Here is a 453287-nt window from a genome sequence, read left to right on the forward strand (position 1 = left end):
CTGCCCGGCTCCTGTATTGCCGGCGGTGTGTCGGCGGCTAATATGCCCCCCTCGGCATCCACCCCGCCCTTCGATGCTAGGGCGCCTGCCGGCTTTCGAGCCACGGGCCGAGCAGGCCCCGTGGCACGTCCTCGGCGGTCAGCGCGAAACTCCTGTGGTCCGCCCACTGTCCGGCGATGTGCAGGAACCGCGGGCGCAGCCCCTCGTCGCGGAAATGCAGCTTCTCCACGACGCGCAGGCTCGCCCGGTTCTCGGGGCGGATGTTGATCTCCATCCGGTGGAGTCCGAGGTCCCGGAAGCAGTAGTCCGTCGCCAGCGCGACCGCCGTCGGCGCGATCCCTCGGCCGGCCCGCTCGGCGTCGACCCAGTAGCCGAGGGTGGCCGTCATCGCCGAGCCCCACGTGATGCCCGACACCGTCAGCTGCCCCACGAGGCGTGCGTCCCGGGACCCGGGCTGCTGCTCCGTGATGAGGAACGGCAGCGCCGCACCGGCCCGCGCCTGGGAGGTCAGGGAGCGCACCATCTGGCGGTAGGTGGGCAGGAAACCCTCCGGATCCGGATTGGAGGCCTCCCAGGGCGCGAGCCAGGCGGCGTTGCGTTGCCGCAACGCCATCCAGGCTGCCTTGTCCCTGTGGCGGATGGGCCTCAGGACCAGCGAACCGGTCCTGAGGTTCACGGGCCAGCTGGTTGCCGACCACACGGCGGACTACTCCGGGATGTTCTTGCTGAAGTCCTTGATCCAGGCACGGAGGTCCGGACCGAGGTCCTCGCGCTCCGAGGCGAGCGTCACCACGGCCTTCAGGTAGCTCAGCTTGTCGCCGGTGTCGTAGCGGCGGCCGCGGAACACGACACCGTACACACCGGATCCCTCGCCCTCGGCGCTCGCGAGGGTCTGCAGGGCGTCGGTCAGCTGGATCTCGCCGCCGCGGCCCGGCGCGGTGGTCTCGAGGACGTCGAACACGCGGGGGTGCAGGACGTAGCGCCCGATCACGGCGAGGTTGGACGGCGCGTCCTCGACGGCGGGCTTCTCGACGAGCTGGTTCACGCGCACGTGGCCTTCGCCGTCGATCTCGGTGATGTCCGCGCAGCCGTAGGCGCTGATCTGCTGGGGATCCACCTCGATCAGGGCGATGACGGACCCACCGGTCTTCGCCTGCACCTCGATCATGGTCTCCAGCAGGGGATCGCGCTCGTCGATCAGGTCGTCGCCGAGCAGGACGGCGAACGGCTCGTTGTTGACGTGCAGCTTGGCTCGCAGCACGGCGTGGCCGAGGCCCTTCGGATCGCCCTGGCGCAGGTAGTGGATGTCGCCGAGCTCCGAGGGGCGCCGCACGGCGGCGAGCTTGTCGTGGTCGCCCTTGTCCTCGAGGGTCTGCTCGATGAAGGGCACGCGGTCGAAGTGGTCCTCGAGAGCACGCTTGTTGCGGCCGGTGATCATCAGGACGTCGGACAGTCCGGCGTCCACGGCCTCCTGCACCACGTACTGGATGGCCGGCTTGTCGACGACCGGGAGCATCTCCTTCGGCATCGCCTTGGTTGCGGGAAGGAAGCGGGTTCCCAGCCCGGCCGCGGGGATGACGGCCTTAGTCACACGTGATCGCAAAGTCATGGGAACCACACTACATAACGGGCCCCCTGTTCCCGGGAAGTCGGCACAATGGTCGAATGACCCCTTCTCCCCGTGATACCCGACCCGCTGCGGAGGCCGGCGCGGACAAGGCCCGGCTGCGCCGCTCGCTCCGGCAGGCCCGCGCCGCACTGGACCCGGCGGACCGGCAGGACCAGTCGGAGGCACTCGCCCATGCCGTGACGCGGCATCTTGGGAGGACCACCGCCCCATCCGGAGGCGCCGCGTCCCGCCGCCCCACGATCGCGGCCTATCTCGGCGTCGATCCGGAGCCGGACACCGCACCGCTGCTCGGGGAACTGCACCGCCTCGGCTTCGGGGTGGCCGTCCCCGTCTGCGAGCCCGGGTACCAGCTGTCCTGGACCGCGTGGACGCCCGGCATCCCGCTCGAGCGTTCCGTGCGCGCCCCGGTGTTCGAACCCGTCGGCCCACGGTGGGCGTTCGAGGAGCTGCCGGACGTCGCCCTCATCCTCGTTCCCGCCCTGGCCGTGGACCGGTCCGGGCACCGCATCGGCCAGGGCGGTGGCTACTACGACCGTTTCCTGGCGCGGCATCCGCTCGGGCGGCCCGGTGCCCTGCCTCGGCTCGGTGCCGTCTACCGCTCCGAGGTCCTGCCCGCCGGTACAATCCCTGCCGAGCCCTTCGACCAGCCCCTCCAGGGCGTCTTCACCGCGGACGGGCTCCTGGACGTCCGGGCACCCCACCCTCCGGTGTAGACTGGCACTCGACCCCGGAGAGTGCCAACAGCGTGTGCTGGAAGCGCACCGGTCGGGGACCACGAAGCCTGTCCAGGAGGATCTCCATGCCCATGTACGCCTATGCCTGCAAGGACTGCGGCCACACCTTCGACATCCAGCAGTCCTTCTCCGACGACTCCCTGACCGTCTGCCCCGTCTGCGACGGCGCGCTGCGGAAGAAGTTCAACAGTGTGGGCGTGGTCTTCAAGGGCTCCGGTTTCTACCGCAACGACTCCCGCGCCACGACGTCGAGCACGGATGCCACCTCCGCCCCCGCAGCGCCGTCGTCGTCCTCGGAGACCTCCGGTGCTCCCAGTACCGCCGGCGCGTCCGCGGGCTCGTCCTCCAGCGCTGCGGCGACCCCGGCCCCGGCGGGCGCCGACCGCGCTGCATCCTGACCATCGGTCCGTGGGCCGTGCACGGCAGCTGATGTCCACATAGCAGCGGCTCACCCCGGCGGGCTGCTCACCGCCGCCTAGCGTCGGTCCATGCACACCGTCCGCCGCCCCCGGGTCGCCCCTCTCCGGTACCGCCTGCACCGGATGGTGCATCGCCGCCGGAGGCTTCTCGCCTGCCTGCTCCTGTGTGCCGCCGCCGGCGTCGCGGTCGAGGCGATCGTCGGAGACGACTACCCGACGACGGCGGTCGTCAGTGCCGCCCGCGACCTCGCCGTCGGGACCGTCCTGACGGACGCGGATGTCTCGATCGTCCGGGTCCCCGACCAGGCCGTCGTCGCCGGGACCCTCCGCCGCGCCGACGAGGTGGTGGGCCGGCAGCTGGCCACTCCCCTGCCGGAAGGCTTCCCGTTCCCGGCGACCGCCTTCGTCGGCGAGGGCCTGCTGACCGGGATGGCGCACGGCACCGTCGCGGTCCCGCTCCGTCCGGCCGATGCCGCCACGGTCCAGCTCCTCGCCCCCGGACAGCGCGTGGACGTGATCCTCAGTACCGGCAACGGGTTCGACGTCCCGGGCGACTCGACGGTCCTCGCACGGTCGGTCGCCGTCCTGTGGACAGCACCGGAAGCAGGCGGCGGGTCCTGGCCGGGAGCAGGGGACGACGGCGGGCTCGTCGTCGTCGCGGCGGGCCCGGAGGACGCCGCGACGCTCGCCGGAGCCTCCAGCGCCGGGGACGTGCACCTCGTCCTCACGACAGGCTCATGAGCACGGGCCGGCGCCCGCGCGGCGCAGTCCCCCGATGCCGTCGGACGCGGCGCTCACCCCCAGTGCGGGGGGCGCTGCTCCCTGAGCCACGCGTCGTGATCGTCCGGGGTGTCCCCCCACGACCGCGGGTCGTCCTCGCCCGCGGTCACCGGGATGGCGGGCGCGGGCGCAATCGCGGGCGCCGGGTCCTTCGGGACATCGCGGCCCGGCCCCGCATCGCGGGCCGGCGGCTGATCGTCGTGGCTCATCCTGTCGCGGTCCTTCCGTGGCTACGGCTGGTCTGCAGGCTCGCGGGGCGGCAGGCCGATGAGCGCCGCCGCGCGCTCCGCGCAGCCGTCCGGGTCCGTGAAGACCTCGATGGTCCACAGCGGCATGTAGCGCCATCCCATGCGTTCGAGGATCTGTGGCCTGAGCCTGCTGCGCTCCCGCACCGACATGGACCTGTAGCGGCTGGTGCCGTCCGATTCGATGGCCAGGGGGGCCGGCCGTTCGTCCTGCGCAGCGGCGGCACTCCCGTCGGCGCGGAGATCGGCGGGCCGCACCGCCACGATGTCGAGGACGCCCGCGTAGTGGTCCCACACCTCGGCGCCGCGGTGCCGCAGCCGGTCCACGAGGTCAGCCACGAGCGGGTCCTCGTTGCTCCCGGACACGGGCCGGCTTCCGCCGGTGTCGCCGAGTTCGCGCTGGAGCAGCTCGAAGAAGTCCAGGGCACCGGCGGTGAGGCGATCCGGGTCGAGGTCGGCGGGCTGGAAGCACGTCAGCACGTGCTGCAGCCGGCGGGCGCGCGTCATCGCCATCACGAAGTTGCGGCGCCCGTCGGGACCGGACAGCGGACCGAAGGAGTGCAGGGCACGCCCGTGGGGGGTCCGGCCGTAACCGAGCGAGAAGATGATGTCGTCGCGGACGAGGCCTCCGGCGCGTTCGACGGGCACGACCCGGAAGGACTCCCGGCCCGGCGTGAAGAACCCGGCGGCCCAGGGGAATTCGGCCATCTGCAGGCGGATCGCCTCCCCGACCCGGGCGGCATGCCGGGCGCTGGCGGTGACGACGGCGAGGGAGGACCGCGGGCGGTGCCGGATGTGCTCGAAGACGAGTTCGACGACGCGCTTGACCTCGACGTCGACGCTCTCCACGCCGTCGTGCTCGGAGCTCGGCATCCCCGTACCGTTCGGCAGGTATTCGACCACGAGACCGCGGCCCTCCCCCGTGACCTCGGAGGCCTGCGGCAGGCGGGTGAGCTTCCCGTCGTAGAACGACTCGCTCAGGTAGGTCCCCAGGCCGCGGTCCACTCCCCGGTACACCTCCGTCAGCCCGCGCACGGGCAGGACCGACCGCAGCGCGTCGAAGGCGCTGGGCAGGGGCTCGAGGGCCGAGGCGCGGTCGGCGGACTGCACCTCGAGGCTGAAGCGGGTGGGAGCGGCCAGGCGGTCGTCGCCGAAGATCACGGTCTGCCCGGAACGCGCCACGCACGGCACCGCGCTCTGCAGGGACATCGACTCGCCGTCGAGGAGGACGGCGGTGTCGAACCGGTAGTCCCCGGGCACGGCACCCCTGATGGTCAGCGGGCTCACGGCCCAGATGGGCAGCAGTGCCGCCACCAGGTCGCGGTGGAGCGCGGCGAAGACCTCCAGGGTGAGGGTGGCGTCCTTCAGCCCCTGACGCAGCGTCGCGGCGTCCTCAGGGTGGCTCTCGACCGCGGCCCGCCAGCGGTCCGCGAGGATCCAGCGGACGCGGGCGGATCCCGAGGCGATGTGCGCGTTGTCGGCGAGCCGGTACTCCGCTTCGAGCTTGCGGAGACTCGCCCCGTCCGACATCGCGAGGTAGTCGTCCCCGCTGATCATGGCCTCGAGGGCGGACTGCCACCAGGCGAGTTCCAGCTCGGCGCCCACGCGGTCGGCGGGCACCTCCCGGGCGGCGAGGTCGGTGAGCAGCTCGGCGAGGCCCTGCTCACGCATCTCGTCGAGGAGCAGTGTGCGCTCGGGCAGCGTCTCCAGGGTGTCCTTGTCCGCGGCGAGGTCGCGCAGCAGCGCCTCGAGGCCGTCCAGGGCCAGTCCGGCGAGGTCCGGGTGCTCCGCCGTGGGACGGAGGATCGCCGTGAGCTCCGCGAGGCGTCCCTCGACGGCGCGGTAGGACGCATGGATCTCGGCCAGCCCGGTGGGCACGGAGGGGTGGCGCTCGGTGAGGGCGTACCGCGTCCACAGGGTGCGCTGCTGCTGCACCTCGAGCAGCGAGCTGTGGAGGTCGGAGATGTGGACGCCGGGCCGGATGTACTCCTTGGCCACGCGCCGCAGCCGGGAGCGTGTCATCGAGCTCATCTCGATGCCGCGTTCCTTGCGCCACGCCGACGGCGCCGTGGCCGAGATCAGGTCCGTCACGGGGCGGTCGAAGATGTCGGGCGTGAACTTGTCGAGGCTGCCCCGCACGGCGACGAGCAGTTCGAGCTGCTCGCCCCACTCCCTGAAGCTGTCGCCGAGGGTGATGTGCGAGTGCTCCGCGACGCGCTGCACCTCGCCGCGCAGCTCGGGGATCCCGGTGGCGAGCTCCTCCGCGAGGCCGTGCGCGTGCTCGGTCTCCTTGCGGTTGAGCAGCTGCGCGCCGTACCAGGGGCTCTCGGTCGAGGCCTTGCTGAAGCTGCCCAGTTCGGCGGCACGCTGGAGCCGCTCCGTCAGCTCCCGGCGGTCGGCGATGGAGTCGAGGACGCTGCGCTTGAGGCGCACCGTGGTGGACGGCGCCGGATCGAGCGCCGTGAGACCGGCCAGGGACTGCATCGCCTGGTAGGGCGAGCACCTCCACCGGCTGCGCACGTCGTGCAGGCTGCGCACGTGCTCGACCAGTTGGTGCCGGTGCTCGGTCAGCGTGGAGTGCAGGGCGTCGAGCGACGGTTCGGCCGCTTTCTCGTTCCGTACCAGGGCGCGGATGACGGCCTCCCGCAACTGGGCGGGACCGGTCTGGCTGCCGAGCTGGAGCACGAGGGAGCCGAGGTTCAGGCCGTCGAGGTCCTGCACGAATTCGTTGAGCGTGCCCCGGCGCTCGGCGGCGACGATCACGCGGCGACCCGCGGCCGCGGACCTGGCCGCGAGGTTGAGCGCCGTCTGGGTCTGGCCCGTCCCCGGCGGAGCGGCCACGACGACGCTCACCCCGGCGGATGCGAGATCGAGGACCTCCTGCTGGGCGCCGTCCGCGTCGAGGATCAGGAGCTCGTCCTGGGGGTCGCGCTCATCGGGTGCCGGGAACGGGAGTCCGTCGGCTGCCGTCGTGAGCGATGCGGCCGCCTCCTCGTCGCCCCGCGCCGACGCCAGGAGCGCAGCAAGGACGGGATGCTCGGGGCGCAGGGCGGGATCGCCCTTCACCCCGGCCAGGTCCGCGAAGGTCGACACGAGGATGCGGTGCTCGATCGACATGCCGCGCACGCCGTCACTGAGCACGCGCATACGCTCGAGGACGGGATGCGGGTCCAGGCGGGCCGTCCCGTAGGCCAGGCGCGCGATGCCCGCCGGGTCCATCTGGAGGCCCTGCTGGTACCGCAGGTGGCGGACCAGTGCCGGGTTCATGCGGGCCTGCTCGGTGATCTGGAGCTCGTAGTCGTCCTGCGACGCATGGACGGTCAGGGACACGGCGGTCAGGAGCACGGGGGCGTTGAGGGTCTGCGACCGCCCGGAATCGTCCACGGAGCGCCAGGACGCCGTGCCGGCGGCCAGGTACCCGACGTCGATCCCGCGTTCCGTCCCGAGTTCGAAGATCTTCGCGCGGAGCGCGCGGGCGGCCGCCTTGGCCGCGCTGTACTGCACCGGGTCCCGGAGGAGGGTCGACAGCCTCGTCCGCCGTCCTGCGAGAAGCTGCGCGAGGCCCGAGGGATGCGCGTGGGTCAGGTCGATGCTGGTGCCGGCGGAGGGCCGGAAGTGGAGCAGGGTGTCCCCGCTGGCCTGCGACCCGAGCCCGTCGAGCCAGGGCTCGAGGAAGTCCCCGGCGGCCGGGGCCTGGGGCGCCGACGCCGGCTGCTGCTGCGACGCCGCGACCGGCCCGTCGTCCTGCGGCTGATCCGCGGGCTCTCCTGCCGCGTCACGCTGGTCCTGCTCCGGCACCGCCGCCTTCTTCCCTGCATTGTCACGTGCTGATCTCGACCAGATGGGCATGTCTTCCAAGCTATCCGAAAAGCGTCCGGACCCCGCGGATAGCAACGCGGCCCGGGCGGACCGGAGTGGGCCGATGCCCGCCCCGGAGCGCGACTACTCCCATTCGATGGTTCCCGGCGGCTTGCTCGTCACGTCGAGCACCACGCGGTTGACGCCGTCCACCTCGTTGGTGATCCGGTTCGAGATCCGCGCGAGCAGGTCGTACGGCAGGCGGGACCAGTCCGCGGTCATGGCGTCCTCGCTCGACACCGGGCGCAGGACGATGGGGTGACCGTAGGTGCGGCCGTCCCCCTGCACCCCGACGCTGCGGACGTCCGCGAGCAGGACCACGGGCATCTGCCACACCTCGTTGTCGAGTCCGGCCGCCGTGAGTTCGGCGCGGGCGATCGCATCCGCCGTGCGCAGCAGTTCGAGCCGTTCCTCCGTGACCTCCCCGACGATCCGGATGCCCAGCCCCGGACCGGGGAAGGGCTGCCGTCCCACGATCTCCGCCGGCAGGCCGAGCTGGGCGCCGACGGCGCGCACCTCGTCCTTGAAGAGGGCCCGGAGGGGTTCGACGAGTTCGAACTGCAGGTCCTCGGGCAGGCCGCCCACGTTGTGGTGGCTCTTGATGTTCGAGGCGCCCTCGCCGCCGCCGGATTCGACGACGTCGGGGTAGAGGGTGCCCTGTACGAGGAAACGGATGGACTCGCCGTCCGCCTCCGCCTCGCGCATGATGGCGCGTTCCGCCTCCTCGAAGGCGCGGATGAATTCGCGGCCGATGATCTTGCGCTTGGTCTCGGGGTCCGAGACGCCGGCCAGCGCGTCGAGGAAGCGGCGCTGCTCGTTGGCGACGTACAGCCTGACGCCGGTCGCCGCGACGAAGTCGCGCTCCACCTGCTCGGCCTCGCCCTCGCGCAGCAGTCCGTGGTCCACGAACACGCAGGTGAGCTGGTCGCCGACGGCGCGCTGCACGAGTGCGGCGGCCACGGCGGAGTCCACCCCGCCGGAGAGCCCGCAGATCACGCGGGCGTCCCCGATCTGCTCGCGGATGCGCTGCACCTGCTCCTCGAGGATGTCGCCGGTGGTCCAGTTCGGGGCCAGGCGGGCGCCCCGGAAGAGGAAGTTCTCGATGACGGCCTGGCCGTGCTGGGAGTGCTTGACCTCGGGGTGCCACTGCACGCCGAAGAGGCCCTTCTCCTCGTTCGCGAAGGCCGCGACGGGCGCGCCGGCGGTGCTGGCGAGGACGTCGAAGCCCTCGGGAGCGGACTGCACGCTGTCGCCGTGGCTCATCCACGCGTTCTGGTGCTCCGGGGTCCCGCTGAGGATCGAGCGGGCCGCGCCGTCGGAGCGCACGTCCGTGGAGCCGTATTCCCGCAGGCCGGTCTTCGCGACCGTGCCGCCGAGGACGTCGGCCATCGCCTGGAAGCCGTAGCAGATGCCGAGGACCGGCACGCCTGCCTCGAAGAGGTCGGCCTCGACGCGGGGCGCGCCCTCGGCGTAGACGCTCGACGGCCCGCCGGAGAGGATGATCGCCGCGGGGTTCTTCGCGAGGATCTCCTGCGTGCTCAGGGTGTGCGGCACGATCTCGGAGTAGACGTCGGCCTCGCGGACGCGGCGCGCGATCAGCTGGGCGTACTGTGCGCCGTAGTCCACGACGAGGACAGGTCGGTGTTCGGAGCCGTTCTCGGGGGTAGTCACCCGTCAACAATAGTCTGCGCGCGCGGACCGGGCTGCATCAGCGGGCCTCTGTGAAGCCGCTCAGTAGCGGGGCGCGGCCTCGGGGTGCGCTGCCAGGTCCTCCTCCACCTGCCGGTGGATCCGCTTCTCGACGACGAAGGACAGCAGCGGCACCACGCCGCCGAGGGCGATGAGGATGAAGCGGCCGAAGGGCCAGCGCATGATCTGCCAGAGACGGAAGTCGGCGATGAGGTAGACCACGTACAGCCAGCCGTGGACGATCAGCACGGTGGTCGAGAGGTTCAGCCCCCCGGCCGTCGCCGCGACGGCTTCGGGCAGGAACTGCAGGGGCGCGCCGCCCCCGGCGACGATCTCCGTCCCGTACCCGTACTTGGCGACCATCTCCACGACCACGAGCAGGAGCATCACACCGGTCGCGTACGCGAGGACCTTGTAGAACCTGAGGGCGGCGCGGATCTGCGCATGCGTACCGCCGAACCGCCGCTTCGGCGTGCCCTTCGCGGGCGTGCGGCCCGATCCGGTGGTCGGGTCGAGAGCTGGCTCAGTCACGGTGCATTCCGCCTTCGGTGTCGGGTCTCATCTCGGAGCGTGCTGCGGGCATCGCGTCGGATCGGGTGCCGGGGACGGGCTCTGCCCCTGCCTCCTCGGCGTCCTCGGCGTCCTCGAGCGCGCGGCGGTGGTCGTCGGCGACGAGGCGCCACCACAGGAAGAACGCGAAGCCCGCGAAGACGAACCACTCGATCGCGTAGAAGATGTTGAGCCAGTTGATGGGCGTCTCCTGCGGCTGCGGACCGACGACCACCGGCTCCATGCCGGCGGCGAAGGGCACGTCCGCTCCCCCGGCGGTCACCGTCGTCGCCACCACGAACGCCGCGTAGGCGCGGGCGTCCCAGCGGTTGGTCAGCTCGGCGGTGGACAGCGAGGGCACCTCGCCCTCGACGGGCCGCTGCACCAGGGGCGCCTCCGGCGGCAGCAGGCGTCCGACGACGGCGGCCGGTCCCTCCTGCTCGGGCAGGGAGGAGGCGTCCTCGGCCGCGGGCACCCAGCCGAGCACGATCGGGATGACGGCATCCTGCCCGGCATCCCCGGCCGGCGTCGCCGCGCCGTCGACGGCGAACGCCTGGATCACCCAGAGGCCCTCCTCGCCGTCGCGCACGCGGTCCTGGACCAGGGTGCGGGTGTCCGGCAGGAACGTGCCGTCGAGCGAGACCATCTGGTCGGCGCCCGAGGCGTACAGGGGCGTGAGGGGCTGGAGCACGTCGGTCAGGGGCCGGACGTCCTCGGTGGTGCTCGGTGCAGGCGGCGGGGCCTGTCGCGAGGAGTTGAACTGCCACTGGCTGAGGAGCACGAAGACCGAGGCGATCGCCATCGCGAGGACCAGCAGGAGGATCCATCGGGGCTTGAGCGCGGTCTTCAACACACCTCAACGGTACTTCGTGCCTCTGTAGAACAACGAATGATGCCCGGATCGAACGCTCCGGGACCGGGCCGGGAAAACTGATTGGGAAATCTCTATCACTCGACCCGGATCCGGTCTACGCTTGGTCCTCGTGCGCTCCTTTCCCTACCCCCTCACCGGCCCCCCGGACCTGCGCTCGCCCGCGCGCTACCTGCTGTGGCTCGCGGGCCACCAGAAGGCCACGCTGGCCGCCGGGATCCTGCTCGGCACGGTCTGGATGACGTCGCAGGCCGTGATGCCGTTCGTGCTCGGACGGGCCATCGACGACGGCGTCATCGGCAGGGACTACGCGGCGCTCGTCGCGTGGGCCGGCGCCCTGCTCGGCCTCATGGTGGTCCAGGCGGTCTCCGACACCGCCACGCACCGCGCCGGGGTCAGCAACTGGATGCAGGCCGCGTTCCGTTCCGTCCGCCTGGTGGGCCACACGATCAGCAGGACCGGCGACGCCCTGCCCACGGCCCTGTCCACCGGGGAGGTCGTCTCGACGGCGGCCTCGGACGCCTTCCGCCTCGGCGAGGTCTACGAGGTCCTGATGCGCCTCGCCGGCGCCGCCGCGGCCTGGCTCGTGGTGACGGCCCTCATCTGGCAGACCTCGCCCGTGCTGGGCGTCGTGGTGCTCGCGGGCGTCCCCGTGTGCTGCGGACTGCTCCTGTTCGTGGTGCGCCCCCTGCAGGCGCGGCAGCGCGAACAGCGCGAGGCGTCCGGCAGGATGACGGCGGTCGGCGCGGACACCGTGGCCGGGCTGCGCGTACTGCGCGGCATCGGCGGCGAGCACATCTTCGTGGACCGGTACCGGGCCCGGTCCGCGGAGACCCGCGACTCGGGCATCCGCGTGGCGCACTCCCTCGCGGACCTCGAGGCGTCGCAGGTCTTCATCGCGGGCACCTTCAGCGTGGTGTTCACGTGGGTCGGGGCATCCCTGGTCCTCTCGGGCGACATCACGCCCGGCGAGCTGGTGGCGCTGTACGGCTTCTCGATCTTCCTCATGACCCCCATCCGGGCGGCCGCCGATTCCGTGGCGCGTTTCATCCGCGCGCACGTGGGCGCCCGGAAGATCCTCGCCGTGCTCGCGGTCCGGTCGAACGTCGCCGAGAGCACGACGCCGGTCCCCGCCCCGCCGTCGGGCTCCGTGCTCGTCGACGAGCGCTCGGGCATCGTCGTCGAGCCCGGCCTGCTGACGGCGGTCGTCGCGAAGGACCCCGCCGACGCGACGGACGCCGTCACGCGCCTCGGCCGCTTCGAGGACGCCGTCCTCCAGGAGGCGGGTGTCCGGTGGGGTACCGCCGACCTGCGGCATGTGCCGCTCGCTGCCGTCCGCGAGCGCATCGTGGTCAGCGAGGCGAGCCCGCAGCTCTTCAGCGGGCCGCTGCGCCGGCAGCTCGACCCGCACGGCAGGCACGACGACGCCGCGATCCTCGCGGCCCTCGAGGACGCCGGCGCCCTCGACATCCTGGACGGCCTCGAGGACGGCCTCGACCACGCGGTGACCGAGCGGGGCCGGAGCTTCTCGGGTGGGCAGCGCCAGCGCCTGGTCCTGGCCCGCGCGTACCTGACCGACGCCGAGACCCTCGTCCTGGTGGAACCGACGAGCGCCGTCGACGCCCACACCGAGCAGCGCATCGCGTCCCGGCTGGCCGGGGCCCGGCGCCGGGACGGCCGGACGACCGTCCTGGTCACCGCCAGCCCGCTCCTGCTGCGGGCCATGGACCGCGTGATCTTCCTCGAGGACGGCCGCGTCGCCGCGCAGGCCGGCCACGCGGAGCTCATGACCAGCACCCCCGCCTATCGAGATGTGGTGATCCGCAGTGAGTAGTACGGCCACGCTTCCCGTCGCCGCCCCGAAGACGGTGCGCGACGAAGCCGCACGCCTGATCCGCCACCACCGGCGGGGCCTCGGAATGGTGATCGCCCTGTACGTCGGATCGGCCGTCGCGGGGCTCGCCGGGCCGCTGCTGCTCGGGCTCCTCATCGACGCCGTCGCGGCGGGCACGACGCCCGGGTTCGTGGCGACCGTGTCGCTCGGGATGCTCGCGTTCCTCGCGGTGCAGTCGGCGCTGCGCCGGTACGCCGTCCGCTCCGGCATGGTGTTCGGCGAACGCGTGTTCGCCGAACTGCGCGAGGACTTCATGGAGGACGTCACCGCGCTCCCCCTCTCCACGGTCGAGAAGGCCGGCACCGGCGACCTGGTGGCCCGCACCACCAACGACATCGACGCCGTGTCCCACACGGTGCGCTTCGGCGTGCCGCAGGTCGTCGTGTCGGTGGTGACCATCGTCCTGACGCTCGGCGCCGCCGTCGTCACCTCCCCCATCCTGTCGCTGGCCCTCCTCGTGGGGCTGCCGCTGCTCTGGCCCGTCACGCGCTGGTACCTCCGGCGCAGCGCCGGCGGGTACATGCGCGAACGCGAGACCTACGCCGTCGTGAACGGGACCATCACCGAGACCATCGAGGGCGCCCGCACCGTGGACGCCCTCGGCCTCGGCGGGCTGCGCCGCGCGGACCTCGACGACGCCCTCGGCACCAGCTACAAGGCGGAGCGCTACACGCTGTGGCTGCGCTCGGTGCTGTTCCCGGCCGCGGACATCGCCTTCTGGCTGCCCGCCGCGGCCGTCCTCCTGTGGGGTGGCTGGCTCGCGGGCCAGGGGCTGGTGACGCCGGGCGCCGTGGCCGCCGTCGCACTGTTCGCGGTGCGGCTCATCGACCCGGTGGACCTGCTCATCATGTGGACCGACGAGATCCAGGTGGGCGCCGCGTCGCTGGCCCGGATCGTCGGCATCAAGGGCGTGGAGCCGGACCGGGAGGCGACGACGGCGGAACCGGCGAACGAGGACATCGTCGTGTCGGCCGCCACGTACGCCTACCGTCCGGGCCACAACGTGCTGCACGGCGTGGACCTCACGCTCGTGCGGGGCGAGCGGCTCGCCGTCGTCGGGCCGTCCGGGGCCGGCAAGTCGACGCTGGGGCGCCTGATCGCCGGGATCCACCCGCCGACGTCGGGCTCGGTCACGGTGGGCGGCGTGCCGCTCGTGGACCGGCCGCTGGACGACCTGCGCCGCGAGGTGGCGCTCGTGACGCAGGAGCACCACGTGTTCGTCGGCTCCGTCTCCGACAACGTGCGCCTCGGCCGGGCGGACGCGGGCGACGGCGAGATCGAGGACGCCCTGCGCAGCGTCGGGGCGCTCGACTGGGTGAAGCAGCTGCCCGAGGGCATGGACACGGAGGTGGGTTCGGGGGCGTTCGAGCTCAGCCCCGCCCGGGCCCAGGAGCTCGCCCTGGCACGGCTCATCCTCGCCGATCCGCACACCCTGGTGCTCGACGAGGCGACGTCCCTCATCGATCCGCAGGCCGCACGCGATCTCGAACGCTCGCTGAACGCGGTCCTCGAGGGGCGGACCGTCATCGCCATCGCGCACCGGCTGCACACGGCGCACGACGCCGACCGCGTGGCCGTCGTCGAGGGCGGGCGGATCGCCGAGCTCGGCTCGCACGAGGAACTGCTCGCGCTCGACGGCGCGTACGCGTCCCTGTGGCACTCGTGGCGGAGCGACTAGCGGACAGGCCGCCCGCGGCTAGTGGTCGAAGAAGACCAGCGAGGAGTTGATCAGTTCGGCGATCACCTCGGCGTCGTGCGCGCGGCGCAGCGACTCCCGGAAGTTCTCCTTGAACAGGCTGCGGGCGATCGTCGCGAGGACCTCGAGATGCTCCGAGAAGGACTGTGCGGGCGTGGCCATGAGGAGGACGAGGGTGGCGGGACCGTCCACGGCGCCGAAGTCGAGGCTGTGACCGAAGCGCGTCACGCCGACGGCGATCGAGGTCTGGTTGACGTACTTGCTGCGCGCATGGGGCAGGCCGACGCCGCCGGGCAGGCCCGTGGCCATCTGGTGCTCGCGGGAGTTGACCTGGTCGAGGAAGGCCTGGAGGTCCGAGATCCTGCCCGCCGCGTACAGGCGGCCGGCGAGCTGGGCGGCCGCCTCCTCCTTGGAGGCCGCCTCCATCTCGAGGATCACGAGGTCGGGGGTGGTGAGTTCGGCGTTGTACAGGTCGAGCGGCTTCTCGCTCACGGGGTGCCTTTCGGTGTTCAGTCGACCGAGACGTACGGCGAGAGGACTACTTCCACCCGCTGGAATTCCTTCAGGTCCGAGTACCCGGTGGTGGCCATCGCGCGCCGCAGCGCCCCGATCAGGTTGGACGTGCCGTCCGTGTGGTGGGACGGACCCCACAGCACTTCCTGCAGGGGCCCGACGGTGCCGATGTTGACCCTGTCGCCGCGCGGCAGTTCCGGGTGGTGGGCCTCCTGGCCCCAGTGCCATCCCTTGCCGGGCGCCTCCTCGGCGCGGGCGAGTGCGGAGCCGAGCATGACGGCGTCGGCGCCCATGGCGATGGCCTTGACGATGTCGCCGCTGGCGCCCATGCCGCCGTCGGCGATGACGTGGACGTAGCGACCCCCGGATTCGTCCATGTAGTCGCGGCGTGCGCCGGCGACGTCGGCGATGGCGGAGGCGAGCGGCGAGTGGATGCCGAGCGCGCGGCGGGTCGTCGTCGTCGCGCCCCCACCGAAGCCGACCAGCACGCCGGCCGCGCCGGTGCGCATCAGGTGCAGGGCCGGGGTGTAGCCGGCCGCGCCGCCCACGATCACGGGGACGTCGAGTTCGTAGATGAACTTCTTGAGGTCGAGCGGTTCCTCGTTCTTGGACACGTGCTCGGCGGACACCGTGGTGCCGCGGATCACGAAGATGTCCACGCCGGCCGCGAGGACCGTCTTGTAGAACTGCTGGGTGCGCTGCGGCGTCAGCGACCCGGCGACCGTCACCCCGGCCTCGCGGATCTCGGCGAGGCGGCTCGTGATGAGCTCGGCCTGGATCGGGGCCCCGTAGATCTCCTGCATGCGGCGGGTGGCGGCCGGGCTGAAGTTCTCCGCGCTCAGTCCCGCGATCTCGTCGAGGGCCTGCTGCGGGTCCTCGTAACGGGTCCACAGACCCTCGAGGTTCAGGACGCCGAGGCCGCCGAGCCGGCCCATCGCGATCGCGGTGGCGGGCGACATCGCGGAGTCCATGGGGGCCGCGACGACGGGCATCTCGAACTGGTAGGCGTCGATCTGCCACTGCACCGAGACGTCGAGCGGATCACGGGTGCGGCGGGAGGGCACCACCGCCACGTCGTCCAGCGAATATGCCCTGCGTCCGCGCTTGCCTCGGCCGATCTCGATCTCGTAAGTCACTGCTCTAGGTTAGCCCAGCGCGCACTCCCGGCAGGTGTCGTGTCCCGGAGCGCGGTCGGGCGGGAACGCCCGGGCCCATAGTCTGGAGACCGGACAGAGGACTATCGAGGAAGGACGACGGGATGCCGTTCCGGAGCAAGCAGACCCTGGAGACCTGGATCGACGAGTTCAGGACCACCCGGGAGGGCGGCGCACTCATCTCGGTCGTGGTGCAGGACGGCGCCGGCGGCGCCGACACCGGGCTCGTGATCGTGCCGCTCAGGAACGACACCACCGAGATCTACATGCAGCCCGTTGCCGTGGGCGACCCGCGGTGGTCGGTCTCGTTCGGTGCCCGCAGCGAGGACTCGGAGCTGGCCGCCGCGGAGCTGCACGGCCTCGCCGCGGAGCTCCTGGTCGCGGCGTCCCTGTGCCAGTTCCTGGAGGAGAAGTCGATCGGCCATGAGGAGGAGCGGGACGACCACGAGCGGGCGGAGGACGTCCCCGGGTGAGGTCCGCGGAGCCCACGCCGGGCCGGGGTCCCGGGGAACCGGTCAGGCGTCCGGCAGCTGGCTCTCGAACATCCTGAAGTACCGGCCCCGCAGCGCCACGAGCTCGCGGTGCGTGCCGGACTCCACGACCCGGCCGTCCTCGAGCATGTACACGACGTCGGCCTTCTCGATGGTCGCCAGGCGGTGGCTGATCGCGATGATCGTCCGTGAGCGGTCGGCGAACAGGCGTGTGAAGATGCGGTGCTCGGCGAGCGCGTCGATGGCCGACGTGGGCTCGTCCATGACGATGAACGGCGCGTCCCGGTAGAAGTTGCGGGCCATGGCGAGCCGCTGCCACTGGCCGCCGGACAGGCCGCTGCCCTTGCGCCCGCGGGGGTCCTCCATCCAGTTGCTGACGTAGTTCCCGAACCCGTTCGGCATCTTCCCGATGAACTCCGCGGCCTCGGCGTCGCGCGCGGCCCGGCGCACCCGCCCGTCGTCGCGCGGCCGGTGGACGTCGCCGAAGTAGATGTTGTTCTCCGCCGTCGCGAACTCGTACCGCAGGAAGTCCTGCGACATGACCGCGAGGTGCCGGTGCCAGTCGTCGATGCGGATGTCCCGCAGGTCCCGGCCGTCGAGCAGCACCGTGCCCCTGCTCGGCTGGTACAGGCCTGCGAGGACCCGGATGAGCGTGGACTTCCCTGCCCCGTTCTCGCCCACGATGGCCACGTGGGTCCCCCGCTCGAAGGTCATCGAGATGCCCCTGAGGACCTCCGCCTCGCCGCCGGCGTAGGTGAAGTGGATGTCGCGGAGCTCGACGGCGGACGGCGCGTCCGCCAGGCGTCCCGTCGCGGCCGTGGACAGCGGGAAGTCCATGAACTGCTCGTAGTCCTTGAGGTTCGCGAGGTCCTCGTCGATGGAACTCAGCGAGGACACCAGGCTGTTGGCCGTGCTGAGGGCCCGGCTGACGATCTGCTGCACGTAGAGGAACTGCCCCACCGGCTGGGCCCGCGCGATGATCTGCCCCACGATCCACACGAGGGCGAGCAGCTCGGCGCCGTACTGCAGGGCGTCCGCCAGCAGCTGCTTGGGGATGTACCGCTTCTGGAAGTCCAGGCGCCGTTTCTCGTCGGCGTCCCGCAGGGTGGAGCGCAGGTCCATGAGGTACCGGACGATCCCGTAGAGGCGCATCTCGGCGATGTGCTGCGGCTTCATGAGGTTGGTCTCGATCATGCGCCGCTGCCGCCGGGAGTCCACCTGCGTGTTCCAGTGCGCCATCTGCTCCCGCGCCAGCCGGAACTGCAGGTAGACGCTGGGGATGATGGCCACCAGCACGATCAGGGCGATCCACCAGCTGACCAGGAGCAGCGCCCCGATCGCGAGGAGCACGGAGACCAGCTGCGTGAAGATGGCGGCGATGCGGTCGAGGACGCGCGCGTAGGAGTCGGAGAACCGGCGGGCGCGGTCGTAGAGATCGATCGTCTCCTTGTCGTCGTACCGCCAGAACTCCAGGGCGAGGAACCGCTCGTACATGCGGTCGCCCACGATCGCGCCGACGCGGAAGCTGAGCACCTGCTGGATGTAGCGGTCCACGCTCGTGAACGCCCCCCAGAGCAGCCCGAGGACGGCGGTGACGATCACGTAGACGACGGCGGACCGCCCGGCATCCGGGTCCCCCGCGTAGGCGGCGGCCAGCGCCGTCGTCGTCAGCGCGGCGTAGTAGGTGGTGACCAGCGGCAGGACCGCCGAGATCAGGGAGCCGGCGACCTTCATCGCCACGGCGCCCGGCGACGCCTTCGCGCTGACCACCAGGACCTGCCCGACGGCGCGGGCGTACGGTCCCAGCCGGAGCTTGCGGCGGGCGGCCACCTGGGGCTGCGGCAGACCGCTCACGCGCCCCCTCCCGCCCGGGGGGTCACGCGCGGCGCCCTACTTGGAGCCGTAGTTGGGTGCCTCGACCGTCATCTGGATGTCGTGCGGGTGGGATTCCTTCAGGCCCGCGGCGGTGATGCGCACGAACTTCCCCTTGGCCTTCAGCTCGGGGATGGTGCGGGCGCCGGTGTAGAACATGGTCTGGCGCAGGCCGCCGACCAGCTGGTAGGCCACGGAGGCGAGCGGCCCGCGGTAGGCGACGCGGCCCTCGATGCCCTCGGGGATCAGCTTGTCGTCGCCGGCCACGTCCGCCTGGAAGTAGCGGTCCTTGGAGTAGGAGGTGTTCTTGCCGCGGGTCTGCATGGCGCCGAGCGAGCCCATGCCCCGGTACGTCTTGAACTGCTTGCCGTTGACGAAGATCAGCTCGCCCGGCGCCTCGGCGGAGCCGGCGAGGAGCGAGCCGAGCATCACGGTGTCGGCGCCGGCCACGAGGGCCTTGCCGATGTCACCGGAGTACTGGAGGCCGCCGTCGGCGATCACGGGCACCCCGGCGGGGATGGCGGCCTTCGCCGACTCGTAGATGGCGGTGACCTGCGGGACGCCGACGCCGGCGACCACGCGGGTGGTGCAGATGGAACCCGGGCCCACGCCCACCTTGATGCCGTCGGCGCCGGCGTCGATCAGGGCCTGCGCACCCTCGCGGGTGGCGGCCTGACCGCCGATGATGTCGACGTGCGCCAGGGACGGCTCCGCCTTGAGGCGCGAGATCATCTCGAGGACGCCCGCGCTGTGGCCGTTCGCGGTGTCGACGAACAGGGCGTCCACACCGGCCTCGACCAGGGCCATGGCGCGCTCCCAGCCGTCGCCGAAGAAGCCGATGGCCGCGCCGACGCGGAGCCGGCCGTCGTCGTCCTTGGTGGACAGGGGGTACTGCTCGGCCTTCGTGAAGTCCTTGACGGTGATGAGCCCGCGGAGGATCCCCTCGTCGTCGACGAGCGGGAGCTTCTCGATCTTGTTCTTCGCGAGGAGGTTGATGGCGTCGTCGCCGCTGATCCCCACGGCACCGGTGACGAGGGGCATCCTCGTCATGACGTCGCGGACGAGCGTGCGCGGGAAGTCGCGCTCGAGGACGAAGCGCGTGTCGCGGTTGGTGACGATCCCGAGCAGGCGCCCCGCGTCGTCCACGACGGGCAGGCCGGAGACGCGGTAGTGCCCGCAGAGCTCGTCGAGTTCCTGCAGCGTGGCGTCCGGGCCGATGGTCAGCGGCTTGGTGATCATGCCGGACTCGCTGCGCTTCACGCGGTCCACCTGGTCCGCCTGGTCCTGGATGGACAGGTTGCGGTGGATCACGCCGAGCCCGCCCTGCCGCGCCATGGCGATGGCCATCCGGGCTTCCGTGACGGTGTCCATGGCGGAGGAGAGCAGCGGCGTCTTCACCGTGATGCGCTTGGAGATGCGCGACGACGTGTCGGCCTCGGAGGGGATGACGTCGGTGTGGCCGGGGAGCAGGAGCACGTCGTCGTACGTCAGGCCGATGAATCCGAAGGGGTCGTGGGTCTCGTTCTGGCCTGACTGCTGGGTCACTGCTGCGCCTCTTTCGATGTCGACCGATGGGGTGGGGTCCGGGCTCTGGAGCGGCGGGTGTGGATGCGCCGACGGGCCCTGACAGTCTAGAACGGATCGGGGAGGTGCCCTATTCCGGTGACAGCGCTCACGTCACCAGCCGAGGGCGGCCGTGAAGCGCTCCTCGAAGACCGGGACGGTGGTCTCCACGTACGTCCTGGAGAGATGGTCGCGGTCCATGTACACGCGGACGTTCCCCACCACCCCGGGGCAGGTCGCCCCCGCGCAGACGATATCGGTCAGGTCCACGTGGTCGAGGCCGGGCAGCCGTCCGGCCAGGGGCAGGAGGGGCGACGACGGCGCGAGCACCTCCGACGCCGGGACGTCGCAGGCCGCGGGGTCGGCGGCGTGGCGGGCCGTGCACTCGGCCATGTCCTCCTCGAAGCGCGGCGTGTCGCGGAGCGCGACGACGGGGATGCCGGCGTCCAGGAGCGGCGTGACGCCCGCCTCGAAGCCGGCCGGGACCTCCTCCGCCGGCGAACTCCAGTCCGTCCGCGTCCCGACGGTGAGCACGGCGTCCGGGGCGAGGTCCAGGGCGTAGGCACGGACGGCCTCGTTGAAGGCGTGGCACTCCGGGTCCACGCTCTCGCGTGCATCGACGAACCGGCAGTTGGGCCGGTGCACGGAGACGGCGAGCCAGTCGTTGGTCTCGGCCATGGCACCGAGCGCGGTCATCCACATCTGCGAGTGGGAGTCGCCCAGCACCAGCACGGTCCGCTCCGCCGTCGCCTCGTCCCCCGTCTGGACGCACGAGGACAGCTGCGGGTCGGCGGGCATCAGGGCGTCCGAGCACGGCCCGTCCACGGCGGCCCATTCCGCGCCGAGGCTGCTCGCGAGCGGCGTCACCAGCGCATCCTCCGCGCCCCGGTACTCGAAGTCGGGGTGGAGGGCCTCGGCGCCCGGGTTGTCGGCGCGCGTCTGCTGCTCCACGGCCGTCTCCTGCGCCTGCACCCGGTACTCCCAGCCGGAGAGCGGGACGGCCACGAGGGCGAGGGCCAGCGCGGCCACGAGGCCCGTGCGCCGGCGCTTCGCGGAGGGCCAGGACCACGAGCGCACGGGCTCCTCGACGAAGCGCGTGGTGAGCACGGCCAGCACGAGGGAGGCGCCGATGATGACGGCGCCGTCGAGCAGCCCGGCCTCCTGCCGGCCGGCGACGACGAGCCAGACGACCAGGATCGGCCAGTGCCACAGGTAGAGCGCGTAGGACGCACCGCCGAGCCGCAGGAGCGGCCCCGAGGACAGCCAGCGGTCCACGCCGGCCGGGCTGTCCGTGCGCCCCGCGACGATCACCGCGGCCGCGGCCAGCGTGGGCCAGAGGGCCACGAAGCCCGGGAACTGCTGCTGCACCTGCAGGAGGACACCGCACGCCAGCATCATCACGACGCCGGCCCAGCCGAGGACCACCCGCACGCGCCGCGGGAGCACCACGTACGGCAGGGCGAGCGCCACGAGGGACCCGAGGGCGAATTCCCAGAGCCGGGCGCGCGTGTCGAAATAGGCGGCCGCCTGGTCCGCCCCCGTCTGCCACACCGAGAACGCGAGCGACACCACGAAGAGCGCACCGAACAGGGCCATCAGCACGGGCCGCGGACGCAGGCGCGTGACGGCGACGAGCGCGCCGGCCGCCGCGAAGAGGAGCGGCCACAGCAGGAACACCTGCCCCTGGATGGACAGGGACCAGAAGTGCTGCAGCGGGCTGGCCGCGCTGTGGTCCAGGGCGTAGTAGTCCACGGCGTTGCCCGCCAGCTCCCAGTTCTGCCGGTACGTCAGCGACGCCCACGTCTGGTCGAACACCGCACGCCACCGCGAGCTCGGCACGAAGACGGCCGTCGCGGCGAGGACGGACAGGAGGACCACGACGGCGGCGGGCAGCAGCCGCTTCAGCAGGTTCAGCCAGTACGCCACGAGCGCGAGGGGCTGCTGCGCCTCGAGCCTCCGTGTGAACGTGACCGTCAGCAGGAAGGCGGAGACGAGCAGGAAGACGTCCACACCGCCGGACACCCGGCCCAGCCAGACGTGGTAGACCACCACCATCGCGACGGCGAGGGCGCGCAGCCCCTGCACCTCGGGGCGGAAACGGCGGGCATCGCCGCCGGCGGACGACGTCGCGGACGCCACCGGCGGACCGGCCGGAGCAGCGCTCACCAGGGTGGGGACCACGCTGTTCCTCCTCTGCGGGACGGGCACGGGAAAGGGACGCAAAGCTCCAGATTACTGCCCGGCCGTCGTCGTCCGGCATCGCGGCGGACCCGCCGGCCCCCGCCCGCGCGCCGAACCCCGTACTCTAGGAGGAGTATCTTCCCCGAACGCAGGGGACCACCAGAACGGAATCGCCGGGTCCACCGGCCTCGACGACGCTCGTCTGACGGCCGATCCCCCGCCGCTCCCCACCAACGAGAGAAACCTGATCTGTGAATAAAAGACCTGCCGCACTGAAAGCACCACGGGAACTGGCCAAGGGAGCCATGCGCATCGTCGCTCTCGGAGGTATCGGTGAAATCGGCAGAAACATGACCGTCTTCGAGTTCGAGGGCAAGCTGCTCATCGTGGACTGCGGGGTGCTGTTCCCGGAGGAGCACCAGCCCGGCATCAACGTGATCCTGCCGGACTTCTCCTACATCCGCGACCGCCTCGACGACGTCGTGGCCGTGGTCCTCACGCACGGCCACGAGGACCACATCGGCGGTGTGCCCTACCTGCTCAAGGAACGCGCCGACATCCCCCTGGTGGGATCGCGCCTCACGCTGGCGTTCATCGAGGCCAAGCTCAAGGAACACCGCATCACCCCGAAGACCATCCAGGTCAAGGAGGGCGAGCGGCGCACGATGGGCGGCTTCGACCTCGAGTTCGTCGCCGTGAACCACTCCATCCCGGACAGCCTCGCCGTCGCCATCCGCACCGCGGCCGGCATGGTGCTGCACACCGGCGACTTCAAGATGGACCAGTTCCCGCTGGACAAGCGCATCACCGACCTCGGCTCCTTCGCCCGGCTGGGCGCGGAGGGTGTGGACCTGTTCCTCACCGACTCCACCAACGCGGACGTCCCCGGCTTCACGACGTCGGAGAAGGACCTCGGCCCCGCGATCGACGCCGTGTTCCGCACCGCCCCGCGCCGGATCATCGTCTCCAGCTTCGCGAGCCACATCCACCGCATCCAGCAGATCATCGACACCGCCCACCGCCACCGCCGCAAGGTGGCCTTCGTGGGCCGCTCCATGGTGCGCAACATGACCATCGCGGCGGATCTCGGCTACCTGAACATCCCGCAGGGCCTGCTCGTGGACTTCAAGAAGCTCGAGCGCAGCGACGACCACAAGGTGGTCCTCATCTGCACGGGCTCGCAGGGTGAGCCGATGGCTGCCCTGTCCCGCATGGCCAACAACGACCACGCCATCCGGATCACCGAGGGTGACACGGTGCTGCTGGCCAGCTCGCTCATCCCGGGCAACGAGAACGCGATCTACGGCATCATCAACGCGCTCACCGAGATCGGCGCCAACGTGGTCCACAAGGGCAACGCGAAGGTGCACGTCTCCGGCCACGCCAGCGCCGGCGAGCTCGCCTACTGCTACAACATCGTCAAGCCCCGCAACGTCATGCCGGTGCACGGCGAGTGGCGGCACCTGCGGGCCAACTCGGAGATCGCCGTCGCCACCGGCGTCGATCCCCGCAACGTGGTCCTCGCGCAGGACGGGGTGACCGTGGACCTCGTCCGCGGCCGTGCGACCATCTCGGGCAAGGTCGACGCAGGGCTCGTCTTCGTCGACGGCGACAGCGTGGGCGGCATCACCGAGGAGGACCTCGTGGAGCGCCGCCGCCTGGCCGAGGAGGGCGTCGTCACGATCCTCGCGATCATCGACCCGGACAACGGCAACATGGTCGAGGCACCCGAGTTCTTCACCAAGGGCTTCTCCTGCTCCGACGAGGACCTCGACAAGGCCGGCGCCGCCGTCGAGAAGGCGCTGCGCGATGCCGCCTCGAACCGCCAGGGCGGCCGCCGCCAGGACCCCGAGGACATCATCGAGCGGGCCACGGCCAACTGGATGCGCCGGTTCTACAACCGCCAGCCCGTCGTCAACGCGATCGTCGTCGACGCCTGACCCGAAGCACCACGAGCAGGCCCCGGTACCCGTTGGGTGCCGGGGCCTCGTCGTTGTCCGGCCTGATCCCACGCGCTGCACCCGTCGAGTGGGAATGTTCGGTCATGCCCACGGCGTGGCCGCGGCGGGCGGGCAGGAGCGACGCCGGCCGGCCACCAACCAGCCCGGACGCAGAAGCACCCCGGCTCCGCAGAGCCGGGGTGCTTCAGGACGCAGCGGGCCGGAGCCCCTGTGACTAGTGCGAGTGGCCGTGGCCCTCATCGTCGGATTCCTCGGGCTTCTCGACCACGAGGGTTTCCGTGGTGAGCACCAGGGCCGCGATCGAGGCCGCGTTCTGCAGCGCAGAACGCGTCACCTTGACGGGGTCGATGATGCCGGCCTCGATGAGGTTCTCGTACTCGCCGGTGGCGGCGTTGAAACCGTGGCCCACCTCGAGGTCCGAGACCTTCGCGACGACGACGTAGCCCTCGTGGCCGGCGTTCTCGGCGATCCAGCGCAGCGGCTGGGCGAGCGCGCGGCGGACGAGGCCGACGGCGGTGGCCGCGTCGCCCTCGAGTGCCAGCACGTCCGGATCGGTGTCGAGTGCCTTGCCGGCGTGGACCAGCGCGGACCCGCCGCCGGCCACGATGCCCTCTTCGAGGGCCGCGCGCGTCGAGGACACGGCGTCCTCGATGCGGTGCTTCTTCTCCTTGAGCTCCACCTCGGTGGCCGCGCCGACCTTGATGACGCCGATACCGCCGGCGAGCTTCGCGAGGCGCTCCTGGAGCTTCTCGCGGTCCCAGTCGGAGTCGGTGCGCTCCACCTCGGCGCGGATCTGCGCCACGCGGTCGGCGACGTCGGACTCGCTGCCGGTGCCGTCGACGATCGTGGTGGCGTCCTTGGTGACGGTGATCCGGCGTGCGGAGCCGAGCACCTCGAGGCCCACCTGGTCCAGCTTCAGGCCGAGGTCCGGCGAGACGACCTGCGCACCCGTGAGGGTGGCGATGTCCTGCATCATGGCCTTGCGGCGGTCACCGAAGCCCGGGGCCTTGACGGCGACGACGTTGAGGGTGCCGCGGATCTTGTTGACCACCAGGGTGGAGAGCGCCTCGCCCTCGATGTCCTCGGCGATGATGAACAGCGGCTTGCCGGCCTGCAGGGCCTTCTCGAGCAGCGGCAGGAACTCCGCCAGCGAGGAGATCTTGCCGGAGTTGATGAGGATGAGCGCGTCCTCGAGGACGGCTTCCTGGCGCTCGGCGTCGGTCACGAAGTACGGCGAGAGGTAACCCTTGTCGAACTGCATGCCCTCGGTGAGGACGAGCTCCGTCTGCGTGGTGGAGGACTCCTCGATGGTGATCACACCATCCTTGCCGACCTTGTCGAAGGCCTCTGCGAGGAGATCGCCGACCTCGGTGCTCTGGGCGGAGATGGAGGCGACGTCGGCGGTCTGCTGACCCACGACCTCGCGGGCGTTCTCCAGCAGGCGCTTGGCGACGGCCTGGACCGACACCTCGATGCCGTGCTTGAGCTGGCCCGGAGCGGCGCCGGCGGCGACGTTGCGGAGGCCTTCCTTGACGAGTGCCTGGGCCAGGACCGTGGCGGTGGTGGTTCCGTCACCGGCGACGTCGTTCGTCTTGGTGGCGACCTCCTTGGCGAGCTGGGCGCCGAGGTTCTCGTACGGGTCGTCGAGTTCGACCTCGCGGGCGATCGTGACGCCGTCGTTCGTGATGGTGGGGGCGCCCCACTTCTTGTCGAGCACGACGTTGCGTCCGCGGGGGCCCAGCGTCACCTTGACGGTGTTCGCGAGCTTGTCCACGCCGGCCTCGAGGGCACGGCGGGCGGCGTCGTTGAATTCCAACTGCTTTGCCATTCGTTGGTTCCTTTCAGGCTTGTGCAGCGAGAAAAACCCCGGCCACTTCGGGCCGGGGCTTCTCCAATCGGGGTGTTACTTGACGACGATCGCGAGGACGTCGCGGGCGGAGAGCACGAGGTACTCCTGGCCGCCCTGCTTGATCTCGGTTCCGCCGTACTTCGAGTAGATGACGATGTCGCCCTCGGCGACGTCGACGGGAACGCGGTTGCCGTTGTCATCGACGCGGCCGGGTCCAATGGCCACGACCTCGCCCTCCTGGGGCTTCTCCTTGGCGGTGTCCGGGATGACGAGGCCGGAAGCAGTGGTCTGCTCGGCTTCGAGCGGGCGGACAACGATACGATCCTCAAGCGGCTTGATAGAGACCGACACGGGCTCTCCTTTGCGTTCGATACCAATGGACTGGGGGCCGTCGGGCTGGGCGTGAACCGTCGTCGCGGTGCCGGCGAACGCTTCCCTCGGGATTAGCACCCGCCATGAGCGAGTGCCAACTCCGACTGTATGCAAGGGCTGGCACTCGGTCAAGGTGAGTGCCAATCGATGACCGTGCGCGCGGGCCGGGAGCGACCCGTGACCTAATACGTCACGCTTCGTTTGCGTAATTCCCTACCGGTCGCCTAGATTCGGTCAGGTAAGGCTTTCCTTACCTCGTTGTCCGTGGGCCACCCGGCCCCTTCCCCCCGGAGTCCATCCATGTCACACGTGCGCCTCGCCGTCCTCTCCGCCGCCGCCGCAGCCACCCTCGCCCTGACGGCGTGCGGCGGGTCCTCCGACGCCGCCGGCGAGTCCGCAGCCTCCCCGACCGTCCCGATCGAGCACGCCCAGGGGACCACCGAGGTGCCGGTGGACCCGCAGACGGTCTTCACCTTCGACCTCGGCGCCCTGGACACACTCGACGCGCTCGGCGTCGAGGTGGACGGCGTCCCGCAGGGCACCCTGCCCGCGCAGCTCTCGGCCTACGAGGGAGGGGACATCACCGCCATCGGATCCATGAAGGAACCCGATTTCGAGGCGATCGCCGCGGCTGCCCCCGACCTCATCATCATCTCGGGCCGCGTCGCCGACTCCTACGACGAACTCTCCGCGATCGCCCCCACCATCGACCTGAGCATCGATGCGGCCGACCCAATGGCGAGCTTCGCCGAGCACACGGAGTCCCTCGGCCGGATCTTCGGCGTCGAGGAGGAGGTCGCCGACCGTCTGGCCGCCCTCGACGCGGCGATCGCCGGGACGAAGGACGCCGCCGCCTCCGCAGGGGACGCCCTGGTCCTGATGACCAGCGCGGGCGAGGTCACCGCGTACGGCGCCGGCTCCCGGTTCGGCCTGATCCACGACGTGCTCGGCGTGGAACCCGCCGCCGAGGTGACGCACGAGGGGACCCACGGCGAGGCCGTCTCCTTCGAGTACATCGCGGAGGTCGACCCTGCCCACCTGTTCGTGATCGATCGCGACGCCGCCATCGGCGAGGCCGGAGCGGCCGGCGCGGCGGTCCTCGACAACGACCTCGTGAACGGGACGACTGCTGCGCGGAACGGCGCCATCACCTACCTCGACTCCGCGAGCTGGTACCTGATCGGCTACGGCCTGGACAACCTCGACGCCATGGTCTCGGCCGTCGACGACGCCGTCACGGACTGACCGCCCACCGCACCGCGGCAGGCGCCTCCATGGCAGCACTCGCCCTCCGGCCGCAGCGGCCGGTCCAGCAGCACGGCTCCCGTCGGTCACCCGCCCTGTGGCCGGCCGGCGGGACCGTGCTGCTGCTCGCCGTCGTCAGCCTCTTCGTCGGCGTCTCCGACGTCTCGCCCGCCGATCTGCTGGCCGGTGATGCAGGGGCCTGGCAGACCTTCCTCGTCAGTCGCGTGCCGCGCACGCTGGCGCTCGTCCTGGCCGGCGTCGCCCTCAGCATCGCCGGGTTCATCCTGCAGCTCATGGCCCGGAACCGGTTCGTGGAACCCTCCACGGTGGGGACGGTCGAGTCCGCCACGGCGGGCATCCTCGTGGCCACGCTCGTCCTGCCCGGAGCGCCGATCATGGGGAAGATGCTCGTCGCCGCCGTCTTCGCCATGGCCGGGACCGCCCTCTTCCTGACCGTCCTGCGCCGCATCCCGCTGCGCAACACCCTGATCGTCCCCCTCGTGGGCATCATGCTCGGCGGCGTCATCGCCTCGGTGACCACGTTCGTCGCCTACCGGTTCGATCTCCTGCAGACCCTCAACACCTGGATGATCGGCGACTTCTCGGGGCTCGTCCGCGGCCGCTACGAACTGCTGTGGATCGTCGCCGTCCTCGCCGTGGTCGGCTACCTCTGCGCGGACCGCTTCACGGTCGCCGGGATGGGCGAGGAGTTCACCACGAACCTCGGGCTGGACTACCGGCGCACCATGAACCTCGGCCTGGTGCTCGTGAGCCTCATCAGCGCCGTCGTCGTCGTGGTGGTCGGAGCCGTCCCGTTCCTCGGGCTGATCGTCCCCAACCTCGTGTCCCTGCTGATCGGCGACAACGTGCGCCGCGCCGTGCCCTGGATCGCCGTCGTCGGAGCGGGCTTCGTCCTCGCCTGCGACATCCTCGGGCGCATCATCCGGTTTCCCTACGAGGTGCCGGTGGGCGTCATCGTCTCCGTGGTGGGCAGCATCCTGTTCATCACCCTGCTCGTGAGGAGGAACGCCGGTGCGCGCTAGGACCAGCGCCCTGCCGACCGCCGTCGTGCAGTCCGCGCGGAGACCCGTGCGGTCCATCCCGCCCGCCGCCTGGCTGGTGGTCCTCGGCGTCACCGCTGCCGCCCTCGTCGCAGCGTTCCTCCTGGTGGGCCTCGAGGGCAACCTCGCGTACGTGCTCCCCCGGCGCCTGAACCGCGTCGGCGCGATGGTGCTCGTCGCCGTCGCCGTGGGCGTGTCCACGGTGCTGTTCCAGACCGTCACCGGCAACCGCATCCTCACGCCGTCGATCATGGGACTGGACGCGCTCTACATCCTGATCCAGACGGTGCTGGCGTTCGTGCTCGGCGCCGGGACGCTCCTCACCCTGGGTGCCCCCGTCCGCTTCGCCCTCGAGGTGTCCCTCATGGTCGGCTTCTCCTGGCTGCTGTACCGATGGCTGTTCCTGGGCAGCGGGCGCAGCCTCCACCTGCTGCTGCTCGTCGGCATCGTGTTCGGCGTGTTCTTCCGGGGTGCCTCCTCGCTCCTGCAGCGGCTGATGGATCCGAGCGAGTACATCATCCTGCAGGACCTGTTCTTCGCGAGCTTCAACCGGGTCGACCCGCTGCTCCTGCTGATCTCCGCGGTCGCCGTCGTCGGGCTGTGCGTCCCCGCCTGGCGGCTCCGCCACCGGCTGGACGTCCTCGCCCTCGGCCGCGACGCCGCGGTGGGCCTGGGCGTCGACTACCGGCGCACGGTGACGCTCGTCCTCGTGATCTGCTCGGTGCTCGTCGCCGTCTCCACCGCCCTCGTGGGCCCGGCGACGTTCTTCGGCCTGCTCGTCTCCGCCCTCGCGTACCAGCTCTGCAGCCAGTTCCGGCACGCCGTGGTGCTCCCCGTCGCCGTCCTCCTCGGCGTGATCGCGCTCGTCGGCGGGCAGCTCGTCCTCGAGCAGGTCTTCGCGTTCGACACCGCGCTCAGCATCGTCATCGAGTTCACCGGCGGCATCGTCTTCCTCGTCCTCCTCCTGAAAGGCCGTATCCGATGAAAGGCCGTGCCCGATGATCACGATCGACCATGCCACCAAGCGCTACGGCGCCGCCACGGTGGTCGACGACGTCAGCTGCACCATCCCCCGGGGCGGCGTCACCTCGATCATCGGACCGAACGGCGCGGGCAAGTCCACCCTGCTGTCCATGATGAGCCGGCTCCTCCCCCTCGACGCCGGGTCGGTGGTGGTGGACGGGCTGGACGTCAGCAGGACGGCGGGGCCCGCCCTCGCGCGGACCCTGGCCATCCTGCGCCAGGAGAACCAGCTGACCGTCCGGCTCTCCGTCCGCGACCTCGTGGGCTTCGGCCGCTTCCCGCACAACAACGGCCGCCCCACCGTCGTGGACCGCGAGCACATCGACCGCGCCCTCGATTATCTCGACCTGACGGACCTCGCCCACCGCTTCGTCGACGAGCTCTCCGGCGGGCAGCGCCAGCGGGCGTTCATCGCCATGGTGCTGGCCCAGGACACGGACTACGTCCTGCTCGACGAACCGCTCAACAACCTCGACATGAAGCACTCCGTGGACATGATGCGCTTGCTCCGCCGCCTCGCCGACGACCTCGGGAAGACCGTGGTGCTGGTCATCCACGACATCAACTTCGCCTCCTGCTACTCGGACACGATCCTCGCGATGCGCGACGGCGCCCTCATCCGCCAGGGCGCACCGGAGCAGATCATGACGCCGGCCGTGCTGCGCGAGGTGTACGACGTCGAGATCCAGGTGGAGCAGATCCGCGGCAACAGGATCGGCGTGTACTTCGCCTAGGCTGGCAGCATGGCGTCGGACAACATCGCGGACATCCTGACCACGGAGGGCTGGGAGCTGCTGAACTCCCTCGGCCCCTACACCGAGGCCGACAGCCTGCGCCTCACCGGGCAGCTGCGGAAGGCCGGCTACTCCCCCGAGGTGGTCGCCGCCGCCCTCACGCAGTCACGGCTCCGGGCGAAGGCGTCCGCCAAGTTCGGCCCCTTCGCCGAGCGCATGATCTTCACGAATGCCGGCCTCGAGCAGGCCACGCGCCTGACGGTCGCCGCCCGCCACGCCCAGCGCTTCGTCGACGCCGGACTGGTCAGGATCGCCGACCTCGGCTGCGGGCTGGGCGCGGACAGCATGGCCCTTGCCACCCTCGAGCGCGAGGTGACCGCCGTCGAGCTCGACGAGACGACCGCCGCGGCCGCGACGATGAACCTGCTCCCCTTCCCCAACGCGCGCGTCGTCAACGCGGACGCCTCCACCGTCGACACCACGGCGTTCGACGGCGTCTGGCTCGACCCGGCGCGCAGGACGACGACGACGTCGGGGACGTCCCGCCTCTTCGACCCGGAGGCTTTCTCACCCCCGCTGTCCTTCGTGCAGCGACTCGCGGACGGCGGCATGCCGGTGGGCGTGAAGATGGGCCCGGGCATGCCGCACGCGTCCATCCCGGCGACCTGCGAGGCGCAGTGGGTCTCCGTGGACGGTGATGTCACCGAGGTGGCCCTCTGGTTCAACGCGCTCCGCCGTGAGCGCGTCCGGCGGGCCGCCCTCGTCCTCGGGGCGCAGGGCGCTGCGGAGATGGTGTCGGAGCGGGACTTCGGCGACGGGCCCACACCCGCCGTCGGCGAACCCGCCGGGTATCTCTACGAGCCCGACGGCGCCGTCATCCGCGCCGAGCTCGTGGCGGATCTCGCCGCGCAGCTGGGCGGGCACCTGCTGGATCCGATGATCGCCTACATCTGCGCGCCGACGTTCACCGACACCCCCTTCGCACGCGCCTACCGGGTCCTCGAGGTCCGGCCCTACAACGTCAGGGCGCTGAAGGCCTGGGTCCGCGCCGAGGGGATCGGGGTGCTCGACATCAAGAAGCGCGGCACCTCGGTGACCCCCGAGGAGGTCCGCCGGCAGCTGCTGACCGGATCGGGCAAGGGCCGGAAGAAGGCCACCCTCGTCCTGACGCGCATCGGCGACGACCGCGTGGCGATCGTCGTCGAGCCCGTCGCTGCCGCCTGAGCGCGGGCCACACTTCCCTGCCCCCCGCAACCGGAGATCCGCGACGACCCCGGTATGTCCGGGTTCCTAGACTCGGTCGGGAGGACATCACCCCGGCGGAAGGCAGCACATGGCAGAGAGCACCAGCACAGCGGACACACGGCACGGGGTGCTGTTCGACGTGGACGGTACCCTCGTCGACTCCAACTACCAGCACACCATGGCCTGGTGGCAGGCCTTCCGGCGCTTCGGCCACGACGTGCCACTGGCCGAGATCCACCGCGCCATCGGGATGGGTGGCGACAAGCTCGTGGCGCACCTGCTCGGCGAGGACCGCGACACCGGTCAGGACGCCGACCTCGACGCCACGCACAGCGCCCTCTTCTCGAGCTACTGGCCGGGCCTGCGCGCCTTCGAGGGCGCCGGCGACCTGCTGCGCCGCTGCGCCGACCACGGACTGACCGTGGTCCTCGCCTCCTCCTCCTCGCAGCAGGAGGTGGGCGTCTCCCGCGGGATCATCGGCGCCGACGAGGCCATCAGCGCTGCCACCAGCTCGTCCGACGCCGAGAACAGCAAGCCGTCCCCGGACATCCTGGCGGCAGCGCTCGAGGCTGGCGGGCTCGACGCGGCGAACACCGTGTTCGTCGGCGACTCCATCTGGGACGTCAAGGCCGCGGCCGCACTGGGGATCCCGGCGGTGGGACTCGCTTCGGGCGGCACGAGCGAGGCGGAGCTGCGGGAGGCCGGGGCGGTGGAGGTCTACAAGGACATCAGCGCCCTGCTCGACGCGTTCGAGGACGGACCGCTGCGCCGGCTCGCGGCGTCGTAGCGGGGCGTCTGCGGAAGATCAGGACGTCGGTGAGGGCGTCGGTGAGGGCGTCGGTGAGGGCGTCGGTGAGGGCGTCGGTGCCGGCGGCGCGACGGTGCGCGCCGGTTGGCAGTCGGACGGCGCCGAGCAGGTCGGCTGTCTCGTAGATTTCGCGGCGAGCTGCCGGGTTCTGGCGTCCCTGGTGAACGCGGAGGAGATGACGTCGACGACGCCACCGGGCCGGGTCAGGTCGAGGGACGTGATGATGAGGTGGTTGTGCATCGGGTGGTTGCCCGCGTTGTGCCGCGGGTCGTGCAGCCTGGTTCTGGTAAACGGGACGTTCCCGACGGCGGCGTCACAGTGATGATGAGCTTTGCCGGCATCGATACCGGCCCGTGAATGCACCACAACAGCCTCCAAACTGTCGGTTTCATGAAACGCAGCAGATTACCGCGCCGTCGTGTCCTTGTCCGGCGATCATGTCGCGTCTCACGATCAGCGGTCGGGTCATCGCGAGGAAGCAGGCGGCCAAGCCTTCGAAGCCGTCACGGAAGACATCCGCCCGGCACAGCAGCTGAAGCCATACCGACCACCCCTGGATGACCAAGACAGTAAGGCTGCCCGGAACCACCCGCTCAACAACACAAGGACAGCAGACAGAAATGTCCGGGTCGGGAGCGGCGAAGGAGCGCCCGGGCCTCATCAGGCCGGGGCGGAGCGCAGGACCGCTCAGAGGTTGAAGGCTGGTAGCTTCATAGGCTGAAGCACCTATCAGAAGGACGTCCCTCGTGCCCGTTGACGATCCACTCCCGTTCGCGTTCCGCGCGACGGCGTACTACAGAACCTCGAGGTGGCTCCGCCGCCGAGTGCGCGCATTCCGCTACGACGTCCTATGGAGGGACGGCACCGTCGACCGGGACATCGACCTGGTCAAGGTCATGTATCGAAGGGCTGCAGCGGACTTTCAGGTCACCGAGACCGGCATGATGGAGCACACTCCCGACGTCGGGACCGGGGCGTGGATCGGCAACGCACGTGGCTTCCCGGTCGACGGACCCGCCTAGACTCACCCGGCTCTAGGCCCCGCAGGGCCGGCATGAGTCGGTCAGGAGTTGCGCAGGAACCAGGACCGGCCACGCCGCAGTGCAACACGCAGACGGTCAACGGCGTGCCCTGCAGCCGCATAACCCACGTCGCTGAATGAGCCTGCCCCGCCGCGGTACAGACTGAGCGCCTGGGCGGATGCTTCGCTGAGACCGCGCCGATCCGTGACGTTTACGGTGAGTCGACTTTCCGAGACAGACGCGAACCCGAGGCCCCGCGGAAGTTTCAAATCCGCGACAGCACTAGTCCGCTGTCTCGTAAAACTGTAATTTTTCGAGACATGCTCGGCGGGCGGTTGCCCTGGATGGGAGTTCCACGTGTGGTAGCGCCCCTTCCAGTGCGCAAAGCCAGGACCTGCATTCCCACCGCTATTTAGTTGCGGTTCAAACCGCTCTCGCCGCGGGTCAGCAGGACCCTCTTGTAATGGGATTCGGCGTCGTCAATCTGACGTGCCGGCGCGTTGGGCGAAAAGACCTGCAGGATGCTGAACTGAAAATGCCTCCGATGTGTGAGGTCGATGTTGCCCAGTTCGCGCAGGGCCGCGTTGCCGCCGTGGCCGGTCTTTGCGTACTCGCTCCAGCGGCTGAGGAATCCGTCGGCGCCGTCGGCCTTCCCGACATAGAGCCGACGCGTCGAGGTATCCGCGATGAGGTAGATGCCTCTCACGGAGGCGAGGGCGGCCTGCCACTCCCGATAGCGGGAGTCCACGGTGACTTCTTGCAGTGTTTCGAAGTCGACGATGATGGAGTCGAAGCCTGGAAAAGGAACCTGTGCGCGGTCGGCAATCTCGATGACGGGAACGTTCTCCGCCTGCTCCCCCACCTTCGCCCAGTTCACCGGGTCGGCCGTCCATTCGATGACCAGTCTGTCCTTATGGGCGGAGAAGACATCTGAGGGTGTTAAATCGAAAAACCGCTGAACGTCAGTGCCTTCGGACTCAATTTCACCGTGATTCTCATAAGCCGTGATGAACCGGCCGAGGAGGCCTGTGGTCCCTAGGAAGACCAGCCACATCCGGGGTGGGACCTTGGGTAATTTGCTGTGTCTACGGCCCTGGGTGCGCGTGTAGTCCCGCAAAGATTCTCCCCAAGCCACCGCATTGTCGGCGGAAAGTCCTCGTGCGGTGTGCCGGATCACGACCACATCATCGGGGTCCACGCCGGCCGCGCGCAAAAGGTGTCCAAGATCGAGCTTGCCGGTACTGTCGCTATTCACTTCTTTCTTCTCCCTGTATGTGTAAGGCCGCGCCCGCTCAGCTCACCGCAAGCTCCTAGGCCGCCTCTCCGTGGATGACCGGCGGCCGTGAGGGCAGCATTAGGACCGGGGCGGGACAACGCTCACGCAGGGCTACCTGGATCGGCAGGGGCGGCATCAGCCGGCCCCGCTCGATGAGCTCGAGGGTCCGCCGGGACTGCGGGACGGGCGTCTTCGAGTCTGCGTCGTGGTACTCGCCGGGGTGGGTGATCATGGCTGGCTTCTCTTGCTGGTGATGAATCCGTCCACAGGCTATTCGTTGCCGGTGACACTTCGGCGAGGTGCCGCGGCGGTGAGAATCGTCATCACGGCGGCGATCACCGGCTGGTGGTGAGCCCTCAGGCCGGCTCGGTGACGTCGATGATCATCCGGTTGCGGTCGGCGCCGAAGAATCCGCGGACGAGGCCGCCGATAGGCCGGCCCGATGGTAATTACGGGAGTCATTCGAGGCGCGGAGCTGGATCAGGTGAGCACCGAGGGCGCGACTTATGAAGACGCGAAAGCGCAGATGCTGTCCCGAGTGCCCGAAGAGTTCTCCCTGATTGCGGTTCACACGGATCGGGACTCGTAGGTCCTGACTGTCGGGGGAGGTCGGTATGGTGTGCCGGTGACTCCTGCTCCTCACCCTGGCTGGCACGGCATACCGCCGAGCGGACCGCTACGTGCCTCCGCTGCAGCTCGACCCACCCGATCGGCCGGTGACGGAGCCGGAGAAGGCACCTGCCCTGTGGGTGGAACTGGAATACCCTGACGGCTTGACACACTCAGACGCTCGTACGACGACGCGGATCGCTTGCACGATCCGCGTCGTCAAGGCCGCACTAAGCGAAGATGCCGAACCGAATTCGCCATCCAACGGTAAGATTCCGGCATGAAGACGGACGAGAAGACCCTGACCCGGGTCTACCGCATGCCGTTCTCTGCGGTATATCCCCACTACGTCACCAAAGTGGAAAGAAAGGGCCGCACGAAAGCCGAGCTGCACCATGTCATCACGTGGCTGACCGGCTTCACTGACGCCGACCTCGAGCGTCATTTAGCGCAGGAAACCTCGTTCGAGACATTTTTCGTCGACGCACATCTGAACCCCAACGCCCCACTGATTACCGGCGTCGTGTGTGGAGTGCGGGTCGAAGACATCGAAGACCCTGTGATGCAGAAAGTCCGCTATCTCGACAAGCTGGTCGATGAACTGGCCCGAGGCAAGACCATCGAGAAGATCTTGCGATCCTGACCCCTGCGTTTTCGCTCGCCCGCTGAAAGATCCTTTCGTGAGACCGACAGTGCTGGGGCGGACCGTCGGCGTCTCACCAACTTGGGTCGTTGCCGAGGGCGGCTTGTCTTCAAGTACTTGAAGTTCCTATCGTTGATGGAGTGAGCGCACCGACCATCCGAAGGACCTACACGATCAAGGAAGCGGCAGCTCTGACGGGTCTGCCAGCCAGCACGCTGCGCTATTACGAATCGATCGGCGTGATCACTCCGATCTCCCGCGGCGCGAGCAGCAAGCACCGGGTTTACACGCCGGAGGATCTGGATCTGTTGACCTGGGTCTCCTGCCTGAGCGCGACGGGCATGTCGGTGAGTGACATGCGTCGCTACATCGGGAACGGGGCGCTTGGGGCTGACGCTGCCCTGGAGCAGATCAAGCTGTTGAAGGCCCAGCAGGAACAGCTAGCCGTCGAAGCGAAATCCATCGCCCTGCGGAAACGGTACGTCGCACTGAAGATCGACTATTGGCAGGCCGTCCAGGCCGGAGATGAGTCCAGGGCTGCCCAGCTGTCGGACGAAGCACGCTCCCTGGCCGACGACCTCAAGAAGACCAAGACGCGGTAGAAGACACGCGCCCCTCCCAGCGGACAGGACGGTCCGCTGGGAGGGGCGCCCTCACGACGGAAGGCACCGAGATGAAATACACCCAGAGCGGCGGCCAGAGCACGGTCCGACCGGAGGATTGGTTCACGGGCACGGTCCACAGCGACGGCATCCGCAACCCCGACGAGCAGTCGGCGGTCGGCTGCGCCCACGTGCGGTTCAGTCCGGGCGCCCGCACCGCCTGGCACACCCACCCCAAGGGCCAGACCCTCCATGTCACCGACGGCATCGGCTACGTCGCCCGCCGCGGCGGGGCGGTACAGGAGATACGCCCGGGCGACGTCGTCTACATCGAACCCCACGAGGAGCACTGGCACGGCGCCACCGCCGACCGCTTCATGGCCCACATCGCCATTCAGGAAGCGGACGGCCAGGGCCAGGTCGTGACGTGGGGCGAGCACATCACCGACCAGGACTACGGCCAGCCGGCCGGAACCAGCAACTGAAAGCCCCAAAAGGAGAAAACGCATGACCACCACAGTTCACGCTTACGCCTCACCCTCCGCCGACGGGGACCTCGCCCCCACCACCATCGAACGCCGCGAGGTCGGCCCCCACGATGTCCTGATCGAGATCAAGTACGCCGGCATCTGCCACTCCGACATCCACACCGTGCAAGGTGACTGGGGTCCGCAGCCCTACCCCCTGGTACCCGGACATGAGATCGCCGGCATCGTCGCTGAAGTCGGCTCCGAGGTGACCCGGCACACCGTCGGCGACCGCGTCGGCGTCGGCTGCATGGTCAACTCCTGCGGGAAGTGCAAGAACTGCACCGCAGGCGACGAGCAGTACTGCGTCAACGGGATGGTCGGCACCTACGGTGCCACCGACCGTGACGGGACCATCACTCAGGGCGGCTACTCCACCCACGTCGTCGTCACCGAGGACTTCGTCCTGAGGATCCCCGAGGGCATCGAGCTCGACGCCGCCGCCCCCCTGCTCTGCGCCGGCATCACTACCTACTCACCCCTGCACCGCTGGGGCGCCGGGCCTGGCAAGAAGGTCGCCGTGATCGGCCTCGGCGGCCTCGGCCACATGGCCGTCAAGATCGCACACGCCATGGGCGCCGAAGTGACCGTCCTCTCACAATCCCTCAAGAAGCAGGAAGACGGCCTCCGCTTGGGCGCGGACCACTACTACGCCACCAGCGACGAAACCACGTTCACCGACCTGGCCCGCTCCTTCGATCTCATCATCAACACGGTCAGCGCCCGGATCGACATCAGCGCCTTCCTTGAACTCCTGACGGTCGACGGCGCTCTGGTCAACGTCGGCGCGCCCGCCGAGCCACTACCGGTGAACGCGATGGCGCTCATCGGCGGACGCCGCTCCTTCGCAGGCTCCATGATCGGCGGCATCGCCGAAACACAGGAAATGCTCGACTTCTGCGCCCAGAATGGCATCGGTGCTGAGATCGAGGTCATCCCTGCCGAGAAGATCAACGACGCCTACGAGCGGGTCCTCTCCTCGGACGTCCGCTACCGCTTCGTCATCGACGCCGCCACCTTCGCCTAGGCGACACAACCCGGGACATGTCAAGACCCCTACCAACGCGACCCACCCTGGATTGGAACGTGGTGGTAGGGGTGCCCCGGCCCTGCAGGCCGACAGCACCGCCGTCCCGCTTCCAGGCAACTAGGCCGCCGCCACCTTCACCAACAAGCACCACCCCGCGTGAAGAAAGCACCGTGGAACTCAACGACCTCACAAGACTCACACCCACCGAGCGGCTGCACGATAAGGCAGCGTTGCATGAGGTCTAGACCCGCAAACGCTTGCGTCGCAAAAGCCTCGATCGGACCCTAAAACAACGCGATTCGAGCCGTCCTGCGCTGTGGCGTTTGGGTGTACCTGGTGCAACACCTGTGGCAGCGAAGTGACGCCTGAAAGGGGGGAGCAACGGGGCGTTGTGCGAGACGATTCACGAACCTGCTCCGCGCGTAGTCCCTGAACAGGCGGGCTCCCCTCGCGGGTGGGGGGGGGCGGCTGGGGCACGGCGCAGGCGGGCGGCCACGGGGATCTCGTTCAGGCGGCGCGTTCGAACCAGTCGAGCGAGAGGCCAGCGACCGCATCGGGGGCGTCGTCGGTGATGAAGTGAGCCGCGTCGTCGACGTAGGCGAACTCGACGCGGTCGGCGTATCGCTCGGGGTCACGGCAGATACGCCCCATAAGCTCCTCGGTGGTGGGGTGGTCGCGGCGGCCGAACACGACGAGGGTCGGCGCCGTGAGCCGCCGGCGTTGGTAGACGCCGCGCATCATGCGCGCGGCCTCGGGCAGGACCATGCGGCGCAGGAGCGGACGCACCGCGGCGTCGATGTCCGGTCGGCGCATCGGGGCGAGGTGGGTATCGATGACTGCCTCCGACATCGGGCAGGCGGCGTACCTCGCGGAGAAGGTCCAGCGCAGCGAGGCGCCCGGGCGGTGCCAGACGAGCGGGGGCAGGTGATAGAAGGCCGGAAGGAGCTTAGGACTGAAGTCGAAGAAGCCCGGCCACACGGACAGCTGCACCGCCGTCCGGACCCGCTCGGGGTGGTCGTAGGTGAGCTGCATCGCGGTGAGGACGCTCATGTCGTGGGAGACGAGGTGGGCATGCTCGACGTCGAGGGCGTCATAGAGGGCGAGCAGGTCGCGGAGCCTGGTCTCACGGTCGATGCGCGGGTCGTCGGCCTCCGTCCAGCCGGCCCCACGCAGGTCGGGGCAGAGCACGCGGTAGCCGCGGGCGGCGATGACCGGCGCGATGGCGTGCCATTGCCACCAGTGCTCCGGGAAGCCGTGCAGCAGCAGGACCGGCTCCCCCGCGCCGATGGCGGCGACGTGGGTCCGCAGACCGGGCGTCTCCACCACGAGATGCTCGAAGCCTGGGGCCTTGGGCATCGGCGGTGACCAGGTCGGTGTGGACGTGGGCGTGGGCATGACGACCTCCTTCGGGTGGGCGGAGATACTATGTTTATCGGAATCTCGAATGGGGATCAGCTGCCTTCAACGGGCGGGCAGCTCCATGAATGCGCGGAGACGACGGGTGACCTCTGCGGGATTGTCGTCGACGAGGAAGTGCCCGCCGCCGGGGACAAACTCGACGGTCAGGTCCGGTGCGTCCTGAGGTGATACACCGAGTGCGTCATGTGGCAGGAGCCCGTCGTCGGCACCGAATAGCACGAGGGTAGGTGTGCGCAGAACCCGGCCACGGTAGGTCCCGCGCAGAATATTCATGAACCCAGGAAGTATCACTCGCCGGTAGAGCTTTGACGCCGCCCGCGCCCTTGCCGGATCGCGCAAGGCGGCGACGTACGCCTCGACGTCGTCGTCACGCATCGGCTGCACCTCGAATGACCGGAGCAGCCAGTACGCAAGCCGCTGACGCCCCCGCGACAGGAGCCTCGGGCCGAGCCCAGGCGTTGCGATCACCCACTGAAACCACAGGTGCGGCATTGCTCGCATCATCGCGCCCGCAAGCGTCGGGGTCATCCGGATGTACGGGGCAGGGACCGCGATCGCCGCATAGCGGCTGACACGGTCGGGATGACGGAGGCACACTTCGAAGCCGATGAGGGCACTCCAGTCGTGCGCCACGAGAGCCACTCGGTTGAGGCCCAGGGCGTCCAGCAGCCCGACCACGTCGGCAACCAGGGTGTCGAGGTCGTAGCCCTCCGCCGGGGCGTCGGTCTGACCGGCGCCACGGAGATCGGGAGCAATGACGCGAGCAGTATGGCTGAGGTGCGCCATCACCGCGGCGTACTCGCGCGAACTCTGGGGAAATCCGTGGAGCAACAGCACCGGTGTCCCCGACCCGGCCTCGACGACGTGCACCTTGAGTCCTGCCACCATCACCATGTGACCTCTGACGGCTGAGGCGCCCGCCTGCTCGTTCATGACTGCATTCTACTATTTTTCTAGTAGCGCTGTCACTAGAAACCTAGTGAACGAGTACTGTCTCTTTAGTGACCACTACCCGTGAGCGTGCCCTGGACGCGGCCGTTGAGCTCGTCGGCGAGCAAGGGATCCGCGCCCTCGTCCACGCGCGAGTGGACGAGCGAGCCGGCCTACCGAAGGGATCCACCTCGAACTGGTTCCGCACCAGGGACGCCCTCGTCGCGGGCGTCGTCGCGTGGCTCGCGGAGCGGGAACGCGGCGACTTCGATGCCGGAGCCGCCCCGGTGGTCAGGACCCCGGATCAGCTGATCGACGCGTTTGCGAGCCTCATCGATGCGGAGACGGGTCTCTTCTCAGGGCGTACCAGAGCGCGCTACGCGCTGTTTCTCGAGGGCGCAAACGACCCGCAGCTGCTCGAACCATTGCTCCAGCAGCGCAAGGTCTACGTCGAATGGGCAACAGACCTTCTCGCGGGAGTTGGAGCCGCTCGGCCGGCGGATGCCGTGCGGGCGCTGATGGCCGCCTCGGAAGGGCTCGTCCTGCATCGACTCACCGTGGATCCCACCGCGCCCGTGCGGCCGGTTGTCGAGCGCATCGTGCGCGCCTGCCTGGACTGATAGGTACTAACCCCGGGGGCCTCGGGGCGATGCCCGCCCCTAGAGATACCAGCTCAGCTAGCGGACGCCCATCATGCACGACACTTCACGCTTGGTCACGGGTGTCGGCGCGGGTCATGTGAATCACGGGGAGGTCGTCCTCAACTTTCTCGAGCCCGTCGGGCCGGAATCCGTGGTTGCGGTAGAACGCCTGCGCTCGAGGATTCGGGTCGGCTACCCATAGGGTTGCTGCTTCGCCCGGTGCGAGCACCGCTTCGAGCAGGCCCGTCCCGGCCCTTGACCCGTGCCATTGCTTCACCACGTACAGGACATAGAGCTGCAAAGGATCGGACTCCGTGACACCTGGCCCCGACATGGCGACCCCAACGATGCTTCCATTGACCTCCGCGACAGCTACTCGGTGGGCAATGAATCGTGGATCCGTCAGCACCGTTATCCATTGCCGCTCCCGGGCGGGGGTGAACTCCGGGTCATCGAGAATGCGATCAGAGATCAGGCCACGATAGGTTTCCCCCCACGCTTGAACAATGACCTGCGCCATCGCAGGGACATCGGCCAGTCGAGCAGGGCGAACCCTCATGATCCGAGGCATTTCGTGAGTATAGACATCCGCGTGTACCCGTCCAGGTCACGATCGGTGACTGGCAGCGGAAGAGAACGTAGGCGGCCAGCCAGGCATCGGCGAGGTGATGTGGAAGTCGGGAACAGCTGAGGCTTCAGCGAGCCGACCAATCAATGTCGGGGAGGGTGGCACTGCTGGACTCGGCTATTGCGGCAAAGGCCCGCCGGGGTGCCAGCCACCCCTGTTCCTTCCCGCGTCCGATCTGGCCGCTGGACGATGAAGGACTGGAAGGGAGTGCACTCGAGCCGGGTGCACTCCCTTCTTCATGCTTCATGCGACGCTGCCGAGCGGGACAAGAGACTCTCCTGCTGAGCTCCTCAATCTGTGGCGTGGTCCTGACGGCTCATCCACCTGTGGGCGGGTTGAGCTCAAAGCCGTCCACCTGTGGGTGAGCTGCCACCTCATCTCGGTACGCAATTGGCGCCCTGCACGGCAATTGGTGTGCGAAACACCTGGCATGGGCCGCACGAACCGTAATGTTAGCTGGGCGTCCGGCCCGTTGCTCATAGGTCAAGAACGGCTGGGCGCCCCGGTATCGTTGCGGATCATCCTCCAGAGGCACTGATAGCGTGCGGTCTCAGGGACGGATGAGAATGCTCGACCATTGGAGACATCGTGACCGAGCGCATCAGCCGCAACCACGCTACTTGGATCCTGCTCGCCATTACCGTTATTGGGCTCGCTGTCGCGGCCGTCGGCTACAGCTACCTTATTGCGAGCAACTGCGGGGCATCCGGGGCATCTGAGTTCTTTTCCTCCGTACGCACCTTTCACACGCAAGCCGGGTGTTAGGTGAAGCGCTTGGCGGAGACCCGCTCCATCTAGTCGGCGCTTTCTGAGGGCTGCACCGCTTAAGGATCGATCATTGCCTCTGTTCCGTCAGCCGTGAAGTCGTTCACGACTGTCTTCTCTCGGATCAGGCTGAACCCTCACACACCGTTTTTCTTACAGTCTCAGTCCAGTGAACAGCCCGCAGAACAGCTTGCTCCTCGTGGGCCGATAGCCTGACCTCGGGGCAACTGTTCCGGTAGTGCAGTCAAGGAGGATCTTCGATGGTTTCCAGCGTGTCCATGAAGCGCTGGCATAGTCGGTCGATCGCCGAGGTTGCTGCGGAACTGGAAGTGGACCCGTCCGTTGGCCTTGCCACTGCGGAGGTAAGCGCTCGGCAGGCACGGTTCGGATCGAACGTACTCGCGGACGATGTTCGGGTGCCGGTTTGGAGGAGGATCCTGCGGATCCTCGCGGACAGGATGATTTTGGTGCTCGTCGTCGCCGCGGTAGTGAGCGCCGTCGTGTCCCGGGAATGGGAGACACCGGTAGTCATTCTCGTAGTGATCGTGCTGAATGCTCTCTTGAACTATGTCCAGGAGAGCCGGGCGGAGCATAGTCTCGAGGCGCTGCGGACCCTATCCGTGGATACCTCGCGGGTCCGCAGGGACGGCCGCGAGGAGGAGATTTCCAACGAGCAACTTGTACCCGGCGATATTGTGCTGCTCGAAGCGGGGGAAACCATCCCGGCCGATGGGCGAATTCTGGAAGCGGCGCGGCTGCAGGTAGCGGAGTCCGCCCTGACTGGCGAATCACAGCCCTCGGACAAGACCAGCGCCCCCCTTGAAGATGCCTCATTGCCGGTCGGGGACCGGACAAACATGCTGTTCATGAACACGGACATCAGCCGTGGGCGGGCCGTGATGGTAGTCACCGATACCGGTATGGACACCCAGATCGGTGGCATAGCCACCCTGCTCGAAGGGGCAGGCAAAGCGAAGACCCCGCTGCAAATCAGAATCGACCAGCTTGCCCGACTACTGACCCTGGTGGCGCTGGCCGTGGTGGCCGTCGTCTTCATCCTCGGCCTCCTTCGCGGGCAGCCCCGGTCCGAGCTGCTCATCACCGCTGTATCGCTTGCCGTAGCGACCATCCCGGAAGGGCTCACCGCAGTTGTCGCCTTCACCCTCGCCATGGGCGCCTCCCGCTTGGCGCGCCGGGGCGCGATCATCAAGCAACTCTCCGCCGTGGAGACTCTGGGGAGCACCACCCACATCGCGACGGACAAAACCGGCACCCTCACCCTGAACGAAATGACAGCCAGGCGGCTGCACATCCTAGGACGTTCTTTCCGGATCACCGGTGAGGGATACTCTTCGGACGGAAAGATTCTCAGCGGCGACGGCGAACCGCTGCCCGTCATGTCCGATGCCCTGCTGGCCATGGCCCTGTGCAACGACGCCGGAATCCGGAACGGCAAGCTCGTGGGCGATCCGACGGAAGGCGCCCTGGTGGTGCTGGCTGAAAAAGGCGGAATCGACGTCGAAACGGTCCGCGACAATCACCCCCGACTGGCGGAAGTGCCGTTCGATGCCGCCTACAAATTCATGGCCACCTTCCATGAACAGGACTTCACCCGGGGAGACAAGAGCCCGGCCAGATTCCGCTGCTTCGTCAAGGGAGCACCGGGCGCCCTCCTCGAGCGGACGGATTCGATCCTCACCTCCGAGGGCATCGTTCCTCTGACCGACACGGGACGGACGGCACTCCAGCAGGTCATCCAGGTGATGGCCGCCGAGGGCTTACGTACCTTGATGACCGCCGGACGCCGATTGGACAGCGACCTGCCGACCGACGACGACGAGCTGCGTGCCGCCGTGGACCACCTGACCATGTACGCCGTCGTGGGTATCGTGGATCCACCCCGGACGGAGGCGGCGGACGCTATCGCGACGGCGTGCGCCGCAGGGATCTCCGTGCATATGATCACCGGTGACCATCTGGCCACAGCGTCCACCATCGCAGCGCAGCTCGGCATCCCCGGTGAAGCCGCCTCAGGCACGGAGCTCGACAAGCTGGACGCCGAGGAACTCAACAAGCGTGCCCCAGGATTCGGGGTACTCGCCCGTGTGGCACCGGAGCACAAAATCCGCGTGGTGAGGGCGCTGCAGCAGGACGGCAACATCGTGGCCATGACCGGCGACGGAGTGAACGACGCGCCAGCGCTGAAGCAAGCAGACATCGGCATCGCCATGGGCATCACCGGCACAGACGTGTCCAAGGGTGCAGCGAAGATGATCCTGACGGATGACAACTTCGCCACGATCATCTCCGCTGTCCAGGAAGGCCGAGGAATCTACGCGAACATCATCAAGTTCGTGAAGTTCCAGCTGACCACGGCATGGGGGTTCGTCCTGATCTTCCTCACCGCCGGAGTCCTCGGCGTAGCTGGCGGCGCCCCGTTCACCGCGCTGCAGATCCTGTGGGTCAACATCATCATGGACGGCCCGCCCGCCCTGGCGCTGGGCGTAGATCCGGCCGAACCCGACATCATGAAACAGAAGCCGCGCCCGGCCGATGAACCGTTGCTGACCCGCGACCGGCTCCTGCGAATCCTGGGACTCGGCCTCGTCATGGCAGCGGGCACCATCTCCGTCCTTATCCTGGCACCCACCCTGTTCCCGGAAACCGCTGCTGATCCACTGCTCGCGACCACCCTTGCGTACACCACCTTCGTCTTCTTCCAGGTCTTCAACCTGCTCAACGTCCGCTCGGAATCCGGCTCCGTATTCTCACTCCAGACGTTCACCAACCGCAGCATCTGGGTGGCCCTGCTGGCGGTGGTGGTACTACAGATCCTCGTCGTCAACCTCGACATACTGCAGCGGTTCTTCGACACCACGGAACTCAGCTCCACGCAGTGGGGACTGGCGGTGCTCATCGCATCATCCGTGCTGTGGGTCGAGGAGATCCGCAAGGCGATCGTCCGGTCCCGCCACCGCTAGCCCGGCGGCACAACCCGGCGAAGTCCTCGGTCTGGAACCACTCGTCTGAAGATGTCAAAAATCGCCAGGAGTTGACCCTGCGCAGAGTCCCCCCGCTTCTGCGATTTGGCACCCAGATAGCCGATTGTGAAAAGACCCCGCCGACGATCGAGAAACGCCCTGACCAGGTCGTTCTTGGACGGGAAATGGCTGTAGAAGGACGCCTTCGCAACACCCGCGGCATGGATGATCTCATTGATGCCCACCGCCCGGACGCCTCGCTGGACGAACAGGTCGTAGGACGCATCACGGATCCGCTGCCGCGCGTCCTTCACAGGACGTTCCACTATTTGAGGCATACTCCCTCTACCGTCGGGATGATGACCGATCCTAACCATACGAGTTGTGGACAGACCAGTCTGTACGCCTACGATTGGGTTGCTCGTCGCCCCCCATCGATGAGCAAGCAGCGGACGTGAGACCCCCGCGTGCGGTGGTGGTACTGGTTCCTGAGTAAAAGGCTAGTACCACCACGCCCGCGTTCAGCAAGCGGGAGGCGGACAGCATCCGGTGCGTCCCGCGAATGCCCCGACACACCCTTGGACGGTACAACCGTCTGCCTGCCCCTTCCCTGCCCGGGCCCTGAAGCCCAAATCGCCGATGCCGTGACTGCTCATATAGTGCCGCGGCGTCGTTGCCCGGCGTCTCCGGCCGGAACGTGGACCGTGTGCTCTCCCAACCGACCTCGGGAACTGGCTGGTGGAATACTGATGCCCACCACCAGAGGGGAAAAAGACATGACAGCGATGCCGGAGCACCTACCGGACCACCCAGGTGATCAGTCATCGGGCCCTTGCTCGGATTGCTTTTGTGAGGTTGCGTCGGGCCCGCCGCGACGGGAGCACGAGTGAAGCTGGATGTGATCACCCTGCAGGTCGCGTTCGGGCTGATCGCGGTGACACTGCTGGTGCTGTTCTACGGGGTCAGTGTCCGCCAGCAGCAATCCACCTACAGCAAGTGGTGGTGTGCGGCCATCGCCTGTTTCCTCACCGGAACAGCCCTCTACTTGCTGGACGGGACGCGTCATCAGGTGTGGGCCAACCCGGCCGGCAACGCGCTCCTCGTCGCGGGGGCTGCCTGCGTGTGGGGCGGGGCGAGAGTGCTGCGCGCACTGCCCCCGAAGCGCTGGTTGATCCTTGCACCGCCAATCATCACGATCCTCGCGTCCGCCCTCGACAGTCCCTCGACGAACACGTGGTCCGCGGGAGGGTTCCTGCTGGGCTTCATGACCTTCTTCATCGCACTGGCGTCCTTCGAGACCTGGCGGCTGAAACCGGACATCACCACCACCCAACGCCCACTGGGCGTAGCCTCCGCACTGCTCGGCCTCTACTACTTCGGCCGGTGGATCGCTTTCCTGACGGCAGGACCGGACTCCTACACGTTCACCACCTACTTCGGCACGGTACCGACAACCATGTTCACCATGGTGCTGCTGCTCATCGTGTCCTTCACCATGGCCACGCTCAGCACCGAACAAGCCCTCCGCGACCTCAAAGCCCAGGCCAGCCACGACGACCTCACCCAAATCCTGAACCGGCGCGGGTTCCTCGATCTTGCCACCGCCGAGATCCGGCGGCTGCACAGCAAGGACACACCCTGCACCGTCATCCTGGCCGACATGGACTACTTCAAACAGATCAACGACACCTACGGACATCCAGCAGGAGATGCCGTCCTCCAGGCTGTAGCCACAGCCTGCACCCGCGCGATCCGTTCAACAGATCTCGTCGGCCGCTACGGCGGGGAGGAATTCATTCTTCTTCTGCCCGGCGCAACCCCGGACACAGGAGACCTTGTCAGCGGCCTGATCAGCCGTACCCTGCGCTCCATGCAACCGGCCTTCGATTTCCCACTGCCGACCATCAGCTACGGAATAGCACCCCTCGCACCCGGACCCGACCGGCTCGAGGCCGCCATCGCTGCCGCTGACACTGCTCTCTACGATGCGAAAAGTGCTGGACGCGATCGGGCGGTTCAAGCCCATTTCGCCCACCACGAGCGCCCCGAACCGCCCCGAATCGCCCCGGCGATCCCAGGCACGCAAGGACAGGTCCACGATCGGGCCGCACACGAGCACCCATCGCCCGGACAGCCCTGAAAAGCAAAATCACCCGGACCAGTACCCAATAACGTGAGAACGATGCTGGCCGCCGCGCCACTCAAGACAGGCAGCCCACCATCCGCCGCGCGACGTCGTGGTGGGCGCGGTGCCGTCGACCACCACGAGGTCGCCCATTGCTGGCTGGGCAGGAGCGGGCCCCTCAACCAGTAGGAGGAGCATGGTCCCGGCGCTGCCTAGGCGAGCTTCAGACCGGGTCGGCGAGCGAGTGTCACGGCGACTCTGCGGAGTGCTACTCCGAACGCCTCAGAGCCAATCCCCGCAGCGTCGCCGCAATGTCCTCGATAGACTGCTGCACCCACGCGAACCCGTCGTCATCGGTCATCTGCGACTCAACGTCGGGGGTGCCCGACCGGTGTACCAGCGCGAGGCGGGCAACCGAACCCTTGAGGTGCTCGAGCAGCGCATCCGTCTCCGTGGGGAGCTGATGGAGCAGAGGGTCTCTGTCATGCGGGTAGCGCCCGCTGGGCACCCCATGGAGCGGGGTCCGCTGCGGCGTGCCAGCGCCCGTGGGCGTGGGCGTACCAGCGGACGGGCACTGTGTACTCATGAATCTGAGACCTCGGCGTGTGACGGCGGCCCCCTGAATCTCAAGGAGGCAAGAATGGCGTTGACGAAGACAGTCTGCCAGCACTCAGCCGTGTTCCGTGCGAGTTCACGTAACAGGAATCACGCGAGTTACCGCAGAGTAGGGCAGCGCGTTCGTCGCCGCTGATTTCAGCACAGCCAACTGCGAGTTGTGGCTTCCGGTAGAACGCACCTGACCAGGCAGCCAGCAACAAGACAGTCATGCCCGCGGGCGCGCGGTGCGCTATCCAGAGGACATCATGCCTGCGATGGAATGGTTGGTGCACAGTGAGGAGATTCGCTCACCTCGGTTGGGCGTGCCGGGCGGTAGCGGTGGCGTCTTGGAAGAGCTTGGTGGTCATGTATGCCATTGGCCCCCGGAGGTAGCCTGCCAGGACTCGTTCACCGGAGGCGGTGAGTTCGTAGATCTTGCGCTTGGCGCCGGTGCCGGCTGAGGGCTTTAGGGTGTGGGTGATGAGATTCAGGCCTTCCGCCCGCCGCAGGGCCCGGTGCATGCTCTGCTCGTCCACCGCCAGGTAGGCGCCGCTCAGATCGGTGATGAAGTCGCGGATCTGGCCGGACCACCGCGGTTGCCCGGACAGTGCCAGCAGGATGAAGAGCATCAACGTGCTCTTCTTATGGGTGTCGGTCCACGCTACGAGGACTTTGCCCTCATAGTCGGACAGTTCGAGGTCAGGTTCGACCGGCGGTTCAGACTTCGACATGCTCATAGCCCCTGCTGACCATGGCACCGATCGTGTGAGCCAGGAGTCCGGCGCCCCACAGCACGGTCATCGACACCAGAGGACCTGACCAGCCCTGCTGCAGCGTCTCATCGCGCCCACCGAGCATCAGGATCCATGCGTGCACCCAGAAGCTGCCGTTGATGATGAGGTAGGCGACAGCGTGGGCGAAGTAGATCCCATACGCGCGTTGGCGCAGTGCGGTCGCATTCCTCGCCATGAAGACCACCATGTAGAGCGCCACCGCCGCGAGCAGCAGCGCGGTGCCGGCGGTGACTCGTCCGTCTGTGACGAAGGCGGTGTATCCCTGGACGACCAGTACGCCGACGACCAGGGCGACCGTGTACCGGGTGAGTCCTTGATTGGTGATCGGGGTGACGCCGTCGGGTCGGGTTTCCATACCAGGCTCCTTAGTAGACTGTTGGTATAGTACCTACGGTTGAAAGCTCCGTCCAGAGAAGTCGACTGCTGAACACATTTCGGGCCACCCTCTATCGACGCATCTCGAACCTCGACGCGCAAAGATGGTCACATCGCACCCTCACAGTGCCCTGTGATTCCGGACGTGGGGCAGCAATCATTCCCGCACATGCCCCGGCGCTACCGGACAAGACCGCCCATCGTCGACGCGCCAGCCCCAGTACTGGAAGCACACCGCACACGGCGTTGGTCGGCTAGCGAAGAAGCCGGCATACCAGCACGAGAACCTAATTGTTGGTGCGAGGGTGAGCTACGGGTGAGTGAATACGTTCTGTAGGAACAGACCCGACAGGAACACGATCGCGAGCATGGGCAACAGCGTCATCTCGCTCATTGTGTCTTCGGTGTGGCCCCTTCTCTCCCTCGATAGCCGGTGGTGGAGGAGTAGGCCGCACACTGGGGGTACCTGGCTGTTATCGGACGCGGTCCATGAAATCTCACATGGGCTCTGCAGCTACCCGAGGTAGGAGTAACGGCATGGATACCATCAGCACCCCGTCTAAACCGATCATTGTCGGCTATGACGGTTCAGACGGTTCACAACGGGCGGTGCGCTGGGCAGCTCGACACGCAGCAGCGACCGGATCATCCCTGCTCGTGGTTCATTGCTGGGCTTGGCCGCTTTTTACCAGCAACTTGGGCCCTGTGACGGGCATGGAAGACAGCGGGCTGCGAAACGATGCGGAGAGAATAGCGTCGGAGGGTTCCGACCTCGCCGCGCATACAGCACCCGATATCGCGGTCAGCCAACGTCTCATTACCGGTTTTCCTGCCGAAGTGATGACGAAACTTTCTGCAGAAGCATCCCTGCTCGTCACGGGCACCCGTGGACTCGGAGGTTTCTCTGGACTGCTCATCGGATCGGTCAGCCTGCACCTGGCCGCCAGCGCATCCTGCCCCGTCGCGGTCGTGCGCGAGGAACAGCCTTCGCCTGACCGCATCCTGGTCGCCGTCGATGGATCACCCGAGAGTGACCGTGCAGTGCTGACAGCTGCAGACCTGGCGAAAGCCCTGAGCCAATCTCTCCATCTCCTCCATGCGCTTCCCGATCGCCGGCACCTGGCCGAAGAGATGCCCGACGCTGAGCGCGACCCCATCATCCAACAGTCACTGAACCTGCTTCCGCACAACACCAATCTCACGGTCGCCGACGAATCCATCAGCGCCGGTTCGGTCCCGGGAGCGATCATCGAGCGCGCCAGTGCCGCAGCTTGCGTTGTCCTCGGCGCGAAAGGCCGCAACACCCTGGGCGCCCGTCTCGGATCAACCGTCCACGCCGTACTGCACCACTCCAAGGGAAATGTCATCGTCGTCCGCTAATGTATTCGGGGTGAAACCGGCGGCTTCCCCACCTTTCGCCGTGGGTCCTTCCCACGATGCTGTCCGGGCCCGGTCCCGACTGCTTCTTTTTCGCCACCCCTCATTCTCAGGGCGGCCGTCGGAAAAGTTCCATCGGGGACGGTCGAAGGCTGAGGCACCTGCCGCCCCATGGACACCAAATACGGCTTTATGCTCCGCTGCTCTCCCCCACACGCACCCGGACCACAGGAACCGAGACTGGTCTGCAGGGCCACCTACGTCACGGTCACCGAAGACTCAACCTCGAACGATCCTCACTTGGAGGTTCTTGAGGTGCAGGGTTGCTTGCCATGGCTGCGCTGGGAAGGGTTAGTGATGGGGACGGCGAAGTAGGTGGGAAGGTCCTCGTACGTGAACATGCCGAGGCCTTTCTCGTTGATTGCAGTTGGTAGTTCGAGCTTCGTTGCGTCGAACTGTGGTTGCATGACGGTGACGGGTTTGAGTGGCCCCGGCAGCACCCGTCGTGCCGGTCATCCACTTGTGGGCGGGTGAAGTCCGAAGGGTGGAGCTCAAGCCGTCCACCTGTGGGTGAGCTGCCGTTTCATCGCGGAACCCGAGAGTCGCCCCGTATGAGGATCCTGCCCGTTCAGGCAGCCGGACGTCGGTGCAGAAGCGTGGCGCTCAGTACGGCTGCCAGCCAAGACTGGGCGCCACGCCAACGCTCCATCACCTGAACGGCGTCGAATTGTGCGGCCCACGTTCGCCTACCGAGCATCAACGTCCTTTCTGGATCACCTCGGTATTCAGCAGGGGCCTAGGCGCATTCGTCGTCGGCGTTTCAGATCCGGGGGCTTTGGTCTCCTCCTGCGAGTTCACCGGTGGCCACGAGGTGATCGACGACCTTGCGCAGTTTCGACTGGGTCCGCGAGCTGGCCTGGGTCAGCACCATGAAGGCCTGTTCGGCGGTGATCTTGTGGCGTTCCATGAGGATCCCCTTGGCCTGACCGATGATGTCCCTGGAATCGACTGCCTCTCTGAGTTGCCGTGACTCCTCGGCCTCGGCGAACGCGACGGCGGCATGGGAGGCGATCAGGAGACCGATGTTCTCCGACTCGTCCGTGAAACCATTGGCCTCGTACGAGTAGAGGTTCAGGGCCCCGAGATCGTCGCCCGTGACCCAGATCTGGATCGACAGCATCCCCCGGGCTCCCGCTTCAGCGGCACGCTCGGCGAACTTCGGCCACCGTTGCTCGGCCCCCATATCCGGGACACGTACGGTCTGGTGCTCGTACGCGGCCTGCAGGCAGGGCCCTTCGCCGGTCTCCATCTGCAGTGCGTCGATGCGCGCCGGGAGAGGACCGGAAGGGACACGGGATCCGACGTTCTTCCTGCCCAGGACCACACTGACGGAGCCCTCATCGGCCCCCGGAATCAGCCTCAGTGCCGCGCTGACGAATCCTGCGAGGACCGTGTCCCCGTCGGGCTCCTGCTGCAGCAACCGTGCGAGTTCCGCCAGTTCGGTCGCAAGGTCTCGGTCCTGGCCGTCTCCGTCATGGTGGGCGGAGGGCTCGCCTCGGCCTGAGGTGTCTTGCTTGCTCACTGGGCGTCCATTCTGGCCATCGCGCTATCCGCGGATTCTGCTTCGTAGGTCGAAGGGGTGCAATTTTTCACCCCGTCAGCTTGTCAGACACCGCACAGCGGCCAGCGGATCAATTCGTGGTGCGACATGGGTTGCGCGGCAACGCGACAAGAGCAACCCGGCGTCTACCCAGTGACAAGCACACCTGTCAGGCTGCGCACACCCGTCAAACCACATTGCGTATGGGCGGGGTCCCGCGGTCGATTGGCTAATGAGACTCCATGCGTCAAGCAGCCGGCAGCACGGGTCTCGTCGCAAGTTTCAGGGTTGCCCCGGCCGCCCTGCAATCTTCCCTCATCGGTCCGCCGCAGCACCCGTGACAGTCGCTCGCAGAGGCCGCTCAAGAGGCAACCGCTAAGGGTCGCCCACCCTGCTATCGCTAAGCGGAGCCCGCCGAGCACGAGAGAGATTCCTGGGGCTCACGTAGTGAGGCTTCCGGGCCCGACTGTCCTTGACGAATTCCCGGGGTCTACCTGGTGTAGCTGCAGGTCGCGTCATGGGAGACCACAGGTGAGCAACAAATGCTGAGAATGCGTCGCGTATTGCTTACCTTCACCTGTTCTGTGGCGTGCCTGTGTGGGTGTCAATGCGCAACGACACGGACTATAGTCAGCACCGCGCCGCCCTACTGATCGTGATCCCACGTCTCGAAGGTGTCGAAGATGGTCGAGGAAACTCATGGTGAAAAGGGGCATGCCGTCGTCTCACCACGATGGCGGTGAGCGGGTGCGTGATCTGGCCACGGAACTGGCCGAGCTCGCCCGGTCGCTGCAGCAGGAACCGGACTCGGACGCGATCCTGAGCGGGTTCGTCCACGCAGCACTGGACCTGATTCCCGGGGTCGATGAAGGATCCGTCAGCGTCGTCCTGGGACGCAAGAAAATCGGATCCCGCGCCCCCTCCGGAGGCCTTCCCGCGCGCATCGACGCCCTGCAGATGGAAACCGGTCAGGGCCCATGCCTGGAGGCTGCCTACGAGCAGCGCACCGTGCGGGTCGCCGACATGGCGCATGAGGAGCGGTGGCCGCTCTTCGCACAGCGGGCCACCGAGGCCGGCGCCCGGGGGATGCTCTCCATCCAGTTGTGGGTCGAAGGCGATGACCTCGGCGCGCTGAACCTCTACTCGTACGAGGCGGACGCGTTCACGGACGAGTCCGAGAACATCGGGCTGCTGGTCGCTTCCCACGCGTCGGTGGCGTTCGCCGAGGCCGAAAAGAGCCGGCAACTCCATGAGGCAGTGAACTCCCGGGATGTCATCGGCCAGGCCAAGGGCATCCTGATGGAACGCCACAAGATCACCGGCGAGCAGGCGTTCATCGTGCTGTCCATCGCCAGCCAGCGCGCCCACATCAAGGTCTGGGATGTCGCCGATCACCTCATCAATAGCGGTGAACTCCCCGGTCGGAAGTACATCGCACGCTGACGAATGCTGTACCAGTTTCTCCGGTGATGAGCACGTCCTATCTGGAGATGGGCTAGCGAAGCGGCGACAGTCCAACCCTGGACATACTTGGAACACCCCTAACGATGTCCCGGATTCGTCCGCGGACTCAGCCGGATTACACCGACGAGCCTCGTGCACGAACGTGGGAGTCCCTCCGGTGGTCAAGCAGCCGGCTTCCGGAGGGACACCGGCAAGCCGCGGCCCTCCCCCTCGTAGCCAGGGCGGGTAGTACCCCTCGTGGAGGCGCCGGGTCGGTAGGGTAGCCCGGGATTACATGGCGCTTGGTAGTCTGCTCCTTTGAGGTCCGGGTTAAGACGCTAGCCCGGACCAGAGCGCGTCGAACGGCTCCCCCATGACCTCCACGGTTGATCCCTCTGTGCCCCTGTCCGGGGCCGCGTCCAGTGGCGAGTCCGACGCTGTGTCCAGTGTCGAGTACTTCATCGACTGCCCGACCGGCACCGTGGAGCACTACTTCGCCGACGACACCTACAACTGGTCGGACGAGCTGTACAGGATCCACGGCTACGAACGCGGCGACATCGTCCCCACCCTGGAACTGGGCATGTCCCACTTCGACCCCGCAGACCGGGACGCCGTCCGTGCTTTTTGGACCAAGGTCACCACGACCGGCGGACCATCATCGGTCTACGCATCCCTCCGCGACCTGAACGGCAACACCCGCAAACTCCTCATCTCCGCGGACCTGATCGTCGAGGACACCGAGCCCATCGGGGTCTGGGCGCTGGTCGTGGACCTCACCCGCTCCATCCACGCCGACCGCACCCAGCTCGCCAACGAAGCCGTCGCCGCATCCGCCCTCCGCCGGGCCGTCATCGAGCAGGCCAAAGGCATCCTCATGGGCAGGGCCGGTCTCACCGCGACCGAAGCGTTCGCGCAGATCAGCTCCCACAGTCAGCACACGAACCGCAAGGTCGTCGTCATCGCCCAGGAGATCATCGACCGGGCCGTGGCACTCACCCGCCAGGACCAGCACCAGGATCAGGACCGGGTCCGCGATAGGGCGGTGCAGGAGCTCTTCCGGGCCCTCTGACCACCCAGGCTCTCCGGCGGCGAAACCCATGCCCGGACCCAATCACAACCGATGGGCTGCAACCCCTCAATCGGGGGCGGACGTCGTCCGGTTCGTGAAAGCCTGCGCGCGGGTCGCGAGTTCCGCGCACAGAACCTCGTACTCGGCCCGGGCACCCCATACCGGGAAGTCAGCGTCCAGTGCGGCAAACGCTTCATCGCACAGCTGGTGTAGCTGCTGGATGGACATGGCGGAACACTCAGCCGCTGTGAATCTTTCCTCCCCCAGCTCCCACGCATGCTCGAGCGCTTCGAATCTCCGATCGGAGGTGACCACCGTTACCGGGCCGTCTGGGTCGGGGAGTTCCTGCTGCAACCCGGCAGGGACCTCAGTAGGCTCCGCGGTGAGAACGGGACGGGGTGCGGCGGGGTGAGGATTCGTGGTTTTCATGGGTGCCTAACATCGGCGCTACCCGAGGCTGCTTTCTGAACCCTGAGTCCCTCGAAGCGTAGGCTTCTCTGTCCCGCATAGATAGCGGGCACCGGTCTCGAAAAATGGTCGTGGCGACCGTGATAGAGCTGTGCTTAGATTCATCCGTTCATGGATGAACATCATTCAAAGCTGACGATGCGCACCGCACGGGGGCTTGGGTGGGAGCGGTCCCCTTGGTGGGGCTGCGCAGGTCCTGACCTTCAGGTCTTCCTGAGTTCCTCCGCGAGCATCACGATGATGCCGCTGGGTCCGCGGACGTAGGCGAGCTTGTAGGCGTCCTGGTAGGTCGCTACGCCCCGCAGCGGGCGACAACCATGTCGCGCAGCAATTTGCAGGGCTTCGTCGATGTCGTCCACGGAGAACGCGACGCGGTGCATGCCGATGTCGTTAGGGCGCGTGGGGTCGGACTCGATCGCTTCGGGGTGGATGTATTCGAAGAGTTCCAGGCGTCCGTGGCCGTCTGGCGTTTGGAGCATCGCGATTCTTGCGTGGTTGCCCTCGAGGCCGACGGCCGTGTCCGCCCACTCGCCGCTGACCGTGTCACGGCCAATGACCTCGAGACCGAGGTCTGTGAAGAAGGAGATCGTAGCGTCGAGATCTCGAACGGCGATGCCAACGTTCTCAAACTTAATGGCCATACCTCGCACGCTACCGAGTAGGGCAGTACAACACCAGAAGCGACAGGGCCCGAACGACCATGCCGTCGACTATCAGGTTGTCCGAACGGGCGGCACCTAGCACCCTCATAGCGAGCACCCCGACAAGGGGGCCGCGCCGCCGGAAGGCCTGGCCGCCTCTCAGCAGCGCCCGGTGTCAATCCGCGGGCAGGTAGGGGCGAAAAACCTCTATGAACCCTTTGCTGCTCAGGAGAAGGATGAGTTCCATGATGCCCGTGTTGGACCTGAGTACTGTGTGTGCGCTGGCGGTCGACCTCACCTCGCCAGAGGAAGCGTTGGGGTTCCTCGACCGGTTCCAGGCAGGCTTACCTCACCGCGTCCACACCATCCACGGGGCTTTCGCCGCGCGGGATCCCGGACAGGTGACCGCCGCCCTCACGAGCCTGCACCGTCATGCGCTGACAGTCGGCGCCCTGCAACTCCACGCGATTACCGGTCACGCTCTCACCACGGTCGGCCCTGACCTGCCCCGGGCCGGTAGCGCCCCGATGATCGCCATCGACCACCGCTACTTGCGAACCCTCGCCGCGGAAGCAACTCTCGTCACGTACGCGTATCTCGCGCTGCGTTCGAACCCGGCACTCCTTACTCCCCCGCGAACCGGCATGCCCTCAGCAGTGTCCCTCTCAGAGTCGGGTGGTGCTTGGCGTTGACGTTCGTCCGGCCTCGTCCCAGCCCACCGATGCAGATGAGAGTGTCGCCCCTATCGTGCTCGCCGTTGTCACCGGCCCCGTGGTGGGTGGCGGCACCCTGAACGCGGGCCAGGACGGCTGGGGGCGGACGCTATCAGCGGACTACGGGAGATCCACTTCGTCCCCGTCGGGGTGCGCACTGCCGAGGGATGCCCTCTACACCTGGTCTTGTAGGGGCTCGGGAAGTGCCAGTTCATCGTCGAAGGCTGCCTTGGGCCGTGGCGGCAATGCATCGATCATCTCGTTGAGCGCATGGGCAACGAGGTTTCGTTCCCCTGCCGGAAGTGGATGCGCGCCGTGCAGATACGCGTCGAGCTCGAAAGCCCGCAGGTTGCCACCGACGCTGAAGTAGTGCAACCAGAGCTCCTGCGCTGTCAGTCCGGCGGCCGTGGCGGCGAGCTGCGCACTGTGTTGTTGAGGGCATTCGATCATGGCAGGACCTGCTTACGCGTGCGACCGGAGGGAAAACATGCCCGTGCTCTTGATGCACTGCTGAAGAACCGGGATACCTCCAGATGGACACTCAGTACCCCAATTTTAGGTCCCAGGCGTGAAACGCAGGGGAAATACCCTCGTCCAGACCTGTCCCAAGAACGGGGTATGGGATCCGGTGATTGCAATCGGGTTGACGCTCCAAGGCGCCTACGACTGACTCGGTCGTCCGAAGGGACAGCAAGCTGACGTCACCGAAGATGCTCATGGACGGTCCCGACCAGTCCGTCTTCGAGTAGTGCACTCGAGTGTCAGATTCTGAAGTCACCTGGAACGGCAACCGCTGGGACGGCGGCAGTGGGACAGTTGACACCGCCGACATCGCCTTCCGTTTCGACATCCCGGAGGTAATCCAGTTCACCTGGAAGCACGTCATCGAGAACGGCTGACTCGGCGGCTTCTTCTACCGGCCCAAATCCGAAGGTGTCAACGACAATCGTCCGCTCGTTGAAAGCTACCTGGCCCGGTATCGTCAGACGCTGGCCTTCAAGCAGATCGAGCCAACGGTCATCGAACGCCTCATCCGTGGGTTCTTCGGCGCGGACCTCTTCCAGAAAATCATCGACGTCGTCGAGCCTGCCTGAGCGCCGGCGGCAACGAATCCACAGTCAGGGCCGACTCGGCCCTACCGACAAGAGAGCACGCCCATGATCACCCGCCCCGGCGAGTACCACGACGCCACCTCGACGGTTCCCATTCCGCAATCCCAGCGGACCCTCGATCTCATCGAGCGGGGCCGACTGATGCCTCCACTGCCCATCCAGGTCGTGCTGCGTCAGAGCGTCTCGGCGCGGGTCATCCCGCTGCCCGCACCACTGCCGACACTCGATGCTGAGGCGGCGTAGCGGCGGCTCCGGCCCGCGGTCACAGCTGCCAGCTCTGCTACACACACGACCGGTAGACACCCTTGAAAGGGGCGGTCTTGGCGCGCGTAATTGGCAGGGCCAGCTGAACATGCAACGCCCCTCTTCTCGGTCAGGTCAAAGTGCCTCGCTCACTCCCATGTTGAGGTAGCGGTACACCGTCGCGCGGCTGGCCCCGATGATTTTCCCGATGTCCGCTGGCGCCAACCCCTGGGCCTTCAGCTCTCGTGCGCGCTTCACTTTCACATGATCGGCGGTGACTTCCCGCCGGCCGGCCCTTCGCCCATGTTCGGCGGCCGCGGCCATGCCCGCCCTGGTCCGCTCGGCCAACTGGTCGCGCTCGAGCTGAGCGAACGCGGACATGACGGTGAGCATCGCCCGGCCCATGGGACCGGTGGTGCTGATGCCCTCGGTGACGCTGCGGAAGTGCACGCCACGGTGTTCGAGGTCATCGATCAGGGCCAGCAGGTTCCGGGTGTTGCGCCCCAACCGGTCCAGCTTCCACACCACCACCTCATCGCCCTTCCGGAGATGATCAAGGAGCTTGTCCAGCTCGGGCCGACTCGCCATCGTCCCGCTCGCTCCGTGGTCGGTGAAGATCCGACCGCAGCCCGCCGCTGTGAGCGCGGCGTGCTGCAGATCAGCGTTCTGTTCCAGCGTGCTGACCCTGCCATAGCCGATACTTCCCATTCCTGTGCTCCCCGCGCTCATCAAAGGTTACTTTCTCTATTCTCGAGAATACCCCGCATGAGACACATTCCTGAGACACAGCGCGACCAGCCACTCCCCCGCCGATCCTGGAGTCCACCGACCCGCCGTCGGACCTTGCCACGTGTCCGGTCAAAGGATCCTTCGCGAGAATGGTCGTTCATGTAAGTGGACAGCGGTTCCTGCCGGCTGATGAATTAGAGCCGGCGTGGTGGCGTGAACGTCTCGCCGAAGGAGATTGATAGCGCCCTGGGCAGGAGCGGAAACGGATCCGGAGCGTGCTGAGTAGGGCAGTCACTGAAGAGAGCTACCGAGGCCTTGACACAGGTTGTGGATTACGGCACCGCAGTTCTCATCACTCGCGAGGGGGTTGGCTGTGGGTGTGGTTAGTGGGGTGTGCCGAGTTCGATGAGAAGAACGCCGCCGATGATGAGGGTGATGCCTAGGCTCATGAGCCAGGTGAGGGGATCCTTGAACAGGAATTTCGAGATGACGGCGGTGAGTGCGACGCCTGCTGCGGCCCAGATGCCGTAGGCGATGCCGATGGGCATTCCTTGGGCGAGGGAGAGTCCGAGCAGGGTGAAGGACACCAGGTATCCGATTGCGACTGATGCGTACCAGCGCTTGTTGTCGATGGCGAGGCGGAGGCTGATGGTGCCGGAGACCTCGAAGAGGATGGCGCCGATGAGGAAGAGGTAGGCCATCAGAGGGCCTCAGCCTTCTTGTGGGCGGCTTGGGCGCCGAGTTCCACGCACAGGACGCCGGCGATGATGACGATAATGCCGATGCCCATGAGGGTAGTGATCGGTTCCCCGAAAATCAGGAGGGAGCCGACGGCGGTGAGGGCGACGCCGGTCGCTCCCCAAATACCGTAGGCGACGCCGAGGGCCATGCCCGCGCGCAGAATCGCGGAGAGCAGGACGAACCCGCTGAGGTAACCGATGACGACGACGACGTAGAGGGCGGGGTGCTCGAGTGCACCTTTGAGAGCGAGTGAGGCGGTCACTTCGACGAGGACGGCGGGGATCAGAAGTAGCCAGGCTCTGGGGTTGGTCATCAATGGATCCCTTGTAGATGAATGGCCTGGGTCCCACCCGAGCGGATAGCCACCGTCGGGACGTATCCGCACGGTCCGCGGCCGGGTCGGCGACGATCCGTCGACGAGCCCGCTACCAGCGAGGCGGGAGTGCGCGGCTGGTAGCGGGCTCGCGAATGGTCCGAATATCCCGGGTGGGACAGGAAGAACCGCTGCGTGTTTCTAGCGTGCACCGCGGCCCTGGGTGGCGGAGGTTACGAGGTCGCTCCTGGTCAGCGTCGCGCTCGTGCGCACTGCTGTGGCCCAGGCCGCGGTGTCGGTGACGGCCGCCCAGTTCGAGTGCAGCAGGGTCATGAGGGTTTCGTGGACCTGGCGTGCGGGTACGGTACCTGCCTCGTTCGCCAGGTCGATTGCCCCGGTCGCGTCGGAGAGGACCTCGACGGCGAAGCCGAGGGGCTCGGCGGCTGCAGCGGAAGCGATCACGCAGTTGTTGGTCATGTAGCCAACGAGGGTGATCGTGTCGATGTTCTGCCCACGCAACCAGGCCTCGAGGTCCGTGTTCGCGAAGACGCTGCCGAACTGCTTGCTGACGCGCTTGGCTGCGGCGTCCTCGTAGGCGGCCACCTCGGGGTGGTTCTGGAAGGTCGACGATCCGGCGCCGAACACGGGGGCCTCTGCCGGGAGTTCGTGCTGGACGAGCACCACGGGCATCTCGGCCTGCTGGGCCGCGTCGATCACTGTCCGGATGTTGGCGACGGAGTCCTCGCGTGCCGGGAACTGAATGGGGAGCAGTCCGTCGAAGTATTCGTTCTGGGCGTCGATGACGATGAGGGCTCTGCGTGGTGCTGACATGGGTTTCTCCTTCAGAGAGGGTTGTGGGTGGAGCGGAGTGAATTCGGAATGGGGGGTCTAGTGCGCCAGGGCCGGGAGCGATGTCTCGAGACGGGGCATCGTGTAGTGATCGGCGATGAGCCTGATCCCCTGCAGATCCAGGGAGGTGGAGTGCCCGCCGATGACGAGCATCACCTCGTCGACGCCGGTGCGCTCCTGAAGGGCTTCGAGGCGGTCGGCGACCGTCTCGGGCGTGCCATGGAAACTGCGGTCGGTATAGGCGTCGATGATGTGGCGCTCCTGCACGGTGGGGCGGTAGGCCGCCACCTCGTCCGCGGGCAGCAGCAAGTATCCCTCGCCCTTGAACATGCGCAGCATCGCCATGGCCGACGTCGCCGCCTGCCGCCTCGCCTCTACCGGGTCGTCGCCGATCGCCACGGGCACACTGACAAGGCTGTGGGGCTCGGCAAGCACGACGGAGGGCCGGAAGCTCTCACGGTAAAGCCGCATGGCAGTGTCGACGTCGGCATCGCCGAACTGCAGCGCGAACGCGTACGGCCGGCCTAGCTGCCCAGCCAATCGAGCCGAGTACGGCGAGGAGCCCAGCACCCACACCTGCGGAGCGGTCGGTGGCGCGGTCACGCGGTTCTCCTTCGCCTGCCAAGGCCCCGGTACCGCGTGGACCTGCTGATAAGGATGCCCGGGCGGGAACTCGTCACTCAGGAACCCGAGCAGTTCCAGAACCTGCTGCGGGAATCCGTCATTGGCGTCCGCTCCCCGACGTAAGGCCGCGGCAGTGGCCCCGTCGGTGCCCGGCGCGCGACCCAGCCCGAGATCGATCCGGCCCGGGGCCAGCGCCTCCAACATCCCGAACTGCTCGGCGATCAGCAAAGGGGAATGGTTGGGCAGCATCACCCCACCGGCCCCAAGACGGATGCGCCTGGTCTCTGCGATCAGGCGGGCGATCATCAGCGGCGGTGAGGACACGGAGGTTGCTCCCATGCCGTGATGCTCGGACATCCAGAACCTGTGGAAGCCGAACTGATCAGCGGTCCGCGCGAGCGAGATGGTGCTCTCCAACCCTTCACCGGCGGTCATCCCGACACCGGTGCCGCCGGCGGACAGCACGGACAAGGCAAATGGCGCCGTCCCGGATGGCCGACTCAGCTCCTCATGGGAAAACAGGATTTTTGACATGATGCGAGCCTAACACCAGTCTCATGGATAAAGAACGCTGATAGCATGAGAGCCATGTTTGAAACACAACTGGCCGCCGCGCCGGGCGCTCAGGATCATCCGAGTCTCGCCCTGGTTAACAGCACGGGTTACCTGGTAGGCGGCAGGGGCTACGACGAACTGAGCACTCCGGAGGCCGCTACGGCGTGGCTGATGGCACGGGATCTCGTGGGACCGGAAGCCGCACTGTACGAGCAGTGCCAAGGCCGGCTCGTGGCGCTGCGCGCGAATCTGCGCGTCCTCTTCGATGCCCACACCACCGGCTCCGCCCCCGCAATGTCCGCGGTGCACGCTCTGAACGCCGCCCTGACCTGCGCCCCCGGCGCTCTGCTGCTGCGGTTCGACACACAGTCCGGCTTCAGCCGTCGCGCCGAACATCCCGTGACCCAGGTCGTGGAACACGTCATGGCCGTAATCGCCGACGACGCCGCCTCGCTGCTCACCGGCGACCAGGCCCCGCAGCTCGCACCCTGCGAAGCGGACCCCTGCCAGCGGTTCTTCGTCCGCACCCACGCCCGACGGCAATGGTGCTCCACCCGCTGCGGCGACCGGGTCCGCGCCGCACGCGCCTACACACGCAAACGCTCACTCCATAACGCGCAAACCGAATGAAACACCCCGGCACGCGGCCGCCACATCCCAGTTCCCCGCTCGTAACCATGTCGGATACGGACGGTTCTGCGGAATCAAGCGATCGACCATAAAGCATTGCGACCTTCGCGCCACTTACCGCTGCAACTCACAGCTGGAGTTCGCCAACCCGGCGGCAGGCCTCGCCGCCGGTCCAGTCAAAGGATCCTTTGATACGACCTGGCGCGGGCGTCCACGCTCCCAACTCGCGTCCGCAGAGGGGGCGTCCACCGGGCATTATCTCGGGCGGGTCATACGGGAACGGCGCGGGCCAGGGCGGCGTAGTGCGAGACAATTGGCGCAGGGTGAGTCATATGTGTCCCGGTGAAGGACCGGCTTACGAACGCTGGTGGCTCGCTGTGATCGCTGAGCGGCGATGTTGGCCTCCGCGAGACGACAGGGTCGAGGTAGATAAGGTTCCTATTTGTATCGCCTTGAACCTTTCGGCCGCCGTCGCCACCAGGGTCGTTGACGCAACTCGGCCTGCGCGTGGGCGAGCAGGAGTTGAGTCTCGCGAAGAAGTTCTAGCGACGTCTCTTGAATTTCTCGCGACGCATCCGTCGCCGCCTCTGCCTTCTCTGCCGCACGGCGGGGCAGGAGAAATTCGATAAGAAGCGTTGCTGCGGTGCCGAGCAAGACGCCTGACAGCACCAGTAGGAATTGCGCCATGGATCGCATCTCGGGAACGGTCCAGCGGACGACGAAGCCGTAAGCGATTGCGGGGAGGCGAGCTATCCGCTGATCCAGGTTGGCAGCCACCCACGGACCCTTGGGACGAAGGGAGAATTGCACGACCGCGACCCTTCCGATGTCGTTTAGGAGGACAGAGATCGTTTGCTGGCCAGGGGGTCTGCGATGCCGTTCTGCGTCGAGTGGAGACCTCGTGAGGGCACAGGCCAGACCCTCCCTCCTGCCGGAGGAGGGCAGGTAACGGGGTGGTGGGAGCAAGCGCTTACTTGACGGCTCCCCGAAATCCGCGCAGGATTTGCGTCCATGGGCGACTCGCACGAGGAAATGCTTCGTCACTACGAGCCGGGCAGACTTCTGCCGCGAATCGTGGCGGGGTTGCAAGCTCTCGGCAAGGACCTGGACTCGGTCACGCACGAAGATCTCGCGCCGGCCGACGAGTTTCACTCCGCGGGACGTTCGGCCACGCGCGCATTGGTGGAGCTTGCAAAGATTCCGCCAGGATCGCGAGTGCTCGACGTGGGCAGCGGGTTGGGCGGCCCGGCGCGTTACCTCGCCGCAACTTTGGGTTGCGACGTGACAGGCATCGATCTCTCGCCTGAATTCTGCGGGGTGGCCGACGCCCTTTCTCGGATGACGCGGTTGTCCGATCGCACCCGCTTTCAGGCGGGTGATGCCCTGGAGCTTCCGTTCGCCGCGTCCAGCTTCGACGTGGTGTGGACGATACAAATGCAGATGAACATCCGGGACAAGCGCCGCCTGTATTCCGGAATCGCCCGGGTACTCAGGCCGGGCGGGCTGTTCGTCTGCCAGGAAATCTGCGCGGGGAACGGCGAGCCGATCGAGCTTCCGGTCCCATGGGCGAGCCGCCCCAACCAGAGCCATCTGGCCGATGCGGAATCCCTCCGCGGGTTGATCCGCGGTGCAGGTCTCCTGGAGCGCACCTGGCGCGACATTACCGCCGACATCGTGGCGGCGCGCAAGGCACAGCAGGCGAAGGCGCAAGCGTCGGGTGCGAGCGGCTCCAGCGCCCCTCCTCCGCTTGGAATGCATCTCGTGCTGGGAGAACAGGCAGCCGTCAAGATGAGTAACTCCGGGCGCAACACCGACGCCGGGCGCACGGTGTTCATCCAGGGCGTATTCGACAAGCCTGGCTAGTGGTCCGATCCGCTGATCCCGCTGGACAACTCTGTCGAAAGCACGGGCGCGGCGAATCTCCATTGATCGTCCGGTCAAAGGGCACATTCGGTCACGACGACCGAAATTCGCCCGCTGAGGGATCGGTGGATTCTGGCGGCCATCGCAACAGGATGTCTCCGATGACTTCGATCGGTGGGACGCCTGGAATTACCGTGATTCGTCGGCTCGCGCAGCTGAGTCCGGCACCATCGTGGGCTATCGCGTTCACGCCTCCGATGGCGACATCGGCAAGGTCGACGAGGCCAGCAACGCGGTCGATGAAAGCAGCATCGTGGTCGACACCGGCCCATGGATCTTCGGCCGGAAGGTAATTCTTCCAGCGGGCACGATTCAGCGTGTCGACGACGCGGACGAGAAGGTCTACGTCGATCTCACGAAGGCCCAGATTAAGGATTCGCCAGAACTCGATGATGCCACCGCTGACGATCCCGCCTATCGAGACCGGCTCGGGACCTATTACGGCGAGTTCTACCGTTAGCCCCGCGGGTGCCCGGCGCCTGCCGGGCACCCGGCGCCGCTGTCCGCTTCGCCACCCATCCACCCATCCACCCATCCACGGGATCAGCACACTCAAACTCAGGGGAGTCCGCACTGGACGTCCTCGCGTCGGCCTGCCATGTAGAAGCCGACTGCGATCGGTGAAGGAACCTTCTACGGGCCGGTTGCCAACGATCTCGTGACCAGTTCCCGGGTAGGGATCCCCAAGCGTCCTCGCGATCCTGCGACAGGCAGCATCTTCCGCATGTACGCTCCGCAGATGAGAGAGCCGGACGGAAGCCGAGCACAGCGGAATTGGCAGGTCACAGGGCGTGAGCTGAGTACCTGGTGACTGATTCTCCTGGTTTTTCCTCCACCCGTTGGATTGATGGTTTTTCAAGCCTTCGGGCTCGGCGCGGCGCTCATCGTTGCCTTGTTGCTTGAATCTTTGATCGTCTGGTACGTCGTGGCCGTGCCGAAAAAGGACCGGCTACGAAACAAGGACGAGGCTGAGGCCCAGTAGCTGCATGCTCTGCTCGCCGCTCGGAGTGGCGTAGGGGATCGGCTTGCGCGACGGTTTGGGAAGGCCTGGGCGCTCGTGCCACGACTCATCTGGCTCACATACGCCTCCTACGCCGCTGTCGGCACCGCCCTCCGGAGCCCGGATGACGTCTTTCCCCGTGCACGCCGGCGGCGATGAGGGCTGACTGTCAGACCTGTGATGGCACGGGTCACCGATGGGTGCGCGCTGCGAGGAGTCGGCGCTCGGCGTCGTTCGCTGTGAGTTCCAGGGCGCGAAGATCCGCCGCAAGGGCCTCGTGGTCACGGCCGAGTCGCCTCAGTAGGTGCGCGCGGACGGCGTGCCAGAGGTGCGCACGCCCCAGGTGTGCCTGGAGGGCGTCGACCTCGCTGAGCGCTGCCGTGGGGGCTCCCACCCGATCCAACGCGACGGCGCGATTGAGCCGCACCACAGGCGATGGGTCGTAGCCGAGGAGCAGGTCGTAGAGAACGAGAACCTGCAGCCAGTCGGTTTCCGCTGCGGTCTCGGCATCCGCGTGGCACGCGGCGATCGCCGCGTGCAGCTGCCAACGGCCGGGGCGACGTAACCCGGCGGCCTGTTCCAGCTCGGCGCGTGCGCGAACGATGAGAGTTTCGTTCCATCTCGACCGGTCCTGATCGGCCAGCAGCACCAGTTCGCCGTCCACCGACCGGGCCGACTCGCGCGCGCGGTGGAACAGCAGCAACGCGAGGAGGCCGTGAGCTTCCGCCTCGCGCGGCAGCGCCGCCGCGATCACGCCTGCCAGCCACAGCGCGTCGTCGGCGAGGTCGCGATTCGAGGTGGCGTCGCCGCCGGCAACGAGATGAGCTTCGTTGTACATCACCGAAACGACCGTGAGAACAATGTCGAGCCGCTCCGCCCGGTCCGGCCCGTCGGGGATGCGCAGCGGGATGCCGGTGGCGCCGATCTTCCGTTTGGCGCGCACGATGCGCTGCGCTGTAGCCGGCTCGGTGCTGAAGGTGGCACGTGCGATCTGAGCAGTGGTGAGGCCGCACACCGCTCTCAGTGTGAGTGCGAGTTGAGCCTCCTGCGACAGTGCGGGGTGGCAGCAGCCGAACAGCAGCGGCAGCCGGTCGTCGATCTCATCGGACGAATCGGTGTCGGCTGGATCCGCAGTCGCATACCCCCACTCGACCTCGGGTGCCATACCCGCCAGCTTCTCGCGGTAGCGGTCCTCTCTGCGGAGCCGGTCGAAGGCGTTGTGACGTGCAGCCTGGGTGAGCCACCCGCCGGGGTTCGGCGGAATCCCGTTGCCCCGCCACGCGCGCAGCGCTTCCTCGACAGCCTCGGCCACTGCCTCTTCGGCGATGTCGAGGCGGCCGAGCGACCCGGCCAAGGAGGCAACGATCCGGCCGGACTCCTCACGCACGACCCGCGCGAGGAGAAGATCGGATGCCGCTGCCCCGCCGCTCGGCCCCGCCGCGGCATCCGATTCGGTCACTGCTCGAGTTGGCTGTAGTCCGTCACCATCGGGCGGATCTCCACGCCGCAGCCGGGGAGTTCCAGCCCCGGCCACGTCTTCACCAGGGCGATCGCTGCGTCCATATCCGGGACGTCGATGACCTGGAAGCCTCCGACAACCTCCTTGGCCTCAGAGAACGGTCCATCGACAACCACCGTTCCGCTCTCCCTGTACTTCACGGTGGTGGCCGTCTCGACCGGCTGCAGCTGCGCCCCGCCGTCCGCGATCTGCGCCGCGTTCTCCCCGAACCACTGGTACATGCGGCCGTAAACCTCCTGCTGCTTATCCGCAGGTACCTGCGCGTCGAGCTCGGGAATGCTGGTGAACATGATCACGTACTTCACGGTGATGTCCTTTCGTCAGTGAAACCGTTACACCCATACAGCGAACGAGCAAGCCCATTCTCGACACCTTGAGTGACATTCTTTTGAGGGCACCGAGATCCGTTCTGGGCGAAGACGACGCGAGTCCGGCGCAGGGGTGTTCGCTAGGGGATCGGCTTGCGGCAAGGCGATGCTCTTGGCCGATCTGCATCTGTACATGACGAGGGAGTGAGGTGACCAGAGGCAATCACGAGTGGTGGGACATGCTTGACGCCGGGGGCACTGACCGAGGACCCCTACCGCAAGGGTGCGGAGGCAAGAGTCAGAGCCGGGCGAATTGCCGGTCGGTAGTGGCGTAGGCGTCCGGATTGTCGGGACGCAAGCGGGCAACGAGCTCACCGCGGCTTCGAACACCTACTTTCGCGAATACGGACTTGAAATGATCTTGTACGGTGTGGACTGATATGAACAGGTGGCCGGCAATCTCCGCTGTGGAATGTCCACCGATCACCTCACGGCAGATCTCCCGTTCCCGGGCACTCAAGTCGTAGGCCAGCAGCAGCAGCCCGACCAGCTGGTCGCCTGTGACCGGCTCTATGGCCACCGCGACCTGATCCTCCTCCCCGCCGATCAGGGTGCTGGCCTGCAGGACCGCCCACCGCCCGTCGGCGTCGCGCAGCCGTGCCCTGAAGTAGCCCGCCTCCGCTGCATGCGAACCCGACGCCATGACCTGCATCATCACCCGGAAGCGCCCCGGCGCAATTGCATCAAGCCGCTCCTGCCACTCCCGCGCGTCCGGGGTCACCCCTACAAGCCGGCCATCCGCTGCGATAATCACCAACGCCGGCCGCCCCGGCCCCGTACCGCCCTGCGCCTCCGAGCGCACTGCGAGCCGGGTAGCCGATCCGATGGCCGGCGCAATTGCCGCCAGGAACTCCACCTCCCGCGCCGTGAAGTCCTCTCCTGACCGGACCAGGCCTGCCGCACCCCAACAGACGCCGTCGGCTCTGAACAGGACCCGGATTTCCTCGTCCATTCCGAGGGGCCGCCAGATCGTGTGGAGTCTGGTGCTGCGCCGCCGATCGTCGGCGGACAGGTCAGAAAGTCTGGCAAGGGTGGCCCCCGCACGAGCGAGCGCGGCGAAGGTATGCGGTTCGTCCAACGAGTACTCAGCTTCGGCCAGTCGCGGCTCATAGTCGGTCGGTATCCGGTTCTGGCCGCTGACCATGGAGCTGATGACCTGGGTCTCCGGATCGATGCTGGCCCAGCACGTCAGCTCGGCGCTGACGGTCCGGCCCACCAGCTCAATTGCTGCGGCGTGGAGTTCGCTGACACTGAGTCCAGCGGCAGCGAGTTGGGTGATTTCCCGGCGGAGGCGGGAAGCGCGTTCGTCCCACACACCAGAAGTATGGCACCGCAGCGCCCTCCCCACATCCCCACAATTCTGGGATCGACCGACCCAGGGAGCCACGCCTACCGTGGGCCGCATGGAAACTACCGTCCAATACACCCCAGCCGGCGACGGCGTGGAACTCGCCTCCCCGGACGCAGTACTGACAGTCAAGGTCAGCGCCGAGAACACCGCCGATCAGTACGAGCTGTTCGAGGTGACAGCGCCGCGCGGTCCCGCGACTCCCCTGCACCGTACCGGCTGGGACAAGACCTACTATGTGCTGCACGGCAGAATGATCGTCCAGGTCGGGGACGAGGGCTATGACCTGGGTCCGGGCTGTTCCATCGCGATCCCTGCCAATGCCCTTCACACGTTCACGGTGCTCACGCCGTCCACCACGTTCCTTGTTGTGAGCCTGACAGGATCGATGGGCCGGTTCCACGCCGACCTCGATGCCACGGTCCCCCGCGGCCGATCCATCCAGGACGCCGCCGCTGAGCTTCAGGCAGTCCTCGCCCGGCACCCCGTGACGGTGGAGGGCATGCCATGACGGCCATCATCTGGACCTTCGCCCTGATCGCGGCGCTGATTCACCTCGCCGTCTTTGTCTGCGAGGCCCTGCTGTTCGAGCGGGAAGCGGTGCACCACGGGATCTTCCTCACGAACACCGCAGATGTTCCGGCCGTCCGGTTGTGGGCCTTCGGCGTCGGCTTCTACAACCTCTTCCTCGCCGCGGGCATCATCGTCGGCGTCGCCCTGTGGGCCATGGGTGATGAACCTGTCGGCCGCGCCCTGGTGATCTATATCTGCTGGTTCATGATGCTCTCCGGCATCGTGCTCTTCATCGCCGACCGGATGGCCATGGGCAGACCGAAGGGTAAGGGGATCAGCGGTGCACTCGGCCAAGGTCTACCTCCGCTGATCGCCCTAATCGCGGCGGTACTGTAGCGAAGGTCATCCGATGGGACCGACCCACTCACTACCTGCGACGAACACGATACTCACGAAATGCCTCGGATCATGAGGGTTCGCCCTGCTCGACTGGCCGATGTCCCTGCGATGGCGCAGGTCATTGTTCAAGCGTGGGGGGAAACCTATCGTGGCCTGATCTCTGATCACATTCTCGATGACCCGGAGTTCACCCCCGCCCGGGAGCGGCAATGGATAACGGTGCTGACGGATCCACGATTCATTGCCCACCGAGTAGCTGTCGCGGAGGTCGATGGAAGCATCATTGGGGTCGCCATGTCGGGGCCAGGTGCCAAAGAGTCCGACCCGCTGCAGCTCTATGTCCTCTACGTGGTGAAGCAATGGCACGGGTCGGGGGCCGGGACGACCCTGCTCGAAGCGGTGCTCGCACCGGGCGAAGCAGCAACCCTATGGGTAGCCGACCCGAATCCCCGAGCACGGGCGTTCTACCGCAACCACGGATTCCGGCCCGACGGGCTCGAAAAGGTTGAGGACGACCTCCCCGTGATTCACATGACCCGTGCCAGCAGCCGCGACCAGGCGTGAAGTGTCGTGCATGATGGGCGTCCGCTAGCTGAGCTGGTATCTCTAGGGGCGGGCATCGCCCCGAGGCCCCCGGGGTTAGTACCTATCAGTCCAGGCAGGCGCGCACGATGCGCTCGACAACCGGCCGCACGGGCGCGGTGGGATCCACGGTGAGCCGATGCAGGACGAGCCCCTCCGAGGCGGCCATCAGCGCCCGCACGGCATCCGCCGGCCGAGCGGCTCCAACTCCCGCGAGAAGGGCTGTTGCCCATTCGACGTAGACCTTGCGCTGCTGGAGCAATGGTTCGAGCAGCTGCGGGTCATTGGCGCCCTCGAGAAACAGCGCGTAGCGCGCTCTGGTACGCCCTGCGAAGAGACCCGTCTCCGCATCGATGAGGCTCGCAAGCGCGTCGATCAGCTGATCCGGGGTCCTGACCACCGGGGCGGCTCCGGCGTCGAAGTCGCCGCGTTACGCGTTGGCATGCCGGCTTTTCCGGGATCGGTCCAGCATGTTCAACTCCTGAGTACCGGGCAGCAGGGGTGGCTAACGCTTGGCCCGCCAGGATTGGGATCCCTCAGTGAGGGTCCGTCATCGCTGCGAAAGTGCGCCTCACGATCGTCCTCCCGCGCTTTTCGGTTGACGGGGATCACTGCGACTGCGCCTAGGGCACCCCGCTCCGATGAGCAGTAGGACGCTAAGTCACGCAAGCACCTGGTGAGGATCTCGCTGCGGTGATACCGACTCACGGGCTCCGGGTGGAGTCGAGTAGATCGAGCACGAAGGATGCAGCTCGCGCGCGTTCCCGCACAACAGCTGCTGACCCGGGGGCGGGCAAACCGAAGAGTACTTCGAGCGGCACTGCGGACAGGCCGAAGAACAACAGCATCAAGAGTGCGTGGGTGCGTCGGAGGGTATCGAGGGGAACATGGCATCCTTCATCGATGAGACCCTGATGATAGGCGGGCAGGCACGCAGCTTCGAGTTGGGCGAGCTCGGAGGCTGGGCGCGCTCCGGTCTGAATCTCACCGATCATGAGCTGGGTGAGATCGAAGGACAGCGGTGCCTCGCACCAGAATCCAAAGTCGATCAGGACCAGTCTCGTCCGGTCTCCGCTCGTCGCGAGCAGATTGCGGGGACAGGCGTCGCCGTGTGCGGCGCCGAGCGGAGCTCCGTCGAGCTCCTCCATAAAGCGCGGCAGCGCTTCGACTGCTTCCAGTAAGCGATTTCTCAGCTCGGGGCCGAACGCCGGCGCCACCAGAGGGTGGGCCCAGAGTTCCTCGGCGCGAAGTATCGGCAGCACCTGATGGTCGAGCCGACCACGAACGTAGCCACGCACCACGTCTGTACTACCGAGAGTCCGGAGCGGACGAACAGTGGGACTCGCGGCCAGCCTGCCGAGCAGGTAGGCGGCGCGCACGAAGGTCTCCACTGACCATCGGGTCGAGTCGTGGCCGATGAATTGCAGCCACAGGCTGGCCGAAAGATCGTCGATGTCGACCACGGAGTAGGCACGAGGCATCGAGAGACCGTCGGGAAGACGGTCGCCGAGATCGGATCTGTAGACACTGGGCTCGTTGCGCCAGGGAAGGCTGGCCGCCGCTATCTCCCGGAACGACTCTGGAACGTGCTCGAACTGGGGCGAGCGGGTCCACGACTGGACCACCTTCACGAAAAAGGAGTACGGAGACACACCTCCGGTGTGTCTCGCCGTGCCATGGACCCGATAGCGCCCCGCGGTGGTGAGGGCATCGAGATCGTACTCGGCTACTTCGGCGTGGCAACTCACCAACTCGACGCCACTGATGCCGAGATCGTCTTCGATCATCGACACAAGAACCTCTTCGCTGACATCCGCCGCCCCGAGGATCGCCCGATCAACGACCGCACCTTGTCCCGGCTCACCATCCATTCGAAGCCCTCCTATGACCACCGACCATCACTGGAGACCGACACCAGTGGAATGGATGGGGTGAGTGGTGTCAAGGGGTGCAGCAGAAGGGCCCTTGCTGGAACGGTGAGGACCCGCCAGCACGCTCAGTAGGCGCACTCTGCATGGGACAACTCCGCAAACGAGCACCCATGACACTCACGGCGCCGCCAACGCACGGGGCGAACCAGACCTCATCTCGGTAATCACCACCGACGGAACACTCGGCCACGTGCCGGTCGTGGCATCGATGACAGCCCATGGAGCCATGCGCCCTTGGTCCTGTAATGCGAGGCGACGCCTAATCTCGTCGTTCATCATTTCTGGCGAAGGGATGTGGGTGTACCAGGTGCGCCACAAGTCCTCGACAGCAACCGCTTCGGCGAGGTCATCGCTGTGGGCAAGCTGCAACGGCTCAAGTACTACGCCGCTGGCTTTCAGTACAGGTGTTATCGCGAATTCCACTCAGCAACCCTATGTCCCTAGGTGAACCAGCTACGGTATCTGGAAAAAGCGGACTGTGCCCGTAGGCGGATCCTGATACGGGCTGTGCGCGTGGCCCATTCCTGGGTGAACATGCCGCGGGTACAGTCGGTCGGACGTTGACGTTGGGGGACTGCCGCGCCACCAGGTGGAGGGATACCACCGTGCCCCGCCCTGGCTTGTAGCCACGCCATCCTCGTTCAGGCCGGCGGCGCTTGCGCCCCAGATGCTTGGTCTCCCCCAGCTTGGCCATGGCAGCCCTGGTCCGCTTGCCAATGAACTGACGTTCGATCTCGGCAAATTTCAGGGCCATGTTGTACAGGCCCGCGCCCATGATCGTTGCCGTGTCCACTCCCAGATCCGGACAGATGATCCGCCAGCCCTGCCGCTGGGAGTCGCCCAACAGGCGGGTACCGTCCTCCATGTTCCGGCTGAGCCGATCCAGTCGGAGCGCAGGTCACGGCGGTCAGGACGACTGTGGATGCATACTTCGTCTCCTCTCGATTCGTCTCCTCTCGATCGGGACCGTCGATTCTGCAACGAATGGGGAGTACGGTTGCTCTCGAAATCCTGTGTCAAAAGTCGCTGGAGCGCTGGGAAGGGAACTCCCATGGATACGCCCGACACCGAGCCGGACCCGATGAACAGTGCACGCACCCTCCGCCTGGTATGGCCGCAGTGGCAAGGTGCCGGCCGGGACGTGGTTGCCCTGTTGCTGCCCGAGGTTCCCATCGAGGAGGCCCGCCGCGCCTACACCGTCGGTAACCGCGTCCTCGAAGCTATCCTGCCCGCGCATGGCGGGCCAACCGAGATCGTCCCGGTCGACGGAGGAAACCCGGATGAGGGGTCCACGGACGGTATCGAGTCGCGGTCCGCGATCATTGCCTCCCTGGCCGCTGCCCTGGAGGCCCTGGGGCGGCACGACGTAGACCGCATCCTCACCCTCGGAGGCGACTGCTCTGTCAGTGTGGCGCCGTTCGCCGCGCTCGCGAATAAGTACGGGAAGGACCTCGCGGTCGTGTGGATCGACTCCCACCCCGACGTCGACACCCCCAACACCGCGTACGACGGGTATCACGCCATGGCCGTGACGACTCTAACCGGTCACGGTGACCAAGGCATCGTCAGCATGCTCCCGGCAACAATCGATCCGGCCCGGGTTGCGCTGGCCGGATTGCATTCGTGGTTTGAGGACGCCTACGCGAATATCGACGCGTGGGGCCTGCACGCGTTCAGCCCGGGAGACCTGCGGACGACGAGCGAACCGCTTCTGCGGTGGCTGGCCGCTACCGGAGCGAGCAAGGTCGCCATCCATTTGGACGTTGACAGCGTGGACAGCAATGAGGCGGTCCTTGGTTTGGGGATGGTCCCCGATGGTTTGAGCCGGGCACAGGTCCAGCGCGTCGTCACGGATGTGGCAGGCGCCGCCGACGTTGTCGGGCTGACGGTGGCTGAGTTCATTCCACGCAACGTCCTGGCCCTTCAGGGTCTGCTTCGCGGCCTGCCGCTGATCACCGCCTGACACAAGGGCACGGTCTCTTCCGTGGCCTTGACCCCTGACTGGCTGTCGTTGCATTCGGCCCGAAGGGACGTGCCGCCGCAGTCCTCGAGACGCGAAGCCCGGAACCCCGTCGTCGCCGCGGTCCAGACTCATGGGAAATCGGCATCATCGTGCGGCTGGATTAACCGGCGGGCGTTTGCAGCGACACCCGCCAGATCGGTTTGCCGATATCGGGCCGGGTGCCGGCCACCTCGCTTCTCCATAAGCCTGTGGAGTTGCCAGCCTAGGGGCTCCCCGGCGGGCAACAGCCCACTACGAGTGCTCGCTTTCGAGGGTGCGGATGTAGGCCGCATTACCGGTGATGGCCGGTTTGTATCGCTCGATGTCGGGAGTGCTGACGAAGTTCACCACCAGGTCGAGCAATGCCGCGACGGATTCATCCGATCGACCCGCCGCATGAAGGGTGATGGCTTCGAAGGCCCCTAGTGCCGGGGATTCAGGAAACGCCGCACGAGCTGCCGTGAAGATCTCGAGCGATCTTTCGTACGCCCCCAAGTTCCTCAGCGTCGACCCGTACTGGACATAACACCGGCACAGCAGTTCACCTTCCAGTCCGGCAGCAAGAGCCCTCTCGTAAAACCCGCGCGCGATGTCTTCCTGTCCCGCAGTGTCGTAGGCGCCGCCGACGTCGTACAGCACTCGCGCGTTCCCGGGGTGAGCAGCGTAGTAGGGCAACAAAGCATCGATGGTCGGCTGCATATTGTCGCGGTCTCGACGCCCGAGGATCAGATCGAGCTCATCATCCAAAGTCATGGCGCCACTTTCGCACATGAGACCAGCACGTGTCCGAATGCCGATCCGGATCGTAGCGGTGGCCCGTCACCCGCTACTTCAAGGAGCTATCCGGCGAATCTCGGTAGGTGTTACAGGAACAGAGCCTGTTGATTCAGATAAGCCCCTTCGCTCACCGACGGGCAGTCAGCAACTCACGACAAACTGTCCGTGGAAGAGTGGCGGCATGACTGCACCACCGACACTGCATCTGATGGTCGGACTTCCGGGCGTGGGAAAGACGACGCTCGCCTCGAGCATCGAAGAACAGTCGGGTGCGCTCCGGCTCACTCCGGATGAGTGGATGCAACCGCTGTTCGGTGACTCAGAAGCTGACGGTAAACGCGATGTTCTCGAGGGACGGTTGATCTGGGTCGCACATCGAGCCCTTTGTGGTGGTCTCTCCGTGATCCTCGACTTCGGATTCTGGTCTCCAGAGGAGCGTCATGCGCTCCGGGACATCGCCGACCGAGTTGGCGCTCAGTTCAAGCTCCATTACGTGGTCCTGTCGGAGGATCAACGCCGTTCCCGTGCCGAGGATCGATGGCGGCGCGGTGATGCTGCAGCCTTCGAGATGACCGAAGAGGACCACGATCGATTCGCGGAGGCGTTCGCCGCACCTACCGAGGAAGAGCTACGCAGTCGCACAATCCCTGTGCCACCCAGCCCGTTTTCCAGCTGGCCCGCATGGGCATCATGGCGGTGGCCCTCGCTGCCTCGCGTAGATCGAATCCAACGAACTGACCATGCTGCCGTTCGCAAATTCCCCTGCGAACAGGCCGGCAACTGATACGCATCACCACTCATCGCAGTGTTCTCAAGCCGGTCAGCTATGAACCACGGAGCTCACCAGGGACAGCCCGCGCGGGCCGAAGGACGTCAGTGGTGGAAGCAGCAAAGTCGTGATGCCGACCTCCGCTGCTGCTCCGTCATGCGTCGAGCGATCGCCGACCATGAGAGTCCTACCCCGGTCCAACCCTGACCGCCCCAGCGCGAGTTCGAAGATCCTCGGGTCTGGTTTCTGCACGCCGTGCTCGAAGGACAGCACGTAGTCGTCAATGAAGCGCCCTGCCCCTTGCGCGATAAGCAAAGGGCGGATGTCGAAATGGATGTCGCTCAGGACGATGATCCGACATCCGAGGGATGAGAGCTGCGCCAGGACAGGAACTGCGTCCGGGTACATCGGCCGGGATTCAAGGTACTCGTCGAACCGAAGCAACTCTGCTGCAAGGTCCTCATCGAGGCCTACCCGCTGGAAGTGCAACGATTCGGCCGCGTCATAGGCTACCCGGCTCGTATCAGCGCCCACCTGGGCGGCAATGATGTCAGGATCCGACGCACTGCTGTCAAGAGCGGCACAGACCACATCAACCTCGCCAGAGTCAGCACGACCGAGCCTGGCAAATGTGATTGCCACTCGCTCACGCAGCGGCGGGTCGTGGACGAGCGTCCCGCTCCAGTCGAAGATGACAGCATCGAATGTCCCCATGACCGAAACCTACACGGATGGTCGGTCCGCCCCCGCCCATTCCTCCGAGCCTCCCGGTGCACGAGGAAATCGAACGTGGCAGTGGCGGCCCTCACTGCCGGAAGGAGCAGTGAGAAACCGTCTGAGGGCCACGGTTAGCATCGAAGAATGGATGACGAGCAGGAACTCGGGGGCGGCAACGTCAGTGATGGTGTCGTACGCGTCGGGTCGACGGTCCGCAAGCCGTGGACGCCGTCGACGCCTCATGTTCTCGAGTTCATGAAGGCTGTCGGGGACGCCGGCGTCGATGTTCCAGTGGTCTTCGGCCAGGATGAGCACGGCCGGCAGGTCACCGAGTTCATTCCGGGGCGACTGGCCCTCGCCTCGGATCCACTCACGCCTGCTCAGCTCCACCGGGTCGGGGCGATGGTCCGCGCGATCCACGACGCAAGCGAGTCGTTCGTCCCCTCCCCTGACGCGCAATGGACTACAGCTATCCCGTCGCCGGGAAGTGACCTGATCTGCCACAACGACCTCGCACCCTGGAACCTGATCATCGGTGAACGGTGGACCTTCATCGACTGGGACGCCGCCGCACCGAGTACCCGCCTGTGGGACCTCGCCTACGCCGCTCAAGCCTTCACCCTCTCGGACCCCGGTCAGGCCCCAGCGGAAGCCGGTCGACACCTCGCCGCGTTCATCGACGGATACGGCGCGGATGAGTCCCTGCGCGAACAACTACCAGCGGCCATGCACCAGCGCGCCGCGGCGATGTATGACCTCCTGGAGTCCTCTCATGACTCCGGGCTGGAACCGTGGGGCTCGATGTATGTGGACGGTCACGGGGACCACTGGCGCGCCGCGACCCACTATGCGCTCCTGCACCAGGACTCTTGGTCGAAAGCCCTCCACGCAGCAGTCCGCTGAAGCATCCCGAACCGGGGCACGTTTCAACCAGCCTTTCCGCCTGATCTCTGGAGCGCTGGTCTGATACTGCCGAAGCTGACCTTGATGGGCAGCCCGCTGCCTCTGAGTACAGGCGCTCAAGGCTGGAAACGTCAGCTGTTCCTTGTAGCGACTCATCCAGCAGGGTGTGGCCGGTTGAGTCGGGTCATGAGCTCGCGGTTGGTGCCAACTGATTGGTCGTGGATGGACGGAAGCCGTTCAATACCGCAATGGGCGGCAGCGAGTGCCTACGTTCTGATCTTCCTCATCCCACTCGCAGCGGCAATAGCCACCATCGTGATGCTCGCCAAGCGCCGGATCGCGTTCTGGGTACCGCTCCTCGCGATGGTGCTTACGTCCATGATGGTCGGCGTCCTCGATGCATACGGGCAGACACCTGACATCTCGTAAATCTTGTTCCTACGAGGTCGGGACCATCGGGGCTGCTGTAGCTCTCTCATCGCCACCCGCCCTGACTGCGTGACTACGAACTGTAACCCAACGATGCAGCAGACCCAGTGGGTGAAAGGCATGACTCGTTGTAAGGACCGTCGATCACCGAGTCCCGAAGAGGAACAATAAATGGACGAGGGCGCAGACCACCGTGACCGGGACCACCACGACGCACAGAGCGAACATCCACCCTCGCTTGCCCCGTAGTAACGACTCGCCGATCTCCTTCGGATGAGTGACAAACCACCCCACTCCAATCATGGACAGCACGAGACTCGGCAGCCCCAGGATGAACGTTCCGAAATAGATGAGAGCCACTGCCGGGTGGTAAGCCACGGGTTATGGATCTTCCTGCTAGTCCTCGCTGGTGAGGAGCCGCCGCCGGGCGCTCAGGAGCTCGATCTCGGGCCTCGCCGCGACGTACCGCTCCACCCGGTCCAGGACGTCCACCACATGCCGGCGGTCGGCGCCGACGAGGCCGGCCCCGACGACGGCGCGGCGGTGCAGGTCCTGGTGGCCCACCTCGGCGACGGACAGCTCGAACTTGCGCCGGAGGTCCGCCACGAGCGGGCGCACCACCGAGCGCTTGCCCTTCAGCGAATGCACGTCGCCGAGCAGGACGTCGAACTCGATGAAGCCGATCCACATGAGCGTCCTCCTCGTCGTGCCCTCCCGGGCGGGCTAGGCCGAATCGCGCCAGACGACGGTCGTGTCGAGCACCTGCACCGGGCTCGGCAGGCCGCGGATCTGGGCCAGCACCAGTTCCGCCGCCGTGCTGCCCAGCAGGTCGGCCGGCTGCCGGACGGTGGACAGCTGGGGCCTGGTCCTCACGGCCCAACTGCTGTCGTCGAAGCCGACGATCCCGACGTCGTCGGGCACCTTCCGCCCCGACTCCTGGAGGGCTGTCATGGCGCCCGCGGCGACGGCGTCCGAGGCTGCGAAGACGCCGTCGATCCCGGGGCACCGGCGCAGCAGCTCCAGCATGCCCTCGAGCCCTGCGGCGTAGGTGTAGAGCGGGTATTCGACCACCAGGGACGCGTCGAAGCGGTCCCCCATCGCGTCGCGGAACCCCGTGAAGCGGTCGTAGCCGGAATCGCGGTCCATGGCGCTGGCGATCATGCCGATCCTCCGGCGCCCGGTGTCCATGAGGCGTTGCGTGATCGCGCGGGCCGCGGCGGCGTTGTCGATCGCGACGTACGGCAGGTCCGGCGTGCCGGGCGGGTGGCCGACGAAGGCGGCCGGCACGCCGATGTCGCGCACCGCGGAGGCGATGGGGTCGGAGGCCCGGGCGGAGACGATGACCGCCCCGTCCACGAGGCCGCCCCTGAGGTAGTCCGCGACCCTGCGGCTGTCCCGGTCGGAGTCGATGATGAGGGTGACGAGCTGGTAGTCCGCCTTCGAGAGCACGGCGTTCGCCCCGAGGAGGATGGAGCCGATGTTGGGGTCCTCGAACAGGAGCGAATGCGGCTCGTGGATGATCAGGGCGATGGCCCGGGACTCCTGGGTGACGAGGTTCCTCGCCGCGGAGTTGCGGACGTAGCCCACCCGCGCGATCGCCTCCTCGACGGCGATGCGCGCTTCGTCGGACACGTACCGTTCGCCGTTGACGACCCGGGACACGGTCCCTCGCGACAGCCCTGCCGCGGTGGCGACGTCGTTGATGGTCGCCCGGCGAGAACGGGTGCGGATCGGGGGCATACGTGTACTGTAGCCGAGCGTTCACGGGCTGTTTCCGTGGAGGGCAGCGCCGACAGAGTACTGTGGAGGAAGTTGTCTAGAAGAAGGCGGCTGTTCCTCCGGCTCTTCTTCTCATTGCCTCGGCCGCCATGCCCGGCACCCTGCAGCAGAGCACCATTCCCGATCGGGGCGTGCAGCAATGACCCACCAGGAAGCCCTCCTCCCATCACCTCCCGCGGCCGGATCCCTGATCCGTCCCCCGCGCCGTTCCCCCCTGGCGCAGCACCTCGAGCACTTCCTCCAGGCCACCACCACCGTCACCACCGACGGAGCGCTGGTCTCCCTCGACGAGCTCGAGGGCGTCTACGTGTACTGGTGCTCCCTGAACGGCCAGGACCCCGCCGCCACGGAGGAGGTGGTCTCCGCCCTCGAGCAGCAGGGCGTGGAACCCGTGACGCGTGACGGCGTGGATTACGTCGAAGGGCTTGTCCTGACCGGCGGCCTCGTGATCGACTTCATCCTCGCGTGCGAGTTCACGGGCACCTGGGGCGATCCGTCGGCCTACGGACCCGCGACGGCACTGGACACCGGGACGGCCTCCTAGCACGCACGGGCCATGACAGGCAGGAGTGATGTGGGCAGGAAGATCACGGGACCCCGCAGTACGCCCGCCCTCGCCGCCCTCACGGAAGCAGCCGTCCCCTTCACGGCGCACCCGTACAGCCACGAGGAGGGCGTCTCCTCCTACGGACTCGAGGCCGTCGCAGCACTCGGCGTCGACCCGGAGCGGGTCTTCAAGACCCTGATGGCGAGCGTCGACGGGATGCTGGTCGCCGCCGTCGTCCCCGTCAGCGGGTCACTGGACCTCAAGGCCCTGGCTTCGGCGCTCGGCCGGCGGAAGGCCGCGATGGCCGATCCGGACGCCGCCCGGCGACGGACGGGCTACGTCCTCGGCGGGATCTCCCCCATCGGCCAGCGGCAGGCATCCCCCGTGGTCGTCGACCGGTCCGCACTCGACCACCCCACCGTCTTCGTGTCCGGCGGGCAGCGGGGCCTGGACGTCGAACTGGCCCCGGCGGACCTCGTGGCCGTGACGCACGCCCTGATCGCGCGGATCGCGGGCACCCGACGTCGCTCCGCGGACCCGTGAGACCCTCGCCGGAGCGCGCAAGCAGCGCTGCCTGGTTCCTGCTGCCGGGGCGGGCCGCAGGGGTACGGTGGACCGGTGAGGATCACCGCGGATGAGACCCCTGGCCTGGACCGGGCGCTCGCGCTCTACGATGCCGTGGGGTGGACGGCCTACACGCGTGATCCCGACCGGCTCGCGCGGAGCCTCGCAGGGTCCCATTCGGTGGTGACGGCGTGGGACGACGACGGCGGACTGGTGGGGCTGGCGCGCACCGTCTCCGACGGGGAATCGATCTGCTACATCCAGGACGTCCTCGTGCATCCCGCGTCCCGGCGCCGCGGGGTGGCCCGTGCCCTCATGGAGGAGATCCAGGGACGCTACGCCCACTGCATGTTCCTGGCCCTGACCACGGACGCCGACGGCACGGAGGACGCGGAGCGCTCGCACCCCCTCTACCGTGCCCTGGGCTTCCAGCCGCATGACGACCTCCGCCTGGCCGCGTTCGGCTACCGGCCGTGAGCGGGCCGGAGCGTCCGCTGCTGCCCGGCTGGCCCGAGATCCCGCCGGCGTCCGGCGGCGTGGTCCTGCGGCAGATCGAGGACCGGGACGCCGGCATGGTCCGGGACCTCGCGACCGATCCCTACGTGCCCCTCATCGGCACGCTCCCTCCGCTGGCCGGCACGGAGGAAGCCCTCGCCTACATCGCCCGCCAGCATGAGCGGCACCCGGAGGGAGCGGGCTTCTCCTTCGCGATCGCCGACGCCCGCACGGACGAGGCCCTGGGCGTCATCGGCCTGTGGCTGCGCGACTACGCCCTCGGGCGCGGCCAGGCCGGGTACGCCGTCGCCCCCGCCGCTCGCGGTCGCGGGGTCGCGACCGATGCCCTGCGGGCGCTGACGTCGTTCGCGTGGACCCTGCCGGGCCTGTACCGCGTGGAACTGCACATCGAGCCGTGGAACGCGGCGTCCATCGGCGCCGCCCGCCGTGCCGGCTTCACCTACGAGGGGCTCCTCGGCAGTTACCTGGAGATCGGCGGCGAGCGCCGCGACCTCGCCTCCTACGCGGTGATCCGCACCGCACCGCCGGAGACCGTCAGGCCCCCGGCCTCGGGGATGCCGACGGTGATCACGGACGGCCGCCCGACGTCCGCGCCCTGATGCACCGTGAGCGTGGCCGGTGGGACGAGCTCACCCCGCGCCCGCAGATAGGCGCCGAGGGATGCCGCGGCCGACCCGGTGGCGGGATCCTCGCGCACACCGCCCGGCGGGAACGGGTTGCGGGCCTCGAAGACGTCCGGGCCGATCCGGTGCACGACGGCGACCGTCGCGCCCCAGCCCTGGGCGGCCATGAGGGTCTTGAGTCCGTCGTAGTCGTAGTCGAGGGCACGCAGGACTCCCGCGTCACGGACGGGCACGATGGGGTGGATGTTGCCGGCGAAGGACAGCAGGACGGGCAGGTCGGCCGACAGGTCCTCCTCGGCGAGCCGGAGATACCGCAGCAGGTCGGCCCTGCAGCCCCCGTCGATCCCCTCGACCCACGGGTCGACCGTCTCGAGGGAGGCGACGAGGCGGTCGTTCACGCGGTCCGTGGTGAGCGCGAGCACTCCCACGGGCGTCGAGAGGGCCAGCGTCCCGGGCCCCTCGCGTTCGGCGAGCGCGACGCCCGTGGCGATCGTCGCGTGGCCGCAGAAGGGGATCTCCGCCTCGGGGGCGAAGTAGCGGACCGTGGCACGGCCCGGCAGACGGTCGGAGAGGAAGGCGCTCTCCGCGTATCCGAGGTCGGCGGCGATGGCCTGCATCTCGTTTGCCGTCAGGCCGTCGGCGTCGAGCACCACGCCGGCGGGGTTCCCGCCGTCGGGCCGGTCGGTGAACGCTGCGTAGCGGAGGATCTCCATGCAGGCGATGCTAGCGCGGCTGCGGGACGCTCACCCGTCGATCGCCGCCGGGTCCCCCGTCGGGGTGTCGGCCCTCCGGTTGATCAGCCAGGTGACGAACCAGAGCACGACGCCGATCACCATGAGGCCCCCGGCGATCTGGTACTGGATGATGTCGCGCCCCACCCAGGGCCCGGCGAGGAAGAGGCACAGGACCGCGGCCGCGGCGGGCAGCGGGCCCGGGGAGGTGAAGAACACCTTCCGGTTCACATCCCGCTTGCGGCGGAGCACCAGGCACGCGATGTTCACCACGGCGAAGACGCACAGGAGCAGGAACGCGGTGGTCCCGGAGAGATTGGCCACGATGTTGCCGTCCGGGTCGCTGGTCACGTAGAGGATCAGGGCGAGCGCCAGGACCGTCGAGAACAGGATGCCGGCCCACGGTGTGCAGCGCACGGGGAGCACCTTGCCGAGCGATCGGGGAAGGACCCCCTGCCGTGCCATCCCGTAGATCAGGCGGCTGGCCATCAGCATGTTGATCAGGGCGGTGTTCGCGACGGCGAAGACCGCGAGGAAGGGGAAGATCTGGTCGATGGGGAAGTCGGGGGACCCCTTGTGGACCACCTCGAGCAGCGCGGCACCCTCCGCTTCCCGGATGCCTTCCAGCTCGGTGGGACTCAGCACCGTGACCACCGAGACGGCCACCAGCATGTAGAAGAGGACCGCGATCCCGAGGCCCGTGAGCATGGTCCGGGGGAAGATGCGCTCCGGGTTCTGCGTCTCCTCCACCATGTTGACGGAGTCCTCGAAGCCCACCATCGCGAAGAAGGCGATGGAGGTGGCGGCCGTGACGGCCAGGAACAGGCCCTTGTCCTGGTAGTCGGTGAAGACGAAGACCTGGCCCACGTTGCCGGTGCCCTGCGCCATGGCGAAGAAGCCCACGCCGATCACGATGCACAGCGCGGCGACCTCGATGAGCGTCAGGACCACGTTGAACTTGACGCTCTCCCCCACACCGCGGAGGTTGATCAGGGCGAGCAGGATCATGAATCCCAGGGCGACGGCGGTGAGCACCCCCTGCCCCGGCGTCTCCATCCAGCCGTTGACCACGAAGCCGCCGAACAGGTTCTGCGCCAGCACGTTGGCGGACGTGGCGGCGCTGGTGACGCCGGAGCAGACGACGGCGAAGGCCACCAGGAAGGTGACGAAGTGGATGCCGAACGCCTTGTGGGTGTACAGGGCAGCGCCTGCCGCCTGGGGGTACTGCGTCACGAGCTCGAGGTAGGAGAACGCCGTCATGGTCGCGACGATGAAGGCGAGGAGGAACGGGAGCCACACCAGCCCGCCGACCGTCCCGGCCATGGTCCCGGTGACCGCGTACACCCCGGCTCCCAGGATGTCGCCCACGATGAACAGGAGAAGCAGCTTCGGCCCGAGGACCCGCTTGAGCTCGGGTTCCTCCCGGGTGGCGGATGCTTCGGACACATGCTCTGAAGAAGTACTCATGGACGGCCTCCCCGTAGTTTTCCACCTCACTGTCGACCTGTTCAGCCTGCTTCGCAAGGGGTGGACAGGAATGCGTCGGGCACCGATGATTTCCCGGAGAACTTCGCGTCCAAGGAGTACAAGGGCTCGCAGGAGCCGCTGGATCACGCACTCGATCACCACCGCACACGAACAGGAGAACGGCCATGGCCACGAACGTCTTCATCAACCTCCCCGTCAGCGACCTCGCGAGGTCCAAGGAGTTCTACACGAGCTTCGGCTGGACGCTGGACCCGAACTTCTCCAACGAGGACGCCGGAGCGGTGGCCATCAGCGACGCCATCTTCCTGATGATCCTCACGCACCAGCACTGGGCGCAGTTCACGGACAAGCCCGTCGCGGACGCCAACGCCACCTCCGCGGTCATCAACGCGATCAGCGTCGACGCGCCGGAGGAGGTCGACACCCTCGTCGAGCGGGCCGTCGCCGCCGGAGCCACCGAGAACAAGCCCCAGGAGCTCGGCTTCATGCGCTCACGCTCCTTCTCCGACCCTGACGGCCACGCATGGGAAGTGATGTGGATGGACCCCATCGCACAATCCGGCGACTGGGAGGCCGTCCAGGCCAAGTACGGCGACCAGCAACTCGCCTGAGCCCCCGGCACCTCGCTCGCCAGGGTCATCGGTGCCGTCGTTCCCGGTTTTCGCCTACCCGCGTGCGGGTCGCACCACGACATGCCGCTCACCGCGCACCGCCGGGCGGAAACACGGGTACGACGGCGCCCGGCCCACCTGCGGCATATCCTCCGGCGTTGACACGGAATGTGACGATCATTACTCTGGGAACGTTCACAGATTCTCGATGGAGAGCATGGCCCCCAGATGTGGGAGCGTTCACAGACTGCGCCCGCGGCCTCTCCTGCGGCACCTGCCCGGGAATCGGCACCGCAGCATCGAGGAGCAGGTTTGGCACACGCAACCACCGTCGCAGGACTGTCCGGGAACGGGCAGCTCGTCTACGGATGTGATTACAACCCCGAGCAGTGGGATGCATCCGTCTGGGTGGAGGACGTCCGCCTGATGAAGGAGGCCGGCGTCAACCTCGTGGCCGTCAACATCTTCGGCTGGGCGGAGCTGGAACCGGAGCCGGGCGTCTTCCGCTTCGAGAACCTCGACGCCGTCATGGACCTCCTCGCCGAGCACGGCATCGGGGTGAACCTGGGCACCGGCACGTCGTCGACCCCTGCCTGGCTCACCACCGCGCACCCGGAGCTCCTCCCCCGCGCCGCCGACGGCACGGCCCGCTGGCCGGGCGGCCGCCAGGCGTTCTGCCCCAGCTCCCCCGTCTACCGCGAGCACGCCCTCGCGTTGGTCCAGCAGGTCGCCGCCCGCTACGGCAGCCACCCGGCGCTGCGCCTGTGGCATGTCTCCAACGAGCTCGGCTGCCACAACTCCCTGTGCTACTGCGATGTCTCGGCCGACGCCTTCCGCGGGTGGCTCCGTACGCGCTACCAGAGCCTCGACGCCCTCAACGCCGCATGGGGCACCGCGTTCTGGAGCCAGCGGTACTCGGGCTGGGAGCAGATCCTGCCCCCGCGGCTCACGCTCTCGGCGACCAACCCCACGCAGACCCTCGACTTCAACCGCTTCAGCTCGGACGAGCTCCTCGCGCACTACTCGGCCGAGGAAGCCGTGCTGCGGGCCCACAGCGCAGCTCCCGTCACCACCAACTTCATGGTCGCCGCGCACATCCGCAACCAGGACTACTGGACCTGGGCACCCTCCATGGACGTCATCGCCAACGACCATTACGTGGATCACCGCCTCGCCGCCCCGCTCACCGAACTCGCCTTCACCGCGGACACCACCCGCGGGCTCGCGCAGGGCCGGCCGTGGCTGCTCATGGAGCACTCCACCGGCGCCGTGAACTGGCAGCCCCGCAACATCGCCAAGGGCCCGGGCGAGATGATCCGCACCTCGCTGACCCACCTCGCCCGCGGTGCGGACGGCCTGTGCTTCTTCCAGTGGCGCGCGTCGCTGCAGGGCAGCGAGAAGTTCCACTCCGCGATGGTGCCCCACGCCGGGACGGACTCGCAGGTCTGGCGTGACGTCGTCGAACTCGGCTCCTCGCTGGTCAAGCTGCGCGAACTCGCCGGCACCACCGTGCATGCGGACGTCGCACTCGTCTTCAGCTGGGAGGCGTGGTGGGCCCACGACCAGGAGTCGCACCCGTCCGGCGACGTCCGCTACATCGAGCAGGTGCACGCCGCCTACAAGGCCCTGTGGGACGCCGGCATCACGGTCGACGTCGTGGCGCCCGGCGCGGACCTCTCCGCCTACCGCCTCGTGGTGGTCCCGAACCTGTACCTGATCCGCGACGAGCACGCCGCGACCCTCAGCGACTTCGTGGCCGGCGGCGGATCCGCCGTCGTCACGTTCTTCAGCGGGATCGTCGACGAGAACGAGAGGGTGCGCCCCGGCGGTTACCCCGGAGCGTTCCGGGAGCTGCTCGGCCTCCGGTCCGAGGAGTTCTTCCCGCTCGACCCGGCCCACCCGCTCACCCTGGACAACGGCTCACCCGCGTCCCTCTGGTCCGAGGCCGTCCGCCTCACCACGGCCGAGGCCGTGCTGAGCTATGCGACCGGCCACCACGCCGGCGGCCCCGCCGTCACACGCAACCGGTTCGGAGCGGGCGCTGCCTGGTATGTCAGCACGGTGCTCGACGGCGGTGTCCTCCGCGACCTGCTCCTGCGGGCCGCCGTCGCCGCCGGAGTCACCGTCCCCGAGGTGCAGTCCGGCCTCGAGACGGTCACCCGTCGCGGCAACGGACACGAGTACCTCTTCCTCATCAACCACGGCACCGAGGACCGCAAGCACCGGGTCACCGGCCTGGAACTGCTGACCGCGGAGGCCGTGGCCGATGCCGTCGTCGTTCCCGCGGGCGCAGTGCGCGTTGTCCGCACCACCCCAGTAATCCCCACCGACGGCTCCGCCCCGGGCCGAAAGGATGCAGGAAATGACCGTCATTAGCACTCCGGCCGAGTCGCCGAAGGCGCGCCCGGCCGCGCGGAAGAACCGCTCCTCGGGAGCGCAACGCCGCGCCGTGGCCATGTTCATCGCCCCGTTCGCGGTGCTCTTCATCGCCTTCTACGCCATCCCGATCGTCTATGCGGTCATCCAGTCGCTGCTCACCGTCGAGCGGGAGGGCACGTTCGGCAGGCCCCAGCAGGTCTTCGGCGGCCTCGTGCAGTACGAACAGGTCTTCCAGAACACCGCCTTCTGGCAGTCCGTGGGCCGGGTCCTGCTGTTCGGCGCCGTGCAGGTACCCATCATGCTGGGCCTCGCCCTGCTGTTCGCACTGCTGTTGGACTCGCCGCTGCTCCGGGGCAAGAAGTTCTTCCGCCTCGCGTTCTTCGCGCCCTACGCCGTCCCCGGCGTGATCGCGGCCATCATGTGGGGCTTCCTGTACTCGCCGTCGCTCTCGCCGTTCGGCCCCGTGACCTCGACCATCGACTTCCTGGGTGCCGACCTCGTGCTGTGGGCCATCGCGAACATCGTGACGTGGGTCTACGTGGGCTACAACATGCTCATCATCTACGCGTCCCTGCTCGCGATCCCCCACGAGATCTACGAGGCGGCACGGCTCGACGGCGCCAGCAACATCCAGATCGCCTGGCGCATCAAGATCCCCCTGGTGGTCCCCGCGATCATCCTCACGGCGGTCTTCTCGATCATCGGTACGCTGCAGCTGCTGGCCGAACCGCAGACCCTGCGCAGCTTCAGTTCCGCGATCAGCAGCACGTACACCCCGAACCTCGCGGTCTACACCACGGCGTCCATCCCCAACTACAACCTGGCCGCCGCCTTCTCGGTGGTCCTGGCGCTCGCCACGTTCATCCTCTCCTTCGTCTTCCTGAAGGCCACCCAGCGGAAGGTATCCCAGTGATGGCAGCCCCAGCCACCGCCCCCAAGCGCCCGCGCGGCGGGAGCACGACGGCGCGCACCGCCGAGGACCGCGGACGCGGCCCCCGCCAGAGCATCATGTCCCGCAGTGCGGCGATGCTCATCATGGGTGTCTTCACCCTCTACTTCCTGACCCCCATCTGGTGGCTGCTCACCACCTCGACGAAGACCGGCGGGGAGATCACCTCCACGGCGCCGCTCTGGTTCACCGCGAACTCGCTCGGCACCTTCTTCGACAACCTCGGCCGGCTCTTCACCTACGGGGATGGCCTCTTCGGCCGGTGGCTGCTGAACTCCGCCCTCTACGCCGGCGTCGGCGCCCTGATCGGGACGATCATCGCGGCCATGTGCGGCTATGCCCTCGCGAAGTACGAGTTCCGGGGCCGCGAGGCGATCTTCAACGTCGTGCTCAGCGGCGTGCTGGTCCCCGCCACCGCCCTGGCCCTCCCCCTGTTCCTGATCTTCAGCCGGGTGGAGCTCACCAACACCATGCTGGCCGTCTTCCTGCCGAGCCTCGTCAGCCCCTTCGGCGTGTACCTGGCGCGGATCTACGCGGCCGCGAGTGTCCCCAACGAGCTGCTCGAGGCCGCACGCCTCGACGGCTCCGGGGAGATACGGACGTTCTTCAGCCTGTCCACGCGCCTGATGGCACCGGCCCTGGTGACCATCTTCCTGTTCCAGTTCGTCGCGATCTGGAACAACTTCTTCCTGCCGCTGATCATGCTGCGTGACCAGGCGCTCTTCCCCGTGACCCTGGGACTGTACGCCTGGAACAGCCAGATCAGCCAGATCCCCGAGCTGCGGTCCCTCGTGATCGTCGGGGCGCTGGTCTCGATCGTCCCGCTGATCATCGCCTTCCTCGCCCTCCAGCGGTTCTGGAGCAGCGGCCTCGGCGCCGGCAGCGTCAAGTAACCACCCCTCATCCTCCCCACCAGCACCACGGGTGCCGGGGCGTCCGCCCCCGCACCGCACTGCTCAATCAACCGATAGGAAAGACAATGCGCGCGCATTACGGAAAAGTCACCGCGGCCTTTGCCATGATCTCTGCGCTGGCTCTCTCCGGCTGCTCAGCCGGCGGAGACAGCTCTGAAGCAGGCGCCGAGGCGGGCGCCTGCGAGGCCTCCGACGGGCCCGTGACCCTGCAGTTCACCACCTGGGTTCCCGGCATGGACAAGGTCGTCGAGCTGTGGAACGCGGACAACCCCGACATCCAGGTCGAGGTGCAGACCGGACCCAACGGCAACTCGGGCACGTACCAGAACTTCTTCAACCAGATCCAGGCCGGCAACGCGCCGGACCTCGGCCAGATCGAGTACGACGCCCTGCCGAACTTCCGCGTGCAGGACGGCCTGGAGAACCTCGCCGGCTGCGAGGGCGTCGCCGACGCGCAGGACCAGTTCGTGGACTGGACCTGGGGCCAGGTGACCTTCGGCGAGGAGGACGCCGTCTACGCGATCCCGCAGGACAGCGGCCCCATGGCCATGTACTACCGCGCCGACCTCTTCGAGCAGGCCGGCATCGAGGTGCCCACCACCTGGGAGGAGTACGCCGCGGCCGCCGAGCAGATCAAGGCCGAGGGCTCCTACATCACCAACTTCCCGAAGTCGGACGTGAACTGGTTCGCCGGGATGGTCTGGCAGAACGGCGGCCAGTGGTTCGCGAACGACGGCGAGAGCTGGGACGTCAACCTGACCAGCCCCGAGTCCGAGGAGGTCGCCACCTACTGGCAGGACCTGCTGTCCAAGGACCTCGTCTCCACCCTGCCGTCCTTCTCGGACGAATGGAACGCCTCCTTCAACGAGGGCGACCAGTGGACCTGGGTCTCCGCGGTCTGGGGTGCGACGACGCTCTCGACCGGCGCCCCCGACACGGCCGGCAAGTGGGCCGTCGCCCCGATGCCGCAGTGGGAGGACGGCGGCGAGACCGCCGGTAACTGGGGCGGCTCCTCGACGGCCGTGCTGAAGGGCTCCGAGCACCCGGCCGAGGCCGCGCAGTTCGCGCTCTGGCTGAACACGGACCCCGAAGCGCTGGCCCTGGCCAACGAGCTGGGCGGCCTGTACCCGGCAGCGAAGTCCGCAGCCGACCTCGAGTCCTTCGCCGGCGGCGTCGAGTACTACGGCGGACAGAAGATCTACGAGGTCTTCTCCGAGGCTTCCGCCCAGGTGAACCCCGACTTCACGTGGGGCCCCACCATGACGCAGACCTACACGGACGTCTCCGACGGATTCGGTGCTGCCATCGGCGGCTCCGGCACCCTGATGGAGGCCCTCGAGAACGGGCAGCAGAAGACCATCGACTCCCTCACGTCGCAGTCCATCCCCGTCTCGGAGTAATCCCCGGCGGTTCCCGCCACAGTGACCACGAAGCGCCGCGTCCCGGAAGGGGCGCGGCGCTTCGCGCATCCCGCGCCGCCCCTCGCGCTGGAATAGGCTGGCTGGATGGATTCCGCGCACACCCTGCCCCAGGACCGCATCCGGGCAGAGCTCCGCTCGGCCCGCCGTCCCACGACGTCGGACGCCGACTGGCAGTCCTTCCAGACCCGCTTCGACACGGAGTTCCCCCGCCTGCAGGCGCTGTTCCACCGCATCTACGGTCCCGGGGCGGACGGCGAACTCCTGCAGGTGGCGCTCGACGCCGCAACCTCCTGGCAGGACCGGCCGGCCGACCTCAAGGCCCTCGATGCCTCCCGTGCCATGGCCCCGGACTGGTTCCAGTCGCACCGGATGCTCGGCGGTGTCTGCTACGTGGACCTCTATGCCGGGGACCTCGCCGGCCTCCGCGCGCGGATCCCCTACTTCCGAGAACTCGGCCTCACGTACCTGCATCTCATGCCCCTGTTCCGGGCTCCCGAGGAGAACTCCGACGGCGGGTACGCGGTCTCGAGCTACCGCGACGTGGACCCGGGCCTCGGCACCATGGACGACCTCGCCGACCTCGCCCGGGAGTTGCGCGAGGACGGGATAGCCCTCGTGGTCGACTTCATCTTCAACCACACCTCGAACGAGCACGAGTGGGCGCGCAAGGCCGTCGCCGGCGATCCTGAGTACGCGGACTTCTACCTCATCTACCCCGACCGGCAGATGCCGGACGCCTATGAGCGGACCGTCCGGGAGATCTTCCCCGACGACCACCCGGGCTCGTTCGTGCAGCTCGAGGACGGCCGCTGGGTGTGGACCACCTTCCACTCCTTCCAGTGGGACCTCAACTACCGCAACCCGAAGGTCTTCCGGGCCATGGCCGGCGAGATGCTCTACCTCGCCAACCAGGGGGTGGACATCATCCGGATGGACGCCGTCGCCTTCATCTGGAAGCAGCTCGGCACCGCCTGCGAGAGCCTGCCCGAGGCGCACCTGCTGCTGCAGGCCTTCAACGCGGTGTGCCGCCTCGCGGCCCCCTCGTTGCTGTTCAAGTCGGAGGCGATCGTGCACCCGGACGAGGTGGTGCAGTACATCGACCGCGGCGAATGCCAGCTCAGCTACAACCCGCTGCAGATGGCGCTCATCTGGAACTCACTGGCCACGCGGGAGGTCTCGCTGCTCGCCCAGGCCCTCGAACGCCGACACGACATCCCGGAGGGCACGGCCTGGGTCAACTACGTGCGCAGCCACGACGACATCGGCTGGACGTTCTCCGACGAGGACGCCGCGGAGCTCGGCATCGACGGCCACGACCACCGCCGGTTCCTCAACGCCTTCTACGTCGACCGCTTCCCCGGCAGCTTCGCACGCGGCGTGCCCTTCCAGGACAACCCCCGCACCGGGGACTGCAGGATCTCCGGCACCACGGCGTCCCTCGCCGGGCTGGAGGCGCACGACGACGCCGCCGTGGCGCGGGTCCTCCTCGCCCATTCGATCGTCCTCAGCACCGGCGGCATCCCGCTGCTCTATCTCGGTGACGAGGTGGGCCAGCTCAACGACTACTCCTACCTCGACGATCCGGCGAAGGCCGAGGACAGCCGCTGGGTGGGCCGCCCCGCCTACCCGGCGGACCGCTACGCCGCACGGACGGACCCGACGACGGACGCCGGCGCGGTCTTCGCCGGACTGCAGCGGCTGCTCACGGTGCGTCGGCAGGCACCGGAGTTCTCGGGCGGCCGGCTCGTGCCGTTCCACACGGACAACCCGCATGTCCTCGGCTACCAGCGGCCCGGCCTGCTCGACGGCGAGGAGTCCACCGTCGTCGTGTTCGCGAACTTCGCGGAGACCCCGCAGGACATCAGCGCACTGACGCTCTCGGGCCTGCCGGCTGGCGCCCTGGAACTGATCAGCGCCCGATCCGAGCTCCTGCAGGCGGGCATCACCCTCGAGCCGCTCGGGATCCGGTGGTACCGGCTCTAGCCTCTGCGCTCCCCGCCGGTCCTCAGGCCTGCCGGCGCGAGAACTCCCCCGCCGCCCGGACCTGCTCCGGGGTGGGCCGGATCCCCGTGTAGAGCACGAACTGCTCCTCGGCCTGCAGCGCGACGACCTCCGCCCCCGTGATGACCGGCCGGCCCGCCGCGCGGGCGGCGAGGATCAGCGGCGTCTCCGAGGGAGAGGCGACGACGTCGAACACCACCTGCGCGGCGTCGATCGCCGCCTGCGGGAAGGCGAGGGCGTCGGCGTCGGGGCCGGTCATGCCCAGCGGGGTCACGTTGAGGAGCAGATCCGCCGTCGACTCCCCCACCTCCGGCTGCCAGCCGAAGCCGTACAGGTCCGCGAGCGCCCGGCCTGTGCGCTCGTTGCGGGCGACGACGGTGACCTGCGTGAAGCCGGAGTCCCTCAGCGCGGCGACGACGGCCTTCGCCATGCCGCCGGATCCCCGCACGAGGACCGAGTGCGTCACCGGCACGGCGTGCTCGCGCAGGAGCCGCTCGATCGCGAGGTAGTCCGTGTTGTAGGCGGTGAGGACGCCGTCGTCGTTCACGATGGTGTTGACGGAGTCGATGGCCTGCGCGGACGGGTCGAGGTGGTCCACGAGGGCTATGACATCCTCCTTGAACGGCATCGAGACGGCGCACCCGCGGATGCCGAGGCCGCGCAGGCCGGCGATGGCCGACGGCAGGTCCGTGGTGGTGAACGCCTTGTAGATGTAGTTCAGCCCCAGCTCCTCGTAGAGGTAGTTGTGGAAGCGCGTGCCGATGTTGCTGGGCCGCGCGGCCAGGGAGATGCAGAGCGTCATGTCTTTGTTCAGGATGGGCACCTCCCCATCATCCCAGCAGCACCCCGTCCGCGGGCCCCGAACCGCCGCCCTCCGACCACCGGCAAGGCACTAATATTGGGACGAGTCCCTCCCGCGACGGCGCGTTGCCGAGGCACCATGTCACCCTCCTCGTCCGCACCGCCCCAGGAGCAAGCCCTTGAAGATCGACTTCGCGCAGTCCGCCCAGTCCACACTCGGCGTCGAGTGGGAGCTGGCCCTCGTGGACCGCTACAACGGGGAACTCGTCTCCGTGGCGGGTGAGGTACTGCGGGGGGTCAGCACGAACCACCCCGAGCTGCAGGACGACGACGAGCACCCGCACATCAAGCAGGAGCTGCTCCTCAACACGGTGGAGCTCGTGACGGGCATCTGCACCTCGGTCGGTGAGGCCAAGGCGGATCTGGCCCGCTCCCTCTCCGCCGTCCGCGAGGTCACCGATCCCATGGGTGTGGAACTGTTCTGCGCGGGCTCGCACCCCTTCAGCGCCCCGAAGGCCCAGCAGGTCACGGACCGGGAGCGGTACGCGAAGCTGATCGACCGCACGCAGTGGTGGGGCCGGCAGATGGTCATCTACGGGGTGCACGTGCATGTGGGGCTCGATTCGCGCGACAAGGCGCTGCCGGTGGTGGACGGCCTGACGAACTACTTCCCGCACTTCCAGGCGCTCTCGGCGTCGTCACCGTTCTGGGGCGGCGAGGACACCGGGTACGCCTCCCAGCGGTCCCTCATGTTCCAGCAGCTGCCCACCGCGGGCCTGCCGTTCCACTTCGACGACTGGGCGGCCTACGAGTCCTACGTCCAGGACATGTTCACCACCGGGGTGATCGACTCCGTCAGCGAGATCCGGTGGGACATCCGGCCGGTCGGGAACCTCGGCACGGTGGAGATGCGCGTGTGCGACGGCCTCTCGACCCTGCAGGACGTCGGTGCGGTCGCCGCCCTCACCCAGTGCCTGGTGCAGGAGTTCTCCGAGACCCTCGACGCCGGCGGGAGCATCCCCACCATGCCGCCGTGGCATATCCAGGAGAACAAGTGGCGGGCGGCCCGCTACGGCCTCGACGCGATCATCATCCTCGACGCCGCGGGCAACGAGCGGCTCGTCACCGAGCACCTCGTCGACGTCCTGAACCGCCTCGAGCCGATCGCGGCGAAGCTCGGGTGCAGCAGCGAACTCGCGGACGTGGAGGTGATCCTCCAGCGCGGTGCCGGGTACCAGCGCCAGCGCAGGGTGGCGGCGGAGAACGACGGCGACCTCCGCGCCGTCGTCCTCGACATGGTGCAGCAGCTGCGCGAGTAGCGAGGGAACGACGCCGGTATCACCCGGTCGGCGCACCGTATCGGGCGGCCCTCCATCGAAGGGGTTTCAGGCCTCGAGACGATGGCGTGGCGCTGCACGTCGCGATGGACCGTCGTACGGGAGACGCCGAAAAGTCCGGCGAGCTCGGTATGGTCGCCCTTGTAGAGCAGCTCGTGCAGGTGCCGACGCTGTGCGACAGCAAGCCTGGTCGGCTTTCCGCGCACTGTCCCTTCGCTTTCGCTACGGCCATGCCCTCTTTGGTCCTCCTGCGGATGAGGTCTGATACGAACTCGACGACTATTCCGAGGACGTTCAGCAGCAGCCGTCCGATGGGGTCGGTCGGGTTGTGGACGCTGGCACCGAGACTCACGGCCATTCCCTTGCGTGAGTTCGTCAGCGATGTCACGCGCGTCCGTCAGTGATCGTGCCCAGACGATCGAGCTTCGTGACGACGCGCGTATCACCGGCCCTGACCGCTGCCATCGCTTCACGAAGTTCAGGGCCCAGCTCGTCATACGAAAGACCGGCTCGCGCGCACCGAATAAAGGACGTCTCGTCGCCTTGCCCGTAAACCAATTCGTCAATCTCAAGACCGGCAGCCGTTATGGTGGTGGGATGGAGAAAGTCATACCTGGATACTCGCGGAGCGCCGTCGAGCGTGCCAGTAAGCAAATCCGAAAAGGCATAGGTTCCGCCGTGGAGCTAGAGAACGCTCGTGCTGTCCTTAGTGAGTTCCGTAGCGCTCATGCTTTTCCGCTGAATGCGGTCACAGTCACGGTTCGACAGAAGGCCTTGACCATCAATGGCCACGCTGTCATTGCTCAACGACTCAAGCGGCTGCCCACGATCCTCGACAAGCTTAAGCGCCATCCCAGGATGAACGTTGTCACGATGCAAGACCTCGGAGGATGTCGCGTCATTTTTCCCAGCCTCGCGGAGGTTGACCAGCTTGTCCGAGAACTTCGTAACGCTCCTCGAGCGCGAAACCGGATTGTACGTGTTTATGACTATCTCCGCCACGATGAGGAAAATGATCGCTCGGGGCCTAAGCCTTCCGGCTACCGGGGCATGCACCTCACATATGAGTACCGTGCTTCGAAAAAGGAGTACGAAGGGCTTCGTATCGAACTTCAGGTCCGGACGCAATTTCAGCACGCTTGGGCGACTGCGGTAGAGACAATGGATCTCTTCTCCGGAAGCGAGTTGAAGTATTCCAAGGGCGACCTGAGAGTTATCCGCTTTTTCGTTGTCGTGAGCTCGCTGATGGCTGCAGAAGAACACGTTGCGCCCGTACCTGGCGCCGAGGGCTCAACCCGGGAACTGACTAGTGAGATGCGGCAGCTCGAAGATGAGCTTGGAATCGTCAGCCGACTCCGAGGCTACGCGGCGATCGTAAGCAACCATGCTACGAGTGACCGGAGGAATGCACTCACGCTTGAACTGCGACGTTCCGCCGGAAATCTCACGGTAACGGTGCATGAACGTATGGCTGACGCTGAAGCCCGCCTGGCAGATCTTGAGTCGCTGGATGATGACGATCTAGACGTTGTTCTCGTTAATATCGCTCGTATCAGCCAACTGCAAGCGGCGTACCCGAATTATTATGCGGATACATCCATCTTCACTGAGTTCGTGACTGAGCGCCTGAAGGCCTCGGGCCGGACTTCGTAGGCAGGTAGATGGATCGCCATCGAGGAACTTATTGTTCGGTCCACGCAACTCCGAGTTGCTCGATTCGGATAGGGCTTGCATCAGTGGATCCCACCGATGGGCAGTGCACGCAGACCACAACCAATCGAGTCCAGCCCCGCCCGGGGCGCTTTCACCTCTGGCTGGCTGATGACAGGGCCCCCTTACGGGTATCCATCAGCGGGCAGCGCCGCGAGGCTGTCGCTAGTGTTTTAGCTACCAGTACGGCATCCGTGCACGTCATAATTGAGACCACCGGACGACTCATCCTTCGTAGTGCCGCAACAGGTGCCGTCGTGGAGCTAATTGCTGGAACAGGCATGTTCGTCATCACGTATGCTCAAGCAGCTCTGGACTCTGCACGATTCGCTGGTTGGAGCGTGAATCCTAGGCAATCGGTAACCTTTGCCTAGGGGGCGTAATCCTTGGGACCGGGTTGGGTTTGGCCGGCGGCTTCGGCGCCCTGCTTTTGTTACGCGTGCGCCCAGCAGTCACAGAGCCGGACAAGACGCACTGAGCAAGTACTGGGGGCTAAGTGCAGGCGCAGCCATTGCAGCATGCACTGTCCTAGCCCTCAACGGTCTTGGCACGGCTCTGTGGGTGTCGAGCTAGGTGGGTGATGGGCTCAGCTCGGTATCGGCAGTCACTGCTGCTTGCCAACCAAGACGCCTCCTCCGACCAACTCCAAGCCAGACCGTTGGAGGATTCGCCTTCGGACCGGCCGCGCCGTCATAGGACATCAGCGACACCGAACGGTCACAGTCAGGACGGTCGCTCACCGTGCAGATCATGGTGAAGTGTTCATCATGTTGTTCGTGATCCGGGAGAAGGAGTTGTCGTGCGGATACTCGTTGTAGGGGCCGGAGCCACAGGAGGTGCCTTCGGGACCCTGCTGCAGGAAGCAGGGCGAGACGTCACCTTTCTCGTCCGTGAACGCAAAGCAGAAGCCTTGCGCCGCGACGGCTTACGATTCGTAACCCCCGATGCCGACCGAACTCACCCGGTGCAGGTCATCACGACCACCGACACGGCGCCCGCCTTCGATCTCGTGCTCATCACGGTCAAGGCAACAGCCTTCTCCTCCGCAGTCATCGACGTCCACCCGTTCATCGACGCGCACGCGCGCATCCTCCCGGTCCTCAACGGCATGGCGCACATCGACCAGCTCCAGGCGGCGTACCCGGGACAGGTACTGGGCGGTCTGGCCCGCATCGTGGCGACCCTCGACGGTGACGTCGTCCACCAGAAGACGTCCATGAGTTCTCTGATGGTGGGCTCCCTGACAGACGCTCCGGTCGCGGACGATGCCCGGGACGCCCTTGACGTCCCGGGCATCGACTTCTCGGTCGCCGATGACGTGGTGGGCGCGCTGTGGGACAAATGGGCGTTCATCGCCGCTGCCAGCGTCATCAACTGCCTGTTCCACGCTCCCGTGGGCCGCATCCTTGACGCCGGCGGCGAAGGCGCAATACGCGCGGCAATCGACGAACTCGAGGCCGTCGCCGCCCGGTCAGGACACCCCGTGTCGGGTCCGGCGCACCATCAAGCAGTGGCGCTCCTGACCGAACCCGGGTCGTCCTTCACCACATCGCTGTACCGGGACCTCACCGCAGGACTGCCATCAGAGGTCGACCACATCCTCGGTGACTACGCACTTCGGGCCACGGCGTTGCAGCAACCCACTCCGCTCCTCGACCTGACACTCATCGCGATCAGAGCAAACCTCCCGGACTGATCCACGACGGCTCTCGCCCGCACGTCTTTCCGTATCGACCCTCACCTGAGAAGGTAACGACATGACCTTGGACATCGCGGCCTTCCGCGCGCACTTCCCCGCCCTGCTCACCGGCACCGCGTATTTCGACGGCCCCGGCGGAACGCAAACCCCCACCGTCGTGGGAACCGCGATAGCCGATGCCATCACCGGGCCGCTGTCCAACCGCGGCTTCGGTATGGGCTCGGAGAGCAACGCCGAATCGGCGGTCGGCCGATTCCGGGCGGCGATGGCCGACCTGCTGGGGGCGCATCCTCGCGGTGTCGTCTATGGCCGAAGCGCAACGCAGCTCGCCTATGACTTCTCCCGCCACCTCGCCAAGACCTGGCAGCCGGGTGACGAGGTCGTAGTGTCACGCCTGGATCATGACTCCAATATCCGCCCCTGGCTGCAAGCAGCCGCCGCGGTCGGCGCCACTGTGCGCTGGATCGATTTCGACCCGGACACCACGGAGATCGACGAAGCGTCCGTCGCAGCCGCGATCACCGAGCGCACGAAGCTGGTAGCGATCACCGCCGCGTCGAACCTGCTCGGCACCAAACCGCCGGTGCGCCGCATTGCCGATGCCGCTCACACGGTCGGCGCACTGGTCTACGTGGACGGGGTGCACTACACCGCTCACGCGGCGGTCGATGTGAAGGCGTTGGGATCAGACTTCTTCGCCTGTTCGCCCTACAAATTCCTCGGGCCTCATTGCGGTGTTCTCGTGGCCGACCCGGATCTACTGGAGTCACTGCAGCCGGACAAGCTGCTGCCGTCCACGAACGAGGTTCCTGAGCGGTTCGAGTTCGGTACCCTCCCGTACGAGATCATGGCCGGAGCCACGGTGGCCGTGGATTTCCTCGCAGCGATCGCGCCCGGCGCCGCAACCAGCCGCCGTGCGCGCCTTCTCGCATCCACTCACGTGGTCGATGAGTACGAGCTCGCGTTGCGCTCCCGCATCGAGGCAGGGCTGGCCGGACTGGGTGACGCCGTCACACTGCACTCGAAAGCCCAGGATCGGACACCGACACTGCTGGTGACGTTCCCGGGCCGGTCCTCCGCGAATGCCTACCGGTTCCTTGCGGAACGGAACATCCTCGCGCCGGCAGGTTCTTTCTACGCGTACGAGGCCTTCCGTCGCCTCGATCTCGAGGACAGCGCCGCCCTGCGGATCGGCTTGGCGCCGTACAACAACGACGACGACGTCGACCGCCTACTGGCCGCGCTCGGCGAGTTCGTTGCTTCGTAGCGCGGGGTGGGCAGGATCCGTGAACGCGGCGTCGCCATGCATCAGTCGCGGACGGCAGCTACCGCTTCAATCTCCACGAGCTGGTGCTCGTACCCGAGAACTGTCACCCCGAGCAGCGTGCTTGGCACGTCGTGTCCGCCGAACCTGTCACGTACAACACCCCATACCCTCACAAGGTCGGCGCGGTCGGTGGATGCCACGAGGACGCGTGTAGTGATCACGTCCTCGAGAGTCGCACCGGCGTCGCCCAGCGCCACCAGCATGTTGTCGATGCACTTCGCCGCCTGCACCGCATAGTTACCCTCGCCCACCGTGACACCGGCTTCATCGAGGGGACACGATCCTGCGAGGAACACCAGCCGCGCGTCAGACGGTGCTGTAGCCGCGTAGGCGTACTGCACCATGTCCGAAAGGGCGGTCGAGCGGATCAGGGTCACAGCGGAAGCCATCGAGCCTTGCTTTCTCTCGTGTGGATGAGCCCCAAGCCTCCCACTTCGTCGTGCAGTACGGCTCACCATCGAAGGACGACACCTGGGCAGAGGGCATCGCCATGGACCGCGCAGACCAGCACGAAGGCAAACCCGTCGACATCGACCTGCGGGCCGACGGGGAGAGGGGTAGAACATACGTATGACACCAACTCCCCTGGTCCTTGGCCCCATACTGCGGTACGTCGACGAAACCTCGGCAAGTGTCTGGGTGGAGGTCGGCGCCGCGGCACGCGTCGTCGTCCGGGCCTCCCAGCGATCCTGGGAAGCACGCACGTTCGCGGTCCACGGGCACCATTACGCGCTCGTCGAGGTGGACGGCCTCGAGCCGGGAAGCGTCACCTCCTACACGGTGGAGATCGACGGACACCAGGCCTGGCCGGACCCGGGATCGGTTCCCGAATTCCCGCCGTCGAGCATTGCGACACGCACCCCGGGGAAGCCCCTGCGACTGGCCTTCGGGTCCTGCCGCACGAGCGTCCCCCACACCAAGGAGGGCAATCGGACCCACGGCATCGATGCCATGCGTGCGTACGCGCTCGACCGGACGAAGGACGACAGTTCACCGCGGCCGGACCTGATTCTCTTCCTCGGCGACCAGGTGTATGCCGATTCCACCAGTGAGGAGATGCAGCAGTTCATCCGCGGGCGGAGGGACATCGAGGAGGAGCCCGGCGCCGAGCTGAAGGACTACGAGGAGTACGCCCACCTGTACAACCTGGCCTGGTCCGACAGCGCCAACCGCTGGTTGCTGTCCACCCTTCCCAGTGCCATGATCTTCGACGACCACGACATCCGCGATGACTGGAACGCCTCCACCTCTTGGAAGCAGGAGATGGAGGCCACCTCCTGGTGGCAGGACCGGATCGTCGCGGGCCTGGCGTCGTACTGGGTGTACCAGCACCTCGGCAACCTGTCACCGGACCGGCGCGCCGAGGACCGCCTCTGGCAACGGATCGTCAACCATCACGACGCCGCCGAGCTCGACCTGAGCGAGGAGCTCGACGCCTTCGCCGACCGGGCGGACAAGGACCCGGCCAGCTACCGCTGGAGCTACTGCCGCGACTTCGATGACACACGCCTGATCGTGGTCGACTCCCGCGTATCCCGCGTGCTGACACCCGATGCGCGGGCCCTGCTCAGCGAGGAGGAGACGGCATGGCTGGATGGCAAGATGGTGGGTGGATTCCGGCACCTCCTGGTGGGGACCTCGCTGCCGTTCCTCCTGCCGCTGGGGCTGCATCACATCGAGTCGTGGGACGAGGCCCTCGCACAGGGTGCATGGGGCGCGCGGGGCGCGCGGCTGGGTGAGAAGCTGCGGCAGGGCATGGATCTCGAACACTGGGCCGCCTTCCAGAACAGCTTCCGCGCCGTGGCCCTCATGGCGACGGACGTGGCGGACGGCAACCGGGGCCCGGCACCGGAGACTGTGACCTTCCTGTCGGGAGACGTCCACTTCTCGTACGTCGCGGAAGTGGACAGGACGTCGGGCAGCCGTATCCTCCAGGTGGTCTGCTCCCCGATCCGCAATCCGCTGCCGCGGCTCCTGCGCTCCTCCACCGCCATCCTCTCCTACGCCGTGGCGGCACCTCTCGGGGCCCTCGTGGCGCGCTCCGTGAAAGTTCCCAACCCACCGTTCCGCTGGCGGAACATCAGGGGACCGTGGTTCGACAACAACCTCGCGTCGCTCGAGGACACCACGGACGGGCTCACGCTGTCGTGGCAATCGGGGACGGTCGACGGCGACGACCATCTCCACCCCCGGCTCACGGAGGTTGCCGCCATGACAGTGCCGCGGCGTGGGTCCGGGACTGTGCCGGGAGGGGAAGCTGAGCCCGAGGCAGCGCTCTCGACGTCGAAGGGCATTCGGGCACGGAGATTGCGGCGAAAGTAGGACCAGCCTCCAGCGCCGTGCCCCCTCGTAGACGGCGCGACTTCCGGAGGAGGGTGCAGGCGGCAAGGGCCATAGGGCTCGGCCCTCGGCGCCGGCGGCAACTGTCCTGGTGGTGTACCGGGCCGGCTCGTACCTGGAAGGTATGAGCCGGATCATGGGGATCGCCCTCCGGGGAGATTCCACGATATGGATATGCTGGGATCGGACGACAGCGACGCGCAGGACACAAGTCAGGAGCAGGAACCATGGAGGCACCGGTCAGAAGCGGAGGCGTGCAGTCCGTCGAGCGTGTCTTCGAACTCCTGGAGCTGATCAATGACGCCGGGGGCGAGGTCACCCTGAGTGAACTCGCAGCTTCCACCGATCTTCCGCTGCCCACCATCCACCGTCTGCTCCGCACTCTGGTCGGCAAGGGCTATGTCCGTCAGCTGCCGAACCGCAGGTATGTCCTCGGCCCGCGATTGATCCGTCTTGGGGAAGGCGCGAACAGACAGCTCGGCGCACTCGCTCGCCCGCAGCTCAAACACCTGGTCGATGCTCTCGGGGAAACGGCCAACATGGCCGTGCTGGATTCCGACATGGTCGTCTACATAGCGCAGGTGCCGTCGCTGCACTCCATGCGGATGTTCACGGAGGTCGGCCGCCGTGCCCACACCCATGACACGGGGGTAGGAAAAGCGATCCTGGCCCAACTGGATGACGAGTCGGTGCGACGCATCGTCCTCCGTGCCGGCATGCCCACGCCGACGACGAAGAGTATCGCGTCGATCGATGCACTGCTCGACGAATTGGCCGCCGTCCGCAGGCGGGGGTACGCGGTCGACGACGGCGAGCAGGAGCTCGGCGTCCGGTGTTTCGCCGTTGCCGTGCCCGACTCCCCGACCCCGACGGCCATCTCCGTCTCCGGCCCCATCTCGCGCGTGGACGAGGATTTCGCCCAGCGTGTGGTTCCCCTATTGACCGCTGCCGCACAGGCCATCTCCGGCGATCTCAACGTCGCCGACTAGGCATGGGCAGGGCACCGGGCCCTGCAGCCCTGCAGGGCCCGGGTTCGTTCTCAGGGGAATCTCCCCCGGGGTTGAACGGTCCCGCCTGGACGTTCGTCGCGCCCATCGGCCGCTCGGCGACGGCGGGTGGCTCGGACCATTGACATCGGCAACCTTCACCCCTAGCGTTTTCGTCAGATAGAAGTGGTATTCCGTCATGCGGAAGTGGCTGCTATCAATGCTTGCCACCCCTGGCTGCGAGGGTTCGTCCTCGCAGGCGCGGCCTGGTGGCCTCGGCCCCTCACGGACGCGGCCCATGGCAGACGCACTACGTCAAAGGAGACGATCGATGATCAGCAATACCGTCGCCCACAGCCTGCCCGAGGTTTTCGCAGCCCTACCCCGGTTCACCCAGGATCCCCGGGAGCTCGCACTCGTCCGCACCGACCGCTCCGGCTATGTGCCGCCGACCCTGCCGGACGGGGTGGTCCAGGCCGAGTCGGTCGAGGACGTGGTGGAGACGCTCAAGCTGGCGAACGAGCATCGCATTCCCGTCGTTCCGCGCGGAGCGGGAACCGGTCTTGCCGCCGGCGCCGCCGCGAGGGCCGGTGAGATCGTCCTCGATGTGCGGCGGATGAACCGGATCCTGCGCATCGACCCCGTCGAGCAGATCGCCGTCGTCGAGCCGGGGGTGCTCAACGCCGAGCTCAATGCAGCCGCTGCCCTGCACGGCCTGTTCTACGCTCCGGATCCGGCCAGCACCGCCATCTGCTCCATCGGCGGCAACATCGCGACCAATGCCGGCGGGATGCGTTGCGCGAAGTACGGGGTGACCCGTGAGTCGGTGCTGAGCCTCACGGTGGTCCTGGCCGATGGCCGTGTGCTGGTCACCGGCACCCAGACCATCAAGGCCGTCACCGGCTATGACCTGAACGCAGTGTTCATCGGCTCGGAGGGCACACTCGGCGTCGTCGTCGAGGCGACGCTCCGGCTGCGCCCGGCGCCGGTGGCAACCGCCACCCTCGCCGCCTACTTCCAGACCGTGGAAGCAGCGGCGGCGGCCGCCTCGGCCGTGGTCGCGGCGCGGGCTACCCCCTCGGTGCTCGAACTCGTGGACGGCCCCACCCTGGGCGCGATCGATCGCGCCACCGGAACCGATCACCGCCGGCGCGGCGAAGCCTTCCTGCTGGCTCAGACCGATGGATTCGGTGCCGAGATCGAGCGCGACGTGGTGCTGAAGGCCATCGAGCCCTTCGCGGAATCGGTCATGATCGCCGACGATCCGGCGGAGGCGGAAGCCCTCATCCAGGCGCGCCGGGACGCGATCCCCTCGCTCGAGAAACTGGGCCGGACGTCCATCGGCGACGTCGGAGTACCCCGCAATCGGCTCGCGGAGATCGTGACGGGGATCCAGCGCATCTCGGAGGACACCGGCGTCGACCTCTACACGGTCGCGCATGCCGCGGACGGCAACCTGCACCCGATGATCGTCGTCGACGAGAACGAATCCATCACGGACGGCGCGCCGAAACTGGCGATGGGCCGGATCTTCGAGCTCGCCCAGAGCCTCGGCGGCACCCTGACCGGCGAACACGGGGTCGGGCTGCTCAAGCGCGACTGGTTCACGGCGGAGGTCGGTGAGGTCTCCCGCGACATCCAGCACCGGATCAAGCACGCTCTCGACCCGCAGAACATCCTGAATCCGGGCAAAGCCATCTGACTTCGGGCACCCTGCCCCCCAGCTTGTACCCGTCTCTCGCCTATCCAGGTCAGAAAGGCCTTTCCTGTGGACAATCTCGCTGTGCTTAGTCTCTTGGCGCTGTCACCCATCCTCGTGGTGGGCGTGCTCCTGGCCGGGTTCCGCTGGCCCGCGAAATACGCGATGCCCCTCGGCTACGTCGTCGCCGTCGTCGTGGCGCTGGTGGTGTGGCGCGTGAGCTTCAACGGGGTGATGGCCGCGACCATCGAGGGCCTGATCGTCGCCGTGACCCTGCTCTACATCGTGTTCGGCGCGCTCCTGTTGCTTTCAACGCTCACCGTGGGAGGAGCGATGGCGACGATCCGGGCCGGTTTCGACAACATCTCGGCCGACCGACGGGTCCAGGCCATCATCATCGGGTGGCTCTTCGGCTCGTTCATCGAAGGTGCCTCGGGTTTCGGCACACCGGCTGCCGTGGTGGCTCCCCTTCTGCTGGCGATGGGCTTCCCCGCGATGGCCGCCGTCATGGTCGGTCTGATCATCCAGAGCACCCCGGTCAGCTTCGGAGCGGTGGGTACGCCGATTCTCGTGGGTGTGGGCAACGGCCTGGGTGGCGATCCCGCGGTGGCCGAGCGCGCGAGTGTTCTCGGGCTGACGATGCCCGAGTTCATCTCGGAGATCGGCTTCAACGTGGCGGTCATCCACGCGATCGTCGGCATCCTGATCCCGCTGATTCTGGTGACCATGCTCACCGGCTTCTTCGGCCCCCAGCGGCGATTCCGCGACGGGCTCGTGGTCTGGCCGTTCGCCGTGTACGCGTCCCTTGCCATGACCGTCCCCTACGTCCTGGTGGCCCGGATCCTCGGACCGGAGTTCCCGTCCCTCTTCGGCGGCCTCATCGGGCTGGTGCTGGTCATGTTCACCTCGAGCCGCGGCTTCCTGATGCCGAAGGACACCTTCGATTTCGGCCCCCGCGCCTCCTGGCCCGAGCGCTGGATGGGCACCATCGAACCTGCCGCAGCGACCGAGATCTCCACCCGGATGAGCCTGGTGCGGGCGTGGGCACCCTACGTCCTCATGGCGGTCCTCCTCGTGGCGACCCGTGTCATCGCACCGCTGAAGGAGTTCCTGACAGGGATACAGATTCCCTTCGCGGGGATTCTCGGCACCGAGATCACCACCAGCATCCAGCCCTTCTACTCACCGGCCTTCCTCCTCATCCTGGCGTCGGTCTTCGCCTGCCTGCTGCACCGCATGAAGGGCCCCCAGATTGCTCAGAGCCTGGCGATCTCCGGACGCCAGCTCGCCGGCACGGCCGCTGCGCTGCTCTTCGCGGTTCCGCTTGTGCGGGTCCTCATCCAATCGGGCCCGGCCCTCAACGAATCCGGACTCGCCAGCATGCCGGTGACCCTCGCGGAGGGTGCCGCCGCGATCTCGGGCAGCTCCTGGCCCCTGATCGCACCGTGGATCGGAGCGCTCGGAGCTTTTGTTGCCGGGTCCAACACCGTGTCCAACCTGACCTTCGCCCAGTTCCAGTTCTCGACCGGCGCGGGGATCGGCGTGCCGCCCGAATTGGTGGTCGCCGCCCAGGCCGTGGGCGGTGCCGGCGGTAATCCGGTGGCCATCCACAACATCGTCGCGGCCGCGGCCACCGTGGGCCTCCTTGGTCGCGAGGGGGACCTGCTGCGGAAGACCGTCCTGGTGACGATGTACTACTGCGCCATGAGCGGCGCGGTCGCGTACATCTCCATCTACGGGTTCGGGTTCAACCCTGGCACCATCCTCCTGGCGCTACTCATCATCGGCCTGGCCCTGCTGGCCCGGGTACTGATGCGCAAGAACGTACCTCTGGAGGAGCGGAGCAGCGTAGGGTCCGGAACGGCATGAGCCCGCAGTCATGAGGGCGAACAGGGGCCGCCCCGAGGTGTGACACCTCGGGGCACGCCCGCAGCCCGAGCGCGGGAACAGATCGAGCGTGCGAACGACGAGGGGGAGGGAACCGGAGTGATCCGGTTCCCTCCCCCTCGTCTGTGGGACGAAGCGTCAGACCTGGGCGCTCAGGCCGGCCGCCGCGGCGGCGATGGAGTACGCCTGCTGCTCCGCGCGCTGATGGCCCACGACCCCATGCCGAGGGCCAACGCTCCGTAGGCCTTGCCGTGCGCGATCTCGAAGCGGTTGTTCGACGCGCCGTCCTGGCGGGCAGCGGCTTGAAGCCGTGCTGTCGGCCCGCCTCCATCAGGGGGCGCCCCGAGGTGTGACACTTCCGATGACTCCCACGGCCGAGCGCGGGAACAGATCGAGCGCGAGAACGACGAGGGGGAGGGAACCGGAGTGATCCGGTTCCCTCCCCCTCGTCCGTGGGACGAAGCGTCAGACCTGGGCGCTCAGGCCGGCCGCCTCGATCGCCGTCGACGCCGCGGTCTCGTCGTTGTCGGAACTGTCACCGCTGATACCGACGGCACCCAGGATCGTGCCTCCGTCGTCGCGGACCAGGACGCCACCGGGGACCGGGATGAGCCGACCTCCCAGGGTGGCACCCGCGGCCGCGATGAAGTACGCCTGCTGCTCCGCGCGCTCCATGATGGCCCGCGACCCCATGCCGAGGGCCAATGCTCCGTAGGCCTTGCCGTGCGCGATCTCGAAGCGGTTGTTCGACGCGCCGTCCTGGCGGGCAGCGGCGATGACGTGACCACCCGCGTCGAGCACGACGACGGTCAGCGGCTTGAAGCCGTGCTGCCGGCCCGCGTCCAGGGCGTCGGCGATGATCGATTGGGCGGTTGTCAGTGTCAGGGTCATGATGCGGTCCTTGTCATGGTGTCGGTGTGCTTGTGCAGGGAGCGTCGCCGGTGCAGGATCGGCTCGGTGTACCCCGAGGGCTGGGCCGCGCCCTCGAGAACGAGCTCGCGGGCTGCGAGGAACGCTTCGGTATCGAAGGCCGGGGACATCGGCGTGTAGGTGGGATCGGCCGCGTTCTGCTCGTCGACCACCGCCGCCATCCGGCGCAGGGATGCCTCCACCTCGTCCTCGGTCACGACGCCGTGCAGGAGCCAGTTGGCGATGTGCTGCGAACTGATCCGGCAGGTGGCGCGGTCCTCCATCAGCGCCGTGCCATGGAGGTCGGGCACCTTGGAACACCCGACGCCGTCGTTGACCCACCGCACGATGTAGCCGAGCGTGCTCTGAATGTTGTTGTCCAGCTCGTTGCGGCGGTCCTCTGCGCTCCAGCTTCCCGGATCACCGACCGGGATGGTGAGGAGTTGCCGCAGCGTCGAGCGGCGTTCCCCGGCCAGCTCCGCCTGCCGGGCGTCCACATCGATCTGGTGGTAGTGCATCACGTGCAGGGTCGCAGCCGTGGGCGAGGGGACCCAGGCGCAGTCCGCTCCGGCGAGAGGATGGCCGACCTTCTGCTCCAGCATGTCGGCCATGTTGTCCGGGGCCGCCCACATGCCCTTCCCGATCTGGGCCCGCCCTTTGAGTCCGCACTCGAGCCCGATGTCGACGTTGGCGTCCTCATAGGCCTTGATCCAGCTGGAATTGCGCATTTCGGCCTTGCGGACCATGGGGCCGGCGAGCATCGAGGTGTGGATCTCATCGCCGGTACGGTCCAGGAATCCGGTGTTGATGAACGCGACGCGGTCCCTGGCCTCCCAGATGCATGCCTTCAGGTTGGCGGACGTGCGGCGTTCCTCGTCCATGATGCCGATCTTCAGGGTGAGCGGTTCAAGACCCAGCACGTCCTCGGTCCCGGCCAACAGGGCGCAAGCGACGGCGACCTCGGCGGGCCCGTGCATCTTGGGCTTCACGATGTAGACCGATCCCGCCCGTGAGTTGTGCCCGGCATGGGCGCCCCGCAGGTCGTGCACGGAGCCGAGGCCGGTGAAGAGGGCATCGAGGATTTCCTCGGGCACCGGATCACCGGCAGCATCGAGCACGGCGTCACTGGTCATCAGGTGGCCCACCTGGCGGATGAGAAGCAGCGAACGGCCCGGAAGGGTCATCTCGGAACCGTCGGTCGCCGTGTAGAGGCGGTCAGGGTTGAGCCGCCGGGTGTAGCTGCCCGTACCCGTGGCAATCTGAGCGGTCAGTGTTCCCTGCATCAGCTGCAGCCAGTTGCGGTAACCCGACACCTTGTCTCCGGCGTCGACAGCTGCCACGGAGTCCTCGAGGTCCATGATGGTCGTGATCGCGGACTCCAGCACGATGTCCTTCACCCCGGCAAGGTCACCGGAGCCGATGGTGTGGCCACGGTCGATCTGGATCTCCACGTGCAGTCCGTTGTGCACGAGCAGCACCGACTCGGGCGCGTCCGGTGCTCCCCGGTAGCCGGTGAACTGCCCCGGCTCGGCGAGCGCCGTCGGACCGTCCGGCGTCTCCGCGACCAGGGCCCGGTCCGCTATCCGGTATGCGGTGACATCGGCGTGGGACCCACCCATCAGCGCAAAGTGCTGATCCAGGAACTCCCGGCCGCGTGCGACGACGGCGGCACCCCGGACCGGGTTGTAGCCGCGCGTCCTCTCGCGGCCCTCGTCCTCGTCGATAGCGTCGGTGCCGTACAGCGCATCGTAGAGCGAGCCCCATCGGGCGTTCGCGGCATTGGCGGCGAACCGGGCGTTCAGTAGCGGGACCACCAACTGGGGGCCCGAGACCGTCGCGATCTCCGGGTCGACGCGATCGGTCGCGATGCTGAAGTCTCCGGGCTCGTCGACCAGATAGCCGATCGAGCGCAGGAATTCCTCGTAGGCGTCCTGATCCGGGGGTGTGGCGCCGGCCGAGCGGTGGTACTCGTCGATCTGCTGCTGCATCCGGTCCCGGGTGGCCAGCAGTTCCTGCACCCGTGGCGAGAACTCCGTGATGAGAGCGGCGGCGCCCGTCCAGAACGCCTCGGCCTCAAGCCTCGTACCGGGTAGGGCTTCGTCCCGGACGAAGGCATAGAGCTCTTCGGCGACACTGAGCCCGTTGGTCTCCACGTACTTCGGCATACTACCCACCCTCTTACTTTCTCATTATGCGGAAAATAAATACCAACATGTAGAATTTAGTCAGCACAATCCGGGCTGTCAATGGTGAGGCCGGCCGCCCGCCCGATCATGAGCCACGCGGACAGGGCCGAAGCGGCAGCGACCGCGCCAGGATGATCACCACCAGCACGATCGGGGTGATCTTCGCAAGATCGGCGAGAGCGGTGTCATTCGTGTCGATCGCCACCGCCCCTCCGCGAGGGGCGAACCGCTCGGATCAGCGGTCACCGTCGCCTCCGAGATGCCCTCCTGCGCCGATACCCCACCACACCGTCGATCGCTTCACCGCGCGCTGACGGGCGCTCATGAGATCAGGGGTTGCGCTGCGGGGGTGCGGCGCGTAACCGCCACAGCATGGCATCGACCGGGCCCAGGAGCATCAGTGCGAGGAAAGCCGCCACGCTGATGAGGTACAGCATCATTCCCCAGGGGCTGTACGCGCCCCCGCTGATCATGAAGGTGTCTGCAAGTCCCATCCCTGCGGGGACTGACGCGAAGAAGTGCGAGGGAGCACCGAGGGCCAGGACCGTGAGATACAGGGCTGCCAGGGATCGGTGCAGGCGGATTCGCCGCAGCTGGGCCGCGCCGGCCACAGCCGCCGCAAGAGCGATGCCCACCACGGCCCAGATGATGACGGTGCCAACACCCATGCTTTCTCTCGCGGCCTCGACGCTTCGGTAGGTATCCGGAAGGCTGGAGGATGGGACGGCTGCTAGCGGATTCCACACCAGGATCTGCAACGCCCCGACCACGGCGTAGGCAATACACGCGACCAATCCACTGACCTGCACCATGCGCATGCTCTTGTCCATCAGAATCCCCCGGTGATGACCATGGAAACAGCCTATCGGCGGAGTGCGCTCGGGAACCGTCCTACCCATGCCGCCGACAGCACAGATCGACGCCATGTCGGGGGTGACGCCAGCACCGGGACGCACCTCAGACGACCGGCGCATGGGGCTCTTCGTCGAGACGTTCTGCAAGTTCCGGGTTGCCATGGTCGGCGCGCCTGCGCTGCGCATCGACTCCCCTGACTAGGTTGGGCGGATGGAGAATGACAGCCGGACGGAACCACCTGCGGCTGCCGGAGAGCGGGAGACACTGACAGGCTTCCTGGATTACTTCCGGGCCACCGTAGTGATGAAGGCCAGCGGCCTCAGCGATGCCGACGGCGCCAAGCGGCTCGTGCCCTCGCTGACAACGGTGTCCGGGTTGGTACAACACCTGACAGATGTCGAGCGGTTCTGGTTCCAGGACCGCATCGACGGGCGGCAAGGCGTGCCGACCCGATGGTCCGTCGAGGATCCCGACGGCGAGTTCCGGGTGAGTGACCAGGACAGCCTGGCGGGCATCATCGAGAACTACGAGGCCGCCTGCCGCCAGTCCCGCGAGGTGCTGGAGCGGTATGGGATGGAGGAGCGCTGCCGCGGTGGCGACGGCGGACAGAGTGTGCGGTGGGTTCTGGTGCACATGATCGAGGAAACGGGTAGGCACTGCGGCCACCTGGATATTCTGCGCGAGCTGCTGGACGGATCCATCGGCGATTAGGCAGGGAATCTCAGGGTCGACCCACAACGCGTTTCGGCGGCCCACTGCTCTGCCTTCACCGTCGACGTACTGATGGGTCCTCGTGATCTTCCCAAGGGGTGGGAAGCCCAGGCGTTCCTGGAGCATTCTGGCCATACAGTTCTTTGTACCGACGCTGCGGTAGAGCCTGTCGTAGCCGGCCGGTGCCGCACAGTGTTCCATCCCGACGCAGAGCGCCGCGCCGGTCCGCCCGCGCCCCAGGAGTCCCAGATGCCTCCAACGGGACTGCTCAATGCATGAAGCCACTGCCGTCCCGGTCTCGGTCGTACTTGCCGCAATGCCTGCAACGCCTATAGCGGCTGCCGTCCTCCGTGGATTCCACGTGCCAGACATGGCGCAAGCTCAGTTTGCACAACAGGTCCTGGAGCATGGCTCTTCCTTTCAAGAGCGCAATCGACCCATACGATAATTGATTGATTCTAAACGGTACCGAGGGTAGCGACGCCACGGATCAGCTGACGATGTCGACCCGGTTTCTTCGAGGAGCTCGCGGATCGCGGCTTGCTCCGGAGATTCTCCGGGCTTGATCGAGCCCGCCGGCCCTTGGACGCCTGTGTCGGTGATCGGCGTATCGTCGTGAGTGAACACCAGGAGATGCCCATCATGGACGACATAGCAGACAGCTTTCTGAACTTCGCAGGGGCATCGCTTCACGGTGCGGATGCCGTGCTGTCCGAGCCGCTGAAGTCCTTGACGTAGAACAGCGAGTCTCCGTGGAGGGCATCCCGGTCCACGCGCGCAGTCTCGACGAAACCGAGTTTGGTCATCACGCGGCGAGAAGCGCTGTTCCATGCACGGACTGTGGCCCACAGGCGTCGATGGCCTGACTCCTCGGCCCAGCCCATGACGGCCAGCGATGCCTCGGTCGCATACCCCTGACCCCAGACTGCGCGGAGAAGTTCGTACGCCAGTTCTGGTTCGCCGTCCTGTCCGTGATCGTTCGCGATCAGGCCGCAGTAACCGATGACATCACCGACATCTCGCCGCTCGACGGCCAGAAGCCCCATGGAAGCATCAGGATCGCCGCGACGGATCCGGTCCTCGATGTCATCCAGGGAAGGGCGGCCATCAGCATCGATCCGACGATGCAGTGGTACGCGCGGATCGCGCTCCGTCCAGAGCGTGCGCTGCAGTCCGGCATCCGACACGCGCCAACGCCGAAGCACCAACCGATCCGTTTCCAGAACGACCATGCCTGCACCAATACGCCCCTGGTCCATGGCGATGATTATGCCGGACCCCTCACTTCTCCCAGTGGAACTGCCCGCCCAGGGATCATCACCGGGGCTGATCTCCTGGTGCTGATGGCGGGTCAGCCGAAGGCTGCCAGGCCGACGAAGGCCATGGCGGCGGTGATCAAGCCGATGAGTGTCAGGACCGCGAGGGTTTGTTCGGTAGCTCTGATGTTCCGCCAGTTTCTCAGTTGTCGAGACAGGGCGTAGAGCACCCCGGGTAGGAGGAAGAACACGGCAATGACGGCTACGAGGGCCAACGGATTTACCTCCCGGTAGGTGGTGGTGTGCAGGTTGTCAGCTCGGCGGGCTCACAGGTCATGGCCTGCCTCCCGCGCCGGCGAGAGGGGTATCCCGTCGGTGTACTCGATATACAGGTTCGGGGACAGGCGTGTCAGCTGGGTGAGTTGCTCTTCGGTGGGCTCGATGTTGGCGCTGACGAGCCAGATCTTCGTGTTCGTCGACGCCGACGTGATCTGCAGGGGCGAGCTGTCGAAGTTGGTCAAGGGGGTACAGGCGACTTCCCACGGGGATCTGGTTGCTTCCGGGTCGGGTGGCTCGGGCGGGTACGCGATGACCAGGCACATCATGCCGTCGTTGCTCTCGGCGGCGTAGTAGTTGTATCCGCGCTCGGTCCCGACGAGCCGGGACGTGCTCACGACCAGTCCCGGAAGGCTGTCCATATCCCCCCGACGCAGGTCCTCGGGCAGCAGGTCCTCGGGCTGTTGGGGCCGTGCCATGGCGGGGACGAAGTCCGCGCCCGTGGTGCTCGCGGGCTGGAAGGGCCCTGAGGCAAGAAGCCCTGCGGTCACTGCCAGGCCGGCCCCACCGATGGCCCAGGGAGCACGTCGATGTTTCCTGATCGCAGGCCGGCCCGGCTGGTCCGCCAGTTCCGTGGGATGGCCCCGGTGCTGAGGCAGCACTGTGTCGGGTTGGAGGTCGGTGGCGGGGAGGGCGCCGAGTTGCCGGCGCAGGGCTGCGCTGCGGGCTGGGTCGAACATGGTGGTCATCAGAGAGTTCCTTCCGTCGCCGGCCGCACACCAAGTGGTCTCAGGGCCGGCAGGAGGACGCCGAGGCGGGTCTTGGCGCGGGAGAGCCGGGATTTGATCGTCCCTTCGGGGACGTCGAGGACGGCCGCGGCTTGTCGGGTCGTCATCTCCTCGAGCACGCACAGGGTCAGGACGTCCCGGTCGAGGGGGCGCAGCATCGCCAGTGCCCGGCGGACGTCCGCGGCGCGACGCTGCATCGTGTCGTCGTGGACGTAGGTGTCAGCGACGTCGCCGACCGGTTCCGGTGCGGGCAGGTGTGCGAGGAGGCTCCGATGCCGGCGTTCATGGCGTGCCTGATTCCGTGCCACGTAGTTCGTCGTCACCAGCAGCCAGGGAAGGACCGAGCCGTCGACGACCCGGACGAACACCCGCTTACGCCAGGCTTCGTAGAACACCATCGCCGTGATGTCCTCAGCGACGTGGGAGAGCTGGAACTGCCGGCCCGCGTGCCGGAACACCGCATCACGATGCCGGTCGAAGATCAGCGTGAACGCAGTGCCGTCGCCGGCGACCACCTGCCGCCACAACGCGTCGTCGTCCGGTCCTGAAATCCCACCCATACCCCATCATGTCCGGCTAACAGCAGATGGTTCCATCAAGACACCCTCGACAACGTGCCGCACGGTCCCGAATTCATCAGCCGGACGGACCCACTGCGTGGCCCGGCGCCCCTGATCGTCGCTTCTTCGATGCTCTCCGCCCCGAATTTGGCTGTTGTTCAGCGACGTGAGACGGTAGCGCCGACCGAACGGGTGAGGTCTGGCTGTGGCAGGTTGTCGTGGCCCCAGCAGGACGGGCCACTAGAACCTGCCACAGTCACCGGGAGATATCAGCGCTCATCGTTACCCGCTTACGCGTTCCCATGCCTTTCGAGCAGTGACATGCGCTCGCGCGCGGCTTGACGACCGATCAACAGCCAGAAACTGCCGCCGACCACGATGACACCGAGACTGAGTGAGGGCCACAGGTAGTAGGCGACCGCGAACATGACCTCCTCGGCATCGGAACCCTCGGACAAGCCGAGATTGCTCTGGACAACGGCAAGAGCGCACCAGGCCACAACCGCCGTTCCCAGCAGCCACGCATACCCGCGCCACATCCCCAGCGAAGATCGACGCCACAGCAGGACGAAGCCGATCACGAGTACACCGAGCGGAAGCGCGGAGAACCCCACGATCAGCCAGGCAAGTTGAGTAGCGCTCATACCCGTCACCCTAGCCATGCGCTTGTCCACAGCTACAGAACGCCCGCCAGCCGATGGGCCTACGACCCAGGGAGTCTTCACGGGCGTTCCACAGGATGACTTTCCGGGCCAACGATGACGGAAATGCATATACGGAGAACGATGGGACGATGACCTGAAGCCAGCCGTTCCGGAAAGGACCACGGCGCACGGCCTCGGTGCCTGCTCCGCTGTACAGGGTCTGGGACCCCGATCGCCGCCAAAGATCCCCGGCCAACTGCAGCATGGGGTGGCGGTTCTTCACAGCACCTACTCGCGGTTGAGTCCTCTCGCCCGCGCCTCGGCCTGCTGCTCGCGGCCGAGCTCGACCAGGCGGTCGTCATCGGTCTTGTTGCCCTTGAACTCGATGACGGCGCCCTCCACCTCGTCGACGACGGCCTTCGCTGCCTCTGTCGGGCTCAGTGAAGCCTTCTGCTTCGGCAGTTCCCGGACGACGGCGATGCCCCCATGATCGCTACCCTCGGTGTTGCCGCGAACCGCACCTTCGTCGTCGCCCTCCGCCGGTGCGCCGCTCGCATGCCGGACGCAGAGACCAGCGACCTCCCGGGCGTGGGCGTGCATCACCGAGTGCGCCGCCCCTTCGACCTCGACGACGTCGACGGCACGGGAGAACGCACCGCTCAGCTGCGCTACCCACGGGCGCGGGCACACGGCGTCGTGCTCGCCGCGGATGACGAGCGTCGACGCGCGCACGCCGGCCGCCGTCCGTTCGATCGGATAGGACATCATGCGGGGCAGGATCTTGAAGAACCACCCGAATCCGCACGTCAGGTAGGCGACGACGGCGAGGAGTTGCACGCGGAAGGGCTCATGGAGGCCGGCGCGCAGGAACCGCAGGGCCTGTGCCGACACGATGCGGGCCGAGGCGTCGATGACCGGGCTGATGAGTACGAGGGTGGTGAGTCCGGGCCGTGCGGCGGCGAGTTCGGTGCAGATCTGAGTGCCCATCGAGTGCCCCACGATCACGGGATCCTCGAGCCCGAGGTCGTCGATGGTTTTGCCGACCAGCTCCGCGAACTGGCTGATCGACAGGGCATGGCGCGCGTGCGGCACGCCACCGAAGCCGGGCAGGTCGAGGGCATGCACGGGGCCGAACTGCACGAGGTGCGGGGCGAGCTGCTCGAAGTAGTGCGAGGAGACCCCGATGCCCGCGACCAGGAGGAACGGCCTCGCCCCGATCTCCCCGACGGAACTCACACGCGCCCAGACGCCGTCACCCTGGATCCGTCGCACGACGATGTCCGGGCCCGCCTCCGATTTTCCACTTTTCGTCACGCCTCATTCTCATGCCGGACAGCAGAAAAGATTCATTCGGGCGGTCCAGGGTCGATGCGCCGTCCACCGAAGGAACACCGCAGAAGCGCTCTACGCTCCGCCGCCTTCCCCCGCGCGCCAGGACAGCACGAATCCTCGTACCTCGTCGAGCAGCTCCTCTTCGGTCATACGGGCTTCAGCGTCAGAAGTGTGCCCTTCCGAGCCGACCGTGAACTTACCGACGGTGAACACGTAGGCCCTCTCCGTCGGCCCATCGAGCCACGCGATGTCGTAGCTGAGGGCTCCGCCCGGCTGTCTTCTCTCACTGATTCGAAACAGCTCGCATTCAACGGTGACCTCGAACGGCTTCATCTGGTGAGTGTAGTTTCGCTTCAGCGAGATGTACCGGTAGGGAATCCCCGAATCACTCGCTTCCCCATGTTCCTCACGCCTGGAAGTGGATCCGGCGGCTCGGGCGTTATGCCACGCGGCATGCCAGCGTTCCGGCGGCGCATCCCCACACGCCTGCGGCTACCGGGCGGGATGATGCCGACCGGTACGTTATGGCCGGCACCGGAGTCGGGCATGGACCCGAGTCGCTGCCCGGCTGACCTTTGACCGGGCCCTGGTTCGATGGCCGGTCGGAGAACCGGTCGTCCACTCCCCCGCGCGGACTCACCGGCCCCTACCTCCGCCGGGACGGGAGAAGTACTTGAGCGCGGAGTCGACGGTGGCGTCAGGCACGTCGTGGTCTTCCGGATTCGATACGCAAGGACTCCCACCGTCAGGACCACCTCCATCCTGTGTCGGCCACCGATGCCTCGACCTCACACCGGACTTCCGACGTTCTCGCCTATGATGAGCCCTCACACGGGGAAATGATGAACAACGTGGCGATCTTCAGACGCAGCACAGCCTTCCTCCAGGCACACCTCGTCAACCTGCTCTGCGCATTTGCGCTGGCGTCTTTGGCGTTGACCCCCTCGCTGGTGCCACGGCCCACGGTGTTCCAGGGGTTCCTGGCCGGTCTCTGGTTCATGGTCGGCTTCCAGGCCGGCTTCGCACTCCGCGTGCTGTGGCGAAGGATGGCTGGAGCGTTCGCACGGACACAGCCGGAGACCGAGCGCCGGGACGCTCCGCACCGCAGGAGGGTACTTGCTCCGCTCATAGTCGGCCTGGCATTGCCGGCCTATGTCATCGGCTACGGCATGCTGGTTGTCTCCTGGCAGAACCGCGTCCGTGAACTGGTGGACATGCCGCCGATCGACGGTGTGGGGCACACCGCGTTCCTTGTGAGCATGCTTGCCACTATGGGAGTGCTCTATGGGGTTTCCCGGGGAATCGGGGCTCTGCGGAACAGGGTTGCCAAACGCGTCCTTGCGGCCGGTGGATCGGTGAGCGCAACGCGGCGGGCCTCCCTGGCTACCGGACTGGTGTCCACAGTCATCCTGGTTGGCGGACTCGCCGGTGCAGGGTTGGCTGCGGTCGGCGCGATCTACGCGGCCCGTGATGCCGATACCCTCGCAGGAAGCGTGCAGCCAGTTGTTGCGACCAGGTCGGGCTCGGCTGAATCAGCTATCCAGTGGGATCAGCTGGGCCGCCAGGGGCGCGCCTTCGCCGGTGGCGGACCAAGCGCGGGCACCATCGGCCGGGTCACCGGAGGGCCCGCCATGGAACCGGTTCGCGTCTATGCCGGCCTTTCCGCAGGCCGAACTGCCACGGCACGGGCCGAACTTGTCGTCAGGGAACTCGAGCGCACCGGTGGATTCGAGCGTGACGTGCTGCTCGTTGCCACGCCCACTGGCTCCGGGTGGCTCGAACCGCAGGCCATCGCGGCACTGGAATATCTTTACGGAGGTAACACCGCAACGGCTGCAATGCAGTATTCGTTTCAGCCGAGTTGGGTCTCTTTCCTGTTCAGCCCGAACCTGGCGGCGCAATCCAGCGAAGCGCTCTTCGACGCGGTATATACGCGCTGGGAGGAAATACCCGCTCAGCGGCGTCCGCAATTGGCTGTCTATGGGCTGAGCCTCGGAGCGAAGGGCATGCAGGGCAGCTTCGAGAACCTTGATGACCTGCTGGCACGCACCGATGCTGCGCTGTTCACCGGGCCGCCGTCGAATTCCCAGCCGTGGCGCACACTGCAGGATGACCGTGACGCCGGGAGCCCCATCTGGCAGCCGATCTACCAGGAGGGCCGTGAGGTGCGCTGGCAATCCAAGCCCGGGGACTTTGTGGAGTTGGGCGGTACGTGGGAACAGCCACGGCTGGGCTATTTGCAACACGCCACCGATCCCATCACCTGCTGGATCCAGCGCTCATCTATCAGCGCCCGGAGTGGCTGGCCGGACCGGCCGGCTCCGGGGGACGAGGCGCCGACGTCAGTGATTCGATGCGCTGGATCCCGGCAGTGACATTCCTGCACCTGGCCACCGACATGCTGGTAAGCGAGGCAGTCCCGCCCAGCCACGGGCACAACTTCGGTGATGTGGCAGTTGACGGCTGGGCGCAGGTACTCCCGGGGCATGGACGCAGTGATGCGCAATTGGCTTCGATCCAGTCGGTCATTGAAAAGATCGATACGCACGATCCCATCTGGGAGTGACAGCACACAACGGCAGGCCCCTGCTGACGTATCGAAGAAACTGCCACCCCCCGCCCCCGAGTCGCCTTCGGCCGACGCACGGTCGATCCCGCTGAGGGATTCGTCTACGGAAACACTCGCCCTCGCATAGTGAGGTCCTTGAACGCGACCACCTCACCGAAGAGTTCTTCTCCGGTGGGAACGAAACCGAGCTTGAGGTAGAACTCCTCCGGACCATGGTCCTGATCGGCAAACAGGCACGGGCGCCCGGTCGATCGGATCGCGGACAGCGGATGCGTGTTCAGGAACCGGCGCCGAGTGCAGCTGTGATTGCTTTGAGGTGGCTTGTCAGGCGATCCGTGTCGGTGGCCGACATCGTTTCGGTGAGTGCGAGGACACGCCGGCCGGCAGGGCGGTAGTGCTGGCCCAGTACCTGCCACACCTTCGGCGTCAGTGTCACGAGTTTCACCCTGCGATCCACCGGTGACGGCGCGCGAATGACCAGATCTGCGGCAGCCAGCCGGTCGACGATCGTGGTCACCGCCGCGCGGGTGACGTGCAGGTGATGAGCGAGGTCGACCTGCGAGCTCGACCCTCCCTCCAGCCGGTTGAGGAGCCGAAGCTCGGTTCGTGATATCCCCAAGTGCTCGGCCACGACCGCGTCATGCGCGTCGAAGGCCGCCCCGAGTTCCCTGCAGGCCAGAAGCAAAGGATGCTGAGTGTCAAAGTCCATTTGCTCGAGTATATTACAGTCAAATCAGTTGACTACTTGGTCGGAGGAGTGTCATGCAGTGGACCGAGACCATCACCATCGAATCACCCAGGGACATCGTGTATCAGGCTATTCGTGATCAGCACACCCTGATGCGATGGTCTGCGTGGCCCGAAGCCACCGGGTTCACCTGCCGGGTCGACGGCGACGGGACGAGTCCCGGGTCGCAGATCGTCTTCACCGACCAGAAGGGCGTCGAACAGGGCCGCCAGACTCTGGTCTCAGCCGACCCCGACCTCATCCGGAACACGATGCGCAATAAAGGCCCCCGCGGTCGCTGGGTGAGCCCGAACGTCGACTTCCATGTCGATCCCGTGACAACGACGCAGACCCGGGTGTCGCTTGCCTTCGACGTCGAACCTCCCGTCCCCCGCATCATGAAACCTCTGGCGAACAGGTGGCTGCGACGCTCGATCCGGCCGCTGCATGTGAAGGACCTGCAGCAACTCAAGGACCTCGTAGAGGCTACGCATGTCCGCTGACCCGCATTCGGCGGCCGTCACCCCACGGGCATGGGCTGAAGATGAACTCGCCCGGAAACGCGGACGCGTCCAGATGTTCAACGCAACCCGGCCCGACGGCCTAGACGGGTGGACCATCGCGCTCGAACAGTACGAACTGCTCGTCGATGTCATCCTGACCACGATCGATGCCTTCGCCGCCGACGACGGCACGGTGCCGCTGAAGGTGATCGTCGACGAAGCGCAAACCAGGCTCGGGTCCCACCCGGCCTTCCCCAACGGCCGGCTCTCCAACTACGTCCGCTACACCAAGGTCGATCTCGAGGCCCGAGGACTCGTCGAACGAGTCCCCAAGAGCTCACCCCAACGCGTCCGCAGAGCGCCCACCAAGCCCAGCGACACGTAGGCATCTCTGAGCCGGAGAAACGGAGAGCGTCCCGGTCGGGGACAGACGATGACGGACGGTCGCAGTCCATCCTCGTCGCGGCGCCCGCGTCCGGATCGTCCAGGGGCGCGGTTCCTGCGGTGCTTCGTGGGCGTGCGGCCGGCCCTAGGAGCCGAGCTGTCAGCGGGGCGCGGGAACCGGAGCGGCGTACTTTGTGATCTCCGACTGTCGGCTCTGTCAGGTCGGAGTGGAATTGCCGACATGAGGCTGTGTGGCCTTGACACAGGCATATCCGGATCTCGCGCCGGATAGTAGATCAGGCTGCCGGAATTCGCATGCCGAACATCGACGTCTTCCGGGTCGTACCGGTGATTGTGGGCAGACGTATGCTGATGGTGCTGCCCCGGACCCTGCCAGCGAACCATTCGCCGTTACACCGGCGCCGTGAGGCTGAAGCAAAAGGGGCCTGGCAGATGAACCCTGTGAATGATGCGTTGTCCGGTGTCGCGGACCCTGAACCGGGGGCCTCCTCGAATCAGGTGCCACCCGGCACTGAACGCGCTCCGTCCTTGACGCGTAAGGTGCGAATCGCTGCGGCCAATGAGGTCGTTGCGTCATATGCCACGCTCCTGAAGCAGGTCCGGGCCGATGGACTGCTCGAGAGGCGCCGACCGTTCTATATCAGCGTGTTTCTCCTGCTCATGGTCGCCCTGACCGCGACGGGAATCGGATTCGTGCTGATCGGCGTCAATTGGGCTCAACTGCTCATCGCCGCCACCCTGGCAGTTATTCTCACGCAGCTCGCGTTTCTCGGCCACGAAGCCTCCCATCATCAGATCTTCGCCTCCCGTAGGGCCAATGAATGGGCAGGCAGGATACTCGCCGCCGGTTTCGTTGGCATCAGCTACGCCTGGTGGATCACCAAACACACACGACACCACAACACTCCGAACACGGTCGGGAAAGACCCCGACATCGCCATGGGCACGCTTTCGTTCCGAGCGGATGACGCCGCCGTCAAGACCGGCTTCAGCGCTTGGTTCACGCGCCGGCAGGGCTATCTGTTCTTCCCGCTGCTGACCCTTGAAGGCCTCAACCTGCATGTTCAGTCGTTCAGGACCTTGTTCGAGCGGAAACCGGTGTCGGGCCGCTGGGTGGAGCTGGCCCTGATCGGCGTGCGCTTCGGCGGCTATCTCGGCGTCCTGTTCTGGTTCCTGCCGCCAGGGATGGCGTGCGCGTTCCTGGGTGTGCAACTGGCGGTTTTCGGTGTCTACATGGGCGCTTCCTTCGCCCCGAACCACAAAGGGATGCCGATCCTGGCCAACGACACCACCGCGGACTTTCTCAACCGCCAGGTGCGCACCTCCCGCAACGTCACAGGCGGATCCTTCGTTGATTCCGCATTCGGTGGCCTGAACTTCCAGATCGAACACCACCTGTTCCCGAACATGCCCCGACCAAACCTGCGCCGAGCAAGCCTCATCGTCAAAGACCATTGCAGACGACTCGGCATTCCCTACACACAAGTCCGCGTCCTCGCGTCCTACAGGGCGGTGATCTCTCACCTCAACGACGTTGGCCTGTCTGCCCGGGACCCTTTCGATTGCCCCCTGATCAGCCGGTACCGCCGCCCGTAAGTGGGTATCCGCGCGAGGACCCTATGGATGGGACCAGCCCACTCGTCGGGGACACGCAAGGGACACGTCCAGGGATGACGTCGGATGGTGACCGGCAGGCGCCTGTTACATGCAGTCGCCTACCGGCCAGTAGCCCTGCCGAGTCCTATCCGTTGTCGGACCAATGAGCAGGTCTACTGAGATCGGTCGGCAGGCGTGTGCTCCGATCGCCTGTGGCGGCGCTGACCTGAGCCTGTGTCAGAAACAGGGCTTTGGAGAGATCTGCCCCTTCCAGGCGGGCATCTCGGAGGTCCGCTCCGAGGAGGTCCGTGCCCGATAGGTCGCAGGCACGCAGGTCGGCGGCGATGAGGTAGGCGCCTCGGAGGTTGGCTCCGCCCAGCGACCGTGACCTGAGCTTCTTGCCCATGAGGTCCGCTCCCGGGACGAGCGCAGTGTCCAGGTGGTCGTTCCCGGTTGCGAGGTAGGAGGTTCTCACTTCCTCGCTGATCTCCATCAGGTGTGACCGGACGCGGGCATGCAACTCGTCGAGGTCCACGGCGAGAACCTGTTGTGGATCATTCAGCGCGTTCTCGATCGTCGTCCTGAGCTCGTCGACCTGGTGTGAGGTGTCAGGGTCGAAGGTTCTGGTGGCTGCTTCCGTCAGGTACCAGAGCATCTCGTGCAGTTGCCGGACGATCGTGAACGCCGTGAACATGTCTTTCGCGGTTTCGGGCCTCGTTCGCCAGCTGACGCCATGGAAGAGGTTCTGGGAGACGTTCTGGCCGGCGCCGAAGCAGTCGAAGACGGTGCATCCTCGGAAGCCTCGCGGTCGCAGACTGTCGTGAATGGTGCACGAGAAGTCGGACGCCAGATTCTGGCAGGGTGTCCCCGGTGGTTTGTCGATGGGGAAGTCGGCGGTGCGGGAGAAGCCGAGGGCGGTGCAGCAGAGCGCGAAGCAGTTGCTGCAGTCGGGGCGCAAGGATCCGCGGTCAAGAGCTGGTGAGGAAGGGCTGACGGAGTTTCTCTGCATGGCGGGTATGTGATCTTCTCTGGATGAGTTCGGTGGGAGGCCGGTGCGCGGGGAGCTCGCGGGCGAGTTCCCCGTCGAGGGCGCACAGAATCACCACTTCCGACGGAAGCGAACGGGAACCGCTGCACAGACTCTGGATCACAGAGAGGATAGGAATGTCACTGAGACCAAAAGTAGCATCGCGCCGGCAATGCCACGTCCCCGAGCCTCAGCCGGGCCTAGGATCGAATGCATGCCGACGATCCGGAATCTCGCCGTGGGTCTGCCAGTCCGTGATGGGCACGTTCTCGTGTCGGACGCGAGGGATTCCATGACGGGCGAAGCTTTTCATCGAGTACTTGGCGGAGGTATCGAGTTCGGGGAGACGGCCGAGGCTGCCGTGCGGCGCGAGTTCGCAGAAGAACTCGGGATAGTTCTCACCGCAGTGCAGCTACTCGGAGTTGTGGAGAATATTTTCGACTACGAAGGACAACCCGGTCACGAGATCGTGCACGTCTTCGCTGTGCAGTCGCCGGGGTTCAGTGCCATCCCGCTCGATGCAGAGCTGCGCGTGCTCGATGAAGGCAGCCCCGTCGCCTGGAGGCCCATTCGCAGAATCGACCGCCCACTCTACCCAGCGGGCGCGGTGGACATGCTCCGGTCTCTCGCCGGCGATGAGGCGTAGGCGTCGCAACACAGCACGGTACATGGTCAACGTCGCCGTGCGTCTCGATCCGGGGATTCGTGTGGTCCCGTGGAATAAAGGGCCGGAACTGGTGCTGCTGTGGAGTTCGTATGTCCCGTCGTCCACGCCGTCGTTCCGCTGATCGGCCAGGGGCGTCATCTTCGAGAGGAGTGCTCGCTTCAACGCCTGCGTCGCCGCCCCCGGGGGCGGATCCCTATCCGGTGCGGCTCGGAGATGACGTGAGTATGCGTCGTGTGTGGAGAGCAGCACTGCATGCCGCCACCGCGCCGAGACCACTACCCACCAAGATCGGCACCCAGGAAGCCGTGCCCATACCGTCGAGGACCAAGGCACTGGATCCTGCTGTGGCCACACCCGCTCCGAGCCCCGCAGTAGCTGCGTAGTGCATCTTGTGCGGTTCTACGACTGCCGCGCGCACACGCAGAAGAAGCAGGGAGCCGAGACAGCCTGCCAGACCGAGTCCGACCCCAATGATTGCGCCCCCGAAGGCGAAGATCACCGATTGCCCGGGATCGACGCTCCACCCCGCGAAGCGTCCAGGGTCCAGAGCTACCTGAGCATAGGCGACGACGAACACCCCCGTCCCGGCGATCAGCCCTACGAACGCTCCTGTCGTGACACTGCGCAGAACGAGACGCCGGGTGATCGCAAGAAGGACGTGCACAGATCCCGTACTCATAGCTGAAACAGTAGCGACAGCTTCGCTCCAACCTTCCGGAGGCCATCCCTCACGGGCAGCAGAGGGCCGTGGCGCAATGGCACTGATTCAGGGGTCGATGAAGCCCTCCACGGTACGTGTTCGTCTGCCCATCGCCGAGCAGGATGCCTGATGGAAGCGGTGGCTACCGTTGGGTCATGTGTTTCCGCGGGGTTGCGAACATCCCCAGGCTGTAGGCGAGCAGGATCACGGACATGACCAGCCCCGACCCCACCGCCGCTCCCGAAGCACTGGTCGGAGTACCGATGAGCAGTCCCACCCCACCTACGAGGGCAAGAACCCCTCCGAGCGTGTAGAACATGCGTTCTCTGAACGCCCACGCGAAGGGTATGAAATGGAGACCGACGACCAGGGCGATCAGCGCGGGTTGAAGCTCCAGCCTGCCTACCGAGGTGAGCCGTCCGGTGCCGAGAGCTATCAGCGCGAACTCCATGACCACGCATAAGAGGTAGATCGCGATGTGCCGACCACGAGGAGGAGTGAAAGGGCCGAGGAAACGTGGCGAGGCGAAGAGGAACCACGCGGTGGAGGCGACAGTGCCGATGACCACGAGGCGTGCGACGACGGATACGGGGTCTGCGACTTCCGCCGTGTAGGAGAACACGAAGACGCACGCGCCGGACAGCCCGACGAGAGTTCCCATGCGCCGCGGGTCCGCGAAGCGCGGAGGCGCATCGGTCGGGTTCCATCCAGTGCTGCTGCGAATGGTCACGGAAAGTTCTCCTGAAGAAGATGGCATTGTCTCCGGCCGACGACAGGTCGAGGACCTGCGGGTGAAGTGCTCGCAACTGTACCTTCGAGGCTCTTTCACCGGGAGAAACCCGACCTTGCCGGCCCCGCTGTGGTGGGCGCATCGCGCGAGCCGAAGGACGTCCGCGGTGGGAGCAGCAGGGTCGTGATGCCGACGTCCGCTGCCGCTCCGTCATGCGTGGAGCGAGCTCCGACCATGAGAGTCCTACTACACGGAGATCTGGCCCTCCCCGTCACCATCGTGCTTCGAACCGAACCCTCCGCAGGAGGCGATGAACTGCTCAAGAGCTCTGGCGCCCTTGAAATGGTGTGCCTTGAATCCCAGACCTTCTGCGCCCCGCGTGTTGGTCAGAGTGTCGTCGACGAAAAGGCAACGGTCGGCCGGGGTGCCGAGTTCCACAAGCACTGCCTCGAAGGATTCAGGGGAGGGTTTAGCCATGCCGATGGCACTGGAATTGAAGATCAGGTCGAATTCATGGGTGAGGCCGAGGCACGACAAATCGGAGTCGAGCCGGGTCGTGGCATTACTGAACAGTGCGACGGTCCGTCGCTTTCGCACTCGTCGGACAATGGTGAGTACCTCCTCATCGACCCTTCCCGCCGGAATCGACCACTGCGCCACCGCCTTCCTCGCAGCTGCTCCGTAATACATTTCCAATCTGTCGGAAATTTCTTCCCGCCATTGACCATCCGTGATCGCCCCGGTGATCACTTTCTGCAGCATTTCGGTATCGCCGAACGCCACCGCAGCGAGACTACCGGCGGGAAGATCGTTGTCCAGTTCGACATCGGCCATGATCGCTGGATCCCAGATCCTCAGGACACCATCGAGATCGAGGACGAGCGCCTCGAACGGCATCGACTCGGCGGTCTTCGGGCATGTCAGCACATGAGGATATGAGCCGTGAGGATCGTGACTGCAGAAACCTCCTCCTCGATGCACCCCGCGTCGACGAGTCGCGCGATATAGGGATCGCTCGGCCGGGCCCCATCCGAACCAGCAGCACCGGCGGAAGCATCAGGTTGAACTGTTCGCGCAAGCACGAAGACCTGACGTCCCTTCAGCTTCGTCAGGTCCAATTCATTCGCTGGGACCACGCTCCCCCAGAACGTCGCTGTTTCGAGCGGGCCTGCATCGAGGGCGACGTCCTCCACCCCGGAGAACTGTTCCGGGTAGGCCATCGGCACACCGTATGCCCGGACATCGGAGTAGATGACTGCCGCGCCGGGTACCTTGCGATCCTCGACGACACGAGCCATGGCCGCGAAGTTGTTCGGTTTGAACCCTTCGCGTTTCTGGCTCACGAGGATGGGAGTGGCCAGCAGGCAGAATACTGTCAGGATCGCCACACCCTTTTGTGGGGACATGACGGCCAGCGCGGCACCGACCAACAGGCACAAGCCCGGGGCCGTGAACGTCAGATACCGCTCCAGGTAGACAGGCTTCCCCAGCGCCGTCATACCGACGAGGATGACTGTGGGCAGCAGCGTCCACGCGACTCCGATCATCCAGAGCGACCACTGGCGGCGGCGGAATGAAGCATATGTGAACCACGCGACGATTCCGAGAGACAGGACCATGAGGGCTGTCGCGAAGTGGGCGGTCGGGTGTCCGAACGCATAGTAGGGCCGCTGCCCGAAGAAGTACTGGCCGATGAGAGCGCCTTTGAGCAGCTCGCCCGGTTGGGTCGAGATCCAGGACACCTGCCCCACCTGGGTCGATGTGGCGACGACGATGGGCAGGGAAGCGAGGCCCGCCAGGCAGGAGGACCAGAGGAACGGTCTTGTACATGTGCGGCTGACGGCCAACGCGGCGGCCGGAATGGCCAGCAGCGCCGAGAACACGAACAGCCAGGTCGCGCAGGTGAGCATCAGCGCGTAAAGACCCCAGGCGGGTGCGGATCCTCTACGCGTGGCCCGCTCGAGCGCGAGCATGGTCAGAACCGCCAGCAACGCGGTCAGGGCCACGGACCTCAGCTCGCTGCCGGCCCAGATGAGGCCCGGCAGGAACGAGGCGACCACACCCGCGAATATGCCCACTCGTGGCCCCGCCAGACGGGCCCCGAGTATCACCGTGAAGCCTACGGTGGCTGCCACAGCCGTCACGGAGAGCATCCGGGCCGGGAAGGGATCCGTGCCGACCACGGACAGGAAAAGGCCCTGGATCAGGTAGTACACGCCATGGACTGCATCGACGTGCGCCAACAGCGCGAACATGTCAGGAAGGGACCGCTGCGAGACGGTCAGTGTCGCGGCCTCATCTCCCCAATAGGACGGGAAGCGGGCCGTGACCGCTCCGATGAGGAACTGCACGGCGCCCAGGACGAGCGCGGCCGGCAGCACCGACACCGATCCCGGTTCGACCCTCCGATATCTGTTTACCCCAGAACCAGTTATCAGTGTCTCGATCACCAGCAAACGGTAACAGTCCCACAAGCCTCGACCTGCACCGACATACCCCGACGGCGCGAGGGTTCACCACCCGAGACCGTCGCCACTGCTTCCCGGCGACGATTCATCCGGAAGCGAATACACGGGCGTCCCGAACGTCCTTCCAGGAATTGTCCGCATACATTCCTCGTCCCGCCCGATAAGCCAAATACATTCCATCACTCATGGCCGGGACGTCGCCCCACGCGGGACAACGACGCCCCATTCGACGATCCGTCGCGAGGACAATTGCGACCAGCGTCTTCCAGGCTGAGCACGACCGGAGCTCAGAGTCCGGGGCGCGAAGTCCTGCTCCGTCACCGCTGTGCCGGCGCCGGGACCGCTCGGGAGTCGGTGAGCACCAGAGCGTAGCCGAACGGCTGCAGTTCGATGCCCCGGACGTCGCCACCACCGAGCGCGTCCTCCCCCCGCACATCGAGGTGGACCGGCTCGCGGTCGTGGTTGATGAGCGTCAGCAGCGGCCCGCGACGGATCGCCTCCACCATCGGCGGCAGGCCCGCATGCACCGGCTCCACCCCGGCCGCCGCGAACAAGTGCTCGAGGACCTGCCGCGCGCCGTCGTCGTCGGGCACGGTGGCGAGATAGTAGGCCGATCCCGCGCCGTGGGGCCGTGCCGTCAGGGCCGGCCGCCCGTCCTGGCGGCCGCCCTCGAACCGCGCCAGGACGCGGGCGTCGACGGCGTGGGCCTCCTCGGCGAGGATCGACCCGGCGAACGCGAAGCCCGGGCCGGAGACCAGCGCCCGCTGCTCGCCGGGCCCCTCCGAGTCGGCGCCCACCAGTGCCCCGAAGTCCTCGACGACGACGCCGAGCAAGTCCCTAAGTTGCGTGCCGAACCCGCCCGGGCGGAAGCGGTCGTACTCGTCGACCACATCGCTGAACGCCGTGACGAGCAGGTGCCCGCCCTGCTCCACGAAGTCGGCCAGGTTCGCGGCGGCCGGTTCGGTGAGGAGGTACAGGTGCGGGGCCACGACCGCGGCGTAGCGCGACAGGTCGGCCGTCGGCGGGAGGATGTCCACCTGCACGTGCAGGCGGTGGACGGCGTCGTACCAGCCCCGCACCAGGGACTGGTAGTCGAGCGAGGTGGGGTGGTCCGGGTTCTCGATGGCCCACCAGTTCTCCCAGTCGAACAGGAGCGCGACCCGCGCGGCGCCGTCGTCGGCCGGCAGGTCCGGCAGCCGGCCGAGGTCGCTGCCGAGGGACACCACCTCGCGCCAGGTGCGGGTCTCCGTGCCGGCGTGCGGGAGCATGGCGGAGTGGAACTTCTCCGCTCCTGCCCTGGATTGCCGCCACTGGAAGAACAGGATGCCGTCGGCGCCACGCGCCACGGCCTGCATGCTCTGCGCGGCGAGCTGGCCCGGGGCCTTCGGGGCGTTGGTGGGCCGCCAGTTCACCGCGTTGGTGGCCTGCTCCATGAGGAGCCACGGGGTCCCGGGCTTGAGGGAGCGCATCAGGTCCCCGTGGAACGCGCCCTCCCGGAAACCCTCCGGATCATTGGGGTCCGGGTAGAGGTCGTCGCTGAGCACGTCCAGTTCCGCGGCCCACCCGGCGTAGTCGACGGGTTTGAACGCGCCCATGAAGTTGGTGGTGATGGGCTGGACGGCACCGGCCGCCCGGATGATGTCCCGCTCCATCCGGTAGCACTCCAGGAGCATGTCCGAGGTGAAGCGCCGGTAGTCGAGCAGCTGCCCCGGGTTGTGGCTGTAGGGGGCGTGCCGGGGCGGGAAGATCTCGGCGAAGGACCCGTAGCGCTGCGACCAGAACATCGTGCCCCAAGCGGCGTTCACGGCGTCGATGGACCCGTAGCGGTTCGTCAGCCAGGTCCGGAAGGCATCCCGGGCGGCGTCGGAGTAGTCCACATTGAGGTGGCACCCGTACTCGTTGTTCACGTGCCAGAGGACGACCGCGGGATGCCCGGCATAGCGCTCGGCGATCCGCCGCACGAGGGCCGCTGCCAGTGACCGGTAGGCGGGCGACGACGGTGCGTAGTGCTGCCGGCTGCCGTGCCAGTAGGGGCTGCCGTGCTCGTCGGCCGCCAGCATCTCCGGGTAGGCGACCGTCGCCCATGGCGGGGGCGACGCCGTCGCCGTCGCGAGATCCACGGCGATCCCGCCCTCGTGCAGGAGGTCGATGACCCGGTCCAGCCAGTCGAAGTCGAACTCGTGCTCGGAGGGCTGGATCCGTGCCCAGGAGAAGATCCCGAGGCTGACCATCGTCACGCCGGCCTGGCGCATGCGGGCCACGTCCTCGGGCCACACCTCCTCGGGCCACTGTTCCGGGTTGTAGTCGGCGCCGTAGTGCAAGGGTGTCTCCTGGGTGGGTCGGAGGATCGGATGGTCAGGAGCGGGGACGGCGCTCACGCACCGACGTCGCGAGGGCGGCGAACACCAGGCAGCCGACCCCGGGGATGATCAGCGGCGGCAGCTGCCAGGCCACCATCGCGGTGAGCACGACGGCGGCGACGAGCCAGAGGACGCCCGCCGGCTCCTCCCGCGCCTCCCGGAGCCACTGGTGGCCCGCCGCCCGCCAGGACCTGGTGGCCGGCCAGCGGGCCGTCACGCCCGTCAGTCCCGCCAGCAGTCCCAGCAGCAGGACGATCCCGGCGGCCAGGACGATCTGCCAGCCCGGCAGTGACCGCGAGCCGGCGACCACGATGTCCAGCAGGAGGAGGACCGCGGCGACGATCAGCCCGAGGCCGACGAGCCAGCCCGTCCGCAGCGCGGCCGTGAAGTCCGCCGCGAACTGCCGGACGGTCGAGTCCTCGGCCCGCAGGAAGCGATGCAGGTGTGCGGAGCCGGCGGCGAGGGATGCCGGGATGGTGAGGATTCCGAGGCCCGCCACGCAGCACAGCACGCCGACCCAGAGTACCTCCCCGAACAGCGCGAACTTCGCTGTGGCGCCGGGCCAGCGCAGCGTACTGCCGTCGCGGACGGCAGCCTGCCGCCCGTGATCGGCGACGTCGCGCCGGCGCCGGCTCATCCCTTCAGGCCCTGCGTCGCGACGCCGTCGACGAGGAAGCGCTGGAAGATGATGAAGAACAGCATCACCGGCAGCAGTGCGAGGACGGAGATCGCGATGGTCGCGCCGTAGTCCGAGGTGCTCGTCTGGTCGTTGAAGATGCGCAGTGCCAGGGGCAACGGGTACTTGTCCGGCGAGTTCAGGTACAGCAGCGGTCCGAGGAAGTCGTTCCAGCTCCAGATGAACGCGAAGATCGACGACGTGATGAGGGCGGGCTTGATCAGCGGCAGCGTGATCGAGAAGAAGATCCGCCCGTGCCCGCAGCCGTCGATGCGCGCCGCCTCGTCGAGCTCCCGCGGCAGGTTGCGGATGAACTGCACCATGAGGAAGACGAAGAACGCCTCCGTGGCCAGGAACTTGCCGGCCAGGAGGGGCCAGAAGGTGTCGATCAGCCCGAGGTTCCTGAAGATCACGTACTGCGGGATGATCAGCACGTGGAACGGCAGGAGCAGGGTGCCGATCATCGCCGCGAAGAGGATCTTGCTCCCCCGGAAGGAGATCCTCGAGAAGGCGTACGCGGCCATCGACGAGGAGATGACGGTGCCGATCACCGCGCCGATGCCCAGCAGGGTCGAGTTGAGGAAGAACTTCCAGGTGGGGATGCCGGCGATGCCCTGCATCACCTTGACGAAGTTGTCGAACGTGGGGTTCTCGGGGAAGAAGCCCTGGTTGCTGCCGAACTCGGAACTCGGTTTCAGGGATGCCGAGAACATCCACAGGAGCGGATAGAGCACGATCGCCGTGAGGGCGACGATCCCCACGATCCAGAGCGCCGTCGGGAGATGCCGGCGCATGGGCCGACGGCGTGGCCGGGGCTGCGGGCCGGTGTCCTCGCCCCGCGGGACGGGGACGGCAGGGTTCGATTCGATGGTGGTCACTTGGAGTCTCCTGCGTAGTGGACCCAGCTCCTGGAGGTGCGGAAGAGGATGAGGGCGAGGACGCCCACGGCGATCAGCAACACCCAGGCCATCGCCGAGGCGTAGCCCATCTGGTTGTTGGCGAATGCCCGCGTGTAGAGGTACACGGTGTAGAAGTTCGTGGCCCCGCCGGGGCCGCCCGTTCCCGATCCGATGATGTACGCCGAGGCGAAGACCTGGAAGGCGTTGATCATCTCGAGCAGCAGGTTGAAGAAGATGACGGGCGAGAGCATCGGCACCGTGACGCTGAGGAACTTGCGCAGGGGGCTCGCGCCGTCCACGGAGGCCGCCTCGTAGAGTTCGGCCGGGACGCCCTTCAGCCCGGCGAGGAAGATGACCATGGGGGCGCCGAACTGCCAGACGGCGAGCAGGATCATCATCGGCATGATCAGCGAGGGGTTCCCGATCCAGCCGCCGAGGTTGATGCCGAACAGGTTCAGCGCACCGTCCACCGGGCCGTCGGTGGAGAACATGGCCCGCCAGACGATCGCGATGCTGACGCTCGCGCCGATCAGGCTCGGGGCGTAGAAGGCGGAGCGGAAGAAGCCGGTGCCCTTCGCCCGGTAGTTCAGGAGCATGGCGACGACGAGCGCTGCCGCGAGTTTGATGGGCGTGCCCACCAGCACGTAGATGAGGGTGATCCGCACCGACGCCCAGAACTTCTCGTCCTCGGCCATGCGGCGGAGGTTCTCGAGTCCGGTCCACTCGGGGGCGGTGAAGAGGTTGTAGTCCGTGAAGGCGAGGTAGAGCGAGGCCAGCATGGGTCCGAGCGTGAGGCCCACGAACCCGAGGAGCCAGGGTGAGAGGAACACGTACCCGGCCAGGGAATCGCGGTTGCGGCGACGGGGCCGGGGCCTGCCCGTCCGGCGGCTGTTCACCGGACGGGCACCGGATTCGGCGGTGCGGGCTGAAGCTGGCGCATGCGCCGAGTCCGTGCTCACGATGGAACTCCTTTGTCCTGCTGGATACCGGGTGTCCTGCTAGTTGCCGAGCGTGACGGCGGCTTCGTCGAAGAACTGCTTCGCGGCGTCGTCGGGGGTCACGGTGCCGAGGCCGATCGACTTGCCGAGGTCCCAGAAGGTCTGCTCGATGGCGCCGAACCCGGCGACGGGCGCTGCCGGGGCCTCGCCCATGCGGTCCTCGATGGAGTCGAGGTAGTCCTTCACGGCCTTGTCCGGTCCTTCGAGGTTGGCGCCCTCGAGCTGCGTCTCGGAGGCGGGGATACCGAGCGTCGCGCCGAAGATCTCGCCGACCTCGGGGCTGTTGATGAGGAAGTCGACGAACGCGGCCGCGGCCTCGGGGTGCTCGGTCGAGGAGGATGCCGCCTGCATGAGGCCCACCTTCTGGTAGAGATCCTTCTCGCCGGGGCTGCTGGTCGGCGGGGCGACGATCGTGATCTCTTCGGCCCCGGAGTCACCGAGGTAGCTTCCGAGGAAGTTGCTCCAGCTCATCTCGCTGGTGGTCAGGTTGCCGCCGAAGCCGGACACCGGGCTGATCTCCTCCAGCTTGCTCTGCGGCACCGTGACGTTGTCGCGGTTCTCCTGGCCTTCCTTCCAGTGCTCGGCGAGCTCCTCCTGCGTGAAGCCGAGTTCCCCCTCGTCCGTGAAGAGTTGCCGGCCCTCCTGGCGCAGTTTGAGCTCCAGGTCCTGGATGCGCTGGGTGGTGTCCGTCCCGCCGTACACGGTGCCGCCGCCGGCCTCCGTCACGGAGGCCATGTGGGCGTCGTACTCGTCCCAGCTCGTGCCGCCCTCGTAGGGCTCGACGCCGGCCTCGGCCAGCAGGGCCGGGTTCTGGAACACGGACCAGGCGCTGTAGCCGGTCGGGATGGCGAAGGTGCCGTCGTCGAGCGTGCCGGTGGACAGCAGGCCCTCGTCGATGGCGTCGGTGGTGATGCCGTTCCCGAAGTAGTCCTCGAGGTTCAGCAGGAGTCCGTTGTCGCCGTACTGGCGGAGATAGGTGTAGTCGAACTGCATGACGTCGGGGAGTCCGCCACCCGCCGCTTCGGTCTGCCGCTTCTCCCAGTAGGAGGGGAAGTCGGTGAACGTGTCGTTGATCGTGATGTTCGGGAACTCCTCCTCGAACGCCGCGATCGCCGCGTCGTACCGGGCCGCACGATCGTCGTTGCCCCAAAACGTGTAGTTGAGCGTGATCTGCTCGTCGGCGTCGAGGGCTGCGGGCTCGCCCCCACCGCCGCCACAGCCGGTGAGGACCAGCCCGGAGGCGGCGAGCGCTGCGACGCCTGTCAGCGTGCGTCGGGAGAGTGTGCGGAACATCGTTGTCCTCCTGGAAAACTTCGTTGTCAGCCATCGTGGGACGCCCTTGGGAAAGCGTTATCCGACAGCGTAGATTGAATCGTATCAATGGTCAACAGTGCCCCACAGACAGGCGTGTCCGCGCTCTATCCTCGCTCATCCACCCGTGAAAGGATGCACTCCATGCCCCATTTCGACCGCCCCCTGTCCGAGCTGCGGAGCTATCTGCCCGAGCGTGACGAGCCTGAGGACTACGACGCCTTCTGGGACCGCACGCTGTCGGAGCAGCGCAGGCATGTGGCGCCTCCCCTGTTCGAGGAGGTCCGGGCGGGCTACTCCCAGCTGGTCACCGAGGACGTCACGTTCGCCGGCTACGGCGGAGAGCCCATCAAGGCCTGGCTGCTGCGGCCGCGACACCTCGCCGGCCCGCTCCCCACGGTCGTCACCTACATCGGCTACGGCGGCGGGCGAGGGCTGCTCGGCGAATGGACCGCACTGCCGAGTGCCGGCTTCGCGCACTTCGTCATGGACCTCCGCGGCCAGGGCTCCGGTCACCGCCCCGGGGACACGGCCGACGGCGCCCTCACGGGCCCCCACACCGGAGGCTTCATGACGCTCGGCATCGAGAGCCCTGACACGTACTACTACCGGCGGCTCTTCGTCGATGCCGTCCACGCCGTGGAGGCCGCCCAGGCGCATCCCGCCGTCGACCCCGCCCGCGTGGTGGTCTCGGGCGGCAGCCAGGGTGGCGGGATCACCCTCGCTGCCGCCGCCCTCACGCAGCGGGTGAACGACACCCCGCCCGTCGGGGCCATCGTCGACGTCCCGTTCCTGGCGCACATGCGGCATGCCACGGAGATCGTCGGCACCGCGCCCTACTCCGAGATCGTGACCTACCTGGGCACGCGCCGGAACGACGTCGAGGGCGTCTTCCGGACCCTGAGCTACTTCGACGGCGTCAACTTCGCGGCGCGCGGCACCGTCCCCGCACTGTTCTCCGTGGGACTGCTCGACGACGTCTGCCCGCCGTCGTGCGTCTTCGCGGCCCACAACCACTACGCGGGACCGAAGCGCATGAAGGTCTACCCCTACAACGGGCACGAGCAGGGCGGCGCCTTCCAGGACATCGAACACCTGGCGTTCGTGCGCGAACTGCTCGCGGAACAGGATGCCCTCGTGCATCCCTGAGCCGCCGCTCTCCCGCATCCGTGACGACCACACCGCACCGCGACACCGTCCCGGAGACCGAGCCGATGCCTGCGCTGCGGACCCGATGCGAGCCGGCAGGATCGCACACGGACCGGCAGGACCGCACACCCGTCCGTGTGCGATCCTGCCGGGAGCCCTGACCCGTCGCCGCTAGGACAGCATGGAGAGGATCACCGATCCCGCGTGGCCGAGCCGGTCCCGGGCGGAGTCCGTCACGGTGCCGGGCTTCTGCCGGCCGAGCCGGTCGAGGAACTTCTCCACCGCCCGCGCCGCATTGCCCGCCTGATCCCGCTCGATCGCCCGTTGCGCCTGATCGAGCGACGCGCGCAGCTGCTGCGCCGCGGGTCCGGAGACGCCGCCCGCGCCGATGAGCTGCTCGAGCTGCCGCCGCAGGGCGGGAAGCGCACCGGGCAGGAAGGCCTCGGGTACGGACACCTCGGAGAAGTCGGTATCGGACGCCAGGTAGAACCCCGTGTAGGCGGGCTGGTTGTACGCGGTGTTCTGGCGGGCGATCTCCGCGCGGTACTGCGGATCGTGCATCAGCGTGTACAGCTTCCGGTCGGTGACCTCGGTGCTGGTGAAGATCCGGATCGCCGAGCTGTCGGCGGTGCGCACCAGCAGCTCCTCCCGCCAGTCCCCGAGGACGTCGGCCACGAGCGCGGGGTTGCCCTTGGTGCCGTTGTTCGTCCGTGTGCCGGTCGCGGTGAGCAGGCGGCCCCGCCGCGCGTCGTCGATGGTGGTGTCCTGGTCGCCCGTCCCGTTGACCAGCTGCGTGGTGCCGTCGGCCGCCCATCGGATGCTCATGTTCGTCCCCGGGGCACGGCCGGGCAGCAGCTCCCCGGACGCCGACCGGAGACCGACAGCCCAGTTCTCCAGCCCTCGGACGGTCGCGTCGGTGTCGCCGACCATCCCCCGCCCGGTGTCCTTGCCCGTGTAGCCGCCGAAGAGGACCTCCCCGGTTGCCGCGTCCCGCATGGACCAGCCGTACGGTGCGCCCGTGGCCCCCTCGTGCACCGTGAAGATCTCCCGGCCGGGGCGATCCGGGTCCATGTCGCCGACATGGAGGGCGTCCCCGTGCCCGAGCTTCGCCTCCGTGCCGGGAGCGGCGCTGCCGGCGGGAAGGGTGTCCGCAGAGCTGTAGAGCAGTGATCCGTCGTCATCGATGGTCGCGCTGCCGTAGACGATCTCCTGTCGGCCGTCGTCGTCCACGTCGGCGGCGCTCAGCGAGTGGAAGCCCTGGCCGGCCAGTGTGCCGTACTCGTCGTCCGAGCCGACACCGCCGTGCGGTGAGGCATCGAACGGATTGTCCATGGGTACGTGGCCCGAGTCCACGTTCCAGTCCTGGGTCAGCCGTTCCCCGTCCCAGGTGTAGGCGACGACGGTCGCCCGCGTGTAGTAGCCGCGGGCGAACACCGCCGAGGGATGCTCGCCGTCGAGGTAGGCGACACCTGCCAGGAAGCGGTCGACGCGATTGCCCGGCTCGATGCGCGCCATGGCGTAGTCGCCCCACAGGAGGCCGTCGTCGCCGCGACCCGGCTCGTAGGGGATCGTCTCGAGTTCGGCGCCGGAAGCGCCCTCGAAGACGCTCAGGTACTCGGGGCCGTCGACCACGAAGCCCTCGAAGGCGCGGAGGTTGTTCCGCGCACTGCGCGAGGGTGCGTAGTCGTCCATGAAGTAGTCGGCGAGCGCCCGGGCATCGGCGTCGGACAGCGGGTAGTCGTAGCGCTGCGGGATGCCGAAGGCCTCCCCGAGCGTCGCGGGCCAGTTCCCCGCCGCCACCTCGGGGTGGTCCTGCCAGCCCCGGAACATCCCGACGACGTGCTCGTAGTACGCGTCGGCATCCAGCCGGTAGTCGTCCGCGTTGGTGACGCCGGCGTCGAGGTCCGCTTCCGGGAGCGTCACGAAGCTCTCCGACGCGACCTCGCCCCCTGCCGCGTAGGTCGTCGTCCTGGTCCCGGGCGCGGTCTTGAGCATCATCTCCGAGCGGCCGTCGCCGTCGAAGTCCGAGACCATGAACTGGGTGTAGTGGGCGCCCGAGCGGATGTTGACGCCGAGGTCGATCCGGCTCAGCAGGCGCCCGTCGGCCGCGTAGGTGTCGATATAGGTGTTGCCCGTGTATCCCACCTGGGACACGTCCTTGGCGTTCGAGGGATACCACTTGACGAAGTACTCGTACGAGCCGTCGCCGTCGACGTCGCCGACACTCATGTCGTTCGCCGAGTAGGTGTACGCCTCCCCTGCAGGCGTCACGCCGTCCGCCGGCCTGGTGAGCGGCAGGTCCGTGTAGGCCTGGGTCCAGGGCGCCACCTCGGCGCTCCGTTCCACCTCGGTTCCGTCCACGACGGCGACGACGGCGTACCGTGCGTCGGCGGCGGTCTCCTCCGTGGTGACCGCGGTGTCGAGGAAGTTGGTGCTGTCCGTGACGGTGGCGATCGGCTCGCCGTCGCGATAGACCGTGAAGTCGGTGCCCGTGAGGCCGTCCGCCGTGGCGCCCGTCGCATCGGTCGCCGTCAGCCGCCAGCTGAGGAAGACGCCCTCGGGTGTCGCCGCTGCCACGAGCCCCCGGTCGAGGTGCTCGAGCTGCACGCCCCCGAGGGGGGCGGCCGCGCCGGGGACAGGCCCCCGGGCCATGGCGGGGACGGAGACTCCTGCCAGCGCGAGGCTGACGCCGGTCGCCAGCGCGACGCCCGCCGAGACTGATCTCGTGATCGAACTCATCGTTGGATCCTTCGGTTGGAAAACGCTTTCCGTTTCACGCTAGGAGTCCGGACTTCCCGCGTCAAGAGCGCACACGAGAAAGGGAGCAGCCGAGGCTGCTCCCTTCCTGTGCCGCGGTCGACGTCCTACTATCCCGCGCGGGACCCCGCGACGTGCCCGGCGACCAGGTCGCGCACCGCTCCGAACAGGGGGTGCTCCGCCCCAAGTCCGGTGATCGACGCCGTCGCGGTGTCGGGGTCCTGGGAGGCCAGGATCTCCGCCAGGGCGGCGACCTCGGGATCATCCGGGGCCGAGAAGGACAGCGCGGCCCGCATCGCCTCGAGCAGCGCGGCGGGATGCGTGCCGCGCTCCGCCAGCTCGGCGGCCGGTCCCACGAAGCGTTCCCTGCGGCTCAGCTTCCGCAGCGGCGCCCTGCCGACGCGGGCCACGGTGTCGGGCAGGTGCTGGTTCGTGAAGCGCCGCAGGATCTTCTGCACGTAGGCCTCCTGCTCCGCCGGGTCGAACCCGTGCTTCGCCACCAGCAGCTGCTTCGTCTCCTCCAGCACGGCCCGCACCCTGGCCGCGACGGCGTCGTCGGCCATGGCGTCCGCGATCTTCTCCACACCGGCCTCGGAACCGAAGTAGGCCGCCGCCGCATGGCCCGTGTTGACGGTGAACAGCTTGCGCTCGATGTACGGCTCGAGATCGTCGACGTACGTGGCCCCGGGAATCTCCGGCGGATGGCCCCCGAACGGGGTGCGGTCGATGACCCACTCGAAGAAGGTCTCGACCGTGACGTCGAGGCCCTGCCCGGCGGCTTGGTTCGGGACGATGCGGTCCACTGCGGTATTGGCGAAGACCGCCCGCGTCGCGAGGTCCGATGCCGCGCCGTCGTAGGCCTGCTCGATCTCGCCGCGCAGGATGTCCGTGGCATTGATGGCGTTCTCGCACGCCATGACCTGCAGCGGTGCCAGGTCCTCACTGCGGCGGCCGATCGCCCGGGCGATGACCGGCGCGAGGAAGCGCAGGACATTCGGGCCCACGGCCGTGGTGACGATGTCCGCCGTCGCGATCTCCGCGATGACGTCCTCCTCCTGCGAGCGCGAATTCAACGCACGGTAGTTGTCCACCGTCTTCACCGCCGGCTCCTCGCCGACCTCGTGGACGTCGTAGCCGGGGGTCGAGGCCAGCTGGTCGATCAGGGCGTCCGCGACGTCGGCGAAGACCACCTCGTACCCGGCCTCGTGGAGCAGGAGCCCCACGAAGCCGCGGCCGATGTTGCCGGCACCGAAATGTACTGCCTTCACGAAGCGTTGACCTTTCCGAAGAGGGCGAGGACCTCGTCCACCGACGCGGCCTCGTCGAGCCTGGCCACCTGCGCCTTGTCCGAGAAGACGCGGGCGATCGCGGACAGGATGGACAGGTGCTCGTTGTTGACGCCTGCGACGCCTACCACGAACTTCACCTGCTTGCCGTTCCAGTCGATGCCCTCGGGGTAGCGCACGATCGACACGGCCGAGCGCTTGATCAGGTCCTTCGCCGCGTTGGTGCCGTGCGGGATGGCGAGGAAGTTCCCCATGTAGGTGGGGACGGACCGTTCGCGCTCGTGCATCGCCTCGACGTAGGTGGAGTCGACGGCCCCGCGGGCGACCAGCAGCCGGCCGGCCTCGTCGATGGCGTCCTCCTGCGTGGTGGCGGTGCCGTTCAGCACGATGCTCTCCTCCGCCAGGACGTCACCGGCGTCGGTCATGCCGCCGTCGTCGGTCGTGACCGCGGCGGAGGCGACCGCGGCGGGAGCCGGATCCTTCGGGTCGACGCCGCCTTCGGCCGCCGCACCGGCGCGGATGAGGTCGACGATCTCGTCGTAGCGCGGGCTGTTCATGAAGTTGTCGACGGCGACGTGCGTGGCGCCCTGCGTCAGGGGCTCGGCGCGGGCGGCGAGATCCTGGTGCGTGACGACGACGTCGTAGTCGTCCTTCAGGCTGGAGATGGCGAGGTTGGTGACCTTCACATCCGGGAAGCCGGCAGCCCTGATCTTGTTGCGGAGCACCGAGGCGCCCATCGCCGAGGAACCCATCCCCGCGTCACAGGCGAACACGATGCTGCGGATGGGGCCGTCGGTGGCGGACTCCGACCGGAAGTTCCCGGCCACGGAGCTCTTCTTGCCCTTGAGGCCCTCCATCCTGGCGGCGGCGGCCGCGAGGTCCTCCTTCTGGTCCTTGCCGGTCTTGAGGATGACCGATGCGACGAGGAAGGACACCGCCGTGGCCAGCACGACCGACAGGGTGACACCGAAGTAGCTGTCCCGGGCCGTCTGCGCGAGCACCGCGATGATCGACCCGGGGGCCGCCGGGGCCACCAGACCGGCGTTCGTGATGCTCAGCGTCGCGATGCCGGTCATGCCGCCGGCGATCGCGGCGAGGATCAGCAGCGGGCGCATCAGGACGTAGGGGAAGTAGATCTCATGGATGCCGCCGAAGAACTGGATGATGGCGGCGCCGGGAGCGGAGGCCTTGGCGATGCCGCGACCGAAGAACGAGTACGCGAGCAGGATGCCGAGGCCCGGACCGGGGTTGGCCTCGAGCAGGAACAGGATGGACTTCCCCTGCTCCAGCGACTGCTGCACACCGAGCGGGGTCAGTACGCCGTGGTTGATGGCGTTGTTGAGGAACAGGACCTTCGCCGGTTCGATGAAGATGCTCGTCAGCGGCAGCAGCCCGTTGTCGACCAGCCACTGGACCACGTTGCCCGCCCCCGTGCTGAAGGCGAGGACCAGCGGCGAGACGCCGTAGAAACCGATCAAGGCCAGGATCGCGCCCCAGATGCCGGCCGAGAAGTTGTTGACGAGCATCTCGAAGCCCGGTTTGATCCGGCCCTCCCAGATCGCGTCGATCCTCTTCATGGTCCAGGCACCGAGCGGGCCCATGATCATGGCACCGATGAACATCGGGATGCCGGCGCCGACGATCACGCCCATCGTCGCGATCGAGCCGACCACGCCGCCGCGGACGTCGTACACCATCCGGCCGCCGGTGTAGGCGATCAGGAGGGGCAGGAGGTAGGTGATCATCGGGCCGACGAGGCCCACGTTCGCGACGCCGTCGGTCTCGCCGAAGCCGCCGAGCTGCGGTACGGGCAGCCAGCCCTTCTCGATGAAGAGTGCCGTGACGATCCCCCAGGCGATGAAGGCGCCGATGTTGGGCATGATCATCCCGGACAGGAACGTCCCGAACTTCTGGACACGGACCCGGGCGCTCGTCCCGGACCCCGCTTCTACTTGTGTTGCCACATTCATTCCTAACCGTTGGCCCCGCAACACTGCGGAGGGATGGCGTTGATCGGGAAGCGTCAGCCTCCTGATCGGCTGGATATTCTCTGGAGCCATTCGAGGAAGAGCTTCAGCTCCGAACTGGAGAGCTGATCGGGGTGCGAGGACTGCAGTGCTGCGTTGAGGGCGATGGCCGCCACCACCACGGACGGCGTCCCCTCGGTGTCGGTCACGGGGTCCGCTTCGGAATCCGTGGCCACCGCCGAGATGACCGCCTCGCGGGTCATCGCCGAGAGCTCGAGGTTGCGCTTCGCCGCGGGCTCCGCGATCAGCATGAGGGTGACGCCGATATTGGCGGCCAGCATGCTGCGCGCGGCTTCGTGCGGTGAGACCACCAGGCGGGCCGCCGCGGCCGCCCGCGCCAGGACCTCCTCGAGGAACGCCTCCGCGCTGGCGACCATGGAGGGCCGACGCTCGGGGCGGATATTGCCGAACATCACCAGGTAGAGGTGCGGGTGGTCGAGGCCGAACCGCACGTGGTTGTCCCAGTGCATGCGGAGGTCCTCGATCGGCTGGCCCGACGTCGGGATGCTCCTCTCGGCCTCCAGGTACTCGGAGAAACCCTCGGCGACGACGGCGTCGAAGAGTCCCTCCTTGTCACCGAAGTGGTGGTACAGGGTGGGAGCGGTCACCCGGGCAGCCTCGGTGATCTGGCGGGTGGAGACCGGCTCCCCGTTGGACTCGGCGAGCAGGGCCGCGGCTGCCCGCAGGAGCCTGGTCTTCGGCGCGGGTTCGCCTCCTTTTTTCATGCCTGCTAGCGTAACAGCTATAGCAACGTTATATGAACTGGGTCACATCTCCGGTTGCTTCACGCGACACAATGGTGCTAGACCGAGATCCACCCGCAAGGAAACGAGGACGTTCAATGGAGAATTTCGCAGGTGTCGGGGTCAGCCCCGGACGAGTGATCGGCCCGGTCCGGCACATGCCGCCGTCGGTCGGGGAACCGCCCGCCGGTGAACGCCACGACACCCCCGATGCTCCGGATCAGGCCGTCGCCGCCCTCAAGGCCGCTGCGAAGACCGTGCAGGAGGAGCTCAAGCGCAGGGCCGGCATCGCGAAGGGCGACGCCAAGGCCGTGCTGCAGGCCACCTCGCTGATGGCGACGGACCCCCTGCTGCTGAAGTCCGCGACGAAGCTCATCAACACCGGCACCTCGCCGGCCCGGGCGGTCTGGGAAGCCGGCGCCTCGGTGGCAGAGATGCTGCACAATCTCGGCGGCTACATGGCCGAACGCACGGCCGACGTGCTCGACGTCCGCTCGCGCATCGTCGCGGAACTGCGCGGACTCCCCGCACCGGGCATCCCGTCGTCGGACACGCCCTTCATCCTGGTCGCCGAGGACCTCGCTCCGGCGGACACCGCCACCCTGGACCCGGCGCTGGTCCTCGCCCTCGTCACCTCCGGTGGTGGCCCGCAGTCCCACACGGCGATCATCGCCCGCGCCCTCGGACTGCCCGCCGTCGTGGCCGCCCACGGTGTGGACGACATCGACGAGGGCACCCTCGCCTTCGTGGACGGAGCGGCGGGGACCCTCACGCTCGAGCCGGGTGCCGAGGAGGAAGCGGCGGCCGAGGCCTATGCTGCGGCCGCGGCGGCGCTGGCCGTGTTCGACGGCGTGGGCGTCACCGCGGACGGGTACGAGGTGCCGCTGCTGGCCAATGTGGGCGGCGCGGCCGACGCCGTCAAGGCCGCCGAGGCGAAGGCCCAGGGCGTGGGCCTGCTCCGGACGGAGTTCTGCTTCCTCGGACGCGACACCGAGCCGACGGCGGAGGAGCAGATCGAGGCGTACAAGGGCGTCTTCGACGCCTTCCCCGGCAGGAAGGTGGTGGTCCGCACGCTGGACGCCGGAGCCGACAAGCCGCTGCCCTTCCTCACGGACACCTCCGAACCCAATCCCGCCCTCGGCGTCCGTGGCTACCGCACCGACCTGACGTCCCCGGGCGTCCTGGAACGGCAGCTCCGGGCCATCGCGGACGCCGCCGCCCAGGCGAGCGCGGACGTCTGGGTCATGGCACCGATGATCTCGACGGCGGAGGAGGCTGCGGATTTCGCCAAGCTGTGCAGCAACGCCGGCCTCCAGACGCCCGGCGTCATGGTCGAGGTCCCCTCGGCGGCCGTCATGGCCGAGTCCATCCTCGGCGAGGTGTCCTTCGCCAGCCTCGGGACCAACGACCTCACGCAGTACACGATGGCCGCGGACCGGCAGCTCGGTTCCCTCGCCGCCCTCAACAACTCCTGGCAGCCCGCCGTCCTCCGCATGGTGGAACTGACCGTGGAGGGTTCGGCCACCGAAGGCAACGCGAAGCCGGTGGGGGTCTGCGGGGAGGCCGCGGCGGATCCCGCACTCGCCGTCGTGCTGGTGGGACTGGGCATCTCGACGCTGTCCATGACCCCGCGGGCCCTCGCCGGGGTGGGCGCCGTGCTGAACAGCGTCACGCTGGCCGACGCGCAGCGCATCGCCGGCATCGCCGTGGCCTCGCCGACGGCGTCCGAGGCGAAGGCCCGGGTCCGCGCCGAACTGCCCGTGCTCGAGTCCCTCGGCCTGTAGGGCGCCGTTCGGCGCGCTCCTACGCGGGGACCCCGATCCGGGTCCCCGCGGCCGGGAACGCACTCTTCTGCACGGCGCCGTCGGCGACCAGCATCGACCACTCCCAGCGGAGGACGGCGTCGCGGTCGAGGTGCATCTCCTCATGGAAGAAGGGGGCCGCGCACAGCATCGGTGTGCCGCTGCTGCGGACGAACCAGGGAGACGGCCCTCCCGGATTGTCCGCCGACGGGATCATGAGGACCGACGCGTCGGCGGACTGCAGGCCCAGCCAGGCATGCGTCGTCCCCATGACGTCGTCCTCCCCGACCGGACCGGCGCCGCCGGCGGACGGGGCGATGATCCTGCCGCCGTCGAAGAACGGCGCGAGGCGCAGGAAGAACCCGCCATAGCCGGCGTTCGGGCGGCCCGCCGTCGTCGGGCTGCCGAAGGCCAGCGGACCGCCGCTGACATTCACCCAGGTGCTCCGCACCGTGGTTCGCGACCATTCGACCCCGCCCATCCGGAGCGTGTCCGCGCTCCAGGCCCGCTCCTCCTCGAGGAATCCGCTGCCGTCCGCAGCGCACCAGCCGATCCGCTGCACCACAGCATCATCCGCGTACCGCCGGGCGAGAACGCGCTGCGAGCCGTTGTTCGGGAGCTGGACGTAGCCCCGCGCGCCACTGTAGGTCGGACCTCCCCACAGGTTCACGGGGTCCTCCTGGCCGGGGACGTCGACGGCCGATACCGCGATGCCGAGTCCCCGGTGCCATGGATGATCGGCCGGCGCGCAGTCGCTGACGGTCCGTCCGCCCGGGGTCAGGACGGGGTGGAGGAAGGGCCGCGGCGCATGCAGGGCCGGTTCGTCGCGGCCCTCGTGCAGCATGCCGACCACGCGGCCCGCGCGCGTGGAGAGGGAATCCCCGCCGCTCATGCCGCGGGGGCTCCGGCCGGAGCCTCCGGACGCCCATCGGTGACCGGCGCGGCCAGGGATCCTCGGAGGGACGGATCCGCGAGATCCGCCCGGGACACCCAGCGGTCCTCCCGGGCCGACACGTACATGCCGGTGACGATCTCGAGAGCGCGGGCAGGATGGGCGACGAGGCCGGGCATGCCCCTGCCCTCGATGAGCGAGGGATAGATCTCCGCGAACAGGGCGTCGTGGCCGCTCGGGATCTCCTGGGCAGGCAGGTTCCAGGATGCCGAGGTCTCCTCGTCGATGCCGGGCGCCGGAGTGATCCGCCAGTGCGCATGCCCGTGGCCGTAGAGGTGCTCCAGTTCGATCGTCGCTCGCTCCGTGTCGATGCGGAGCAGGCTCGACTGCCGCGGGGCGAGAACCGTCGTGACCACGGAGGCCACTGCACCCGAGGCGAAGACCAGGGACGCGTGGGAGAGGTCCTCGGTCTCGACGTCGTGCTGCTGCCGCCACATCGTGGCGCGTACCGCGGACCATTCACCGAGCAGGTAGGCCAGGAGATCGATCTGGTGGCTCCCATGGCTGAGCGTGGTACCGCCGCCCTCGGTGGCCCACGTGCCGCGCCACGGCACGGCGAAGTATTCTGCCGTCCGGTACCAGTGCGTCTGGCACAGGGCTGACAGCGGGCGGCCGAGCGCGCCGGAATCGAGCAGCGCCTTCACATGGGCCGCGGCGGTGCCGGAGCGCTGCTGGAAGACGACGGCGAGGCCGCGTCCGGCGGCGCCCGCGGCCCGGGTCATCGTGTCGAGCTCGGCGAGGCTGAGCGCGGCGGGCTTCTCGACGACCACATGCGCTCCCGCAGCGAAGGCCCCGATCGCCTGTGCGGCGTGCCCGCCAGGTGGTGTGCAGACGTGGAGGACGTCGACCGCCTGGGCGGCGAGCATCTCCTCGAGGGAGGAGTAGCGGGACGGGACCGCGTGCGCCTCGGCGAAGGCGGCGAGGTGCGCGGACGAAGGATCCGCGGCTGCGACAAGGGCGACTCCCGGCAGGTCTCCCAGGGCCGCGGCGTGGAGCTGCGCCACTCCCCCGGTCCCGAGGATCGCTGCGCGGAGCACGGGGACGGTCCCGTGGACAGGGGCGGCGTGTCGCTCGGCGGAGAGATTCTCCGCGGGACTCGGCAGGGGCACGGTTCCTCCAGGGTGGACGGGATCACGGTTCGGGAAACCCTAACAGAGAAAGCGCTTACCGGATGGGCTCGACCGGGCGCCGCCCCGCCCCGGGCCATGCAACAATGGCCCTTTCCGTGGAACGCGCGGGGCGGTCGCCGCAGCGGTCACCGCCCGGACCTCAGGAGTGGAAGCAATGTCGGCACCGGTCAGCAAGAGCCCCGCGACACTGCACGACGTGGCCAGGGAAGCGGGCGTCTCACTCGCCACGGCGTCGCGATCACTGAACGGAAGCACCCGTAAGGTCAACGAGGCCTATCGGCAGCGGGTCGTCGAGGCCGCCCAGCGGCTGGGCTACACCACCAACCTCTTCGCGCAGGCGGTGGCCAAGGGAAGCACCACCACCGTGGCGCTGCTCGTGGCCGATATCGCGGACCCCTACTTCTCCAGCATCGCGGCCGGGGTCATCGATGCCGCGAACGAGGAGGGACTCGTGGTGACCATCGCCGTGACCGGGCGCAACGCCCAGCGGGAACTGGACACCGTGCGGGCGCTGCGCGGGCAGCGCCCCCGCGTCATGATCCTCGCGGGCTCCCGAACCACCGGCTCGGCGTTCGAGGAGCAGTTGCGCGGGGAGCTGGCCTCCTTCGAGGACACCGGCGGGAAGGTGGCCTTCATCAGCCAGGACGCGGCACCCTTCGCCACCGTGCTCCTCGACAACCGGGGCGGGGCCCGTGACCTCGCCGTCGCACTCGCCTCGCTCGGCTACCGGGACTTCGCGGTCATCACCGGGCCCCCCGAGATCAGGACGGCCGAAGAGCGGCTCGAGGGCTTCACGGCGGGGCTGGCGGAGCGCGGCATCCCCCTGCCGCCGGAACGCATCATCCACGCCGACTTCACCCGCGACGGCGGCTACCGCGGCACCCGCGAACTCCTGGCGTCGGGCGCTTCGGTGGACCTCGTGTTCGCCGTCAACGACGTCATGGCCGTGGGCGTCGTCTCGGCACTCCGGGAGGCGGGAATCGTTCCCGGCGCGGGGATCGGCGTGGCGGGGTACGACGACATCCCGACCGTGCGGGACATCACGCCTGCCCTCACCACGGTCAGGATCCCCCTCGAGGACGTGGGCCGGCGAGCCCTCCAGCTCGCGACGGGTTCCGCGCACGACGACGCCGGATCAGCACCTGGGCCCGGAAGGACTGCGGCCATCAGGACGGAGACGGTGATCCGGGGGAGCACTCCCCCCCGGTAGCACCGTGCGGGCGCCTCCGCGCCGACCCGTCCCTCAGGAGGACTGGGAGGCCCCGGGACCGGTGTCGTGGGCAGCGAGCTTCGCGACGTCATCCACGGGGAGCTCCGCCACCTCGGCCACGATCGCGATGTCCTCCCCCTGGCTGATCGCCTCGGCCACCGCTTCCTGCAGGACCAACTCGGCGCGGTCGAGCTCGAACTGGACGTCCTCCTTGTCTGCGGCAGCAACACGGATCTTCACCAAACGGTCCTTCGTCATAGCAGCTGGACACCTCGCATCGTGGTCGGGCGGCGTGACGCCGGCGTCCCACACCCGCGCAGGTGCGGTGATGGTGCCATCGTCGCGATCATCCTAACCATTCGCACCACGGCGTGGAATGGCCCTTCGGACCGCCGGTGACCCGTATTTCCCACCGGCCTCCGGACCACGGTGTCGGTCCCCCGGCATACCCTCCTCGCATGGCAGAAAGACCGGGGTGGCATGGCATCCCACCCAGCGCGGACCGGTACGTCCCTCCGCTCCAGCTCGAGGCGCCGACCGGCAGCATCACCGAGCCGGCCCGCTCCCCCGCCCTGTGGGTGGAGCTGGATTATCCCGACGGGACCCGCCGCATCATGAAGGGATTCGCGATGGCGTGGACGGGCACCACCGTCCGGGCGCAGTGGATCGAGTACTCCCGCGCACGCGAGGCGTGGGTGGACGCAGCGCGCTGCCGACGTCGGACCCTGGAACCGCACTCGACGCACCCCTCCTGACGTCGGCCGGACGGGGCGGGCCCCCTGCCATCCTCCGGCGGCATCCTCGTAGAGTGGTGCCATGGACCAGCCTGCGCCGTGCGCCGCCCCTCGGGCAGGCATGCGTGACTGAGTCGGCCGGCTGGCACGGACTCCCGCCGACGACCCACCGGTTCGTGCCTCCGCTCCAGCTGGAGCCACCGACCCACGGCATCACCGAGTCCGTCTCCCCCGCACCCGCACTCTGGGTGGACCTCGAGTATCCGAACGGCTCACGGCAGACCGTCCGCGGATTCGCGATGGCGTGGACCAGCTCGGCGGTACTTGCGCAGTGGGTCGAATTCTCCATCGCCCGGAGCGCATGGGTACGTCCCGAGCAGTGCACGCGGCGGTCGATACCCGGCCGCTCCGGCACCCCGGACTGACCCACCCCGTCGACGGCCCGCGGCGCTCGCAGCCCCGGCGCGTCCTGCGGTCCGCCGGACGATGGTCCTCGGCGCAGGCGCGGTCCCCGGTAGGGGCTTCCCCGCGCCGCGGACGTTCCTGGTCCATCCGCACCACCTGGGCAGGATGCCCTGCCCCGACTCGCGCCCTGGTCAGAGGGCGGGCAGGGTCGAGGAGGATTCCCCGCGCCGGACCGTCACGTCCCGGGTCCGGCTGATCTCCGTGGGGGTACTGAGGACGTGGGTGCGTGGTGCCAGACCGGCCGAGCAGAGTGCTGCGTCGAGCCATCCGGCCCTCGGGAAGGGTAGGAGGAGTCGGAGGAGGGAGGATGCTCTCCGACAATCGCCTCCGCGGGGAGTCCTCGGGCATACGCGGGGCTCCCCGGACGGGGTGGGACCGGGGGTGACGCAGCAGGCCGCCGCACCCGGGCCGATGCCCCGACCCGCGTGGTTCGTTATTGCCCGTCCCTTCTTCTTCCCCTACACTCGCGGTAAGCGTTTTCCCATACGGCGGTTCCGCCGGACGAAGGAGTAGAAATGTCAACGAGGACAATCGGGATCATCATGAACGGCGTCTCCGGGCGCATGGGCTATCGGCAGCACCTGGTCCGTTCGATCCTCGCGATCCGTGACCAGGGGGGCGTGCTCCTCTCCGACGGCACGCGCGTCCAGGTCGAGCCGATGCTCGTGGGCCGGAACGAGGCGAAGCTCGCCGAACTCGCCGCCCGGCACGGCATCGAGCACTACTCGACCGACCTCGACAGCGTCCTGGCCGACCCCACCTGGGAGATCTACGCGGACTTCCTCGTGACGAAGGCCCGCTCGGCGGCCATCCGTAAGGCCATCGCCGCCGGCAAGGCCGTCTACACCGAGAAGCCCACCGCCGAGACGGCGGCCGACGCCCTCGAACTCGCCGACCTGGCGGAGGCAGCCGGGATCAAGAACGGCGTCGTCCACGACAAGCTGTACCTGCCGGGCATGCAGAAGCTCAAACGCCTCGTCGACTCCGGTTTCTTCGGCCGGATCCTCTCGGTACGCGGGGAGTTCGGGTACTGGGTCTTCGAAGGCGGCTGGCAGGACGCGCAGCGTCCCAGCTGGAACTACCGGGCGGAGGACGGCGGCGGAATCGTCGTCGACATGTTCCCGCACTGGAGCTACGTGCTGGAGAACCTGTTCGGCAAGGTCGAATCCGTGTACGCGCGGGCCGTGACCCACATCGACGAACGCGTCGACGAGCAGGGCCGCCGCTACCGCGCCAGCGCCGACGACGCCGCCTATGCCGTCTTCGAGCTGGAGGGGGGCATCGTCGCACAGCTCAATTCGAGCTGGACGGTCCGTGTGAACCGCGACGAGCTCGTGCAGTTCCAGGTGGACGGCACACACGGCTCCGCCGTCGTCGGGCTGTTCGGCTGCAAGATCCAGCCACGCAACGCCACGCCCAAACCCGTCTGGAACCCCGATCTCGAGGACACCCACGACTACGACGCCGACTGGATCGACGTACCCACCAACGAGGTGTTCGAGAACGGGTTCAAGACGCAGTGGGAGGACTTCCTCCGGCACGTCCTGGAGGACGCGCCCCACCCGTACGATTTCCTCGCCGGCGCCCGTGGCATGTACCTCGCCGAGCAGGGCCTCGAGAGTTCGCGCTCGGGGCGCCGCCTCGACCTGCAGGACGTCCGCAGCACCGCCGTAACCCGCCAGGAAGCGGTCCCGCTGGCATGATCACCCTCGTCGATGCGGCCGGACACACCTCCGCCGTCGAACTGAACCCTGCGCCGGTGTTCGCCAGGCCGGCCGGCCCCCTCCTGAGCAGGACCGTGTATGCCGCCGCGCACGTGGTCCCGAGGACCACGGCGGACAACGTCCCCGGCGCGCCGGCGGACCTCGACTGGGACGCGACGCTCGCCTTCCGCCATCACCTGTGGTCATGGGGACTCGGCGTCGCGGACGCCATGGATACCGCCCAGCGGAACATGGGGCTCGACGCCGCGGCGACCCGCGAGCTGATCCGCCGCAGTGCGGCAGAGGCGGAGACGGTGGGCGGCGGCCTGGTGGTCGGCGTCACCACGGACCACGTCGACGACGCCGTCATCCCCCTCGGTGCGGTCGTCGACGCCTACAAGGAGCAGCTGCACTTCGCCGAGGACGCGGGTGCCTCGGTGGTCCTCATGGCCAGCCGCCATCTCGCGCGGGCGGCGGGATCCGCCGAGGACTACGAGCGCGCCTACGCAGAAATCCTTGCCTCGGCAGGCGCCCCGGTGATCCTGCACTGGCTCGGCAGCGCCTTCGATCCGGCACTCGGCAGCTACTTCGGCTCCTCGGACACGGAGGCGGCGGCGTCGACCCTGCTCAAGATCATCGCCAACGCTCCGGACAGGGTGGCGGGGGTCAAGATGAGCCTGCTCGACGCGGACGCCGAACGCGCCGTGCGCGCACAGCTTCCGGCCCCCATCCGCATGTTCACCGGGGACGACTTCAACTACGTGTCCCTCATCGGCGGGGATTCCTCGGGCCACTCGGATGCCCTGCTCGGAGCGTTCGCCGCGCTCGGGCCGCACGCCTCGGCGGCGGTCCAGGCCCTCGACGCCGACGACCACGACGCCTACGCTCGGATCCTCGGACCCACCGAGGCCCTGTCCCGTCAGGTCTTCGCGTCGCCCACCTACTACTACAAGGCGGGCGTGGCCTTCCTCAGTTGGCTCAACGGCCACCAGCCCGGCATCGGCATGGTGGGCGGGCTGCACGCCGCCCGCAGCCTGCCGCACCTGTCGGAGATCGTGCGCCTCGCCAACGCGTGCGGTGCCCTGGAGCACCCGGAGCTCGCCAGGGAGCGCTGGCATACGATGCTGCGGGTCGGCGGGGTGCCGGCATGACGACGCCCCACGGCCGCCTCTCCGTCAACCAGGCCACCCTCAAGTACGCGACCCTCCCCGAGGCGCTGGACGCCACGGCCGGCGCCGGCATCACGAGCATCGGCCTGTGGCGCGACGCCGTGCACGCCCAGTCCCTGCCCGAGGCGGCACGGCTCCTCGCCGCTTCGGGCCTGCGCTTCTCGAGCCTCTGCCGCGGCGGGTTCTTCACCGTCCCGGAAGGCGCCTCCCGCCGAGCGGCCATGGACGACAACCGGAAGGCGATCGAGGAGGCCGCGACCCTCGCGGCCGCCGGCGCAGCAGGCTCCACCCCGGTGCTCGTGATGGTGGCCGGTGGCCTCCCGCAGGGTTCGAAGGACCTCGCGGGCGCCCGCGCCGGAGTGCAGGACGCCCTGGCCGAACTGGCCCCGGAGGCACTGGCCTCCGGGGTGACCCTCGCCCTCGAACCCCTGCACCCCATGTATGTCTCGGATCGCGCCGTCATCTCGACGCTGAAGCAGGCGCTGGATCTCGCCTCCCCCTTCTCCCGCGCCGCCGTCGGCGTCGTCATCGACACGTTCCATGTGTGGTGGGATCCCGACCTTCCGGCACAGATCGCCAGGGCGGGAGCGGAAGGACGGATCGCGAGCTACCAGGTCTGTGACTGGGCCACTCCGCTCGCCGCGGACGTCCTGCTCTCGCGCCACTACCCCGGGGCCGGGGTCATCGACTTCGAAGCCATCACCACGGCGGTCCAGGCCGCCGGCTATGCGGGCGACGTCGAAGTGGAGATCTTCAACCAGGACATCTGGGACACGCCGCCGGCCGAGGTCGTGGCGCGGACGATCGGGAGCTTCGACGACTACGTCGCCGCGCACCTGGGAGCAGGCCTCCGCCGGTAGCATCGGCCTATGGAATCTACCGAGATCGTCCGGCGGTACTGGTCGTCGGTGTGGAGCAGGGACTGGGCCGCGGTCGGGCGGACGCTCGCCCAGGACGTGATGGTGTTCTGGCCCGTCACCCGGGAGGTCATCCGCGGCAGGGACGACATGGTCGCGGTGAACTCCGAGCGCCCGAACGGCTGGAGCATCGACGTGCTCGAGGTCTACGACGCCGGCGAGGTGGTGGTGTCCGAAGTGCAGGTGCCCCAGGAGGACGTCGGCATCTTCCGCGTCGTGTCCATCTGGACCGTGTCCGACGGCGTGATCACCTCGGGCCGGGAGTACTGGACCCTGTACGGCGGCGAGGAAGGCCCCGACTGGCGGCGGAAATACACCAGCATCGGCGACCTCCCCTCCTGAGCGCCTCGGCACGGTCCGTGCGCGCACGGGACGAACGGCAGCCGCATCGTGGCCGACCGTTCCCGCGCCGCGCGGTACTCCCGAGGCGGCCGGAGATCGACCTAGCTGGCGACGAGGCTGCGGTACTGGGGGTTGTCCGCGAGGAAGGCCTGGACCTGGTCGCAGTACGGCAGGGCGGCCAGGCGACGCTTGTGGGCGTCGAGCAGGACCTTCTGGATGAGGACGCCCTCCAGCCCGGCCCCCTCGAAGGCTGCGGCGACGACGGTGCGGTGGAGCCGCAGGGTGCCCGCCCGCAGGGAGTAGGCGAGATAGCCCGCGAGCATCCCGTCCTGGAAGAGCTCGAAGCGATGGTTCATCGGGTTGTCGCGGAAGGCGCCGGGGCGCTCCGCTACTCCCGAGCCCTCGCGCGCATCGGCGGCGCGCCGCTCCAGCTCGTCGGCGAGGCGGTCGTAGTCCTCCTGGGCGCCGTACGGCGGGAAGTCGGCGTCGAGCACCTTGTACATCTGGTTGATCCAGCGGCGGAGCTCCCGCGTGGTGGTACCGGTGAACTCGTGGGGCAGGACCAGCGGTTCGATCGGCTGCTGGACCGCGGCGAGCCGGCCGGTGGCCATTCCGGGCCACGCGTCATACGCGGTGTCGTGACCGGTGGGGAGTGCGGGAGCTGCATCGTCATCGAGGCGGGCGGGAGCGGAGGAAGTCCGGGCTACGGGTGTCATGGCATTGACCTTCAGGTCAGAAAGGAGCAGGCCGTTTTCTTGACCTTCATCCAATCTAGCTGTCAGTTAGGTCGATGTAAAGCTAGTTTATCTAGTAATAAGCAGGCTCACCATCAGCGGTCCGCCCGGACTGCTAGCCCTCGGCGAGCATGATGCTCGTGACGGGGAGGGATGGGTCGGTCCCGAACGCGATCCCGCTCGGACTGCCTCCGTCCATCACGATCTGCGCTCCGAGCGCCGCGACCATCGCGCCGTTGTCCGTGCACAGCGACGGCGCGGGCACCGTCAGGATGATGCCGGCGGCAGCACACCGCTCACCGGTCAGCTCGCGGAGCCGTCGGTTGGCAGCCACTCCCCCACCCAGCAGCAGATGGGTGATCCCGTGCTCGCGGCAGGCGAGGACGGCCTTCGACGTGATGATGTCCACCACGGCCTCCTGGAAGGACGCCGCGATGTCCGCCACCGGTACCTCCAGCCCTGCGGCCTCGTACTGCTCCACCGAGCGGGCGACGGCGGTCTTGAGACCGCTGAAGGACCAGTCGTAGCGGTGCGGCCCGGGCTCCTCCGCGCTGCCCATGTACTTGGGCTGCGAGAGACCGCGCGGGAAGCGGATGGCCGTCGGGTCGCCCAGCCGTGCCAGCCGGTCGATGGCCGGGCCCCCGGGATATCCGAGGCCCAGGATCCGGGCCGTCTTGTCGTAGGCCTCGCCCGCGGCGTCGTCGATCGTGGACCCGAGCAGTTCGACGTCGTGCGCGATGTTGCCCACGCGGAGGATCTCCGTGTGTCCCCCCGAGACGAGCAGCGCGCCGAGGTTCGGCGGCAGGCCGTCGCGGAACGTGCCGCCCACCATGCCGACCCCGACGTGCGCCACGAGGTGGTTGACGGCGTAGAGCGGTTTGCCGGTGGCGACGGCGAGCGCCTTCGCTGCGGAGACGCCGACCATGAGGGCGCCGGAGAGTCCGGGGCCGGCGGTGACGGCGATGGCGTCGAGCTCGTCGAGCGTCATGCCGGCGTCGTCGAGCGCAGCACGGAGGGTCGGGACGAAGGCCTCGAGGTGCGCGCGCGAGGCGATCTCCGGGATGACGCCGCCGAAGCGGACGTGCTCGTCCATCGAGGAGGAGACGGTGTTGGCCAGCAGTTCGGTGCCGCGGACGATGCCGATGCCGGTCTCGTCGCAGGAGGACTCGATGCCGAGGACCAGGGGGGCGGTGGTCATGGTGTTCCTCCGTCGTCCGCGGCCAGGACCAGCCGCATCACCCAGGCGTCCACGCCGTCGCGGTAGTACTTCTTCCGGGTGTGGATCTTGCGGAAACCGAACCGGACGTACAGGGCCTGGGCGCGGGGGTTGTCCGCCCGGACCTCCAGCATCACGTTGTCGGCGCCGCGCCGGCGGGACTCCTCGAGCAGCTCGGTGAGCAGCGCCCGCCCGATGCCCCGACCCTCGAAGCGCGGGAGGACGCCGATGGTCTGGATGTCCGCCGTCGCGTGGATCACCATGAGGCCCGCGTACCCGACGGCCTCACCGTCCACCTCGGCCACGAGGTAGCGCCGTGTGTCCGACTGGAAGAACTCCGTGTAGAACATCTCCAGCGGCCAGGCGTCGGTGGGGAACAGTTCGTTCTCGAGCCGGCCGATCGTCTCGATGTCCTCGAAGGTCAGGTCCCGCAGCAGGAAGCTCACGCCGTCGCCCGCTTCCTCGGCCCGGGCACCTGCGCGTCCGACTCCCGCAGGTAGAGCGGCGAGGTGTCCCGCAGGGGCGCGCCGGCGAGCAGCCGCAGGCGGGCCACGCGTGCCAGGGACGCGGCGTCCGGGTCCGACGCCGCGAAGGCGGGCACCCCGTCGACGTCGTCGGGGTACAGGCCTGCGGCGCGGCCGACGAGCGGCTGCCCCGCGGGGAGGGTGGAAGCGGTCCCGACGTGGGGACCGTCGAGGAGTTCGGGCAGGGCTCCGGGCTGCGACGGCGCACGGTATGCCGCCCAGTACACCTCGCCGCGGCGCGCATCCGTGCCCGCGAGGAACGCGCTGCCGGCCCGCACCGCACCAACCGCGGCGGCGTCGAAGGCCAGGGCGTCCAGGCTCATGACCCCGTGCAGCGGTACGTCCCACACGAAGCCGAGGGTCCGGGCGGTGACGAGACCGGCGCGCAGTCCGGTGAACGGACCAGGGCCGACACCGGCGACGACGGCGTCGAGCTCGGTCCCCGTCACCCCGGCCTCGGCCAGGATCCGGTGCACCGCGGGCGCGAGGACCTCCGCGTGCGAGCGCGTGTCAGCACTGGCGAACCGGCAGACGACGGTGTCGTCGTGCAGGAGCGCCACGGTGGCCGCGGCGGAGGTGTCGAGGGCGAGGAGAAGCACCCGACAAGCCTAGTCGAGCGCCAGCGCCGGCGGTCCGCCGCGCCAGCGTGGACCGGCGCCCGAGAGCGTGACGGTGCGCACCTCGTCCTCGCCGTCGTCGTCGAAGTCCGTGACCAGGCCTGCGCCGGGCCCGCCCCGACCGGTGCCGCCGAGCGGCCGGGTGATGTCCACGCGGAGCCAGCTGCCGGCCAGGTGCTCCACGCGTCCGGCGCCCCACTCGATGACCGTGACGTTGGCGTCGAGGGTGGCTTCGAGGTCGAGGTCGTCGACGGCGGCCGCGCTCTCGAGGCGGTAGGCGTCCACATGGACGAGGCCCGGCAGGCCGCTGCGCGAGCGGTGCTGGCGGACGAGCACGAAGGTGGGCGAGATGATGCGGCCCTCGACGGCGAGGCCCCGCCCGAGCCCCTGGGTGAACGTGGTCTTGCCCGCGCCCAGTTCACCCGAGAGGACCAGCAGGTCCCCCGCCCGCAGGTGCTGCGCGAGACCGACGGCGAGCGCCTGCAGCGCGGTGGCCGAGCCGACGTCGTAGGACGCCGACCAGTCAGGAGCCGGACTCATCGCTGCCCTCCCGGGGTGCGTCGAGGTACACCCGTTCCACCCGGTCGCTGATGCGGGTGACCACCTCGTAGTTGATGGTCTGCGCGGCGGCGGCCCAGTCCTCGACGGGCGGCGCGTCCCGGCCGCCGAACAGGACGGCGCGTTCGCCCAGCGGGCTCGCCGGGGTGTCCACCAGGCCGGTGGCGCCGAAGTCGATGACGAGCTGGTCCATCGCGATCCGCCCCACCACGGGGTACACGCGCCCGCCCACCAGGACCGGCGCCCCGGTGGCGATGCGGGGGACGCCGTCCGCGTAGCCGACGGGGATGAGCCCCAGCGTGGTGGGCTTGCGGGTGCGGTACGCGTACCCGTAGGAGACGCCCTGGCCCGCGGGCACCTCCTTGCAGTTCGCGACCGTGGTGCTGAACGTCATGACGGGCTGCAGCCCCAGGTCCTCGGACCCCTGGTCGGCGAAGGGCGAGAGCCCGTAGATGCCCAGGCCCACGCGCACCAGATCGAAATGGCAGTCGGGCCGCGAGAAGGTGGCGGGGGTGTTCGCGAGGTGCCGCACCTCGACGTCGATCCCTGCGGTCTCGGCGACGGCGACGGCGTCGCGGAACGCCTGCACCTGCAGGTCGGTCTCGGGCCGGGCGGGCTCGTCGGCGACGGCCAGGTGGGAGAAGATCCCGACCACGCGGATCAGGCCTTCCTCCTGGTGGGCGACGGCGCGGCCGAGCAGGGCCTCCCACTGCTCCGGCGGGCAGCCGTTGCGGCCCAACCCGGTGTCGATCTTCAGGTGCACGATGGCGGGGCGCTCGAGCTCGCGCGCGGCGGCGACCACGTGCTCCAGCTCCCACCCGGAGATCCCCAGGTCCAGTCCGTGCTCCACGCCGGCGGTGAAGTCGGTCCGCACGGTGTGCAGCCAGGCGAGGATGGGCGCCTCGATGCCGGCCTTCCTCAGGGCGACGCCCTCGCTGACGTGGGCCACGCCGAGCCACGCGGCGCCCGCCTCGAGCGCGGCGCGTGCCACCGGGAGCGCCCCGTGACCGTAGGCGTCGGCCTTCACGACGGCCATCACGCGCGCGGGGTGCGCCACGTCGCGGAGGTGGCGGATGTTGTGCCGCAGCGCATCGAGGTCGATCTCTGCAGCGCGTTCGGGGAAAGTCACCCGACCCATTCTGCCAGTTCCGCCTGCACGTCCGCCGTCGGACGGGTGCGTGGGCGGTGGGCTTGCACCCGGCGATGCCGACCGGAAGAATCGAAGACATGTTCGATTCGGAGCGGGACGAGCGCACCTGTGAACTCCGCCGCGAGGACGGACGACCGTGCGGTGGGGCCGTGGGCGGAGCCCCCGTCGCGGTGTGCCGCGCGCATGCTGCGGTGATCGGCGACTGGGTGGCCGCCGAGTACGGCGTGACCGACGTCCTGCCCGGCGCATGCCGCGCCTGCGGCTCGCGCCTCGGGGTCCGGTACCCCTCCGCCTGGGTGTGCGCGGCCTGCGAGTGGCGGGTCGGGGACGTCCTCGACGACGGTCTGCCGCCGCCGCGCGTGGACATCGTGTACTACCTCCGGTTCGGGGACCGCATCAAGATCGGCACGACGGCGAATCCGCGGCAGCGGCTCGCCCGCCTGTGGCATGACGAGGTGCTGGCGTTCGAGCAGGGGGACCGGCTTCTGGAGTACCGCCGTCACCAGGAGTTCGCCGCCTCACGCCTCGGCCGGTCGGAGTGGTTCGCCGCGTCCCAGGACCTCGAGGAGCATGTCCGCGACCTCGCTGCGGGGGTCGAGGACCCGTGGGCGCGGTACGCCCGGTGGCTGGGCGAGGCCGCGGCGCGGCGCGGCTGAACAGCCCTGCGACGAAAAGCAAACACCAGGTGAACGGGGTGCCGGTTCGGTGAAGGGCACCTTAATGCATTAGAACTGTTTGATGAAGTCCGCGCCCTTGATGACGGGGCATGCCCCCTACAGACTCTTCCGCATCCCCTTCGCGGTGGCGGCTGCCTTCGCCGTGCTCACAGCCTTCGTGGCCGTGGCCTTCGGCTTGCCGCTGCGTGATCCCGACGGTTTCCTCGGCCCGAGCTACGTCCGCCTGCCCCTGCTCCTGGTGGCGCTGATCCTGGCGGACATGATCCCCTCCATGGTGCGCAGTCGGCCCGCCCGGGGGGACGTGCTGCGCGCGGCGGCCGTCGAGATCCGTCGGCGCTGGCCGGTGCCCCGGCTGCTGGCGACGTCGCTGGGCCTGCTGACCTTCTACCTGGCGTACGTCGCGTACCGCAACATGAAGAGCTTCCTGCCGTTCGTCCGTGACCGGGTGACGGACCCGCTCCTGCAGGCGAGCGACCGCTGGCTCCTCGGCGGCGACCACCCCGGTGACGTGCTCCAGCAGATCCTCGGCACCGGGGCGAGCGCCCACATCCTGTCCGCCGTCTACGTGTCCTACCTCGTCTTCGTGCCCGTGTCCGTGGCCGCGGCGCTCGTCTGGTCGCGCAGGCTCTCGCAGGGCGCCTGGTATGTCACCGCGCTGTCCTTCAACTGGATCCTCGGGGCGCTCAGCTACTACGCCCTGCCCTCCCTGGGCCCGATCTACGTCGAACCGAAACACTTCGCGGACCTGCCGGATACGGCCGTCACCGCACTCCAGGAGTCCCTCTACCGGAACCGGGTACGGGTCCTGGCCGACCCCCACGCCACCCAGTCGGTGCACGGCATCGCGGCCTTCGCCTCCCTGCACGTCTCGGTCGTCTTCACGGCCGCCGTCATGGCACACCTGCTCCGCCTGCCGCGCGTGATCAAGGCGGCGCTCTGGGCCTACACGCTGCTCACCGCCCTCGCCACCGTCTACTTCGGCTGGCACTACGTCGTCGACGTCGCCGCCGGTGCGCTCCTCGGTGCCCTCGCGATCTGGCTCGCAGCACGCGCGACACGGCCCGGGGACGCCGTGCCTCCCCGGGCGGCGCCGCTCCTGGCGACGGCGGGCCGCGTGTGAGGTCCGGTCACGGGGCGCGGGGCGCGTCCCGGACCCCCTCGCAGGGGCGGACCGACGGCGAGGCGTCGGAATGCCGCGCGATCGTCGCCGTCGCCCTGCGCGATGCCTGGCCCGGGACGTCGGACACGAGGTCCTCGAGGAAGGCGTAGCGGCGCAGCCACTGCTTCTGCATGCCGTCGCGCCCCGCGCTGACCCGGTGCCACCAGTCCGCGATGTCGCCCCAGCCGGGCGCCGCCAGCGAGCCGCCCACGTGCTGCACGGACAGCGAGGCGCACAGATTGGCGAACGCCAACCGGTCGGCGAGCGGGAATCCCGCCAGATCGGCCATGACGAAGGCGGCGGTGAAGCAGTCGCCCGCCCCCGTGGGGTCGTGGGCGGCCACGGGAAGGGCCGGAACCCACTCCTCCTCCCCCGTGAGCGAGTCGATGGCGATCGCGCCGTGCTGCCCCACCGTGACGACGGCGACCGGCACGCGGTCGGCCAGCGAGTACAGCGCCTTCCACGGATCGTCCGTGCGCGTGTACGCCATGGCCTCGACGGCGTTCGGCATGAACGAGTAGAAGTGGTCGAGGGTGGCGAGCGTCTCGGGCGCCCACTCCCCGTCCGGGTCCCACCCCACGTCGCCGAACAGTTTCGTGCCGCGGGCCGCTGCGGTCTCCGCCCACGGTTCGATGTCCTGCTCCACGCCCACGACGGCGGCACGGCAGGAGGGCGGCGCTCCGATGAGCTCGGTGGCGCGCAGCGGCGCCGCGTGGCCGTGCGTCACCATGGACCGGTCCTGGTGCACGGAGAGGGACACCGTGACCGGGGAGTGCCACTGCCCGAAGACGCGCGACCTGGACAGGTCCACGTGTTCCTGGTCCTGCAGCACGTCCCAGTTGAACTGCCCGTAGCCGTCGTCGCCGAACGCGGCGGCGAGCGTGGTGCGCAGCCCGAGGCGGCTCGCGGCGATCGCCTGGTTCGCGATCCCGCCCGGACCGGAGCCCATGCCGTCGGTCCAGACCTCGGTGCCCGGCGCCGGAAGCTGCTCCAGCCCCGTGAAGACGATGTCGAAGAACACCTGGCCGGTGAGCAGCAGGTCGAACTCGGGCCCGTCTGGACCCCGCGTGGCTGCCAGTGGATCGAAGCGGTGCTGTTGGGCCATGTACGGCACCTTACTGGTCCGGCGGGAGGCCGGCCGTCCGCCGGAGCGACTGCCGTGCGAAATCACCCCGAGGGGCGAGGTTCCGGGCCTTCTTCCGTACGCTGGAGGCATGACAGGGACAGCATGACCCCGGACAGGCCCACGGACCCGGACAGGGGCGCGGACATCCCCCGGCCCGCACGGGGAGCGGCACCCCTGCTGCCCCTGGGAGCCCGCCTCCTGATCGGCGTGGCGGCCGTGGTCTTCGCCGTCTCGCTCGGCTTCGTCCTCGCGTACACGACATCGGTCCCGGTCGTGGCGTGCGTCGTCATCGGCCTGGCACTCGCCGGCGCGCAGGTGTACGCGCTGCGGCGCGCCCTGTTCCGCGGCGGCCGATGAGCACCGGCGCGACCCTCGTCATCGTGGGCGGCGGGGGCTTCCGCGTGCCGCTGGTGTACCGGGCGCTGTCCCAGGCACCGTTCGCGGGACTCGTGTCCCGCGTCGTCCTGGTGGACAGCCTGCCGGACCGCGCCCACGCCATCGCCCGGGTGCTCGGGGCGCTGCCGTCGGGGGCGGCGCCCGCGCCGCCGGTCCGCGTGGCGGCCCGGCTGGAGGACGCGCTGCCGGGCGCCGACCTCGTGTTCGCCGCCGTGCGCAGCGGCGGGGCGGACGGGCGCGTCCTCGACGAGCGCGTCGCCCTGGCCTCCGGGCTGCTCGGCCAGGAGACCGTGGGAGCCGGCGGCATCTCCTACGCACTCCGGTCCATCCCCGACATGATGCGCGTGGCCACGCTCATGCGCGACCTCTCCCCCGACGCCTGGCTGATCAACTTCACCAATCCGGCGGGCATGGTGACCGAGGCGCTCTCGGCGGTGCTGGGCCATCGGGTGATCGGCATCTGCGACTCGGCGTCGGGCCTCGTCACCCGGGCGGCCCGCGCCGCGGGCGTGGACCTGCGCGGGTCCCTGGCCGGCGTGGACTACGTGGGTCTCAACCACCTGGGCTGGCTGCGCCGGCTCGACGACGGCGGCGCGGACCGGCTCCCCGGGCTGCTCGCCGACGCCCCGCGCCTGGCGAGCTTCGAGGAGGGCCGGCTCTTCGGTCCGGACCTCCCCCGGGTCCTCGGCGCACTGCCCAACGAGTACCTCTTCTACTACTACTTCCATCGCGAGGCCCTGCGCTCCATCGGCGCCGCGGACAGGACGCGCGGCGAGACGCTCCGGGACCAGCAGGCGGATCTCTTCCCCCGACTCGTCGCGGCCGGGGACCCGCTCGCGGTCTGGGAAGCCGCCCGGCGCGAGCGGGAGTCCGGCTATCTGGCCGAGGCCCGGACGGCGGAGGAGGAGCGCGACGAGGCGGACCTCGCGGGAGGCGGCTACGAGCGCGTGGCCCTGCAGGTCATGCGCTCGCTGCTCACCGGACACCGGGCGGAGCTGATCCTCAACGTCCGCAACGGTGCGACCGTCGGCGCGCTGCCCGCGGACGCCGTCGTCGAGGTGCCGTCCGTGGTGGACGCCGACGGCGCGCGCCCGCTGCCGGCGGCCCCGCTGTCACCCCACCAGCTGGGGCTCATGGCGGCGGTGAAGGCCGTCGAGCAGGACACCGTCCGCGCCGCCGTCCACCGGGATCGCGATGCCGCCCTGCGGGCCTTCGCGGGGCATCCCCTCGTGGACTCCTTCCACGCCGCCACCCGCGTGCTCGCGGGTTACGAGGAGGCGTTCCCCGAGCTGAAGGCGTCCTGGTCGGACTGATCCGGCCGACCGGTCCGCGCCTGCGTACGCAGGGCCTGGACGCCCAGGGCGAGCAGGCCCGTGTCCGTCGCCGCGGCGATCCAGTCGAAGCCGGCCGCCGCCAGCAGCGCCGCCCGCCCGGAGGAGCCCGCGTACGCGCCGGCCCGGATCCCGGCCTGCCTGCAGGTGCGGGCGATCCGGCGGAGCGGTGCATCGTCCTCCGGGGAGGACAGGAGTTCGTCGACGTCCAGCCCGAGGGCGAGCGAGAGGTCGAACGGCCCGACGAAGATCATGTCCACGCCGGGGACGGCGGCGATCGCCTCGACGGCCTCGAGCGCGGCCATGGTCTCGATCATGACGGCGCAGAGCGGCACGGCGTGGGGTGCGTCGTCGGACCCCGGGCCGTGGACGGCACGGCTGCCCGGCAGGGGCCCCCAGCTGCGGGCGCCCCGTGGCGGGTAGTGGCTGGCCGCCACGGCGGCCTCGGCGTCGGCGACGCCGTTGACGAGCGGGACGACGACGCCGTCCGCTCCGGCGTCCAGCGCGCGGCCGATCAGTGCGGCGTCGTTGGCCGCGACCCGGACGAGCATGGGGGCGGTGTCCGCCGCCCGGCGCCCGAGGGCGTCCCTGACCGACCGGTCGTCGAAGTGCCCGTGCTGGAGGTCGAGGGCCACCCACCCCACGCCCGACCGCGCCAGTTCGGTGGTCAGGCGGGGCTCCCCGAGCGTCGCCCAGACGCCGAGGAGTGGATCGTGGACGGCTGATTCGTTGGTCATCGCCCCATTGTGTCCCGGCGTCCGCCCTGCCCCTACAGGAAGCGGTGCATGATGTGGAGGCCCGTCGGTCCGGCCGTGGGATGGAGGAAGGCGCCCGGGACGGTGCCGACGATCGCGAAGCCCAGCGAGACCCAGAGGGCGACGGCCCGTTCGTTCGTCTGGACGACGGCGTTGAACTGCATCGCCGTGTAGCCCGCCGCCCGCGCCTCCCCGAGTACGTGACCGGCCAGGGCCCGGCCCACACCCCGCCCGCCGGCGTCGGCCGCGACCAGGAAGGAGGCGTTCGCGACGTGGGCGCCGTTCCCACCCCGGTTGGCGTGGAGTTGGGCGGTGCCGACCACCCGGTCGGAGTCACCGTCCACCGCGACGAAGACCGTGAGCGTCCGATCGGCCCCGGAGGGCCCCGGCAGCCACTCGCGCCGCCCCGCCGCCTCGTCCATCGAAGGGACCCAGCAGTACGTCTCCCCGGCCCTGGCCACCGGTCGCAGGATGTCCCAGATGGCTGGCCAGTCCTCCGGGACGGCCATCCGGAACTGCAGCATCAGGCCTTGAGGGCGTTGGCCCAGAGGTTGATGTCGGACTCGACGGCGTACTCGTCGATGGCGTGAAGCTCCTCGGCCGTGAAGTCCAGGCGCTCGACCGCGGCGAGGCTGTCCTCGAGCTGGCGGACGCTGGAGGCCCCGATCAGCGCCGACGTCACCGGGGTGCCCTTGGACTGGTCCCGCAGGATCCAGGCGATCGCCAGCTGCGCCAGCGACTGCCCACGACCCTCCGCGATGCGGTTCAGGCCCCGGATCCGGTCCAGGTTCTCCGCACTGAGCTGGCCCTGGTCCAGCGACTTCCCCGCCGCGGCCCGCGAGTCCTCGGGCACCCCGTCCAGGTACCGGCTGGTCAGCAGGCCCTGCGCCAGCGGGGAGAACGCGATCGAGCCCGCCCCGACCTGCTCCAGGGCCTCGAACAGATTCGGCGTCCCGTTCTCCGTCCACCGGTTCAGCATCGAATACGAGGGCTGGTGGATCAGCAGCGGCGTCCCCAGATCCCGCAGGATCGCCGCGGCCTCCAGGGTCCGCTCCGGCGAGTACGAGGAGATCCCCGCATACAGGGCCCGTCCCGAGCGCACCGCCGTGTCCAGCGCCCCCATCGTCTCCTCCAGCGGGGTGTCCGGATCGGGGCGGTGACTGTAGAAGATGTCCACGTACTCCAGGCCCATCCGTTCCAGCGACTGGTCCAGGCTCGCCAGCAGATACTTCCGCGACCCGAAATTGCCGTAGGGGCCCGGCCACATGTCGTAGCCGGCCTTCGTGGAGATCACGAGCTCGTCCCGGAACGGCCGGAAATCATCCTTCAGGTGCCGGCCGAAGTTCGTCTCCGCGCTCCCGTACGGCGGGCCGTAGTTGTTCGCCAGGTCGAAATGGGTCACGCCGAGGTCGAACGCCCGCCGCAGGATGTCCCGCTGCGTCCCGAACGCCTTGTCGTCCCCGAAGTTGTGCCACAACCCCAGGGACACCGCGGGCAGCTGCAGCCCGCTCACCCCCACCCGGCGGTACGGCATCGATTCATAGCGGCTCTCGGCAGGGTGATAGGTCATTGCCTCATCCTAGGTGAGTCCTCCCGCACGGCGCAGGAGCACGTGGTGTCGCCGGCCACCCGGCGGCCGGGATTCCCGGCGCCCCACGGTCGCTGCGGACTACGGCTAGGCGACGGCGCTGATCGTCGGAGCAGATCCGATGCGCACCTGCGGGAGTTCCTCGAAGGCCGGCTTCGCGAACCAGTAGCCCTGGAACAGGCGGATGCCCCTTTCCTTCAGGAACACGAACTCCGCTTCGGTCTCGATCCCCTCTGCGAGCACCGTGATGCCGAGGTCCTCGGCGATGCCCACGATGCCGGCGACGACGGCCTGGCGGGCCAGGCTGCTGTCGATCCCCCGGACGAGCAGCATGTCGATCTTGATCAGATCGGGCTGGAACTCGACCAGGAGCCCCAGTCCTGCATGGCCGGCACCGAAATCGTCGATGGCGGTGGTGAAACCGTGCTTGCGGTACTCGGTGATGATGTTCGTGAGGTGGGCGGTGTCCGCGACCTCCTCGTTCTCCGTGAACTCGAACATGATCGACGACGTCGGGAAACTGCATCGCCTGGCCGCGAGCAGTGTCGCACGGAGGCAGGCGGCCGGTTCGTAGACCGCATTGGGCATGAAGTTGATCGACAGCTTCACCTCTTCGTCCGCCGGGAACAGGCGTGACGCCAGCTCGATCGCCTTGATGCGACAGTCCTGGTCGAAGCGGTACTTCTGCTCGGGCGAGATCCTCGACAGGACCTCGAAAGCACCCTCGCCCGCCAGGCCTCTCACCAGCGCCTCGTAGCCCCAGACGCGATCGTCGACGGCGTCGTAGATCGGCTGGAAGGCCATGCTGAATTCGAAGTCGAGCTTCGATGATGTCGTGCAGCCGTTGCAGGCCATGCGGACTCCCCCTCACTGGTCCCGTCCACCCTAGGACACACACGGCCCGAAGCGGATCTGCCACGCGACAGGCCGTTTCCGCACGCCGTACCGGGCGGAAAGGGTGTGCGGAAAGGGAGTAGGGGGAACGAACTGCTACTGAGCGTTCTTCCTGCTGGGGAGGTCGCCGCTGCTGATGAGGTGATCGGCGACGCTCCAGAGCTTCAGGTGCGTGCGCTGGCTGGCCATGGACAGCACGATGAACGCCTGCTCACCGGTGATCTTGTGGCGTTCCATCAGGATGCCCTTGGCCTGGCCGATCACGTCCCGGGAGTCCACCGCCTCATGGAGCTGCCGGGTCTTCTCGGCTTCGGCGAACGCCACCGCCGCATGGGAGGCGACCAGCAGGCCCACGTTCTCCGACTCGTCCGTGAACGCGTCCGCCTCGTACGAGTACAGATTCAGGGCGCCGAGGTCATCGCCCTGCACCCACAGCTGGATGGACAGCATCCCCCGGGCGCCGGCCTCCGTGGCGCGCCGGGCGAACAGCGGCCACCGCTGCTCGTGCGCCATGTCCGAGACCCGCACCGTCCGGTGCTCGTACGCCGCCTCCAGGCACGGACCCTGGCCGGTCTCCACCTGCAGCGCGTCGATCCGCGCGGGCAGGTCCCCGGACGGGGCACGGGACCCGACGTCCCTGCGTCCCAGGACGACACTGACGGAACCCTCGTCGACCCCCGGGATCAGGTCGATGGCCGCGTGCACGAACCCGCTCAGGATCGCGTCCGAGTCCGGTTCCTGCTGCAGCACCCTGGCGAGCTCCGCCAGTTCCGTGGCGAGATCACGCACCCGCTCACCGCCGCCGTGATGGGACGACGGCATGCCCCGGTCCACCATGGAATCCTCGCTCATCATTGACACCTTTCTGGCAGTGGGACCACGACCGGCACGGGCAGCGCTGTGCTCACTGTAGTGCTCGTGCCAGCGCACCGACACCCGGGCGTGATCGTCCGCCGGAGGCCCGGTTCAGACCCTGACGTTGTCGTCGGGAGATTCCGGGGAGGTCCCGTGCCGCCGGTCCGCCGAGCCGACGGCCTGGACGGATCTGTCCCGCCCCCCGGCCTTCGCCGTGTACAGCGCCCGATCGGCCGCGGCGATCGCCGCCTCGAGGTCGTAGCCGGATGCTTCGATCGAGGAGATGCCGTAGCTCACCGTCGGCATCACGAAGCCACCCGGCGTGGGTTGCACGCGCAGCGCCAGACTCACGTCGCGGGTGATGTCCTCGGTCCTGGAGACCGAGGCGCCGGGCAGCAGGAAGATGAACTCCTCGCCTCCGTAACGTCCCACGAGGTCCGTGATCCGGACCGTCTCCGAACACGCCTGCGCGAACGCCTTCAGCACACTGTCACCCGCGGCATGGCCGTGGGTGTCGTTGATCGCCTTGAAGAAGTCGAGGTCGGCGAGGATGAGCGCCCCCGGCCGTTCCGTCCGCGCCAGCCGGTCCACGTGCAGGTGCGCGAGGTCGAGGAAGCCGGCGCGGTTGAGCAGTCCGGTCAGGGCATCCCGGTCGGCGCGCGTCCGCAGGTCGGCCGCGATCTGCTCGGCGCTGAGCGCGGCCGCGCTGAAGGACACGATGACGAGAAGGACCAGGGTGACCAGCGCCGTGATGCTCGAATCGAAGAAGGTGGTGAACACGTAGCCGTCCGAGCCTCCCACGACGAACGCGATGCACCGGGCCAGGTAGAGCACCGCGACGGCCCCGGAGGCGACCGCGAGCGGCGCCTGCACCCTGCTGTAGCTGCTGGGCAGGTGCCACAGCTCCCACGAGGCGAGTCCGATCGTCAGGGCCATCATGCCGAGGAACACCGCTCCGCCGGACCACGAGTTCGTCGCCGGGCTGTCGACCACCGAGGCCAGCAGCGTCAGCAGCGGCGCCGCCGCGAGTTGCAGCCGGCGGGGTCTGCCGGTCCGCAGGGTCCGCGCCCCGGCCCACACGCTGACCGTTCCCATGACCGACAGGGTGTTGGCCGCGGGGTTGGCCCAGACCTGGTGGTGGGTGCCGTCGAGCAGGTGGATGGAGGACCCGATGCAGAAGAACAGGATCGCTGCACACCACCACGCACTGTAGGCGGAGCGGGTCTGGCGGAACGCCACGGTGTAGAACAGCACCAGCAGGGTGATCGCGACGGCGCCGAAGGCAACCCGCAGTGTGGTGATGTCCAGGGTCATGGTGTTCCTGCCGCCTCGTTCTTCCCGGTCCCGTCTCCGGACGCTCAGGGGGTTCGCCTCCCGGGTGGAAGAATCTCCAGCCAGTATGCCGGAGTCCACCGACCCTTCGGCCGGTGGACCCCCACTCCTGTCGAAACCCTTGCAGAGTCCTGATCCAGGCTCAGCCCAGGTCGACGACCAGGGAGGCGTGGGCCGGCAGCTGTACGGTGTCGGCCAGCAGCCCGACGCCGTCGACCGTGGACAGCAGGACCTCCGCGGTGCTGCCGCCCACCGGGACGGTCACCAGCGTGTCGCTCAGGTTGAGCATGACGGCGGTGCTGCCCCGGCGCAGGACGATCCAGCGGCTGTCCTCGTCGTAGTCCACGGAGATGCTGCCGAAGTCGGGGTCGCGCAGTTCCGGTCGTGACCGGCGCAGGCGGATGAGCTCACGATAGGTGGACAGCAGTTCGGCGTGGTGTCCCTGCCCCGCTTCCGTCCAGTCCAGCTTGGCCGAGGCGAAGGTCGCCGGGTCCTGCGGGTTGGGGACGTCCTCCGGGCGCCAGCCCATGCGCTCGAACTCCCTGAGCCGCCCTTCCGCGGTGGCCTTGCCGAGCTCCGGCTCCGGGTGGGAGGTGAAGAACGGCCACGGCGTCGACGCCCCGTACTCCTCGCCCATGAACAGCATCGGCGTGAACGGGCCGAGGATGTTCAGCACGGCGGCCTGGGCGAGCTGCGCCGGGTTCAGCGTGGCGCTGATGCGGTCGCCGGCGGCCCTGTTGCCGATCTGGTCGTGGTTCTGGGTCGCGACCACGAGCTGCAGGGGGCTGACCCCGGCCGGATCGATCTCGCGGCCGTGGTGACGTTCCCTGAAGGACGAATAGGTCCCGTTGTGGAAGAAGCCCTTTTCGAGGACCTTGGCGAGCGCGCCCACCGAGTCGAAGTCGAGATAGTAGCCCTCGGTCTCCCGCGTCAGGTTGACGTGCACCGCGTGGTGGAAGTCGTCGCTCCACTGCCCGGCGAGGCCGTAGCCGCCGACGTCGCGGGCCTGGATCAGGCGCGGATCGTTGAGGTCCGATTCGGCGATGAGGAACAGGGGCTTGCCGAGCTCCGCCGCGCACTCGTCCGTGCGGGCCGCGAACTCCTCGAGGATGTGCACCGCGCGCTCGTCGTGGAGCGCATGCACTGCATCGAGGCGCAGTCCGTCCACGTGGTAGTCCCTGAACCACATGAGCAGGTTCTCGACGACGTAGTTCCGGACCTCGTCCGACTGCGGGCCGTCGAGGTTCAGGGAGTCGCCCCACGAGGTGGACTGGCCCTCGGTGAGGTAGGGGCCGAAGAGCCCGAGGTAGTTGCCGCTGGGGCCGAGGTGGTTGTGGACGACGTCCTGGATGACGCCCAGTCCCAGCTGGTGTGCGGCGTCGACGAAGCGCTGGTAGGCGGCGGGCCCGCCGTACGTCTCCTGCACCGCATACCAGAGGACGCCGTCGTAGCCCCAGTTGTGCGTGCCGTTGAACGCGTTGACGGGCAGCAGTTCCACGTACTGGACGCCGAGGTCCACCAGGTGGCCGAGCTTGCCGATGGCGGCGTCGAGGGTTCCCTCGGGGGTGAACGTGCCGAGGTGCATCTCGTAGATGACGCCGCCGTTCATCCCCGGGGACCGCCACGATCCGTCCTGCCACTGGTGCGCTGCGGCGTCGAACGTCCGCGAGAGTCCGTGCACGCCGTCGGGCTGGCGCCGCGACCGGGGGTCGGGCACGGGCGTCTCGGAGCCGTCGACGAGGTAGCCGTAGGACACGTCCCCGGTGGCCGTCGCCTCCGGGGCATGCCACCAGCCGCCTCCACCCTGCGTCATCGGGTAGCGGGCGCCGTCTGCGACGAGGGTGAGGGACGCGGCGCGGGGCGCCCAGACCTCGAATGGCGAACTCATGCTGCGTCCTCCTGGACCAGTAGTGCTGCAGGGAAGGTGGAGAAGAGGTCGGCCGCCCTGACGGTCCCGCCGCTCACCGAGGCGCCGGTGAGGGCGCAGGTGTAGCGGCCCTCGGGGAGCTCGAGCGTGGTGTCGCCCCAGCCCTCGCCCTGCGCGAGCGTGTAGGGCAGGCGCGTGATCAGGGTGACCGCCCCTCCGCGGTCGAACGCGAAGACGTGGTCCGCTGCCTCACCCGAGGACGTGATCGCCGTGTAGCCGGTGAACAGCTCGGGGCGGTCGCGGCGCAGCTTGAGGGCGCGGGTGACGACGAGCAGCTTCGCGTGGGCGTCCTCACCCACCGGGGGCAGCGCACCGAAGTCGATGTCCGTCAGTACCTGCCGGCGCGCGTCGTAGTCCACCTCGCGGCGGTTGTCGGGGTCCACGAGGGACGTGTCCCAGAACTCGGTCCCCTGGTAGATGTCCGGAACCCCCGGCATGGTGAGCTGGAGCAGCTTCAGGCCGATCGAGTTGGACCAGCCGGCCTGCTGGATCCGGTCGACGAGACCCGAGATCAGCGACACCACGGCGGCGTCGTCGAAGGCGGCGTCGACGGCGTCGTGCATGCCGCGTTCGAACCCTTCGTCCGGCGCGGTCCAGTGGGTGCTGGAATCGGCCTCGCGCGATGCCTTCTCGGCGTAGGCGTGGGCCCGTTCCCTGCTGAGCGGCCAGGCCCCGATGAGCGACTGCCACAGCAGGGGCGCGAACGTCGGGTCCTTGATGGGGGCGAGCTCCTCGAGCCGGCCGAGGAGGCCCGTCCACTCACCCGCGAGCTCCGACAGGACGGAGATGCGTGACCGCGTGTCCTCGCTGCGCTTGGTGTCGTGCGTGCTGAGGGTCGTCATGGCCAGCGGGCTCTCGGCCTGCCGTTCGAGCAGGCGGCGGTGCAGTTCCAGCGGATCGATGGAGAAGATGGACGGGTCGGCCCCGACCTCGTTCAGCGAGACGAGCCGGGAGTACCGGTAGAACGCGGTGTCCTCCACGCCCTTGGCCATCACCATGCCGGAGGTCTGCTGGAAGCGCCGGGCCAGTTCGGTGAGCTCCCCCGGACCCTCGAGGAACGGGTTCAGGAGCGGGTGGAGCGCGGCGAGGGTGTCCGCGAGGTCGGGGCGGCGCACCTGGGCGTCCCGCACGGCGTCCGCGAGGTACTCGGCACCGCCGGGGAGGTAGCTGCGGTACACGGGGAAGCAGGTCAGGAGTTCGGCGATCGCGTCGGCCGCGGCGTCGGCGTCCAGGCCCGCAGACGCGGGGACGAGCCGCGCGAGCCGCAGCACCTCGGAGCGGAGGATGCCGTCGGCGATGCCGCGCTTGGTCCCGTGGATCATCTCGTGGAACGGCGCCACCGGCACGGACTGCGTGAGCTCGTGCTCCCCTGCCGGGTCGGTGAACAGCCGGTCGATGTCCGCGAGGGCGTCGTACCCGGTGGTTCCCTCGGTCGCCCAGTCGGTGGGGAGCTTCTCCCCCGGCTCGAGGATCTTCTCCACGAGGACGTAGGCACCGCCGGTCAGGGTGCGGAGGTCCTCGAGGTAGCCCTTCGGATCGGCGAGACCGTCGGGGTGGTCGATGCGCAGGCCGTCGACGAGCCCCTCGTCGAACCACCGCTTCACCTCGCTGTGGCTCTCCTGGAACACCCACGGCACCTCGACGCGCAGGCCCGCGAGGGTGTTCACGCCGAAGAACCGCCGGTAGTTGAGCTCCGCATCGGCGCGACGCCAGTTCACCAGTTCGTAGTGCTGGCGGGCGTGGACCTCCGCCCCCGTGTCACCGGGGTGGGCCGTGCCCTCCGCGATGGGGAACCGGTTGTCGTAGTAGCGCAGTTCGCCGTCGACGACCGCGAGCCGGTCCAGCTCGTCGTCGCCGTCGCCGAGGACCGGGACGCGGATGCGCCCGCCGTTGGCGTCCCAGTCGACGTCGAACGCCTCCGCCATGCGCGAGCCGCGACCCTCCGCCAGGAGCTGCCACCACCATGCGTTGTCGGCGGGGGTCTCGATGCCCATGTGGTTGGGCACGATGTCGACGAGCACGCCCAGTCCCGCCGCCCGGGCGGCCTCACTGAGGGCAGCGAGGCCGTCCGGACCGCCGCGGTCGGGGTCCACGGTGGCGGGGTCCGTGACGTCGTAGCCGTGCCCGGACCCCTTCTCCGCCGTGAGGATCGGCGACAGGTACACCCAGTCCACCCCCAGGTCGTGCAGGTACGGCACCAGGGCCGCGGCCCGATGCAGGTCGAACTCGCTCCGGATCTGCAGCCGGTAGGTCGATTTCGGTGTCAACACGTGGGGGGTCCTCCTGGGACGGTGGGGTTGGGTGTACCTGTCGGGGTCGTGCTAGGGGGTGCCGGTCTTGGCGGTGACCTCGTTGGCGAGGATGGCCAGGGACGCCGCGACCGAGTGGTCGAGGTCCTCGACCACGGTGTGGACCCGCAGGACCACCATGGACTTCGCTTCGACCGAGACGGTGGCGCCGGCCGGGATGGACGCGGTGTCGGCGTACTTGCCGGCCGTGTCGATCACTTCGTCCCACGAGGTGCCGTACTCGTCGGACGGGATGGTGAAGTCCACGGCCTCGTCGTGCGCGTTGAAGTACAGCAGGAAGTTGGCGTCGACGATCCGCTGGCCGCGGGCGTCACGCCCCTGGATGCCGTGGCCGTTGAGGAAGACGCCGATCGAGCGGCCGAAGCCGCTGTCCCAGTCCTCGGGGGCCATGAGCTCGCCCGTGGTGTCGAGCCACACGATGTCCGGCAGCGCCTCGCCCTCGCCGCGGCGCACGGGGCGCCCGTCGAAGAACCGGCGACGGCGGAAGGTGGGGTGCTCGGAGCGGAGACGGTTGACGGCCGCCGTGAACTCGAGCAGTGGCTGGTCCATCTTGTCCCAGTGCACCCAGCTGATCTCGGAGTCCTGGCAGTAGGTGTTGTTGTTGCCGTCCTGCGTCCGGCCGAGCTCGTCGCCGTGCAGCAGCATCGGCACGCCCTGCGAGAGCAGGAGTGTCGCGATGTAGTTCCGCTGCTGGCGGGCACGGATCGCGAGGACCTCGGGGTCGTCCGTGGGGCCTTCGGCCCCGCCGTTCCACGACCTGTTGTGCGATTCGCCGTCGTTGTTGTCCTCGCCGTTGGCCTCGTTGTGCTTCTCGTTGTAGGACACGAGGTCGCGCAGCGTGAAGCCGTCGTGGGCCGTGACGAAGTTGATCGACGCGACGGGGCGGCGCATGCTGTGCTCGTAGAGGTCCGCGGAGCCCGTCAGGCGGGAGGCGAACTCGCCGATGCTGGAGGGCTCGCCGCGCCAGAAGTCACGGACCGTGTCGCGGTACTTGCCGTTCCACTCCGTCCACTGCGGCGGGAAATTGCCCACCTGGTAGCCGCCGGGTCCGACGTCCCAGGGCTCGGCGATGAGCTTGACCTGCGAGACCACCGGGTCCTGCTGCACGAGTTCGAAGAAGGCCGACAGCCGGTCCACCTCGTAGAACTCGCGGGCCAGGGCGGAGGCCAGGTCGAAGCGGAAGCCGTCGACGTGCATCTCGGTGACCCAGTAGCGCAGGGAGTCCATGAGCAGCTGCAGGGAGTGCGGGTTCCCGACGTTGAGGGAGTTGCCGGTACCCGTGGTGTCCATGTAGTACTGCTTGTCGTCCTCCACCAGGCGGTAGTAGGACGCGTTGTCGATGCCACGCATGGAGATGGTGGGGCCCATGTGGTTTCCCTCGGCGGTGTGGTTGTACACCACGTCGAGGATGACCTCGATGCCCGCCAGGTGCAGTTCGCGCACCATGGCCTTGAACTCCTGGACCTGCTCGCCCTGGTCGCCGGAGGAGTTGTACTTGTTGTGCGGCGCGAAGAAGCCGATGGTGTTGTAGCCCCAGTAGTTCGAGAGGCCCTTCTCCTGGAGCGTGCTGTCGTTGACGAACTGGTGCACGGGCATGAGCTCGATCGCCGTGACGCCGAGCTTCTGCAGGTGGGCGATCACCGACGGGTGGGCGATGCCGGCGTAGGTGCCGCGCTGCTCCTCGGGGATGTCCGGGTGCAGCTGCGTGAGGCCCTTGACGTGCGCCTCGTAGATGACGGACTGGTGGTAGGGCGTCCGCGGCATGCGGTCGCCGTCCCAGTTGAAGAACGGGTTGACGACGACGCCGAGCATCATGTGCGCCGCGGAGTCCTCGTTGTTGACGGAGTGCTCGTCGCCGAAGTTGTAGCCGAACAGCGCCTGGTCCCAGTCGAGATCGCCGGAGATGGCCTTCGCGTAGGGGTCGAGGAGGAGCTTGTTGGGGTTGCAGCGGTGTCCCTCGGCCGGGTTGTGCGGGCCGTGGACCCGGTAGCCGTACTTCTGCCCGGGGGAGACCTGCGGGAGGTACCCGTGCCAGACGTAGCCGTCGACCTCCTTGAGCTCGATGCGCGTCTCGGTGCCGTCGTCGTCGAAGAGGCAGAGGACAACGAGGTCGGCGACCTCGCTGTAGAGCGCGAAGTTCGTTCCGGTGCCATCGTAGGTGGCTCCCAGGGGATACGCGTCGCCGGGCCATAGTTCCATGAGTTCTCCTTGTATCTTCTGCCGTGGCCGCCTCCATGGGCGGTCACGGTGTTGCTCGCAGGCGTCGGGGGATGCCCCGCGTGCCTGCTTCATGCATAGCGCATTCGGATGTCCGCGCGGTTGACTGCGTCGGTCGCCTTACGTAGTTGCGGCTAGGCGACGCTCCTCCACGAGGTCCGCGACCACGGCGCGGATGGGTCCGGGCAGGCCGGAGACCACCACGGGTCCGGAGCGGGCAGCGAGCTGCCCGGCCCGTCCGTGGATCAGGGCTCCTGCCGCGGCGATCGCCGCCCAGAGGTCTGTGGGCGCCACGCCGACGCGGTCCGCCGCGCCGTCGTCCTCGGCGAGCGTCGCCGTGAGCGCGCCGAGGATGCCGGCGAGCGTGTCCCCGGACCCTGCGGTGGAGAGCCACGGCGTCGCGTCGGCCTGGACGAACAGGGCACCGGAGGGTGCGGCGACGACGGTCGTGTACCCCTTGAGCAGCACCGTGGCGCCCGTGCTCTCGGCGGCACGCAGCGCGAAGTGCGCGGGTTCCGCCTCGATGTCGGCCCGCTCGACGTCGACACCGCGGGCTGCGAGCAGCTCGCGCAGCTCCCCCGCATGCGGCGTGAGGATGACCTGCGGTCCCACGCGGTCGGGCACCGCGGCGAGCGCTCCCGCGTCCACGACGACGGGCAGTCCCGACGCCATGGCGTCGATGGCCCGCCGGCGCTGGTCGTCGTCGTCCACGGCGCCGGGGCCCACGAGCCAGGCCTGCGATTGCGCCTCGGCGATCGATCCCGTCGACGCCACCACCTCGGGGTTCCGCTGGTGGACCAGCGCTGCCACGGCCTCGGGCCCGAGGTAGCGCACCATCCCGACGCCGGTCGCCAATGCTGCCCCGACGGCGAGGGCGGCCGCTCCCGGGTAGAGCGCGGAACCCGCGGCGACGCCGAGCACCCCGCGGGAGTACTTCTGGTCGTGTGCGCCGGGCAGGCGGAGGAGGGCTGCGGCGTCGGAGCCCTGGAGGCTGCGTGCGGCCGGCGTGAACCCGGAGAGATCGAGGCCGATGGCGACCACGTTCAGCTCGCCGGCCGCCACGGCGCCGGCGCCGATCAGGAGGCCGGGCTTCGCGGCCCCGAAGGTGACGGTCGCATCCGCGGCGAGGACGGGCCCGTCCACACGGCCGGTGTCCACGCCGATGCCGCTCGGCACGTCGCAGGCGACGACGATCGTGGACCGGGCGGTGCGCGGACCGGCCGCCGCGTCGAAGGCCCGGACGAAGTCCGCGGAGGTCCCGCGCAGGCCGCCGCGGGCACCGGTGCCGAGGATCCCGTCGAGGAGGATGTCGGCGGCGGCCGCATGGGCGGCCAGCGCGGCGATGTCCGCGGCGTCGGCCAGCCGGACGCTCGTCCCGCCGGCGCGCGTGAAGGCCTCCAGCGCCGCGTCGTGGACGCGGTCCGCCATGAGGACCGCCGTGGCCCCGACACCGCGGCGCAGGAGCCGCTCCCCCGCGTACAGCGCGTCCGCGCCGTTGTTCCCGCTCCCGGCCAGCACGACGGCGGTGGCGCCGTAGGTGCCGCGGCCGGCGTCGCGCAGGAGTCCGAGGACCACGCCGAACAGGCCGTGGGCAGCCCGCTGCATCAGGGCGTCACCGTGGCCGGCGTCGAGGAGTGGTGCCTCCGCGGAGCGGATGTCACCGGAGGAGAATGCTTCGAGCATATGGTCGAGCTTAGCGGTAAGCCGGGCGATAATCAGCAAGGTTACTATTGTTGACCTGCCGCTGGGACGCCCTCGGCCACGACCATGGCGGTGGCGAGGCCGCCGTCGTGGCTGATGGACAGATGCCACGTCCGGACGCCCCGGGCGCGCGCGACCTCGGCCACGGTCCCGTCGACGACCACGGACGGCGCGCCGGTCTCGTCGACCGCGATGGTGCAGTGCTGCCAGTTCATGCCCACCGGGGCACCGACCGCCTTCGCGACGGCCTCCTTGGCCGCGAAGCGGGCGGCGAGGGACCGGGTGTTCAGGTGGCGCTCGGCGGGCACGAACAGCCGCTCGAGGAGCGCCGGGGTGCGTTCGAGCTGCTGCCGGAAGCGTTCCACGTCAACGACGTCGACGCCGATGCCGACGATCACGCCCGCACCCGGCCGGGTGCCGCCGCGGAGATCCGCGGCGGCACCGGGAGGGGACTACTCAACCGTGACCGACTTCGCCAGGTTGCGGGGCTGGTCGACGTCGTAGCCCTTGGCACTGGCGAGGGCCAGCGCGAAGATCTGCAGCGGCACCGTGGTCAGCAGCGGGGCGAGCAGCGTCGGGGACTCCGGCACATAGAACACGTGCTCCGAGTACGCCTCGACCGAGGTGTCGCCCTCCTCCGCGATGACGATCGTCACGGCGCCGCGTGCGCGGATCTCCTGGACGTTGGACACCACCTTGGCATGCAGGGAGTCGCGGCCGTTCGGGGACGGCATCACCACGACGACCGGCTGGCCCTCCTCGATCAGGGCGATCGGGCCGTGCTTGAGCTCGCCCGCGGCGAAGCCCTCGGCGTGGATGTAGGCCAGTTCCTTGAGTTTCAGGGCCCCCTCCATCGCCACGGGGAAGCCCACGTGGCGGCCGAGGAACAGCACCGACTTGGCATTGGCCATGTCCGCGCCGAGCTGCTTGATCTTGTCGGCGTCGTCGAGGATGGACTGGATCTTGGCCGGGATGGTCGAGAGGTCCGTGAGGACGTCGGCGATCTCGTCGCGGTACTTGTTGCCGCGCAGCTGGGCGAGGTACAGGCCCAGCAGGTACGCGGCGGTGATCTGCGCGAGGAAGGCCTTCGTCGAGGCGACGGCGATCTCCGGGCCGGCGTGCGTGTACAGCACGGCGTCCGACTCCCGCGGGATCGTGGAGCCGTTGGTGTTACAGATCGCCACGACCTTGGCGCCCTGCTCCCGGGCGTAGCGGACCGCCATGAGGGTGTCCATGGTCTCGCCGGACTGGGAGATCGCGACCACGAGGGTCTTCTCGTTCACGATCGGGTCGCGGTAGCGGAACTCGTGGGACAGCTCCACCTCGGTGGGGATGCGGCACCAGTGCTCGATGGCGTACTTGGCCACCTGGCCCGCGTAGGCCGACGTGCCGCAGGCGAGGACCACGATCTTGTCGACCGAGCGCAGGATCGTCTCGTCGATGCGCAGTTCGTCGAGCATCAGGTTGCCGCCGACGTCGGAACGGCCGAGGAGGGTCTGACCGACGGCGTCGGGCTGGTCGTGGATCTCCTTCTCCATGAAGGAGTCGAAGCCGCCCTTCTCGGCGGCGGCGGCGTCCCAGCTGACGTGGAACTCCGTGCCCTCGGCGGGGGCGCCGAAGAAGTCGGTGATGGTGACGTCGTCGGGCGTGATGGTGACGATCTGGTCCTGGCCGAGCTCGACGGCGCGGCGCGTGAAGTCGATGAAGCCGGAGACGTCGGACCCGAGGAAGTTCTCCCCGTCGCCGAGCCCCACCACGAGCGGTGAGTTGCGGCGGCCGGCGGCGACGACGCCGGGCTGGTCCTGGTGGATGGCGAGGAGCGTGAACGCCCCTTCGAGGCGCTGGCACGCCTGCTGCAGGGCGAGGGTCAGGAGGTCGCCCTCGGCGCCGCTCTCGACGAGCCCGCGGTACAGGTGGCCCACGAGCCCGGCGGCGACCTCGGTGTCGGTGTCCGAGATGAAGGTCAGGCCCTCACCGGTCAGCTCGGCCTTGAGCTCGGCGTAGTTCTCGATGATGCCGTTGTGGATGAGCGCGAGCCGGTCGCCGTCGGCGAGGTGCGGGTGCGCGTTCTGGTCGGTCGGCCCGCCGTGGGTGGCCCACCGCGTGTGCCCGATCCCGGTCAGCGAGCGCGGCAGCGGGTCCGCTGCCAGCTCCCCGACGAGGTTCGTCAGCTTGCCCGCCTTCTTGCGGGACTCGATGCCGTCGGAGGTGATCACTGCCACCCCGGCGGAATCGTACCCGCGGTACTCGAGGCGCCTGAGGCCCTCCATGACGACGTCGAGCGCGCCGTGCTGCGCTTCGGACGATTCCTGATCGAACGCCGGGGCGACAGAGTCGAGCGCCGATGTTCCCTGGCCGCGGTCCCGGCCTACATATCCCACGATTCCACACATGACACCTAGCGTACCGGTGGCCGTGTTTGTTAATGCGCAGGCCACCGGGCAGAATCGTCAGGTGAGTGACAGAGGCACGGGGACGCAGCAGGCCATCGGTGCCGAATCCTTCACCCCCTTCGTCGAACTCGACCGCCAGATGTGGTCGCGCCTGTCCCACGAGATCAGGAGTCCCCTGAACGTCGAGGACGTCCAGCGGCTGCGCGGCCTGGGTGATGCCCTGAACCTCGACGAGGTGCGCGAGGTCTACCTCCCCCTCTCCCGCCTGCTGAACCTCTACACGGCGGCGGCCGGCCAGCTCCACGCGGCCACCAACACGTTCCTCGGGGAGAGCACCACGCGCACGCCCTTCGTGATCGGCGTCGCCGGCTCCGTGGCGGTGGGCAAGTCGACGACGGCGAGGGTGCTGCGCGAGCTCCTGCGGCGCTGGCCGGACACTCCCGATGTGGCGCTGATCACCACGGACGGCTTCCTGTACCCGAACGCGGAGCTCGAGCGGCGTGGCCTCATGCAGCGCAAGGGCTTCCCCGAGTCCTACGACCGCCGGCGGCTCCTGCGCTTCGTCAGCGAGGTCAAGAGCGGTGCCGCCGAGGTGCGCGCCCCCTCGTACTCGCACCTCACCTACGACATCGTGCCGGGCCGCGAGGTGGTGGTCCGCCGCCCCGACGTCCTCATCGTCGAGGGCCTCAACGTCCTGGCCCCGGCGCGCCCGCGGCCGGACGGCATCACGGGACTCGCGCTGAGCGACTTCTTCGACTTCTCCATCTACGTCGACGCGAAGACCGCCCACATCAAGGAGTGGTACGTCCACCGCTTCCAGTCGCTGCGCTCCAGCGCGTTCGCCAAGCCGGAGTCCTACTTCCACCGGTACGCCGACCTCAGCGACGAGGAGGCCCGCCGGACGGCGACCAGCATCTGGGAACGCATCAACGAGCCGAACCTCGTGGCCAACGTCCTGCCCACGCGCGGGCGGGCACAGCTGGTGCTCACCAAGGACGCCGACCACTCCGTGCGCCGCATGCTCCTGCGGAAGACCTGACCGTGCGCGTCCTGCCGTCGGTGACGCTGGTGGTCCTCGCAGTGACGCTCTCGGCGTGTTCCGGGCCGGGCCCCGCCCCCGGGTCCCCCTCCGGCGCGGCGTCGGGCGCCACCGCATCCTCGGGAACCACGGCCTCATCGGACACCACAGCCTCATCGGTGCCGGCATCGGACCACGCCGAGCCCACCGGGAAGGCCACGGATCTCCCCGCCCCGCCCCAGCGCACTCCCGTTCCCGCCGCGAGCGGTCCGGCGACGGCGGCCCCGGCGACGGCATCGCCCGCACCCCCTGCTCCCGGCGCGACGGCGCACACCGATCCCGGCGCCGTCGACGTCGTCGTGAACAAGCGCAGGCCCCTGACCCCGCTGGACTATGCGCCCGCGGACCTGCGCCGACCCGCCGTCGCCACACCCACCGGCTTCGACCTCCTGCGCCCCGACGCTGCCACGGCCGTGGAGGAGATGTTCGCAGCGGCCGCGGCCGACGGCGTGGGCCTGGCCATGGTCAGCGGATACCGTTCCTTCGCGGACCAGGAATCGACCTATGCGTATTGGGTGGGCCAGTACGGCGGCGCGGCGGGCGCGGACACCGTGTCGGCGCGGCCCGGCTACTCGGAGCACCAGACGGGCCTCGCCTTCGACGTCGCGCAGGCCGACGGCGCCTGCACCCTGGTGCGCTGCTTCCAGGACACGCCCGCCGGGCAGTGGACGGCGGCCCACGCGGCCGACTTCGGGTTCATCCTCCGCTACCCGTTCGGGTTCCACGAGATCACGGGCTTCTCGGCGGAATCCTGGCACTTCCGCTACGTGGGCAGGGACGTCTCCCTGGCCATGAAGGCTGCCGGCACCCAGACCCTCGAGGAGCACTTCGGCCTCCCCCCGGCGCCGTCGTACTGAGCCCGGCCCGCCGCCTCAGCGGCTCCCCGGCAGGGACACGCCCGTCTCCCCGGCGAGCACGCCGAGCAGCCGGTCCTGGAACCCGGGGTCCAGCACGGCGTCGTGCGGCTGCCGCCGCCGGCGGTGGAACCAGTACCCGCCGGTGACGAGCGCCTCGGGGTCCTCCCCCGTGGCCAGCCACACCTGGGTCCGGTGGGCGAGATCGAGATCGTCCGGCGCGTCGGGGCCGCCCATCCGCGTGGGGACCCATCCCGGATCCACCGCGTTGCTCAGGACGTCCGGGCGGAGGCGGGCCAGCGCGGCGGAGAAGGTGGTGAGGAAGAGCTTGCTGTCCCCGTAGTGGCCCGGTGACCTGCCCCGCCAGTCCACGCCGTCCAGGGACGGACGCCCGCTGTAGTGCGACCCGCTGCTCAGGTACACGTGGCGCCGCGGGCCCTCGAGCAGGGCGGTCAGGAGGTACGGGGCGATCACGTTGACGGGCATGACGGCGGAGCCGCTCCAGACGCCCGCGTTGTGGATCACGGCGTCGAGGGTCTCGCCCGCGTTCAGCTCGGCAGCGATCCGCAGGACCGCCTGCCGGTCCTCGAAATCCCCCACCACGAGCCCGGCCCCCCGTCCGGTGAGGGGGGCGAGAGCGCCCGCACGGTCCTCGGTGCGGGCATGCACGACGACGTCGTGCCCCTCCCGCAGGAGGTCTTCGGCCGCTGCCCGGCCGAGGCCTTCGACCGACCCGGTGACCAGCACCCTCATGATCGTCCCCCTTCATGGGATAGGGCGTCCGCTGCGCGCAGCGGGTACTCAGGACCTCACGGTACCGACCCGGCACGGATAGGTGAACGTCACGGGGCGTTTACGCAGCACGCAGGGGACGGAAACGCACGCTCACTAGCGTCGGGGGAATCAGCCACATCAGCCCCTGGAGGACTTCCGTGAGCATCGACGAAGCAGCATCTCCCGCGCCGGCTCCCGCACCGGCGGCGAGCGCGCCCCCGCTGGTCCACCGTCCGGGCCGCTGGATCGACCACTGGGACGCCGAGGACACCGCCCAGTGGAGCGGCGGCGGCAGGTCCATCGCCCGGCGCAACCTGCAGTGGTCGATCGCGTGCGAGTTCCTCGGCTTCGTGGTCTGGCAGCTGTGGTCGATCGTTGTGGTGTACCTGCCGGCGGCGGGCTTCACCTTCACGACGTCGCAGATCTTCTGGCTGATCTCCATGCCGTCCCTCGTCGGGGCGACGCTGCGCATCCCCTACACGTTCATGGTGCCGAGGCTGGGTGGCAGGAACTGGACCGTGATCTCCGCCCTGCTCCTGCTGATCCCGACCATCGGGCTCGGACTATGTGTCTCGAACCCCGACACCCCGTTCGCCGTGATGCTCGCCGTGGCGGCGCTCGCGGGCTTCGGCGGCGGCAACTTCGCGAGCTCGATGGCGAACATCACCTTCTTCTTCCCCGCCCGGGAGAAGGGGTGGGCGCTCGGCCTGAACGCGGCGGGCGGCAACCTCGGCGCCGCCGTCGCGCAACTGGTGGTTCCCATCGTCGTCGCCCTCGGCGCCGCCGCCACACTGGACCTGCCCCTCGCCGGCTGGATCTGGGTGCCCCTGATCCTCGCCGCCGCCTTCGGTGCCTGGAAGTTCATGGACAACCTCTCCAGCGCCCGGAGCGATCTCGCCGGCTCGCTCGCGGCCGTCCGTGAACCGCACCTGTGGGTCATGGCGCTGCTCTACATCGGGACGTTCGGCTCGTTCATCGGCTTCGCCGGGGTCTTCCCGAAACTGATCGTCGATTCCTTCCCCGCCTTCTCCACGATCGCCATGGGCCCGGCGACACTGTCCCTCGCGTTCCTCGGCCCCCTGGTCGGCTCCCTTGCGCGGCCCTTCGGCGGACGCCTCGCCGACCGGTTCGGCGGAGCGATGATCACCGTGTGCGCCTTCGCGGTCATGGCGGCGATCTCCCTGGCCGTCGTCTGGACGCTCCCCCTGGCCGACTTCTGGCTCTTCCTCGGCCTTTTCCTCGTCCTCTTCGCGGCCGCCGGCGCGGGCAACGGGGCGACCTACCGCATGATCCCCGTCATCTTCGCCCGGCGCGGCGCGGCAGCAGGGGCAGAACTCCGGGAATCGGTGAGCACCGCCCGCAAGTCGGCGGCGGCCCTCGGGCTCATCTCGGCGGTCGGCGCCTACGGAGGCTTCCTCATCCCCCAGGTCCTCAACGCCTCGAAGGGCGCCTCGGGCAGCTACGACGGCGCGTTCTACGGCTTCGTCGGAGGGTACGTCCTGATGCTCGCCGTCACCTGGTTCTTCTACCTCCGCCGCTCCTCCACCCTCGGCAAGGTCTGAGGCGATGCAGCAGGCAGGGACCGGACGGCCCACCCACTGCCCCTACTGCGCGCTCCAGTGCGCCATGACGGTCACCGCGTCCGGGACGCACGACGGCGGGGCCCGCGTCGACGGCCGCGACTTCCCCACCAACCGGGGCGGGCTGTGCCGCAAGGGCTGGTCGGCGGCGGAGCTGCTCGATCACCCCGACCGGCTCACCGTGCCGCTGGTCCGCGACGCCGACGGGGTCCTCCGGGAAGCCGCCTGGGACGCCGTCCTGGACCTCATCGGGGACCGCGTCCCGAGCATCCAGGCCGAGCACGGCCGGGACGCCGTTGCGGTCTTCGGCGGCGGCGGACTCACCAACGAGAAGGCGTACACGCTCGGCAAGTTCGCCCGCCTCGCGCTGCGCACCTCCCGCATCGACTACAACGGCCGGTTCTGCATGTCCTCCGCGGCCGCCGCGGGCAACCGGGCGTTCGGCGTCGACCGCGGCCTCCCCTTCCCCCTCGAGGACCTCGGTGGGGCGTCCGTGGTCCTGCTCCTCGGCTCGAACGCCGCCGACACCATGCCGCCCTTCGTCCAGCACCTGCGGGGCGCGCAGGCCGCGGGCGGCCTGGTCGTCGTCGACCCCCGGCGGTCGGCGACCGCCCGCCTCACCGACCAGGGCCGGGGGATCCACCTGCAACCCACCCCCGGCACGGACCTCGTCCTGCTCCTGGGCCTGGCGCACGTCGTGGTGGCGGAAGGCCTGGCGGACGGCCGCTTCCTCGAGGCACGGACCAGCGGGTACGACGCCGTCGCCCGCGGCCTCGCACAGTGGTGGCCCGAACGCGTGCAGGGCATCACGGGTGTCCCCGCGGCGTCCCTGCGTGCCGTGGCGCGGCTCCTCGCGGCGGGGGCCCGACGCGGCGCGGACGGCGGCCAGGGCGCCTACGTCCTGACCGGCCGGGGTATCGAGCAGCACGCCGACGGCACCGACACCACGACGGCCGCGATCAACCTGGCCCTGCTCCTCGGACTCCCGGGCACGGTGCACAGCGGCTACGGGACGCTCACGGGCCAGGGCAACGGCCAGGGCGGTCGGGAGCACGGGCAGAAAGCCGATCAGCTCCCGGGGTACCGGAAGATCACCGATCCGGCGGCGCGAGCCCATGTCGCCGCCGTCTGGGGTGTCCCGGAGGAGCTGATCCCCGGGCCGGGCCTGCCCGCCGTCGAGCTCCTCGCCTCGCTCGGGAAGCCGGGCGGCACGCGCTGCCTCTTCGTGCACGGCGCGAACGTCGCCGTGTCCGCGCCCGACGCCGCCACGGTCATCGAGGGCCTGCGCTCCCTCGACCTCCTCGTCGTGTCCGATTTCTTCCTGTCGGAGACCGCGGCGCTCGCGGACGTCGTCCTGCCGGTCCTGCAGTGGGCCGAGGAGGAGGGCACGGTGACGAACCTGGAGGGCAGGATCCTGCGCCGACGCCGGGCGGTCGAACCGCCCTCCGGTGCCCGGAGCGAGCTGTGGGTCATGCGGGAGCTCGCCCACCGGCTGGGCGCGCCCTCCCTGTTCAGCGAGGACCCGTCGACCATGTTCGACGAACTCGCCCGCGCCAGTGCCGGCGGCATCGCCGACTACTCGGGACTCGACTACGGCGTGCTCGACGGCGGTGACCCCGCGTACTGGCCGTACCCGGCGGGCAGCACCGGGACACCGCGGCTGTTCGTCGACGTTTTCGCGCACGCCGACGGGCGTGCCGTCCTGGTGCCCGTCGTCCCGCGGACCGCTGCGTCCGCGGCGCGCCGGCCCGGCCCCCTGCTCCTGGCCACGGGCCGGCTCCTCGAGCACTACCAGTCGGGGACGCAGACCCGGCGCGTCCCCGCGCTGCTCGCGGCGCAACCGGACCCACGGCTCCAGCTCCACCCCTCGACCGCACAGGACCTCGGCATCGGGCAGGGCGATCGCGTGGTCGTGACGAGTCCCCACGGCGAGGCCCGGGCGCTGGCGGACCTCACCCCCGATATCCGCCAGGACACGGTCTTCCTGGCCTTCCACTTCGCGGACGCCGGGTCCGCGAACCTCCTGACGGGCGGCGGCACCGACCCGATCTCGGGAATGCCGGAGTTCAAGACGACACCCGTCAGCGTGGCGCGCCTGGTGTCCGTGGACGACGGCGTCCGCGCCGGCGGACTGGAGGTCGTCGCGTGAGACCCCAACCCTCCGTCCCGTGCCGCGTCGTCGTCGTCGGGTTCGGCCCCGTCGCGGCGCGGCTCGTCGAACACCTCGAACCCCTCGTCGCGGCGGGGCGGGTCGCCCTGACCGTGATCGGGCAGGAGGCCGACGCCGCCTACAACCGGGTGCTCGTCGCCGATGTCGCCGTCGGCCGTACCCGCGAAGCCGCCATCCGCCTCGCGGACGCCGACGAGCTCCGTGCCTCCGGGGTCGACGTGCGCCTCGGCGCCCGTGTGGCGCGCATCGACCGGCCCTTCCGGCGCGTGCTGCTGACCGGCGGCGCGGCCGTCGACTACGACCGGCTGGTCCTCGCGACCGGGTCCCGCCCCGTGCGCCCGCGGCTGGAGGGGCTGGAGGGGCCCGGCACCGGAGGGCTCCCACCGGGGATCAGCTTCCTCCGCGACCTCTCCGACGCCCGGGCGGTAGCCGCCGCGCTCGCCGCACAGCAGCGGATCGTCGTGCTGGGCGGCGGCATCCTCGGGATCGAGGCCGCCCTCGCCGCGGCCGAGGAGGGCGGGCGCATCACGCTCGTCCACCACGGCCGCTCCCCCATGGAGCGGTTGCTCGGGGACGGTGCGCGGGTGCTGGCGACGGCACTGCGGCACGCCGGCATCGACGTGGTGGCCGGGACGTCCACGCGGGTCGAGCTTCAGGACGGGCGTTTCGCGGGTGTCGGCCTGGAGGGCGGTACCCGGGTCGACGGCGGCGCGCTCGTCCTCGCGTGCGGCGTGCGTCCGCGCACGGAGCTCGCCGAGGGCTGCGACCTGGCGGTCGCGGACGGCATCCTCGTGGACCATTCGCTGCGTGCGGTCGGCACGGACGACATCTGGGCCATCGGCGACTGCGCGGAGGTGTGCTGCCTCCGTCTCTCCTGCGAGGCGTGCGTGGGCATCACCGCACCCCAGGGCCTCATCGGCCCGGGCTGGCAGCAGGCGGACCACCTCGGGCGGTCCTTCACGGCGGAGCTGTCCGGGGACGGCCCCGGGCCGCGCGACGGCTCCTACGGCTCCGGATCCGACGGGCGGTCCGGCGTCGGAGCTGCCGGGCGGCGGGACGCCGTCGTCGTGCTGAAGGCCCGCGGCGTCGACGCCGTGGTCGCGGGCGAGACGGATGCGGATCCCTGGACGGTGGAGCCGGGCCTCGCCGTGGCGGAGTGGGCCGACCCGGGGCACGGGCGCTACGCGAAGATGATCACGCGCGACGGCGTCCTCACCGGCCTCGTCTGCGTGGGGATGCCGCGCACGGGTGCCGAACTGGTCCTGCTGTTCGAGCGCGGCAGCGAACTCCCGGCGGATCGCTCCAGCCTGCTGCGGCCCGACAGCGCGGAGGGACTGCCGGCCGCTTCACCTCCCGGCCCGGCCACCACGCTGTGCCGGTGCGCGGGAGTCACCCGCGGCGCGGTGCAGGAGTCGGTGGCCGCCGGCAGCGCCTCCGTCCAGGACGTCTCCACGGCCACACGCGCGGGGACGGGGTGCGGCGGGTGCCGCGACGACATCCGGACCGTCATCGAACAGCACTTCGCCGCGGCGGTCGTGTCCTGATGCGACGTCACGCCGCGGTCGCGGTCAGACGTGCAGCCGGTAGCCGCGCTTGACGACCGTCTCGACCAGGGTCGGGTCCGGCAGGGATCTCCGCAGGCGGTTGACGCTCATGTCGAGTGCGTGGGGCGCACCGGCGGGCGTGAGGAGGTTCGTCAGGGCCTCCCGGCTGAGCACCGCGCCGCGGGCCGACAGCAGGGCCTTGAAGAGCGCCAGCTGGGCGGGGGCGAGATCCACCGGGACGTCGTCCACGCGCACGGACCGGCCCCGCACCACGACGTGGCCGGAGCGCGTGGAGAGCTGCTCCACGTGGTGCTCGGCCAGCTGGTCGCAGACCAGCCGGATCAGCGCGCCCATGCGGAACCGTTCGGGGACGATGGGCGTGATCCCGGCGTCGAGCAGCGGCTGCGCCGTCACCGGCCCGACGGCGGCGGCGAGGACGCCGTGCCGGAACCGGTGCACGAGGTGCTCCTGCATGCCCTGCTCGGCCGCGGTGCTGAACAGGGCGTCGACCGCCGGTGCGCTCGTGAAGGTGACGCAGTCGAGCTGACCGCCGCACACGGCCTCGATGAGTCGGGGCAGCCGTTCGGAGCCTTCCGGCTTGATCCACCGGTAGGGCGTGACGGTGAGCAGCGTGGCGCCCGCGTCCCGGAGCCGTTCGAGCTGGTGTTCGTCGGCGTAGGCGTGCAGCTGGACGCCGATCGTGAGTCCTGCGAGATCCTCGCGCAGCAGCTGGTCCACGAGGGTCGCCGTCGTCTCGTCGGAGCTGATGCCGACGTCGTCCAGCCCGGCCGCACGCACCGCTCCCCTGGCCTTCGGACCGCGCACGTGGATGCGGCCGTTCCCGAGCACGTCGAGCAGGTCGTCGCCCAGCCCGGCGGCGTCGGCGGCTTCGAACCAGCGCCGCATCCCGTAGGCGGTCGTGATGATGAAGAGGTCCGGGCGGGCGGACACCACCGCGGCCGTGTCGGCGAGGAGCGCCACATCCTCCGCGATCGGGGCGATCTTCAGCGCCGGCGCGTGGAACACGGAGGCACCCCGCCGCTCGAGCGCGTCGATCAGGTCACTCGACCGGCGGTCCGACGTCACACCGATGCGGAATCCGGCCAGCTGGCCGGCGGAGCCGTCGGAGCGGATGGCGTCGGTCATGACGCCAGCGACTCGGTGAGACGCGCGAGGTGCGCGGCGCTGCCCTGCAACTGGAGCCCCACACGCACCACCTCGCCGATGACCAGGACCGCCGGCGACTGGCAGCGTGCGGCACCCGCGGCCGTGACGATCGTCGACAGCGTCCCCGACGTCGTCCGCTGGGATGCGCTGTACCCGCGCTCGATGACGGCGACCGGCATGTCCGGGCGCATCCCCGCCCGGCCGAGGCCCGCGACGAGCTGGGGCAGTGTCGAGACGCCCATGAGGACCACGATGGTCCCGCCCAGGCCCGCGAGGTGGAGGTGCTCCTCGTCGGTCAGCGGTGCGTGCCCGGAGACCACCGTGAAGAGGTGGCTGACGCCGCGGTGCGTGACGGGGATGCCCGCGGCCGCCGGGACCGCGATCGACGAGCTGATGCCCGGCAGCACGGTGCAGGGCACCCGCGCGTCGAGGCAGGCGGCGAGCTCCTCGCTCCCGCGTCCGAACACGAAGGGGTCGCCGCCCTTCAGCCGCACCACATGCCGTCCGGCGAGGGCGTGCTGCACCAGGAGGGCGTTGATGCCGGCCTGCGGCACGCGGTGGTGGCCGGGCAGTTTCCCGACGTCGACGAGCTCCGCCGAGGGTGCCAGTTCGGCCAGGGCCTCCGTCGGCCCCAGCCGGTCGTAGAGGACCACGTCGGCGTCCCTGAGCGCGGCGGCCGCATCGAGGGTCAGGAGTCCGCGGGCGCCGGGGCCGCCGCCCACCAGGCTCACGTGCCCGGTGTCGGAGGCGGCCGTCTCCCGGGTCAGGAGCGCGCCGGTGTCCCGACACCGCTGCCGCAGGACGTCGTCCTGCGCGGATGCGTGCGGTGGCGCGGCACGTGCACCCTCCACCAGGACCACCAGGGTGGCGCCGTCGAGCCCGTCGACGGCGGACGCCACCGTGTCGAACCGGTCGACGTCGGCTCCGGCGGCGCGGTACCGGGCGACGATCCTCCGCGCCCTACGCGCGACTCCGACGACCACCACGCGGCGGCCGGTCAGATCGATGTCCAGGTGCACGGCTCAGCCCTCCAGGGTCTCTGCAGCAGGTCCCGTCGGGACGCGGACGGGGATCACGGCGCCCAGACCCACCCGGGCGGCTCCGGCGTCGATCTCCGCCTGTGTGGCGGGGCGGCGCTGGCCGCGTTCCTCGACGAGGACGATCGACTGGTCGGCGGCGTCGGGCGCGTTGACGAAGGACCGGAACCGGCGGAGCCTGTCCGGGTCCTTGAGGGTGGCCGCCCACTCGTCCTCGTAGTGCTCCACGTGGCGGGCCATCGCGGCCTCGAGGTCCGCTGCGATGCCGAGGGAGTCCCCGACGACGACATCGCGCACGTGGTCGAGGCCCCCGTCGAGATCGTCCATCCATCGCGCGGTGCGCTGCATGCGGTCGGCGGTGCGGATGTAGTACATGAGGTAGCGGTCGATGTACCGGATGAGGGTCTCGCCGTCGAGGTCCTGGGCGAGGAGCTGCGCATGTGCGGGCTGGAAGCCGCCGTTGCCCCCGACGTAGAGGTTCCACCCCTGGTCGGTGGCGATCACGCCGACGTCCTTGCTCCGTGCCTCCGCGCACTCGCGGGCACACCCCGACACGCCCATCTTGAACTTGTGCGGTGCCCGCAGCCCGCGGTACCGCAGCTCCAGGTCGATGGCCATCGCCACGGAGTCCTGCACGCCGAACCGGCACCAGGTGGACCCCACGCAGGACTTCACGTTCCGCAGCGCCTTGCCGTAGGCCTGCCCGGATTCGAACCCGGCCTCGACGAGGATCTTCCAGATCTCCGGCAGCTGCTCCAGCCGGGCCCCGAAGAGATCGATCCGCAGCGCCCCGGTGAGCTTCACGTACAGGCCGAACTGCTCGGCGACCTGCGCGATGACCGCGAGCTTCTGCGGCGTGATCTCCCCGCCGGGGATGCGGGGCACCACGGAGTAGGTGCCGTTGCGCTGCATGTTCGCGAGGGCGCGGTCGTTGGTGTCCTGCAGGGGCCCGCGTCCGCCGTCGAGCACGTATTCCCCGCGCTGGGTGGCGAGGATGGAGCCGATGGCGGGCTTGCAGATGTCGCAGCCGTGGCCGGTCCCCGCCTCCTCGGAGGCACCGAAGCGGTGGATGATCTCCTGGAAGGACGCGAGGTCGAGGGCCTGGATGGCTTCGAAGAGTTCGGGCCGAGACATGGCGAAGTGCTCGCAGATGCCCTTCGCGACGGCGCGACCCGCCTTCGTGAGTTCGGCGTCGAGCAGTTTCTTCAGCAGGGGGACGCAGGAGCCGCACTGGGTCCCGGCACGCGAGCATGCCTTGAGGGACGGCAGGTCGAGCGCGGGCTCCGCGGCGGACCCGTCCGGGCCTGATCCGTGGACCGCGGACCGGCAGGCCCCGGCCGTCACGTTGTTGCAGGAGCAGAGGATGACGTCGTCGGGCAGGTCCGACGGCGGGGCATCGCCTCCCCCGGCCGAGGAGAGGTAGGCGCCGGGCTCGGCGGGCAGCTCGCGTCCCAGCAGCGGTCTCAGCGCGGAGTACGGTGCGGCGTCGCCGACGAAGATCCCGCCGAGGAGCGTCTTCGCGTCATCGGTGACCACGAGCTTCTGGTAGAGCCCCCGGGCGGGGTCGGCGTAGACGATCTCGAGGCTGCCGTCCGTCCCGGCGAGCGCATCCCCGAAGCTCGCGACCTCGACACCCGAGAGCTTGAGCTTGGTGGCGGTGTCGAAGCCCGGGAAGCTCGCGTGGCCTCCGAGGATGCCGTCGGCGCAGACCTCCGCCATCGCGTTCGCGGGAGCCACCAGCCCCATGCTGACCCCCTCGTAGTTCGCCACCTCGCCGATCGCCCAGACGCCGGGCATCCCGGTCCCGCAGGCCGCGCTGATCACCACGCCGCCGCGGGGTGCCACCTCCAGCCCTGCGTCCCGGGCGAGCTCGTCGCGCGGCCGGATGCCGACGGCGAACACCACGAGGTCGGCCGGGAGCACGGCGCCGTCGCTGAGGGCCACGCCCGTGACGCTGCCGGCGTCGTCCGTCTCGATGGCGACAGGCGCTCCTCCGCAGTGGATCCCCAGCCCCCTGGCGCGGATGAGCCGGCCGAGCGCCTGGCCGCCGCCCTGGTCGAGCTGCGCGTTCATCAGCCAGCCGGCGCGGTTGACCACCGTGGACGAGGCGCCGAGCTGCTGGAGTCCACCGGCGGCTTCGAGGCCGAGGAGCCCGCCCCCGATGACGACGGCGCGGGGCTGCCGGCCGAGGGCGGCGGTGAGCCGGGCCGTCTCGGACCGCAGCCACTGCACGTCGTCGAGGGTGCGGTAGACCGCGGCGTGCTCCGCGCCCGGCAGCGGCAGGCGTACGGCGTCCGAGCCGGTGGCCAGCACGACGTCGTCGTACGCGTACCTCTCGCCGGAAAGACCCTCGACGTACCGCGCCGCGGGGTCCAGGCGGACCGCCCGCTCCCCCGTCACGAGCCGGATCGCCGGCTCACGCCACATGAGCGGTTCCCCGAGTGCGAGGTCCACGTCGCCGGCCAGTGCGCTGCTCAGGGCCACGCGGTCGTACGGTGCGTGGGCCTCCTCGGCCAGGACCGTGAGGTGCAGCCCATCCATCCCGCGCCGCCACAGTGCCTCGACGAACCGGTGGGCGGCGGGCCCACCGCCCACGACGACGACGCGCCGTTCCTGCGGCACGGCGGCCGCCTCGGCGGGCCGGGATGATCGGGTCTCGCTCATGTGCTGCCTTCCGTCCGGATCGGGGCGCTCCCGCTGCTCCCTCCACGGTACGAACAGGCAATTTCTCCGATGTGTCGGCGATGTGTCGCAACGTTAACTTCGGGCTCACCGGCAGGAGTCCCCGCCGTGAGGCGCACGTTACCGCCGCGCAACAGCGCCGGGACCTCGATGACACGTCCACCGCCTAGCGTTGCGGGAACGCATCCGTCAACGAGGAGAACGCCATGACCGAGCTCGTCCTGCAGCGTCCTGCCCCCTCGGGCACCACCTGGGTCGCCGTCTGCCGCGTCGACGATCTCGAGGAATGCTGGGGCGAGGCGGCGCTGGTCGGCCGCGAACAGATCGCCCTGTTCCGGCTGCCCGGCGATCGGGTGTACGCCGTCGGCAACATCGATCCGCGGACCCGGGCCGCCGTCATGGCCCGGGGGATCATCGGATCACGGGGAACGGCACCCACCATCGCATCGCCCCTCCACAAGGAGGTCTACGATCTGGCCGGCGGGGCCTGCCTGTCCGGCGGCGAGGGGCTTCGCTCCTATCCGGTGCGATGCAGGGACGGCATGATCGAGGTCCACGTTGCGGCCTGAGCCGTGGGCGGTGCTTCAATGGCAGCCATGACCGTGAACCCGGCACCGGACAGCCCGCCCGTCCTCATCGCCTGCTCCCACGGCACCGACAACGCCCAGGGCCGGCGCGAGATCGATGCCGTGCGCGCCGGGATCATGGCACTCTGTCCGGAGGTCGAGGTCCGCGAGGCGTACGTCGACGTGCAGGAGCCGGACCTCGTGGACGTGGTGGCGGCCCTTCCTGCGGGCCGGCCGGCCGTCATCGTCCCGCTGCTGCTCTCGGTCGGCTACCACGTCAAGGTGGACATCGCCCGGGCGGCGGCGAGCCGGCCCGGAACGGTGTCGGCTCTCCCGCTGGGCCCGGATCCGCGGCTCGCCCGGGTGCTGCAGCAGCGGCTCACCGAGGCCGGGGTGGATGACGCCGACGCCGTGGTGCTGGCCGCCGCAGGGTCCTCCGACGCCTGTGCCGCGGAGGACGTCGCCGAGGTGCAGGCCGTCCTCGCGGAGCTCAGGACGGGCCGGGTGCGGGCGGGGTTCGGCTCGAAGGCCGTCCCGTCCGTCCCCGACGCCGTCGCGGCCCGGCGGGCGGAGTCGGAGCAGCGGGTCGCGGTCGCGTCCTACCTGCTGGCCCCCGGCTACTTCCACGACCAGCTGGCGAAGGCCGGCGCCGACGTGGTGAGTGCGCCCCTGCTCCCGAGTCCGCTGATCGCGGAGATCGCACTGTCGCGGTACGACGACGCCGTCGCGCGCCTGCTCGGCGAGTCTCCGACTGGCGCTGCGGGCTGCGACCGGCCCTGCCGGGCGCAGGTCTCGGTGTGTGTCCGAAGCGGCGCAGCCCGCGTGGACTGACGCCGCTCCCTGCGGGCCTCGCTCCCGGCCGCGCGGGCCTCGCTCCCGGCCGGCGGGAGGATGACAATGGAGCGCATGGGAGATCCTGTCGCGGACGGCGGTCCGGTGCTGCTGCACTATCCGCTGGAGGGGCGGTTCCGCGCACGCAGCAGCCCCGCGCGTCGCGTCCCGAGTCATGGCACCGACCTCATGGGCACCACGTATGCGATCGACCTCGTGCCCGTGGATGACGACGGCCGTCCGGCGCCGAGGACCTGGCGGAGCGTGGTCGCCACGGAGCCGGCGGAGGATTTCATCGGCTTCGGCGCACCGGTGCTAGCACCGGCTGCCGGCGTCGTCGTCATCGCCCACGACGGCGAGGAGGACCACGCGGCGCGACGGTCGCAGCTGGCGCTCGTGCCGTACATGGCCGGGCAGGCGCAGCGACTCCGGCACGGGCCGGGCGCCATCGCTGGGAATCACGTGGTCATCGCGCTGGGCGCCGGGGGGCCCTTCGTGCTGGTCGCCCATCTGCGCCGGTCCTCGCTCAGCGTCCGCGTGGGGACACGCGTGCGGGCGGGTCAGCTGATCGGTGAGTGCGGGAACTCGGGGAACAGCACGCAGCCGCACGTCCACGTCCAGGTCACGGACAGCACGGACTGGCCGAGCGCCCGGGGACTGCCGATCGCCTTCCGGACGCCCGGGGGTGCCGAGCTCCCGGCCGAGTCGCAGCTCATCGTCGTGCCGAGGACAGGACGCGGCGCTGCCGGGTAGGGCATGCCGCCGACCGAAGGCGCCGGGTCAGGCGACCGGTTCGAGGGACAGGCGCTCCTGCACCGTCGCTGCGAGGTCCTCCGCGATGCGCTGGGCGGTCGCGAGATCGGCAGCCTCGACCATGACGCGGACCACCGGCTCCGTGCCCGAGGGGCGCAGCAGCACGCGTCCGGTCTCGCCGAGGACCTCCTCGGCCTCGCGGACGGCGTCCTGCACGCCAGCGTCCGAGTTGGCGGCGCCGCGGTCGACGCCCTTGACGTTGATGAGCACCTGGGGAAGCTTCGTCATGACGGCGGCGAGCTCCTTGAGGCTCTTGCCGGTCCCGGCCATGCGTGAGGCCAGCTGAAGTCCGGTGAGGACGCCGTCGCCCGTGGTGGCGTATTCGGCGAAGATGACGTGGCCGGACTGCTCGCCGCCGAGGCTGTAGCCGCCGTCGCGCATCCCCTCGAGGACGTAGCGGTCCCCCACGCCGGTCTCCATGATGGTGACGCCCGCTTCGCGCAGGGCGATCTTCAGCCCCAGGTTGCTCATCACGGTGGCCACGAGGGTGTTGTCCTTGAGCTTCCCGGCATCCTTCATGGCCAGCGCCATGACGGCCATGATCTGGTCGCCGTCCACGATGGTCCCCTCGTGGTCGACGGCCAGGCAGCGGTCGGCGTCGCCGTCGTGCGCGATGCCGAGGTCGGCACCGTGCTCGAGGACGGCGGCCTGGAGCTTCTCGAGGTGTGTCGAGCCGTAGCCGTCGTTGATGTTGATGCCGTCGGGGTCCGCGCCGATGACGACGATGTCCGCGCCGGCGTCCCGGAAGACCTCGGGTGAGCAGCCGCTCGCCGCGCCGTGGGCGCAGTCGATGACCACCTTGAGCCCTTCGAGGCGGTGCGGGAGGGTCTTGAGGAGATGGACCACGTAGCGGTCCTCGGCGTCGGCGAAGCGCTGGATGCGGCCCACGTCGCCCGCCACGGGACGCAGTCGCGGCCTCGCCATCTCCTCCTCGATGGCGTCCTCGAGCGCGTCGCTGAGCTTGTTGCCGCCCCGGGCGAGGAACTTGATGCCGTTGTCGGGAGCCGCGTTGTGGGAGGCGGAGATCATGACGCCGAAGTCGGCGCCGAGGTCGGCCACGAGGAACGCAGCCGCCGGCGTGGGCAGGACTCCGGCGTCGTACACGTCCACGCCGGAGCTGGCGAGCCCGGCCTCGACGGCGGCCGCGATGAACTCACCGCTGATGCGGGGATCGCGGGCGATCACCGCGGTGGGGCGGCGTCCGTCCGAGGCGTTGTGGCCGAGGACCACGGCAGCCGCCTGGGCCAGCTGGAGGGACAGTTCTGCCGTGATCAGGCCATTGGCCAGACCGCGGACGCCATCGGTTCCGAATAACTTGCTCATCGTGATCATCCTAAGTGCAGAACAGTGGACCGCTAGGGCGGGTCCTCGAACAGGTTAAAGCACGATGCCCGTCCGGAAGCCCGGACGGGCATCTGCGCGTGTCCTGGAAGGATCAGCGCTTGGAGTACTGAGGCGCCTTGCGTGCCTTCTTGAGACCGGCCTTCTTGCGCTCGATGACGCGGGCGTCACGAGTCAGGAAGCCTGCCTTCTTGAGGGCGGGGCGGTTGTTCTCGCGGTCGATCTCGTTCAGCGTGCGCGCAACACCGAGGCGGAGTGCACCGGCCTGGCCGGAGGGTCCACCGCCGTGGATGCGGGCGATGACGTCGTAGGCGCCGTCGAGCTCGAGGAGCTTGAAGGGGTCGTTGACTTCCTGCTGGTGGAGCTTGTTGGGGAAGTAGTCGGCGAGCTCGCGCCCGTTGACGATCCACTTGCCGGTGCCGGGGACGAGGCGCACGCGGGCGACAGCTTCCTTGCGGCGTCCGACGGCTCCGCCGCCGACGGTCAGCGCGGGACGCTCCTTGACGGCGGTCTCGCCGCCTTCGGTGGACTCTGAGGTGTAGCTCGTGAGCTCCTCAGTCGGTTCATTCAGCTCTTCAGTGTTCTCAGCCACGGTTCTCCTTGAAGTGATTTCTTAGTACTGGTGGCCAGGGCTACTGGGCGACCTGAGTGATTTCGTATGTCTTGGGCTGCTGCGCGGCGTGGGGGTGCTCGGCGCCGCGGTAGACCTTCAGCTTGCCGATCTGCTGTGCAGCCAGCGAGTTCTTGGGGAGCATGCCACGGATGGCCTTCTCGACTGCGCGCTCCGGGTTCTTGTCCAGGAGTTCCACGTAGGTGGTGGACTTCAGGCCGCCCGGGTAACCCGAGTGGCGGTAGGCGCGCTTCTGCTCGAGCTTGGAGCCGGTGAGGGCTACCTTTTCAGCGTTGATGATGATGACGAAATCGCCCATGTCCATGTGGGGAGCGAAGGTCGGCTTGTGCTTTCCGCGGAGCAGGATTGCGGTCTGGCTGGCAAGACGGCCGAGGACGACGTCGGTTGCATCGATTACGTGCCACTGGCGGTTGATGTCGCCTGGCTTCGGGGTGTACGTACGCACGGTTATGGCCTTCGTTTCTATTTCGGTGTCGCCCGTGACTACGGAAGCGTCCGTACCCGCGGGCTCAGCTTATTCATGCGTTACCGGAACTTCAGGTGAGGGCTGAAATACGACCAGTCATCCCGTGAATCTCGGCTCCGCCCCCGGGCCAGGTGGTTCTGCAACTGAACCGCTCCGAAAGGCGCAGACGTATCGAGAAGGGACACGCACAACGACTCCCAAGGATAGCCTGCCGTACTAGGGCGGGTCAAAAGGAGGTTCGGACCCTCCTGAGGGCTGTGAGGGCGGGGTTCGGGCGGGGGTTCCTGCAGACGCCGATTCTCTATGCGATCCGGGTCGGGCTGCTAGCGCCGGCCGCCATGTGGTCCTCGGCCTGAAGCAGCGTCGGCGCAGGTTCTGCGCAGGGCGACTGCAGAGCCGGTGCAGGTTCACGAGTTCTTGCTCAGGATCAGGGCAGACCCGGTTTGTTGCGGCTTCCCGTTGCTAGCTTTCTGGCAGCGCTGGCGCTGGGTCAGCCGCTGTCCCCCCTCAGGAGTCTCCTCATGTTCCTCGTATCGAACACCCGTATGCACCTCCTCCCCCGCCTGGTCCGCAAGGAAGACGGTGCCACCGCCGTCGAGTACGGCATCATGGTCGCCCTCATCGCCGTCGTCATCATCGCGGCAGTCACGCTGCTCGGTGGCGGACTGCAGACCTCGTTCGTGAAGGCACAGTGCGCAGTCACCGGGAAGGCGTTGGTTGCGGCGACTGCCACCGCTCCCGCCTCCTGCGCGGCTTAGCAACATGGATTGGCCCGGCGACAGCTCGGCAACCTTTGCCGGGCCAATCAGTTGATGAAGGAGGCTTCAGTTGAGAAAATGCGACCGAGGCGCGGTTGCGGTCGAGATGGCGCTGCTCCTTCCCGTTCTCATCCTTCTCCTCCTCGGCATCATGGAGTTCGGCCGAGCCTTCAACACCCAGGTCATGCTGACCAATGCCGCCCGGGAAGGTGTTCGCGTCATGTCCATATCGAAGGACACGACGAAGGCCACCACATCGACGATCACCGCTGCGGGCACGCTGAGCCCGGCACTGACTGCGACGGACATTGCGATTACCGTCCCTGGGGCGACGACCACTAGTCCGTGCCCTGCCGGTGGTGCGGCGGCGGTCACCATCACCTACACGCTGAGCACCTTGACCAAGATTGCTGGACCGTTCTCCATGACCGGCAAAGGAGTCATGCTGTGCGGCGGCTGACCGGCCACGACCAGCCGGACGAGCGTGGCGCCGTCAGCATCCTCGTCGCCCTCCTCATGGTGGTCCTCCTCGGGTTCGCCGCTCTGGCCATTGATATCGGCATGCTGGTCTCCGAGAAGGCACAACTGCAGAACGGCGCCGATGCCGGCGCCCTCGCCATCGCCCAGGAATGCGCCCTGGATTTGAACGATGTCGATTGTGACTCGACCGCGCCCGTTGCCCGCCGCCTGGCCAACAGCAATGCTCTCGATGCGAAGAGCAACGTGAAGAACGTCGTCGTGAACGAGACGAGCCGCAGAGTCACCGTCACCACCGGTGCGCTTCAGGACGGGCAGGCACCCAACCGTGTGTCCCTCCTCTTCGCCAATGCGCTTGGCATCAGCTCCAGCGAGGTATTGGCGTCATCGACCGCCGTATGGGGAAGTCCTACCTCCGGCCCTGCGCCCTTCCCCATCACCTTCTCGGAATGCGAGCTCAAGGATGGGCCAGGCTGGCAGGTCGTGGAGTTCCGGAAGAAATCCGACGCTACACCCGCGTGCGCAGGTGGTCCACCGGGCGGCTTCGGCAGCCTGGACCAGGTATCCGGGAGATGCGAGGCGTTCGTCGATATCTCGCAAAGCGCCTCGGGCAGCAACACCGGCAATACCGGAGCGCCCAGCGATTGCGTTCCGCTCCTGCAGGAATGGCGGGCGCAGATCGAAGCGGGCGAAGCTCCCATCGGCTTGTTCCCCATCTACCGCAGCGTCAGTGACAGCGGCAGCAATGCGGTCTACCAGCTCACCGGCTTTGCCGCGTTCGAGGTCCACGGCTGGAAGTTCAAGCAGGAGGGCAACTCCACCTTCCCCAATTCTTTCCGCGACAACTACTACGCCGGCTACAAGTGCAGCTCGACGCAGTGCATCGGCATCATCGGCAGGTTCGTGAGGATGGTCTCTCTTGACGACGCCTACAAGCTCGGCCCCTACGACCCGACCATGGGCACCGCGGTCGTCCGACTCACCCTCGAGGAAGCAACTCCATGAAATCCCGTCTCCTGGCCGGCCTCGCCGCCGTCGTCCTCGCGCTCGTCGGGGCCCTGATGCTGTTCGGCTACGCGCAGGGCGCGGAAGCGCGGGCGGTCGAGGGCCTCGACCCGGTGGACGTCCTGGTGGTGGCTACCGCCATCCCCGCAGGCACACCGGCCGAGGAGCTCCAACCGTTCCTCACCACCAAGGCCCTGCCCGCCACCGCCGTCGGAGCATCCGCACTCAAGGACCTCGACTCATCCGCGGGCACGGTCACTGCCGTGGAACTCATGCCCGGCGAGCAACTGCTCGCCGAGCGCCTCGTCGATCCGGACGACGCGGCAGTGACAGGCAGCGTCGATGTCCCCGAGGGCCTGCAGGAAGTCTCCTTCACGATCGAACCGGACCGCGCGGTCGGCGGCAGGATCGCCCCGGGCGACACCGTGGGTGTGTTCATCTCGCTGGAGGCGGGTGGCCTCGAGGAGGCGCCGGACGCCCCCACGACGCAGCTCGCTCTCCACAAGATCCTCGTGACCTCCGTGCAGCGCGCCCCCACCGCCGTCGCCGTCGACCCCGCTGCCGACCCCGAGGCCCAGGCTCGCGCCGAAGCCGAGGCATTACCGAGCGGCTCCCTCATGCTCACGATCGCCGTCGACACCGCCCAGGCCACGAAGATCGTGCACGCGAACCAGAACGCCACCCTGTGGCTGAGCAAGGAAACGGCCGCGACGGTCGAGGGAGACTCCCCCATCCTCCAGAACAAGGAACTGTACCGATGAGCAGATTCGTCCTGATCACCCCCAGTTCGGACTTCGAGCAGAAGCTCCGCCTCGCGGTCGCCGGAGGACTGCAGGGCCATGTGAAGAGCCTGCCCGCGAGCGTCCTCGGCGGAGACCCCTCCTCCGTCCTCGATCAGCTGGCGCTGGAACAGCCTGAGGTGCTGGTCTTCGGTCCGGGTATCGCCCTCGAGGATGCGCTCCGCCTGGCCATCATCGTGGACGTGAAGTTCCCGGAGGTGAGTGTGGTGCTGGTGCACGAGGACCACCCCGAGATCGCGCTCCAGGCCATGCGGGCCGGGGTCCGTGACATCCTCACACCACTGGCCGACGTCGCAAGCATCCGCGCGCAGCTCGAACGCGCCTGCCAGGCCTTCGCGACGCGCCAGCGGACCGAAACCCAACTTCCACGCAAGAAGCAGAACGGTCGGGTGATCGGCGTGTTCTCACCCAAGGGCGGCGTCGGCAAGACCACCATCGCCACGAATCTGGCCGTGGGGCTCGGGAAGATGGCCCCCATGAGCGTCGTCATCGTGGATCTCGACCTCCAGTTCGGAGATGTGGGCACCGGCTTGTACCTGAATCCCGAGTACTCGGTCCTGGACGCCGTCTCCGGTGCCGCCACACAGGATTCCATGGTCCTGAAGGCCTTCCTCACGCCGCACTCGTCGGGCATCTACGCCCTGTGCGGCCCGCGCAACCCGGCCGACGCCGACCGCATCTCGTCCGAGCAGATCACCCGCCTCATCCAGCAGCTCGCCCTCGAGTTCCGCTTCGTGGTCGTCGACACCGGGCCCGGGCTCACGGAACCGAGCCTCGCCGCACTGGAACAATGCACGGATGCTGTGTGGGTGACCGCGATGGACGTGCCGAGCGTCCGGGGCCTGCGCACCGGACTCGACGTGCTGAACCAGCTCAACCTGATGCCCAAGGCACGCCACGTGGTCCTCAACTTCGCCGACACCAAGACCGGCCTGTCCGTGCAGGACATCGAGGCGACCCTCATGGCACCTGTCGACATCTCCGTCCCCCGCTCACGCGCCATCACCATGGCCACCAATCGCGGTGTTCCCCTGCTGCAGGACAGGGTCCGCGATCCGGCGACGAAGAGCATGACCGATCTGGTGGAGCGGTTCGACGAGCGCGCCGCGCCCCCAAGGAAGCTCCATCGCCGTGTGGTGGTCCGATGAAGCTCTCCGCCCGCATCCAGGCCGCCGGGCTCTCCACCGCGCCTGACCTCGCAGGGCTCTCCGCCGCGTCCGACGTCGCCGAGTCCGCGGCTCCCGACGCGCCGCCGGTACCGCCGCGCCCGGCCACGCTCGCACCCGCCGTCGCCCGCGACGCACCCGAGAAGCCCGGCAGTGCGAAGGTCGACGTCTTCGCGGGCCTCAAGCAGCGTGCCGCCTCCGCCCTCTTCGAGCGCATGGGCACCCGCGCGAGCGACACCTCCATCAGCGAGGAGGACCTGAAGGTCGTCGCACGCGAGGAGCTGAGCCAGATCATCGACGCCGAGCAGGTACCGCTCAGCCCCGATGAACGGCGCCGCCTCATCCAGGACGTGGCCGACGACGTCCTCGGGTTCGGCCCGCTCCAGCGCCTCCTCGACGACGCCTCGGTCACCGAGATCATGGTGAACCGGATGGACCAGATCTACGTGGAACAGCAGGGCAAGCTGACGCTCAGCGATTCCCGGTTCAGTTCGGAGGAGCACCTGCGCCGGGTCATCGAGCGCATCGTCTCCAAGGTGGGCCGCCGCATCGACGAGTCCTCCCCCTTCGTCGATGCCCGCCTCGAGGACGGCTCGCGCGTCAACGCCGTGATCCCCCCGCTCGCGGTCAACGGCTCGTCGCTGACGATCCGGAAATTCAGCAAGGTCCCCCTGACGGTCCAGAACCTCATCGACTTCGGCACACTCACCCCGGAGATGGCCGAACTGCTCGACGCGTGTGTGAAGGCGAAGCTCAACATCATCGTCTCGGGCGGCACGGGGACCGGGAAGACCACCCTCCTGAACGTGCTGTCCTCCTTCCTCCCCGAGGGCGACCGCATCGTCACCATCGAGGACGCCGTGGAACTCCAGATCCAGCAGCAGCACGTGGTGCGCCTCGAGAGCCGCCCGCCGAACACCGAGGGCAAGGGCGCGGTGACCATCCGCGACCTCGTCCGCAACTCCCTCCGCATGCGCCCCGACCGCATCGTGATCGGCGAGGTGCGCGGCGGGGAGTCCCTCGACATGCTGCAGGCCATGAACACCGGCCATGACGGGTCGTTGTCCACGGTGCACGCCAACTCGCCCAGGGACGCCGTGGCGCGCCTCGAGACCCTCGTGCTCATGGCGGGCATGGACCTGCCGCTGCGCGCCATCCGCGAACAGCTGGCGTCCGCCGTCAACCTCGTGGTGCAGATCTCGCGCCTCCGCGACGGCAGTCGGCGCATCACGCACGTCACCGAAGTGCAGGGCATGGAGGGCGACGTCGTCACGCTGCAGGACGCCTTCGTCTTCGACTACTCCGCGGGCGTCGACCACCGGGGCCGCTTCCTCGGACGGCCCGTCCCCACGGGTATCCGCCCCCGCTTCATGGAACGCTTCGAGGACATGGGGATCACGGTGTCACCCGCCGTCTTCGGGTCCGCGCCGCTGCGCGGGCGGTAGGCGCATGACCCTCCTCCTCGTGGGCGGCGCGGCCCTGGTGATCGGCGCGATCGTCCTGGTGCTCGTGGCCCTGCGGCCGGCCCAGTCTCCGGTCCCCCTCGACCGTCGTCGGCCACCCCTCCAGCAGCAGAACTCGCAGCTCTCGCGGTTCGCGGGGGCTGCCGGACGGGCGATGGACGCCTACCTGCGCCGGCACCCGATGCGCTTCCTGGACCAGAACGCCCTCGAGACGGCGGGTATCAGGATCAGCCAGGCCGAGGTCTATCTGCTCGTGGTCCTCGGCGGCATCACCGGGCTCCTGCTGGGGTGGGCGCTGCTCGCGCCCGTCGTCGGCGTCCTCCTGTTCCTGCTCTCCCCCGCCGTCGCACACCTGGTGGTGTCCTTCCGGACCGGACGACGACGTCGCCGCTTCGACACCCAGCTCGGCGACACGCTGCAGCTGCTCACCGGAGGCCTGCGGGCGGGCCACAGCATCCTGCGGGCGATCGACGCCGCGGCCACGGAGGCGGACAGTCCGACGTCGGAGGAGATGCGCCGCATCGTCGCCGAGACGAGCCTCGGCAAGGATCTCCTCGCCGCGCTCATGGACACCTCGCACCGCATGGAGAACGAGGACTTCGCCTGGATCGCGCAGGCCATCCAGATCAACCGTGAAGTCGGTGGAGACCTCGCCGACGTGCTCGACCAGGTGGGGCACACCATCCGCGAGCGCACCGAGATCAAAGGCCACATCCGGGCACTCGCCGCCGAGGGCAAGTTCTCCGCCTACATCCTCGGGGCGCTGCCCTTCGGTATCGCCCTGATCCTCACCGTGGTCAGCCCCGGTTACGTCGACCCGCTGTTCACGAAGCCCCTGGGCTGGGTGATGCTGGGCGCCGCCGCCGTCATGATGGCGATCGGTGGGCTCTGGCTGCGCAAGATCATCGACCTGAAGTTCTGAGGACACCGTCATGGACCCCACCCTGCTCGCCTCGCTCCTGCTCACCTCAGCACCCATCGGCTACTTCACCTGGTCCCTGCTCACCTCCGACGCCCGGATGCGCCGCACAGTGCAGCACAACCTCAACCAGGGCATGGCAGGTGCCGTCGCCGCCGCCGACCGCCCGAACCCCCTCCTCCGGCTGGGGCGGCGCCTCACCCCGCAGGCGTACGTCCTCAGACTGGACCACCTGCTGGCCCTCGCCGGCCGGCCGGCGTCGATGCCACTGGCCAAGGTCCTCACCGCCAAACCCCTGCTCGGTCTCGCCGGTGGCCTGACCGGCCTGCTGCTCCTGCAGTCGAACCCCAGCAGGCTCTTCGTGCTGCTCTCGCTCTTCGTCACGCTCCTCGGTTACTTCGTGCCGGACCTCCTCCTGTACAGCAAGGGGCAGGAACGCCAGAAGGCCATGGCCCTGGAGCTGGCCAATACCCTGGACCAGATGCTGATCTCCGTGGAGGCGGGCCTGGGCTTCGAGAGCGCCATGCAGCGCGCCGGTGAAACCGGGAAGGGACCCCTGGCGGACGAGCTCGTGCGCACCCTGCAGGACATGCAGGTCGGGCGCAGCAGGCGTGAGGCGTACCTCGCCATGGCGGACCGCAGCACCATCCCGGAACTGCGGAGCTTCGTGAAGGCCATCGTGCAGGCCGACGCCTACGGCATCGCCCTGTCGGGTGTCCTGCGGACCCAGGCCAAGGTCATGCGCGTGAAGCGCCGCCAGCGCGCCGAGGAGAAGGCGATGAAGCTCCCCGTCGCGGTGCTCTTCCCGCTCCTGCTGTTCATCTTCCCGGTGCTGTTCATCGTGATCCTCGGCCCTGCCGCACTCAACGTCATGGACACGTTCGCCGGACAGTAAGGGGGCTCCCGGCTGATCGTCAGGGCCCCGCCGTAGGCTGGGACGGTGCTTCCGAATGCCCCCCACCCCAATCCGCCGCTCGTTGACCTCACGGTCCTCGCCCACCTCGAGCAGCAATTCAACGACGCCGGACCCGCCCGGGCCTTCGCCCGCGACTACATCGCGGGCTTCGGGGACCGCTGCCTGCGGCTCACGCGCTCCGTCGCCGACCAGGACCTGCCTGCGGCCCTCGAGGCCGCGCTGAGCCTCCGCAATTCCTCCCTCATGCTCGGTGCCGAGCGGCTCGTCGCCCTCACCGCGGCCTTCGAGGCAGCCATCTCCTCGGCCGACCTCGACGCCGCGCGCCGCGCCCTGCCCGGCATCGAACGCTGCGGGCTGGACACGATCCGCGAACTCGAGACCCGCTATCTCGACCCTGCCTGAGGAGCGAGCAGCCCGTCAGGCACGCACCGGGGTCAGCCGGTAGCCGACGCCGCGCACGGTCTGCAGCCAGCGAGGGTTCTTCGGATCCTCCTCGAGCTTCCGCCGGAGGTTGCCGATGTGCACCTCGATCGCCCGCTCGTCCGAGTCGCTGATGTACGTGTCCTCGCCGTAGTAGTCGCCCCGGACAACCCGGACCAGATCGGCCTTCGTCCTCACGGCGCCGCTGCTCTTCAGCATCTCGTTGAGCAGGTCGAACTCGCTGCGCGTCAGCGGGAGGTCACGTCCGTCGACCACCACGGTGCGCGCCGAGGCGTTCAGGGCCAGTCCGTTGTGCTCGAACACCGGCGACGCCCCGCCGGCCGGTGCCGACGCCTCGGACGGCGCCGACGTCGTCGGGCCGGGACCCTCGACGTCCGGTTCCGGGGCTGCGCGCGGGCGTCGCAGCATGGCCGCGATCCGCGCGCGCAGTTCCCGGGGGCGGAACGGCTTGGTGAGATAGTCGTCGGCACCCGACTGCAGCGCGGTGAGGGTGTCCAGTTCGTCGCCCCGCGAGGTCAGCATCACCACGTAGCAGTTGGTGAAACCACGGATGCGCCGCAGCACCTCGTACCCGTCGATGTCCGGCAGCCCGACGTCGACCGTCACCACCGTGGCGTCGTGCATGCGCACCAGGTCCACGCCGGCCCGTCCGTTCGGCGCCACATGGACGTCGAAGCCCGACTGCCGAAGCACGGCCCCCACCAGATTCCGCACATCGGCATCGTCCTCGATGACGACTGCCACTCCCGGATCGCTCATTCAGTTCCAACCCCCATCCGACCTGCGGTGAAGCCCAGCCGATTCGTCATGGCAACCATTCTGCCGTCCGTACGGGCGAAATGTGCCCGATGCGCGTGCAAAACGCGGGGATGGCGACATAATGAGGGCAGTACGTAGGTCTCAGCGTCGGAAAGTCATTCAGCATGTGGAGTTCTCCCGTCCCCTGGCTCGTGCATGGCTAGCGGCTCCAGCACGTCATGGTCGAGCGCGGCGTCGAGGATGTCCATCGGCCGCGCGGGCATCCTCTGCCAGGTCCCGCTCACGCTGATCGTCGTCGTGCTGTCCCTCACCGCGCCGGTCCTCCGGCCCGGCCTGATGGCCGACCCGACGTACGAGCTGGGCTTCTGGCTGATCCTGATCCTGCTGGCCCTGTGCGTCGTCGTCCCGTGGAACGAGCTGCCGCGCGGCACCGTACTCGTGATCCCCGTCCTCGACTTCGTTGCGATCGCCCTGCTGCGGACCGGCGCAATGGATGTCCAGCCGGCGCTCGGGGTGCTGGCCGTCTTCCCCGTCCTCTGGCTCATGCGCTCCGCGCTGCCCACCTGGGCGGCCCTCGCCTGCTCCGTGGGCGGTTCCCTGCTCATCACCGCGTGGCCCTTCCTGGACTCCTTCGATCCGACGCTCCTGTCCTCGTACGCCGGCGCCCTGCTGCTGCCCGTCCTGATGCTCTGCATCGGCGTCACCATCCGTGTCATGAGCGCCGGTGCCGACGCCCGCCAAGCCGAGCTCGAACGCAAGGACCGCGAGCTCACCGACCTCCTGAACGCCGCCATCGATCGCGAGCGGGTGCTCACCGCGATCCTCAACACGGTGGACGTCGGCCTCACCGCCGTGGATGCCCACGGCAGCACCACGCTGACGAACCGGCAACAGGAGCTGTTCAACCGGCTCTCGGCCGGCGACGACGAGCACGACACCCTCCTCTTCGGTCCGGACCGCGTCACGCCGCTGCCTCCCGACCGGCGGCCCGTGCATCGGGCCCTCACGGGTGAGACGTTCGCGGACCAGCTGGTCTGGGTCGGGGACGGGGACGCGCAGCGCGCGCTCTCGACGGCGGCCCGGCCCATCAAGAACGCCGACGGCGGCATCACCGGCGCCCTGGTCGCGTGCAGCGACGTCACCGAGCTGGTCGAGGCGGTGACGGCCAAGGACACGTTCATCTCGAACATCTCCCACGAGTTCCATGCCCCGCTGACCTCGGTGCTGGGCTACCTCGAGCTCGTCCTGGAGGACGACCACCCGCTGCCCGCACACCTCGCGGGCTATGTCGACGTCGCGGGCCGCAACGCCGAGCGCGTGCTCCACCTGGTCGCCGATCTGCTGTCCACCGCGGGCGACCGCGTCAGGGTGCATCCGCGCCCCGTGGATCTCGCGGCCGTGATCGAGATGAGCGTCCGCTCCAACCGGCTCCGTGCGCAGAAGAACGGGGTGCGGCTCCGGACCGACACCCACAGCCCGCTCTGGACGCTCATCGATCCGCTGCGGATCTCCCAGGTGCTCGACAACCTGCTGTCCAACGCCATCAAGTACTCCCCCGAGGGCGGCCTCGTGATCGTCCGTGCGGAGGAGACCGAATCCGAGATCAACCTCCACGTCGACGACCGCGGCATGGGCATGACCGAGCAGGAGGCCGGCCAGGTCTTCTCCCGCTTCTACCGGACGCCCGCTGCCCGCCGGGCGGACATCGACGGCGCGGGGCTCGGGCTGGCCATCACCAAGTCGATCGTCGAGAGCCACGGCGGCTCCATCCACTGCGTCAGCTCCCCCGGGAAGGGAAGCCGTTTCACGGTGACGCTGCCGCTCAACGGCGACGTGGGCCGGGCGCCGCACGACACCCTGGAGGACTCCGTCTAGGTGGTCGCCGTCCTGGTCACCGCGCTGCTCACCGCCGCGCTGGCGTATGCGCTGTTCGCCCTTGCCGGCGCGGATCCGCGCACCGTCCTGCCGGGGCGGGCACGGCTGCCGCTCGCGCTGCTCGCCGGCGTCCTCGCGGGCGCGGGCAGCGCCGTCACGGCCGACTGGTGGACGCTCCCGCTCGTGGGATGCCTCGCGGCCTTCGGCGTGCTCCTGGGCGCCATCGACGCCCGCTCGAAGCTGCTGCCGAACGCCGTCCTCGTCCGCTTCACGGCAATGGCCCTCCTCCTGCTGCTCCTCGCGGCGGTCGGGGGCGGCCACTGGGGCGGTCTGCTCGGCGCCGCGGCAGGCGCGGCGGCGCTGTTCGCGGTGTACTTCGTCCTCGCACTCGTCAACCCTGCGGGCATGGGGATGGGGGACGTGAAGCTCGCCGCCGTGCTGGGTCTCTTCGGGGGCTGGGCCGGCGCCTCCGCCTGGCTGGGTACACTCCTCGGCGGGTTCCTGCTCGGGGGGCTGGCCGGGCTCGGGGTGCTGCTGTTCCGGCGCGGCTCACGCGGTTCGACCTTCCCCTTCGGCCCCGGCATGCTGGCCGCCGCGTTCGCGAGCTTCGTCCTCCTCGGCTGACCGGCAACGCCTGCCTCACCTGACCGGCAGCGTGTGCCTCACCTGACCAGAAGTGCGCCGTCGCCTAGCCGGACGGCGCGTCGTCGTCGTCGTCGTCGACGATCATGGCGCCGGCCTCCGGTGTCCCGGGCCGGATGAGGTGCCCGGCGTTCCGCCGCGCACGGGTGAGCCCGGCCCGCTCCGCGAGCTCGTCGCCGCCCGGGTAGGCGATCTCCTCCAGCACGAGTGGATGCGGCGCGGCCAGGATGGACCGGGCGTCCTTGAGGCGGGCGGCCAGCCGCTCGGCCAGCCACACCGGGGGCATCTCTCCGGACCCGACGCGCAGCGTCGATCCGATCAGGGCGCGCACCATGTTGTGGCAGAACGCGTCCGCCTGCACGGTCGCCGTGATGACGCCGTCGTGCCCGCGGACGAACTCGTACCGCTGCAGCTCGCGGATCGTCGTGGCGCCCTCGCGGGGCTTGCAGAACGCGGCGAAGTCCTGCATCCCCAGGAGATGGGCGGCCCCTTCGTTGAGCCGCGCGACGTCGAGGGAGGCGGGATGCCAGAGCGTGGTGTGGCGGCGCAGCGGGTCCTGCCCGGTCACCGCGTCCGCGATGGCATAGCTGTAACGGCGCCAGAGCGCGGAGAACCGTGCGTCGAACCCCTCGGGTGCCCGGGTGGCCGACCGGACGACGACGGCCGGCACCGAGTTCCTGACGGACCGGCCGCGCCCGGTGATTCCCTCGGTGAGCACGCGGTTGACCGTACCGGTGAGGCGCCGCACGAAGGCCTCCGACGGCTCCATGTCCCGGCCGCGGGCCATGGAGTCCCATTCGACCCGGGTGAGGTCCACGTGCGCCACCTGACCCCGGGCGTGGACCCCGGCGTCGGTCCGTCCGCCCACGGTGAGCCGGGCCTGGCGGCGCAGGAGCGTGAAGAGGGCGTCCTCGAGCACGCCCTGAACGGTGGTGAGCCCGGGCTGGAGGGCCCAGCCGGAGAACAGGGCACCGTCGTAGGCGAGGTCGAGCCGGACACGCAAGAGCCCGCCGTCCCTCGAAGGGGCGGCGGGCTCTTGCGTAGTCATGGCGTGCGTCGGGCGGGAAGAATTACTTCTTCTCGTCCTCCACGACGCCTTCGACGACGACGACCTCGTCGGTGCCGGCCTCGGCATCGATCGTGGTGTCCTCGGCGGCGACCTCTTCGGCGGATGCTGCCGACTCGGCGGACTCGGCCGAATCGACGGAGTCAGCGGACTCGGGCGAATCCACGGAATCCACGGACTCGGGCGACTCGACGGGCGCTGCTGCGGCGGGGACCGACGTGGCCTGCTCGGCCTCGGCGACCACGGACTGCTTCGCCGACATGGGCTCCAGCACGAGCTCGATGACAGCCATGGGAGCGTTGTCGCCCTTGCGGTTGCCGATCTTCGTGATGCGGGTGTAGCCACCCTCGCGGTTGGCGACAGCGGGGGCGATGTCCGTGAACAGCTCGTGGACGATGCTCTTGCTGCTGATGACACCGAGGACACGACGACGCGACGCGAGGTCGCCCTTCTTCGCGAACGTGATGAGACGCTCGGCGTAGGGGCGGAGGCGCTTGGCCTTGGTCACCGTGGTGGTGATCCGCTTGTGCTCGAACAGTGAGGCGGCCAGGTTGGCGAGCATCAGGCGTTCGTGCGCCGGACCGCCTCCAAGGCGTGGGCCCTTTGTAGGTGTGGGCATGATTCTTTCTCCTCATTAGGTGTCCGTCCCGCCGCTCGGATGAGCAGCGGGCGGACAGATAGCGTGTTAGACCTCTTCGTCGCCGAAGGGGGCGTCGTCCTCTTCGATGGCTGCGGCGCGGGCGGCGAGGTCGAACCCTGGAGGGGAATCCTTCAGGGACAGACCGAGCTCCACGAGCTTCGCCTTGACCTCGTCGATGGACTTCGCACCGAAGTTGCGGATGTCCATGAGATCGGCCTCGGAGCGTGCAACGAGTTCACCCACGGAGTGGATGCCCTCGCGCTTGAGGCAGTTGTACGAGCGGACCGTCAGTTCGAGGTCCTCGATCGGCAGCGCCATGTCCGCAGCAAGCGCTGCGTCCGTCGGCGACGGGCCGATCTCGATGCCCTCGGCGGCGGTGTTCAGCTCGCGGGCGAGGCCGAACAGCTCCACCAGGGTGGTGCCGGCCGAAGCGACGGCGTCGCGCGGGGCGATGGCGTCCTTCGTCTCGACGTCGACGATGAGCTTGTCGAAGTCGGTGCGCTGCTCCACACGGGTGGCTTCCACACGGAAGGTCACCTTGAGGACCGGCGAGTAGATGGAGTCGACCGGGATGCGGCCGATCTCCGAGTCACCGGACTTGTTCTGCGAGGCCGAGACGTACCCGCGTCCACGCTCGATGGTCAGCTCGAGTTCGAACTTGCCCTTCGAGTTGAGGGTCGCGATGTGGAGGTCCGGGTTGTGGAACTCGACGCCGGCGGGGGGCGCGATGTCCGCAGCGGTGACGACGCCGGGTCCCTGCTTGCGCAGGTAGGCGACGACGGGCTCGTCGTGCTCCGAGGAGACGGCGAGGTTCTTGATGTTCAGGATGATCTCGGTGACATCCTCCTTCACCCCGGGAACCGTGGTGAATTCGTGCAGGACGCCGTCGATGCGGATGCTGGTGACTGCGGCACCGGGGATCGAGGACAGCAGCGTGCGGCGGAGCGAGTTGCCGAGGGTGTAGCCGAAGCCGGGCTCGAGCGGCTCGATGACGAACCGCGAGCGGTTGTCGGCGACTACTTCTTCAGTCAGGGTGGGGCGCTGTGCAATAAGCACTTACATTTCCTTTCGGGAAGCATCCGCTATATGACGCTTCCAAATGGGCGGGACTGCTGGTCGGCCGGCTCAATAGCAGCTGGAACGGCACCGAACCGCCCTGCCGGAACCTGGGTTCCTGCAAGGCGGCACGGTGACCGGGAGGCTGATTAGACGCGGCGGCGCTTGGGCGGACGGCAGCCGTTGTGCGCGCTCGGGGTGACGTCCGAGATGGAGCCCACCTCGAGGCCGGTGGCCTGCAGCGAGCGGATCGCGGTCTCGCGGCCCGATCCGGGGCCCTTCACGAAGACGTCGACCTTCTTGACGCCGTGTTCCTGCGCACGCTTGGCAGCCGCTTCGGCAGCCATCTGCGCCGCGAACGGCGTCGACTTGCGTGAACCCTTGAACCCGACCTCACCGGCGGAGGCCCAGGAGATGACTGCTCCGCTGGGGTCCGTGATGGACACGATCGTGTTGTTGAAGGTGCTCTTGATGTGCGCCTGGCCGAGGGTGATGTTCTTCTTGTCCTTGCGACGCGGCTTACGCACCGCTCCACGAGTCTTGGGGGGCATTACTTCTCCTACGAAGGTATTGGGTAGAGCATTGATCGACTGATCGGAAGTTCTCCGGTGATTTGGACAATCACCGAGCGGATGGGCCCCTGATGGCGGGGTTCCCTGGCCGGGCGAGCGCTAGCGGGTCCGGTCAGGGTGCCATCAGAAATTAGCGTCCGACCTTCTTCTTGCCTGCGACCGTACGCTTCGGACCCTTGCGGGTACGGGCGTTCGTCTTCGTACGCTGTCCGCGTACGGGAAGGCCGCGGCGGTGCCGAATGCCTTCGTAGCTGCCGATCTCGACCTTGCGGCGGATATCGGCTGCGACCTCGCGACGGAGGTCACCCTCGACCTTGAAGTTGCCTTCGATGTAGTCGCGGAGCTGGACCAGCTCGACGTCGGAGAGGTCCTTGACGCGCGTGTTCGGGGAGATCCCCGTGTCCACGATCGTCTTCTCTGCACGGGTCTTGCCCACGCCGTAGATATAGGTGAGCGCAATGACTACCCGCTTTTCGCGGGGAATGTCTACGCCAGCGAGACGTGCCATAGTGGCGGTGCTCCTTTGGTGTTACCGGAGGTGTGGAGCAGAACGTCCCCGGAACCGATGCTCCGGTCCCCGGCCTCCGAGCCGGGGGTGTGCACCCTGTGTGGGGTGCTGTTCTGCCGTTGAATGTACTTCTACGCGTGGGGAAGAGCCTCGGGAGAGGCTCTTAGCCCTGGCGCTGCTTGTGGCGCGGGTTCTCGCAGATGACGAGAACGTTGCCCTTGCGGCGAACCACCTGGCACTTCTCGCAGATCCGCTTCACGCTCGGGTTGACCTTCATGGTTTTCCTTCGAGTTGATTCTTATTTGTAGCGGTAGACAATACGGCCCCGGGTGAGGTCGTACGGGCTGAGTTCCACTACGACCCGGTCCTCAGGAAGGATTCGAATGTAGTGCTGGCGCATCTTTCCCGAGATGTGGGCGAGAACAATGTGACCGTTGGCCAACTCAACGCGAAACATCGCGTTGGGCAGCGCCTCGTTCACAGTGCCTTCAATCTCAATGACACCGTCTTTCTTGGCCATATCCTCCGCTAACGTCTGTGCCCACCACTTGCGTGGCGAGCGGGTTTAGGGTTTTGATTGTCTGACCCACGAGAGCCGAGGCTCCGCAGACGGGCAGGTCTTCACAGCCCCTTGGGCATGAAAAACAGAGACAACCAACAGACCACGATACGCTACCGTCACGTGATAGTTAAATCGGTGCGGGACAGCGACGGAACGGACGAAGGTCCCGCACAGGTGTGCGGGACCTTCGGTGTTCCTACCGGGGACTACATGGTGGTCATGGTCATCCGGCGAGTGGTGCCGGCGTCACTCCGAGCGGCTCGAGCCGGGACGCTCCCCCGTCGGGTGACGAGAGCACCCAGATGCCGCCGTCGTGGACGGCCACACTGTGCTCCCACTGGGATGCGCGCTTGCCGTCCGTCGTGACGACCGTCCAGTCGTCGTCCAGGACGGCGGTCTCGAGGGAACCCTGCACGAGCATGGGCTCGATCGCCAGGCACAACCCCGGGCGGACCTTCGGACCCCGGTTGGTGCTGCGGTAGTTGAGGACGTCCGGTGCCTGGTGCATCTGCGTCCCGATGCCGTGTCCCACGTAGTCCTCGAGGATCCCGAGTGCCGGGCCGGGGACGGACGAGACGTAGTCGTCGATCGCCGCGCCGATGTCGCCGACGAACCGCGCGGTGGCCAGGGCGGCGATGCCCCGCCACATCGCCTCCTCCGTCACCTCGGAGAGACGCACGTCCGCCGGCCGGGGCGTGCCGACGATGACGGTCCGGGCGGAGTCCGAGTGCCATCCACGGACGACGGCGCCACCGTCGATCGACAGGATGTCGCCGTCCTGCAGGGCGTAGTTCCCGGGGATGCCGTGGACCACCTCCGCGTTGACCGAGGTGCAGATGCTCGCGGGGAAGCCGTGGTAGCCGAGGAAGTTCGACGTCGCACCCTCCTCGCGGAGGACCTCCTCGAACACCGCGTTCAGCTGGGCGGTCGTCACTCCGACGGCGGCGGCGGCAACCGTGCGGTCCAGGGCTTTCGCCAGCACCCGTCCGGCGTCACGCATGATGAGCATCTGCTCGGTGGTCTTGTACTCGACCTTGGGCTGGCGGAACATGCGAACGTCCTAGCTTGCGACTTTGAGGGCTGTCATGACGCGGTCGGTGACCTCGTCGATGGTCCCGATGCCGTCCACCCGGGTGACGATCCCGCGCTCGTCGTACCGGGACACGACCGCCGCGGTCTGGTCGTGGTAGAGCCCGAGGCGGTGTCGGATGACCAGCTCGTTGTCGTCCGACCGGCCATCCAGCTCGGCCCGGCCGAGCAGGCGCTTCACGAGCTCCTCGTCGTCGGCGGTGAGCTGGAGCACCACATCGAGCGCGAGGTCGTTCTCGCGCAGGATGTCGTCGAGCTCCGCGACCTGCGACGCCGTGCGCGGGTAGCCGTCCAGGAGGAACCCCTCCTGGACGTCGTCGGCGGCGAGCCGGTCGCGCACCATGCTGTTCGTGACGCTGTCGGGGACGAAGTCGCCGGCGTCCATGAACGTCTTCGCCTCGACGCCGAGTGGCGTCTCACGCTTGACGTTGTCGCGGAAGATGTCACCCGTCGAGATGGCCACCACCCCGAGGCGCTCGGAGATTCGTGCGGCCTGGGTTCCTTTACCGGACCCGGGGGGACCGATGATCAGCATTCTCGTCAACGCAACAACCCTTCGTAGTGACGCTGCTGGAGCTGAGCGTCGATCTGCTTCACCGTCTCGAGGCCCACGCCCACCATGATCAGGATCGAGGTGCCGCCGAAGGGGAAGTTCTGGTTGGCGCCGATGGCCACGAGGGCGATCAGCGGGATCAGTGCCACGAGCCCGAGGTAGATGGCGCCCGGCAGTGTGATGCGCGAGAGCACGTACTGCAGGTACTCCGCGGTGGGGCGTCCAGCCCGGATGCCCGGGATGAAGCCGCCGTACTTCTTCATGTTCTCGGACACCTCGTCCGGGTTGAAGGTGATCGCGACGTAGAAGTAGGTGAAGAAGACGATCAGCAGGAAGTACATCGCCATGTACAGCGGGTGGTCGCCGCTGGTCAGGTAGGTGGAGATCCAGTTGACCCACCCGGCCGGCGCGCTGCCGTCCTGGGGGGTGTTGAACTGCGCGATCAGGCTGGGCAGGTACAGCATCGACGACGCGAAGATCACGGGGATGACGCCGGCCATGTTGACCTTGATCGGGATGTAGGTGCTGCTGCCGCCGAGGGTGCGGCGCCCGACCATGCGCTTGGCGTACTGGACCGGGATGCGGCGCTGCGACTGCTCCACGAAGATCACGAGCGCGACGACGACGACACCCATCAGCAGGACGAAGGAGAAGACCATGGCGCCCTGGGTGCGGAAGATCTCGCCGAGCGAGGTGGGGAAGCCGGCGGCGATCGCGGTGAAGATGAGCAGCGACATGCCGTTGCCGACGCCGCGCTCGGTGATGAGCTCGCCCATCCACATGATGAGGCCGGTCCCCGCGGTCAGCGTGATGATCAGCAGCAGGATGGTGATCAGGGAGTCGTCCGGGATGATGGGCACCGGGCAGTTGCCGAGCAGCGCGCCGGACCGGGCCAGGGAGACGAGGGTGGTCGCATTGAGGAGGCCCAGGGCGATCGTCAGGTAGCGCGTGTACTGGGTCAGCTGTGACTGGCCCTGTGCGCCCTCCTGGTGCAGCTCCTGGAAGCGGGGGATGACCACGCGCAGGAGCTGCGTGATGATGCTCGCGGTGATGTACGGCATGATGCCCAGGGCGAAGATCGAGACCTGGAGCAGCGCTCCCCCACTGAAGAGGTTCACGAACTGGTACAGACCGCCCTCGGTGTTCCCGAGGGCCAGGCACTCCTGGACGTTGCCGTAGTCGACGCCTGGAGCGGGGATGAACGCCCCGAGGCGGAAGATGGTGATGATTCCCAGCGTGAACAACAGCTTGCGCCGCAAGTCTGGCGTCCGGAATGCCCGGCCAATAGCGCTTAGCAAGCGTCCTCCTGAAGGTCTGTTGGTCCTGTCGCGGACCGCACAACAACCGAGTCTAACGGTTGGTCATGGATGCGGGACGTCCCGCGGGTGGTGGGTGGCGTAAGCCGAAAAAAGACTCCTGGTGGGCTGATCCAGCCCTGCCCACCAGAAGTCTAGTTCCTTGATGCCGTATATCACAGCCGACCCCTCCGCGGCGGTGCCGGTGGAGGGGTCGGCGGACGACCTACAGTTCGGTGACGGTTCCGCCTGCGGCGGCGATCTTCTCTGCAGCGGATGCGGAGAAGGCGTCAGCCGACACGTTCACGGCCACCGTGATGTCGCCGGTCCCCAGCACCTTGACGGGCTGGTTCTTGCGGACGGCCCCGTTGGCCACCAGGCTCTCCACCGTGACGTCGCCGCCATCGGGGTAGAGCTCGGAGAGCTTGTCCAGGTTCACGACCTGGAACTCGACGCGGAACGGGTTCTTGAAGCCGCGCAGCTTGGGAAGGCGCATGTGCAGCGGCAGCTGGCCGCCGGCAAATCCTGCCTTCACCTGGTAGCGCGCTGCGGTTCCCTTGGTACCACGACCCGCGGTCTTACCCTTCGAACCCTCACCACGGCCGACACGGGTCTTCGCCGTCTTGGCTCCGGGTGCGGGACGCAGGTGGTGGACCTTCAGGGCGTGGACGCGCTCTGCTTTTGCCTCGGTCGCGGCCGGAGCCGCGATGTTCTTGTCTGCCATTAGTTGGCCTCCTCAACCTTCAAGAGGTGCGGAACCGTGTTGATCATGCCAACGGTGACGGCATCGGCTTCACGGACCACGGTGTGGCCGATCCGCTTAAGACCGAGCGACCGCAGCGTGTCGCGCTGGTTCTGCTTGCCGCCGATAGCGGACTTGATCTGGGTGATCGAGAGCTTCGCGGAGCTCACGCGCACCTTCTTCGGGGTGATCGCGGTCATCACGCACCTGCCTTCTGAGCTGCGATCGCGCGCAGCATCTGGTGGGATGCGACCTCGTCGAGGGGCAGGCCGCGGCGTGCCGCGACTGCCTGGGGCTCTTCGAGGCGCTTCAGCGCGTCAACGGTCGCGTGGACGATGTTGATGGCGTTCGCGGAACCGAGCGACTTCGAGAGGACGTCGTGGATGCCGACGCATTCCAGGACCGCACGCACCGGACCGCCGGCGATGACGCCGGTACCCGGGGAGGCGGGACGGAGAAGAACGACGCCTGCGGCTGCCTCACCCTGCACCAGGTGCGGGACGGTGCCACCGATGCGCGGAACGCGGAACATCGTCTTCTTGGCTTCCTCGACGGCCTTCTGGATCGCCGAAGGGACTTCCTTCGCCTTTCCGTAGCCGACACCGACCATGCCGTTGCCGTCGCCTACCACCACGAGGGCGGTGAAGCTGAAGCGGCGGCCGCCCTTGACGACCTTGGCAACACGGTTGATGGTGACGACGCGTTCGATGAACTTGTCCTTGTCGTCGTTGCGGCCGCCGTCGCGACCGTCACGGCCACCTCGGCCGCCACGCTCGCCGCCGCGGCTGTTACCGCCACGCTCGCCGCCGCGGGCGTTGCCGCGCGCGTTGCCGCGGTTGGCGTCAGCCGACGCGGTCTCCGTTGCGCCTGCGGCCGGAGCTTCGGCCGCGGGCTGCTCTGTAGCCGTATTCAATGGGGCTTCCTTTGCCTTGTTCTCCTCGGTCACAGTGCCAGCCCACCTTCACGTGCGCCGTCTGCGATTGCTGCAACGCGACCGTGGTACTTGTTGCCACCGCGGTCGAAGACGACTGCCTCGACGCCGACGGCCATGGCACGCTCTGCGACGAGCTCGCCGACGCGCTTGGCCTTGGCGGTCTTGTCACCGTCGAATGCACGGAGGTCCGCTTCGAGGGTGGAGGCTGATGCGACGGTCACGCCCCTGGTGTCGTCGACGACCTGCACGAATACGTGGCGGGCCGAACGGTTGACGACCAGGCGGGGACGGACAGCCGTGCCCGAGACGCGCTTGCGTACACGGAGGTGGCGGCGTCCGCGCGAGGCGGCCTTGCTCTTCGAGCTGCGCTTCTTGTTGATGCTCAGACCCATGGTTACTTACCAGCCTTTCCGACCTTGCGGCGGATGATCTCGCCTGCGTAGCGGATGCCCTTGCCCTTGTACGGGTCGGGCTTGCGCAGCTTGCGGATGGTTGCAGCGACCTCGCCGACCTGCTGCTTGTTGATGCCTGCGACCGAGAGCTTGGTAGGGCTGTCGACGGTGAGCGTGATGCCCTCGGGAGCCTTGACGGCGACCGGGTGGCTGTAGCCCAGAGCGAACTCCAGGTCGCTGCCCTTGGCCTGGACACGGTAACCCGTACCCACGATCTCGAGGTTCTTCTTGTAGCCCTCGGTGACTCCGACGATCATGTTGGAGACAAGGGTGCGGGTCAGGCCGTGCAGCGACCGCGATTCGCGCTCGTCGTTCGGGCGGCCGACGGTGAGGGTTCCCTCAGCGAGGGAGACCTCGATCGGGCTGGGCACCGTGTGGCTCAGCTCGCCCTTCGGCCCCTTGACGGAGACCTCTTGACCGCTGACATTGACCTCGACACCAGCAGGAACGGTGATGGGGAGACGTCCAATACGTGACATGTTTCTTTCCCTTTCCCGTTACCAGACGTAGGCGAGGACTTCCCCACCTACACCCTTCTTGGATGCCTGGCGGTCCGTGAGCAGACCGGAGGACGTGGACAGGATGGCGATGCCGAGGCCGCCAAGCACGTGGGGCAGGTTCGTGGACTTCGCGTACACGCGCAGACCCGGCTTGGAGATACGGCGGATGCCGGCGATGGAACGCTGGCGGTCCGGGCCGAACTTGAGGTCGATGGTCAGCTTCTTGCCGACCTCCGCTTCCTCTTCCTTCCAGCCGGCGATGTAGCCCTCGGCCTTCAGGATGTCCGCGACGCGGGCCTTCAACTTGCTGTACGGCATGGACACGGAGTCGTGGTAAGCCGAGTTTGCATTGCGCAGACGCGTGAGCATGTCTGCGACAGGATCTGTCATTGTCATGTGGGCTCTTGCCCTTCCTCGAAACGGTTTCCGGACTCCGGTCGGCACACGGGGTGCCTACGGGAGCGGACCTGCAACGTAGTTAGATTAATCTTCGGATTTGAACGGGAAGCCAAGCGCCTTGAGGAGCGCGCGGCCCTCGGCGTCGGTCTTGGCGGTGGTGACGACGGTGATGTCCATACCGCGGACACGGTCGATCCGGTCCTGGTCGATCTCGTGGAACATGGACTGCTCCGTGAGACCGAAGGTGTAGTTGCCGTTGCCGTCGAACTGCTTGCCGTTGAGGCCGCGGAAGTCGCGGATACGGGGCAGGGCGAGGGAGACCAGGCGGTCCGTGAATTCCCACATGCGGTCGCCACGGAGGGTGGCGTGGGCGCCGATGGGCATCCCTTCGCGCAGCTTGAACTGCGCGATGGACTTGCGGGCCTTCGTGACCTGGGGCTTCTGCCCCGTGATCGCGGTGAGGTCCTTGACGGCCCCGTCGATCAGCTTGGAGTCCTTGGCGGCGTCACCGACACCCATGTTCACGACGACCTTCACCAGGCGCGGGACCTGGTTGACGTTGGCGTAGCTGAACTCTTCCTGCAGGGCGCCCTTGATCTCGGACGCATAGCGCGCCTTCAGGCGGGGAAGAACCTTGGCTTCTGTGGTTTCGACAGTCATTACAGATCCTTCCCTGATGACTTGGCGACACGGATGCGGACCACGCGCTCGCGGCCGTCACGCTCGACGGTCTCGGTGCGGTATCCGACGCGGGTCGGCTTCTTGGTCTCGGGATCGACGACGGCCACGTTGCTGATGTGCACGGGTGCCTCGACGACTTCGATGCCACCGGTCGTGGTGCCGCGCTGCGACTGCCCGACCTTGGTGTGCTTGGTGATCCGGTTGATGCCTTCCACGAGGACGCGGTTGGACTCCGGGAACACCTTGAGGACCTTGCCCTGCTTGCCGCGGTCTCCGCCGCGCTCCTGCTTGCCCCCGGTGATGACCTGGACGAGGTCACCCTTCTTGATCTTGAGCTTAATCTTCTGTGCCATGGACTACAGCACCTCCGGCGCCAGCGAAATGATCTTCATGAAACGCTTGTCGCGGAGCTCGCGACCGACAGGGCCGAAGATACGGGTACCGCGGGGGTCGCCGTCGTTCTTCAGGATCACTGCTGCGTTCTCATCAAACTTGATGTAGGAACCGTCCGCGCGGCGGCGTTCCTTCTTGGTGCGGACGATGACCGCCTTGACGACGTCGCCCTTCTTGACGTTGCCGCCGGGGATCGCGTCCTTGACGGTGGCGACGATGACGTCGCCGATGCCTGCGTAGCGGCGCCCGGATCCACCGAGAACGCGGATGGTCAAGATTTCCTTGGCCCCCGTGTTGTCGGCGATCTTTAGCCGCGACTCCTGCTGAATCACTGATTACTCCTGTCGTCGCGCCGGTTCTCTCATCGAGCCTTGCGGAACGGATATGGGTGGGCCCCGTAATACTGGTACTCGCCGTGTGCGCGCCCGGGGCGCGCTGCCGTGCCGGATCTCCGGCATGGTGGATCATGGCGAACAAGATTATCGGGCTTTTGCCTATTTGCCCGGTGTGAAGGCAACCCCGGGGAACCCGTGAGGAGACCTCGTGAGGGCATGCGCCAGCCCACCAGACAGACAAGATTCTTATCGTATCGCGAAGATGCCCCGGACGCGAAATCGCGTCCGGGGCATCCGGTGCGGGGCCGACCGGGCCGGCCCCTGTGTGTTGCGGGTGTTACTTGGCCTTCTCGATGATCTCCACCAGGCGCCACCGCTTGGTGGCGGACAGCGGACGGGTCTCGCTGATCAGGACCATGTCGCCGATGCCGGCGCTGTTCTGCTCGTCGTGCACCTTGACCTTGGAGCTGCGGCGAAGCACCTTGCCGTACAGGGCGTGCTTCACGCGGTCCTCGACCTCGACGACGATCGTCTTTTCCATCTTGTCGGAGACGACGTAGCCACGGCGTACCTTGCGATACCCGCGCGAGTTGGCGTCGTGGACGGCCTTCTCGGTTCCTACGGTCGTTTCGCTCTGCTGCTCACTCATTTGGCGTCCTCCTCAGAAGCCTCGGTGTCCGCGGAAGGTGCATCCTTCGCGGAGGCCTTCTTGGCTTTCTTGGGCTTGTCCGCCTTCGCGGGCTTCGCTTCCTCGACGGGAGCGACGACCTCGGGACGGAGACCCAGTTCACGCTCACGCAGCACCGTGTAGATGCGTGCGATGTCGCGCTTGACCGAACGAAGACGACCGTGGCTTTCGAGCTGGCCGGTGGCCGACTGGAAACGGAGGTTGAACAGCTCCTCCTTGGCCTTGCGCAGTTCTTCCACCAGACGGTCCTTATCGAAGCCATCCAGCTGGTCTGTTGCCAGTTCCTTTGAACCCAGAGCCATAACTATTCACCACCCTCACGACGCACGATGCGTGCCTTCAACGGCAGCTTGTGGATCGCGAGGCGCAGGGCTTCGCGGGCTACCTCTTCGGAAACGCCGGACAGTTCGAAGAGAACCCGTCCCGGCTTGACGTTGGCCACCCACCACTCGGGCGAACCCTTACCGGAACCCATGCGGGTCTCGGCAGGCTTCTTGGTCAACGGGCGGTCCGGATAGATGTTGATCCAGACCTTGCCGCCACGCTTGATGTGGCGGGTCATGGCGATACGAGCGGACTCGATCTGCCGGTTGGTGACGTATGCCGGGCTCAGAGCCTGGATACCCCACTCGCCGAAGCTGACCTCGGTACCGCCCGTAGCAGCGCCCGAGCGACCCGGGTGGTGCTGCTTACGGAACCTGACTCGACGTGGGATAAGCATTTAGGCCTGTCCTCCTTCAGTCGCAGCGGGGGCTGCGGCGGTCTCGGCGGGTGCTGACGCACCCTGGCCCTCGGAGCGCTCAGGCGCGCGACGACGACGGTCGCCTCCGCGGTCGGCACCGGCGGGGCCGCGGCCCGGACGGTCTCCACCACGGCCACGGGAGGGAGCTGCGGCAGCCTGGGCTGCGAGTTCCTTCGCCGTGACGTCACCCTTGTAGATCCAGACCTTCACGCCGATGCGGCCGAAGGTGGTCTTCGCTTCGAAGAAGCCGTAGTCGATGTTGGCGCGGAGCGTGTGCAGGGGGACGCGTCCCTCGCGGTAGAACTCCGAGCGGCTCATTTCGGCGCCACCCAGGCGACCGGAGCACTGGACACGGATGCCCTTGGCGCCGGCACGCTGTGCGGACTGCATGGCCTTCTTCATGGCGCGGCGGAACGCCACGCGGGAGGAGAGCTGTTCGGCGATGCCCTGGGCTACAAGCTGTGCCTCGATCTCGGGGTTCTTGACCTCGAGGATGTTCAGCTGGACCTGCTTGCCCGTGAGCTTCTCGAGCTCGCCGCGGATGCGGTCCGCTTCTGCTCCGCGACGACCGATGACGATGCCGGGGCGTGCCGTGTGGATGTCCACGCGGACACGGTCCCTGGTGCGCTCGATCTCGACCTTGGCGATGCCGGCGCGGTCCATGCCGGTCGACATCAGCTGACGGATCTTGATGTCCTCGCGGACGAAGTCACGGTAGCGCTGGCCGGGCTTGTTGCTGTCGGCGAACCAGTGTGACCGGTGGTCGGTGGTGATACCGAGTCGGAACCCGTGCGGGTTTACTTTCTGTCCCACTTAGCGGACCTCCACTTTCTCAGGGGTAGCGACGACAACCGTGATGTGGCTGGTCCGCTTGTTGATGCGGAACGCGCGGCCCTGGGCTCGCGGACGGAACCGCTTCATCGTGGGGCCTTCATCAACGAATGCTTCGCTGATGATGAGGTTGTCCTCGTCGAACGCGACGCCGTCACGGTCCGCGCGAACGCGGGCGTTGGCCATCGCTGACTGAACCACCTTGAAAACCGGCTCCGAAGCAACCTGTGGGGCAAACTTCAGAATAGCCAGAGCCTCATTCGCCTGCTTACCACGAACAAGGTTGACGACGCGCCGGGCCTTCATAGGCGTTACGCGGATATGACGCGCAATAGCCTTGGCTTCCATTGCTTTCCTTCTCTCGTCTTAGCCGTAAGAGCAGCGCCTAGCGGCGCTTGCCCTTGCGGTCGTCCTTAACATGGCCGCGGAAGGTCCGCGTGGGAGCGAATTCGCCGAGCTTGTGCCCGACCATCGACTCGGTGACAAACACCGGGATGTGCTTGCGCCCGTCGTGCACCGCGATCGTGTGCCCGAGCATGTCGGGGACGATCATGGAGCGGCGGGACCACGTCTTGATGACGTTCTTCGTGCCCGATTCGTTCTCGCGAGCGACCTTTACGTAAAGGTGCTGATCGACGAAGGGGCCTTTCTTCAGGCTGCGTGGCATGTCTCCAGGCTCCTATCGCTTGTTCTTGCCGGAACGACGGCGACGCACGATGAGTGAGTCGCTCTCTTTGTTGGGGCGACGGGTGCGGCCTTCGGCCTTGCCGTTGGGGTTGACCGGGTGGCGTCCACCGGAGGTCTTGCCCTCGCCACCACCGTGCGGGTGGTCGACCGGGTTCATGGCGACACCACGCACGGTCGGGCGGATGCCCTTCCAGCGGCTGCGGCCGGCCTTGCCCCAGTTGATGTTCGACTGCTCGGCGTTGCCGACCTCGCCGACCGTCGCGCGGCAGCGGACGTCGACGTTGCGGATCTCACCGGAGGGCAGTCGCAGCTGGGCGAAGCGGCCTTCCTTGGCGACGAGCTGGACCGACGCACCGGCGGAGCGCGCCATCTTCGCGCCGCCGCCTGGGCGGAGCTCGACGGCGTGGATGACGGTACCCACGGGGACGTTGCGCAGCGGCAGGTTGTTGCCGGGCTTGATGTCGGCCCCGGCACCGGCCTCGACGAAGTCGCCCTGCTTGAGCTTGTTCGGCGCGATGATGTAGCGCTTGGTGCCGTCGACGTAGTGCAGGAGGGCGATGCGCGCGGTGCGGTTGGGATCGTATTCGATCTCGGCAACGCGGGCGTCGACGCCGTCCTTGTCGTGGCGGCGGAAGTCGATCAGGCGGTACTGACGCTTGTGTCCACCGCCCTTGTGGCGGGTCGTGATCTTACCGGTGTTGTTACGTCCACCCTTCTTGGGAAGGGGGCGGACCAACGACTTTTCCGGCGTCGACCGTGTGATTTCAGCGAAGTCGGCAACGCTCGAGCCACGACGGCCCGGGGTTGTCGGCTTGTATTTACGGATTCCCATAACTCAATTCCTCGTTAAAGTGGTCTCCGCTCTAGGAGAGCGGACCGCCGAAGATGTCGATCGAGCCCTCTTTGAGGGACACGATGGCACGCTTGGTGCCCTTGCGCTGGCCCCAGCCGAACTTGGTGCGCTTGCGCTTGCCAACCCGGTTGATGGTGTTGATGGAGTCGACCTTCACGGAGAAGATCTTCTCGACCGCCAGCTTGATTTCTTCCTTGTTCGAGCGCGGGTCGACCAGGAAGGTGTACTTGCCTTCGTCGATCAGTCCGTAGCTCTTCTCCGAGACGACGGGTGCAATGACGACGTCGCGCGGATCCTTTGCGATGGTGCCGCTCACTTGGCATCCTCCTCGGTGATGACATCAGCCGTGCCGACGAACTGGTCGTAGGCGGCCTTGGTGAAGATCACGTCGTCGGAGACCAGCACGTCGTACGTGTTGAGCTGGTCTACGTAGAGGACGTGTACCTCGGGCACGTTGCGCACCGAGAGTGCTGCGACGTCGTTGGCACGCTCGATGATCACGAGCAGGCGGGGCCGCTCGGAGATCGCGCGCAGGGTGTCGATCGCACCCTTGGTCGACGGCTTGCCGCCGGCGACCAGGGACTCGAGGACGTGGATACGGCCGTTGCGTGCCCGGTCCGAGAGGGCTCCGCGCAGGGCGGCGGCCTTCATCTTCTTGGGGGTGCGCTGGCTGTAGTCGCGGGGCGTGGGCCCGTGGACGACGCCACCACCGGTCATGTGGGGGGCGCGGATCGAACCCTGGCGGGCACGACCGGTTCCCTTCTGCTTGAACGGCTTGCGGCCTGCGCCACTGACCTCGGCGCGGGTCTTGGTCTTGTGCGTACCCTGGCGGGCGGCAGCAAGCTGGGCGACGACGACCTGGTGCAGCAACGGCACGTTGGTCTGCGCGTCGAAGATCTCCGCGGGGAGATCGACCTTTACAGTGTTGGCAGCCATTTGGCTATGCTCCCTTCACGGCGGTGCGTACGAGGACGACCTGGCCGCGGGCGCCGGGGACGGCACCCTTGATCAGCAGCAGCGACTTCTCGGCGTCGACAGCGTGAACCCGGAGGTTCAGCGTGGTCTGACGAACGGCGCCCATGCGGCCTGCCATTTTCATTCCACGGAAGACGCGGCTGGGGGTGGATGCTCCACCGATGGAACCGGGCTTGCGGTGGTTCTTGTGGGCACCGTGCGAGGCTCCCACACCGTGGAAACCGTGGCGCTTCATGACGCCGGCGAAGCCCTTGCCCTTGGTGGTGCCGATGACGTCGACCGTCTGGCCGGCTTCGAACATCTCGACGGAGAGTTCCTGGCCGAGCGAGTAGGAGTCGGCGTCGGAGGTACGCAGCTCGACGACGTGACGGCGCGGCGTGACGCCGGCCTTGTCGAAGTGACCGGCGAGCGGCTTGGTGACCTTGCGGGGATCGATCTGGCCGAAGCCGATCTGCACGGCGGTGTAGCCGTCCTTGTCCTCGCTGAGGAGCTGCGTGATGACGTTCGAGTCTGCCTGGACGACGGTGACGGGGATGAGGATGTTGTTCTCGTCCCAGACCTGGGTCATGCCGAGCTTGACGCCCAGCAGTCCCTTGACCTGGCGCGTAAGTGAAGTAGACATATGTATCCGCTCTCCCTTACAGCTTGATTTCGATGTTCACGTCCGCAGGCAGGTCGAGACGCATCAGCGAATCGACGGCCTTGGGCGTGGGATCAATGATGTCGATAAGACGCTTGTGAGTACGCATTTCGAAGTGCTCACGGCTGTCCTTGTACTTGTGCGGGGACCGGATGACAACGAAAACGTTCTTCTCCGTGGGCAGGGGCACAGGGCCCACAACCGTTGCGCCTGCGCGCGTCACCGTCTCAACGATCTTCCGGGCTGAAACATCGATGACCTCGTGGTCATATGACTTCAGCCGGATGCGGATTTTTTGTCCCGCCATGGCGTCTCGACTCTCTCTCTACATAACTGCCTGGGCAGTTCCGGTACGTACGTACATTTCCTGCGTCCGTTGTGCGACGCCTCCCGAACAGACTGAATCCGGATGGATCCGGGTTCCTCACCCTGCCGGGCTCCGACCCCCGCGCTCGGGCGTGTCGCGCTGTGCAGAACATCGAACACAGTCTGGACACACACGGTCCGCTGATTCCGGACGAGCCGGACGGGGTGGACTTTATTTGGGCCACGCGTGTCGGCGGACCTGATCCCTGCATCGGGCATTATCCCGACCGGGATGAAGTCTCAGACCGCGCGCGCTGGCGCTTGAACAACTTATCTAGTGTCGCAGATCCCCTGCGCGATTGCGAACCGGTCCGGGCCCCGGAGGCGTGACCCGCACGACTCCTGCTGATCACGCCCGACCACGAGTCCCCTCCCGCCGTTGGCGGTCCGTGTGCCGGAAAGCTGCGACGGGCCCGGTCAAACCGGGCGCGGGGAGCTTAAACTATTGGCCCCATCAGGACGAAGGAGAGTTGCCATGATCAGCGCCAACAGGGCCACGACCATCCTGCCCGTGCGGGATCTCGATCGGGCCAGGAGCTTCTACGAGAACACCCTCGGTCTCCAGGCCGACAAGGCATGGCACGAGGGGAGCTTCCTCTTCAGCGAGGACGGGCACAACGGCATCGAGCTGATGCTGAAGCCGGACGGCAGTCCCTCGGGCAACACCGAACTCAGCTTCGAGGTCGAGGACCTCACCGCCGAGATCGCATCGCTCGAACGGAACGGCGTCACCTTCGAGGACTACGACCTCCCGGGCCTGAGGACCGTGGACCACATCGCGGAGGACGACCACATGCGGGCGGCGTGGTTCACCGACACGGAGGGGAACATCCTCTGCCTGCACCAGCCCCTGGCGTGACCGCCGGCGCGCGGGAGTGCTGACGCCGGGGCGTCGGGTCCTCCTGCCGACCGGTCGTCGGGAGCGACCGTTCCGCACCACTCATCGACCGGGGCTCCCGCCGGATCCGTCCCCGCGGGCAGCACCACCGGTCGACGGGGTTCACTGCCCGGGACGCGGGACGGCACCGGGATCGTGCGGAGCCTCGGTCCCCTGATCCGGAGCTGCCTGCTGCAGCGTGTCTCCAACGCCCGCACCGGCCGGCGGGTACGTGCCGGAAAGGGGCGGGCGGGCGCCGTCGGCCTCGGTGTCCCCGACGACCACCGAGACCCTGGGTCCGCTGCGGGGCAGATCACCGGGACTGCCGGGACCGGCGTGCGCGCCGGTCGCTGGGCCCTGCCCCTGGCGGTTGAGTTTCCAGACCGCGAAGGCCAGCAGCAGCAGCGCCGCGACCGTCAGCAGCAGGAACGTGAAGCCCCGCAGGAACCAGAGCAGTGCAAGTGCGATGCCGACGGCACCCCAGAGGCTGAACAGGCGTCGTGACAGGGCGACACCCGCTGCGAGGAGTGCCACATGGCCGCAGAGGGCCCAGATCCGAGCCTCCGTGGTGCCGCCTGCCACGGTCATGAGTCCGGTCGCCGAGAGGACGGCCGCCGACGCTGCGAGCCAGAGGGGGCCCCTGCGCGGAGCACCGCGCGTGAAGGACCAGGCGGAGAGCAGGGCCAGGGAGATGACCCCCCACTGCGCAGCCCAGAAGAACACGATCCCGTCGAGGATGAGCCAGGCGACGCGCTGCGCGGACAGGACGACGACGAGGAAGGCCGCCTCGCAGTACAGGGGCCGGATGCGGGCCCGGACCTCCCACGCCCCGAGGACCGCCACGGCCGCGAGGACTGCCGAGCCGGCGACGGCCGTGCCGTCCGCGGGCATCGCGAGGACGGCGGCTCCCGCCGTCCAGCCGAGTGCCATCCCGCCCAGGATCCGGTACCGCAGTTCGTCCTCGTCCTCGCCCGGCAGGAACACCCTGGCGAGCTGGAGGAGCGCGGCGGCCAGCACCGCACCGCCCAGGAGACGCATCGCATCGGGCCCGAGCGCCGCACCGGTAACCCGGTCCACCTGGTCGACGAAGGCTGTCGCGGCGACGATGACGGCCACCGCTCCCCCGGCGTCCAGCCCAGCAACCGCCTCGCGCTGCGCCAGGGTGAAGCAGATTGCGGCGACTGCCGCGGTGACCACCACACGGTCCCAGCCGGCCCCGTCCGTGAAGGCGAAGAGGATCGATTCGACGCCGAACAGCCCGACCCCGACCCGGCTCGGCATCCGGAGACGAGCGGCGGAGGAGCGGGCGCGCACCACCACGAGCGCGACCGCGCAGGCCACGGCGATGAGTGCGGCGACCGGCTCGGGCAGGGGCGCCACGGGCAGGTACCCTGCCCGTTCGAAGCCGAGGTCCGCGGAGAGGACTGCGATGAGCGCGGCGCCCGCGTACAGCGCCGGGTAGGCGGTGCCGTCCTTGCGCTGGACCAGGAACAGGACGGCGGACACGACGCCGAGCAGGATCAGGTGCAGGGCGATCACGTCGAGCTGCACGTCGGGGTCGCCGAACACCGGATAGGCCAGGGGCAGGGTGGCGAGCAGGCCGATGCTCAGCCAGGCCGACGATCCCTGCAGCCCCACCCGGCGGAACCTCGAGCGCAGGACCACCCGCACGAGTTCCTGCAGCGCGACGCTCACGGCCATCACCGCGAACACCGCGTGCACCGACAGGTCGAGGTCCGCGGAGACCGTCGCGGTGAGTGTGGTGACGGACAGCTGGACGGCCAGCAGGTACGCGCCGCGGCGCAGGGTGTCGTGTGCGCGCCGGGCCATGAGGGCGCCGTAGGCGACGGCGACCACCAGCAGCACCTCGTAGGAGCGGAAGCCGAAATCGGCGCCGACCCCCGCTACCGCCGCCACCGCGAGCGAGGCGGGGCCGATCGCCTCGATCAGGGCACCCGGCACAGCCGGCGCACCCGCCCTGTGCACCCCACCCGCCGAGGCCTGCCGGAGGGGGCCGCCACGCACGACGTCCGCCGGCCCCGTCGCCGCGGGCGTCGCGGGGTCGTGCGTACCCGCGGCGGGCGGGACGTGCGGGGTCGCCTCCGCGAGGGGCAGCACCAGGGACGTCGTGCAGCCCGCCACGACACAGATCCAGAGACCGACCGCCGCGATGGTGGAGGTCTCCGCGCCGGAGGCCAGGGCCACGGCCGACGCGAGCGATAGCCCGCTCGCCCCGCAGACCACCCAGGTGCTGTACACGCTCGGGGACCGTCGACGCCATCGGAGGACCTCGACGAGCTGATTCGCCGAGAGGGCCATCAGGAGGGCGAGTCCGGCGAACTCCCCGATCTGTCGGGGCGGCACCAGTGGAGGCTGCAGGTGGACGAGCACGGCGATCGGCGCCAGGGCGGTCAGGGCTCCCCGCGCGGCCAGCACGAAGCGTTCCCGCCGCCGGCCGGTCGAGCGCACCGCCCGCGCGAGCAGGTAGCCGATTGTCAGTGCGAGGACCGTCTCCGTGCGCCAGGGGTCCTCCCAGCGGGTCATCGCGCTGAGGAGCACTCCCGGGAGAACGAGCAGCTCGAGCATTCCGCCGCACCGCACGGCGACTCCCATGCCCGTGACCAGCACGAGGAGCATCGGCAGCAGGGCGTCCGGCTCCGATCCGGTGACCATCGGGCGGATGGAGGTGAGCACGGCTGCGCCCGCGGCGAGGGACAGGATCGCGAAGGTCGCGAGGATGTCGATGGAGTAGAGGGAGTTGCGGCGCGGAACGACGCCCGGGCCGTCGGCCACGGGTGGGCGCGGGCCGTCGAGGAACATCCGGGCCCTGCCCGGGACGGCGAGGAGACCGGCGATCTGGAGCGCGAGACACCCGGCGAGGAGGAGGGATCCCCATCCGGCCGAACTGTCCGCGGCCCACGCGGTGAGCACGGTGGCGATGCTCACGACGAGCCGCAGGGCGTAGAAATGCTGGATCCTGCGAACGTCGAAGAACGCCACCAGCGCCGCATAGTAGGCGGTGGCGACGATCCACAGCTGGGCACGGTCCGCCTCACCCAGCAGATCACCGAGCAGCAGGGATGCCACGAGGGCCGCCGGCGCCAGGAACCGGTGCGTGTCCACCACGGCCCGGGAGACGACGTCGGGCAGCCATCGTGGAGCGAGGCGCAGCAGCCCTGCCAGGAGTGCGGCCACGCCGATCGAAGACGTGAAGTACCAGACGAGGGCGCCACCGAGCAGTGATACCGAGGACAGGGCGATCGAGAGGAAGAACGGCAGCGTGAGGAAGGCGACCACGCGGCTCTGCAGCCGGACGGCGGCCACGAGGTAGGCGGCGGTGCCGATGAGTGCCGTGGCGAACCAGGCGAGGGGACCCTGGCCGGTGAGGACCCCGAAGAGCAGCCCGGCCACCGGCAGCAGGGCGAGTCCGGTGCCCGTGAAGGCCACCGCAGCCGGCTGGAGGCGCGGCAGCCGCGTGTACAGGACGAGGCCGCTGACGTAGAAGAGTGCGACGACGACGACGATCGTCGCGGCCCTGGCGGCGCCGGGCACGGCAGCGCCGATGAACAGACCGCCGGCGGCGACCAGCAGCAGACTGGCGGAGTACAACGCGATATTGATGGTGCGGAGGTCGCGGGCGGCCCGCTGTGCGGCGCGTTCCTCCGGTGTCGGAGCTACGGGGGTATACGTGCCCGGGGCGTGGTCGGGCGGGACGGCGTGTTCCTCCGCTGCCGGAGCCACGGGGGTATACGCGCCCGGGGCATGGTCGGGCGGGACGGCGCGTCCGGCGGAGGTCGTCGCGGGACGCGTTGCGGCGGCAGAGGCCAGGGCTCCCGCGCTCCAGGCCGGCGGGCCCGTCGTTCCGCCGGGAGCATCGGAGGGGTGCGGGGCCGGGGGCTGTGGCGCCGCGACGGCGTGGGCCGACGGCTCGTGGTCCGGGACCGGTACGGTTCCCGTCGGCGACGCGGCGTCGGACGCACCACGGCGATACCCCTGGTCGTACGCCGAGGCCAACGATCCGCCGGTCCGCTGGTCGCGCGCGGCGCGGCGTCGGGTGACGGCCCGTCCGGTCAGATACCCGGCGCCGAAGATGCTCAGCACGAACGCCAGAAGAATCGTCAGAATCAGACCCAATGCCACTCCCCCATGTTCGGGGCGGATACCCGCCCCCGGGACAGTATAGGCAGGACGCCCCGTGACCGACGGGCCGGAGGACACCCCTGTGGAGAACCGACCGCGCTCCGGTCGGGGGTCATTAACGAAGGAACCCCTGCCGCGGACGGCAGGGGTTCCTCAGTGTTCCGGCAATGCCGGACGATCCGAAGGACTACTTCAGGATCTTGGTGACACGTCCCGAGCCGACGGTGCGGCCGCCTTCGCGGATCGCGAAGCCGAGGCCGTCCTCCATGGCGATGGGCTGGATGAGCGCAACGGTCATCTCGGTGTTGTCGCCGGGCATGACCATCTCGGTGCCCTCGGGGAGGGTGATGACGCCGGTCACGTCCGTGGTGCGGAAGTAGAACTGCGGGCGGTAGTTCGAGTAGAACGGGTTGTGACGCCCGCCCTCGTCCTTGGCCAGGATGTAGACGTTGGCCTCGAAGTCGGTGTGAGGGGTGATCGAACCCGGCTTCACGATGACCTGTCCACGCTCTACGTCTTCGCGCTTGATGCCGCGGAGCAGCAGACCACAGTTCTCGCCGGCCCAGGCCTCGTCGAGCTGCTTGTGGAACATCTCGATACCGGTGACCGTGGTCTTCTGGACCGGACGGATACCGACGATCTCGACCTCGGAGTTGATGGCGAGGGTGCCGCGCTCGGCGCGACCCGTGACGACGGTTCCACGACCGGTGATCGTGAAGACGTCCTCGACGGGCATGAGGAACGGCTTGTCCTTGTCGCGGATGGGGTCCGGGACGTTGTTGTCGACAGCTTCCATGAGGTCCTCGACGGACTTGACCCACTCGGGGTCGCCTTCGAGGGCCTTGAGGCCGGAGACGCGGACTACAGGAGCCTCGTCGCCGTCGAAGCCCTGCGAGCTGAGCAGCTCACGAACCTCCATCTCGACGAGGTCGAGAAGCTCTTCGTCGTCGACCATGTCGGACTTGTTCAGCGCGACCAGCAGGTAGGGGACACCGACCTGGCGGGCGAGCAGAACGTGCTCGCGGGTCTGGGCCATCGGACCATCGGTGGCTGCGACGACGAGGATAGCCCCGTCCATCTGGGCCGCACCGGTGATCATGTTCTTGATGTAGTCGGCGTGACCGGGGGCGTCTACGTGTGCGTAGTGGCGCTTCTCGGTCTGGTACTCGACGTGCGAGATGTTGATCGTGATGCCGCGCTGCTTCTCCTCGGGAGCCGAGTCGATCGACGCGAAGTCACGCTGCTCGTTGAGAGTGGGGTACTTGTCGTACAGCACCTTGGAAATGGCAGCCGTCAACGTGGTCTTTCCATGGTCAACGTGACCAATGGTGCCGATGTTAACGTGCGGCTTAGTCCGCTCGAACTTTGCCTTCGCCACGGGTTCCTCCTAGAACGTTTGAGAAGAATTGCTTCCCAGCCACGCTTGTCGCGACTGAAACTCATGCAAGTCTACTGGGGGCTTTTGGTTTTGATGAAATTGCTCTGCACCGCCGGACCAGCCGGTCCGGCGGCAGAGGGGGCGGGGCGGCCGGCCCGGGGGCCGTGCCGCCTCCGCTCCCCCGGGGATCCCGTTGCCGGGAGGGGGCTACTCGCCGCGCGTCTTCTGGATAATCTCGTCGGCGACTGCCTTCGGGACCTCGGAGTAGCTGTCGAACTTCATGGAGTACACGGCGCGGCCCTGGGTCTTCGACCGGAGGTCACCGATGTAGCCGAACATGCCCGAGAGGGGCACATGGGCCGTGATGACCTTGACGCCGCTGGCGTCCTCCATGGACTGCATCTGGCCGCGACGGGAGTTGAGGTCACCGATCACTTCGCCCATGTATTCCTCGGGGGTGCGGACCTCCACCTCCATCAGGGGCTCGAGCAGCACGGGCTTGGCCATGCGTGCGGCTTCCTTGAAAGCCATCCGCCCGGCGATCTTGAACGCCATCTCCGAGGAGTCGACGTCGTGGTACGCGCCGTCGAGCAGGGTCGCCTTGATGCCGACCACCGGGTAACCGGCGAGCACGCCGTCGTTCAGCGCATCCTGGATGCCGGCGTCGACACTCGGGATGTACTCGCGGGGCACGCGGCCACCGGTCACCTTGTTGTCGAAGGCGTACAGGACGCCCTCCTCGACCTCCATCGGCTCGATCGCGATCTGGATCTTCGCGAACTGGCCGGAGCCACCCGTCTGCTTCTTGTGGGTGTAGTCGTGCTTGGCGACCTTGCTGCGGATGGTCTCGCGGTAGGCGACCTGGGGCTTGCCCACGTTCGCCTCGACGCGGAACTCGCGGCGCATGCGGTCCACCAGGATGTCCAGGTGGAGCTCGCCCATGCCGGCGATGATCGTCTGTCCGGTGTCCTCGTTCAGGGAGACCTGGAACGTGGGGTCCTCGGCGGAGAGCTTCTGGATGGCCGTGGACAGCTTCTCCTGGTCACCCTTGGTCTTGGGCTCGATGGCCACGGAGATCACGGGTGCCGGGAAGCTCATGGACTCGAGCACGATCTGGTTCGCCGAGTCGGAGAGGGTGTCACCGGTGGTGGTGTCCTTCAGGCCGATCGCGGCGTAGATGTGTCCTGCCGAGGCTTCCTCGACGGGGATCTCCTTGTTGGCGTGCATCTGGAACAGCTTCCCGATGCGCTCCTTCTTGCTCTTCGTGGAATTCACCAGCTGGGTACCGGCCGTCACATGCCCGGAGTACACGCGGATGAACGTCAGCTGGCCGAAGAACGGGTGCGTCGCGACCTTGAACGCGAGGGCCGAGAAGGGCTCCTCGGTGCTCGGCTTGCGCGTCAGCTCGACCTCTTCGTTCCGGGGATCGTGACCGATCATCGGGGGGACGTCGAGGGGCGAGGGCAGGTAGTCGATGACGGCGTCGAGCATCGGCTGCACGCCGCGGTTCTTGAACGCGGAGCCGCAGAGGATCGGGTAGAGCTCGGAGTTGATCGTCATCTTGCGGATGCCGGCCTTGAGCTCGTCGACGGAGATCTCTTCGCCTTCGAGGTACTTGTTCATGAGTTCGTCGGAGGACTCGGCGACGGTCTCGACGAGGGCCGCGCGGTACTCCTCGGCCTTCTCCTTGAGGTCGGCCGGGATCTCCTGGATCTCGTACTTCGCACCCATGGTGACATCACCCTTGGAGTCGCCGGGCCAGACGAGGGCACGCATGTAGAGCAGGTCGACGACGCCGATGAAGTCGTTCTCGGCACCGATGGGGAGCTGCAGCACGAGGGGCTTGGCGCCCAGGCGGCTGATGATTGTGTCGACCGTGAAGTAGAAGTCGGCGCCCAGCTTGTCCATCTTGTTGACGAAGCAGATGCGGGGCACTTCGTACTTGTCGGCCTGGCGCCAGACGGTCTCCGACTGGGGCTCGACGCCCTCCTTGCCGTCGAACACTGCGACGGCGCCGTCGAGGACGCGCAGGGAGCGCTCCACCTCGACGGTGAAGTCGACGTGCCCGGGGGTGTCGATGATGTTGATCTGGTTGTTCTCCCAGAAGCAGGTGACAGCGGCGGACGTGATGGTGATGCCGCGCTCCTTCTCCTGTTCCATCCAGTCAGTGGTGGAGGCGCCGTCGTGCGTCTCACCGATCTTGTGGTTGACACCCGTGTAGAACAGGATGCGCTCGGTAGTAGTGGTCTTGCCGGCATCGATGTGGGCCATGATGCCGATGTTGCGGACCTTGTTGAGGTCGGTAAGCACGTCCTGTGCCACGGTGTCTCCCTTAATACGAAAATGGAGTTCTGCTAGGCCGCCGGCCGGTCCGCCCCTGACGGGGTGTGGATCCGGCCGGCAGAGCTTCTACCAGCGGTAGTGTGCGAAGGCCTTGTTCGACTCGGCCATCTTGTGCGTGTCCTCGCGGCGCTTGACTGCTGCTCCGAGACCGTTGGACGCATCCAGGATCTCGTTCTGCAGGCGCTCGGTCATCGTCTTCTCGCGGCGGGCCTTGGAGTAGCCCACGAGCCAGCGGAGGGCCAGGGCGGTCGAACGACCGGGCTTGACCTCGACGGGGACCTGGTAGGTGGCGCCACCGACACGGCGTGAGCGGACCTCGAGGGTCGGCTTGACGTTGTCCATGGCCTTCTTCAGCGCTGCGACGGGGTCGCCGCCGGACTTCGCACGAGCACCCTCGAGTGCGCCGTACACGATGCGCTCTGCGGTGGACTTCTTGCCGTCGACGAGCACCTTGTTGATCAGCTGGGTGACCAGGGGTGAACCGTAGACGGGATCTACAACGAGCGGCCGCTTCGGGGCCGGGCCCTTACGAGGCATATTACTTCTTCTCCATCTTCGCGCCGTAGCGGCTGCGAGCCTGCTTGCGGTTCTTCACGCCCTGGGTGTCCAGTGCGCCACGGACGATCTTGTAGCGGACACCCGGGAGGTCCTTCACACGACCGCCGCGCACGAGCACGATGGAGTGTTCCTGAAGGTTGTGACCGACACCGGGGATGTAGGCGGTGACTTCGATGCCACCGTTGAGGCGCACGCGGGCGACCTTGCGGAGAGCCGAGTTCGGCTTCTTCGGAGTGGTGGTGTAGACGCGGGTGCAGACGCCGCGCTTCATGGGGCTGCCCTTCAGTGCGGGCGCCTTGGTCTTGGAGACCTTAGGTGTCCGGCCCTTACGGACCAGCTGGTTAATCGTAGGCACTTTCGTGTTCTCCGTAATGTCTGAAGATGAGATCTGTGACGCCCTACCCAGCGGTTGCGGCGGCCTTTCGGGCCGCACCGTCCAGAGGTCGGGATGATCGGTCGTTTGGCGCACCACCGACGGATATGCTGCCGCAGAACGACTGTAGGCGTGCGAAAATGTGGCATTCGCTGTACAACTTACGTACAACACGGAGATACGTTTCTCAACGCCGATCCACTGCCACACAAACAATTGGTCCTAAGTCTACCAGAGATCACGCGCGCCCCTGGACGGGAGGGCCTCCGCCGCGTGGTAGGGGTGGTGCTCCGCAGACGCGGGAAGGCCCCGGACCGCAGGGTCCGGGGCCTTCCTCAGGGCGGTTCGACTCAGCGGAAGTCGCTGTTGCCCATGTCGTAGTCGTCCAGCGGGATCGCGTGGAACTCGGGGCTCAGGCCGCCCTCGACACCGGCGTAGTCGAAGTCGCTGAACGCGCTCGGACCGGTGAAGAGGTTCGCCTTCGCCTCCTCGGTGGGCTCGACCGTGACCTTCGTGTAACGGTCCAGGCCGGTACCGGCCGGGATGAGCTTACCGATGATGACGTTCTCCTTGAGGCCGAGCAGCGGATCGCTCTTGCCTTCCATGGCGGCCTGCGTGAGGACACGCGTGGTCTCCTGGAAGGAAGCGGCCGACAGCCACGACTCGGTGGCGAGCGACGCCTTGGTGATACCCATGAGCTCGGGACGGCCTGAGGCCGGCTTCTTGCCCTCGGACACCACGCGACGGTTCTCGTCCTCGAAGCGGCGACGCTCGGCCAGCTCACCGGGGAGCAGGTCCGACTCGCCGGACTCGATCACGGTGACGCGGCGCAGCATCTGGCGGACGATGACCTCGACGTGCTTGTCGTGGATGCCCACACCCTGGCTGCGGTACACGCGCTGGACCTCGTCCACCAGGAACTCCTGGGCCTTGCGGGGGCCGAGGATCCGGAGGATCTGCTTCGGGTCGACCGCACCGAAGACGAGCTGCTGCCCGACCTCGACGTGCTCGCCGTCGGTCACCAGGAGGCGTGCACGGCGCAGGACCGGGTACGCGATCTCCTCGGAACCGTCGTCGGGGGTGACCACCAGGCGAAGCTGCTTCTCGGCATCCTCGATGGTGACCCGCCCGGCGACCTCGGAGATCGGGGCGACACCCTTGGGGGTACGCGCCTCGAAGAGCTCCTGGATACGGGGCAGACCCTGGGTGATGTCCTCCGCCGACGCCACACCGCCGGTGTGGAAGGTGCGCATCGTCAGCTGCGTGCCGGGCTCACCGATCGACTGCGCGGCGATGATGCCGACGGCCTCTCCGATGTCCACGGTCTTGCCGGTCGCGAGCGAACGGCCGTAGCAGAGGGCACAGGTGCCGACACTGGACTCACAGGTGAGTACGGAGCGGACCTTGATGTCGGAGATACCGGCCTCGAACAGTTCACCGATGACGACGTCTCCGACGTCGGAGCCCGCGGCAGCGAGCACCTTGCCCTTGGAGTCGACGACGTCGGTGGCCAGCGTACGTGCGTACGCCGAGTTCTCGACCTCCTCGTGCAGCACCAGTTCGCCGTCGGCGTTCGGTACGGCGATGGTGACCTTGAGCCCGCGCTCGGTGCCGCAGTCGTCCTCGCGGACGATGACGTCCTGCGACACGTCGACGAGGCGACGCGTCAGGTACCCCGAGTTGGCGGTACGCAGGGCGGTGTCGGCGAGGCCCTTACGGGCACCGTGCGTGGCGATGAAGTACTCCAGGACCGACAGGCCCTCGCGGTACGAGGACTTGATCGGACGCGGGATGATCTCGCCCTTGGGGTTGGCCACGAGGCCACGGATACCCGCGATCTGGCGGACCTGCAGCCAGTTGCCTCGTGCACCGGAGGACACCATGCGGTTGATGGTGTTGTCCTTCGGCATGGCGGCACGCATGGACGCGGCAACCTCGTTGGTGGCCTTGTTCCAGATGTCGATGAGCTCCTGGCGGCGCTCCTCGTCGGCGATGAGGCCCTTGTCGAACTGCGACTGGACCTTGGCGGCCTGCGTCTCGTAGCCCTCCATGATGCCGGCCTTGTTGATCGGCGCGGAGATGTCCGAGATGGCGACGGTGACGCCCGAGCGGGTGGCCCAGTAGAAACCGGCGTCCTTCAGGTTGTCCAGCGTCGCCGCCGTGACCACCTTCGGGTACCGCTCGGCGAGATCGTTGACGATCGTCGAGAGCTGGCCCTTGTCGGCGACCTTCTCCACCCAGGGGTAGTCCAGGGGGAGCGTCTCGTTGAACAGGACCTGGCCGAGGGACGTCTCGATCAGGGCCGGCGTGCCGGGCTCCCAGCCCTCGGGAGCGGCGATGTCGGCGCTGGGCACGAAGTTGTCGACGCGGATGCGGACCACCGAGTTGAGGTGGAGCGAACCCATGTCGAACGCCATGACGGCCTCGGCCATGCTCGTGAAGACGCGGCCTTCGCCGGCGCTTCCCTCACGCTTGGTGGTGAGGTGGTGCAGACCGATGATCATGTCCTGCGAGGGCAGGGTGACCGGACGGCCGTCGGACGGCTTCAGGATGTTGTTCGAGGAGAGCATCAGGATGCGCGCCTCGGCCTGGGCCTCGGGGCTCAGCGGCAGGTGGACTGCCATCTGGTCGCCGTCGAAGTCCGCGTTGAACGCACCGCAGACCAGCGGGTGCAGCTGGAGCGCCTTGCCTTCGACGAGTTGCGGCTCGAACGCCTGGATGCCGAGCCGGTGCAGGGTGGGTGCACGGTTCAGCAGCACGGGGTGCTCGGTGATGATCTCTTCGAGGACGTCCCAGACCTGGGGGCGGTACCGCTCGACCATGCGCTTGGCACTCTTGATGTTCTGCGCGTGGTTGAGGTCCACCAGGCGCTTCATCACGAACGGCTTGAAGAGCTCCAGGGCCATCTGCTTGGGCAGACCACACTGGTGCAGCTTCAGCTGCGGGCCGACGACGATGACCGAACGGCCCGAGTAGTCGACGCGCTTGCCGAGGAGGTTCTGGCGGAAACGACCCTGCTTGCCCTTGAGCATGTCCGAGAGGGACTTCAGGGGGCGGTTGCCCGGTCCGGTGACCGGACGGCCGCGACGACCGTTGTCGAACAGGGAGTCGACGGCTTCCTGGAGCATGCGCTTCTCGTTGTTCACGATGATCTCGGGAGCCCCGAGGTCCAGCAGGCGCTTCAGGCGGTTGTTGCGGTTGATGACGCGGCGGTACAGGTCGTTGAGGTCGGACGTCGCGAAACGGCCGCCGTCGAGCTGGACCATCGGGCGCAGTTCCGGCGGGATCACCGGGACGGCGTCGAGGACCATGCCCAGCGGGCTGTTCGTCGTCGTCAGGAACGCGTTGACCACTTTCAGGCGCTTCAGGGCGCGCGTCTTGCGCTGTCCCTTGCCGTTCTGGATGATGTCGCGCAGCATCTCGGCCTCGGCCGGCATGTCGAAGTTCTCGAGGCGCTTCTTGATGGCCTCGGCGCCCATGGAGCCCTCGAAGTACAGGCCGTAGCGGTCGCGCAGCTCGCGGTACAGGCCTTCGTCACCCTCGAGGTCGGCGACCTTCAGGGTCTTGAAACGCTCCCAGACCTGGACAAGGCGCTCGATGTCGGCGTCGGCGCGCTTGCGGACGTTCGCCATCTGGCGGTCGGCCGAGTCGCGGGCCTTCTTCTTGTCGGCAGCCTTGGCGCCCTCGCCTTCGAGGCGGGCGAGCTCGTCCTCGAGGTCCTTGGCGATCGCGGCGATGTCGGAGTCGCGCTGGTCCGTCATCTGCTTCTTCTCGAGGTCGTGCTCGGCCTGGAGGTTCGGCAGTTCGGCGTGACGGTTCTCCTCGTCGACCGAGGTGATCATGTAGGCGGCGAAGTAGATGACCTTCTCGAGGTCCTTCGGGGCCAGGTCGAGGAGGTAGCCCAGACGCGAGGGCACGCCCTTGAAGTACCAGATGTGCGTGACGGGAGCGGCGAGCTCGATGTGTCCCATGCGCTCACGGCGCACCTTGGCACGCGTCACCTCGACGCCGCAGCGCTCACAGATGATGCCCTTGAAGCGCACGCGCTTGTACTTGCCGCAGTAGCACTCCCAGTCGCGGGAAGGGCCGAAGATCTTCTCGCAGAAGAGGCCGTCCTTCTCGGGCTTGAGCGTGCGGTAGTTGATGGTTTCCGGCTTCTTGACCTCGCCGTAGGACCAGCCGCGGATTTCGTCCGCGGTGGCAAGTCCGATTCGCATGAGGCCGAAGGAGGATTCGCTGGACATAGGGTCCCTGTTCTCTCTTTGTTCTCTAAATTCTTGAAGTCTTATGGGGTGCGGCGATGAGGTGCCGGCTGGTGCCCGGGTGCCCGGCCCGGCGCCTGGAACGGCGGCAACGAAATTTCCTCGGCCGCGGGCGGCCTCCGAAATATTAAGGCCGCCTTCCTCCAGGCGCCGGACCGGGCAAGATCCGGATGTCGCCTAAACCTCTTCGACAGAACTCGGCTCGGCCCGTGAGAGGTCGATGCCCAGTTCCTCCGCGGCCCGGAAGACTTCTTCATCCGAGTCACGCATCTCGATCGTCGTGCCGTCGGTGGAGAGGACTTCCACGTTCAGGCAGAGCGACTGCATTTCCTTGATCAGGACCTTGAAGGACTCGGGAACTCCCGGCTCGGGGATGTTCTCGCCCTTGACGATGGCCTCGTACACCTTGACGCGTCCGTGGATGTCGTCCGACTTGATGGTCAGGAGTTCCTGCAGCGTGTACGCCGCGCCGTAGGCCTCGAGGGCCCAGACTTCCATCTCACCGAAGCGCTGGCCGCCGAACTGTGCCTTACCACCCAGCGGCTGCTGCGTGATCATCGAGTACGGGCCGGTGGAGCGCGCGTGGATCTTGTCGTCCACCAGGTGGTGGAGCTTCAGGATGTACATGTAGCCGACCGAGATCGGGTCCGGGAACGGCTCGCCGGAGCGGCCGTCGAACAGTCGCGCCTTGCCGGACTCGCCGATGAGGCGCTGTCCGTCACGGGTGACGTTCGTGGAGCCGAGCAGGCCCACGATCTCGTCCTCGGTGGCGCCGTCGAACACGGGGGTCGCGACGGTGGTCGTGGAGATCTCCCGGGGAAGGTTCGGGAGGTTCTTCAGCCACTCGGGCTCGCCCTCGATCTTCCAGCCCTGCTTGGCTGCCCAGCCGAGGTGGATCTCGAGGACCTGTCCCACGTTCATGCGGCCCGGGACACCCAGCGGGTTCAGGACGATATCGACGGGCGTGCCGTCCTCCAGGAACGGCATGTCCTCGATCGGGAGGATCTTGGAGATGACGCCCTTGTTGCCGTGGCGGCCTGCGAGCTTGTCGCCGTCGGTGATCTTGCGCTTCTGGGCCACGTACACGCGGACCAGCTGGTTGACGCCCGGGGGCAGCTCGTCGTCGTTGTCGCGGTCGAAGATGCGCACGCCGATGACCGTTCCGGACTCGCCGTGGGGGACCTTCAGCGAGGTGTCGCGGACTTCGCGGCTCTTCTCACCGAAGATCGCGCGGAGCAGGCGCTCCTCGGGGGTCAGTTCCGTCTCGCCCTTGGGGGTGACACGGCCCACGAGGATGTCTCCGGCCTCGACCTCGGCACCGATGTGGATGATGCCGCGCTCGTCGAGGGCTCCGAGGACCTCTTCGGAGACGTTGGGGATGTCACGCGTGATCTCCTCGGCACCGAGCTTGGTGTCGCGGGCATCGACTTCGTGCTCCTCGATGTGGATGGACGTCAGGACGTCGTCGGAGACGATGCGCTGCGACAGGATGATCGCGTCCTCGAAGTTGTGACCCTCCCAGGACATGAACGCGACGAGCATGTTCTTGCCGAGCGCGAGCTCGCCCTGGTCCGTGGAGGGACCGTCGGCGATGATCGTGTTGTACTCGACGCGGTCACCCTCGGCGACCAGGACGCGCTGGTTGTACGCGTTGCCCTGGTTGGAGCGGGCGAACTTCATGATCGGGTAGTTCGTCTCGGTGCCGTCGTCGTTGAGGATGCTGACGAGGTCCGCCGACACCTCCTTGACGACGCCGGCCTTCGTCGCGGTGACCGCGTCACCGGCGTCGACGGCGGCGTTCTTCTCCATGCCGGTGCCCACGAGGGGACGCTCGGAACGGAGCAGGGGCACGGCCTGGCGCTGCATGTTCGCACCCATGAGGGCGCGGTTGGCGTCGTCGTGCTCCAGGAACGGGATCATCGCGGTCGCGACGGACACCATCTGGCGCGGGGAGACGTCCATGTACTCGACCTCGCCCGGCACGACGAGCACGGGCTCGCCGGAACCACCGCGGGTCCGCACGAGGACCATGTCCTCGACGAACGTGTTGTCCGCGGCGAGGGGGGCGTTCGCCTGGGCGATGAGGCGCTCCACCTCGTCGTCCGCGGTCAGGTAGTCGATCTGGTCGGTGACGATGCCGTCGACGACCTTGCGGTACGGGGTCTCGATGAAGCCGAACGCGTTGATCCGGCCGTACGAGGCGAGCGAACCGATGAGGCCGATGTTCGGGCCTTCAGGGGTCTCGATGGGGCACATGCGTCCGTAGTGCGAGGGGTGGACGTCTCGGACTTCCATGCCTGCGCGGTCACGGGACAGACCACCGGGGCCCAGTGCGGACAGGCGGCGCTTGTGCGTCAGTCCGGCGAGGGGGTTGTTCTGGTCCATGAACTGCGAGAGCTGGGAGGTTCCGAAGAACTCCTTGATCGCGGCGACGACGGGGCGGATGTTGATCAGGGTCTGCGGCGTGATCGCCTCGACGTCCTGCGTGGTCATCCGCTCACGGACGACGCGCTCCATGCGGGACAGGCCCGTACGGACCTGGTTCTCGATGAGCTCGCCCACCGCACGGATGCGACGGTTGCCGAAGTGGTCGATGTCGTCGACCTCGACGCGCAGCTCGACGTCGCCGCCGTCACGCTTGCCGCCGAGGGTCTTCTCGCCGGCGTGCAGCGCGACCAGGAACTTGATCATCGCGACGATGTCGTCGATGTTCAGCACCGATGCGTCGGAATCCGTGAGGTCCTTGTCGATGCCGAGCTTGCGGTTGATCTTGTACCGGCCGACCTTGGCGAGGTCGTAGCGCTTGGGGTTGAAGTACAGGTTGTCCAGGAGGGTCTGGGCAGCCTCGACCGTGGGGGGCTCCCCCGGGCGCAGCTTGCGGTAGATGTCCAGGAGGGCGTCCTCGCGGGTCTCCGTGGCGTCCTTCTCCATGGTGGCGCGGATGGAGTCGTACTGGCCGAACTCCTCGAGGATCTGGCCCTCGGTCCAGCCGAGCGCCTTGAGGAGCACGGTGACGGACTGCTTGCGCTTGCGGTCGAGGCGGACGCCGACCTGGTCGCGCTTGTCGATCTCGAGCTCGAACCAGGCGCCACGCGACGGGATGATCTTCGCGCTGAAGATGTCCTTGTCGCTGGTCTTGTCCGCGGTGCGCTCGAAGTAGGCGCCCGGTGAACGGACGAGCTGCGACACGACGACACGCTCGGTGCCGTTGATGACGAAGGTGCCCTTGTCGGTCATGAGGGGGAAATCACCCATGAACACGGTCTGCTGCTTGATCTCGCCCGTGTTGTTGTTCATGAACTCGGCCTTGACGTACAGCGGGGCGGAGTAGGTCGCGTCGCGATCCTTGCACTCGGCCATCGTGTACTTGGGGTCGGCGAACTCGGGCTCGGAGAAGCTCAGGGACATGGTGCCCTGGAAGTCCTCGATCGGAGAGATCTCCTCGAAGATGTCCGCGAGGCCGGACGTGGTGGCGAAGCCCTGCAGCCCCTTCTCCAGCGCTTCCTCTACGCGGGCCTTCCAGCGCTCGTTGCCGACGAGCCAGTCGAAACTGTCCGTCTGGAGTGCGAGGAGATTGGGAACGTCAAGCGGTTCGTGAATCTTTGCGAATGAGAGCCGGGGTGCGGCGCCGTCGGCGTCGACCTGGCTGGTAGCGGTTGCATTATTAGAGGTGCTCGGGGCGACCAAGAGGGATCCTTCCACAGACCGTAAGGCTTGTCAGCGCTTTCGCCTCTGCACCGCCACCGCAGGATGCTGCGGGGATCTCAGTGCTCACCCGAGTCTGCCCACATCCGTCCCAACCATGTGGCCAGGTTAAACGACGAGAGCAGAGCAAAGCCCACCGCTATATGAAGGCTGAGGTTAGAGGGAAGACGCAAAGACCTACGTTACGGGAAGGGCAGGGGAAAGTCCAATAGCTCCTGTCCCCCTTCTCCGTCAAGCCCGCCGCGCCCACTGTGGGGATGGAGTGGGGATGGAGTCGCGATGGGGTGGGGATGGAGTGGGGATGCTGTCGTGGAGGCGTGCGCGGGGAGGCGTGCGCGGGGAGGCCTCCGTCCCCCGGCTGGACCGCTACCCGGCGGCGGGCTCCGGCAGGGGCCCCGTGCTGACGTCGCCGCGCAGCCGCTTCACGATCAGTTCAGCGCTGATCATGCACATCGGGATCCCGATGCCCGGCACGGTGGAGCTGCCCGCGTAGAAGAGGTTCTCCACCCTGGCGCTGCGGTTCGAGCCGCGGAAGAACGCACTCTGCTTCAGGATGTGCGCCGGCCCGAGGGACGTCCCGCGCCAGGCGTTGAGGTCGTCCGCGAAGTCCTGCGGACCGTAGCTGCGCCGGACGACGACGCGCTCGGCCAGATCGGGGATGCCGGCCCATTCGGAGATCTGGCCGATGACGGCGTCGGCGAGGTCCTCGACCCGCTGGTCTCCCCCGCGCTCCAGCCCGCCCTTGCCGATCCCCACGTCCGCCGGGATGGGCACGAGCACGAACACGTTCTCGTGGCCCTCGGGGGCGACGGAGTCGTCCGTGGCGCTGGGACGGCAGACATAGAGCGACGCCGGGGAGGGCACCGAGGTCTCCTTGCCGAAGATCCGCCCGAAGTTGTCCCGCCAGTCCGTGCTGAACAGCAGCGTGTGGTGTTCCAGCTGCGGGAGGGTGCCGCGCACACCCAGGTACAGCAGCAGCGCACTCGGTCCGGGGACGCGCTTCTGCCAGTACTTCTCGGGGTAGGTCTGGAGATCCGCCGGCAGGAGGGTGGTCTCGGTGTGGTGGAGGTCCGCTGCCGAGACGACGATGTCGGCGGCGACCGACGTCGTCGTGCCTGCCGTGCGGTAGGTGACCGCCCGTACCGTCGCGGCCTGACGGTCCAGCGGCGACCGGCCGGGCGTGCGCGCGTCCGTGTCGATCGAGACGACGTCGGCGCCGGTGCGGATCTCGACGCCCGCGGCCTCCGCGACGCGGCGCATCGCGTCGATGAGCGTCGTGAAGCCGCCCGTCGGGTACAGCACGCCGTCGTCGAGGTCGAGGTGGCTCATCAGGTGGTACATGCTCGGGGCGTCGAAGGGCGAGCTGCCGAGGAACACGGCCGGGTACCCCAGGATCTGCTGGATGCGGGGATCCTTGAACCGCTTCTCGACGAACGACTGCAGCGGCTGCAGGAGGAGCAGGCCGATGCGGGGCAGCCTCGTCAGGACGTCCGGCCGGAGGAACGGGAGGAAGGACTGGAACGTCGAGTAGAGGAAGCGCTTCTTGGCGATCTCGTAGGCGTCCTCGGCGGAGTCCAGGTACCGGGAGAGCTGCTCGCCGGCCCCCTCCTCCAGGGACTCGAAGAGCTTGGTGACGGCCTCGCGGTCGGCGGGGACGTCGACGGTGTCGAAACCCTCCTCGAAGATGACGCGATAGCCGGGATCGAGCTTCACCAGCTCGAGCTGCTCGGCGGCGCTCGTGCCCATCAGCTTGAAGAAGTGGTCGATCACCTCGGGCATCAGGTACCAGGACGGGCCGGTGTCGAAGCGGAAGCCGTCCTGCTCCCAGGAGCCCGCCCGGCCGCCGACCTCGTCCCGCTTCTCCAGGAGGGTGACGCGGTGGCCTTCCCGCGCCAGGAGGGCCGACGTCGCCAGTCCCCCGATCCCGGCTCCGATCACCACGACGTCCTTGGCCCCCACGCGTGCGCGCCTGCTCTGCTGTGCGGTCATGCCGTCCTCTCCTGCGCGGCAGGTTCCGGTACCGCGCGACCGGTGAAGGCTTGCGCCATGATGCGGAACTTCACCGGGTTGGGAACCCGGATCCGTGCCCGCAGGAGTTCCTCGGCGGGGGTGCGCCGGAGGCGCACCGCGAGATCGGTGAACAGGCCCTGGGCGAGGGCGACGGCGCGGCGCGGCGTCGGGGGCAGCCCCGGGAGCGCGGCGGCCGAGATCCGCAGGTCCTCGTCGATGTCGTCCAGGAGGCGGTTCTTGTCCGCCTCCGTGAAGTTGCCGGGCCGGACGCCGGGGAAGTAGCTGCGCCCGAGGGTCGTGAAGTCCTCGGCGAGGTCGCGCAGGAAGTTGATCTTCTGGAAGGCCGCGCCCAGGTGCCGCGCGCCGTCCACCAGCACGGCGTCCTCCTCGGGCGTGACGGGCCGGCCCACCAGGAACGCCTTCAGGCACATGAGCCCCACGACCTCCGCCGAGCCGTACACGTACAGGTCGAAGGACTCCTGGGTGTGTTCGTGCTGGGTGATGTCGGCGCGCATCGAGGCGAAGAAGGGCCGGGTGAGCTCGACGCCGATCCCGGTGCTCCTCGCGGTGACCGCGAAGGCGTGCACCACGAGGTTGGCGCTGTAACCCGTGGCCATCGCCGTCTCGGTGTCCCGCTCGAGGTCGTCGAGCAGGCGCTCCACGTCCGCATCGGAGAGACCGGCCCCGGCAGCGGCGCCGTCGACGATCTCGTCCGCCACGCGCACGAGGGCGTACACGGCTTCGATGGAGCTGCGCGTGGAGCGGTCGAGGATCCGCGAGGCCAGGCCGAAGGACGTCGAGTAGCAGCGGATGACCTCGGCGGAGGTCTTCAGCGCGGCATCGGTGTAGCGCGCGAGCGAATCGTCGACACCCACTCAGTGCACCCTGTCCACGACGGCCGTCACGACCGGTTCGAGCGCGGACCGCAGGGCGGTCGGCACAGCGGCGGAGTCGAGGTGCGTGCGGGCCCGCGAGGCGTACTGGGCGGCGAGATCGGCGGAGTAGTCCTTCGCCCCGCTGTCGACGAGGATCCGCCGGACGAAGTCGGCGTCCGACGCCGACATGCCGGGGCTCCCGACGAGCGAGGAGATGCTCTCCCATTCGGGGCGTGCGGACACGTAGGACAGCAGCGCCGTGCGCTTGCCCTCGCGCAGGTCCCCCCAGTTCGTCTTCCCGGTGCGGGTCTCGCTGCCGAAGACACCGAGGAGGTCGTCGGCGATCTGGTAGGCGATCCCGGCGTCGCGCCCGAAGTCACCGAGCCGTTCAACCACTTCCTCCTCGGCGCCCGCGAGGACGGCGCCGGCCTGGAGCGGTCCCTCGAAGGAGTACACCGAGGTCTTGAGGCGTGCCATCTGGACGATGTCCTCGAGCGGGGGCACATCGGCGCTGAGGGAGGTCTCGACGTCGAGGAACTCCCCGGCCGCGGAGGCGAACACCGCTTCGTCGAGGATGCCGCCCAGCCGGCGTCGCGTGGCGGGCGCGGCGGAGACGCGGTCGAGCAGGCGGTAGGCGTTGGACAGGGCGAGGTCGCCGGCGATGACCCCCGCGGAGAGGCCGACGTGGCGCGCTCCGTCCGGGGACAGTCCCGCAGCCTCGGCCATACTGCGGTAGCGGCCTGACACGTTCGGGATGCCCCGACGGACGAAATCGCGGTCGATCACGTCGTCGTGCACGATCAGGGCCGTGTGGAGGAGTTCGAACGCCGCCCCGAGCTCGGCCGCGCTGTCGAGGTCCCGACCGCCGAGCATCTGGTAGGCGGACATCACCAGGCGGGGCCGGAAGCGCTTGCCGCCCGCGGTGCACCGCTCCAGGGTCTCCCACAGGGCGTGGTAGCCGGGACCGATCTTCGCGGCGCGGATCTTGGACTCCTCGAAGAACCGCCCGAGGGCATCCTCGACCTGTTCCAGCCCGACGGGCTCGACCAGCAGAGTGTCCATGTCCATAGGTAAAGTAAACAACGGAAAGTGCGCCCTTGACGACACACGGGGGCGGACGACGGCGGGCCGGGCACGCGGCGACGCCGGGCCCGACGGGACGCGCGGACAACCAGCGAAAAGAGAGCCACCATGGCGAGCGAGACAGGAACCATCCAGCAGGGGGCGGCCGGAGGCGGCGGCACGCATCGGGACGCCGAGCTCGTCGTGCTGCTCGCCGAGGACGGCACGCCGCTCGGTACGCAGGAGAAGGCGACCGTCCACACCCTCGACACGCCGCTCCACCTGGCCTTCTCCACGCACGTGTTCGACGCCGAGGGGCGCATCCTCGTGACGCGGCGTGCACTCGGCAAGAAGGCCTGGCCCGGTGTGTGGACCAACTCCTTCTGCGGGCACCCCGCCCCGGGCGAGGACTTCGAGGACGCGGTGCACCGGCGCGCCGCCCAGGAACTCGGCTTCACCGTCCGGGACGTCCGGGCCGCGCTGCCCGACTTCCGCTACCGGGCCGTGGATGCCGGCGGGATCGTGGAGAACGAGATCTGCCCCGTCTACACCGCCGTCGCCGACAGCGAGGTGGCCCCCCTGCCCGAGGAGGTCATGGACTACCAGTGGGTGGACGCTCGGGGCCTGGTGCGTGCGGTCACGGCCACCCCGTGGGCGTTCAGCCCCTGGCTGACCCTGCAGCTGCCCCTGCTCTACCCGCAGGGCGCGGACGGACCGGGGCCGCACCGACGCGACTGACCCGGGTCGGTCGGGGGCGGCGGGGCCAGGCCCTAATCTGGTAGCGGCACCATTTCAACGACGAAAGAGAGTTTCGCCATGGCGACACCCACGCCAACCCCCGACGACGTCGTGCTCGTCGGCGGAGCCCGCACACCCCTCGGGCGCCTCAACGGACAGCTCGCCTCCTTCACCGCCGTCGAGCTCGGCGCCCTGGCCATCGCGGGAGCGCTGGAGCGGGCGGGGGTGGATCCCTCCGCCGTGGACGCCGTCATCATGGGCCACGTGGTGCAGTCCGGATGTGGCCAGAACCCCGCCCGGCAGTCGGCCGTCAAGGCGGGTATCCCCTGGAACGTCCCGGCGGTCACCCTCAACAAGGTGTGCCTCTCCGGCCTCACAGCCGTGATCGACGCCGCCCGACTGATCCGCAGCGGCGAGGCGCGCGTCGTCGTCGCCGGCGGGCAGGAGTCCATGACGCGCGGCCCGCATCTGCTCCCGGGCTCCCGCCAGGGCTGGACCTACGGATCCCTCCAGGCCCTCGACTCCGTGGCCCATGACGGGCTGACCGATGCGTTCGACGACGAGTCGATGGGCGCCTCGACCGAACGCGGCAACGTGCGGCTCGAGATCGACCGCACGGCCCAGGACGCGGTCGCCGCGGCCTCGCACCGGCGCGCCGCTGCCGCGACGGACAGCGGGGTCCTCGCGGAGGAGATCGTCCCGGTGACGGTCAGGCAGCGCAAGGGCGACGACGTCGTCCTCACGGCCGACGAGGGCATCCGCCCGACGACGAGCGTGGAGTCGCTCGCGAAGCTGCGGCCGGCGTTCAACCCGGACGGCGCGATCACGGCCGGCAACTCCTCCCCGCTGTCCGACGGCGCGGCCGCGCTCGTCGTCACCACCCGCGCCTACGCCGAAGAACTCGGGCTCACGGTGCTCGCCGTCGTCGGCCGTCCCGGCCAGGTGGCGGGGCCCGACAACTCGCTCCATTCCCAGCCCTCGGCCGCCATCAGCCAGGCCCTCGACCGCGCGGGCTGGTCCGCGGCCGATCTCGACTTCATCGAGATCAACGAGGCGTTCGGCTCGGTGGCCGTGCAGTCGCTCAAGGACCTCGAGTACCCGCTCGAGCAGTGCAACATCCATGGCGGGGCGATCGCCCTCGGCCACCCCATCGGGGCCTCGGGCGCCCGGCTGGCCCTGCACGCGGCCATGGAGCTCGCCCGCCGCGGCACCGGGAAGTCGGCCGTGAGCCTCTGCGGCGGCGGTGGCCAGGGCGAGGCCCTCCTCCTCTGGCGCTGACGCGTCCCGGATCCGGTCAGACGAGAAAAGCCCCGCTTCGCGAGAAGCGGGGCTTTTCCGTGGTGCAGTCGGCCGGCACGTGCCGGCCGGAGGTGTTACTTGAGGGTAACGGTGGCGCCGGCGGCCTCGAGGGCCTCCTTGGCCTTCTCTGCTGCTTCCTTGGTGGCGCCTTCGAGGACGGCCTTGGGCGCGCTGTCGACGACGTCCTTGGCTTCCTTCAGGCCCAGCGAGGTGAGCGCGCGGACTTCCTTGATCACTGCGATCTTCTTGTCGCCTGCAGCCTCGAGGACGACGTCGAACGCGGTCTGCTCCTCTTCGACTGCTTCGGCGCCGCCACCGGCGGGGCCGGCGACTGCAACAGCAGCAGCGGTGACATCGAAGGTCTCCTCGAACAGCTTCACGAAGTCCGAGAGTTCAATGATGGACAGTTCCTTGAAGGCCTCGATGAGCTCTTCGTTGGTCAGTTTCGCCATGGGAGGCGTCCTTCCTTTAGTGGTGCGGTGCACCGGAATGTGTGGGGCGAAGGGAAACTAGTTCGCTTCGGGTGCTGCGACTTCCTCGACGGGAGCCTCCGCGGGAGCTTCTGCGGGAGCAGCGGCTTCCTCGGATGCAGCGGGAGCGTCGGCGTCGGCTGCAGGTGCAGCGTCGCTTCCCTCCTCGAGCTTGATGCGCAGGGCATCGACGGTGCGTGCCAGGGAGGACATCGGTGCCTTGAGGACACCTGCCACCCGGGCGAGCTGGAGTTCACGGGACTCGAGGGCCGCCAGGGCGATGACCTCGGAGGCATTGAGTGCCTTGCCCTCGAAGATTCCCGTCTTGATGACGAGCTTCGGGTTGGCTTTCGCGAAATCCGTGAGGCTCTTGGCCGCAGCAACGGCGTCGCCCTTGATGAAGGCGATCGCGGTGGGTCCGGAGAGCTGGCCATCGAATGCGTCGATGCCTGCTTCCTTCGCCGCGATGCCGGTCAGGGTGTTCTTGACGACGGAGAACTTGTTGTCGGTGCCGAGGGCACGACGCAGGTTCTTCAGCTGAGCAACAGTGAGCCCGCGGTATTCGGTCAGGACAGCGGCGGTGGATTCCTTGAAATCGGTGGCGATCTCATCCACTGCGGAAACCTTTGTTGGCGTTGCCATAACCCTCCTTCCGGGGGAATATGCGCCGGCTTTCCAACTCCCATAAAAAACGCCCCGCGCAGATGCACGGGGCTTTGCTCGACACGGGCCAGGGGCTGTGGAGAGGAGCTTCGTTCACCTGCGTAGGCCGTCCCTGACGGGAACTTTCGGATCTTTGTCCTTCTTCCCCGCAGCTCACGAGTGGGCAGTTGGGAAGCGGACGTGGACCGACCGACGGTCTTTGGTACACCAAGCCTACGTGACGCCGGGGGGCTCTCCAAATCGGACCTGGGGCAGCACCTTCTGCCAGCCCGCCGTCCGGCCCGCAGGACGGAACCCGAGTGCCACGTTCACGTCGAGCATGAACGTGTTCTCCTCGGCGTTCCAGGTGTAGACGCGCTCCGCGCCGCGCCACTCCGTGAGCACACGCCGGAGGTTGGCCGCCTTGAGCCACAGGCCGAGTCGGTGGCCCCTGTGCTCCTCGAGGACCAGTGTGTCCTCCTGGTAGACGACGGAGGGCCTGGATTCGAAGCGCTCGAGGATGGTGTGCCCCACGAGCTGCCCGGTGGCCCGGTGCCTCGCCGCGCAGACGAGCATCGACGTCCCGCCCTCCGAGGACTTCTCCTCCTCCCGACGGATGCGGCCCGCATCCCACCGCTCCTCCTCCTGGGCGAAGCCGCCGAGCGGCGGATCCGTGCTCATCCTCTGCCGCAGCAGGGAGTAGTCCGCCAGCAACCCGTCCGGGCAGCGCCCACCCCAGGCCACCACCTCGTAGTCGGACGCGCCCACCCTGCCTGCGTCCCGCTCGAGCTGCGTCACTCCTTCCAACCGGTCGAGGTGCAGGACGCTCATGCGATCCACCTGGACGAGCTCGAAACCCGAACGGAGGGCGAGGATCGCGGACGCATCACCGGCGGGGAAGGACCCCGCGCCGGTCGGGGGGACGAGCACCGCCCCGGCCTCCCGATCGTCACGGACGGCCGTGTCGCTCCAGGACATGATCGTCGTGCGCCCCCTGAGCCGCACCTCCCGCTCCGCAAAGGCGAGCAACGCGGCACCCAGCCCTCGCCGCCGGTACGCCGGCAGCACCTCGATCTGCAGGAACGCCGACTGCAGGTTGTCCCTGGCCGGGAACCCGAGGCGCGCGTTGGCCACGATGGCCCCGTCGTCCCGCGCGACGCCGAGGACGTACTCGCGATCGGGACCCGGCTGCAGCATGACGAGTCGCTCGTCCGCCGCCGTGCAGAAATCGTCGTGGCCCCACACGCCGCGCTCCACCGCGTTGCTCACGGCCGCGCTCCGCCGGAACCCGTCGCCGCCCTCGGCGTCGAGCGTGGCGGGAATCGGCAACTGCTCGATGGTCGCTGTCCTCACCGGCCCAGCATAGCTCTGCGATTGGTACTTCTCAATCACTATTGCCCCCGGACACGAAGAAGCCCCGCGGCTGATGCCGCGGGGCTTCCTGGGGGAACAACACCTCAGACGGCGAAGACCTTGGTGACGTTCGGGTCGACGGAGATGCCGGGACCGAAGGTGGTCGAGACAGTCGCCTTCTGGATGTAGCGGCCCTTCGAAGCGGAGGGCTTCAGGCGGAGGATCTCCTCGAGCGCCGCGGCGTAGTTCTCGCCCAGCTTCTGCTCGTCGAAGGACACCTTGCCGATGATGAAGTGGAGGTTCGAGTGCTTGTCCACGCGGAAGTCGATCTTGCCACCCTTGATGTCGGTGACGGCCTTCGCGACGTCGGCCGTGACCGTTCCGGTCTTCGGGTTCGGCATCAGGTTACGGGGGCCGAGGATCTTTCCGAGGCGTCCCACCTTGCCCATGAGGTCGGGGGTCGCCACGGCTGCATCGAAGTCGGTCCAGCCGCCGGAGACCTTCTCGATCATGTCGTCGGAGCCGACGAAGTCAGCGCCGGCCGCGATGGCCGCCTCTGCCTTCTCGCCGGTCGCGAAGACCAGGACACGGGCGGTCTTGCCGGTGCCGTGGGGGAGGTTCACGGTGCCGCGGACCATTTGGTCCGCCTTGCGGGGGTCCACGCCGAGACGGAAGGCCACCTCGACCGTGGCGTCGAACGTGGAGGGGTTGGTCTCCTTCGCCAGGACTACCGCTTCGAGGGGGGCGTACTGCTTGTCCGCCTCGATCTTCGCGGCAGCTCCCTTGTATGCTTTGCTGCGCTGTGCCATCTGCTTGTTCTCCTTATGCAGTCGTGGTCTGCGGACCGCGCTGGGCCCTGCCACTCACGACGTCGTCCGCGGGAGCGTCGCCGTCGTGCCGTGAAATGGTGGTGTGCCTTGTCCGTCGAAGCCGGACCGGGCGGGGGTGGGGGTGGTCAGCCCTCGACCGTGATGCCCATGGAGCGGGCGGTGCCGGCGATGATCTTCGCGGCTGCCTGGACGTCGTTGGCGTTGAGGTCTTCCATCTTCATGGTGGCGATCTCTTCGACCTGGGCGTTGGTCAGCTTCGCGACCTTGACCGTGTGGGGCGTTCCGGAGCCCTTGGCGACCCCGGCTGCCTTCTTGATCAGTTCGGCTGCCGGCGGGGTCTTCGTGACGAAGGTGAACGAGCGGTCCTCGTACACCGTGATCTCCACGGGGATGACGTTGCCGCGCTGGGATTCCGTGGCGGCGTTGTACGCCTTGCAGAATTCCATAATGTTGACACCGTGCTGGCCAAGCGCAGGACCGATGGGAGGAGCCGGGTTGGCGGCGCCTGCATTGATCTGCAGCTTGATGAGGCCGGTGACCTTTTTCTTGGGGGCCATGAAAGGGTCCTTCTCTTGCATTGCGATCCCGCGGGACAGGAGCGTCCTGCGGGGTGGTGGCCATCATGGCGTGACGGCCTTCACGGTGCTCCCGGCCAAGCACGCCGGGGGCACCGAAGCTTTACTGGATCTTGGTGACCTGGTTGTAGGAGAGCGTGACCGGGGTCTCGCGCTCGAAGATCGAGACGAGCACCACGAGTTGCTGCGACTCGTGCTTGATCTCGGAGATCGTCGCCGGGAGGGTCTCGAAGGGGCCTTCGTTGACGGTGACGGACTCGCCGACCTCGAAGTTGACCGTGGCCGGGGTGAACTGCAGCTGGACAGGCTTGCCGGACACGGCATCCGTGTGGACGATCGTGTGCTCGAGCATCGAGAAGACCTCGGAGAGGCTCAGCGGGACCGGGTTGTGGGCGTTGCCCACGAAGCCGGTGACGCCCGGGGTGTGCCGCACGGCGCCCCAGGACTCGTCGGTCAGTTCCATGCGGACCAGCACATAGCCGGGGATGCGCACGCGGTTGACGATCTTCCGCGTGGTGTTCTTGATCTCGACGACCTCTTCCATCGGGACCTGGATCTCGAAGATGTAATCTTCCATGTCCAGCGTCTGGATGCGGGTCTCGAGGTTCGCCTTCACACGGTTCTCGTAGCCGGCGTAGGAGTGGATGACGAACCAGTCGCCCTCCTGGCGGCGCAGTTTCGCCTTGAAGGCGACCACGGGGTCCTCGGCGGGAGCTTCCTCGGCGGCCTCGTCGGTCGGCTCGGCAGCGTCGTCCTCGGCGTCACCGGAAACGGCGTCGTCGACAGTGTCGGCGGCAGCAGTGTCGATGTCGGCGTCGGAGGCGGCCACGTCGGCAGCGTTGTCATCATCGGCAACGTCGTCATCATCGGCAGCCGTGTCGGCGTCGGAGGCGGCAGCCTCGTCGACGGCGTCGACGGCCTTGGCCTCGATGTCGGAGTCGGTCCCGGCGGAGCCGTCGACCGCGTCGGAGCCGTCAGCAGGCACGTCGATGTCGGTGGACTCCACCTCCGCCTCCGTCCCGTACTCCTCGTTCTCCAGACCATCTTCGGGAGTGATCTGCCGTTCGAGTTCTTGCTCGGACACCTAGCCGCCTGCTTTCTGACATTCTTCGAAGGTTGTTCTGCTTGCCTGCACTCGATCCGACGCTCCGACTGCGGTGCGTCGACGGGTGCCGGGACAGCGTCAGCTGCCGCCGAACACCCACAGTGCGCCGGCCCCGAACACGAGGTCCAGTCCGGTCACGATGAGCATCATGATGACCACGAAGACGAGGACGGTGATGGTGAATCGGACCAGTTCCCGGCGGGTCGGCGTGACGACCTTCCCGAGCTCCGCGAAGACCTGGCGGATGAACAGCATGATGCGTCCGAAGAACCCGCGCTCGGGAGCCTTCTTCTCGGAGGGGCTTCCCTTGGAGCTGCTCGCAGCCGTATCGGTCACCGTCAACCTCATCAATCTGTGTGGTGTTCCAGCCGGACCACCAGTGGCGCGTCCAGCTGATCATGTTTACCGCCGCGCGGAACCGATGCCTGCGTCGGGACTTCGTGATCTGTTTCTGCCGTGCCTTCGCCGTCGTTCCGCGAAGGCCACGCGCAGGGCAGACAGGACTCGAACCTGCAACCTGCGGTTTTGGAGACCGCTGCGCTACCAATTGCGCCACTACCCTTTGGTCTTGAACGGTACAGCTCCACTCCGGACGGCCCGGGGAGGGCACGAACCATCATGGTGTTTCAACACCGAGGGACAAGTCTACGCATTCCCCGCCGGATCGTCGAACCGGCCCCTCGAAGCCGTCCCGTCCCGCGTCGTCCGGGCACCGCCGGGCTGGGCGTGCGCGTCCCCGTTACGGCGCCGCAGCGCCCCTGTTCGGGCCCGGGGAGGGGCCAGCGCCTAAGCTGGAAAAGACACTTGCCCCCCAGGGAACGGGACCCGATGAACGCGACGACCGACGACTCCGCCCGCGCAGCACTCCCCCGGGTCTCCCGGCGGATCGGTTCGATCGCGGAATCCGCGACACTCGCCGTGGACGCCAAGGCCAAGGCCCTGAAGGCGGCCGGGCGCCCCGTGATCGGTTTCGGCGCGGGCGAGCCGGACTTCCCCACGCCGGGCTACATCGTCGAAGCGGCGATCGAGGCGGCCCGCCAGCCGCGGTTCCACCGCTACTCCCCCGCCGGTGGCCTGCCGGAACTGAAGCAGGCGATCGCCGCCAAGACCCTGCGGGACTCCGGCTACAGCGTCGATCCCTCCCAGGTGCTGGTGACGAACGGCGGCAAGCAGGCCGTGTACGAATCCTTCGCCGCGCTCCTCGATCCCGGGGACGAGGTCCTCGTCCCCACCCCGTACTGGACAACCTACCCCGAGGCCATCCGCCTGGCGGGCGGCGTGCCCGTCGAGGTCTTCGCCGGCCCCGAGCAGGGCTACCTGGTGACGGTGGACCAGCTGGCGGCGGCCCTGACGCCGCGCACCAAGGTGCTCCTCTTCGTCTCGCCGTCCAACCCCACCGGCGCGGTGTACGGTCCGGACGCCGTGCGGGAGATCGGCGAGTGGGCCGCGGCCCGCGGACTGTGGGTCGTCACCGACGAGATCTACGAGCACCTGACGTACGACGACGTGCCGTTCACCTCGATCGCGACGGCGGCCCCCGCCCTCGGCGACAGGGTGGTGGTGCTCAACGGCGTCGCGAAGACGTATGCGATGACCGGCTGGCGCGTGGGCTGGATGATCGGGCCGAAGGACCTCGTGAAGGCGGCGACCAACCTGCAGTCCCATGCCACCTCGAACGTCTCCAACGTGCCCCAGATGGCCGCCCTCGCCGCCGTCTCGGGACCGCTGACGGCGGTCGAGGAGATGAAGGTCGCGTTCGACCGGCGGCGCCGTGCCATGGTCTCGGGGCTCAACGCCATCGCGGGCGTCGACTGTCCCACGCCGCACGGCGCCTTCTACGCCTACGCGGATGTCCGCGCCCTCCTCGGCAGGAGCTTCGACGGCGCCACGCCCGCGACGTCGGCCGAGCTCGCCGCGCTGATCCTCGAGAAGGTGGAGGTCGCCGTCGTCCCCGGCGAGGCCTTCGGACCCAGCGGCTTCCTGCGGTTGTCCTACGCCCTCGGCGACGAGGACCTCGCGACGGGCGTACGCCGGCTGCAGGAGTTCCTCGGCTCGGTCCGCTAGCTGTCCTGCCCGGGCGCACGGAGCGTGGGCCGGTCAGAGCAGCCGGCGCTCCGTGGCCCAGCGCGTGAGCTCGTGGCGGGAGGACAGCTGCAGCTTCCGGAGGACCGCGGACACATGGGTCTCGACGGTCTTGACGGAGATGAACAGCTCCTTCGCCGTCTCCTTGTAGCTGTAGCCGCGGGCGATCAGCCTCATGACCTCCAGTTCGCGTGCGGACAGGCGATCGAGCTCGTCGTCGACGGCGACCGACGCCGTCCCGAACGCATCGAGGACGAAGCCGGCGAGCCGAGGCGAGAAGACGGCGTCGCCCGAGGCGATGCGCTGCACGGCATCGGTGATCTCCGGACCGGAGATGGTCTTCGTGACGTACCCGCGGGCCCCGGCGCGGATGACGGCCACGACGTCCTCCGCCGAGTCGGACACGCTGAGGGCCAGGAAGCGGGACGGGACGCCGAGCCGTGAACACCGGTGGATGACCTCCGCGCCGCCCCCGCCGCGGCCGCCCGGCAGGTGCACGTCGAGGAGGACCACGTCGGGCCGTGCGGAAGCGATCACGGCTTCCGCCTCCTCGACCGTCGCCGCCTCGCCGAGCACCCGGATCACCGGTCCGAGGGCCGCACGGAGCCCTGCTCGGAAGATCCCGTGGTCGTCGACGATCACCACGGAGACGGTTCCCGGCGCCGGCCCCGGCTCATCCACGCTGTCCATGTGTCTCCCCTCCGGCCCTCGGCCGTCCGTCCTGTCGTCGTCGTGCGCGGCTGCCGCCCGTCATCGCGTCGGCCGGCGGGGAGGCGCCCGCGCAGGGCAGCGGCCTCACGCGGGAATCCCGGTGGAACGCGGCAGGCGGAGCCGGACCTCGGTGCCGTCGGCGTCGCTGCGGAGTTCCGCCGTCCCGCCGTGGCGCTGCATCCTGCTGTGGATCGATTCCCGGATGCCCAGGCGGTCCGCCGGTACCGCCGCCGGATCGAAGCCCGGGCCGCGGTCCCGCACGAAGACCTCCATGGCTTCCGGTCCGGCTTCCAGGTACACCGACACGGCGACGCCGGCGTGCTTCGCCGCGTTCAGCATGGCTTCCCGTGCCGCCTGGGCGAGGGCGTCCTCGGCGGGCCCCAGGGGGGCGTCACCCACGGCGACGACGGTGACCGGGTGCCCGTAGAGGTCCTCGATCTCCCCGGCCATGCCCCGGAGCCGCTCGGCGAGGCTCACGGGGTCCCGCCCGGGGTCGGCGAACAGCCACTGGCGCAGCTCACGCTCCTGGGCCCGGGCGAGGCGCAGCACGTCCGTCTCCGAGTCCGCCCGGTTCTGGATGAGCGCCAGGGTCTGCAGCACCGAATCGTGGAGGTGGGCGGCGATCTCGGCGCGTTCCGTCTCCCGCACCCGGGCTGCCTGCTCGCTCTCCAGATCCCGCCAGAACTTGAGGCCCCACGGGGCGAGGACCAGCCCCACGCCCGCGAGGACGGCGAGGACGGCGACGAGGGTGGCCATGGTCAGGGTCCAGGAACCGCTGCTGGAGAGCGCGACGAGGACCCCAGCGATGACGAGGACCATGCCGGCGAACAGACGCAGGGCGCCGCCCGCCCGTTCGGCGCCGGCCCGGTTCATCACCCGCGCCCTACGCACGTCGTCGAGCTGGGACCAGGCGAGTGCGGCGCCCGTCGCGACGACCGCGATCGGGACGAGGAAACCCCAGTTCACCGGGACGCCGAGCAACTGCACCACGAGGACGGCCGCGGCGACCAGCAGGGCGGTGCCGAACAGGATCTCCCGGTGCCCGGCGCGCTCCGTCCGGTCGCGCCAGGAGTCCGTGGCGAACGGGACAGCGCCGTCGGACCGTGCTGCTGCATGAGCCGGGTCTGACAGAGGTGCTCCGGAGGGCCCCGGCCCCCCGCCGGGCACCGCGACGAGCGAGCCGGCGCTCCGGCCCGTCCCTCCCCCGATGCCGTCCCGGGGACCCGTCGCGCCGACGTCGTGCATGAAGGCCGCGGGACCGCTCCGGCGTCCCGTCACCGCAGCCCGGTCCGACGCCGTCGGGACGAAGATCCAGAGCCAGGCGTAGAGGAACACGCCCGCGCCGGAGGCGAGGGTCAGGACCGCCATGCCGACCCGGACCCAGGACCGGGGGATGCCCAGGTGCGCCGCGAGGCCCGCGCACACGCCGGCGATCACGCCGTCGGAGGTGCGGAGCAGCGGGGGTCTCATGCCCTCATCAAAGCACGCTGCGGGCCGCTCGGGGACGGTCCCGGAGCAGATTCAGGGCACACTCAGGGTTCAATCAGGGTAGGCCCCGATGCGCCCGCCACAGGTGCGGCGGCAGGATGGGGACATGACCTCAGCACCACCGCCAGGCGGGCCGTCCTGGCAGCAAGAACCGGCCGCATCGCACCCCGCGGGACCTCCCGCCTCGTCGTCGTTCTTCCGCTGGTTGCGGGGCCTCGACATCACCCGGTCCCCCGACCGCTGGGTCGGCGGAGTCGCCGGTGGCGTGGCCCGCCGCACGGGCCTGGACATCGCCCTCGTCCGCGGACTGATCGTGATCCTCGCGGTCTTCGGCGGCATCGGCGTCCTGCTGTACGGGCTCGCCTGGGCCCTGCTCCCGGAACCGGACGGGCGCATCCACGTGGAGCAGGCCGGCCGGGGCTCCTGGACCTCGGGTCTGACCGGAGCCGCGGCGCTCGTGGCGATCGGCCTCTGGCGCCCGAACCTGCCCTTCCTCGGCGGTGGCGGCACGGGCGGCCTGCTGTGGACCCTGTTCTGGATCGGCGCCGTGGCGCTCTTCGTGTACTGGATCATCAACCGTTCCACCGGCGGGCAGGCCCGACGGGACACCCCAGGCGGGCCATCCACCCCGGGTGGGCCCTCCACCCCAGGTGGGCCCTCCACTCCCGGCGGGCCGGGCAGCGGACCCGTGCCGCCGTTCGGTCCGGTGCCAGATCCGGGTGATCCCGGGCAGTCCGGCCCCACCGGACAGTCCCCGACGGACAGTGCAGGACCTACGGCAGGACCCACGGCAGGTCCCGGCGAGCGCTCACCCGATGACAGCCTCCCCGGCTCCCCTGTCAGCTCCAGCTCCCCCGTCGGCTCCGACACGGACCGCTACGGAGGAACGGACGGCGCTTCGGCTGAAGGGGCAGACAACGGAGCGGACGACAGCGCGGACGATCCCACTGAGCGCATCGCGCCCGACGACGTCCACCGCACCGTCCCCCTGCCGTACCAGCCCCGCGCGTACTCGACGACGGACCCATGGACGCAGCAGACGCAGCCGCTGCCCTACGAGCCCGGCTCCGTGTCCTGGTCCGGGTCCGGCTATCCGGGCGTCTATACGGGCCCCACGGCCGGCCCGCCAACGGTCACCAAGTACCGGCCGCCACGGCCTCCCGGGCCCGTCACGGCACTGCTGGTGGGCGGGGCCGTCGTCGTCGGGGCAACCCTCCTCGCCCTCGACTACGTCGGCACCCTGGATCTCGCCGATCCGGTCGTCGTCGCCCTCGCGGCGGCGTCGATCGTCCTCGCCCTCGGCGTGATCGGGCTGGGAGCACGGGGGCGCACGTCCGGATTCGTCGGATTCTCCGCGGCGCTGGCGGTCCTCGGCGCACTCATCGCGTCCTTCACGATCGGCGGCGGAGCCTGGATCGTCGCCCAGGAGCAGAGGACCACCCCGGTGTCGCTGCCGGCCGCAGCCGGCGGCTACAGCGTCCTGGCCTCGCAGTCCACCATCGATCTCACCAGCCTGCCCCCGCTGTCCAGGGACGTCGTAATCCCGGTGAACTCGCTCGCCAGCGCCGTCACCGTGGTGGTGCCCGACGACGTCCCGGTCGAGGTCCGCACACGGATGGCGCTCGGCAGCTCCGGGACCCGCGGGACCCTGGAGGGGCCCGACGGATCGTCCGCGGAACCCCGGAGCGAGGGCGGTGTGCTGCAGCTGCAGAACGGGACGCTGAACCCCGACGCCACCGGATCCGCCATCATCCTCGACGTGCGCGGCGCGATGAGCGACGTCAGCATCGTCACCGTGCCCGGGACCACCGACGCCCCCTCGAACAGCAGTCCCACCCCGACCGGAGACACGCCATGAACACCGCACTGAACGGAACGAAACGCCACCCCCGTCTCCTGACCATCGTCTGGGGGTCGGTGATCCTCGCCATCGCCTCCCTCCTCCTCGTCAGCCAGGTCGTCGAGCTGTCCGTCGACCCGGTGATCGTGGCACTGGGCCTGCTCGTCGGCGTCGGGCTGGCGCTCGTCGTCGGCGGCATCCTGTCCCTGCGATCCAGGCCGACCGAGAATGGCCGGGAGGACCCCGACGACCCCCTGTCGGGATACTGAATGCAGCTGGAAATTCATCCCGACGAACCCACACGCCCGAGAACCGAAAGGCACGCCATGCAGTCCTTCTACCGCATCCTCCGCTCCTCGCCCATCAGACGCGCTCCCGGGGGCCTCCTCGGCGGGATCGCCGCAGGCATCGCACTGCAGTACGGGTGGCGCGTGACCTACGTCCGCATCGCTATCCTGCTGAGCTTCCTGCTCCCCTTCATCGGCCTCCCGCTCTACCTCGTCCTGTGGCTCCTGCTCCCTACGACGGAGGGCACCATCGCCCTCGAGCGGCTCCTCGCCGGGGCCTAGGACAGGACCGGCATCAAGGGGCACCCGCTTCGCGGCGGGTGCCCCTTCCTGCTGCCTGACCTGCAAGGATGGATGACGTGCCGAAGACTCCCGCTGCCCGCAGCTTCCCCCGCCTGCTCATCGCATCCTGCGCCTTCCTGTTCGTCTCCGGCTATTTCGTGGTGCGGTTCCCGGACGTCGAAGGTGCGAGCTACGCGTCCTACGGCTTCAATCTCCTGATCGCCCTGCCGGCGTTCATCGCGCTCGTTCACCAGCTCGGTGCTGCCCGGGGCGTCGCCGCCCTCGCGGCCGTGTCCGTCTTCGGCTACCTGATCGAGGGCTTCGGCGTCGCCACACACCTGCCCTACGGCGAGTTCTACTACGGCGAACCGCTCGGCCCCACGATCCTCGGCCTCGTCCCGTACCTGCTCCCCCTCTCCTACGTGCCGCTGGTGATCGGCGCCGTGGCCGTTGTCTCGGGGGGTGGGTCCGCGCTGCGGAGGATCCTGCTCGGTGGGCTGCTGCTCGTGGTCATCGACGGTGTCCTCGATCCCGGAGCGGTGTCCCTCGGCTTCTGGATCTGGCCCGGCGGTGGCCCCTACTACGGGGTCCCGCTCTCGAACTACGGAGGCTGGCTGATCTCCGGGCTCGTCGCCTCCGCGCTGGTGACCTGGATCGGCGGGCGGCGCCTGACCGACTTCCCGCTCCGCCCGGGCCTGCTCGACAGCCTGCTCGTCTCCATGTTCCTGTGGCTCGGCGTCTGCGTCTTCTCGGGGCTCGTGTTCCCGGCGGTGCTCGCCGTCGCCCTGATCGTCCTCGTGGCGCGTCGACGGCTGCAGCTCACGCGCGCCGCAGTGGAGTCCGCGCCGGTTGCGGGCGGCACGACCGTGGACGCCACACAGCAGGCCTGACCTACCCCGCCCTCCGCAACCGGGCGACCAGGGCGACCACCGGCGGGCCTGCGGGCGACCCGGAGCGTCGGGCACCGCGAAACCCAAGCTGCCGCACGCAGGCCGCCCGGCAATCAGGCGGGGCGCATGCAGGCCGTCCAGTCGTCAGCGGTCCGGGCAAGCAACCGGCACTCAGGCCGTCCGGCACGCAGACCGTCCGGCAATCAGGCGGGGCGCCATGCAGGCCGTTCAGCGGTCCGGGCTTCAGGCAACCGGCACTCAGGCGGGGCGCCATTCAGGCGGGGCGCCATTCAGGCCGTTCAGCGGTCCGGGCTTCAGGCAACCGGCACTCAGGCGGGGCGCCATTCAGGCGGGGCGCCATTCAAGCCGTCGATCGGGCGCGAATACACTCAGGCCGTCAGACCGTGGACCCCAGGCGGGCCAGCAGTTTCTGCGTGGACATCATCGCGCCGCCGAGGACCGCTGGCAGCCCTCCACCGGGGTGGACGGAGGCCCCGACGCGCCACAGCCACGGGCGGAGCGGATCCGAATAGGGCGGGAGGTGGAACGGTCCGCTCATCCACGCCGGACGCACGGCCCCGTAGAGCGCCCCGCCGGCCGATCCGCGCTCGCCGAAGTAGCCAGGGTCGAGGATCTCGTGACTGCCGAAATAAGCCTCGATGGGTTCGGGCAGCCCGAGCACGCGCGTCGTCCGGTCGAGCTCGCGCCGCACGAACGGGTCCTCGAGCGAGTAGGTCCTGCCGTTGGCGGGTGCCGTGAGGAGCAGCGCCAGCGTCGCGGACCCGTTGGGGTAGACCCCGTGCGCCGGATAGTAGTTCGCGAAGGCCATGGTCTGGTCGGGTTCCTCCCCGGCTTCCAGGCTCGCGTAGAGCGCGGCCGGATCGTCCGGCATGACCACGCCGTGGCGGGCGGTCCCCTCGGGGAGTGGCCTGGCCAGGACGGCATAGATCCCGATGGCGGAGCAGGTGAGCTTCCGCGGCGTCCTGGCGGTGCGCCCGCCCAGCAGCCCCGCCAGGCGGTGCGCGTCGAGACCGCTGACGACGGCGTCGGCCGGGTAACTGCCTGCTGCCGTGATGACCCGCCGTCGTCCGATGTCCTGGGCGGGCTCGCCCGTGCGGATCTCCACACCGGCGTCCTCGGCGACGCGCTGGAGCGCCAGCACGAGTTCGTAGACGCCGCCCTCGGGGATCCAGACACCGTCCTGGGCCATGATGGCGGGCATGCTGGCGTAGAGGGCGGGTGTCCGGGTGGGGCTGACGCCTGCGTTGAGCGTGTGGATGGCGATGACCTCGCGGAGCCCGTCGGGCAGCCACGGCAGGCTGTCGAGATAGCTCCGCGTCGTAAGCCTCCGGCCGTACAGCGCTCCGAGCCTGGCCAGCGCCGGGTAGGAGGCCTTCTCGAGCGGACCCGTGGTCAGCAGGCGCGACACGTCCTCCCCGAGGATGCCGTGCTCTGCCGCGAAACGCGTCCAGGCGGGGTGCCACGGATGGCCCTCCGGCACGGGCAGCGCGCACGCCTCGCCGCGGTAGTAGTAGGTGCCGACCTCCGGCAGCCGTTCGAGGCGGAGACCGGCGATGTCCGCGGCCGGCGTCGCGCCGACGGGGGCGACGGCGTCGAGAAGGCGCAGGAGTTCCTGCCACACGCTCGGGAACGTGACCAGCGACGGCCCCGTGTCCATGCGCTGCCCCGAGACCTCGACGCGGCGGCTCTTGCCGCCCACGTGGTCCGAGGCCTCGACCAGCGTCACGCTGTGGCCCGCGCGACCGAGGAGGGCGGCGGCCGTCAGCCCACCGATACCGCCACCGACGACGACGACCCGGCTCATCGGTAGAGTCCCAGCGTCAGGGCGACGACGAGCTGGACGCCCGCGACGGTCCCGGCGACATACGGGAAGGCGATCGAGTACCGGTACAGCCGGTGGCCGGTCTCCGGGCGGGGATCCCGGTACAGGCCCAGCAGCAGCCAGCCCGCGATCAGGGTGTTCACGACGGCAACCGGGATGTTGACCACCGCGAAGCACGCCGTCGACACCGCCCACCAGGCACCGCTCCAGGCGACGACGCCGCGGGGCCCGAGCCGCACCGCCGTCGTCATGATGCCCACCCCTCGGTCCTCGTCGATGTCCTGGACGGCGTCGTAGGTGTGCTTCGCCGCACTCCAGGCCATCAGGCCGAGCGCGGCGGCCCAGGCCGGCGTGTCACCGAGGGCGTAGGGGACGAAGACGAGCGGGAACGCGTAGGCCGCGTTGCTGAGGGAGTCGAGGTACGGCCGGGCCTTGAAGCGCAGCGGCGGCGCGGAGTAGAAGACGAAGACCAGGGCGTACAGCGCGATCCATAGAAGGGCCGCCGTCGGGAGGGTGGCCGCGAACCATGCCAGGAACGGCAGGTTCGTGGCGAGCACGGCGATCCAGATGGCACGGACCTCCGAGGCCCTGATCCTGGCACCTTCGAGCGATCCCTTCCGCGGGTTCAGGGCATCGGTGTCCTGGTCGAAGATGTCGTTCACGCCGTAGATGAGCAGGTTGAACGGCAGGGTCAGCCAGAGAAGGAGCGCGAGGGCCTCCGACTCCCAGAACGTCCCGGTGAGCCACATTCCGACGACGCCGGTGCCGAGGGTGTTGATCCAGAGGACCGGCCGGGAGATGTGGACCATGCGCAGCGCTGCTGGCGCAAAACCTGCCTGGGGCACTGCTGGTGTCCTCCTCGGACGGACGGCGCGCACCCAGGGGCTCGGGCCCCCGTGCGCTGGATAGTCCCAGCCTACGTGGTCACCGACCCGCCGAGTGCCGGGAGTCCAGCACCCGCAGCCGGTGAAGGGCGTGGCCCGTGTGTGTCTAGAATCATAGGCGGGCCCGACGGTGTGCTCCTGATGCACAACCACACCCTCCTCGAAGGAACCCCACGCCATATGAAGATCGGAATCCTCACCAGCGGCGGCGACTGCCCCGGACTCAACGCGGTCATCCGCGGTGCCGTCCTCAAGGGCATCAAGGTCCACGACCAGGAGTTCGTCGGATTCCGGGACGGCTGGCGGGGCGTCGTCGAGGGCAACATCGTCGACCTCCCCCGGCATGCGGTGCGCGGCATCTCCAAGCAGGGCGGCACGATCCTCGGGACCTCCCGCACCAACCCCTTCGAGGGCAACGGCGGCGCGGAGGTCGTCAAGGCGAACATGGAACGCCTCGGCATCGACGCGATGATCGCGATCGGCGGCGAGGGCACGCTCGCTGCGGCGAAGCGGCTCACGGACCTCGGCCTGAAGATCGTCGGCGTCCCCAAGACGGTCGACAACGACCTCGACGCCACCGACTACACCTTCGGCTTCGACACCGCGGTGCAGATCGCCACCGAGGCCATCGACCGGCTGCGCACCACGGGTGAGTCCCACAGCCGCTGCATGATCGCCGAGGTCATGGGCCGCCACGTCGGGTGGATCGCCCTGCACGCCGGCATGGCCTCCGGCGCCCATGCCATCCTGATCCCCGAGCAGCAGACCAGCGTGGAGCAGATCGCCGAGTGGGTGTCCACGGCCAACGCCCGCGGGCGTGCGCCCCTCGTCGTCGTCGCCGAGGGCTTCGTCCCCTCGCACATGGAGCAGGCGCACTCCGAGCGCGGCCTCGACACCTTCGGCCGTCCGCGGCTCGGCGGGATCGCGGACCAGCTCGCCCCGGAGCTCGAGGCCCGAACGGGCATCGAGACCCGCGCCACCATCCTCGGTCACATCCAGCGTGGTGGAGTCCCGACGTCGTTCGACCGCGTGCTCGCCACGCGCCTCGGTATGGCTGCCGTGGACTCGGTGCGGGACGAGCTGTGGGGCACCATGGTGGCCCTCAATGGCACGGAGATCGCCCACGTGGGCTTCGATGCGGCGCTCGGCAACCTCAAGCGGGTACCGCAGCACCGGTACGACGAAGCCTCCATCCTCTTCGGCTGACCCGTGGAACTCGATCCCGGCACGGTCTCGATCATCCAGCTCGCCTGGTCGCGGCTGCTCGGGCTCGACGACGACGCCCTGGCCAGCGGCTCCGACCGCCTGTATGCGGTCGACGACGACGCCTCGGTGCTGACCTTCGTGACCCTGTTCGGCCGCGAGGTGCTCGGGGGACCCGGCTGGGCCGTGGAGGCGGGACGCACGATGTCCGGGATGGAGCTGCGCAGCCATTCGACGCTGCTCACGCTCAGCCGGGACCACGGCGGACGCGGGCTCGGCGAGGCCCAGCTGTACTTCTGCGACGAGCTGCCGCGGTTCGAGGGGCCGCCGGCCGTGGTATCCGGTGAGGCCTCGCTCGTCCGCGAGCTCGAACGCCGGTGCCCGCCCGACGACGTCGCCGAAGCGGGCCTCGCCGCGGTGGAGCACCCGTTCGTGCTGCTCGACGGCGACTCCGAGGCCCCACCCACTCCCCTGGCCGGTGCCGGTTACGACATCTGGCAGGGCATCCTGGCGCACATCGCGGTCATCACCCCGCCCGAGGACCGACGCAAGGGCTATGCCGGGCGGGTGGCCGCCGTCGCGGTCGAGGACGCCATGGCCGCCGGACTCGTGCCGCAGTGGCGCGCACGGACGGACAACACGGCGTCCCAGCGGACCGCCCGCAGGGCCGGTTTCGCCTTCGCGGGGACTCAGACCTCGGTGCTCCTGGACGCCTGAGCGCCGCCTGGCGTACGAATCCCGGGGGCTTCGGCGCCGCCCACAGCGTGTCGGCCCGGGACACGCCGCTATAAGGAGCCGATCTGCCGCAAAGTCACCGGATCCGGTACGGGCCGGGCTGGGCTGGAGTAGATGCAGCCGGGCAGACTCAAATCCGGGGCGGGGCCGGCCAGGGCTGGGGACAGGACCGGGTTCGGTCCGCGCCTGGAGCTGGGGCCAGGGCCCGGGTCGGCGCCAGGGCCGGTCGTGCCCGGACGACGGTTCGGGTGCGCGTCGCCCCAGATGTTCGTGTCCCAGGGGCTTCGGCGCCGTCCACAGCGTGTCGTTCCGGGACACGCCGCCAGAGGGCGCCAAACCTGCCGCAAAGTCCCCGGATCCGGTACGGGCCGGGGCTGGGCTGCCGCAAAGTCCCCGGATCCGGTACGGGCCGGGGTTGGGCTGGAGCAGATCCAGACCGGGCAGACCCGGATCCGGGACGGGTCTGGACTAGCCGAGCAGCCCCAGGAGTTCGGTCCGCCCGAACATCTCGGCTGCTGCCCGGGCCGAGGGCGTACCGGCGTCGGCATCCGCCCCCGCCTCGACGAGCAGTCGTACGACCTCGGTGTGCCCCTTGAAGACGGCACCGGCGAGGGGCGTCTGCCCGCGGTCGTTGACCTGGTCGGCTTCCGCTCCGCGCCCCAGCAGGTCGCGCACGATCGCCGGATGCCCGTTGTACGCGGCCAGCATCAGCAGGCTGTCGCCCGCCGTGTTCGTCAGGGTGAAGGGCACCCCGGCGTCGAGGTACCGCACCAGTGTGGCGCTGTCGCCCGCCCGCGCGGCGTCGAACAGCGCGTGTGCGAGGGCGATGGCGGCCGCGGCATCGTCCGTGGGGCCCTGCCCGCCGTCGGCGCTCATCGCGGACCCTTCAGGAACCCCGAGGCGCGGCCGACGACTTGCCCGGCATCCGGCGCCACGATGACCTCCTGGCCGGCGGCGTAGGCCTCGTCCCCGTCCTGAACGAGCAGGTCAGCGGACGCGTCGACGGACCGCTTGAGCACGGCGAGGGCGATCGGACCCATCTCGTAGTGATGGCCGACGGACGTCACCCTGCCCACCGTGCGGCCCTCGCTGAGGACCGGGCTTCCGGGCGCGGGGAGCGTGTGCTGGCTGCCGTCGAGGTGCAGGAAGGTGAGCCGACGCGGCGGGTGCCCGAGGTTGTGCACGCGGGCGATCGTCTCCTGACCCTTGTAGCAGCCCTTCGCGAGGTGGACGGCGGTGCGCATGAGGTCGAGCTCGTGCGGGATGGTCTTCTCGTCGGTCTCGAAACCGGGCCGTGGGCGCCAGGCCGCGATGCGCAGCGCCTCGGCTGCCAGCGAGCCGGCCGGCGGGAGTCCCGTGGCGGCCACGGCCGCCTCGAGGTCTGCGCGCGGCACGAGGTACTCGAACCAGGGACGTTCACGGCCCGGGTGCTCGCGCTCGTCGACGATCGCGTAGGAGTATCCGCCGGGGACGACGGCGGGCCAGGGGTCCTCCCATACGACGGCGCCCTCGCCCTGCGCGGGCAGCGCCTTCGTGGCCCCGAGCACGGCCCAGGCCTCCGTGGCATCGGTGACCTCGACACGGAGCATGAACTTCATGCGATCCAGCCAGGCGGCCAGCGGCGCGGCCTCGCCTCCCTCGGTGATGAGCCAGGTGGTCGCGCCGTCGTCGACGACGTGGGCCGCGTACTCGATCCGGCCCTGCACGGTGAGGAGCAGCGTCTCGGAGCTCCGGCCGGGCCGGAGGTCGAGGAGCAGTTGGGAGGAGAGCGTGTTCAGCCAGCTCAGGCGGTCGGGTCCGGAGACGGTGACGACGCCGCGCTGCGACAGGTCGACGACGGCCTCGCCTGCCGCCAGGAGGCGCTGCTCACGGAACGGGTCGCCGTAGTGGGAGGCCACACCGGCGTCGGCTCCGCCGCCCTCGACGGCACCGTGTCGGCTCAGCAGGGGGCTTCGTGGGGTCATGTGATACAACAACGCCTTCCAGGCGGGACTATTCCGGGGTGGCGCCGGCGGGCCGGCTACAGCCGCTTCAGGAGATCTTCCTGAGGATCGCGGACGCATGGGCTTCGAGGGAGTTGCCCTGGGCCGCGACATCCCAGCGCCAGTACAGGTTGCCGTCCACCAGGCCGAACAGCCGGGTGGCCGCCGCGTACTCCTTGGAGTGCTGGCCGCGCATCACGAGGTCGGTGCTGAGCTGGATCTGCGGCCCCTTGATGCTCCCGTAGTAGAGCTCGGCGATGCCGCCGGGGTGCACCACGGTGGCCGTGATGTCGAAGCCCCCGGAATCATTGCGGAACTGCTCCACCTCGTCGGCCGTCTTGAGCGCCGGGACGATGTCCGCGGGGCTGAGGCCGGGGCCGACATCGGCGTCGTTCAGCTTGCGGTCGAGCGCCCAGAAGCCGGTCTCGACCGACAGCGGACGCAGCTGCGCACCCTGCTCGTCGATGAGCCAGGACTCGGCGCTGTACTGCAGGTAGGGCAGACCGTTCTGCGAGAACACGACACGCTGCGAGAAGCGCTCCGAGTCGGCGGTCCCTTCGCCGAGCATCCCCGTCCCCTCCCAGGTTCCGAGGAGCCACGACAGCGGGACGAGCTCGGGGGTCAGGTCGGTGGGCAGGTCGATCGACATAGGGCCTCCGGGGTCAGTCGGCTACTTCTGGCCTTTGTACAGGCGCGTGATGACGAGGGCCGCGAAACCGGCCATGCCGAGACCGGCGATGACCAGCAGCGAGATGAAGAAGATTTCAAGGGCAAGGATGGACATGCCTCTCATCCTAACGCGCGGTCAGGACACCGGAGGAACACATGCGGCGGGCGGCCGGCCCCGGCGATCCGGACCACGCCCGGGCGCGGAGGCCCGGTTCAGGCGAGGAACAGCGTGTCGAGGAAGTACACGACGGCTCCGGTCGCGAGCACGGGGGCGATGCCGGCCGCGATGGCTGCAACCCGGTCGATCGGCGCCTCCCGGGCGACGAGCAGCCGCCGCGTCCCTGCGATCACGGCACCGCACGCGAGTCCCACGACCGCGGCGGCGAGCGCCGACACATCGGTGAACAGCAGGGCCCCGAGCGGGCCGGCGAGCGCGCCGAGCACGACGGCGGCAGGGGCGACCAGCCGGTCCGGCAGTGGCAGCAGGCACACCGCGATCGCGATGAGGATGCTGACGCCGGTCACGAGTGTCATGCCGGAATCGGCGGCGTTGACGGCCAGGCGGTCCGTGGCCACCCAGCCCGAGCCCATGGCCACGGTCACGACGCCGGCGCTCGCCCCGAGGGTCGATTCGAGCCGGAGGCTCTGGCCGGTCCCCCGGAGGAGCTGGATCATGAACACCGCGCCGACGCCGAGTGCCACGGAGACGGGGAACCAGGTCATGAAGAACGGCCCGGTCACGGTCGCTGCGAGGACGACGGCGAGCAGTGCGGCGAGTCCGATCGCGGTCGACAGGCTCTTCCCGGCCGGTACGCGCAGGATGTAGGGCCACCCGAGGGCGGTCACGAGGCAGAGGACCCCGACGGCCACGGCGACCGCCGTCCCGGAGATGTAGGAGGACGCGACGATCGCTCCGGTCGCGATGGCCGCGGCTCCGGCCGCTGCGGCCACACTCGTCCTCTTCACCCCAGCAATACTGCCCTACCCGCGCTGGTGCGGGGAAAAGCCGCGCTGCCGGCGGTCGCCGTGCGTGTGGTGCATCACAGGGCGGAGGCTATACTTGACCAAATTTCGACCGCCCATCCTCCCCGCCCGGGAGGGGGCGCCGTTGCCCGATGATGCGCATTCCCGACCCGTGGAGGACACATGCCGCACATCCTGATGCTCACCAATACCACCGGCTCGTCCGTCGACATCCTGCCGGCGCTCGAACTGCTCAATCACAAGGTGCACATCCTTGCGGCCGAACCCACCGCGCTCCTCGAGACGGAGCCGTGCGACGTCGTCCTCGTCGATGCGCGCAAGGACCTCGTCGGTGCGCGGTCCCTCACCCAGCTCCTCAAGGCCACCGGCCTCAGCGCGCCCCTCCTGCTCGTGCTCACGGAGGGTGGCATGGCGGCGGTCGCCGCGAACTGGCTGGCCGACGACGTCGTCCTCGACTCGGCGGGCCCGGCGGAGGTTGAGGCGCGGCTGCGGCTGGTGATCGCGCGTTCGGCGGCTGCCAGCGAAGGGACGAGTACCGAGATCCACGCGTCCGGCGTGGTGATCGACGAGGCCAGCTACACGGCGCGGGTGGGGGGCGAGCCCCTGAACCTGACGTACAAGGAGTTCGAGCTCCTCAAGTACCTCGCGCAGCACCCAGGGCGGGTGTTCACCCGCGACCAGCTCCTGCACGAGGTGTGGGGCTACGACTACTACGGGGGCACACGGACCGTCGACGTCCATGTGCGCCGGCTGCGGGCGAAGCTCGGCTCCGACCACGAGCAGCTCATCGGCACCGTACGGAACGTCGGGTACCGCTTCACGCTGACCCGCCTGCCCGAGGACCGCAGTTCGGTCAACCAGGACGCCTGACCCCACGAGAAAGCCCCTTCCACCCGAGGGTGGAAGGGGCTTTCTCGTGTTCCCGGCCGGGCCGGTGGAAGTGGAGGACATACGGGTCGAACGTATCGCGGGCGCCCCACTGGCGCATCCCCCTCGAGCAGTTCCCGACACTACAGCACGCCACGGGCGGGTACCAAACCGTGTGGGCGGCGCACGACTAGGCTGGGCGCATGACCGCCGCTCAGCACGCCCCCACCTGGTCCGTCGGCAGGATCGCCGGCGCCCCGCCCACGGACGTCGTCGACGAGGTACGCCGTCTCGCCGCGTCCGCCGCCGAAGCCGACGGCAACCCGCCGCTCTCCGAGCAGACCCTCCTCACCCTCCGCGCCCACGACGCCGGGGGGCGCCAACTCGTCTTCACGGCCCGCACCTCCGACGCGCCGGACAGCGAGCTCGCCGGGGTCGCCGTCGTCACGCTCGGCTCCGAGGAGGGCGCCGTGCTCGAGCTCGTCGTCCGACCCGACTGTCGCGGGGAGGGGGCAGGGACGGCACTGATCCAGGCGGTCCTCGCCGAGGGGATCTCCGACCTCCGCGGCTGGTCCCACGGCAACCATTCCGCGGCCGCGGACCTGGCGGCGCGCTTCGACTACGCACCGGTGCGGGAACTGTGGAGGATGCGCCTGACCCGCGCGGCCGTCACGGAATCCGTCCCCGCCCTCCGACTGCCCGACGGCGTCGTGCTGCGTACGTTCGTCCGCGGGCAGGACGAGGAGGCCTGGCTCGCGGCCAACGCGGCCGCCTTCGCGCACCACCCCGAACAGGGCGCCACGACGCGCGCGGACCTCGACGCGCGGATGGACGAGGACTGGTTCGACGCCGACGGCTTCCTGCTCGCCGTGCGCGAGAGCGACGGCGCCCTCCTCGGTTTCCACTGGACCAAGGTCCACCCCGCGGTGGGGGCCCACCCGGCGATGGGCGAGGTGTATGTGGTCGGTGTGACGCCCGAGTCGCAGGGCATGGGCCTCGGCAAGGCCCTGACGATCGCGGGCATCGAGTACCTCCACGCCCGGGGCCTGCAGGCCATCATGCTCTACGTCGACGCGGACAACACGGCCGCTGTGGCGCTCTACCGTGCCCTCGGGTTCACGCGCTGGGATGTCGACGTGATGTATGCGGCCAAGGTGGCGCAACCCACCTTGTAAGGTTGTTTCGAGGTGTCCCCGGCTCTGTCGGAGCGGGGTCCACGCCACCATGACCGCCCACGCTGCAGGAGACGTAATGGATTCAGGAACCAAACGCCGGGGTGCGTCACTGTACGGGTCCTCCGAGACGGCACCGGCCCGGGCCACCCAGGACCGCATCGACATCCCGGAGTTCGCTCCCAGCCTGCTGCCGTCCGGCGACATCCGGGCGGACCGGTTCCTCGACCGCGAAATCAGCTGGCTCGACTTCAATGCGCGGGTCCTCGAACTCGCAGAGGACCCGGAGCTGTTCCTGCTGGAGCGGGTCAGCTTCCTGTCGATCTTCGCGTCCAACCTCGACGAGTTCTTCATGGTGCGGGTCGCCGGCCTCAAGCGCCGGATCGCCACGGGCCTGGCAGTACCGTCCGCCGCGGGGCTCAGCCCGATCGAGCAGCTCGAGAAGATCATGCAGGACGGCTACCAGCTCCAGCAGCGCCACGCAGCCGTCTTCGCCGAGCACATCCGGCCGGCCCTCGCCCAGGAGCAGATCCACCTCACGACGTGGGAGGAACTCGACGACGCCGCACGCGCAGAGCTGCACAAGATCTTCGCCGAGAAGGTCTTCCCGATCCTCACGCCGCTCGCCGTCGACCCGGCCCACCCGTTCCCCTACATCTCCGGGCTGTCCCTCAACCTCGCCGTCGTGGTGCGCAACCCCGTCAGCGAGAAGGAACTCTTCGCCCGTGTGAAGGTGCCCGACCAACTGCCGCGCCTCATGTCCGTGGACGGGCCGCGTGCGGGCAACGTCGCCGGGCGCATTGCCCGCTTCATCCCGCTCGAGGAAGTCATCGCCGTCCACCTGGACCAGCTCTTCCCCGGCATGGAGGTGCTCGAGCACCACCTCTTCCGGGTCACGCGCAACGAGGACCTGGAGGTGGAGGAGGACGATGCCGAGAACCTGCTGCAGGCCCTCGAGAAGGAACTGCTCCGCCGCCGGTTCGGGCCGCCCGTCCGCCTCGAGGTCACCACGGACATCAACCCCAGCATCAGGGCACTGCTCTCGCGGGAACTCGGTGTCGAGGAGGACGAGGTCTACAACCTCCCGGCACCCCTGGACCTGCGGGGCCTGAGCGTGATCGCCGGTATCGATCGCGGGGACCTGCACTTCCCCAAGCACGTCCCGCACACGAGCCGCTACCTCAACGAGAGCGAGACCTCGAAGGCTGCGAACGTCTTCGCGGCGATGCGCCGGCGGGACATCCTGCTGCACCACCCGTACGACTCCTTCTCCACCTCCGTGCAGGCGTTCCTGGAGCAGGCGGCTGCGGACCCCAAGGTCCAGGCCATCAAGCAGACGCTGTACCGGACGTCGGGCGACTCCCCCATCGTGGACGCCCTGATCGACGCCGCCGAGGCCGGCAAGCAGGTGCTGGCGCTCGTGGAGATCAAGGCACGCTTCGACGAGCAGGCCAACATCTCCTGGGCCCGCAAGCTCGAGCAGGCCGGCGTGCACGTGGTGTACGGCATCGTGGGGCTCAAGACCCACTGCAAGCTCTCGCTCGTGGTGCGGCAGGAGATCGACGGGCTCCGGCGCTACTGCCACATCGGCACCGGCAACTACCACCCGCGGACGGCCCGGTACTACGAGGACCTCGGCCTGCTCACCTCGAACGAGCAGGTGGGCGAGGACCTGTCCCGCCTGTTCAACCAGCTCTCCGGGTACGCCCCGAAGTCCACCTTCAAGCGCCTCCTGGTGGCGCCGCGGTCCGTCCGCTCGGGTCTGATCGACCGCATCGAGCGGGAGATCGCGAACAAGCAGGCCGGGCTCGCCGCACGCGTGATCATCAAGGTGAACTCCATGGTCGACGAAGCGATCATCGACTCGCTCTACCGCGCATCGCAGGCGGGCGTCCAGGTGGACGTGATCGTGCGTGGCATCTGCTCCGTACGGCCAGGGGTCCCCGGGTTGAGCGAGAACGTCACGGTGCGCTCCGTGCTGGGCCGGTTCCTCGAGCACTCGCGTGTCTTCGCCTTCGCCAACGGCGGAGAGCCTGCCGTGTTCATCGGATCGGCGGACATGATGCACCGCAACCTGGACCGCCGCGTCGAGGCACTCGTACAGCTCAGCTCGGCCGAGGACATCTCCTACCTGATGAACCTCATGGACCGGTACATGGACCCGGCGGTCTCCAGCTGGCACCTCGACGAGACCGGCTGCTGGACCCGGCACCACAAGAACGCCGACGGCGCGCTGCTCGAGGACATCCAGTCCTCGCTGCTCGCGTCCCGCGCCCGCCAGCGGGCAGTGTCGCGCCGCTGATGGCGCCACCCACGGAGGAGGCCACCACCGCCACGGCGACCGGCGGCGCGGCGGTCGTCGCTGCCGGCACGCTGTGCTGGCGGATCGAGAAGGGCGCGCTCGAGGTCCTGATCATCCACCGCCCCCGCTATCACGACTGGTCCTGGCCGAAGGGCAAGCTCGATCCGGGAGAGACGACGCCCGAATGCGCCGTCCGCGAGACCTTCGAGGAAGTGGGGCTGAGCGTGAGGCTCGGCATCCCGCTGGCGACGATCAACTACCCGGTGAACTCCGGCGACAAGGTGGTGTACTACTGGGCGGCGAGAATCGAACGGGCCACCCCGGTGCCGGACGGCACCGAGGTGGACGGCGCACGGTGGGCGTCCCCCGAGGAGGCACGCACCGTGCTGAGCAACCCGACCGACGTGGTGCCTCTCGATTCGCTCATCGAAGCGCACCGTGCACGGAATCTCCAGACGTGGCCCCTGATCGTGGTCCGTCATGCGAAGGCCAAGCCGCGTTCGTCCTGGAGCAGGGCCGAGGGTGAAAGACCTCTCGCCGCGACCGGCCGGCGGCAGGCCACCGCGGTGAGCCGCCTGCTCCAGGCATGGACTCCCGAGCGGGTGGTGAGCAGCCCCTGGGTGCGGTGCGTCCAGACGATCTCGCCCTACGTGAAGCAGCGCAGCGCGAAGCTCAAGCTCCTCGACGCGCTGACCGAGCACGATGCCAAGAGGAAGCCGGCGCGCACCAGGGCCGTCATCGAGCGTCTGCTGGACAAGCGCAGGCCCGTGGCGATCTGCACCCACCGCCCGGTACTCCCGCTCGTCCTCTCGGTGCTGCGCGGCCACATGCCGGGCCACCTCCACGAGCTCCTGCCCGTCGAGGACCCGCACCTCGCGCCCGGCGAAGCAGTGATCTGCCAGGTCAGCAGCGCCAACCAGGGGCGCATCGTGTCCATGGAGCAGTTCCGCGCCTACGACGACTGAGATCAGGGCCCGCCTGCAGGGCCGCCGCGCCGGATCCTGACGCGCCACTTCCTGGCGGTGCGTCTGTCTCCTCGGTGTCCAGCCGTCCAGCCGTCCAGCCGTCCAGCCGTCCAGCCGTCCAGCCGTCCAGCGAGGATAGATCAGTTCATTGGACGTCAGCGGTCCGATCGCCGCTGTTCATGCCTCGTTCATCCGGAGTGCCTAGTGTCGGACCCTCACGCAGCGACCGGCACCGACGACAGGACCGCTCCCATGGCCGATGTGAAAAGCCTCGTACGGGCACTCGCACCGCACGAGATCGAGCAGATCCACCGGATCGGACCAGCGGGGCCGCTCACACCGAAGCTCATGCACGCCATCGACCGCGCCGCCGGCGGCCCCGGCGAGGGCCGCGGCTACTACGTGTACGGCCGGCCGGCCGACCCCGACCGTCCGCGACCGTTCGTCCTGCGCGACGACGTGTGTGCCGAACTGTTCGCCGGCCACTAGGCCGACCGCTCCCTCACCGAGTCCCACGCCGGCTCCCACACCGGTTCGTCGGCCGATCCCCCGGCCGGATGGCCTCACCGCCCTACCCTCGGGGACGATGGTGGAGTGAAGCGATTCCCCGGCACTCGGGCTCCCCGTACTCCGATCACCGGAACTCCGGCCACGGCCGCCGATCCCGGCACTCCGGATGCCGGCGCACCGTCCCCGAGCAGGCCGGCCACGGTCACCGACCCCGGTGCTCCAGCTGCCGGCACCCCACTTCTCGGGACTCCGGCCACGGCCGCCGACCCCATGGGCCCGCCGTCGGGCGCCGTCCTGAGCCTGCGGAGGATCGGCCCCGGGTCCGGCCTCCCGCCCACCACCGCCATGCTCCGGCTCCTCGACGACGTGGAACGCGCGCGGGCGGCCAGGACCGTCGATGCCGAGCAGTCGGCGTCCTTCGTCGCGGGCCGATACCTCCTGCGTGCCCTCACTGCTGACCTGCTCGGGATCCGGGCAGACCTTCTCGTGTCCGGCTTCGAGTGCCCTGTCTGTGGACCGGACGGCGTGCCCGATCACGGCCGACCGGCATACCTGCTGCGCGGAGAACGCGTACCGCTGGCACTCAGCCTGTCCAGGACGGGGGGCTTCGTCCTGCTCGGAGCGCTCGCGACGCACGCTACGGCCGGGACACTGCGGACGCTCAGGGCGCAGGAGCCGCCTGGGACAGCCCGGACACCGCGGACGATCGGGACGCAGGGGACAATCGTGGCGCAGGAGCCGCAGGAGCCGCGTGGGACAGCTCGGACGGCGGGGACCGACGGGCTGCTGGGGACGGTCGGGATGCTCGAACCGCACGGAGTGCATGAAGCGGTCGGGACGCCGACATCGCATACTGCTGTCCCGTCGGCCCGGCCGGGGCTCGGAGTGGACCTCACCACCGTCGCCGCAGTGGGTTTCGAGGGGTTCGACGACGTTGCCCTGACTCCCGGTGAGCGGACCATGGTCGGCGGACTCCCGGTCGGCGACCGGGCGACGGCCCGCGCAGTCCTGTGGGCCCGCAAGGAGGCCCTGATCAAGGCTCTCGGCACCGGCTTCGCCGATCGCGGCCCGGACTCGGTCGAAGTCCTGCGGGAGTGGAGGGTCACCGACCTCCCCTCGATCGGAGGCGACGCATTGGAGCCTCTGGGCCTCGTGGCCGCCGTCGCCATCGACCCCTGAGGATCGGATCCGCCCCTGGGGGGACCGGGCCGGCAGGACGGCGTACCGGGCACGCAACGCGCCCCCACAGGACGGTGCACGGGGGCACGCAACGCGCCCCCACAGGACGGCGTACCGGGCACGCAACGCGCCCCCACAGGACGCGCGTACCGACGGTAACCGGCTCGGCCCCGCAGAACGCCGAGCCGGGGAAAACAGCGCGTCCCCACAGGACGGCGCACCGGGCACGACGAACAGGTCGACACGACGTGGCACACGACCCCGAAAGGGGCAGGACCGGTGGGAGCAGCAGGACTGCGTGCCGCTGTCCGGGTGTGGGACGGCGCGCGTTACAGCGCGGGCAGCGCCTTCGAGAGCAGCCACGGCACCAGGAGGTCCCCGACGCCGGCGCCGGGGAGCGTGTGCACCGCGAACGCGATGAAGTCCGCAGTGGTGGCCGTCCCGAAGCGGTGCTCGCTGGACCAGGCGCGCAGCAGGGCGAAGAAGGCGTCGTCTCCGGCGGCTTTCCGGAGCGCGTGCAGCGTGAGGGCGCCACGCTTGTAGACGCGGTCGTCGAACATGTCGACGGCGCCGGGGTCGGCGAGGACGAGGTCCTGGGGCGCCCTGCTGAGGCGCTGGTGGGTGGACCGCGCGTGGGAGTCCGCCGTCGTCGACCCGCTGGCCTCGGACCAGATCCACTCGGCGTAGCAGGCGAAGCCCTCGTGCAGCCAGATGTCCTGCCAGCGCGCCGCGGTGACGGAGTTGCCGAACCACTGGTGTGCGAGCTCGTGGGCGATCAGCCGCTGCGCCTCCCAGCCCTGATCGAGGTGGTTGCGCCCGATGATGGAGAGTGTCTGCGCCTCCAGGGGAATCTCGAGGTCGTCGTCGGCGACGACCACGAGGTACTGCGGGTAGGGGTATGGCCCGAAGCACTGCTCGAACACGGACATCATCTGGTGCTGGCGCGCCAGCGATGCCTTGGCCGCCGGGGCGAGGGACGGCGGCACGGCCGCGTACAGCGGGACGGGGGCGCCCGGCACTCGCGGCGCACCCGGGACGGGCAGTCCGACGGCGGGCCCCGCGGGATCGTTCAGTGCCACGAGGGCGTAACGACCGATCTGCACCGTCGCGAGGTAGGTGGCCATCGGCTCGGCCTGCTCGTAGGTCCAGGTGGTCCTGCTGGCGCGGTCGACGCGGGAGGCGAGGACGCCGTTGCAGACGGCCCGGTACCCGGCATCGGTGGTCACCGCGATCCGGTAGGCCGCCTTCTGCGAGGGGTGGTCGTTGCAGGGGAACCACGACGGCGCCCCGGTGGGCTGCCCGGCCACGAGGGCGCCGTCGGTCAGTTCCTCCCACCCGATCTCGCCCCAAATGCCGGTGATGGGGCGGGGGTTGCCCTCGTACCGGATGTCGAGCGTGAACCCGGTACCGGCCGGCACCGGGTCGCGGAACCCGATGACGAGCTTGCCGGCGCGGTCCTTGAAGGACCGGATGCGGGCGGTGTCGGAGGTGACCCTCGTGGTGCGGAGCCCCTCGAGGTCGAGTTCGACGTGGTGCAGCCCCCGGTGCGCGGTCACGGTGAGGACGGCACGACCGGACAGGCGGTTACTCGAGAGCCGATAGTCCAGGGCGAGGTCGTAGTGGTCGACGCGATAGGAGGTGCTGCCGTTGCTCGGGGTGTACGGGTCGGGCGCAAAGCTCTCGGAACTGGTGCTCACGCACCGTCCCCCGGGCCAGACCAGGAGCTGACCGGGTTCCCCATCCAGTAGGTCCCTGCAGGGACGGTCTCGCCGCGCATCACCAGCGACGCCGGCCCCACGGTGCCACCCTGGTCGATCCGGGCGGCGGGCAGGATCACGCTGTGCGGACCGAGGGTTGCGCCTGCGGCGAGCTCGACGGTGTCCATGCTCATGATCCTGTCATGGAAGAGATGGGTCTGCACGACGCATCCGCGATTGACAGTGGACCCGGTACCAAGGGTCACCAGGTCCGCTTCGGGCAGCCAGTAGCTCTCGCACCAGACACCGTGCCCGATCTTCGACCCCAGGGCCCGCAGCCACCAGACCAGCGACGGCGTCCCACTGGCGGCACGGGCGAACCACGGAGCGCTGACGCTCTCGATGAACGTGTCCACCACCTCGTTGCGCCAGATGAAGGAGCTCCACAGCGGATGCTCGCCCGCCGTGATCCGCCCGACCAGCAGCCACTTCGCGACGACGGCGCTCGCGGCCGCCACGGCGCCCAGCACCGTGAACACGACGCCGCTCAGCAGGGCCGCCACGAGGTAGCCGCCCCACAGGGCGAGCGCATCGAAGGCCACGAGGGCCGCGGCGGCGATCGTGACGGTGAGGATGACCGGCACCACGCGGCACAGTTCCCAGAACGCGCGCGCCGCCTTCAGGCGCCCGGGGGGCTGGAACGTGCGGCTCTGGTCCCCCGTCACGGCGAGCCGGCGCAGGCGGGAGGGCGGACTGCCCAGCCAGGAGCTGCCGGCCTTGGCCTTCGCCGGCGTGGCCGACAGCACCGCGACGAGCGAGTTCTTCGGTACGCGCCGACCCGCCGACGTCATGCCCGAGTTGCCGAGGAAGGCGCGCCGGCCGATCTTCGCGGGCGCGATGCGCAGGTACCCGCCGCCGAGCTCGTAGGAGGCCACCATGGTGTCGTCCGCGAGGAAGGCACCTTCGCCGATCGTGGTCATCTTCGGGATGAGGAGCACGGTGGACGCCTCGACGTTCCGGCCCACCCGCGCCCCGAGGAGCCGCAGCCAGACGGGCGTGAACAGGCTCGCGTAGAGCGGGAAGAGCAGGTCCCGCGCCATGTCGAGCGTGCGTTCCGTGGCCCAGATCTGCCAGCCGATGCGGCTGCGCGCTGGGTAATGGCCCTCCCGCAGGCCGATGCCCAGGATCCGGACCGTGGCGAGCACCAGGGCTGCGGTGGTGATGAGCCAGATGACGGCGGCGAGTGCCACCGGCCCCACGAGGGACGGCCACGCCGAGGACAGGGACGCGGCTCCGCGCAGCGCGGCCACGACGGGCAGCGCGGCGACGACGGCGGCGGCGTACGGGATGAGTGCGAGCGCGCCCGAGGCCGCGGCGAACGCCGCGAAGGTCAGTCGGGTGCGCAGGCGCGAGTGGGCCGGCGGGGCGTCGGGCCAGTCCTGCTTCGCCCTGCCCGCCCGGGTGGCGGGCGAACCCGCGAAGAGCTGTCCGGACCGGACAGCTCCCTGGACCGCCGAGCCCGGGGCCACCTCGGCGCCGGCGCCGATCCTCGCCCCCGGCATCAGCGTGCTGCGTGCCCCGACCACGGCTCCAGCGCCCACGGTGATCCCACCGATATGGATGCGGTCGCCGTCGATCCACCAGCCCGAGAGGTCCACCTCCGGTTCCACGGACGCGCCGGCTCCGAGGGTGAGCAGGCCCGTGACGGGCGGGACGGAGTGGAGGTCGACGTCGGGCCCGATCCGCGCGCCCAGTGCCCGCGCGTAGAACTGCACCCAGGGTGCACCCGCGAGGCTGACCGCCCCGACGCTGTCCGAGATCTGTTCGGCGAGCCAGAGCCTCAGGTGCACCCTGCCGGACCGCGGATAGACGCCGGGCTCCACGCCGCCCAGCAGGAGGCGGGCCGCGAGGACGGACAGGGCCATCCGCCCGAACGGGCTGACGAACACGAGCCAGGACAGCGCCACCCACCACCAGGACAGGGTCGCCGCGGACGTCAGGACTCCGAGCCCGGCGAGGACGTTGCTCGCGATCATCGCGTAGGTAAGCCAGCGCATGCCGGCGAGGAACTGCAGCGGGATGCCCATGATGGTCTGGAAGACCTGTGACCTGCGTGCGGTGCGCCGGACGGCACGTTCGGCGGCGGGTGGTTGCTCTACCCCGTCGCCCGTCTCCGCGGCGAAGGACGCGAGTGCGCCGAGCCGCGGATGGGCGTAGATGTCGGCGACCGTGATGACCGGGTAGCGGGTGCGGATCAGCGACACGAGCCGGGCGGCCGCGAGGGACCCGCCGCCGTGCAGGAAGAAATCGGCGTCCTCGTCGGCCGGGACGGTGCCGAGGACGGCGGCCCACTGGTCCGCGATCCACCGGACGCGCGGGTCGAGGTCCTCCAGGCTGCCGGGCTCGCCCGGATCGCCGACGCCGGCGAGCGGCCAGGGCAGGGCGTTCCGGTCCACCTTGCCGCTGGTCTTCGTGGGCAGGGCGTCGGTGACGGTGAGCAGGGGGACGAGCGCCGCGGGTAACTCCTCGGCGAGCAGTGCGCGCAGGGCCGTGAGGTCGGGGTCGCCGTCGGCCGGGACGAGGTAGCCGACGAGGAGCTGGTTGCCCGACGGCGTCGTCCTGACGGCGGCGGCGGCGCCGGCGATCCCGGGCAGCGCCTGGAGTGCCGCATCCACCTCACCGAGTTCGATGCGGCGGCCGCCGAGCTTCACCTGGTCGTCAGCCCTGCCGACGAAGACCAGTCCGGCCGCGTGCAGCTGCACGAGGTCGCCCGAACGGTAGGCGCGCCGCCATCCGAGCGAGGGCATCGGTGCGTACTTCTCGGCGTCCTTGGCCGGGTCCAGGTAGCGGGCCAGCCCGACTCCCCCGATGATGAGCTCGCCGGTGCCGCCCTCCGGCACGGGCAGGCCGGACTCGTCGACGACGGCGAGGTCCCAGCCGTCCAGGGGCAGGCCGATACGCACCGGGCCCTCGCCGCCGAGGCGTGCGGCGCAGGCGACGACGGTCGCCTCGGTGGGGCCGTAGGTGTTCCAGACCTCGCGGTCGTGGACGACCAGGCGCTGCGCGAGGTCCGGAGGGCATGCTTCCCCACCGAAGATGAGGAGGCGGACGTTCTCGAGGGAGTCGGCGGGCCACAGCGCCGCCAGCGTGGGCACGGTGGACACGGCGGTGATCCCGCGGGCGATCAACCAGGGACCGAGGTCCACGCCCGTGCGCACGAGGGCGCGCGGTGCCGGCACGAGGCATGCGCCGTGCCTCCAGGCCAGCCACATCTCCTCGCAGGAGGCGTCGAACGCGACGGAGAGGCCGGCCAGGACGCGGTCGGCGGGCCCGAGGGGCTCGTGCTGCAGGAACAGGCGTGCCTCCGCATCGACGAACGCGGCTGCCGACCGGTGCGAGACGGCGACGCCCTTCGGCGTGCCCGTGGAACCGGAGGTGAAGATGATCCAGGCGTCGTCGTCCGGTGTGGGGTCTCCGGAGATCGCCCGGCGTCCGCCCGGGCCGGGGATCACCGACAGGCCGTGCCCGACGACGACGGCGACACGCGCTTCCGCGAACACGACGCGGGCGCGCTCGTCGGGGTCGTCGGCATCGACCGGCACATAGGCGGCACCTGCCGAGAGCACTCCGAGGATCGCGATGTACAGCTCGTTGGTGCCCGAGGGGAGGCGTACTCCGACGGTGTCGCCGCGACCCACACCGGCGGCGCGCAGGGTGGCGGCGAACCGGGCGGTGGCCGTCACCAGCTCCGTGTAGCTGAGGTCCTCGGTGCCGTCGTCGAGCGCCGAGGCGCTGGGGTGTTCCGCGGCCGTGGCCAGCAGGATGTCGAGAAGGGTGCGGGGTGATGGCGCCCGCCCGGACGCCATGAACCGCGCGGCGGCAGGGGCGGTGTGGGTCTCGGGCGAAGGTATGGTCACGGCTGGATTCTTCCGGTACGAAGTGAACAGCAGGTGAGCGGCGACGCCGTCACCTGTACGGCCCGGGGGTAGTCTACCCGCGCACGACGCGGCCGAACGGGACGTCCCGTTCGTCCTAGACTGGCCGGGTGAGCACTCCCATCCCCACCCCCTACGAGGACCTGCTGCGCGACGTCATGGCGAACGGCGCGGCCAAGAGCGACAGGACGGGTACCGGTACCCGGAGCGTGTTCGGCCGGCAGCTGCGCTTCGATCTCAGCGAGTCCTTCCCGCTCGTCACCACCAAACGTGTGCACTTCAAGTCCGTGGCGCTGGAGCTGCTCTGGTTCCTCCGCGGCGATTCCAACGTGCGCTGGCTACAGGAGCGCGGCGTGTCCATCTGGAACGAGTGGGCGGACGAGGCCGGCGAGCTCGGCCCCGTCTACGGCGTCCAGTGGCGGTCATGGCCCACGCCCGACGGCGGCCATATCGACCAGATCGCCGAGGTGGTCGAGGCGCTGAAGACGAACCCGGACTCCCGCCGCCACCTGGTCTCGGCCTGGAACGTCTCCGAGCTGCACACCATGGCGCTGCCGCCCTGCCACGTGTTCTTCCAGTTCTACGTGAGCCCCGGCGTGGACGGCGGTCCCGGCCGGCTCTCCTGCCAGCTGTACCAGCGGTCCGCGGACACCTTCCTCGGGGTCCCGTTCAACATCGCCTCCTACGCCCTGCTGACCCTGATGGTCGCCCAGCAGACCGGCCTCGAGCCCGGCGAGTTCATCTGGACCGGCGGTGACGTCCACGTGTACGACAACCACGTGGAGCAGGTCGCCGAGCAGCTGTCCCGGGAGCCCTACCCGTACCCGCGGATCGAGCTGAACCGGAAGCCGGACACCATCTTCGACTACGCCCTGGAGGACTTCGACGTGATCGACTACCAGCACCACCCCACCATCAAGGCCCCGGTGGCCGTATGAGCACGGCCCCCTCCCCCCACACCCTGAGCGTGCCGGACGCCGTCGGGTCCCGTCCCGTGATCGGCATGATCTGGGCGCAGACCGAGGACGGCGTGATCGGCAAGGACGGCGGCATCCCCTGGCATGTGCCGGAGGACCTGGCGCACTTCAAGGCCACGACGACGGGCCACCCCGTGATCATGGGCCGGCGGACGTGGGAATCCTTCCCCTCGACGTTCCGTCCCCTGCCGGACCGCACGAACATCGTCGTCTCAGGATCCGGCGTGGACCTGCCCGGCGCCGTCGTCGTCGATTCGCTCGACGCCGCCTTCGAGGCCGCCCAAGCAAGTCCCGGTGCCGAGCAGATCTGGGTCATCGGCGGTGGGCGCGTGTACGCCGAAGCCATGGAGCGCGCCAACGCCGCCCTCGTCACCGTCGTCGAATCAGGGGCGGAGGGCGACACCCTCGCTCCCCTGCTGGGGACGGACTGGGCCTTGACGGCCCTGTCCCCCGAGGCAGGCTGGCTGGAGTCCGTGAAAGGTACCCGCTACCGCATCAGCCTCTGGACGAAGGCTGCGCACGAGGCCGCAGCGCCGTCGGACGCAGCCTGAGCACAGGGCCGTCGGGCGGCCTGAGCACAGGGCCATCGGGCGGCCTCCCCTGCCTATCCCGGGCAGGGGCGAGACGCTAGGCTCGGACGGTGCCGCACGCTGACGATGCCGATCCAGCACATCAGAAGGACCTGAGGTCCCGCTACCGGTCGGTGCTCACTAGGGGTGAGTCGACCGACAGGACCGTCTTCTTCAGCGATGCCGTGTTCGCCATCGCCATGACGCTCCTCGTCCTCGATCTCGACATTCCCGACGACCTGCCCTCGGACCGCGTCGGTGCGGCCCTGGTGCAGCAGCTGCCGCACTTCTTCGCCTTCGCCCTCAGTTTCGCCGTCATCGGCAGCGCCTGGCTGAACCACCACCGGAAGTTCAGCGTCATCGTCCGCTACGACCTTCGGCTGCAGGTCCTGAACCTGGTGCTGCTCTTCTTCGTCGCGCTGCTCCCCCTGCCCACCAGCGTACTCAGCGAGTACGGCGGGACGTCCTCGCCCTGGCCTGTGGTGGCCTATGCCATCGTGGTCGCGGGCCTCTACTCCATGCTGAACCTCGTCTGGGCTCACGCGTGGCGCGAAGGCCTCCTCGCCCGTGCCGTGGACCGCGATCTCTACCGCTACGTGGTGCGGGCGCTGCTCCCCGTACCACTCGTGTTCGCCGTGAGCATCCCGGTGGCGTTCCTGATGCCCGCGGTGGCGATGTACCTCTGGCTGCTGATCATCCCGGTGGGTGTCGTCGTCCGACGGATGCTCCTCCCACGAGCCTCCCGGCCGGGGGAGTCTCGCGGCAGCTCGAGGTGAGCTCGTCGCCGAGGGACGTCCTGTCGGCAGGAGCGGCGTCGGTCACAAAGCGGCGGCGGTGAGGCCGCAACGCCTAAACTGGAGGGCATGACTTCAGCACCCGAGAGCTCTGCCCTGCCCTCCGTCGGTTTCGTGGGCTGGCGTGGCATGGTGGGCTCCGTCCTCATGCAGCGTCTCCAGGACGAGGGCGACTTCGCCAGGATCAACCCCGTGTTCTTCTCGACCTCGGCCGCCGGGGGTGCCGCGCCGCAGTTCGCGGAGGGCACCGGTGTGCTGCAGGACGCGTACGACGTCGAGACGCTCGCCAAGCTGCCGATCATCGTCACCGCCCAGGGCGGTGACTACACGGCCGAGGTCTACCCCAAGCTGCGCGACGCCGGGTGGCAGGGGCTGTGGCTGGATGCCGCCTCCACGCTGCGCATGGAGCAGGACAGCATCATCGTGCTCGACCCGGTCAACCGCGACGCCATCGACGTCGGACTCGCGCGCGGCGTCCGCGATTTCATCGGCGGCAACTGCACGGTCTCCTGCATGCTCATGGGGCTGGGCGGGCTCTTCCGCAACGGTCTCGTGGAGTGGGGCACGTCGATGACCTATCAGGCGGCTTCGGGCGGCGGTGCCCGCCACATGCGGGAGCTGCTCAACCAGTTCGGGGCGCTCCACGGCAGCGTGGCCGTCAATCTCGACGACCCCGCCTCCGCGATCCTGGACATCGACCGTGCGATCCTCGCCAAGCAGCGGCACCCGAGCCTCGAAGCGAGCCATTTCGGTGTGCCGTTGGCCGGGTCCGTCATCCCCTGGATCGACAGCGACCTCGGCAACGGTGTGTCCCGGGAGGAATGGAAGGCCGGGGCGGAGACCAACAAGATCCTCGGCACCGCGACGCGCATCCCGTTCGACGGCCTCTGCGTCCGGGTGGGTGCCATGCGCTCGCACTCGCAGGCGCTGACCCTGAAGCTGACACAGGACCTGCCGGTCAGCGAGATCGAGTCGATCATCGCAGCGGACAACGAGTGGGTACGCGTCATCCCGAACACAAAGGCCGACACGATCGCCGGTCTGACGCCCGTCGCGGCGACCGGCTCGCTGGAGGTCCCCGTCGGCCGGATCCGAAAGCTCGAGATGGGCCCGGAGTACATCAGCGCGTTCACGGTGGGCGACCAGCTGCTGTGGGGAGCGGCCGAGCCACTCCGCCGGATGCTGATGATCGCCACCGGCAACCTCTGAGGCGACTTCCCGTGCATCGGTAATCAACAGGTTCTCTCGCGGAGATCCGACGTCGAGCTGGACGTCGGTCCGACGGCGAGCTGCCGGAGCCGGCCGGGAGCTGACGGGGATTCGACGACGGCTTGACGGCGCCCCAGCCGGGAACCGACGACAAGTTGCCGATATCGGACAGCGAGAGCTGGCGGTGATTGTTCGGCCGGCCAGGTGGCAATGACACTCCACCGATCGCTCGGGCCTTTGCTCTACTACTCTCCCGACGGGACCGTGTCGATGGCGCCGTACTCCACCCCGGGCTGGGCATGCCAGTACCTGTTGCGTCGAGCGGTGGTTCCGTGTCGACCGAATTGTGGCGGTGGCGTGAACCAGGGGATGCCGTTGTGCGACGCGACCGTCCAGAGGCCGTCATGGATGGTGTGGTGGTGGTGCGCACACAGCAGGACCCCGTTGTCGATGCTGGTGGTACCCCCGCGGGACCAGGGCGTCATGTGGTGGGCCTCGCACCAAGTGGCTGGAACAGTGCAGTCGGGGAACGCGCAGCCCCGGTCCCGGGCGACCAAAGCGCGACGCATGTGCGGCGGGAAGAGCCTACCCGCACGGCCCATGTCGAGAATCTGCCCGTCGCCCCCGAGCACGAGGGGGATCAGGTCGGCGTCGCAGGCGATCCGCCGGATGGTGCCTGCACTGAGTTGCTCGACGAACACGGCACGCCCTGTCCCGCTTCCACCCCTCGGGCCGGCGAGGAAGGCATGACCCGAGGTATCCCCCCTTCTGCTGTCATGACTGCTGGTTTCGCGGCTGCAGGTGGTCTCACGGACGTCGCCGAGGAGGTCGCGGTAGTCGATGGTGACCATGACCTGGGGCCTGTGGCCACCGGTTGCCGGCAGGAGGGAGGTGGACAGGGCGATACGGCACGCACCCACCAGTCCGTCGAGAAGGCTTTGCGCCCGCGTAGGGCCTTCCATCCGGTTCGCCGCCACGGATCCATCACCATCACCATCACCATCACCATCACCACCACCGTCCGCCATGGCTTCAGTGCCGCCGAGGCACTGAGGATCGTCCGGGGTGCGGTCAGAGCTGGGAGTCCGGGGGTTCGTGGCGGTGTTCATGGCCGTGACCAGATGCTCGAACTGTTCGTCGGTGGCCCCGATCTCGAGCATGCGTAGCCCGTTGCGCCGGCCCCGGAGAAACACGCCCTGACGACTCCGCAGTACCTTCTCGGTAGGTTCCTGACCGTCCTGGTCCAGGACGGTCTCCCAGCGACGCGCGACGACGCGGAGAACATCCTCGTCGGACTCCAGAGCCTGCCTGGTGAGATGATGCTCCATCGATGCCAGCTGCTCGGGGGCAGCAAGGCAGCGGGCGCGATCAACTGCGGAACAGATGACCGTCGCTGCCCGCCCGCTCAACGTCCCGGAGGCGAACGCGGCGCTCACAGCTGCCGACTGCGGCTCGACGAGTGCGCCCGAGGGCGCGACACCGGGCAATACGCTGTGGGCCAGATCCAGCCTGCGCTTCGCCTCGGCACGGCTGATGCCCAATCTGGACCGCAAGTAGTCCGCACAGGTCCGGAATCGGTTCCCGCCCGCATCATCGGCCACCCTCTCACCGGGAGCCCTCACCCCAGCTGCACCGGCTGTTCCCAGCCTGTCGAGTGACTGTTCGGCTCGTGTCTGGAGCGAGCCGACCGCGTGAGGTCTCTCGCCCGAACCCAGCCCCCTCTCCTCCGCCATGCCTGCGGCGAAAACCTGGAGGAAATCGACCACCCGCGAGATGTCCTCGACATCGACCAGCGTCCGCACCGCCTCGCTCCGTGACAGCATCCGGCCCTGGCCCGTCAACGAATCAGCAACCTGCACCAGCGCGGCGTACACGATCCCAAGAGAGACGTCCGTTTCCCCGGGATTCTCGAGCGGTGCGATAGCCATACCTGATTTTATCGAACGTACGTACTATTTTCGAGGGCGGGTCGTGATTGTGGAGGACAAGTGACGACGAGTCATCCACATTCCTCGCACCACGGCGCCGACTGTGCATCGGCACCCTTGCAGAAACGAGCACCGCCGAAACGAGCACCGCCGAAACGGACGGGCCAAAAGGTCAGGCCAAAGGCCGGGCCAAAAGGTCGGAGGTCACAGGAAGGATGGGCGCATGGATCCCGTGAACGCAGATATCGTCCTCCGGCGTTTCTTCGCGGCCAGCGGCCATACGCGGCACCCCGAGAGCCTGCTGCGGTACGAGCGGATCCAGGACCACCTCCGCGCCTACCTGGAACACGTTGCTGTGACGAGGCTGACGGACGCCGAGCAGGAACTACTGGCACTCGAACGCCAGTTCGGCACCGAGGACGCCTACGTCCGGGTCATGGGTGCGCGGCAATTGCTGCACGCCCTCCCGGAGTTCCTTGCAGCACCGCAGCTCCTTCCCGACTTCCACGATCGCCTCGCACAGATCAGCGTCGCCTCACGCCTGGCCCAGTGGCTCTGCTCACGGCAGCTCGTTCAGCGCGAGGACAGCTGGAACGACGTCGTTCTCACGCGCGCTGCCGCCGAACGGGCACGCCGCTCCCCCGCGCGCTGGGTGAACCCGGTGAACAGGCGACCGACCCTACCGAACCAGTAGATCGGCTGGCCTGGCAAGGCCGGAGGGCCGACGGGCCTGACGAGGCCGGAGGGCCCACCCTGACTACCGGACCATCGACCGGGCATCCGGACCCACCGGCCGCCGGCAGGGCTGCCGGACCGGTCACCGACCGGGCATCCGGACCCACAGGCCGCCTGCAGGGCCGCCGGCAGGGCTGCCGGACCGGTCACCGACCGGGCATCCGGCCCCGTGGGCCGTTGAGCCTGACCACGCCGGTGCCGACGGCCATCGGGCAGCCGCCACCGACTACCGGGCGGCGGGACGCGGACGGCGCGGCCGACGAGGAGCAGTTCGACCTCTACGCCGCCCGCGACCAGTTACAGGGCGCAGTTGATGAGCAACGGCTCGGGCTCCAGCCGGATCCCGAAGGCGCGCTCCACGCCGTCCCGCACGAGACGGGCGACGGACAGCAGGTCCGACGCCGAGGCTCCGCCCCGGTTGGTCAGCGCGAGCGTGTGCTTCGTCGACAGCGAGGCCCGACCGCCGGCCGCAACGAACCCGTCGTCGTCCGCAAGGCCGAACCCCTTGGAGAACCCCGCGTGCTCGATGAGCCAGGCCGCACTGAGCTTCACGCAGCCGTCCTCACCGGACGGATACCGGGGGGCGTCGGCCGGCAGCCGATCCGCGACGTCCTGCGGGACGATCGGGTTGGTGAAGAACGATCCCGTGCTCCAGGTGTCCGGGTCCGGCGCGTCCAGCACCATGCCTTTGCCCGCTCGCAGCCTGAGCACCTCACGGCGTACGTCGTTGGCATAGGCACGCGCGCCGACCTCGACGCCGAGTGCACGGGCCAGCTCCGCGTACCGGATGGGGGTGCTCATGCGTCCGAGGCCGAGCTGGAACTCGACCGTCAGCACCACATAGCGCGGCGATCCGTCGACGGTGCTGCGCTTGAGCAGGGAGTCCCGGTAGCCGAACTGCAGCTCGAAATTGGTGAAGCTCTTGATGCTGTCCGTCTCGCGGTCGAACGTCCGCACCGTGGCGATGGTGTGGGACACGTCCGAGCCGTAGGCTCCGACATTCTGGACGGGCGTCGCACCCGTGGAGCCGGGAATGCCGGAGAGTGCCTCGAGACCTGTGAACGCGTGCAGGACGGTGTACTTCACGAGGTCGTCCCAGTCGTGCCCGGCCTGCACCTTCACCATGACGCCGCCGCACGTGGCGTCGTCGTCGTTGACGGTGAAACCGCTCGAGGTGACACGGACGACGGTGCCGGCGAAGCCGGCGTCGCCGATCAGCAGGTTCGACCCGCCGCTGATGATGAGCAGCGGGTCCCCTCCGGCGTCGGCGGCCCGGACGGCCTCCACGATCTCCTGTTCGGTCGTGGCCTCCACGAGGGTGCGCGCGGGCCCTCCGACACGTGTCGTCGTGAGGTCGGCCAGCAGCGTGTCGGTCAGGGGCACGGTCATGGCAGTCTCACCACGGCCTGCGCCTTCACGAGCACCTTCTGCCCGGCGAACGTCACGGTGAGGTCGATCCTCGCCGTCGACCGCTCGGTGTCGATCGCGCCGACGACGCCCGTCACTTCCACCACGGCTCCGGGCTCCCCGGGCCGCGCCGTCGTGTCCTCGACGACGACGGGCTTGGTGAAGCGCGTCTGGTAGTCGATGACGGCGGCGGGGTCGCCGGCCCAGTCGGTGACCAGCTGGACGACGGCACCCATGGTGAACATGCCGTGGGCGATCACGCCGGGGAGTCCGACGCCCTCGGCGAAGGCCTGGTTCCAGTGGATCGGGTTGAGGTCGCCCGAGGCTCCTGCGTACCGGACGAGGTCCTGGCGGGTGATGTCGATGGTGGTGGAGCCGATCTGCCGGCCCACCTCGAGCGTGCTGATGGAGACTGCCATGGCTACTGGTCCTCCCCTCGGACGAGGAGCGAGGACGTCGTGGTGGCCGTCGGCTCGCCGTCGACGGTCGAGATCTCCGCTCGCGTGGTGATCATCGCGCCACCGCCCATGGCTCGCACCTGGTCGACGTGGAGTTCGGCGACCAGCTGGTCGCCGGCGAGGATGGGGCGGTGGTGGATGAAGCGCTGGTCGGCGTGGACCACACGGGTGAAGTCGATCCCCGCGCTCGGGTCTGCGATGAGCTGCGCGTCGGCACGCTGGGCGACGATGATCGCGAATGTGGGCGGGGCCACGAGGTCCCGGTGCCCGAGCGCTGCCGCGGCCTCGACGTCGTAGTGCGCCGGGTGCGTCGCCTTGACGGCCCGGGCGAAGTCGCGGATCGCCTCACGGCCCACGGAGTAGGTCTCTCCTGCGGGGTAGCTGCGCCCCTGCAGGTCTGGGTCGATGGTCATGGTTCCTCCGATGGAAACGGCGTCGGGCGGGCGGGAGATCCTGGTTGAAGGCGCGGGAAGGGGACGGCGTCGGCCGTCGGGCTGAGCGGGCTCAGCGCCGGTCCCTGAGGCGGCGCCGGGTGTCGCGCGAACGCACCACCATGCCCGCGAGGTGGCACACCATGCCGACCACGATGATCGGGATGCCCGTGAAGACGAGCGTGCGCTGGTCCGTGACGGCTCCGACCACGGCGATGAGGATGCCGAGCGCCGTGGTCGCCAGGGCGGAGACCACCAGCTTGCGGTACAGGTCCGAGCCGGTCTCCCAGGGCGTATTCAGCATTCCCCGATTCTACTGCCGCCCGCCCCTCGGTCATCAGAAGAGCGCTTCCTGGACAGCCGGCACCGGCGTGCTGAAGTCCCCGGCCCTGAGCCGCCGACCCTTGAGCTGGGCCAGGTCCGCGACGAACACGAGGTCCGAGCCATCGATCGAGACCAGCGCGGACGGGCCGAGTACCTCGCGGACGGTGACGCCGTGCCGGCCCTGGCCGAGCGGCGACGGGTACGGCTGCAGTCCTCGCCGGCTGAGGACTGCGGACCACGACGACGGCGGCTCGAACTCCTCGTGCACCACCACGAAACCCTCGATCCCCATACCCCCGGCCAGCAGTCCCCGGGCTGCCAGGGCGAAGCCGTCGTTGACGTGCTCCAGCTGCACGGAGGGCAGCGGCGCGCACAGGGACGCGGCCTTGGTGGCGGATCGCACGGCCTGCGGCAGGCCGACCGTGCGCGTGACCTCGTCCTCGAGGATCCGGACGATCCGCCCGTCCCGGGCGTGTGCAACGTACTGCGCGACGACGGCGCCCTGCTCCACGAGGCGAGCCCGCTTCCGCAGGTGCGACGCCGTCCCGACCTTGGTCGAGCCGTCCGCGAAGGTCGCCACGTAGAGCCAGTGCGGCTGGTCGAGGTAGCGCTTCAGCCCGGCGGGGGCGATGCCGGAGCGGTGGATGTCGTGCATGAAACGGAGGTCGTCCTGTGCGAAGCACCGCCCGCACTGGGAGCCGCGCTCGGACGGCGCCTGGTCGGCACACCGCACCCATGTGCGATCGTCCCGACCATGGACCCGGTGGAAGCCGAGGCAGTACTTCCCTTCGGCGGTGATCTCGAAGGCCAGTCTCGTGCCGGGAGTGAGCAGCAGTTCGTGCCGCCCCTCGTCCTCCTCACCGGAGTCCCCGGGCAGCGCCGACACCTCGTGCATCGACAGGGCCGGACCGGCCTCGTGCCAGGTGACGCCGCTGCAGAGATAGGTGGGTTCCACAAATCCAGCGTAGAGGCCGGCGCCGACAACGACGGCGGGACGTGCGGACTCCGGCACCGAGCGTTCCCCGGGCATCAGGGCCGACCGGCTCTGGTGCCCGCAGCGGACGTCGGCGACACTGGTGCCGCACCACCCCCGCGTCCACCAGCCCGGACGCCCGACGCCCAGGAGGATCACGCCATGGAAAGTGACGAACGACCCGGAACCGTCCTGTCCGAAGACGAAGCATGGGACATGCTGAAACGCTCCGAGTACGGTCGCCTCGCCGTGAGCGTGCTGGGCGAGCCGGACATCTATCCGCTCAACTTCGTGGCGCACAACGGAACACTGTTCATGCGGACGAATCCGGGGACGAAGCTGGCTGAACTCACGGTGAACGAACGCGTCGCCTTCGAGGTGGACGAGGTGAACGACGACGAGGCGTGGAGCGTGGTGCTCAAGGGCACGGCCCGGGTGATCGTGGCGCAGTCCGAGGTGGACGAGGCGGACACGCTACCGCTCAAGCCCTGGATCCCGACACGGAAGTACACCTACGTGGAGATCACGCCCACCTACATCCATGGCCGCCACTTCGAACTGGGCGAGGAACCGGAGCGGTACTGAGCTGCCGGGGGTCACCCCGGAGACGCGGTCCCGCCCGCCAGGACCCGGCTGAGGTCGTAGGCCGCCGGGAGGTCGAGCTGGTCGAAGGTGCAGGAGCGGGCCTCCCGGTCCGGCCGCCACCGTTCGAACTGGACGGTGTGGCGGAAGCGGTCGCCCTCCATCTGGTCGTACCGCACCTCGACCACGCGTCGCGGATGGAGCCGGATGTAGGAGACGTCCTTCGCCGAGGCGAACCGGCTACGCTCGGTCGCACCCAGTTCCGCCGCGCCGTCGTCGTCGCGCATCACGTCCTGCTCCAGCTCGTCGACCAGCTCCAGCCGACGCGCGGCCGAGAACGCGGAGATGCCGCCCACGTTCCGCAGCGTGCCGTCGTCGTCGTGGAGACCGAGCAGCAGCGACCCCACCCCCTGCCCCGACGTGTGGATCCGGTAGCCCAGCACCACGGTGTCCGCGCTGCGGTGGTGCTTCACCTTGAGCATGCGCCGTCTGTTCGGTTCGTAGGCGGCGGCCAGCGGCTTCGCGACGACGCCGTCGAGACCCGCGCCTTCGAACTCCACGAGCCAACGGCGCGCGAGCCCGACGTCGCGCGTGACCTGCGAGAGATGGACCGGCTCCGCGAAGGACGCCCCGAGCTCCTCCAGGGCCTTCCGGCGCTCGTCGAACGGGACGCCCGTCAGGTCGGCCCCGTCCAGGGCGAGGAGGTCGAAGGCGATGAACGACGACGGCGTCTGTTCCGCCAGGAGCCGCACCCGGCTCTCCGCCGGGTGGATCCGCTGCGACAGGGCGTCCCAGTCGAGCCGCTCCGCCCCGGGGTCCCCCTTCCGCACGACGATCTCGCCGTCCACCACGCAGCGCTCGGGGAGGTTCTCGAGCAGTGCGTCGACGAGTTCCGGGAAGTACCGGGTGAGCATCTTCGAACCCCGGCTGCCGATCTCGCAGGTGCCGTCCGCGATCCTCACGATCGCCCGGAAGCCGTCCCACTTGGGCTCGTACACGAGGCCGCCGGGCACGCTGTCCGGCTCGGGGACGGCAGCGACGGCCCTGGCGAGCATGGGCCGGACGGGGAAGGGGAGGTCGGTCATGCTCCGATCCTGTCGTATCGGCCAGGACTTGACCATGACCGTCACGATTCCGGAACCCCCCCGGCCCCCTGACGACACGGCAGGGCCCGCCGGACGGCGGACCCTGCAGGGGTGTTCGGGTGCGTGTCCGGGTTACGGGGTCTGGCCCTCGTGGGGGCCTTCCTCGATCTCCTCGAGGAGCTTGTCGTTGAACGCCTCGAGGTCGTCCGGGGTGCGGCTCGTGACCAGTCCCTGGTCCACCACGACCTCCTCGTCGCTCCAGTTGGCCCCCGCGTTCTTCAGGTCGGTCGCGAGCGTGTGGTAGGACGTCAGGTCCCGGCCGCTCACCACGCCGGCGTCGATCAGCAGCCAGGGGCCGTGGCAGATGGACGCGACGGGCTTGTGCTGCTCGAAGAACGCACGGGTGAACGCCTGGGCACCCTTGTCGACGCGCAGGAAGTCCGCGTTCACCACGCCGCCGGGCAGGACGAGTGCGTCGTAGTCGTCGGCCTTCGCATCGGCCACGGCGAGGTCCACCTCGAAGGTGTCACCCTTGTCCATGCCGTCGAAGCCCTGGAGGGTGCCGGTTCTCGGCGAGACCAGGGTGGGGACTCCGCCCGCCTCCTTGACCGCGTTCCAGGGGCTCGTGAGCTCGATCTGCTCCACCCCGTCCGTCAGCAGGAATGCGACCTTCTTGCCGGAAATGTCGTGTTCGGACATGCTGTTCTCCCTTGCGTAGAGCGTGGCTGTCGTACCACGTCCAGCCTAGGAACACGCCGGATCATAAGCAAGCTGAGTAATGACCCGCCTGGACGACACCGCGCCGGGGCTAGGTCCGCTTCGGTCGGGCCCTGACGTGCATCCGCTCGCCCTGCTGGCCGAAGAGACTGATGAGCTCCACGGGCTTCCCGTCGGCACTGGCGAACCAGTGGGGGGTGCGGGTGTCGAACTCGGCGGCCTCGCCCGCTCCGAGCACGAAGTCGTTGTCGCCGAGGACGAGGCGGAGGGAGCCGTTGAGGATGTACAGCCATTCGTAGCCCTCGTGGACCTGCGGATCCGGTTCGGTGCCGCGCGCATCACCGTCGAGCACCATCTTGAACGCCTGCATGCCGCCGGGGCGGCGTGTGAGGGGGATGGCGGTGACGCCGTGGTACTCGACGGGACGCAGGTGGATGCGGGGGTCGCCGGTCGGCGGGGCTCCCACGAGATCGTCGAGCGGCACCCCGTACACCTGGGCGATGGGCAGGAGGATCTCGAGGTTCGGGCGCCGCCGGCCGGATTCGAGCCGCGACAGCGTGCTCACGGAGATGCCGGACGCCGAGGACACGTCCCCGAGTGTGAGATTGCGGTGCGCCCGAAGGGCACGGAGGCGGGGGCCGACGGCGTCGAGCACCGCGTCGAGATCTGCGGTCATGACCCGATTTTGCCATACCAGCAAAGAAGTTTGCACTCCGGGCGGTAGTCGTCCGATGCTGGAGGACATCGGCACACCAGAAGGAGAACCACGATGCCACTCACCGATCACACCCTGCAGGAGCGGTACGACGTCGTCGTCATCGGCGGCGGACCCGCGGGCCTGAGCGCGGCCGTCACGCTGGGACGCGCCCTCCGCTCCGTCGTCGTCCTCGATGCCGGGCAGCCGCGCAACGCACCCGCCCGGGGCGTCCACGGCTTCCTCGCCCGCGAGGGCATGAGCCCCGCCGCGCTGCTCGACGCCGGCCGCGCCGATGCCGAGAGGTACGGCGCGACACTCGTCCGGGCCGAGGCCGTGCACGTCCGGCGCGTCACCGACGGCTTCGCCGTGGCACTGGCGGACGGGCGCGGCGTCGTCGGGCGGCGCCTGCTCCTCGCCACGGGCCTCGCGGACGGGCTGCCGGCGATTCCCGGTCTGCGCGAGCAGTGGGGTGCGGGCGTCGTGCATTGCCCGTACTGCCACGGGTACGAGATCCGAGGACAGCGCATCGGCGTCCTCGGGACCGGACCGATGTCCATCCACCAGACGCTCCTGTTCCGGCAGTGGTCGGAGCACATCACGCTGTTCCTCGACGACACGGTGATTCCGACGGACGAGGAGTGGGACACGCTGGCCGCCCGGTCGGTCCGCGTGGTGGACGGTGCCGTCGCCTCCGTCGACCAGGTGGACGGCGCCCTGACCGGGGTGACGCTGCGGGGCGGTACGGTCTTCGGCCTGGATGCCCTCGCCGTCGGGACGCGGATGGAAGCCCGCGGTGACCTGGTCGAACCGCTGGGCCTCGCTCCGCAGGATCATCCGTCCGGCATGGGCCACTCGATCGCCCCCGGTCCGATGGGCTCCACCGCGGTACCCGGGGTGTACGTCGCGGGCAACGTCTCGAATCTCTCCGCGCAGGTCGTCGTCGCTGCGGCCGAGGGCACCATGGCGGGTGCGGCGATCAACGCCGACCTGGTCGCGGAGGAGACCGCCTGGGCCCTCGACGGCTACCGCGGACCCTTCTCGGCGTCGTCGGAGGCCGGCGTCTCCGAGCGCGTGCTTGGTGTCCGGCGCCACGGGCTGGATGATGGTCCGGCCATGGGCGCCTCCGCGCCCGCCGGGTCGAAGCGTCGGGAAGAGGTACGCCGTGTCGGTTGAGTACACTCAGGAGTTCTGGGACGACCGCTACCGGCAGCATGCATCGAGGATCTGGAGCGGCGACCCGAACCGGCAGCTCGTCGCCGCGGCGCAGGACCTGTCGCCGGGCCGGGCGCTCGACGTCGGCTGCGGGGAGGGAGCCGACGCCGTCTGGCTCGCCTCCCGGGGATGGACCGTCCTCGGCGTCGACGTCTCCGAGGTGGCCCTCTCCCGTGCCAGGACCCACGCCGAGGCGCTCGAGGAGCCGATCACCGATCGCCTCGAGTGGCGGCACGTGGACCTGCTGGCCTCGCCGGAGCTCCCGGGCGGACAGGACCTCGTGTCCATCCAGTTCATGCACCTGCCCGATCCGGACCGTTCGCGGATCTTCAAGCAGCTGGCGACGCTCGTGGGCATCGGCGGCACCCTCCTGATCGTCGCCCACGACCCCTCGGACCGGCACGCCGGAGTCGGACGGCCGCCGCACGCCGAGCTCTTCTACACCCCGCAGCAGATCGCCGCCCTGCTCGACGACTCCTGGGACATCCGGGCCTGCGAATCCCGCCCGAGGACCCAGCGCACCCCGGACGGCCGTGACGTGACCATCAGGGACGCCGTCCTCCAGGCGGTACGGCTCCGCTGAGGCGGGTGCAAGGCCGTGGCCGGGCGGCACACGCCGTGACGGTCCGCCCGACTCCTCGATAGCCTCGGGGGATGGACTGGATCAGCGAAAGCTACGTCAATTTCGCGAGCATCATCGACGACGCGACCCTGGCACAGAACAGGATGACCAGTTCCATGCCGTTCGTGTACCCGCACTTCGCCTCCATGCCCGACGCCCATCTGGGCAAGGGCTGCGCCGTCGGCTCGGTCCTGCCGACACTCGGGGCGATCATCCCGGCGGCCGTCGGCGTGGACATCGGCTGCGGGATGGTCGCGGTGCGGACCGACCTCACCGCCGGTGACATCGCCCACCTGGACCGCCGTCGCCTGCGCGAGGCGATCGAACGGGCCGTACCCCTCTCCGCGGGCAACAACAACAAGCGGGTGGGCGCCTCGGCCCAGCCGCGCGTCGACGACCTCGAGCGCGGCGCGCGGTCCGCGGGCTTCGACCCGGCGAGCTACGTGAAGGACTGGCGCCTGCAGCTCGGCACGCTCGGTTCGGGCAACCACTTCATCGAGGTGTCGCTCGACGAGCAGGACGACGTCTGGCTCTTCCTCCACTCCGGGTCCCGGGGCATCGGCAACCGCATCGCGCTGCGCCACATCCGCGCCGCGCAGGACTACTGTGCACGGCGGTCCGTCAGCCTGCCGCACCAGGATCTCGCGTACCTGGAGGAGGGCACGCCGGAGTTCGACCGCTACCTCGCCGAGCTGCTGTGGGCGCAGAGGTTCGCCCTGCTCAACCGCGAGGAGATGATGGATCGCGTGGTCCGCCGGTTCACGGACTGGGTCGGCACACCGGTGCAGGAGCGGGAGCGCATCAACTGCCACCACAACTACACGCAGCGGGAGACCCACTACGGCAAGGACGTCTGGCTCTCCCGCAAGGGTGCGATCGCCGCGGACCCGGGGCGTCCCGGCCTGATCCCCGGCTCGATGGGCACACGCTCCTACGTGGTGACGGGTCGGGGCAGCAGGGAGGCCATGGACTCGGCGCCCCACGGCGCCGGACGCGGATACTCCCGCACCGCGGCGCGCAGGACGTTCAGCCAGGACCAGCTCCGGGCGGCCATGCGCGGCATCGAGTACCGGGACACCCCGGCGTTCCTCGACGAGATCCCGGCCGCCTACAAGGACATCGACGTGGTCATGCAGGACGCCAGGGAGCTCGTGGACGTGCGCCACACGCTCCGTCAGATCATCAACGTCAAGGGCGACTGACACCGCGCCGTGGGTCGGCTGCCCCTCCCGGTCGCGGGCCGGTGCACACGGCACCCGCGTCAAGAACGCGGCAGGTCGGACCCGGACAGTCAGCAGTCCCGGTAGAGGTAGCCGGGATCTCCCGGCGTCACCAGGTTCCTGTCGCGGAGCACCGTCGACTCCGGCCGGTCCGGCGCGGCACAGGGGTCTGCGTCGCCGGACTCCGCCGGGTACTCGATCGCCAGGACGGCCTGCCCGTAGACGTCCGTGTACGCACCGCATTCCTCGAACTCGACGCACTGCTCGGCGACGGCGAAGTCGAACCCGGCCGCCTCGAGTGCTGCTGATTCCTCGGCCGCGTTCTTCTGCCCGACCAGGAGGCCGAGATCGTCCGCCCGCCCGGCCAGCGTCGTCGCCAGCTCCAGGTTGTCCGCCAGGGTCAGGCGCCCTTCCGACCGGACGTACGAGTCCAGATTGTCCAGCTCGACGGCGTCGAACCCGCGATCGGCGCAGGACTCCAGGCCCTTCCCGATCCGCTCGGCGATCGCCCCGCGCCCGGCGTCCGTCGAGGTGTCGAGGAGGTACTCGTCGGGCCAGTCCTGGTCTGCGAGCGGCACACCGTCGACCTCGAGGACCAGGCCCTCGGCACGCCAGGCGGACAACTCCCCCGGCTGCGTCTGGAACGCGTTGAGGTAGCAGATCGAATACAGGCCGTCCGCCGGATCGTCGGAGGCATCCCGCACCACGACCCCCACTCCCGCCGGCGGTTCGTAGGCGCCGCCGAGCTGGTAGTCCAGCGGGGCGCCCGCAGGGAAGCCGGCGACGTCGGTCTGCGGCGCGCAGGCCACGAGCACCGGAACGGAGAGTGCAGCAGCGGCGATGCGTCCGAGAAGTCTCACCAGGTCACCGTAGTACCAGCCCCGGCAGACCCCAGCCGGGGCTACACGGCGAGCGCACGTCCGGGAACAGGGAGGACGACGAATCCGGGCACAGAGAAGGCCCCGGAGCCGAAGCTCCGGGGCCTTCCGTGGTTTCTCCTGTAGCGGTGGTGGGACTCGATCCCACGACCTCACGATTATGAGTCGTGCGCTCTAACCAGCTGAGCTACACCGCCCCAAATGAGTCTGCCCGCACCGATCAAATGATCGTCACGGGCCCCCTCATTTGCGAGCCCCCCACCGGAATCGATCCGGTGACCTCGTTCTTACCAAGAACGCGCTCTACCACTGAGCTAGGGGGGCAACAGCAAGAAACTTTACCAGTTCCCCGCCGCTGGTGCGAAATCGGCGGCCACCCCGATCGGCGGCCACCGGATTCCGCATCGGACCCGTGCAGGCACGGGTCCGATGGGTCCGTCAGCTAGGCCCTACCACTGCTCGGACTGCGTGCTGGGGCGTCCTGCCCCGGCGCCGGCGCCCTTGGCCTGGCGTGGCTTGCGGTTGGCGTCGCCCGAGAAACGGGTGTCGCCGTCGCGCTTCGGGTAGTCCTTCTTGAAGGGCTTCTTGAACTCGCCCGCACCACGGTTGCCCGCGGGCTTGCGGCCCTTGTCGAGCTCCAGGTGGATCAGCTCGCCGCCGATGCGCGTCTTGGAGAGCGCCCGCAGCTGGTCCTTGGAGAGATCGGCGGGCAGTTCCACGAGGCTGTGGTCCGCACGGATGTCGATGCCGCCGATCTGCGAGGAGGACAGGCCGCCCTCGTTCGCGATGGCCCCGACGATCGAGCCCGGCATCACGCGCTGGCGACGGCCCACCGCGATGCGGTAGGTGGCGTTGCCCTCGGTGAGCGTGCGCGTGGGGCCACGGGACCCGAAGGCGTCCTTGCGGCCGTCGGCGCGCTCGCGCTGGCCGGCAGGAGCCACCGGGATGTCCTGGACCAGGACGGGCTGGCCGCCCTGCGCCATGATGGCGAGGGCTGCGGCGATCTCGGCGGCCGGCACGTCGTGCTCGACCTCGTAGTTCGCGATCAGGTCGCGGAACAGCGAGACGTCCTCGGTGGCCAGCGTCGTGGTGATCTTCTCCGCGAACTTGTTCAGGCGCAGCTCGTTGATCTTCTCCGTGGAGGGCAGCTGCATCTGCTCGACCGGCTGGCGCGTGGCCTTCTCGATCGAACGGAGCAGGTACTTCTCACGGGGGGTGATGAAGAGGATCGCGTCGCCCGAACGGCCTGCACGGCCGGTGCGGCCGATGCGGTGCACGTAGGACTCGGTGTCGTGCGGGATGTCGTAGTTCACGACGAGCGAGATGCGCTCCACGTCCAGGCCACGGGCGGCGACGTCCGTGGCGACGAGGATGTCGATCTTGCCGTCGCGCAGCGCCTCGACGGTGCGCTCGCGCTGCTGCTGGGGGATGTCTCCGTTGATGGCTGCGGCCGAGAAGCCCCGTGAACGCAACTTGTCCGCCAGGTCTTCGGTCGCCATCTTGGTGCGGACGAAGGCGATGATGCCGTCGTAGTCCTCCACCTCGAGGATGCGGGTCATCGCGTCCAGCTTGTGCGGGCCCATGACCTGCAGGAAGCGCTGACGCGTGTTGGTGCCCGTCGTCGTCTTGCCCTTGACCGAGATCTCGGCGGGGTCGTTCAGGTACTTCTTGGCGATGCGGCGGATGGCCGGGGGCATCGTCGCGGAGAACAGGGCAACCTGCTTCTCGGCCGGGGTGGAGGAGAGGATCTGCTCCACGTCCTCGGCGAAGCCCATGCGCAGCATCTCGTCGGCCTCGTCGAGCACCACGTACTCGAGGTTGGACAGATCGAGCGAGCCCTTGGAGATGTGGTCGATGACGCGCCCGGGGGTGCCGACGACGACCTGCGCGCCGCGGCGGAGCCCGGCCAGCTGGGGGCCGTAGGGCGATCCGCCGTAGACGGGGAGGACGGTGAAGCCCTCCATGTGCTTGGCGTAGGAGGTGAAGGCCTCCGCGACCTGCAGCGCGAGTTCGCGGGTCGGTGCGAGGACCAGGACCTGCGTGTTCTTGCTAGGGCCGCCGTTGACGTCGGCGAGCTCGGCCATCTTCGACAGCGCGGGGATGGCGAACGCGGCGGTCTTGCCGGTGCCGGTCTGGGCGAGGCCGACGACGTCGCGGCCCTCGAGCAGGGCGGGGATGGTCGCTGCCTGGATGGGTGAGGGCTTCTCGTAGCCGACGTCGGTCAGGGCGGCGAGGACGCGGTGGTCCAGGTTCAGGTCGGTGAAGCGGACCTCGGCGGCGTCGTCCTCGGCCGGCGCGGCGGGGGCCGTCGCGGTCTCGTCGGTGACGGGCGTGGAGTCGGTGATCTGTTCGGACAGGTTTTCAGGCACGGGAAATAATCCTCCAGGTAGGTGCCGGACGGCCCTGGCAGGATGGAGCCCGCAGTGCCGAATGAACGTAGGAATCCGGCACTGTTTCAATCCCGGCGCCGAACTCCGGTCACACGGTTCTCCCTGCTCTCTCAGCAGTGACGTGTGACGTTTCTTCTAGCCGGCGCTCCCTGATGAATCTGCTCGCGAGCCTGTGCTCCGAGCCCCAACACAACCAATCCGGCCCGAGAGGGCGGACATAAAGGGAATACCGGTGTGGGGGATGTTCCCAGTCTACGGCACACCCGCGTCGCCCCGAGCCAGAAGGGCGACGGCGGCCGGGTGACGTTCGGCACGTCAGGCCGGCGCCGCGACCTTCCGGGCGTGCAGGGCGGCCTTGCGCACCTGCGGGGTGAGCGTCAGGGCTCCCCGGGCTGCGGCATCGAGGAGCGCCAGGGCGCGTGTCTCGTCGAGGCCGGCGTACACCTGGGCTGCCGTGACGCCGTGGTCCGGGACGCTGCTGATCCGGATCGCATCTCCGGCCGTGATGCTGCCCTTCACGACCACGCGCAGGTAGGTCCCCACGCGGTTGGCCTCACTGAAGCGCTTCACCCAGGACTTCTCCCCGAGGTACCGCGCGAAGTTCACGCACGGCGTCCGCGGCATGGTGACCTCGAGGACCACCTGCTCCCCCACGCTCCAGCGTTCCCCGATGACCGCGTTGGAGGCGTCGATCCCGGCGACGCGGAGATTCTCGCCGAAGAGGCCCGGGGTGACGTCCCGCCCCAGCTGCGCAGCCCAGAAGTCGGCGTCCTCCTGCGAGTAGGCGTAGAGGGCCTTCGTGGGCCCGCCGTGATGCTTGCGGCTGGCCTGGATGTCCCCCGTGAGTCCCAGCGGGTGGACGTCCACGGGCCCGACGACGGCCCGTTTGTCGATCGCGGTGACGCCCGTGGAGTCCCTCGTGGGCAGGAGTCCGTGGACGCGGCACACCGCGAGGAGGGTACCGGAGGTCATGGCCACCATCCTAGGTCGCGTCCGGGTGACTCCGGGACTGTCGGCGGACACGGCGCTCACGGCTCGAACCGGTACCCCATCCCGCTCTCCGTGAGGAAGTAGCGGGGCGTACCGGGGTCCGGCTCGAGCTTCTTGCGCAGCTGCGCCAGGTACACGCGGAGGTACTGCACGTCCTTCGCGTAGGCCGGACCCCAGACGTCCAGGAGCAGTTGCTGCTGCGACACGAGCCGGCCGGGATGACTGATCAGCCGGTCGACGATCTTCCACTCGGTGGGTGTCAGCCGGACGTCCTTGCCGTCCCTGACCACGCGGCGTGCACCGGCGTCGAGGGTGAAGTCGGGGGTCACGATGACCGGGGCCTCCGCCGCGATCGCCGACCGCCGGGCCGCGACGCGGAGCCGGGCCAGCAGTTCGTCGAGGCCGAAGGGCTTCGTCACGTAGTCGTCGGCACCCGCGTCGAGCGCGTCCACCTTGTCCTGCGATCCGTGCCGCGCCGACAGCACGATGATGTGGACCTGCGACCACCCGCGGATCCGCCGGATGACGTCCACGCCGTCGAGGTCCGGCAGGCCCAGGTCCAGCACGATGATGTCCGGGTGGTGCTCGGCGGCGGCGGCGAGCGCGGTCTCGCCGTCGACGGCCGTCACGCACTGGTAGCCGTAGGCGCGGAGGTTGATCTCGAGCGCCCGGAGGAGCTGCGGTTCGTCGTCGACCACCAGCACGCGCGTCACAGCTCCGCCGCCCCCGTCGAGATGGGCAGGCGGATCACGAGGGTCAGGCCGCCGCCCGGCGTCTGTTCGGCGTCGAGCACGCCGCCCATCACCTCGGTGAAACCCTTCGCGACCGCGAGCCCGAGCCCCACGCCGGCACCCGACGGAGCGTCGTCGAGGCGCTGGAACGGACGGAACATGGCGGCGACGTCGTCCCGCGACACGCCGCGCCCGTGGTCGATCACGCGCAGCTCGCTGGCGGGGAAACCGTTGATGAGCGCCCTGCCGGTCCCGCCGACCGACGCCGTCACCTCGATGGGCGACCCCGGAGCGTACTTCACCGCGTTCTCCACGATGTTCGCGAGCACGCGCTCCAGCAGTCCCGGATCCGCCTCGATCGCGGGGAGGTTCGGCGGGATGGCGACGTGCACGCGGTCCGCGGGGACGCCCGCGAGGGCGGGCCCGACGACGTCGATCCACCGGAGCGGGCGCAGCAGCGCGTTCACGGCGTCGCCGGTGATGCGCGACATGTCGAGGAGGTTGTTCACGAGTGCATCCAGCCGGTCGGAGTAGTCCTCGATCGTCTCCAGCAGCTCGTCCTCCTCCTCCCGGGTGAAGCTGAGCTCGGAGTGCCGGAGGCTGCTGACCGCCAGTTTGATGCCGGTCAGGGGCGTGCGGAGGTCGTGGGACACCGATCGCAGGATCGCCGTGCGCATGACATTGCCCTCGATCAGCCGCCGGTTGGTGCGTGTACTCCTGATCAGTTCCTGCCGCTGGAGCATGGACCGCAGCTGCCCGGCGAACGCGGTGAGGAGGCCGCGCTCGCGCGCCGACAGCTGGTGGCCGTAGAGGGCCAGCGTGACGTCGCCGTCCACCGGCTCGACGGTGGTCGCCCCCTCCGGTGTCCAGGCGTCCGCTCCGCCGCGCCCCTCCCGCGCCACGCCGCGCTGGTCCGGCCCGGGGTCGCGGGCGTCGCGGACCGCCAGCGCCGTCCGCTCCACGCCGGGGCTTGTCGTGGCGCCCGGGTCCCCGGAGGCGTCGGTCGGGGCCGCTGCCCGGTCGAACAGGGCGACGGCGTCGACGTCGAACTGGGTCTGGACGTGCCGCAGGAAGCCCTGCAGCGTGTCCTCCTCCGCGAGCGCGCCGCGGGCCAGCGCTCCGAGCAGCGCCGCTTCCTGCTGGGCCAGCGCCGCCTCGCGGGATCGCTGCGCGGACAGCCCCACCACGAGGGAGACGGTCACCGCGACGGCGATGAAGATCAGCACCGTGGCGAGGTTCTCGGCGTCCGCGATCTCGAGGGATCCGAACGGCTCGGTCGACGTGTAGTTCAGGATGATGCTGCTCCACAGCGCGCCCAGGAGGGCCGGCCAGAGGCCGCCGATCAGCGCGACGGCGATGACGCAGGCGAGCTGGAAGAGGACGTCGACCGCGAGCAGGGAACCGCCCGCCCTGAACACGGCCGCCTCGAGCAGCAGGGGCAGGACCAGCGCGACGGCGTATGCGGCAACGAGGCGCAGGCGCCCGACGGGAGCCGCGAGGGTACGCCGCGCCGCCGGTGCCATCAGCGGTGCGTGGGGTTCGGGACGGCGTCGTCGGCCGTGGGCGCGGGGTGGTCCGCCCCGGTGCCGGCGATGCCCTGCTCACGGCTGCCGTGAGCAGGGCTGCCCGGCGCGCTGCTCGATATGGGCGCGTTCAGGGACCGCCGGGCGCGGGACAGGAGGACCCAGAAGACGGTGATCGCGAGCGCGCAGAACACGCCGGCGCTGGAGGCCATGAGCCAGCCCGTGGTGAGCTGCGAATCGAGGTCCTCGGCCCCGAACAGCAGGCCGATCGTCTTCGGCGAGTAGATGAAGACGGGGAGGGTCACGACGACGAGGATCGCCGCCGTCGTCCGGTAGGCAGACAGGACCGCGGGGAGCCCGGCCGCCTGGCCGGCGAGGACCGCGAGCACGATGACGATCCAGACCCAGTGGTGGGACCACGAGATCGGCGAGATGAGGAGCATGAGCAGCGAGGTCATCGCGATCGGCAGGAAACGGTCACCGTGGTGTCTCGAGGAGCGGATGACGTACGCGGTCGCGGCGACGAGCAGGAGGGAGACGACCAGCCACGGGATGGTGGAGGGGAACTCGGGGCCCAGGAAGTGGAGGATGGTCCCGCGGACCGAGAGGTTGTCCACGTACCCCTCGCCGCCGATGCGCCCGGTGTCCCGCAGCATCTGCAGCCAGTAGGTCATGGATTCGCGCGGCAGGAGGAGGAATCCGAGGGCGATGGTCCCGAAGAAGCCGCCCGCCATGGTGAACAGCTGCTTCCATTCGCCGCGGACGAGGAAGTACAGGCCGAAGACCAGCGGCGTCAGCTTGATGCCGGCGGCGATGCCGGTGAGCAGGCCGGTCGGCAGGCGGCGGTGCGGCCCCGAGAGGAGGTCGGCGGCGATCATGGCGAACAGCACGATGTTGACCTGCGAGAACGCCATGGTCTCCCGCCACGGCCCCAGCAGGCACACGAGGCCGGTCCCGGCGATCGCCAGCGGCAGGGCGGTCGGGTGGCGGAGCACGTCGCGGACGGCGCTGAAGCCGCCGAGGTAGCGGGTGATGAGCAGCGACGTCGCAGCCGCGATGAGGACGGACAGGGCGACGAAGAGCGCCGCCCCGGTCTCCGCGCTCACCACCGTCAGCACGGTGAAGACGAGCGCGGCGAACGGGGGATACGTGAAGAGCAGGGATCCTTCGCCTTCGCCGAAGGAGCGCGAATACAGCGACCCGTCGGCGTCGACCACGGACTGCCCGCCCATGCGGTACACGCGGAAGTCGAGGCCGATGAAGTCCGCCCAGGCGAAGGCCCAGGCCGCCAGGACTCCGGCCACCACCACTGCGGCCACCAGGCCCAGCGCCCGGTTTCTCGCCGACACTGGAGCACTGCGCTGGCTCATTCTTCTCCTCCGAGGGATCGGGTGCTGGGACCGGTCCGGGAAGCCCGACGAACGGCTCATCCAGTGTAGGCACGCCCCGGCGGGCCGCCCGCCTGCCGATAGGGTGGAAATCACCCGACCCCCTGTGAAAGGTCTCACTCCCGATGTCGCACTCCAGCGGAAACACCGCCCCCGTCACGGCCATCACCAACGCGCACGTCGTCCCGATCGACGGCGAACCCTTCGACGGCACCGTCGTCATCGAGGACGGCCGCATCATTGCCCTCGGCGCGTCCGTCTCCGTGCCCGACGGCGCGACCGTCGTCGACGCGGCCGGCAAGTGGCTGCTGCCCGGCTTCGTCGATGCCCACGTGCACCTGGGGACGCACGAGGAGGGCGAGGGCTCCGCGGGCGACGACACCAACGAGATGACCAACCCGAACACCGCCGGTGTCCGCGCGATCGACGCCATCAACCCCTTCGACCCGGGGTTCGACGACGCCCTCGCGGGCGGTGTGACCACCGTGAACGTGAACCCGGGGTCCGGCAACCCGATCGGCGGGCTCGCCGTCGCCCTCCACACGCACGGCCGGTACCTCGAGGAGATGGTGCTGCGCTCCCCCAGCGGCCTGAAGTCGGCGCTGGGCGAGAACCCCAAGCGCGTGTACGGCGGGAAGGACAAGACGCCGTCGACGCGCCTCGGCACCGCGCTCGTCATCCGCGAGGCGTTCATGAAGGCCCAGAACTACATGGGCAAGGCCGACGAGAACGCACGCGACCCGCACCTCGAGGCGCTCGCCATGGTGCTGCGGCGCGAGATCCCCTGGCGCCAGCACGCACACAGGGCCGACGACATCGCCACCGCGATCCGGATCGCCGACGAGTTCGGGTACGACCTCGTTCTGGATCACGGCACCGAGGCCCACCTGCTCGGCGACATCCTGGCGGAGCGCGGGACCCCCGTGCTGATCGGCCCCCTCTTCACCACGAAGTCCAAGGTGGAGCTGCGCGGGCGTTCGATCGCGAACCCCGGCAAGCTCGCGAAGGCCGGCGTGGAGATCTCGATCATCACCGATCACCCGGTCATCCCGATCAACTTCCTCGTGCACCAGGCGACCCTGGCCATCAAGGAGGGCCTCGACCGCGAGACGGCCCTGCGCTCCATCACGATCAACCCGGCGAAGGTCCTCGGACTGGCCGACCGTCTCGGCTCGCTCGCCGTGGGCAAGGACGCGGACCTGGTGCTGTGGAGCGGCGACCCGCTCGACGTCATGCAGCGCGCCCTGCAGGTCTGGATCGGTGGCACCGAGGTCTACTCCTACGACACCGGGACCCGCACCGGCACCGTCGCGCCGCGGGGCTAGGGACGTCCCGTGGCGAACCCCCTGCCGCCCCGGCCGTTCACCCTGCGCGCCGCCGTCGTGCTGTGGCTCGTGATCGCGGTCCTGCTGCTCATCGCTGCGGGCACCTTCATCACGTCGTCCGCGGTGCAGGACGGCGACCGCGCCGGGTTCATCGGCCTCGGCGCACTGTTCGGGGCACTCGCCGTCCTGCAGCTGCTCCTCCTGTTCCCGCTGCGCCGGGGCAGGAGGAGCGCCCGTGAGCTGCTGAGCACCATCGGCATCATCGCGGGCGTCCCGATCGTGGTCCGTGGAACGCCCGGGCTGTCGCTGGTCGCGGGGGCGATGCTGGTCGCCGTCCTGCTCATGTGGCTGCCGCAGAGCAGCGACTACTTCCAGCTGACGCAGCCCAAGGCCAGGAAGCGCCTCCGGCTGCCGGGGTCCCGCTAGCCACAGCCAGGCCACCCGCCGTGGTGCCCGGTCCTCACCTTCGGCACCCGTGTGGAGGACACGCCGGGCATCTGCTGCAGCGCCGCCGCACTGCCGGGAACGACGACGGGCCGCCCCACGACGACGCCGCGCCGGCCCGTCGAAACTGGGAAAACCATGTGAACGGCTCGCTACCTACAGGTGAACTGCTGTTGAACGGGTAGCGTATCGATACGAGGATTTTCTGGACCCGTGACCGGGTGCAATGTCAAGGGTGTACGGCGAACACGCGGGCATCTGGAACGCGAGGTGGCGTATGTCTGACCCGATTCTTCAGGTGGCCCGACGGGTCGGTGTCGTCGTGGCACGCGTCCTGCTCTACCTGGTGCTCTGGGCAGGACTCGCGCTGCTCTTCGCCGCCGTCGGCATCCGCTTCCAGTGGGGCGAGATCTCCGTCAACCAGATGCTCCTCAACCTCGTCTCCGTGGAGACCGACGGCGGGGGCGGATCGCTCGTCTGGATCGGCATCCTCCTGGTCGGCGTCCTGCCTCTGCTCATCACCGGCGGCGTGGCGCTGGGGCAGCACGCCCGACGCGGCAACCGGCGCGAGAACCTGCGCCGTGACGACGACGCCCGCCCTCGACGCTCCTCGTGGGTCGGGCGCACCGTCTCCACGGTCCTGGTCGCCGCGGTGGTCGTCGGCGGCACCACCGCCTTCGGCAGCGCGGTGGGGATGCGTGACTACATCAAGGCGGCGAATTCCGAGTACGACCTCGGTGAGTACCATGTGGACCCGACCATCACCAGCGATGAGCAGAAGCGCAACCTGGTGCTGATCTACCTCGAGTCGGGCGAAGCCACCCTCGCCGACGATCAGCTCTTCGAGAAGGACGCCTTCGCATCCCTGAAGGACGCCACGAAGGCCGCGGACGGCTGGCGGAGCATCGACGATCTCCAGCAGTACAGGGGTGGAGGCTGGACCATGGCCGGCCTTGCCTCGACCCAGTGCGGCTTCCCGTTGAAGGGCGGCGGCCCTGCTGCGAGCAGCGGCTCCCCCAACGAGCTCGGCAACGACGCCGACTCCTATCTGGGCGGAGCGACGTGCCTCGGCGACGTCCTGGAGGAGCACGGGTACACGAGCGTCTTCCTGGGCGGCGCCAATGCCTCCTTCGCGGCGAAGGAGACGTTCCTCCGCAGCCACGGCTACTCCGCGGTGAAGGACCTCGCCCACTGGCGCGCGGCCGGTGAACCCGTGACGAGTTTCCGCAGCGACTGGGGCCTGAGCGATCAGCGCCTCCTGGCCCGCGCCAGGGAGGAGATCGATGCGCTGCACGCCGGGGCGGAGGCGACCGGTGAACCGTTCAATCTCTCCATCCTGACACTGGACACCCACGAGCCGGTCCACGTCTACGACTACTGCCAGGTGGATACGCAGAACGAGCTCACCTCCGTGTTCGCCTGTTCCATGACCGAGGTGGCCGGGTTCGTGGACTACATGGAGGAGAAGGGTTACCTCGAGGACACCGCCGTGGTGATCATGGGCGACCACCTCAAGCACATGAATGCGAGCGACGACTTCCACGAGCAGCTGGACGATCATCCCAACCGCACCATCTTCAACCGGATCTGGGTACCGGGCACCACGGGCGATGCCGGGGACGGCGCGCTCCGCCCCGGCGTGGACCAGCTGAACCTGTACCCGACCGTCCTGGAGGCGGCCGGCCTGACCCTGAAGGACCGGCAGGCAGGACTCGGGGTGTCCGTCTTCACCCCGACCGTCCCGGATGGTTCGGCGCAGGCCATGGAGCCCGGACCCTACGGGGATCTGCTGGACTCGCGCTCCGCGGACTTCTACGTGGAGGCCTGGGCCACCGAGGACACCGCTCCGTAACACCGGCGGCGCCGCAGGAGGAGCGCGCAGGACCAGACCCCGGACATGCGGAAGGCCCCTTCCGGAGAAGGGGCCTTCCGCACCCGCGGGCTAGCGGAGGGCTGCGATGGCCTGCTCGAGGTCGCCGAGCAGATCCTCGATGTCCTCGATGCCGACCGACAGCCGGATGAGGTTCTCGGGCACGGCCAGTTCGGTGCCCTTCACGGAGGCGTGCGTCATGTCGCTCGGGTAGTTCATGAGCGACTCGATCCCGCCGAGGGACTCCGCGAGCGTGAACACGTGCGTGGACTCGGCCACCTTCTTCGCGGCCTCCGCCCCGCCCTTGAAGGTCACGGAGATCATGCCGCCGAAGTCCTTCATCTGGGCTGCTGCGAGGTCATGGCCGGGGTGCTCCGGCAGTCCGGGGTAGAACACGCGCTCCACCTCGTCCTGCTCCTGCAGCCAGCGGGCGATCGCCGTCGCGTTCGAGGAATGGCGGTCCATGCGGATGCCGAGGGTCTTGAGGCCGCGCGTGGTCAGCCAGGCCTCCATGGGCGCTGACACGGCACCGACGGCGAACTGCACGAACCCGACCTTCTCGGCGAGCGCGTCGTCGTCCACCACGACGGCCCCGCCGCTGGCGTCGGAGTGCCCGCCGATGTACTTGGTGGTCGAATGCACGACGACGTCGGCCCCGAACACGAGCGGCTGCTGCAGGTACGGCGACGCGAACGTGTTGTCGACGACGAGCAGGGCGCCGGCCTCGTGCGCGAGCTGGGCCGTGGCGGCGATGTCGGTGATCTTCATCATCGGGTTCGACGGCGTCTCGACCCACACCATCTTCGTGTTGTTCGCGGTGATCGCCGCCTGGACGGCAGCGCCGTCCGCCATGTCCACGGCGGTGTTCGTGATGCCCCACTCGGACAGGACGCGGTCGATCAGGCGGTAGGTGCCGCCGTACGCGTCGTTGCCGAGCACGATGTGGTCACCCGGACGCAGTGCCGCGCGGATCAGGGCGTCCTCGGCGGCGAGGCCCGAGGAGAAGCTGAAGGCGTGCCTGCCCCCTTCCAGCGCCGCGATCTGGACCTGCAGCGCGTCCCGGGTGGGGTTGGTGCCGCGGCCGTACTCGTAGCCGTTGCGCAGCTGGCCGATGCCGTCCTGCGCGAACGTGGTGGTCTGGTACAGGGGCGGGATCACCGCTCCGGTGGTGGGATCGGGGGTCTGGCCTGCGTGGATGGCCCGGGTGTTGAAGCCCTGGGCGTCAGAGTGCGTCACGATGCTCCTGGAGTTCGGGGGTTACTTGCTCATGTATGTCAGCAAGTCATGGCGCGTCAGAATTCCCACCGGCGCGCCGACGAAGGTCACCATCAGCGTGTCGCTGTCATGGAGCCTCTCGCGGGCCGTCCCCACGGATTCGAGGGACCCGATGAGGGGCAGCTTCGGCTCCATGTGCTGGGAGATCTTGTCCGTCAGCTTCGCCTCGCCGTGGAAGATCTTCGCCGTCAGGGACCGCTCGTCGATCGAGCCCAGGACCTCGCCCATCTTCACCGGAGGCTCCTGGGACAGCACAGGGATGCTGGACACGCCGTACTCGTCCATGATCGAGATGACATCGCGGACCGTCTCGGCGGGGTGTGTGTGCACGAGCTCCGGCATGGCGCCGCTCTTGGAGCGCAGCACCTCCCCGACGCTCGTGTCCTCGCCGCTGTCCATGAAGCCGTAGGACTTCATCCAGTCGTCGTTGAAGATCTTGCCCAGGTAGCCGCGGCCGCCATCGGGCAGGAGGACCACCACGACGTCGTCCTCCGACAGGTCCTTCGCGACACGCAGCGCAGCGACCACCGCCATGCCGCAGGACCCGCCGACCAGCAGGCCCTCCTCGCGGGCCAGGCGGCGGGTCATCTCGAAGCTCTCGGCGTCGGTGACGCCGAGGATCTCGTCCGGGACGGAAGGGTCGTAGGAGTCCGGCCACATGTCCTCGCCGACCCCCTCGACGAAGTAGGGGCGGCCGGTGCCGCCGGAGTAGATGGAACCGTCCGGGTCCGCACCGATGATGCGGACGGGTCCGCCCTCGCGGTCGGCGGAGACCTCCTTGAGGTACCGGCCCGTACCGGTGATGGTCCCGCCGGTGCCGACGCCGGTGACGAAGTGCGTCAGAGTGCCGTCGGTGTCGTTCCAGATCTCGGGCCCGGTGGTCTCGTAGTGGCTGAGCGGACCGTTGGGGTTGGAGAACTGGTCCGGCTTGTACGCTCCGGGGATCTCGCGGACCAGGCGGTCGGAGACGCCGTAGTAGGACTGCGGGCTGTCGGGGGCCACGGCGGTCGGCGTGACCACCACCTCCGCGCCGTACGCCTTCAGGACGTTGCGCTTGTCCTCGCCCACCTTGTCGGGGACGACGAACACGCACTTGTAGCCGCGCTGCTGGGCGACGAGGGCGAGACCGACACCGGTGTTGCCGGAGGTCGGTTCGACGATGGTGCCGCCGGGCTTGATCTTGCCCTCGGCCTCCGCGGCGTCGATGATCTTCGCCGCGATGCGGTCCTTCACCGACCCGCCGGGGTTGAGGTATTCGACCTTCGCGAGGACGGTTGCTTTGATGCCGTCGGTGACGGAGTTGAGCCTGACGAGCGGGGTGTTGCCGATCAGGTCGACGATGGAATTGGCGTACTTCATGACCACAACGCTACCGGCTGGCTCCCCCAACCCCCGCGCCGCCGTTACGCCGCGGGACATCGCGACACCCGCGTACCGCCCGGCGCACCGGCCGCCCGACGCCTGAGCCTAGGGTGGGAGGGACAGCACCGCGCCGACGAAGGAGACCCGGACATGACCAGGACGTACAGGATCGCGGTCATCGCGGGGGACGGCATCGGCAAGGAGGTCGTGCCGGAGGGACTGAGGGCCCTCCGGGCGGCCGCGGACAGATTCGGCTTCACGGTCGACGCCGTGGAGTTCGACTACGCCAGCGCCGAGTACTACGTGGCGCACGGGCAGATGCTCCCCGACGGCTGGTTCGAGGAACTGCGCACCTTCGATGCCATCTTCTTCGGCGCGGTCGGCTGGCCCGACGTGGTGCCCGACCACGTCTCCCTGTGGGGCAGCCTGCTGCAGTTCCGGCGCCACTTCGACCAGTACGTGAACCTGCGCCCGGTCCGCCTGCTGCCCGGGATCACGAGCCCCCTCGCCGGGCGGAAGCCGGGCGACGTCGACTTCTACGTGGTCCGCGAGAACACCGAGGGCGAGTACTCGAGCGTGGGCGGCCGGATGTTCGAGGGGACGGACCGCGAGACCGTCATCCAGGACACGGTGATGACCCGCACGGGCGTGGACCGCATCCTCCGGTACGCGTTCGAGCTCGCGCGGCGGCGCGGGAAGAAGCACCTGACGTCCGCGACCAAGAGCAACGGCATCTCGATCACCATGCCCTACTGGGACGAGCGCGTGGAGGCGATGGCGGCGGACTACGACGACGTCCGCGTGGACAAGTTCCACATCGACATCCTGTGCGCCAACTTCGTGCTGCACCCGGACTGGTTCGACGTCGTCGTGGCCAGCAACCTCTTCGGCGACATCCTCTCCGACCTCGGGCCGGCCTGCACCGGCACCATCGGCGTGGCCCCCAGCGGCAACATCAACCCCGACCGCTCGTTCCCCAGCCTCTTCGAACCCGTGCACGGCTCCGCGCCGGACATCGCGGGCCAGGGTATCGCCAACCCGGTGGGCCAGATCTGGAGCGCCTCGATGATGCTCGAGCACCTCGGGGAGGCGGACGCCGCGGCATGCATACTCTCCGCGATCGAGTCGGTGCTCGCCACGGGTGGGGACACGCTCACGCGGGACCTGGGCGGAACCGGGACCACGGCGTCGCTCGGCGACACGATCGCCCGCACCATCGCGGGCTGAGCCGGCCGTCCACGCCGTGGCCTCGCCCACCCTCCGACGTCCCCGACGCGCCTCGCCGCCGCGCGCGGGACCGCACCGGACCGCACCGGACCGCACCGGACCGCACCGGACCGCACCGGACCGCACCGGACCGCACTGTGCCGCACCGCGATCGCGGGACCGGCCGGAAGCCGGAGCGTCCGGGCGCCGTGGGACGATTGATCCATGACCACCGCTTCCGTCGTCGTGCCCTCGGGTGCCGAGGCCGCGGAGTGGGTGCCCGACGGCCCGTACAGCCTGGCCAGGACGATCGGCACCCTGCAGTGCGGGCCGCATGACCCGTCGTTCATCGTGCAGGGCCCCGATCACTGGCTCGCGTTCCGCACCCCCGACGGACCGGTCACGCTGGCCCTGCGCCAGCGCGGGTCGCTGAACGACAGCCGCGTCCAGGCGACGGCGTGGGGGCCCGGGGCTGCCTGCGCGCTCGCATCCCTTCCCCGGCTGCTCGGCGCCGACGACGACTGGAGCGCCTTCGACGCAGCGGAGTTCCGCGCCACCCTGCCCGACCTCGCCCGCAAGGGCCGGTACCTCACGCCCGGGCTGCGGCTGCCGTCGTCGGGCCGCATGCTCGACACCGTGGCGCGGGCCGTCCTCGAGCAGAGGGTGACCGGCATCGAGGCCAAACGGGCCTGGCGCTACCTGCTGGTCCGGTACGGGGACGCCGCTCCCGGGTCCGGCGGCGTCGGGCCTGCCGCGCTCCGCCTCCCGCCGACCGCCGAGCAGTGGCGCCGGGTCCCGTCCTGGGACTGGCACAAGGCCGGGGTCGACGCGCAGCGCTCGTCCACCCTCCTCAAGGCCGCCCACGTGGCGACCGGCCTGGAGCGCCTCGCGTCGCTGCCCGGCGGCGACGCCGTCCGTGCGGGACTCCGGTCCGTGTCGGGGATCGGGGTCTGGACGGTGGCAGAAGTGGTGCAGCGGACGCACGGCTGCCCCGATTCCATCTCGGTGGGCGACTACCACCTCGCCGCCTACGTGGGCGCAGCGCTCACCGGCCGGCGCACCGATGACGCCGGCATGATCGAGCTGCTGAAGCCCTGGAAGGGCCAGCGCCAGCGCGTGGTCCGCTCGCTCTATGCCAGCGGGTTCCGCAAACCGACGTTCGGACCGCGGCTCTCGCCCGAGGACCACCGCCGGCGCTGACGCCGGAGCTGGCCCCGGCGCTGACGACGGCGTCGCGAGGCTCCGCCGACGTCTGCGGAGGACGACCACGCCACGATGCGAAGGACAGGCGTGCCACCGCTAGGGTTGGAGGATGAGCCAGCCCGTAGACGTCACCGCAGTATTCACCCCGCTCGACGGCGAGTTCTTCCGTGTGGAGCTCGCCCTCGGCATCGCCATCGAACAGGTGGTGGAGGAGCCCGGGTGCATCCGTTACGAGATCACCGATGCCCAGCAGGACCGCATCGTCCTCACCGAGCAGTGGGAGTCCACCGAACTCCTCGACCAGCACCTGCGCGGCCCCGCCATCCAGGACCTCGGCGAATCGCTGAGCGCCCTGCTGGCCCGGCCGGTGGAGGTCGTGCGCTCGGACCGGGCCTGACCGGGCCTGACCGGGCCTGACCGGACCTGACCGGACCGACGGACGACGAAGCCCCGCACTCGAAGGAGTGCGGGGCTTCTCTGTTGCCTGGGCGACTACTGGCTGTCGGCGGCCGGGGTTCCCTCGGCCTGCTGCTGGGCGATCTGCTCGTGCACGGCCTTCATGTCGAGGCCCTTCACGGCGTCGACGAGTTCGCCGAACTGGGTCGCGTTCAGGGCACCCGGCTGGGAGAAGACGAGCACCTTGTCGCGGAATGCCATGAGCGTGGGGATGGACGTGATGCCCGCGGCGGCGGCGAGGGACTGCTCGGCCTCGGTGTCCACCTTCGCGAAGGTGACGTCCTCGTGCTGCTGCGACACGGCGTCGTACACCGGTGCGAACTGCTTGCACGGGCCACACCATTCGGCCCAGAAGTCGACGAACACGATGTCGTTGCCCTCGATGGTTTCTGGGAAGCTTGCCTCAGTGATATTGATTGTCGACATCCTTCAACGCTAGCGACCGTCGGCAGCCATGTCAGGTGTGTTCGCTACCGATGAAGAACCCCACAACCGACCGAAGGCGGCACGAGTGACCGAGGACCCCCATGACCTGGCCCGATTCGTCGCGGCGCAGGATGCCCACGACACCTACGCGGATGCCCTGGCCGAGCTGAACCGGGGCCGCAAGACGAGCCACTGGATGTGGTTCGTCTTCCCCCAGATCGCAGGGCTGGGGAGCAGTTCGACGGCGGTCCGGTACGCCATCGCATCGCTCGACGAGGCACAGGCCTACCTGTCGCATCCCGTGCTCGGGCCCCGGCTGATGGAGAGCACCCAGGCCCTCCTCACCCTGGACGGCAGCGACCCCGTGGCGGTGCTCGGCGGGATCGACGCCCGCAAGCTGCAGTCCTCCATGACGCTCTTCAACCGGGCCGCGCCCCAGGAGCCGTGGTTCCAGGCCGTGCTGGACCGCTACTACGGCGGCGTGGAGGACCAGGGGACTGCCTCGATCCTCGCCGGCTGACGCGGTCGGGCCCCGCCTACTCGAGGGTGTGATTGATCTTCCGGATGATCGGCAGGGCCGCGGCGAGCGTGGCCCTCTCCCCGTCGTCGAGCCGCTCGAGGAGGGCCGCCACGCGCGCGTTGCGGCGCCGGCTGACCTCCTCCCAGGTGGCACGGCCCTGGTCGGTGAGCTGCACCAGGACGGCACGCGAGTCGCTGGGGTCCGGGCCCCGGCTGACGAGGCCGGCCTGTTCGAGCCTGATGATCTGCTCGGTCGCCGACGGGACACGGATGCCGAGATTCGCCGCGATCCGGCTCACCCGGAGCGGGGCCTCCGCCGCCATGCCGAGGGTGCTCATCTGCATGGCGGTGAGGTCCCCGTCGATGTCCATCGAACGGCTCAGGAAGACGGTGTGGCGCAGCGTGGTGCGGAAGGACTGCGCGAGGGCCAGCAGCTGCGGGTCCGGAGTATCGGAGCTCATGGTTAGGCAGCCTAACATTATGGCAGGCCAGCGGCAAAGGTGCAGTGCCTCCGATGCCGCGCTAGCGTGGGCGGAGCCGACACGGAGGAGGACCGATGCAGCACGATGCGCCGACGGCTGCGATGCCCGCCGGACCGGTCCCCGTCCACGATCCGATCGGCTTCCTCACGGGCGCCTGGGCGACGGAGCGGACCCTGCTGGACCGGGCCGGCGGCGTCACGGGCACCTTCACGGGCACCACGACCTTCACGGCCGAGGGCGGCGGCCTGCGCTGGGACGAGCAGGGCACGGTCAGCTGGCCCCACTTCCGCGGCCCGGCCTCGCGCTCGTACCGCATCGACGCCGGCGACGGCGATGCCGGGATGGTGGTCACCTTCCCGGACGGGCGGGTGCTGTGCCGTCTGGACCTCAGCCGCGGCCATGCACGCGACGAGCACCCCTGCACCCCTGACACCTACCGGGTGGACTTCGCCGTGCCGTCACCCGACACGGTGCTGTATTCCTGGGACGTCACCGGGCCGGCGAAGGACCTCCTGCTCACGACCGTCCTGACCCGGTCCGGAGCGGGGCTCAGGCCCCCGACCGGCGCGCGGCCGCTACCGTCACCACAGGGCGGCGCTTGAGCGCCGGCAGCTCGAACAGCAGGTTCACCGAGGCGTGCTTCCTCGTCGAGTACATCCACGCCAGACCCAGCGGCACGCCGACACCCACCACCAGGAGCACCGGCAGCAGCCACGTCCCTGCCACTCCGGCGGCATCCGCGAGGGCGAGGGTGCCCATGATGGGCCCGAGATGCACCACGTAGAAGACGATCGAGTGGCGCCCGACGAACTCGAGGGCCGCCGTCGCGCGATGGGCTCCGAGTCGCGGGAAGAGCCAGCACACGACGCCGAGCGCACCCACCACGCCCCAGGCGAATTCTGCCCGGTAGAGCACGTCCCTGCCGTCGAGGTTCAGGATGCCCACCGTGATCGCCGCGGCGGCTGCCAGGGCCAGGACCCAGGGCCTGCCGATGGCCCGTTCGACCATCCCCGCATGCCGGGCGCACCAGGCGCCGAAGAAGAAGAACGCCGCGAGGAACGTCATCGTCTCGAGACGACCGCCGTCGGGCATCACGACCGACGCGGCGAGGCTCGCGCCGGCGACCGCCACCGGGGGGAGGCGGCGCAGCGGGTAGGCCGCGGCGTAGAAGACGAGGATGAACCACAGGTACCAGAGATAGGTCGGCGAGAGATAGAGGATCTGCGCGAGGGCGCCCGCGCCGAGGCCCCCGGTCGCGGCGAGGATGATCAGCGACCACAGGAGGTACGGCCACGCCACCAGGGAGAGCTTGCCGGCGAAGTAGGCGCGCGCCGGCTTGGCCACGGACCGCGGCAGCAGGATGCCCGAGAGGAACATGAGGACGGGCATGCGGAAGGGTTCGAGGAAGAGGTTGACGTGGTCGAGCCCGGGCGTCGGGCCGACTGCCATCCTGAGGGCCTCGCCCGCGTGGAGCAGGACGACGAGGAGGATGGCGACGCCTCGGAGGCTGTCCAGCCATCCGATCCGAGTCCGTGTAGTGCTGCTGATCCTGGTCCCCCGCCGTCGAACTCCCACTGTAGGCATGTACACAGGGAGTTCGTCGGGCCCGCCCGGGGGGATTGCCCTGCCTGCCGATCCGTGCTGGGCGCTTCCCGGACGAGGGTGCGGCGCCTGCTCCCGGGCCTTAACGGCGAAGGGCCCGCTCCGAGGGAGCGGGCCCTTCCTTGCTGTGGCAGATGAGGGATTCGAACCCCCGTAGGCGTTGCCAGCTGATTTACAGTCAGCCCCCTTTGGCCGCTCGGGTAATCTGCCGAACGTCTTCACAGGAAGACCGCCCGCAGCAAGCGCGGGCAAGACAACTTTACCCACAAACCGCCCCGGAGACGAATCGGCCCGGGACGCTACAGGCCCGCGGCCACCCGGCGCTCGATCTGCGCGTAGAAACCGGTGGCCTGCTCCGGCGTGACCAGGTGCAGCAGGACGGCCTTGTCGAGGTCCGCGCGGACTCCCGCCAGGCGCTCCTGCGGGGTCGCGGCCGCGACCACGGCCGCAGGCGGGAAGCCCACCGACGCCGACTCCACGTCCAGGATGAGACCGGGTGCACCGCTGCCCGTACTGTCCGTGGGGGCGATCACCGCCGGCGGGACGGCGAGCGCCGGGGCCGCGCTCAGCCCGGTCAGCGACGCCGCCGAGGCCGCCGCGAGGAAGGACCCGGCGACGGCCCGGCGGAGCCGGACGCGGTAGCGGCGGCGTCGTGTCCCTGTCATGGCGGTCCTCCTTCGGTGCGGCTGCTCGTCACCACGGTGCCAGCCGACCGTGTGCCTGCACCCGGTGACACCTGAGCGCCCGCTGTGAAGCGCAGGGGTTCCGGATAGGCTTGAGGGCAAAAGAACCCAACCACCCCGAGGAGGCATCGTGGCGAGTGAATCCACGTTCGACGTCGTAAGCAAAGTGGACAAGCAGGAGGTCGCCAACGCGCTGAACCAGGCGCAGAAGGAGATCGCCCAGCGGTACGACTTCAAGGGGGTCGGCGCGGAGGTGGACTTCAGCGGCGAGAAGATCCTCATGAAGGCGAACTCGGAGGAGCGCGTCCTCGCGGTGCTCGACGTCCTGCAGTCCAAGATGATCAAGCGCGGCATCTCCCTGAAGTCCCTCGACACCGGCGAGCCCTTCCCCTCGGGCAAGGAGTACCGCCTCGAGACCTCCATCAAGGAGGGCATCGCCCAGGACCTCGCGAAGAAGATCAACAAGCTGATCCGCGACGAGGGCCCCAAGGGCGTCAAGTCGCAGATCCAGGGCGACGAGCTGCGCGTCAGCTCGAAGTCGCGCGATGACCTGCAGGCCACCATGGCCCTGCTCAAGAACTTCGACGAGGCAGACCTCCAGTTCGTGAACATGCGCTGACCGAAGCGCGACCAGCACCGACGACGACGGCGGCCCCACCTGCGGAAGGTGGGGCCGCCGTCGTCCGTCCTGGTCCTACCGGCTGAGCGGGCGGCCTGCCATGCCCTCGAGGCGGGCGATGCGCTGGTCCATCGGCGGGTGGGTCGCGAACAGCCTGCCCACGCCGGCCCCCTTGAACGGATTGGCGATCATCAGGTGGGAGGTGTTGACGAGGCGCTGGTCCTGCGGCATCGGGGCCCGCTGCGTACCGCTCTCGAGCTTGCGCAGGGCCGAGGCGAGGGCCAGCGGGTCGTCGGTCAGGGCGGCGCCGTCCTCGTCGGCGTCGTACTCGCGGGTGCGGCCGATCGCGGTCTGGATGAGCCCCGCGGCCAGCGGCGCGAGGAACGCGAGGAGCAGCGCCGCGATGGGGTTGCCGCCCTGGTTGCGGTTGCCGCCCATGATGCCCGCGAAGGCGAACATCTGCGCCACGGACGTGATGACGCCGGCCACGGCGGCCGCGATGGACCCGGTGAGTATGTCGCGGTTGTAGACGTGCATCAGCTCGTGCCCCAGGACGCCGCGCAGTTCACGCTCGTTCAGCAGTTGCAGGATGCCCTGCGTGCAGCACACCGCGGCGTTCTCGGGGTTGCGGCCGGTCGCGAAGGCGTTGGGCGCCATGGTCGGCGAGACGTAGAGCCGCGGCATGGGCTTGTCGGCCCGTGTGCTGAGCTCCCGGACGATCCGGTACATCGCCGGCGCCTGCTGCTCCGTGACCTCGACGGCGCGCATGCTGCGGATGGCGATCTTGTCGCTGTTCCAGTAGCTGTAGGCGACCGACCCGACGCCGAGGAGGGCGAACAGCCAGATGAACATGGAGCTGCCGGTCGCCCCGGCGATGACCGCACCGAAGAGGAGGAAGATCCCCATCAGGGCGCCGAACAGCAACGCCGTCTTGGCACCGTTGAAATGGTTGTGCACTGCTCTCTCCTTGCGCTGTGGGGCCGGGGCGAACATCAGTACAACGCGGGTGGTGGGTGGCCTGTTCCGTTCATCGTACGGGTCGGCGCTGCGAGCCGGCAGGGAGGAGGCGGGCGGTCAGGGCTGGGGATGGCGCGCGTCGTACTGCGCGAATCGGGGCTGCCAGCGGGCGACGGCGAGCACCAGGACGACACACGCGATCCCGCCGACGACGGCGGTCCAGCCCTCCCCCAGCCACGCCGCCTGACCACCGGCCACCATGTCGCCGAGGCGCGGCCCGCCGGCGACGACGACGATGAACACACCCTGGAGGCGCCCGCGCATCGCGTCCGGCGTCGCCGACTGGAGGATCGTGTTGCGGAAGACACTGCTGATGGAATCGGCGATGCCGGCGAGCACGAGGCAGGCGGCCGCGGGGAGAACCCACACGGAGATCTCGCCCTCGCCCGCCGCGGGCTGACCGGTCGCGGTGGCCATGACGACGACGAGCCCGAAGCCGGCCACGGACGCACCCCATCCGACGATCGACCAGATGACCGCCTGACCCTGCTTGTGGATGTGCCCGAGCGGGCCGGAGAACAGCCCGGCGAGCACCGAGCCGAACGCCCCGGAGGCCAGCAGGATGCCCACGGTCAGCTCGCCCCCTCCGATGAGCACCGCACCGACGGCCGGCAGCAGCGCCCGCGGCTGCGCCGTGATCATGGCGATGAGGTCGAGGATGAAGGTCATACGGATGTTCGGCCGCGTACCGAGGAAGCGGAACCCCTCGAGCACGGTCGCGAGGCCGGCCCGCCGCGTGGGACCCTCGGGCGGCAGCGACGGGAGCCGGTAGAGGGCCCACAGCGCGAAGGTGAAGGTGACGACGTCGACCGTGTACGTCCAGGCGTAGCCCACCTGCGCCACGAGGACTCCCGCGAGCAACGGACCCACCGTGAAGGCGAGGCCGAAGGTGATCATGCTCAGGGCGTTGGCCGCGGGCAGCAGCGCCGGTCGCACGAGCCGCGGGATGATGGAGCTCCGCGTGGGCTGGTTGATGCCGGCGGCACCGGACTGGATGGCGACCAGGGCGTAGAGCAGCCCCACGCTGTCCACGCCGATCCACGCCTGCAGCGCAATGGCCGCCGTGGTGGCCCACAGCGCCAGCCCCGAGAGCAGCGCGACCGTGCGGCGGTCCTGCGCGTCGGCGATCGCGCCGCCGTAGAGGCCCGCCACCACCAGGGGTACGAGGGCGAACAGGCTGAGCAGACCCACGCTGAGGGTGGACTGCGTGAGGGAGTAGATCTGCAGGCTGACGGCCACGATGGTGAGCTGCGTACCGATCGCCGAGAGCGCCGTGCCGATGTAGAGCCTCCGGAATGCCGGACTCTCCTTCAGCGGGGTGATGTCGGCGAGGAGTCTGGGCACGGGTGAAGTCTAGCGGCGGATTGATTCGCTCCGGCAACGGTTGCGGCGCGTCGAGGAGGTATTGCTCAGGCGGTGCCGGTGGTCCGCGCCGCGATCGCCCGATCGATCTCCCGCAGGACCCGGCGGTCGGCGATGGGCCGGAAGTGGCCCATCGTCTCGAGCTGCACGTTGCGGGCCCCCTCCACGAAGCTGCCGCCCGGGATGTGCGGATCGAACCGCCCGTAGATCGAGGTGATGCGTGAGTTCAGGGAGAGGTGTGTCCGGAGCATCCGCACCGTGCGGTTGTACGGCGAGAACGCTCTGATGCTGGGCAGCAGGAAGAAGGCGGCGTAGATGGATCCGGAGAACGGGGTGTTCACCGCCACGAGGCGGTCGACACGCGGAGCCACGCTCGACATCGTCAGGAGGAACTTGCCGATCAGGCCACCCTTGCTGTGCGCGACGAGGACGACGTCGGTGAGATCGTGCTCCTCCAGGTGGGCGGCGGCGAGGTGCGCCATGTCCTCCACCGTGCCGCGGTTGTACCCCAGCGTCTGCACCACGTGCACCGCGTGCCCTGCCCGGTGCAGGTGGTGGGCGATGGGCCGCATGAACTGCCAGGTCTCGTAGATGCCGGGAAGGAGCAGGATGGGCGCCTTGCCGGCCGGCGCCCCCGCGGGCGGCGTCCGGTAGCGCGTGGGATCGGCCCGCAGCAGGAAGCCGTGTGCCTGCCAGAAGCCCACGTAGGCGTAGTCCAGCGCCCAGGCCCAGCCGCGCACAAAAAGGTTCATCCTGTCAACGATACCGACTGCACGGGCCGCGTGGTGGAGAAGTTCGCGGCCCCTATTATGACAAATTCAGATTTACTGGTTCACTGAAGCAATGATGGAGACGAGAGGCGCGACCCGCGAGGCCCGGTGGTCCGCTGCCCTGCACGCGCACCAGCGGCGCGTGACGCGCCAGCGACTCGCCGTCCTCGCCGCCGTCGAGCAGTCGCCACACGCCACCGCCGACGACGCCGCCGGCGCGGTCCGCGCCGAACTGCCCCAGATCACCGTGCAGTCCGTGTACGTGATCCTGGCCGATCTCACCGCCGTCGGCCTGCTGCGCCGCATCGAGACACCGCACTCCCCTGCCCGCTACGAGACCCGCGTGGACGACAACCACCACCACGCCGTCTGTACCGGCTGCGGGCGGATCGAGGACGTCGACTGCGCCGTCGGGCATGCGCCCTGCCTCACCCCCGAGTGGTCGCCCGGCGCCTCCCGGATGACCATCCAGGTCGCAGAGGTCCTCTACCAGGGACTCTGCGACGACTGCCGCCCGGCAGCCCCACACCACCACCAGTCCCACCACCAGGAATAGGAGCACTATGTCCGCGAACTTCAGCACCACGCAGTCCGGCGCGCCCGTCATCGACGACAGCAACTCGTCCGCCCTCGGCCGCGACGGCGTCATCCCGCTGACCGACCACTACCTCATCGAGAAACTCGCGCAGTTCAACCGCGAGCGCGTCCCCGAGCGCGTGGTCCACGCCAAGGGTGGCGGAGCGTTCGGTGTCTTCGAGACCACCGAGGACGTCAGCATGTACACGCGCGCCGCGCTCTTCCAGAAGGGCACGACGACGGAGACGCTCCTGCGCTTCTCCTCCGTGGCCGGCGAGCAGGGCTCCCCCGACACCTGGCGGGACCCTCGCGGCTTCGCCCTGAAGTTCTACACCTCCGAGGGCAACTACGACCTCGTGGGCAACAACACCCCGGTGTTCTTCATCCGCGACGGCATCAAGTTCCCCGACTTCATCCACTCGCAGAAGCGCCTGCCCGGCACCAACCTCCGCGACGCCGACATGCAGTGGGACTTCTGGACCCTCAGCCCCGAATCCGCGCACCAGGTGACCTGGCTGATGGGTGATCGCGGCCTGCCGAACTCGTGGCGCACCATGAACGGCTACGGCTCGCACACCTTCATGTGGATCAACGAGCTCAACGAGAAGTTCTGGGTCAAGTACCACTTCAAGTCCAACCAGGGCCACGAGGTGCTGACGGTCGACGAGGCCGAGACGCTCGCCGGGTCCGACGCCGACCACCACCTGCGGGACCTCTCGGAGAACATCGCGAAGGGCAACCACCCGAGCTGGGACCTCAAGGTCCAGATCATGCCGTACGACGATGCGAAGACGTACCGCTTCAATCCGTTCGACCTCACGAAGGTGTGGCCGCAGGCCGACTACCCGCTGATCCCGGTGGGCAGGCTCACGCTGAACCGCAACCCCGAGAACTACTTCGCGCAGATCGAGCAGGCCACGTTCGCGCCGTCGAACTTCGTGCCCGGCATCGCCGCGAGCCCGGACCGCATGCTGCAGGCGCGCATCTTCTCCTACGCGGACGCGCACCGCTACCGTGTGGGCACCAACCACGCGCAGCTGCCCGTGAACATGCCGAAGAACGAGGTGCGCAACTACTCGAAGGACGGTGCGGCGCGCTACCACTTCAACGCGGCCTCCACCCCGGTCTACGCGCCGAACTCGGTGGGCGGACCCGCCGCCGATCCGGCGCAGTACGGCGCCCACGGCGGCTGGGAGAACGACGGCGACCTCGTGTACGCGGCGCACTCGCTGCACGCCGAGGACGACGACTTCGGCCAGGCCGGGACGCTCTACCGCGAGGTGTTCGACGACGCCCAGCGTGCGCGCTTCCTCGAGACCATCACCGGTGCCGTGGGCGGTGTGCAGAGTGACGAGATCCGTGCCCGGGCCGTCCAGTACTGGACCAACGTCGACGCCGAGCTCGGCGCGAAGCTCGCCGCGAACCTCGGCAGCGGCGAGACGCCGGCCGCCGAGTCGGAAGCCGCGCTCTACTAGGCGCTCCGGCAGGACCTGAGGAGGGCGGACCCGCACGGGTCCGCCCTCTTTCGTGTTCCCGGGGTCATGAACCGGCCAGGAGGGCGAGCGAGACCTCCCACAGCCTCCGGGCACTGACCGGATCCAGGGCGTAGTCCCGGACACCGTGGAGCCCGTCGACGATCGCCGGCACGACGTCCGCTGCACGGCAGTCCTCGAGGTAGAGCCCGCCGACTCCCTCGAGCAGCGGTGACACCGCGGCGAACACCGAGGTGGCGGCGCCCTGCGCGGGCGTCTTGACGGTGAGGCCGAGCGCCGCGACCTGCGCCTTCGTCGCGGCGAGCGCCTCGGGGTCCCAGTGCCGCTGGAGACCGGTCCACACCCCACCCGGCATGACGGCGTTCGCGGTGACGCCGTCGTCCGCCCAGCGCCGCGTCGCCTCGACCGCGAAGAGCACGTTCGCGGTCTTCGACTGCCCGTAGGCGTGCCCCGCATCGTACGGGCGGCGGTCGAAGAACAGGTCCTCGTAGACGATGTCCGAGTTCCCGTGGCCGCTCGAGCTCACGGACACGATGCGCGCACCCTCGGCCGCCGCGAGTGCGGCATGGAGTCCCGTGGTGAGGGCGAAGTGCCCCAGGTGGTTCGTGGCGAACTGCAGCTCCCACCCCTGGGGAGTCCGCAGCTCCGGCGTCATCATGACCCCGGCGTTGGTGACGAGCAGGTGCAGCGGTCCGCTCCAGTCGTCGGTGAAGCGGACCACCGAGCCCGGGTCCGCGAGATCCAGGCTCCGGACGTCCACGGTGGCGCCGGGACTGCTGCTGCGGATGTCCGCGACCGTGCGCCGGCCGGCCTCGGGATCCCTGACGGCCAGAGTCACCGCGGCACCCGCATGGGCCAGCGCCCGCGCGGTCTCGACGCCGATGCCCGAGGATCCGCCGGTGACGACGGCGGCGCGGCCGCGGAGGTCGAGGCCCTCGACCACCTCCAGGGCCGTGCTGTCCGTCCCGAAGGGGGCGAGCGCGGGCATCAGCCCGGCCCCGTCGGCGGGGTTCCGCCGTCGGGGAGCACGGGCGGGGCGGTCGATGCCGGTGTGGTTGTCATGCTCCCAGTTCTACGCGGTGGGCGGCGGGTGGACCAGGCCGCGGCGGACCGGGGCACGGCAGGACCACGATGCGGGCGGGACCACCTCCTACAGTGGGAGGATGCCCGCCGACCGCACCCAGCTCGGAGCGTTCCTCCGCTCCCGCCGCGACAGCCTGACGCCCGCCGACGTCGGACTGCGCGCCTTCCCGGGGCCGCGGCGCGTGCCCGGCCTGCGGAAGGAGGAGCTCGCCGTCCTGGCGGGCGTGAGTCCCGACTACTACAGCAGGCTGGAACAGGGACGGCAGGCGAACATCTCCCGCGCCGTCCTCGATTCCCTCGCGACGGCGCTCCGGCTCGACGACGTCGAACAGGCCCACCTGTTCGCGCTGGCGGCCCCCTCGAACCGCCCGAAGCCGTCGACGCCCGCAGTCCAGCAGGCCGATCCCGGCCTGCTGCGCCTGATGACCGTGCTGGACCACATGCCGGCGCTGGTCCTCGGCCGGCGCGGTGACGTACTGGCCACCAACACGCTCCTCACCTCCGTGCTCACCGGCCTGCGGCCGTCGTCGTCCTTCCCCCGGTTCATGTTCTTCGACCCGCTGGCGCGTGAGCGCATCGTGAACTGGGAGCACTTCGCGGCGGCCTCCGTGGCGGCCCTGCGGGGCGAGCTGGGCCGGTATCCCGATGACCGTCGGCTGGTCGCCCTGATCGACGAGCTCTGCTCAGGGGATGCCGACGCGGCCCGGTGGTGGGCCGACCACCGCGTCCAGGACTACGCGTCCGCGGCCAAGCGGATCCTCCATCCGATCGTCGGAGACCTCTCCTTCGACATCGAGACGGTCACGCCGCCCCGTGCCACCGACCAGGTGCTCGTCGTCTACACGGCGCAGCCGGACTCCGAGACGGCGCAGAAGCTGCCCTTCCTCGCCAGCTGGGGCGTCCGGGAGTCGGCCGGGCGCTGACCGCGGCAGCCGCGGCGCCGCAGCACCCCCATGGCTCCAGACCCGTGCTGATCGCCCCGGCCGTCCGAGCACCCTGCCGTCTGGCGGCCCGCCGTCCGTCCCTCCTAGGCTGGGGCCATGCTGCCACTGCCCTGCGCCGAACTGCACCTGCACATCGAGGGGACCCTCGAACCGGAGCTCATCTTCGCGCTCGCGGAACGGAACGGGATCACCCTCCCCTACGCCGACCCCGCGGACCTCGCCGCGCGGTACGCGTTCACCGACCTGCAGTCCTTCCTGGACCTCTACTACGCGAACATGGAGGTGCTGCGCACGGAGGAGGACTTCACGGACATGACCCGGGCGTACCTGCGCCGGGCGGCCGCTGCCGGTGTCCGCCACGCGGAGATCATGATGGATCCGCAGGCGCACCTGGCCCGCGGCGTCTCCCTCGCGACGTGCGTCGGCGGTGTGGCGGCCGCCCTGGCCACGAGCGAGGCCGACGTCGGCATCAGCACGTCCCTGATCGCCGCGTTCCTGCGGGACCGTCCCGCGGCGGAGGCTCTCGTGGTGCTGCGCGATCTCCTCGCGATGGACGCACCGATCATCGGGATCGGCCTGGACTCGGCGGAGGCGGGCTACCCCCCGTCGCTCTTCCGGGAGGTGTACGACGTGGCCCGGGCCGCCGGCCTGAAGTGCGTCGCGCATGCGGGTGAGGAGGGCCCGCCCGCCTACCTGTGGGAGGCGCTCGACGTCCTGGCGGTGGACCGGATCGATCACGGGATCCGCTGCCTCGAGGACGAGGCGCTCGTCGAACGGCTCGTCCTCGAGCAGGTACCACTGACGGTGTGCCCGCTCTCAAACGTGCGGCTGCGGACCGTCGACGCCATCGGCGATCATCCCCTGCCGCACATGCTCGCGCGCGGCCTGAACGTCTCGGTGCACTCGGATGATCCGGCGTACTTCGGCGGCTACCTCGACGACAACCTGGCGGCACTGGTGGACGCGTTCGGGCTGGGCCTCGACGAGCGCGCGCGGCTCGCGGCGAACTCGGTACGGTCGGCGTTCCTCGGGGAGCAACGGCGCGGGGAGCTGCTGGCGGAGATCGAGCAGTGGCGGGTTGCCGCCCACTCCCCGCACGCCGGTTAGGCGAGGATGCCCCCGCAGTGGGAGACTGCACAGCACAGTGCCTGCACCGGCGGGCGCCGACCGAGGGAGGCGCCATCGTGGAGGACTTCACGATCATCCACGACGAAGGGATCCTGGAGGTCCTCTGGCGGCCCGGCATCGGGATCGGGCCGGGAGAACTCGACGTCCTCGCGAACACGATCACGCACTTCCCGCGCTGGCACGCCTCCCCGGTGCTCGTGCACCTCAACCTCGTGCGGCACATCACCCCGCCCGCGCGCAAGATGCTCGTCGCCTACCACCACGCGGGGCCGATCGGGCTGACCGGCAGCGACCCCGTGGACCGGGTGCTCGCAGCGTTCATCGCCCAGTCGCGCAGCCGGACCCGCTACTTCACGGAGAGCGCGGAGGCCCGCGCCTGGCTGTCCCTGATCGGCGTGACGGCCGGGCGGCCCGTCCCGGCTCCGGCCCGCTAGGGCCTGGAGATGAAGCCGTTGTCCACCATGAAGTCGAAGGCGACGTCGGCGGGTTCCTCACCCTCGACGTCGACGCGCAGGTTCATGACGCGCAGCGCCTCGTCCGTGAGGGTCGGGGTGATGGCGTCGAACACCTCCTGGAGTTCGGGGAACTCCTCGAGGGTCTCCGCGTAGTACACGGGCGCGGCGTTGTAGGCCGGGAAGAACCCGAGATCGTCCTCGAGGAGGGTCAGGTCCAGGGCCTCGATGCGACCGTCCGTGGCGAAGACCTCGCCGAAGTTGCAGGCGCCGGTGTCGGTCGCCCCGTAGATGGCCCCCGTGTCGTAGATACCGATGTTCGCGTCTGGGACGCCGGTCGCCGCTCCGCGCTCGAGGCCGTAGTGCTCCAGCATGGGCGTCATCCCGTCGGCCCGGGAGTTGAACTCCGCCTCCACGCAGAACGTCCGCTGCTCGGGCGGCAACTGGGTGAGCCCTGACATCGTGGTGATGCCGCCCAGCTCCGGGATGGCCTCGGTCCGCACGGCCATGGCGTAGGTGTTGTTCAGCGGCGCAGGGCCGCCCCAGACGAGCCCGTTGGCGATGTCGGCCTCACGGACCGCTTCCCACTGCTCCTGCTGGTCGGCGATGCCTGCCTCCTCGCCCAGGAAGGCGAGCCAGGCCGTCCCGGTGTACTCCCACGTCAGGTCTGCCTCACCCGAGAGGATCAGGTCGCGGGGCGGCTGCGACCCTGGCGCATTCGTCAGGTCCGTGACGTCGAAGCCCGCGGCCTGCGCCGCCAGGACGGAGATCTTCCCGAGGATCAGCTGCTCCGTGAAGTTCTTGGACGTCACGGTGAGGGGTGCGCCGTCGGCGCCCTCGATGGGCTGGATGGAGCCGGGGCCGGCGGCGGGGACGTAGGACGTGGCGGGCTGCAGTCCGCACCCGGCCAGGAGGAGGCCGACGGCGGCGGCGCCGGCCAGCGCGACGCCCGCGCGGAGACGGAGTCGGCGGGGGCCTGGATGGCGGCTCATGCGAGTCCCTTCGGACGGGCGAGGAGTTCGACGACGCGCCCCACCCAGTCCACGAGTAGTGCGAGAAGGGCGACGCTCACGGCGCCGGCCACGAGGAGGCGCGTCAGGTTGAGATTGACCCCGGTGCTGATGAGGATGCCGAGCCCTCCGCCGTTGATGAATGTGGAGAGCGCGGCCGTGCCCACGAGCAGCACCAGTGCCGTGCGGATGCCCGCGAGCATGATGGGCACCGCGAGGGGAAGTTCCACGCGGAAGAGGACCGCCGCGGCGCTCATGCCCATCCCCCGGCCGGCCTCGACCAGCCGGTCGTCGACCTGGCCGATGCCGACCATGGTGTTCCGGAGGACCGGAAGGAGCGCGTAGACCACGAGCGCCGTCACGGCCGCGCGGAAACCGAAGCCGAGCCAGGCGGCGAGCAGCACCACGAGTCCGATGGCGGGCGCGGACTGGCCGATGTTGACGACCGCGAGGATGCCCCCGGCCAGCCGCCGGAACGGCTTCCGGGTCAGCAGGATGCCGAGCGGGACGGCGAGCAGGAGCACGATCGCGGCGGACAGCAGCGTCAGCGCCAGGTGCTCCCGCGTGTAGATGAGGAGGGAGGTCGGGTTGAGGGTGATCTGTTCCGTCGGGGTGAGCTCCGCCGTCGTGAGCCAGAGGGCCAGGGCACCCCCTGCCAGGAGGATGCCTGCGAGCTGCAGGAGCAGCGGGCGCCAGCCGCGGCCCGTGCTGACGGTGAGGGGATCGGCGGCCCCGCGCGGGACGAGGGAGGTGCCGGTACCCGACGTCGCGCCCTGGACAGCCGCGTCGGCGGGAGCGCCCGCTCGACTACTCACCCGAGCCACCCCTGACGGCCGGGTGCAGGGGTTCGGGCTCGACGCCGGTTCCCGGCTGTGTGGTGAGCGCGCCGGTGTTGATGCCGACCGGCTTGCCCTCGGCGTGGGAGGTACGCGCATGGGCGTGCGCCTGGCTCATCGCGACCATGATGGTCTCCACGTCGACGACGCCGCGGAAGCTGTCACGTCCACCGGTGACGAGCGCCGCGCCCACACTCGAGACGAGCATGATGTCGAGGGCGTCGTTCAGGGTGGCGCGCTCGCCGATGACCGGGAGACGCGGATCGCTGTCCCCGCCGATCCGCTCCAGCCGGGCGAGCTGCCTCCTCGACAGCCACTGCAGCGGCCGGTTCCGGCCGTCGATGATGACGGCGTGGTCGTCCCCCTGCTGGTCCAGGCGCGAGAGGACGTCGGAGGCGAGATCGCCGGGGGACGCGGTCACGGCGGACTGCAGGGACACCTCGTTGACGCGCGTGAGGGTCAGCTGCTTGAGCCCGGCACCTGCGCCGATGAAGTTCTCCACGAACTCGTTGGCGGGCTCGGCCAGGATGCGCGCCGGGGTGTCGTACTGCACCAGCTGCGCGCCCTCCGTGAAGATGGCGATCCAGTCCCCGAGCTTCACCGCTTCGTCGAAGTCGTGGGTGACGCAGACGATCGTCTTCTGCAGCTCCTTCTGGATGCTGATGAGCTCGTCCTGCAGGCGCACCCGGGTGATCGGGTCCACGGCGCCGAACGGCTCGTCCATGAGCAGCACGGGCGGATCCGCGGCGAGCGCCCGGGCGACGCCCACGCGCTGCTGCTGCCCGCCGGAGAGCTCCCGGGGGAACCTGTCGCGGTACTGCTCCGGGTCGAGGGAGACGAGCTCGAGGAGCTCGTCCACACGGGCGGCCACGCGTTCCTTGCCCCAGCCGAGCATCTTCGGGACGATCGCGATGTTCGTCGCGACGGTCATGTGCGGGAACAGGCCGCCGGCCTGGATGACGTAGCCGATTCGGCGGCGCAGGGCGTCGCCGTCGATCGCCGTCACGTCGTCGCCGTCGAGGACGATCCGCCCCTCGGAGGGCTCGATCAGGCGGTTGATCATCTTCAGGGTGGTGGTCTTGCCGCAGCCCGAGGGACCCACCAGCATGACGATCTTGCCGGCCGGGATCTCCATGGTGAGTCCGTCGACGGCCGCCTTGGCCTGACCGGGATACCGCTTGCTGACCTTGTCCAGCAGGATGCTCGCGCCGGTGATCTCGGCCGAGGGGGCCGCGGACGCAGGGGTGGCGGGAATGCTGTCAGACACGGATACCTCGCGGGATTGTGAGCCGGCCGAGGCCGACCAGAAGGAGATCGAGCACCATGGCCAGGAGGACGACGGCGATGATCCCGGTGGCGACGGATTCGAGGGCGTTGGCGCCGCCGAGCCGGGCCAGACCGGTGAAGATGAACCCGCCGAGGCCGGGCCCGAGGACGTATGCGGTGATCGCGGCGATGCCCATGACCATCTGCGCCGAGACCCGCACACCTGCCAGGATGACGGGCCACGCCATGGGCAGCTCGATGCGGCGGAAGGTCTGGAAGCGGCTGAGCCCGACACCCCGGGCGGATTCGACGATCGAACGGTCCACGCTGGTCAGGCCGACGACGGCGTTGCGCAGGATCGGCAGGACGGCGAAGAACACCACCACGATCACGGCCGGCGCGACGCCGAAGCCGAACGGGGCGATCAGGAGGCCGATGAGGGCGAAGGACGGGATGGTCAGGCCGATCGCGGTGACGCTGTTCGCGACGGAGGTGAGGGCTGGACTGCGGTAGACGAGCGCCGCGACGGCGATGGCGAGGATCGTCGCGATCACGAGGCACTGGACCACGAGTGAGAAATGCTGCCAACTGGCGAACAGGATCTGCTCGAGCCTGCTGCCTACGTATTCGAGCACGTCCACCTCCTCGTCGCGGCGACGCCGCACCCCTGATCCAGCGCATGGCACATCCATCAGGGCGCGTCCGTAAGCCAGCTTATTTTTCTACCGTACCGGAGATCGGGGGCGAGTGGGAAAGCGATCGCCGCGTCCGCGGAGCCGGCGTCGGTGACGCCGTTCCTGTGCCCTTGTTCACATCGGCGGCCACCCGTGCATGAGGCAGCACCGGCCGGTGATAGCTTGCCGCCATGGACACCACGACAGCCCCCGCCCCGGCCCGCGCCGACGTCATCGTCAGGCACTCGGTGGCCGAGGACATCCTGGGCATGGTCACGGGTACCTTCACGGTGTCCCTCGGCCTCTTCCTGCTCACCACGAGCGGCGCCGTCACCGGCGGGACAGCAGGCCTCGCCATGCTCCTCAGCTATGCGGGCGGGCTGTCCTTCGGTGTCCTGTTCCTCGTGGTCAACGTCCCGTTCTTCGCCCTCGCCGTGTGGAAGAAGGGCTGGAACTTCACGCTGCGCACCATGGTGGCCGTGGCGCTCGTCGCAGGCCTGGCCTCCCTGCACCCGGTGGCGCTCGGCGGGCTGACCCTGCACCCCCTCTACGCGGCGCTCGGCGGGAACCTGCTGGCCGGCGTGGGACTGCTGATCCTCTTCCGCCACCGCGCGAGCCTCGGTGGCTTCAACATCCTCGCCCTGATCCTCCAGGAACGGCTCGGCTGGCGTGCCGGGTACGTGCAGATGGCTCTCGACACGACCGTCATCCTTGTCTCCTTCGCCGTCGTCGAGCCGGCGAGCGTGCTGCTCTCCGCCGTCGGCGCCGTGGTGCTGAACCTCGTCGTGGCGCTCAACCACAAGCCCGGACGCTACCTCGGCGCCTGAGGACCTCGGGCGGGGACGGCGCACGTCCCCGCCTCTTTCCCGCTGCCCGTCCCCGCGACGCCGGCTCCCGATGTCACACGGGAACGGGGACGCTCTCCTTCTTCTCGTCGCGCAGGAGCCGGGCTCCTTCGACGTCGACGTCGGGGAGGATCTTCTCGAGCCATGCCGGGAGCCACCAGGCGTGCCGGCCCAGCAGGTACATGGCGGCCGGGACGAGGGTCATGCGGACCACGAAGGCGTCGAGGAGCACCCCGAAGGCGAGGCCGAAGCCGATGGGGCGCACCATGGCCAGGTGCGAGAACACGAATCCCGCGAACACGGAGACCATGATGATCGCGGCGGCCGTGACCACCCGGGCACCATGGCTGAAGCCGATACGCACCGCGGCCTTCGGATCGTCCCCGTGGACGTACGCCTCCCGCATGCCGGACACGAGGAACATCTGGTAGTCCATCGCGAGGCCGAAGAGCACCCCGATCAGGATGATGGGCAGGAAGCTGAGGATCGGGCCCGGGTTCGTGACCCCGAAGACGTCGCCGAGCCAGCCCCACTGGTAGATGGCGACCGTCGCGCCGAAGCTGGCGAGCAGCGAGAGCAGGAACCCGGCGGTCGCGATGACGGGGACGAGGATGGAACGGAACACCAGCAGGAGCAGGATCAGGGACAGGCCCACCACGATGGCGAGGTATACCGGCAGCGCCTCCATGAGCTTGGCGGAGACGTCGATGTTCGCCGCGGTCTGACCGGTCACGGCGATCGCGACGCCCGTCCGGTCCTCGAACTCGCCGGTCGCGGCGCGGAGGTCGCGGACCAGGTTCTCGGTGCCCTCGCTGGCCGGTCCTTCCTCGGGGATGACCTGGAAGATCGCGGTGCGGCCGTTCTCGCTCACCGTCGCGGGCACGGACGCGGCGACGCCGGGCACGTCCCGCAGGCGGTCGTTGACGTCGAGCCGGAGCGTGGTGAGCTCCGCCTCGTCGGCGGTCTCGGGGAGGGATCCGACGACGATCAGCGGGCCGTTGGTGCCCGCCCCGAACTTGTCGCCGATGGTGCTGTAGGCCTGGAACGCCGTGGAATCGGCCGGTTCCGTGCCGCCGTCGGGCAGGCCGACGCGCAGCTGCGCGGCGGGGATGGCGATGACGCCGAGCAGGACCACTCCGGCGATGACCGTCAGGACGGGCTTCCGTGTCACGAAGCCACCCCAGCCCGCGCCCTTCGCGGCGCGCTGGTCGGCAAGGGCCGTGCTGTCGTCGGTGTCCAGGGAGGCGGCGGCGTGCCGGTGGCCGGCGGCCTTGGCCCAGCGGCGCTTCGAGATCACGCGACGCCCCATCAGGGCGAGGAGCGCCGGGGTGAGGGTGAGCGCCACGAGGACGGACACCGCCACCGTGCCGGCCGCGGAGAGACCCATGACGGTCAGGAACGGCAGGCCCGGCACGGCGAGCGCGGCGAGGGCCACGATCACGGTGATGCCCGCGAAGAGCACGGCGTTCCCTGCGGTGCCGGTGGCGCGTGCGATCGACTCCTGCAGGTCCATGCCGTGCAGCAGTTGCGTCCGGTGCCGGTTCACGATGAACAGGCAGTAGTCGATCCCGACGGCGAGGCCGAGCATGAGGGCGAGGACCGGGGAGATGCTGTTCATCTCGACGATCCCCGACAGGGCGAAGGTGATCCCCACGCCCACCCCCACGCCCACGATGGCCATGAGCAGCGGCAGCCCGGCGGCGACGAGGGTGCCGAGCATCAGGACGAGGACGATGGCGGCGACAGCCAGCCCGACGATCTCCGTCGCCCCGACGATCCCGGAGACGTCCTCGACGATCTCCTTGCTGTACTCGACCGTCACTCCTGCCGACTCCGCCTCGGCCGCAGTCTCCTGCACCGTTTCGCGCAGTTCCGGCGAGACAGCATTGATCTGCTGGTCGAACTGCACGCTGGCGACGCCGGTGGAGCCGTCCTCGGACACCAGCCTCACCCCGGAGGTGGCCTCGAGCTGCCGCTGGGCGAGCTCGAGTTCCGTACGCCCGGACTCCAGCTGCTCCCGCCCGGACTCCAGTTCGGTGCGGCTCGCATCCAGGGTGGCCTGGCCCTGCTCGAGCTGCTGCGCGGTGGCCGCGGCCTGGGCGGCAGGAAGCTGCTCCCGCGCCTGCTCGAACTGTGCGCGCTGCTGGTCGAGCTGCTGCTGGCCCTGCGCGAGCTGGTCCTCGCCCGCACTCAACTGCTGCTCGCTGGCGTCGAGTTCCGCGCGGCCGGCCTCGAGCTCGTCGCCGCCGGACGCCACCTGGTCCGCGACGTCGAAGGGATCGATGACGCCGCGGACGCCGTCGAGCGCTGCGATGCCGGCCAGGGCCGACTGCACGCCCTCACGCTGCTCGGGTGAGAAGGCGGCGCCGTCGTCGGAGGTGAACACCACGGTGCCGGTGCCGCCGACCGCCTCCGGCAGCTCCTCCCGCAGCCGGTCGGAGATCCGCTGCGACTCGGTGCCGGGGATGGTGAAGTTGTTGGTGAGCGTCCCGGAGAAGGCGACGGCGGCGGCGCCGACCGCCAGCATGATGGCGAGCCATGCGGAGACGACCCACCACCGCCTCCGGAACGCGAAGGAACCGAGCCGGTAGAGGAGAAAAGCCATGGAGGAGTCCTAGCGGGAAGGGAACGGGAGGGGGAGGAAAGGCAGGGATTCAGGTCCGGGTGACGGGGGCGGGATCGACGGCGCGAGGGGAGAACCCGTCGCGGAGCATGGTGAGCGCTGCGAGGATGCGCCCCTCGAGCTCCTGCCCGGGGTCGCCGGCGGAGTCGGGGGTCAGGGCCGCCCAGTCGCGCATCGCCGCCTTGGTGCAGGACAGCACGCTCCCCACGAGGGCGGTGAGGTAGAGCTCGGAGGCGTCCGCCCCGAGGCGCCGGCGCAGTCCCTCCACGATCCGCGCCTCGGCGCGTTCCCACGAGTGCAGCTGCGCGCGCAGGAGGTCCGGGTTGGTGTCCGCCATGCGGAAGAGGGCACCGTGCTGCGAGAGACCCTCCATGCGCGTGGTCTCGGTGAAGGCGCGGATGATGGAGTCGAAGAGGGGCTCGTCCTGCGGCATCCGGCCGAAGACCTCCAGTGCCAGTTCGAGGAATCCGTCCGTGCGCACGGTCAGGGCGTCCTCGGCACTGTGGAAGTAGTTGAAGAACGTGCGGCGGGAGACCCCGGCACGCCCGACGATCTGGTCCACGGTGAACGCGCCCGGCCCCACGGACAGCGCGAGGTCGAAGGCGGCATCCGCGATCGCCCGCCGGGTGTCGATCTTGTTCTGCTCGCGGCGGCCCACGGGCACCGCGTCGTCGGTCGTCTCCAGCACGGTCCAAGGGTATGCGAATTCTTGCACACCGTGCAACAAAGTGTCGGTTCACGGCCCTGCCCCCGGGGTCCTGCCGGGCGTACTCTGGCCGAGGCATCATCTTCCTCCCCCATTCTCCTCTGCGAAGGCGGCTCCCATGCAGACCATCACCCTCGGTTCCCTCGGCTCGGGCCTCGACGTCTCCCGGCTCGGCCTCGGCTGCATGGGCATGTCGGCCTTCTACACCGGCAGCGGGAAGGACGACGCCGGCGCGACGGCCACGCTGCACCGCGCGCTCGACCTCGGCGTCACCTTCTTCGACACCGCCGAGATGTACGGCCCGTACACCAACGAGGAACTGCTCGGCCGGGCGTTCCGGACCAGGCGCGACGACGTCGTGCTGGCCACGAAGTTCGGCACCATCCGCCACACGGCGGGCGACGCCATGGGGCTCGACGGCAGCCCGGAGAACGTGCGCCTCGCGGTCGAGGGGTCGCTGCGGCGGCTGGGCACCGACCACATCGACCTCTACTACCAGCACCGCATGGACCCCTCGGTGCCGGTCGAGGACACCATGGGCGCCCTGGCCTCCCTCGTGGACGAGGGCAAGATCCGTCACATCGGGCTGTCCGAGGCGGCGCCCGCCACGATCCGCAGGGCGCACGCCGTCCACCCGGTGACGGCGCTCCAGACCGAGTACTCGCTGTGGAGCAGGGACCCGGAGCGTGAGATCCTCCCGCTCGTCCGCGAGCTCGGGATCGGCTTCGTCCCGTACTCGCCGCTCGGCCGCGGCTTCCTGACCGGGACCATCCGCTCGGTCGACCAGCTCGACGAGTCCGACTTCCGCCGCAACAACCCGCGCTTCGCAGGCGAGAACCTGCAGGCCAACATCCGCATCGTGGAGCAGGTGGACGACGTCGCCCGGCAGCTCGGGGCGACGCCCGGACAGGTGGCCCTCGCCTGGCTCCTCGCGCAGGGCACGGACATCGCCCCGATCCCCGGGACCAAGCAGGTGCGCTACCTGGAGGAGAACGTCGCGGCCGACGCCCTGACGCTCTCCCCGGAGCAGCTCGCACAGCTGGACGGCGTCGCGGCCCCGGTCGGCGACCGCTACGAGGACATGTCCGGCGTCGACCGGTAGCCGGTTCCCGCCGGCCCCGCCGGCGACCCGCCCACCCCCCCCCGGGGTTCACGGACGGATGTACTATCGGGGTATGGGTTCCCACCACGCACCGGCGGGCGCCGACCGGCGCGGTCCGCTGGCGGGCGCGTTCGCCATCACGCTCGGGGTCTTCGTGTTCCAGATCATCGGGGCGTTCTGGACCGGGAGCCTCGCCCTTCTCTTCGACTCCGTGCACGTCCTGACCGACGCCGCAGGCCTGGCCATGGCGCTCGGGGCCGCCACGCTCTCGGTCCGGCCGGCGTCGGCGCGGCGCTCGTGGGGTTTCCGCCGGGCGGAGGTCATCGCGGCGCTGCTGCAGGCCGCGTTCCTGCTCGCCGTCGGAGCCTACGTCCTGTTCGAGGGCGTGCGGCGCCTCATCACGCCGACCGACGTCGCAGCCCCGGAGATGATCGTCTTCGGCGTGATCGGTCTGGCGGGCAACCTCGCTGCGCTCGGGCTGCTGGCAAGGCACCGGACCGCCAGTTTCAATCTGAGGGCGGCGTTCCTCGAGGTGCTCAACGACGCCCTCGGGTCGGTGGCCGTCATCGTGGCCGCCGTGATCATCACCCTGACGGGGTGGATGCGCGCGGACGCCGTCGTGGCCATGCTCATCGGCGCGCTGATCATCCCGCGGACCCTGAAGCTGCTGCGCGAGACCATCGACGTCCTGCTCGAATCCACCCCCGCCGGCATCGACCTCGAGGAGGTCCGCGGCCACATCGCGCGCCTGCCCCACGTCCGCGACGTCCACGACCTGCACATCACCCAGATCGCCACGGGCCTGCCGGTCCTCACCGCGCACATCGTCGTGGACGACGACTGCTACCGGGACGGCTCGGCGCACGCCGTGCTCGACCAGCTCCAGGAGTGCGTCGGCAAGCACTTCGACGTCAGCATCGACCACTGCACCTTCCAGATCGAGCCGCTGGGCCATATGCACCACGAGACGGAGCTGACGCATTGATGCTGCAGACCCTGACCTCGACGTCGGTCCTGGAACGCGTGGGCACGGCCCTGTCCGATCCGACGCGCGTGCGGATCCTCGTGGCCTTGCGGGATGCGCCGGCCTACCCCACCGAGCTGGCGGGGCTGCTCGGCGTCAGTCGCCAGAGCCTGTCCAACCACCTGTCCTGCCTGCGGGGGTGCGGCCTCGTGGTGTCGGTGCCCGAGGGGCGGCGATCGCGCTACGAACTCGTGGACCCGAAGCTCGGGCACGCCCTCACGGATCTCCTCGGCATCGTCCTCGCCGTGGACCCCGCCCATCACGGCCACCCCTGACACAGGGCATCGGCCGCGCATGGAAAGGGCCCGGCGCATGACGTGCGCCGGGCCCTTCCATGATCCCTAGTCCATCAGCCGGGAGCGGATGAGGAACCTCTTGCCCTCCGGCGCCTCCACGGAGAAGCCACTCCCCCGGCCCTGGACGACGTCGACCGTCAGGTGCGTATGGCGCCAGTACTCGAACTGCTCCCGTGACATCCAGAAATCGATGAGCCGTGGCTCACCCTCCCCGGATTCCGTGGGGACCCCCTCCGAGATGTCCAGGACGCCGAGCAGCATGTCGGCCTCCGCCGTGATGAACTCTCCCGCCGGATAGCACATCGGCGATGAGCCGTCGCAGCACCCGCCGGACTGGTGGAACATCAGTGGCCCGTGGATGAGCCACAGTTTGTCCAGCAGTTCGACGGCGGCGTCGGTGAGCGCCACCCGCGAGACGGTCTCGCCCGGGATGGTCACCGAGGCCTCGACGGTCATGGCATCTCCTAGAAGAACCCGAGCTTGGACTCGGAGTAGCTGACCAGCAGGTTCTTGGTCTGCTGGTAGTGATCCAACATCATGGCATGGTTCTCGCGGCCGATGCCCGAGGACTTGTAGCCGCCGAACGCCGCACCGGCCGGGTAGGCGTGGTAGTTGTTCACCCAGACGCGCCCCGCCTGGATCTCGCGCCCCGCACGGTAGGCCACGTTGCCGTTCCGCGACCAGACGCCCGCGCCGAGCCCGTAGAGGGTGTCGTTGGCGATCTCGAGGGCCTCGGCGTAGTCGTTGAACCGGGTCACCGAGACCACGGGACCGAAGATCTCCTCCTGGAACACCCGCATGCTGTTGGTCCCCTCGAACACGGTGGGCTTCACGTAGTAGCCCTCGGCCAGGTCGCCGCCGAGGATGTTCCGCTCGCCGCCGGTGAGGACCTTGGCACCCTCCTGCCGGCCGATGTCCATGTAGGACAGGATCTTCTCGAGCTGGTCGTTCGAAGCCTGGGCCCCCACCTGCGTGTCGGTGTCCAGCGGGTTGCCCTGCACCATCTTCTCCACGCGGGCGATGGCATCGGCCATGAACGAGTCGTAGATGGAGCCCTGCACGAGTGCGCGGGAGGGGCAGGTGCAGACCTCGCCCTGGTTCAGCGCGAAGAGTGCGAAGCCCTCGAGTGCCTTGTCGTAGAACGCGTCGTTGCTGTCCGCGACGTCCGAGAAGAAGATGTTCGGGCTCTTGCCGCCGAGCTCGAGCGTGACCGGGATCAGGTTCTGGCTCGCGTACTGGCTGATCAACCGGCCCGTGGTCGTCTCACCGGTGAACGCGATCTTGCGGATGCGCTTGCTCGAGGCGAGCGGCTTGCCGGCCTCCACGCCGAATCCGTTCACGACGTTGATGACGCCCGCGGGCAGGATGTCGCTGATCAGTTCCATGAGGACGAGGATCGACGACGGCGTCTGCTCCGCGGGCTTGAGCACGACGGCGTTCCCTGCGGCGATCGCGGGGGCGAGCTTCCACGTCGCCATGAGGATCGGGAAGTTCCAGGGGATGATCTGCCCGACGACACCGAGCGGCTCGCGGAAGTGGTAGGCCGTCATGTCCTCGTCCAGCTGGGACAGGTTGCCCTCCTGGGCGCGGATGGCGGCGGCGAAGTACCGGAAGTGGTCGATCGCGAGGGGGATGTCCGCGGCGAGGGTCTCACGGACGGGCTTGCCGTTGTCCCAGGTATCCGCCACCGCGAGCATCTCGAGGTTCTCCTCCATGCGGTCCGCGATGCGGTTGAGGACCAGGGCCCTCTCTGCTGCGGAGGTCTTGCCCCAGGAGGGGGCGGCCTTGTGGGCTGCGTCCAGCGCCAGTTCGATGTCCTCGGCGGTGCCACGCGCCACCTCGCAGAAGGCCTTACCCGTCACCGGGGAGATGTTCTCGAAATACTGGCCCTTGATGGGGGAAACCCACTCCCCACCGATCCAGTTCTCGTACCTCGGCTTGAAACTGACCTTCGATCCATCCTGGCCAGGCTGGGCGTAAACAGTCATCGTCGAACTCCTTGAACTCCGTGGATGCAGGACGTCGTCGTCCCTGGGACCCACACTAGGAGCGCAGAGGTTGCATCGACGTTGCATGGGGAGCGACGGCGCCGAGGTCCCCTCGGGTTACTGCGCCGTTACGTCAGCCTTCCCCGCCCGCGGGCGCCGCCTGGTCCTCGGCCGGCCGGGCGGGTGCGGTCGCGGCGGGGTCGGTCGGGGCGGGAGCAGGATCGGCCGGTGCGTCCGGGTCCTCACACGACGGTTGGGCAGGGTCCGTCGCGTCGCCGGGCTTCGGCTCGGTGCCGTCGCCCGGGGCCGCTTCCACCGCTGGATCCGGCGTTCCGGCTGGCGGCTGCGATTGCGCTGCGGGATCGGCACCGTCGACGGATTTCCCCGCCTCCGGATTCTCCGGCGTCGACGGCTCCGTGTCGCATGGCGCTTCCGGTGTTGCGGGTGCCGGGGCAGGAGCGGGAGCCGGTTCGGGTGCAGGAGCCGGGGCTGGTGCAGGAGCCGGTGCAGGGGCAGGAGCCGGGGCGGGCGCCGGAGCCGGTGCCGGGGCTGGTGCAGGAGCCGGAGCTGGAGCTGGGGCAGGAGTAGGATCGGTCGGCGCGGGCTTCACGGCCGGATCTTCGTCCGGTTTCCCGGTTGGTTCCTCAGCAGGCTTCTCCGCCGGCTCCTCGACCGAGTCCTCACTAGGCTTTTCCGCCGGCTTCTCCGCGGGCTTCTCGGCAGACTCCTCGACCGAGTCGTCACTTGGCTTCTCGGCAGGCTTCTCGACAGGCTTCTCCGCGGGCTTCTCAACCGGCTTCGGCGCAGGCTTCTCGGCAGGCTTCTCAACCGGCTTCGGCGCAGGCTTCTCGGCAGGCTTCTCAACCGGCTTCGGCGCAGGCTTCTCAACCGGCTTCGGCGCGGGCTTCTCGACCGGCTTCGTCACGGGCTTGCTGCTCGACGATCCTGTGGAGACGCCGGGAGACGGCGCCCGGTTCTCAGGTCCCGGCGCAGCGCCGCCGGCCGCACGGCCCGCCTCAGCGATGGCGTTCCCGCCCCACGGCGCAGCGTGGACCGGATGACCGCCCTGTACAGGCTGGTCGGACCGTGTGGTGGACTGCGCCCATGCCGGAATGACCACGGCGCCGCTGCCCTCAGGGCTGTAGTCCCTGAACACCCCGGCGCGCTTTCCGTGGTGTATGGGGGCCATCCTCCATTCGAGGGGGTCCACGTGCTCGCCGTCGAGGATCGTCTCGAAGTGCAGGTGGCAGCCGGTCGAGGATCCCGTGGTTCCGAGTTCAGCGATCGGGTCGCCGCCGTTGACGGCATCGCCCTTCTCCACGGAGATGCCCTGCAGGTGGTTGTAGCTCGTGATCAGGCCGTTGCCGTGGTCGATCTCGACGCGATTGCCGCCACCCCACGGATGCCAGCCCACGGCCCGCACCGTGCCGGCGTCGGCGGCGTAGACGAGTGTGCCGCAGGGAGCGGCGTAGTCCTGGCCCGTGTGGAACTCTCCCGCTTCCCCGGAGATCGGGCTGGTCCGATAACCGAAGGACGAGCTGGGCACGAGTCCGTCGAGGGGTGCGAAGAGGGTGCCCGCCATCGGTCGACGCAGGGCGGACGTCATCAAGACCTCGGGGCCGGCAGGCTCACTGTCGCTGATCGGCGGCACGCTGACCGGCGGAAGGCCGAGCGACGGAAGGCCGAGCGGCGGCCGACCGGGAGCGAGGGCGTCCAGGGGGTCGATGGCCCCGAGGGGCATCAGCAGTGACGGGCCCACGATGCCCGTCGGCGACAGTGCGTCGTTCCCGGACCGGGCGACGGTCGAAGCGGACGCCGGCCCGGACGAGATCACGGAGGCGGCCTCCCACGACTGCGGCACGAAGCCCTGGAAGCCGACGAAGCAGACAACGATCGCCAGGCTGGCATGCATGGTGGTGCGCGACGACCGGGCGCTCCGGGCCGGCCCGGCCGGGTGCCTAGTGGATTGCGTCATGAGTATCCCCCCTTGCCCGTCTGCTGCGTCAGGACAGCCGCCGGGAAATTCCGTCCGGCGGATTCTTCAGCCATCTGGCATAACGTTAACCCGGCCTCGGCCCGTACGACGACGGATTATTGCGATTGGCTAACAAACTTTAGGAGAAATTGAGGGGGACGTCGAGGGTGTCCCCAGTTCGGCGTCGAGCCATTCCGCGTGGGCCACGACCGCGGCCCGCCGTGGGGAGCGCCGCGGCAGCACGCGCAGGGCGAGCTGCCACGCCTCGGCGTCGTACTCCGCCTCCGCGAGCGCGAGGTACTGCAGCACGGTTTCCGGTGCGCCGTCGTTGAGCACGGCATCGCGCAGGAGGACCGACACCTCGTTGCGCAGCCTCATGATCGCGGGTGCCTGCGAGCGCGGGAGGACGGGCCCGCGGTAGATCCCGAGTGCCATGCGGTGGGCGCCACGCTGCAGGTAGCTCAGGACCTGCACCGCGTCCACGACCAGCTGGCCCGGCAACCGGTAGGGGCGGGACTGCGGCACGGTGGCGTCCCCGTATGGCGCCAGAACCTTCCGCAGCCGCAGGATCTCCGCCCGGACCGTCGTCCCGGACGCCTCCTCCGGGTAGGCCATGGTGGCCAGCTGGTCCGCGGTGAGCCCTTCCGGATGCAGGGCGAGGATGGTCAGCAGCTCCGCGTGCCGGAGGCTCAACTCCAGCGAGGCGCCGCCGGTGTGGACCACCCCGTGGTCGATGCCCAGGATCTGCAGGCTGTTCCGGTAGAGGGCCGCCTGGGGACGCCCCGGCCTTCGGCGCTTCGTGCGCGGCAGCCGGTCCTGCAGCCGGTGGATGCTCAGTTGCGCCTCCGCGGCCGCGACCGCCGCTTCGACGAGAGCCAGCGTGTGGGTGGCGACGGCATCGTGGGTGCCCGTGATGTCGACGACGCCGAGCACCGTCCTGGAGTCGGGGTCGTGCACGGGCACCGCCGTGCAGCTCCACGGATGGGCCTTGCGACTGAAATGTTCTGCCCCGGCGATCTGCACGCTGCGGTCGACGGCGAGCGCCGTGCCGGGTGCACTCGTGCCGACGGTCGATTCGGACCAGTCCGCTCCGGGGACGAAGAGCATGCCCTCCGCCCGGCGCCGCAGTTCGCGATCACCGTCGACCCAGAGGAGGCGCCCGTTCTCGTCGCCGACCGCCACGAGCATCCCCGCTTCCAGGCTCGGCTGGACGAGCAAGCGGTCGATCACAGGCATGACGGCGGCCAGGGGGTGACCCTGACGGTAGGTCTCGAGCTCCTCCTCGGAGCAGAAGAGGCGGGCCTCGGCGGCGGCGGGATCACGGAGGAAGCCGAGCGACCTCCGCCACGATTCCCGGACGACGCCGCGGAGGTCACCGTCGACTCCGGCGCCCCGCCCCAGTGCCTCGTGCGCTGCATAGGCTCTTCGCTGAAGCGCGTCGGAGGAGAGCTCGGCTTCGGCTAGTGAACGGGACGGCGACATCGGCACTCCGCTTCGTGACCAGTCCCATGGATGGCGTGGGACAGGTCACAGTGTAGCCGGACTACTCACCGCGGGAAATGGCCACCATGTCCTCGCGGGGCACGAGTTTCACGCGCTCCCTGACGAGCTCGGCGTTGCCCGACGTGTTGACGAAGTTGGCTCCCAGCTTCATCTCGTGGGCATCCAGCTTCAGCCATCCCTCCCAGGTGGTGTACCGGACGCCGCGCTCCTCGAGGAGCTCGATGATGGCGTCCTCGGACCCCTCCTCGGCCGGCGGGAGATTCAGCCGGTCCTCGAGGAGGTACCCGATGGTCTCGAGCGCGTCACCCTTGGTGTGGCCGATCAGCCCTACCGGTCCGCGCTTGATCCACCCGGTGGCGTAGATGCCGGGCACGGGCCTGCCGTCCTCGTCGATGACGCGCCCGCCCTCGTTGGGGATGACGCCGCGCTTCGCATCGAAGCCCACCTCGGGCAGCTCCGACCCGAAGTAGCCGATGGCCCGGTAGACGGCCTGGACCGGGTAGTCGATGATCTCGCCGGTCCCGCGGACACTGCCGTCCCCGGTCAGTTCCGTGCGCTCGAACCGCATCCCCGCGACCCTGCCCGGGGTCTCGGGGGAATCGTGGACCTCGACCGGCGAATGGAGGAAGTGCAGGTGGAGGCGCCGCGATGCACCCGTCGGTTCGTCCTCGACCAGCCAGTTGGTGAGCGTCTTCACCATGGTCTTGGTCTGGTTGTTCGAGGCGATTTGCGCCTCCGAGCCGGCGTCGAAGTCGAAGTCCTCGGGGTAGAGGACGATGTCGACGTCGCGCGAGTGCGAGAGTTCCCGCAGTTCCAGGGGCGTGAACTTCACCTGGGCGGGTCCGCGACGGCCGAAGACGTGGACGTCGGTCACGGGCGAGGCCTTGAGCCCCTGGTAGACGTTGTCCGGGATCTCGGTGGAGAGGAGGTCGTCGGCGTGCTTGGACAGGATGCGGGCGACGTCGAGCGCCACGTTCCCGTTGCCGATCACGGCGATCTCGCGGGCGTCGAGCGGCCAGTCCCGGCTCACGTCGGGGTGCCCGTCGTACCAGGACACGAAGTCGGCGCCCCCGAAGGAGCCCTCGAGCCCGATGCCCGGGATGTCCAGGTCCGCATCCCTGATGGCGCCGGTGGCGAAGATGACGGCGTCGTAGAAGCGCCGGAAGTCCGAGAGGGTGAGGTCGCGTCCGTAGTTCACGTTCCCGAGGAAACGGATGTCGCCGCGGTCCAGCACCTTGTGGAGAGCGTTGACGATGCCCTTGATGCGCGGGTGGTCCGGGGCGACCCCGTAACGGATCAGGCCGTAGGGTGCAGGGTACTGGTCGAAGAGATCGATGCTGACGGAGAAGTCGCCCCCCTGGACCTCGTTCGACTTCGTCAGGATGTCGGCAGCGTAGACACCCGCCGGACCGGCGCCGATGATCGCGACCCGCAGCGGTCGTGCCGCAGCTGAGGTAGACACTGATTAGCCTTCTTCCCGGTGGAATGCTCCCGATGGTTACCACGGTGCAAATAAGCGCACAGTTCCTTATTCTAAATGGCGCAGGGCGACGCCGACGAAAACAGTGGCGCGCATCTCCCCCGGCATTCGTCGCCGGGAGCGTGCCGGATCGGACCGGCGGGGGAATAAAGGCCTTCCGGGCCCCGTTCACGCCGTCGTGATTGCAACAGGCGGGAAGACACCGAGGCCGGCACGGAGCGAGAACTCCACGGGCGTCCTCTTCGGCATCGGCGCGTACGGGCTGTGGGGGCTGCTCCCGCTGTACTTCCTCGTCCTGGCGCCTGCCGGCCCCGTCGAGATCGTGGCCAACCGCGTGCTCTGGTCACTGGTCTTCTGCGCCCTGCTCCTCACGGCGCTGCGCTCCTGGCGGCCCGTCCTGACGGCCCTGCGCACGCCGCGGATCGTGGGGACCCTGACCATCGCCGCACTGCTGATCGCGGTCAACTGGCTGGTCTACACCTACGGGGTCACCACCGGGCAGGCGATCGAGGCCTCCCTCGGGTACTTCATCAATCCCATCGTCTCGGTCCTGCTCGGCGTCGTGGTGCTTCGCGAGAAGCTGCGTCCGCTGCAGTGGACGGCGATCGGCATGGGCATCCTCGCCGTGATCGTGCTGGCGATCGGGTACGGCGCAGTACCGTGGATCGCCCTGACCCTCGCCTTCTCCTTCGGCCTCTACGGATTCGCGAAGAAGAAGGTGGGGTCCCGCGTGGACGCGATCTCGAGCCTCAGCATCGAGACCGTGGTCCTGGCGCCCATCGCCCTCGCCGTCATGCTGTGGCTCGGGTCCACGGGCACGGCCACCCTGACCACCGAGGGCGCGGGGCACTTCTGGATCATGGCGGCCTCGGGCGTCATCACCGCGGTCCCCCTCATCTTCTTCGGCGCGGCGGCGCGCCGTCTGCCCCTCACCACCATCGGGCTGCTCCAGTACCTCGCGCCCGTGCTCCAGTTCCTGCTCGCGCTCCTCGTCCTCCACGAGGAGATGCCGTTCGAGCGATGGATCGGCTTCAGCCTCGTATGGGTGGGGCTCATCCTCCTCACCGTGGACATGCTCCGCACAGTGCGCCGCCAGCCGAAGCCCGCGCCGCTGCAGGAACCCGCCGCGACCGCCGTCTGAGGCCCGACGCTTCCCCTCCCCTTCCGAGGGTCAGCGCTCCTCCATCCCCCAGGGGGATCCGTAGCCCACCGGGGCGTCCGCGGCGAGCAGATCCAGGAAGGGCCGCGCGTCGAAGGCTTCGGGTCCGAGGACCCCTGAGCCCCGCCAGGTGCCCGCGGCCAGCAGTTCGAGGGCGATCACCGGGTTGACGGCCGTCTGCCACACCACGGCCTGGGAGTTGTACTGCGCCATTGACCACTCGTTGGCCACCACGTGGTACAGGTAGACCGAGCGGGGCTCCCCGTCCTTGCCCAGGCCCGTGACGAGGAGCCCGGCGCAGGTCTTGCCCTTCATCCGGTCGCCCAGGGTGGCAGGGTCCGGGAGCGCGGCGGCCACGACGTCCCGGGGGGCCACGGCAACGCCCTTCACGGACACCGGTTCGGTGGAGTCGAGGCCCAGTTTGTGCAGGGTCCGCAGGACCCCGATGAACTCCTCGCCGAGCCCGTACTTGAAGGTCACCTTCCGGGCCCCGGTCCATCGCGGCATCAGGATCACCTCCTCGTGTTCCACGTTCACGCACTCCACGGGGCCGATCCCCTCCGGGAAGTGGAACACCTCCGGCTCGCTGAACGGTGCGGTCGTGTACCAGCCGCGGTCCCGCTCGAAGATCACCGGCGGGTTCAGGCACTCCTCGATGGTGGTCCAGATGGAGAACGACGGCGCGAAGTCGTATCCCTCCACGGTCAGGTTGGCACCGTCGCGGACCCCGAGTTCGTCGATGGAGGAGAACAGCTCGTCCTCCGCGTACCGGGCGAAGACGTCCGACAGCCCGGGCTCCACCCCGATGCCTACCAGCGCGAGCCGCCCTGCATCCGACCAGCGACCGGCGGCCTCGAACTGCTCGTCGCCGAGCATCACCCCCGTCTTCTCGTACGGGTGATCGGGGTGCCGCGAGGAAAGGCTCATCGCCATGTCGAGGTAGGTGGCGCCGGCGTCGAAACAGCCGTTGAACACCGGCATCACGAACCGCGGGTCCACGGCGTTCAGCACGTGGGTGATCCGGTGCGCGCGGACGACGGCGGCCACGGCCTCCGCGGACGAGGCGTCGATCCTCGCCGCGAGCAGCCGGGGGTCGCCCAGCTCCTCGACGAGGCGCTGCGGACGGGCGGGGTCGTAGTCGGCGACCACCAGCAGTTCGAAGAACGACCGGCGGACCGCGATCCGGGCGGCGGCGGAGCCGACACCGCCGGCTCCGACGATGAGTATGCGCATCAGGAAGGACCTCCATCGGTGGAACGCGTGGGGATGTCCGGGGAATCCGGCACCAGGACCGGGGTGTCCTCGTTGAGGCTCTCCCCGCGGAAGAAGGGAAGCGAGCCGGAGCGGGTCCGCCAGAGCACCATGAGGACGAGCCCCAGCGCGAGCGAGCCGATGCCGGTCACGAAGGTCCCACCGATGCCCAGCAGCACGCTGTAGCCGTAGTCGACGTCGGCCATGTCCACGGCGGACCTGATGAACGCCGCCGTGAGCATGAGCGCACCGAGCAGCGGCAGGAGGAACCGGAAGATCACGTTGTGGCGTGAGGCGAACAGCTCGCGTCGGAAGTACCAGACGCAGGCGTAGCCGGTGATCGCGTAGTAGAAGGCGATGGCCAGGCCGAGCGAGAGGATGGAGTCGGCCAGGATGTTCTCGCTGATGACGGTCATGACCACGTAGTAGGCGATCGCGGAGATCCCCATCACCAGGGTGGAGAACGAGGGGGTCCTGAAGCGGGGGTGCACCACGCTGAAACGGGCCGGCAGCGCACGGTAGACGGCCATGGAGAGCGTGCCGCGGGCCGTGGGGAGGATGGTCGTCTGGGTGGAGGAGACCGCGGACACCAGGACGGCGACGACCAGCAGCCATGCCCACGGTCCCAGCACCACGTCCTTCAGCGCCAGGAACACGTCCTCGGAGTTGGCCTCGTTCCCGAGGCCGATCCCCTCGTCCCCCACGCCGGCGTACATCATCGCCGCGACGCTGACACCCACGTAGGTGATGAGCAGCAGGACCGTCGAGATGAGGGCCGCGAGGCCCGGGATGCGGCGCGGGTCCTTGGTCTCCTCGTTGAGGGCCAGGCAGGCGTCCCAGCCCCAGTAGATGAACAGGGCCAGGAGGATGGACTCGGTGAAGCCTTCCACGCTCTCGAAGGCGAAGGGGTTGAACCACTCGAGGGACACGGGCGTGGCATTCTCCGCGGTCCCGCGTGCCACGGAGACGAGAGCGGCGATCACGAAGAGGGCCAGCGCCAGGTACTGGATGCCGAGCAGGACGTTCTGCAGCTTGGCGCCGATCTCGACCCCGCGGTAGCTCACGAACGTCATGAGGGCGATGAACACGACGCCCGTCACCGTGACCAGCGGCGGATTCCCGGCGAGGGACCCGTCCCCCACGAGCAGCCAGAGATAGAGGCCGCTGATCTGCGCGAGATTGGCCAGGACGACGATGCCGGCGACGGCGACCCCCCAACCGGCCATCCAGCCCACCCAGGGACCGAACGCCTTGGTGGCCCAGGTGAAGGAGGTTCCGCAGTCGGGGATGGCCTGGTTCAGCTCCCGGTAGGCGAAGGCGACGAACAGCATCGGGATGAACGCGAGGATGAACGCGATCGGCGTCTGGGCCCCGACGGCGAGGACCACGAAGCCGAGGGTGGCCACGAGGGAGTAGACGGGCGCCGTCGAGGCCAGCCCGATCACCACGGAGGCCCAGAGCCCCAGCGTGCCGGTCGCCAGGCCCTTGCCGGGCTCCGCCGCTCCGCCGCCGGAAGCCCTCGTCTCGGACGGGATGGAATTCATGGGGTGCCTCGACTCTGGAAGGGGCCACTGCCGCCACAGCGTGTGGCACGCGTCACTATACCGACCAGTCGGTTTTTTGAGAAGAGTTCTAGACTGCCCATCATGGCCACGCCTCCGACCACCGCCCAGCGCCTGATCGACGCCTACGAGGACATCCTCCTCACGGACGGGGAACGGGCCGCGACCCTCGATGCGATCGCCCTGAGGGCAGGGGTGTCCAAGGGGGGCCTCACCTACCACTTCAGGTCCAAGGACGAACTGGTGGCCGCGCTGTTCGACCGCCTCCGCCTCCTCGTGGACGAGGACGTGGCGATCATGCGCGCGGACCCGGCGACGGCGGCCACCTACTACGTCACGAGCTCGCTCGACGTCCGCAGTCCGCTGGAGCGGTGCAACGTGGCGGTGACACGGCTGGCGCAGGGCTCCCACCCCGAGGCGAACGAACTGCTGGCGCAGTGCCGGACGCGGTGGTTCGAGGTGCTGATGGACGCCATGGGGCACGAGGACATGGTGCACCTGGTGATGCTGCTGGGTGACGGCATCTACTTCAACGCGTCGCTCACCGGTACGGGGGCGATGCCCGCGGAGACAGACCCGGCGACGATCGACCGCATCATCGCACTCGTGAGGACCATCCGGTACTGAGCCTGCCGGCCCGGGGCGTCCTGCGCCTCAGGTGGAGGGCCCGTCCGCTCCCCCGAGATAGGCCGCGTTGAAGCGCGCCAGGAGACCCACCAGGTCGACGACGTCGGTGCGGCGCCAGCCCTCGAGCTGCCGGCGGAAGTGCCGGCGGCGGTCGGCACGCGCCTCGTCGATGCGCCGGAGTCCCTCGGGCGTCAGGCGGACCGGGTGGGACCGCTCGTCGTCGAGGGGCGCACCGCGCTCCACGAGTCCGAGACGCCGCAGGGCTGCGACGTGCCCGCTCACGGCCGAGGCACTCATGCCGAGGGTCGCCGCGAGGTCGGTCACCCGACAGGAGCCAGCCAGGCGCACCGCGCACAGCAGGCTGTAGGCCGCGGGTTCCATCGCCGGGTCGATGCCGCGGGCGAGCGCCCAGCACACCCGCTGTTCGCTGCGGCACATCGAGGCGGCGGTGTCCTCGACGACGTCGAGCGCGGCATGGCGTGCGCCCTCGCCGGGATCGGCAGGGAGCGGGCCCCCGCCCGCGCTGTCCTGGAGTGCTTCCATCGCCGCATCGTAGGCCGGAGGGAGCCCGTTCCGACCCGGAATCCCCAGCATTACGCGGCATGACGGCGCGAGCCGGGGCGGCGGTGAGGATCAGCGCGGCGCGCGCGCCCAGTCCCGGGGGACCACGACCATGGGCACCGGGAGGGCACGGAGCATCTGGTTGGCGGTGGTGCCGAGGAAGATCTGGCGGCGCTGGGCGAGACGGCTCGACCCGACGATCACGAGCTCCCCGGGATCCCACTCGATCTCGTCGATGGCCTGCTCGATGGTCCGGCCGTGGGCGACGGCGATGGAGGCCTCGTGGCCGTCGGGCAGCTGCTCGACGGCGCGGGCCAGCACCGAGTGGGCGTGCTGGTGGGCCTGGTTGATGGCCTCGCCGGAGTCGGACGCCTCGTAGACGTCCAGGGCGACGAGGGAGATCAGCCGCAGCGGGAGGCCACGGCGTGCCGCGGACTCGACGGCGACGTCGAGCACGCCGTCGGCCCCGGCACGGGTGCCGACCGCGCTCGTCATCCGGGTGAAGGCGGACCGGTGCCGGTAGCCGCGCGGGGCGAGTGCCACGGGGACGCTGGAGCTGTGGAGCACGGCGTTCGCGACGCTGCCGACGGTGAAGCGCCGCAGGAGGCCGTTGCTGGACGCACCGACCACGATCAGGCCGGCGTCGACGTCGGCCGCCACCTCGAGGAGCCCCTGCGCGAACGAGTCGGCGAGCCGCACGTGCGTGGCGACCTCGACGCCCTCGGGGACGCCGGCGGCCGCGCGGTCGAGCGCGTCCTGTGCGCGCTGGCGGCCGGGCGCCACACTACCGTCCTGGGGCCAGTCGAGGACGGTGACGAGGTCGATGGCCGCCGACTGCGTGACGGCGAGCGACGTGGCCAGCTCGACGGCGTCCTGCCCGCGGTCATTCCCGGTGTAGCCAACGACGTAGCGCACGGCGGTCCTCTTCCTCGTTCGGTGCGAAGGCAGTGCGGCCTTCGGGAGCACCGCGGAGTCGGTTCACTCTAACGCAGCAGCGCCCCCGTCCGTCCCGCTATCGACCCGGAGCCGACCCCTTGGTGATCACCTCCTGGCGGAAGAACGCGGGGTTGATGCGCCACCAGACGAGCATGAGGACGACGCCGAGCAGGATCACGCCGACCCCGAGGATGAACACCATGCCGATGCCGAACAGTTCGGAGCCGGATCCGTAGGCCGGGTCCATCGAGTCCGTGGCGGTCTTGAAGAACATGACGAGCAGGATGACACCGCCGAGCAGCGGCGCGAGGAAGCGGAACAGCACGTTCCTGGCGCTGCTGAAGGCCTGGGCACGGAAGTACCAGACACACGCGAGCGCGGTGATGCCGTAGTAGAAGCAGATCATCATGCCGAGGGCCGTGATGGTGTCCCAGAGCGCGTTCTCGGACACCAGCCGCGTGAACACGTAGAAGGCGGCGGCCGCGATGGCGGCGGCGATCGTGGCGTAGCTGGGCGATTTGTACTGCGGGCTGATGCGGCCGTACCCCTTCGGCAGGGCCTTGTAGTGGCCCATGGCGAGCAGGGTGCGCGCCGGGGAGACGAACGTGGACTGGAGCGACGCGGCCGAGGAGCTGAGGACGGCGATCGACATCAGGATGGCGAAGGGTCCCATCACGGGACCGGCGAGCGCCGCGAAGATGCTCTCCTGGTTGTCGGGGTTGCCCGCTCCGAGCTCGCCCTCGCCCACGCCCGCGAAGGAAAGGGTCGCGAGGGCGACCGTCAGGTAGATCACCACGATGACGACGACCGTCAGGGCGCCCGCGCGGCCCGGGGTCTTCTCCGGGTTCCTGGTCTCCTCGTTCATCGTGAGCGTCACGTCCCAGCCCCAGTAGATGAAGATGGACAGCGAGACGCCTGCGGCGAAGGCGGAGAAGGAGCCGACGGCGAACGGGTTGAACCACTCGGCGCTGATCGGCGTGGCGTCGAAGGCCGTGCCGTTGGCCACGTGGATGAACGCGGCGATCGCGAACCAGGCGAGGACGACGACCTGGAAGGTGACCAGCACGTACTGGACCGCCTTGGTGGTCTCCATCCCGCGGTAGGACACGTAGCAGGCGAGCGCGACGAAGACGAGCGTCGTGGCGATGTTCACCGGCAGGTTGAGCGTGAGGTCGGCGATGCCCGGGTTGTCGAACACCTGCGCGAGCATCAGGTAGAAGAAGTCGACGGCCACCGCGGCGAGGTTGGAGAGCACGATCACGGTGGCGGCGATGAGCCCCCACCCGCCCATCCAGCCGACCCAGGGCCCGAATGCACGGGTGGCCCACGTGAAGGTGGTGCCGGAGTCGGGCATGGCGCTGTTGAGCTCCCGGTAGCCGAGGGCCACGAGCAGCATGGGGATGAAGCCCACCAGGAAGATGGCCGGCAGGTTCACCCCGACCTCGGCGACCGTGGGCCCGAGGGCCGCGGTGAGCGTGTACGCGGGGGCCACGCAGGACACCCCGATGACCACGGCACCCAGCAGTCCGACGGTTCCGGCGTCAAGGCCCTTCTTGCTGAGCCCCGACTCCTTCTGTGTTGTCTCCTCGATACTCATGCGTCCGCCTCGTGGGTCAGGGCGCCCGGACCGGTGGTGGCGCCGGGCGTGGCGTACGTACGCGGGACGACGATCATGGGGATGGTCAGCGTACGCAGGATCTTGTTCGCCGTGGAGCCGAGGAAGATGCGCATGTGCTGCGCGAGGCGGCTGGAGCCGACCAGCAGCACCTCGCCCTCGTCCCAGGCCAGGGCCTCGATGGCCTTCTCGATGGAGGAGCCATGCGCCGTCTCGACGCTCACCCGCCCGCCGGCGGCGAGAGCGGAAGCGGCCTCCGCGAGCCGGCGGTTCGCCTCGTCCTCCACACCCTCCGGATCCGAGTGCCCGGTGTCGAGCAGGACGAGGGACACGAGGCGCAGCGGGAGGCCCCGGCGCTGCGCCGAGGACACGGCCACGGAGACGACGTCGTCCGCTCCCGCCCGGTTGCCGACCGCGCAGGTCAGGCGGGTGACGGGATCGGTGCGGCGGTAGGACCTGGGCGCCAGCGCCACCGGGACGGGTGAGGCGTGGAGGAGGCTCCGGGCCACGTTGCCGATGCTGAACAGGTTGGTGAGGCCGCGGGAGCTGGCCCCGATCACGATCAGGGACGCCTCGCTGTCCTCGGCGGCCCGGATGAGGCCCTCGGCGTTGGATTCCGCACGCACGATCACACCGCGCGCGGGGACGTCGTCCGGCACGAGCGCGAGGCCCTGCTCCATCCACTCCTGCAGTTGCTCCGTCAGGAGGCTCTCGAAGGGCTTGCCCGGCAGGTAGATCCCCGAATGGGGGGAATGCTCGGGGGTGACGAGGACGAGGTCGAGGCGGGCATCCTGGCGGCGGGCGAGAGCGACGGCGAGGCAGACGGCGTCGTGCCCGCGCTCATCGGCGGTGTATCCGACGACGTAGCGCATGATCACACCCCCCGACCGGTCGCGGCGGCCTGCATACCGGCGGACAGCGCGCGATGGATCTCTACCGCGGTGCGCTGCCCCATCCGGATGGCGCCGTCGACGTGCTGGTAGCCCTCGGCCGCGATGTCGGAGCAGGACCAGTGGATGGGGCCCACCGGCGTGCGCTGGTCGCGGCCGTAGCGGTGCAGTCCGCCGAGGTCGTAGCTCGAGGCGTATGCGCCCCGCGTCCACTCCTCCGACGCCCAGTCCGACTCGTAGTACACCTCCGGCTCCAGCGCCTGCGGGCCGAGGAAGTTCGCGATGGCGGAGAGGATGCGCTCGCGGCGCTCGTGCGGAAGCAGCTCGAACATGGCGTCGGCCTTCTCGTCGGAGACGAAGCCCACGAGGGTGCCGCGGGGGTCCTCGAAGTTCGTGTTGTCGTAGACCTCCTGGACGATCGACCCCGCACTGAAGCCCGTCCCCGAGAGCCCGTCCTCGCGCCAGAACGGCGTGGCGTACACGGCGTGGACCTTGATCACCAGGCCGAGCGACTGGTGCTGGTGCATCTGGTGCTGGCGGCGCGGCAGCGGCGGGTCGTAGCTGATGCGCGAATAGAGGTTCGGTGGAACGGCGACGACGGCGTAGCGTGCCCGCACCGTCGTGGTGTCCGAGATGACCGTGACCCCCTCGGTGGTGTCGGGGCCTTCCATGCCGCTCCAGCGGAGCGTGCGCACGGGGCTCGAGAGGATGACGTCCTCCTCCCCCAGTTCGGCCGCCATACGCTCGGAGACGGACTGCATCCCGCCGATCACGCGCTTGTCGAGGATGAAGTCCTCGTCCACGAGGTTCGAGAAGGACCCGGCCGTCGCCGCCATGAGGACCGCCTGCAGGGTCGAGAACGAGTGCGCCGGCTTGGTCAGCATGCCGCCCGCGATGAACAGGCCGATGTTGTCGCAGGCCTCCTCGTCGTCGGACTGCTGCCGGAGCCAGTGGTGGAAGGAGATGGTGTCGAGGGCCCGGGCGTCCGGGTGGTTCCACGGCGCCTCGGGCCCGGCCTCGTCGACGAGCCGGTCGAGGATCACGATGAGGCGTTCCATCTCCTCGCGCGTGTAGTCGCTGACGGGGAACATCTCCCCGCTGTAGCGGATCGGTTCGCCGTCCGGCCCGATGTAGACGGAGTCGCCCTCCCGGTACCGGGGGAACGTCTTCAGGCCCAGCTCGTCGAGGAGACCGATGAGCGCGGTCTGGTCCGGCGACACCCATTGCCCCCCGACCTCGAAGACGGCGCCGTCGATGATGTCCGTGTGGGTGCGACCACCCACGCGGTCCCGCGCCTCGAGCACGGCGACCGAGTGGCCGGCCTTCTTCAGCTCGCGTGCGGCCGTGAGGCCCGAGGGTCCTGCTCCGATGATGACGACGTCGCGTTCGATGGTGTCCACGTGATCCTCCTAGTGCGGCATGAGGCAGGCCACAAAATGAATGGTATTCATTATTGGGCCCACTATAGCCACCGGGCCACGGCGAGGGAAGGGCCCGCACGTAGAGTTAACGCCATCGCAACAGGGAGAACAGGCTCGATGACCTCAGCACTACCGACCCCCCGGCGCGCCGGGCGCCCGCCCCGCAGCGTCCTGTCCAGGGACCGCATCACGGCGGCGGCGCTCGACCTCATCGCTGCCGAGGGCTACGAGGGGCTGACGATGTCCGCCCTCGCCCGCCGGCTCCGGGTGGCACCCTCCGCGCTCTACAACCACGCCGCGTCGAAGCAGGAGGTGCTCCGCTGGGTCCAAGACCACGTCATGACCATGGTGGACTTCAGCGCGTTCGCCGTGGAGCCGTGGGACGAGGCCGTGCGGCAGTGGGCGTGGTCCTACCGCGAGGTCTTCGCACGGCACGCCCCCCTGGTCCCGGTGATCGCCGTCATGCCGGTGACCGACGCCGCGGAGACGCTGCGCATGTACGAGGAGGTGGCCCGGGGCTTCGCCGCGGCGGGCTGGCCCGAGGACCGGATCGTGCCCGCGATCGTGGCCCTCGAGTCCTTCATCTACGGTTCCGCGCTCGACGTCGCCGCACCCGGCGACATCTTCGACTCCGGCACGCTCGCGGACGAGTTCCCGGTCTTCACGTCCGCCGTGCGCAGCGCCTCGGAGTCGGCAGGGGCCGAGCGGGCTGCGGATGCCGCCTTCCGGGCCGGGCTCGACGGCATGATCGCGGGCCTCCGCCAGCAGCTGGCCGCCCGCTCCTCCTGATCCCCGGAGCCCCGGATGCGGCCGGAGGGAGTGGCGGAGATGCCTGCCGGTTCCTCGGAGCACTGATCGCCGGCGCGCCTGGCTTTACGGATCCCGACGTGGCTGTTACGGTCTGTGTCAGGTCAAGCATCGGCCCTGCCACTCCCCGATCCCTTCGAGGTATGCCATGTCCGTTGCCCCCCTCCCCCCGACCTCCGGTCCCGCGGACCGCCCTGCACCCGACACCTGGGCCGACGTCCTCGACTTCCCCGATCCGGCGGCCCGGGAAGCATCCGATGCCGGGACGCCCGAGGCCCCCCGCGACCTCTCGTCGGTCTCCACCCGCCAGCTGCGCATCCTGTGCAACGAGCTCTACCGGGCACTGGACGCCGACTTCCCGGCCTACGGCGTGCTGGACGACTACGCGGCGGTCGTCGCGGCCCTCACCGATCGCGAGTCCCGCGCCGCCGAACGCGCGGAGGCGGAGCAGCTCCGTGAGAAGTTCCGCGACAATCCTGCGGCCTCGCGCTTCGAGCTGTTCCACGACGGCGTCCTGGTGGGCTATGTGAAGTACGACCTGCGGGCGGGCCGGCTGCGCCTGCTGCAGACCGTCGTCGGGTCCGCCCACCACCGGCAGGGCCTGGAGCCGGTCCTGGTGCGCAAGGCGCTCCTGAACGCCCACCGACGCCGCCTCGCGCCCGTCCCGTACTGCGCCCACGCGCAGGCCTTCCTGACCGAGAACCCCCACTTCCAGGCTCTCATCCCGGTCGACTGACCTCCCCCGAACGCGGAGAGGGCCCTGCAGCACTGCTGCAGGGCCCTCTTGTCGGTGCGGAGATCAGCCGGCGCTGACCGCGCGGATCGCGGCCTCGAGGACGTCGAGGCCGTCGTCGAGCAGCTCGTCGGTGATCACGAGCGGCGGCAGCAGGCGGATCACGTTGCCGTAGGTACCGCACGTGAGGATGATGACGCCCTCGCGAAGGCACCGGGCGGCGATCGCCTTCGTGGCCTCGGCATTGGGGGTCCTGCCTCCGGGTTCCACGAACTCGATGGCCAGCATGGCGCCGCGGCCGCGGAGCTCGCCCACGATGCTCCGCTCGCCCAGCTCCGTCTGCAGGGCGGCGATGCGCTCGGAGACCCGGGCCTCGATGCTGCGGGCGCGGCCGGCGAGGTCCTGGTCCTTCATGGTGCCGATCGCGGCCAGTGCGGCCGCGCAGGCCACGGGGTTGCCGCCGTAGGTGCCGCCGAGCCCGCCGGCGTGCACGGCGTCGAGCAGGTCCGCGCGCCCCGTGATGGCCGAGAGCGGCATGCCGCCGGCGATGCCCTTGGCCATGGTGATGATGTCGGGCACGACGCCCTCGTGGTTCACGGCGAACCACTCGCCGGTGCGGCAGAACCCGGACTGCACCTCGTCGGCGATGAACACGACGCCGTTGGCCTCGGCCCATTCCGCGAGCGCCGGGAGGAAGCCCTCGGCGGGCACGATGAAGCCACCCTCACCCTGGACGGGTTCGATGATGATCGCGGCGACGGACTGGGCGCCGATCTGCTTCTCGATCATGGTGATGGCGCGCTGCGCCGCCTCGGGGCCCGTGATGGACGGGTTCTCCTCACGGAACGGGTAGCTCATCGGGACGCGGTAGATCTCGGGTGCGAAGGGGCCGAAGTTCGCCTTGTACGGCATCGACTTGGCGGTCAGTGCCATGGTCAGATTGGTGCGGCCGTGGTAGGCGTGGTCGAACGCGACGACGGCATCCCGCCCCGTGGCCAGCCGCGCCACCTTGACCGCGTTCTCGACCGCCTCGGCGCCCGAGTTGAACAGGACCGTCCGCTTCTCGAAATCGCCCGGCGTCAGTTCGGCGAGCTGCTCCGCGACGGCGATGTAGCCCTCGTAGGGCGTGACCATGAAGCACGTGTGTGTGAAGTGCTGCACCTGCTCCTGGACCGCAGCGACCACGGCGGGGTCCGAGGCACCGACGCTCGTCACGGCTATGCCGGAACCGAGGTCGATGAAGGAGTTGCCGTCGACGTCCTGGATGATCCCGCCGTCGGCGTCCGCGGCGTACACGGGCACGCCCGAGGCGACGCCCTTGGCGACGACGGCGGAGCGGCGCGCGGCCAGCTCGGTGGACTTCGGGCCGGGGAAGTCGCCGGTGATGCGGCGCTTCTGCTCGAGCCGGAAGGTCGGCGCGACGGCACCGGGGGTGGTTGCGAAGGTGGTCATCAGGGGTTCCTATCCAGAAGGGGACTGTCAGACGTCCAGCACGCTCATGACGTGCTTGATGCGGGTGTAATCCTCCACGCCGTACATGGAGAGGTCCTTGCCGTAGCCGGAGTGCTTGAAGCCGCCGTGGGGCATCTCGGCGGTCAGCATGATGTGCGTGTTGATCCAGACCGCACCGAAGTCGAGGTCGCGGGACACACGCATCGCGGTGCCGTGGTTCGAGGTCCAGACACTGGAGGCCAGCGCGTAGTCCACGCCGTTGGCGAGGTCGACGGCCTCCTCCTCGGTGGCGAAGGACTGCACCGTCACGACGGGCCCGAACGTCTCCTGCTGCACCACGGCATCGTCCTGCCGGGCGCCGGTGACGATCGTCGGCTCGAAGAAGTAGCCCTTGTCCCCGGCACGCCTGCCGCCCGTCGCGATGCTGCAGTGGGCGGGCAGCGCGTCGATGACGGCGTTGACGGCGTTGAAGTGGTTGATGTTGTTCAGGGGCCCGAAGTAGTTCTCGGAGTCCTCCGAGCTGCCGGTCTTCAGGGTGGCCGTGTGCGCGACCATCGCGGCGACGAACTCGTCGTGCGCCTGCTCCTGCACGAGGACGCGGGTGATGGCGGTGCAGTCCTGGCCGGCGTTGAAGAACGCGAACTCGGCGATCGCCTCGGCGCTCTTCGTGAGGTCCGCGTCCGCGAAGACGACGGCGGGAGCCTTGCCGCCGAGTTCGAGATGGGCGCGCTTGAGGCCCTTCGCGGCGCTGGTCGCGACGGCGATGCCCGCCCGCACGGACCCGGTGATGGAGACCAGCCCGGGCACGGGGTGCTCGGTCATGGCGGCGCCGGTCTCACCGGTGCCGAGCACGACGTTCAGGACGCCGTCGGGCAGGATGCCCTGCGTGAGGCGCGCGAGGACGAGGGTCGATTCCGGCGTCGTGTCGCTCGGCTTCAGGACCACCGTGTTGCCCGCGGCGAGCGCGGGACCGATCTTCCAGACGGCCATGAGGAAGGGGTAGTTCCACGGCGCCACCTGGGCGACGACGCCGATGGGTTCGCGGCGCACGTAGGAGGTGTGGCCCTCCATGTACTCGCCCGCGGACTTGCCCTCCATGAGCCGCGCGGCTCCGGCGAAGAACCGCAGCTGGTCGGCACCGACGGCGACCTCCTCGGCGGCGATCATCGCGCGCACCTGTCCCGTGTTGCGGTGCTGCGCCTCGACGAGCTCGTCGCTCGCGGCCTCGACGGCGTCAGCGAGCTTCAGCAGCATGAGCTGTCGCTGGCTCGGCGTGGTCCGCTTCCAGGTGGTGAAGGCACGCGCTGCGGCGCGCATGGCGTCATCCACGTCCGCCGCGGTGGAGACGGGCGACTGCGCGACCACCTCGCCGTTGGTCGGATTGACGATGTCCAGGAGCTCGGTCCCGGCGGGCGTCACGAACGCTCCGTCGATGTAGTTCTGAAGGGTCTCAGCCACGCTGCAGTGCCTTTCACGAGGATGGAGTCCGCGGCGCGGGCGAGTGCCGCCGGCCACGGGGTATCGACACGACGGTACCGGGACGCCGCGGGGCGTGCCAGAGCTATCTGCACAGCGCCTGCCCCTTGCGAGCGTGCAAGGGCACAGTGCCACCTAAGCTGGATCCATGGCCATCACGCTCGCCGACCTGCTGTCCGATCCCGCCCTGGGCCTGGTCGTGGAGGGCCGTTCGGAGCCGCCGGCCCAGCCCATCCAGTGGGTCGCCGTGACCGAGCTCGAGGACCCGCGGCCGTTCCTCAACGGGGCCGAGGTGGTGCTCACCACGGGCGTGCGGCTGAAGACGGGCGCCGCCCAGCGGGCCTTCGTCCGGCGGGCGCACGACGCCGGGGCCCTGGCCATCGGGTTCGGCGTCGGACTCACCCACCGGAGGATCCCCGCGGCGCTGCTCGCCGAGGCGGACGCCGTGGGCCTCCCCGCCTTCCAAGTCCCGTACGAGGTCCCCTTCATCGCGATCGGCAAGAGGGTGGCGGACGCCCTCTCCGCCGATCACTACGCCGGGCTCGAAGACCTCCTCGAGGGCCACGCCGTCCTGGCCTCCGCACTGCTGGGCCCGGGAGGCCTCGCCGCGCTCCTCGGTGAGCTCGCCCGGATGCTCGGCACCGACGTCGCGCTGTTCCAGTACGGCGCGTGCATCGCCCGCGCCTCGGGCCGAACCGCCCGCAGTCCCGCCGGCCCGGTCGTCGCAGCCGCTCCCCGGGCCGACGCAGTGGAACCGGATCCGGATCCGGATCCGACGACGTGGCATCGGCTGCCGGTCGCCACCGGCCTCAAGGACCGCTGCACCCTCGCCATCGCCGAGCCCTACGGTCGGACCGCCGTCGTCGACTACGCGCAGAGCCTGATCTCGGTGGAGCTCACCAACCAGGCCAGGAACCGGACCGGTGCCCGCGCCGCGTCGGGCCAGTTGCTCGAGGACGTGGTGCGCGGCTCGCTCGGCGGCGCCGAGGCAGCGGCCCGGCTCGCCGGCTCCGGCATCGACACGACGCTCCGGCACAGCGTGCTGATCGTCGACGTCGCCTCCGGGCAGCGGCGCGCGCTGCGGACGCTCCCGCTGCCGGACGGCTGGAGCGGCGGCGCCACGGGGCTCGTCGACGAACGGCTCGTGCTCGTCCTTCCTGCCGGGGCCATGCCCGATCCCGCCGGGCTGGGCCGGTACCTGCACGGGGCCGGGCTGACGGCGCGCATCGGGGTCGGCGGCAGCTACGCCCAGCCGAGCGGCCTGCGATGGAGTTACTTCGAGGCACGCGAGGCGCTCCAGCGGGGGCAGCCACTCAACATCGCGGACCGCCTGAGCCTGACGTCCCTGCTGATGGCCAGTGCGGACGTGCCGCTCGCCGACCTCGCCGCGGAGACCCTCCGGCCACTCGAGGCCTTCGACAGCGCGCACGGCGCGGGACTGCTGACCACCCTGCAGCGCTACCTCGACCTCGACGGCTCCGCGGCCGCCGTCGCCGCGGACCTCGACCTGCATCGCAACACCATCCGCTACCGGCTCCAGCAGGTCGTGGCGCTCACGGGCTACGATCCGGCGGTCACCGCGGACCGCGTACACCTGTACCTGGCCCTGCGCGTCCGGGCGCTCGGCTGACGAGGTCCGCGCCTGCCACGGCACGACCCACCCGCGTGGGATAGTGGACGCACGCACACCGGTCTCACTGTTCTACGGGGGTATTCGTGTCTCTGCTTTCTACCGACGAGTTCGACCTTGAGGAGCTCGCCCGCCAGGCGGTCCTGCAGGACTACGGGCTCCCCTACGGCGAGGCCGGGGGCGTGCCGGTGGAGAAGCCCGACTACGCGACACCGCCGGAGCTGCTCAACCTCGTGAAGCTCGCGGTCCGCGTGAGCGGCATGGACCTCGGCGTCATCAACATCATCACCGCGGACCAGCAGCACCAGATCGCGGCCGTCGGGGTGGAGGCCGCCGTCTGTTCGCGCGACGACTCGATGTGCTCCAAGGTCTTCACCAGCGGGGCGATCACCGCCCTGGCGGACGCCTCCCTCGATCCGCGGTTCGCCGACAACCCCTTCGTCAACGGCGGCATCGCCCACGTGCGCTCCTACGCGTCGGTCCCGCTCGTGACCGAGCAGGGCGCCGCCCTCGGCTCCCTCTGCGTGTTCTCGCCGACCGTGCGGGCGATCGACGCGGAGCAGCGGGAAGGGCTCGAGATCCTGGCACGGCAGGTGGTGGAGGTCCTCGAACTGCAGTTCAAGACGCGTCAGCTCGTCGAGGCGCTCGAGGTGGTGCGGCGCAGCAACGAGGACCTGGCGGGGTTCGCCGCGCGGGTGAGCCACGATCTCAGGAATCCGCTGACGGCGATCCTCGGCTACACCGAGCTCAGCGAGCAGGACGACGACGTCGCGGCCGCCGGGTCGGCGGCGCGCTACTTCAGCATCATCCGGGGCAGTGCCAGCCGCATGCTGTCCACCGTGGAGGAGGTCCTCGAGTTCTCCCGCATCGGCGGGACGATCAGCCGCCGGACGGTGCGCCTGAACACGATGATGAACGCCGTCCTGCAGGACGTCCTGCCGCTCAGCAGCGCCTGCGACGCCCTCGTGACGGTGCAGGACGCGGAGCTGACCGTCGATCCGGCGCAGGTCACCGCGCTGCTGCAGAACCTGGTGGCCAACGCGATCAAGTACTCGACACCCGGGTGCCCCCCTCGCGTGGAGGTGATCGCGAGCGTCGGGGACACGCAGGTGCTGCGCGTCATCGACCACGGCAAGGGCATCGATCCGGCGGACCGGCAGCGGGTCCTGGAACCCCTCGTGCGGCTGCAGCGGGACGGCGATCCTACCGGGAGCGGGATCGGCCTGGCGACGTGCGCACGGATCGCGGCGGCGCACGGGGGGTCGATCAGCCTCACGGAGACGCCCGGCGGCGGCATCACGGCGACCGTGGATCTCGGGCCCGCCTGACACGGAGCCGTCCGGCCCGTCAGAGTCCCTGCGCCTGCAGTTCCTGGACCTGGTCCGCGTGGGCGATCGGGAGGCGGAACGCGAACGTGGACCCTTCGCCCGCGAAGCTCCGGCACGTGATGCTGCCGCCGTGGCGTTGGACGATCGCCTGGGAGATGGCGAGCCCGAGGCCCACCCCGGGGATCGCCGCGTTGCGGGCTCCCGCGGTGCGGAAGAACTTGGAGAAGACGCCCTTCTGCTCCTCCGCCGTCATGCCGCTGCCCTGGTCGCTCACGCTGCACTCCACCTCGGACCCGACCTCGCGGGCGCGGATGGTCACGCTTCCGCCGGCCGGCGAGTACTTGATCGCGTTCGAGAGCAGGTTGTCCAGCACCTGGCCGATCCGTGAGGCGTCACACAGCGCGACGAGCCCGGAGTCGGTGAGGTCCTCGAAACGCACCAGCGGGTTCGTGTTGCCCTGCCGGGCCGAGGCGACGCGGCGGCCGACGAGGTCGGAGAAGTCCGTGGGCACGGGTTTGATCTCGGGCGACCCCTCCGCGGTGGACAGCAGATCCACCACGAGCTTGTGCAGCCGTTCGGAGTTCCTGGACACCACCTCGAGGCCGGAGGCGACCTCCGGGTCGAGGTCCGGCGTCCCCAGCAGCAGTTCGAGGTATCCGCGGATCGCGGTCAGCGGGGTACGCAGTTCGTGTGAGACGGTCGCCACGAACTCGTCCTTCGCGTTCAGGGCGGTGACGAGCTCCGTGACGTCGTTGAACGTCACCACGGACCCCTCGCGCTCCCCGGCCTGGTTGGTCATCAGCCGGGACGAGGTCGAGAGCACCCGCTGGCCGGGCCGCTCGCCCCACCACAGGAGGTAGTCGGAGAACACATGGCCCTCCGCGGCGCGCCGTGTCGGCCGGCGGGTCACCGGAAGGGCCGTCTCGCCGTCCTGCTGGAAGATGCGCAGGGCGGCCTCGTCGGTGTCACGGGTCCCGCCGGCGAGCGCGCGGAACTGCTCGAGCTTGCGGTTCGCGAGGACCGTCCGGCCCGCCTCGTCGACGGCCGTCACACCGATGTCCACGCTGTTGACCACGGTGTCCAGCAGCCGTTCGCGGCGTGCGCTCTCCTCGAGCAGCAGCCGCAGGGCGCGGTCCTTCTCCTCGACCTCGGCCTGCTGCGCCATCATGCTCGCCGTCATCACGCGGATCGTCACGCCGATGGCGAGCATGATGAAGGGCAGGAGGAAGGACTGCGTCAGCGACTGCGAGGTGACCTCAATGTCCGTGACGAAGACCGGCACCCAGACGATGGCCAGGGAGGCGAGGAACCCGGCGGCGAGGAGCGCCCGCGGGTACAGCCCGGAGGCGGCGAGCCAGATGACGGGGAACACGGCGAGGAGGCCTACGCCGGTGATGACGGTGCCCGCCCCGTAGCGCATGAACCCGATGGGGATGAAGTCGAGCAGCGGGACGACCAGGAAGGTGGCGTACGGAAGCCGGTCCCACGGGACGAGGACGCACAGCGCGAACAGCGCGGCCTGCATCCAGAGCCCGATCATGAAGGACCGGCTGGCGAAGAGGTCCGGGTGGAAGAGCAGCCCGCCGACGAGGATCAGCAGGACCGTGAGCGACAGCGGCAGCTGGCTGAGGACCACGCGCGAGCGCAGCGTGAGGTCGTGGAACTGCCGCGTGTTGAGCGTCAGGTGGGAGAGGACTCTGTCCATCTGCTGGCCGTGCCCCCTGGTGGTCGTCGAGATCGTCCGTCGGAATGACGCGCGATTCACGGCCCGCCAGCGAAAGAATAGCGCGGCGGCCCCGTGATTCCGGGTGGCGAAAGTCGGTTGACCCCTCAAGATCGCATCAAGTTCGCCGCAACAATCCGGTGATTCGGGCGAAGCCGTGTGCCGCGTCCGGACGGCCGCGCTCCGTGGCGTTTAATGAGGACCATGACTGTCGCCCCGGAGATCCGCCGTGCCCTCGTTGTCGAGGACGACGTCGATATCCGGGGTTTGCTCGTCCAGATCCTGAAGCGCGAGGGCTTCGAGGTCACCGAGGCCTCGACCGCGCGCGAGGGGCTCCGCCTGGCACGCGCGGGCGCCGACCTCATCACCCTGGACCTCAACCTCCCCGACGGCGACGGCGTGGAGGTCTGCCGCGAGGTCCGCACCTTCTCCGACGCCTACATCCTCATGATCACGGCCCGCACCGACGAGATCGAACGCCTCACGGGCCTCGAGACGGGCGCTGACGAATACATCAGCAAGCCCTTCAGCCCCCGGGAGCTGGTGGCGCGCATCAACTCGCTGTTCCGCCGCCAGAGCCAGCAGTCCGCCGTCGACGTCGCGAATGCGGACGAGCGGCAGCGCGCCGCGGAGGTGCAGCAGAACCTGCTCCCCCGCGACCGGCTCACCCTCGACGGCTTCGAACTGGCCGGACGCTTCAGGCCGTCGAGGAGCGTCGGCGGCGACTTCTACGACTGGTACCCGACGCCGGAAGGCCTGCACTTCACCGTCGCCGATGCCATGGGCAAGGGCATGGGCGCCGCGCTGGTCGCGGCGACCGTCCGCGCGATCATGCGCTCCGTCGCGTCCCAGCCGAGCCTCGAGGCGGCGTTCGCCACGGCGGCGCGGGCCACGGAGGCAGACCTCGACCACACGAGTTCCTTCGTCACGCTGTTCCACGGCCGCCTCGATGCAGCCACCGGCGTCGTCGGCTATGTGGACGCCGGGCACGGCCTCGCGCTGCACATCGCGGCGGACGGCACGGTGACCCGCCTCCCCTCCGCGGGCCCGCCCGTGGGCGCCTGGCCGGACCAGGCCTGGCCCGCAGCCTCCCTGCGCCTCGAGCCGGGCGACGTGCTCGCCATCGTGAGCGACGGCCTGCTCGACATCTACGAGACGGTCGACCAGTTCACCGAGGCGGTCGCGGGCGTGGTGTCCGGGGCGGCGACCGCCGAGGAGGCCTGCGCGGTGCTGCTGGACCTGGCTGACGTCCCCGAGGTCGCCGACGACGTCACCGTCGTCATCCTGCGGCACTCGCGCGGCTGACGAGCCGGGCCGGGAGGACTCGGCCCGCCACCGACGGGCGCGACGATCCACGCCACAGAGATCCAGCACACGCCGACAGGCAGCGGAAGAGGGAAGAACACATGGAATTCACGGTCCAGGACAAAGGGCACTACACCGAGGTCGCGGCGAACGGACGCCTGAACATGGTCGCGGCACCGAAGCTGCGCAGGGTCGTCGACGAGGTGGTCGCCGGGGGCGGGAAGCGGATCGTCGTGAACCTGGCGGACACCAGCTTCATGGACTCCTCGGGCCTCGGCGCGCTCATCGGCTGCCTCAAACTGGCCCGGCAGTCCGGCGGCGACCTGCGGATCGCCGCCGTCCAGCCCCAGGTCACCATGGTGCTCGAACTCACCAGCATGAACCGTGTCCTCACGCCCCACGCGGCGGCGGACGAAGCCTTCCGCAATGACTGACATCCTGGCCCGGCGCACTCTCGAGGAGCCCGCCGCGGAGCAGGCCATCGAGAACCTGCACGTCCTTCTGGAGCAGCTGTGGCTGGATGCCGCCTTCGTGCCGGCTCCAGATCAGATGGCCTTCACCACGGCGGTGATCGAAGCCGCGAGCAACGTCGTCCAGCACGGCGTCCCCGCGGAGGGCGCCACGCTCGTCCTCGGCGTCGAGCTCACCGTCGCCGTCGGGCGGCTGCGCGCCGTCATCAGCGAGATCGGCGCCGCGCCGCTGGACCCGGTGCCCGATCTCGCGGGGCCCGCCGACGTCCCCGGTCCGGACGATGACGCGCTGCTGGAGGACTACGACGAGTCCGGGCGCGGGCTCTCGATGATCCGCGCCCTCGTCACCACCGTGACGGTCGAGCGCGAGGGTGACACCAACGTGTGGATCCTGTCCCGGGACTCCGACCAGGGCTGACCTCCGTCGGGGTGGCGCCCGGCTTCCGGGAGCCGCCTACGGGAGGGCCGGCCGGCCGAGGAACGCGGCGACGTCCGCGTAGACGTCCCGGGACTCCGGGAGGCGGGGGAACGCCGGGAACACGTGGAAGCCGCCGGGATAGACCTTCATCTCCACGGCGGCACCGGCCGCGGCCGCACGGTCCCGGAAGACCGCGGCGTCCGCCATGCAGACGTCGCGCGTGCCCTGGTAGATCCGCGTGCGCGGCAGGGCGGCCAGCAGGTCCTCCGGCGCGCAGGCCGGGCTGACCAGCGGAGTCCGGGGATCGTCGCCGTCCGCCCACCACAGCCCCGCCTGGACCCCGCCCGCCACGGAGAGCATCGGGTCGACGGCCTCGTACGCGGGGATGTCGGGGTTGGTGGCCGTGACGTCGAACCAGGGCGAGAAGGCGACGACGCGTCCGGGCGCGGGCAGCCCTGCCTCCCGGAACGCCCAGGCCTGCGCGACGGCGAGCGCACCGCCGGCCGAGTCCCCCATCAGCGTGACGTCGTCGGGCTCCGCCGTCCTGAGGACGTCGCGGTACACGGACACGAGGTACGGGAAGGCCTCCCGGTAGGTGCTCTCGGGCGCCAGCCGGTACAGGGGCACCGTGACGGCGGCACCGGTCCGCTTCGTCAGCTCGGCGATGATCCACCAGTGCGGCCGGGCGAGCTCGTTGATGTAGATCCCGCCGTGCGTGTAGACGATGTGCGAGCGGGTCGCTCCGAGGAGCGGGCGGACCGTGATGGTCCTGATGCCGTCGATCCGCTTCTCCTGGATGGTGTGCGTCCGCTTCAGCGTCCAGGGGATGGCGGCCATGGCCGGGTAGCTGCGGCCCGGGTACTTCGCGTTCACCCAGTCGGTGCCGCTCAGGTTCCTCTTCGTCGGCAGGAGCCCGATCAGCCGGGCCGCCACGCGCATCGCGCGCGAGCCGTCCTTCGCACCCGGCTCCATCGTCTCCGTGCGGTCCGCGTCTCTGCTCGTCATGGGCCCAGCCTAGTGCCGGGCCCGCACGTCCCGTCTGTCATGCTGGATATGCCCTCCCGGCCCCGTCGACGGGGCCCGCGGGTGCCCCGCCGGAACGCCGAAGGATGAGATGGACACCGCTTCACACGTGGCGCTCGGCGCCGACCTCCTCGGCGTCTTCTTCTTCGCCGTCTCCGGCTCCCTGCTGGCGGCCCGCAAGGGCTTCGACCTCGTGGGGTCGCTCCTGCTCGCGTCCCTCGCGTCGCTCGGCGGAGGGGTGGCCCGGGACCTCATCATCAACGTCCCGCCCGCCGCCTTCACGAATCCCGCCTACCTGGTGCCTCCGCTGCTCGCCACCGTGCTGGTGTACTTCGTCTTCTCGGGCGTGGAGCGCGGCATGCGCGTCCTGGTCGTCTTCGACGCCGGCGGACTGGCCCTGTTCTGCATCACCGGAACCCTTAAGGCGCTCGATGCCGGCCTCCACCCGGTCTCGGCCGCCCTCTTGGGCGTCACCACCGCCGTCGGCGGTGGCCTGCTGCGCGACGTCGTCGCGAACGAGGTCCCGCAGCTCTTCGACCCACGGGACATCTACGCGCTCCCCGCCATGCTGGGCGCCGTCGTCGTCACGGGGCTCTACCTGACCGGGACCTTCACCCTCGTCACCGGGACCCTCGCCGCGTCCCTCGTGTTCTCCCTGCGGGTCCTCGCCTGGCGTTACGGCTGGCACGCGCCGCTCGCCGCGCGGACATGGGACGCGCGGCCGTAGCCCGGGCGGGGGACCCGGCCGCTAGGATGGGGGTATCCCCCAATCCCACGCCTGGAGTACTTGTGACTGAGCTGTTTTCCGACAAATTCCGCGCCCTGGTGCCCCAGTACTTCGAGGACGAGTGGGCCGAGGAAGACGGCCTGTCCGACGACGAGCTGGCCGAGATGCTCGAGGGCAAGGACTTCGACCTGCCCCTGGCCCTGCGCGACTTCTACCGCGCCGTGGGTGCCACCGAGGACATCATGGAGGCGTTCCACTTCTTCTGGGACCCCGACGAACTCGAGATCGAGGACGGCTTCCTCCTGTTCCTCGAGGACGAGGACGAGGAGTACACCTGGGGCATGCGGGCGGACCAGCTGGACGTCCCCGACCCGATCGTCTGGCGGCGCAACAACGTCCGCGGCGAATGGCAGAGCGAGGAGGGCACCTTCAGCGAGTACGTGCTCGATCTGTTCGCGTGGGTCTTCGAGGCGGACGACGAGGACTGATGCCGTTCGTCCACCACGCCCCTGAGGGGTACCGGTGCCCGTTCTGCGACCTCGCGCGGTCGGACTTCGGTAACCCGAAGAACCTCTGCCGCCCGGGGGACGTCGTCTACGCCGACGACCTCGCGCTCGCGTTCATCGCGTCGCACGGCTTCGACCCGAATCCCGGCCACGTCCTGATCACCCCGCGGGCGCACGTGGAACTGCTGTACGAACTGCCGGACGACGCCGCCGCGCGCATCATGACGCTGACCCGCGACATCGCGATCGCCATCAAACGCGCCTGGGAGCCCGACGGCATCTCGACGCGGCAGCACAACGAGCCGGCCGGCAGCCAGCACGTGTGGCACTACCACCAGCACGTCCTGCCGCGCTGGCACGACGACGGTTTCTACTTCACGCCGAAGCGGCCGATCGTGGACCCGGAGATCAGGGCGCGGAAGGCCGACGAGCTGAGGGCGTTCCTCCCCCACTGACCCCGCCCCGGCCGCCACCCGCCGTCGTTCCTGCGCGGTCGTGCACGACGGCACGTGCCCACCGCCCAGGGAAGGTCAGACGTCCCGGCTGACGACGGCCTGCGCGAAGCTCGCCAGCGCCTGCTTGACCACGCTGTCCGGGAGCGGTTCGAGCGCGGCCACGGCCTCGTCCGCCCATTGCTGGGCCACGGCCCACGCCTCCTGGGTCTGCGGGTGCTCGCGCACTGCGGTGACGGCGGCGGCGAGGGCGTCATCGGAGGACAGGTCGCCGTCCACGAGCGCGACGACGTCGGCCGCGGACCGGTCGCCCGCCGCTGCGGCGCGGCGCAGCAGGATGACCGGAAGGGTGGGCACGCCCTCGCGGAGGTCGGTGCCGGGGGCCTTGCCGGACTTGACCTTGCGGCCCGTCACGTCGATGACGTCGTCCGCCAGCTGGAACGCGACGCCGACCTTCTCGCCGTAGGAGACCATGGTGTCGACGACTTCCCGCGGGGTGTCCGCGAAGAGGGCACCGAGCTGCCCGGAAGCGGCCACGAGGGAGCCGGTCTTGTCGGCGATCACCGAGAGATAGTGCTCGAGGGCGTCCTGGCCGTCGCGTGGGCCCACGGTCTCGTGGAGCTGGCCGAGGCAGAGACGTTCGAAGGTGCGTGCCTGGATGCCGAGGGCCTCGCCGCCGAGCTCCGAGACGAGGATGGACGCCCGGGCGAAGATGAGGTCCCCGGTGAGGATGGCGACGGAGTTGCCCCACACCTCGTGCGCGGTCGGGGCGCCGCGGCGGTAGGGGGCTGAGTCCATGACGTCGTCGTGGTAGAGCGTGGCGAGGTGCGTCAGTTCGACGACGACGGCGGCCTGGACCACCTTGGCCCGCGTGGGGTTGCCGAGGTGCGAGGCGAGGATGGTCAGGAGCGGCCGGATGCGCTTGCCGCCGGCCTCCACGAGGTGGCGGCTCGTCGCGTCGGCCAGCGGGTCCGAGTGGGCGATGGCGCTGCGGAGCTGCTTCTCCACCTCGGCCAGGCAGGACGAGACGGACGGTCCGAGCTCCGGGTCCTCGGCGATGAGGGCGAAACCGGGAGGCAGGCGCAGGGCGTCGCCGGGCGTGTCCGCCGTGTCCAGCGCGCTGTTGACGCCCGCGCTGGCCCACCCGGAGTCGAAGGATTGTGTCACGGTCTAAGACTAACGAAGTGAAGCGGCGCTTTGCGCACGCAGATGGCCGGCCAGGGACGGCTGGTTGGAGGTGGGCGGCACCAGGGACTCGAGCAGGTGGATGACGCGGTCCTCGAAGCCCCGCCCGCCGGTGTCCGTCAGGTTGGCGAGCATGCGCACCACGAACCGCATGAGGAGGGGGACGGGCATGCCCGTGCGCAGGGCCAGGGAGAGGATGGCGGGCTTGCCGATCAGCTGCGCGAAGACACGGCCGAGCGTGAAGTGGCTGCCCCACTGCCCACGGATGTAGGGCGCGTAGCCGGACATCACCTGGTCGCGGCCGAGCGGCGACGCGACGCCCTGCGCCCGTTCGATGAACTCCGCGGCGTAGCGGGCGGACTCCATCGCGTAGGAGATGCCCTCGCCGTTGAACGGCGACACCATGCCCCCGGCGTCGCCGAGGAGCAGGAGCCCCGGGCTGTAGTGCGGGGTCCGGTTGAAGCCCATGGGCAGCGCCGCGCCGCGGATCTCGCCCACCATGTTCGACGGCGTGAAACCCCACTCGGCGGGCATGCCCGCGGTCCAGTCCCGCAGCACCTGCTTGTAGTCCAGCTTGCCGAACTCGGCGGAGGAGTTCAGGATGCCGAGGCCCACGTTGGAGGTGCCGTCGCCGACGCCGAACACCCAGCCGTACCCGGGCAGGGGCTTGCCGGTGGCGTCCGGCAGTTCGAGCCAGCCCTCCATCCAGTCGTCGTTCGTGCGGGGGCTCGTGAAGTAGGTGCGGACGGCGACGCCGAGCGGGCGGTCGTCGCGCTTCTGCATCCCGAGGCTGACGGCGGTCCGCGTCGAGTTGCCGTCGGCGGCGAGGACGACGTCGGCCGTGAAGGTGCGGGTCTCCCCCGTCTTGCGGCCGTCGGCATCGAGCAGGTTCACGGTGACGCCCGTGACGCGTCCGGCGTCGTCACGGACGGCGGAGGACACGGAGTGGCCCTCGAGGATGGTGGCTCCGGCGGAGCGGGCATGCCGGGCGAGGGCTTCGTCGAAGCCGAGGCGCGTGCGGACCAGGCCGTAGTCGGGGAAGTCGCTGAGCTCGGGCCAGGGCACCTCGACGGTGCGTTTGCCGGCGATCAGGCGGAGGCCGCGGTTGCGGCGCCAGCCCTCGCTCTCGTCGTGCGGCAGGCCGAGCAGCTGCAGTTCCCGCGTGGCGCGGGGCGTCAGGCCGTCGCCGCAGACCTTCTCCCGGGGGAAGAACGTCTTCTCGAGGACGGTCACCTCGATCCCGGCGCTCGCGAGATAGTAGGCGGCGGTGGAGCCGGCCGGGCCGGCCCCGACGATGAGGACCGACATCTAGTCGACCGCCGACGTCCGTCGGCGCAACCGCACCTGGCCGGGCAGCAGCGGCTCCTCGCCCGGCGCTGCGGGCGACTTCGTGGCGCGGTGCACGGCCACGATGCCGCCGTTGAGGTTCCGGTACGCGACGTCGTTCCAGCCACTGTCGCCGATCCAGGCGGCGAGCCGGTCCTGGTCCGGCCAGGCCCGGATGGACTCGGCGAGGTACACGTAGGCGTCGGGGTTGGAGCTGACCCGGCGGGCGATCGCGGGGAGCGCGCGCATCAGGTACTCGGTGTAGGTGGTGCGCCAGAGCGCGACGGTGGGCTGGGAGAACTCCGCGATGACCAGGCGGCCGCCCGGCCGCGTGACGCGCAGCATCTCGGCGAGCGCCTTCTTCGGCTCGTTCACGTTGCGCAGGCCGAAGGAGATGGTGCACGCGTCGAAGGAGTTGTCCGCGAAGGGGAGGTTGGTGGCGTCCCCGGCCACGAAGTCGATGTCCGGGCGGCGGCGCTTGCCCACCTTCAGCATGCCGAGCGAGAAATCGCAGGCGACGACGTCGATGCCCGCGTCCGCGTACGGCTCGCTCGACGTGCCGGTGCCGGCGGCGAGATCCAGGACGCGCTGTCCCGGCTCCGCGCCGACGGCGTCCACGACGATGCGGCGCCACCGGCGCGTCTGCCCCATCGACAGGACGTCGTTGACGACGTCGTACTTGGGCGCCACGTCGTCGAACATGGCTGCTACTTCGTCAGGCCGCTTCTCCAGCGATGCGCGATTCACTCGCTCATTGTCTCAAACAAACCCCGACCACCCGACCCGCGACTTCCCGACGTGCCGAACCTCACGACCCCGCACGGATACGGTACGGATACGGCCCGGTGCCGCGGAGTACGCTTGAGGCATCATGAGCACTCCGTCCCTCACTGCGCTGCCCCCTGCGCCCGGACAGTCCCGCGGGCTCCGCAGCATCACCGTGGCACAGGCGGACATGGACCCGCGGACGGGCCTGCTCGACTACGTGGTCCGCAACGACGCCCACACCTGGATCCGCCGCGGGGGCGGCCTCGTGGCCTACGGCGAGACGGCCCGCTTCACCGTCACCGGCCCCGACCGCTTCACGCTGGCCCAGGAGTGGTGGCGCCGTGAACTCGCCGGCGCTGAGGTGCTGGACGATCTCGGCGTCCCCGGCACCGGGCTCATCGCCTTCGGTTCCTTCGCCTTCTCCAAGACCTCGCCCCACGAGTCGCGCCTGATCGTCCCCGCCGTGGTGGTGGGCTGCAGCGAGGGCCGCACCTGGCTGACCCTCATCACCGACGACGCCGAGGCCGAGCTGAGCGCCGAGGCCGCGGAGGCGGCGCTCGCCGCCTACCTCGCGGAGCCCGACGCCGGGCGCTCCCCCGGCCCGGGCGACCGCCTCGGCCCGGGCGTCCTCAGCGAGGACCAGTACGAGCGCGCGGTCGCCGAGGGCGTGAAGCACGTGCAGGCCGGCGAGCTGAGCAAGCTCGTGCTGGCACGGGACGTCGTCGCGCACCTCGAGACGCCCGTCGCGACGGCGCAGGTGCTGCGGGACCTCGCGGTGCGGTACGAGGACTGCTGGACCTACGCCGTGGACGGCCTGATCGGGTCCACGCCGGAGATGCTCATCAAGGTGGAGAACAACACGGCCCGCGCCCGCGTGCTCGCCGGGACCCTGGACCGCGCCAACGCCCCGGCCGGCGACCCGGGCTATGCCGACCGCGTCCTCGCAGGGTCCGAGAAGCAGCTCCACGAGCACCAGATCGCGATCGACTCGCTCACCGAGACCCTCCAGCCGTTCACGAGCTCCATGACCTCCCACAGCGAGCCGTTCGTGCTGCAGCTGCCCAACGTGTGGCACCTCGCCTCGGACGTCACGGCGCAGCTGGCGGCGGACGACGACGGCCGCGTCCCGACGTCGCTCGCCCTGGTCCAGGCGCTCCATCCCACCGCCGCTGTCTGCGGCACCCCCACGACGGTCGCCGGAGCACTCATCCGCGAGCTGGAGCATCTGCAGCGCGGACCGTACGCCGGGCCGGTGGGCTGGATCGACGCCGGGGGCAACGGCGAGTGGGGCATCGCCCTCCGCGGCGCCGTCGTCGAGACGCCCACGCGCGTGCGGCTCTACGCGGGGTGCGGGATCGTGGAGGGTTCGCAGCCCGCAGCCGAACTCGCGGAGACGTGGAGCAAGTTCAGGCCGATGATCGAGGCCCTCGGCCTGTCCCGATGACCGAACCCCGGTGACCGGACCCCGGTGACCGTCGGGCAACCCCTGTCGCCTGTGATGCACCTCTCCCTGACGCTAGAATCAGCAGGACCGTCCCCGTTCCACCCCGTCCGCCCAAGTGAGGTACCCATGCTTTCCAAGAAATCAGCACTGCTGGCCGCCATGGCCGCCGGCGCACTCGCGCTGAGCGCCTGTGGCGGAGGCTCCGACGACGCCGGGTCCGGCGAGGCGACCGGCCTGAACCTCGTCTCCGAGGGCTCGCTCACCGTCTGCTCGGACATCCCCTACCCGCCCTTCGAGTACGAGGAGAACGGCGAGTACACCGGCTTCGACATGGATCTCATGAAGGAGATCGCCGCGGGCATGGACCTCGAGCTCTCCGTGCAGGACGTCGGCTTCGACGGCCTCCAGAGCGGCGCCGTCCTCGGAGCCCGCCAGTGCGACATCGGCGCCAGCGCCGTCACGATCACCGAGGAGCGCAAGGCGAACCTCACGTTCTCGGACCCGTACTACGACTCCCTGCAGTCCATCCTCGTGCCGACCGACTCGGACATCGCCTCGATCGACGATCTCGCCGGCAAGCAGGTGGGCGTCCAGCAGGGCACCACCGGCGCCACCTACGCCGCGGAGAACGCACCCGAGGCGGAACTGGTCCAGTACCCCTCCGATGCCGAGATGTACGCCGCCATCCAGGCCGGGAACGTCGACGCCCTGCTGCAGGACCTCCCCGTGAACATCGGCCACACCGAGGACGGCGCGTTCACGATCGCCGAGGAGCTGCCGACGGACGAGCAGTACGGCTTCATCATGGCCAAGACCGGCAGCGAGGAACTCGTCGCCGCCGTCAACGAACAGCTGGCCACGCTGCGTGAGAACGGCACGTACCAGGAAATCTACGACACCTACTTCGAGGAGTAGCCCCACCCTGCCCGTGCGGCCCCGGACGTCCGACGACCCCGGGGCCGCACGGGTGCCACCTCCCGAAGGAAGGTAGATCCCCGCGTGAAACGTTCAACCCGCAGACGCCTCACCCAAGGCGTCCTCTACGCGGTCTTCGCCGCCGTCGTCCTCTTCGTGCTCCTCGCCGCCGACTGGGCGACGATCCGTGCGTACTTCTTCGACCTCGACGTGGCCATCGCTGTCTTCCCCGAGATCGTCACGATCGCTGCGAAGAACACGGTCGTCTACACGGCCATCGCCTTCGTCGGGGGCCTGCTGCTCGGCCTCCTGCTGGCGCTCATGAAACTCTCCCCGGTGCTGCCGTACCGCTGGTTCGCGACCGGCTACATCGAACTGTTCCGAGGGCTGCCGGCGCTGCTGGTCATCTTCGGATTCGCCTACGCCATCCCCATCGCCTTCCAGTGGCGACCACCCGGCGGCAATGCCGGTGCGGGACTGATCGCCCTCATCATCGTGTCCTCCGCCTACATCGCGGAGACCATCCGGGCCGGCATCGAGGCCGTGCCCCAGGGGCAGGTCGAGGCGGCGCGTTCCCTCGGCATGAACGGGGCATGGACCATGATCACCGTGACCCTCCCCCAGGCCTTCCGCATCATCACGCCCCCCCTGACGAACGAGCTGGTCATCCTCATCAAGGACACCTCGCTCCTCTTCATCGCGGGCATGGCCATCGGCGACCGCGAACTGACCACCTTCGCGCGGGACTCGCTGACCAACCAGGCCAACGCGACCCCCCTCGTGGTCGCCGCGCTGCTGTACCTGGTCATCACGTTGCCGCTCACCCAGCTCGTCGCGAAGCTCGAACGACACAACAAGAGAGGCCGGTGATCCCGGTGGCAACCCCAGCATCGGCTGCTGCGCGCTCGACGGCGCTCCCCGCCATCGAGGTCCGCGCACTGTGCAAGAACTTCGGCACCAACGAGGTGCTCAAGGGCATCGACTTCCATGTGGACCACGGCGAGGTGGTGTGCGTCATCGGGCCCTCCGGCTCCGGCAAGTCCACCCTGCTCCGTTGCGTCAACCGGCTCGAGGAGCCCACCAGCGGCACGGTCATGGTGGAGGGCGTGGACATCACGGACAGCGAGACGGACCTCGACGACGTGCGCACGCGCATCGGCATGGTCTTCCAGCAGTTCAACCTCTTCCCGCACCTGAGCGTCCTGAAGAACCTGACGCTCGCGCAGCAACGTGCCAAGAAGCGCGGCAAGGCCGAGGCGATCGAGGTGGCCCACCGGAACCTCGCCAAGGTGGGTCTCGCGGAGAAGGCCGATGCCTTCCCCGCGCAGCTCTCCGGCGGCCAGCAGCAGCGCGTGGCCATCGCCCGCGCCCTGTCGATGGACCCGGACATGATGCTGTTCGACGAGCCCACCAGCGCCCTGGACCCCGAGCTCGTCGGGGACGTCCTCGAGGTCATGAAGCAGCTGGCCCAGGAGGGCATGACCATGATGGTGGTCACGCACGAGATGGGCTTCGCCCGCGAGGTCGGCGACCGCGTGGTCTTCATGGACGGCGGCGTCGTCGTGGAGCAGGGCACGCCCGAGGACGTGCTCGGGAACCCGCAGAACGAGCGGACGAAGGTCTTCCTCTCGAAGGTGCTCTAGGCAGGACGCACCGCGGACGCCACCGCCCGGCGGACGCGCGCATGGAGGTCCCGGAGCGTCGAGCGCTCCGCCCGGACCTCGAGGATGGAGCGGCCCCTGATGGGCCGCTCCATCGCCGTATCCAGCTCCTCCAGCGTCGCCGCCCGCTCGTGGCGCAGCCCGTAGGCGGCGGCGAGCGCGGCGAGATCCACGGTGTGCGGCGTGCCGAACAGCCGCTCCACGGCGGGGCCGTAGCGCGCCGTGGTGCTCTCGGCCCCGTGCTCGAGCAGGCCGAAGATCCCGCCGCCGCCGTCGTTGAGGACCACGAGCTGCAGGTCGGGCTGCGGTTCGCCGCTGCCGAGCAGCAGGCCGCCGACGTCGTGCAGGAACGTGAGGTCCCCCAGGAGGGCGCGCGTGGGGATGCCCGCCGCGAGGGCCACGCCGGTCGCCGTCGAGATGGTGCCGTCGATCCCGGCGAGCCCGCGGTTGGCGAAGACCTCCAGCGGGTGCCAGTCCGTCGCGGCGACGAGGTCCACGTCCCGGATGGGGTTGGACGAGCCGAGCACCAGGTTCCCGTCCGTGTGCTCCCAGACGGCGTCGGCCACGTGCAGGCCGGTGACGCGCTGCTCGTCCGCCAGCAGCGACTGGATCGCGGCCTCCGCCGCTGCGCCCGCCTCCCGCCAGGACCGCAGCCAGCCCTCCTCGCCGCGCCCCGCGAACGCGAGCAGCTCCGGCAGGGTGTCGATGATGCGCTCGGGGCGCCGCCCCTCCTCGAACCAGGCGACCGGCACCGGCAGGTACAGCGCGTGCTCGACGTCGGGCCGTGCCAGCAGCGCGGTGACCGGGCGGGACAGCGTGGGGCGCCCGAAGGTCACCACGCGCCTGACGGCGGGGCCGAGGTGCTCGAGGAGCAGCCGGTAGGGGGCGATGGCGCTGCTGCCGAACCGTGCGTTGGAGGACGGCTCCGCGAGCAGCGGGAGGCCCAGGTGCGCGGCGAACACCGCGGCGAGTTCCCCCGCTCCATGACCGGCGACGACGACGGTCCTGCCGGCGGGCCCCGTCGGGTCCACTGCACGGGCGGCGGGTGTCTCTTCCCGGGGGTCCGGGTCGGCGATGAGGGGGCGGACGCCGGGGGCCGGCTCGTCCCTGCTCCCGCCGGGCACCAGCGGATCGCGGAAGGCGAGATTGAGGTGCACGGGACCGGACGGCCGTGCGGCCCGGCCGTCCACCGGATGCCCCAGGGCGGCGCGCAGGGCGTCCCCGATCGCGCCCGTCGGGTCCTCCCCCGCAGCGACGTCCGCGCCCGCGCGCACATGCACGCCGAACAGTCCCGGCTGCACCGTGGTCTGGTTGGCCCCGGTGCCGCGCAGCTCGCCCGGCCGGTCGGCGGAGATCACCACCAGGGGTACCGCGGCGTGGTTCGCCTCCATGACCGCAGGCAGGAGTTCGCCCACGGCCGTGCCCGACGTCGTCACCATTGCCGCCGGACGCTGCGCGCCGAGCGCCAGCCCCAGGGCGGTGAAGGCGCCGGACCGCTCGTCGATCCGCACGTGCAGCCGGACGAGGCCGGCCGCCTCGGCATCCGCGAGGGCGTAGGCGAGGGGGGCGCTGCGCGAGCCGGGGGCGACGACGACGTCCCTCACCCCGCCGGCCACGAGGGCGCGGACGGCACGTGCGGCCGAGGCCGAGGAGTCGAGGGGTGTCGCTGCGGGTCCGGTCGCTGGGTCTGTCACCGTTCCATCCTTCCACCCCGACGCCGACGCGCCCCCACCAGGGGGTGGGGGCGCGTCATGCTACCGGGTGTCGGCCGCTACTTGCCGTCGCGGCCGCCGCGGACCTCGTTCGGGTTGCCCTTGGGTCGCGGCTTGCCGGGCTGCCGCCCACGCCCGCGGCCCGAGTGGTCCTCGTCGCGGCGACCCTCGGACGCCTTGTAGACCTGGACGACCGACGGGCGTGGCAGCGCGGCGTCGCCCTTGCGCGGGGTGCCGCCCAGCGGCACGTAGTCGGGGAACAGCGAGGACTGCGCCGCCCAGTCGCCGTCCTCACCCGGGTGCTGCACCGCCACGAAGACGCTGCCGTCCTGGTCGTGGATGATCGGGCCGCACGTCTCGGCGTCGCGGGGCACGGCGAGGAACTGCTGCACGCGGCCACGCTCGGCACCCTCGAGCCCCACCTTGAACAGGCCGTCGGCGAAGCCCACCGTGCTCGGCTGGCCGTCCGTCGAGATCCACAGGTTGCCCGCCGAGTCGAAGGCCACGTTGTCGGGGCAGGAGATCGGGGAGACCTTGTCCGTCGGGTAGCCGGCGAAGTAGGTGGAGGGGTTGCGGGCCGGATCGCCGCAGACGAGCAGCAGGTTCCAGGTGAAGCGCGTCCCGGTCGCGTTGCCGCCGGCCTCCGTGAGTTCGACGACGTGCCCGTCGCGGTTCGCGGTGCGGGGGTTGGCCTCGTCGGCGACGGCGTTGGTGCCGACGCCGCGGTTCGTGTTGTTGGTGCACGCCACGTAGACCTTCCCGGTGCGCGGGTTCGGCTCGACGTCCTCGCACCGGTCCATCTTGGTGGCGCCCATCTTGTCCGCCGCGATCCGCGTGAAGACGGCGACCTCGGCCGCGCTCATGCCCGCGACCACGGACTCGTTGTCGACGAGCAGCGGCAGCCACTCGCCCACGCCGTCGAACGCGCCGTCGGACGGGAGCGTGCCCGTGCCGTTGATCTCGGCGACGGAGTTGCCCTGGAAGCGGGCCACGTACAGCGAGCCCTCGCTCAGCAGGGTCATGTTGGCCTTGCGCGCCGCGGGGCTGCTGCCCGGCTGGACCTTCTTCGTGGACACGAACTTGTACAGGTAGTCGAAGCGCTCGTCGTCGCCCATGTAGGCCACCACGCGGCCGTCGGCGGCGACGGTCACGTTCGCTCCCTCGTGCTTGAAGCGTCCCAGCGCGGAGTGCTTCCGCGGCGTCGATGTGGGATCGAACGGATCGACTTCCACGATGTACCCGAAACGGTGCTTCTCGTTCTCGTAGCCCGCATTGCGGGTGTCGAAGCGGGGCTCGTCGATCTCCCAGCCGCGTGCCGTCGGCTTGCTGGTGATGCCGTAGCGGCGGTCGCCGTCGCTGGTGCCGGCGGCCACGAAGTAGCCGTTGAAGTTCTCCTCGCCGGAGAGGATCGTGCCCCACGGGGTGGTTCCCCCCGCGCAGTTGCCGAGCGTGCCGAGGATACTGCGGCCGGCCGGGTCGTCCTTGGTCTTCAGCAGGTCCGACCCGGCGGCAGGGCCGGTCACCTCGTAGGCGGTGGTGGTCAGATAGCGGCGGTTGAGCGGGGCGCCCTGGACGTAGGACCACGGCTTGTTCCGGTTCTTGCGCTCGAGTTCGACCACGGACAACCCATGGGCCGCCTTGCCGATGCCCCGGACCTCCGCCGCGGGCATCGTCGGGGGCACCATGATGTTCTCGTTCGTGTACTCGTGGTTGGCGAACAGCACCGCACGGCGGCCCTTGCTGCCCTCGATCTCGATGACGTCGGTGTAGTCGCAGTTGTAGCCGAACTGCAGCGCCTGCGCGGCGGCGGTCTGCTGGTTCGCGTCGAAGGCCGGCGACGTGTGGAAGATCGGATCGCCCCACCGGATGACGGGCTTCCAGCCGTAGCCCTGCGGCACGGTCATGTCGTCCACGAGCGCGTCCACGGGTGCGATGGCGTTGAAGGCCAGTGCGTTCGACGCCCCGGGCCCACCGGGCGCCGCGACGGCGGATCCGGCCCCGGTCTGGGAACCGACAAGGAGCGTCAGGGCACCCGCCGCTCCCGTGCCGAGGGCGCTGCGGCGTGAGAACTCACGCGAGACGATGTCCCGGAAGTAGTTGTTGCCCGACGTGTTGCAGACGGCGTCGGCACAGGCATTGTCACACTTCAGGGCGCATGTGACGGCGCTGCGTTTTCCCTTGGTGTGGCCGAGCATGGGCAGCAGGCGGCGCGCGGTGTCAGTCATGGAGGTACCTCTCGACAGGATGAACAGTGTTCGTCCTCACCCTGTCGAGGGCACCTGAACATCCGCGGTGCCCGTCGGTGAACCCCCGGTGAACGGGACCGGAACACGCATCAGCGGGGCTCTGCCGCGGCGAGCACCCCGTAGCACCGCGCCAGGCGATCCAGCCACCAGCTCCGCCGCTCCTCGCCGGCCGCGTAGCGTTCCAGCCGCTCCTGGGAGACCTCGACGTCCCGCACCGGGAGGTACCCGTGCTCGGGGACGAGGGAGTCCTCGACGACGTCACCGCCCATGAGCGAGACCGTCGCGAGGCCGCACGCGTACGGCAGTGCCGGGAGCGCGGCGGCGAGGGCCACGCCGGCGCGGATGCCCACGGAGGTGTCGAGGGCGGAGCTGACGACGGCGGGGAGCCCGGCGCGGCCGATGATGTCGAGGGCCCTCCGCACACCGCCGAGCGGCGGAGCCTTGATGACGAGGACGTCGGCCGCGTCCTCGCGTGCCACCCGCAGGGGATCCTCCTGGCGCCGCACGCTCTCGTCCGCCGCGACGAGGACCCCCTCCCCCCGGCGGCGCAGTTCGAGCCTGACCGCGCGGAGCCCGGGAATGTCCGCCACCGGCTGCTCCACGTACTGCAGACCGAACCGGCCGAGGGCGTCGAGGGCGTCGAGGGCCTCGTCCACCGTCCACCCGCCGTTGGCGTCGATCTTGATGCCGGCGTCGGGGAGGAGGCGGCGCACCTCGGTGACCCGCGCCACGTCGTCCGCGAGCGACTGCCCCCGCTCGGCCACCTTCACCTTGACCGCGCTCACGGTCCCGAACCGGGCCAGCACCCCCTCGACGTGGGCCGCACCGACGGCCGGCACCGTCGCGTTCACCGGGACGGCGGACCGCACCGGCTCCGGGAAGCCGTGCCACGCCGCTTCGAGGGCGCCCGCGAGCCATGGAGCGGATTCGGCGTCGTCGTACTCCAGGAACGGGCAGAACTCACCCCACCCGGCCGGCCCACGGACCAGCAGGGCCTCCCGGACGAGGACGCCGCGGAACTTCACGCGCATGGGCACCGAGACGATCCGCGCTGTGGCCGCCACCTCGTCGAGGGTCGGCAGGGGGAGGGTGTCCGGCGGGGGCGGGTCCGAGGTGTGCACGCCCTCAGGCTACGGGAGCCGTCGGCCCCCGCGTCGGCCCCCGCGGAGGTCACGGGGCGGTGACGGGGCCGGGCGGATCGTATGGAACGATGGACGGGATGACGTCCCAGCGAACCTCTTCCGGATCGGCGCGGGCAGCACGATCGCCGCTGTTGTTCGTGCTGGCCGCCGTCTTCTGCGCGTCGGCGCTCGGCTGGACCTACTGGGCCTTCGTCAGGACCACCAGGGGCCAGTTCGCGGACGAGTCCGCCTGGCGGGAGGCCGACGTCGCCGCGCCCGACACCCAGCTCCCCTTCCTGCGGTTCCTCGACACCCTGCCGCTCGTCTCGGTGGTCCTCGCGGCCGCCGCCATCCTGTTCGTCGCCGTGGTGCGCCGGCGGATCGCGGCCGCGGTGACCGCCGTCGGCGTCATCCTCGCCGCGAACCTGACCACGCAGCTGCTCAAGAACATCGTGTTCGACCGCCCGGACCGGGGCGTGGCGACACTGGCCTTCAATTCATTACCCTCAGGGCATACAACGCTCGCGGCGTCGGCGGCGGCCGCCGTCTTCATCATCGTGACGCCGCGCTGGCGGCCGTTCGCAGCGGCTGCCGGCGGCGCCTACTCGGTCCTCGCGGGCGCAGCCACGTTCATCAACCTCTGGCACCGCCCGGCGGACGTCGTCGCCGCGCTCCTCGCCGTCGGGACGTGGACGCTCATCGGCGGCCTGATCATCATGCGGACCGGCGACCACTGGAACAACTGGCACGGTTACGGAGCGCACTGGGCGTCCTCACGCGGTTGGCTGGTGGTCTGCTGGGTGCTGGGGATCGGCGGGCTTGCGCTGTCCATGGTGCTCTACCTCTCCGTCCTGGCCATCGGGCCTGCCCCTGAGCCCGGCACCGCGAACATCCCGCTGTTCTTCTGGTGGGGGCTCACCTGGATCATCGGTGCCGGCTTCGCCCTTGCAGCCGCCGCGGGGTGGCTCTTCTCCGCCCAGGCCCGCGTGGCCGCCCCGTCCCGCATCCCTTAACACCTCCGGCACGGCCGCGCACGTCCTTTCGGGGGGTCCGCGGGACATTGCCGCGCCGGGGCGGTGGTGCAACGCTGGCCGGACCAGCGACGAGGGAGATGATCGATGAAAGCCATGGCGTACCGCGGCCCGTACAGGATCCGGGTCGAGGAGAAGCCGATGCCCACGATCGAGCACCCGAACGACGCCATCGTCCGGGTGACCACGGCTGCGATCTGCGGCTCCGACCTGCACCTGTACCACGGGCTCATGCCGGACACCCGCGTGGGCACCACGTTCGGGCACGAGTTCATCGGCGTCGTGGAGGAGGTGGGGCCCTCGGTCCAGCACCTGACGCGCGGGGACCGCGTGATGGTCCCCTTCAACGTCTACTGCGGGTCCTGCTACTTCTGCGCCCGCGGCCTCTATTCGAACTGCCACAACGTGAATCCGAACGCGACGGCCGTGGGCGGCATCTACGGCTACTCGCACACGTGCGGCGGGTACGACGGCGGCCAGGCCGAGTTCGTGCGGGTGCCCTTCGCCGATGTCGGGCCCACGATCATCCCCGACTGGATGGACAGCGAGGACGCGGTGCTGCTCACCGACGCCCTGGCCACCGGGTACTTCGGGGCGCAGCTCGGCGGCATCGGCGAAGGGGACACCGTGGTGGTGTTCGGCGCCGGGCCCGTCGGACTGTTCGCCGCCAAGTCGGCCTGGCTCATGGGCGCCGGAAGGGTCATCGTCATCGACCACCTCGAGTACCGCCTGGAGAAGGCCCGCGTCTTCGCGCAGGCGGAGACGTTCAACTTCGCGGAGTACGACGACATCATCGTGGAGATGAAGAAGACCACCGACTACCTCGGGGCCGACGTCGTGATCGATGCGGTCGGGGCGGAAGCGGGCGGCAGCTTCCTCCAGCAGGTGACGGGGACCAAGCTCAAGCTGCAGGGCGGCTCCCCCGTGGCCCTGAACTGGGCCATCGACTCCGTGCGCAAGGGAGGCACGGTGGCCGTCGTCGGGGCGTACGGGCCGATCTTCAGCGCAGTGAAGTTCGGGGACGCGCTCAACAAGGGCCTGACGCTGCGCATGAACCAGACACCGGTGAAGCGGCAGTGGCCCCGCCTGTTCGAGCACATCCGGAACGGCTACCTCAAACCCAGCGACATCGTCACCCACCGGATCCCCCTGGAGCACATCGCCGAGGGGTATCACATGTTCTCGGCGAAGCTCGACGGGTGCATCAAGCCCCTCATCATCGCGAACCCCAGCTAGGAGAGCACCATGAGCGCCCCCACACCCCCCACCCCCTACGTCGCGAACAAGCCGAAGGACATCCCGAGCCCCGCGGCCCTCCGGGCGAGGATCCCGGGCTGGGGCGTGGACCTCGATCCGAAGGACCGGCCCTCCTACCCCCGCGAGGTGTTCGATCCGGCCGGCACCGGAGCCCACTGGGACTACCCCGAGGAGCAGCAGGAGCGTGAGGGCCGGGAACGGTCGATCGAGCACGGGCAGCTGACTCCGGTCTTCGGGACGAGCGCACCGCTGCACGGCGTCTCGGGCAGCATCCGGCGCTACGCATACCGGTACGGCGAGGGCCGGGCCGCGCACTGGCTGATCCTCATGGCCGGCGACCGCGTGGATGCCTGGGGCGCGCACCTGAGGTCCCTCGCGTCACTGCGCCCCGACGATCCGGTCACCGAGACGGGCGTCCTCGCGGAGGGGCGCCGGCATGGCATCGCCTCGCGCATCGGCAGGGGGCGGGTGGATGTGAACCATCTCTGGCTGGACCCGGTCGTCGTCGCCGGACCGTGGGTGGCCGCGGCGGCGGGGACGGCCGTGGTGGTGCGGGCGATCGCCCGGAGGACACGGCGCTGACGCCGGGAAGACTCTCCATGCCCGGTCGACGGCTTCATCGGGTGGGCATGTTCGGGGATGTCCACTCAACACCCCCGTCCACCGGGAGGACCCGCGGGTGCGGCAGGAACGGGACCCATCGACGACGACGCCGCACGGCCCGCACCTCAGCCCCGGGACCGCGCCGGTTCGGCCGATCCCGGTGCTGCCCGCGGGATCCAGTACCAGAGGACCCCGGCCCCGAGGAAACCGAGGACGGCCGTCGCCCAGATGCCGGCCGACAGGGTGGCGAGGGCGGTCACCAGGGCGAGCAGTCCGGGGCCGGCCATGGTCCCGACATCCGTGAACAGGCGCCAGATGCCCAGGAACTGCGGACGGCCGGGCGACGGCGAGAAGTCCGCCCCGAGCGTCATGACGATGCCCGAGCCGATGCCGTTGCCGAACCCGATGAGCAGGGCCACCAGGAGCAGGCCCGCCGCATCCCCGGTGAGGGGCAGCAGCGTGAGGGCCACGCCCATGATGAGCATGCACGGGACCGCGATCCAGCGGCGGCCCCGGACGTCCATGACCTTGCCGGACGGGTAGAAGATCAGCATGTCGATCGCACCCGACAGACCGTAGATCAGGGCCGTGGCGGACGCGTCCAGGCCGATGTTCTCGGCCCACAGCGGCAGGACCGCCTGCCGCGTGGCGCGTACCGCCGCGATCAGCAGGACTCCGATGCCGACGGTGAGGAAGATCCGGGCGTGACTGCGTATCAGGGAGCGCACCGTCGGTGGGGCGAGTGCGGCCTCGATCGGCGTCCGGGCCGTCATCGCGACCCGCCCCGGGGCGTCGAGCTCGGGGACACGCCAGCTCAGGGCCGCCGCGGCGAGGCTCGCCACCCCACCCACCCAGTACGCGCCGTCGAGCCCGACAGCGCTCATGGCGAGGGCCGCCGCGAACGGCCCCGCGAAGACCCCGATGCGTGTGACGCCCCCGAGCGTGGACAGCGCCCGGGCGCGGAAGTGCACGGGCACGGCCTCGGTGAGGTAGCTCTGCCGGGCGAGTCCGAACACCGCACCCGCCATCCCCACCATGAAGACGGCGGCGGCGAAGACGGGCAGGGTGGGGGCCGCGAGCGCGAGGAACATGGCGGCCGCGCACCAGAGCGCCGCTCCCACGAGGGCCTTCCGTTCGCCGAATCGCGTGGCGATCAGCGTCGCCGGGACGTTGGTGACGAGGGAGCCGATGCCCGAGAGCGTGATGACCAGGGCCGCCGTCGCCACGTCCGCGCCGAGGTCGCGCGCGGTCAGCGCGATGACCGGCAGGATGGCGCCGGTGGCGACCCCGTACAGCAGCGACGGGCCGTAGGCGCCGACGGCGATCGCGCGGAGGTCGAAGGTTTCCTGGGGCACCCGTCCAGCGTAGTGGGCAGGGCGACCGCCCGTCGTTCCGGTCGGGACAGCACCGGCAGGCGCACTGCGTCGTCGTACCATCGATCCGGCCTTGCACGGGCGCGACTGCTCCACGCGGTGCCCGGCCCCGACCAGGTGTTCCACCGCGGTGAGCTCGCCGTGCTCGGGCAGGGGGATCCGCAGGTGACGATCGACATGCCGCGTCACGCAGCCATCACGCTCATATCCCTGTGTGCACCAGGCGGAGTCCGGTGGAACTCGGGGCTCCACTACCCCTCCACAATGGCACTCCCGCCTCGATTATTAGAATACGTGTTCGATAATATCGAGTCATGACCGTGACACGGATGAAGCACCTCTCCCGGCCTGATTCCTCCCTGGAGGAGGCCCGTACCGTCCTCAGCGACTGTGCACTCGGCCTCGCCCAGTACCACCATCTCCTGTCACGGCAGGACGCCCTCCAGTTCGTCATCGATGTGGAGCAGGTGTCGAAGGTCGTCGATCACCTGCAGATCCTCGCTGCCCGAGTGGCCGATCACCATGGCCTTGCCTCGGAACAGGGCGGCAGCCCGGGCGAGTCCCCTCCCGCAGACGCGGCATCAGTCGCGGGAGATCCTGGGGCCACGTCGTCCAACTCGTCCAGCTCATCCGTTTCGTCCACCGATACCGGTCATGGCTTCAGGAACTGCGCGGATTTCCTTCGGGAGACGCTGGGCATCAGCCGTAGCGAGGCAAGACGTCGTCTGCATCTGGCTGCGGTCGTGCTGCCGAGCCTGTCACTCACCGGGAACCCGCTGCCTCCCCCGCTGGAGGCGCTGGGCGAAGCCGTGGGCTCCCTCACCATCAGCGGGCGTGCGGCTACCATCGTGGCGCAGGCGATCGAGCGGGTGCAGTCCTTCGCGACGCCGGATCAGCTCGTGTCGATGGAGCAGCACCTCACCCGGCAGGCGGTCGAGTCCGACGAGGACATCCTCCGCGTCCTGGCACGCCGCTGGGAATCAGTCCTCGACCAGGACGGACAGGAACCGACGGAGAAGGTGCTTCGGGCGCGTCAGGGCGTCTTCCTCAAGGGACGGCGCCATGGATTGCACGTTCTGGAGATCGGCGCCACGGACGAGCAGTTCGAACAGCTCGCAACCGTCATGAACGCTGCCGCCAACCCGCGGGGATCCTCGGGGCATGCCGGACATCCGGTCGACGGCGCAGCACCGGAGATGACAGACCGTGCAGCACCCACGTCGCAGGAGCCGCCGGTCGACCACGGCGGTTCGACCCGGGCGCAGCGACTCCTCGACGGCCTGGTCTCGGCCTGCAGGATCGCCCTGTCGACCGGTGGCCTGCCCGCAACGGGTGGGCATCGTCCGCAGGTGATGGTAACCATCGACTACCAGGACCTGGTGGGAGAGACCGAGCGGGCCGGCGATGCCGTCTTCTCCGGACAGGTCAGTGCGCGGAACGTCAGGAGGCTGGCGTGTGATGCGGACATCGTGCCGTTGGTCCTGGGCGGCGACGGGCAGGTGCTCGACCTGGGACGTGCGCAACGCCTTTTCCCTCCGCACCTCCGGCGAGCGCTCGTTGCCCGGGACAAGGGCTGTGCCTTCCCTGACTGCTTCATTCCGGCCAGCTGGTGCGAGGCACACCACCTGACACCGTGGTCGCAGGGTGGCGCGACCAGCATCGACAACGGGGTGTTGCTGTGCTCGCGTCACCACCACGTCCTCCATGAGGACTCGTGGACAGTCGAATCCCGGGGTGGCATCCCGTGGTTCACTCCGCCGGCTCATCGACGACGGACCGGCAACCCGCGACGGAATCTGTACTGGCAGGCAGGACGTGCGGTTCGCAGCGAACTCACTGCTGCACCTGAGTGCATCCCGTCCCACCAGCCAACTGTCTCCGACAGGATCGACACAGGGGCCGGATGACGTGGGCGAACGCCGCAGCCACTGCGCCATCCTGGCGCCGGCCTCTCAGGTCCTACCTGCCGGCGGCACCGACCCTTGCCCGGCGGTTCCGGCCCCGCATTCCGGCCCGTCGGTTCCGGCCCGGCGGTTCCGACCCGGCCAGCCGGTTTCAGCCCCGCCTGGCGTTCCGGCCCGGCGGTTTCGGCCCCGCCAGCCGATTTCAACCCCCGCCCGCCGGGCAGATGACGTCAGCTCCCGCCCAGCCCGGCCCCGAGGGACCCCACCCACAATCCCAACGCGGCCGCAGCCAGCGCCGCCAGCGCCGTGCCCGCACCCGAGAGCACAGCGGCGCCGACACGCTCCGCCTGGAGCAGGCGCACCGTCTCGCTGCTCGCCGTGCTGAAGGTGGTGTAGCCGCCGAGGAAGCCCACGCCGCAGATCAGCGTCCACTCGGACGGGAGGACCGAGGTCAGGCCCAGCGCGGTCACGAGACCGAGCAGGAAGGAGCCGGTGATATTGACCGTCATGGTGCCGATGGGGACCACTCCCCGGAGGGGACCCCGGATGACGCCGTCGAGCACGAACCGTGCTACCGCGCCCAGCCCGCCCGCGGCGCCGAGCGCGAGTGCCATGGCGAGGCTCATGATGGTCCCCCCGGGAGCTTCGGCGATCGACGGTGGACCAGTCGTCCCACGCCGATCCCGAGCGCCGTCGCCCCGAGTCCTACGACCACGGACAGCGCGAGGTAGCCCAGGCCCTCCGCAGCCCGGCCGGCGCCCAGGAGGAGGGCGGAGTCGACGGCGAGCGCACTGTAGGTGGTGAAACCGCCGAGGAAGCCGGTGCCGACCAGGAGCCGCAGCGCCCGACGCCGGTCGACGTCGGGGCCCCGCCGTGCCAGGGCTTCGAGGAGCAGGCCCAGGGCGAATGCCCCTGAGCTGTTGATCAGGAAGATGCCGAACGGGAGACCCGACGGAGTCGGCAGGACCTCGGACAGCCAGAACCGCGCGAGGGTCCCGCCCATGCCTCCGAGGAACACCAGCCCGAGGTATCCGGGTTGGAGGTGCGGTGGCGTCTCACCCCGAGGGGGACGGCCCGGATCAGGCAACGTAGCGGGCGAGGAAGTCCAGGGTCCGGGCCCATGCGTCCCGGGCCGGTCCTGCGCGGTAGGCGAAGCGGTTGGAGTCGTTGAAGAACGCGTGGCCCGCCCCCGGATACCTGACGGCGGTGAAGTCGACGCCCGCCTCGGACATCGCGGTCTCGAGCGCAGGCAGGCCGGCGATCAGGCCCTCGTCCTCCTCCCCGTAGAAGGCGAGGACGGGTGCCGTGATGCGGGACAGCTCCTCGCGCGAGAAGTCGGCATGGCCGTAGAACGGCACGCAGGCGAGCAGGCGCGGCTCGTGGACGGCGAGCGAGAAGCTGTAGGTCCCGCCGAAGCAGAAACCGGTGATGCCCACGCGTCCGGCCACCGCGGCGTCGTCGTGCAGGACGGTGAAGCAGGCCCGGACGCGCTCCGTGGTGAGCGCCCCGAACTGGGGACTCCGGAGCGGTGCGAGAAGCGCACGGAGCTTCGGCTGAGCCTCGTTGCGCGCCGCCTCGTCCGGTCCGAAGAGGGCCTCAGCGATCCCGGCGGTGGTCTCCTCGGTGATGCCCTGATCGGCGAGGAGATCGGGGGCGACGACGAAGTAGCCTTCGCGGGCGAATCGGTCCGCCACATCCCGGGTGTGGGAGACGAGCCCCCACACCTCGTGGATGAGGACGAGGCCGCCCCGCACCGGTCCGTCGGGTCGCGCGACGTAGGCCGAAAGCGGGCCGGCGGTGGTCGGGATGTCCTGGAGCGCGCTCATCCGCTTAGGTTTGCATGCTTGGTGATGCTGCGCCAACCGCCGGCCCGATTGTCAGCGGTCGGGGTCCGGACCTCGCTGCTTCCTCGACCACCTATGCCAGGGGCGAGAGCCACGTCAGCCGAGAGCCATCACCGACGATGAGTTCGGTGAGGGCTTCGTTGAACTCTCGTCCGTAGTCGGCGGTGATGTGCGCCTGGAAGGCCTGCTCGTCGCGATAGATCTCGTAGACGAAGAAATCGTTCGGCGACTCCCTGCGGCGGTGGGGGTCGAAGACGATGTTGCCCGGTTCGGCTCGTACCTTGCCCGTGAGGTCGAGGAGGAGAGCTTGGACTTCGTCCGCTTTGCCGTCCTGCGCAGTGAATTCCGCGAAGAGCGCGACGGCGCCAGATGCTTGAGCGGTCATGCTGTCTGGGCTCCTGTCATGATGGCGACGGCCTCAGTCATGGAATGACTTTGCGGGGTGATCGTCGTGGCGCATTTGCCGAGGCGCTGGATGTGGATCCGGTCGGCGACTTCGAAGACGTGCGGCATGTTGTGGCTGATGAGGATGACCGGGATGCCCTTGGCTCGAAGGTTCTTGACCAGTTCGAGGACCTGCTTCGATTCGCGGACTCCGAGCGCTGCCGTGGGTTCGTCGAGGACGACCACCTTCGATCCGAAGGCCGCGGCTCGGGCGACCGCGACGGCCTGCCGCTGGCCGCCGGACAGGTTCTCCACGGGTACGGTGACGTCCTGGAGGGTGCTGATTCCGAGCTCGGCGAGTTCGGCTCGCGCCTTCTGCCGCATGCCCTTGGTGTCCACGACCCGGAACACCGAGCCGAGGATGCCCTTGCGGCGTTCTTCACGCCCGAGGAAGAGGTTGGCGGCGACATCCAGGGCCGGTGAGACAGCGAGATTCTGGTAGACGGTCTCGATCCCGGCCTGCCGGGCGTCCTGGGGACGCTTGAAGGAGACTCGCTGGCCTTCGAGGAAAATCTCGCCCTGATCCGGCACTTCGGCGCCCGTGAGGCACTTGATGAGCGTCGATTTTCCGGCCCCGTTGTCCCCGATGATCGCCAGCACCTCTCCCGGGTAGAGCGCGAGGGACACCCCATCGAGGCCCACGACTTTACCGAAGGTCTTCACGAGATCACGGGCCTCGAGAATGGGCTGACGGGCGGGATCATCGGGTGGTGAGGGAAGGGTTGCGCTTGCTGCGTCGCTCATTTGCGTACCTTTCGGATCCACTGGTCCACGGAGACAGCGATGATGATGAGGACGCCCACGGCGAAGGTCTGCCAGAGAACGTCGAGGCCGGCGAGGGAGAGCCCGTTGCGGAATACTCCGACGATCAGGGCGCCAAGAAGAGTTCCCCAAACGGTGCCGCGGCCACCGAAGAGGCTGGTTCCGCCGATGACGACCGCGGTGATGGAGTCGAGGTTCAGATCGGCGCCGGCGTTGGGCGATGCTGCGTTGCTGCGACCGATCTGGATCCAGGCGCCGATGGCGAGGATGGCGCCTGCGGCGAGGTAGACGCTGACGAGGACGCGGTTGACGCGGATACCGGCAAGGCGTGCGGCTTCCTTGTCGTCGCCGACGGCGTAGACGTGCCGTCCCCACGCTGTCTTGCCGAGGATGAGTGCGACGGCGATGTAGAGCAGGAGCATGAGGACGACGCCGTAGGTGATGTTCACGCCCGCGAAGCTGACAGTCGTGCCGGTGGCGGTCAGCACGCCGGGCATTTCGGCTCCGCGGACGGTGGCGCCGGACGAGTACAGCAGGGTCAGCGCGACGAAGATGTTCAGGGTGCCGAGGGTCACGATGAAGGGCGGCAGCCGGAACTTGGTGACCAGGAAGGCATTGAACGCGCCGGCAGCGAGGCCGACGACCAACCCGAGGAGCAGCGCGATGAACCCTGGAACGCCGTTCTGCGAGCTGGTCTGGGCAATCACCATCGAGGTCAGGACCATGACCGCTCCCACGGAGAGGTCGATGCCGGCGGTCAGGATGATGAGGGTCTGCGCGATCGCGAGGGTGCCGACCACCGCGACCTGCTGGGTGATCAGTGACAGGTTGGCTGGGGCGAGAAAGCGTTCGTTGAGCAGGCCGAACACGATGATGGCGATGATCAGCACGATGGCGGGGCTGAGCGCCGGGTAGCGGTGCAGCGTGTTCCGCACTCGTGTGAGCGGGGTGGTGCGGTCCAGGAATTCGCTGGCGAGGTCGTGGCCGCCCGATGAGGGCGCCGCTTGTACTGTCTGGTTCATGGAAGAACTCCGTTGGTCGTCGCTGATAGGCGGCCCGCGGGGAGGATATCGACCCGCAGACCGCCTATATCGAGGGGTGCTTTATCCCCAGCAGATGTCGCTGGCAGCAGCGGCGTCGATGGACTCGAGGCCGTCCTGGGACTCATTGGTGACCAGGGCCACGCCAGTGTCGAAGAAGTCCTTGCCGTCCGTCGGCTCGGGCGCCTCACCGGTCTCGACCAGCTGGGCGATCGCCTGCACCCCGAGCTCGGCCATCTTGACCGGGTACTGCTGGCTCGTGGCATCGATGATGCCCTCGTCGACCTGCCCCACGCCCGCGCAGCCACCATCGACCGAGACGACGATGACGTCCTCCTTGCCCGCGGCTTTGAATGCCTCGTACGCGCCGTATGCGGCCGGTTCGTTGATGGTGTAGACGACGTTGATGTCGGGGTTGGCGCTCAGCAGGGTCTCTGCCGCCGTGCGGCCGCCGTCTTCGGCGCCCTGGGAGGCTTCGTTACCGACGATTTCGTAGTCGCCTCCACTGTAGGAACCGGTCTTCTCCTCGTCCCCGTTCTTCTCGGCGTCCGCGGTGTCGATGCCCATGCCGTCCAGGAATCCCTGGTCGCGGTTGTAATCGACGGAGACGATCTTGTCGTCGAAGAGATCGATCAGGGCGATCGTGGCCTTCTCGCCGTCGAGCTTGGCGGCGGCCCATTTCCCGATCTCCTGGCCCGCGACGAAGTTGTCGGTGGCGAAGGTGATGTCCGCCGCGTCCGGGTTCGTCGGCGGGGTGTCCAGGGCAATCACGAACAGGCCAGCATCGCGTGCCCGGATGAGCGCGTCTTCGACAGCCGGACCATTGGGGGTGATGAGGATGCCGGCGTCGCCCTTGGAGATGGCGTTCTCGATGGCCTGGATCTGGGTGTCCTCGTCACCGTCCTCTTCGCCCGCCGCGAGAGTCAGTTCCACGCCCTCGGCTTCGGCCGCGGTTTGTGCACCTTCCTGCATGGCGACGAAGAAGGGATTGGTCGTGGTCTTGACGATCAACGAGACGCCGATCGGTCCCTCTGCCGAACCGGACGCAGCGGCATCGCCGGAGGTGGAGGACGAGTCTCCTCCTCCGCAGGCCGTGAGAGCCAGAAGCGAAAGCGTAACGATCGAACCCGCCGTCGTCATGCGCCGACGGAACGAGTGGGATGGACGGGATGGCGTGCGATTCATCCTTGAATCTCCTTAGGTGGCGGGAGTCATCCTCCCTGACAACGATGTCATGTCAGGTATAGACTATGATCTGGCTCACAGTCAACCTTCAGGAATGATGGAGATTCAAACGTGACATCGATGTCAGGGGTCAATTCCCAGCAGTCTCCGCGGACGCGGCCCACTATGCGCCATGTGGCGGCGCTGGCGGGAGTGGGAATCAAAACTGTTTCCCGCGTGATCAATCAGGAACCAAATGTTTCGGCCGCGACCATCGCGAAGGTAATGGAAGCGGCACGGTCGCTGAATTATCACCCGGACGAACAGGCAGGGAATCTGCGACGCGCAGACGGACGCACCCGGACACTGGGCCTGCTCGTCAGCAGCGTGGACAACCCCTTCGCCGGAGCGATGCACCGCGCTATCGAGGACCTGGCCCTCGAGCGAGGTATCGCCGTCTTCGCCTCCAGCCTGGATGATGACGCCGAGCGGGAACAGGCTTCAGTGGCTGCCTTCCTACGGCGGCGCGTCGATGGCTTGATCCTCACGACGATCTCCCGCGATCAGTCGTATCTGGCGTCTGAGATGCGCCATGGAACTCCGATTGTTTTCGTCGACCGGGAGCCGGCGGGCATCACCGGCGACTGCGTCGTGAGCGACAACCGCGAAGGCGCCATCACGGCGACCAACCACCTGCTCGAGCACGGTCACCGACGCATTGCTTACCTGGGAGACCGCAGTGACATCTACACGGCAGCCCAGCGGCGCCTCGGCTTCTTCGATGCCCTTGGTCGAGCGGGCATCCCAACCGGAGACATACCCGTCATGGAGAATCTCCACGACGAACACTCCGCCGCGCAGGCGATGCTCACACTGCTTGACTCCCCCACACCACCGACAGCAGTGTTCACCAGCCAGAACCTGGTGACGATCGGGGCTATCAGGGCGCTGCGTACCCGCGGGGCACACCGGACAACCGCACTCGTCGGGTTCGACGACTTCCAGCTCGCCGACCTCCTCGACCCAGGAGTCACCGTTGTGGCCCAGAACCCGGAGGACATCGGGCACACTGCGGCTCGACGCCTCATCGGCAGGCTGGACGGAGAACTGGCACCACCTCGTACCTGCATCGTCCCGACCACGCTCATCATCCGTGGCAGCGGCGAAATACCCCTCGCTCAGCGCTGAGCTCAACAAGAGGAATCCCATGACACCCCAAAGCCCCCGTAGCGTCGTCGTCATCGGCGACGCCCTCATCGATGAACTGCGTGAGCCGACCGGATCACAATCCTTTCCCGGCGGCGCAGCTCTGAACGTCGCAGTGGGGCTGACTTTGCTCGGCACCCCCGCGACGCTCATCGCCATGGTCGGTGATGACGCCGACGGCAGGCGCATCAAGGACTTCCTGAGCCATCACGACGTAGAACTCCTGGCAACACCCGCACCCTACGGCACCGCCCGCGCCGTCTCCGACCGCACGCACGGTGAACCCCGATACGTCTTCAATCAGGCCGCCCAACACCGGACCCTGGTGTATCAGAACCACCACCGGGCAGCCGTCGCACAAGCGACGCTGGTCGCGGTGAGCTGCTTCCCCTTCGACAACCAGGCAGAAGTCGATGCCCTGACCGCCCTGATCGAGAACCCGGAACAGCGCCTCGTCATCGACCCGAACCCCCGATCAGGGATGCTCGTCGACAAAGAGCGTTTCCTTGCCAACTTCACGACCCTTGCTGCCCGAAGCCTCCTGACCAAAGTCGGCGATGATGACGCCCAACTCCTCGCCGATGAGGACCTGCACACCTTCGGCCAGCGTCTCCATCGGGCAGGAGCGTCCACCATCCTGGCCACGGCGGGCCCTCGAGGAGCATCGCTACTGCGCGCTCTCCAGCCGGAGGTCCACCAGCCGATAGCCGAGCTTCCCGGCCCCATCGTCGACACCATGGGCGCAGGGGACGCGACCCTGTCATCAATCCTCTCAACGCTCACCCGGGACGGAATGCCCGCAACCGAAACGGTCATCACCCATTCCCTTGCCGAAGCCATGCTCGTCGCCGCCGCTACCTGCCGTGCGCACGGTGCCCTGCTGCAGCACCCTTCGCAACTCGCAATGCGGAGCGAATAGGTTCCTGCACGACAGATCTCTGCACTTCCTGGCCCTTCAGAACCCGGAAACGCACCTCCTTGAATTGTCCAGCGGACAGTGCGTAGCATCACACTCACCAATTGACAACGTTGTCAGAAATCATGACACGCGCAATGAAGGGCGTACCAGATTATGAAGTCCGGAATCCGCAGCCGCACACTCACAGCGGGAGTGATCACCGCGTTGGCGGCCTCGCTCCTCGCTGCCAGCGGCCCCGCATTGGCCGAAGAAGCATCCGTCCATCCCGCAACGCAGCAATATCGGCCGTTCATTCACTTCACCCCCGAGAAGAACTGGATGAATGATCCCAATGGGATGGTGTACTACCAGGGCAAGTACCACCTGTTCTTCCAGCACAACCCCTTCGGTACGACGTGGGGCAACATGAGCTGGGGACACGCGACCTCCACCGATCTTCTTCAATGGGAAGAACAGCCCCTGGCCATCGCTCAAACCGTCAATGCAGAGAGCGTAGCGATCGAGGACATCTTCTCGGGGTCGATCGTGGTCGACGAGACCAACTCGTCGGGCTTCGGCACGGCAGAAACCCCCCCACTGGTCGCCGTCTACACCAGCGCCTACACCGGTGCGCACCCGACCCACGCCGGCAAGCAGGCTCAGTCCCTCGCCTACAGCACGGACGAAGGCCAGAGCTGGACCAAGTACGAGGGGAACCCGGTCCTCGACCGGAACTCGGCCAACTTCAGGGACCCAAAGGTCTTCCGCTATGACGGGCCGGCAGGTTCGTACTGGGTGATGACCACGGTCGAAGCCACCGACCATAGGGTTGTCCTCTACAAGAGCGACAACCTCAAGGACTGGACGCACCTCAGCGACTTCGGACCCGCGAACTCCACGGCCGGCATCTGGGAGTGCCCGGACCTCTTCCCGATCGCCGTCGACGGAGACCCGAACAACGTCAAATGGGTGATGGTCGTCAACCTCAACCCAGGCGCCGTAGCTGGCGGCAGCGGCGGCCAGTACTTCGTCGGAGACTTCGACGGAACCACCTTCACCTCCGACACCACCGAGCCCGTCGACTCCATCCCGGACGGAACCACGTTCGCCGGCTTCAACGATGGAACGTACAACGGCTGGACCGTCAACAATGAACCCGGCAACTGGAAGGACGGCCCGTGGGCGGCGACCCCAGCTTCGGGCAGCTTGCCCGGGCAGCTTCCCGTTACCGGATACAGCGGAGCCGGACTGATCAACGGCTTCAATGACGGTGACTGGCCCGTCGGATCACTGCAGTCCCCCACCTTCACCGTCGGCAGCCAGGACTACATCAACTTCCTCGTCGGCGGCGGTAAGCACCCGCGCGTCGAAGGCGGACAACTGGGCAACACCCCACCCGCCGGCTCATTGCTCTTCAACGGCTTCGAGTACCCGCAGGGGAGCCTCACGGACCAGGGATGGACCATCACCGGGGACTTCGAAGCCGCCCGTAACCCATCCACCTCAGGTGGCGAGTACGCAATCGACACCGGCAGAATCAACACCTTCGAAGCCGGACCCAACGGTGACAACAACACCGGCACCCTCACCTCCCCCGAATTCACCATCGACAAATCCCACCTCAGCTTCCTCATCGGCGCCGGCCGGCGTACCGATGGAACCCTCCAGGCTGAGCTGGTCATCGACGGACAAGTCGTCGAGTCAGCTACCGGCAAGAACGCCGGAGATCTCAACTGGGCGAGCTGGGACGTCAACGAACACCAGGGGAAGCAAGCAACCCTGAGAATCGTCGACAATGCCACCGGCGGATGGGGCCACCTCACCCTCGACCACGTCGTGCTCGGCGACGAGCCCGCTCAGCCCCGCAGCAGCGAAACCTCCGTCAACCTCGTCGTCGACGGGCAGGTGGTCCGAACCTCCACCGGCAACAACAGCGAGACCCTCGACTGGACCAACTGGAATGTCAGCGAATTCGAAGGTCGCGAAGCCAGCATCACCGTCGTCGACAACAACCGCGGCGGCTGGGGCCATATCCTCGCCGACGAGTTCATGTTCTCCGACACCCCAGCGACATCCCGCCTCGAGAACTATGACTGGCTCGACTGGGGCAAGGACTACTACGCCGCCGTCTCGTTCAGCAACATTCCCGACAACAAGAGGATCATGCTCGGTTGGATGAGCAACTGGGACTACGCCAACGACATCCCCACCAGCACCTGGCGCAGCTCAATGGCACTGCCCCGAGAAGTCAGCCTCACCGAAACCGCAGACGGGCCCCGCCTCGTGCAGAAGGTCGTCGACCAGATCGACATCCTGCGCGAAGACGACGCCGCCTACAGCACGGGCCCGCAAGAGATTGCAGAGGGCATTGAGGCCCTCCCGGTGACAGGTGAGGTCGTACAACTCGATGCCGTCTTCTCCCCTGGCGACGCCGAGTCCTTCGGCCTCAGCGTCCTCGGCGATGGCACCGAAGCCACGAAGATCGGCTACGACGCGGGAACCAACAGGCTCTTCGTCGACAGGACCAACTCCGGCAACGAAGACTTCCACCCAGCGTTCTCCTCCATCGATGACGCACCCGTGCCGTTGAAAGACGGACGTGTCGCCATGCGTATCTACGTCGATAGGGCATCCGTCGAGGTCTTCGCCAATGAGGGCCTGACCACCATCACCGACCAGGTGTTCCCGAAAGCCGGCGCCAACCAAATAGGCCTTTTCTCCCAAGGAGGGTCCGCAACGCTCGAAAGCCTGACCGTCACACCCCTCACCCCAGCCATGTGGCATGGAGGCGTGCCGCCGAAAGGTGAAGACAAAGCCACCACGGCCCCCGGCAAGGGCAAGCTCTCCATCGACCACGGCAAGGACAAGGGGCCCCACGACGGCAACTACGCCGTGAACCTGAATCTGAAAGATGGCGAGAACGGCAGCACTTTCAACCTGTACGAAAACGGTGAACTGGTCCACACCCAGAAGCTCACCTGGAATACCCCACAGCCGCAGAACGCGACCGTGGAGATCACCGACCGGGCCCCGGGCAAGTACGTGTATACAGGAGAGCTAACCAACAGCAAGGGCACGACCGAGACGACAAAGCAAACCGTCGTGATCACCAAGGCACGCAAGTAGCACCAGCCCAAGGGGCAGCACAACAGCTGTACCGCAGCTCTACATGACGCATGGGGCGATATCCCTGTACATCCGTATGGGGATATCGCCGCCTTCGCATTCAGGGCTTCAACTGCCTAGATCCAGCGCCGGCTCGACCTAACAGAACGTCGGTCATCGGCGCTTGTGAGGGCGATGACAGGGGGTCCGTCTGCGCCAGGACTGGTCGGGCTGGGCTCGCTGTGATTCTCGTTTTTCGTCACGATGAACCGTTTCTGATGTTTCTTGCTGAACCGCTTGACCACCATTCGGGACCCCGTACGGGTTTCTTCCTAGCCGTGCACTCGTGAACGCACGCGCTGAAGAACAAGCAGGGCTGCCGATACGACAAGGACGACGAGCCCCACATACAGCAGGAACTTCAGAGTCTCGACGGCAATGCCGATAACGAGCAGGACGAGGGCGACAAGAGCGACGACGATCAACAGAGGTTTCATCGACCCAGTATGTCCAGACCTCGTGGTCTTTCCCGAATCCTGCTTCTGATCCACGACCCCTCCGGGGCGCACCACCTGGTGCTGCTCAGGAGACACCCAATGCACACTGGATCGAGCCTGCATCGCAGGCAATCCAGGACGGTGACCCAGCCGGCGACCGTGTGCGCTTCGCCGCGCACGCCTCCGCACCACCCAGCACGACCGAGTATCAGCCGAGCTTCGACGATGAGGCACTACCACACCTGTGAGCCTCGTTCACCGTGCCCGCCCTCACCGTCTTCTCATCTTGCCCCACTAGACTGGACGGCATTATGGATGACCCTCCGACGCATAGACCCGCGCCCCTCACCCGCCTGAACGCCGCTCTACCGGCCGATCGAGGATGGGGGGCGACACCGTGTACGAGTTAGTCATGATCGGCGTCGGCCTGATCCTCACGGTCGGTACCGGTATGTTCGTGGCCTCGGAGTTCGCCCTGGTGAATCTGGACCGCCGCGAGCTCGAAGCCCGCGATGAGCGCGGCGAGAAGGGCCTCAAGCCCACCATCAAGGCCCTGAAGATCACCTCGACGCACCTGTCGAGTGCGCAGCTGGGGATCACCCTGACGACCCTGCTCACCGGTTACACGTTCGAGCCGGCTATCAGCTCCCTGCTCCGCGAACCACTGCTCGGTGCCGGCGTCCCGGAGGGACTCGTGCCGGGGATCGGCGCCGTGGTGGGCATCTTCCTCGCCACCGTGTTCTCCATGGTCATCGGCGAACTGGTCCCGAAGAACTTCGCCCTGGCCCTTCCCCGGCAGACCGCGAAGTTCGTCGTCCCGTTCCAGACCCTGTTCACCACGGTCCTGAAGCCCGTGATCCTGCTGTTCAACAACACGGCGAACAAGATCATCCGCTCCTTCGGCATCGAGCCGAAGGAAGAACTGTCCGGTGCCCGCAGCGCAGAGGAGCTCAGCTCCCTGGTCCGACGGTCAGCCCTTGAAGGCTCCCTGGACCAGGACCACGCCGAGCTGCTGCACCGTACACTGCTGTTCTCCGACCACACGGCCGACGACGTCATGACTCCCCGGGTGCGGATGACCTCTGTTCGGACCACCGACACCGCGGCCGAGATCGTCGCCACGGCAGTGACCACCGGGTACTCCCGCTTCCCCGTGATCGGTGAGGACAACGACGATATCCGTGGCGTCATCCACCTCAAGCAGGCCTTCGCCGTCCCCTTGGATGCACGGAGCATCACCACGGCCGGGAAGCTGATGGTCGAACCCCTGCGCGTCCCCGAATCGATGAGCGTCGACACCCTGCTGGGTCTGCTGCGCGGGCAGGGACTGCAGGTCGCCATCGTCACCGACGAGCACGGCGGCACCGCCGGCATCGTCACCCTCGAGGACCTCATCGAGGAGATCGTCGGGGAACTCGAGGACGAACACGACCGCGCCCACGTCGGCGTCGTCCGGACCGGCAAGTCGCTCACCTTCGACGCGTCGCTGCGCCCCGATGAACTCAGGGAACGCACCGGTATCGACGTGCCCGAGGGCGAGGACTACGACACCCTCGCCGGATACATGACCGACGAACTCGACAGGATCCCCGAACTCGGCGACGAAGTGTCCCTCAGCGACGGCGTGCTGCGCGTCGAGCGGGTCCTCGGAGCCCACGTGGAGCGCATCCGCTTCACACCGACGGATCCCTCCGACTATCCGCAGGACGCGCAGAGCCGCCACGACCGCACCATCGACGAGCTGACGAAGGAACTGACCCATGAGTGAGTACCTGCCCGGACTGATCTGGCTGGTCGTGCTCCTGGCCGTCAACGCGTTCTTCGTCGGCGCCGAGTTCGCGGTCATCTCCGCGCGCCGCTCCCAGATCGAGCCGCGCGCCGAGGAAGGCAGCAAGGCTGCGAAGACCACCCTGTGGGCGATGGAACACGCCACCCTGATGCTGGCCACCAGCCAGCTCGGCATCACCGTCTGCTCGCTGGTCATCCTCAACGTCTCCGAGCCGGCGATCCATCACCTGCTCGAGTACCCGCTGGCCCTGACGCCCATCCCGCCCGAAGCGATCGGCGTGATCGCGTTCGTCATCGCCCTGCTGCTGGTCACGTTCCTGCACGTGGTCCTGGGCGAGATGGTCCCCAAGAACATCTCGTTCTCAGTGCCCACGAAGGCCGCCCTGATCCTGGCGCCGCCCCTGGTGTTCGTGTCCAAGGTCGTCAGGCCGGTCATCTGGACGTTGAACGGGATCGCCAACGGCATCCTGTGCCTGTTCAAGGTCGAGCCGAAGGACGAGGCGACCAGCGCCTTCACCCTCGACGAGGTCGCGACCATCGTCGAGCAGTCCACCAGGGAAGGCCTCCTCGCGGACGGAAGTGGCACCCTGACCAACGCGTTCGAGTTCACCTCCAAGACCGTGGCCGACGTCGAGGTCCCCATCCAGGACATCGTGCACCTGCCGGAGACCGCCAGCCCGGCATTGATCCAGCAAACGGTCAGCGACCACGGGTACTCCCGATACATTCTCACCCGCGACGGGGAACCGACCGGATACCTGCACCTGAAGGACGTCACCGATCTCTCCAATGCGGAGTCGTTCACTGCGCCGGTGCCGGCCAAGAGGGTCCGCAGACTTGCATCCGCATACCGCAGCAGCGACCTCGAGGACGCCCTGGCGACCATGCGCCGCACCGGCGCCCACATCGCCCGCGTGTTCGACGCCGAAGGAAACACCACCGGCATGCTCTTCCTCGAGGACATCCTCGAAGAACTCGTCGGCGAAGTCCAGGACGCCACCAGCGCGGCATAGAAGCACCCTGCCGGCGCGGGCGCTGTGGGACCAGCTGCCTGCGCCGGCAGGACCAGCCTCCGACCGCTGACCCGGACACCGAAGCTCCACCAGCGAGCCCGTTCCGACGGTTGCTGCACGGGGTTCCGGAAGTTCATGCAGCGAACTCACGTGGTGTCTCTCAGGGCAGGGCAGGGCCGTGGTCCAGCGTCGTGAACACGTCAACCAGTGGTGTGGGGCGGCCCGGAAGTCCTGGAGCGGGCTCACCCGCTGGGGTCGGCATGCTTGGTGATGCTGCGCCAACCGCCGGCCCGGTTGTCCGCAATGACAGCCCGGAAGATCTCGCGGAGCGCATCCTCGTCCACCGGCCGGTCCTCGTACACGGCGATCGTCCGTCCGGTCGCATTACCGTGGCCACCCGTGATGATGCCGTGCGGATCGGGCGTCAGGCCGCCGTCGTAGAGGAAGACGTTGACGTGGTCCCTGGTGGCGAGGAGAGCGCACACGTTCCCGTGGAGCACGAAGTAGGGCTGGCGGGTGCGCTTGATCGTCTCCTCGACGTCCGGATCGGCCTCGTGCACCACGCGGCGGACGATGCGGCAGATCTCCTGCTGCCAGACCGGCAACGCGGCGATGTAGTCGTCGATACGGGAGTCGGGGGCTCCGGCCATGGAGACAGTGTGACAGCGGGGGGAAGCGGCGGGAAGGGGCTCGGATCCCCATCAGGCGAACGTGGACGAGAGCACCCGGAGTTGGCGCAGGGGTGGGGTGACCCGCGCATCGCCCTTGCCGGTGCCGTCGAGCACCCACCCGCGCCGCTCCTGGAACGGCAGAGTCCGGGGACTTCCGTCGACCCGCACCGGTCTGGACGCGCAGCCGGACGCCCCGGGCTACAGTCGACGGGTGCCTTCGCCCACCTTGCCATCCGGCGTGACCCTGCGCCCACTGAGGACGGCGGATGCAGCCGTGCTCGCACAGGCGTACCGGGACAACCGGGAGTACCTCGCGCCGTGGGACCCCCTGCGGGAGGACGGTTTCTTCACCGAGGCCGGCCAGGCGGAACAGATCGCCCGGCGTCTCGGGGGTCTGGCGGTGGGCACCGACATGCCGTGGGTCCTGGCGGAGGAGGAGCGGATCGTCGGCACGATGACCCTCTCCGGGATCGTCCGCGGCCCGTTCCTCAGCGCCCATGTGGGCTACTGGGTGGCCGGACGGATGCAGGGTCGGGGCGTCTGCTCGGCCGCCCTGCAGGAAGCACTGCGGCATGCCCGGGACGAGCTGGGCTTGCACCGCGTGCAGGCGTCCGTCCTGCCGCACAACGCAGCATCGACGGCCGTCCTGCACCGGGCAGGCTTCACGCTCATCGGGACGGCGCCGTCCTACCTCCGCATCGCCGGGTCCTGGCAGGACCACCTGCTGTACCAGCGCATCCTGCACTGATCCGATGCCAAGCCCCGGGCCGCCGAGGACGCCCGGCGTCAGAGCGCGCCGGGTGCCTGGGCGATGGGCACGGCGGAGGCTGCGGCCCTGATGACCGTCCCCGTGGTCATCGTGTTCCTCATCCTCCGGAAGCGGATCCTGAGCGCGTTGGCGGGTTCCGTGGAGGAATAGGCGGACCAAAGCCTCTGCCGTCCCCGCGCGCCACGGCCGATCATGGGCCTGACGGTGGTGCGAGGTTCCAGCCGCCCCGGGATCGAGGGCATCGCGGCCGCTCTCGTGGACACCGTCCCGGGGAGGAACGATGACACCCACACCGGCCGGGACCGCACGGCGGCGATCGGCTGCCGTTCTCCTCACGCTCGTCCTCCTGGCGCTCGCCGTGGTGATCGCCGTGGTGATCGCGGGCCGCGCCGGCAGCCCGCCGCCGTCGGCCGGGCCCGCGGTGATCTCACCGGAGCCGGCCACGACGTCCCCTTCACCGGCGGCACCCGCGACGGGGCCTGCGGCAGAGTCGCCGGAACCGGTCCAGCCGCCGGTCGTCGTGCCCCCGATACCCCAACCCCAACCACAACCGGGCCCGGAACCGGAACCGATCACGCCGCCGCCCTCCGCACCCTTCCCGCCGTCACTGCGCGGCCAGGACCTCACGGTGCTGCCCGGCGCAGGGAACGTCGTGGCGCTCACCTTCGACGCCGGAGCCAATGCCGAGGGCCTGCCGAAGATCCTGTCGACCCTGTCCACGAAGGGAGTCCCCGCCACCTTCTTCCTGACCGGGACCTGGGCCGCGTCGAACCCGGGAGGGGTGGGACAGATCGCCGCGGCAGGCCACCGCGTCGCGAACCATTCCCTGACGCACCCCGGCTTCACCGGTCTTCCGGATCCACTCATCGCCGACCAGGTCCGCGGCGCAGAGCAGACCATCCAGGCCGCCGGCGCCGACCCCCGCCCGTTCTTCCGCTTCCCCTTCGGTGAACGTGATGCGCGGACCATCGCCGCCGTGAACGACCTGGGTTACGTCTCGGTGCGGTGGACCGTGGACACCCTGGGCTGGAAGGGCACCAGTGGCGGCATCAGCACCCAGACGGTCACCGACCGTGTGCTCGGCGGACTCCAGCCCGGCGAGATCGTCCTCATGCATATCGGGTCCAACCCGGACGACGGCAGCACCCTGGACGCTGACGCACTGGCCCAGGTCATCGATCGGATCAGCAGCGCCGGCTATGGCTTCGTCACCCTCGACCAGCTCGTGGGCGGCTGAGGACCTCGGGCAGCGGAACCCTAGGAACGGCTCCTCGAGCGGGGCCAGTAGCCTTCCACCTGGCTGACCGGGCGGACGGACGCCGCATCCGGGTTCTCGCCGTACTCCTTCTTGGCCCGCCGCTGCCGCAGCAGGTCCCAGCACTGGTCCAGGCTCTCCTCGATGCGGCGCAGGCGTCCCTCGTTCTCGTGGCCCCGGACGCTGCCGGCCGTATGCTCCCGGAGCCGGTGCTCCTCCTCCACGAGGGAGCGGATGGTGGACAGGATGTCCTGGTCGTCCATGCCGGGCCTCCTCACCGTTGCTGGGGGTACCGTACCCGCCAACGCCGGACGGGACCAGAGCTCCCGCGGCGGCGAGAGGGCGCGAAAGGCTGCGCTCAGGGCAGGCGAGCGATCCTCTCCGGCCTCCCGACCGGGAAGGGGCGGGCCCGGGCTACAGTGCCGAGATGGTCCAGCCGGTCCGGTGCGTCTCCCCGGGTTCGAGGACGATCAGGTCCTCGCCGGTGTTGAAGGCGTCCGGCGGGCAGGTCATGGGTTCGACGGCGAGGCCGAGGCGCGTGCTCTCCGGCTTCAGCGGCAGGTCGGCCGTGTGGATCTGGACCCACGGGCAGCTGCCGTCCCACACCATGGCCGTCCCGGTGCCGTGGATCGGGTCGGTGACCCGCACCGTGGCCCGACCGGCGTCGTCGCGCTCCAGATCGGTGAATGCGTGGTCGATCTGCACGTCGCCGAGCGCGTGGGCCGTCCGGAAGTCGAACGGCGTCCCGGCGACGGCCTCCTTCGCCACGGGCAGCAGCCGGTCCGGCGTGACCGTCAGGACCGTGGCGGCGGGCAGTTCGAGCACCCAATCGTTCAGGGGCGACGGCCCGGCAACGAGGTACGGGTGCGGGCACACGCCGTAGGGGGCGCGCCGCGAGCCGGCGTTCGTCGCCGTGATGGACGTCCGGAAGCCCTGTGCGTCGACGGCGAAGCGTGCCTCGAGGGCCACCTCGAAGGGGTAGGCCGCGACCGGTTCGATGGTGCACGCGAGCGTGACGGAGGAACCGGTGTGCTCCACGAGCGTCCAGGGGACGTCGAAGACGAGGCCGTGGAGGGCCGTGCCGCGCTCGGGCTCGTTGATCGGCAGCTCATGGTCGACGCCGTCGAACGCGTAGCGACCGTCCTCGATGCGGTTGGGCCACGGTGCCACGAAGGCGCCGCGGAAGTTCGGCATCGCCTCCTGCGCACCGAAGCCGACCACGAGCGGACGGCCGTCGTGGGTGAGTTCGCGGACTGCGGCGCCGAGTCCGAGGACGACGGCTGTGTATCCGCCACCCTCGATCCTGTACTCGCTGGGATCGATGCGGTTCATGCGAGGGCTACAGCCGTCCAAGACACGGGAGGAAGCGTGATGGTGACGGCGCCGCCGTCGAGCTTGGCGGAGGTGTTCGGTCTCATGGTCACGCGGTCGGGCTCCTCGAGGGTGTTCCTGGCATATACGTCCGTATCGTACAGCGACTCCGCGGTGACCCCGGTGATCCCGGGAAGCGCCGCCACGTCGATGGTCACCGTCGTCTCCTCCGTCTGCGACCGGTTGACGAGGAACACGGCGGTGGCACCCGTCGCGTCGTCGTGCGTCGCCACGGCGTCCACGAGCGGGACGACGCCGTACTCGCCGGTCGTGTACGTGCCGGCGTCGAGCGTGAGCTCGAGGACAGCGCCCCGCGCGAGCCTCGAGGTGATGGAGAACGGGAAGAAGGTCGTCTGGCGCCACGCGGGGCCGCCGGGTTCGGTCATGATCGGTGCGATCACGTTGACGAGCTGCGCCAGCGACGCCGAGGTGACGCGGTCGGCGTGCTTCAGCAGCGAGATCATGAGGTTGCCGAACACGACGGCGTCCGCCACCGAGTAGCAGTCCTCCAGCAGGCGCGGGGCGACGGGCCAGTTGTCGAGTCCCTGGATCCTGTCGACGGTCTCGAAGCGGCTGATGTACCAGACGTTCCACTCGTCGAAGGAGATGTTGATGGTCCTCGTACTGCCGCGGACGGCCTTGACGTGGTCGGCAGTCGCGACGACGGACTCGATGAAGCGGTCCATGTCGACGGCGGACGCCAGGAAGGAGCCGAGGTCGCCGCCCTTCTCCTCGTAGTAGGCGTGGCAGGAGATGTAGTCGACGTCGTCGTACGTATGCGAGAGGACCACGCGCTCCCACTCGCCGAACGTGGGCATGTGCGCGCTGGAGGAGCCGCAGACCACGAGTTCGATCGACGGGTCGAGCTGCCGCATCGCCTTGGCGGTGCGGGACGCCAGCTTGCCGTAGTCCTCGGCCGAGCGGTGGCCGAGCTGCCACGGGCCGTCCATCTCGTTGCCGAGGCACCAGATCCTGACGGCGAACGGATCGGGCCGGCCGTTGGCCATGCGCTGGTCGGCGAGGGCGGTGCCCTTGGGCAGGTTCGAGTACTCGAGGAGTTCCAGTGCCTCGAGGGTGCCGCGGGTGCCGAGGTTCACGGCGAGCATGAGCTCGCTGTCGATTTTCCGTAGCCAGGATGCGAATTCGTGCAGGCCCACCTGGTTGGTCTCGGTGGAGTGCCAGGCCAGGTCCAGCCGGGTGGGACGCTCCTCACGCGGCCCCACGCTGTCCTCCCACCGGAAACCCGAGACGAAGTTCCCCCCGGGGTAGCGGATGGTCGAGACGCCCATCTCGCGGACCAGGTCGATGACGTCCTGGCGGAAGCCCTCGTCGTCGGCCGTGGCATGGCCGGGCTCGTGGATGCCGTCGTAGACGTGGCGGCCGAGGTGCTCGACGAAGCCGCCGAAGATGTTGCGGTTGATGGGCCCGACCGCGAAGTGGGGGTCCAGTGTGAGGCGTGCGTTCTGCATGGGACTGCTTTCTGCTCGGGGTGGGTGGGGTCGGGGCGGGTCCTCACCGGGACAGCGCGGAGGACTCCCGCTCGATGACCTGGAATCGCGCCTCGAACTCGCGCGGCGGGACCTCGCCGCCGCGCCCCGCGATGCGCTCCTGCAGTACCCGCACCGCGGTGTCCGCGATCTCGTTCCTGCCCGGGTCGATCGTGGACAGCGTCGGCAGCGAGTACCTGCCTTCGTCGAGATCGTCGAAGCCGATCACGGCGACATCCTCGGGGATCCTCCACCCCGCCTCCTGCAGCACGCGCATGGCGCCGAGCGCCAGGGTGTCGTTCATGCCGAAGACCGCATCGAACTCGACGCCGGAGGCGAGCAGCTCGCGCATGGAGGTGGCCCCGTTGGCCCGGTGCCAGAGCGTCGTATAGGCGACGAGGTCAGGATCGAACGGGATGCCTGCCGCGTCGAGAGCCTGCCGGTAGCCGCGCAGGCGCAGCCCGGCCGATCCGATCACCTCGCCCTCGTGGCCGCCGACGACGGCGATACGGCGCCGGCCCCGCGAGATCAGGTGCTCGGTCGCGGCGCGGGCGGAGTCGACGTTGCTCATGGTCACGTGGTCGGTGGGCCCGCCGAAGATCCGCTCGCCGAGCAGCACGAGGGGGAAGTCGACGTTCAGGTGCTCGGCGTCCTCGTTGGACATGCCGAGCGGGCTGAACAGCAGCCCGTCCGTCATCTGCAGCCGCGGACCGGACAGGATCTCGAGCTCGCGGGAGCGGTCGCCGCCGGTCTGCTCGACGAGCACCTTCAGCCCCCGCCGCTCCGCCGCCCTGATGATCGAGCCGGCCAGTTCCGCGAAGTAGCTCAGCGAGAGTTCGGGGACGGCGAGCCCGATCACCCCGGTGCGGCCCGAGCGCAGGCTCCGCGCGGAGAGGTTGGGGCTGTAGCCGAGCTCGGCGATGGCGTCCATGACGCGCTGCTTGGTGTCGGCACGGATGTGCTCGTAGTCGTTGATGACGTTGGAGACGGTCTTGATCGAGACGCCGGCTGCGAGCGCGACGTCCTTCAGTGTGGCCGCCATGCCGCCCCCTCGGGTCCTGTCGTGATGCCCTGCACGTCACGCGTGAGCAGATTCTACAACGTTGTAGGATGGGCGGGCACCCCTCCGATCGTGCCGCCGCAGCCTCCACGTCCGCCGCCGCGACACCGGCCAGACAAGGACCACCATGCTCCAGGAACACGTACGGGACAGGCTCAACTGGGCGGGCAACTACGAGTACCGCGCCCGGACGATCCTGCACCCCACCTCGCTCGCCGATCTCCAGCGGGCCGTCGCGAAGGCCACCCGGGTCCGCGCGCTCGGCTCACGGCACTCCTTCAACGACCTCGCGGACAGCGCGGGGACCCTCGTCTGCCTGGACGTGCTCGATCCCGGGGTGCAGATCGACGAGGAGGCACTCACCGTCACGGTGGCCGCGGGCGTGCGGTACGGGGTCCTCGCCGAGCACCTGCAGCGGCGCGGCTTCGCCCTGCACAATCTCGCCTCCCTCCCCCACATCTCGGTCGGAGGCGCGATCGCCACGGCCACGCACGGCTCCGGGGACGCGAACGGCAACCTGGCCACCGCCGTCGTCGGGCTCGAACTCGTGACCGCGTCCGGCGACGCCCTCACCCTCGCCGCGGGTGACGACGACTTCGACGGCGCCGTCGTGGGCCTCGGCGCCCTCGGCGTCGTGCACCGTGTGACCCTGCGCATCGAGCCCTCGTTCGACGTGCGCCAGGACGTGTTCACGGACGTCCCGTGGGACGCTGTGCTCGCGGACTACGACGCCGCCACATCCGCCGCCTACAGCGTCAGCCTCTTCACGGACTGGTCGGGCGACACCATCGGCCAGGCGTGGCTGAAGAGCCGCATCGACGCCGCCCGCCCCGCCCCCGACGCGTTCTACGGCGGGACGCCGGCGGACCGCGCCCACCACCCGGTACCGGGGGTGGCCGCCGACCACTGCACGCAGCAGCTCGGCGTTCCGGGACCGTGGTCGGACCGGCTGGCCCACTTCCGCCTCGCGTTCACCCCCAGCAACGGGCAGGAGCTGCAGACCGAGTACCTCGTGGGCCGCGACCACGCGGTCGCGGCGATCCAGGCGGTGCGTGCCCTCGCGCCGAGGATCGCGCCGCTGCTGCTGGTCTCGGAGGTGCGCTCCATGGCGGCGGACGAGCTGTGGCTCAGCAGCAACTACCGCCGTGACGGGATCGGCCTCCACTTCACCTGGAAGCCGCTGCAGGCCGAGGTCGACGCCCTGCTGCCGGAGCTCGAGGCGGCCCTGCTCCCCCTGGGTGCCCGCCCGCACTGGGGAAAGCTGTTCGCGGCGGATGCCGCCCGGCTGGCGCCGCTCTATCCCCGCTTCGAGGACTTCCGGAGCCTCGCCCGTCGCCTGGACCCCGAGGGGAAGTTCCGCAACGACTTCCTGGACCGCACGGTCTTCGGGGCCTAGGAGGACACCGGCTTCAGTGCCTGCGCGTCAGCCACTTCCAGTGCGCGAGGGTGCGCAGGCGGACGAGCAGTGCCCGGGACTGCTCGGGGCCGTACGGCAGGATGGGGATGGCCTTGGTCATGTCCACCGAGGCCTCGTCCATAGCCACGCGGGTCACCCGGATAGCACTCCGCATGGTGTTCATCTGCGTGGTGACGTCCCCGACGGCCACGGGCTCGCCGTGGCCGGGCACGAACACGTCGTAGAGGTCCTCGAGGGCTGCCATCTTGCCGAGCGTCCTCACCCAGTCCACGGGGAACGAATCCTCGAAGACCGGATCGGACCCCTCCTCCACCAGGTCTCCCGTGAACAGGACGTTCCCGGCGCCCACGAGCAGGTCGTGGTCGGTGTGGCCGCTCCCGAGATGGAACAGCGTCACGGACACGTCGCCGAGGTCGAGGTCGACCGGCGTGCCGTCCACCAGCCGGTTCGCAGCGAGGATGCGGGTGTGCTCGCCGTCGCCCGCTGCCATGGCCGGCTCGACGGCGGCGACCAGCGCCCGCTGGCCCTCGCCGTTCTCGGCCTGCACGGCGCTGCACCGGGACGTCGCCCAGAAGTCCTCGACGCCGTGAGCGGCGAAGTAGTCGTTGCCGAAGAAATGGTCGGCATGGGCGTGCGTGTTCACGACGACGAGCGGCAGGCCGGTGACGGCCCGCACGTGCGAGTACACCTCCGCCGCGCCGAGGGGTCCCGCCCCGGTATCGACGACGAGCGCCTGCTCGGAGCCGACGACGAGCCCGACATTCGTCCGGAAGCCCGCGGTGCGCAATACGTAGATGCCCGGTCCGAGCTCACGCCACGGGCTGCGGGTCTCGCTGGGGACGTGGGTGGTCATGGGGTCCTCTCTGACGGCGGAGTTCCAGTCTAGGTCGGCGGCACCGGGCCCGGCGGCGCGGCGCGAACCCGAGGGCCCGGATGCGCTCGGTGACTGCTCGGTGGCTGCCCGGACCGGCCCGGGTCCGGCGCCTTGCTGGCGTCCGCGCCGGGTCCGACCCACCAGCGACGGCGGTCAGATCAGGTGGACCGATCAGACGGACCGGTCGGGGAGCTTGATCAGGGAGCCCGATCAGGCGGCGACGGCCACAGGCTCCCGAGGGGCCCGCTCCGGCATGCGGAAGATCGGCAGCGTCACGTTGATCAGCGGCCCGATGAGCAGGGCGAAGGCGACGGTACCGAGGCCCACGGACCCGCCGAGCAGCCATCCGAGCAGCAGGACGGTCCCCTCGATGGCCGTGCGGACGAGCCAGATCGGCAGCCCGAAGCGGGCGTGGAGGCCCGTCATGAGGCCGTCGCGCGGTCCGGGCCCGAGGCGGGCGCCGATGTAGAGGCCGCTCGCGACCGCGAGCAGTACCAGCCCGCCGGCGAACAGGAGGATCCGCGCCCACAGCTGGGTGGGCTCCCCGAGCAGTGCGAGGCCGATCTCAGCGCTGGGTCCCACGAGCAGGACATTGAGGACGGTCCCGATGCCCGGGCGCTGCCGGAGCGGGATCCAGAGCAGCAGGACGATCAGACCGATGATGTTGGTCATGAAGCCGAACGGGATGCCGGTCTGGAGCGATCCGCCCTGCCCCAGGACGTCCCACGGCGAGACCCCGAGCGTGGCCCTGATCATCATGGCGAGCGAGAAACCGTAGAGGAAGAGGCCGAGCAGGAGCTGCAGCCCGCGTCGGGCACCGAGGAACGTCATGGTCCCAGTAGAACCGGCAATTGGACTTACATCAAGATGCCAATCGTGCCATGGTGGCTTCATGATGGTTCTTCCCGCACGCCGCCTCGCAGCCGAACTCGGTGCGTGGCGCACCACGGGCCCGGCCTACGGGGCCCTGGCCGACCGCATCCGGCTGCTCACCCTCGACGGCCGCATCCCGCTGGGGACCCGCCTGCCGGCCGAACGCGAGCTCGCCGCACAGCTCGGCGTCAGCAGGACCCTCGTGGCGGCCGCCTATGCACGGCTGCGCTCGGCCGGCTACGTGGAGAGCACGCGCGGCTCGGGCAGCGTCGTCGCCATGCCGGGCCGGGAGGTGCCGGCGTACGACGACGGCGGAGCCGGCGTGGTCCTCGACCTCAGCAAGGCGGCACTCCCGGCCGCCCCGCAGGTGGGTGAGGCCGCCGCGAGGGCCGCGCAGGAACTTCCCGCCTACCTGAACGGCAGCGGCTACGATCCGCTCGGCCTGCCCCGCCTGCGGCAGGCCCTCGCCGACCGGTATGCGGCGCGGGGCGTCCCCACCGCGCCCGGGCAGATCATGGTGACCCTCGGAGCGCAGCACGCCATCTCGCTCCTGGCGCGCGCACTGCTCGGCCGCAGCGACTCGGCGCTCGTCGAGGCACCGAGCTACCCGCATGCGTACGAGGCCCTGCGCGCGGCCGGACGGCGTCTCCTGCCGGTGGCCGTCGATGCCCGTGACGGCTGGGACGACGACGGCCTCGAGCAGGCGTTCCGGCGGGGGCGGCCCACGCTGGCCTACGTCATGCCGGACTTCCACAACCCCACCGGGGCGGTGATGCCCGCTGCGCAGCGCGACCGGCTGATGGCGGCGGCCGCACGGCAGGACACGGTGGTCGTCGCGGACGAGACGATGGCGGAACTGCGGATCGACGCCGATCCCACGCCTCCCCTTGCCGCCTTCGGACCCGCCGTGCTGGTCGGATCCATGGGCAAGACCGTGTGGGGCGGACTGCGGATCGGGTGGATCCGTGCGGAGGAGGACCTCATCCACCGGCTCGTCCAGTCCCGGTACGCGCAGGACCTCGGGACGCCGATCCTCGAGCAGCTCATCGCCCTCGAGATGCTGGGCACGTACGACGAACTGCTGCTTCTCCGTTCGAGGCAGCTGGCCGAGGGCCGCAGCCACCTCGAGGGGCTCCTCCACGACGCCCTGCCCGCCTGGGACGTCCCCCACGTCCGGGGCGGACTCTGCACCTGGGTGAATCTGGGGGCGCCGGTCAGCTCGCAGCTGGCGCTCGCTGCCAGGGACCGGGGCCTGCTGCTCGGCGCGGGCCCGCGTTTCGGGATGGACGGGGTGTTCGAGCGGTTCCTCCGCGTCCCCTTCAGCTACCCGGCCGAGGACACCCGCCGCGCGGTGGGCATCCTCGCCGCGGCCTGGCGGTCGCTGGACACCCGGGTCCCCGTCAGGGACGACTTCGCGCCGGCCCTGGTATAGGAGCGCGCATCACGGGCCGGACTGCCGGTCAGGACCCGCCCCGGGCTCCGAGGTGCTCCGCGAGGTAGGGTGCCGTCGCGCTCACGTCGGGCGCGAGCCCGGCGATGTGCGCGGGCGTCCCGGCGGCCACGATCCTGCCGCCGGCAGAACCTCCGCCCGGGCCGAGGTCGATCACCCAGTCGGCGGCCGCCACGACCGCCATCGTGTGTTCGACGACGACGACCGTGTTGCCGGCGTCGACCAGCTTCCGCAGCTGCGCGAGGAGCAGCACCACGTCCGCGGGATGCAGTCCGGTGGTCGGCTCGTCCAGCAGGTAGAGGGTGTGGCCGCGCCGGGCCCGCTGCAGTTCAGTGGCCAGCTTGATGCGCTGGGCCTCTCCCCCGGAGAGCTCGGTGGCCGGCTGCCCGAGCCGCAGGTACCCCAGGCCCACCTCCTGCAGCGTGGCGAGCGAGCGGGCGGCAGCAGGGATGTCCCCGAGGGCGGACGCGGCGTCGTCCACGGTCAGGCCGAGGACGTCCGCGATGGTGCGCCCGTCCAGCGTGACCTCGAGGGTCTCCTCGTTGTAGCGGGACCCGGCGCAGGCCGGGCAGGGGCCGTAGCTCCCGGGCAGGAACAGGAGTTCCACCGCCACGAAGCCCTCGCCCTGGCAGGTCTCGCAGCGTCCTCCCTGCACGTTGAAGGAGAACCGGCCGGCCCCGAATCCCCGTGACCTCGCGGCGGGCGTCGCGGCGAATGCCTTCCGCACGGCGTCGAACAGTCCGGTGTAGGTCGCGAGGTTGGAGCGCGGCGTCCGCCCGATGGGCTTCTGGTCCACGCTGACCAGGCGGTCGAAGGCCTCCAGTCCGCTGATGCCCGCCACAGTGGCGCCGGCGTCCGCCTCGGGGGCCGCCCCGTCGTCGACCGGTTCGATGTCGGCGGGGGTGTCGTCGCGGACGTGCGCGCCGACGGCTTCCGCGAGGACCTTGCTGACGAGCGTCGACTTCCCCGATCCGGACACACCCGTCACGGCGGTCAGCACGCCCACGGGGACGGCGGCGTCGAGTCCCTCGAGGTTGTGGCGCCGGATGCCCTCGAGTCGCAGCCAGGCCGAGGGTTCGCGGGCTGCGCCGTCCGCCGGCGCCGTCGGCGCGGCCCGGGCCAGGAACGGCGCCGTGAGCGAGGCCTGGACATCCACGAGCCCGTCGGCCGGGCCGCTGTAGATGATGCCGCCCCCGCCTTCCCCGGCGAGCGGGCCGACGTCGACGATCCAGTCCGAGCGCCGCACGACGTCCATGTTGTGTTCGACGACGAACACCGAGTTCCCGGCGTCCTTGAGTGCTTCGAGGACGGCGAGGAGCGGCTCGACGTCGGCGGGGTGCAGCCCGGCGGACGGCTCGTCCAGCACGTAGACGACGCCGAACAGGCCGGAGCGGAGCTGCGTGGCGATGCGCAGCCGCTGCATCTCGCCCGGCGAGAGCGTGGGGGTGGCGCGGCTCAGGCTGAGGTAGCCCAGGCCGAGGTCCACGAGGACGTGGAGGCGCTGCACGAGGTCGCGGCTGATGGTGACCGACACCTCCGTCCCCTCCCCCGAGGTCCACGACCGGTGCGCGGCCACCGGGTGCTCCAGCGTGGCCGCCGGGCCGAGGTGCACGGCGAGGTCAGCCAGGGGCAGGGCGTTCGCCTCCGCGATCGACAGCCCGGCGAACGTCACGGCGAGTGCCTCGGGACGCAGGCCGCTCCCCCCGCACACGCCGCACGGGCCGGATTCCATGAAGGGCAGCACGCGGTCGCGCATCTGCTGGCTCTTGGAGTCGCGGAGGGTATGCATGACGTAGCTCTTCGCACTCCAGAAGCGCCCCTTGTAGGGCTTGGCCACGCGGTCCCGCTGGGGGGTGACCTCGACGACGGGCTGCTCCTCGGTGAACAGCAGCCAGTCCCGCGCCTGCTTCGGCAACGTCCGCCAGGGCACGTCGATGTCGTGGCCGAGCTCGACGACGACATCACGGAGGTTCTTGCCCTGCCAGGCGCCCGGCCATGCGGCGATGGCGCCCTCGCGGATGGTCAGGTCCGGATCGGGGACGAGCGTCTCCTCGGTCACGTCCCGCGCGATGCCCAGACCATGGCACCGCGGGCACGCTCCCGCGGCGGTGTTGGGCGAGAAGGCATCGGATTCCAGGCGTTCGACGGCGTCCGCCGGGTAGGTGCCCGCCCGGGAGTAGAGCATCCGGAGCGAATTGGAGAGGGTGGTGAGCGTCCCGACGGTTGAGCGCACGCTCGGCGTCCCACGCCGTTGCTGGAGCGCCACGGCGGGAGGGAGCCCGGTGATCGAACCGACGTGCGGCGAATGCCCCTGCTGGATGAGCCTCCGCGCGTAGGGGGCGACCGATTCCAGATAGCGGCGCTGCGCCTCGGCGTAGATCGTCCCGAACGCCAGCGAGGACTTGCCCGACCCCGAGACCCCGGTGAAGGCCACCACGGCGTCGCGCGGAACGTCGACGTCGACGCCCCGCAGGTTGTTCTCGCTGGCTCCCCGGACGCTGACGAAGCCGTCCCGGGCGATGGCGGAGTGGGCGGTGGCGGGGTGGGCAGGGGCGTTGTTCGGCGACTCGATCACCACCCCAACCCTACGGTTCTCCGATGGGCGTGCGGGACCGGACCGCGCGGTCCGCCCGGGCGGGGATCGTGCTACCAGCCCCGTGCCCTAGTGCTTCCCGGGCCCCGCAGGCTCGTCCGGCTGCTCCCGTTCCTCCGGCTGTGTGGCCGCGGGCGGTTCCGTGTGGTGCTTCTGCACCGCGTAGTGGTGCCCGAGGGAGTCCGTGTGGATCTCCATGGAGAGCAGGGTGCTGTCCGACTGCTCCTCGGCGGCGTCGTGGCGGTGCACGACCGGCGTGCCCCCGTCACTGCGCGCCGCCGGTCCGAGGAAGGTCCGCGCGGCGGTGTCGAGCCCGTTGAAGAAGGACCGGTGGGCGTGCGCTTCCGCGTGCGGCGGCTCCTGGACGGGCCCACCGGCGGCCGTCGACGCCACGGGGGACGGACGGGCTGACTGCTGGTCGTGCTTCCTGTGATTCCGGCGGATTTTCATCATGCACCTGATTCATCGTGGGACCCACAGTCTACTCCGCCGGGTCCTCGAAGAACCCGGCGGACCGCTCGCCTACAGGTCGGCGAGCATCCCGCCCGGGTTCTCGATCGCGTCCGCCACGAACCGGAGGAAGCCCCCCGCCGTCCCGCCGTCGCACACGCGGTGGTCGAACGCGAGCGTCAGCTCGGTCACCTTGCGCACCGCGAGCCCGCCGTCCACGACCCACGGGCGGTCGATGATCCGGCCCATCCCGAGGATCGCGGATTCCGGGTAGTTGATGATGGCCGCACTGCCGTCCACGCCGAACACCCCGTAGTTGTTCAGGGTGAAGGTGCCGGAGGACAGGTCCGACGGCGTGGCCCTGCCCTCGCGTGCCAGGGCGGCGAGGCGACGGATCTCGGCGTCGAGCCCGCGGGCGGACAGGGTGTCCGCCCGACGGATGCTCGGTACCACGAGGCCACGATCCGTCTGCGCTGCGATCCCGAGGTTCACGCCGTCGACCCGCACGATCTCCTGCGCACCGTCGGCGCCCGCCGCGATCCGGCTGTTCAGCTCCGGGTAGCGGGCCAGGCCCGCCACGACGAACCGCGCCACGAAGGCCAGCAGGCCGGGCACCGCGTCCGGCGTCCTGCGCTTCATCGCCTCGCGCAGTTCCACGAGGGCGGTGGCGTCGACGTCCACCCAGACCGTGGCCTCGGGGATCTCGCGCCGGCTGCGGGTCATCGCGTCGGCGATCGTCCGCCGGACCCCCCTCAGCGGGCTGCGTTCGAGGACCGTGAGGCCCGACCGGGAGTCGAGCGGGACGTCAGCTGCTCCAGGGGGGTCGCCCAGCGCGGGGCGGGCCGCCGCGTCGAGGGTCGTCGGCGCTGCGCCCGCAGCGGCGTCCACGCCGGATCCGGGGGTGGCCCCGATGTCCCGCATCGTCGCCGCAGCGATCGCCTGCTCCACGTCGCGGCGGAGGATCAGCCCCTGCTCCCCCGACCCGCGGAGGTCCGTGAGCCGCACCCCGTTGTCCCGCGCCAGTTTCCGGACCAGGGGCGAGACACACGTCGGTGCCGTGCCGGCGGCGGACGCTGCCGTTCCGGTGTCGGAGACCGCCGTGCCGGCGGCGGACGCTGCGGTCACGGTGTCGGGAGCCGAGGTCATGCCGTCGGTCGCCCCGGCCGGAGCGGCGGGCCCTACGACGGGAGCGGCCGGCGAGAAGGTGGCCGGAGCGGCGGGCTCTACGACGGAAGCGGCCGGCGGGAGGGTGGCCGGAGCGGCGGGCGCTGCGGATGCCGCCGGTGACGCAGCAGCTCCCGCCGGCGACGCAGCAGCTCCCACCGTCGCGCCCTTGCGGGGCCGGGTGCGGCCACCGGTGAGACCACCGGGAGTGCCGTAGCCGATGAGCACGTTCCCCGAGCCGCCGTCGACTGCCGGCGCGTCGTCCTCCCGCGTGGCGGCGGCAGGGACGCCGGCCTCCTCGCGGAGCTCCGCCGCGGCGGCTTCGACACCTGCGCCGGTGACAGCGCCGGTGGCGTCGGCTGCCGGCCCGGCAACCGCCGGGGTGGTGTCGGCGGATCCGGCGCCTGCAGGCCCACTACCCTCGGGCCGGACCGAGAGGAACGGCGCGCCGACGTCGAGCATCTCGCCGGGCCTGCCGTGCAGCACGGCGACGGTCCCCGCGAAGGGCGAGGGGACCTCGACCACCGACTTGGCGGTCTCGACCTCCGCGATCGGCTGGTCGACGGCCACGGTGTCGCCCTCGGCGACGAGCCAGGACACCAGCTCGGCCTCGGTCAGGCCCTCTCCGAGGTCGGGGAGGGTGAACACCTGGAACCCGGAATCGACGGCGGGCGCACTCATGTCAGTCCTCCCACTGCAGGTCGTCCACGGCGTCGAGGATGCGGTCGACGCTCGGCAGATAGAAATGTTCGAGCTTCGGCGAGGGGTACGGGATGTCGAACCCGGTCACGCGGAGCACGGGGGCTGCGAGGGAATGGAAGCAGCGTTCCTGCACGCGGGCCACGATCTCGGACGCCACGGACACGAAGCCGGGAGCCTCCGCGACGACGACGGCCCGGCCGGTCCGTCGGACGCTGGCGCAGACGGTCTCGTCGTCGAACGGGACGATGGAGCGGAGGTCGATGACCTCGATGGACCGGCCCTCCTCGGCGGCCGCCGCGGCCGCAGCGAGCGCCGTCGGCACGGATGGTCCGTAGCTGATGAGGGTCGCGTCGGTCCCCGGGCGGGCGACGACGGCCTTGCCGATGCGCCGGGGTGCCTGTCCGGCCTCGAAGGTCCTGCGCAGCTCCGCGAGGTCCACCTCCTCCTTGGACCAGTACAGCTTCTTCGGTTCGAGGAACACCACGGGGTCCGGCGACGCGATGGCCTCGCGGAGCATGAAGTAGGCGTCGCGGACGGTCGCGGGGGCCAGGACCGTCAGGCCGGGGGTGTGCGCGTAGTAGGCCTCGGAGGAGTCGCAGTGGTGTTCCACGCCGCCGATGCCTCCGGCGTACGGGATCCGGATGACCAGGGGCAGGCGGACCTTGCCCTTCGTGCGGTTCGGCATCTTCGCGACATGGCTGACCACCTGCTCGAAGGCCGGATAGGCGAAGGCGTCGAACTGCATCTCGACGACGGGCTTCATGCCGTTCATCGCCATGCCGATGGCCATGCCCATGATGCCTGCTTCGGCGAGCGGCGTGTCGAAGCAGCGCTCCTCGCCGAAGCGGGCCGTCAGCCCGTCCGTGATTCGGAAGACGCCACCGAGCGTCCCGACGTCCTCACCGAACATGAGCACGGAGGCGTCGGCCGCCATGGAGTCGGCGAGGGCGGCGTTGAGGGCCTTGGCGAAGGTGGACGTCACGCGTCCGCCCGGCGCGGCGCCGGGCCGGGCTGCCACGCCCCCGGTGGGTGCCTCCGTGGTCTGCGTCATCGTCGCTCCGCCTTCGTGTCGTCGGCAGGGGTTCCTGCGCCTGCGGCGTCGCGCGCCAGTTCCTCGCGCAGCTGCTCGGCCTGCTCGCGCAGCTGCGTCGTCTTCTCCGTGTACACGTACTCGAACAGCTCTGCCGGGTTCACCGTGACCTCCGTGTTGAGTCCCTTCCGGATGGCGGCGGCGATCGCGTCCGCCTCGTCGGCCAGGGCCTGCTCCTTCTCGTCCGTCAGCAGGTCCAGTGCGCGCAGGTAGGTGCGCATGCGGGTGATCGGGTCCTTCGGGACCCAGCGTTCGACGTCGTCGGCGGAGCGGTAGCGCGTCGCATCGTCCGCGTTGGTGTGCGCCTGCATCCGGTAGGTGTGCGCTTCGACGAGGGTGGGGCCGCCGCCGTCGCGCGCCCTGTCCACGGCCGCACCCAGCACCGCGAGGAGCGCGGCGAGGTCGTTGCCGTCCACGCGCTCGCCCGGCATGCCGTACCCGATGGCCTTGTGGGCGAGGGACGGTGCCACGCTCTGGTTCCTGAGCGGCACCGAGATGGCGAACTCGTTGTTCTGGACGAAGAACACCACGGGGACGTGGAACACGGCCGCGAAGTTCAGGGCCTCGTGGAAGTCCCCCTCGCTGGTCGCCCCGTCACCGCACATGGCGAGGACGACTGTCGGTTCGCCGCGCAGCTTGGCGGCATGGGCGACGCCGACGGCGTGGAGGAGTTGCGTGGCCAGCGGCGTGGCCTGGGTGGCGACGCGGTGCTCGTGCGGGTCGTAGCCGCTGTGCCAGTCGCCGCGGAGCAGCGTGAGGACCTGCAGCGGGTCGACGCCGCGCGTGATGACCGCGACCGTGTCCCGGTAGGTCGGGAAGAGCCAGTCCTCGGCGCCGAGGACCACGGCGGCGGCGACCTGGCAGGCCTCCTGACCGTGGGAGGAGGGGTAGACGGCCATCCGGCCCTGGCGGACGAGGGCGTTGGCCTGGTCGTTGATGCGGCGACCGGCGACGAGGCGGCCGTAGGCGTCGAGCAGCCGATCGCCGTCGGGGAGCAGGTAGCGCCCGTCGGTGTGATGGTGGCCGTCAGGGTCCACCAGCTGCACGGGCTCCGCCGACGGGAGCAGTACGCCGTCCGGCGTGGTGCCGCCGTCGTATGGTCCGCCCTCGGGTGCGCCGCCCAGCATGCTGCCGCGGCCCTCATTCGTTGCCGTACTCATTCCGCCTCCATCACCAGCCGCTGCAGCGGCCTCCCGTTTCCGGCGCGGAGCGGTAGCTCCGGCACTGGATGCTGTGTGAGACCAGTATGGGCACCAGGCAACTTTTGTATCCACGGAGTGGACGAAGTGTGGATATTCGATCGGAGAGAGCGGTATTCTTTGGACGAATCGGCAGTGTGACCTGCATTACGCGAAGGAGCGTGGACACGTGGTGGACGGAGTGCTCGACGACGTCGATCGGAAGATCCTCGCCGAACTCACGCGGGACGGGCGTCAGTCCGTGACCTCGGTGGCGGAACGCGTGCACATCTCACGGGCGCACGCCTACTCCCGCATCGCGAAGCTGACCGAGGACGGCGTACTGACGCGGTTCACGGCGATCATCGACCCGGCCAAGGCCGGCCTCCGCTCCTCCGCCTACGTGACCCTCAAGGTGCGGCAGCACTCCTGGCGCGAGCTCCGCGACAGGCTGCGCAGCGTCCCGGAGATCCACCACATCGCGCTGGTCGGCGGGGACTTCGACGTCATCCTCCTGGTGCGGGCCGAGGACAACGTGGGGCTGCGGCGGGTGATCTTCGACCAGCTGCAGTCGATGCCGGGCGTCCTCGATACGCAGACGTTCCTCGTCTTCGAGGACCTCGACACGCGCTGAGGCCCCGGGGAGCATGGTCATGGTCCGGTGATCGTGAACTGCACAAGGAGATCCCATGTCCCTCGTCCGCGTCCATAACTTCTCCATCTCCCTCGACGGCTTCGGCACGGGTGAGGGCCAGCACCTCGACGCCCCGTTCGGTCACGCGGGCTCACGGCTCATGGAGTGGGCGATCGGGACGCGCACCTTCCGCGCGATGGGCCTTCACGGGGACGGGCCGGGGTCCTTCGGCGTCGACGATGCGTTCGCCGCCGCGTGGGGGCCCGGGATCGGCGTGGAGATCATGGGGCGGAACAAGTTCGGCCCCCACCGCGGCCCCTGGGAGGACGAGGAGTGGAAGGGCTGGTGGGGTGGGAACCCGGTCTTCCACACCCCCGTGGTCGTCCTGACGCACCATCCCCGGCCGGTCCTCGCGATGGACGGCGGGACGACCTTCCACTTCGTCGACACCGACCCCGCGTCCGCACTGGAGCAGGCCCGAGCCCTGGCCGGCGGCCTCGACGTCCGGATCGGCGGCGGCGCCATCACGGTGCGACAGTTCCTCGAGGCCGACCTCATCGACCACCTGCACGTCGTCGTCGTGCCGATCGTCCTGGGCCGGGGCGAACGCCTGTGGGACGGCCTCGAAGGGCTCGAGGAGCGCTTCGAGATCGAGGCGACACCCTCCCCGACGGGGGTGGTGCACCTGGTCCTCACGCGCCGCACCTCCCGGTAGGCCCGAGGGCCGCGGCGTGGGGTCAGGCGCCGAAGCGCGGTGCCCGTTTCTCCCGGAACGCCTCGAGGCCCTCGCGGTAGTCGTCCGAGGCCCCGAGCACGCCCTGGACGTCGTTCTCGCCGCTGATGGCCTGCCACAGGCCGAGCCGCTCGTCGCGGATGCGCGCGACGAGCTGCTTCGAGGCGACCAGTGCCTGCAGCGGACCCGCCGCCGCCCGCGCGGCCTTGGCCCGGGTGAAGTCGAGCAGCTCCCCGGCGGGCACGGCACGGCTGAAGAGTCCGCCCGCCACTGCCTCCGCCCCCGTCATCAGGTCACCCGTGTACATGAGGTCCAGGGCCCGGTGCGGACCGAGCCGCTCCGTGAACAGCCAGTGCCCGCCGGAGTCCAGCGCCAGCCCGAGGGCGGCGAACGGCGAGCCGATCTTCGCGGTCTCCGCGACGTACACGACGTCGGTCGCGAGCAGCAGGCCCAGCCCGACGCCGAGGCAGGCGCCCTGCGCCGCCGCGAAGGTCGGGGCCGGGAAGTCCGCCATCTTCCGCAGCAGCGGGGTGAGCGTGGCGTCGAGGAACGCGAAGGCGTCGTCGGCCCCGGGTTCGATCGGACCGAGGTTCCGGCCCGCGCAGAACGCGCGCCCCTCCCCGCGCAGCACGAGCGCACGGACGGTGCCGTCACGCACCCCGGCCGCGGCGGCGTCGTACGCGTCGGAGAGCGCGGAGAGCGCCTGCTCGTCGACGGCGTTGAGCCGGTGCGGCGCGTCCAGCACCACCTCGGCGATCCCGCCGTCGATGCTCAGGCGGATCATGCCGGCGGAGGGTTCATTGCTCGACGGCGTCGCGGTGGAGGGGGTGGTCATGGCTGCCTCTCAGGCGTCGTAGTCGACGGCGACGGCGTCGCTCGTGGGATGGGCCTGGCACGTGAGGACGAATCCTGCGGCGATTTCGTCGGGTTCGAGCGCGTAGTTCTCGTCCATCGCCACCGTCCCCTGGACGAGCTTCGCGCGGCACGTGCCGCACACGCCGCCGGCACAGGCGAACGGCACGTCGGGCCGCACCCTGAGGGCGGCGTTCAGGATCGATTCGCGGGCGTGGGTGGGGCTCTGGACGGAGCCCTGCAGCCCGTCCAGGTTGAAGGAGATGGTGTAGTTCTCCCCGTTGTCCGCCGGCGTCACGGGGTGGCCGTGACTGCCCTCCGGCCGGGTGGGCTCGCCCGTGGTGAACAGTTCGAAGCGCACCTTCTCCGTGGGTACGCCGCGTTCGGTGAGGAAGTCCCGGCACAGCTGGACGAGCTCGAACGGTCCGCAGAGGAACCACTCGTCCACGCGGTCCGGGTCGATGACCGTGCCGAGCAGCTTCTCCAGCTTGTCGGCGTCGATCCTGCCCGAGAGCAGCGGCGAGATGCGCTGCTCGCGGGACAGGACGTGGTGCAGCGCGAAGCGGGCGGGATAGCGGTCCTTGAGGTCGGCGAGCTCCTCGAGGAACATGACGTCCATCGCGGCCCGGTTCGCGTAGACGAGGTCGAAGCGCACGTTCGGGCCGTCGGCGAGCATGGACCGGGCGATCGCGATCACCGGGGTGATGCCGGACCCCGCGGCGACGGCGACGAACGAGACCGCCTCCTGGCCCGGCGTCGTGCGCGGGGTGAACTGCCCGAGCGGGCTCATGACCTCGAGGGTGTCCCCCGCCGTCAGGGACTCGTTCACCCAGGTGGAGAAGACGCCGCCGAGGTCGCGTTTCACGGCGACGCGCAGCTCCCCGGGGCGCGGGTCGGCGCAGATCGAATAGCTGCGGCGGACCTCTTTCGGTTCGCCGTCGACGTCGAGGGTGGTGCGCAGCGCGACGTACTGCCCGGGCAGGTACCCGAACTGGTCCTGCAGGCTGGGAGGGACGTCGAGGGTGACCTCGACGGCGTCCTCCGTCAGCCGGCGGACGCTGCGTACGGTGAGCGTGTGGAAGGCGCTCCGCCGCTTGGTGGAGGGGGCGAGGACAACGGCCATCAATGCACCTTGAAGTAGTCGAAGGGTTCCCTGCAGTCGTTACAGACGTAGAGCGCCTTGCAGGAGGTGGACCCGAAGCGGGTCAGTTCGCGGGTGTTCAGGGACGAGCACTGGGGGCACTTGACGCTCAGGCCGATGCGCACCGGACCGGCGGCGGCCTTGCCCGTGGGCGGCGCGATGCCGTACTGCGCGAGCTTCGCCTTGCCGTCGTCGCTCAGCCAGTCCGTGGTCCAGGCGGGCGAGAGCACGAGCCGGACGGCGACGTCGTCGTAGCCTGCCGCGTGCAGTGCCGAGGTGACGTCGTCGCGGATGGCGTCCATCGCCGGGCAGCCCGAATAGGTGGGGGTGATCGCGACCTCGACCCGGCCCGACGGCGCCACGTGCGCCGCACGGAGCACCCCGAGGTCCTCGATGGTGAGCACCGGGATCTCGGGGTCGCAGACCGTCGCCGCGACGTCCCACGCCGCCGCGTCGGGCGCCGCCGAGGGCCGCAGCTCCGTCCCGGTCACCATGACGGCCCCATCAGGACGTCCTCACCAGGACGCGCCCGGGAACTCGCGGGCGAGGACCTGCATCTCGGCGAGCATGTACCCGAGGTGCTCGCTGTGGCGCCCGAGGCGTCCGCCCCCGACGGCGCCCGGCACCGCCGGGATCTCGAGTTCGGCCTCGGTGAGGACCGTGCCGACGGCGCTGTCGAAGGACGCGCGGAGCTCGCTGGGGCGCACGCCGGCATCACCCACCTCGTCGATGAGCGGGTGGTCCGTGAACAGCTCCTCCACATAGGGCCAGGTGAGTCGGAGCCCGGCGATCATCCTGCGGCGCGACTCCTCGGTGCCGAGCGCGAGGCGCAGGACCCACTGGATGGCGTGGTCCCGGTGGTAGTCCACCTCCTTGACGGCTTTCGCGGCGATCGCGGCGAGGGTCGGATCGCTCGAATGCACGAGGCGGGAGTAGAGCTCCCACTGGTAGAGCGCGACGACGAACTGCCGGGCGATGGTGCGGGCGAAGTCCCCGTTCGGCTGCTCCACGAGGTGGACCGAGCGGAACTCGGGCTCGCGGCGGAAGTAGGCGAGGTCGTCCTCGGTCTTGTCCCAGGCACGGCCGGCGTAGGTCAGGAAGGAGCGGGCGTGGCCGATCTGGTCGAGCGCGATGTTCGCCAGCGCCACGTCCTCCTCGAGTTCGGGCGCCCGGGAGATCCACCAGCCGAGCCGCTGCGCGAGGATCAGGGCGTCGTCGCCGAGCCCCAGCGCGTACCGGGCCACGGCGTCGCCGGGCGTCGCGTCCTGGAGCGCGATGTCCTCGGGCCGCAGCGCATTGCCCGGGGTGATGCGGGTGGCACTGGCGTTCGCCTCGCTCACAGGTGCTTCACCCCCTCGCTCTTCGTGTAGTACGTGGCATGGCGGTAGTCCTTGCCCTGGGGCGACTCGAAGAAGGCCTCCTTCGCATCGGGATCGCTCGTGATGATCGACGACGCCGGGACCACCCACAGGCTCACGCCCTCGTTGCGGCGCGTGTACAGGTCACGTGCGTTACGGACGGCCATCTCGGCGTCGGGTGCGTGCAGCGATCCGGCGTGCACATGGGAGAGCCCGCGCGAGGACCGCACGAAGACCTCCCAGAGCGGCCAGGCCGCGCGTTCCTCGTGGAGGCCCGACGACGGTGCCGTCGCGCCGTCGTCGCCCGTCGTCGATCCGCCGGTCACCTAGGCCGCCTTCGTCGTCGTGCGCTTCGCGGCCTGCCGGGCGGCGTAGGCCGAGGCGGCCTCCCGGACCCAGGCGCCGTCCTCGTGCGCTTCCCGGCGCCGTTCCAGGCGCTGGGCGTTGCAGGGGCCGCGGCCGGCGAGGACTTCCTTGAACTCGTTCCAGTCGAGGGGGCCGTACTGCCACCGGCCGGTCTCCTCGTCGAAGCGGACGTCCTTGTCCGGCAGGTCGAGTCCGAGGACCGTGATCTGCTCGACCATCATGCCGACGAAGCGGGACCGCAGCTCGTCGTTGGAGAAGCGCTTGATCTTCCATTCCATGGACTTCTGCGAGTTGGGTGAGTCCTCGTCCGGCGGACCGAACATCATGAGTGACGGGGCGTACCAGCGGTTGACGGCGTCCTGCGCCATGGCGCGCTGCTCGGGGGTTCCGTTGGCCAGTTCGAGGAGGATCTCGAAGCCCTGCCGCTGGTGGAACGATTCCTCCTTGCAGATGCGGACCATCGCGCGCCCGTACGGGCCGTAGGAGGCACGGCAGAGGGGCACCTGATTGCAGATGGCTGCTCCGTCCACGAGCCAGCCGATCGCCCCGATGTCCGCCCAGGTGAGTACGGGGTAGTTGAAGATGCTCGAGTAGCGGGCCTTGCCGGCGATGAGGTCCTCGGTCATCTGCTCGCGCGGGGTGCCGAGCGTCTCGGCGGCGGAGTACAGGTACAGTCCGTGCCCGGCCTCGTCCTGGACCTTGGCCATGAGGACGGCCTTGCGCTTGAGGGACGGCGCGCGCGTGATCCAGTTGGCCTCCGGCTGCATGCCGATGATCTCGGAGTGGGCGTGCTGGGAGATCTGGCGGGTCAGGGACTTGCGGTAGTCCGCGGGCATCCAGTCGCGCGGTTCGATCCGGGAGTCCCGGGCGATGAGGTCGTCGAAGACCTTCTCGCCCGCGGCGTCGTGGTCCGCGCGGGTGTCGATCGCTGTAGCCGTCATGGTGCCTGCCTCGCTCGTCCGGACGCCCGGTTTATTTACCGACCGTTCGTTCAGTATAGGGAGGGGCGGGAGGGCGGTCAACGGTCGGACGGGCGTGGGGGCGGCCTGTGCGGCATCGGGCCACTTGGGGGGGCGGCGCCTCGGGGCGGTCCGCCGCGGCGACGGGTTCGCGCCTCGGGGGCGGCCTGGTGCGGCGACGGGTTCGCGCCTCGGGGACGGCGACGGCCGGCTGAAGGTGTCACTGGTCCACGGCTCGTGGACGGGCTGCGGCGGTAGGGCTTGGCGTCAGCCGGCCCGGGCCAGCGGCGCGTCCCGGCTGTCCTGGCTCCCCGCCAGGATCTCCCGCAGCGCGCGGGCCGGTCCGTTCTCCACGGCCCGGGAGGAGAGCTGGGCGTTCATCCAGGCGGCGAGCCGTTTCTCCCCGGCGCACGCAGGGGACGTGAGCGACGGCAGCCTGCCCTCCTCCTGGAGGAACTCGGAGATGCTGTCGACCTTCAGCCAGGCCGCCCCGGTGCGCTGATGCTCGACCGGCTCCTCGGAGAGCACCCCCGCGGCGCAGAGCTTGGCACGGTGTTCGGGTGTCAGGCGACCGGTGCGGGCGGCTTTGCGCTGCTCGTCGAGCCACATGGCCAGGCGGTGCTCACCCGGGGTGGACGCCCTGAAGTACGGATCGCGGCCCTCACTGTCGCGGAAGGTGATGAGTGCCCGCAGGCGGAGATCCCAGGAGGTCGTTAGCACGGGGAGCGCCCTTTCGGAATGGAACGGGTGATAATGATAAGCCTACTACCTACTAGGCAGGCTAACTATCACCCGTTGCGAGTGATCTTCCGCCCTTTCCCTGCCGTTCGACCAGCGGGACGGTCATGCAAAAATGGGCGTATGACCGTCGATGGAATCCGCCCCGCCGCCGCCCGGCGCGGACGTCCCGGATACGACCAGCAGTCGGTCCTGGCCGTCGCGGTCGCGGCCTTCAACCGGCACGGCTACGAGGCGACGTCGATGGGCATGCTCGCCGAGGAACTCGGCCTCAGCAAGTCCGCGATCTACCATCACGTGCCGTCCAAGGGGGATCTCCTGCGGCTTGCCCTCGATCATGCGCTGGGCGGCCTGGAAGCCGTGCTGCAGGATCCGGGGGCGCATGCCGGTCCAGCGGATGCCCGGCTCGAGTTCGTGCTGCGGGGGACCATCGCCGTCCTCACCGAACGGCTCCCCTTCGTCACCCTGCTGCTGCGGCTTCGCGGCAACACGGAGATCGAACGGGAGGCACTGGAGCGGCGCAGGGCCTTCGATCGCGAGGTTGCGGCACTCGTCGATGCCGCGCGGCACGAGGGCTCCATCCGGAAGGACATCGACCCGAGGACCACCACGCGCCTGATCTTCGGCACCATCAACTCCATCGTCGAGTGGTACAAACCGGGCGGACCCCTGACCGCCGAGAAGCTCTCCGACGACGTCATCCACATGGTGTTCGACGGCCTGCACCGGCGCTGACCGGCCCGCCGTCGTCCTCGGCCCCGGCCTGGGCGCCTCTGCTCCCACTCCGCGGCACCGCCGAGTGGGCATGGTCGAACATTCCCGCTCCGCGTCGTCGTGCATGGGGACCGGGCCCCGTCCACATAGGCACACCCGGGTGCACTGAGGGCCGGAGCGCGGGAGATCCTGCTCCCATGGATGTACTGACGGCGCTGGCGGCAACAGGTGGAGTCGGGCGGGCGCGTGACCTCGTGCGGATGGGCGTTCCAGGGGGACAGATCACTCGCGCCCTGGGGGGAGGACTGATCGTCCGGGTCTCACGCGGCGCCTACGCACTGCCTGAACACGACGGCGGTGCGCTCACCGCGGTGGGGGCCGGCGCGGACCTCGCCTGTATCAGTGCGGCTCAGCAGAGGGTCTGTGGGTGCTGACGCGCCCCAAGCGGCTGCATGTGGGGGTCGATCACGGCCGGGGTGTCGAGGGGGAACGGCTCCGCATGCACCGGACCACCCTGCCGATCCCGACGCCGGCCGTGTGCCTGCAGTGCGTCCGCTGCCTGCCCGAGCTCGATGCCCTGTGCATCGTCGAGTCCGCGGTCGTCCTCGGCGTCGTGTCGATCACCGACCTGCGCGCGGAAGCCGAGCGCCGCGATGCGAAAGCACTCCGACGCATCCTGGACCTCCTCGATCCGCACTCCGAATCGATTCTCGAGACCGTTGCGCGCTACCACCTGCGGCGATCCGGGTTCCAGGTCGCGTCGCAGGTGCGTGTCCCCGGGGTGGGGCGCCTCGACCTCATGGTCGACGGCATCCTCGGTATCGAGGCGGACGGCCGGCAGTACCACGGCGACCGCCGCGCGTTCCTCCCGGAACGCAGGCCCGTGGAATGGGGATATTCGAACACTCCCACTCCACGGGGGCGTGCAGCGGGATCGGCGGACCGTGGCGGGACGAACCCGGGTGGCGCCCGCTACTTCCGCACGAGGGTCAGGACGTCGTAGGTCGCCACGATCTCGTCGTCCTGGTTGTGCAGGACGGCGTCCCACGCGACCTCCCCGTACTCGTCCGTCTCGCGCGGGGTGATGCGCTTGGCCGTCAGGGTCACGCGGATGGAGTCCCCTGCAGCCACCGGCGTGATGAACCGGAGGTTCTCCAGGCCGTAGTTGGCGAGCACGGGCCCGGGAGCGGGGTCCACGAACAGGCCGGCGGCCCAGGACAGCAGCAGGTACCCGTGGGCCACGATCCCCGGGAAGAACGGGTTCGCGGCCGCCGCCTCCTCGTCGGTGTGCGCGTAGAAGGTGTCCCCCGTGGACTCCGCGAAGGCCTCGATGTCCTCGAGCGCCACCCGGCGCAGCCCCGACCGCACGGCGTCGCCGATCCGCAGCGTCGCCAGGTCCTTCCGGAACGGGTGGACGTCGTCGAACCGGCGGTCCGCGCCCGTGTGCCACTCCCCCGTGATACTCGTGAGCATGTTCGGTGAGCCCTGCACGGCGGTGCGCTGCATGTGGTGCAGCACCGAGCGCATGCCGCCCAGCTCCTCGCCGCCGCCCGCGCGCCCGGGACCGCCGTGCACCAGGTGCGGGACCGGCGAGCCGTGACCCGTGGAACTGCGGGCGTCCTCGCGGTTGAGGATGAGGACGCGGCCGTGGTGCGCCGCGATCCCGAGCACGAGTTCCTGCGCCACCGCGGGGTCGTTGGTGCACACCGTGGCGACGAGGGAGCCCGCACCGAGGGCGGCGAGGCGGACGGCGTGCGCGAGGTCGTCGTAGCCGATGACGGACGCGACCGGCCCGAATGCCTCCACGGAGTGCAGGGCGCCGGCCTCGACGTCCTTCCACGTGAGCAGCACCGGTTCCATGAACGCGCCGCCGGGCGCTTTCCCGGTCGTGTTGTCGGCGAGCACGACGTCGGGCGCGTCCAGCGAGCCGAAGGCCAGGGAGGCCCCGCCGTCGAGCAGTTCGCGGACGGCACCCTGCACACCCTCGAGCTGCGCGAGGGACGCGAGCGCGCCCATGGTGACGCCGTCGGCCCGCGGGTCACCCAGCGTCACCCGTGAACGGATCCGCTCGCCGGCGGCACGTACGACGTCGTCGACCAGGTCCTGCGGCACGATGGATCGGCGGATGCTCGTGCACTTCTGGCCCGCCTTGACGGTCATCTCGGTGACCAGGGACTTGATGAAGGCCTCGAACTCGGGGGTCCCCGGCACGGCGTCCGGACCGAGGATCGCGGCGTTGAGGGAGTCGGTCTCGCACGTGAAGCGGACGCCGCCGCGTTCGACGGAGGGGTGGGACTTCAGGTGGTTCGCGGTGGACGCCGAGCCGGTGAAGGACACGAGGTCGCGGTAGTCCAGGTGGTCGAGGATGTCGCGGGCCGGCCCGGAGACGAGCTGCAGGGACCCCTCGGGGAGGATCGCGGAGCCGACGATGAGCTTCACGACGGCGGCCGTCAGGAAGCCGGTGGGTGTGGCCGGCTTCACGATCGTGGGCACCCCGGCGAGGAACGCGGGGGCGAGCTTCTCGAGCATGCCCCACACGGGGAAGTTGAAGGCGTTGATCTGCACCGCGACACCCGGGATGCGCGTGTGGATGTGCGTGCCGAGGAAGGAGCCGTCCTTCGACAGCACCTCGGGCGGGCCGTCCACGATCACGTGCGAGTTCGGCAGCTCGCGGCGTCCCTTCGACCCGAACGTGAAGAGCACGCCGATGCCGCCGTCGATGTCCACCATCGAGTCGACCCTCGTGGCACCGGTCTTCGCCGACAGCTCGTACAGCGGCTCGCGCTGCGCGTTGAGGTACTGCGCGAGCTCCTTGAGCTTCAGCGCGCGCTCGTGGAACGTGAACCGGCCCAGGGCCGCCTGGCCCGTGGTCCGCGCGAAGCGGACGGCGGCCGCGGTGTCGATGCCGGCCGTGCTGACGAGGGCGAGGTCCTCGCCGGTGCTGGCGTCGCGCACCACGATGCCGTCGCCCTGCGCGGCGGTCAGGTCGGGCGTCCACCAGGCGTCCTCGAGGAAGCTGGGGACGACGTCGATCCGTACTCGTTCCGGGGCGGTTGTCATGGTCCGCTCGCCTTTCACTGGTGCTGCCGGGATGGGTTCTGGTCGGTGGGGGCCGACGGCGGGGCGTCGCCCCAGGTGAAGAAGCCGCAGCCGCTCTTGCGGCCGAGCTCACCGCGCGCCACCTTCTCGCGGAGGATCGCGGGCGGACTGAAGCGGGGCCCGAGGGTGGCCTCGAGGTACTCGGCGATGCCGAGGCGGACGTCGAGGCCCACGAGATCCGTGGTGCGCAGCGGGCCCACGGGGTGCCGGTAGCCGAGGACCATGGCGGCGTCGATGTCCTCCGCCGTGGCGACGCCCTCCTCGAGCATGCGCATCGCCTCCAGGGCGATGGCCACCCCGAGCCGCGAGCTCGCGAACCCCGGGGAGTCGCGGACGACGACGGGCGTCTTGCCGAGCGCCGCGACCCAGGACCGGGCGGCGTCCTCGAGCTCGGGGGAAGTCCCCGCGCCGAGGACCACCTCGATCAGGGCCGATGCCGGGACGGGGTTGAAGAAATGGAGCCCGCAGAACCGGGCGGGTCGCTGGAGGGTGCCCGCGAGTGCGTCGACGGAGAGGGACGAGGTGTTCGTCGCGAGCCAGGCGCCGTCGTCGAGCACGTCCTCGACGGCCCGCAGCGCCTGCCGCTTCAGGGCGGGGTCCTCCGGGACGGCCTCCACCACGAGGCCGCACCCGCGGAAGTCGCCGTAGTCGGTGGACACGGCGATCCGGGCTTCGAGGTCCGCGAGCGGGGACGTCGTCGTCCCGCGCTCGACGCTGCCGGCGAGGGCCCGGGTGACGCGGCCGAGGCCGGCCTGCGCCGCGGCGTCGTCCCGTTCGACGACGACGACGCTCGATCCGGCGAGGCAGAACGCATGGGCGATGCCCGCACCCATGCGTCCGCCGCCGAGGACGCCGACGCGCGCCGGGATGCCGGTGGGGCTGCCGGTGGGGCTGCCGGTGGGGCTGCCGGTGGGGCTGCCGGTGGGGCTGCCGGTGGGGATACTGGTCGGGATGCTGGTGGGGTCGCCGCTCATGAGTCCTTCTTCCGGTCGAGGAACCGCTGCATGCGATCGAACTTCGCGTCGGACTCGAAGAGGACGGCCTGCGCCAGCTGGTCGATCACCGGGTGCGCGTCCCGGGGCGCATGGAAGACGCTCTTGGTGATGCGGACGGCGAGAGGGTCCTGCCGCGCGATGCGGTCGGCGAGCGCGTGGGCCGCCGGCAGGAGGTCCTCCGGCGCGTGGATCTCCGTGATGAGGCGCGCGGCCAGGGCCTCCTCGGCGGAGAGGATGCGCCCGGCGAGGAGGATCTCCAGGGCGAGGGGCTCCCCCACGAGCTCCTTGAGCCGCCAGCTGGCGCCGGCGGCGGGCAGGATGCCGAGGCCCGTCTCCGGGTTGCCGATCCTGAGGCGCGGTGTCCCCAGACGGAAGTCCGCGGCGAACGCGAGTTCCGCGCCCCCGCCGAGCGCGAACCCGTCGAGCGCCGCGATGACGGGCATGGGCAGTCCGGCGATGCGCGCGAAGAGCGTCGAGTTGATGCCGGCCAGGGCATCGTCGCGCCGGCGCTCGCGGAGCTCGGCGATGTCGGCGCCCGAGGCGAAGACGCCGTCGGACCCGGTGAGGATGAGCGTGCGCGGTGACTGCTCGAGGTCCTGGCACACGGCGTGCAGCTCGTCGACCATGCGGCGGTCGATCGCGTTGCGGGCCTCCGGCCGCTGCAGTGCGACGACGAGGCGGCCGGGTGCGTCCGTGAGCGTCAGCGACGACGGCATCAGACGGCCTCGACGAGCAGGGCGGTACCCTGGCCGACGCCGACGCACATGGTGGCGAGGCCGAGGCTCCGGGACGGGCCGGCGAGTTCGCGCTCGAGCCTGCCGAGCAGGGTGACGGCGATCCGGGCGCCCGAGGATCCGAGGGGGTGGCCGAGCGCGATCGCGCCGCCGTCGCGGTTCACGATCCCCTCGTCGAGCCCGAGCCGGCGGATGCACGCGAGCGACTGCGTGGCGAACGCCTCGTTGAGTTCGACGGTGCCGAGCTGGGCGACGGTGAGCCCGGTGCGCTCGAGCACCTTCTGCGTGGCCGGGACCGGGCCGATGCCCATGATCTCCGGCGGGACGCCCGCGGACGCGCCGTCGAGGATGCGGGCGCGCGGCGTGAGTCCGTACCGCTCGATGGCCTCCTCGGAGGCGACGATGACGGCGGAGGCGCCGTCGTTCAGTGAGCTGGAATTGCCGGCGGTGACGACGCCGTCCGGGCGGACCACGGGGCGGAGCCCGGCGAGGACCTCGAGCGTGGTGTCGGCCCGCGGCCCCTCGTCGGTGTCCACCGAGAAGGACGTCCTGCCGCGGTTCACCTGCACGGGGACGATCTCGTCCGCGAAGCGCCCGGCGTCGATGGCCGCGAGGGCACGCTGGTGGGACCGGAGCGCGAAGGCGTCGGCGTCGTCGCGGCTGATGCGGTCCAGCGCCGCGAGTTCCTCCGCGGTCTCGGGCATCGAGTACGTGGCCTTGTCGCGGGCGGCGAGCCGCGGGTTGGTGAAGCGCCATCCGATGGAGGTGTCCACCACGGCGCCGGGCTTCGCGAAGGCCTTGGCGGGCTTCTCCATGACCCACGGCGCGCGGCTCATGGACTCCACCCCGCCGGCGATGACGATGTCCGCGGCCCCGGCCTTGACCATGTGGGACGCCATGATGATGGCGGAGAGGCCGGAAGCGCAGAGCCGATTGACGGTGATGCCGGGGACGCTGTCCGGGAAGCCCGCGAGGAGGGACGCGAGCCGTGCGACGTTGCGGTTCTCCTCCCCGGCGCCGTTGGCGTTGCCGAGGATCACCTCGTCCACGGTGGCCGGGTCGACGCCGGCGCGCTGGACGACGGCGGAGAGCACGAGCGCCGCGAGGTCGTCCGGCCGGACGCCCGAGAGGGCCCCGCCGTAGCGGCCCACGGGGGTGCGGACACCACCCACCAGGAAAGCCTCGGCCATGTTCGTCTCCCTCGTCGTCGTGGTGGGCCCGCTCCTGTCGAACGAATTACGGAACGAATTACCGAACGTTCGTTCTGTAAAGGCCTGCTCCAGAATTGCACGGCCGCCCAGCACGGTCAACCGGCCGCTGCAGCGGGGCCACGGACCGGCAGTGGCAAGATGGAAGCCATGACCGCTGACGCCACCAGGACCGAGATCCCCCTCCCCTCGCCCGCCCGGAAGGTGCCCTCCGAGCGCACCCACCACGGGGACACGTTCATCGACCACTACGAATGGATGCGCGACAAGGAGAGCCCGGAGCTGATCGAGCACCTCGAGCGCGAGAACGCCTACACCGAGGCCGTCACCCGCTCCCAGGCACCACTGCGCGAGGCCATCTTCGGCGAGATCAGGGACCGGACGCAGGAGACGGACCTGTCCGTGCCCGCCCGGAAGAAGGGCTGGTGGTACTACTCCCGCACCGAGGAGGGCAAGCAGTACGGCATCCAGTGCCGGGTGGCCGCCCGGGACACCGGCGATCTCAGCCGCGACTGGACGCCGCCCGTGGTGGTCCCCGGGCAGCCCGTCCCCGGCGAGCAGATCATGCTCGACGGCAACGAGCTCGCCGAGGGCAAGCCGTTCTTCTCGCTGGGCGGCCTGTCCGTCACCGAGGACGGCACGCTGCTCGCCTACAGCGAGGACAATGCCGGCGACGAGCGCTTCACGCTGCGCATCAAGAACCTCGGGACGGGGGAACTGCTGCCGGACGCCGTGCCGAACGTCTTCTACGGCCTGGCCTTCTCCCCGGACGGCGCGCGGGTCTACTACACCGTCGTCGACGACTCCTGGCGCCCCTACCAGGTGCGGGCGCACACGCTGGGCACCCCGGTCGAGGAGGACGCCGTCGTCTTCCAGGAGGACGACGTGGCCCTGTGGACCGGCTTCGAGGTCTCCGCGGACCGCACGCAGCTGCTCATCAGCATCGGCTGCTCCGAGTACAGCGAGTACCGCGTCCTGGACCTCGCCGCGCCGGAGCGCGGCCTGACCACGCTGCTCTCCCGGGACGAGCGCATCCTGTACGACGTCGAGCCCCTCACCCTCGACGGCGCGCCGTACTACCTGCTCACCCACGACCGTGGCGCGAAGAACTCGATGGTGAGCCTCGTGGCCGCGGGCGAGTTCGCGAAGCCGCTCGCCGAGCAGTCATGGACGACGGTCGTCCCGCACGACGACGCCGTCCGCGTCGAGGGCGCCACCGTCACCCGCACCCACCTCGTCCTGTCCGTGCGGAAGGACACCATCGAGCGTGTGCAGGTCCTGCCCCTGGCCGGCCTCGGGACGTCCGGCCAGGGCATGCCCGCGGAGCCCGACTTCGACGAGGAGCTGTTCACGAGCAACCTCGCCAACGCCGAGTTCGACTCCCCGATCATCCGGCTCTCCTACACCTCCTATCTCACGCCTCCGCGCGTCTACGACTACGTGCTCGAGGACGGTTCGCTGGAGCTGCGGAAGGAGACCGAGGTGCGCGGCGGCTACGACCCCGCCGACTACGTCGCCGAACGGCACTGGGCACCGGCCGCGGACGGGACGCTGATCCCGCTGTCCGTGATCCGCCGCGCGGACCTCGCCCAGGACGGCACCAATCCGGGTCTGATCTACGCGTACGGCAGCTACGAGGTCAGCATGGACCCGGCGTTCTCGATCGCCCGGCTCTCCCTGCTGGACCGGGGCATCGTCTTCGTCGTCGCGCACATCCGCGGCGGCGGCGAGATGGGCCGCAGCTGGTACGAGCAGGGCAAGAAGCTGGCGAAGAAGAACACGTTCACGGACTTCGTGGACGCCACGACCTACCTCGGCACCTCGGGGTGGGTGGACGCCGACCGGATCGCGGCGATGGGCGGGTCCGCGGGAGGGCTGCTCATGGGCGCCGTCGCGAACCTGGCCCCGGAGAAGTACCGGGCCATCGTGGCGCAGGTGCCCTTCGTGGACGCCCTCACGACGATCCTCGACCCGCACCTGCCGCTCTCGGCGCTCGAGTGGGAGGAGTGGGGCAACCCGATCACGGACCCGGCGGTGTACCGGTACATGAAGGAGTACACGCCCTACGAGAGCGTGCGCCCCGTGGCCTACCCGCGCATCGCCGCGGTGACCAGCTTCAACGACACGCGGGTGCTCTACGTGGAGCCCGCGAAGTGGGTGGCCCAGCTGCGCGAGACCACCACGGGCACCGAGCCGATCGTCCTGAAGACCGAGATGGACGGCGGCCACGGCGGGGCCAGCGGCCGCTATTCGCGCTGGCGCGACATCGCCTGGGACTACGCGTTCGCTGCGGACGCGGTGGGTGCGACGGCGGTACTGGCCCGTTCGACGAGCTCCGTCGAGTAGATGACGGGCTCCGGGTGCGAGCCCGGGGCCTCAATCTCCTCGAGGAGCATCGTCCCCGCCCTGACCGCCATCTCGACCATGGGCTGCGTGATCGTGGTGAGGGGCGTCGGCGCCGTCCCGGCGACCGCGTGGTTGTCGTAGCCGATCACCGCGATGCCCCCGGGGACGGTCCTCCCCGTGGCCTGGACGGCCTCGATCACGCCGAGCGCCATGAGGTCCGATGCCGCGAAGACGCCGTCGATGTCCGGGTGGTCGGCGAGCAGCCTGCGGACCGCCGACGCGCCGCCGTCGGTGGTGAAGTCGCCGTGCACCACGGGCGATGCGGGCAGCCCCGCCGCGGCGAGCCCCTCGTTCCAGCCGCGCAGGCGGTCGACCGCGGCCGTCATGTCGGCCGGACCGGCGACGGTCGCGAGGCGGCGGCGGCCGAGTCCGACGAGGTGCCGGGCCGCCAGCCGGCCACCGCCCACGTTGTCGGAGTCCACATACGTGACCTCGTATCCCGTGTCCCATGGCCGGCCGATGAAGATGGTGGGAAGGCCCGTCTCGGCGAGCGACCTCGCCCAGGAGTCGGCCTCGTGGTGCGAGACCACGATGGCCCCGTCCACGTGCCCGCCGCGCAGGTAGCGCAGTGTGCGGGACGAGTCGTCGTCGGTCCGCGACATCAGCAGCACCAGCTGCACGTCGGTCTCCCGGAGGGCCTCCGTGATGCCGGTGATGACGACGGCGAAGAAGGGATCCATCATGACGCGGACGTCGGGCTCCGGGATGACCAGGGCGATCGAGGACGTCCGGCGCGTCACGAGGCTGCGGGCCGCCCGGTTGGGGATGTACCCGAGGGCGACGACCGCGCGGTCCACCGCCGCCTGGGCCTCGGGGCTGACGCGGTCCCCGCCGTTGATGGCGCGCGACGCCGTGGACCGCGACACCCCGGCCGCCAGCGCAAGATCCTCGAGCGTGGGACTCGGGCGGCTTGCGGTCCGGCGCAGCGACCGGGGCGGGGACGTGTTCATCATCCCGACAATACGACACCCGCCGTCCCGGCGTCCTGCGTCGAACCGATGTCCGGCACGGTGTTCGAGGCGGCCAGGCGCGCGTACCAGAGGGCGCTCGCCTTCGGGGTGCGCTGCAGCGTCTCGTAGTCCACCCGCACCAGGCCGAAGCGCTGGTGGTAGCCCCAGGCCCATTCGAAGTTGTCCATGAGCGACCACGCGAGGTAGCCGCGGAGGTCCACGCCGTCGTCGATCGCGTCCTTCATGGCCCGGACGTGGGCGTCGAAGAAGCCGAGGCGATCCTGGTCGTCCACGAAGCCGTCGGCGTCCGCGACGTCGTCGTAGGCGGCGCCGTTCTCCGTGACGTAGATCGGGATGCCGGCGGGCCCCGTGTACTCGTCCTGCAGCCGGTTGAGCAGGCGGCGGAGCCCCTCGGGCTGCACCTCCCAGTCCATGGCCGTCACGGGCAGACCGCGCGGCACGGAACGGACACCGTGCGCGGCGACGTAGGGCGAGGAGACCGGACGCTCGAGCGGGGCGTGGCCCTCCTGCGGCGCGGCCCCGGCCGCCGGCGTCATGGTCACGGCCTCGCCGTGGTAGTAGTTCACGCCCAGCACGTCGATGGGGGTGCCGATGATCTCCAGGTCCCCTGCACGGATGTGGCCCGCCAGCCCCAGGTGCTCGACGTCGCGGAGGACGTCCTCGGGGTAGGCGGCCCGCAGCACGGGGTCGAGGAAGATCCGGTTGAACTGCCCGTCGATCCGCCGGGCGGCGTCGCGGTCCTCCTCGCTGGCGGGATCGAGGGGATCCGGGACCGTGAGGTTCAGGGTGATGCCGAGCGTCGCCCCGAGGTCGCGGCGGCGCAGCTCCTGCGTCGCGAGTCCGTGCCCCAGCAGCAGGTGGTGCGCGGCGGCGAGCGCCGCCGTCGGCTCCTGCCGGCCGGGCGCGTGCACACCGGCGGCGTAGCCGAGGAACGCCGCGCACCAGGGCTCGTTGAGCGTGGTCCAGATGCGGACGCGGTCACCGAGGGCCTCGTGCATCACCGCCGCGTACTCGGCGAAGCGGTAGGCCGTGTCCCGGTTGGTCCAGCCGCCCTGGTCCTCGAGCGCCTGCGGGAGGTCCCAGTGGTACAGGGTGAGCCAGGGCTTGATCCCGGCGGCGATCAGCTGGTCCACGAGGCGGGAGTAGAAGCGGATGCCCTCGACGTTCGGCGTCACGCCGTCCGGCATGCAGCGCGACCACGACGTCGAGAAACGGTACGCCTGCAGGTTGAGGCTCTTCATGAGCGCGACGTCGTCGGCCGAGCGGTGGTAGTGGTCGCAGGCGACGTCGCCGTTGTGGGCGTCCGCGACGGCGCCGGGGACGCGGGAGAACGTGTCCCAGATGGACGGCCCCCGTCCGCCCTCGCGCGCTGCGCCCTCGATCTGGTAGGCGGCGGTCGCCGCGCCCCAGAGGAAGCCCTCGGGGAAGGTGATCTCGGTACTGCTCATCCTTTGACTGCTCCTTGCATGATTCCTGAAACGAGTTGGCGTCCCGCGACTGCGAAGAGGAGCAGCAGGGGGATGGTGGAGAGCACGGCTCCGGCGAGCACGATCGAGTAGTCGACGAAGTGCGCGGCCTGGAGCAGCTGCAGTGCCACCGGGAGGGTGGGGTTGGACGGGTCGAGCACGATGAAGGGCCAGAAGAAATTGGTCCAGGTGGCGACGAACGTGAACAGGGCGAGCATAGCCGCCGCCGGGCGCGCCGCAGGCAGTCCCACGTACCAGAATGCCTGGATCATCGACGCCCCGTCGATGCGCACGGCCTCGATCAGCTCGTCCGGCAGCGCGTCCCGGAGGTATTGCGTCATCCAGAAGACGCCGAACGCCGTGACGACGCCGGGCACGATGACCGCCCAGAGCGACCCGGTCCAGCCCAGCTTCGCCATGACGATGAACAGCGGCACCACGCCGAGCTGGGTGGGCACCGCCATGGTGGCGATCACGAACACCAGGAGGGCCTTGCTGCCCCGGAACCGGAGCTTGGCGAAGGCGAACCCGGCCAGCGTGGAGAACAGGACCACGGAGAACGCCGTGACGGTCGAGACGAGGACGCTGTTGCCGAGCGCCTTCCAGAACGGGATGGTGTCGAGCACACTGGCCGCATTCGCGAGGAAGTTGCCGCCAGGGACGAGGGGCACGCCCTTGCTGATGACCGAGCTGTCATGGGTTCCCACGAGGAAGGACCACCAGAGCGGGAACACCGAGCCGAGGATCACCGCCGCCAGGAACCCGTAGGTCAGGAACCCCGGCCGGCGCGCGGTGCCGCCGGGGGCGCCGCGGCGCCGGGAGCCGAGGCCCCGCTGGGCGGCACGGGCGGCCCCCTTGCCCGCGGTCTGTTCGATCATGGGGATGGAGCTCATCGTCGGCCTCCCTGGGTGGCGATGCGGCGGGTGATGAGGAAGTTGGCCATCGCGATGACCACGATGATCAGGAACAGCAGCCAGGCGACCGCCGAGGCCCTGCCGAAGTTGCGCTGCCCCCAGCCGAGCTCCCAGATGTACATGGTGAGGGTCTGCCACTGCCGGTCCGCCCCGCCGAGGCCCGCCTGGTCGAAGACCCTGGCCTCGTCGAAGATCTGGAGCCCCCCGATGGTCGCCGTGATCACCACGAAGATGATGGTCGGCCGCAGCATCGGGACGGTGACGGAGAAGAACTGGCGGAGCCGCCCCGCGCCGTCGATGGTCGCCGCCTCGTAGACGTCCCTGGGGACGGCCTGCATGGCGGCGAGGAAGATCAGCGCGTTGTAGCCGGTCCAGCGGAAGTTGACCATCGTGGCGATGGCCGCGTGACTCGCGAGCGAGTCGGAGTGCCAGCGGACCGGATCCAGCCCTATCCCCGTCAATATCTCGTTGACCAGGCCTGCCTGATCAGCGAAGAGGTTGTTGAAGATCAACCCGACGGCCACGGGGGCCACCACGAACGGTACGAGGACGCCCATCCTCCAGAACGTCCTGGCCCGGAGGTTCGCATCGAGCACCGCCGCGATGGCGATGGCGAGGACGACCTGCGGGACGGACGAGAGGAGGAAGATGCTGAACGTATTGCCTACCGCGTTCCAGAAGAACGGTTGCGCGAGAACGAACGCGTAGTTCTCCAGTCCCGTGAAGTCGCCCTGGCCACCGATGAGGTTCCAGGAGTGGAGCGAGACCCACGCCGTGTAGAGCAGGGGGAACAGTCCGGTGATGGCGAAGAGGAGGAAGAACGGCGAGATGTAGAGATACGGGGACAGCTTGACGTCCCACTTCGACACCTTCTGGGAGAAGGCCAGCCGCTTCACGCTCTTCCCGCGCGAGGCCCGCGGGTTGGTGTCGGGAGGTGGGGGTTGGACCCGGTCCGTGACGGCCATGGGCTACAGAGCGCCTACAGCGGTGACGAACTTCTCCCAGGAGGAGGCGGGGTCGTCGGTCTCGTCGACGTCGACACGGGTCAGGGCCTGCTGCATCGCATCGTTGATGGGGAAGTACTTGGGACCCTTGAACGGCCTGATGTCGATCGCGTTGGCGCGGTTGACGAGGATCTCACCGGTCGGGGCGTCGTTGAAGAACGCGTTGGTCTGGCCCAGCAGCGTCTCGCTCTCGAGCGCGTCGACCTGGCTGGGGAAGTTGCCCTTCGACTCGAAGGCCTTGATCTGCTGCTCCGGGGCGGTGAGCCACTCGGCGAGCTTCTTGGCCTCGGCCTGGTTGGCGCCCTGGGTGGGGATGGTCAGGTAGGACCCGCCCCAGTTGCCGGCGCCGCCGGGGAAGACATCGGCGATGTCCCAGCCGTCGATACCCTCGGCGTTGCCCTCGATGATGCCGAGCATCCAGCCCGGGCAGAGCTTCGTGGCGAACGCGTCGGACTGGAAACTGGCCGTCCAGTCGTCCTCCCACTGGGTGAGGTGGGCGGAGAGACCGTCGGTGACGGAGGCCTGGAGGACCTGCTCGTAGATGTCCTTGACCTCGGGGTTCTCGGTCGCGATGACGGTGCCGTCCTCCTCCTCGTACGCGTTCTCGACCTGGTTGATCATGCCCTGGTAGGTGGCTCCGGCGGAGTCGAACCAGGCCGTGCCGTCGCTGGCGGCGACGAACTTCTTACCGGCGTCGAAGTAGTCCTGCCAGGAGCCGTCGAGCATGTCCGCGACGGACTCGCGGTCGCTGGGGAGCCCGGCCTTCTCGAACAGGTCGGCGCGGTAGCAGACGGCCTGGGGCCCTGCGTCGGTGCCGTAGCCGATGAGCTGCCCGTCCTCTGTGGTGGCGGCAGCGCTCTTCCAGTCGAGCCAGCGTCCCTCGACGGCGGGGTCGCTGAGGTCGGCGAACTGGTCGGAGTACTCGAGCAGCTCGGGCAGCCAGTCCATCTCGATGCCCTCGATGTCGGAGAGCCCGGATCCGGCGGCGAGCCGCGTGGTGAGGTTGTCGCGGGCCTCGTTCGAGGTGGCTGCCTTCTTGTGCTCGATGGTGACGTTCGGGTTGAGCTCCTCGTATTCGGTGAAGAGCTCCTCGTAGCCGAATTCGTTGAACGTGCCGACCGAGAGGGTGACCTCCTCGGTACCGGTCTCCCCCTCCACTCCGGCGTTCTCCTCGCCGCCCGAACCACAGGCGGCGAGGGTCAGGGCGAGGCATGCGGCCGCGGCCGAGAGGGCGGTGATTCGTGCTCGGTTCTGCACGGGTGACTCCTTTGTCAGTTCGGATCCCACTGCGTCTGCAGCGGATTCTGGGTGGAACTTCCTGGTGGTCTCCGCGTCCGCAGGAGGACGCAGGCCGGAACGGTCGACTGGTGCGCCTTCTTCAGGAGGTCGAAGACGCCGACGGGACGCGGGAGCGCACGAATGAGCCTTCCGCGGGTGCAGGGGGTGGTGCCGGCGAAGGGTGCACTTCCACCTGTGACACGCTCTGTGACGGACTCGGTGGGAGCGCTCTCACGCTGAGCCTCCATCCTGACTGTGACGTAGGACACTGTCAAGTGGGAGCGCTTCCACGGGCACCGGAACGACTCGGATGTCAGAATCGCCGCAGGTCAGCGCGGGAAGTGCGAGGGTCCCGTCATCGGATCGTTATGGAACACACCTGCCGTGGGCCGGGCGCGCGGGCGCTACAGTGGCGGACGACCCACGACCCCATCCGCAGGAGCAGCTCGCCGTGACGCATGAATCCCTACCCCCCTGGACGATCACTCTCGGAGAGCTCGACGAGCGGATGGGAGTCGCCATCGAGGAACAGTCCGTCGAGCGGGTGGTGGCGACCATGCCGGTGGAGGGGAACCGCCAGTCCTTCGGGCTCCTCCACGGCGGAGCGTCCCTCGCCGTCGGAGAGGCCGTGGGGTCGTGGGCCGCCGTGATCCATGCGTCCACCCTCGGGAAGACGGCGGTGGGCGTCGACGTGTCCGCGACGCACCACCGGAGCGTGAGGGAAGGCACCGTCACCGTCACGGCGACGCCCATCCACCTCGGCCGGACCCTCACCACGCACGAGGTACTGATCACCGACGACGCGGGACGGCGCCTGTGCACGCTGCGCATCACGAACCTGCTGCTGGACCGGCCGATCCCCGGTACGGTGAGCCCATGAACCGCACGAAGCACTCCGCCGGGATCCGGCCCAGGCTCGTCGCCCTTGCCGCAGCAGCCACGGCAGCCCTGATCGGGGGCACCGCGGGCCCCGTGGCAGCCGCCCCGCCGGCACCGCTGTCCTATGTGGCGCTCGGGGATTCGTACGCCTCGGGTTTCGGCGCCGGGTCCTACGTGAACGCGTGCGGCCAGACGCCCCTGGGGCTGCCCGGGATCCTCGACACGAAGAAGCAGGTGGAGCTGGTGGCCGATGCCACCTGCGCCGGCGCGAAGGCGGCCACCGAGGCCGGGGGCGCCCTGGACCTGCCCGAACAGGTGGGCCGCGTCGTCGCCTCCGGCGCCCTCTCCCCGTCCACGGACCTCGTGACCATCTCCGCCGGCGGGAACGACGCAGGCTTCGGGCAGGTCGCCGGAGTATGTGCCACGCGTCCCACGGCGGAGTGCGAGCAGTTCATCGCCGCCCAGAACGCCACGGCCCTGCCGGCGCTGGGATGCACGCTCGACGCGCTGTACAGCACCATCGGGTCCGCGGCGCCCCACGCCACCGTGGTGGTCACCGGCTATCCGCACCTGTTCACTCCCGAGGCGGGGACGCCCGTCCTGCTGCCCGTCGCCTCGCAGACCGCGTTCAACGACGGCACGGACGCCGTGAACGCGGTGATCAGGAGCCGGGCCGAGGCGCACGGTTTCACGTTCGTCGACCTGGTGCGGAAGTTCGAGGGGCACGGGCTCGGATCCGCGGATCCCTGGATCACCTTCCGGCCCGGCGCGGTGGACAACCTGCACCCGACGGACGAGGGCTACCGGTCCGGCTACTTCCCCGCCGTGCGCAGCTCCGTGAACTTCTCCCGGCTGCAGCGCTAGAGGGGCCAGGCGGGGTGCGTCAGGCGCGCTCCCAGGGCGGTGAGTTCCTCCGCCGTCAGCCCGGCGTCGCGGAGGTAGCGTGCGGCGTCGAGGGATGACAGCAGGTCCCCGAGCTGCCTCCGCGCTCCCGTGAGCCACGCGGCGAGCTCGTCGTCCGTCCTCGGCGTCTCGTGCGGCGCCTCCTGGCCGCGGTAGCGCTCGTTCATGGCGGTGACGGCCCGCTCGTAGTCGGCGATGATCGCCGAAGGCCCTATCCCCGCCGCGCTGAGCAGCACGGCGACCACGAGACCCGTGCGGTCCCTCCCGGCGGCGCAGTGGACCACCACTCCCCCGGCAGGAGCGGCCACGAATGCCCGGGCCACGCGGGCGAACTTCTCCGGCCACCGCCGGAGGTTCTCCCCGTAGTGCTCCGGCGAGCTGAGATACGGTCCGCAGAGCGCCATGAACTCCCCGTCCGACTGGTCCTCCGTCGGGAGGTCGTGGAACTCGAACCGCTCGACGGCATGCGCGCCGACGAGCGGATCCGCTGCCCGGCGACCGCGCTCGAAGGGGTGCCGGAGATCGACGACGGTCCGGACGCCCTGCTCCCAGGCCTGGTGCCAGCCCGCCTCCGTGAGCCACTCGTTCCGGCCCATCCGGTAGAGCCGACCCGGCTGGACGGATCCCCCGAGACCGCCGAGGTCCCGTGCGTTCACCGCGCCGTCCCACCGGACGGCTCCCGCCGCCGGTCGGGTGGCGGCAGTTCCCGTGACGGCGGCGGTTCCCGTGACGGCGGCCGTGATGTCGCTGCCGGCGAGCGGGGTGTCGTCCATGGCCGAAGCGTAGCAACCGCCGCAGGGGCCTCCCCTCCCTCCGCGCGGCGTGCGGTCGGGCCCTTCCCCTCCCGTGCCGGGGGGCCTAACCTGCCGTCATGCCCTTCTCCATCCAGGTCTCGATCGACTGCAGCAATGCCCACGCCCAGGCGGACTGGTGGGCGGAGACGCTCGGCTGGGTCGTCGAACCCACCGACGAGGCGTTCATCGACCGGATGATCGCGCAGGGCTCCGCGCGGGAATCGGACGTCGTCACGCACAACGGCTCGCGCGTCTGGAAGACCGGCGCCGGCATCTGCCGGGCGGACGACGTCGGTCGTCCGGGCCGCGAGCGCATCCTCTTCCAGCCGGTCCCGGAGCCGAAGACCACCAAGAACCGCGTGCATCTCGACGTCGACCTGGCCGGCGCCGACCGCGACGCCCAGCGGGCACGGCTCGAGGCGCGGGGCGCGCGCTACGTGGAGCGGCACTCCCAGGGCCCGTACGCCTGGTACGTCATGCTCGATCCCGAGGGCAACGAGTTCTGCATTGCCTGACCGGCGAGGGCCGCGGCGCCCGGCCGGGCCCGCGCCGCTAGACTCGACGGGTGACTTCAGAGCTCCCCGCCAAGGTATCCGACATCTTCGACCCCACCCGCTGGCGGGTCGTGACGGGCTTCGAGGACTTCGCGGACCTCACCTACCACCGCCAGGTGGAGCGCGACGCCGACGGCGGGATCGTCCGCGACCTGCCCACCGTGCGGATCGCCTTCGACCGCCCCGAGGTGCGCAACGCGTTCCGGCCCGGGACCGTCGACGAGCTGTACCGGGCCCTCGACCACGCCCGCATGACGCCGGACGTCGCCACCGTCCTGCTCACGGGCAACGGGCCCAGCCCGCGCGACGGCGGCCATTCCTTCTGCTCCGGCGGCGACCAGCGGATCCGCGGCCGGGACGGCTACCGGTACGCGGAGGGCGAGACGAAGGAGACGATCGATCCGGCGCGGGCCGGCCGCCTCCACATCCTCGAGGTGCAGCGGCTGATCCGCACCATGCCGAAGGTGGTCATCGCCGTCGTCAACGGGTGGGCCGCCGGCGGCGGGCACAGCCTGCACGTCGTCGCGGACCTGACCATCGCGTCGGCGCAGCACGGCAGGTTCAAGCAGACGGATGCCACCGTGGGCAGCTTCGACGCCGGCTACGGCTCCGCCCTCCTGGCCCGCCAGATCGGCCAGAAGAAGGCGCGGGAGATCTTCTTCCTCGCCCGTGAATATTCCGCGCAGGACATGGTGGACATGGGCGCGGTCAACGAGGCCGTGGACCACGGGGAGCTGGAGGTGACCGCGCTCGCGTACGCGGCGGACATCGCCCGGCAGAGCCCGCAGGCCCTCCGGATGCTCAAGTTCGCCTTCAACCTGGCCGACGACGGCCTCGCCGGCCAGCAGGTCTTCGCCGGCGAGGCGACCCGCCTCGCGTACATGACGGACGAGGCGGTGGAGGGCAAGGAGGCGTTCCTCGAGAAGCGCGCCCCCGACTGGTCCTCGTTCCCCTACTACTTCTAGGAGCGGCGTGGAACTCCTCCCCGTGCACACCCCCGAGGGCTTCGACGCCCTCGGGCTGCTCAAGCCCCTCGCCGCGGCCCTCGCCGGCGAGGGTCCCGCCGTCGCCCCCCACGTGAGGCCGGACCAGGTGTTCGGCCGGGAACTGCCCAATGACGAGATCGCAGCGGTCATCAGCACTTCGGGATCCACGGGGACCCCCAAGCAGACCATGCTCAGTGTCGACGCGCTCGCGGCCTCGGCCATGGGCACCGCGTTCGCCCTGAAGGCGGAGGGGCAGTGGCTCCTCACGCTGCCCGTGCACTACGTCGCGGGCTTCCAGGTCCTCGTGCGTTCCCTGTATGCCGGGACGCAGCCGTGGGTCATGGACACCTCCGCGGGATTCACGCCGCAGGCCTTCACCGACGCCGCGGCCGAACTCACCGACCGCGTCCGGTTCACCTCCCTGGTGCCCACGCAGCTCCACCGGCTGCTGGCCGACCCGTCGCCCGAGACGCTCCGCCTCCTGCGCCGCTTCGACGCCATCCTGCTCGGGGGAGCCCCCGCCGGGGCATCCCTGCGGTCACTCGCCCGCAGCCAGGACCTGAAGATCGTCGAGACCTACGGCATGAGCGAGACCTGCGGCGGGTGCGTCTACGACGGCACACCGCTCGACGGCGTCGAGCTCCGCTCCGTGGACGGCCGGCTGCGCATCGGCGGCCCCGTTCTCGCGGACGGCTACCTCGACGCGCCCGGGCTCACCGAGGAGAAGTTCGTCTTCAACTCCGGGCAGCGCTGGTTCGTGACCGACGACGCCGGGGAGGTGGCGACGGACGGTTCCGCGACCGTGCACGGCCGGCTCGACGACGTCATCATCACCGGGGCGCTCAAGGTCTCGGCGACGAGGGTCTCCGACGTCATCCAGGCGCTGCCCGGCGTCGAACAGGCCATGGTGCTCGGGATCCGCAGCGAGGAGTGGGGCACGGCGGTCGCCGCGGCGATCGTGGGTGACGTCGACGCCGACGTCGTCCGGCAGGCGGTGCACGTGGAACTGGGCGCGCACGCCGTCCCCAAGGCCATCGTGACGCTCGACGCCCTTCCCCTGCTGCCGGGCGGCAAGCCCGACCGCCGGACCATCCACACGCTCCTCGAACGCGCCTAGCCGTTCGACGGAGATCCCGCATCGACGCACCCGACCTGAAGGACTGACCCGTGGCGACTGCCGCCCAGTGGCTCGAAGGAGCCCGCCCCCGCACGCTGCCGATGGCGTTCGCCCCCGTGATCGTCGGAAGTGCTGCCGCCGTCGGGCTCGGATCCTTCAAGCCCCTCCACGCGCTGCTCGCGTTGATCGTCTCGGTGCTCCTGCAGGTCGGCGTGAACTACGCCAACGACTACTCCGACGGCATCCGCGGGACGGACGACGTCCGGGTGGGACCGCTGCGCCTGACCGGCTCGGGGGCAGCGCAGCCCCGGCACGTGAAGCTCGCCGCCTTCGCCTGCTTCGGCCTGGCCATGGTGGCGGGGCTGGTCCTGATCCTGCTGTCGCAGGCCTCGTGGATCCTGCTGCTCGTCGGCGTGGGCTGCATCGCGGCCGCCTGGGGCTATACGGGCGGCAAGAACCCGTACGGGTACCGCGGGCTGGGCGATGTGTTCGTCTTCGTGTTCTTCGGGCTGGTCGCCACCCTCGGCACCACGTTCACGCAGGCGGGCCAGCTCAGCGCCGCGGCGTGGATCGGTGCGGTGAGCACGGGACTGATCGCCATGGCACTGCTGATGGCCAACAACGTCCGCGACATCCCGACCGACACCGCCGTGGGGAAGAAGACCCTGGCCGTGAGGCTCGGCGACACCGCCGCGCGGATCAGCTACGTGGTGATGCTCGCCGCCGCCGTCCTGCTGCCGCTGTTCCTGATCGGCGAGTATCCGTGGATGCTGCTCGTCCTGCTGCTCGTCCCGGCCTGCCTCGTGCCGAGCCGGCTGATGCTCACCGGCACCCGGCGCACGAGCCTGATCCCCGTCCTCAAGCAGACGGGGCTGATCAACCTGGCGTTCAGCATCCTGTTCGCGGCGGGCATCGTGATCACGCGGGCCCTCGGCTAGCAGTGCTCCCGACGGCTACCGGCCGGCCGTGACCACAGGGGTCCAGCGACCGGGCGCCTGCATGCGGCCGTCCGGTCCGCAGCCGCCTTCTGCTCGCCGCTCACGGTACGGCGCTCCTGCTTCGAGCGGCTGCTGCGACGCCGGGATGCGCCTCAGGCGGCGTCGCGGCGCGGCTTGCGGTCGGCGTTGACGGGCATGTTGGGGTCGAGGGCGTCCTCGGCGGCGGCGTCGTCGAGCTCGACGGCGGTCCGGACCGGAGGGGCGCCCGGGGCCATGCGGCGCTGCAGGGTGGCCGCGGCGGCATCGCGGAGATCCCGGGCGAACAGGTAGGTCACGCACCAGGCGAGGATGGCGGCCACGACCGCCGAGAGGAAGAGCCCGAGGCCCAGCAGTACGCACGCCACGTAGAAGACGACGATCAGGAGCAGTCGGAGGGCGGTGAATTTGAGGAAGGCCACTCTCCAAGTTTACTCGCCTACAATTGGCGCATGCCCCGCCTCCTGCTGTTCGCCGCGATCCTCGGAGTCGCCGTCATCATCTACGCGCTGATCGACTGCGTCATGAGCCGAAAACACGAAGTGCGGAGCATCTCGAAGACCGCGTGGTTCATCACCATCCTGATCCTGCCGCTCATCGGCGCGGGGATGTGGTTCCTCCTCGGCCGCCCACGCAGCGAGCGGCCCCCGGGCCCGCGCCGCCCGGCACCCCGCCAGCCGACCGCCCCGGACGACGATCCCGCCTTCCTGCAGAACCTCGAGACCCAGCGGTGGCAGCAGGCCCGCGAGCAGGAGAGGCGCCGTCGCGAGCAGGAGCAGAAGGAGCGCGAGGCGAAGGCCCGCGACGACGGGAAGAACGAGCCGGCGCAGGACGACAAGCACGACGGCGACGGCAACGACGACGCCGGGCCCGGCCCCACGGGAGCTCACCAGCCCTGACGGGCGTGCCGTGCGGTGGTGGTCGCGACGTCACCCTCACCACGCCTGCTCCCACCGTACGAGGCTGCGGAGCGGGAATGCCCGGACCCTCCCACTCCGTGACGGCGCAGACCGGGACGTAGCGCCACGACACCCGACCAGCATCCGGACACGAGAGAGCCCCGCAGCAGGAGCTGCGGGGCTCTTCCGTGTCCGGGGGCCTCAGGCGGCTCCCGGAGCTGGAGTCGTCAGACCCCCGAGTAGCTGTGGAGGCCCGAGAAGTAGATGTTCACGATCGTGAAGTTGAAGACGATGCAGAGGTAGCCGACGATCGAGAGCCATGCGGCGCGCGTCCCCGTCCAGCCGCGCGTTGCGCGGGCGTGCAGGTAGCCCGCGTAGACGGTCCAGATCACGAAGGTCCAGACCTCCTTGGTGTCCCAGCCCCAGTACCGGCCCCAGGCCTGTTCGGCCCAGATGGCACCGGCCATGAGGGTGAAGGTCCAGCCCACGAACGCGATGGCGTTGAGGCGGTAGGCGAGGTTCTCGAGGCTCAGCGCGGAGGGCACCAGGCGCAGGAACTTCGCGGTGTCCGCCTTGCCCGCGAGGAGCTTGGCCTCCCGCGAGGACTGGAGGAGCTGCAGCACCGACATCGCGAACGTGATGGTGAACAGTGCGGAGGAGGCCACTGCGATGGAGACGTGCACGATCAGCCAGTAGCTCTGCAGCGCGGGGATGAGCCGCGCGACGGGCGTGGGGAAGCCGACGGTGGCTGCGCACAGCATGACGACGACGAGCCCGACCACGAAGGACCCGACGAAGCGGAGGTCCTTGCGGGTGAGCGTGATCAGGAAGATCGCGGCGACGAGGAACGCACCCGTGGTGCAGAACTCGTACATGTTGCCCCACGGCACGCGGTTCGCCGCGATGCCGCGGGTGACGACGGCGGCACCGTGGATGACGGCGGCGAGGACCGTCAGCGCGACGGCGATGCGCGCGGCGCCACGCCGCGGACCGGAACCGTAGTCCATGGAGTCGTCGGCCGTGGCGGGAGCGGTCGGCGCGGCGTCCGACGTCGAGCCCCCGCGCGCACCGACGCCGGCGAGGGCGGGGGTGGCCTTCTCCTGGGCGAGCCGGGTCTCGAGCGAGCCGATGGTCGTGCTCGAGCGCACGAGGTCGAGCACGAAGAAGATCAGGGCCGCCACGTAGGCGATGGAGGCCAGCAGCATGAAGAGCTCACTGACCTGCCCGAGCTCTGCGTTGACTGGTTGTGGCATCAGTTGTCCTTTGAGTTGTGGTGCGACTGCCCCGTGCCTGCTGCCGACGACGCGGCCTCCGGCACCTTGTTTTCTCCCGTGCCGCCGCCCGGCACCGACCAGCGGTCCGTGAGCAGCTTCTCGACGGTCTGGCCCTCCGCGGGCAGCCGGTGGTCCTCGCCCCGCGCGAGCAGCCCGTACTCGACCATGAGGCGGCCGTCGGGGTGCTGCCCGGTGCGGACCCAGAGCCTGCGGCGTCCGATGAACAGCGACGCCGTCAGGCCGAGCAGCGCGAGCGTCGAGAAGACGAGCGCGCCGACCTCCCCGGGGTCGTGGTGGATGTCGAGGGCCGCGTACCGCTTCAGCCCGTCGAACGTGATCGACCCCTTGCCCTCGGGCAGGTCGTAGGTCTGGCCCACGCTGAGTACGATCCCGCCGTCGTCGCTGGTGCGGCTGTTCAGCTCCGTCAGGTTCTCGGTGTCCAGGACGTACACGTTCTCCGGTGTGCCGTCGTCGAGCCCGAGGTCCCCGTAGTAGGAGTTGAGGTTGAGCTGCGGGTTGAAGGGGTCCGGGTCCCGGGAGAAGGACACACCCTGCTCGTCCACGAACGCCGTGGGGAGGAAGAATCCCACGAACCCGAGCTGGTCCGGCTTGGCGTCCGGGGCCTTGATGACGATCAGCGACGTGTAGAGGCCGTCCGACGGCACCGAGACGACGGGCCCCTCCGAGGCGATGTTGCCCTCGCCGTCGCGGACCGTCACCACCGGCGCGTAGCCGTTGCCCACGAGGTACACGTTCGTCCCGCCGATCGTGATCGGCGCGTTGACCTTGAGGACCTGGGACTCCTCGGCCGCACCGGGGCCGTCCTGCGTGGTCACCTCGGCGGTGAAGTCCAGCGGCTGGCCGTAGTGGCTCTCCTGGTCGCGGTCGAAGCGGACGTCGAAGGAGTCCAGCCGGAGGGAGTAAGGCTCGAGCCGGTCGTCGGAGAAGTTGGAGCCCGGGTTGAAGGAGTCGTAGCCGATCAGGGTGTTGACGAAGCTGTCGCCCTCGACCACGACCTTCTGGCCGTTGTAGCCGAACAGCCCTCCGACGGCCACCGAGACCAGGACCCCGATGAGGGAGGTGTGGAACACGAGGTTGCCGAGTTCCTTGGCCAGTCCGCGTTCGGCACCCACCGAGGGGCGGTCGGTGTCGGCGTCCCGCACGTCCACGCGGTAGCCGCGCTTCCGGAGGATGGCCGCGGCCTGCTCGGCGGCGATGGCGGGGGTGAGCCCCGACCCGCGGGCCTGGTCCGACGGCACCTCGAGCGTGCCGTGGACGGGCAGGCGCGAGAGCCGCTTCGGCGTGCGCGGCGGCGTGGAGCGCACCGCCCTGAAGTGCGCGATCGCGCGGGGGATCACGCAGCCGATGAGGGAGACGAACAGCAGGAGGTAGATGGCGGAGAACCAGACCGACGAGTAGACGTCGAAGAGCTGGAACCAGTCGAGGACGGGGCCCGTGTCCGGGTTGTCCTGGATGTACTGCGTGACGATGGCGGGATTGGCCGGGCGCTGCGGGAACAGCGAGCCGGGAACCGCGGCGACGGCGAGCAGCAGGAGCAGGAAGAGTGCGGTGCGCATGCTCGTGAGCTGCGTCCAGGCCCACCGGAGGGTCCCGAGGAACCCGAGGGAGGGCAGGACGACGTCGGACCGGGCCGCGGAGGTGCCCGGCCTGTCCCTCGCGTCCTGTGTGACGTCCTGCTTCACTGTGGGCCTTCCATCAAGTCGATTCGATTCCGTGCCGTGCGCGTCCGCCGATCAGATCGGGAGGACGACGTTGCCGATCAGCAGATCCTGCAACTGGGTGATCCAGAGGTTCCAGACGCCCGTGACCATGAGGACGCCCACGAGCACCAGGAGCCCTCCCCCGGAGCGCTGCAGCAGGAGCCGGTGCTTCCGGAAGAACGCGAGCGCGCCCATGCCGCGCCGCACGCCGAGTGCGATCAGCAGGAACGGCAGACCGAGCCCGAGGCAGTACACGAAGGTGAGCACGGCGCCCTTCAGCGCCGTGGCGTCGTTGCCGGAGATGGCGAGCAGCTGCACCGCGCCCAGGGTGGGCCCGATGCACGGCGCCCAGCCGAGCCCGAAGGTCACCCCCAGCAGCGGAGCGCCCAAAAGCCCCGCCGGGACCCTCGCATGGAGGCGGCTCTCCCGCTGGAACCAGGAGAACCCGCCCATGAAGATGATGCCCAGGAGGATCACGACGACGCCGAGCACCTGGAGGAGCCATCCCTGCGAGACTCGCAGGAAGGCTCCCAGCTGGCCGAAGAGCGTCCCGTAGGCCATGAAGACCACCGAGAAGCCGACGACGAACAGGCCGATCCCGGCGAGCATGCGGCCTTTCCTCTGCTTCTCGAGATCGACGCCGGTCAGTCCCGTCACGTACCCGAGGTAGCCGGGGACCAGGGGCAGGACGCAGGGAGAGACGAAGGAGACGAGACCCGCCAGGAGGGCGACGGGCAACGCCAGGAGCATGGAGCCGTTCAGGACGGCGTCGGCGAAGGCGTTGCCCACGGCGAGCGGCATCGACGCGGCCGGCGGCCCCGTCATCGGCATGCCCGGCCCGGCGCGCTATTCAGCGAGGGCATCGGAGATCAGGGCCTTGAGTGTGCTGCGGTCCGCGAGCCCGAGGATCCGCGCCGAGACGCGCCCCTCGCGGTCCAGCACGATCGTGGTGGGGACAGCCTGCGGCGGGACGTACTGCGTCATGTCCAGCAGCACCCCGCCGTCCTTGTCGGCGAAGCTCTGGTACGGGATGTCGAAGCTGCGCTCGAAGGCTTCCGCCGTGGCCTTCTCGTCGCGGATGTTCACCCCGTAGAACGCGGCGCCCTGCGGCGCATAGTCGTCGTGCAGCGAGACGAGGTCGGGTGCTTCCTCACGGCAGGGAGCACAGGCGGCGTACCAGAAGTTGAGCACGGTGACCTGGCCGTCCCACTCGGCACTCGACACGGAGGTGCCGTCGAACAGGGTGCCGGAGACCTCGACGGGCTCTCCCCTGTCGCCCGCGGCGTACTCGGTGACGGAGCCGTCACCCGCGATGTAGTTCTTGCCGTCCCCCGCCGCGGCCTGCTGCGCCAACGGATCATCCGCCGCGCAGGACGTCAGCGCGAGCGAGACCGGCACGGCGAAGGCCAGCGCCGTACGCAGCGTGAGCAGGCGGCGGCGCGGTGCGGGACGGACGGGTGTGATCACGGCTTCTTCCGTTGATTTCTACGACGTGTAGTAATTCTATTACGCGCCGGGGACATTCGCCGCCTCGGGCAGCAGGTCGGCGCACGGCTCCGCGTAGCGGACGCGCCGGATGGTCTCGCCGTCGAAGTCGAGGGACGTGACGGACGTGAGCGTGCATTCACGCTGGCGCGGGTCGTGCCAGAGCCGGCGGTGCTCGGCGGCGAGCCTCGTCACCCAGATCGGGAGCTGGTGGCTGACGAGGATGGCCTCCGCGGGGCGGCCCTCCCCCCTGTCGGCACCGAGCTCGAGGGCCAGCCGCCGCGCGTCGTGGACTCCCGCCATCATGCGTTCGACCTGCAGGCGGTAGGGCTCGCCCCAGGAGGGGCGGAGGGGATTGACGAGCAGCGGCCAGTTGCGGGGCTGCCGGAGCCGGCTCTTGATCCCGGACATGCCCTCGAAGCGGTTCTCCGCCTCGATGATCCGCTCGTCGGTGGCGATCGCGAGCCCGAGGGTGTCCGCGAGCGGCTGCGCCGTCTCCTGCGCACGGTCGAGCGGCGAGGCCACGAGGTGCACGATGTCGGCGCCGTCGTCGCGCCGTGCCTGGAAGTACCGGGCCATCTGCGCGGCCATCTGACGGCCGAGATCGGAGAGATGGAACTCGGGGAGCCGTCCGTAGAGGACTCCCCCGGGGTTGTGGACCTCACCGTGGCGCACCAGGTGGACGGTTGATCGCTGCATCCTTCCAGTTTCGCGCATGCTGCGTGCGACGGCCAATCGATACTTGCGCGGGAGTTTGTTGAACGTTTTACTGATCCATGGAATAAAACATGCATATGCATGCTTCTACTCCCTGTAAGCATCCGCCAGCCACCCTTCTCAGGAGTTCCTCATGACTGTCCCCTCAGGCCTCACCTCCGGCACCTGGTCCTTCGACCCCTCCCACAGCGAGGTGGGCTTCAGCGTCCGCCACGCAGGCATCAGCAAGGTCCGCGGCTCGTTCAAGGACGTCGACGCCGCACTCACCGTCGGCTCGTCGCTCGAGGACTCGAGCATCTCCGCGACCATCAGCACCGCATCCTTCACCTCCGGCGACGAGAACCGCGACGGCCACGTCAAGGGCGCCGACTTCTTCGACGTCGAGCAGTTCCCCGAGATGACCTTCGTCTCCACCTCCCACGAGGGCTCCGGCGAGACCTATCGGATCAACGGTGACCTCACCATCCGCGGCATCACCAAGCCCGTGACCCTCGACGCCGAGTTCAACGGCGTGGCCGTGGACCCCTTCGGCGCCACCCGCGCCGGCGTCTCGGCCTCCACGAGCATCTCGCGCAAGGACTTCGGCCTCACCTGGAACGCGGCCCTCGAGGCCGGCGGCGTCCTCGTCGGCGACAAGGTGACCATCACCATCGAAGCCGCCTTCGTGGCTCCCGCGGTCGCCACGGTCTGATCCGCCACCCGGGCTACCGCCCGCCCGCAGGCCCCGACGGCCGGCGTCGTCCTCCCGACGA

At 69.0% G+C, this 453287-nt stretch carries 440 protein-coding genes, 4 tRNA genes and 2 pseudogenes; 183 read left to right on the plus strand and 263 right to left on the minus strand.

The annotated features are described in order from the left end of the window. Positions 1–76: 76 nt before the first annotated feature. Together MWM45_RS12530 and galU are read right to left on the minus strand one after the other, a co-directional pair. On the minus strand, positions 77–676 hold the full coding sequence (locus tag MWM45_RS12530) for a GNAT family N-acetyltransferase (protein ID WP_418909690.1): 600 nt from the start codon (positions 674–676) through the stop codon (positions 77–79). A 30-nt stretch (positions 677–706) separates the two neighbouring features. After that, positions 707–1609 carry a UTP--glucose-1-phosphate uridylyltransferase GalU gene (gene galU / locus MWM45_RS12535; RefSeq protein WP_247826730.1) on the minus strand — a complete coding sequence of 301 codons (903 nt, stop codon included), beginning with the start codon at positions 1607–1609 and terminating at the stop codon, positions 707–709. A gap of 56 nt (positions 1610–1665) precedes the next feature. On the opposite strand from galU, the gene MWM45_RS12540 reads away from it, so the two are divergent. The 3 genes from MWM45_RS12540 (at position 1666) to cpaB (MWM45_RS12550) (ending at position 3524) form a co-directional block, all read left to right on the plus strand. Then, positions 1666–2343 (plus strand): 5-formyltetrahydrofolate cyclo-ligase, encoded by a 678-nt coding sequence (locus MWM45_RS12540; RefSeq protein ID WP_247826731.1) that lies wholly within the window; start codon positions 1666–1668, stop codon positions 2341–2343. An 86-nt stretch (positions 2344–2429) separates the two neighbouring features. Then, positions 2430–2762: an FmdB family zinc ribbon protein gene (locus MWM45_RS12545; protein ID WP_247826732.1), complete on the plus strand. Its 333-nt coding sequence runs from the start codon at positions 2430–2432 to the stop codon at positions 2760–2762. A 90-nt stretch (positions 2763–2852) separates the two neighbouring features. Then, complete coding sequence (gene cpaB / locus MWM45_RS12550; RefSeq protein ID WP_247826733.1) at positions 2853–3524, plus strand: Flp pilus assembly protein CpaB; 672 nt, start codon at positions 2853–2855, stop codon at positions 3522–3524. 53 nt (positions 3525–3577) lie between these two features. Here cpaB (MWM45_RS12550) and MWM45_RS12555 read toward each other — a convergent pair whose 3' ends face one another. From MWM45_RS12555 to MWM45_RS12575, 5 genes are all read right to left on the minus strand, one after another. Beyond that, on the minus strand, positions 3578–3772 hold the full coding sequence (locus MWM45_RS12555) for a hypothetical protein (RefSeq protein ID WP_247826734.1): 195 nt from the start codon (positions 3770–3772) through the stop codon (positions 3578–3580). 21 nt (positions 3773–3793) lie between these two features. After that, positions 3794–7606, minus strand: coding sequence for a DUF4011 domain-containing protein (locus tag MWM45_RS12560; protein ID WP_247826735.1), 3813 nt, complete (start codon positions 7604–7606; stop codon positions 3794–3796). A gap of 144 nt (positions 7607–7750) precedes the next feature. After that, positions 7751–9337: a glutamine-hydrolyzing GMP synthase gene (gene guaA, locus MWM45_RS12565; RefSeq protein WP_247826736.1), complete on the minus strand. Its 1587-nt coding sequence runs from the start codon at positions 9335–9337 to the stop codon at positions 7751–7753. A gap of 60 nt (positions 9338–9397) precedes the next feature. Continuing rightward, positions 9398–9886, minus strand: a complete 489-nt coding sequence (locus tag MWM45_RS12570) for a DUF3817 domain-containing protein (RefSeq protein ID WP_247826737.1) — start codon at positions 9884–9886, stop codon at positions 9398–9400. Beyond that, positions 9879–10757: an SURF1 family protein gene (locus MWM45_RS12575; RefSeq protein WP_247826738.1), complete on the minus strand. Its 879-nt coding sequence runs from the start codon at positions 10755–10757 to the stop codon at positions 9879–9881. Before MWM45_RS12575 ends, MWM45_RS12570 begins: the two co-directional genes overlap by 8 nt. A gap of 130 nt (positions 10758–10887) precedes the next feature. On the opposite strand from MWM45_RS12575, the gene MWM45_RS12580 reads away from it, so the two are divergent. Further along, positions 10888–12609 carry an ABC transporter ATP-binding protein gene (locus MWM45_RS12580; RefSeq protein ID WP_247826739.1) on the plus strand — a complete coding sequence of 574 codons (1722 nt, stop codon included), beginning with the start codon at positions 10888–10890 and terminating at the stop codon, positions 12607–12609. Then, positions 12602–14347: an ABC transporter ATP-binding protein gene (locus tag MWM45_RS12585; protein ID WP_247826740.1), complete on the plus strand. Its 1746-nt coding sequence runs from the start codon at positions 12602–12604 to the stop codon at positions 14345–14347. The genes MWM45_RS12580 and MWM45_RS12585 overlap by 8 nt, the downstream gene beginning before the upstream one ends. Before the next feature lie 18 nt (positions 14348–14365). Here the strand turns inward: MWM45_RS12585 and MWM45_RS12590 are convergent, their stop codons facing one another. Together MWM45_RS12590 and MWM45_RS12595 are read right to left on the minus strand one after the other, a co-directional pair. Continuing rightward, complete coding sequence (locus MWM45_RS12590; protein ID WP_269076549.1) at positions 14366–14857, minus strand: PTS sugar transporter subunit IIA; 492 nt, start codon at positions 14855–14857, stop codon at positions 14366–14368. Positions 14858–14874: 17 nt separating this feature from the next. After that, positions 14875–16014: a GuaB3 family IMP dehydrogenase-related protein gene (locus tag MWM45_RS12595; protein ID WP_247826741.1), complete on the minus strand. Its 1140-nt coding sequence runs from the start codon at positions 16012–16014 to the stop codon at positions 14875–14877. Positions 16015–16136: 122 nt separating this feature from the next. Between MWM45_RS12595 and MWM45_RS12600 the strand changes: the two genes are divergently transcribed. Continuing rightward, positions 16137–16505 carry a hypothetical protein gene (locus MWM45_RS12600; RefSeq protein ID WP_247826742.1) on the plus strand — a complete coding sequence of 123 codons (369 nt, stop codon included), beginning with the start codon at positions 16137–16139 and terminating at the stop codon, positions 16503–16505. Positions 16506–16547: 42 nt separating this feature from the next. Here the strand turns inward: MWM45_RS12600 and MWM45_RS12605 are convergent, their stop codons facing one another. The 3 genes from MWM45_RS12605 to MWM45_RS12615 all read right to left on the minus strand — a co-directional run bounded on the left by MWM45_RS12605 (position 16548) and on the right by MWM45_RS12615 (position 22139). Continuing rightward, positions 16548–18377 carry an ABC transporter ATP-binding protein gene (locus MWM45_RS12605; RefSeq protein ID WP_247826743.1) on the minus strand — a complete coding sequence of 610 codons (1830 nt, stop codon included), beginning with the start codon at positions 18375–18377 and terminating at the stop codon, positions 16548–16550. 36 nt (positions 18378–18413) lie between these two features. After that, positions 18414–19940 (minus strand): IMP dehydrogenase, encoded by a 1527-nt coding sequence (guaB, locus tag MWM45_RS12610; protein ID WP_247826744.1) that lies wholly within the window; start codon positions 19938–19940, stop codon positions 18414–18416. A gap of 132 nt (positions 19941–20072) precedes the next feature. Next, positions 20073–22139 (minus strand): acyltransferase family protein, encoded by a 2067-nt coding sequence (locus MWM45_RS12615; RefSeq protein WP_247826745.1) that lies wholly within the window; start codon positions 22137–22139, stop codon positions 20073–20075. 305 nt (positions 22140–22444) lie between these two features. Between MWM45_RS12615 and MWM45_RS12620 the strand changes: the two genes are divergently transcribed. Beyond that, positions 22445–24079, plus strand: a complete 1635-nt coding sequence (locus MWM45_RS12620) for a ribonuclease J (RefSeq protein WP_082045971.1) — start codon at positions 22445–22447, stop codon at positions 24077–24079. Positions 24080–24314: 235 nt separating this feature from the next. On the opposite strand, the gene groL is transcribed toward MWM45_RS12620, so the two are convergent. Both groL and groES read right to left on the minus strand, forming a co-directional pair. After that, positions 24315–25928, minus strand: coding sequence for a chaperonin GroEL (groL, locus tag MWM45_RS12625; protein ID WP_043440877.1), 1614 nt, complete (start codon positions 25926–25928; stop codon positions 24315–24317). A gap of 75 nt (positions 25929–26003) precedes the next feature. Then, complete coding sequence (gene groES / locus MWM45_RS12630) at positions 26004–26300, minus strand: co-chaperone GroES (RefSeq protein ID WP_043440874.1); 297 nt, start codon at positions 26298–26300, stop codon at positions 26004–26006. Positions 26301–26621: 321 nt separating this feature from the next. Here groES and MWM45_RS12635 point away from each other — a divergent pair, with 321 nt between their 5' ends. The 6 genes from MWM45_RS12635 to MWM45_RS12660 all read left to right on the plus strand — a co-directional run bounded on the left by MWM45_RS12635 (position 26622) and on the right by MWM45_RS12660 (position 32416). Continuing rightward, positions 26622–27566 carry a siderophore ABC transporter substrate-binding protein gene (locus MWM45_RS12635; RefSeq protein WP_247826746.1) on the plus strand — a complete coding sequence of 315 codons (945 nt, stop codon included), beginning with the start codon at positions 26622–26624 and terminating at the stop codon, positions 27564–27566. Between the two features lie 29 nt (positions 27567–27595). Continuing rightward, positions 27596–28609, plus strand: a complete 1014-nt coding sequence (locus tag MWM45_RS12640; RefSeq protein WP_247826747.1) for an ABC transporter permease — start codon at positions 27596–27598, stop codon at positions 28607–28609. Then, positions 28599–29612 (plus strand): iron chelate uptake ABC transporter family permease subunit, encoded by a 1014-nt coding sequence (locus MWM45_RS12645; protein ID WP_247826748.1) that lies wholly within the window; start codon positions 28599–28601, stop codon positions 29610–29612. Before MWM45_RS12640 ends, MWM45_RS12645 begins: the two co-directional genes overlap by 11 nt. 13 nt (positions 29613–29625) lie before the next feature. After that, on the plus strand, positions 29626–30384 hold the full coding sequence (locus MWM45_RS12650) for an iron ABC transporter ATP-binding protein (RefSeq protein ID WP_247826749.1): 759 nt from the start codon (positions 29626–29628) through the stop codon (positions 30382–30384). A gap of 9 nt (positions 30385–30393) precedes the next feature. Further along, positions 30394–31608, plus strand: a complete 1215-nt coding sequence (locus MWM45_RS12655; protein ID WP_247826750.1) for a class I SAM-dependent methyltransferase — start codon at positions 30394–30396, stop codon at positions 31606–31608. Between the two features lie 109 nt (positions 31609–31717). Further along, the gene (locus tag MWM45_RS12660) at positions 31718–32416 is read left to right on the plus strand and encodes an HAD family hydrolase (protein WP_247826751.1); all 699 of its coding nucleotides are present in this window, start codon (positions 31718–31720) and stop codon (positions 32414–32416) included. 18 nt (positions 32417–32434) lie between these two features. On the opposite strand, the gene MWM45_RS12665 is transcribed toward MWM45_RS12660, so the two are convergent. Further along, on the minus strand, positions 32435–32677 hold the full coding sequence (locus MWM45_RS12665) for a hypothetical protein (protein ID WP_336296666.1): 243 nt from the start codon (positions 32675–32677) through the stop codon (positions 32435–32437). Between the two features lie 506 nt (positions 32678–33183). On the opposite strand from MWM45_RS12665, the gene MWM45_RS12670 reads away from it, so the two are divergent. Further along, entirely contained in the window at positions 33184–33459 is a 276-nt protein-coding gene (locus MWM45_RS12670; RefSeq protein WP_247826752.1) for a hypothetical protein, read from the plus strand. Positions 33460–33871: 412 nt separating this feature from the next. Here MWM45_RS12670 and MWM45_RS12675 read toward each other — a convergent pair whose 3' ends face one another. Beyond that, positions 33872–34714, minus strand: a complete 843-nt coding sequence (locus MWM45_RS12675) for a GIY-YIG nuclease family protein (RefSeq protein WP_247826753.1) — start codon at positions 34712–34714, stop codon at positions 33872–33874. 55 nt (positions 34715–34769) lie between these two features. Beyond that, on the minus strand, positions 34770–34967 hold the full coding sequence (locus MWM45_RS12680) for a hypothetical protein (RefSeq protein ID WP_247826754.1): 198 nt from the start codon (positions 34965–34967) through the stop codon (positions 34770–34772). Between the two features lie 657 nt (positions 34968–35624). Here MWM45_RS12680 and MWM45_RS12685 point away from each other — a divergent pair. From MWM45_RS12685 to MWM45_RS12700, 4 genes are all read left to right on the plus strand, one after another. Continuing rightward, a complete protein-coding gene (locus MWM45_RS12685; RefSeq protein WP_247826755.1) occupies positions 35625–35987 on the plus strand; it encodes a DUF2200 domain-containing protein in 363 nt (120 codons plus the stop codon). A 140-nt stretch (positions 35988–36127) separates the two neighbouring features. Further along, complete coding sequence (locus MWM45_RS12690) at positions 36128–36589, plus strand: MerR family transcriptional regulator (protein ID WP_247826756.1); 462 nt, start codon at positions 36128–36130, stop codon at positions 36587–36589. A gap of 71 nt (positions 36590–36660) precedes the next feature. Continuing rightward, the gene (locus tag MWM45_RS12695) at positions 36661–37074 is read left to right on the plus strand and encodes a (R)-mandelonitrile lyase (RefSeq protein ID WP_247826757.1); all 414 of its coding nucleotides are present in this window, start codon (positions 36661–36663) and stop codon (positions 37072–37074) included. A gap of 22 nt (positions 37075–37096) precedes the next feature. Next, positions 37097–38143 carry an NAD(P)-dependent alcohol dehydrogenase gene (locus MWM45_RS12700; RefSeq protein ID WP_247826758.1) on the plus strand — a complete coding sequence of 349 codons (1047 nt, stop codon included), beginning with the start codon at positions 37097–37099 and terminating at the stop codon, positions 38141–38143. 510 nt (positions 38144–38653) lie between these two features. Here MWM45_RS12700 and MWM45_RS12705 read toward each other — a convergent pair. After that, a complete protein-coding gene (locus MWM45_RS12705; RefSeq protein ID WP_247826759.1) occupies positions 38654–39541 on the minus strand; it encodes an alpha/beta fold hydrolase in 888 nt (295 codons plus the stop codon). A 66-nt stretch (positions 39542–39607) separates the two neighbouring features. Continuing rightward, positions 39608–40498 (minus strand): alpha/beta fold hydrolase, encoded by an 891-nt coding sequence (locus MWM45_RS12710; protein WP_247826760.1) that lies wholly within the window; start codon positions 40496–40498, stop codon positions 39608–39610. A 68-nt stretch (positions 40499–40566) separates the two neighbouring features. Between MWM45_RS12710 and MWM45_RS12715 the strand changes: the two genes are divergently transcribed. Beyond that, the gene (locus MWM45_RS12715; RefSeq protein WP_247826761.1) at positions 40567–41115 is read left to right on the plus strand and encodes a TetR/AcrR family transcriptional regulator; all 549 of its coding nucleotides are present in this window, start codon (positions 40567–40569) and stop codon (positions 41113–41115) included. A gap of 85 nt (positions 41116–41200) precedes the next feature. On the opposite strand, the gene MWM45_RS12720 is transcribed toward MWM45_RS12715, so the two are convergent. After that, on the minus strand, positions 41201–41656 hold the full coding sequence (locus tag MWM45_RS12720) for a GNAT family N-acetyltransferase (protein ID WP_247826762.1): 456 nt from the start codon (positions 41654–41656) through the stop codon (positions 41201–41203). 696 nt (positions 41657–42352) lie between these two features. Here MWM45_RS12720 and MWM45_RS12725 point away from each other — a divergent pair. Further along, on the plus strand, positions 42353–42529 hold the full coding sequence (locus MWM45_RS12725) for a hypothetical protein (RefSeq protein WP_247826763.1): 177 nt from the start codon (positions 42353–42355) through the stop codon (positions 42527–42529). 260 nt (positions 42530–42789) lie between these two features. Then, complete coding sequence (locus tag MWM45_RS12730; protein WP_272496051.1) at positions 42790–45510, plus strand: cation-translocating P-type ATPase; 2721 nt, start codon at positions 42790–42792, stop codon at positions 45508–45510. Here MWM45_RS12730 and MWM45_RS12735 read toward each other — a convergent pair. Continuing rightward, positions 45507–45824: a TetR/AcrR family transcriptional regulator gene (locus MWM45_RS12735; protein ID WP_247826764.1), complete on the minus strand. Its 318-nt coding sequence runs from the start codon at positions 45822–45824 to the stop codon at positions 45507–45509. The two genes, MWM45_RS12730 and MWM45_RS12735, sit on opposite strands and share 4 nt — an antisense overlap. Positions 45825–46396: 572 nt before the next feature. Here MWM45_RS12735 and MWM45_RS12740 point away from each other — a divergent pair. Then, positions 46397–47650 (plus strand): GGDEF domain-containing protein, encoded by a 1254-nt coding sequence (locus MWM45_RS12740; RefSeq protein WP_247826765.1) that lies wholly within the window; start codon positions 46397–46399, stop codon positions 47648–47650. An 890-nt stretch (positions 47651–48540) separates the two neighbouring features. Here MWM45_RS12740 and MWM45_RS12745 read toward each other — a convergent pair. Next, positions 48541–48963, minus strand: a complete 423-nt coding sequence (locus MWM45_RS12745) for a PadR family transcriptional regulator (protein ID WP_247826766.1) — start codon at positions 48961–48963, stop codon at positions 48541–48543. Further along, positions 48950–49381 (minus strand): hypothetical protein, encoded by a 432-nt coding sequence (locus MWM45_RS12750; RefSeq protein WP_247826767.1) that lies wholly within the window; start codon positions 49379–49381, stop codon positions 48950–48952. Before MWM45_RS12750 ends, MWM45_RS12745 begins: the two co-directional genes overlap by 14 nt. Positions 49382–49938: 557 nt before the next feature. On the opposite strand from MWM45_RS12750, the gene MWM45_RS12755 reads away from it, so the two are divergent. Beyond that, positions 49939–50781, plus strand: a complete 843-nt coding sequence (locus tag MWM45_RS12755; RefSeq protein WP_247826768.1) for a universal stress protein — start codon at positions 49939–49941, stop codon at positions 50779–50781. An 817-nt stretch (positions 50782–51598) separates the two neighbouring features. Here the strand turns inward: MWM45_RS12755 and MWM45_RS12760 are convergent. Beyond that, positions 51599–52360: a GAF and ANTAR domain-containing protein gene (locus MWM45_RS12760; protein ID WP_247826769.1), complete on the minus strand. Its 762-nt coding sequence runs from the start codon at positions 52358–52360 to the stop codon at positions 51599–51601. A gap of 717 nt (positions 52361–53077) precedes the next feature. On the opposite strand from MWM45_RS12760, the gene MWM45_RS12765 reads away from it, so the two are divergent. Together MWM45_RS12765 and MWM45_RS12770 are read left to right on the plus strand one after the other, a co-directional pair. After that, positions 53078–53821 carry a GAF and ANTAR domain-containing protein gene (locus MWM45_RS12765; protein WP_247826770.1) on the plus strand — a complete coding sequence of 248 codons (744 nt, stop codon included), beginning with the start codon at positions 53078–53080 and terminating at the stop codon, positions 53819–53821. A gap of 373 nt (positions 53822–54194) precedes the next feature. Then, positions 54195–54893 (plus strand): ANTAR domain-containing protein, encoded by a 699-nt coding sequence (locus MWM45_RS12770; protein ID WP_247826771.1) that lies wholly within the window; start codon positions 54195–54197, stop codon positions 54891–54893. A 66-nt stretch (positions 54894–54959) separates the two neighbouring features. Here the strand turns inward: MWM45_RS12770 and MWM45_RS12775 are convergent, their stop codons facing one another. Continuing rightward, complete coding sequence (locus MWM45_RS12775; RefSeq protein WP_247826772.1) at positions 54960–55121, minus strand: hypothetical protein; 162 nt, start codon at positions 55119–55121, stop codon at positions 54960–54962. A 443-nt stretch (positions 55122–55564) separates the two neighbouring features. Further along, positions 55565–56002, minus strand: coding sequence for a VOC family protein (locus tag MWM45_RS12780; RefSeq protein ID WP_247826773.1), 438 nt, complete (start codon positions 56000–56002; stop codon positions 55565–55567). A gap of 245 nt (positions 56003–56247) precedes the next feature. Here MWM45_RS12780 and MWM45_RS12785 point away from each other — a divergent pair, with 245 nt between their 5' ends. Continuing rightward, positions 56248–56694: a hypothetical protein gene (locus MWM45_RS12785; protein WP_247826774.1), complete on the plus strand. Its 447-nt coding sequence runs from the start codon at positions 56248–56250 to the stop codon at positions 56692–56694. A 195-nt stretch (positions 56695–56889) separates the two neighbouring features. On the opposite strand, the gene MWM45_RS12790 is transcribed toward MWM45_RS12785, so the two are convergent. Further along, positions 56890–57165, minus strand: a complete 276-nt coding sequence (locus MWM45_RS12790) for a hypothetical protein (protein WP_247826775.1) — start codon at positions 57163–57165, stop codon at positions 56890–56892. A 308-nt stretch (positions 57166–57473) separates the two neighbouring features. Between MWM45_RS12790 and MWM45_RS12795 the strand changes: the two genes are divergently transcribed. Both MWM45_RS12795 and MWM45_RS12800 read left to right on the plus strand, forming a co-directional pair. Next, positions 57474–57614 (plus strand): hypothetical protein, encoded by a 141-nt coding sequence (locus MWM45_RS12795; RefSeq protein WP_247826776.1) that lies wholly within the window; start codon positions 57474–57476, stop codon positions 57612–57614. 258 nt (positions 57615–57872) lie between these two features. Then, entirely contained in the window at positions 57873–58070 is a 198-nt protein-coding gene (locus MWM45_RS12800; protein WP_247826777.1) for a hypothetical protein, read from the plus strand. A 135-nt stretch (positions 58071–58205) separates the two neighbouring features. Here MWM45_RS12800 and MWM45_RS12805 read toward each other — a convergent pair whose 3' ends face one another. From MWM45_RS12805 to MWM45_RS12825, 5 genes are all read right to left on the minus strand, one after another. Beyond that, entirely contained in the window at positions 58206–58799 is a 594-nt protein-coding gene (locus tag MWM45_RS12805; protein ID WP_336296667.1) for a recombinase family protein, read from the minus strand. 383 nt (positions 58800–59182) lie between these two features. Beyond that, on the minus strand, positions 59183–59500 hold the full coding sequence (locus tag MWM45_RS12810; RefSeq protein ID WP_247826778.1) for a DMT family transporter: 318 nt from the start codon (positions 59498–59500) through the stop codon (positions 59183–59185). After that, positions 59500–59853 carry a DMT family transporter gene (locus tag MWM45_RS12815; protein ID WP_247826779.1) on the minus strand — a complete coding sequence of 118 codons (354 nt, stop codon included), beginning with the start codon at positions 59851–59853 and terminating at the stop codon, positions 59500–59502. Before MWM45_RS12815 ends, MWM45_RS12810 begins: the two co-directional genes overlap by 1 nt. Before the next feature lie 201 nt (positions 59854–60054). Continuing rightward, positions 60055–60684 (minus strand): cysteine hydrolase family protein, encoded by a 630-nt coding sequence (locus MWM45_RS12820; RefSeq protein ID WP_247826780.1) that lies wholly within the window; start codon positions 60682–60684, stop codon positions 60055–60057. A 57-nt stretch (positions 60685–60741) separates the two neighbouring features. Beyond that, on the minus strand, positions 60742–61860 hold the full coding sequence (locus MWM45_RS12825) for an LLM class flavin-dependent oxidoreductase (protein ID WP_247826781.1): 1119 nt from the start codon (positions 61858–61860) through the stop codon (positions 60742–60744). Positions 61861–61914: 54 nt separating this feature from the next. Here MWM45_RS12825 and MWM45_RS12830 point away from each other — a divergent pair, with 54 nt between their 5' ends. Then, entirely contained in the window at positions 61915–62511 is a 597-nt protein-coding gene (locus tag MWM45_RS12830) for a CGNR zinc finger domain-containing protein (RefSeq protein WP_247826782.1), read from the plus strand. A 438-nt stretch (positions 62512–62949) separates the two neighbouring features. On the opposite strand, the gene MWM45_RS12835 is transcribed toward MWM45_RS12830, so the two are convergent. Continuing rightward, positions 62950–63288, minus strand: coding sequence for a hypothetical protein (locus MWM45_RS12835; protein ID WP_247826783.1), 339 nt, complete (start codon positions 63286–63288; stop codon positions 62950–62952). Between the two features lie 234 nt (positions 63289–63522). Between MWM45_RS12835 and MWM45_RS12840 the strand changes: the two genes are divergently transcribed. The 3 genes from MWM45_RS12840 (at position 63523) to MWM45_RS17665 (ending at position 65416) form a co-directional block, all read left to right on the plus strand. Further along, the gene (locus tag MWM45_RS12840) at positions 63523–64374 is read left to right on the plus strand and encodes an SAM-dependent methyltransferase (protein ID WP_247826784.1); all 852 of its coding nucleotides are present in this window, start codon (positions 63523–63525) and stop codon (positions 64372–64374) included. Positions 64375–64606: 232 nt separating this feature from the next. Next, the gene (locus MWM45_RS12845) at positions 64607–64894 is read left to right on the plus strand and encodes a PRC-barrel domain containing protein (protein ID WP_247826785.1); all 288 of its coding nucleotides are present in this window, start codon (positions 64607–64609) and stop codon (positions 64892–64894) included. Between the two features lie 387 nt (positions 64895–65281). Next, positions 65282–65416, plus strand: a complete 135-nt coding sequence (locus MWM45_RS17665) for a hypothetical protein (RefSeq protein WP_269076550.1) — start codon at positions 65282–65284, stop codon at positions 65414–65416. Between the two features lie 208 nt (positions 65417–65624). On the opposite strand, the gene MWM45_RS12850 is transcribed toward MWM45_RS17665, so the two are convergent. From MWM45_RS12850 to MWM45_RS12860, 3 genes are all read right to left on the minus strand, one after another. Next, positions 65625–66893, minus strand: a complete 1269-nt coding sequence (locus tag MWM45_RS12850) for an RNA polymerase sigma factor (protein WP_247826786.1) — start codon at positions 66891–66893, stop codon at positions 65625–65627. Beyond that, complete coding sequence (locus MWM45_RS12855) at positions 66890–67258, minus strand: YciI family protein (protein WP_247826787.1); 369 nt, start codon at positions 67256–67258, stop codon at positions 66890–66892. Before MWM45_RS12855 ends, MWM45_RS12850 begins: the two co-directional genes overlap by 4 nt. A gap of 301 nt (positions 67259–67559) precedes the next feature. Then, positions 67560–68636, minus strand: coding sequence for a response regulator transcription factor (locus tag MWM45_RS12860; protein ID WP_247826788.1), 1077 nt, complete (start codon positions 68634–68636; stop codon positions 67560–67562). Positions 68637–68724: 88 nt separating this feature from the next. Between MWM45_RS12860 and MWM45_RS12865 the strand changes: the two genes are divergently transcribed. The 3 genes from MWM45_RS12865 to MWM45_RS12875 all read left to right on the plus strand — a co-directional run bounded on the left by MWM45_RS12865 (position 68725) and on the right by MWM45_RS12875 (position 70145). After that, on the plus strand, positions 68725–69180 hold the full coding sequence (locus MWM45_RS12865; protein WP_247826789.1) for a cupin domain-containing protein: 456 nt from the start codon (positions 68725–68727) through the stop codon (positions 69178–69180). Continuing rightward, positions 69177–69578, plus strand: a complete 402-nt coding sequence (locus MWM45_RS12870) for a DUF1304 domain-containing protein (RefSeq protein ID WP_247826790.1) — start codon at positions 69177–69179, stop codon at positions 69576–69578. Before MWM45_RS12865 ends, MWM45_RS12870 begins: the two co-directional genes overlap by 4 nt. Positions 69579–69689: 111 nt before the next feature. Beyond that, a complete protein-coding gene (locus tag MWM45_RS12875) occupies positions 69690–70145 on the plus strand; it encodes a GNAT family N-acetyltransferase (protein ID WP_247826791.1) in 456 nt (151 codons plus the stop codon). Positions 70146–70230: 85 nt separating this feature from the next. Here the strand turns inward: MWM45_RS12875 and MWM45_RS12880 are convergent, their stop codons facing one another. From MWM45_RS12880 to MWM45_RS12895, 4 genes are all read right to left on the minus strand, one after another. After that, positions 70231–70563: a hypothetical protein gene (locus MWM45_RS12880; RefSeq protein WP_247826792.1), complete on the minus strand. Its 333-nt coding sequence runs from the start codon at positions 70561–70563 to the stop codon at positions 70231–70233. Between the two features lie 304 nt (positions 70564–70867). Further along, positions 70868–72034, minus strand: coding sequence for a phosphotransferase (locus tag MWM45_RS12885; protein WP_247826793.1), 1167 nt, complete (start codon positions 72032–72034; stop codon positions 70868–70870). A gap of 177 nt (positions 72035–72211) precedes the next feature. Then, positions 72212–72517: a GNAT family N-acetyltransferase gene (locus MWM45_RS12890; protein ID WP_247829300.1), complete on the minus strand. Its 306-nt coding sequence runs from the start codon at positions 72515–72517 to the stop codon at positions 72212–72214. Next, positions 72468–72980, minus strand: coding sequence for a recombinase family protein (locus MWM45_RS12895; RefSeq protein WP_269076592.1), 513 nt, complete (start codon positions 72978–72980; stop codon positions 72468–72470). Before MWM45_RS12895 ends, MWM45_RS12890 begins: the two co-directional genes overlap by 50 nt. 165 nt (positions 72981–73145) lie before the next feature. Here MWM45_RS12895 and MWM45_RS12900 point away from each other — a divergent pair, with 165 nt between their 5' ends. Then, positions 73146–74057 carry an arginase family protein gene (locus tag MWM45_RS12900; RefSeq protein ID WP_247826795.1) on the plus strand — a complete coding sequence of 304 codons (912 nt, stop codon included), beginning with the start codon at positions 73146–73148 and terminating at the stop codon, positions 74055–74057. Between the two features lie 291 nt (positions 74058–74348). Here the strand turns inward: MWM45_RS12900 and MWM45_RS12905 are convergent, their stop codons facing one another. After that, positions 74349–74849: a tetratricopeptide repeat protein gene (locus MWM45_RS12905; protein ID WP_247826796.1), complete on the minus strand. Its 501-nt coding sequence runs from the start codon at positions 74847–74849 to the stop codon at positions 74349–74351. A gap of 205 nt (positions 74850–75054) precedes the next feature. Here MWM45_RS12905 and MWM45_RS12910 point away from each other — a divergent pair, with 205 nt between their 5' ends. Further along, a complete protein-coding gene (locus MWM45_RS12910; RefSeq protein WP_247826797.1) occupies positions 75055–75657 on the plus strand; it encodes a P-loop nucleotide/nucleoside kinase family protein in 603 nt (200 codons plus the stop codon). 36 nt (positions 75658–75693) lie between these two features. Here MWM45_RS12910 and MWM45_RS12915 read toward each other — a convergent pair whose 3' ends face one another. Next, positions 75694–76356: an HAD family hydrolase gene (locus MWM45_RS12915; protein ID WP_247826798.1), complete on the minus strand. Its 663-nt coding sequence runs from the start codon at positions 76354–76356 to the stop codon at positions 75694–75696. Positions 76357–76503: 147 nt separating this feature from the next. On the opposite strand from MWM45_RS12915, the gene MWM45_RS12920 reads away from it, so the two are divergent. Together MWM45_RS12920 and MWM45_RS12925 are read left to right on the plus strand one after the other, a co-directional pair. Next, a complete protein-coding gene (locus MWM45_RS12920) occupies positions 76504–77262 on the plus strand; it encodes a phosphotransferase (protein ID WP_247826799.1) in 759 nt (252 codons plus the stop codon). Between the two features lie 186 nt (positions 77263–77448). Next, complete coding sequence (locus MWM45_RS12925) at positions 77449–77691, plus strand: hypothetical protein (RefSeq protein WP_247826800.1); 243 nt, start codon at positions 77449–77451, stop codon at positions 77689–77691. Positions 77692–78087: 396 nt separating this feature from the next. Here the strand turns inward: MWM45_RS12925 and MWM45_RS12930 are convergent, their stop codons facing one another. Together MWM45_RS12930 and MWM45_RS12935 are read right to left on the minus strand one after the other, a co-directional pair. Further along, positions 78088–78381 carry a DUF503 domain-containing protein gene (locus MWM45_RS12930; protein ID WP_247826801.1) on the minus strand — a complete coding sequence of 98 codons (294 nt, stop codon included), beginning with the start codon at positions 78379–78381 and terminating at the stop codon, positions 78088–78090. Between the two features lie 33 nt (positions 78382–78414). Continuing rightward, positions 78415–79431, minus strand: a complete 1017-nt coding sequence (locus tag MWM45_RS12935; RefSeq protein ID WP_247826802.1) for a LacI family DNA-binding transcriptional regulator — start codon at positions 79429–79431, stop codon at positions 78415–78417. 178 nt (positions 79432–79609) lie between these two features. On the opposite strand from MWM45_RS12935, the gene MWM45_RS12940 reads away from it, so the two are divergent. From MWM45_RS12940 to MWM45_RS12955, 4 genes are all read left to right on the plus strand, one after another. After that, positions 79610–80014 carry a hypothetical protein gene (locus MWM45_RS12940; RefSeq protein WP_247826803.1) on the plus strand — a complete coding sequence of 135 codons (405 nt, stop codon included), beginning with the start codon at positions 79610–79612 and terminating at the stop codon, positions 80012–80014. A gap of 12 nt (positions 80015–80026) precedes the next feature. Next, the gene (gene ybaK, locus MWM45_RS12945; protein WP_247826804.1) at positions 80027–80560 is read left to right on the plus strand and encodes a Cys-tRNA(Pro) deacylase; all 534 of its coding nucleotides are present in this window, start codon (positions 80027–80029) and stop codon (positions 80558–80560) included. A 75-nt stretch (positions 80561–80635) separates the two neighbouring features. Next, a complete protein-coding gene (locus MWM45_RS12950; RefSeq protein WP_247826805.1) occupies positions 80636–81058 on the plus strand; it encodes a GNAT family N-acetyltransferase in 423 nt (140 codons plus the stop codon). Beyond that, a complete protein-coding gene (locus tag MWM45_RS12955; protein ID WP_247826806.1) occupies positions 81055–81696 on the plus strand; it encodes a GNAT family N-acetyltransferase in 642 nt (213 codons plus the stop codon). The genes MWM45_RS12950 and MWM45_RS12955 overlap by 4 nt, the downstream gene beginning before the upstream one ends. Here the strand turns inward: MWM45_RS12955 and MWM45_RS12960 are convergent. Together MWM45_RS12960 and MWM45_RS12965 are read right to left on the minus strand one after the other, a co-directional pair. Further along, positions 81597–82433, minus strand: a complete 837-nt coding sequence (locus tag MWM45_RS12960; RefSeq protein ID WP_247826807.1) for a PhzF family phenazine biosynthesis protein — start codon at positions 82431–82433, stop codon at positions 81597–81599. The two genes, MWM45_RS12955 and MWM45_RS12960, sit on opposite strands and share 100 nt — an antisense overlap. A 30-nt stretch (positions 82434–82463) precedes the next feature. Then, positions 82464–83918, minus strand: coding sequence for an APC family permease (locus MWM45_RS12965; RefSeq protein WP_247826808.1), 1455 nt, complete (start codon positions 83916–83918; stop codon positions 82464–82466). A gap of 185 nt (positions 83919–84103) precedes the next feature. Here MWM45_RS12965 and MWM45_RS12970 point away from each other — a divergent pair, with 185 nt between their 5' ends. From MWM45_RS12970 to MWM45_RS12995, 6 genes are all read left to right on the plus strand, one after another. Further along, entirely contained in the window at positions 84104–84550 is a 447-nt protein-coding gene (locus MWM45_RS12970; protein ID WP_247826809.1) for a VOC family protein, read from the plus strand. Between the two features lie 228 nt (positions 84551–84778). Continuing rightward, complete coding sequence (locus MWM45_RS12975) at positions 84779–86926, plus strand: beta-galactosidase (RefSeq protein WP_418909691.1); 2148 nt, start codon at positions 84779–84781, stop codon at positions 86924–86926. Next, positions 86904–87842, plus strand: a complete 939-nt coding sequence (locus MWM45_RS12980) for a carbohydrate ABC transporter permease (protein WP_247826811.1) — start codon at positions 86904–86906, stop codon at positions 87840–87842. Before MWM45_RS12975 ends, MWM45_RS12980 begins: the two co-directional genes overlap by 23 nt. Before the next feature lie 95 nt (positions 87843–87937). Beyond that, complete coding sequence (locus tag MWM45_RS12985) at positions 87938–88771, plus strand: carbohydrate ABC transporter permease (RefSeq protein ID WP_043441331.1); 834 nt, start codon at positions 87938–87940, stop codon at positions 88769–88771. A gap of 86 nt (positions 88772–88857) precedes the next feature. Then, positions 88858–90192 carry an ABC transporter substrate-binding protein gene (locus tag MWM45_RS12990; protein WP_043440820.1) on the plus strand — a complete coding sequence of 445 codons (1335 nt, stop codon included), beginning with the start codon at positions 88858–88860 and terminating at the stop codon, positions 90190–90192. A gap of 105 nt (positions 90193–90297) precedes the next feature. Beyond that, complete coding sequence (locus tag MWM45_RS12995; protein ID WP_247826813.1) at positions 90298–92196, plus strand: alpha-amylase family protein; 1899 nt, start codon at positions 90298–90300, stop codon at positions 92194–92196. A 22-nt stretch (positions 92197–92218) separates the two neighbouring features. On the opposite strand, the gene MWM45_RS13000 is transcribed toward MWM45_RS12995, so the two are convergent. After that, a complete protein-coding gene (locus MWM45_RS13000) occupies positions 92219–93037 on the minus strand; it encodes a shikimate 5-dehydrogenase (RefSeq protein ID WP_269076551.1) in 819 nt (272 codons plus the stop codon). Between the two features lie 157 nt (positions 93038–93194). Here MWM45_RS13000 and MWM45_RS13005 point away from each other — a divergent pair, with 157 nt between their 5' ends. Next, positions 93195–94334 carry a glutamate--cysteine ligase gene (locus tag MWM45_RS13005; RefSeq protein WP_247826814.1) on the plus strand — a complete coding sequence of 380 codons (1140 nt, stop codon included), beginning with the start codon at positions 93195–93197 and terminating at the stop codon, positions 94332–94334. Between the two features lie 89 nt (positions 94335–94423). On the opposite strand, the pseudogene MWM45_RS13010 reads toward MWM45_RS13005, so the two are convergent. Continuing rightward, positions 94424–95006 (minus strand): annotated as a pseudogene (locus tag MWM45_RS13010) (recombinase family protein); the annotation flags it as partial. On the opposite strand from MWM45_RS13010, the gene MWM45_RS13015 reads away from it, so the two are divergent. The 3 genes from MWM45_RS13015 to MWM45_RS13025 all read left to right on the plus strand — a co-directional run bounded on the left by MWM45_RS13015 (position 94950) and on the right by MWM45_RS13025 (position 99028). Beyond that, positions 94950–96005 (plus strand): RelA/SpoT domain-containing protein, encoded by a 1056-nt coding sequence (locus MWM45_RS13015; protein ID WP_269076552.1) that lies wholly within the window; start codon positions 94950–94952, stop codon positions 96003–96005. The pseudogene MWM45_RS13010 and the gene MWM45_RS13015 sit on opposite strands and share 57 nt — an antisense overlap. A gap of 856 nt (positions 96006–96861) precedes the next feature. Further along, complete coding sequence (locus MWM45_RS13020; RefSeq protein ID WP_247826815.1) at positions 96862–97758, plus strand: ketopantoate reductase family protein; 897 nt, start codon at positions 96862–96864, stop codon at positions 97756–97758. A 61-nt stretch (positions 97759–97819) separates the two neighbouring features. Beyond that, positions 97820–99028: a cysteine desulfurase-like protein gene (locus MWM45_RS13025; protein WP_247826816.1), complete on the plus strand. Its 1209-nt coding sequence runs from the start codon at positions 97820–97822 to the stop codon at positions 99026–99028. Between the two features lie 41 nt (positions 99029–99069). Here MWM45_RS13025 and MWM45_RS13030 read toward each other — a convergent pair whose 3' ends face one another. Then, complete coding sequence (locus tag MWM45_RS13030; RefSeq protein WP_247826817.1) at positions 99070–99477, minus strand: RidA family protein; 408 nt, start codon at positions 99475–99477, stop codon at positions 99070–99072. 20 nt (positions 99478–99497) lie between these two features. Between MWM45_RS13030 and MWM45_RS13035 the strand changes: the two genes are divergently transcribed. From MWM45_RS13035 to MWM45_RS13055, 5 genes are all read left to right on the plus strand, one after another. Beyond that, complete coding sequence (locus MWM45_RS13035) at positions 99498–99662, plus strand: hypothetical protein (RefSeq protein WP_247826818.1); 165 nt, start codon at positions 99498–99500, stop codon at positions 99660–99662. Then, positions 99659–101410, plus strand: coding sequence for an alkaline phosphatase D family protein (locus tag MWM45_RS13040; protein ID WP_247826819.1), 1752 nt, complete (start codon positions 99659–99661; stop codon positions 101408–101410). Before MWM45_RS13035 ends, MWM45_RS13040 begins: the two co-directional genes overlap by 4 nt. Before the next feature lie 245 nt (positions 101411–101655). Next, positions 101656–102417, plus strand: a complete 762-nt coding sequence (locus MWM45_RS13045; RefSeq protein ID WP_247826820.1) for an IclR family transcriptional regulator — start codon at positions 101656–101658, stop codon at positions 102415–102417. A gap of 328 nt (positions 102418–102745) precedes the next feature. Continuing rightward, positions 102746–104116, plus strand: coding sequence for an FAD-binding oxidoreductase (locus MWM45_RS13050; RefSeq protein WP_247826821.1), 1371 nt, complete (start codon positions 102746–102748; stop codon positions 104114–104116). A gap of 81 nt (positions 104117–104197) precedes the next feature. After that, positions 104198–105982: an L-lactate permease gene (locus MWM45_RS13055; protein WP_247826822.1), complete on the plus strand. Its 1785-nt coding sequence runs from the start codon at positions 104198–104200 to the stop codon at positions 105980–105982. Positions 105983–106152: 170 nt separating this feature from the next. Here the strand turns inward: MWM45_RS13055 and MWM45_RS17785 are convergent, their stop codons facing one another. The 4 genes from MWM45_RS17785 to MWM45_RS13070 all read right to left on the minus strand — a co-directional run bounded on the left by MWM45_RS17785 (position 106153) and on the right by MWM45_RS13070 (position 109925). Further along, positions 106153–106356, minus strand: a complete 204-nt coding sequence (locus tag MWM45_RS17785) for a heme-binding protein (protein WP_418909692.1) — start codon at positions 106354–106356, stop codon at positions 106153–106155. Between the two features lie 109 nt (positions 106357–106465). Further along, positions 106466–106891: a GlcG/HbpS family heme-binding protein gene (locus MWM45_RS13060; protein ID WP_247826823.1), complete on the minus strand. Its 426-nt coding sequence runs from the start codon at positions 106889–106891 to the stop codon at positions 106466–106468. Next, a complete protein-coding gene (locus MWM45_RS13065; protein WP_247829230.1) occupies positions 106888–109074 on the minus strand; it encodes a malate synthase G in 2187 nt (728 codons plus the stop codon). The genes MWM45_RS13060 and MWM45_RS13065 overlap by 4 nt, the downstream gene beginning before the upstream one ends. Before the next feature lie 350 nt (positions 109075–109424). Then, the gene (locus MWM45_RS13070) at positions 109425–109925 is read right to left on the minus strand and encodes a hypothetical protein (RefSeq protein WP_247826824.1); all 501 of its coding nucleotides are present in this window, start codon (positions 109923–109925) and stop codon (positions 109425–109427) included. Between the two features lie 67 nt (positions 109926–109992). On the opposite strand from MWM45_RS13070, the gene MWM45_RS13075 reads away from it, so the two are divergent. Beyond that, positions 109993–110151 (plus strand): hypothetical protein, encoded by a 159-nt coding sequence (locus tag MWM45_RS13075; RefSeq protein ID WP_247826825.1) that lies wholly within the window; start codon positions 109993–109995, stop codon positions 110149–110151. A gap of 9 nt (positions 110152–110160) precedes the next feature. Beyond that, positions 110161–110661 (plus strand): DinB family protein, encoded by a 501-nt coding sequence (locus MWM45_RS13080; protein ID WP_247826826.1) that lies wholly within the window; start codon positions 110161–110163, stop codon positions 110659–110661. A 420-nt stretch (positions 110662–111081) separates the two neighbouring features. Here the strand turns inward: MWM45_RS13080 and MWM45_RS13085 are convergent, their stop codons facing one another. The 8 genes from MWM45_RS13085 to MWM45_RS13120 all read right to left on the minus strand — a co-directional run bounded on the left by MWM45_RS13085 (position 111082) and on the right by MWM45_RS13120 (position 115850). Next, on the minus strand, positions 111082–111354 hold the full coding sequence (locus MWM45_RS13085) for an NUDIX domain-containing protein (protein WP_247826827.1): 273 nt from the start codon (positions 111352–111354) through the stop codon (positions 111082–111084). Beyond that, positions 111351–111920, minus strand: coding sequence for a GNAT family N-acetyltransferase (locus MWM45_RS13090; RefSeq protein ID WP_247826828.1), 570 nt, complete (start codon positions 111918–111920; stop codon positions 111351–111353). Before MWM45_RS13090 ends, MWM45_RS13085 begins: the two co-directional genes overlap by 4 nt. 92 nt (positions 111921–112012) lie before the next feature. Next, the gene (locus MWM45_RS13095) at positions 112013–112192 is read right to left on the minus strand and encodes a hypothetical protein (protein ID WP_247826829.1); all 180 of its coding nucleotides are present in this window, start codon (positions 112190–112192) and stop codon (positions 112013–112015) included. 51 nt (positions 112193–112243) lie between these two features. Further along, positions 112244–112942: a hypothetical protein gene (locus MWM45_RS13100; RefSeq protein WP_247826830.1), complete on the minus strand. Its 699-nt coding sequence runs from the start codon at positions 112940–112942 to the stop codon at positions 112244–112246. Then, positions 112942–113541 (minus strand): RNA polymerase sigma factor, encoded by a 600-nt coding sequence (locus MWM45_RS13105; RefSeq protein WP_247826831.1) that lies wholly within the window; start codon positions 113539–113541, stop codon positions 112942–112944. The genes MWM45_RS13100 and MWM45_RS13105 overlap by 1 nt, the downstream gene beginning before the upstream one ends. Positions 113542–113831: 290 nt before the next feature. Continuing rightward, positions 113832–114185 (minus strand): hypothetical protein, encoded by a 354-nt coding sequence (locus MWM45_RS13110; RefSeq protein ID WP_247826832.1) that lies wholly within the window; start codon positions 114183–114185, stop codon positions 113832–113834. A gap of 288 nt (positions 114186–114473) precedes the next feature. Next, on the minus strand, positions 114474–115499 hold the full coding sequence (locus tag MWM45_RS13115) for an alpha/beta fold hydrolase (RefSeq protein WP_247826833.1): 1026 nt from the start codon (positions 115497–115499) through the stop codon (positions 114474–114476). Between the two features lie 90 nt (positions 115500–115589). Continuing rightward, complete coding sequence (locus tag MWM45_RS13120) at positions 115590–115850, minus strand: hypothetical protein (RefSeq protein WP_247826834.1); 261 nt, start codon at positions 115848–115850, stop codon at positions 115590–115592. Between the two features lie 509 nt (positions 115851–116359). Here MWM45_RS13120 and MWM45_RS13125 point away from each other — a divergent pair. After that, a pseudogene (locus MWM45_RS13125) lies at positions 116360–118083 on the plus strand (alpha/beta hydrolase). A 280-nt stretch (positions 118084–118363) separates the two neighbouring features. On the opposite strand, the gene MWM45_RS13130 reads toward MWM45_RS13125, so the two are convergent. Next, complete coding sequence (locus MWM45_RS13130; protein ID WP_247826835.1) at positions 118364–118795, minus strand: MarR family winged helix-turn-helix transcriptional regulator; 432 nt, start codon at positions 118793–118795, stop codon at positions 118364–118366. Between the two features lie 53 nt (positions 118796–118848). Here MWM45_RS13130 and MWM45_RS13135 point away from each other — a divergent pair, with 53 nt between their 5' ends. The 3 genes from MWM45_RS13135 to MWM45_RS13145 all read left to right on the plus strand — a co-directional run bounded on the left by MWM45_RS13135 (position 118849) and on the right by MWM45_RS13145 (position 121317). After that, entirely contained in the window at positions 118849–119316 is a 468-nt protein-coding gene (locus MWM45_RS13135; RefSeq protein ID WP_247826836.1) for an SRPBCC family protein, read from the plus strand. Beyond that, positions 119306–119701, plus strand: coding sequence for a DUF6958 family protein (locus tag MWM45_RS13140; protein WP_247826837.1), 396 nt, complete (start codon positions 119306–119308; stop codon positions 119699–119701). The genes MWM45_RS13135 and MWM45_RS13140 overlap by 11 nt, the downstream gene beginning before the upstream one ends. Before the next feature lie 314 nt (positions 119702–120015). Beyond that, positions 120016–121317, plus strand: a complete 1302-nt coding sequence (locus MWM45_RS13145; RefSeq protein WP_247826838.1) for a fatty acid desaturase family protein — start codon at positions 120016–120018, stop codon at positions 121315–121317. A gap of 145 nt (positions 121318–121462) precedes the next feature. On the opposite strand, the gene MWM45_RS13150 is transcribed toward MWM45_RS13145, so the two are convergent. Further along, positions 121463–122011: a pentapeptide repeat-containing protein gene (locus MWM45_RS13150; RefSeq protein ID WP_336296668.1), complete on the minus strand. Its 549-nt coding sequence runs from the start codon at positions 122009–122011 to the stop codon at positions 121463–121465. Between the two features lie 130 nt (positions 122012–122141). Here MWM45_RS13150 and MWM45_RS13155 point away from each other — a divergent pair, with 130 nt between their 5' ends. Together MWM45_RS13155 and MWM45_RS13160 are read left to right on the plus strand one after the other, a co-directional pair. Next, entirely contained in the window at positions 122142–122339 is a 198-nt protein-coding gene (locus tag MWM45_RS13155) for a hypothetical protein (protein ID WP_247829301.1), read from the plus strand. A 219-nt stretch (positions 122340–122558) separates the two neighbouring features. Continuing rightward, complete coding sequence (locus tag MWM45_RS13160) at positions 122559–122990, plus strand: NUDIX hydrolase (RefSeq protein ID WP_247826839.1); 432 nt, start codon at positions 122559–122561, stop codon at positions 122988–122990. 863 nt (positions 122991–123853) lie between these two features. Here the strand turns inward: MWM45_RS13160 and MWM45_RS13165 are convergent. From MWM45_RS13165 to MWM45_RS13200, 8 genes are all read right to left on the minus strand, one after another. Further along, on the minus strand, positions 123854–124441 hold the full coding sequence (locus MWM45_RS13165; RefSeq protein WP_247826840.1) for a hypothetical protein: 588 nt from the start codon (positions 124439–124441) through the stop codon (positions 123854–123856). Between the two features lie 246 nt (positions 124442–124687). Next, on the minus strand, positions 124688–125338 hold the full coding sequence (locus MWM45_RS13170; RefSeq protein WP_247826841.1) for an HAD family hydrolase: 651 nt from the start codon (positions 125336–125338) through the stop codon (positions 124688–124690). A gap of 23 nt (positions 125339–125361) precedes the next feature. Then, on the minus strand, positions 125362–126891 hold the full coding sequence (locus MWM45_RS13175; RefSeq protein WP_247826842.1) for a glycosyltransferase family 39 protein: 1530 nt from the start codon (positions 126889–126891) through the stop codon (positions 125362–125364). Positions 126892–127226: 335 nt separating this feature from the next. After that, positions 127227–129230 (minus strand): beta-galactosidase, encoded by a 2004-nt coding sequence (locus MWM45_RS13180; RefSeq protein WP_247826843.1) that lies wholly within the window; start codon positions 129228–129230, stop codon positions 127227–127229. Between the two features lie 34 nt (positions 129231–129264). Further along, on the minus strand, positions 129265–129906 hold the full coding sequence (locus tag MWM45_RS13185; RefSeq protein WP_247826844.1) for a hypothetical protein: 642 nt from the start codon (positions 129904–129906) through the stop codon (positions 129265–129267). Next, complete coding sequence (locus MWM45_RS13190) at positions 129903–130814, minus strand: carbohydrate ABC transporter permease (RefSeq protein ID WP_418909770.1); 912 nt, start codon at positions 130812–130814, stop codon at positions 129903–129905. The genes MWM45_RS13185 and MWM45_RS13190 overlap by 4 nt, the downstream gene beginning before the upstream one ends. 5 nt (positions 130815–130819) lie before the next feature. Next, on the minus strand, positions 130820–131803 hold the full coding sequence (locus MWM45_RS13195; protein ID WP_418909693.1) for a carbohydrate ABC transporter permease: 984 nt from the start codon (positions 131801–131803) through the stop codon (positions 130820–130822). Between the two features lie 39 nt (positions 131804–131842). Beyond that, positions 131843–133135, minus strand: a complete 1293-nt coding sequence (locus MWM45_RS13200) for an ABC transporter substrate-binding protein (protein ID WP_247826846.1) — start codon at positions 133133–133135, stop codon at positions 131843–131845. A 162-nt stretch (positions 133136–133297) separates the two neighbouring features. On the opposite strand from MWM45_RS13200, the gene MWM45_RS13205 reads away from it, so the two are divergent. Then, complete coding sequence (locus MWM45_RS13205) at positions 133298–134302, plus strand: acetylxylan esterase (RefSeq protein WP_247826847.1); 1005 nt, start codon at positions 133298–133300, stop codon at positions 134300–134302. 171 nt (positions 134303–134473) lie between these two features. On the opposite strand, the gene MWM45_RS13210 is transcribed toward MWM45_RS13205, so the two are convergent. From MWM45_RS13210 to MWM45_RS13225, 4 genes are all read right to left on the minus strand, one after another. Next, positions 134474–137041 (minus strand): rhamnogalacturonan lyase, encoded by a 2568-nt coding sequence (locus tag MWM45_RS13210; RefSeq protein WP_247826848.1) that lies wholly within the window; start codon positions 137039–137041, stop codon positions 134474–134476. Between the two features lie 128 nt (positions 137042–137169). Next, positions 137170–138327, minus strand: a complete 1158-nt coding sequence (locus MWM45_RS13215; RefSeq protein ID WP_247826849.1) for a mannitol-1-phosphate 5-dehydrogenase — start codon at positions 138325–138327, stop codon at positions 137170–137172. Beyond that, positions 138324–140309: a PTS mannitol transporter subunit IICBA gene (locus MWM45_RS13220; RefSeq protein ID WP_247826850.1), complete on the minus strand. Its 1986-nt coding sequence runs from the start codon at positions 140307–140309 to the stop codon at positions 138324–138326. The genes MWM45_RS13215 and MWM45_RS13220 overlap by 4 nt, the downstream gene beginning before the upstream one ends. Before the next feature lie 59 nt (positions 140310–140368). Beyond that, on the minus strand, positions 140369–141097 hold the full coding sequence (locus MWM45_RS13225; RefSeq protein WP_247826851.1) for a TetR/AcrR family transcriptional regulator: 729 nt from the start codon (positions 141095–141097) through the stop codon (positions 140369–140371). Positions 141098–141213: 116 nt separating this feature from the next. Here MWM45_RS13225 and ptsP point away from each other — a divergent pair, with 116 nt between their 5' ends. Further along, entirely contained in the window at positions 141214–142899 is a 1686-nt protein-coding gene (gene ptsP, locus MWM45_RS13230; RefSeq protein ID WP_247826852.1) for a phosphoenolpyruvate--protein phosphotransferase, read from the plus strand. A gap of 19 nt (positions 142900–142918) precedes the next feature. On the opposite strand, the gene MWM45_RS13235 is transcribed toward ptsP, so the two are convergent. Together MWM45_RS13235 and MWM45_RS13240 are read right to left on the minus strand one after the other, a co-directional pair. Beyond that, positions 142919–143809 carry a DUF6807 family protein gene (locus MWM45_RS13235; protein WP_247826853.1) on the minus strand — a complete coding sequence of 297 codons (891 nt, stop codon included), beginning with the start codon at positions 143807–143809 and terminating at the stop codon, positions 142919–142921. Next, complete coding sequence (locus MWM45_RS13240; RefSeq protein ID WP_247826854.1) at positions 143806–144978, minus strand: Gfo/Idh/MocA family protein; 1173 nt, start codon at positions 144976–144978, stop codon at positions 143806–143808. The genes MWM45_RS13235 and MWM45_RS13240 overlap by 4 nt, the downstream gene beginning before the upstream one ends. 175 nt (positions 144979–145153) lie before the next feature. Here MWM45_RS13240 and MWM45_RS13245 point away from each other — a divergent pair, with 175 nt between their 5' ends. Beyond that, complete coding sequence (locus tag MWM45_RS13245; protein ID WP_247826855.1) at positions 145154–146209, plus strand: LacI family DNA-binding transcriptional regulator; 1056 nt, start codon at positions 145154–145156, stop codon at positions 146207–146209. A 33-nt stretch (positions 146210–146242) separates the two neighbouring features. On the opposite strand, the gene MWM45_RS13250 is transcribed toward MWM45_RS13245, so the two are convergent. Next, a complete protein-coding gene (locus MWM45_RS13250; RefSeq protein WP_247826856.1) occupies positions 146243–146449 on the minus strand; it encodes a hypothetical protein in 207 nt (68 codons plus the stop codon). A 218-nt stretch (positions 146450–146667) separates the two neighbouring features. On the opposite strand from MWM45_RS13250, the gene MWM45_RS13255 reads away from it, so the two are divergent. From MWM45_RS13255 to MWM45_RS13280, 6 genes are all read left to right on the plus strand, one after another. After that, on the plus strand, positions 146668–146964 hold the full coding sequence (locus tag MWM45_RS13255) for a hypothetical protein (RefSeq protein WP_247826857.1): 297 nt from the start codon (positions 146668–146670) through the stop codon (positions 146962–146964). A gap of 104 nt (positions 146965–147068) precedes the next feature. Then, positions 147069–147368 carry a hypothetical protein gene (locus MWM45_RS13260; RefSeq protein WP_247826858.1) on the plus strand — a complete coding sequence of 100 codons (300 nt, stop codon included), beginning with the start codon at positions 147069–147071 and terminating at the stop codon, positions 147366–147368. Between the two features lie 555 nt (positions 147369–147923). Continuing rightward, positions 147924–149111, plus strand: a complete 1188-nt coding sequence (locus tag MWM45_RS13265; protein WP_247826859.1) for a Gfo/Idh/MocA family protein — start codon at positions 147924–147926, stop codon at positions 149109–149111. Beyond that, entirely contained in the window at positions 149108–150262 is a 1155-nt protein-coding gene (locus MWM45_RS13270) for a DUF993 family protein (RefSeq protein ID WP_247826860.1), read from the plus strand. Before MWM45_RS13265 ends, MWM45_RS13270 begins: the two co-directional genes overlap by 4 nt. Next, positions 150259–151140 carry a sugar phosphate isomerase/epimerase family protein gene (locus tag MWM45_RS13275; protein WP_247826861.1) on the plus strand — a complete coding sequence of 294 codons (882 nt, stop codon included), beginning with the start codon at positions 150259–150261 and terminating at the stop codon, positions 151138–151140. The genes MWM45_RS13270 and MWM45_RS13275 overlap by 4 nt, the downstream gene beginning before the upstream one ends. 9 nt (positions 151141–151149) lie before the next feature. Next, complete coding sequence (locus tag MWM45_RS13280) at positions 151150–151539, plus strand: nuclear transport factor 2 family protein (RefSeq protein ID WP_247826862.1); 390 nt, start codon at positions 151150–151152, stop codon at positions 151537–151539. A gap of 101 nt (positions 151540–151640) precedes the next feature. Here the strand turns inward: MWM45_RS13280 and MWM45_RS13285 are convergent, their stop codons facing one another. From MWM45_RS13285 to alr, 6 genes are all read right to left on the minus strand, one after another. After that, a complete protein-coding gene (locus MWM45_RS13285; protein ID WP_247826863.1) occupies positions 151641–152255 on the minus strand; it encodes a GNAT family N-acetyltransferase in 615 nt (204 codons plus the stop codon). A gap of 133 nt (positions 152256–152388) precedes the next feature. Next, the gene (tsaD, locus tag MWM45_RS13290) at positions 152389–153471 is read right to left on the minus strand and encodes a tRNA (adenosine(37)-N6)-threonylcarbamoyltransferase complex transferase subunit TsaD (protein ID WP_247826864.1); all 1083 of its coding nucleotides are present in this window, start codon (positions 153469–153471) and stop codon (positions 152389–152391) included. After that, on the minus strand, positions 153468–153935 hold the full coding sequence (gene rimI, locus MWM45_RS13295; protein WP_247826865.1) for a ribosomal protein S18-alanine N-acetyltransferase: 468 nt from the start codon (positions 153933–153935) through the stop codon (positions 153468–153470). Before rimI ends, tsaD begins: the two co-directional genes overlap by 4 nt. Further along, positions 153932–154612, minus strand: coding sequence for a tRNA (adenosine(37)-N6)-threonylcarbamoyltransferase complex dimerization subunit type 1 TsaB (gene tsaB / locus MWM45_RS13300; RefSeq protein WP_247826866.1), 681 nt, complete (start codon positions 154610–154612; stop codon positions 153932–153934). The genes rimI and tsaB overlap by 4 nt, the downstream gene beginning before the upstream one ends. Before the next feature lie 9 nt (positions 154613–154621). Then, on the minus strand, positions 154622–155170 hold the full coding sequence (gene tsaE / locus MWM45_RS13305; RefSeq protein ID WP_247826867.1) for a tRNA (adenosine(37)-N6)-threonylcarbamoyltransferase complex ATPase subunit type 1 TsaE: 549 nt from the start codon (positions 155168–155170) through the stop codon (positions 154622–154624). Further along, positions 155154–156326 carry an alanine racemase gene (alr, locus tag MWM45_RS13310; protein ID WP_247826868.1) on the minus strand — a complete coding sequence of 391 codons (1173 nt, stop codon included), beginning with the start codon at positions 156324–156326 and terminating at the stop codon, positions 155154–155156. Before alr ends, tsaE begins: the two co-directional genes overlap by 17 nt. An 89-nt stretch (positions 156327–156415) precedes the next feature. Here alr and MWM45_RS13315 point away from each other — a divergent pair, with 89 nt between their 5' ends. Both MWM45_RS13315 and MWM45_RS13320 read left to right on the plus strand, forming a co-directional pair. Further along, positions 156416–156994, plus strand: coding sequence for a GIY-YIG nuclease family protein (locus MWM45_RS13315; protein WP_247826869.1), 579 nt, complete (start codon positions 156416–156418; stop codon positions 156992–156994). An 82-nt stretch (positions 156995–157076) separates the two neighbouring features. Continuing rightward, the gene (locus tag MWM45_RS13320; protein WP_247826870.1) at positions 157077–158135 is read left to right on the plus strand and encodes a phosphatase PAP2 family protein; all 1059 of its coding nucleotides are present in this window, start codon (positions 157077–157079) and stop codon (positions 158133–158135) included. 7 nt (positions 158136–158142) lie between these two features. Here MWM45_RS13320 and MWM45_RS13325 read toward each other — a convergent pair whose 3' ends face one another. After that, positions 158143–159279: a PfkB family carbohydrate kinase gene (locus MWM45_RS13325; protein WP_247826871.1), complete on the minus strand. Its 1137-nt coding sequence runs from the start codon at positions 159277–159279 to the stop codon at positions 158143–158145. A gap of 123 nt (positions 159280–159402) precedes the next feature. On the opposite strand from MWM45_RS13325, the gene MWM45_RS13330 reads away from it, so the two are divergent. Both MWM45_RS13330 and MWM45_RS13335 read left to right on the plus strand, forming a co-directional pair. After that, a complete protein-coding gene (locus MWM45_RS13330) occupies positions 159403–159657 on the plus strand; it encodes a hypothetical protein (protein ID WP_247826872.1) in 255 nt (84 codons plus the stop codon). Further along, a complete protein-coding gene (locus MWM45_RS13335; RefSeq protein ID WP_247826873.1) occupies positions 159654–161009 on the plus strand; it encodes a family 4 glycosyl hydrolase in 1356 nt (451 codons plus the stop codon). Before MWM45_RS13330 ends, MWM45_RS13335 begins: the two co-directional genes overlap by 4 nt. Here MWM45_RS13335 and MWM45_RS13340 read toward each other — a convergent pair. The 12 genes from MWM45_RS13340 to glmS form a co-directional block, all read right to left on the minus strand. Then, entirely contained in the window at positions 160964–161764 is an 801-nt protein-coding gene (locus MWM45_RS13340) for an HpcH/HpaI aldolase family protein (protein WP_247826874.1), read from the minus strand. The two genes, MWM45_RS13335 and MWM45_RS13340, sit on opposite strands and share 46 nt — an antisense overlap. Positions 161765–161796: 32 nt before the next feature. After that, on the minus strand, positions 161797–162306 hold the full coding sequence (locus tag MWM45_RS13345) for a GNAT family N-acetyltransferase (RefSeq protein WP_247826875.1): 510 nt from the start codon (positions 162304–162306) through the stop codon (positions 161797–161799). Further along, positions 162306–163352, minus strand: a complete 1047-nt coding sequence (mgrA, locus tag MWM45_RS13350; protein WP_247826876.1) for an L-glyceraldehyde 3-phosphate reductase — start codon at positions 163350–163352, stop codon at positions 162306–162308. Before mgrA ends, MWM45_RS13345 begins: the two co-directional genes overlap by 1 nt. A 105-nt stretch (positions 163353–163457) precedes the next feature. Further along, positions 163458–164174: an EAL domain-containing protein gene (locus MWM45_RS13355; RefSeq protein ID WP_247826877.1), complete on the minus strand. Its 717-nt coding sequence runs from the start codon at positions 164172–164174 to the stop codon at positions 163458–163460. Positions 164175–164360: 186 nt separating this feature from the next. After that, the gene (locus MWM45_RS13360; RefSeq protein WP_247826878.1) at positions 164361–165119 is read right to left on the minus strand and encodes a GAF and ANTAR domain-containing protein; all 759 of its coding nucleotides are present in this window, start codon (positions 165117–165119) and stop codon (positions 164361–164363) included. A gap of 111 nt (positions 165120–165230) precedes the next feature. Then, positions 165231–166433: a GGDEF domain-containing protein gene (locus MWM45_RS13365; RefSeq protein WP_247826879.1), complete on the minus strand. Its 1203-nt coding sequence runs from the start codon at positions 166431–166433 to the stop codon at positions 165231–165233. Between the two features lie 160 nt (positions 166434–166593). Further along, a complete protein-coding gene (treZ, locus tag MWM45_RS13370; RefSeq protein WP_247826880.1) occupies positions 166594–168339 on the minus strand; it encodes a malto-oligosyltrehalose trehalohydrolase in 1746 nt (581 codons plus the stop codon). Then, positions 168336–170648 carry a malto-oligosyltrehalose synthase gene (gene treY, locus MWM45_RS13375; RefSeq protein WP_247826881.1) on the minus strand — a complete coding sequence of 771 codons (2313 nt, stop codon included), beginning with the start codon at positions 170646–170648 and terminating at the stop codon, positions 168336–168338. The genes treZ and treY overlap by 4 nt, the downstream gene beginning before the upstream one ends. A gap of 51 nt (positions 170649–170699) precedes the next feature. Continuing rightward, positions 170700–172886 (minus strand): glycogen debranching protein GlgX, encoded by a 2187-nt coding sequence (gene glgX, locus MWM45_RS13380; RefSeq protein WP_247826882.1) that lies wholly within the window; start codon positions 172884–172886, stop codon positions 170700–170702. 138 nt (positions 172887–173024) lie between these two features. Further along, positions 173025–174587, minus strand: a complete 1563-nt coding sequence (locus tag MWM45_RS13385) for a bifunctional ADP-dependent NAD(P)H-hydrate dehydratase/NAD(P)H-hydrate epimerase (RefSeq protein ID WP_247826883.1) — start codon at positions 174585–174587, stop codon at positions 173025–173027. Positions 174588–174631: 44 nt separating this feature from the next. Continuing rightward, entirely contained in the window at positions 174632–175003 is a 372-nt protein-coding gene (locus MWM45_RS13390) for a holo-ACP synthase (RefSeq protein ID WP_247826884.1), read from the minus strand. A gap of 54 nt (positions 175004–175057) precedes the next feature. Next, the gene (gene glmS, locus MWM45_RS13395) at positions 175058–176998 is read right to left on the minus strand and encodes a glutamine--fructose-6-phosphate transaminase (isomerizing) (protein WP_082045963.1); all 1941 of its coding nucleotides are present in this window, start codon (positions 176996–176998) and stop codon (positions 175058–175060) included. 61 nt (positions 176999–177059) lie between these two features. On the opposite strand from glmS, the gene coaA reads away from it, so the two are divergent. Together coaA and MWM45_RS17670 are read left to right on the plus strand one after the other, a co-directional pair. After that, positions 177060–178037, plus strand: coding sequence for a type I pantothenate kinase (gene coaA, locus MWM45_RS13400; RefSeq protein ID WP_269076553.1), 978 nt, complete (start codon positions 177060–177062; stop codon positions 178035–178037). Positions 178038–178039: 2 nt separating this feature from the next. Beyond that, entirely contained in the window at positions 178040–178933 is an 894-nt protein-coding gene (locus tag MWM45_RS17670; protein WP_269076554.1) for a M15 family metallopeptidase, read from the plus strand. 15 nt (positions 178934–178948) lie between these two features. Here the strand turns inward: MWM45_RS17670 and MWM45_RS13410 are convergent, their stop codons facing one another. After that, positions 178949–179683: an SDR family NAD(P)-dependent oxidoreductase gene (locus tag MWM45_RS13410; protein ID WP_336296669.1), complete on the minus strand. Its 735-nt coding sequence runs from the start codon at positions 179681–179683 to the stop codon at positions 178949–178951. Positions 179684–179862: 179 nt separating this feature from the next. Here MWM45_RS13410 and MWM45_RS13415 point away from each other — a divergent pair, with 179 nt between their 5' ends. Genes MWM45_RS13415 through MWM45_RS13425 form a run of 3 tightly spaced genes read left to right on the plus strand, consistent with a single transcriptional unit; the run spans position 179863 to position 184998 of the window. After that, positions 179863–181266 carry an MFS transporter gene (locus MWM45_RS13415; RefSeq protein WP_247826885.1) on the plus strand — a complete coding sequence of 468 codons (1404 nt, stop codon included), beginning with the start codon at positions 179863–179865 and terminating at the stop codon, positions 181264–181266. Between the two features lie 4 nt (positions 181267–181270). After that, positions 181271–183433 carry a molybdopterin oxidoreductase family protein gene (locus MWM45_RS13420; protein ID WP_247826886.1) on the plus strand — a complete coding sequence of 721 codons (2163 nt, stop codon included), beginning with the start codon at positions 181271–181273 and terminating at the stop codon, positions 183431–183433. Then, positions 183430–184998, plus strand: coding sequence for an FAD-dependent oxidoreductase (locus MWM45_RS13425; protein ID WP_247826887.1), 1569 nt, complete (start codon positions 183430–183432; stop codon positions 184996–184998). The genes MWM45_RS13420 and MWM45_RS13425 overlap by 4 nt, the downstream gene beginning before the upstream one ends. A gap of 24 nt (positions 184999–185022) precedes the next feature. Here the strand turns inward: MWM45_RS13425 and MWM45_RS13430 are convergent, their stop codons facing one another. From MWM45_RS13430 to nirB, 3 genes are read right to left on the minus strand one after another with little or no spacing between them, the layout of a single operon-like run. Continuing rightward, positions 185023–186144: a uroporphyrinogen-III synthase gene (locus tag MWM45_RS13430; RefSeq protein ID WP_247826888.1), complete on the minus strand. Its 1122-nt coding sequence runs from the start codon at positions 186142–186144 to the stop codon at positions 185023–185025. Further along, positions 186141–187184, minus strand: coding sequence for a uroporphyrinogen-III C-methyltransferase (cobA, locus tag MWM45_RS13435; protein WP_247826889.1), 1044 nt, complete (start codon positions 187182–187184; stop codon positions 186141–186143). The genes MWM45_RS13430 and cobA overlap by 4 nt, the downstream gene beginning before the upstream one ends. Before the next feature lie 3 nt (positions 187185–187187). Continuing rightward, positions 187188–189866, minus strand: coding sequence for a nitrite reductase large subunit NirB (nirB, locus tag MWM45_RS13440; protein ID WP_247826890.1), 2679 nt, complete (start codon positions 189864–189866; stop codon positions 187188–187190). A 224-nt stretch (positions 189867–190090) separates the two neighbouring features. Here nirB and nirD point away from each other — a divergent pair, with 224 nt between their 5' ends. The 3 genes from nirD to MWM45_RS13455 all read left to right on the plus strand — a co-directional run bounded on the left by nirD (position 190091) and on the right by MWM45_RS13455 (position 192034). Continuing rightward, positions 190091–190453 (plus strand): nitrite reductase small subunit NirD, encoded by a 363-nt coding sequence (nirD, locus tag MWM45_RS13445; protein ID WP_247826891.1) that lies wholly within the window; start codon positions 190091–190093, stop codon positions 190451–190453. Between the two features lie 18 nt (positions 190454–190471). Further along, positions 190472–191281 (plus strand): sirohydrochlorin chelatase, encoded by an 810-nt coding sequence (locus MWM45_RS13450; RefSeq protein WP_418909694.1) that lies wholly within the window; start codon positions 190472–190474, stop codon positions 191279–191281. Positions 191282–191356: 75 nt separating this feature from the next. Further along, complete coding sequence (locus MWM45_RS13455; RefSeq protein ID WP_247826893.1) at positions 191357–192034, plus strand: M23 family metallopeptidase; 678 nt, start codon at positions 191357–191359, stop codon at positions 192032–192034. A gap of 27 nt (positions 192035–192061) precedes the next feature. Here the strand turns inward: MWM45_RS13455 and glmM are convergent, their stop codons facing one another. The 3 genes from glmM to rplM form a co-directional block, all read right to left on the minus strand. Then, entirely contained in the window at positions 192062–193417 is a 1356-nt protein-coding gene (glmM, locus tag MWM45_RS13460) for a phosphoglucosamine mutase (protein WP_247826894.1), read from the minus strand. A 112-nt stretch (positions 193418–193529) separates the two neighbouring features. Continuing rightward, a complete protein-coding gene (rpsI, locus tag MWM45_RS13465) occupies positions 193530–194027 on the minus strand; it encodes a 30S ribosomal protein S9 (RefSeq protein WP_043440692.1) in 498 nt (165 codons plus the stop codon). 40 nt (positions 194028–194067) lie between these two features. Then, the gene (gene rplM, locus MWM45_RS13470; RefSeq protein WP_043440690.1) at positions 194068–194511 is read right to left on the minus strand and encodes a 50S ribosomal protein L13; all 444 of its coding nucleotides are present in this window, start codon (positions 194509–194511) and stop codon (positions 194068–194070) included. A 542-nt stretch (positions 194512–195053) separates the two neighbouring features. Here rplM and MWM45_RS13475 point away from each other — a divergent pair. The 9 genes from MWM45_RS13475 to MWM45_RS13515 all read left to right on the plus strand — a co-directional run bounded on the left by MWM45_RS13475 (position 195054) and on the right by MWM45_RS13515 (position 202438). After that, positions 195054–195290 carry a Flp family type IVb pilin gene (locus tag MWM45_RS13475; protein ID WP_247826895.1) on the plus strand — a complete coding sequence of 79 codons (237 nt, stop codon included), beginning with the start codon at positions 195054–195056 and terminating at the stop codon, positions 195288–195290. A 70-nt stretch (positions 195291–195360) separates the two neighbouring features. Then, entirely contained in the window at positions 195361–195750 is a 390-nt protein-coding gene (locus MWM45_RS13480; RefSeq protein WP_247826896.1) for a TadE family protein, read from the plus strand. Beyond that, positions 195738–196772 carry a pilus assembly protein TadG-related protein gene (locus tag MWM45_RS13485; RefSeq protein ID WP_247826897.1) on the plus strand — a complete coding sequence of 345 codons (1035 nt, stop codon included), beginning with the start codon at positions 195738–195740 and terminating at the stop codon, positions 196770–196772. The genes MWM45_RS13480 and MWM45_RS13485 overlap by 13 nt, the downstream gene beginning before the upstream one ends. Continuing rightward, positions 196769–197533 carry a Flp pilus assembly protein CpaB gene (gene cpaB / locus MWM45_RS13490; RefSeq protein ID WP_247826898.1) on the plus strand — a complete coding sequence of 255 codons (765 nt, stop codon included), beginning with the start codon at positions 196769–196771 and terminating at the stop codon, positions 197531–197533. Before MWM45_RS13485 ends, cpaB (MWM45_RS13490) begins: the two co-directional genes overlap by 4 nt. After that, the gene (locus tag MWM45_RS13495; RefSeq protein ID WP_247826899.1) at positions 197530–198720 is read left to right on the plus strand and encodes a CpaE/TadZ family protein; all 1191 of its coding nucleotides are present in this window, start codon (positions 197530–197532) and stop codon (positions 198718–198720) included. The genes cpaB (MWM45_RS13490) and MWM45_RS13495 overlap by 4 nt, the downstream gene beginning before the upstream one ends. After that, the gene (locus tag MWM45_RS13500; RefSeq protein WP_247826900.1) at positions 198717–200183 is read left to right on the plus strand and encodes a TadA family conjugal transfer-associated ATPase; all 1467 of its coding nucleotides are present in this window, start codon (positions 198717–198719) and stop codon (positions 200181–200183) included. The genes MWM45_RS13495 and MWM45_RS13500 overlap by 4 nt, the downstream gene beginning before the upstream one ends. A 4-nt stretch (positions 200184–200187) precedes the next feature. Next, a complete protein-coding gene (locus MWM45_RS13505) occupies positions 200188–201123 on the plus strand; it encodes a type II secretion system F family protein (protein ID WP_247826901.1) in 936 nt (311 codons plus the stop codon). Positions 201124–201133: 10 nt separating this feature from the next. Then, positions 201134–202015, plus strand: a complete 882-nt coding sequence (locus tag MWM45_RS13510) for a type II secretion system F family protein (protein ID WP_247826902.1) — start codon at positions 201134–201136, stop codon at positions 202013–202015. A gap of 45 nt (positions 202016–202060) precedes the next feature. Further along, positions 202061–202438, plus strand: coding sequence for an Hpt domain-containing protein (locus tag MWM45_RS13515; protein ID WP_247826903.1), 378 nt, complete (start codon positions 202061–202063; stop codon positions 202436–202438). A 15-nt stretch (positions 202439–202453) separates the two neighbouring features. Here the strand turns inward: MWM45_RS13515 and MWM45_RS13520 are convergent, their stop codons facing one another. Continuing rightward, positions 202454–203236, minus strand: coding sequence for a response regulator transcription factor (locus MWM45_RS13520; RefSeq protein ID WP_247826904.1), 783 nt, complete (start codon positions 203234–203236; stop codon positions 202454–202456). A 195-nt stretch (positions 203237–203431) separates the two neighbouring features. Between MWM45_RS13520 and MWM45_RS13525 the strand changes: the two genes are divergently transcribed. Beyond that, positions 203432–205111 (plus strand): sensor histidine kinase, encoded by a 1680-nt coding sequence (locus MWM45_RS13525; protein WP_247826905.1) that lies wholly within the window; start codon positions 203432–203434, stop codon positions 205109–205111. After that, on the plus strand, positions 205112–205735 hold the full coding sequence (locus MWM45_RS13530) for a prepilin peptidase (protein ID WP_247826906.1): 624 nt from the start codon (positions 205112–205114) through the stop codon (positions 205733–205735). It abuts the gene before it with no gap. Positions 205736–205799: 64 nt separating this feature from the next. Here MWM45_RS13530 and MWM45_RS13535 read toward each other — a convergent pair whose 3' ends face one another. The 30 genes from MWM45_RS13535 to rpsJ form a co-directional block, all read right to left on the minus strand. Further along, a complete protein-coding gene (locus MWM45_RS13535) occupies positions 205800–206801 on the minus strand; it encodes a tRNA pseudouridine synthase A (protein WP_247826907.1) in 1002 nt (333 codons plus the stop codon). 22 nt (positions 206802–206823) lie between these two features. Then, positions 206824–207438 carry a 50S ribosomal protein L17 gene (gene rplQ, locus MWM45_RS13540; protein WP_043440666.1) on the minus strand — a complete coding sequence of 205 codons (615 nt, stop codon included), beginning with the start codon at positions 207436–207438 and terminating at the stop codon, positions 206824–206826. A 66-nt stretch (positions 207439–207504) separates the two neighbouring features. After that, positions 207505–208515: a DNA-directed RNA polymerase subunit alpha gene (locus tag MWM45_RS13545; protein WP_043440664.1), complete on the minus strand. Its 1011-nt coding sequence runs from the start codon at positions 208513–208515 to the stop codon at positions 207505–207507. Between the two features lie 149 nt (positions 208516–208664). Further along, positions 208665–209066, minus strand: a complete 402-nt coding sequence (gene rpsK / locus MWM45_RS13550) for a 30S ribosomal protein S11 (protein ID WP_043440662.1) — start codon at positions 209064–209066, stop codon at positions 208665–208667. Positions 209067–209217: 151 nt separating this feature from the next. Further along, positions 209218–209595: a 30S ribosomal protein S13 gene (gene rpsM / locus MWM45_RS13555; RefSeq protein WP_043440660.1), complete on the minus strand. Its 378-nt coding sequence runs from the start codon at positions 209593–209595 to the stop codon at positions 209218–209220. Between the two features lie 163 nt (positions 209596–209758). Next, on the minus strand, positions 209759–209872 hold the full coding sequence (gene rpmJ, locus MWM45_RS13560; RefSeq protein WP_043440658.1) for a 50S ribosomal protein L36: 114 nt from the start codon (positions 209870–209872) through the stop codon (positions 209759–209761). A gap of 21 nt (positions 209873–209893) precedes the next feature. Further along, entirely contained in the window at positions 209894–210115 is a 222-nt protein-coding gene (gene infA / locus MWM45_RS13565; RefSeq protein WP_019481515.1) for a translation initiation factor IF-1, read from the minus strand. A 265-nt stretch (positions 210116–210380) separates the two neighbouring features. Further along, positions 210381–211208 carry a type I methionyl aminopeptidase gene (gene map / locus MWM45_RS13570; protein WP_247826908.1) on the minus strand — a complete coding sequence of 276 codons (828 nt, stop codon included), beginning with the start codon at positions 211206–211208 and terminating at the stop codon, positions 210381–210383. Between the two features lie 9 nt (positions 211209–211217). Continuing rightward, complete coding sequence (locus MWM45_RS13575) at positions 211218–211781, minus strand: adenylate kinase (protein WP_247829236.1); 564 nt, start codon at positions 211779–211781, stop codon at positions 211218–211220. A 5-nt stretch (positions 211782–211786) separates the two neighbouring features. After that, positions 211787–213097, minus strand: a complete 1311-nt coding sequence (gene secY / locus MWM45_RS13580; RefSeq protein ID WP_247826909.1) for a preprotein translocase subunit SecY — start codon at positions 213095–213097, stop codon at positions 211787–211789. A gap of 223 nt (positions 213098–213320) precedes the next feature. Continuing rightward, on the minus strand, positions 213321–213818 hold the full coding sequence (gene rplO / locus MWM45_RS13585; protein WP_247826910.1) for a 50S ribosomal protein L15: 498 nt from the start codon (positions 213816–213818) through the stop codon (positions 213321–213323). Beyond that, positions 213818–214036, minus strand: coding sequence for a 50S ribosomal protein L30 (gene rpmD / locus MWM45_RS13590; RefSeq protein WP_043440646.1), 219 nt, complete (start codon positions 214034–214036; stop codon positions 213818–213820). Before rpmD ends, rplO begins: the two co-directional genes overlap by 1 nt. Beyond that, positions 214036–214749, minus strand: a complete 714-nt coding sequence (gene rpsE, locus MWM45_RS13595) for a 30S ribosomal protein S5 (protein ID WP_247829237.1) — start codon at positions 214747–214749, stop codon at positions 214036–214038. The genes rpmD and rpsE overlap by 1 nt, the downstream gene beginning before the upstream one ends. 29 nt (positions 214750–214778) lie before the next feature. Then, entirely contained in the window at positions 214779–215162 is a 384-nt protein-coding gene (rplR, locus tag MWM45_RS13600; RefSeq protein ID WP_104166369.1) for a 50S ribosomal protein L18, read from the minus strand. Positions 215163–215164: 2 nt separating this feature from the next. Next, the gene (rplF, locus tag MWM45_RS13605) at positions 215165–215701 is read right to left on the minus strand and encodes a 50S ribosomal protein L6 (protein WP_247826911.1); all 537 of its coding nucleotides are present in this window, start codon (positions 215699–215701) and stop codon (positions 215165–215167) included. A gap of 18 nt (positions 215702–215719) precedes the next feature. Then, a complete protein-coding gene (gene rpsH / locus MWM45_RS13610; protein ID WP_043440638.1) occupies positions 215720–216118 on the minus strand; it encodes a 30S ribosomal protein S8 in 399 nt (132 codons plus the stop codon). A gap of 87 nt (positions 216119–216205) precedes the next feature. Continuing rightward, a complete protein-coding gene (gene rplE / locus MWM45_RS13615) occupies positions 216206–216781 on the minus strand; it encodes a 50S ribosomal protein L5 (protein ID WP_043440635.1) in 576 nt (191 codons plus the stop codon). Beyond that, positions 216781–217155, minus strand: coding sequence for a 50S ribosomal protein L24 (gene rplX / locus MWM45_RS13620; RefSeq protein ID WP_043440633.1), 375 nt, complete (start codon positions 217153–217155; stop codon positions 216781–216783). Before rplX ends, rplE begins: the two co-directional genes overlap by 1 nt. Positions 217156–217158: 3 nt before the next feature. Beyond that, positions 217159–217527, minus strand: coding sequence for a 50S ribosomal protein L14 (rplN, locus tag MWM45_RS13625; protein ID WP_026549116.1), 369 nt, complete (start codon positions 217525–217527; stop codon positions 217159–217161). Between the two features lie 340 nt (positions 217528–217867). Then, the gene (gene rpsQ, locus MWM45_RS13630; RefSeq protein ID WP_043440630.1) at positions 217868–218179 is read right to left on the minus strand and encodes a 30S ribosomal protein S17; all 312 of its coding nucleotides are present in this window, start codon (positions 218177–218179) and stop codon (positions 217868–217870) included. After that, positions 218176–218520 carry a 50S ribosomal protein L29 gene (gene rpmC / locus MWM45_RS13635; RefSeq protein ID WP_043440628.1) on the minus strand — a complete coding sequence of 115 codons (345 nt, stop codon included), beginning with the start codon at positions 218518–218520 and terminating at the stop codon, positions 218176–218178. Before rpmC ends, rpsQ begins: the two co-directional genes overlap by 4 nt. A 2-nt stretch (positions 218521–218522) precedes the next feature. Beyond that, a complete protein-coding gene (gene rplP, locus MWM45_RS13640; RefSeq protein ID WP_043440626.1) occupies positions 218523–218939 on the minus strand; it encodes a 50S ribosomal protein L16 in 417 nt (138 codons plus the stop codon). Beyond that, positions 218940–219773, minus strand: coding sequence for a 30S ribosomal protein S3 (gene rpsC / locus MWM45_RS13645; RefSeq protein WP_043440623.1), 834 nt, complete (start codon positions 219771–219773; stop codon positions 218940–218942). It lies immediately after the preceding gene. Further along, entirely contained in the window at positions 219774–220139 is a 366-nt protein-coding gene (rplV, locus tag MWM45_RS13650) for a 50S ribosomal protein L22 (protein WP_043440620.1), read from the minus strand. A gap of 37 nt (positions 220140–220176) precedes the next feature. Then, positions 220177–220458 (minus strand): 30S ribosomal protein S19, encoded by a 282-nt coding sequence (gene rpsS, locus MWM45_RS13655; protein WP_026549122.1) that lies wholly within the window; start codon positions 220456–220458, stop codon positions 220177–220179. 12 nt (positions 220459–220470) lie between these two features. Beyond that, the gene (gene rplB, locus MWM45_RS13660) at positions 220471–221310 is read right to left on the minus strand and encodes a 50S ribosomal protein L2 (RefSeq protein ID WP_247826912.1); all 840 of its coding nucleotides are present in this window, start codon (positions 221308–221310) and stop codon (positions 220471–220473) included. 31 nt (positions 221311–221341) lie between these two features. After that, a complete protein-coding gene (rplW, locus tag MWM45_RS13665) occupies positions 221342–221647 on the minus strand; it encodes a 50S ribosomal protein L23 (protein ID WP_026531955.1) in 306 nt (101 codons plus the stop codon). Then, positions 221644–222267, minus strand: coding sequence for a 50S ribosomal protein L4 (gene rplD / locus MWM45_RS13670; RefSeq protein ID WP_043440612.1), 624 nt, complete (start codon positions 222265–222267; stop codon positions 221644–221646). Before rplD ends, rplW begins: the two co-directional genes overlap by 4 nt. A gap of 4 nt (positions 222268–222271) precedes the next feature. Further along, positions 222272–222928 (minus strand): 50S ribosomal protein L3, encoded by a 657-nt coding sequence (rplC, locus tag MWM45_RS13675; RefSeq protein ID WP_247826913.1) that lies wholly within the window; start codon positions 222926–222928, stop codon positions 222272–222274. A gap of 16 nt (positions 222929–222944) precedes the next feature. Beyond that, a complete protein-coding gene (rpsJ, locus tag MWM45_RS13680) occupies positions 222945–223253 on the minus strand; it encodes a 30S ribosomal protein S10 (RefSeq protein ID WP_026531952.1) in 309 nt (102 codons plus the stop codon). A 534-nt stretch (positions 223254–223787) separates the two neighbouring features. Between rpsJ and MWM45_RS13685 the strand changes: the two genes are divergently transcribed. Continuing rightward, the gene (locus tag MWM45_RS13685) at positions 223788–224171 is read left to right on the plus strand and encodes a VOC family protein (protein ID WP_247826914.1); all 384 of its coding nucleotides are present in this window, start codon (positions 223788–223790) and stop codon (positions 224169–224171) included. Positions 224172–224312: 141 nt separating this feature from the next. Here the strand turns inward: MWM45_RS13685 and MWM45_RS13690 are convergent, their stop codons facing one another. The 10 genes from MWM45_RS13690 to MWM45_RS13735 form a co-directional block, all read right to left on the minus strand. Further along, complete coding sequence (locus tag MWM45_RS13690; RefSeq protein ID WP_247826915.1) at positions 224313–228329, minus strand: hypothetical protein; 4017 nt, start codon at positions 228327–228329, stop codon at positions 224313–224315. Positions 228330–228516: 187 nt separating this feature from the next. Then, positions 228517–229707: an elongation factor Tu gene (gene tuf, locus MWM45_RS13695; protein ID WP_043440601.1), complete on the minus strand. Its 1191-nt coding sequence runs from the start codon at positions 229705–229707 to the stop codon at positions 228517–228519. Positions 229708–229914: 207 nt separating this feature from the next. Continuing rightward, positions 229915–232029 carry an elongation factor G gene (gene fusA / locus MWM45_RS13700; RefSeq protein ID WP_043440598.1) on the minus strand — a complete coding sequence of 705 codons (2115 nt, stop codon included), beginning with the start codon at positions 232027–232029 and terminating at the stop codon, positions 229915–229917. An 87-nt stretch (positions 232030–232116) separates the two neighbouring features. After that, positions 232117–232587 (minus strand): 30S ribosomal protein S7, encoded by a 471-nt coding sequence (rpsG, locus tag MWM45_RS13705; protein WP_043440595.1) that lies wholly within the window; start codon positions 232585–232587, stop codon positions 232117–232119. Between the two features lies 1 nt (position 232588). Then, positions 232589–232963: a 30S ribosomal protein S12 gene (rpsL, locus tag MWM45_RS13710; protein ID WP_043440593.1), complete on the minus strand. Its 375-nt coding sequence runs from the start codon at positions 232961–232963 to the stop codon at positions 232589–232591. A gap of 368 nt (positions 232964–233331) precedes the next feature. Further along, positions 233332–237225 (minus strand): DNA-directed RNA polymerase subunit beta', encoded by a 3894-nt coding sequence (locus tag MWM45_RS13715; RefSeq protein WP_247826916.1) that lies wholly within the window; start codon positions 237223–237225, stop codon positions 233332–233334. 195 nt (positions 237226–237420) lie between these two features. Further along, the gene (rpoB, locus tag MWM45_RS13720; RefSeq protein WP_247826917.1) at positions 237421–240930 is read right to left on the minus strand and encodes a DNA-directed RNA polymerase subunit beta; all 3510 of its coding nucleotides are present in this window, start codon (positions 240928–240930) and stop codon (positions 237421–237423) included. Between the two features lie 384 nt (positions 240931–241314). Then, entirely contained in the window at positions 241315–242937 is a 1623-nt protein-coding gene (locus MWM45_RS13725) for a phytoene desaturase (protein WP_247826918.1), read from the minus strand. Beyond that, positions 242934–243833: a phytoene/squalene synthase family protein gene (locus tag MWM45_RS13730; protein ID WP_247826919.1), complete on the minus strand. Its 900-nt coding sequence runs from the start codon at positions 243831–243833 to the stop codon at positions 242934–242936. Before MWM45_RS13730 ends, MWM45_RS13725 begins: the two co-directional genes overlap by 4 nt. After that, positions 243834–244901 (minus strand): polyprenyl synthetase family protein, encoded by a 1068-nt coding sequence (locus tag MWM45_RS13735; protein ID WP_247826920.1) that lies wholly within the window; start codon positions 244899–244901, stop codon positions 243834–243836. 123 nt (positions 244902–245024) lie between these two features. Between MWM45_RS13735 and idi the strand changes: the two genes are divergently transcribed. Together idi and MWM45_RS13745 are read left to right on the plus strand one after the other, a co-directional pair. After that, positions 245025–245633, plus strand: coding sequence for an isopentenyl-diphosphate Delta-isomerase (idi, locus tag MWM45_RS13740; RefSeq protein ID WP_247826921.1), 609 nt, complete (start codon positions 245025–245027; stop codon positions 245631–245633). Between the two features lie 78 nt (positions 245634–245711). After that, positions 245712–246911 (plus strand): acetyl-CoA C-acetyltransferase, encoded by a 1200-nt coding sequence (locus MWM45_RS13745; protein WP_247826922.1) that lies wholly within the window; start codon positions 245712–245714, stop codon positions 246909–246911. Between the two features lie 95 nt (positions 246912–247006). Here MWM45_RS13745 and rplL read toward each other — a convergent pair whose 3' ends face one another. The 8 genes from rplL to MWM45_RS13785 all read right to left on the minus strand — a co-directional run bounded on the left by rplL (position 247007) and on the right by MWM45_RS13785 (position 252469). Next, entirely contained in the window at positions 247007–247384 is a 378-nt protein-coding gene (gene rplL, locus MWM45_RS13750; protein WP_043440582.1) for a 50S ribosomal protein L7/L12, read from the minus strand. A gap of 57 nt (positions 247385–247441) precedes the next feature. After that, a complete protein-coding gene (gene rplJ, locus MWM45_RS13755) occupies positions 247442–248044 on the minus strand; it encodes a 50S ribosomal protein L10 (RefSeq protein WP_247826923.1) in 603 nt (200 codons plus the stop codon). A 234-nt stretch (positions 248045–248278) separates the two neighbouring features. Next, positions 248279–249397 carry a GNAT family N-acetyltransferase gene (locus MWM45_RS13760; protein ID WP_247826924.1) on the minus strand — a complete coding sequence of 373 codons (1119 nt, stop codon included), beginning with the start codon at positions 249395–249397 and terminating at the stop codon, positions 248279–248281. 104 nt (positions 249398–249501) lie between these two features. Continuing rightward, the gene (gene rplA, locus MWM45_RS13765) at positions 249502–250206 is read right to left on the minus strand and encodes a 50S ribosomal protein L1 (protein ID WP_043440578.1); all 705 of its coding nucleotides are present in this window, start codon (positions 250204–250206) and stop codon (positions 249502–249504) included. A gap of 146 nt (positions 250207–250352) precedes the next feature. Continuing rightward, on the minus strand, positions 250353–250784 hold the full coding sequence (rplK, locus tag MWM45_RS13770) for a 50S ribosomal protein L11 (protein ID WP_043440576.1): 432 nt from the start codon (positions 250782–250784) through the stop codon (positions 250353–250355). A 121-nt stretch (positions 250785–250905) separates the two neighbouring features. Beyond that, positions 250906–251793: a transcription termination/antitermination protein NusG gene (gene nusG, locus MWM45_RS13775; RefSeq protein WP_418909771.1), complete on the minus strand. Its 888-nt coding sequence runs from the start codon at positions 251791–251793 to the stop codon at positions 250906–250908. A 192-nt stretch (positions 251794–251985) separates the two neighbouring features. Then, positions 251986–252243 (minus strand): preprotein translocase subunit SecE, encoded by a 258-nt coding sequence (gene secE, locus MWM45_RS13780; protein WP_247826926.1) that lies wholly within the window; start codon positions 252241–252243, stop codon positions 251986–251988. A 153-nt stretch (positions 252244–252396) separates the two neighbouring features. Beyond that, positions 252397–252469: transfer RNA gene (locus tag MWM45_RS13785), tRNA-Trp, on the minus strand. A gap of 266 nt (positions 252470–252735) precedes the next feature. On the opposite strand from MWM45_RS13785, the gene MWM45_RS13790 reads away from it, so the two are divergent. Beyond that, the gene (locus tag MWM45_RS13790) at positions 252736–253971 is read left to right on the plus strand and encodes a pyridoxal phosphate-dependent aminotransferase (RefSeq protein WP_247826927.1); all 1236 of its coding nucleotides are present in this window, start codon (positions 252736–252738) and stop codon (positions 253969–253971) included. 33 nt (positions 253972–254004) lie between these two features. Here the strand turns inward: MWM45_RS13790 and MWM45_RS13795 are convergent, their stop codons facing one another. Together MWM45_RS13795 and MWM45_RS13800 are read right to left on the minus strand one after the other, a co-directional pair. Beyond that, positions 254005–254679: a LuxR C-terminal-related transcriptional regulator gene (locus tag MWM45_RS13795; protein ID WP_247826928.1), complete on the minus strand. Its 675-nt coding sequence runs from the start codon at positions 254677–254679 to the stop codon at positions 254005–254007. A 105-nt stretch (positions 254680–254784) separates the two neighbouring features. Next, on the minus strand, positions 254785–256170 hold the full coding sequence (locus MWM45_RS13800) for an ATP-binding protein (RefSeq protein ID WP_247826929.1): 1386 nt from the start codon (positions 256168–256170) through the stop codon (positions 254785–254787). A 124-nt stretch (positions 256171–256294) separates the two neighbouring features. On the opposite strand from MWM45_RS13800, the gene MWM45_RS13805 reads away from it, so the two are divergent. From MWM45_RS13805 to MWM45_RS13820, 4 genes are all read left to right on the plus strand, one after another. After that, on the plus strand, positions 256295–258046 hold the full coding sequence (locus tag MWM45_RS13805; RefSeq protein ID WP_247826930.1) for a PspC domain-containing protein: 1752 nt from the start codon (positions 256295–256297) through the stop codon (positions 258044–258046). Next, the gene (locus MWM45_RS13810) at positions 258043–258297 is read left to right on the plus strand and encodes a hypothetical protein (protein WP_247826931.1); all 255 of its coding nucleotides are present in this window, start codon (positions 258043–258045) and stop codon (positions 258295–258297) included. Before MWM45_RS13805 ends, MWM45_RS13810 begins: the two co-directional genes overlap by 4 nt. 57 nt (positions 258298–258354) lie before the next feature. Continuing rightward, complete coding sequence (locus MWM45_RS13815) at positions 258355–258597, plus strand: PspC domain-containing protein (protein ID WP_247826932.1); 243 nt, start codon at positions 258355–258357, stop codon at positions 258595–258597. Between the two features lie 77 nt (positions 258598–258674). Beyond that, positions 258675–259487 carry a carotenoid biosynthesis protein gene (locus tag MWM45_RS13820; protein WP_247826933.1) on the plus strand — a complete coding sequence of 271 codons (813 nt, stop codon included), beginning with the start codon at positions 258675–258677 and terminating at the stop codon, positions 259485–259487. Between the two features lie 397 nt (positions 259488–259884). Here the strand turns inward: MWM45_RS13820 and MWM45_RS13825 are convergent, their stop codons facing one another. Both MWM45_RS13825 and MWM45_RS13830 read right to left on the minus strand, forming a co-directional pair. Further along, positions 259885–261312, minus strand: coding sequence for a phytoene desaturase family protein (locus MWM45_RS13825; RefSeq protein WP_247826934.1), 1428 nt, complete (start codon positions 261310–261312; stop codon positions 259885–259887). Beyond that, positions 261309–262175: a UbiA family prenyltransferase gene (locus tag MWM45_RS13830; protein WP_247826935.1), complete on the minus strand. Its 867-nt coding sequence runs from the start codon at positions 262173–262175 to the stop codon at positions 261309–261311. The genes MWM45_RS13825 and MWM45_RS13830 overlap by 4 nt, the downstream gene beginning before the upstream one ends. Positions 262176–262394: 219 nt before the next feature. Here MWM45_RS13830 and MWM45_RS13835 point away from each other — a divergent pair, with 219 nt between their 5' ends. Beyond that, complete coding sequence (locus MWM45_RS13835; RefSeq protein ID WP_043440553.1) at positions 262395–263420, plus strand: 6-phosphofructokinase; 1026 nt, start codon at positions 262395–262397, stop codon at positions 263418–263420. 3 nt (positions 263421–263423) lie between these two features. Then, positions 263424–264134 (plus strand): GNAT family N-acetyltransferase, encoded by a 711-nt coding sequence (locus tag MWM45_RS13840; protein WP_247826936.1) that lies wholly within the window; start codon positions 263424–263426, stop codon positions 264132–264134. 486 nt (positions 264135–264620) lie between these two features. On the opposite strand, the gene MWM45_RS13845 is transcribed toward MWM45_RS13840, so the two are convergent. The 4 genes from MWM45_RS13845 to MWM45_RS13860 form a co-directional block, all read right to left on the minus strand. After that, entirely contained in the window at positions 264621–265028 is a 408-nt protein-coding gene (locus MWM45_RS13845; RefSeq protein ID WP_247826937.1) for an ankyrin repeat domain-containing protein, read from the minus strand. Then, the gene (gene ygfZ / locus MWM45_RS13850) at positions 265025–266116 is read right to left on the minus strand and encodes a CAF17-like 4Fe-4S cluster assembly/insertion protein YgfZ (RefSeq protein ID WP_247826938.1); all 1092 of its coding nucleotides are present in this window, start codon (positions 266114–266116) and stop codon (positions 265025–265027) included. The genes MWM45_RS13845 and ygfZ overlap by 4 nt, the downstream gene beginning before the upstream one ends. Before the next feature lie 67 nt (positions 266117–266183). Continuing rightward, positions 266184–266783, minus strand: coding sequence for a heme-binding beta-barrel domain-containing protein (locus MWM45_RS13855; RefSeq protein ID WP_043440544.1), 600 nt, complete (start codon positions 266781–266783; stop codon positions 266184–266186). A gap of 233 nt (positions 266784–267016) precedes the next feature. Next, positions 267017–267769 (minus strand): hypothetical protein, encoded by a 753-nt coding sequence (locus tag MWM45_RS13860; RefSeq protein WP_247826939.1) that lies wholly within the window; start codon positions 267767–267769, stop codon positions 267017–267019. 180 nt (positions 267770–267949) lie between these two features. On the opposite strand from MWM45_RS13860, the gene MWM45_RS13865 reads away from it, so the two are divergent. From MWM45_RS13865 to MWM45_RS13890, 6 genes are all read left to right on the plus strand, one after another. Beyond that, positions 267950–268657, plus strand: coding sequence for a winged helix-turn-helix transcriptional regulator (locus tag MWM45_RS13865; protein WP_247826940.1), 708 nt, complete (start codon positions 267950–267952; stop codon positions 268655–268657). A 200-nt stretch (positions 268658–268857) separates the two neighbouring features. Beyond that, a complete protein-coding gene (gene mshD, locus MWM45_RS13870) occupies positions 268858–269829 on the plus strand; it encodes a mycothiol synthase (RefSeq protein ID WP_247826941.1) in 972 nt (323 codons plus the stop codon). Between the two features lie 76 nt (positions 269830–269905). Then, positions 269906–272128 (plus strand): RNA degradosome polyphosphate kinase, encoded by a 2223-nt coding sequence (locus MWM45_RS13875; protein ID WP_247826942.1) that lies wholly within the window; start codon positions 269906–269908, stop codon positions 272126–272128. Next, positions 272128–273093, plus strand: a complete 966-nt coding sequence (locus MWM45_RS13880) for an NUDIX hydrolase (RefSeq protein WP_247826943.1) — start codon at positions 272128–272130, stop codon at positions 273091–273093. The genes MWM45_RS13875 and MWM45_RS13880 overlap by 1 nt, the downstream gene beginning before the upstream one ends. Positions 273094–273345: 252 nt before the next feature. Then, entirely contained in the window at positions 273346–273582 is a 237-nt protein-coding gene (locus MWM45_RS13885) for a hypothetical protein (protein ID WP_247826944.1), read from the plus strand. Between the two features lie 105 nt (positions 273583–273687). Then, positions 273688–274782: a type I polyketide synthase gene (locus MWM45_RS13890; RefSeq protein ID WP_247826945.1), complete on the plus strand. Its 1095-nt coding sequence runs from the start codon at positions 273688–273690 to the stop codon at positions 274780–274782. A gap of 329 nt (positions 274783–275111) precedes the next feature. Here MWM45_RS13890 and MWM45_RS13895 read toward each other — a convergent pair whose 3' ends face one another. Continuing rightward, complete coding sequence (locus MWM45_RS13895; protein ID WP_247826946.1) at positions 275112–276479, minus strand: M1 family metallopeptidase; 1368 nt, start codon at positions 276477–276479, stop codon at positions 275112–275114. Beyond that, positions 276476–280345, minus strand: a complete 3870-nt coding sequence (locus tag MWM45_RS13900; RefSeq protein ID WP_247829238.1) for a Pls/PosA family non-ribosomal peptide synthetase — start codon at positions 280343–280345, stop codon at positions 276476–276478. Before MWM45_RS13900 ends, MWM45_RS13895 begins: the two co-directional genes overlap by 4 nt. Positions 280346–280572: 227 nt before the next feature. On the opposite strand from MWM45_RS13900, the gene MWM45_RS13905 reads away from it, so the two are divergent. The 4 genes from MWM45_RS13905 (at position 280573) to asd (ending at position 283963) form a co-directional block, all read left to right on the plus strand. Next, a complete protein-coding gene (locus MWM45_RS13905) occupies positions 280573–281352 on the plus strand; it encodes a thymidylate synthase (RefSeq protein ID WP_247829239.1) in 780 nt (259 codons plus the stop codon). Beyond that, positions 281349–281942, plus strand: a complete 594-nt coding sequence (locus tag MWM45_RS13910) for a dihydrofolate reductase (protein ID WP_247826947.1) — start codon at positions 281349–281351, stop codon at positions 281940–281942. The genes MWM45_RS13905 and MWM45_RS13910 overlap by 4 nt, the downstream gene beginning before the upstream one ends. A 152-nt stretch (positions 281943–282094) precedes the next feature. After that, the gene (locus MWM45_RS13915) at positions 282095–282736 is read left to right on the plus strand and encodes a TMEM175 family protein (RefSeq protein ID WP_247826948.1); all 642 of its coding nucleotides are present in this window, start codon (positions 282095–282097) and stop codon (positions 282734–282736) included. An 87-nt stretch (positions 282737–282823) separates the two neighbouring features. Further along, positions 282824–283963 carry an aspartate-semialdehyde dehydrogenase gene (gene asd, locus MWM45_RS13920; RefSeq protein ID WP_247826949.1) on the plus strand — a complete coding sequence of 380 codons (1140 nt, stop codon included), beginning with the start codon at positions 282824–282826 and terminating at the stop codon, positions 283961–283963. A gap of 245 nt (positions 283964–284208) precedes the next feature. Here the strand turns inward: asd and MWM45_RS13925 are convergent, their stop codons facing one another. Further along, positions 284209–285891, minus strand: coding sequence for an HNH endonuclease signature motif containing protein (locus MWM45_RS13925; RefSeq protein ID WP_247826950.1), 1683 nt, complete (start codon positions 285889–285891; stop codon positions 284209–284211). A 223-nt stretch (positions 285892–286114) separates the two neighbouring features. On the opposite strand from MWM45_RS13925, the gene MWM45_RS13930 reads away from it, so the two are divergent. Further along, positions 286115–286585: a hypothetical protein gene (locus MWM45_RS13930; protein ID WP_247826951.1), complete on the plus strand. Its 471-nt coding sequence runs from the start codon at positions 286115–286117 to the stop codon at positions 286583–286585. 338 nt (positions 286586–286923) lie between these two features. On the opposite strand, the gene MWM45_RS13935 is transcribed toward MWM45_RS13930, so the two are convergent. The 5 genes from MWM45_RS13935 to MWM45_RS13955 form a co-directional block, all read right to left on the minus strand. Then, positions 286924–288015, minus strand: coding sequence for a UDP-N-acetylmuramate dehydrogenase (locus MWM45_RS13935; protein WP_418909695.1), 1092 nt, complete (start codon positions 288013–288015; stop codon positions 286924–286926). Beyond that, positions 288012–288452 (minus strand): MaoC family dehydratase, encoded by a 441-nt coding sequence (locus MWM45_RS13940; protein ID WP_247826952.1) that lies wholly within the window; start codon positions 288450–288452, stop codon positions 288012–288014. Before MWM45_RS13940 ends, MWM45_RS13935 begins: the two co-directional genes overlap by 4 nt. A gap of 2 nt (positions 288453–288454) precedes the next feature. Continuing rightward, the gene (locus MWM45_RS13945; RefSeq protein WP_247826953.1) at positions 288455–288904 is read right to left on the minus strand and encodes a MaoC family dehydratase N-terminal domain-containing protein; all 450 of its coding nucleotides are present in this window, start codon (positions 288902–288904) and stop codon (positions 288455–288457) included. Positions 288905–288995: 91 nt separating this feature from the next. After that, on the minus strand, positions 288996–289226 hold the full coding sequence (locus tag MWM45_RS13950) for a hypothetical protein (RefSeq protein WP_247826954.1): 231 nt from the start codon (positions 289224–289226) through the stop codon (positions 288996–288998). A gap of 33 nt (positions 289227–289259) precedes the next feature. Beyond that, entirely contained in the window at positions 289260–290378 is a 1119-nt protein-coding gene (locus MWM45_RS13955) for a DUF2797 domain-containing protein (protein WP_247826955.1), read from the minus strand. Positions 290379–290381: 3 nt separating this feature from the next. Between MWM45_RS13955 and MWM45_RS13960 the strand changes: the two genes are divergently transcribed. Then, a complete protein-coding gene (locus tag MWM45_RS13960) occupies positions 290382–290804 on the plus strand; it encodes a pyridoxamine 5'-phosphate oxidase family protein (RefSeq protein ID WP_247826956.1) in 423 nt (140 codons plus the stop codon). An 11-nt stretch (positions 290805–290815) separates the two neighbouring features. Here MWM45_RS13960 and MWM45_RS13965 read toward each other — a convergent pair whose 3' ends face one another. The 3 genes from MWM45_RS13965 to MWM45_RS13975 all read right to left on the minus strand — a co-directional run bounded on the left by MWM45_RS13965 (position 290816) and on the right by MWM45_RS13975 (position 293279). Next, entirely contained in the window at positions 290816–291886 is a 1071-nt protein-coding gene (locus MWM45_RS13965) for an ATP-dependent DNA ligase (RefSeq protein WP_247826957.1), read from the minus strand. 132 nt (positions 291887–292018) lie between these two features. Continuing rightward, the gene (locus MWM45_RS13970; protein ID WP_247826958.1) at positions 292019–292585 is read right to left on the minus strand and encodes a type 1 glutamine amidotransferase domain-containing protein; all 567 of its coding nucleotides are present in this window, start codon (positions 292583–292585) and stop codon (positions 292019–292021) included. 109 nt (positions 292586–292694) lie between these two features. Continuing rightward, positions 292695–293279 carry a helix-turn-helix domain-containing protein gene (locus MWM45_RS13975; protein WP_247826959.1) on the minus strand — a complete coding sequence of 195 codons (585 nt, stop codon included), beginning with the start codon at positions 293277–293279 and terminating at the stop codon, positions 292695–292697. A 93-nt stretch (positions 293280–293372) separates the two neighbouring features. Here MWM45_RS13975 and MWM45_RS13980 point away from each other — a divergent pair, with 93 nt between their 5' ends. From MWM45_RS13980 to MWM45_RS13990, 3 genes are all read left to right on the plus strand, one after another. Continuing rightward, complete coding sequence (locus MWM45_RS13980; protein WP_247826960.1) at positions 293373–294473, plus strand: NAD(P)/FAD-dependent oxidoreductase; 1101 nt, start codon at positions 293373–293375, stop codon at positions 294471–294473. Then, on the plus strand, positions 294463–295095 hold the full coding sequence (locus MWM45_RS13985; RefSeq protein ID WP_247826961.1) for a class I SAM-dependent methyltransferase: 633 nt from the start codon (positions 294463–294465) through the stop codon (positions 295093–295095). Before MWM45_RS13980 ends, MWM45_RS13985 begins: the two co-directional genes overlap by 11 nt. Before the next feature lie 71 nt (positions 295096–295166). Next, a complete protein-coding gene (locus MWM45_RS13990) occupies positions 295167–296336 on the plus strand; it encodes an RtcB family protein (RefSeq protein ID WP_247826962.1) in 1170 nt (389 codons plus the stop codon). 89 nt (positions 296337–296425) lie between these two features. Here MWM45_RS13990 and MWM45_RS13995 read toward each other — a convergent pair whose 3' ends face one another. The 8 genes from MWM45_RS13995 to MWM45_RS14030 all read right to left on the minus strand — a co-directional run bounded on the left by MWM45_RS13995 (position 296426) and on the right by MWM45_RS14030 (position 304236). Then, positions 296426–297214 carry an endo alpha-1,4 polygalactosaminidase gene (locus tag MWM45_RS13995; RefSeq protein ID WP_247826963.1) on the minus strand — a complete coding sequence of 263 codons (789 nt, stop codon included), beginning with the start codon at positions 297212–297214 and terminating at the stop codon, positions 296426–296428. Between the two features lie 141 nt (positions 297215–297355). Continuing rightward, positions 297356–297429: transfer RNA gene (locus MWM45_RS14000), tRNA-Met, on the minus strand. Between the two features lie 55 nt (positions 297430–297484). After that, a tRNA-Thr gene (locus MWM45_RS14005) sits at positions 297485–297556 on the minus strand. A 125-nt stretch (positions 297557–297681) separates the two neighbouring features. Then, positions 297682–299601 (minus strand): DEAD/DEAH box helicase, encoded by a 1920-nt coding sequence (locus MWM45_RS14010; RefSeq protein ID WP_247826964.1) that lies wholly within the window; start codon positions 299599–299601, stop codon positions 297682–297684. 336 nt (positions 299602–299937) lie between these two features. Then, the gene (locus tag MWM45_RS14015; RefSeq protein ID WP_247826965.1) at positions 299938–300594 is read right to left on the minus strand and encodes an MOSC domain-containing protein; all 657 of its coding nucleotides are present in this window, start codon (positions 300592–300594) and stop codon (positions 299938–299940) included. 56 nt (positions 300595–300650) lie between these two features. Next, a complete protein-coding gene (locus MWM45_RS14020; protein WP_043440482.1) occupies positions 300651–301325 on the minus strand; it encodes a response regulator in 675 nt (224 codons plus the stop codon). Beyond that, positions 301322–302866: a sensor histidine kinase gene (locus tag MWM45_RS14025; RefSeq protein WP_247826966.1), complete on the minus strand. Its 1545-nt coding sequence runs from the start codon at positions 302864–302866 to the stop codon at positions 301322–301324. The genes MWM45_RS14020 and MWM45_RS14025 overlap by 4 nt, the downstream gene beginning before the upstream one ends. Further along, complete coding sequence (locus MWM45_RS14030; protein ID WP_247826967.1) at positions 302866–304236, minus strand: glycosyltransferase 87 family protein; 1371 nt, start codon at positions 304234–304236, stop codon at positions 302866–302868. The genes MWM45_RS14025 and MWM45_RS14030 overlap by 1 nt, the downstream gene beginning before the upstream one ends. Before the next feature lie 143 nt (positions 304237–304379). On the opposite strand from MWM45_RS14030, the gene MWM45_RS14035 reads away from it, so the two are divergent. From MWM45_RS14035 to MWM45_RS14045, 3 genes are all read left to right on the plus strand, one after another. Further along, complete coding sequence (locus MWM45_RS14035; protein ID WP_247826968.1) at positions 304380–305579, plus strand: amidohydrolase; 1200 nt, start codon at positions 304380–304382, stop codon at positions 305577–305579. 9 nt (positions 305580–305588) lie between these two features. Continuing rightward, the gene (locus MWM45_RS14040) at positions 305589–306005 is read left to right on the plus strand and encodes a hypothetical protein (protein ID WP_247826969.1); all 417 of its coding nucleotides are present in this window, start codon (positions 305589–305591) and stop codon (positions 306003–306005) included. Between the two features lie 295 nt (positions 306006–306300). Beyond that, positions 306301–307875, plus strand: coding sequence for an LTA synthase family protein (locus MWM45_RS14045; RefSeq protein WP_247826970.1), 1575 nt, complete (start codon positions 306301–306303; stop codon positions 307873–307875). Positions 307876–307965: 90 nt separating this feature from the next. Here MWM45_RS14045 and MWM45_RS14050 read toward each other — a convergent pair whose 3' ends face one another. Both MWM45_RS14050 and MWM45_RS14055 read right to left on the minus strand, forming a co-directional pair. Continuing rightward, a complete protein-coding gene (locus tag MWM45_RS14050; protein WP_247826971.1) occupies positions 307966–309129 on the minus strand; it encodes a cystathionine gamma-synthase in 1164 nt (387 codons plus the stop codon). A 21-nt stretch (positions 309130–309150) separates the two neighbouring features. Then, positions 309151–310527: a cystathionine beta-synthase gene (locus MWM45_RS14055; RefSeq protein ID WP_247826972.1), complete on the minus strand. Its 1377-nt coding sequence runs from the start codon at positions 310525–310527 to the stop codon at positions 309151–309153. 153 nt (positions 310528–310680) lie between these two features. Between MWM45_RS14055 and MWM45_RS14060 the strand changes: the two genes are divergently transcribed. The 3 genes from MWM45_RS14060 to MWM45_RS14070 all read left to right on the plus strand — a co-directional run bounded on the left by MWM45_RS14060 (position 310681) and on the right by MWM45_RS14070 (position 313336). Beyond that, the gene (locus tag MWM45_RS14060; protein WP_247826973.1) at positions 310681–311757 is read left to right on the plus strand and encodes a tartrate dehydrogenase; all 1077 of its coding nucleotides are present in this window, start codon (positions 310681–310683) and stop codon (positions 311755–311757) included. Positions 311758–311961: 204 nt separating this feature from the next. Then, complete coding sequence (locus MWM45_RS14065; protein ID WP_247826974.1) at positions 311962–312936, plus strand: DNA-3-methyladenine glycosylase family protein; 975 nt, start codon at positions 311962–311964, stop codon at positions 312934–312936. A gap of 112 nt (positions 312937–313048) precedes the next feature. Then, positions 313049–313336, plus strand: coding sequence for a putative quinol monooxygenase (locus MWM45_RS14070; RefSeq protein WP_043440467.1), 288 nt, complete (start codon positions 313049–313051; stop codon positions 313334–313336). Positions 313337–313431: 95 nt separating this feature from the next. Here MWM45_RS14070 and trxA read toward each other — a convergent pair whose 3' ends face one another. Further along, positions 313432–313821, minus strand: coding sequence for a thioredoxin (trxA, locus tag MWM45_RS14075; RefSeq protein WP_043440465.1), 390 nt, complete (start codon positions 313819–313821; stop codon positions 313432–313434). A gap of 85 nt (positions 313822–313906) precedes the next feature. Here trxA and MWM45_RS14080 point away from each other — a divergent pair, with 85 nt between their 5' ends. Continuing rightward, on the plus strand, positions 313907–314341 hold the full coding sequence (locus MWM45_RS14080) for a DUF1810 domain-containing protein (RefSeq protein ID WP_247826975.1): 435 nt from the start codon (positions 313907–313909) through the stop codon (positions 314339–314341). Between the two features lie 16 nt (positions 314342–314357). Here the strand turns inward: MWM45_RS14080 and MWM45_RS14085 are convergent, their stop codons facing one another. Continuing rightward, positions 314358–314801 (minus strand): MarR family winged helix-turn-helix transcriptional regulator, encoded by a 444-nt coding sequence (locus tag MWM45_RS14085; protein ID WP_247826976.1) that lies wholly within the window; start codon positions 314799–314801, stop codon positions 314358–314360. A gap of 95 nt (positions 314802–314896) precedes the next feature. On the opposite strand from MWM45_RS14085, the gene MWM45_RS14090 reads away from it, so the two are divergent. Then, positions 314897–315424, plus strand: a complete 528-nt coding sequence (locus MWM45_RS14090) for a DUF6314 family protein (protein ID WP_247826977.1) — start codon at positions 314897–314899, stop codon at positions 315422–315424. Here MWM45_RS14090 and MWM45_RS14095 read toward each other — a convergent pair. The 3 genes from MWM45_RS14095 to MWM45_RS14105 all read right to left on the minus strand — a co-directional run bounded on the left by MWM45_RS14095 (position 315372) and on the right by MWM45_RS14105 (position 317089). Further along, positions 315372–316406: an acyltransferase family protein gene (locus tag MWM45_RS14095; protein ID WP_247826978.1), complete on the minus strand. Its 1035-nt coding sequence runs from the start codon at positions 316404–316406 to the stop codon at positions 315372–315374. The two genes, MWM45_RS14090 and MWM45_RS14095, sit on opposite strands and share 53 nt — an antisense overlap. A 146-nt stretch (positions 316407–316552) precedes the next feature. Further along, positions 316553–316634: transfer RNA gene (locus tag MWM45_RS14100), tRNA-Tyr, on the minus strand. Between the two features lie 89 nt (positions 316635–316723). Beyond that, positions 316724–317089 (minus strand): hypothetical protein, encoded by a 366-nt coding sequence (locus MWM45_RS14105; RefSeq protein ID WP_247826979.1) that lies wholly within the window; start codon positions 317087–317089, stop codon positions 316724–316726. 148 nt (positions 317090–317237) lie between these two features. Here MWM45_RS14105 and MWM45_RS14110 point away from each other — a divergent pair, with 148 nt between their 5' ends. Continuing rightward, the gene (locus tag MWM45_RS14110) at positions 317238–317726 is read left to right on the plus strand and encodes a YajQ family cyclic di-GMP-binding protein (protein ID WP_043440455.1); all 489 of its coding nucleotides are present in this window, start codon (positions 317238–317240) and stop codon (positions 317724–317726) included. 75 nt (positions 317727–317801) lie between these two features. On the opposite strand, the gene htpX is transcribed toward MWM45_RS14110, so the two are convergent. The 3 genes from htpX to MWM45_RS14125 form a co-directional block, all read right to left on the minus strand. Continuing rightward, on the minus strand, positions 317802–318683 hold the full coding sequence (gene htpX / locus MWM45_RS14115) for a zinc metalloprotease HtpX (RefSeq protein ID WP_247826980.1): 882 nt from the start codon (positions 318681–318683) through the stop codon (positions 317802–317804). A gap of 117 nt (positions 318684–318800) precedes the next feature. Continuing rightward, entirely contained in the window at positions 318801–320087 is a 1287-nt protein-coding gene (locus MWM45_RS14120) for an MFS transporter (RefSeq protein ID WP_247826981.1), read from the minus strand. Positions 320088–320152: 65 nt separating this feature from the next. After that, positions 320153–320857 carry an esterase/lipase family protein gene (locus MWM45_RS14125; protein WP_247826982.1) on the minus strand — a complete coding sequence of 235 codons (705 nt, stop codon included), beginning with the start codon at positions 320855–320857 and terminating at the stop codon, positions 320153–320155. A 91-nt stretch (positions 320858–320948) separates the two neighbouring features. Between MWM45_RS14125 and MWM45_RS14130 the strand changes: the two genes are divergently transcribed. Both MWM45_RS14130 and MWM45_RS14135 read left to right on the plus strand, forming a co-directional pair. Further along, complete coding sequence (locus MWM45_RS14130) at positions 320949–321431, plus strand: Fur family transcriptional regulator (RefSeq protein WP_231554355.1); 483 nt, start codon at positions 320949–320951, stop codon at positions 321429–321431. 7 nt (positions 321432–321438) lie between these two features. Next, the gene (locus MWM45_RS14135; RefSeq protein WP_247826983.1) at positions 321439–322926 is read left to right on the plus strand and encodes a catalase; all 1488 of its coding nucleotides are present in this window, start codon (positions 321439–321441) and stop codon (positions 322924–322926) included. A gap of 64 nt (positions 322927–322990) precedes the next feature. On the opposite strand, the gene MWM45_RS14140 is transcribed toward MWM45_RS14135, so the two are convergent. Beyond that, the gene (locus MWM45_RS14140) at positions 322991–323932 is read right to left on the minus strand and encodes an SDR family NAD(P)-dependent oxidoreductase (protein WP_247826984.1); all 942 of its coding nucleotides are present in this window, start codon (positions 323930–323932) and stop codon (positions 322991–322993) included. Between the two features lie 175 nt (positions 323933–324107). On the opposite strand from MWM45_RS14140, the gene MWM45_RS14145 reads away from it, so the two are divergent. From MWM45_RS14145 to MWM45_RS14155, 3 genes are all read left to right on the plus strand, one after another. Continuing rightward, the gene (locus tag MWM45_RS14145) at positions 324108–324950 is read left to right on the plus strand and encodes a helix-turn-helix transcriptional regulator (protein WP_247826985.1); all 843 of its coding nucleotides are present in this window, start codon (positions 324108–324110) and stop codon (positions 324948–324950) included. A gap of 117 nt (positions 324951–325067) precedes the next feature. Next, a complete protein-coding gene (locus MWM45_RS14150) occupies positions 325068–326078 on the plus strand; it encodes an adenosine deaminase (RefSeq protein ID WP_247826986.1) in 1011 nt (336 codons plus the stop codon). 17 nt (positions 326079–326095) lie between these two features. Further along, the gene (locus tag MWM45_RS14155) at positions 326096–326533 is read left to right on the plus strand and encodes a hypothetical protein (RefSeq protein WP_247826987.1); all 438 of its coding nucleotides are present in this window, start codon (positions 326096–326098) and stop codon (positions 326531–326533) included. On the opposite strand, the gene MWM45_RS14160 is transcribed toward MWM45_RS14155, so the two are convergent. The 4 genes from MWM45_RS14160 to MWM45_RS14175 form a co-directional block, all read right to left on the minus strand. Beyond that, positions 326530–327543 carry a glycine betaine ABC transporter substrate-binding protein gene (locus MWM45_RS14160; RefSeq protein WP_247826988.1) on the minus strand — a complete coding sequence of 338 codons (1014 nt, stop codon included), beginning with the start codon at positions 327541–327543 and terminating at the stop codon, positions 326530–326532. The two genes, MWM45_RS14155 and MWM45_RS14160, sit on opposite strands and share 4 nt — an antisense overlap. After that, complete coding sequence (locus MWM45_RS14165) at positions 327540–328247, minus strand: ABC transporter permease (RefSeq protein WP_418909772.1); 708 nt, start codon at positions 328245–328247, stop codon at positions 327540–327542. Before MWM45_RS14165 ends, MWM45_RS14160 begins: the two co-directional genes overlap by 4 nt. A gap of 121 nt (positions 328248–328368) precedes the next feature. Next, complete coding sequence (locus MWM45_RS14170; protein WP_247826989.1) at positions 328369–329664, minus strand: ATP-binding cassette domain-containing protein; 1296 nt, start codon at positions 329662–329664, stop codon at positions 328369–328371. Beyond that, positions 329657–330298 (minus strand): ABC transporter permease, encoded by a 642-nt coding sequence (locus MWM45_RS14175; protein WP_247826990.1) that lies wholly within the window; start codon positions 330296–330298, stop codon positions 329657–329659. The genes MWM45_RS14170 and MWM45_RS14175 overlap by 8 nt, the downstream gene beginning before the upstream one ends. 230 nt (positions 330299–330528) lie before the next feature. Here MWM45_RS14175 and MWM45_RS14180 point away from each other — a divergent pair, with 230 nt between their 5' ends. Then, a complete protein-coding gene (locus tag MWM45_RS14180; protein ID WP_247826991.1) occupies positions 330529–331164 on the plus strand; it encodes a YitT family protein in 636 nt (211 codons plus the stop codon). A 73-nt stretch (positions 331165–331237) separates the two neighbouring features. Here the strand turns inward: MWM45_RS14180 and MWM45_RS14185 are convergent, their stop codons facing one another. Further along, positions 331238–333787 (minus strand): MMPL family transporter, encoded by a 2550-nt coding sequence (locus MWM45_RS14185; RefSeq protein ID WP_247826992.1) that lies wholly within the window; start codon positions 333785–333787, stop codon positions 331238–331240. Positions 333788–333836: 49 nt separating this feature from the next. Then, positions 333837–334493, minus strand: a complete 657-nt coding sequence (locus MWM45_RS14190; protein ID WP_247826993.1) for a TetR/AcrR family transcriptional regulator — start codon at positions 334491–334493, stop codon at positions 333837–333839. Positions 334494–334629: 136 nt separating this feature from the next. Between MWM45_RS14190 and MWM45_RS14195 the strand changes: the two genes are divergently transcribed. The 3 genes from MWM45_RS14195 to MWM45_RS14205 all read left to right on the plus strand — a co-directional run bounded on the left by MWM45_RS14195 (position 334630) and on the right by MWM45_RS14205 (position 336912). Beyond that, on the plus strand, positions 334630–335613 hold the full coding sequence (locus tag MWM45_RS14195; protein WP_247826994.1) for an aldo/keto reductase: 984 nt from the start codon (positions 334630–334632) through the stop codon (positions 335611–335613). A gap of 73 nt (positions 335614–335686) precedes the next feature. Continuing rightward, positions 335687–336598, plus strand: a complete 912-nt coding sequence (locus MWM45_RS14200) for a cation diffusion facilitator family transporter (RefSeq protein WP_247826995.1) — start codon at positions 335687–335689, stop codon at positions 336596–336598. Positions 336599–336600: 2 nt separating this feature from the next. Then, positions 336601–336912 carry an ArsR/SmtB family transcription factor gene (locus MWM45_RS14205; RefSeq protein ID WP_043441193.1) on the plus strand — a complete coding sequence of 104 codons (312 nt, stop codon included), beginning with the start codon at positions 336601–336603 and terminating at the stop codon, positions 336910–336912. Positions 336913–336978: 66 nt separating this feature from the next. On the opposite strand, the gene MWM45_RS14210 is transcribed toward MWM45_RS14205, so the two are convergent. From MWM45_RS14210 to MWM45_RS14230, 5 genes are all read right to left on the minus strand, one after another. After that, positions 336979–337389, minus strand: a complete 411-nt coding sequence (locus MWM45_RS14210) for a DUF779 domain-containing protein (protein ID WP_247826996.1) — start codon at positions 337387–337389, stop codon at positions 336979–336981. Between the two features lie 8 nt (positions 337390–337397). Further along, on the minus strand, positions 337398–338921 hold the full coding sequence (gene exaC / locus MWM45_RS14215) for an acetaldehyde dehydrogenase ExaC (RefSeq protein ID WP_247826997.1): 1524 nt from the start codon (positions 338919–338921) through the stop codon (positions 337398–337400). Between the two features lie 133 nt (positions 338922–339054). After that, complete coding sequence (locus tag MWM45_RS14220) at positions 339055–340896, minus strand: peptidoglycan DD-metalloendopeptidase family protein (protein ID WP_247826998.1); 1842 nt, start codon at positions 340894–340896, stop codon at positions 339055–339057. 129 nt (positions 340897–341025) lie between these two features. Continuing rightward, positions 341026–342378 (minus strand): GAF domain-containing protein, encoded by a 1353-nt coding sequence (locus MWM45_RS14225; RefSeq protein ID WP_247826999.1) that lies wholly within the window; start codon positions 342376–342378, stop codon positions 341026–341028. A gap of 61 nt (positions 342379–342439) precedes the next feature. Beyond that, entirely contained in the window at positions 342440–343861 is a 1422-nt protein-coding gene (locus tag MWM45_RS14230) for an FAD-dependent oxidoreductase (RefSeq protein WP_247827000.1), read from the minus strand. A gap of 196 nt (positions 343862–344057) precedes the next feature. Here MWM45_RS14230 and rarD point away from each other — a divergent pair, with 196 nt between their 5' ends. Beyond that, positions 344058–345020, plus strand: a complete 963-nt coding sequence (gene rarD / locus MWM45_RS14235; protein WP_247827001.1) for an EamA family transporter RarD — start codon at positions 344058–344060, stop codon at positions 345018–345020. A 30-nt stretch (positions 345021–345050) separates the two neighbouring features. Here rarD and MWM45_RS14240 read toward each other — a convergent pair whose 3' ends face one another. Together MWM45_RS14240 and MWM45_RS14245 are read right to left on the minus strand one after the other, a co-directional pair. Further along, positions 345051–346271, minus strand: coding sequence for a saccharopine dehydrogenase family protein (locus tag MWM45_RS14240; RefSeq protein ID WP_247827002.1), 1221 nt, complete (start codon positions 346269–346271; stop codon positions 345051–345053). Beyond that, a complete protein-coding gene (locus MWM45_RS14245) occupies positions 346271–347833 on the minus strand; it encodes an APC family permease (RefSeq protein ID WP_247827003.1) in 1563 nt (520 codons plus the stop codon). Before MWM45_RS14245 ends, MWM45_RS14240 begins: the two co-directional genes overlap by 1 nt. Before the next feature lie 102 nt (positions 347834–347935). On the opposite strand from MWM45_RS14245, the gene MWM45_RS14250 reads away from it, so the two are divergent. Beyond that, positions 347936–348478, plus strand: a complete 543-nt coding sequence (locus MWM45_RS14250; RefSeq protein WP_247827004.1) for a TetR/AcrR family transcriptional regulator — start codon at positions 347936–347938, stop codon at positions 348476–348478. Between the two features lie 27 nt (positions 348479–348505). On the opposite strand, the gene MWM45_RS14255 is transcribed toward MWM45_RS14250, so the two are convergent. The 5 genes from MWM45_RS14255 to MWM45_RS14275 all read right to left on the minus strand — a co-directional run bounded on the left by MWM45_RS14255 (position 348506) and on the right by MWM45_RS14275 (position 353880). Then, positions 348506–349021 carry a MarR family winged helix-turn-helix transcriptional regulator gene (locus tag MWM45_RS14255; protein WP_247827005.1) on the minus strand — a complete coding sequence of 172 codons (516 nt, stop codon included), beginning with the start codon at positions 349019–349021 and terminating at the stop codon, positions 348506–348508. A 90-nt stretch (positions 349022–349111) separates the two neighbouring features. Continuing rightward, entirely contained in the window at positions 349112–349954 is an 843-nt protein-coding gene (locus tag MWM45_RS14260; RefSeq protein ID WP_247827006.1) for a universal stress protein, read from the minus strand. A 97-nt stretch (positions 349955–350051) separates the two neighbouring features. Further along, positions 350052–351572 (minus strand): APC family permease, encoded by a 1521-nt coding sequence (locus MWM45_RS14265; RefSeq protein WP_247827007.1) that lies wholly within the window; start codon positions 351570–351572, stop codon positions 350052–350054. Next, on the minus strand, positions 351569–352462 hold the full coding sequence (locus tag MWM45_RS14270; protein WP_247827008.1) for a universal stress protein: 894 nt from the start codon (positions 352460–352462) through the stop codon (positions 351569–351571). Before MWM45_RS14270 ends, MWM45_RS14265 begins: the two co-directional genes overlap by 4 nt. 2 nt (positions 352463–352464) lie before the next feature. Then, positions 352465–353880: a flavin monoamine oxidase family protein gene (locus MWM45_RS14275; protein ID WP_247827009.1), complete on the minus strand. Its 1416-nt coding sequence runs from the start codon at positions 353878–353880 to the stop codon at positions 352465–352467. A 138-nt stretch (positions 353881–354018) separates the two neighbouring features. Between MWM45_RS14275 and MWM45_RS14280 the strand changes: the two genes are divergently transcribed. Both MWM45_RS14280 and MWM45_RS14285 read left to right on the plus strand, forming a co-directional pair. Then, positions 354019–354690 carry a TetR/AcrR family transcriptional regulator gene (locus tag MWM45_RS14280; protein WP_043440396.1) on the plus strand — a complete coding sequence of 224 codons (672 nt, stop codon included), beginning with the start codon at positions 354019–354021 and terminating at the stop codon, positions 354688–354690. 166 nt (positions 354691–354856) lie between these two features. After that, the gene (locus MWM45_RS14285) at positions 354857–355444 is read left to right on the plus strand and encodes a GNAT family N-acetyltransferase (RefSeq protein WP_247827010.1); all 588 of its coding nucleotides are present in this window, start codon (positions 354857–354859) and stop codon (positions 355442–355444) included. A 63-nt stretch (positions 355445–355507) separates the two neighbouring features. Here MWM45_RS14285 and gabT read toward each other — a convergent pair whose 3' ends face one another. Together gabT and MWM45_RS14295 are read right to left on the minus strand one after the other, a co-directional pair. Further along, entirely contained in the window at positions 355508–356893 is a 1386-nt protein-coding gene (gene gabT, locus MWM45_RS14290) for a 4-aminobutyrate--2-oxoglutarate transaminase (protein ID WP_247827011.1), read from the minus strand. 27 nt (positions 356894–356920) lie between these two features. Beyond that, positions 356921–358351 carry a gamma-aminobutyraldehyde dehydrogenase gene (locus MWM45_RS14295; protein ID WP_247827012.1) on the minus strand — a complete coding sequence of 477 codons (1431 nt, stop codon included), beginning with the start codon at positions 358349–358351 and terminating at the stop codon, positions 356921–356923. A gap of 166 nt (positions 358352–358517) precedes the next feature. Here MWM45_RS14295 and MWM45_RS14300 point away from each other — a divergent pair, with 166 nt between their 5' ends. Continuing rightward, entirely contained in the window at positions 358518–359999 is a 1482-nt protein-coding gene (locus MWM45_RS14300) for a PucR family transcriptional regulator (protein ID WP_247827013.1), read from the plus strand. Between the two features lie 86 nt (positions 360000–360085). Continuing rightward, complete coding sequence (locus MWM45_RS14305) at positions 360086–361327, plus strand: sensor histidine kinase (RefSeq protein WP_247827014.1); 1242 nt, start codon at positions 360086–360088, stop codon at positions 361325–361327. 19 nt (positions 361328–361346) lie between these two features. Here MWM45_RS14305 and MWM45_RS14310 read toward each other — a convergent pair whose 3' ends face one another. Beyond that, a complete protein-coding gene (locus MWM45_RS14310; protein WP_247827015.1) occupies positions 361347–363032 on the minus strand; it encodes a sensor histidine kinase in 1686 nt (561 codons plus the stop codon). A gap of 222 nt (positions 363033–363254) precedes the next feature. On the opposite strand from MWM45_RS14310, the gene MWM45_RS14315 reads away from it, so the two are divergent. The 3 genes from MWM45_RS14315 to MWM45_RS14325 all read left to right on the plus strand — a co-directional run bounded on the left by MWM45_RS14315 (position 363255) and on the right by MWM45_RS14325 (position 365243). Beyond that, a complete protein-coding gene (locus tag MWM45_RS14315) occupies positions 363255–364355 on the plus strand; it encodes a PP2C family protein-serine/threonine phosphatase (protein WP_247827016.1) in 1101 nt (366 codons plus the stop codon). Between the two features lie 101 nt (positions 364356–364456). Then, positions 364457–364789 carry an STAS domain-containing protein gene (locus MWM45_RS14320; RefSeq protein WP_247827017.1) on the plus strand — a complete coding sequence of 111 codons (333 nt, stop codon included), beginning with the start codon at positions 364457–364459 and terminating at the stop codon, positions 364787–364789. Beyond that, positions 364782–365243 (plus strand): ATP-binding protein, encoded by a 462-nt coding sequence (locus MWM45_RS14325; RefSeq protein ID WP_247827018.1) that lies wholly within the window; start codon positions 364782–364784, stop codon positions 365241–365243. The genes MWM45_RS14320 and MWM45_RS14325 overlap by 8 nt, the downstream gene beginning before the upstream one ends. A 36-nt stretch (positions 365244–365279) precedes the next feature. Here the strand turns inward: MWM45_RS14325 and MWM45_RS14330 are convergent, their stop codons facing one another. Continuing rightward, positions 365280–366248, minus strand: a complete 969-nt coding sequence (locus MWM45_RS14330) for an alpha/beta hydrolase (RefSeq protein WP_247827019.1) — start codon at positions 366246–366248, stop codon at positions 365280–365282. A 109-nt stretch (positions 366249–366357) separates the two neighbouring features. Here MWM45_RS14330 and MWM45_RS14335 point away from each other — a divergent pair, with 109 nt between their 5' ends. The 3 genes from MWM45_RS14335 (at position 366358) to MWM45_RS14345 (ending at position 367954) form a co-directional block, all read left to right on the plus strand. Beyond that, on the plus strand, positions 366358–366993 hold the full coding sequence (locus MWM45_RS14335) for a trimeric intracellular cation channel family protein (RefSeq protein WP_247827020.1): 636 nt from the start codon (positions 366358–366360) through the stop codon (positions 366991–366993). 62 nt (positions 366994–367055) lie between these two features. Continuing rightward, the gene (locus tag MWM45_RS14340; RefSeq protein ID WP_247827021.1) at positions 367056–367481 is read left to right on the plus strand and encodes a hypothetical protein; all 426 of its coding nucleotides are present in this window, start codon (positions 367056–367058) and stop codon (positions 367479–367481) included. Next, a complete protein-coding gene (locus MWM45_RS14345; RefSeq protein ID WP_247827022.1) occupies positions 367481–367954 on the plus strand; it encodes an HIT family protein in 474 nt (157 codons plus the stop codon). Before MWM45_RS14340 ends, MWM45_RS14345 begins: the two co-directional genes overlap by 1 nt. 75 nt (positions 367955–368029) lie before the next feature. Here the strand turns inward: MWM45_RS14345 and MWM45_RS14350 are convergent, their stop codons facing one another. The 3 genes from MWM45_RS14350 to MWM45_RS14360 are packed head-to-tail and all read right to left on the minus strand — an operon-like array spanning position 368030 to position 371209. Beyond that, positions 368030–369118: a polyprenyl synthetase family protein gene (locus tag MWM45_RS14350; protein WP_418909696.1), complete on the minus strand. Its 1089-nt coding sequence runs from the start codon at positions 369116–369118 to the stop codon at positions 368030–368032. 9 nt (positions 369119–369127) lie between these two features. Beyond that, the gene (locus MWM45_RS14355; protein ID WP_247827023.1) at positions 369128–370444 is read right to left on the minus strand and encodes a geranylgeranyl reductase family protein; all 1317 of its coding nucleotides are present in this window, start codon (positions 370442–370444) and stop codon (positions 369128–369130) included. Further along, on the minus strand, positions 370445–371209 hold the full coding sequence (locus MWM45_RS14360) for a demethylmenaquinone methyltransferase (RefSeq protein WP_247827024.1): 765 nt from the start codon (positions 371207–371209) through the stop codon (positions 370445–370447). 124 nt (positions 371210–371333) lie between these two features. On the opposite strand from MWM45_RS14360, the gene MWM45_RS14365 reads away from it, so the two are divergent. The 4 genes from MWM45_RS14365 (at position 371334) to MWM45_RS14380 (ending at position 375232) form a co-directional block, all read left to right on the plus strand. Beyond that, on the plus strand, positions 371334–372674 hold the full coding sequence (locus tag MWM45_RS14365; RefSeq protein ID WP_418909697.1) for an isochorismate synthase: 1341 nt from the start codon (positions 371334–371336) through the stop codon (positions 372672–372674). Positions 372675–372800: 126 nt separating this feature from the next. Then, positions 372801–373589 (plus strand): transporter substrate-binding domain-containing protein, encoded by a 789-nt coding sequence (locus MWM45_RS14370; protein ID WP_247827025.1) that lies wholly within the window; start codon positions 372801–372803, stop codon positions 373587–373589. An 84-nt stretch (positions 373590–373673) separates the two neighbouring features. Continuing rightward, positions 373674–374459: an amino acid ABC transporter permease gene (locus MWM45_RS14375; protein ID WP_247827026.1), complete on the plus strand. Its 786-nt coding sequence runs from the start codon at positions 373674–373676 to the stop codon at positions 374457–374459. A 5-nt stretch (positions 374460–374464) separates the two neighbouring features. Beyond that, a complete protein-coding gene (locus MWM45_RS14380) occupies positions 374465–375232 on the plus strand; it encodes an amino acid ABC transporter ATP-binding protein (protein WP_272496052.1) in 768 nt (255 codons plus the stop codon). On the opposite strand, the gene menD is transcribed toward MWM45_RS14380, so the two are convergent. From menD to MWM45_RS14395, 3 genes are all read right to left on the minus strand, one after another. Continuing rightward, on the minus strand, positions 375229–376944 hold the full coding sequence (gene menD, locus MWM45_RS14385) for a 2-succinyl-5-enolpyruvyl-6-hydroxy-3-cyclohexene-1-carboxylic-acid synthase (protein WP_247827027.1): 1716 nt from the start codon (positions 376942–376944) through the stop codon (positions 375229–375231). The two genes, MWM45_RS14380 and menD, sit on opposite strands and share 4 nt — an antisense overlap. 77 nt (positions 376945–377021) lie before the next feature. Further along, positions 377022–379187, minus strand: coding sequence for a PhoX family protein (locus MWM45_RS14390; protein WP_247827028.1), 2166 nt, complete (start codon positions 379185–379187; stop codon positions 377022–377024). A gap of 110 nt (positions 379188–379297) precedes the next feature. Further along, the gene (locus tag MWM45_RS14395) at positions 379298–380329 is read right to left on the minus strand and encodes an o-succinylbenzoate synthase (protein ID WP_269076555.1); all 1032 of its coding nucleotides are present in this window, start codon (positions 380327–380329) and stop codon (positions 379298–379300) included. Positions 380330–380427: 98 nt separating this feature from the next. Here MWM45_RS14395 and MWM45_RS14400 point away from each other — a divergent pair, with 98 nt between their 5' ends. From MWM45_RS14400 to MWM45_RS14410, 3 genes are all read left to right on the plus strand, one after another. Beyond that, positions 380428–381342, plus strand: a complete 915-nt coding sequence (locus MWM45_RS14400) for a phosphatase PAP2 family protein (protein ID WP_247827029.1) — start codon at positions 380428–380430, stop codon at positions 381340–381342. Between the two features lie 105 nt (positions 381343–381447). Then, positions 381448–382596, plus strand: a complete 1149-nt coding sequence (locus tag MWM45_RS14405; RefSeq protein WP_247827030.1) for a zinc-dependent alcohol dehydrogenase — start codon at positions 381448–381450, stop codon at positions 382594–382596. A 9-nt stretch (positions 382597–382605) separates the two neighbouring features. Then, a complete protein-coding gene (locus tag MWM45_RS14410; protein ID WP_247827031.1) occupies positions 382606–383199 on the plus strand; it encodes a hypothetical protein in 594 nt (197 codons plus the stop codon). Positions 383200–383345: 146 nt separating this feature from the next. On the opposite strand, the gene MWM45_RS14415 is transcribed toward MWM45_RS14410, so the two are convergent. Continuing rightward, entirely contained in the window at positions 383346–384575 is a 1230-nt protein-coding gene (locus MWM45_RS14415; protein WP_247827032.1) for an MFS transporter, read from the minus strand. Between the two features lie 332 nt (positions 384576–384907). Here MWM45_RS14415 and MWM45_RS14420 point away from each other — a divergent pair, with 332 nt between their 5' ends. Next, positions 384908–386500, plus strand: coding sequence for an HNH endonuclease signature motif containing protein (locus MWM45_RS14420; RefSeq protein ID WP_247827033.1), 1593 nt, complete (start codon positions 384908–384910; stop codon positions 386498–386500). 227 nt (positions 386501–386727) lie between these two features. Here MWM45_RS14420 and crcB read toward each other — a convergent pair whose 3' ends face one another. From crcB to MWM45_RS14455, 7 genes are all read right to left on the minus strand, one after another. Further along, complete coding sequence (crcB, locus tag MWM45_RS14425) at positions 386728–387123, minus strand: fluoride efflux transporter CrcB (protein ID WP_247827034.1); 396 nt, start codon at positions 387121–387123, stop codon at positions 386728–386730. After that, positions 387120–387515: a fluoride efflux transporter FluC gene (locus MWM45_RS14430; protein ID WP_336296670.1), complete on the minus strand. Its 396-nt coding sequence runs from the start codon at positions 387513–387515 to the stop codon at positions 387120–387122. Before MWM45_RS14430 ends, crcB begins: the two co-directional genes overlap by 4 nt. 61 nt (positions 387516–387576) lie before the next feature. Then, positions 387577–388323, minus strand: a complete 747-nt coding sequence (locus MWM45_RS14435) for a dienelactone hydrolase family protein (RefSeq protein WP_247827035.1) — start codon at positions 388321–388323, stop codon at positions 387577–387579. A 91-nt stretch (positions 388324–388414) separates the two neighbouring features. Continuing rightward, positions 388415–388726 (minus strand): putative quinol monooxygenase, encoded by a 312-nt coding sequence (locus MWM45_RS14440; protein WP_247827036.1) that lies wholly within the window; start codon positions 388724–388726, stop codon positions 388415–388417. Beyond that, a complete protein-coding gene (locus tag MWM45_RS14445; RefSeq protein WP_247827037.1) occupies positions 388723–389529 on the minus strand; it encodes an ATP-binding cassette domain-containing protein in 807 nt (268 codons plus the stop codon). Before MWM45_RS14445 ends, MWM45_RS14440 begins: the two co-directional genes overlap by 4 nt. Beyond that, positions 389526–390569 carry an ABC transporter permease gene (locus MWM45_RS14450; RefSeq protein ID WP_247827038.1) on the minus strand — a complete coding sequence of 348 codons (1044 nt, stop codon included), beginning with the start codon at positions 390567–390569 and terminating at the stop codon, positions 389526–389528. The genes MWM45_RS14445 and MWM45_RS14450 overlap by 4 nt, the downstream gene beginning before the upstream one ends. An 81-nt stretch (positions 390570–390650) precedes the next feature. After that, complete coding sequence (locus tag MWM45_RS14455) at positions 390651–391727, minus strand: substrate-binding domain-containing protein (protein ID WP_247829247.1); 1077 nt, start codon at positions 391725–391727, stop codon at positions 390651–390653. A 210-nt stretch (positions 391728–391937) separates the two neighbouring features. Here MWM45_RS14455 and MWM45_RS14460 point away from each other — a divergent pair, with 210 nt between their 5' ends. The 3 genes from MWM45_RS14460 (at position 391938) to MWM45_RS14470 (ending at position 396981) form a co-directional block, all read left to right on the plus strand. Then, entirely contained in the window at positions 391938–392939 is a 1002-nt protein-coding gene (locus tag MWM45_RS14460; protein WP_247827039.1) for a LacI family DNA-binding transcriptional regulator, read from the plus strand. Positions 392940–392958: 19 nt separating this feature from the next. Further along, positions 392959–393876 carry a PfkB family carbohydrate kinase gene (locus tag MWM45_RS14465; protein WP_247827040.1) on the plus strand — a complete coding sequence of 306 codons (918 nt, stop codon included), beginning with the start codon at positions 392959–392961 and terminating at the stop codon, positions 393874–393876. A 153-nt stretch (positions 393877–394029) separates the two neighbouring features. Continuing rightward, positions 394030–396981 (plus strand): GH32 C-terminal domain-containing protein, encoded by a 2952-nt coding sequence (locus tag MWM45_RS14470; protein WP_269076557.1) that lies wholly within the window; start codon positions 394030–394032, stop codon positions 396979–396981. A gap of 311 nt (positions 396982–397292) precedes the next feature. On the opposite strand, the gene MWM45_RS14475 is transcribed toward MWM45_RS14470, so the two are convergent. Further along, the gene (locus MWM45_RS14475; protein ID WP_247827041.1) at positions 397293–397457 is read right to left on the minus strand and encodes a hypothetical protein; all 165 of its coding nucleotides are present in this window, start codon (positions 397455–397457) and stop codon (positions 397293–397295) included. Positions 397458–397854: 397 nt separating this feature from the next. Between MWM45_RS14475 and MWM45_RS14480 the strand changes: the two genes are divergently transcribed. Together MWM45_RS14480 and MWM45_RS14485 are read left to right on the plus strand one after the other, a co-directional pair. Continuing rightward, positions 397855–399225, plus strand: a complete 1371-nt coding sequence (locus tag MWM45_RS14480; protein ID WP_247827042.1) for a hemolysin family protein — start codon at positions 397855–397857, stop codon at positions 399223–399225. Further along, positions 399218–400258: a hemolysin family protein gene (locus tag MWM45_RS14485; RefSeq protein WP_247827043.1), complete on the plus strand. Its 1041-nt coding sequence runs from the start codon at positions 399218–399220 to the stop codon at positions 400256–400258. The genes MWM45_RS14480 and MWM45_RS14485 overlap by 8 nt, the downstream gene beginning before the upstream one ends. Before the next feature lie 242 nt (positions 400259–400500). On the opposite strand, the gene MWM45_RS14490 is transcribed toward MWM45_RS14485, so the two are convergent. Further along, positions 400501–400908 carry a DUF1801 domain-containing protein gene (locus MWM45_RS14490; RefSeq protein ID WP_247827044.1) on the minus strand — a complete coding sequence of 136 codons (408 nt, stop codon included), beginning with the start codon at positions 400906–400908 and terminating at the stop codon, positions 400501–400503. Positions 400909–401167: 259 nt separating this feature from the next. On the opposite strand from MWM45_RS14490, the gene MWM45_RS14495 reads away from it, so the two are divergent. Continuing rightward, a complete protein-coding gene (locus tag MWM45_RS14495) occupies positions 401168–401677 on the plus strand; it encodes a GNAT family N-acetyltransferase (RefSeq protein ID WP_247827045.1) in 510 nt (169 codons plus the stop codon). A 301-nt stretch (positions 401678–401978) separates the two neighbouring features. Next, positions 401979–402935, plus strand: a complete 957-nt coding sequence (locus MWM45_RS14500) for a polysaccharide deacetylase family protein (protein WP_247827046.1) — start codon at positions 401979–401981, stop codon at positions 402933–402935. A 20-nt stretch (positions 402936–402955) separates the two neighbouring features. On the opposite strand, the gene MWM45_RS14505 is transcribed toward MWM45_RS14500, so the two are convergent. From MWM45_RS14505 to MWM45_RS14520, 4 genes are all read right to left on the minus strand, one after another. Next, on the minus strand, positions 402956–403216 hold the full coding sequence (locus tag MWM45_RS14505; protein WP_043441989.1) for a DUF2630 family protein: 261 nt from the start codon (positions 403214–403216) through the stop codon (positions 402956–402958). Between the two features lie 151 nt (positions 403217–403367). Further along, complete coding sequence (locus MWM45_RS14510; protein ID WP_247827047.1) at positions 403368–404285, minus strand: aldose 1-epimerase family protein; 918 nt, start codon at positions 404283–404285, stop codon at positions 403368–403370. Beyond that, entirely contained in the window at positions 404282–405793 is a 1512-nt protein-coding gene (arfA, locus tag MWM45_RS14515; RefSeq protein WP_247827048.1) for an arabinosylfuranosidase ArfA, read from the minus strand. The genes MWM45_RS14510 and arfA overlap by 4 nt, the downstream gene beginning before the upstream one ends. A gap of 43 nt (positions 405794–405836) precedes the next feature. After that, positions 405837–406853, minus strand: a complete 1017-nt coding sequence (locus MWM45_RS14520; protein WP_247827049.1) for a LacI family DNA-binding transcriptional regulator — start codon at positions 406851–406853, stop codon at positions 405837–405839. 145 nt (positions 406854–406998) lie between these two features. Here MWM45_RS14520 and MWM45_RS14525 point away from each other — a divergent pair, with 145 nt between their 5' ends. Then, positions 406999–408267 (plus strand): FAD-binding protein, encoded by a 1269-nt coding sequence (locus tag MWM45_RS14525; RefSeq protein WP_247827050.1) that lies wholly within the window; start codon positions 406999–407001, stop codon positions 408265–408267. Between the two features lie 13 nt (positions 408268–408280). Here MWM45_RS14525 and MWM45_RS14530 read toward each other — a convergent pair whose 3' ends face one another. Both MWM45_RS14530 and yczE read right to left on the minus strand, forming a co-directional pair. After that, positions 408281–409141, minus strand: a complete 861-nt coding sequence (locus MWM45_RS14530; protein ID WP_247827051.1) for an MBL fold metallo-hydrolase — start codon at positions 409139–409141, stop codon at positions 408281–408283. Positions 409142–409372: 231 nt separating this feature from the next. Then, positions 409373–409993: a membrane protein YczE gene (gene yczE / locus MWM45_RS14535; protein WP_247827052.1), complete on the minus strand. Its 621-nt coding sequence runs from the start codon at positions 409991–409993 to the stop codon at positions 409373–409375. A 61-nt stretch (positions 409994–410054) separates the two neighbouring features. Here yczE and yczR point away from each other — a divergent pair, with 61 nt between their 5' ends. Beyond that, the gene (gene yczR / locus MWM45_RS14540; protein WP_247827053.1) at positions 410055–411467 is read left to right on the plus strand and encodes a MocR-like transcription factor YczR; all 1413 of its coding nucleotides are present in this window, start codon (positions 410055–410057) and stop codon (positions 411465–411467) included. A gap of 28 nt (positions 411468–411495) precedes the next feature. On the opposite strand, the gene MWM45_RS14545 is transcribed toward yczR, so the two are convergent. The 5 genes from MWM45_RS14545 to pdhA form a co-directional block, all read right to left on the minus strand. After that, the gene (locus MWM45_RS14545) at positions 411496–414057 is read right to left on the minus strand and encodes an excinuclease ABC subunit UvrA (RefSeq protein ID WP_247829249.1); all 2562 of its coding nucleotides are present in this window, start codon (positions 414055–414057) and stop codon (positions 411496–411498) included. Between the two features lie 90 nt (positions 414058–414147). After that, a complete protein-coding gene (locus MWM45_RS14550) occupies positions 414148–414531 on the minus strand; it encodes a hypothetical protein (protein WP_247827054.1) in 384 nt (127 codons plus the stop codon). Positions 414532–414600: 69 nt separating this feature from the next. Further along, complete coding sequence (locus tag MWM45_RS14555; protein ID WP_247827055.1) at positions 414601–416373, minus strand: dihydrolipoamide acetyltransferase family protein; 1773 nt, start codon at positions 416371–416373, stop codon at positions 414601–414603. Position 416374: 1 nt separating this feature from the next. Further along, positions 416375–417445: an alpha-ketoacid dehydrogenase subunit beta gene (locus tag MWM45_RS14560; protein WP_269076558.1), complete on the minus strand. Its 1071-nt coding sequence runs from the start codon at positions 417443–417445 to the stop codon at positions 416375–416377. Beyond that, entirely contained in the window at positions 417442–418611 is a 1170-nt protein-coding gene (gene pdhA / locus MWM45_RS14565; RefSeq protein ID WP_247829251.1) for a pyruvate dehydrogenase (acetyl-transferring) E1 component subunit alpha, read from the minus strand. The genes MWM45_RS14560 and pdhA overlap by 4 nt, the downstream gene beginning before the upstream one ends. Before the next feature lie 241 nt (positions 418612–418852). Between pdhA and MWM45_RS14570 the strand changes: the two genes are divergently transcribed. Then, complete coding sequence (locus MWM45_RS14570) at positions 418853–419296, plus strand: Lrp/AsnC family transcriptional regulator (protein ID WP_043441957.1); 444 nt, start codon at positions 418853–418855, stop codon at positions 419294–419296. A 55-nt stretch (positions 419297–419351) separates the two neighbouring features. Beyond that, on the plus strand, positions 419352–420011 hold the full coding sequence (locus MWM45_RS14575; RefSeq protein WP_247827056.1) for a dihydrofolate reductase family protein: 660 nt from the start codon (positions 419352–419354) through the stop codon (positions 420009–420011). A gap of 22 nt (positions 420012–420033) precedes the next feature. On the opposite strand, the gene MWM45_RS14580 is transcribed toward MWM45_RS14575, so the two are convergent. From MWM45_RS14580 to MWM45_RS14610, 7 genes are all read right to left on the minus strand, one after another. Beyond that, positions 420034–420813: an enoyl-CoA hydratase/isomerase family protein gene (locus MWM45_RS14580; protein ID WP_043443476.1), complete on the minus strand. Its 780-nt coding sequence runs from the start codon at positions 420811–420813 to the stop codon at positions 420034–420036. 60 nt (positions 420814–420873) lie between these two features. After that, a complete protein-coding gene (gene paaE / locus MWM45_RS14585) occupies positions 420874–422004 on the minus strand; it encodes a 1,2-phenylacetyl-CoA epoxidase subunit PaaE (RefSeq protein WP_247827057.1) in 1131 nt (376 codons plus the stop codon). Further along, a complete protein-coding gene (gene paaD / locus MWM45_RS14590) occupies positions 422004–422516 on the minus strand; it encodes a 1,2-phenylacetyl-CoA epoxidase subunit PaaD (RefSeq protein ID WP_043441951.1) in 513 nt (170 codons plus the stop codon). The genes paaE and paaD overlap by 1 nt, the downstream gene beginning before the upstream one ends. 21 nt (positions 422517–422537) lie before the next feature. Then, entirely contained in the window at positions 422538–423362 is an 825-nt protein-coding gene (gene paaC, locus MWM45_RS14595) for a 1,2-phenylacetyl-CoA epoxidase subunit PaaC (protein ID WP_247827058.1), read from the minus strand. After that, positions 423359–423706, minus strand: coding sequence for a 1,2-phenylacetyl-CoA epoxidase subunit PaaB (gene paaB, locus MWM45_RS14600; RefSeq protein ID WP_269076559.1), 348 nt, complete (start codon positions 423704–423706; stop codon positions 423359–423361). Before paaB ends, paaC begins: the two co-directional genes overlap by 4 nt. Further along, positions 423707–424687 (minus strand): 1,2-phenylacetyl-CoA epoxidase subunit PaaA, encoded by a 981-nt coding sequence (gene paaA / locus MWM45_RS14605; protein ID WP_247827059.1) that lies wholly within the window; start codon positions 424685–424687, stop codon positions 423707–423709. A 285-nt stretch (positions 424688–424972) separates the two neighbouring features. Beyond that, positions 424973–425425, minus strand: coding sequence for a helicase associated domain-containing protein (locus MWM45_RS14610; RefSeq protein ID WP_247827060.1), 453 nt, complete (start codon positions 425423–425425; stop codon positions 424973–424975). Between the two features lie 141 nt (positions 425426–425566). On the opposite strand from MWM45_RS14610, the gene MWM45_RS14615 reads away from it, so the two are divergent. Both MWM45_RS14615 and MWM45_RS14620 read left to right on the plus strand, forming a co-directional pair. Beyond that, positions 425567–426178 (plus strand): TetR/AcrR family transcriptional regulator, encoded by a 612-nt coding sequence (locus MWM45_RS14615; protein WP_247827061.1) that lies wholly within the window; start codon positions 425567–425569, stop codon positions 426176–426178. A gap of 406 nt (positions 426179–426584) precedes the next feature. After that, positions 426585–427160: a hypothetical protein gene (locus tag MWM45_RS14620; protein WP_247827062.1), complete on the plus strand. Its 576-nt coding sequence runs from the start codon at positions 426585–426587 to the stop codon at positions 427158–427160. On the opposite strand, the gene paaZ is transcribed toward MWM45_RS14620, so the two are convergent. Genes paaZ through MWM45_RS14640 form a run of 4 tightly spaced genes read right to left on the minus strand, consistent with a single transcriptional unit; the run spans position 427130 to position 432175 of the window. Further along, on the minus strand, positions 427130–429217 hold the full coding sequence (gene paaZ / locus MWM45_RS14625; RefSeq protein ID WP_247827063.1) for a phenylacetic acid degradation bifunctional protein PaaZ: 2088 nt from the start codon (positions 429215–429217) through the stop codon (positions 427130–427132). The two genes, MWM45_RS14620 and paaZ, sit on opposite strands and share 31 nt — an antisense overlap. A 14-nt stretch (positions 429218–429231) precedes the next feature. Then, a complete protein-coding gene (locus tag MWM45_RS14630; protein WP_269076560.1) occupies positions 429232–430230 on the minus strand; it encodes a 3-hydroxyacyl-CoA dehydrogenase NAD-binding domain-containing protein in 999 nt (332 codons plus the stop codon). Then, on the minus strand, positions 430227–430967 hold the full coding sequence (locus tag MWM45_RS14635) for an enoyl-CoA hydratase/isomerase family protein (protein WP_247827064.1): 741 nt from the start codon (positions 430965–430967) through the stop codon (positions 430227–430229). Before MWM45_RS14635 ends, MWM45_RS14630 begins: the two co-directional genes overlap by 4 nt. Then, positions 430967–432175, minus strand: coding sequence for a thiolase family protein (locus MWM45_RS14640; RefSeq protein WP_247827065.1), 1209 nt, complete (start codon positions 432173–432175; stop codon positions 430967–430969). Before MWM45_RS14640 ends, MWM45_RS14635 begins: the two co-directional genes overlap by 1 nt. A 168-nt stretch (positions 432176–432343) precedes the next feature. Here MWM45_RS14640 and MWM45_RS14645 point away from each other — a divergent pair, with 168 nt between their 5' ends. After that, on the plus strand, positions 432344–434539 hold the full coding sequence (locus MWM45_RS14645) for a S9 family peptidase (protein WP_247827066.1): 2196 nt from the start codon (positions 432344–432346) through the stop codon (positions 434537–434539). Here the strand turns inward: MWM45_RS14645 and MWM45_RS14650 are convergent. From MWM45_RS14650 to MWM45_RS14670, 5 genes are read right to left on the minus strand one after another with little or no spacing between them, the layout of a single operon-like run. Continuing rightward, entirely contained in the window at positions 434470–435549 is a 1080-nt protein-coding gene (locus MWM45_RS14650; protein ID WP_418909773.1) for a LacI family DNA-binding transcriptional regulator, read from the minus strand. The genes MWM45_RS14645 and MWM45_RS14650 overlap by 70 nt on opposite strands. Next, positions 435549–437018: a GH1 family beta-glucosidase gene (locus tag MWM45_RS14655; RefSeq protein WP_247827068.1), complete on the minus strand. Its 1470-nt coding sequence runs from the start codon at positions 437016–437018 to the stop codon at positions 435549–435551. The genes MWM45_RS14650 and MWM45_RS14655 overlap by 1 nt, the downstream gene beginning before the upstream one ends. Beyond that, entirely contained in the window at positions 437015–437929 is a 915-nt protein-coding gene (locus tag MWM45_RS14660; protein WP_043441918.1) for a carbohydrate ABC transporter permease, read from the minus strand. The genes MWM45_RS14655 and MWM45_RS14660 overlap by 4 nt, the downstream gene beginning before the upstream one ends. Then, positions 437926–438915: a carbohydrate ABC transporter permease gene (locus MWM45_RS14665; protein WP_247827069.1), complete on the minus strand. Its 990-nt coding sequence runs from the start codon at positions 438913–438915 to the stop codon at positions 437926–437928. The genes MWM45_RS14660 and MWM45_RS14665 overlap by 4 nt, the downstream gene beginning before the upstream one ends. A 3-nt stretch (positions 438916–438918) precedes the next feature. Beyond that, positions 438919–440211, minus strand: a complete 1293-nt coding sequence (locus MWM45_RS14670; RefSeq protein ID WP_247827070.1) for an ABC transporter substrate-binding protein — start codon at positions 440209–440211, stop codon at positions 438919–438921. A gap of 529 nt (positions 440212–440740) precedes the next feature. Between MWM45_RS14670 and MWM45_RS14675 the strand changes: the two genes are divergently transcribed. Together MWM45_RS14675 and MWM45_RS14680 are read left to right on the plus strand one after the other, a co-directional pair. After that, entirely contained in the window at positions 440741–441112 is a 372-nt protein-coding gene (locus MWM45_RS14675; protein ID WP_082046142.1) for a hotdog fold thioesterase, read from the plus strand. After that, positions 441109–441975: an SGNH/GDSL hydrolase family protein gene (locus tag MWM45_RS14680; RefSeq protein ID WP_247827071.1), complete on the plus strand. Its 867-nt coding sequence runs from the start codon at positions 441109–441111 to the stop codon at positions 441973–441975. Before MWM45_RS14675 ends, MWM45_RS14680 begins: the two co-directional genes overlap by 4 nt. Here MWM45_RS14680 and MWM45_RS14685 read toward each other — a convergent pair. Beyond that, complete coding sequence (locus MWM45_RS14685; protein WP_247827072.1) at positions 441972–442787, minus strand: tyrosine-protein phosphatase; 816 nt, start codon at positions 442785–442787, stop codon at positions 441972–441974. The genes MWM45_RS14680 and MWM45_RS14685 overlap by 4 nt on opposite strands. A gap of 98 nt (positions 442788–442885) precedes the next feature. On the opposite strand from MWM45_RS14685, the gene MWM45_RS14690 reads away from it, so the two are divergent. From MWM45_RS14690 to MWM45_RS14705, 4 genes are read left to right on the plus strand one after another with little or no spacing between them, the layout of a single operon-like run. Continuing rightward, entirely contained in the window at positions 442886–443323 is a 438-nt protein-coding gene (locus MWM45_RS14690; RefSeq protein ID WP_247827073.1) for a VOC family protein, read from the plus strand. 50 nt (positions 443324–443373) lie between these two features. After that, on the plus strand, positions 443374–444327 hold the full coding sequence (locus MWM45_RS14695) for a 1,4-dihydroxy-2-naphthoyl-CoA synthase (RefSeq protein WP_247827074.1): 954 nt from the start codon (positions 443374–443376) through the stop codon (positions 444325–444327). A gap of 7 nt (positions 444328–444334) precedes the next feature. Next, entirely contained in the window at positions 444335–445465 is a 1131-nt protein-coding gene (locus MWM45_RS14700; protein WP_247827075.1) for an AMP-binding protein, read from the plus strand. 50 nt (positions 445466–445515) lie between these two features. Further along, positions 445516–446403, plus strand: a complete 888-nt coding sequence (locus MWM45_RS14705; RefSeq protein WP_247827076.1) for a 1,4-dihydroxy-2-naphthoate polyprenyltransferase — start codon at positions 445516–445518, stop codon at positions 446401–446403. A 152-nt stretch (positions 446404–446555) separates the two neighbouring features. On the opposite strand, the gene MWM45_RS14710 is transcribed toward MWM45_RS14705, so the two are convergent. Then, the gene (locus MWM45_RS14710; RefSeq protein ID WP_043441901.1) at positions 446556–446861 is read right to left on the minus strand and encodes a DUF4229 domain-containing protein; all 306 of its coding nucleotides are present in this window, start codon (positions 446859–446861) and stop codon (positions 446556–446558) included. A 30-nt stretch (positions 446862–446891) separates the two neighbouring features. Between MWM45_RS14710 and MWM45_RS14715 the strand changes: the two genes are divergently transcribed. Beyond that, positions 446892–447338: a PLD nuclease N-terminal domain-containing protein gene (locus MWM45_RS14715; RefSeq protein WP_247827077.1), complete on the plus strand. Its 447-nt coding sequence runs from the start codon at positions 446892–446894 to the stop codon at positions 447336–447338. A 227-nt stretch (positions 447339–447565) separates the two neighbouring features. On the opposite strand, the gene ccsB is transcribed toward MWM45_RS14715, so the two are convergent. The 5 genes from ccsB to MWM45_RS14740 are packed head-to-tail and all read right to left on the minus strand — an operon-like array spanning position 447566 to position 452517. After that, positions 447566–448591 (minus strand): c-type cytochrome biogenesis protein CcsB, encoded by a 1026-nt coding sequence (gene ccsB, locus MWM45_RS14720; protein ID WP_247827078.1) that lies wholly within the window; start codon positions 448589–448591, stop codon positions 447566–447568. Next, the gene (gene resB / locus MWM45_RS14725) at positions 448591–450315 is read right to left on the minus strand and encodes a cytochrome c biogenesis protein ResB (RefSeq protein ID WP_247827079.1); all 1725 of its coding nucleotides are present in this window, start codon (positions 450313–450315) and stop codon (positions 448591–448593) included. Before resB ends, ccsB begins: the two co-directional genes overlap by 1 nt. A 51-nt stretch (positions 450316–450366) precedes the next feature. Then, positions 450367–451122, minus strand: a complete 756-nt coding sequence (locus MWM45_RS14730; protein ID WP_043443461.1) for a cytochrome c biogenesis CcdA family protein — start codon at positions 451120–451122, stop codon at positions 450367–450369. A gap of 57 nt (positions 451123–451179) precedes the next feature. After that, entirely contained in the window at positions 451180–451800 is a 621-nt protein-coding gene (locus MWM45_RS14735) for a TlpA family protein disulfide reductase (protein ID WP_418909699.1), read from the minus strand. Between the two features lie 39 nt (positions 451801–451839). Beyond that, entirely contained in the window at positions 451840–452517 is a 678-nt protein-coding gene (locus MWM45_RS14740) for a histidine phosphatase family protein (protein WP_247827080.1), read from the minus strand. 151 nt (positions 452518–452668) lie between these two features. On the opposite strand from MWM45_RS14740, the gene MWM45_RS14745 reads away from it, so the two are divergent. Next, a complete protein-coding gene (locus MWM45_RS14745; protein ID WP_247827081.1) occupies positions 452669–453226 on the plus strand; it encodes a YceI family protein in 558 nt (185 codons plus the stop codon). Positions 453227–453287: the final 61 nt, after the last annotated feature.

Source organism: Arthrobacter antioxidans (genome assembly GCF_023100725.1).
GTDB lineage: Bacteria > Actinomycetota > Actinomycetes > Actinomycetales > Micrococcaceae > Arthrobacter_D > Arthrobacter_D antioxidans.

Bases quoted from the DNA above. Each gene is read 5' to 3' on its own strand.
- MWM45_RS12970 (WP_247826809.1), top strand. From the start codon at position 84,104: ATGGCCACGAACGTCTTCATCAACCTCCCCGTCAGCGACCTCGCGAGG.
- MWM45_RS14580 (WP_043443476.1), bottom strand. From the start codon at position 420,813: ATGATCCGCCTGAGCATCGACGGCGGGATCGCCGAGGTGGTGCTGGAC.
- MWM45_RS12805 (WP_336296667.1), bottom strand. From the start codon at position 58,799: ATGAGCGCGGGGAGCACAGGAATGGGAAGTATCGGCTATGGCAGGGTC.
- MWM45_RS14210 (WP_247826996.1), bottom strand. From the start codon at position 337,389: ATGACCGTCGAGGCCTCGGTGACCATCCCGGGCGAGACCGTCTCGCGG.
- MWM45_RS12650 (WP_247826749.1), top strand. From the start codon at position 29,626: ATGATCACGATCGACCATGCCACCAAGCGCTACGGCGCCGCCACGGTG.
- MWM45_RS12810 (WP_247826778.1), bottom strand. From the start codon at position 59,500: ATGGCCTACCTCTTCCTCATCGGCGCCATCCTCTTCGAGGTCTCCGGC.
- MWM45_RS14085 (WP_247826976.1), bottom strand. From the start codon at position 314,801: ATGAGCTCCGATACTCCGGACCCGCAGCTGCTGGCCCTCGCGCAGTCC.
- MWM45_RS13320 (WP_247826870.1), top strand. From the start codon at position 157,077: ATGAAGTCCGCGCCCTTGATGACGGGGCATGCCCCCTACAGACTCTTC.
- MWM45_RS13865 (WP_247826940.1), top strand. From the start codon at position 267,950: ATGCCGCACATCCTGATGCTCACCAATACCACCGGCTCGTCCGTCGAC.
- MWM45_RS13130 (WP_247826835.1), bottom strand. From the start codon at position 118,795: ATGGACTTTGACACTCAGCATCCTTTGCTTCTGGCCTGCAGGGAACTC.
- MWM45_RS13960 (WP_247826956.1), top strand. From the start codon at position 290,382: ATGGAAAGTGACGAACGACCCGGAACCGTCCTGTCCGAAGACGAAGCA.
- ygfZ (WP_247826938.1), bottom strand. From the start codon at position 266,116: ATGACCCCACGAAGCCCCCTGCTGAGCCGACACGGTGCCGTCGAGGGC.
- MWM45_RS14685 (WP_247827072.1), bottom strand. From the start codon at position 442,787: ATGGACGACACCCCGCTCGCCGGCAGCGACATCACGGCCGCCGTCACG.
- MWM45_RS14500 (WP_247827046.1), top strand. From the start codon at position 401,979: ATGACACCCACACCGGCCGGGACCGCACGGCGGCGATCGGCTGCCGTT.
- MWM45_RS13345 (WP_247826875.1), bottom strand. From the start codon at position 162,306: ATGCTGCAGTTCCGGATGGCCGTCCCGGAGGACTGGCCAGCCATCTGG.
- MWM45_RS13170 (WP_247826841.1), bottom strand. From the start codon at position 125,338: ATGCCGTTCGAGGCGCTCGTCCTCGATCTCGATGGTGTCCTGAGGATC.
- MWM45_RS13050 (WP_247826821.1), top strand. From the start codon at position 102,746: ATGATCAGCAATACCGTCGCCCACAGCCTGCCCGAGGTTTTCGCAGCC.
- MWM45_RS14510 (WP_247827047.1), bottom strand. From the start codon at position 404,285: ATGAACCGCATCGATCCCAGCGAGTACAGGATCGAGGGTGGCGGATAC.
- rpmC (WP_043440628.1), bottom strand. From the start codon at position 218,520: ATGGCTCTGGGTTCAAAGGAACTGGCAACAGACCAGCTGGATGGCTTC.
- MWM45_RS14475 (WP_247827041.1), bottom strand. From the start codon at position 397,457: ATGAAACCTCTGTTGATCGTCGTCGCTCTTGTCGCCCTCGTCCTGCTC.
- MWM45_RS13255 (WP_247826857.1), top strand. From the start codon at position 146,668: ATGGCAGAAAGACCGGGGTGGCATGGCATCCCACCCAGCGCGGACCGG.
- MWM45_RS14030 (WP_247826967.1), bottom strand. From the start codon at position 304,236: ATGAGCCAGCGCAGTGCTCCAGTGTCGGCGAGAAACCGGGCGCTGGGC.
- MWM45_RS13725 (WP_247826918.1), bottom strand. From the start codon at position 242,937: ATGACCGCACAGCAGAGCAGGCGCGCACGCGTGGGGGCCAAGGACGTC.
- MWM45_RS14250 (WP_247827004.1), top strand. From the start codon at position 347,936: ATGGCCACGCCTCCGACCACCGCCCAGCGCCTGATCGACGCCTACGAG.
- MWM45_RS12940 (WP_247826803.1), top strand. From the start codon at position 79,610: ATGACCCACCAGGAAGCCCTCCTCCCATCACCTCCCGCGGCCGGATCC.
- MWM45_RS14025 (WP_247826966.1), bottom strand. From the start codon at position 302,866: ATGGCACCGGCGGCGCGGCGTACCCTCGCGGCTCCCGTCGGGCGCCTG.
- MWM45_RS14145 (WP_247826985.1), top strand. From the start codon at position 324,108: ATGCCCGCCGACCGCACCCAGCTCGGAGCGTTCCTCCGCTCCCGCCGC.
- MWM45_RS13355 (WP_247826877.1), bottom strand. From the start codon at position 164,174: ATGGCCTTCCAGCCGATCTACGACGCCGTCGACGATCGCGTCTGGGGC.
- MWM45_RS14200 (WP_247826995.1), top strand. From the start codon at position 335,687: ATGGGTTCCCACCACGCACCGGCGGGCGCCGACCGGCGCGGTCCGCTG.
- MWM45_RS13160 (WP_247826839.1), top strand. From the start codon at position 122,559: ATGCCGACGATCCGGAATCTCGCCGTGGGTCTGCCAGTCCGTGATGGG.
- MWM45_RS12815 (WP_247826779.1), bottom strand. From the start codon at position 59,853: ATGACCAACCCCAGAGCCTGGCTACTTCTGATCCCCGCCGTCCTCGTC.
- MWM45_RS14675 (WP_082046142.1), top strand. From the start codon at position 440,741: ATGGGAGTCGCCATCGAGGAACAGTCCGTCGAGCGGGTGGTGGCGACC.
- tsaD (WP_247826864.1), bottom strand. From the start codon at position 153,471: ATGACCACCGCCCCCCTGGTCCTCGGCATCGAGTCCTCCTGCGACGAG.
- MWM45_RS13965 (WP_247826957.1), bottom strand. From the start codon at position 291,886: ATGACCGACCTCCCCTTCCCCGTCCGGCCCATGCTCGCCAGGGCCGTC.
- MWM45_RS14245 (WP_247827003.1), bottom strand. From the start codon at position 347,833: ATGAATTCCATCCCGTCCGAGACGAGGGCTTCCGGCGGCGGAGCGGCG.
- MWM45_RS13970 (WP_247826958.1), bottom strand. From the start codon at position 292,585: ATGTCCGAACACGACATTTCCGGCAAGAAGGTCGCATTCCTGCTGACG.
- MWM45_RS14055 (WP_247826972.1), bottom strand. From the start codon at position 310,527: ATGAAGTACGCCAATTCCATCGTCGACCTGATCGGCAACACCCCGCTC.
- MWM45_RS13990 (WP_247826962.1), top strand. From the start codon at position 295,167: ATGGACTGGATCAGCGAAAGCTACGTCAATTTCGCGAGCATCATCGAC.
- MWM45_RS13110 (WP_247826832.1), bottom strand. From the start codon at position 114,185: ATGAGCGCTACTCAACTTGCCTGGCTGATCGTGGGGTTCTCCGCGCTT.
- treZ (WP_247826880.1), bottom strand. From the start codon at position 168,339: ATGAGTTCGCCATTCGAGGTCTGGGCGCCCCGCGCCGCGTCCCTCACC.
- MWM45_RS14265 (WP_247827007.1), bottom strand. From the start codon at position 351,572: ATGAGTATCGAGGAGACAACACAGAAGGAGTCGGGGCTCAGCAAGAAG.
- MWM45_RS14135 (WP_247826983.1), top strand. From the start codon at position 321,439: ATGTCCGCGAACTTCAGCACCACGCAGTCCGGCGCGCCCGTCATCGAC.
- paaE (WP_247827057.1), bottom strand. From the start codon at position 422,004: ATGGCCGTTGTCCTCGCCCCCTCCACCAAGCGGCGGAGCGCCTTCCAC.
- rpsH (WP_043440638.1), bottom strand. From the start codon at position 216,118: ATGACAATGACAGATCCTGTCGCAGACATGCTCACGCGTCTGCGCAAT.
- rplC (WP_247826913.1), bottom strand. From the start codon at position 222,928: ATGTCTACTTCACTTACGCGCCAGGTCAAGGGACTGCTGGGCGTCAAG.
- glgX (WP_247826882.1), bottom strand. From the start codon at position 172,886: ATGGAACTATGGCCCGGCGACGCGTATCCCCTGGGAGCCACCTACGAT.
- MWM45_RS13245 (WP_247826855.1), top strand. From the start codon at position 145,154: ATGTCGGCACCGGTCAGCAAGAGCCCCGCGACACTGCACGACGTGGCC.
- MWM45_RS13900 (WP_247829238.1), bottom strand. From the start codon at position 280,345: ATGGCGTCCGGGCGGGCGCCATCACCCCGCACCCTTCTCGACATCCTG.
- MWM45_RS12710 (WP_247826760.1), bottom strand. From the start codon at position 40,498: ATGAACGAGCAGGCGGGCGCCTCAGCCGTCAGAGGTCACATGGTGATG.
- MWM45_RS13150 (WP_336296668.1), bottom strand. From the start codon at position 122,011: ATGTTCACGGCGTTCACGATCGTCCGGCAACTGCACGAGATGCTCTGG.
- rplR (WP_104166369.1), bottom strand. From the start codon at position 215,162: ATGGGTCTGAGCATCAACAAGAAGCGCAGCTCGAAGAGCAAGGCCGCC.
- MWM45_RS14130 (WP_231554355.1), top strand. From the start codon at position 320,949: ATGATGGAGACGAGAGGCGCGACCCGCGAGGCCCGGTGGTCCGCTGCC.
- MWM45_RS12745 (WP_247826766.1), bottom strand. From the start codon at position 48,963: ATGTCGAAGTCTGAACCGCCGGTCGAACCTGACCTCGAACTGTCCGAC.
- MWM45_RS13880 (WP_247826943.1), top strand. From the start codon at position 272,128: ATGGCGCCACCCACGGAGGAGGCCACCACCGCCACGGCGACCGGCGGC.
- MWM45_RS13535 (WP_247826907.1), bottom strand. From the start codon at position 206,801: ATGACTACGCAAGAGCCCGCCGCCCCTTCGAGGGACGGCGGGCTCTTG.
- MWM45_RS12965 (WP_247826808.1), bottom strand. From the start codon at position 83,918: ATGAGTACTTCTTCAGAGCATGTGTCCGAAGCATCCGCCACCCGGGAG.
- MWM45_RS13015 (WP_269076552.1), top strand. From the start codon at position 94,950: ATGGAGAAAGTCATACCTGGATACTCGCGGAGCGCCGTCGAGCGTGCC.
- MWM45_RS12980 (WP_247826811.1), top strand. From the start codon at position 86,904: ATGCAGGAAATGACCGTCATTAGCACTCCGGCCGAGTCGCCGAAGGCG.
- MWM45_RS12660 (WP_247826751.1), top strand. From the start codon at position 31,718: ATGGCAGAGAGCACCAGCACAGCGGACACACGGCACGGGGTGCTGTTC.
- rplP (WP_043440626.1), bottom strand. From the start codon at position 218,939: ATGCTTATCCCACGTCGAGTCAGGTTCCGTAAGCAGCACCACCCGGGT.
- yczR (WP_247827053.1), top strand. From the start codon at position 410,055: ATGATGGTTCTTCCCGCACGCCGCCTCGCAGCCGAACTCGGTGCGTGG.
- MWM45_RS13735 (WP_247826920.1), bottom strand. From the start codon at position 244,901: ATGGACATGGACACTCTGCTGGTCGAGCCCGTCGGGCTGGAACAGGTC.
- MWM45_RS14440 (WP_247827036.1), bottom strand. From the start codon at position 388,726: ATGACCGCTCAAGCATCTGGCGCCGTCGCGCTCTTCGCGGAATTCACT.
- MWM45_RS13385 (WP_247826883.1), bottom strand. From the start codon at position 174,587: ATGCTCGAAGCATTCTCCTCCGGTGACATCCGCTCCGCGGAGGCACCA.
- infA (WP_019481515.1), bottom strand. From the start codon at position 210,115: ATGGCCAAGAAAGACGGTGTCATTGAGATTGAAGGCACTGTGAACGAG.
- alr (WP_247826868.1), bottom strand. From the start codon at position 156,326: ATGGGTCGGGTGACTTTCCCCGAACGCGCTGCAGAGATCGACCTCGAT.
- glmS (WP_082045963.1), bottom strand. From the start codon at position 176,998: ATGTGTGGAATCGTGGGATATGTAGGCCGGGACCGCGGCCAGGGAACA.
- cpaB (WP_247826733.1), top strand. From the start codon at position 2,853: ATGCACACCGTCCGCCGCCCCCGGGTCGCCCCTCTCCGGTACCGCCTG.
- MWM45_RS14530 (WP_247827051.1), bottom strand. From the start codon at position 409,141: ATGACCACCCACGTCCCCAGCGAGACCCGCAGCCCGTGGCGTGAGCTC.
- MWM45_RS13145 (WP_247826838.1), top strand. From the start codon at position 120,016: ATGCCGAACATCGACGTCTTCCGGGTCGTACCGGTGATTGTGGGCAGA.
- MWM45_RS13025 (WP_247826816.1), top strand. From the start codon at position 97,820: ATGACCTTGGACATCGCGGCCTTCCGCGCGCACTTCCCCGCCCTGCTC.
- MWM45_RS14220 (WP_247826998.1), bottom strand. From the start codon at position 340,896: ATGACGCAATCCACTAGGCACCCGGCCGGGCCGGCCCGGAGCGCCCGG.
- MWM45_RS14285 (WP_247827010.1), top strand. From the start codon at position 354,857: ATGTCCGTTGCCCCCCTCCCCCCGACCTCCGGTCCCGCGGACCGCCCT.
- MWM45_RS14450 (WP_247827038.1), bottom strand. From the start codon at position 390,569: ATGAACCAGACAGTACAAGCGGCGCCCTCATCGGGCGGCCACGACCTC.
- MWM45_RS13510 (WP_247826902.1), top strand. From the start codon at position 201,134: ATGGACCCCACCCTGCTCGCCTCGCTCCTGCTCACCTCAGCACCCATC.
- MWM45_RS14640 (WP_247827065.1), bottom strand. From the start codon at position 432,175: ATGGCCGAGGCTTTCCTGGTGGGTGGTGTCCGCACCCCCGTGGGCCGC.
- rpsQ (WP_043440630.1), bottom strand. From the start codon at position 218,179: ATGAGTGAGCAGCAGAGCGAAACGACCGTAGGAACCGAGAAGGCCGTC.
- map (WP_247826908.1), bottom strand. From the start codon at position 211,208: ATGTTCCGCCAGCCCAAGGTCGAGTACAAGACCACCGAGCAGATGCTC.
- MWM45_RS12700 (WP_247826758.1), top strand. From the start codon at position 37,097: ATGACCACCACAGTTCACGCTTACGCCTCACCCTCCGCCGACGGGGAC.
- MWM45_RS14650 (WP_418909773.1), bottom strand. From the start codon at position 435,549: ATGAACACGTCCCCGCCCCGGTCGCTGCGCCGGACCGCAAGCCGCCCG.
- MWM45_RS13105 (WP_247826831.1), bottom strand. From the start codon at position 113,541: ATGGGTGGGATTTCAGGACCGGACGACGACGCGTTGTGGCGGCAGGTG.
- MWM45_RS13285 (WP_247826863.1), bottom strand. From the start codon at position 152,255: ATGACACCCGTAGCCCGGACTTCCTCCGCTCCCGCCCGCCTCGATGAC.
- rplO (WP_247826910.1), bottom strand. From the start codon at position 213,818: ATGGCAGACAAGAACATCGCGGCTCCGGCCGCGACCGAGGCAAAAGCA.
- MWM45_RS14140 (WP_247826984.1), bottom strand. From the start codon at position 323,932: ATGCCCGCGCTCGCCCCCTTCGGGACGGACAGCACGGCCCTGGAGGTG.
- MWM45_RS12830 (WP_247826782.1), top strand. From the start codon at position 61,915: ATGTTTGAAACACAACTGGCCGCCGCGCCGGGCGCTCAGGATCATCCG.
- MWM45_RS14160 (WP_247826988.1), bottom strand. From the start codon at position 327,543: ATGAGCCGCCATCCAGGCCCCCGCCGACTCCGTCTCCGCGCGGGCGTC.
- MWM45_RS14185 (WP_247826992.1), bottom strand. From the start codon at position 333,787: ATGGCTTTTCTCCTCTACCGGCTCGGTTCCTTCGCGTTCCGGAGGCGG.
- mgrA (WP_247826876.1), bottom strand. From the start codon at position 163,352: ATGACCTATCACCCTGCCGAGAGCCGCTATGAATCGATGCCGTACCGC.
- MWM45_RS14455 (WP_247829247.1), bottom strand. From the start codon at position 391,727: ATGACGACGGCGGGTTCGATCGTTACGCTTTCGCTTCTGGCTCTCACG.
- rplD (WP_043440612.1), bottom strand. From the start codon at position 222,267: ATGGCTGCCAACACTGTAAAGGTCGATCTCCCCGCGGAGATCTTCGAC.
- rpsS (WP_026549122.1), bottom strand. From the start codon at position 220,458: ATGCCACGCAGCCTGAAGAAAGGCCCCTTCGTCGATCAGCACCTTTAC.
- MWM45_RS13950 (WP_247826954.1), bottom strand. From the start codon at position 289,226: ATGCTGAATACGCCCTGGGAGACCGGCTCGGACCTGTACCGCAAGCTG.
- MWM45_RS12915 (WP_247826798.1), bottom strand. From the start codon at position 76,356: ATGGGGACATTCGATGCTGTCATCTTCGACTGGAGCGGGACGCTCGTC.
- MWM45_RS13575 (WP_247829236.1), bottom strand. From the start codon at position 211,781: ATGCTGATCATCGGTCCCCCCGGGTCCGGTAAAGGAACCCAGGCCGCA.
- MWM45_RS13075 (WP_247826825.1), top strand. From the start codon at position 109,993: ATGCCGCCGACAGCACAGATCGACGCCATGTCGGGGGTGACGCCAGCA.
- MWM45_RS12755 (WP_247826768.1), top strand. From the start codon at position 49,939: ATGGATACCATCAGCACCCCGTCTAAACCGATCATTGTCGGCTATGAC.
- MWM45_RS12920 (WP_247826799.1), top strand. From the start codon at position 76,504: ATGGATGACGAGCAGGAACTCGGGGGCGGCAACGTCAGTGATGGTGTC.
- yczE (WP_247827052.1), bottom strand. From the start codon at position 409,993: ATGACGTTCCTCGGTGCCCGACGCGGGCTGCAGCTCCTGCTCGGCCTC.
- MWM45_RS13525 (WP_247826905.1), top strand. From the start codon at position 203,432: ATGGCTAGCGGCTCCAGCACGTCATGGTCGAGCGCGGCGTCGAGGATG.
- groL (WP_043440877.1), bottom strand. From the start codon at position 25,928: ATGGCAAAGCAGTTGGAATTCAACGACGCCGCCCGCCGTGCCCTCGAG.
- cpaB (WP_247826898.1), top strand. From the start codon at position 196,769: ATGAAATCCCGTCTCCTGGCCGGCCTCGCCGCCGTCGTCCTCGCGCTC.
- MWM45_RS14345 (WP_247827022.1), top strand. From the start codon at position 367,481: ATGCCGTTCGTCCACCACGCCCCTGAGGGGTACCGGTGCCCGTTCTGC.
- MWM45_RS13875 (WP_247826942.1), top strand. From the start codon at position 269,906: ATGGATTCAGGAACCAAACGCCGGGGTGCGTCACTGTACGGGTCCTCC.
- MWM45_RS14365 (WP_418909697.1), top strand. From the start codon at position 371,334: ATGAGCACTCCGTCCCTCACTGCGCTGCCCCCTGCGCCCGGACAGTCC.
- MWM45_RS12900 (WP_247826795.1), top strand. From the start codon at position 73,146: ATGGATACGCCCGACACCGAGCCGGACCCGATGAACAGTGCACGCACC.
- MWM45_RS12930 (WP_247826801.1), bottom strand. From the start codon at position 78,381: ATGTGGATCGGCTTCATCGAGTTCGACGTCCTGCTCGGCGACGTGCAT.
- MWM45_RS13520 (WP_247826904.1), bottom strand. From the start codon at position 203,236: ATGAGCGATCCGGGAGTGGCAGTCGTCATCGAGGACGATGCCGATGTG.
- MWM45_RS14150 (WP_247826986.1), top strand. From the start codon at position 325,068: ATGCTGCCACTGCCCTGCGCCGAACTGCACCTGCACATCGAGGGGACC.
- MWM45_RS13270 (WP_247826860.1), top strand. From the start codon at position 149,108: ATGATCACCCTCGTCGATGCGGCCGGACACACCTCCGCCGTCGAACTG.
- MWM45_RS14465 (WP_247827040.1), top strand. From the start codon at position 392,959: ATGACACCCCAAAGCCCCCGTAGCGTCGTCGTCATCGGCGACGCCCTC.
- MWM45_RS14680 (WP_247827071.1), top strand. From the start codon at position 441,109: ATGAACCGCACGAAGCACTCCGCCGGGATCCGGCCCAGGCTCGTCGCC.
- MWM45_RS14045 (WP_247826970.1), top strand. From the start codon at position 306,301: ATGTCTGACCCGATTCTTCAGGTGGCCCGACGGGTCGGTGTCGTCGTG.
- MWM45_RS12635 (WP_247826746.1), top strand. From the start codon at position 26,622: ATGTCACACGTGCGCCTCGCCGTCCTCTCCGCCGCCGCCGCAGCCACC.
- MWM45_RS14335 (WP_247827020.1), top strand. From the start codon at position 366,358: ATGGACACCGCTTCACACGTGGCGCTCGGCGCCGACCTCCTCGGCGTC.
- MWM45_RS12540 (WP_247826731.1), top strand. From the start codon at position 1,666: ATGACCCCTTCTCCCCGTGATACCCGACCCGCTGCGGAGGCCGGCGCG.
- MWM45_RS12730 (WP_272496051.1), top strand. From the start codon at position 42,790: ATGGTTTCCAGCGTGTCCATGAAGCGCTGGCATAGTCGGTCGATCGCC.
- MWM45_RS14715 (WP_247827077.1), top strand. From the start codon at position 446,892: ATGCCCCGCCTCCTGCTGTTCGCCGCGATCCTCGGAGTCGCCGTCATC.
- MWM45_RS13325 (WP_247826871.1), bottom strand. From the start codon at position 159,279: ATGGCCCAACAGCACCGCTTCGATCCACTGGCAGCCACGCGGGGTCCA.
- MWM45_RS14445 (WP_247827037.1), bottom strand. From the start codon at position 389,529: ATGAGCGACGCAGCAAGCGCAACCCTTCCCTCACCACCCGATGATCCC.
- MWM45_RS12995 (WP_247826813.1), top strand. From the start codon at position 90,298: ATGGATTCCGCGCACACCCTGCCCCAGGACCGCATCCGGGCAGAGCTC.
- MWM45_RS14460 (WP_247827039.1), top strand. From the start codon at position 391,938: ATGCGCCATGTGGCGGCGCTGGCGGGAGTGGGAATCAAAACTGTTTCC.
- rplQ (WP_043440666.1), bottom strand. From the start codon at position 207,438: ATGCCCACACCTACAAAGGGCCCACGCCTTGGAGGCGGTCCGGCGCAC.
- rpsG (WP_043440595.1), bottom strand. From the start codon at position 232,587: ATGCCTCGTAAGGGCCCGGCCCCGAAGCGGCCGCTCGTTGTAGATCCC.
- MWM45_RS14070 (WP_043440467.1), top strand. From the start codon at position 313,049: ATGAGCCAGCCCGTAGACGTCACCGCAGTATTCACCCCGCTCGACGGC.
- MWM45_RS12870 (WP_247826790.1), top strand. From the start codon at position 69,177: ATGACGGCCATCATCTGGACCTTCGCCCTGATCGCGGCGCTGATTCAC.
- MWM45_RS13155 (WP_247829301.1), top strand. From the start codon at position 122,142: ATGGTGCACGAGAAGTCGGACGCCAGATTCTGGCAGGGTGTCCCCGGT.
- MWM45_RS13030 (WP_247826817.1), bottom strand. From the start codon at position 99,477: ATGGCTTCCGCTGTGACCCTGATCCGCTCGACCGCCCTTTCGGACATG.
- MWM45_RS13795 (WP_247826928.1), bottom strand. From the start codon at position 254,679: ATGGACAGCGTGGATGAGCCGGGGCCGGCGCCGGGAACCGTCTCCGTG.
- MWM45_RS13805 (WP_247826930.1), top strand. From the start codon at position 256,295: ATGACCTCAGCACCACCGCCAGGCGGGCCGTCCTGGCAGCAAGAACCG.
- MWM45_RS13855 (WP_043440544.1), bottom strand. From the start codon at position 266,783: ATGTCGATCGACCTGCCCACCGACCTGACCCCCGAGCTCGTCCCGCTG.
- MWM45_RS14550 (WP_247827054.1), bottom strand. From the start codon at position 414,531: ATGATGAAAATCCGCCGGAATCACAGGAAGCACGACCAGCAGTCAGCC.
- MWM45_RS13885 (WP_247826944.1), top strand. From the start codon at position 273,346: ATGGCCGATGTGAAAAGCCTCGTACGGGCACTCGCACCGCACGAGATC.
- MWM45_RS12720 (WP_247826762.1), bottom strand. From the start codon at position 41,656: ATGGCGCAGGTCATTGTTCAAGCGTGGGGGGAAACCTATCGTGGCCTG.
- MWM45_RS13845 (WP_247826937.1), bottom strand. From the start codon at position 265,028: ATGAGCGCCGACGGCGGGCAGGGCCCCACGGACGATGCCGCGGCCGCC.
- MWM45_RS14105 (WP_247826979.1), bottom strand. From the start codon at position 317,089: ATGACAGGGACACGACGCCGCCGCTACCGCGTCCGGCTCCGCCGGGCC.
- MWM45_RS14520 (WP_247827049.1), bottom strand. From the start codon at position 406,853: ATGGCGGCCACACTGAAGGACGTCGCGCTCGCAGCCGGCGTCTCGATC.
- MWM45_RS13080 (WP_247826826.1), top strand. From the start codon at position 110,161: ATGGAGAATGACAGCCGGACGGAACCACCTGCGGCTGCCGGAGAGCGG.
- MWM45_RS12695 (WP_247826757.1), top strand. From the start codon at position 36,661: ATGAAATACACCCAGAGCGGCGGCCAGAGCACGGTCCGACCGGAGGAT.
- MWM45_RS14420 (WP_247827033.1), top strand. From the start codon at position 384,908: ATGACCGTGACACGGATGAAGCACCTCTCCCGGCCTGATTCCTCCCTG.
- MWM45_RS14035 (WP_247826968.1), top strand. From the start codon at position 304,380: ATGTCGCACTCCAGCGGAAACACCGCCCCCGTCACGGCCATCACCAAC.
- MWM45_RS14525 (WP_247827050.1), top strand. From the start codon at position 406,999: ATGCTCCAGGAACACGTACGGGACAGGCTCAACTGGGCGGGCAACTAC.
- MWM45_RS12620 (WP_082045971.1), top strand. From the start codon at position 22,445: ATGCGCATCGTCGCTCTCGGAGGTATCGGTGAAATCGGCAGAAACATG.
- MWM45_RS13205 (WP_247826847.1), top strand. From the start codon at position 133,298: ATGCCCCATTTCGACCGCCCCCTGTCCGAGCTGCGGAGCTATCTGCCC.
- ybaK (WP_247826804.1), top strand. From the start codon at position 80,027: ATGACAGGCAGGAGTGATGTGGGCAGGAAGATCACGGGACCCCGCAGT.
- MWM45_RS12960 (WP_247826807.1), bottom strand. From the start codon at position 82,433: ATGGAGATCCTCCGCTACGCAGCGTTCACCGACCGGCCCGACGGCGGG.
- MWM45_RS14310 (WP_247827015.1), bottom strand. From the start codon at position 363,032: ATGGACAGAGTCCTCTCCCACCTGACGCTCAACACGCGGCAGTTCCAC.
- MWM45_RS14505 (WP_043441989.1), bottom strand. From the start codon at position 403,216: ATGGACGACCAGGACATCCTGTCCACCATCCGCTCCCTCGTGGAGGAG.
- MWM45_RS14645 (WP_247827066.1), top strand. From the start codon at position 432,344: ATGACCGCTGACGCCACCAGGACCGAGATCCCCCTCCCCTCGCCCGCC.
- rpmD (WP_043440646.1), bottom strand. From the start codon at position 214,036: ATGACCGCGATCACCCCGAAGAAGGTGCGCGTGAGCTCCGCGAAGCTC.
- ccsB (WP_247827078.1), bottom strand. From the start codon at position 448,591: ATGCCACAACCAGTCAACGCAGAGCTCGGGCAGGTCAGTGAGCTCTTC.
- MWM45_RS13790 (WP_247826927.1), top strand. From the start codon at position 252,736: ATGAACGCGACGACCGACGACTCCGCCCGCGCAGCACTCCCCCGGGTC.
- MWM45_RS13825 (WP_247826934.1), bottom strand. From the start codon at position 261,312: ATGAGCCGGGTCGTCGTCGTCGGTGGCGGTATCGGTGGGCTGACGGCC.
- nirD (WP_247826891.1), top strand. From the start codon at position 190,091: ATGACCGAGCTCGTCCTGCAGCGTCCTGCCCCCTCGGGCACCACCTGG.
- MWM45_RS13980 (WP_247826960.1), top strand. From the start codon at position 293,373: ATGCCACTCACCGATCACACCCTGCAGGAGCGGTACGACGTCGTCGTC.
- rplA (WP_043440578.1), bottom strand. From the start codon at position 250,206: ATGGCACAGCGCAGCAAAGCATACAAGGGAGCTGCCGCGAAGATCGAG.
- MWM45_RS13100 (WP_247826830.1), bottom strand. From the start codon at position 112,942: ATGACCACCATGTTCGACCCAGCCCGCAGCGCAGCCCTGCGCCGGCAA.
- MWM45_RS12685 (WP_247826755.1), top strand. From the start codon at position 35,625: ATGAAGACGGACGAGAAGACCCTGACCCGGGTCTACCGCATGCCGTTC.
- MWM45_RS14355 (WP_247827023.1), bottom strand. From the start codon at position 370,444: ATGTCGGTCCTCATCGTCGGGGCCGGCCCGGCCGGCTCCACCGCCGCC.
- MWM45_RS14095 (WP_247826978.1), bottom strand. From the start codon at position 316,406: ATGCCTACAGTGGGAGTTCGACGGCGGGGGACCAGGATCAGCAGCACT.
- rpsM (WP_043440660.1), bottom strand. From the start codon at position 209,595: ATGGCACGTCTCGCTGGCGTAGACATTCCCCGCGAAAAGCGGGTAGTC.
- MWM45_RS14630 (WP_269076560.1), bottom strand. From the start codon at position 430,230: ATGAGCGGCGACCCCACCAGCATCCCGACCAGTATCCCCACCGGCAGC.
- MWM45_RS13495 (WP_247826899.1), top strand. From the start codon at position 197,530: ATGAGCAGATTCGTCCTGATCACCCCCAGTTCGGACTTCGAGCAGAAG.
- rplB (WP_247826912.1), bottom strand. From the start codon at position 221,310: ATGGGAATCCGTAAATACAAGCCGACAACCCCGGGCCGTCGTGGCTCG.
- MWM45_RS12600 (WP_247826742.1), top strand. From the start codon at position 16,137: ATGCCGTTCCGGAGCAAGCAGACCCTGGAGACCTGGATCGACGAGTTC.
- MWM45_RS14270 (WP_247827008.1), bottom strand. From the start codon at position 352,462: ATGCGCTACGTCGTCGGATACACCGCCGATGAGCGCGGGCACGACGCC.
- pdhA (WP_247829251.1), bottom strand. From the start codon at position 418,611: ATGCTGGGCGGCGCACCCGAGGGCGGACCATACGACGGCGGCACCACG.
- rpmJ (WP_043440658.1), bottom strand. From the start codon at position 209,872: ATGAAGGTCAACCCGAGCGTGAAGCGGATCTGCGAGAAGTGCCAGGTG.
- rplJ (WP_247826923.1), bottom strand. From the start codon at position 248,044: ATGGCAACGCCAACAAAGGTTTCCGCAGTGGATGAGATCGCCACCGAT.
- MWM45_RS13360 (WP_247826878.1), bottom strand. From the start codon at position 165,119: ATGATGAGCGAGGATTCCATGGTGGACCGGGGCATGCCGTCGTCCCAT.
- MWM45_RS14060 (WP_247826973.1), top strand. From the start codon at position 310,681: ATGACCAGGACGTACAGGATCGCGGTCATCGCGGGGGACGGCATCGGC.
- gabT (WP_247827011.1), bottom strand. From the start codon at position 356,893: ATGACCACCTTCGCAACCACCCCCGGTGCCGTCGCGCCGACCTTCCGG.
- MWM45_RS12865 (WP_247826789.1), top strand. From the start codon at position 68,725: ATGGAAACTACCGTCCAATACACCCCAGCCGGCGACGGCGTGGAACTC.
- MWM45_RS12680 (WP_247826754.1), bottom strand. From the start codon at position 34,967: ATGATCACCCACCCCGGCGAGTACCACGACGCAGACTCGAAGACGCCC.
- MWM45_RS12825 (WP_247826781.1), bottom strand. From the start codon at position 61,860: ATGTCAAAAATCCTGTTTTCCCATGAGGAGCTGAGTCGGCCATCCGGG.
- crcB (WP_247827034.1), bottom strand. From the start codon at position 387,123: ATGAGCCTCGCCATGGCACTCGCGCTCGGCGCCGCGGGCGGGCTGGGC.
- MWM45_RS13745 (WP_247826922.1), top strand. From the start codon at position 245,712: ATGGCGACACCCACGCCAACCCCCGACGACGTCGTGCTCGTCGGCGGA.
- trxA (WP_043440465.1), bottom strand. From the start codon at position 313,821: ATGTCGACAATCAATATCACTGAGGCAAGCTTCCCAGAAACCATCGAG.
- MWM45_RS13280 (WP_247826862.1), top strand. From the start codon at position 151,150: ATGGAATCTACCGAGATCGTCCGGCGGTACTGGTCGTCGGTGTGGAGC.
- MWM45_RS13945 (WP_247826953.1), bottom strand. From the start codon at position 288,904: ATGACCATCGACCCAGACCTGCAGGGGCGCAGCTACCCCGCAGGAGAG.
- MWM45_RS13940 (WP_247826952.1), bottom strand. From the start codon at position 288,452: ATGGCAGTCTCCATCAGCACGCTCGAGGTGGGCCGGCAGATCGGCTCC.
- MWM45_RS14180 (WP_247826991.1), top strand. From the start codon at position 330,529: ATGGACACCACGACAGCCCCCGCCCCGGCCCGCGCCGACGTCATCGTC.
- MWM45_RS13925 (WP_247826950.1), bottom strand. From the start codon at position 285,891: ATGGCTATCGCACCGCTCGAGAATCCCGGGGAAACGGACGTCTCTCTT.
- MWM45_RS13810 (WP_247826931.1), top strand. From the start codon at position 258,043: ATGAACACCGCACTGAACGGAACGAAACGCCACCCCCGTCTCCTGACC.
- MWM45_RS14300 (WP_247827013.1), top strand. From the start codon at position 358,518: ATGGCCATCACGCTCGCCGACCTGCTGTCCGATCCCGCCCTGGGCCTG.
- MWM45_RS12545 (WP_247826732.1), top strand. From the start codon at position 2,430: ATGCCCATGTACGCCTATGCCTGCAAGGACTGCGGCCACACCTTCGAC.
- MWM45_RS14125 (WP_247826982.1), bottom strand. From the start codon at position 320,857: ATGAACCTTTTTGTGCGCGGCTGGGCCTGGGCGCTGGACTACGCCTAC.
- MWM45_RS12705 (WP_247826759.1), bottom strand. From the start codon at position 39,541: ATGCCCACGCCCACGTCCACACCGACCTGGTCACCGCCGATGCCCAAG.
- MWM45_RS13365 (WP_247826879.1), bottom strand. From the start codon at position 166,433: ATGACCCTGGACATCACCACACTGCGGGTTGCCTTCGGCGCCGTCGCG.
- rplF (WP_247826911.1), bottom strand. From the start codon at position 215,701: ATGTCACGTATTGGACGTCTCCCCATCACCGTTCCTGCTGGTGTCGAG.
- MWM45_RS14615 (WP_247827061.1), top strand. From the start codon at position 425,567: ATGACCGTCGATGGAATCCGCCCCGCCGCCGCCCGGCGCGGACGTCCC.
- MWM45_RS13335 (WP_247826873.1), top strand. From the start codon at position 159,654: ATGAGCACCGGCGCGACCCTCGTCATCGTGGGCGGCGGGGGCTTCCGC.
- MWM45_RS13315 (WP_247826869.1), top strand. From the start codon at position 156,416: ATGTTCGATTCGGAGCGGGACGAGCGCACCTGTGAACTCCGCCGCGAG.
- MWM45_RS13225 (WP_247826851.1), bottom strand. From the start codon at position 141,097: ATGAAAAAAGGAGGCGAACCCGCGCCGAAGACCAGGCTCCTGCGGGCA.
- MWM45_RS14015 (WP_247826965.1), bottom strand. From the start codon at position 300,594: ATGACCTCCGGTACCCTCCTCGCGGTGTGCCGCGTCCACGGACTCCTG.
- MWM45_RS12905 (WP_247826796.1), bottom strand. From the start codon at position 74,849: ATGACTTTGGATGATGAGCTCGATCTGATCCTCGGGCGTCGAGACCGC.
- MWM45_RS13420 (WP_247826886.1), top strand. From the start codon at position 181,271: ATGCAGCAGGCAGGGACCGGACGGCCCACCCACTGCCCCTACTGCGCG.
- MWM45_RS12910 (WP_247826797.1), top strand. From the start codon at position 75,055: ATGACTGCACCACCGACACTGCATCTGATGGTCGGACTTCCGGGCGTG.
- tsaE (WP_247826867.1), bottom strand. From the start codon at position 155,170: ATGAGTCCGGCTCCTGACTGGTCGGCGTCCTACGACGTCGGCTCGGCC.
- MWM45_RS14320 (WP_247827017.1), top strand. From the start codon at position 364,457: ATGGAATTCACGGTCCAGGACAAAGGGCACTACACCGAGGTCGCGGCG.
- rplV (WP_043440620.1), bottom strand. From the start codon at position 220,139: ATGGAAGCCAAGGCTATTGCGCGTCATATCCGCGTAACGCCTATGAAG.
- MWM45_RS12885 (WP_247826793.1), bottom strand. From the start codon at position 72,034: ATGGATGGTGAGCCGGGACAAGGTGCGGTCGTTGATCGGGCGATCCTC.
- mshD (WP_247826941.1), top strand. From the start codon at position 268,858: ATGACCGCCGCTCAGCACGCCCCCACCTGGTCCGTCGGCAGGATCGCC.
- MWM45_RS14470 (WP_269076557.1), top strand. From the start codon at position 394,030: ATGAAGTCCGGAATCCGCAGCCGCACACTCACAGCGGGAGTGATCACC.
- paaD (WP_043441951.1), bottom strand. From the start codon at position 422,516: ATGGTGACCGGGACGGAGCTGCGGCCCTCGGCGGCGCCCGACGCGGCG.
- MWM45_RS12840 (WP_247826784.1), top strand. From the start codon at position 63,523: ATGGGCGACTCGCACGAGGAAATGCTTCGTCACTACGAGCCGGGCAGA.
- MWM45_RS14575 (WP_247827056.1), top strand. From the start codon at position 419,352: ATGTCCCTCGTCCGCGTCCATAACTTCTCCATCTCCCTCGACGGCTTC.
- MWM45_RS14255 (WP_247827005.1), bottom strand. From the start codon at position 349,021: ATGGAAGCACTCCAGGACAGCGCGGGCGGGGGCCCGCTCCCTGCCGAT.
- MWM45_RS14280 (WP_043440396.1), top strand. From the start codon at position 354,019: ATGACCTCAGCACTACCGACCCCCCGGCGCGCCGGGCGCCCGCCCCGC.
- arfA (WP_247827048.1), bottom strand. From the start codon at position 405,793: ATGCAGAACGCACGCCTCACACTGGACCCCCACTTCGCGGTCGGGCCC.
- MWM45_RS14370 (WP_247827025.1), top strand. From the start codon at position 372,801: ATGCTTTCCAAGAAATCAGCACTGCTGGCCGCCATGGCCGCCGGCGCA.
- MWM45_RS13040 (WP_247826819.1), top strand. From the start codon at position 99,659: ATGACACCAACTCCCCTGGTCCTTGGCCCCATACTGCGGTACGTCGAC.
- MWM45_RS13475 (WP_247826895.1), top strand. From the start codon at position 195,054: ATGTTCCTCGTATCGAACACCCGTATGCACCTCCTCCCCCGCCTGGTC.
- MWM45_RS14390 (WP_247827028.1), bottom strand. From the start codon at position 379,187: ATGACTGACACCGCGCGCCGCCTGCTGCCCATGCTCGGCCACACCAAG.
- MWM45_RS12765 (WP_247826770.1), top strand. From the start codon at position 53,078: ATGGTGAAAAGGGGCATGCCGTCGTCTCACCACGATGGCGGTGAGCGG.
- MWM45_RS12985 (WP_043441331.1), top strand. From the start codon at position 87,938: ATGTCCCGCAGTGCGGCGATGCTCATCATGGGTGTCTTCACCCTCTAC.
- MWM45_RS13685 (WP_247826914.1), top strand. From the start codon at position 223,788: ATGATCAGCGCCAACAGGGCCACGACCATCCTGCCCGTGCGGGATCTC.
- MWM45_RS14740 (WP_247827080.1), bottom strand. From the start codon at position 452,517: ATGCAGCGATCAACCGTCCACCTGGTGCGCCACGGTGAGGTCCACAAC.
- MWM45_RS14660 (WP_043441918.1), bottom strand. From the start codon at position 437,929: ATGAGCTCCATCCCCATGATCGAACAGACCGCGGGCAAGGGGGCCGCC.
- rplE (WP_043440635.1), bottom strand. From the start codon at position 216,781: ATGACTGTCGAAACCACAGAAGCCAAGGTTCTTCCCCGCCTGAAGGCG.
- MWM45_RS13975 (WP_247826959.1), bottom strand. From the start codon at position 293,279: ATGACCGCAGATCTCGACGCGGTGCTCGACGCCGTCGGCCCCCGCCTC.
- MWM45_RS13340 (WP_247826874.1), bottom strand. From the start codon at position 161,764: ATGACCAACGAATCAGCCGTCCACGATCCACTCCTCGGCGTCTGGGCG.
- rplL (WP_043440582.1), bottom strand. From the start codon at position 247,384: ATGGCGAAACTGACCAACGAAGAGCTCATCGAGGCCTTCAAGGAACTG.
- MWM45_RS13450 (WP_418909694.1), top strand. From the start codon at position 190,472: ATGGCAGCCATGACCGTGAACCCGGCACCGGACAGCCCGCCCGTCCTC.
- paaZ (WP_247827063.1), bottom strand. From the start codon at position 429,217: ATGACAACCGCCCCGGAACGAGTACGGATCGACGTCGTCCCCAGCTTC.
- MWM45_RS14485 (WP_247827043.1), top strand. From the start codon at position 399,218: ATGAGTGAGTACCTGCCCGGACTGATCTGGCTGGTCGTGCTCCTGGCC.
- MWM45_RS12800 (WP_247826777.1), top strand. From the start codon at position 57,873: ATGATCACCCGCCCCGGCGAGTACCACGACGCCACCTCGACGGTTCCC.
- rpsJ (WP_026531952.1), bottom strand. From the start codon at position 223,253: ATGGCGGGACAAAAAATCCGCATCCGGCTGAAGTCATATGACCACGAG.
- MWM45_RS14560 (WP_269076558.1), bottom strand. From the start codon at position 417,445: ATGACGCAGACCACGGAGGCACCCACCGGGGGCGTGGCAGCCCGGCCC.
- MWM45_RS12820 (WP_247826780.1), bottom strand. From the start codon at position 60,684: ATGTCAGCACCACGCAGAGCCCTCATCGTCATCGACGCCCAGAACGAA.
- MWM45_RS14090 (WP_247826977.1), top strand. From the start codon at position 314,897: ATGCAGCACGATGCGCCGACGGCTGCGATGCCCGCCGGACCGGTCCCC.
- MWM45_RS13140 (WP_247826837.1), top strand. From the start codon at position 119,306: ATGTCCGCTGACCCGCATTCGGCGGCCGTCACCCCACGGGCATGGGCT.
- MWM45_RS13910 (WP_247826947.1), top strand. From the start codon at position 281,349: ATGAGCACGGCCCCCTCCCCCCACACCCTGAGCGTGCCGGACGCCGTC.
- ptsP (WP_247826852.1), top strand. From the start codon at position 141,214: ATGGAGAATTTCGCAGGTGTCGGGGTCAGCCCCGGACGAGTGATCGGC.
- MWM45_RS14065 (WP_247826974.1), top strand. From the start codon at position 311,962: ATGACCACCGCTTCCGTCGTCGTGCCCTCGGGTGCCGAGGCCGCGGAG.
- MWM45_RS13505 (WP_247826901.1), top strand. From the start codon at position 200,188: ATGACCCTCCTCCTCGTGGGCGGCGCGGCCCTGGTGATCGGCGCGATC.
- MWM45_RS14400 (WP_247827029.1), top strand. From the start codon at position 380,428: ATGACGTCCCAGCGAACCTCTTCCGGATCGGCGCGGGCAGCACGATCG.
- MWM45_RS13275 (WP_247826861.1), top strand. From the start codon at position 150,259: ATGACGACGCCCCACGGCCGCCTCTCCGTCAACCAGGCCACCCTCAAG.
- MWM45_RS14490 (WP_247827044.1), bottom strand. From the start codon at position 400,908: ATGGCCGGAGCCCCCGACTCCCGTATCGACGACTACATCGCCGCGTTG.
- MWM45_RS12990 (WP_043440820.1), top strand. From the start codon at position 88,858: ATGCGCGCGCATTACGGAAAAGTCACCGCGGCCTTTGCCATGATCTCT.
- MWM45_RS13330 (WP_247826872.1), top strand. From the start codon at position 159,403: ATGACCCCGGACAGGCCCACGGACCCGGACAGGGGCGCGGACATCCCC.
- MWM45_RS13500 (WP_247826900.1), top strand. From the start codon at position 198,717: ATGAAGCTCTCCGCCCGCATCCAGGCCGCCGGGCTCTCCACCGCGCCT.
- glmM (WP_247826894.1), bottom strand. From the start codon at position 193,417: ATGAGCAAGTTATTCGGAACCGATGGCGTCCGCGGTCTGGCCAATGGC.
- MWM45_RS13935 (WP_418909695.1), bottom strand. From the start codon at position 288,015: ATGACCGTGCCCCTGACCGACACGCTGCTGGCCGACCTCACGACGACA.
- MWM45_RS14330 (WP_247827019.1), bottom strand. From the start codon at position 366,248: ATGACGAGCAGAGACGCGGACCGCACGGAGACGATGGAGCCGGGTGCG.
- MWM45_RS14635 (WP_247827064.1), bottom strand. From the start codon at position 430,967: ATGCCGTCGTCGCTGACGCTCACGGACGCACCCGGCCGCCTCGTCGTC.
- MWM45_RS12555 (WP_247826734.1), bottom strand. From the start codon at position 3,772: ATGAGCCACGACGATCAGCCGCCGGCCCGCGATGCGGGGCCGGGCCGC.
- MWM45_RS14655 (WP_247827068.1), bottom strand. From the start codon at position 437,018: ATGAGCAGTACCGAGATCACCTTCCCCGAGGGCTTCCTCTGGGGCGCG.
- MWM45_RS14195 (WP_247826994.1), top strand. From the start codon at position 334,630: ATGCAGACCATCACCCTCGGTTCCCTCGGCTCGGGCCTCGACGTCTCC.
- galU (WP_247826730.1), bottom strand. From the start codon at position 1,609: ATGACTTTGCGATCACGTGTGACTAAGGCCGTCATCCCCGCGGCCGGG.
- MWM45_RS13410 (WP_336296669.1), bottom strand. From the start codon at position 179,683: ATGAGGGTGCTGGTCACCGGGTCGGTCGAAGGCCTCGGCCGGGCAGCG.
- MWM45_RS14315 (WP_247827016.1), top strand. From the start codon at position 363,255: ATGACTGTCGCCCCGGAGATCCGCCGTGCCCTCGTTGTCGAGGACGAC.
- MWM45_RS12925 (WP_247826800.1), top strand. From the start codon at position 77,449: ATGAGCTCGCGGTTGGTGCCAACTGATTGGTCGTGGATGGACGGAAGC.
- paaA (WP_247827059.1), bottom strand. From the start codon at position 424,687: ATGACGGCTACAGCGATCGACACCCGCGCGGACCACGACGCCGCGGGC.
- rplX (WP_043440633.1), bottom strand. From the start codon at position 217,155: ATGGCACAGAAGATTAAGCTCAAGATCAAGAAGGGTGACCTCGTCCAG.
- MWM45_RS12770 (WP_247826771.1), top strand. From the start codon at position 54,195: ATGACCTCCACGGTTGATCCCTCTGTGCCCCTGTCCGGGGCCGCGTCC.
- MWM45_RS17665 (WP_269076550.1), top strand. From the start codon at position 65,282: ATGGTTTTTCAAGCCTTCGGGCTCGGCGCGGCGCTCATCGTTGCCTTG.
- MWM45_RS14225 (WP_247826999.1), bottom strand. From the start codon at position 342,378: ATGTCGCCGTCCCGTTCACTAGCCGAAGCCGAGCTCTCCTCCGACGCG.
- MWM45_RS12775 (WP_247826772.1), bottom strand. From the start codon at position 55,121: ATGTCCATCCAGCAGCTACACCAGCTGTGCGATGAAGCGTTTGCCGCA.
- rplK (WP_043440576.1), bottom strand. From the start codon at position 250,784: ATGGCCCCCAAGAAAAAGGTCACCGGCCTCATCAAGCTGCAGATCAAT.
- MWM45_RS14690 (WP_247827073.1), top strand. From the start codon at position 442,886: ATGCCCTTCTCCATCCAGGTCTCGATCGACTGCAGCAATGCCCACGCC.
- MWM45_RS13210 (WP_247826848.1), bottom strand. From the start codon at position 137,041: ATGAGTTCGATCACGAGATCAGTCTCGGCGGGCGTCGCGCTGGCGACC.
- MWM45_RS13430 (WP_247826888.1), bottom strand. From the start codon at position 186,144: ATGACCGACGCCATCCGCTCCGACGGCTCCGCCGGCCAGCTGGCCGGA.
- nirB (WP_247826890.1), bottom strand. From the start codon at position 189,866: ATGAGCGAGACCCGATCATCCCGGCCCGCCGAGGCGGCCGCCGTGCCG.
- MWM45_RS14665 (WP_247827069.1), bottom strand. From the start codon at position 438,915: ATGGCCGTCACGGACCGGGTCCAACCCCCACCTCCCGACACCAACCCG.
- MWM45_RS12975 (WP_418909691.1), top strand. From the start codon at position 84,779: ATGTGGGAGCGTTCACAGACTGCGCCCGCGGCCTCTCCTGCGGCACCT.
- asd (WP_247826949.1), top strand. From the start codon at position 282,824: ATGACTTCAGCACCCGAGAGCTCTGCCCTGCCCTCCGTCGGTTTCGTG.
- MWM45_RS13905 (WP_247829239.1), top strand. From the start codon at position 280,573: ATGGCGAACGGCGCGGCCAAGAGCGACAGGACGGGTACCGGTACCCGG.
- MWM45_RS12790 (WP_247826775.1), bottom strand. From the start codon at position 57,165: ATGATCGAATGCCCTCAACAACACAGTGCGCAGCTCGCCGCCACGGCC.
- MWM45_RS12780 (WP_247826773.1), bottom strand. From the start codon at position 56,002: ATGGCCATTAAGTTTGAGAACGTTGGCATCGCCGTTCGAGATCTCGAC.
- MWM45_RS13135 (WP_247826836.1), top strand. From the start codon at position 118,849: ATGCAGTGGACCGAGACCATCACCATCGAATCACCCAGGGACATCGTG.
- MWM45_RS13200 (WP_247826846.1), bottom strand. From the start codon at position 133,135: ATGTTCCGCACACTCTCCCGACGCACGCTGACAGGCGTCGCAGCGCTC.
- MWM45_RS13070 (WP_247826824.1), bottom strand. From the start codon at position 109,925: ATGGACAAGAGCATGCGCATGGTGCAGGTCAGTGGATTGGTCGCGTGT.
- MWM45_RS13265 (WP_247826859.1), top strand. From the start codon at position 147,924: ATGTCAACGAGGACAATCGGGATCATCATGAACGGCGTCTCCGGGCGC.
- MWM45_RS12750 (WP_247826767.1), bottom strand. From the start codon at position 49,381: ATGGAAACCCGACCCGACGGCGTCACCCCGATCACCAATCAAGGACTC.
- rpsK (WP_043440662.1), bottom strand. From the start codon at position 209,066: ATGCCCCCCAAGACTCGTGGAGCGGTGCGTAAGCCGCGTCGCAAGGAC.
- MWM45_RS13455 (WP_247826893.1), top strand. From the start codon at position 191,357: ATGGGAGATCCTGTCGCGGACGGCGGTCCGGTGCTGCTGCACTATCCG.
- MWM45_RS14555 (WP_247827055.1), bottom strand. From the start codon at position 416,373: ATGAGTGCGCCCGCCGTCGATTCCGGGTTCCAGGTGTTCACCCTCCCC.
- MWM45_RS13815 (WP_247826932.1), top strand. From the start codon at position 258,355: ATGCAGTCCTTCTACCGCATCCTCCGCTCCTCGCCCATCAGACGCGCT.
- MWM45_RS13090 (WP_247826828.1), bottom strand. From the start codon at position 111,920: ATGGACCAGGGGCGTATTGGTGCAGGCATGGTCGTTCTGGAAACGGAT.
- MWM45_RS13120 (WP_247826834.1), bottom strand. From the start codon at position 115,850: ATGAAGCCGTTCGAGGTCACCGTTGAATGCGAGCTGTTTCGAATCAGT.
- MWM45_RS12640 (WP_247826747.1), top strand. From the start codon at position 27,596: ATGGCAGCACTCGCCCTCCGGCCGCAGCGGCCGGTCCAGCAGCACGGC.
- MWM45_RS12935 (WP_247826802.1), bottom strand. From the start codon at position 79,431: ATGCCCCCGATCCGCACCCGTTCTCGCCGGGCGACCATCAACGACGTC.
- MWM45_RS13235 (WP_247826853.1), bottom strand. From the start codon at position 143,809: ATGAGCGGCGGGGATTCCCTCTCCACGCGCGCGGGCCGCGTGGTCGGC.
- MWM45_RS14240 (WP_247827002.1), bottom strand. From the start codon at position 346,271: ATGCGCATACTCATCGTCGGAGCCGGCGGTGTCGGCTCCGCCGCCGCC.
- MWM45_RS14325 (WP_247827018.1), top strand. From the start codon at position 364,782: ATGACTGACATCCTGGCCCGGCGCACTCTCGAGGAGCCCGCCGCGGAG.
- MWM45_RS14435 (WP_247827035.1), bottom strand. From the start codon at position 388,323: ATGAGCGCGCTCCAGGACATCCCGACCACCGCCGGCCCGCTTTCGGCC.
- MWM45_RS13060 (WP_247826823.1), bottom strand. From the start codon at position 106,891: ATGACCCTGACACTGACAACCGCCCAATCGATCATCGCCGACGCCCTG.
- MWM45_RS12785 (WP_247826774.1), top strand. From the start codon at position 56,248: ATGATGCCCGTGTTGGACCTGAGTACTGTGTGTGCGCTGGCGGTCGAC.
- MWM45_RS13065 (WP_247829230.1), bottom strand. From the start codon at position 109,074: ATGCCGAAGTACGTGGAGACCAACGGGCTCAGTGTCGCCGAAGAGCTC.
- MWM45_RS14405 (WP_247827030.1), top strand. From the start codon at position 381,448: ATGAAAGCCATGGCGTACCGCGGCCCGTACAGGATCCGGGTCGAGGAG.
- MWM45_RS12875 (WP_247826791.1), top strand. From the start codon at position 69,690: ATGGCGCAGGTCATTGTTCAAGCGTGGGGGGAAACCTATCGTGGCCTG.
- MWM45_RS13800 (WP_247826929.1), bottom strand. From the start codon at position 256,170: ATGAGACCCCCGCTGCTCCGCACCTCCGACGGCGTGATCGCCGGCGTG.
- MWM45_RS13185 (WP_247826844.1), bottom strand. From the start codon at position 129,906: ATGAGCCGGCGCCGGCGCGACGTCGCCGATCACGGGCGGCAGGCTGCC.
- MWM45_RS14745 (WP_247827081.1), top strand. From the start codon at position 452,669: ATGACTGTCCCCTCAGGCCTCACCTCCGGCACCTGGTCCTTCGACCCC.
- MWM45_RS13835 (WP_043440553.1), top strand. From the start codon at position 262,395: ATGAAGATCGGAATCCTCACCAGCGGCGGCGACTGCCCCGGACTCAAC.
- MWM45_RS12665 (WP_336296666.1), bottom strand. From the start codon at position 32,677: ATGCACAACCACCTCATCATCACGTCCCTCGACCTGACCCGGCCCGGT.
- MWM45_RS13930 (WP_247826951.1), top strand. From the start codon at position 286,115: ATGGATCCCGTGAACGCAGATATCGTCCTCCGGCGTTTCTTCGCGGCC.
- exaC (WP_247826997.1), bottom strand. From the start codon at position 338,921: ATGACTGTTTACGCCCAGCCTGGCCAGGATGGATCGAAGGTCAGTTTC.
- MWM45_RS13045 (WP_247826820.1), top strand. From the start codon at position 101,656: ATGGAGGCACCGGTCAGAAGCGGAGGCGTGCAGTCCGTCGAGCGTGTC.
- idi (WP_247826921.1), top strand. From the start codon at position 245,025: ATGGCGAGCGAGACAGGAACCATCCAGCAGGGGGCGGCCGGAGGCGGC.
- MWM45_RS12655 (WP_247826750.1), top strand. From the start codon at position 30,394: ATGGCGTCGGACAACATCGCGGACATCCTGACCACGGAGGGCTGGGAG.
- MWM45_RS14410 (WP_247827031.1), top strand. From the start codon at position 382,606: ATGAGCGCCCCCACACCCCCCACCCCCTACGTCGCGAACAAGCCGAAG.
- MWM45_RS13715 (WP_247826916.1), bottom strand. From the start codon at position 237,225: ATGTCCAGCGAATCCTCCTTCGGCCTCATGCGAATCGGACTTGCCACC.